Genomic DNA, 461,373 nt, shown 5'->3' with positions numbered 1-461,373 from the left:
TTGCAACACCGTGGGAGGTCAGAATGCCGGCAACGCGAGAGACCCGGTCCAGCAGCGTGTCGTATGTGATCTTGACTGTGCTGTTTGTGACAGGGCTATCGTGAATGATGGCGATTTGCGCGCCGCGACCTGCTTCGACATGTCTGTCCACGGCATTGTAACAGGTGTTGCAGACAGCATCAGGGAACCATGTTGTCAGAGGTGGATTTGCTGCATCAAGTATGACCTCTGGTGATTTGACCCAATCAATTTCCGTGGCTGCATTTGCCCAAAAGCCCGTTGGGTCATTCTGCCATTTCGTGTAGGTTTCCGTGTATCCAGCCATTAGTGCGCTCTCCCAAATTGAGAACGACGAGCCAAGGAGGGCGGAACAGTCGAGCAGGCCAGGGCGAATTCTGCTCGCCAGCTTGTCGCCATCAGAGAGAGCAAAAGTCAAAAAACAACGGTGTCCCCTCCCGGTCCGTGCGCCTTCTAGAATCGTCATTACGTTGGGTAACTTTACTAACGCAAATAGTTGTTTTCCAAAGGGCTGAACGTGATAACATGCAACTAATTACACAAATGTAAATGCAAATTGCGAAAAAGTATAAATGCCAAACAGTTCACGAAAAATCTTCGCCGGTGCCCGCATCCGACTTCTGAGGCAGAGCCTTAATCTGACGCAGGCGATGTTCGCGCAGCAGATTGCAATATCCACAAGTTATTTAAATCAAATAGAAAATAATCAGCGGGCGCTGTCCGGCTCGGTTATTCTAGCATTGGTTGATGCCTTCAACTTTGACCTTACAGAACTCGCGCTTGATGGGGCTGGCAAGGTGTCTGTAGACCTGCAAGAAATTTTGACCGACCCCATTTTTGCAGACAACGAAGTGCTGACACAGGAAATAAAAGTCGCAGCGACAAACGCTCCAAACGTGACAAAGGCCTTTCTTGATCTCTACGCGATGTTCCAAAAGTCACGTGAACAGCTGGGCCGCGTCGACAATGCGCTGAAAGACCGCGAAGCGTCTCTGGCACCCTTGCCCTACGAAGAGGTGCGCGATCACTTTCACTACAATGACAACTATATTGACGAGCTGGACCGCGCAGCCGAGGGCTTTTCGCGGTCACTTGATCGCGGCGGGGCGGACCGGCACGCAGATCTGGTGGACTACCTGAGCAAGACGCATGGCGTGCATGTTGTCCTGCGCAAAGACAAGCCCAGCTCCGGCACCATCCGGTCGTTCGAAACTGCGACGAAGACCCTGTATCTGAATGCGGCATCAACCAAGGCCACGAACCTGTTTCAGCTGGCTTACCAAGTGGGCCTGATCGAACAGAGTAAGCTTGTTGAAAACCTGCTTGATGCGGCGGATTTTCACACCGAGGCTGCGCGTGAGGTTTGTCGTTTGACCTTTGCGAACTATTTTGCAGGTGCAGTTCTTTTACCTTACTCGGATTTCGCAAATGCCGCGAAAGAACAACGGCACGATCTCGAAAAGCTTGCGTTCCAGTTCGATGCAAGCACAGAGCAGGTATGCCATAGACTAAGCACACTACAGCGGGGCGGGAACAGGGGCATACCGTTCTATTTCTTGCGTATTGATCAGGCCGGCAATATCACAAAGCGCCACAGTGCTACCTCCTTACAGTTTACGCGTTTCGGGGGCAGCTGTCCGTTGTGGAACGTACATCATGCGTTTCAATCTCCGGGTGAGATATTGCGTCAACTGGCCATAACACCGGACGGCGTAAAATACCTGTCTCTCGCGTTTGATCAAACCAAACGCGTTGCGGGGTTTAAGTCGCCTGTGCGAAAATACGTGATTGGGCTGGGTTGTGAGATCAAACATGCAGGACATGTCGTCTATGCGGACGATCTAGACTTAACCAATGAGCAGAACTTTGAGCCGATTGGCTCCAGTTGCCGTATTTGTGAGCGTGCAGACTGCTTTCACCGCTCCGTTCCCCCGATTGGAAAAGAGATCAAAATCGATCACAGTACCCGAGGGAGCGTACCATTCAAGATCGAGTGATTTCTGTGCTGGCTAGCGCTTTCATCGAAGGAGAGACATTGTGATAGTGGGCTCTGAACGCCCATTAAGGCACCTCAGCTTTCATATTTACCGTCGCGTATTTCCGCTCAGCCCCACGCGACAGCTTCTATGAGCACCGGCAGCATGGGCGGCTTCCGGTTCTGCGTCGAACCCGGCGTCGCGCTGCTTTATCTGGTCATAGAGCGGGGTCTGAAACTTATGCATGATCCGGTATGGCAGTGAGACAAAGACCATATCGGCCTTTTCCGTGGTCATCCCTGAGGCCACTGCCTCTTCGCTAGACAAGCCACCCCGCCGATAGCCATCGGCGTGTCGGACCGCACGATATGGGTTGAAGGTCGCTGGAGCATCGTCACATCGGCATTCGCCTCCCACAGGGCGGCACAGATGTCATGGGCCGGGTTGTTCGGGCCTACGACCATCATCGTTTTGTTGGTCCATGCCAGAAAAATCCGACATATTGGCTTTGCCTGACATCCTTGTGGCCAGCACAAGCTGTGTGGGCTGCGTCGAATATCCGACATCTGCCGCCTCCGCCTTGCGCTTTTCCGTCCACGATCTTCTGTTTTTGGCGGCGCCATGTTCCTGCCCAATCGGGTGACGCTTGCCCTTGTTTTCCACAAAACGCTTCAATTCCTGAAGCGCAGTCAGAAGCTTCCAGATCCGCTTGGGGTTTCGCCATCCTGAACGGTAAAGTCGCGCAGCGCGGGCCTTGTTCCAGTTGCAGATGTCCAATACCGTTTCGAGATACCGCTCTTGCTCGCGGTGTGTGCGACACTCGGTGTCCGTGACGATGTGGGCAGGATCAATGCGCGTCGAGACCGCGCTGTAAAGCTCGACGCATTGCCGCCGGAAGCGTCCACGTGATAGTTTCAACCAGACGCATGACCGTCCAGAATTTGCATGATCTTCTCGACGTGATGGCGCTCACCATCAGGTCCTTCTCGCGGGTACAATTGTACAATCAAGAGATGCACGCACAATATTCGACCATTGTATGGGGCTTTAGTGATCTCGCATCAGATCGGTTTGCCAGACGTGTACATCAGGCAAATAGACTGGCACCGGTCGTTCGTCACGCACGTTCCGACCGGCAAGAATGGGCCCAAAATTGACCGATCCTGCATTTTGGGTCAACGCAAGGTCTGCGATAATGTTAAGAGCAAACGACCATAACGCCACCGAACGAACCAGTCCGGTTTTTGCTTCGTTATCACTTTGGTTCGGGGGGGTAGGGCAATAGTGCCGGATTCACAGGAACCTTGTCTACGTCCCATTCGTTAACCTACGTACCCTGCAATTTTGCGCCTTGGTGACAGGCCAAATGAGTAGTTTTTTACTTCGAAAATCAGGCGCATTTCGGATCAATGCAGCCTGTTTGATCCGTCGCAATTATATGAAGGCCCAAATATGAGACATATGCCCCTCGCTCTTGCAACGCTGCTTGCCTGTGCAACCACACCCGCCCTCGCGACAAGCGTTTCTCTGCCAACGTCTGCGCTTTCAGTTGTGACCTTGCCAACATTGCAGGACGATCAGATTGTTGAAATAAAAAACGACAAGGATAAGGGCCAAAAGGCAGCTAAAAAGAACAAGCCGAAGAAGGCTAAAAATAACAAAAAGGCGGATAAGGGAAACAAGCAGAAGGCCAAGCAAGTCAATAAATCCCAGAAGCCCGACAAAAATAAGTCTGACAAAAATAACTCCGACAAGATCGAAGCCAAGGTTAAACGGTCGAAAGAAGACCGTGCGCGTATTTCAGATGAAGTTCTGCAGGTGATTGCCCCTCGGGGGCGTGACATGACCGCGTTGCTTGGTGCCGCGCCGCTTGCCTTGTTGGGGTCCCAGATCAACTTCTTCGATGTCTCTGACGAGCAACTCCTGACATATCGCAATTGTCCCCCTGGGCTCGCAAAGAAAGACCCTCCATGCGTTCCTCCCGGTCTTGCCAAACAAGGCGTGACCTATGACGAGTGGGTAGGGTATGACGATGATCGGCTTGATCGAATCTATCTCGAACAGCGCGACCAGTATCTGGGCGCTAACGTGCCTCTTTATGATAACCTGCTGCTCAGCTCGGACCAGATAGCATCGCTATACGGGCTTCGTCCCGCACCATCAGGCAACCGCTATGCTTTGATAGATGGTCAGCCCGTTTTGCTGACCGATAAAGATTACACATCACTTTTGCGGATTAATGATCTGGCGCGGGTCGAAAACCTGCCTGCAGGTCTGCGTGTTGCGCCGACGGCTGCCCTGACGCAGCGCGAATTGCGTCAAGCTTACAAGCTGCCGGAGCTTGAGCCGGGTTATAACTATGCGGTTGTGAATGGTGAACTGGTGACCTTGCACGACAGCGCTTTTGAAACTTTGCAGCTGATCCGCATCGCACGCGCCATATTCTGATGTGATGATACGCCGACTGTCAGAGTAAAGGGGGAGCATGCTTTCCCTTTATTAATATATATATTTGACCTCGCGGCGAACCGTCGTTCTATCCGCGTGTCAATCCGGGACGCATATTTGCAGCAAAACGCACGGAAGCCGACTTTGGGGCAAGTCCAATGCGCTGACGCATTTGTCATTAATGAGACATTGGTTAGCTTGTTGATGGAGGTCCGCTCTTGCGGCCTTATTTACATCACCCACCCTCGCGGGTCGAAGTGTTGCGCTATCACGTCCAGAACGGTCGGGCGCAGGGCGTCGCTACGGGGTCGAGCTGCCCGTCGCGATCGCTGGTTTTACCATATGATTGCAAACGAGGTGCCAACCACAGAAGCAATCGCCAATCCGATTTACGGGGATGTTGCCAGTCACCGACAACGTAGCGATCATTGTCACTCAGGATCGACACCGCCTTGCTCGCACAGACGAAAGCCGTTGTTCCGAGCAATGATGTCGAAGTGCAAGTGATCCGCGTGTGACGCATTCGATCCTGGCCCAAGCACAGTCGAAAATTCCAAACAGGCAGAACCGCGCGTCGCGTCCTGAAAGGCTTCTTCCATTGACCCGTCAGCTTCACGCGGCTGCACAGCAATGCGAGAGCCATCTGCAAATCGGAACGCCATCAAATCGAATGCATTCCCGAATGCATGCTCTGACAGCTTTCCATCGGGAAGGTTGTTACGGCGGCGGCAAACATAACCGGATCCGTTTTCCATAGCGGTCAACTCGCCGCGTGCAGAGAGGCGTGTACTTGCAGGTAAAACAAAATCTTGTGTCCACCTGCCGAGGGCGCGTGCCGTATCGCAACGAACTGTAGCCGGTGGCAGGATCTCGATATCAGACGCGACGTGGGTGATGGTGAGCGGCCTCAAGACACCGCAGTCCTTGTCGCCGTCCGGTATAATCGGGGCAACTTCGGTATACTGAACACCCAATTCATCTAAATCTGCGAGACACCTAGCGTACTCTTGATCACTGACGCGCAACTGATCGCGCATCCCCGGCGCAACATCACCGCTTTCCGAAGTACTGTTTTCGGTGCTGGGCGAAGACGGTGCATCAGCTTCGGTTAATGCACCGCTAACCTTGGGAAGCTTTGAGGTTTCCGGTGCCAACTCTTGCGCCTCAAGCGGAAGAGCCATCGCAAGAGTTAGCAGACAGGCTCTGATCATTCCACAAATTCCACTATGACCCCGGGACTGACAAGATACGCCAACTCTTCGATATCCCAGTTTGTGAAGCGTACGCATCCGTGGCTTGCCGCGCTGAACAACTCTGACGGGGTATCGGTGCCATGCAGCCCATAGGTCGGTTTCGACAGATCAAGCCACACGGAGCCAACCGGACCATTCGGGCCCGGGGGCAGGGTCAGGTCTTCTTTCACGCCATCTGCAGTGAAATTGACATCGGGCCGGTAACTGTAGGTGGGGTCCATTGCGATGGCTGTAATCTCGACAGAGCCGTCGGGCGACGGCGTCTGATCCGAACCGATCGCTACGGGATAATTCACAATCATATTCCCGTCTTGGTCAAACGCGACGGCACGGCGATCCGATTTTCGGATTTCGATGCGTGCGACTTCTTGTGACATCTTTTCGCCTGCGTCGACGACGGTGATCGTAGCGCCTTCGGCAAAGTCAGATTCAGGATTGAGTTGTTTCAAAAAGTCCTCATCCATGTGGAACCGTTCGGCGAGGCTTTCGGTCACGCTGGTATAGCCAAGCTTATCCATCGCCGCTTTCTCGGCGACGTTATCTGGAATTTTATCTGTAAGATCGGCCGCGTCTTCGGGCGTGATCGTATATTTCATCAGGATTGGGGCGGCAGCCTGTCCGCCCAGAATTGACCAAACTTCACTGTCCAAAATTCCATCGACCTTCAATCCCTCACGGGCCTCGAACCCGCGCAAGGCGCTCTCGCTCATCCCTCCTTTGTACCCGTCGATCACACCAGGTGAGATACCCGATCGATCAAGCAGGACCTGCAGTTTCACAACTATCCCTGATTGACCCGAGGGCAGTTCGCCTCCGGCATATTGGGCATCCTCAACGTCTGTCGGTGTCAAAGCAAATGCCGAAGTTGAAAGACAGGTTGCTACTGCTGCAAATAAAATACGCATGAATTCTCCATTGATTTCACTTGTTAACGCGCAAGGCAGCCATTTCGTTCAGAAAATCACAATGATAGGGCTGTTGACTTACGGGCATTTGCCGAGCCGTGGTCGTCGACCGCAAAATTCAGCTGATACATCGCGCTGCGAGGCAGTGTCTGAAGCCAGCGCTTGATCTTGTTTGACTGCTTGCAGTGAAGGAACCCAAGTCGAATGGCTGGTACAGGTTGTAGCTGGGTTGGCCTCGTTCGCATGAATTTCATGACGTAGAGGCTTCAGTGGTAAGAAACCGAGCCATAAACACCTGATCCAAGATGCGCAGTTTTTTCAGTATACGAAGGTATACTGTCGACGTTTTCGGATGGGTCGGCTATGAGAGGGAAAATCCCGTCTCAAGGAGTTTCCTATGTCCGATATCATTTACACCAAAGTCGACGAAGCGCCGGAACTGGCTTCAGCCTCATTCCTGCCAATTATCCAGAAGTTTGCAGCCGCCGCAGGCGTGTCTGTCGGCACAAAAGATATCAGCCTTGCAGGCCGAATCCTTGCCACTTTCCCTGAACATCTGGACGAGGCACAGCGCCAGTCGGATGATCTGGCCGAACTCGGGCGTTTGGTGAAAACGGCTGATGCAAACGTCATCAAGTTGCCGAACATTTCGGCATCGGTGCCGCAGCTTGTCGCCGCTATCAAAGAGCTTCAATCACAAGGATTTGCGCTGCCGGACTACCCCGAGGCGCCTGAAACGGACGCTGAAAAAGAAGTGCGTGCCAAATATGATGGCATCAAGGGGTCTGCTGTGAACCCTGTTTTGCGCGAAGGTAACTCTGATCGCCGCGCCGCCAAAGCCGTAAAGAGCTTTGCACAGAACAACCCGCACCGGATGGGTGATTGGGTTGCTGACAGCAAAACCCATGTGTCAGCTATGTCGGGGGGCGATTTCTTTTCGAACGAAGTTTCCGCAACCCTGGACAAAGACACCACCGCGAAAATCGTGCTGACAACGGATGCAGGTGAAACAGTTCTCAAGGATGGCATTGCCTATCCCGCTGGCACTGTCGTCGATGCCACATTCATGAGCGCGGCAGCGCTGCAGGATTTCCTTGCGAGCGAGATCGAGAAAACGAAAGCCGAAGGCACGCTTTTCTCGCTGCACATGAAGGCAACCATGATGAAGGTCTCTGACCCGATCATTTTTGGTCACGCCGTAAAAGCGTTTCTAGCACCTGTGTTTGAAAAGCACGGCGATGCGATGCGCGATCTTGGCGTGAACCCGAACTCCGGTCTGGGTGATTTGCTGGCCCGCGTGAAAGACGATGCCGCCATTATGGCTGATATTGAAGCCTGCATGGCCTCACGTCCGCCAATGTATATGGTCGATTCAGACAAGGGCATCACCAACCTGCATGTCTCTTCCGATGTGATTATCGATGCGTCTATGCCTGCTCTGATCCGCGCCGGCGGTAAGGGCTGGGGACCGGATGGCAAGGAATCCGACACCAACTGCGTGATCCCGGATAATTCCTATGCGCCCGTTTATGACGAGACCATCAAGTTTTTCAAAGAGAACGGTAAGCTGAACCCGGCCACAGCGGGCACTGTCCAGAACGTTGGCCTGATGGCGCAAAAAGCCGAAGAATATGGCTCGCACCCGACCACATTTGAGATCGGCCAAGCAGGCACCGTCAAGATGATCCTTGAGGACGGCACTGTCTTGCATGAGCACAAAGTCGAGGCAGGCGATATCTGGCGGTCGGCCTCTGCGCGCAAAGCGCCGATCGAAGACTGGGTGAACCTTGCAATTGACCGTCAGAAAGCCGAAGGCTGCCGCGCTATTTTCTGGCTGGACGAGAACCGCGCCCATGATGCCGAGCTGATCGCTTATGTGAAGCCGATCCTCGAGGCCAAAGGTGTTGCTGACAAGTTCGAAATTATGGCACCGCGCGAGGCCACCCGCGCGTCCTTTGAAACGATCACAAAAGGCGAGAACACAATTGCGATTACAGGCAATGTGCTGCGCGACTACCTGACAGACCTCTTCCCGATCCTCGAATTGGCGACATCCGCCAAGATGCTGTCTATCGTCAAGTTGATGAACGGCGGCGGGTTGTTTGAAACCGGTGCGGGTGGCTCTGCGCCCAAGCACGTGCAGCAGCTTCAGGAAGAAAACCACCTGCGGTGGGACAGTCTGGGTGAATTCTGCGCGCTTGGTGAAAGCCTGACGTTCCTTGCAGATAGCAAAGGCAACGAGAAAGCCCGTGTTTTGGGGCAGGCCGTAGATGCAGCGACCCAAGGTATTCTGGACAACGGCCATTCACCATCACGCAAAGTGGGTGAGCCGGACAACCGCAACAGCCACTACTGGTTCGCCCGCTACTGGGCCGAAGCCTTGGCCGGACAATCCAGCGATGCGGAGCTTGCAGCACATTTCGCCCCCATTGCAGAGGCTCTGGCCGCGAACGAAGACGCGATCCTTGCCGAACTTGCAGCAGTTCAGGGGCAGGCGGCCGATCTTGGCGGGTATTTCCACACGGATGCGGCTAAAACAGCTGCCGTTATGCGCCCGTCAGAAACGCTGAACAAAATCATCGGGTAATTTATCCGAATAAACAATTGGGCCGCGCTTCAGATCGAATGCGCGGCCCTTTCTATTTTCAGGCCCGCCACCAGCATTCAGCGGTTCCGCCTGATCAACATCTGCCTTCGATTTGAATCGCGGTGAATGGCATATTTCTATGCAACCGGCCTCCACCGACAGCGGACAATCCGGTACTGTGTCTGTCAATTGATATGCATCAATCAGATTACCGCGTACCGGCGTTAATCGTTGCTGGAAAGCAATGAGGTAACGCAATGACCACTGACGCCAAAGAGCATCACAAAACCTTTATAAATATCCCAGAAGCGGTCGGTGTCTTCGACAGTTTTGAGACACTCCAGGCCGCGATATATGACCTGCGCATGTCGGGTTTTAGCCGGGGGGACATCAGCCTGCTGGGCGACAAAAAAGCGATGGAGGAGAAGCTTGGCTCGGCCTACTGGCACGCGTCCGAGTTGGAGGACAATCCTGAAGCTCCCCGCGCGGCATTTGTGTCAGAAGAGGCCATGGGCGAATTCGAAGGTGCCATCGCGGGCGGGTTCTTTTTTCTTGGATCGGCTATCGCAATGACGGCGATGCTGACCCCGTTAAGTACGTTGGCGTCCTCAATTGCCGCGATTGCAATTGGTGGCGGTCCTGCCGGTGTTCTGGGCATCTTGCTGGCCCGCCGTGCAGATCAGCACCACAGAGCCTATTATACGGATCAGATCAAGAAGGGCGGTATCTTGCTTTGGGTCCGGACGGCAGACAAAGCTAAGGAAGAGCTTGCGGTAAAGATCCTCAAGGGACACTCGGGGCGGGATGTGCATGTCCATGGCTGGAGTGAATGATGCCTGCCAAGGCCAAAGTGTGAAATATCGGCCCTGAGCGGGCAAGGGATTCCCGTGACGCAGTCTCTCAATCCCTTCGGGAACCGGTAAACCACCGCAGCAATCTGACTGGCAGCCGTTTCACAATTTAGCGGCTGCCTTCTGCTTCAACCTCGCGGCTATAGCAGGGTACCACCAGCCTCATGGTGCACATAAAGCTGTGCCATTGCCGCCGATGCCAGCCGTGAAAGCACGCCATCTGCCCTGCTGGTCAAAACGATGGGGATACGTGCCCCCAGAACGACGCCAGCCGCATCCGCGCCAGCCAGATAGATCAACTGTTTTGCGATCATGTTGCCTGCTTCAAGGTCAGGAACGATCAGAATGTCCGCCTGTCCAGCGACTTCAGATTGGATCCCTTTTGTTTCTGCCGCCGCTTTGGAAATTGCATTGTCAAAGGCCAAAGGACCGTCCAGCATACCGCCTGTGATTTGCCCGCGATCTGCCATCTTGCACAGGCCCGCCGCATCCAGCGTCGAAGGGATAGTGGGGGTTACCGTCTCAACCGCAGAAAGCAAAGCAACGCGCGGCATGTCGATCCCAAGGGCCAGCGCCAAATCAATCGCGTTCTGCACAATGTCGCGTTTGACCTGCAAATCAGGAAAGATGTTGATCGCGGCATCACTGATCAACAGCGGCTTGGGATAGTTCGGGACATCAAGGATAAAGACATGGCTCATGCGCCGTTCAGTGCGCAGGCCGGTTGCTTTGTCGACCACAGGCTTCAGCAATTCATCTGTGTGGATTTTCCCTTTCATTAACATCTGAACCTTACCCGCACGCGCCACTGCCACAGCCGTTTCAGCTGCTGCATGGCTATGCGGTACGTCAATTATTTCGATGTTGTCGAGATTGCCGCCGAACTCGGCCGCTGCCGCTTTGATCTTGGCTGTCGGGCCAATCAGCACCGGAATGATCATACCCTGCAGACCCGCCTGCAACGCACCTTCAAGGGATAGTGCATCGCAAGGGTGCACAACGGCAGTTCGGACAGGAGGCAATTCGTATGTTGCCTTGATCAGTTCGTTGAAACGGGCGCCGCTTTCATGCAGATGCACATCAGGCAATTGGGTGCGCGGTCTGTGAACTTTGACCGTGGGGGCAATCACTTTTGCCTCACCCTCAATCACGGGATCGCCGTCTTGATTGATGCACACGCAATTCAGTATCACATGATGATGCTTTTCGTCTTTTTGTAAGACAGTCACCCGAATGGTGATTGTGTCGCCCAAGCCGACAGGGCGCAGGAAATTGAAGTTCTGGTTCAGATAGATCGTGCCCGGACCCGGAAGTTCGGTGCCCAGAACGGCGGATATTAACGCACCGCCCCACATGCCATGCGCGATGACTTTGTGGAACATGTCCGAACTGGCGTATTCATCATCGACATGGGCGGGGTTTACGTCACCCGACATTACCGCAAAAAGTTCGATATCCTCAGATTTCAATGTCCGGGTCAGCTCCGCGCTGTCACCAACGTTGATCTCATCAAAAGTCTTGTTTTCAATAAACTGCATAGAGGGGCCTTTAAGGGAAGTCGGCGATTGGTGTTGCCGATAATTGACTGGCAATGGTCTGGTGATCTTTGATCTTTTGATCACTGCACGCAACCTAGTGAATCGGTCTGGCACACCAATACTTGCAGCGTTTTCAGAGGCGATGCCACGACATTAGGGATCGGAAGCTTTGGATTTCTCGAATGTGGCTGTATGACAAGAAAATACTTGATGTTTAACGTGCGCCTGTGGCCTCTTGCTGTACGATCCCCATCAAATCCATACGTCTGCCAAGAATGCTTGAACCCTGTACCGACAGATGGCCGGAATCCCGATAGACGCTGATGGTTTCCAAAGCAGTCTTGCAGATGCCGCCCTCACACAGGAAATCATCAAACCAGACAACGGGAATTTCGTTTTCCACGTCCTTGAGGATCGCTGTGATCGCGCGATTGCGATCAGTCTGGTCGGTTTCGGCAAAGTCGCAAGCGTTTGAAGGCAATCCCATGACGCGCTGTGATATAAAGCAGCGGCCCAAGCTTACCCCGTTCTGCGGTGGCGGGGACACAAGCACGACCGACTTGCCGCGCTGCCGCAGGTATGTCGAAGTGCTTAGCAGGTTGCGAACAAGCGTCCGGTGTATGGCCTCGGGCGCGACCATTGTGCCGTTGCGCAGATACAGATCCTCTTGGACCGGCATATAGGCAGAGCCCAGAATGACCGTGTTGATGTGGTCGCTGTTTGCGATCCATTTTAAAGCATCATCGTTGAACGCCATGCAGTCCTTCCAATATGTGTCATCGACTTTGACAACCAAACCGGGGAAGGGGCCACAGGAACTGACCGTCAATTGGACAAAGTCCAGCTTTGTCGGACTGGCAACCAAAGCAGGCGCCAAATGCATGGCATAACTGTCGCCCCAGAGTGCGATGGGTGGGCGGGGGCTGGTGCGGCAAGTGTCTACAAGGACAAGCTCTTCGTCTACACAGTCAAATCCCAGCCCCGGATTGGGGGCAAGGTTTTCTTCCATCGCGGCCATATCTGCAAAGGATTCACCCGCAGGCGTTTGGCGCGTCGGCACACCGTTCTGAAGATAAACGCCGGTGCCAAATGCGATCAATGCACCAAGGGCGATGCCGGACATCGCAAATATGCGCCCCCGCGAGAACGAAAACGATGACGTGGCGCGAAAGGGCTGTTCGATGAACTTCCAGCTGATCCAGGACAGCACAAAGGTAGCGATGATAAGCGTTGCCAAAAACCACCCGTGAGGCTCTTCCACATAGCGGATGCGGGCAAAGGCAAAGATCGGATGATGCCAAAGATAGGCGCTGTAGCTTAATATCCCGATCCGGACAAAAGGATTCAAGCTGAGCAATTTTGCGATCATCGACCCTTCGCGCGCAAAAAGAATGGTCAGGGCAGCGCCACCTGTCGGCAACAGCGTCCAGAGGCTGGGGTTTGGTGTCGCGGACGTGAACAGGCCGATGGATAGTGCGATAAGAACCACGCCTGTCGCGGCTCCGATATTGCTGGTCGGGATGTCATGGTTCTCTAGAAGATAGGCGCATATCGATCCGGCCAGAATTTCCCAAAACCGCATGGGCGAAAGGTAAAAGCTGGCTGACGGCTCTGTCTGGGTAAGCCACTGAGCCAAGCCGAGGCTGCATAGAAAAACAAGGATGAAGAACGGCAATACCCATCTTTGGCGCCAGCGCCAGATGACGTAAAGGAGCGGCGGAAATATGATGTAATACTGCTCTTCAACGGCAAGGCTCCAGGTGTGAAGCATCGGCTTCAGCTCTGCTGCCGCGTTGAAATAACCGGTTTCCTGCCAGAACAGGATGTTAGACGCAAAGAATGCGACACTGACCAAGCTTGCTGCGAAGTCTTCGAGTTGCGAGGGTAGCATCCATGCCCAAGCGAAGGGCAGGCAGCACAAGATGACGAAGAACAGCGCGGGCAATATGCGGCGCGCACGCCGTTCGTAAAACCTGAGCATCGAAAAGCTGTTCTGCTCCAGATCATTCATGAGGATCGTGGTGATCAGGTACCCGCTGATCACGAAAAAGATGTCAACGCCGACAAAGCCGCCCGAAAAGCCGGGGACAGCTCCGTGAAAGAGAATGACTGGCATAACGGCCAAAGCCCGCAGGCCATCAATTTCCGGACGGTATTTCATTGTGCGATGACTTTATATGTTTTGGTTAAATCAGGCCGTTCTGGCGGGGCGGGTACCGAAACAGTCAATAGTTCCGGCTGGAAATCAGCCCCGAGCATCTCGGCCCTTCAAGGCGAAATAGCAAGACGAAGCGGGGAAATGCTACAGATACTCCCTTTTTGTTGATATGCTGGCGGTCAAATACCGTGCACGGTGCCGGACCGTTTGGCGCGCGATTATAATTATAGATATATAAGTTGGCAAAGTTTGACCTGCATCAATCGCCTTTGCCGGGGAACGTGTATCCTGTAGTGGGCAATATAGAGGACCCTGATAATGTTTAGTGTTTCGAAACCATCAGTTGACCGCATAGACATCGAGCTATCCGGCCAGTTAGACGCAGAGGAAATGGGCGTCGCTCTAGACAAGCTTATCGAGGTGTCTGCAGGCATGAAGGAGGGCAAGTTACTCTATAAAATTGCCGACTTCGAAATGCCGACATTGGGTGCGATGGCTGTAGAGCTTGGGAAAATGCCACAGTTGTACAGCGTAGCCTCTGCCTTCGACCGATGCGCGGTGCTGTGTGATACTGCATGGATACGCACAGCGGCAGAGTTCGAGGGGGCGATAATTCCTGCACTCACAATCAAAAGCTTTGCACTTTCCGACGAAAAAGCTGCGATAGAATGGCTTGAAACTGCTGATGATGACGAGGACTTGGAAAACTTTCCTGTTTAGATCAGCGGGCAGGGCATTTCTGTTGGATGTAGTTTCGTGCAACCGTGCTATTGGACACTATGGCCGGGGCGTATCGCCCCGTTTATCCGGCTTCGTGATCGCTGTTGAACGGCGATCGGTTTGCTGTCTAATACATCATACGATTTCAAGGAATGAACCATGACGTCCCTTATGTCTACGCTGCGCCACCTCGGTCTTGTTCTTGCCCTGTTGCTCCCCAACGCACTCGTTGCGGCGACCCTTGATCAGTTTGAAGGGTCCTATGTAGGGGAGGCCGAGTTCATCTTTGAAGGTGAGACGCAGCGGCGAGACATGAGTACCAAGATCGAGGTGACCAAGAAGGGATTTGTGCTGACTTGGACATCCGTAAGTTACAAAGTGTCCGGTAAAAAGAAGAGCAAGACTTACTCCGTCCGGTTCATTCCGAGCAGCCGTGACAATATCTACGAATCAGCGATGAAAAAGGATTTGTTTGGTAAGGATCGTCCCCTTGACCCTTTGAAAGGCGAACCCTTTGTCTGGGCACGGCTAGAGGGCGATACCCTGTCGGTGTTTTCTTTGTTTATCAACTCGGTTGGTGAATATGAGGTTCAGGAATTTCACCGCACTTTGGTGGAAGAGGGGTTGGACCTGGTTTTCTTGCGGATACACAGCAAGGCAACAGAGAAAGAGATCAGGACAACGTTGTATCGCGTGGAGTAAGGCCTGCCTTACCGGCCCGATGTCGGCTTTTTACGTTCCAGACTATACGCAGCTGCATCGCGCCATAAAATCCCCCTAGCCGGAAAAATCATCGGAACTATGCAGCCCTGCGGCCGAAGAGATTTTTGGCTACAAAGCTGTTGATGTGATCGGCCCATTAGGTCGGATTGTGTGGCAAGTCAGGGGCCGGTTCAATTGGAAGCCTAACACGCGGACGGATCGATATTTCCCGTCGAACTGGCTGTTCTGTCTGTGGTCACAGCAAACGAGACACGTATATCCGAAACATGTCGACAGCCCAAGCGGTACGTCTGCAAAACAAGATACCTCTCTGGGTTTTGGCTGGCGCAAGACTGGATCTATTCAGACTGTAACCGCCAACCCACCTGTTCGGAAGTGGCAGGTCAGGGGCGATTTGTGACCACTAGGCACGGCGGCCAGACTATCCGGAAGGATACCGCGCGCACCATTTGCGATGGTCGCCTGTCCTGTGGCGTCCGAGACAGCAGCGCATCTTTTCAGGTAGCTTTGGGTTAGATCAACGAAAGCTTCTGACATGCACTTCTCATATAAAGCCGGATACCTTGCTGACGCTGCTTTCGCATTTACATCTGCGCCTGTTTTGATGGGTGCAAACCAACCGCTCTGCGCTGATTTGTTAACTCCGCCCTCCAATGTGCTGATGTGACAGACTTCTCACCTGTCATGACGGACTTCTCAATCATCATTGCCCGCTGCAACTCTGTCGAGGCCCTCCAGGCGACGATTTGCAGCATACAGGCCAAGACCTGCGGTGATTGGGAAGTCATCTGTGTGGATGACGGATTAACGGATACGGCATTGGAATTGCTTCACCATGAAGCAGCCAAAGATCCGCGCATCCGGGTGGTGCAGAAAATCGGCAAGGATATCAGTTGCGCGCGTAATTTTGCGGCGCTGATCTATTCCGGTGGCGACGTGCTGTTGGTTTGCGACGCGTGTGACATACGGGACCCGCAAAATCCGAGCCATATGGCGGCGTATTTTCAGGATAGCAATATCGCTGCTGACTTACGCGCGGTGCTACGCAGCAGGAAGGCCGCGCTGCGTATCCCTGCGTGGTTCGGGCATATACCAAGCAGGCACTCCGAGGCCGTCTTTTTACGCCAACCCAGTCCAAAAGCCTTGCAGCTTGGCCCCAAACATATGTTGCCATTGACCCTGGTGGTTCAAGGACTGCTACGGAGCCCGACCGGTTTCTTCAGCCCAACAAATCAATGCTTTGGCACGCTGATCAAAGCGTTCCGGGTTCGGATACTTCCCGACCGTGTTTGCCATGCGCTGTTTGCTCTTTAGTCTTCCATCAAGGTAGTCCCCATGCCGATCGCTTCTATTATTGTTCCCGCATTTAATGCGGCGAAAACACTGCAAGAGACACTGACCTCGCTGCAATCCCAGACCTTTATCGACTTTGAAATTATCGTCGTCGACGATGGCTCGACTGATGCAACGCCGATCTTGTTGAAGGACTATGCGCAGGATCCCGAGATACGGGTAGTCACCCAACACCACCGTGGCCTGTCGAGCGCGCGGAACTATGGTATTTCTGTCGCGCGCGGAGAGTATATCGGTTTTTGCAACGCAGATGAAACGTGGCTGCCGGAAAAGCTCGCCACTCATGTGGCGCACCTGCAAGATTACCGTGATGTCGGCGTCAGCTATTCCGGATCGGCAATAGTAGACGAACGCGGCGCCCTGTTGGGTATCTCGAAACATCCGCTTCTTTGCAACCTCACGCTCGCGCAGGTGTTTAAGCTAAATCCGGTTGGCAATGGCTCTGGACCGGTGATCCGCAGAGCGGTGTTTGATGCGATCGCTTACCGTCCTGCAACTGAAGTGACACGTGATTGGTATTTCGATGAAACCTTCCAGCAGTGCGAAGATGTCGAATGCTGGTTACGCATTGCGCTGACCACCTCTTGGCGGTTTGAGGGGATCGCGGGCGAGTTGACCCACAATAGGGTTCATGCAAGCGGTCTGTCTGCGATGATCGGCCAGCAGTTGGCCTCTTGGGATCGGATGGTGCGTAAACTGACCCCATTTGCGCCAGCGTTCTTTCACGCCCACAGCAAATCTGCCCGCGCCTACCTGCTGCGACGGATGGCGCACCGTGCCATTTTGGCAAAGGACAGGGCCTGCGCACTAGATATGTTGTCACAATCGGTCACGCAGTCCTGGAAGCCGCTGTGGGAGGAACCGCGCAACACGATAAAGATGATAAGCGCGGCGATGTTGCTGCGGATGGCACGCTCAGGGGTAGTGAACCAAGTGACAAGACGCTCGAACGTAAATCGGTAGAAAAAAGCCCTGCGTGCTGTGCGTAGGTGTAAAATAAGGAAGCGGACCTTGATGGAGGCGCTGAACTGAACGCCCGAATGGCATATCGCCGCAAATCGGGAAACCGTTCTGCTTTATGCGGTTGAATGTATCATGTGTTCCAACCCCCTAAGTTGACAGGTGGCATCGTAAAACCCATGTCCCGACCTGAACGGTTAAGGGGACTGACATGCTGCTTGAACAATATGACTGGGGACTGGACGCCCGAACGCTACAGGTTTTGTTTGCGTTGGTGCTGGGCGCTGTACTGGGCGCTGCGGCGCAAATCACGCGGTTTTGCCTGCGCAGGGCCGTAGCGGGGGAGCCTTCCGAGCGCGGCCCTGCCGGTGCGATCTGGTTGACGGCGCTTGCAACCGCGATTGTCAGCTTTCTGATTGCTTCTGGCGCAGGGTTTGTTGACCTTCAGGATCACCGCTATGCCAGCCCGTCTATCCCGATCGTTGCGATTTTGATTGGTGGTCTGGCCTTCGGGGCAGGGATGATCCTGACGCGGGGCTGTGCCTCGCGGCTGACGGTTTTGGCGGCCACGGGAAACCTGCGCGCGGTCATGGTCCTTGCTGTGTTTGCGATCACGGCGCATGCGACGTTGAAAGGTGTTCTGGCACCTGTGCGTACGTCATTGGGTGCGCTGACGGCCGAACTGCCCTTTGGCAATCTTTACGCTGTGCCGTTCGCCGCTGTGGTTGTGGCTATTGTCGCGGTCGCTGCTGCGGGTCTTTTGATCCAGCGGCATCGCCCAAAAGCCGGTCTTGTTGTTCTGGGTGCGGTGATCGGTCTGGTGCCTGTGTTGGGCTGGGCCACAACCAGCGTTTTGCTGTTTGACGAATTCGATCCACTTGAAATCCAGTCTGCGGCCTTCACCCTGCCTTGGTCTGACACTCTGTTCTGGGTGCTGGCGTCAAGTGCTGTGCCGGCGGGCTTTGGCACGGGCCTTATCGGCGGCGTTTTGCTTGGAAGCTTTGTCAGCGCTCTGCTGCGTAATGAGCTGAAGATCGAAAGCTTTGAGAATGCGCAGCAGATGGGCCGGTATCTTTCGGGTGCCATGTTGATGGGCGTGGGCGGCGTATTGGCCGGTGGCTGCACCATCGGCGCAGGTCTAAGCGGTAGCGCATCGCTGAGCATCGCGGCCCTGTTGGCGCTTGCCAGCATTTTGACGGGTGCGGTCGTCGCGAACCGCCTCACCACGCGCGCGCCTGCAGCGCTTGCTGCCCATTAAGCGGTGAAACTGCTTGCGAAGGCAGTTGGTATGCCTAAGGGTGCGGTCGATCAGCAAAGGAGACCGCCCCATGATAATCTACGGATTAAGCACCTGCGCCCAGTGCCAGAAGGCGCAAAAAGCGCTTGAGGCACAGGGCGACAAAGTCGAATTCCGCGATATTCGCGCCGATCCTTTAAGCGAGGCGGAGCTGGCAGAGCTGATCGTGGAATTCGGCGACCGTTTGGTTGACCGCAGCTCTAACGACTACAGGGCACTGAACAACTGGCTCAAGAACTCGGAAGCGGAAGCACAAATTGCCGCAAAGCCCAAGGTGATGGCCCGCCCCGTGATCCGTGACGGTGCGGATTTCTATCTGGGCTGGGATGATGTGGTTCAAAAAGCCCTGCTAAAAGACTGAAGGTCCGACACCGCCCAGCCGTCTGTTGAAAGATCGTCGTTCTGACGCTGCGTGACGCACCCGTTTTCATGCCCGAATACGCATGGACACTGCCTGTGTTCTTTGGCTTATTTTCGCCAGCGCACAGGGGGAGGCTCTGATACGGCGCGGGGAGACTGTTCATGACCTTTGATTATGTGATTGTCGGTGGCGGATCTGGCGGGGCAACACTTGCCGCGCGGCTAAGCGAAGATCCAACCGTCAGCGTCTGTCTGCTGGAAGCGGGCGGAGCCGGTGATCACATGTTGATCCGTGCGCCTGCCGCAGTGGTCGCGATGTTGCCGGGGTGGGGCAAGATTTCCAATTGGGCCTTCACTACTGTTCCACAAAAAGGCCTGAACGGGCGCCAGGGATACCAACCGCGTGGCAAGGCGCTGGGCGGATCAAGCGCGATCAATGCGATGCTATATGTCCGGGGTCACCGTGCGGATTATGACGGATGGGCCCAGAACGGTTGCACGGGGTGGGATTGGGACGCGGTCTTGCCCTATTTCCGCACTTCGGAAAACCACGAAGACGGCGAGGCCGCGCTGCATGGCGGCTCGGGCCCATTGCAAGTCTCTCACCAGAAATCACCGCGCCCGATCACCCGCGCCTTTATTGAGGCCGCTGGCCGGTTGCAGCACCGTGAAGTAGACGATTTCAACACGGGCGATAATGAAGGTGTCGGCCTTTATCAGGTTACGCAGTTCCACGATGCCGAACGCAACGGCGAGCGATGCTCGGTCGCGGCGGGATACCTGCATCCGGTCATGTCGCGCGACAACCTGACTGTGATCACCCGTGCACACGCGACGCGGCTATCCCTGGAGGGAAAGCGCGCCACAGGTGTGCATTACCGCCAAGGCAAGAATGACAAGCATGTAGGCGCCAAGCGTGAAGTTATCCTTTGCGGGGGGGCGTTCAATTCCCCTCAGTTGCTACAGTTGTCGGGGATCGGACGCGCGCAAGACATCACACCCCATGGCATCGAGTTGGTGCATGAACTGTCGGGGGTAGGGCAGAACCTTCAGGATCACCTCGACTTCACGCTGGGATACAAATCCAAAGACACCGATAATTTCGGCATCGGCCTGCGCGGCACAGTGAATCTTGTCAAACATATCCTTGAGTGGCGCAAGACGGGACGCGGTATGCTGGCCACGCCCTTTGCCGAAGGCGCTGCATTTCTTAAAACCGATCCGGCGCAGGATCGCCCTGACATCCAGATACACTTTGTGATTTCGGTTGTGGACGATCACGCCCGCAGATTGCATCCGGGTTATGGCTATAGTTGCCATGTTTGCGTTCTGCGCCCGAAATCGCGCGGCACCGTTTCACTGGCCTCGGCTGATCCGATGGCAGCCCCGGCGATTGATCCCAACTATCTGGCCGAAGATGCGGACCTTGCGACCCTCATCAAAGGCGCGAAGATGTCGCGCGATATCATGAAGACCCCGCCAATGGCTGCCTATGAACACAAAGAACTGTTCGGCGTACGCGACGGTTTGACCGATGCCGGATGGGAACAGATCATTCGCGACCGGGCAGATACAATCTATCATCCCGTTGGCACATGCAAAATGGGGGTAGATGATATGTCTGTCGTTGACCCGCAATTGCGCGTGCACGGAATGCAGGGGCTGCGCGTGGTTGACGCGTCAGTCATGCCGACAATCATCAGCGGCAATACCAACGCTCCGACGATCATGATCGCGGAACGCGCTGCCGATTTCATCAAGGCAGATGCGGCACGGCCGCAAGCTGCAGAATAACTACTTACAGGAGAGACCCCAATGCTTGGACAAATGATGCACATGCCGCTGACAATAGGCAGCTTGATCGACCACGCCGCCCGTTTTCACACCAAGGGCGAGATCGTCTCGGTCGAGACCTCCGGCGGACTGGAACACACGAATTGGGGGCAGGTTGGCGCGAACGCACGGCGGCTGGCCTCTGCTTTGCGCAAGCTTGGTCTGGAAGAAGGCGCGCGGTGCGGCACGATCGCATGGAACAACCGGCGCCATCTTGAAATCTACTTTGGTGTCGCTGGAGGTGGCTTTGTCTGCCACACGATCAATCCGCGCATGGGGCCAGAGCAGATGGTCTATGTGATCAACCACGCCGAGGATCAGGTTCTGTTCATCGACGCAACATTTGTGCCCGCAGCGGGCCAGCTTGCGCCAGCGTTGAAGCATACAAAACACATCGTCATGATGGGCCCGCGTGACGAAGCCGCCGCAAAGGCCGTCCCCGGCCTCAAGTTCTTTGACGAACTGTTGGAAACCGGCGACGCGTCAGAGCCTTGGCCGGAGCTGGACGAAAACGCCGCTTCAAGCCTGTGTTACACATCTGGCACCACCGGCGACCCCAAGGGCGTGTTGTATTCACACCGCTCCACCGTGCTGCATTCCATCGCGGGTAACCAGCCGGACGGGCTGAACATTTCGGCGATGGATACTGTGCTGCCTGTTGTCCCGATGTTTCACGTAAACGCTTGGGGCGTGCCCTATGTTGCGGCAGTTACGGGATGTAAGCTGGTACTGCCGGGGCCGAAACTTGATGGCAAAAGCCTTGTGAACCTTATTGACGAGACCGAAGTCACACTGGCGCTGGGCGTCCCGACGATCTGGATGGGGCTGTTGGCTGCTCTTAAGGAAACGGGCAGCAAGATACCTTCCATGACACGCACAGTGGTTGGCGGTTCCGCTTTGCCGCCGTCCATGATTCCGAAGTTTGCCGAATACGGTGTCGATCTGGTGCACGCATGGGGCATGACAGAAACCTCACCGCTTGGTTCCATGAACCAGCTGTTGCAGCGTCACACAAAACTGTCGGCCGACGAGCAGGCAGAGATCAGGTTGGGGCAGGGCCGCCCGCCATTCGGTGTTGATTTGCGCGTGGTGGATGAAGACGGCAAGGTGCTGCCGCATGACGGGACATCACAAGGTGATCTGCAAATTCGTGGACCGTGGATCGTGGATACATATTTTGGCAAGGACGCGCCCGCGCTCACGGCTGATGGCTGGTTTGACACCGGCGATGTCGCCACGATTGATGACGAAGGCTTTATGGTCATTCGCGACCGATCAAAGGACATCATCAAATCCGGTGGCGAGTGGATTTCCACTGTGACACTTGAAAATATCGCCATCTCGCATCCTGCGATTGCCAACGCGGCGGCCATCGCCGCCTTGCACGAGAAATGGGACGAACGCCCTGTACTGGTGGCAATCAAGGCAGGCGACGTGACCGAGGACGCGCTGCGCGAGTTCTACAAAGGCAAAGTGGAAAGCTGGCAGATCCCCGACCGCGTGATCTTCGTTGACGAACTGCCGATTGGTTCAACCGGTAAGGTTCAGAAGAACAAACTGCGTGAGCAATTCGGCAAAGTGTTGCTTGACGCTTGATCCAGTCCAACGATTTCCGGCGCTGCGTAACACCACGCAGCGCCGGAAAATGACGTGCGTAGTCTTCGAGGAATGCTGTCGCATTGGTACTGCTTGGATCGATTGTTAATTCAGGTGAAGAAACAAAATCCACACCAATGAATCTCAGCGCTGCATTCCTGCCAGCTAAGGCCGAATCGCGATGCCTTTTTTGCCCATTTTATGTCCACATAAAGGAAATGCCTTCTTGTACTGTATCCATTACGGAAACGATGCGCTTTTGGGACTGATGACTGTTTACGGCAACGGAGAGAGCACAGAGGAAAGGTGATCTAGGTAGGAGGCTGAATCCATTGTGTGTTTTCTGGATTCACACAGCGTTCGGGGAAACAATTAAGCCGCTTCCCATTATTTAGAAACCCGAAATTCGCGAATTTTATTGTCAGCTGCCACTTTTATTTTGGGGACCGACATGAATGTAGAGACCGTGAATAGAACGACTTCGCCTTTTCCAACAATCAGAAACGAAATGTTGGATCGATTGACCAAAGAGGCCGATAGCCGCACGCTTGTTGCCCAATCTAAATTCCGGAATAAGACGGATAATAACGCGGCGCTTCGTGGACGTGAGATACGCTGGTTCCACACACTTTTTTTGATCTCGTAAGCCTGCAGTTTATCGGCCGCGCCAAAACTCAGTTCACCTATACTTAAGCATCAAATTTACGAAAAAACTGAGCGCCCGCCGTATTGAGGAAGCTGCTGGCCGACAAAGGCAGGTGAAAATCTGCGAGCCATATGCAGAGGTATGACACAAAGCAGGTCGCGGCCTGACCGCGTGATCTTTGTGCACGAATCGCCCATAGGGTTCATTGTCCGAGTTCGGAAATCTGTACAAGAAACTCAGTCATATTCTATTGGCCCGCGCGCCTCAGGGATTAATACATAGCTGCTTGTGCGGCGGCAGACATGGGTTGCGCTGCGCCGCGACCGTGAAACAATAGCCGGGCTTCTTTCATAGACAGGAACGGGCGTGCTGCGGGGGCACTTATGATCTGCGGATCCGTCGCTTTTATAAGTGCTGCAAGTTTTTGGTTCTGAAACAGTCGAAAACTGCTTTGCTCTCCTAGATAAAGGCTTTCGCAATGGGTGCCTTCTGCATCCAGAATGTGATGCTGTTCCAACATCAAATGGACATAGGTGATGCGGTTCTCGGGCTTGATGCGGATGGAATGACCGTTCACAAAAGCCCGCGCTGGCACCAATGCTTCGTCTAGACCAAAGAGCAGTTGTAGCTGCGGCGATTTGGTCAGCACCCGGTGCTGTTGAGAAAGCTGCAATGCGCGGCTGTTGCCAAGGCTGCCTTCGGAGAAACAGACCGGCGCCGCTTTTTCATGTCCGACACCGTGCCACCATGCCGTCCAAAGCAGGGGCACAGCGCCTGCATCAACAGTGCATACCAGATCACCAGTGACCAGATGACCTGCCTGCCTGTATCCTTGCGGGGTTCTGATCCGCGTCTGTGCTGCAAAGCAGACATAGCCATGGGTGTATTCGGATTGCAGGTCCGTGACGTAGAATTCCGGCTCTGCCGAGGGGTTGTAATTGTCCGCATACCACTGCTCCAGATCAAATCCGGGGGTCCAGATGATCTGGGCGGTCTCGCCATTTTCGTCGAGGCCCTCAAAGACGATGATACCGCCACCGCTGGAGGGTGCAGCATCTGATCTTACAACGACAGCATCAATGATGCTGGCACCACCCACCTGACCGCCCCAGCTTAGATCATATGTATCGCCGACGTCGAACAGGCGCGGTTCGGGGTCGCCGTCCTTTGTGGTTATCACAAGGTCTTTTGAACCTTGTGGCGGGTTGTCAAACCTGGATCGCCCGGGCGAGGTATTCACATTGCTACCGGTAGAGGCGGCAAATTCATTATCAATTGCGAAGATTTGAAAGGACATAGAGTTCTCCAGCACAGGCAGTCAGTTGCACGGGAGAGGGTGTAAATTCTGTGAACGATCCGGATTTGATGTTTAAAGTTATACCTAACTCGGGGCGCCAGCTTCTGTCCAAGCGATCGCATCTTGCTCGTCACATATTTCGTTCTATGGCCTGCGGGAAAAGGCGGGGTGGTCTGCTGCGGCGTCGCGGACCAATCCGGCGATCTCCTCTAACTTCGGTGCGAGGGCCGAGGTCTTGCGCCAGATCATCCCCACGGTGCGCATCGGGCGTGGCGCACCGAGTGGTGCAATACTGACAGCCGCAGAGCGGGTTTCGACAGGCACGGCCATTTCCGGTATCAGGGTGACCCCGATCCCTGCCGACACCATCTGGACCAGAGTGGTCAGCGATGATCCGTCAAGCCCCTCTCGGGGTAAGGTGCTTCGCAGGGCGCAAAATGACAGCGCCTGATCGCGAAAACAGTGACCTTCTTCCAGCAGTAACAGTTTCATCTGGCTGAGGGTGTCCATGTCGGGTACCGGTTTTGCCCCATCCTCTGCTGGACGGACCAGAACCATTGCTTCATCGAACAGGGCAATTTCGGTAAATGCAGGTTCGGAAACCGGCAGGGCGACAATGGCGCAGTCCAGCTTGCCATCGCCCAGCTCTTCTATGAGCTTGTGCGTCATGGTTTCGCGCACCATCAGGTCAATTTGCGGGTGCGCGGCAGTGATATGGCCGATAACTGAGGGCAGCAGATAGGGGGCGATGGTCGGGATCACGCCGATCCGCAACCGCGTAAGCGCCAAGCCACGTGCGCCGCGCGCCATTTCCGACAGTGCCTCCGCGCCGCGAAGAATGTCGCGGGCGCGTTCAGCGAACTGGTCCCCAAAAGGCGTCAGGCGCACCTGCCGCGCACCCCGTTCGAACAGTTGATGTCCAATGGCGGTTTCAAGGGCCGCGATCTGTGCCGAGAGCGCGGGCTGGGAGATAGCGCACATCTCAGCGGCGCGGCCAAAGTGACCCTGTCGTGCGACCGCTTCGAAATAGCGCAACTGTTTGAGCGTAAAATTGATCATAGGTTTTACTTATCACGCCTATCGGAAAATCAAACTTAAAGATATCACCGACATTTGTTAGAACCATTCTACGGGGGCGCGAATCCCCCACTTGAATTCAACGAAAGTGGAGAGAGCAATGGACGGATCAGACAACGCTGCACAGGGCGGTTGCCCGATGGGTTTTGGCGCCAACAAGCAGGCCAGCAACAGTGGCCGCTCCAACCGTGACTGGTGGCCAAACCAGCTAAACCTTAAAATGCTGCACCAGAACCAGCCTGCATCCGATCCGCTGGGGGGCACGTTCAACTATACCGAAGCTTTCAAGCAGCTGGATCTGGACGCAGTAAAATCCGATATCTATGCGTTGATGAAAGACAGCCAGGAATGGTGGCCCGCAGATTACGGCCACTATGGCCCGTTCTTTATCCGCATGGCATGGCACTCTGCCGGTACCTACCGCACCGCTGACGGTCGTGGCGGTTCCAGCTCTGGCACACAACGCTTTGCGCCGCTGAACTCTTGGCCGGACAACGGCAACCTCGATAAGGCCCGCCGCCTGCTTTGGCCCATCAAAATGAAATACGGCAACAAGCTGTCCTGGGCTGACCTGATGATCCTCGCGGGTAACTGCGCGCTTGAGGATATGGGCTTTGAAACATTCGGTTTCGCCGGTGGCCGTGAGGACATCTGGGAGCCCGAGGAAGACATCTATTGGGGCTCTGAAGACGAATGGCTGGCCGTGAGCGGTGGCACAGGCACGCGCTATACTGGCGAGCGTGATCTGGAAAACCCGCTGGCTGCTGTGCAGATGGGTCTGATCTATGTGAACCCCGAAGGTCCGGACGGCAACCCAGACCCGATCGCCTCTGGCCGCGATGTACGCGAGACATTCGCGCGTATGGCGATGAATGACGAAGAAACGGTGGCGCTGGTCGCCGGTGGCCACACCTTTGGCAAAGCACACGGTGCAGGCGATGCGGCGCTAGTTGGCTCAGAGCCCGAGGCCGCACCAATCGAAGCGCAAGGCTTTGGCTGGTTGTCCACGTTCGAGAGCGGCAAAGGTGTGCACACAATCACGTCCGGCATCGAAGGTGCGTGGACACCAACCCCAACCACATGGGACATGTCCTATTTCGATACGCTGCTGAACAACGAATGGGAGCTGACCAAATCTCCTGCCGGTGCGAACCAGTGGAAGCCTGCTGGTGGTGCCATGGGAGACGCTGTGCCGGACGCCCATGACGACAGCCGTCATGCGCCGATGATGACCACAGCCGATATGGCGATGCGCGAAGACCCGATTTATCTGGAAATCTCCAAGCGCTTCCATGCCAACCCTGACCAGTTTGCTGACGCTTTTGCCCGCGCATGGTTCAAGCTGACGCACCGCGATATGGGGCCGGTCACCCGCTATCTGGGTAAAGAAGTCCCGCAGGAAGAGCTGATCTGGCAAGATCCGATCCCGACACCGGACCACGCGCTGATTGGCGACGCGGATGTTGCGGCGTTGAAGGAGCAGATCCTCGCTTCTGGTCTGACCACGGCAGAGCTGGTTTCGACCGCTTGGGCGTCTGCCTCCACCTTCCGCGGCTCTGACAAGCGTGGCGGTGCCAATGGCGCGCGCATTCGTCTTGCGCCGATGAAGGATTGGGAGGTTAACCAGCCTGCGCAGCTTGCTAAAGTTCTCGCCAAGCTCGAAACGATCCGTACCGATTTTGGTAAGCCTGTGTCGATGGCAGATATGATCGTGCTGGCAGGGACAGCCGCAGTCGAAGCCGCTGCCAAGGCCGGTGGCCATGACGTCAGCGTTCCGTTCACGCCGGGCCGCGGCGATGCAAGCCAAGAGCAGACAGACGTGGAAAGCATCGATGTGCTCAAGCCTGCTGTAGACGGGTTCCGCAACTACCAGTCGCGCCAGTTCAGCATCTCGGCCGAAGAGCTGTTGGTAGACCGCGCACAGCTGCTGACGCTGACAGCGCCAGAGATGACTGTGCTGGTCGGTGGCCTGCGCGTGTTGGGTGCCAACTATGAAGGTGCCACCCATGGCGTCTGGACGGATAAGCCCGGCACGCTAAGCAACGACTTCTTCCGCGCCCTCATGGATATGAGCGTGACCTGGAAAGCCGTTAGCGATGCGGATGACGTGTTCGAAGCACGTGACACAAAGACCGGTGAGGTCAAGCGCACAGGCACCCGTGCCGATCTGGTGTTCGGCTCCAACAGCCAATTGCGCGCGCTGGCCGAGGTTTATGCCGCAGGGGATGGCGAAGCGCTGTTCATTAAACAGTTCGTGGATGCTTGGGTCAAAGTGATGGAGCTTGACCGCTTTGACATTGACCGCTCTGTTCTGCGCTAAGTCTTGAACGACGAAACAGGAAGCGCGGCTCCGAAAGGGGCCGCGTTTTTTTATGCTGAGATGGTTGTCCGGTTAGTATGGACGTTGCTATTTCCCCGATAGCTGCTGCCCGACTCAGATCAGTCAAATTGACCAATGAACACGTCCAGTTTCTTGTTGGACCCGCTCAGCTACCGATGGTGACCCAAACGTCACCCAAGAGGTGTCTTGAGGTCTTCTGTCTGTTCAATATGAGCCGATTAGGGGCATTTACTCCGCGCGGCAAAGCATCTTTGCTGCCCATAGTCACGTGTTGGGCTTCGAAAATCACATGTCAGTATCTTTTGGGGGGATTTGTTCCGATCATCTGGAGGAGGGCGCTGACTTGATCTTACTGTCAGAAGTTGCGAGGGCTTGCGCGCGGCAACTGGTTCGCATATGAAATAAATAGTCCACATGCGAATTAAATTATGCCCCAAAAACTTAGAGTATTTCAGAAACTTCAGGTCGCGCATTCGGCGCTGTTCCGCGCGGCAGACCACCGCACGCGAACCCAGATTGGCCTGACGACATCCCAGTTGGCAGTGCTGTTGATCCTGTCGCGTGATGACGGGCAGCCGATCAGTGAAATCTCCAAAACGCTTGCTATGGGAAAATCCAGCCTTACGGGTCTGGTTGATAGAATGTGTGATAAAGGACTGGTGCGCCGGTCTGCGTCGGCGACGGACGGTCGTGTCATCAAAATCTACCTTGAGGAGCTTGGACGTACGACGCTTGAGCACGGCGCGCGCGAAATCAAACAGTACAATCAGGCGCTGCTTGCTCCGTTTTCTGGGGATGAGCAGGCCACTATCGAGCGGTTTCTCACCCATTTGGCGGACAATGCGGATACGATCATCAACGGCACGCAAAAGGGTGCGATCAAATGACGGATGTTGTACAGCCGCGCAGCATCCGCTTTGCCGCCAGTGACGGTTGGGAACTTGAGGGTGACCTTTATGAGGGTGCGGCCACAAAACTGGCGATCCTGATTTCGGCTGGCACAGGCTTTCCGCGACAGTTCTATCATAATATCGCGACATACCTGGCAGGGCAGGGCGCGACCGTGATGACCTATGACTACCGCGGCATCGGCGGGTCGAAAGGTGATGCCTTGGCGCGATCCGGCATTGAGTATGCCGACTGGGGGCGCTTCGATACACCCGCTGCCGTAGACAGATTGCAAGCTGCGGCACCCGATGTGCCGCTGACGCATATGGGGCACAGTGTCGGCGGGCATTTCATAGGTCTGATGCCAAATCACGCCAAGATCGCGCGGCACGCATTTGTTTCAGTCGGCACCGGCTACTTCGGTGGGCATCACCTTCGCAACATTCCGTCGGAACTCTATTTTTGGTGGGGCCTTGGGTCTTATTCCCTGCTGCGGCACGGGTACATCAAACCGGTCGGTGGCTGGCAGGGAGAGCCGCTGCCGCCCAAGCTGTTCAAGACATGGCGTCGTTGGAGCCATCGCCGCAGTTATTTCCAGCCAGATCTGGGCAACACGCTTGCGCCGCATCACTATGACAAGGTGACATCGCCCATTCGATCCTGGATATTCCCCGACGATCCAATTGCCACGCCGAAAACGGCTGCGGATCTTCTGAAGTGCTACCCTGCCGCGCCGACCACCGTCGTGATGCGGCGTCCGGCTGACATCGGGGTCAAGCGGATCGGCCATGAGGGCGCCATGCGCAAGGGCCGCGAAGCCCTGTGGTCCGAGTTTTGGGAGTGGCTGGCAGAAGGCGGCAGCACCCTTGGCCAACACCCCGAATAGTGACAATATTTCCCCAAATACCAATAGGATAATCCATGACCGATCATATCAAGCTTGAGACAACCGACCGTGTGACAACCATGACAATCGCGCGGCCCGAAAAACGCAACGCGATCACGCAGGTCATGTATGGCGCGATGGCGGACGCCTTGGAGGATTACGCGCAATCAACGGATGTTCGCGCCTTTGTCATCACCGGTGCCGAAGATTACTTTACCTCCGGCAACGACTTGCAGGACTTTGTTATGGGCGAGCGAGGCGATGGTGTGCCGCCGGTTATCAGGTTTCTAAAAGCAGTATCGACCTGCCCAAAGCCCCTGATTGCAGCCGTAAACGGGCCTGCCATTGGCGTGGGCGTTACCATGCTGTTGCATTGCGATCTCATTATCGTCGCTGATACGGCTACCTTCAGCACCCCGTTTGTACAGTTGGGTCTGGTACCGGAAGCTGCATCGTCCTTATTGCTGCCCGCAACAGTGGGAATGGCGATTGCGAATGACATGTTTCTGGCCAACCGTGTCCTTGACGCGACCGAAGCGGTTGCTTTCGGCCTCGCGTCGCGCAAGTTCCCTTATGATGAACTGATGGCTGAGGTTGCAAAAATTGCCGACCAGATCCGCAATGCTGCACCGAATTCAATGATCAAGACAAAAGCGCTTGTGCGTAATGGTCAGGACCAGATGACAGCCCAAATGGAGAGGGAATCCATGCAGTTTGCGGACCAGTTGAAATCGCCCGAGTTCGCAGAAGTGGTTGCCGCCAAGATGCAGAAACGGATGCCGGTCTTTAAGTAACGGCAATTCATGCCTACCGGCCTCTCTCACGCTGGCACACAGCAGAGTTGAGGCCGGAGGCAGCAATTCGCCGATCAGTCAGATTGCGTCTTATTCAACCCTTGTAGGTGCAAGTGGATGGGGGAGGGTCGACAGACCCGCACCGATATCTTTTCAGAGAGCAGGGGCTGAAGCAGCTGCTTTAGCTAATTATTGTGATGCGCAGATGAACGCAGACCCGATTGGGAAATCAACTTGCTTTAGGGTGATCTTTGAACAGATTTAACTGAACCTCGATAAGGCCCGAAGTTTTTCGTTATATCGGAAGTTTTGGTCATATTTTACTGCGGCGGTCCTATGGCTTCGGCAGAATGTCGCGCCATGGGCTTTGTTGTGTACGTCAGCCTATGGGTGGAGTTACCCTTACCCCAGACGGATTTGGCCTACGGCGACGGTACGCGGTATGCCAAGAGCTGTGAAGCCGTTTAGGATCGCGGTGCGGATTTGGATTTCAGCAACCTGCCGGTCTGTGGATCGATAGCGAAACCCGTTGCTTCTGCGAAAGGTTATACTCTGCCCGGTTAGGGGTCTTGTAGGTTGTCGGTATCCAGATGCTCACAAACCGCGGCGATCACGCTGGATTCATGTGGTTAATCCCCCAAGCCCCGACTTGTGCAACAAAGAGGTGCCTCACAAAAAAAGGTGACGATGCGATTTAGTCGAATAACTGTGTCACTAAATGCAGGCTGGCATTGTGCCAATCTCGCCATGGCGAATGGTGAAAAATCCGTACCGCTGAAAAGGTTGGGAATTGGATACCTTCCTTCAACTCAATACGGGCAAGCTGGCGGGTTTCATCAAGCCGAAAGGCGTTGCGGAACTCGTCGGGAACAGATTGTGAAACGGGCAGAATACGTACGATTGTGCCCATCCGGCGAATATTTCCGCCTATCACAACAACACTGTCGCCGGGGACTATATTGAATAAATAGGCCTGTGGCAGATAGGCTAATACATACGGTTTCCCAGACAAGACAGTTAGCATCGGCTCGCCAGGATTAAAGACTTCGCCAACGGCGGGAACAGTATCACCGACGGTCCCGTCTGACCGCACGTGGTAAATGCCCTCGTTGTAGTGGTTTGACAAATCCTTAACGGCCTTGCGCGCGCGCCTACGGGCTTCGACAACCGCTTTTAGCTCCTCCGCCAGCCCATTGATCTCTGCTGTAAACGTCTCCAATTCAACATTGGCAACGTACAGCCGCTCGATAGCTGTTTGTCGCCGGGAAGAGGTCCGACCGGAGACCTGGGCTCGTTTGGAGGTAGTACTCGTCGCGGCAAGCTCTTCATTGCGAGCCTTGATCAAGGGAAGCAAGTTTTTGGCAAGCGTTGATTCCTTGCGAAGGGCCGCTTCGCGTTCTGCCAAATCTGCTTCAAGCAGCGACAGCTGTGACAGGCGATCAATCACTTCGTAAGACTGCGCCTGAAGCAATACTTCACCTTTTTGTACGCTCTGCCCGGGCGCGACACGGACGTCGCGGATTTGGATCAGTGAGGTTGCTTCGACCACATTCCGGGTCTGCAGCACGAGGCCGTCGGCCCGCAAGAATACCTTATCTCCAGCGATATAATTTAGGATGCCCAGTCCAAACGCGGCAAGCAGACCCAGATACACAAACCGGTCCCAATGTTGCCGCGGCTTGCGCTCCTCACGCTCAAAGCTGTCCATGCGGGGGCGGGTTTTTAATCGTTTGATCATATTGCTAACCTCTTACTTTATGGACTTTGTCTGGTACGTAGGAATCGGCATAGGACGCGCGGAAAATCCATTCCTGAATGTATGCGGTGAGCCTGATCAAGCGCATATAAATGGAAGAAAATACACTATAGCCCACGAGGTAAGGAAAAAGCCGGACCGCATCGGCTTTCGGGGTCACTGCAGCCGCAAGCAGAAATACCACCAGATCTAGCACAAGCAGGCCTAGCTGAGCGGCCAGAAGAACGATGAAGGCAAAGCTGCCATAGGTGGCGAACAGCCAAAAGACATAGAACGGTAGCATCACCGCGCCCATAACGTTGAAAAACAGGAACTCTACCTCATGGAACAATTCTCCGAAGCGAAACCGTCGTGAAAACGGGTTCATCATATCGGCGTGTTTGCGGTAGCGAAGCCGGACGGCATCGCGCTCCCATCTGAAGCGCTGGCCCACCAGCGCCGCGCGCGTCTCGGGCACATCGGTATAGCACTGCGCGTCTGCGGCGAAACGAATGCGCCACCCTGACCGGCGCAGGCGAATTGTCAGATCCAAATCTTCGCCCCCTCCCGCATCAAGCCCACCTGCCGCCTCAAAGGCGTCCTTGCGAAAGGCTCCAAAGGCACCTGAGACACAGGTCACTTGTCCCAAACGGTCAGAGGATTGTTTGCCCAGTGAAATAGAGATCATATATTCAATGCCTTGGAAGGCTGCGATTATGCTGCGATGGGTGTTTCGGGGCAGGATCGCGCCACACACCGCGGCCACATCGGCGTCTGCAAACGGCCGCAGGATATTGCGGATGGCATGCCGGTCAAAGGAACAATCGCAATCAACATTGATGATGATCGTTCCCGTACAAAGGCGTGCTGCCATATTGGTGCCCGCCGATTTTCCCGCACGCAATTGCGTGCTGTGTGCGGCATGGATCAACCCCTGACGCAGCAAAGAGGTGATCTTTTCGGCCATACTGTCTGATGACCCATCACTGACCACAACGATTTCATCCGGTGGCCTACTTTGTTCGCGCAGCGCATAAATGCATTTCTCGATTGAACGTTCCTCGCTGTGGCCAGCGATCACGACGCTCACCCGTTCCATACAGTGGGCCGCGTTTTCGCGGGGCTTGGGCAGGACAGCGGTCACGAGAAATATGAGCAAATACCGAGGTATCTCAAAAATGAAAACAAACCAGAACAGGGCTATGAAGCTCGCAGAACTCTGTGCGAGCAGATAATCCAGTGCTTCGGATATCTCGCTCACGCTGTGATATCCTTGGGGCCAAAGGTGGTGAAACGTGCGCCCAGATCCAAGCGGACAGAGGCATCACAGCGGCCCTTGTATTGCGGAAGGCTGCCGTCCATTTCTGGCTTGTCGATCTGTGTGACAAGGAAAAAGTCATTGGCTGTGCCCTTGGCAATAATGGGCTTGCCAGACAGCGTTTGCTGCAAGTTCTCCAGCCACAAGCTGCGCGCCTCGGCAGTCTGCCGCGCGCCGTGCTCACTGCGGACCGCGTCAAGATTGTCGTATGTAATGTAGCCGAGGACAAAGGGAGTTTTCGTCTCGTTAAACTGACTGGCCGCCTTGTTGAGCGCGATGATAAGTTCAAGCGGCAAGTCGGCAAATCGCAGAGTCTGACGTGTGGCACCGAAAAAGGCCTGACCGGATTTCAAATAGGCGCGACCCGCCTCTGTCACCTCGCCCTTGGAAACATCGCGGGTTGGTGTCGCGTCCGCAGATGTGCGGGCCGCGCAATCCACGCAGACAAATGCGACCATCGGTTCGGTGGTTAGCTCTGAGCAGCTGTTGCATTTTACTGTTGTGCCCGGGCGGTCGTAATCCTGCCCGAAATGGCCCAGCGTGCGGCGGCATTTGGGGCAAATCAGTTCGTCGCCTTGCCGGAAGTCACTCTCGGGTCCCTGATAGGCACAGCGGAAATGGTGGAGATAGGATTCTTCGGTAAGGTTCGCGGATTCGCAAGCGTGACATTCCTCACGAATAAGCAGACGCGCCGACTTGCATTTAGGGCAGTGATGCACACGCTCGAAAAAGCGTATCTTCAAAAACCCTTCCTTTTCCAGCTTTGAGATCGCTGTCTCAAGGTCGTCAGAATCAGCAATCGTGTTCCATTGGATCATACTCCGATGCTCACCACCGCGAGTGGGCCTGAGAGAGCCGCCTGCCAGATGAATACGCGCTAGAACGCGGTCTGCGGGATCGTTGCTTTTGATGATGTCGGGGTGAATTTCAGCATGCAGGTCTTTGAATTGGTCAACGAGGATCGTTAGGCGTTCCTCATCGTCGAGACCCGGTGCGCCCGCATCGAAATCAGCGCGTGTGCCCAAAGTACCAGTCAAGTCGATGATCGGGAGTAGATTGGCCCCCGATTGTTGCCATAACAGTGGCAGCGCTTCGGTGCTTTGGATCAATATTGCATCGAATCCTATGAGACCGGGGGTCAGATTGCTCCCTTGATCGGTGGGCCATTTGAGGAAAGCAAAAGGCAGCTCTGCAAACGGATGGCTGCGGGCCACAAGCTTTGGTGTAGCGGCCTTTTTGGGGGCTAGGTCAAGCGTTTCGACAAGGCTGCAAATCAAATCTATGTCGATGGGTTTTGGGACTATGCGGTCAAAGACTTCGCAGTTTAATTTATCAGCAAGCAGCCCACGAACGTCGCCTGTTACTGCGATGAAATGTGGCCGATGTATATTCAGGCCGCTTGTCAGATGGCTTTGAACAACTTGCAGGCCATTGATGTCAGGCAAATGGAAGTCCATCAGAACAACATCAAAATCTTCCGCTGCCAAAAGACTTAGGGCATCTTCACCGGTTTCTGCGATCAATACGCGATGCCCGGCCTGTTGCAAGACAAGCTGCACAATGTCTTGCGTGACAGAGCTGTCCTCTACGAGAAGTACAGACCGGCTTGCCGTATTATTCTCTACTTCAACATGAGTGAGAGCCATTCTGACCTCTTGCCAATTGCGCCTTCCACTTGAAATACAGGGAATTTGTTAAGCATTCGTCACTTGAAAAATTCGAACGGGAGCTGAAGTAGGCAGCAAAAATTCACGACCCATTAATCCATCTCTCCTTATGGTTGGATAATCGTCACATAGCGGGCGATGATTTCCGAAGTGCGAAGGAATACGAGTGCGCAACGAGCTGATCATTTTGCTGGAAAAGCATTGCGGCACGGTGCGCGCTGAGGCGGCGGAGATTGACATATGCTTTGACGCATTTACGCCAGAACCCGATGAAGAGACGCTGAAACGAACAATTTTTCTGGTGCATAAAATCAAAGGAAGCAGCGGTGCGCTTGGCTTTCCAGATCTCAGCGGTGCGGCGCACGCACTTGAATATGCGCTCCGTAATCTGCACCTTCAGGAAAATCTGGCGGGTCCGCTGTCAGACATATACGCGCTCAGCGATACGTTGCAAAATAGGGTGCTGGAGATGACACCAGAGACATCGAGCTTGCATAAAAGCTCTGTTATGGCCCAAATGTGATCCTTGTCACCGGCGGGGCCGGCTACATCGGCAGCCATTTTGTACTTGCCTGTCTGGCGCATAATCGATCGATCGTTGTCCTCGACGATCTGTCTACCGGATTTCGCGATGCGGTTCCCCCATCTGTTCCCTTTATTCAGGGCGATTTTGGTGCACCCAATCTTTTGAAAAAGGTTTTTGAGACTTACGATATAAAGGCCGTGGTCCACTTTGCGGGGAAGGTTGTCGTGCCAGATTCAGTCGCAAATCCACTTGGCTATTATGATTCAATTGTAACAAAGACCCGCTGCCTTCTGGCACATTGCGCCAAATTTGGCATCGATGAATTTGTATTCTCTTCTACCGCGGCGGTCTATGGAACACCAACTTCTGAAAGTGTGGTCGAGACGATGAATACACTACCGATGAGCCCGTATGGCCGCGCAAAGCTCATGGTTGAATGGATGCTGGCAGATGTAGCGCAGGCCCATGGTATGAGATATGTCACGTTGCGGTATTTTAATGTTGCTGGTGCCGACCCACGAGGTCGGGCCGGTTTGCGAAGCCCGAATGCAACCCACCTGCTCAAACGTATCTGTGAGGTGGCCGTTGGGCTGCGGAGCCATGTCGACATCTATGGTACCGATTATGATACTCCGGACGGCACCTGTATCCGGGATTTTATCCATGTGTCAGATCTAGCGAATATTCATTTATACGCCGTAGATTATCTTGCATTTAAACAGCGGAGCGTCACTCTCAATTGCGGTTACGGAAAAGGGACATCTGTTCGTGAAGCTATAGATGCTGCGTCGCGGCTCATTGGTCAGCAGCTTCCCTATCACGATGACGCGCGGCGTACTGGCGATATTCCTGCGATCATTGCAGATACAACTATGCTGCACGAGACATTTGACTGGTCACCGAAGTACAATAATTTGGATATGATGTTGCAAACAGCACTTCAGTCCGAAAAATTTCTTGGATTTAGCCAACAGATAAGCGCGTGAATAATCCTATCAGTCATATTTATCTGATTGTTGATACAGCACTTATCAATATCTATTTACCAGATCCAGGAAGTCCTCTGGTGACATTGTTTTGTCCGAATAGGAATGCACGTGAGGATTCGAAAGTGCCCTGTCCCGATCCGCAGGCGAGAGAGAAGAAGAAAGCATCACTATTCTTTTGTCCGTTTCACTTTCCTTATAGCGGATATGAAATTGATCCAAAAACTCAAATCCTCCCATGCCAGGCATATTGATATCCAGAAAAATTAAATCGGGCATCGGAATATTGTCGACCGAATGTTTCTCCAACAGATTCAGCGCAGAAGCACCATCCAACTCGACAAAAACCTCACAGGGGACAGCGGATTTTTTTATGATGCGCTGATGCATGATGTTTACGATTTCATCATCGTCTATAAGCAGTATCGTTTTTTTAAAGCTGGTCACATTACGCCCTCGCTAAGGTCTAGCTTGAATGACCTATCCTAGGTCCGTAAGCGTTAAAGAAATCTATGCTTTCTGCTGTTACTCGCGCTGGACTACATGCACACCCCAACGCCCTTATCTTCTATTGGGTGCTTTATGGCTCAGAGTATGCTGATTGTCTGACGTCAGCGCGTGTGGACCAAATAGGGCCATTTGCTAAGAGAGGGTTTGATGCTCATCGTAACCCCAAGGAGTGGACCATACGGCCCTTCGGGCGGTTGAAGCAGCGAAAATGCAGATCAATGAGTATGGCGGTCTTGGTTTGGTGACCGAGGTTGTTCGCCATGAAAAGGGCTACCTCTGCTTCTGTCACGATGCCAAGCGCTTCGCAGAACGCGAAGCGGCCTAATGTTGTATAATTGATGTAGAGCCCACCAAAACAACGATGGTCGCCTTAAAGGGCGGCTATCAGCAAGTTGATTTTATTTGATGAAATGGTGCCCACACGTCTTCACGTTGGGGGTTCATCTGTCTGAATAATATACAATAAATATATGCGGGGATGCAGCATACCCCCAGACGTACCCCCAGTTGGGGATTTGTAAACTCCAGAAGCCCTTATCGAATTGAGAAATGAAGCCCAAGAGCTTTCCAATAATTCTTTCAGCTACCAGTCTACACCGTAAATTGCGAGGAGGGATAACAACGATCGATCACAGCCCAAAGTAGAAAGGATCACTCATCATATGGGCCGGAAGCGAATGGTGTGGATAGTGTCTGCTGGCGGCGGTTTCCGGACCGGGGCTCAAGTATCGCTCGGCCTTGGGGGGCAGTTATGGCGCGGGGCTGAGGGTATCCAAGGTCTGCAATCTCGAGGTCTCTGACATCGACAGTGACCGGATGCTGATCTATGTGGATGAAGGCAAGAATGACAAAGATCGCAAGGCCATTCTGTCGCCCGGGTTGCTTGATCTGCTGCGGGACTATTGGCGTGATGCGCGGCCCGAGGGCAGGCTGTTTCCCGGCAAGTCAAAGATCATGGCTTAATCGCCACGTCAGTTGAACCGGGCGTTTATCTCAGCAAAGCACATGGCCGAGATCAACAAACCCGCCATGTTGCACACGTTGAAAGACAAGATTTCGACCATTTCCATGTCGCCGCCATCTTTACGAAGCATGTGATCCTGCAATCAACAGAAGATGTCGGGCATCTCCGTAAACGGAGTGCCATGGTGTAGAGCCCCTGGTTTGCGTTGGATTACTGCCAGATATTGGCGCCAATCATAGATGACCCTGCCAGGCTTGCGGTGGGATCGATCAAGGATCCGATTATGCGTGCAAACGGTTTGCCCCTCTGCGACGATCCCAAGTCGATTTGGGTACATACGAAGGCTGAAAGGGCGGTTCGCAAACCTGGCAGGCACGCTGTAACGGTTGCGCTCGAACGTGATCAAGCATGTTGGCGACACACGCTTGCTGTGTTCAACAAACCCGTCAAAAGCTGGGGGTAGAACCATCAGCAATGACTTCGCAACTTCCCAAGCATCAGCGACGGAACCGGGCAATTCCCGATGCGTCGTCACCTACCAGAGTGCGATGCAACGATCTTCAAGCCATTGGTTCAGCTCTCCCAGACCTTTGAAGACAGGCATGACCTGCCACTAACCGGTTCCGGGCATCCCGTACGTTCTTCTCGACCTGGCCCTTCTTCCAACCTGCTGCTGGATTGCAGAACTCGGTTTCAAAGACGTAATGGCTGGCCATCGCTTTGAAGCGTGCGTTGACATCGCGCTGCTTGCCACGACCAACACGGTCGACCGCCGTCTTCGCGTCCGTTGTCCTCGGACCAATGGCGGACAATTCCCGCTGTCGCAAATCCCACGCCCTAGAATACCACCGAGCACGCGGAAGGCGTGCCAGTGCGACAGTTCTCCGCGATGCCGATTAGCCCGCCACGCACGGGCAAAGGCTGGCACACGCTCATAGGACCCATCCTATCGTATGTTGGGTGCAGCCTTGTACAAAGGTGGCAGGCAATCAAAAAAACCTTCCTCCAACCGCCGACAGGCCATCGTTGCCATCCCTCGAAAGCGCTCCATTCCCATGACGGGCACTCCCGTAGAGAATACGCGACACCATGACTGTTATGTCCGTAAGATGCTCCTCTCTCCAAGTATTTTCGCCACAGTGGCGGCAGTCTGGTGGGAAGGCAGTTCATCTCATCAGAGCAGCAAATTGTCTGAATGGATAGGTCAGGCAAACCCAAAGGGCGCGTTCATTACTCGTTTCATCGGTCATCTGTTCGTCTGCTTCGTTGAGTGTGAGGCTCGCCCCAAGCTAGTTTTTGGTGAATGAAACGCAACAGGTGGGGACCTTTGCAATGAAGAGCATTTTTACGAAATCCGCTTTGGGCCTTCCCAGAACGCAACAGCCTAGTCTGGTAGATGGCGGTCTGAAGTCGAACCCGCCGGAAAGCGACCTGACGCCCTTCGGAACTCGAGAAGTCTGGCGAACTTTCCAAAGCTGCTGCGATGTTAAAAAAGCGTTCCGGATCGCCCTGATCTCCTCCGACCTGTCGCAAAGCCGCAGGATCGCAATCAATTTGACGGGACTCGGCTCCGAGGTGCACCACTGCACAGACCCTGAGGCAATGTTCGGCAGCGTAAAAGCCTCTCCGCAGGATTGGGGTTTGGTGGTCTTTGATCTCGATGCGGCGCCCGACCGGAAAACCGCGCTGGCAGATTTGCAGGACTTTCGCGAAGAAAGCCCCGAGCTGCCCGTCCTGATCCTCCCCGGTGCCGCGCGGCAAGATGCGTCAACCGACGACTGCTGCCTTTTCGAAGGCGTGACCCCGCAGAGCCCGGCGCTTCCACCACATCTGATCGAGAGCCTGATGGCCGCCAATCTGAACGTCGTTGCGGTTCATTGAGATGGTTGCGAGGTTTCAGCCCCCCAAATTAGGCGACGCTAAGCCCGCGATCGCCCTGCTCAATCCGCCCTAACAAAGCAGCGAGCGACACCAACGCCTGCCCGGCGTCCCCCAAATCTTCGGTCCAAATCACCACAATTCGATGCCTTTTAGGCGTCGTCGCCAGAAAGGCTGCCATCATGTTTATCCGTCCCGTTGTTGACCACACCATCGAACAAAACCATTCGACCGACCGCCTCACTGGTGGTGCCGGAAACGATCACCTCATCCACCACCGTCACATCACCGTGCAAGATAACGCAAGCCTTGGATTGTCCGGCTATGCCGGTGACGACATACTTGAAGGGTCTGTTGCGCACACCGGCCAGATTCATATGTTTGCGGCTACGGGCGATGACTGGCTCGTTCTCGACGCCACGAAAAGCGAGAACGCGATCGGGACGCAAAGCCATCATGCCTATGGTGGGCCCGGCCGTGATACGTTCCAGATCGCGAATATCGAACAAAATCATTCGCCGATCATCGGTCGTATCGATGATTTCGACCCGACATCAGACCGAATTCTCATTGAAGGCACCGAGATTGACCTCACTGATCTGCCCAAGTCCATCACCTTGCCTGGCGGGAAAGTCGTGCCGGTCCGCGTGATCGAGGTCGAACATCCGGAATTCGCCGCAGAGGAACTGGGTACGCAACATTTTCTCGCCATCGGTGATGATATTTTCTACGGGCTAGAAGGTGCGCGCGACCTGCAGAACGGTACCTCGAAGCTGACAGGTGAAGAACGTCACTTCCTGCAGAAAAGCGCATTGAAAACGCTTCGGGCGGCAGAAACCGAAGACTACGACAACCCAAAAAACTTTGTCCCGCTCGACCACTACGAGCACCGGGAAGATGAACTGAACCTAAACTGGAATCAGACGGGGGCAGAGACCTTTGCCGACACCGGACAAAGCGACGCGGCGCATATGTTCGGCAGCAAAAACAACCCTGACGCCCCAAGCTCCGACGGTGAACAGGTGATGCGCGGCAGTGACGGTAGCGATGTGATTGATGGCAATAACGGCAACGATACAATTTTCGGCGGTCTCGGCGATGATCTCATCGCTGGTGGTATCGATAATGACGTCCTTAATGGCGATCGTGGCGCTGACATGATCTGGGGCGGTGACGGTAATGATACCATCTTTGGCGGGCGCGGAAACGACTATTTCAACGGCGGGCGCGGCGATGACGTGCTTAGCGGTGGCAACGGATCCGATACGCTGAATGGCGGTGAGGGCAACGACGTTCTGACTGGTGGTGGCGGCCCGGATGCAATCAACCGCTTCCATTTTTACGAATTCGGCGGCGAGGATATCATCACTGACTTCAAGGTCGGTTCAGACCTTATCACACTTCAGGATGACATCGACCCGCTGACGGTAGAGCTTTATGAGAATGAGGATGGCAATACGGTCCTGAACTACGGTGAGGACGGGTCGGTCGAATTGATTGATGTCTCTCTAAAGGACTTTCAAGATACAGCAATAATTCGGGCCGAGGAAGACAACTCGATCGTTTTGATCTCGACTGATCCGGAAGAAGAAATGCTGCAGGAGTTGCGGGTCGAGACCGGATACTACGGTGACGCAGAGCCGCCGAATCTGATGGTCGACGGTATTCTCTATGGTGATGCCGCGTTCACAGCGGCCGAACCCGGCGGCTATACCTATGTCAAAACCGAAACCAAGGGGGAGGAAAGCAGCTCTGAACACCACTATTACGAACCGATGAGCAATGAAATCATGTCGCATTCGCCCACTGAGATCCCTGTATATGACCGAGAAGAGCAGGAAGAACCGCCCCAAGATGAAGAAGACGACGTTCCGATTGGGACCTGCTTTGTCGCGACCGCAGCCTACCGTGATCCTGACCATCCAGATGTTGTTTTCCTGCGCGCCTTCCGAGACGAATGGCTGGTGCATCGTGCCTGGGGACGCGTCTTTATCAAGGTATACTGGCAGATTGGCCCCACACTGGCCCATCCCGTCCGGCGAAACCTGCGTCTTGGACGCCAGTCCAAGACCATTATTTCCGGCATCGTCCGTGTTCTGCAAAAGGTCTGGGTGCGGCAAGAGGTATGGACTGGCGATTTGCCAACTCCAACGTGCTAAATAGCGCTGGAGTCCCGGCGCATTTAGGGAAAGTCTGTTCAACCACTCCCGCATCAAAAATATTACACCCTAACTGCTTTTTTAGAACAATACGCGCCATTTCTTACTGATTTCCGGGCTTTCGGGCCGTCACGGCGGCGATTTGACGGATATTGAAAAGACTCGCCCTCATGCCATCAGTTTTTTCGCATCAACAACAGCTTGCCGAGCGCAAGCAAGATGAACGGCATTGCCAAGTTGTTGAGCAGTGGATTTGAAAGGTCATAGCTGCATTTTTCAAGCCGCCATCTGAGCGGCATAGTCTGTCCAGAGAGACATACCATCTGCCCGGGCGTGGCGTTAGGAGATGGCGGTTAGTTTGTAGCGTCGAGGGCGGAAGATGGTGGTGGTCTTGTCATGTGCGGCTAAGAAACGTTGTGCCTGTCTCGGTGATTTGAACCGGCCCATGATCTTTTCTCGTCGTCGTGTCGGCCTATGACTGCCCTCGATACTGTTGTTGAGGCCCTTGTGGGCCCGGTGGTCAGCATCCGGCGCCTAATGGGCGATCGGCTTGATATAGCTGCGCAGTTTGTCTGTAACGACGACCCTTGGTTGGTCGAATTGCGCTATCAGCCTTGCCATGAAGCGCCTGGCAGCTTTGGCATTCCGACGCGTCTTCACGAGAAGATCAAACATATCCCCGTTGGCATCGACCGCCCGCCAGAGCCAATGCTTCACCCTATTAATCGGGGTCACCACCTCGTCCAAATGCCATTTGGTCGGGGACGATCCCGCCGGATGCCTGAAACCCGCATGGGTCCGCCCAAATACACAGAGTTAATGACACTCCCCGGGCATGTTCGACTTTGGCTACTTCTTTTCACGTCGCGCCCTATACGAAAGCATAGTCGCCAGACTCCTTTGCACTAGACTTTGTCCTTTTGCGAGGCTGCACAGCGGCGTTCGAATTGGCGATCTTGAGTAACATCAGCCCGACGACGACCGGGCATAATCGCTTCGAAAGATAACTGCCATGCAACGCTGCCACGGTCGCCTCACAAGCCTGCTTTTTGTTTCCTTCGCATTTACCTGCTCTGTGCAGGCTGCCCACGCATCCGAGGCAAACCTGTCCACCCGCGATGTCTATGCTTCCCTTGAGGCTGGTTCGAACGGGTCTTTCGATTTTTTAGATCCGCAGTTTGCAAAATCCCGCATTCACCTGCCCGCGTCCATCACTAAGGCAACCGGACAGGGGGCTCGGCGTGCAGGGTACGGGGCGGCCCGTAGAATCATGCTGGAGGGGCGTACCGAAGCAGAGCGTCTCAAGAGCCTGATAGCAGGTGCCGAAGTAGGGTCCCTTGGCTACGAGGCCATCCATACCGGGGCGAAACGCCGTCCTGCGCTAAGGCCTACACAGATGACCCTGAGCCAAGTCCTGCACTGGATCGCCGCCACTCCCGGTCAACCTCACGCGATCGGAAGGTACCAATTCATTCCGACAACCCTGCGTGAACTGATCAACCGGACCGGACTGCCGCTCAGCACGCAGTTCGATGCCCACACCCAAGACAAACTGGCCGACGTGCTTTTGCACGACGCCGGTTTCAACGAATTTCAGCGCGGAGACCTCGGCCGCACGCGCTTCATGAACAACCTCGCGCGGATTTGGGCCGGCCTGCCTACCAGCACCGGCCGCTCGGCCTATCACGGCTATGCCGGCAACTACGCCACGATTTCGTGGTCCGACTACGACCGGCACATGGTGACGATCTTCAACTGACCCCACATTGCGTCTGCCCCGACGCCGAGAACCTTGAAAGATCCAAGTGATGACTGCCACCATCCTCACTCTGTCCCGCTTACGTCAGGCGGCAACCCACCTCGTTTTAGGGGTGGCTTTGCTGTTTCCTGCGCTGCAGGCAAACGCAGGGGAGTTTACCCTGGACTGGGCAACCATCGACTGGCCCGCCGGACAAAAAGGGCCGTACCTGATACCGCTTTTCGATTCCAACGGCTTTCGCATTGATACGGTGATCGGAGCCACTGGCACGTTCGCTGCTGCGCCGACCTCACCGACGCCGGATGACCTTACGATCTTCGGGGGCGGTATCGAAGGCTTCACGATGATTGCCGATGCGGGGCCGCTAAATGGCTCGGTCGGCGAATCCACCGTTGTCAGCACAATGCGGTTTTTCAGTTCAGGCGTGCCCTTTGGCGTGAATGGACTGACCCATACGATTTCCGATATCGATTCCTCTGATAACAATCAGTTCGATGACCGCTGCGACTTTTTCACTATCACCGGCGACGCTGGCAATCCCGCACTGACAGCGGTTTCGGCAACACCAACCTTTATCATTGGTCCGGGGCCAGGTACCGGACTGACCGGGGCCATTGCCGCTAACCAGGCACAATGTAAATATATTGAGGGGCTGGGTGTGGCGCCGACCTCCGACAATGATATCACAGGAACACTGCGCGCCACCTACCCGAACAACACGACGCTGGCCACGATCTTCTATGACGAATCCATCGGCAACGTGCGCGGTTTCCGGTTTGACGAAAACCCCTTTTCGCGTGGTGCATCCACGTGGGAGGCAGTGTTTTTTACAGCCACACAGGCGATTTCACTGAGCGCCGCCCCCTCAATCACAACCGCTTTCCAGGGCGATACCGTCACCTATAGCTACGTCGTGTCAAACGACGGCGACTTGCCGTTCAACACCGGCCAGACCATCGTGATCGAAGACAGCCGCCTCGGGACGCTCAGCTGTCCTCCGATCACTTCGGATGTCGCCCCAGGCGAAACCTTCACCTGCACCGGTTCGACCACGGTTTCCGCCGACGACGCCGCCGCGGGCAGTATCAGCACCACCGCCACCGCGGGAATCGGATCATCGGGCCAGCTGTTTTCAGATCGTCTTCAATCCAACACCGATGCGACCCTTGTCACCATTTTGTCAACGGCCGCGCCGACGTTTCCGACCGGCCCCGGTCTGTCCTCCAGTGCGTGCGGAGTCACCAGCCCGACGGGTAACGCCTGGGCCGACATCGGCCTGCGCTGGGAAAACTCCGGCACCATGTCCGGATCCATTGACCGCTCTGACATCTTTGCATCTGTCGGGCCGCAGTCCGTGTCAGGTCTGACAGCTACGATCAACGACAACGACCTCAACATTGATCGCACTACCGTGCCCGGGGTCTTCAGCAACAGCGCCTACATCAGCTACAGCTTTACCACGCAGCCCTATGCGGGCATTGCCGAGATCTACGGTATCGGCATCGCGGGTTATTCGTCAACGGAGCCCTTTCACAACCAGACTTCGGGGACATATGATTACGCCATCCAGATCGACGACGATCCGGCCTTTGGCAGCCCTCAGCTTTTGATGGCCGATACTCGAATGCAAGACGGAACCATGCCCGGTGCCGCTAGTGTTTTCGTGTCGGATTTCGGCACCGCGATCTACAATTTCGCCCATTACGACGCGAGCGGATCCGTGGTGAAGCTTGATCCGGCGACTACCTACTATATGCGGATCTATCCCTATAACGACACTGCCTCCGGGATGGACAACGGGCAGCCCTATACCGATATTGTGCTTTGGGACGATTTCATGCTCAAGGCCGTCAGCTGTTCGCCGACGCAGATCGATGCGGCAGATGACGACTACAGCGCCACTCCGGTGACCGGCAATTCCGGCGGCGTGGCCGGCAACGCCTATGACAATGACACGCTAAACAGCGACGCCATCGACACGGCCCTGATCAACACGACGGTTCTGGCCTCGGCAACCCCGGCGTCGCCCGGCGATCCGGTGCCCTACCTAGAAACCACAGGCGCCGCCGAAGGCGACGTGGTCGTTCCGGCTTGGACACCGGCAGGCGTTTACACGATCACCTACGAGATTTGCGAAACGGCCAACCCGGCCAACTGCGACCCGGCGGAAATCACCGTCGCCGTGCAGGTGATCCCCGCCACGCCGCCGTTCGTCTGTACACCGCAGTCGGTCTTTGGCTCGCCCCGCACGCAGCTGGCGGGCGCCGGCTCTCCGAGCGCCATCAGCCCCTCGGATATCTATGTCTTTGACAACGTCACGGTGGATTCGTTCGGCAATGCCATCGACATCGTGATGCAGCTCGATACGGTATCCTCCGCGTCTGATATCCAGTTCGAGGATACGCTGAACACGATCACCGCGCGCATGACGCCCAACCAGAACCCGTACCTGACCTATCGCCTGTCGCTGGTGCAGGACGGAACGGCCACCGTCGCCAACCCCGAAGGCACACCTATCAATCAGGCCGGGATCAACGGTGTGATCGTGCAACAGACCGATATCGACAGCCGTGGCGGCAGCGACGATTCCTCGGATGTCGGAGGTTTTGTCAACGGCAGCCCGACGATCACGCATTTCAACACCATCGAACTGCCGGGCTTTCCGTCGCCGGGCACGGCAATTGCGCAGGACCCGGCGAAATTCGGATCCGCAGCGAACTGGATCGAAGAAATCAACGAAAGCGATTTCGACAACTACGTGACCTTCAATTTCGATACCTTTCAGCAAAACTTGTTCACCCTGGGCTATACCGGCAGCTCCGGCAACTCGGCAACACGTGGTGCCGGCATCCGGTTGTGCGCAATCGCCGAAGTCTCGCCCACTCTAACCGCCGAGGATGACGACTACTCTGCCACGCCGGTCGACACGGGGACGGGGGGGACACTGGGCAACGTGCTGGGCAACGATACCCTGTCTGGCGATCCGGTGAATTCCGCCGATGTCACCATCACCGAAATCACTCCGGCCGAGCCGCAGACGCCGGGCGACCCAGTGCCGTTTATCGAATTGGCTGGCGCGTCCGAAGGCGTGGTGACCGTCCCGCTCAACACCCCCATCGGCACTTACACGATCAGCTACGAACTCTGCGAAGATGCGCTTGTGGGCAACTGCGATCGCGCTCAGGTCACCGTCGTGGTCGAAGAGGTTCTTATGGGCTCCATAACCGGCACCGTTTATGAGGATGCCAACGGCTCCGTCATATTCGATCTCGGTGAACCGACACTGCCCGCCGGAATTACGATCTCCTTGTATTTGGACGCAGGTACGCCGCTCAATACGCTGGACGACATCTTAATCGGCACCACGTTTACCCTTGCGGATGGAACCTATGTCTTTGACTTGTTGCCAGTCGGTTCCTATCGGATCCAGATCGACACTGCCGCGCCGCAAATCCCGGCTGGCTACACTCTGACCACAGGCAGCCTGCTGGTGAACGTAGTGGTGACCGATGGCCAGACCACTACCAATCAGGATTTCGGTTTTGCGCCTCCCTTGGCGGACTTGTCGATCACGAAGGCGGCCCTGTCCACGGTGGATGGAACCCCGGTCACGACGCTTCAGGCCGGAACGGCGGTTGATTTCGTGATCACGCTGTCCAACAACGGCCCCGGGACACCGACAGGCGTTGTGGTGCAGGATCTGCTGCAGTCCGGCTTTGCCTATGTCTCGGACGACTCTGCGGCCAGTGGCACGACCTATAACTCCGACACTGGCCTGTGGACCGTGGGCACACTCAGCCCCGGGTCGTCTCAGGTCCTGACGGTCCGCGCGACCATGCTGGACACCGGAGTGCACACAAACACTGCTGAGGTCATCGCAAGTTCGCTGAATGACCCGGACAGTGATCCCACAGTCGGTGCGGCCACAGACGATCTTGGCGACGGTATCGCCGATGACGACGAAGCGACCGTGAACCTGACGCTGGCACCTTCAGGGCAGGTGCTGTCTGGCCGTGTCTTTCTGGACAATGGCGCCGGTGGTGCTAGTGCGCATGACGGCACTGTGTCGAGCACCGAAACAGGCACCAATCAGGCGCTGGTCGAAATCCTCGATGATACCGGCGCGGTGCTGGCCACACCAGAACCCAACGCATCCGGTTTCTGGAGCTATGCCTTGCCGCAGGGCTACACCGGGGCCGTGACCCTGCGTGTCACCGCAGACAACGGCCTGCTGAACGTGTCCGAAACCGCGCAGGCGCTGCCTGCGCTGGTCAATGCCGACGCCTCTGACGGGCAATTGACCTTTAACCCCGCTGCCGCGACCGACTATCCGGATCTTGACGTCGGCCTTATCCGTCAGGCGACCCTGAACGAGTCTCAGGAGGCCTCAATCGGTGCCGGTCAGGTCGTCACGCTGCGCCACGAATACCTTGCCGACAGCACCGGTACCGTCACCTTTGCGATCACCGATATCACGCAGACTCCGGCGGATGCCTTTGCCGGAACACTGTTTGCGGATCCCGACTGCGACGGTGTTCCGGATACATTGCTTGTCGGAGCGCAGTCGGTCAGTGCCGGAACACGGATTTGCCTAGTTGCGCGGGTGGTGGCCAACAGCGGTCTTGGTCAAAACGCGGTCTATGTTTTCGATCTGACCGCGCAAACCAGCTATAGCGACATCACCTTTGTGGAAACGGACACCAACACCGACCGGCTGATCAGCTCAGGCGGACTGGGCAATTTGGTGCTAACTAAGACCGTGCGCAACGAAACCCAGGCCACGCCCGAAGGGCAGTCAAATCAGGGTTCGGTTGGTGATGTTTTGGAATACCGTATCTACGTAATCAATCCCAGCCAGGCGTTGGCGACCGATGTGGTGATCCACGACCAGACCCCCGCCTATACAGAGCTGGCAGAACCGGTGCCAACACCTCTGCTTCTGGGACAGGGCCTGACCTGCACGCTGTCTGCGCCTGCCGTCAATGCGGCCGGCTATGCAGGGGCACTGCGTTGGGATTGCCTAGGCACTTTGGTGCCGGGCGAACAAGGGTCGGTCAGCTTTAAAGTGGCCATCGCGCCCTGACATTCCCGCATCCTGATCAACAGGCCCGGGGCGCACGATAGCATGCCTCGGGCCTGTTGCGGTATTCCGAAGGGAATGCACAATCTCTTCAAAGCGGCTTACGCTTGGGGGCTGGCGGAGACTACGTGACTGACAGCCGCCTGAACAACGCCCGTTTGCGATGGTCCTGCCCACGATAAAACACCGCGAGGAGCCTCAGAAACCGCGTCGTGTCATTTGCAGAAAAATAGAAAACTGTCCGCCTTTTATGACGCTGCGCCGTCTTTTGGCAATCTCGGGGCGAAGAGTTCCCTGATGCGGTACCTCAGGCAGCTAATAGCGGTCACAGCTACGCTGTGAAGCGCATCTATATGCCCTTCGGAAGAGCTTGATCACAGATTTCAGAACAAAAAAATAGCTATTTGCATATCAACAGAGACTAGCTATCCTTAGCGATAGTTGGAGAGAGGGATCCTATTTCCCCTCTCCTGCTCTCGATAGCTTCTGGAGGTGCTGCCGTTGCAAGTTGGCACCTCCGGTTCTATTCGGCCATACTCTCTTACTTGCCTGACGGCTTTCTGAGAATGATGACCAGGGCAATTATCGAAGACAAAGCGCCCAAAAGCGCAATGAGTTCTTTAAACTGACCAGACCAGATGAAATTCATCATTCCCTATTGTCGGCGATCTCTTTGAAAGAGCAAAGCGTGAAAACTTCAAAAACTACTTGTTCTACGTTCGTTCTTATCGTGATTCAACTTAAGAGCTACATGTGTTCTCTAAATGCATCACCATAAAGGCCGCTATGCGATGCCTTTCCCGTTTGAAATCTATGGTATCATATTTGCGTTTCGGTCGAAGCTCTGCCTTTCAAGATTAAGGCTGTCATGGTCCCAACTTTATCGAGCGTCAGGAAGGCCGCCTCGATCTCCAGCAGGCGGGGTTCGGCACGACCCGCGCCGATGTCGTCGAGTCCTCCGAAATTGCTGGCCGTTTCAAACAAGACATTAAAGATTGCTTTCAGATCCTGATCGGTCTGCGTAGCACGCTCAACCCGATACGCCATGCGCCGCGCTGCGCCTTGCGATCATCGCGCGGGTCCGCACCTTGCCCTCTTCGACTTTCACGAAATCACCGCAACAGCGTTCGGCAATCAAATCCTGCAACACAGTGACTTCGTCCGCACCTGAATTTGCGTGTGCGCGCATCAGTTCCAGCCCTTGTGGGCTCATCGCTCAGGTTCCATTATCGCCCTTGCGCAACCAGTTCGCAGGCGAAGTTCTCTTGCGGCTCGCTCAATGAGACCAAGGCTTTCATGCTCTTTCCTGTGCCTTCGGGTTGAGGTGCAGGGTATGTTGGCCAGTAGCACAAAACAAACCAGCCCCGCACAAGGGCGGGGCTGGCAGTGCTGATCTTCTCTGACACTTCAAGGGAAACCGGCGCCTGGGTCAAGGGGGGTACCCAGGCGCCACCCCGGGCTCAATTGTCGAACCAACGGTCCAGCTGATCCCAGAGATTGCTGTCCAATAACAGTCGCAGTCGGACATATAATCCATAGTCGAACAGGCTCGATCCCTGCGTAGGGCGATTGGTCAGGTGGTTGTAGCCAATGCTCAGCATCGCGCCTTCACCAATGACCGTGCCCAGTTCCACACCAATCGCATTGGTTGAATAACCGGCATCGTCCCAGATATGCGCGGCCTGCAGACCCAGTCGGAAACGGTCATCGGCGATGTCCCAGTCGACGCCGGCCTGTACCATCTGCACGAGGCTGGCTGATGTCATGTCCCCACCGAGGCGCACCGTCTCTTTCTGACCCGCGTATTTGCCCCGAATTTCCAGATCGGCAGTAGGTTCGTAATTCGCGGCGAACGACCACAGATGGGTGTCGCGCTTACTGCTCGCATCCTTTTCGAGCCGGCGTTCGTACCAGGCCAGAACCGCAAGGCGCGGATCATTGGCCGGACGGTAGGCCGCACCGATACGTGTGCGGTTGCGCACATGCGCCGAGCCGTCTCCGCGTCCGTCGACCGCATAGCGCGCCCGGCCAAGGAAGCTCAGATCAGGTGTGATCTGTCCGGCGATCCCGGCATTCGCATAAAACGTCTCTCCCTCTGGTTCGAAGGTCAGTTCGTTGTCCAACTCGCCAATCCAGCGCTCATCCTCGGAGGTCCAGTTCAGCCCAAAGGTGGCGCTGGTCAGCCGGTCGGTGTCCTGACCCAGCCCGTGGCTGTGCTCGAGGCCAAAGCTCAGTGCAAGACCTTCGCTCGCGTTCCAGGCAGCCCGGAAGCCCTGGATCAGCCGGGCATCGTCCAGACCTTCGCCATCGGCGATAATCTCGGTGCGGCCACTCAGGGTTTTGTTCATCGTATAGTTCAGGGCGAGGTGCAGATGCGTACCGCGCTGTCCGCGCCCGTGACCATCCAGCGCAATCTCTGCGCCCGCGTCCAGATGCAGTTCGGGTGAGAGCTGGTAGAGCAGTTTCATCCGCATATAGCCGTCTGCGCCGCCTGTTCCGGGTGTCACTATGTCCAGGCTGTATGTCAGCGGTTTGTCAGGATCCGGAATCCAGGTGGCCCCCAGCAAACCGAACAGCTGCGTGGCATTGCGGCCAGCTCGGAAGTCGTGCTCCAGACGCAGGCCCGACCGCAACAGGGTTTGAGCGTCGCGGCTCTTTTCAACTTCCACCTCGCCGCGCAGGATTTCGCTGTCGGAAATCCTGTCACGGATATATTCGGCGCGCGCGCTCAGGTTGCGATCTTTGTCAAGCTGGGTCTTGTATTCGACCGTCAGACGGTCGCGCCCGGGCTGTTCGGACGATCCGGTCGGCGCAAAATCCTCGTCGGTGTGCACCGCCTCGGCCGTCAGGGTTCCGCGACGGCCCTCGTGCACCAAGCGGACTCTGGCAGCCAGACCAACATCGCCGAATCCGTCTTCGGCACGTGCGATTTCGGCCTCGATGCGGGTGCGCTCGGCCACCTTGGTGCGCAGGAAGGCGGCAATAATGCGCTCGCGCTCCCGGGTCATCCGCTCGGCGTCAGCATGAACCAAGCGGACACCGATTTCGGTATCCCCGTTCAGGGCCCAAACCGCCTCGCCGCCATAAAGCCAGTAGCGCTCTGTGACGTCATTCTCCGTCTCAAAGGTGACCCGGATGCTGATCGGGTTTCCGTTGTCGTCAGCCTGTGGGACAGGTGAGGTGAAAATGATCGCCCCGCGGAAATAGTCCAGCAGGTAATCTGTCATGCGCTGCTGTGACAGAGTGGTCAGGATCTCTCCGGTGTCACGGTCACGCATCAGGATTTCCACCCGGTCGCTGCCTTCGCGGAAATTCTTCAGGGCAAGGTCATAGGGGCCGGATACTCCGCGTGCTGCGATCTCTGCGATCTTCTGCGATTGGCGCGTGCGGGCGGCAAAGACCGTGACGCGGGTGTTTTCATTCTCCCAGTGGCCCTTGAGACCGGTGGTCACGCGGGAATACCCACCCAGCTTGAAGGCATCCGATTCCGGTTCGATCGCAATATCGCCATAGAGGATATAGGATGCACCCTTTTCGATCTTCACATACAGGTTCGACGAAGACGCGGCGTCTGAGCCACGTTCGGAATCGTCGCCATAGACCGGATAGTATTCATCGGCGCGGATATCGCGGAACAGCCGGTCCTCCGTGTCTCGGTCAGAACTATAGCGCAGCGTCAGCAGACGGTCGCCCTTGATCCGACCCTTGAGGTACAGCTCTCCGCGCAGACCATGGGCGGTGTCCTCGAACGGGCTCAACTGGTCATGGTCTAGCAGGTCGTTGCTGTCATGCAGTGCGACAGCGCCTTCGATCACACCGACGAGAATGCGTTCGTCCAGATCGGGCATCCAGGTTATCAAGGCTTCGGCCTTGCCCATGGCGCTGATCGCGCTCAGGGTGTCAGGGCCGGAAATCTGCGGTGCCATCAGATCGAAGGTCGCTTCGCCATTGTCGATATAGACCTGCACGCCGGGCTGTTCGGGGCGAATGTCCGTCACTCCCCAGACCGCGTTGCGGGCTTTCAGTGTCATCATCGACGATGCCTCGACAGGCAGACCGGCGGCATCCAGAACACGTACCACCACGGGTACAGACGTGCCTGCACTGGCTGGAGCTTGCTTGGGCGCGATCATCTCGATCTTGACCGGGTCGCCAGGGGCGACGATCACAAGCTCGGCACGACCACGGGCAATGCCAAACGGATCGGTGCCCGATACTTCCAATACGTTGCGGCCGGGCTTGAGCGGCAATGCCACATATTCAAGCGCCTGCACATTGCCCTTTTCCCAGACGCTCCGTTCACCGATGCGGCTGCCGGCCACGGGCTCACCGTTTAGGGAAAGCACGATGTTCAGGTCAGCCGGCCCCTTGACCCGCAAGGTCAGGGAACGTCGGCGTACCTGCATTTCCTGTGCCAGTCCGACAAAACCAACCTCGGGAGTCAGTGTCTTGACCATCTCTTCCAGAAGTTCCGGGTCTGTTTCCTCGGTCTGGTCGATGTCGGCATCGACCAGGTCTGCCGGACGCAAGTGGCTGGTCGTGGCAATACCTGCTTCGCTACGCGCACTGCGCGGCTCTGGGCGAGCAGCCTCCATCGGCAGATCGCTCAACCGGTCGCTGCCGTTTTTGTCGCGAGCTCCAAAGATCGCACGACGTTTTGCAATCTCGGCCTTCGCTTCGGGTGTACAACCGTCAAGCGCGAAACGCTCGGCCTTCAACTCCCCGGCCTTTAGATCGACCAGACGCGAACCGCCGCGACGCAGATCGGTTGCGCGCGTCGCCATCGGGACGGTGCCCTTGGGCAGCGTCCGCGCGTCCAGCTCAAACGCATGGGGCACCGGGCGCAGACCGAACAAGGAGTATTTCCCATCGATATCCGTAACGACAGTCAGACCTTCCTGGGTCACGATGCGCACACCGGGTACCCCGAGTTCCTCGGGTACGTCTTCGTCATCCCAGCCCCGGATGCCATCCTTGTCGCAATCCAGGAAAACCTGTCCGATCACGGTTGCTTCGCGGCTGAACACTCCACCGCGGTTATCCAGCACCACCTCGGCGCGCGCGATGGGTGACGTAATTGTAGCCCCGGTTCCGGCTTGAGCGCCGGTCAGTACGGCGGTGTTTATGTGCATACCGGGGCGCGCTGATGCGGAAAACCGCATGGCATAGCGCAGCAGTACGGTTTCGCGCGGAGCAACCCGACCCAGGTCGAACTGCAGGCTGCCATCCGCCAACATCAGCGGGTCCGCAAGCCGCGTGCCGTCCAGACGGGCCGATCCTGCGACAAAGACGGCGCCGCGCGGCGGTGTGTCCAGAAACTGCGCATCTACCAGTGCCTGATCCATGTTGTTTAGGCCGTTCAGGGAATAGACCACAACCTGCCCGGTGCCGATGCGGGTGCGGTCCACCGATTTGCGCAGGCCGATCGCGGCGTCATAGACCGGATCCAGCGGTACATCTGTGATCATCAACGCGCCCCCCGGGTGAGAGAACGCCGTTCCATAGGCAGCATCGGGCTCGATCACACGACTGAACCCGGAAAAACCCATGCGTTCCGAGGGAAATGCCAGACCATAGGGCGTCAGAATATCATAGCGGTAGCTGCCGACGGGCACATCGCCAAAGCTGAAATAGCCGCGCGCATCGGTGCTCGTACGCGCAATCTCTGCACCTGTGGCGTCGTACAGAACGACCACAGCATCAGGCACCACCACGTTGGTCACGCTGTTAAAGACGAAATTGCCGGGATTTACAGGCAGATCATCCGCCAGATCCTGTCCTGAACAATCGGCAAAGGCACTCAGGCTATCGCCGGGCGCAGTGGCAATCACACCGTCTCCGTCTTGCGGGATCAGCATATCCGCCAGCGGCAGTGGTCCGGTGAAGAAGACGCCGGTGTTCGGGCCTGTTTCCGTCGCAACAATGGTCTCCACATCGCCACTCCAGGCGCTGTTGACCCGGATCATCACACTGTCGATCGCATCGGTCAGGTTACAGGCACCGCCGATCACGATCAGGCTGGTGTCGCCACCGATGCTGCCATAGGGGGTCTCGAACTCCAGTATCGCCGAGGCGTCAGATGTAATCTCGGTCACGGTCTCGTTGGTGAAGACTTCGTCATAATCCCAACCGCCGGGATGATAGACCAACCCGGTGTTGCGAACAGTGACAGCACCCAGATCCCGGGCCACCATAACCGTGAACATCAGGTCGTTGGAATGTCCGATCTGGTAGTCACCGGGCCAGAACCACGCCAACGCATCTACCGTGGACAGATCCTGCGGTGCGGTACTGGTGTAGTTCTGCGCATCCCGCCCCGCGACATGATAAAGCGGTGTAAACCCGCCCGACGCCCCGACGCGCTGCAGAACCGTGTTCAGCGGAATGGTGTCGCGCACCAGAATGCCGCGAACCGCTTCGCCATCAATGACAATCAGGTCCGCACCTATGCGGGTGTATCCCGGGATGTGCTCTTCGGAGTCGTTTTTCAGATCAAGGGTAAAGGTCAACTCGACGCCGTTTTCGACTGCGCGCTGAACTACGGATTTGTGGATCTCGAACGCGCCTTCGACGATGCGAACGCGGCCTTCGCCGATGCCGGTCACCGCGACGTCGGTGTTTTCAATGGTGTCGGTAGGCGTCGCAATCGAGGCTTCGTCGATCCTGACCCAAGTGGTGGCCAAAGAGCCCAGTAGTGCGGTCGGCGCCACGTGAAAGCCATAGATGATCTGCATTGACGCGCCTGCGGGAATGTTCATCACGTCGCCCGGCTGCAGCAATATGTCAGCATCATTGACAACCCCGTTGGCGTTGACATCCAAGACCAGAGATTGCTCCAACAACATCCCGTTTTCCGCATCCGGATCCAGCGCAAGGCCGCCATTGACCGCGACGTTGCCGATATTGCGCACTGTGAAATGGTGCTGGTCGAATGATCCGCGTGTCATGGCAAGGTCTGAGAACCCGACGATCTCCAGCGCCGCAACACCAGAGACGACCGCCTCGACAGTGTTGGACTGGACGGTCTCGAGCAAACCGAGTTCGTTGTGAAAATAGGTTGTGATCGCTTGGTTCACGATCCGGGTTCCGGCGGATGCAGGCTGTGCCTGAGCGGCTCCATTAGACATCAGCAATAGTGCAAGAATGGCAAGGCAGCGCAGGGCAGTGCGGGTCTTGCTCAGAATTTCGATAACAGAGGAGAACATTTGGCAACAAGCTCCAGAACTGGGGCAGGGGTGATTTCGCGCGGGGAACGCTAAGGGAGACAGCGGGGGCAGGGCTGGTTCAGATTGGGCTCCCGGTGGGTACCGGAAGCCCTTTTTTCGGGGTAACAGGGTCAGCTCGGTAAAGGCCTTACTGGTCGACCCGCACAGTGAACTCGAGCGATGCTGTCGAGCCCGGAGCCAGGCCGCCGTGGGCGCTGCTGATCAGCGGCACGGCCGATACATCGACGGTCGATGCCACCGGAGATACGGCCGCAGAGCAGGAACCGCCGCAGGTCTCGTAGGCAGTGTAGGCCGGCACGATGTCCTTGATCGCGACGTCGGAAACCGCTTGAGTACCAGTATTGGAGGCTTCGATGCGGTAGCGGATACACTGACCTGGCTCGACAGCCTGAGGGTTCTTGCTGAACGTGCCGACCGTGCCGTCACATGCAGGGTCGATCGCCTGGGTCTTGACAAGAACCACATCACCCGAGACCACGATGATCTGATCTTCAACCGCGTTGTCGGTCAGATCTTGGTCGGTCTTTGTGCCGCCGTTCAGGCTGGTCGCGACGGTGATGGTGCCCGCCTCGGTCATGCCCGGAACTTCGCTGGTCTGAACGCGGTAGATCAGGTTCACCGTCTCACCAACTGCAATCCCACCGGGAATGTCGTTGATGTTGTCGATGATCGGATCGGTGGCATCCAGTTCACCATTGCCGTTCGCATCGTAGTAGATCGCACCAGAGAACTCGGTCAGGCCTGCCTCGGTGATCGCGCCTTCGGTGATCGCGACGTTACCATCGTTGGTCAGCGTGTGGAGGATGTCCACAACACCGCCCGGTGCGGCTTGCGCGGTCTGGTCGGCAGTGATCGACAGGTCGATGATCTCGTTCACGGTGACCGCGTCGATAATCGAGTCGCCCTGGCCGCTGATCGGCGAGGTCAGAACCACTTCGAACGGGGTTGTCGCGGGGGCCGCGTCATCCGCCGGAGTGATCACTACGGTGATCGTTTCGGTCGCACCGGCCGGGATCGTACCGGTATTGGTCACGATCGTGCCGTCCGCAAGCTGGAATTCAACCGTCCAGCCTTCGGGCAGCGGGTTCGCCAGTTCCAGATTGTAGTTGTCCGAGGTCGGACCTAGGTTTTCAATGGTCATCGGGAACGAAACGGGCTCGCCCGGATCGGTCGCCGTTGTCACCCAGGGGCTGCCGACATTGTCTGGGTTCGCGCCATCACCTTCGGAACCAGCAACGGCGTTTTCGAGATCAACGGCTGCGCCAAGAACGGCACCGTTGAATTCGGCAGTCGACGTGTTTACCTGACCGCTTTCCGAGGACGTGGCGGACACAGTTGCGGTGTAGTTGGTGGCGCCAGCGGCAGTCGGAGTCGCATCTGACGGCAACGTTGCGATCACAAACACCTTGGTGCCCTTGCCTGCCGCCAGCGGGATTTCCCCGACGATCGGCGTGGCACCATCTGCGCCCACGATGCGGAACGTAGTGCCAACCGGGAAATCACCGTTGGCGACGTTCAGCGTGTAGGCGTCCGACTGGTTGGAATCGTTGCCAATCACGAATTCAAAGGCAATTTTGCCGCCCTGCGACACGTCTGTCGATTCCAGCACCACGTCATTGGCACCGTCATCATCTGTCGAAGACCGCAGAACTGTCGCATCCGACTGGGTAAAGCTGTCGTCGATCACATGAGCGAACTGCTCGTCAATGACAATCGATGCCACGTTGGACGGCGGCAGGGTGCCGGTCGAGTCTGACTGCTGTGCGACGTTCTCGATGATGCCGGCAACGGCGTCGGGACCGATCACTACATCAAAGGTCACGGCACCGGTACGGCCCGGATTGACGCTGGAAATCTGGAAGCCGATCTGGTTCGACACAATGTCCGCCTGCCAGGCAAGCGTTTCGCCCACGCCGTTGGTGGCATCGATGCCTGCGCCGTTGGTTTCATCGAGACCACCTGCAACCGTGACGTCCGTCCACTGTGCGGTCGCCGCCACATAGGGCAGGTCCAGGTCCAGTGTGTCCGAAACGGAATAGCCGGTGGACGGGGCCAGACCGGTGTTGGTGTAGGTCAGTGTCACGCTGACAGTGTCGCCTGCGTCGACGATATTGGGATCGCCCGCGCTCTTGTCAACAACCATCGACTTGACCAGTTCCATGATCGCGCCGGACGATACCGTCATCGTGTCGGTATTGATCTCAGCAATGGTACCGTCCAGCTGGCTGGTCGCGGTCACAGTGATCGCCTCCGAGTCACCACCCGCAGCCGTCGACGGAGCCGTTGCAACGATGACGATGCCAAAACGTTCGCCAGGAGCGAGGGTCGGTGTCGCGGTGATCGGCGTTGCGTTGTCGGCGACACCATCCATGTCGGCGTCGGCGTAAATCACAACGCTGTTGAAGTCGAAATCGCCTGCGCCCTCGATGGCAGTCAGGTCATAGGTGTCCGGACCGTTACCATCGTTGGTGATGATATGCGGCAGGAATGCCTTGCCGCCGGGTGCGATTTCTTCGGTATTATCAGATGTCAGGGTCAGACCGGCAACTTGCTGGACGACAGTTTCTACTTTGTTTGAAGTGACGGTGATCGTGTCGCCGGCCGCGTTGGTGTAGGTCGCGGTTGCTTGGTTGCCGATTACAGAACCGGCTTCCGGCGCTTCGGCCATCGCCGATGCACCAATGAGCGAGGCCATTGCGATCGCGCTGGTCGTCACCCAAAAAGAGTGTTGATGTTTCACGAGGGTATCCATTTCAGTTGGGTTTGGGGATCATCCGGCCCGGGATGAGGGGGTCTGCACCTGGGCCCGGTGCTTAGTTGACGACAACGCGGTAGGAGTTGAGAGCCGCCTCACCGCTCGAAAGAGCAGCGTCGAGATTCCAACGCACGGCCTCGATGGCCTCCGCTGGAAGGGGTTCGCGCCGTTTCGCGCCTGTGGCGTCGATCACGGTGCGGAACGCGGGAAGGGCAGACCATTCGAGACCGGGAATTTCCGGTTCCATCTCGGCCTGCACCTCGAAATTCGCGGGCAGCGAAGAAGTCTCGTTACCGGGGACGTAAGTGACACCGGTGGGCACTGGCACAGCAACGGCCAGCCCAAGCAGGTCAGCGTCCATGCCATTGTGGTGTGTGATTGCGTATTCGATCATGTCGCCCGGGCGTACGGTGTCGCGCTCGACAAGAGTTTCAGTTCCGTCTTCGGTCATCTCCACGACCTTAAAGGACATCTCGCTGGACAGTCCTTCAGCTTGCGCCTGGACGGTCAACGCAAAGAGCGAAACAGCCGAGACCATAGAGATAATCGGCATCATATTTATGCGTGTCATTACAGTTCCTTTCGCGGCTGCGCAGTGGTGGCAGCACAGTTCAAACCGCGACGTTGTCCGTGGTGATGGGGCACCGCCGCTCCATTTGAATGGCAGGTCGGGGCGGTTTCGGACACTTGTGTAGAAGAATAGTCGGGCGCCTAAATGGGCCGATTTTAGGCAGTCGCATATCCGGACATATCCTTCCGAGTATATGCCTTCCTCCGACTGGTTGGATAATCACAGTCAAACGAGAGGCACTCAAAAAGAATGCGCGCAAAAAAAATTGCCTCCGAAGAGGCAATTCTTTGAGAGAGCGGGAGGGAAGTTGTCGAGAGATATCTTATGGTAATTAGTACAAGAGAAATACGAGTAGAACCTGAAACAGTATGGCTGCTAAAATTCGCACCACCAAAGAACCTAGCTGCAATCCCCAGACCGGAGCAATTTGCCAAAGTGCGTTTTCACGACGGGCTTTTGTCTTTTGCGCTGCGCGCTCCATTTCCGCCTGACATTTCCATTTGGTAAAAGCCGATTGGGCCAGCACATCGATATCGTCAAACCGTCTGACTTTGCGCGGTCGCACTGTCTGGAAATTCGTGCGCACAGGGTAATCCGACATCCGCACGATGGAGTGGCGGAACGCATGGGCGTTATTTTGCATGGCCTGTCCTATCAAACTTTATTCTAAGTTGCCGAGGCTTGCACGAATGACTTGCAGACGATCCTGTGAAAGACGTGTGAGACGCTGCGGCGGATTCTGGTAAAGCTTCGCCTAGATAATGATCCGGTTTCTGCGGGCAGTAAGAGCAAGTGAGGACATTGTGGTTTCTTTCTGTTTTTCTGTTGTTCTCACAGTATCCCGCACCACCAAGCCAAACCACGTTCGGAAAGTCTAAGCGGATGTTCAATCGGATAGTGCGATTAGCTAGATGGCTTGCAGCCAGGTTTATCCATTACACCCGCGTCTAAAAGGATGCTCATGTCATCCGATCAGTAATTCGGATCGCCTGTCGAACCTGCAGACGACTGAGTCGCAGCGCATATCGATTCGCCAAGCTGGAAAGGTCTGTTGCACAAATCCAGCGGGGATTCATCCTGTGACTCCAGTGATGTAGCTGGCCCGCATCAGCAAGCCGACATCGCCTACCGACAGGACCTCGAACTGGACGGCCTGCAATGAGGCGCTGAAGCGCTGACGATCCACTGACCGGCAGTGCATTGCGCAGCATTTTCATGAGAGGTTGGTTTGATCCCGGGATGGGCTGGGAGGCCGCGCCGAGGTGCAAGCGTGGCTGCCATCAGACCTACAGCGGTGAGGAGGATCAGGAGACTCGCCAGTGGCGCGTTTCAGACCTGAATGGTCGGAGCCGTGGGCTGTTCGGTTTGGCCGTGCGGCAAACCACCGGCTTTGTCCAAAGCCTCTGGCGGCTGGACGGTCTTGACTGGTCCGTACCCGACTCCAGCACCCTGTCTCGCCGCCAGAAGACCCTCGCCGTGAACATCCCACATCGCCGTCCTGAACAGTTACATCACCCTTGGCATCCTTGTCACAAAAGCCTTGGGATTAATCCGCTTGGGGGAAGGGGAGCCACGTCCGTCTGCTGATTTGTGCAACAAAGCCATGCCGACTTAAAAGGCTGCTTGATCCAGATTTCAGCGCTGGATAAGCAAACCCTGCAGCGCGCCATCGAGGCGTTTGATGCGGTGATTAACAAGGGGTAACCCGTGACTTACCCTTTCTGGATTTGCAGGTCGTTGTCGACGTAATCCATGGGGTACTATATCGCTTCGAGTCGTTTTAATGGCCAAATGGCGCACTATGTCGTTGATTAATGTGTGTATTTTTTGGCCTAGGGCACCAGACCCATTTTGGCCATATATTCTGTGCAGGTATCCTGCCAGCATTGTTTGGCCTCAATCTCAAGCGCGCGAAGATTCTTCTGTGAATTGTTTTCGGCCTCGAACTGAATCGCCCTGAGTAAATCGGCTAGCCTGACCGCACCGAAGACTGCCGCGGAACCCGCCAGCCGGTGCGCCTCGCAGCCCAAAGACTTAAAGTCTGTGGATGATTCGATCATTCCAGGCAGGTCTTCAAAGAATGCGACCATTTCCGAGCGGATGGTCTCGATCGCTTCCGCAAGCTGCTTGGATGGAAGAGTTTTTTGAACGGTTTTGGCTTGCTCCCAATCGATCAACTCTTCAGTATCAACAGAAGGTTCGTTCTCAAGAACAGGTGCTTTGTCGATCCTCTCCACGACCGAAGCCAAAGCTTTCCGCATTCGCACAATTGAGATTGGTTTGGACAAGATTTCGTTCATGCCTGCATCGCGGAACCGCTGCACATCGTTTTTCAACACATGGGCCGTCGTTGCAATGATTGGCGCTCGCCAGGATCCCACGCGGCTTTCTCGAATTTTCCCCGTGGCTTCCACGCCGTCCATTTCGGGCATCGAAATGTCCATAAGAATTACGTCAAACTCTATTTGTTCCGCCAATAGAACGCCTTCGCATCCGTTATGTGCCTCTGTTACGGTATGGCCCTCACGCAGAAGCATTTCGCGCGCGACAAGCCGGTTCACTGCATTATCTTCGACCAGAAGTATTGATAGTTTGCGCGTCGGAGTAGTAGGCACGACTTCCTCTTTGATCAGAGATGCTCTGCTTTTTTGGGATTCGGCGGGGTGCCGCATCGGCATGCGCAGCCAGAATGCGCTTCCGCCGCCTAGTTCGCTTTCTGCTCCGATTTCGCCACCCAGCGCCGTTATCAAACGCCGAGAAATCCCAAGCCCCAGGCCCGTCCCGCCGTTGTTTCTTGAGTAAGAGCTGTCGATCGTGACGAAATCGCCAAAAATCCGTTCCATGTTTTCTTCGGAAATTCCAATGCCGCTGTCGATTACCCGCAGCTCCACATCGCCCAGATCACCATGGCATTCCGCCTCTATGGTTATATTGCCATTGCGGGTGAATTTGATCGCATTGTTCAGAAGGTTCGTCACGATCTGACAAATGCGGATCGGATCAGAATAGACATCGTGCAGGCACGCATCGAGCAAGGAAAGCTCGATTGTATTGCCGTGATCCTTCGCATGCGGCGTCTGGGCATCAATCGTTTCTTGCAGAGCGGCGCCAAGGTCAAAGCGCTCCATGCTCATGCTCATTTTATCGGCATCGAGCCGAGAGATGTCGAGAACGTCGTTGACATGCCCCAGAAGGAGGTTGCCGGAATTCCGAATAACGCGCAGATACCGCTGATGATTTCGATCCAGCTTGTCGGCATCGAACAGGTCCAAAGTACCCAGCATGCCGTTCAAGGGGGTTCGCATTTCGTGGCTCATGACTGCCAGCATGTTGGCCTTGGACTTTTCACCTGCAATCGCGTCATCGCGGGCAGACAGGAGCTCTTTTTCGGCGGTCACACGGTCAGAAATATCGCGGATGAAACCGACATAAATGACGCCTTCGGGACGGGTCGCAGCAGCGATGGAAAGGTCGATCGGAAACTGCTCTCCGTTCTTCCGTTTGGCCTCCAACTGCACGATGCCCCTGTTAACGACCCTGGCGGGGGCGCCACGTCGGAATCTTAGCATCCCATCGCTATGCGCTTTACGCAGATTATCCGGGATAATGAGGTCGGCCATGTCAGCACCGATCGCATCCGAATACGAATACCCGAAAATTCTTTCGGCTGCGCCGTTGTATTCCAGCACTGTGCCATCTTCATCAATCACGATGACCGCGTCGAGCGATGTGGAGATCACGGTTTCAAGCCGGTCCCGAGTCTCGCGGGATCGGCGCGCGTTTTCCTTGCTTCTATACACCGAACGATTGAGCGCGTAGACCAGCAAAATCAGGATCAAAATCAGTGCAGTCGTTAGCAGTGCGACGTAGATCAAGGTGCGTGCGACACTATCGCGTCTATTATCACTAACCTTGGAAAAATGAGTAATGCCCTGCAGCGCAGCGTCGCGTACAATGCCGCGTGCATCGGAGAGATCCGTTGATAGCTTGGGCAGAGCGGCCAGCAGATCAGCATCGTCACCGTCGATGATCGGCACGGTGTCATCGAGGAACTTGGTCAGGTAATTGATATCGGCTGAAATGGTCGGAACCGAACGCAGTTGCGCGAAAACCGGACTTGCACTGAGCGTATGAACTCGGCTGTAAAAGATATCGAATTTTTGACGGACTCCGTCAAGATCAGCATTGTCCGACCTTTCTGCATCCGCGATGGAGTTACCCAGCATCAGCAGTTCCACTTCGGTCTGCGACAGAGCCCATTGAACATTGTCAGATGACGCGGTGGCCAGTTCAGCTAGCTGCGACCTGATGTTGATCGAAAGAAGTGCGATTGCCGTTATGAAAAAGATCGTTACAAGGCCCATTAGGCTTCGGCTCATACACTTGTTCATTTTGAGTTTCACTGCGAGCCCTTCCGCTGAAAATCTGGCTTGGATGAATAGAGGATTAGGGCTGGATTTCAATTCGATCAAGTTGCCAAATGCTGCGCGAGTAATAGACTTCCGACTGGAAATCGTTATTTAGATCATAGGGATAAACGATCCATAGCGGACCTTTTTCACGTACGGACATTTTCTCGCCGTTGCGCTCGAAAGCGATAAGGGCGCCATTTTCCACGGCGTCTGTCATCGGGATCTCGACGGAGTAGTCGTTGATCGCTGTGGCGCGGATGGTTCCGTTTTCGACGCCCATAGCCTGCATCAGATTTGCCAGCGGGGTGCCTTTGAAGGTCTGAGGGCCGTCAGTCCAGATCGTCGTCGTTTCGAATTCAGTCGTGCCGATCGCTTCCAGCATCGCCATGTCAAATACTGCAGCATCACCATTATTGGTTAATGCTAGATCGCTCGATACAGTAAGGACTACCTCTCCTTCTGGTATAGGCAGATCGGTGGCATGAGCGGCGGCAGCGCACACGACAAAGGCGACGGTCGCAAGGGCTTTGACGCCAATGTTTAAAACAAACATGATGGTACTCCTTATTGACCGGGCGGTTTGCCGATCTGTCCAAGATGACACTACTTTCATGATAGGTCACACGGGCAAAGGGATGTTCATGCTATCCTTTAGGATATTTACTGTCGTCAGGTGGGCGTGGAGGAGATGCTTTTGCGTGGATGTTGTTAACCAGATATACTGGTATGTTGCTGAATGAGAGGCGCGATGCACTCTGGATGGCCAATACTCGCCCGAATGATCTGGCAGTGACCCTTTCGGAAGTAAGTTGGCGCTAAAATAATTGGAAAACTGGATTTCGGGGAAATAACTATGCGCATTTTGGTAGCGGACGACCACGTGTTGGTACGGGATACTATAGCAGCTTTTATGAAGGGTGAGGATGTCGACGAGGTCAAGACCGTCGCGACCCTGGACGAAGCGATCGACGAGGTTAAAGACACTGGCACCTTTGACCTAGTTCTACTGGACTATTCGATGCCCGGAATGAATGGCTTGGACGGACTGAGCAAGATGCTGGTCGCCAACGAAAAGCGTCCGGTCGCTATTTTGTCGGGTACCGCGCCCCGCGAAGTCGCCGAAGCCGCACTGCAGGCCGGCGCACAGGGTTTCCTCCCAAAGACACTTGCAGCCAAGTCCTTGCTGACCGCTGCGCGGTTCATGGCCGAAGGCGAAATTTACGCACCGTTCGGGTTTCTTCGGCAGACCGACGATGCTTCGGCCGGACCGTTGACCAAACGCGAACTGCAAGTGGTCCGAGGCATTTCCCAGGGGAATTCCAATAAGGAAATCGCCCGTGACATGGAACTGCAAGAAGTCACCATCAAGCTGCATGTCAAGACGCTTAGCCGTAAATTGAATGCCCGAAACCGGACCCACGCCGCTATGATCGCCCGGGACCGTTACCTGATCTGAGGCGCGGGCGCGTCGCGCCCTGGCGAACCAAACCTAACCCCAACCCGAGTCATTTTTCATTTAACCTGCCACATGATAACGATGCGGGGGATTGCCCGTCCGCGTCCGCATTCATGATCGCGTTGATCTATAAAGGCGGACTGCTGCCTCACATACACGGCAACACCTACGACGTCTTCATCCATATGTTCTTTGCAGACAGCTATCACCGCAGCTGGTTCGATGTGTGGCAGCCGCGATGGTACACTGGGACACTACTATATCGTGTCTGTCGTCAGGGTCTTTATTGGCTCCCCTGTAGATATGTACGGACTCTCGGGACACTTCCTGTAAATTACCCAATTTGGGGTGGAGGAAGTTTTCATGACGAACGAAGAACGAGACATCCAACGTAAACTGAGAGTGCTTCAGCATGCCGAGAGGATCGGCAATGCCCGCAAAGCGTGTCGGTATTTTGGGATTGGAAGATCCAGCTTTTATAGATGGCGGGATGCGTATCAAAAGCATGGTGAAGCTGGTCTGAAAAACGCCAAATCAATTCCGAAGAACCCAGCCAATCAAACGCCACCGGAGATCGTGGACAAGGTTCTGTATCTGCGCCGCAAATATCATCTGGGGCCAATCAGGATCGTCTGGTACTTAGCACGTTATCACAGCATCAAAATTTCAGACGCAGGGGTCTACCGCATCCTCAAGCGCAATGGGCTCAATCGGCTGCCCAGAGGCACACGAATGCGTAAACTACACACCAAGCGCTATCAGAAACAGGTGCCCGGCCATCATATCCAAGTGGATGTTAAGTTTCTGACCTTCAAAGGAAAAAGCGGCGAGAAAGTCCGCCGTTTTCAATTCACTGCCATTGATGACGCAACCCGAGTTCGTGCTCTCAAGATTTATGAGAAACACACGCAGGCAAGCGCGGTCGATTTCATTGATCACATTATCGAAAAGTTCCCGTTTCGCATCCGTGAAATTCGGACAGATAACGGCCACGAGTTCCAAGCCAAATTCCATTGGCATGTCGAAGACCTCGGCATCAGGCACGCCTACATCAAACGCGGCACGCCTCAGCTCAACGGCAAAGTCGAGCGCTCACACCGATCCGATCAGCAGGAATTTTACCAACTTCTCAGCTACAAAGGTGACGTCGATCTCGAGGCCAAACTCGACGAATGGGAACGGTTTTACAACTTCGCCAGACCGCACGGTGCCCACAACGGGCAAACCCCTTACGAAGCTCTCAGAGACAAGCTACAGTAATCCAGCAAGTGTCCCGAGAGTCCGTACATATCTACAGGCTAAGCCGTCCTCAGTGCCTTCGTCGATGTCTTTGAAATCAATCTCGTCCGCCACTAGAACGCTATTTGCATAGATATGCATCCGCTCGGACAGGTATTTGTGGAAGATGAAGCCAAGGATGTAATCGGGGAACTCATCCGCGTTCATCTTGCCGTGTGGGGTGTTGGCGATGTCCCAGAGCTTTTACTCAAGCTTCTTCTTCTGCTCTTCGGTCATTTTGTCGTCCTGAGTTGGTGCTTGCCCAACTTTGCCGAAACAAGCACCAAAACAAAAGCTTAATCCTTAGCGCCAGCCTTTATCAATTCCCCCTGTCGCTCGGTGGTGACGGGGCAATAGGCGCTAACTGTGGTGATCACACTAGAATGACCGATGTTCTGCGAGAAGGCCTTAAAGGCTTCGCGGGTGGGGTAGGCGGTGTCTGCCCATTTCACCAAAGTTTTGCGGAACGCGTGCGGTGTGAACGGAGGCAGGTCAGCACGTTTGAAGGCCTCCTTGATGACGGTACGAATGGCGTTTGCGTTCTGGTATGTCTCGCGGCGCAGGCCAACTACCTTAAACACGCCGTCCACGGGTTTGCTGTTCGGTGGCGGGAACAAGGGATCATCCGGCCCGAATAGCGCTGTGTCTTTAAGGTGGGTGATCCAAGCCTTGAAACAGGTCAGATATTCAGGATCGACGGGCATGAAGTAGGTTGTGATGGTCTTGGAGTTCTTGGTCTTCACGTCGCGTGCATCCTGATACACGCAGCCGTCGATCATATTGATGTGTTTGAGGCGTAGAGAGGCGACAGCGCCATCACGCGCGCCTGTGAGCATAAGGAAGGCGAAGAGTGCTTTGTTGCGGCGCTCGATTTCTGTTCCTTCGGGCATGTATGAGAAAGCATGTCGCGCCATTTGCATAGAAGGATAAGGCGTGTCGCGTACGGCGCTGGCAATACGCGAACCTTTGAAGTCTATGTTGAAGTAATCTGCATCAGAGTGGCGAATGCGGCTCTTATATCCGTTTTGCTGCGCCAGCCAAAAAATGAAACCCTTGTTCGCGGCTAAGATGCTGCGAATAGTGGACTTTGACAGCGGCTTTCCTGTGGCCTTGCTGAACTCCTCCACCAAAGCCTCTTGAAACTTGATTGCCCGCTCAATGCGAAAGCGCTTGAAATCGACATATTTGGTACTGGCTTCAAAACGTAGAATGCCCTCAGCTGCCTTCTGAATCGTAGTCGCATCCTTCCGCTGGGCCGTCTTGAGGTATTGGAGGTAACGGCGCTTGATCCGCTCGTTTTGTTCATTAATTTTGCGCATTGCTTGGCGCTCCTTCGTAAGTGTTAGTTTGAATGGGGAGTGGCGGTATCTAATAGGGTCAGATGTTGCCGTTCTTTTTGAAGTGGAAAGATCGGGCGAACTCACTCACCTTCGATAGGGAGATTATTCGGCTGGACGTTCCTCCACATCGGCCACAAGTGCCTGTAATGCGGAGGGTGCGTGGAGAGTTTGGTGTCGGAGTAACTGTTAGGTTATGAGGCTCACAGCCAGTCTTGCAGGACAGGCAATAAAGCTGATTATGTTTGAGGGGGCTTTTCTTGGCGCGATGTTTAGCCCGCAGGTAGGCGCGCAGCTCCGCACCCAAAATTAGAAACGGTTTCTGTGATGCCATCACGGGCAAACCGTCTTTAATCCAGTTGCGGATGGTCGCTACCGAAACGCCCAGCGCCTTGGCTGCGTCCTTTATTTCGTAGGTGAGGGCCGCTTTCACTGCCATAGGGTTCGCGCGCTTACTCATGAGAGTGAGCCTCGAACAATGACCGGATGTCCTCAGCTTTCCAAACCGTGGTGCGTGGGCCAAGTTTCTGAGGTTGCGGAAAACGCCCTTCCTTTACCCCCTGCCACCATGTGGATTTTGATACAGGAATAGGGCCAGCTGGGGCTAGTATTTGAGACAGACGGACGAAACCGTCTTTCGGAAATTGTGTGTTGTGCAACATGATGCATCCTCGCTTGTTAAGGTATGATCAAGTTTGCCTGCGTCGGTTGCCGCTATGGGAACTCAAAGGGTGAATTTTATCCCTTTGTTTTTAAATGATAAGTGCGGATTTAAGTCCTTTTAGTCAGTTTGAATGCTCATTATCAGTTTCGGCTAGTTCAACTCCCTTTGTTAAAAGTGTCCTTATGGGCCTTATCGCTGGGCTGTGCCCTTGGAGCTCGGTGTCATGCTGAATCTTCTTTGCAACCCGTCCGACATCGGCAAGACCATTTAGGCCATATTTCTCCACAGCCATTGAGTGGATGAGGATCGCATGGAGTTTATAGCTGCTCTTGTGGAGAGGCTTTGGTTTTTGTGACGTGCCATTGGTGCTTATGGCGCTGGCGGTATCCGGTTTATCCGGAAATTTTTCCCGTAGCATGGTACGAAGTCTGCCTGAGATTTTGAATTTCACCTTTTTTACCCATTCAAAGAAGGTAAGCAGATCGTGTTTATTCTCCTCATTGTCGGGATCAACGCCTAGGCCATTGGCAATAGCCTCATACTGATCCTCCAAAAACCCAAGCATTTTGTCTTGAGAGTCTAGATGACCATATCGTTGGAGCAGTGCATCAAAATTGACTTTTCGCGGATCAAGCCCAACGCTTAGAAGCGTCAGTTCGGGGAGGGTGCAACTAGAAAACGCCCTCCAATGGGCGACATCAATTTCCACTGCTTTGACATGCCAGCCAGATATGAACCATGCTGGCTCCCTTTCTTTAAGGAGCTTGATTTTATTGACGATCTCAAAGCTGGTGCCTTCTGGGTCACGAAGCAACCTTCGGCCATTGTAGTTGTTTTCTTTGAAACGCTTGGTCAGTTCTTCTGCTGGCCAAGGTTCCAGCATTTTCAAGAGTGATCGTTTGATAGTTTGGATGTCAGCGTAATATGCGTCAGCGAGCTTAGGAAAGTTAGGGCCAATAGACTTCTGTGAGGTTGGTTTGTTCCAGTTAGCCAAGTCGCCTAAAGCGTCATCCATGATTTCTTTCATCAAGAATTCTTTTTGGTCTACGGCGCTCATGTCTTCTTCCTCATTTCTTCAATGTACCCAGCCCACCAATCTGCCAGCCTCACCCGTTCTTCCCAATGTTCACCCCTCGCATATGCTCGCCGCACTTCGTTCTTCTCCACATGGGCTAGGGCGCGCTCAATGGCGTCAGCGTGCCAAAGGCCGCTTTCATTGGCCAAAGTTGAAAAACTCGCTCTAAACCCGTGCGCCGTCATCTCGTCACCGGAGTACCCCATGCGCCGAAGTGCTGCGTTGAGCGTGTTTTCAGACATAGGACGTTTCCATGTCCGCAAGGATGGGAAGAGGTATTCGCCGTTGCCGTTCATTCTGCGCAGCTTATCCAGCAAAGCAATCGCTTGGTCGGGAAGGGGAACAAGATGGTCACGGCGCATTTTCATCTTCTCGGCAGGAATGGCCCAAATTTTGTTAGCAAAGTCGAACTCGGCCCACTTTGCATTACGGATCTCTCCGGGGCGCTGGGCGAGGATTGCCAGCAGTTGAAGTCCGATCCGCGTTGTGGCTTGGCCGTCGAAATGTTCTATTTCGCGCATCAGTTGGCCCAGCGCCTTAGGGTCTGTGATAGCGGCGCGGTGGACTCGGGTTGGGCGGATTAGGGCGTCCCGTAGCGCATATGTAGGGTCAACTTCCGCAACGCCGCTCGCCACTGCATAGCGAAAGACAGAGCCAATGCGGGCGCGGAGCCGGTGGGCAGTCTCGTAGTTGCCTTTAGCTTCCACTTTGCGCAGGGTTTTAAGTATCGTTGGCGCTGTGATTTCGGAGATTGGTTTGTGTCCGAAATCTTGGTTGGCAAGCTTGAGGTGGTATTCCGTCTTATCCAAGGTGGCTTTAGACTTACCCTCTTGACGTTGCTTGGCTAAAAACGCTTGTCCTAGTTTCGCAAATGTCTCGCCTTTGGCGGCCTCCTTTATTCGTTTTTCTTCCTGCTTGGATTCGTTAGGATCAATTCCCTGCGCCAACAGTGCTTTTGCTGCGTCACGAGCTTTACGCGCTTGGGCCAAGCTGTGGGCGGGGTAGTCGCCAATGACGAGAAGTTTTTCTTTGCCGCTCACTCGGTACTTAAAGCGCCACGACTTAGATCCACTTGTTTTTATCAGAATGAACAGGCCTTCAAAATCGCTGACTTTGTACTGTTTTTCTGCGGCTTTGAGGTTTCGGACCTTGATGTCACTGAGGGGCATAGTGGGGGTACGCTCATTTTCCAGATTCTATCGTACCCTCAATTATACCCCCAATCAGGGGGTACGGTGCTGGATGTTAAAAAACAGCATCGGACGAACGATCTCGATAAAATCTATATAACAAAGGGCTTATCGGATGTCTTTGGATAAATCTGGATGGTGAAATGGTGCCCCCACACGGACTCGAACCGCGGACCTACTGATTACAAATCAGTTGCTCTACCAGCTGAGCTATAGGGGCACTGGGCGGTCGTTTAATGCCAATGTGCGGATCGTGCAAGAGGCTTTTATGATCCTTTTGCAGGTTTTACAGCTCTGGTAGATAACGCTATGAGGAAATGAAACAAACGGGCGGTAAAATATGAAACTGGTCTTACATACCGGCGTGCATTTCACGGAAGAAGACAGGCTGATGAAGTGCCTGTTGCGCAATGCGGATGATTTCGCATCGAAGGGTACGATGGTGCCCGGGCACACCAGATACCGTGGGATTCTGCGCGAAACGCTGAATGCGATGGTCAGTGCGCCCGCATCGGAAATGGCGCGTGATGTGCTGATGGATGCGATTCTGGACGATGGAGAAGCGGATCGGGTAATCCTGTCGGACGCCAATTTCTTCCGCACGCCAAAATCGGCATTTCAGCAGGGCATGTTCTATCCGGCAGCGCCCGTGCGCATGATGCGGATGACCGAAATCTTCGAAGGTGATGATGTCGAGATTTTCATGGGCATCCGTAACCCCGCAACTTTGCTGCCGATTCTCTACAATAAATCCGAAAACCAGGATGCTGATGCCTTCTGGGGCGGGCGCGATCCGCATGAAGTCGTTTGGTCCGAAACCATCGGCTTGCTCCGAGAAGCTGTTCCCAATGTGCCTATTACGGTCTGGTGCAATGAGGATTCGCCGATGATCTGGGCGCATATCATCCGCCAGATGGCTGGCCTGCCAGATGATCAGAAGATCATCGGCGGTTTTGATCTTCTGAGCTCGATCATGAGTACGGAAGGGATGAAGCGGTTCCGCGCGTATTTAAAAGACCACCCCATCATGACAGAGCATCAAAAGCGGCGCGCCATTGCTGCGTTTCTGGATAAATACGCGATCGAGGACGAAGTCGAAGAAGAGCTTGATATGCCGGGCTGGACCGAAGACTTGGTCGAGGACATGAGCGAGGCCTATGACGAAGACGTGTCTGTCATCGCGGGAATCCCGGGTGTGCGAGTGCTTTTGCCTTAGGGGCTGTTTCATCATTGGTCTGATAGCTTTAGGCATGATAGGTCACGACAAAACAGCTGAAAAAAGGCACGTAGGATGAGTGATTTTGAAAAGGCTGCCGAAGGTGCCAAAATGGATTTTTCCAAAGATATGTCCTACGGGGACTATCTTGGTCTTGATCCAATTCTGAACGCTCAGCATCCGCTGTCTGACGCCCATGACGAGATGCTGTTTATCGTGCAACACCAGACCTCCGAGCTTTGGATGAGGTTGGCGATACACGAGCTTGAGGCGGCGCGTGCGTCATTGGTGAACGGGGAATTGCCTGCGGCCTTCAAAATGCTGAGTCGTGTAGCGCGCATTTTCGAACAGCTTAACTCTGCGTGGGATGTGCTGCGCACAATGACGCCCAGCGAATACACGGCCTTCCGGCCCAGCCTTGGTAACTCGTCGGGGTTCCAGTCGCATCAGTACCGGTTGGTGGAGTTTATCCTTGGCAATCGCAACAGCGCCTTGATGAAGCTGCACAAGCACCGCGAAGAGGCGTATGCGCGGCTCAAGGCTGAACTTGCCCGGCCCAGCCTGTATCAGGTGGCAATATCGTTGCTGTGCGCGCGTTTTGACCACGCGTCGCTGGCTGGCGAACCGGGGCAGGCGGATTGGTCTGCGGACATTGCGGTGCAGGACCTGTGGCAGCGCGTCTATGAAGACCCGCGCGCCCATTGGGATCTGTACGAGCTAGCGGAAAAGCTGGTCGATCTTGAGGACTATTTCCGTCGGTGGCGCTTTAATCACGTGACGACCGTAGAGCGGATCATCGGGTTCAAGCGGGGCACAGGCGGGACGGCGGGCGTGGCTTATTTGCGCAAAATGCTCGAAGTAGAACTGTTTCCTGAATTATGGAATGTAAGAGGAGCGCTTTAAGTGTCCAATATCCTGAAAAAAGAAGCGTTTATCTTGCCGGAAGGCGTGATCTATCTTGATGGCAATTCCCTTGGCCCCATGCCCAAGGCGGTCGCTGCCCGCGTGCAAACCATGCTCACCGATGAGTGGGGAGAGATGCTTATTCGCGGCTGGAACGGGGCAGGGTGGATGGACCAGCCTGCGCGTGTCGGGGATCAGGTCGCACGGATCATAGGGGCGCCCGAAGGCTCGGTCGTGATGGGCGATACGCTGTCGCTAAAGGTATTTCAGGCGCTGGCCGCCGCGATCAAATTGATGCCAGAGCGGCGTGTGATCCTCAGCGATACAGGAAACTTCCCCTCTGACCTTTATATGGCCGAAGGCCTTGTCGGGCTGCTAGAGCAAGGGTACGAGCTGCGTACCGTGGCACCCGAAGATGTGGCGGCTAGGGTGGATGAAACTGTCGCCGTGGTGATGCTCACGCAGGTCGATTATCGCACCGGTCGCATGCACGACATGAAAACTATGACAGAAGTGGCGCACGCCAAGGGCGCGGTGATGTTGTGGGATCTTGCCCATTCGGCGGGCGCGCATGAGGTCGATCTGATCGGTTCCAACTGTGAATTCGCCATCGGCTGTACCTATAAATATCTTAACGGCGGTCCGGGTGCGCCTGCGTTTATCTATGTTCGTCCCGATTTGGCGGAAACGATTGAACCAGCGCTCAGCGGCTGGTTGGGGCACCGTCAGCCATTTGCCTTTGATTTGAATTACAAGGCCGGATCAGGGATTGACCGCATGCGCGTGGGAACGCCGCCAGTTATCCAGCTCACAGCGCTTGAAGTCGCTATGGAGCTTTGGGCCGATGTGGATATGGCAGAGCTACGCGCAGCCTCTGTAGCCCTACAAGAGCAGTTCATCGCCGAGGTTGAGCGCGATGTGCCTGCTTTGACTTTGGCCAGCCCTCGGGACAGTGCTGTGCGTGGCTCTCAGGTATCTTTCCGTTTCCACGAAGGCTATGCTGCTATGCAGGCAGTGATTGATCGCGGGGTTATTGGGGACTTTCGTGCACCTGATATTATGCGGTTTGGATTTACACCAATGTATCTGGATGCCGCGGATATAACTGCTGCGGTGAAGATCATCGCAGATGTGATGAATAATGATCTATGGGATCAGGATAAATATAAGGTCCGATCAAAAGTTACCTGATAAATCAGTTGTATGTGGTCTGAAGCTCAAGTTTTACATGAGCTTCGGAAGGCGCGCTGATCAGCGCTCGGCACGGCGCAGGAGCGGGGACAGTGCTGCACTGATGGCAAAAAGCGCCGCAGCCATCGTGACGATGCTTGGCCCTGCCGGCGTGTCAAATGTGAAGGCGCCGAAAAGTCCGCCCAATGCAGCAAGGCTTCCCGCCGCAAGGGCATATGCGGCCATCGCCTCCGGGGTACGTGCGAACGGGCGCGCTGTCGCGGCGGGGATCACCAGCATTGCAGCGATAAGCAGGGCGCCGACCACCTTGATCGCCACAGCCACTGTCAAAGCGAGCGCAAGCGTGAGGATCAGCTGTTCGCGCCGCGCCGAGATGCCGCTGGCCGTGGCCAGATCTGCTGACAGGGTAGATGTCAGCAGTGCCTGCCAGCGCCAGACAAGCAGCGCAAGCACCAGACCCGCTCCTGTCCAGATCACCACCACATCACGGGTGGTGACAGCCAGAATTTCGCCAAACAGATAGCTTTCGAGATCGACCTGAACACCGTCGATAAACGACACCGCTACCAGACCTAGGGCAAGCGCTGCATGGGCCAGAACACCCAGCAGCGCGTCAGAGCTGACCTGCCGGTCTGTGAGTGTGCTGATGATCAACGCCATCGCCAACGCTACGGCCAGAACCCCTGCGAATACTGGTAAATCCGTGGCTAACGCCAAGGCTACGCCAAGGATGGCAGCATGGCTGGTCGCATCCCCGAAGTAGGCCATGCGGCGCCAGACGACAAAGCAACCCAGAGGCGCCGCTGCCAATGCAACGCCAAGACCGGCAAGGGCCGCGCGAAGAATGAAGTCGTCTATCATGCTGCGGGCTCCTTATGGTCGTGAGCATCGTGGTCATGGTCGTGGGAATGGCTGTGGTCGTGATGGTGACGATAGAGCGCAAGCGCGCCTTCCGTACCGGTGCCGAACAACGCGCGGTATTCAGGCGCATCCGCAACCACCTGTGGCGTTCCTTCGCAGCAGACATGCCCGTTCAGGCACAGAACGCGGTCTGAGGCGGCCATGACTACGTGCAAATCATGGCTGACCATCAGCACGGCACATCCACGGGTCCGGCGCACCGCGTCAATCTGTTGGTAGAATTTCGCCGACCCCGGTTGGTCCAACCCCTGGGTGGCTTCGTCAAGAATCAGGATATCAGGTTGTTGCAGCAAGGCGCGGGCAAGTAGTACCCGTTGAAACTGCCCGCCCGACAAGGCACCAAGCTGCCTTTGGCCCAAATCCCCCACGCCAGCATCAACCAGCGCGGCATGAGCGACGTCGGCGCTGACCCTTACAGGCAGGTTCAGAAACCGCGATACCGTCAGCGGCAGGGTTGCATCAATCGCCAAAGACTGGGGCACGTATCCGATGCGTAGGCCGGGCGCGCGCCGCACCGACCCCTCCAGTGGCCGCACCGCGCCAATGAGCGCCCGTAGTAGGGAGGACTTGCCAGACCCGTTCGGCCCGACAATGGTGACGATCTCGCCGCGATCAATTTTGATGTTCACATCACGCAAGACGGTGCGTCCGCCATAGGCGAGGCGCAGGTTCCGTGTTTCGATCAGCGGGCTCATGCGGCAACTCCAGCGCAATCAGGGCAAATCCCTGTGGCTTCGACCACTGTGCGTTCAATCACAAATCCTGCCGCGCGCGCTGCATCGCCCAACCGGCCTTCGGCGGGGGAGGTGTCGGCCTCTGCCACCGTCTCGCAGTTGCGGCAGATCAGAAAGGCAGGTGTGTGGCTATGTCCCGGATGTACGCAGGCGGTATAGGCATTCAGGGCTTCGATCTTATGGGCGAACCCAGCCTTTACCAGAAAATCCAGCGCCCGATAGGCGACGGGTGGCTGGGTGCCCATACCATCTGCCGACAGCCGCGCCAGCACGTCATAGGCCCCCAGCGCGCGGTGCTCGGCCAACAGTATTTCCAGCGTGCGGCGGCGGACAGGGGTCAGGCGCAGACCCGCATCTGCGCAATGATCTTGCGCTTGGGCAAGCATGGTCTGTTTGCAGGCGCTGTGATCGCGGCATTGAAAGCCGATGGCATCCGACATGGGGCAGGTCTCCGCTGTTGGTCAATTTCGCAATTGATATGTTATAACATTATGAGTAGCAAGACCCCGCAACACATCAAAAGGATTCTCCGAATGCGCTCTCTGCTTGCTTCTCTTTGTTTGCTCTCTTCGCCGCTGGCCGCTCAGGAGGCCCCGCGCGTGGTGACCGATATTGCGCCGATCCGGTCCTTGGTCGCGCAGGTGATGGAAGGGGTGGGTAGCCCGTCCTTGATCATTCCTACCAGCGCTTCGCCGCACAGCTATGCCATGCGCCCGTCAGAGGCGCGCGCCCTGCGCAACGCGGATGTCGTGGTCTGGGTTGGCCCTACGCTGACCCACTGGCTGGAGGAGCCGCTGGACACGCTGTCTGGCGATGCCGCGCGTCTGACACTGATGGCACTGCCTGGAACCAAAGAGTTGGCCATACGCCCTGCTGGCATGCTGGGAGGGGAAGATGCACACGACCAAGAGCACGACCATGAGGCTGAACATGAGGATGGTCATGAACATGCGGATGAAGGGCATGATCACGAAGAAGCACACGGGCATGAGCACCACGGTGATATTGATCCCCACGGCTGGCTGTCACCGGATAACGCTGTGCAGTGGGCCGGTGTGGTTGCCAAGACCTTGGCGCAGATAGATCCCGACAACGCCCAGACCTATATGAACAACTGGACCATGCTGAGCGAGGAGATCGGTGAGGCTGTGCAAGACATCAACGTGCTGTTGGCGCCGTTGCATGACACGCCGTTTATCGTGCTGCATGATGGCACCCAGTATTTCGAGGCTGCCTTCGGCATGCAGGCCGAAGCCTTTGTGATCCCCGGTGATGGCCGCAGCCCGGGCCCGGCGAGCCTCAAGGCATTGCGGGATGAGCTGGCCGAGCATCCAGTTGCTTGCGCCTTTACCTCGCCTCAGGAAAACACATCTTTGTTGCGCACAGTCACAGACGGTCAGGACACACGCTTGGCCGAGCTTGATCCGATGGGTAACGGGGAAGAGCATTACGCCGACGTGCTGCGCCGCTTTGCCGATGATCTGGCCACGTGCCTGTCGGCCAAGTAGCGCGGATCAGATAAAACTGCGGTATGCGATGACTGCGTCGCCAAGGGTCTGGCCGCTGTTTGCTTTCATCCACGCCATGAAGGGGCGGTTGAATTTAAACTCTGGCCCGATCTGGGATTTGAAAAACCGTCTCACATTCTGGGTATTGCGGTAGCTGTCCGTGATAACCGTTTCCGGCGCCAAGGGGGCGCAATGCCAGTCGATGCGCGCAGGTGTCCGGTGACAAGGGGCGGGAGGCTCTTTGTTCATGGCGTTATTCTATCACAGATTGAGTTCAAAAAGAATATGACCCCGCCTAATACGGCGGGGCCAAAGCTGTGCTAAAATATCTCTTGAAAATAGGGGGTTATACTGCGATTTTGCCGCCGCCCTGCTTTGTGACAACAACCACGGCAGGTCGTGGTGGCATCGCAGGGTCGAAATCAGGCCAGCGTGTTGCCGGATCCTCAAAGGTTGAGTCGCGCTCGAAGCCAACCAGATCCTTGGTGCCATCGGTGCCGGGGTGCTGCACCGCAACAAACAGCGTTTCCTGATCATCGGTGAAGTAGGGGCCGCACATCTCACCGCCCACGGGGCAGCGGAAGAACAGCTTGGACGTGCCGCGCGCTTCGCCTTCTGTCTCCACCGCATAAAGCCCGTCGGATTTGCCGGTCTTGCCCCAGTTGCCGCCCTGATCGGTGGACACCCAAAGCCGCCCGTCCGCATCGATCGCTGCATTGTCAGGGGACCCGAACCATCCGTTCTGCGATGTCTCGGGGTTCCACAGTGCGCCGACTTCGGCAACCGAAGGGTCGCCGCATTTCACAAGGATCGACCAAGTACCTTTCGGCGCGCCGTGGTCGCCACCGTCTTCCTTGATCTCGATGATATGACCAAAGGAGCTTTCGGGGCGCGGGTTGGCCGCATCCACCGCGTCCGGCTTGCGCTTGGAGTTGTTGGTCAGCATCAGATAGACAGAGCCGTCACCGCGGGGCTGTGCGTCTTCGGGGCGATCCATAGGGGTGGCACCCAGCAGGTCGGCAGCAAGGCGCGTGTCGATCATGACATCGCCCTGGTCATTGAACCCGTTTTCGGCGGTCAGAGGGCCTGTGCCGTGGACCAGTGGCAGCCAGACAATCGTGCCGTCCTCGTCAAAGCGTGCGACAAACAGGGTGCCATCACTCAGCAGTTTTGAATTGGCTGCCATATCCTCAGAGACTGTGCCGTTGGAGACATATTTGTACTGATAATCAAAACGGTTGTCGTCGCCCGAATAGACCACAAGGCGGCCATCGGCGGCTTGGGTCGTCTCACACCCCTCATGGCGGAAGCGGCCAAGAGCGGTATGCTTAACGGGCATGGCATCAGGATTGCGCGGGTCAACTTCGACGATCCAGCCATAGCGGTTTGGTTCGTTCGGTTCTTTGTCGATGTCAAAGCGATCATGGGTGGTGCCCCAAGCATACCACATGCCCGGCACGCCATAGCGGTTGTGGCGCTTGGCCTCATCGGCGGGCAGGGTGCTCAGGTCAGGTTTGCCGTCACCATCCAGCTTGGACGTCCAGAAATAGCCGTGGAAGTTCTCTTCGGCCATGAGGTACGTGCCCCATGGGGTCATACCGCCTGCGCAGTTGTTCAGCGTGCCGATGACCGTCATGCCTTCGGGATCGGCATTCGTCTTCATGCGGGCGTGACCGGCAGCGGGACCAGAGATGGTCATTTGGGTATTCAGCGGTGTGATGCGGCGGTTGTATTTGCCGTTACGCTCAACGCGCCATTCGCCTGTTGTCTCTTTTTCGATCTCGACCACAGTACCGCCGTGGGCGGCCATTTCAATGTCGATCAGCTCTGGTGTCATGCCCCTAAAGCCGTCGCGGTCCTGACGGCCCAGACCGGGGAACATGACTTCTTCGTTGGTGTATTCGTGGTTCACACACAGCAGCCCGCGTGTGCCAGCCTCGTTCAGAGCGGTGAAGCCGACGTAATCGTTGTTATATCCGAACTGCTGAAGCTGGGCAGCCGCCGTCTGGTTCATGACGTCGAATTCTGGCGCTTCAGCGGTGATCGGATCGCCCCAGCGCAGCAGGATCTCGGCGTCATAGCCTTCGGCGACGTGGTGCATCGTGTCATTGCCCCACTCCAGCTCGGTGAAGTTATACCGCGAGGTGCCAGCGGCCGCAGCCTGTTTTGGCGCGATCATCGCAGAAGTGCCGAACAACGCGGTCGTTGTTGTCACCGCCAGCGCACCCTTGAACATATCACGGCGTGAATAGCGCGCTGCCACGACCTCGCCGATGGTGCTGCTCAGGTTCGGGTTTGTCGGAATGTCATCAAATGCCTCGTAGGCTTCCGCCTTGTTGCCGATGGACGGGTCGTTGATGATATCTCTGCGTGTCATGGCTTGCTCCGATCGCTAATAGGTTGGATGCCTTTTGCGCTGATTCCGTCACAGGCGTGTGACACCACGGTTACGCTATCATGACGGAAGCGTCATAAACGACAACGAGAACAGTTCTCAGGTCCGCGCGAATTGATCCAGCAGATCGGGAATATGCCGACGGAACTTGAAAAAGCCAGCCCTGGCCAGGGGCCATGCGGTGCTATCAATTCTGCGCCGGACCTCAAATATCGGGACGGGCAGGCGGGCATTGGCTAAAGCACCTCGCAGACTGCCAACAGGCGCATAGGGCGTCACAATATGGTCCAGCTGATGCTCAGTGGCCCAATCAGCCAAGGCGCCTGCGCTGCCCAGAATTTGGGCGTCTGGTGCGACATCGTGCATCAAGGCTGTCCTGAACTGTTGAACTATGGGGGACATATGCCAAGGGCTTTGTCCTGCAGTGCCGTCCAGATAGGCGGTGCTGACGGGGATGATGCCCTGTTCTGCCAATGGCGCAATCAAATCGTCAGAATGGAGCAATAGCCCGATGCGGTCATCTGGTTTGGCATCATAAGGGGCGAGGGCGCGAAGGGTTTGCCGCTCAGGGGTGGGATGCGCGGGCAACGGCACCACATTTTCAGCCAGCCCCCCAACACCGACAAAGCGCCCGTTTGTAAATTTCTCTATATTGTCCGGATCGGCACGATAGGCTTTGCCCTGTGTCTGGATGCCTGCGACCCAGCGCCAACTCAGCGTATTGACCGCCACATCGCCGTCCAGAAGATTCCGGAGAAAGAAATCAGCCCCAAGCTGCCAAGGCAAACCTAGCGTGAAAATCCAGATCGACGCAAACCACATACGTGCATGATTGTGCAGGTATCCGGTTGCCGCCAGTTCCTGTGCCCAATGATCAAACGGGTCAATCCCGGTTTGCCCCAGACATGCGGCCTCCCAGCGTTGGCGTAGCCCGCTTTGTGTCTGAACCTCATTGTGCAGGCGTGTCAGATCATCGCGGGTAGAGGTCCAGACGGCGGGGCGCTGTTCCATCCAGCCTTTCCAATAGGTCCGCCACCAGACCTCCATCAAAAATTTTTCCGCCTCTTGGGCGTCCGTATTTGCCAATATCGCGCGGGACACATCGGCTTCGTCCAGCACTTTCATGCGCAAGTAGGGCGAAAGGCAGGAAACATGGCTATGCGCACCCGCGCCCAAGTCATAGTTGCGCTTGCGGGCGTATTGTAGGCCAGCGTTTGGCGCAAAGTCTGCCAGCCGGGAATGGGCAGCGGCGGCGCTGGGCGGGAAGGGAAAAGGCGTCTTGTTCATGGTCGGATATCTAGCGCAGAGGCAGGGTTGATCAATACGAGGGTTGATCGGGCGTCAGCCCCCCTTGAAGCTCCCCCCCACGGCGACTAATCTTGTGTAAACGCTTGGGCGGGTATGGTCCCGTTCAACTCCAATCGAAGGCAGAGCATATGCAGCATCCCGCAGAGACCTACATGAACCTCGTACCTATGGTGGTAGAACAGACCAGCCGTGGCGAGCGCGCCTATGATATCTTCTCGCGCCTGTTGAAAGAGCGGATTGTGTTTATCAACGGTCCGATCCACAGCGGAATGAGCCACCTTATCGTCGCACAGCTGCTGCACCTTGAGGCAGAGAACCCCACAAAAGAAATCAGCATGTACATCAATTCGCCTGGGGGCGAGGTGTCAGCGGGTCTGTCGATCTATGATACCATGCAGTACATCCGGCCCAAAGTATCGACACTGATCTGCGGTATGGCGGCGTCCATGGGCTCCGTAATCGCGATTGGTGGCGAAAAAGGTCTGCGTTTCGCACTGCCAAACTCCGAAGTGATGATCCACCAGCCGTCCGGTGGCTCCCAAGGGGTTGCAGAAGATATCCTGATCTCTGCGCGTCACATCGAACAGACCCGTGAACGCATGTACCAGCTGTATATCAAGCACTCTGGCCAAGATTACGAAACCGTGCGCACCGCGCTGGACCGTGACAAATGGATGACCCCAGAAGAAGCAAAGGAGTGGGGCCACATCGACGAGATCGTCGAAAATCGCGGCAAATCCGAAGAGCCCGATGCCAAAAAGCCCAAGAAGGGTAAGTAAGACACATCGCCGCGCACTCCGGTTTTCGCGATTGCAGGACCGGAGTGTGTGACTTAGAGTTAGACGCAATTCGTTTCGTGCCGCCGAATTCCGGTGCGCATATCCAAGCTTTAGACCTGAAAGGGCTCACATGGCCAATTCAACCAGTGGCGACAGCAAAAATACACTCTATTGCAGCTTCTGCGGCAAGAGCCAGCATGAGGTGAGAAAACTCATTGCCGGGCCAACCGTGTTCATCTGCGACGAGTGTGTAGAGCTGTGCATGGATATTATCCGTGAAGAAACAAAGGCTTCCGGCCTCAAGGCTACAGATGGTGTCCCGACGCCCAAGGACATCTGTGGCGTGCTGGATGATTACGTCATCGGTCAGGCAACCGCGAAGCGGGTTCTGTCAGTTGCTGTGCACAACCACTATAAACGCCTCAATCACGCCCAGAAGGGCGGCGATATCGAACTGGCGAAATCCAACATTCTACTGATCGGCCCAACGGGGTGCGGTAAGACGTTGCTGGCGCAGACGCTGGCGCGGATTTTGGATGTTCCTTTCACAATGGCTGATGCGACCACGCTGACCGAAGCAGGTTATGTGGGTGAAGATGTTGAGAATATCATTCTGAAATTGCTGCAAAGCTCTGAATACAACGTCGAGCGTGCGCAGCGCGGGATCGTCTATATCGACGAAGTTGATAAAATTACGCGTAAATCGGAGAACCCCTCCATCACCCGCGACGTATCGGGTGAGGGCGTGCAGCAGGCGCTGCTGAAGCTCATGGAAGGCACCGTGGCAAGTGTTCCGCCGCAGGGCGGGCGCAAGCATCCGCAGCAGGAATTCCTGCAAGTGGATACCACCAACATCCTGTTTATCTGTGGCGGCGCTTTCGCCGGTCTGGATAAGATCATTGCAGCACGTGGCAAAGGCTCTGCAATGGGCTTTGGTGCCGATGTGCGGGACAATGATGCGCGCGGCGTTGGTGAGATATTTACCGAACTCGAGCCCGAAGACCTGTTGAAATTCGGTTTGATACCGGAATTTGTCGGTCGTCTGCCGGTTCTGGCAACGCTGGAAGATCTGGATGAGGACGCATTGGTCACGATCCTGACGCAGCCGAAAAACGCACTGGTTAAACAGTACCAGCGCCTTTTCGAGCTTGAGGATACACAGCTGACCTTCACAGATGATGCGCTCAACGCCATCGCCAAGCGGGCGATCCAGCGCAAGACAGGTGCACGTGGTCTGCGCTCCATCCTTGAGGACATCCTGCTTGACACCATGTTCGAGCTGCCCGGTCTGGATAGCGTCACCGAAGTTGTTGTAAACGAAGAGGCTGTTAATTCTGATGCGAAGCCGCTGATGATCCATGCCGAAGCGGAAAAAGAACCGGCAACAGCAGGCTGATCTGCGCGTGTAGCCATGTATGAAAAGGCAGGCCTCTGGTCTGCCTTTTTGCGTGAAAAGGACTGATATGAAACGTATTTCTTCTGGCGGTGAATTCGAAGCAAAGCTCGGGTATTGTCGTGCTGTTGTTGCGGGTGGTTTTGTGCACGTGGCCGGTACGGTCGGGCAGGGTGATGATGTTGTGGCCCAATGCCGTGATGCACTGCGCATCATCAGCGATGCGCTGGAACAGGCTGGTTCCAGCATGGCGCAAGTCGTGCGCGTTACCTACATGCTGCCTGACCGCTCGGAGTTCGAGCCATGCTGGCCGATCCTTGCGGAGACATTCGGTGCCAACCCGCCTGCGGCTACAATGATCGAATGTGGTTTGATTGACCCCAAATACCGGATCGAAATCGAAGTTACGGCGCTGGCAGCGGTATAACTCCCCCTAGACCTTTTCTGCCTGATACGCCATATCAGGAACAACTGCACAAGGGACGTATCCATGGGACTGATCAGCAACCTGCTCAAAGCATTTACATGGTGGAACGGGCAAACGCTTAACACACAGCTTTTCACCTGGCGCAAGGGTGAGAAGGTTGGCGAAGACGCTCAGGGTAACATCTATTACCGCAACAGCGATGACAGCAAACGCTGGGTTATCTTCAACGGTGAGGTCGAGGCGAGCCGGGTAAACCCCGACTGGCACGGCTGGCTGCACCGGACCTGGGATGAGTTGCCCACGGATAAGCCATTGGTCCACAAAGACTGGGAAAAGCCGCATCAGGAGAACCTGACTGGCACCATGCTGGCCTATGCGCCCAGCGGGTCCATTCGACGCGAACATCCTGCTGACCGAGGCGACTATGAGGCGTGGAGCCCCGAGTGATGCGCAAACTGGCATTTCTGCTGGCTCTCTGCGCTGGTGCGGCAACGGCGGAGCCGACCAGCGATGGCCAAGGTGCAGTCCTGCGCGCTTTGGACAAGACGTCCGGTACGACGATTGACCTTTCCGTTCCCAATGGTCAGATTGCCAGCATCGGTCTGCTCAAAATCGTTCTGAACGAATGTCGCTATCCGCAGGGTAACCCCTCTGGCGATGCTTACGCAGAAATGGAAGTGTCTGAAACCGGCCGTGCTGGCACTGTGTTTTCAGGCTGGATGATCGCGTCAGCCCCGGCGTTGAACGCGATGGAACATCAGCGTTATGATATCTGGGTCATGCGCTGCATCACGTCCTGAGGGCTGGCATCAGCCGCTAATGAAAATGATGCGCTGCGCTCTTTCGCATCTGCGAGATGGGCAAGATACTGTGCACGACTGATCTCGACCGCGCCCAATGAGGCAAGGTGATCCGTGATGAATTGGGTGTCAAACAGGGTAAATCCGCCCTGACGCAATCGATCCACCAGACAGGCGAGGGCGATTTTTGACGCGTTGGTTCGACGCGAAAACATGCTTTCCCCAAAGAATGCGGACCCCAGCACCACGCCATAGACACCGCCGACCAGCGTTCCATCCTCCCATACTTCTAACGAATGGGCCTGCCCACGCTCATGCAGCGCGATGTAAAGCGCGCGGATTTCTGCGTTGATCCAGGTATCAGGGCGGTCTGCACAGCCGTCCAGCACGCCGCGAAAGTCATGGTCAGTGGTGATTGTCCATGTGTTGCGGCGCATGGCGCGCGCAAGAGAGCGTGAAATATGGAATCCGTCCAGCGGCAGAATGCCGCGACGCTGCGGATCTACCCAGAATATCTCTGGATCGTCGCGGCTTTCGCTCATGGGGAAGATGCCGACGCTATAGCCGTGCAGCAAAAGCTCCGGTGTCAGCTTCCCCATGAGTCTCAGGCATCCCCGAGGTTTGTTTCCAGCCAGTGTTCCAGCCAGTGGATGTTATATCCGCCAGAGTGGATGTCAGCCTCTTGAAGCAGCGCGTGGAACAGCGGCACGGTTGTGTCCACACCGTCCACGATCAGTTCACCCAATGCGCGGTTGAGACGGGCAAGCGCCTCTGGTCGGTCGCGGCCATGCACGATGAGCTTGCCAATCAGGCTGTCGTAATAGGGCGGGATTTTGTAGCCGTCATAGAGCGCGCTATCCATCCGAACGCCCAAGCCGCCGGGGGCGTGGTATTGCGTAATCTTGCCAGGGCATGGCGCAAAGTTCGGCAGTTTTTCCGCGTTGATGCGCACTTCGATGGCGTGACCATTGATTTGCAGATCGTCCTGTTCCCATGACATCGGCAGACCGGAGGCGACGCGAATCTGCTCGCGCACCAGATCGACACCAAAGATGGCTTCGGTCACGGGGTGTTCCACCTGAAGACGGGTGTTCATTTCGATGAAGTAGAATTCGCCGTTTTCATAGAGGAACTCGATCGTGCCGGCACCGATGTAGTTGATGTTGGCCACCGCATCCGCGCAGACCTTACCGATGCGCGCGCGCTCTTCGGGGCTGATGGAAGGGCCGGGCGCCTCCTCGAACACCTTCTGGTGGCGCCGCTGGAGCGAACAATCGCGTTCGCCCAAATGGACTGCCTTGCCTTTGCCGTCTCCAAACACCTGAATTTCGATGTGGCGTGGCGTGGTCAGGTATTTCTCGATGTAGACTTCGTCGTTGCCGAAGTTCGATTTCCCCTCGGCCCGCGCTGTCTGGTAGGCTTTTTCCATGTCTTTCGCGGATTGGGCGACTTTCATGCCCTTACCGCCACCACCTGCCGTGGCTTTGATGATCACGGGATAGCCGATTTCTTCGCCGATGCGCTTGGCATCCTCTAGCGATGCCACACCACCGTCAGAGCCGGGCACGCAAGGCACGCCGAGCGCTTTCATCGTATCTTTGGCGGTGATCTTATCACCCATGATACGGATGTGTTCGGCTGTCGGGCCGATAAACGTCAGGCCGTGGTCTTCGATGATCTGCACAAAGCCCGCGTTTTCCGATAGGAAGCCGTAGCCGGGGTGGATGGCTTCGGCGCCTGTGATCTCACAGGCTGCGATGATTGCGGGAATCGACAGGTAGGATTGCTGCGATGACGGTGGGCCGATGCAGACGCTTTCATCGGCCATGCGCACGTGCATGGCGTCACTGTCGGCAGTGGAATGAACCGCCACCGAAGCAATGCCCATTTCGCGCGCGGCACGGATGACGCGCAAAGCAATCTCACCGCGGTTGGCGACAAGGATTTTGTTGAACATGTCGGGTCCCCTTATTCGAGGATCACAAGCGGTGAACCAAATTCGACGGCAGCACCGTCTTCGACCAGAATGCGTTTGATGGTGCCCGCGCGCGGCGCAGGGATGTGGTTCATGGTTTTCATGGCTTCCACAATCAACAGGGTGTCACCTTCGGCCACTTGTTTGCCTACCGCGATAAACGCAGGGGCACCGGGTTCTGGTGCGGTGTAGACGGTACCAACCATAGGAGAAGAGACCGCGCCCGGATCAGATGAAGGATCATCATTGCCTGCAGGAGCATCCGGCGCAGCAAGAGCGGCAGGCGCAGGAGAGGCCATTGGCGCAGGCGCTGCCTGCATCGGCTGTTGTGCCATAATCTGCTGGGGCGGCTTGCGGGAGACGCGCACATTCAGGCTGTCATCCTCGGCATAATCACGCTTTACCTGAAGCTCTGTCAGGTCGTTGTCGTTCAGCAGCTCTGCCAAAGCGCGGATAAAAGCGACATCGGCATCATGTGTATTTTTTGTCATATGGTTCCTCGACCGTTGCGAAGGGGTGGTGCGTCCGGCGCACCCTTTGCAGGCGCTTATATGGCATGGACAGACGCATTGAAAGGCGCGACTTTACCCTTCGTGAAGCGCGCAACGGGAGCTTGAAAATGAACATTGCAAACTGGCTGGCTCGTACGGCGGCGGCACATCCCGCGCGACAGGCGCTGTTTCACGGTGAAAGTGCTGTGTGCGATTACGGCATGTTTCACCAAAGTGCGGGCTGCATCGCCGCAGGGCTACTGGCAGGCGGTGTCCGTGAGGGTGACCGTATCGGTATATTTATGGACAACCATCCGGATTGGCTGCTGGGGATTTATGGCATTATGTATGCTGGCGCTGTGGCTGTCCCGATCAACGCAAAGCTGCACGGTCGGGAGGCTGCCTATATCTTGCACGACAGCGGGGCAACTCTTTGCCTGACCGACCATGCGCATCACGAGAAATTGAAATCTGCCGACACGCCATGCCCCTGTACCGCGCCACGATCGCTTTTAGGGAAAGGCAGTGTGCCGGTCGCATCGCGTGCAGCGGAGGATCTCGCGTGGCTGTTCTATACCTCGGGCACCACTGGCACGCCAAAGGGGGTGATGATCACCCACGGCATGCTCATGGCGATGTCGCTGAGCTATGGCATGGATGTGGACAAGGTCAGCGCGCAGGATGCAGCGAACTATGCAGCACCGCTAAGCCATGGGGCTGGTCTCTATAACTTTTTGCACGTTCAGGCTGGCGCGCGGCACGTGATCCCGATGTCGGGCGGTTTCGAGGCCGAAGAGATACTTGATCTGGCGTCAGAGTTTGGCGACTGCCACATGTTTGCGGCCCCGACGATGGTGAAACGGCTGACCGATGGGGCGATTGCGGCCAAGCGCGGGGGGGAGGGGCTGCGCACGATCGTTTATGCGGGCGGGCCGATGTATACCGCCGACATCATCGCAGCGGTGGATCATTTCGGTCCGGTCTTTGTGCAAATATATGGGCAAGGGGAATGCCCCATGGCCATTACTGCCCTATCGCGTGCGGATGTGGCGGATCGGAGCCATCCTGACTGGCGTGCGCGTCTTGGCTCTGTCGGGCGGGCGCAATCGGTGGTCGAGGTGCAGATAGGGGATGCCCAGGGTGCGCCTTTGCCAGCAGGCCAGTCGGGAGAAATCATGGTGCGCGGTGCGCCTGTAATGCCGGGCTATTGGAACAATCCCGAAGCGAGCGCCAAAACGTTACAAAAGGGGTGGTTGATGACGGGTGACATCGGCCATTTGGATGAAACGGGGTATCTGACGCTGCAAGACCGGTCAAAGGATGTGATCATCACGGGTGGGTCAAACGTCTACCCGCGCGAGGTTGAAGAGGTTTTGCTGCGCCATCCGCACATCAGCGAAGCGTCTATCGTGGGCGCACAGCACCCGGATTGGGGAGAAGAGGTAGTCGCCTTTGTGGTCGGCACTGCCACCGAGGCGGAGCTTGATGCGCTGTGTCTTGAAAATATTGCCCGGTTCAAACGGCCGAAACGCTATATAAGGCTGCTTGAGCTGCCGAAAAACAACTACGGTAAAGTTCTGAAGACGGCCCTGCGCGCGCAGCTGTAGCGCAGTTGCCCGGCCCGATGAACGGGCCGGGCAAACTTTGATCATCCGACTATTAGAATGTCGGGAAGCAGACCGAATGTGAAGGGGCTCAGGTCAGCAAAGCCGACGTTCAGAAGCGTCAGTTCGGACCCGTGATAGATGAATGGAGCTTCGCTAACTTCATTGAACAAGCCGCTCAGATCAATCACCGCATGTGGGCCTGTGAAGGTCGTGTGTGACATGATTTGCGTGAACCCGTCGAAAACATCCAGTGGAAGATCGATGGTGATCGTATCGCCTGCGCCCAGATCGCGGATCACGTCTTTGCCTGAGTTTGCAGCAAAGACAAATTCGTCCGCGCCAGCGCCGCCGGTCATCGTATCGCGCCCGAGACCGCCCAGGATAGTATCGTTGCCGCTGCCGCCGTTTAATTGGTCATTGCCTGCGTAACCATGGATGATGTCGTCATCGTTGCCGCCGTTGACCTTGTCATTTCCAGTTCCGGCAAAAATCGTATCGTTGCCCGCAGCGCCGGACAGGTTGTCGTTGTTATTGCCGCCATCAATGAAATCGTCTCCGCCGCCGCCGTTGACCTTGTCGTTTCCGTCGCCTGCAAAGAGCGTGTCATTGCCAGCTTGGCCGAAAAGTTGGTCGTTGCCACCGTAACCGTTCAATTGGTCGTCATCCGTGCCGCCGAAAAATTTGTCAGCATTCCTGCCGCCGATCAGCAGGTCGTTGCCGCCCTGACCAAAAACCGCATCAGCAATCCCGTCAGCGGTTGCAGGGAACTCCCTGAAATCACTCAGAGACGCCCGATATTCGTCTTCCCCGGCACCCAGCGAAACATTCGCCATAATGCCAGTGTTAACAACGGTGTCTTTGCCCGCTCCCATGAAGACACCACCCGTGATGGTGCCGATCGTGACACCGCCATCAATGCCTGGGATGATTTGGTTGACCAACTGGTCGTCGCCACTACCAAGGTTGATCTGGCCCTGAACGAACCCGCTGTTGAAAAACGAATCCCATCCCGTTCCAAAGCGAACACCACCGGTAATCAGACCATCGTTGTAGAAATTTTTGCCGCCAGCACCCAGCAGTTCAATCGCATAAGGGCTGCCGGACGCTTTGGAGATGGTACCGTCCAAAGTGTTGTAGATTTCGATCCAGTCAGCGGTTTTGGCTGTGACCGGACCAGCGATTGTTCCGCTGTTGGTGATCAATCCGCCAAATACGGAAAAGTCAAAACGCGCAAGCGTTTCGCCATAAAGGTTTTCGCCTTCAAATCTGTTGGAGTCTTCGCTGAAATAGATTGGCATGTATATGTCCCTGAATTTTCTGTGCCTTATTTACGCCTTATTCTTTCAGGGGCATAGATAATTCGGCCTTTGTTTCACCATCGCGAACAAAGGCTCTCTCTGGCCAAGACTAGCAAGCCGCATGCGTGAAATTCGCCTACAAAACAGTCTGTTCCAGTAGGCGGCAGTTCCGAATCGTTGTTCTGCACGCCAACCCATTGTGGCCGATACAGCAGGGGGGCCTTGAACGCCAACTGAACGGAGACAGTGCCATATTTGAGCCACACAAACGGGCAGGCAAGAAAAAACCCGCCAAAGCGGGTTCATTCCAATTCAGGTTCAAACTGAACTTGGCAATCTGTTTTAGATCGCGAGGTATTCTGCGCGCAGCGCTTCGTTCTCGAGGACCTCTTGTGCGGTGCCGTCAAACACCACTCCGCCGGTATCGAGGATCACAGCACGGTCGGCCAGCTTCAGGGCGCGCACCGCGTTCTGCTCTACCAGAATGGTTGTGATGCCCTGCGCTTTGATGATCGACAGCGTCTTTTCGATTTCATCCACGATAACAGGGGCCAGACCTTCGTAGGGTTCGTCCAGCAGCAGCACTTTGATGTCGCGGCAAAGGGCACGCGCGATGGCAAGCATTTGCTGCTCGCCGCCGGAAAGGGTAGTCCCTTCCTGCTTTTTACGCTCACCCAAGCGGGGAAAAAGCTCATAGACGCGCTCCAATGACCATCCAACGGGTGGTGCGATTTGCGCCAGCTTGAGGTTTTCCTCAACGGTCAGCCCCGCGATGATGCGGCGATCTTCGGGCACCAGCGCCAGACCGGCGGCCGATGCTTCATAGCTTTTCATCTTGTGCAGCGGTTGGTGATCCAACCAGACTTCGCCATGGGTCAACTGCGGATCACCAATCTGCGCAATCGTACGCAGTGTTGATGTTTTGCCCGCGCCATTGCGGCCCAGAAGCGCAAGAATTTCGCCTTCATGCACGTTAAAGCTGACGCCTTGGACGATATAGCTTTCGCCGTAGGAAGCGTGGATATCCCAGACCGACAAAAAGGCGGGTGCCGAAGCGGCGTGGTTGGCGTTCATATTTGTTGTTTGAGTGGTCATGTCATGTGTCCTTTGGATACGGGCAGGGCAGGTGGCTTAAACTTCCTGCGTCTCCCCGAGATAGGCTTCTTTCACTTTTGGATGGCCCTTGATGTTGTCGGGCGTGTCTTCAACCAGAGGCGTGCCTTGTGCCAGAACTGTGATCCGCTCGGCCAAGGAGAACACCACATGCATGTCATGCTCGATGATGGCGATGGTGATGTCGCGCTCTTCCTTGATCTGCTTGAGCAGGTCGATGGTGTTGTTGGTGTCGGCACGGGCCATACCGGCTGTGGGTTCATCCAGCAGCAGCAGGCGCGGTTCCTGGCTTAGACACATCGCGATCTCAAGACGGCGCTTGTCACCGCGTGACATGGACGATGCATGCATGTCGCGTTTGTCATAGAGGTTCATGTCTTCAAGCATCTTCTTGGCTTTTTCGACCACGTCCTGTTCGGAATCGATGCTGCCGAGGGCATGCATGCTGAACGCGCCATCCCGTTTGGCAAAGCAGGGGATCAACATGTTTTCCATCACGTTCAGGTCGCCAAAGATTTCAGGCGTCTGGAACACACGAGAGATGCCCATCTGGTTGATTTCGTAGGGCTTGCGCCCCAGCACCGATTGGCCGTCGAACATGACAGAACCGGTGTCCGGGATCAGTTTGCCCACCAGACAGTTCAGGAGGGTGGATTTACCAGCCCCGTTGGGGCCGATGATCGCGTGGACGGTGTTTTCTGCAATGCTAAGGTTCACGTTCCCCAGCGCTTGCAGTCCGCCGAAGCGCTTGTTGACGTTTTTGACTTCGAGAATACCCATGTCATGCGCTCCTTATTCAGCAGGTGTGGTTTTGCCGTCAGGCGAGTTCGGATCAGCTTTCTTGCGGCCAAATAGCTTGCCGATACGCTGACCACCTTCGACCAGACCACCGGGCAGGAAGATCACAACCAGCATGAACAGCAGACCCAGCGTCAGGTGCCAGCCCTTGCCCACGAAAGGGTAGACCAGCGTGATCAGCAGGTCTTCGATCCCGTCGGGAAGGAAGGCAAACCACTGTTCCAGAACAGTTTTGTTGATCTTGGAGACGATGTTTTCCATGTATTTGATGAAACCAGCACCCAGGACCGGACCGATCAGCGTACCCGCACCGCCAAGGATGGTCATCAGCACCACCTCACCGGAAGCAGTCCAGAACATGCGCTCTGCACCAACCTGCGTGTCCATAGCAACCAGAAGGCCACCCGCCAGACCGGCATACATGCCAGAGATCACAAAGGCCGCAAGCGTGTAGGGCTTGGAGTTCAGGCCGGTGTAGTTCATCCGCTGCTGGTTGGACTTTACAGCCCGCAGCATCATGCCAAAGGGAGAGCGGAAGATGCGGATCGACAGATAGAAGGCGATCAACATGATCAGCGCGGCCACATAATACCCTGCGTTGAAGGTGAATACCCAGTCGCCTACGTTCCACTCGGTGGTGGCTTTCATATCAAGCCCGAAGAGATTGGCTTGTGGTGTCCGGCCGTCGGCAGGAACCGCGTCAAGGATGCGAGGGTCAGAGAACTTCGGCTGAAGGCCGGTTTCACCACCGGTGATCGGTGTCAGAACCGAATAGGCCAGCGCATAAGACATCTGAGCAAAGGCAAGCGTCAGGATGGAGAAGTAGATGCCCGAGCGGCGCAGTGAAATCCACCCAACCAGCAGAGAGAACAGGCCCGCCACCAGAACCGAGATGAAGATCGCCGGAATGATGTTCATCGTCAGCAGCTTCATCATCCAGATCGCGGCGTAGGAACCGACACCCAGAAAGGCCGCGTGGCCAAAGCTGAGGTAGCCTGTCAGGCCGAACAGAATGTTAAATCCGATGGCAAAGATGCCAAAGATCACCAGACGTTGCATCAAATCGGGATAGCCCGCGTTGAACTGCGCCATGGCAGACCCTTCAGGGAAGGGGTTTAGAAGGAAGGGAGCAAAGAGGCAGAGGATGGCAACAATCACCAGCAGCCCCGCATCGCGTTTTGTCAGTCCGAGCATGGTTTAGTCCTCCATCACGCCTTTGCGGCCCATCAGGCCACGGGGACGCGTCAGCAAAATGATGATCGCAACAAGATAGATGATGATCTGGTTGATGCCCGGAATAAGATCCAGCACCACAGACATCGAAGCAAAGCTCTCAAGGATACCCAGCAGGAAACCCGCGAGCACCGCACCGGGCAAAGAGCCCATGCCCCCGACAACCACCACAACAAAGCTGAGCACCAGAAAGTCCATGCCCATGTTATAGTTAGGTGAGTTGATGGGCGCGTACATAACACCGGCAAGCCCTGCCACCGCGGCAGCGATGCCGAACATGATGGTAAAGCGTTTGTCGATGTTGATGCCCAGCAAACCTACGGTTTCGCGGTCGGCCATACCGGCGCGGACAACCATTCCGAAGGTCGTGAATTGCAAGAAGGCGAACACAGCACCGATCACAAGGGCGGCAAAGCCGAAGTAGATCAGGCGCCAGTAAGGATAGATGATCGTGTTCGGATCAAACCCCAGAAGCGCGCCAAAATCGAACGATCCGGCGAAGGCCGCAGGTGCGGGTGTCGGGATCGGGTTGGCACCGTAGTAGTACTTGATGATTTCTGCCATCACGATGGCCAGACCGAAGGTCACAAGGATCTGGTCCGCGTGGGGGCGTTTGTAGAAATGTTTGATCAGCCCGCGCTCCATGATGAAGCCGATGGCGATCATCACGGGAATGGCGAAGAGGATTGACAGCGGCACCGCCCAGTCAATCAGCGCGTCCCCTGTTTCTTGCCCGAACAGGTCATACAGATAAGGTACTTCGACCTTCATCGGATTGCCCAGAAAGTCCGTGCGAGTCTCATCAATAACGATGTGGCTCAGCGTCAGCAGATTGGTAAAGGTCACGGCGCAGAAAGCACCGATCATGAACAGCGCGCCGTGGGCAAAGTTGACCACCCCGAGCGTGCCGAAAATCAACGTCAGGCCCAAAGCAATCAGCGCGTAGGCGGATCCTTTGTCTAGGCCGTTGAGAATTTGAAGGAGAATTGCGTCCATGGTCCGTCCCATCTGTCACGAATGCTGCGCGCCCAAGGGCGTTTGGCGGATTTGCGGGCTGTTAATTAGAAACTGTGTGGTGGTGCAGGGCGGGCGTGTGGCCCGCCCTGCACGGCAATCAGGCGATTATGCGCCCGGGTTGCATGTTCCGAGCGAGCCACCAGCAAACTGTGGGTGGTCAGGCGCGTATGTAACCTGCTCAGTTGGTGTTACTTCAACGATTTCAACCAGATCGTACTGGTTATCCGGGTTCTCTTTACCCTTCACGACCAGAACGTCTTTGAAGCACTGGTGATCGTCGGCACGGTACAGTGTCGGGCCGTTGCCCAAACCGTCAAATTCAAACCCTGCAAGCGCTTCGGCGACTGAGCATGGGTTGAAGGATTTACCGCGTGTAACCGCATCCGCATACAACAGGGTCTGCACGTAGCATGTGTGCGCCGCCTGTGATGGTGGGAAGCCGTATTTTGTACCAAACGACTTAACAAAGGCGTTTGTACCTGCATAGCGCGCGCCCAGCTTGTCTTCGAGCGACCAGTCCCAGTTCTGCGAACCGACGATACCTTTGATGTTGGCACCAGCACCGCGGGCCATCAGCTCGGAGTAGAGCGGCACAACGATTTCGAACTTCTTGCCGTTGACCATCTTGTCGCGCAGGCCGAACTGAACAGCGTTGGTCAGGGAGTTGACCATGTTGCCGCCATAGTGGTTCAGAACCAGAACATCGGCGCCGGACTGCAGAACAGGTGCGATGTAGGCAGAGAAGTCTGTCTGTGTCAGCGGTGTTTTCACAGCGTTGACGGTTTCCCAGCCCAATGCCTCGGTGGAGGAACGCACGGCTTCTTCTGTGGTATAACCCCAGTTGTAGTCGGCGGTCAGGTGGTATGCTTTACGATCCGCGCCATATTCGTTGACAAGGATAGGCGCGAGCGCCGCACCGGACATGTAGGAGTTAAAGAAGTGGCGGAAGCCGTTGGCCCGCTTGTCTTTACCCGTTGTGTCGTTGGCGTGCGTCAGACCTGCCATAAAGATGATGCCGGCTTCCTGGCACAGAGCCTGAACAGCAACAGCCACACCGGAGGAAGAGCCACCGGAAATCATCACGGCACCGTCTTTTTCGATCATCGACTTGGCAGAAGCGCGTGCGGCGTCAGACTTGGTCTGTGTGTCGCCTGTTACGAACTGGACCTTTTTGCCCATGATGCCTGTACCGTCCAGCACTTTGGAGCTGAAGGTTTGCAGCATGCCGCCGTCGCCTTCACCGTTCAGGTGCTCAACGGCCAGTTCGAATGCGCGCAGCTCGTCTGCGCCCTCATCCGCGTAGGGACCGGACTGGGGAACGTTGAAGCCCAGTGTAACAGTGTCGCCTTGTGGGGCATTGGTGTAGCCGGCATGCGCTTCGGCACGCAGATATGTTGGCAGTGCAAGACCGGCACCGGCGAATGCGCCGGTTTTGATCAGACCGCGACGTGTCGGATTAAAAGTTGACATGAAGTCCTCCCGAAAATTTTGAAACTGGCACCACAACCTTCTCCCGAGTGTTGGTGCCGACACGTTAACCGTGCAAATCCAGTATCGGGGCGGGAGGGGGCGGTCGCAATAAGGGCCTTGATTGAATGACTTTATTTGTAAATAAATAAACATAGAGTTCATGGGAGGTGTAAATTTAGTGATGTTGCAGCGCAGAAAGCCACTGATTTCGGACGCAAATTGCGTGACTGACCATCATGGCACGTGAGAGCCTGACCGGCAGTCGCATCCGCGAACGTCGCACGATGCTGGGCATAAAGCAGGCTGATCTGGCCCGCACAATCGGCATCTCTGCGAGCTATCTGAACTTGATCGAGCACAATCGCCGTAGAATCGGCGGTAAGCTGTTGCTTAATATTGCCGACGCGCTGGAGGTCGAGCCGCAGGCGTTGACTGAAGGGGCTGAAGCCGCGCTATTGGGGATGCTCGGAGAAGCCGCGCAAGCCGCCAATCTGACATCCGAGGATGCCCACCGCGCAGAGGCGTTTGCCGGCCGGTTTCCGGGGTGGGCCGAAGCTCTTGCTGCCAGCCAGCGGCGGGTTGCCGCGCTGGAGCGCACGGTCGAAAGCCTGAGCGACCGCATGGCGCATGATCCGCATCTGGCGGATTCCATGCACGAACTGCTGACCACTGCTGCCGCTGTCCGTTCTACCGCTGAAATCCTTGCAGGGGATGGCGGGCTTGAGCCTGAATGGCAGGATCGCTTCCACGCCAATCTGGATGCAGACAGTCGCAGGCTTGCCCAGAGCGCCCAATCATTGGTGGGATATCTGGAGCAGGGCAAAAGCGCAGCCGGAGGGGGAAAATCCCCGCAAGAGGAAGTAGAGGTCTATCTGGCTGCGCAGGATTATCACTTTCCTGAACTGGAGGCCCAAAGCGCCAAGGTCAGGATTGAAGATGTCCTTCAGCGGCAGGATATGGTCCTTTCCGACGCTGCCCGATTTATCTTGCGCGGCGTGCTGGAGCAGGTGCGCGAGGATGCAAAAGTTTTGCCGCTGGACGCTTTGCAGTCCGCTGTCGCAGCGCAGGGCGTTGATCCCGTAACGCTGGCGCGTCATTTTTCTGTGCCGGTTGCCGTAATGCTGCGCCGCCTTGCGGCGCTCCCTTCACTGGGGGCGGGGTTGGTCGTCTGTGATCGCTCCGGCACGGTGATCTTTCGTAAGTCCGTTGCCGGCTTTTCGGTGCCGCGGTTTGACAGCTGCTGCCCGTTGTGGCCGCTGTTTGCTGCTTTGGCAGCCCCCGGTGCGGTCCTGCGGGAGCGGGTCGGACAACTTGGGCGGGGGCAGATGCAGTTTGACGCGTTTGCCACGACCGAACTTGCACCTGCCTATGACTATAACACACCTGTACCGGCGCGCTGCGTGATGCTGCTATTGCCGACGCCTGCGGGTGATACTGACCAGCCTGTGCGCGCCGTGGGTGCGACCTGCCGAATCTGTCCGCAGGAAAAATGCCATGCGCGGCGTGAGCCGTCGATCATGAAGACTTAGCCCGTGCTATGAGGATAAGAGGCATAGGTTTTGACACGCCGCGTGTAAGGGTGCATCTTGTGCGTCAGCCACAGCCGCGTAACTGACGTCAGATCAGACACACGGCCGTGCAGACGGGGGAGGAGGCTTGCATGAGCAAACATGTTGTGTTGGTGGAGGATGAAACCAACATCGCGGAAGCGATCAGGTTTCTATTGGGGCGGGACGGTTGGCGTGTAGAAACACTGGCAAACGGCGGGAACGCGGCGGATGTGATCCGCGCTGCGCGCCCGGACCTTGTGATTTTGGATGTGATGCTGCCCGGGAAGACGGGATTTGAAATTCTTGCGGAATTGCGCCGCGATGAAAGCCTGAAAGGGATGCCCGTCCTTATGCTGACGGCACGCGGACAGGCGCGTGACCGCGAAATGGCGCTGCAAGCCGGCGTCAGCCGCTTCATGACAAAACCGTTTGCGAACGATGAAATGCTTTCTGCTGTGCGCGAGTTGACTGCCGGCCGTGTGAACTGATGCCGGAGGGGCGGCTGTTTCTCGAGCGGCGAAGCTACCGTTTTCGCAGGATTATGGACGCAATAAGGATGCTGCCATTCCTTGGCGCACTTTTGTGGGTTGTGGTGCCTACCATGTGGCCGAATGGCGCTGAAGCGGAGCCGTCTGTCGCTCTTTCAACGGCGCTGTGGTATGTGTTTTCTGTCTGGTTGCTGGCCATCACCGCCTCCTTTGCATTGTGGCGCTGGACCCGTGACAAAATCGGTGTCGATGTCGCGGCCCCCGGGTCCAAAGACTGATGGTCACGCTCAATCTGCTGATTGCTGTCTGTCTGGTCTATGTAGCAGGCCTGTTTCTGGTCGCTTTTCTGGCTGAACGTGCGGCGCTGAGAGGGCGGGGGGGCTGGCTGTTGCGCTCGCCTCTGGTCTACACCCTGTCTTTATCAATCTATTGCACGGCATGGACGTTCTACGGCGCAGTCGGATACGCTGCACGCTCCGGTCTTGAGTATGTCACAATCTATCTGGGCCCATCATTGGTGATGATAGGCTGGTGGTGGGTGTTGCGCCGGTTGGTTCGGATCGGGCGCGCGCAGAGGGTTACCTCTGTGGCGGACCTCATCTCCGCCCGCTACGGCAAGTCGAACTTGCTGGCTGTTATGGTGACAATCATGGCGGTCGTGGGTGTGACGCCCTATATTGCGCTGCAATTGCAGTCGGTTACCCTTTCGGTCTCAATCTTTGCCAGCTCGGACACTGGGGGCGGGTCAGAAACCCAGATTACAGAAAATGCTGCCTTCTGGGTTGCGGCAGGTCTGGCGCTGTTTACCGTGCTTTTTGGCACGCGAAACCTTAATGCAAACGAGCGTCACCACGGTGTTGTCATTGCTGTCGCCGTTGAGGCGGTTGTTAAATTGGTCGCGCTGCTGGCCGTGGGGGTCTTCGTGGTTTGGGGGGTGTCGGGCGGCGTGGCAGAAACGCTGGATCGGATCGACGCATCACAAATTGCCACTTGGGAAACGGGCGGCGGTCGCTGGACAGCGCTGATTGTTCTATCGGCTGCCGCTTTGGTCTGTTTGCCGCGGATGTTCCAAGTCATGGTTGTTGAGAATGACGACGAGCGGCACCTGCAAATCGCCAGTTGGGCGTTCCCTTTGTATTTGATGGCGATGAGTCTCTTTGTTGTGCCTATTGCGGTCGTCGGGCTGGAACTGATGCCGGCAGGTACCAACCCCGATCTTTATGTTCTGACTGTCCCGCTAAGTCAGGGCCAGAACGGGCTGGCGATGCTGGCATTTCTAGGCGGCTTTTCTTCGGCAACGTCTATGGTGATTGTGGCGACGCTGGCGCTAAGTACGATGATGTCCAACCACATTTTCATGCCGATCTGGTTGAAGCTTGCGGAAACGGGCGCCCATCAATCGGGGGATGTGCGTGATGTGGTGATCCGTGCGCGGCGGCTGTCCATTCTTTTAATCATCTCGTTGGGCTATTTATACTATCGCGCCTCTGGTGGCTCGGGCGCGCTGGCAGCGATCGGATTGATCTCTTTCGGTGGTGTCGCACAGTTTCTGCCCGCCTTGCTGGGGGGCATCTTTTGGCGCGGGGCTACGCGTACCGGCGCGGTGGCCGGATTGAGCATCGGGTTCGTTATCTGGCTCTATACGATGTTGCTGCCCAGTTTTGGACCTAATGCAGCTCTTTCGGCGGCCGTATTTGAAAACGGGTTGTTGGGGATCGGCTTTCTGAGGCCTGAGGCGCTGTTTGGCATAACCGGCCTTGATCCGGTTGTGCATGCGGTCTGGTGGAGCCTTTCTCTTAATACGCTGTTTTTCTTTGTGGTCTCTATTTTCAGCTTTCCCACACCTTTGGAGCGGTTGCAGGGCGCGCAATTTGTGAACGTGTTCGACCATTCTTCCGGACCTGCCCATGGATGGTCAGCCTCTGAAGGAGGGGCCGAGGATTTGATGATTATGTCGCAGCGGATATTGGGGGCATCCGAAGCGCAGGCGTTTTTTGTCGCACATGCATTGCAGCAAGGTCGCGTGGGTGTACCGCCGGTGCCCACACCCGAATTTGTGCAAGCTCTGGAGCGAGAGTTGGCCGCGTCTGTCGGTGCGGCCACTGCCAACGCGATGATTGGCCAGATTATTGGAGGACAGGCAATTTCCGTCGAAGACCTGATGGCGGTAGCGGATGAATCCGCGCAAATTCTCGAGTATTCTAGCCAGCTTGAAACAAAATCCCGCCAATTGACGGAAACCGCGCGGGAATTGAGCCGTGCCAACGAAAAGCTGACCCAGTTGTCTTTGCAAAAGGATAGCTTTCTGAGTCAGATCAGCCACGAACTGCGGACACCGATGACGTCGATCCGGTCATTTTCAGAGATTTTGAGGGACGTAGAAGAACTGAACCCGACAGAGAAAACCCGCTATGCCTCTATCATTCATTCCGAAGCCATCCGTTTGACGCGTCTGCTGGATGATTTGCTGGACTTGTCTGTGTTGGAGAATGGACAGGTTTCGCTGAACGCGCGGCAGGTCAATTTGCGCGACGTCATTGAACAAGCGGTGACAACGGCGCAGGCATCCTCATCTCGCCGGATGGAGATAAGGCGTAAGCCGCGAGCGGAGGAGGTGATCTTGTTCACTGATGCCGACAGGTTGGCGCAAGTCTTCATCAATCTTGTGACAAATGCGATAAAATACTGTGACGCGGCGGGTCCGGTCCTGACCATCGCAGTGCGTCAGCAAGAGGAAGAAGTGATCGTCAGGTTTACAGACAATGGCAGTGGTATTCCGGCCGATTCTCAAAGCTTGATTTTCGAAAAATTCGCCCGTCTGGGCAGCGGCGAGGGGGATGGCGCAGGCTTGGGCCTTGCGATTTGTCGCGAGATCATAACCCGTTTAGGGGGCGAAATCCGCTATGTCCAAAATGAAACGGGTGGAAGCTTTGAGGTACGACTTGTTCGAACAACCCGTCAGATCGCAACGCAACGATTATTGCCGGTATAAAGGCGCTGGTAACCATTTATCGGTACCAATTGAGCCATGACGCCAGAAAGGCGCGGCTTTAACCGTGCCACGCTATCCGCAGTAGCGTCACAATAAGGGCAACGGGACCACGACTGATATGAGCGCCGAGCAGATGACATCACTGGTACAGCGCAAGGCGCGCTCGGGGCGCGAGGCTCATGCCGCACGGGCGATGTCCTTGGCGCGCGCGCTGCGTCTGACCGCTGCAAAGCAGGGCGAAAAAATGATGTCTCTGTCGTTGAGTGCGCTTGGCGTGACGCGTCAAACATGCAGTGGCGATGATCTAACATCACGTCTGGATGAAACGTCGCTGATCCTGTTGATGGACGGTCCCGGTACGCAGGTTGCGGCGGCGGTGTTGGATCATGTGCTGGTGGCGGGGCTGATCCAGCAGCAAACCATGGGCAAGGTATTTGTCACTCCAGAGGGCGAAACGCCGCGTGCCAATACTTCAACCGATGCGGCACTTTGCGCGCCCTTTATCGAGGGATTGATGCGACATGCCGCACCAATGCCAGAAGAAGAGGCCGATGGCATACTATTGAAGGGCTACAGGTTTGGTGTTTGGGCAAAAACACCCCGCCAAGCCAAGTTGGCGCTGGACGCGAATGATTACCAAGTGATCGAGATCACGCTGGACATGGCAGCAGGTGCGCGGGTGGGGAAACTATCACTGATCCTGCCGGAGCCAAGAGCGCCATCTGCCGCGACCGAAGAATCCGAAGAGGGGGGCAGTGAAGCAGCGCCAACTGCTACCCTTGGGGATACCGTTCTGGGGCTGCATGCAGAGCTGACAATCGCGTTGACGCGATTCAAGATGCCCTTGCAATCTGTCAGAGCGCTCAAAGTAGGTGAAGTGCTGGATCTCAACCTTTCAAGTATGGCGCATGCGCTGGTTATTGACGCGAACGGGCGTGCTATCAGCCGGGGTACGCTTGGCCAGATCGATGGAAAGCGTGCTCTTCAGGTTGAGCAAGAACAAACCAGACGCTATGCAGAACCGCGCAGGCGCGCATCTGATCGTGAAGGCTTGGATCTGCCGGATGTGACTGCGGGGATTGATGTGTCGCCCGACCAAAGGTCACAGCACGAACCGGAGGACCTTGGCGTGCCGGATGTGTCGGATATCGATATTTTTGGCGATATGGATGACCTGCCCGAACTGCCCGACATGGAGGAAGCGGCAGAGCAAGCGGACGCGCAAATGGAGCGCCTGAAAGAGTTGGAGAAGGAAGCCGCCGCCGGATCGCGATCGCAGGCCGGTTGATCGTGGCCTGCAATCCAGCGTTACAATGGTTTAGCTCTCGTGTTGCTGTAGATAGCCGCGCATATTCTCAAGATCATAACCAGCTGATTGCGCGGCCTTGATGATTTCATCAGCCGACTGCAAACCTGCTTGGCCAAGGGCCCACGCGATGCTGGATCTGGTGCCCGAAGCGCAATAGGCGAGCGTGACACCTTCTTTATCAAGGCCGATCTCACGGTTCCGCATCACGTTTTCTTCGGTCATTGTCGAGTGCGTCAGAGGCTGCATCGCAAACTCCAATCCGGCGGCTTCGGCAGCGGCCTTCATGGCTTCACTCCCAAGCGCAGGTGGCACTTCTTCGTCAGGCCGATTGCATAGAATCCGGGCTATTCCCGCTTCTTTGTAGGCGGCCATATCCTCCGGAGAGATCTGCGGGGCGACGAAATAGCGGGGGGTGAGTTGTCTGATATCCATGATTGAAACCTATAGCGCACAAGACAGGCTGTCCAGAAGGGGCAGCGCCCGTGTTAACCTAGAAAAATGCCGATGATGACTGTCATCAAGCCGATGACCGACAAGAACAAGGCACCAAGGTTCAAAGGGACGACTTTTTTTAACACCGCACGCATGCTTTCATCATCCAGTTGCGCGCGTTTGGCGCGGCTCACACGGATAATGCAATAGACCAAACCCAACAAACCAAGCAGCGAAATCGCACTGCCGATCCAGATGAGCGCTTCGAACGGGGAGGAGCCAGTATTTTCCATGGCCGAGCTTTAGGATAATCCGCTGCGCGCGGCAAGAGCACCTTGCAGCAGCGCAGGGGGCAGGGTAGCAAGGCGCCCTACAAGGTAGCCCCCCTGCACGACAAGGAGCAGCACATGAGCGAATTCAGCACAAACCCCGCGCCCGTTGAGGACGCAGGTGATGCAAACTACCGCGTTACAGCGAACGAGCTGCGCCAGTTCGTTGAACGGATCGAGCGTCTGGACTCTGAAAAGAAGGACCTCGCCGAGCAACAAAAAGAAGTGATGGCCGAAGCAAAATCGCGTGGCTATGACACAAAGATTCTGCGCAAGGTGATCGCCCTTCGCAAGCGCGAACCAGATGACATCGCCGAAGAAGAAGCGGTGTTGGACATGTATAAAGAAGCGCTGGGGATGTAATCCTGCGCGCTTGAGCTTTGGCAGGGGTGAAACGGTGCTTGCACACAACGGCCCCCGCCAATAGAAGAGCACAAATTTTCTGCCCCGCGCGCAAAAGCGCGGCCAAACGCTATGGAGCACACATGCAGGTCAAAGAGACGCTGAACGAAGGTCTGAAACGCGGCTATTCCATCACCCTGACAGCCGCCGAGCTGGAAGTGAAGGTGAACGATAAGCTGAAAGAGGCGCAGCCCGAAGTCGAAATGAAGGGCTTCCGTAAGGGCAAAGTACCGATGGCGCTGCTGAAAAAGCAGTTTGGCCCGCGTATTCTGGGCGAAGCCATGCAGGAAGCCATCGATGGTGCCATGAACGAGCACTTCGAAACTTCCGGTGACCGTCCTGCGATGCAGCCTGACGTGAAAATGACCAACGAAGACTGGAAAGAAGGCGATGATGTCGAGGTCGACATGTCCTACGAAAAATTGCCAGAGATTCCCGAAGTTGATCTGAGCTCCATCAAACTGGAGAAAATGGTCGTGAAAGCGGATGATGCGTCCATCGACGAAGCGCTCGCATCACTGGCCGAAACAGCTCAGGACTTTAAAGCCCGCAAGAAAGGCTCCAAAGCCAAAGACGGCGATCAGGTTGTAATGGACTTTGTCGGCAAGGTTGACGGCGAAGCATTCGAAGGTGGCTCCGCAGAAGACTATCCGCTGGTGCTGGGCTCCAACTCCTTCATCCCCGGATTTGAAGAGCAGCTGGTTGGCGTGAAAGCCGAAGAGGAAAAAGACGTTACCGTCAATTTCCCCGACGATTATCAGGCAGAGCACCTTGCGGGCAAAGAGGCTATCTTCTCTTGCACCATCAAGGAAGTGAAAGAGCCTGTAGCCGCTGAGATCAACGACGAGATGGCGACCAAATTCGGTGCCGAAGACCTTGCTGCGCTGAAAGTGCAGATTGGCGAGCGTCTGGAATCAGAATACACAGGTGCTTCGCGCGCAGTGATGAAGCGTGGCCTGCTGGACGCGTTGGACAAACTGGTTGATTTCGATCTGCCGCCATCCTTGCTGGATGCAGAAGCAGGCCAGATTGCACACCAGCTGTGGCACGAAGATAACCCTGAAGTTCAGGGCCACGATCATCCAGAGATCGAAACCACAGATGAGCACAAGAAACTTGCTGCGCGCCGCGTGCGTCTGGGCCTGCTGCTTGCCGAACTTGGCCAGAAAGCCGAAGTTGAGGTGACCGACGCCGAGATGACACAGGCGATCATGAACCAAGCGCGTCAGTACCCTGGTCAAGAGCGTCAGTTCTTTGAATTTGTTCAGCAAAACCAGCAGATGCAGCAGCAGATGCGCGCGCCGATTTTTGAAGACAAGGTCGTTGACCACGTCTTTGGTCTGGCAACAATTTCTGACAAAGAAGTCTCAAAAGACGAACTGCAGAAAGCCATTGAGGCACTCGAAGAAGAGTAAGCAGTCGATCTTAGTTAGGAAGGCCCCGCAGGAGACTGCGGGGCTTTTTTTGTTCTAAAGTGATCGCACAAGTGTCGCGATGTAGGCGGCATAGCTTACTAGAAATACGCCGCCCGAAATTCGGGAAAGGCGCCCCCAGTTAAGGCCTGCGCCCAGCAGCGCAGCTGCGGCTGCGACCATGATCCATTGATCATAGCTGGAAATAGACAGCGGCACTTCGAGTGGATGGATCAGGGCGGTCAGGCCCAGAATGCCCGAGATGTTAAAAATATTGCTGCCGAGAATGTTGCCGATAGCCATATCGCTTTGGCCTTTTCGCGCGGCGATAAGGGAGGTCACAAGCTCTGGTAGGGAGGTGCCGACCGCAACGATCGTCACGCCGATTACTGCCTCGGAAATATTGAGCAGGCGGGCAAAGCCGACAGCGCCAAGGACCAAAAAATGCGCACTGATCAAGGTCACGGCCAAACCGGCGGCAAAAGCAACGCTGGCGCGCAGGACCGGAGGTGGGGCCTCTAGTTCGTCTATGGCGTCAATCTCGCCGCCTTTGCTGACGCGTACGATCAGATAGGTCGCCAGTGCAGCACAGAGAATCGCGCCCTCGATGCGGCCGATCATGCCCGACAGCAGCATTGGCACGGCCAACAATGTGACCAGCATCATGGCGCTTCCGTCCAAGACCATGATCTTGTGATCCAGCAGCGCAGGTCGCACCAGTGCCGTCAGACCGAGGATCAACAGGATGTTGGCAATGTTGCTACCAACCACGTTTCCAGTCGCAATACCCGGAGAGCCTGCCAGAGCAGCATTCAAGCTGGTCAATAGCTCGGGCGTAGAGGTGCCAAAGCCAACCAGCACCACACCAATGAGAAGCGGCGAAACCCCAAGCCGGGCGGCGATGCCCACGGCACCCTGGACCAATAGCGTGCCGCCCAGAAGAAGACCGATAAGGCCGACAGAACAAAAGAGGAAGAATGTCATGATGCGCCCCGCGCAACCGTAGCTGCACCTGCTGGACGTCCAGCAGACAAACGGTACCTCAGGCAGATTGTGTGCCTTTCAGATGTTTACAAGAGGCCCATGAAAATATGGGTTAGCCAGCTCTCAGTCCGGTTTCGACTAACATGCCGCGCCTCTTGGCTTCGTAATAGTATCCGCGCGCGTACCAGCCGATTGCTGTCGCCTCATCCCCGTCAGCCAAGAGCCACGCACCACGCAGGTACTTGCCCGCAAATTCGAGGTTGGTGTCAGCGTTGAGGAGGTCGTCCGGCTTTCCGCGAAACCCCATGGTGCGGGCGGTTTGCGGCAGGATCTGAAGCAATCCGTAATAGGGGCCGTTGCGGGCCGCAGGGTTGTGGGTGCTCTCGCGGATGGCGAGCCGGTGCACAAGGCTGCGCGGGATTTCGTAGTGATCAGCCCAGTGGTTGATGGAGGCGCGCAGCTGCGGTGTCTCATTGGGGTGCAGCGGTGGGCCGAAACCACTTGAGGCAGGCGCCGTGGCGGATTCTCGGGTTGAACAGGCTGCGAGGGCAGCAAGACCAGCAATAAGAAAGGAGCGGCGATATAGTGGATGCATTGGAAGGTCCGGAAATCTCTGACCTTTGTTGGGTAAGCTGCGTGAGGCGAGGGAGCAAGGTGATCGAATTTGAGCGGCAGGCATTCGCTTATGTGCCTCGGCAGCGGTGGGCAGTGCCTGAACCGGTGATGAAAGATGTGGGCGCGCGCCACGGCAGACAAAATGCTGATTTTGCTTTAGCTACCCGAGAGAAAGGATAGTCCTGCTATGAAATTGGCCCATATCAGTATCACTGCGCGCTGCGCTGATAGATTGGCTTCATTCTACAGGGACGTTTTTGGCTGCGAGGAAATGCGTTCGCCGAGAACCCTGTCTGGCGAAGCGGTTTCGCGCGGCAACGGATTGCGCGACTGTGTGTTTTATTCGATCTGGTTGCGATTTCCACAGGGCGGGGCCACTTTTCAGGAGCTGGAGCAGCCTGCGTTGGGACTGGATTGAAAGCGCCGGGCGGGCCCGAGGTATGTCCAACGAAAAACGCCGCGCAAAATGCGCGGCGTTTTAATTGAGTCTGGCACGTGAGGCTTAGTTGCCTGCTGTGTCTTCCTGATCGCCGGAAGCAGCAGGTGCTTCGTCGTCGTCGGACGCGGCAGAGCCGAGATCGTCGAACAGTTCGGAAATCTCGAACTCGGCAGCAGCTTCTTCTTCTGCGGCCAGTTCCTGAATGGATTTGCCGGCAGCTTGAAGTTCGGCTTCTTCGGGTGAACGGGCTACGTTCAGCTCGATTGTTGCTTCGACCTCTGGGTGCAGGATGACCTGCACAGCGTGGATGCCCAGATATTTGATGGGCGCAGTCAGGACAACCTGCTTGCGATCAACTGTGAAGCCTTCGGCGGTCGCTGCGTCGGCGGCGTCACGTGTCGTAACGGAACCGTAAAGCGCGCCTGCATCGGAAGCAGAGCGAATCACAACGAACTGCTGGCCGTTAAGCTTGTCAGCCATTGCATCGGCTTCTTTCTTGGTCTCGAGGTTTTGAACTTCAAGCTGGGCTTTTTGGCCCTCGAAAGCTTCGATGTTTGCTTTGGACGCGGAAAGCGCCTTTTGCTGAGGCAGCAGGTAGTTGCGTGCATAGCCTGGTTTAACGTCAACGACGTCGCCCATCTGGCCCAGTTTCGCTACGCGCTGGAGAAGGATAACTTGCATGATGTGTACTCCTTACTTCACTGCGTAGGGCAGCAGGGCGAGGAAACGGGCGCGTTTGATGGCACGGGCCAGCTCGCGTTGTTTCTTGGCCGACACTGCGGTGATGCGGGATGGCACGATCTTGCCACGCTCAGAGATGTAGCGCTGAAGCAGACGTGTGTCTTTGTAGTCGATTGCCGGTGCGTTGTCGCCCGAGAAGGGGCAAACTTTACGACGGCGGAAAAATGGTTTTGCAGCCATGGGTTAGGTCCTTTTACTCAAGCCAAAATCAGCGACGTTCACGGCGCTCTGGGCGCTCGTCACGTTTTTGCATCTGAACGGAAGGCAGCTCTTTGTGCTCGTCCATTTTGATGGTCAGAACGCGCATGACATCGTCATGCAGGCGCATCAGGCGTTCCATCTCCTGCACGGCTGTTGCCGGTGCATCGGAGCGCAGGAAGGCATAGTGGCCCTTGCGGTTCTTGTTGATTTTGTAGGCCATCGTTTTGACGCCCCAATACTCGCTATCCACGAGTGTCCCGCCGTTGTCGGACAGAACGGTACCGAAATGTTCGATCAGGCCTTCGGCTTGTGTATTGGACAAGTCCTGACGCGCGATCATTACATGCTCATATAGCGGCATGTGTGCTCCACTTATTTCAAGGCGCATTTCATAGGCAGGGCAGTGATCCTTTGCGGCCCCACCACGAGAGTCTGCGCGGTTAAATCGTCTTGCAAAGGAAGTGCCCATATACACGCTTTCGCGCGCCGCGCAAGCAAGGATGGCGCAGAGCGGATGCCATATCCCCGATTTAGTGCCGCCGCCCTCAATGTGCCGGCAGGGCGCCGTTGTTTTGTCATTATTGGAGTCCATCAGAATGCCAGCGAACAAAAGGATGCTGTTATGACAATCGCCTCTGACTATCTCTCTGAGACCACGCCGTTCATTGGTGCTGCACGCATTTTGGGCGGAGGCCGGTTGATGCTGCGGTTGATGATGCGGATTGGTGCCTGTGCCTTTTTGTTTGTTGCGCTATTGATCTGGTTAACTCCGGCGGCCGCGACCGGCAGCAATATGATGCTATTCAAATTGGCGATTTCAACGATTTCGCTTTTGGGGTCTTTAGCCTTTTGGGATGCAGCGTTGCCATCGGCGCCGCCCAGTGTCGAGATTGATGTGGAGAGGGGCGAAGTGCGTCTCATCCGTGATAATGCGCCTATAGCTCAACGGATTATCGAGCGGTGCAGCTTTAACGATCTTGAAGACGTGGAATTGAAAGGCCGATCCTTTACCTTCTGGGCAAGGGGAGGCCGCCTTCTTGCCGAGATATCGCTTAGCAATGCAACGGCGCACGCTGTTCTACTGCATAAATTGCGTGTGGCGGGCAAGCTAGCCTGATCAGTAATGTGCGCTGATGCGGGGTAAATGCCGCGCGAGTGTTCAAATGCGCGCAGTCGGTGTTGAACCTTACGGGATTGAGAAAAAACCAGATCGCACCATTTAGTAAGACAGTCTAACAAAATGGAGTGCTCCCAATGAAATCCCTCGTCCTTGCTTCCCTGCTTTCTGCCACCGCCACAATGGCACTGGCTGCCGACAAATACACGCTTGATGCCAGCCACAGCCAGATTGTGTTCACGTACAACCACCTTGGTTATTCCACAACGACCGGCATGTTCTCCGGCTTTGAAGGCGAAATCATGTTTGATCAGGAAGATCCTTCCGCGTCATCCGTCAACGTCTCAATGCCGACGAAATCCATGTTCACCGGTTGGGAAGCGCGCGACGGCCACTTTATGTCCGACGATTTTTTCGGCGCAACTGACGAGGACATGATCACGTTCACATCCACATCTATCGAAGTGACCGGCGACGACACCGCATTGATTACCGGTGATCTGACCATGAACGATGTGACAAAATCCGTTGTTCTGGACGCCAAGCTGAACCAGATGGGTGATCACCCGATGGCGAACAAGCCTTGGGCCGGTTTTGACGCAACAACAACGCTGAAGCGTTCCGACTTTGGTGTGGACAAGTTCGCGCCGTTTGTCAGCGATGACGTAAACGTCATGATTTCATTGGAAGCCATGAAAGCTGAATAAGCTCTTTCCTTGAGAAAACGAAAAGGCCGCGGGGAGTATCCTCTCCGCGGCCTTTTCTATTTTAGTTGACCCATTTGGACGACGTTTGTCGTCACTCTCGCGTGGCTGTCAGATCGATCACTGCGTTCACGCCAAACCCGAGTGAGCTTTCATCGGGCATGTTGTCGCCGATCCCAAAGTCGCGGCGATCAAGATCCAGTTGCGCCTGTACGTTTGCTTCTTTGCCGGATGTGGATAGACGGAATGGCATGCTGACCGGAATGCTCTGTTGTTTGATTGTCAGTGTGCCTTCGGCCAGAAAACCGTCAACACCAGTGATCAGATCTGCGGTGAAGCGCGCTGTCGGGAAGTCTTTGGCGTTGAAGAAATCAGGACCCATGGCTTGATCTGTGACGGAGCCAAGAGTGAGCGAGCCGATGGCGATTGTCACGTCAACGGCGCCGGAAGGGCCGCTCATCACGTCCGGGTCAAAGGAAATGTTCGCAGTCCAGTCGGAAAATGTCCCTTCTACGGTTGAGCCAAACTGTGTGACCGAAATGCCAATCGTGCCGTCCTGGACAGTCCACTCTGATGCGACGTCTTCAAGTTCTGCGGTTTCCGTCGCGCCCTCGGGCTTTGAATAGACACCGATACCTGCGCCAACGGCCAATGCAGCGGCCCAAACGGCAAGGGCTGCCAGAAAGGGCGTCTTGCTGTGGTGTGTTTCTGGCAGGGCGGCAAGATCAGGTGCGCCGTTGATCATCCGTCGCAAGGTAGCGTCCTTGTCGATAACCTGATGTTTGAGGGCGCCTGCAATGTGCAGCAAGATCGACACGATCATGACTTTACCGAACACCCAATGCAGGCCACCGGCAAAGGCGGATACAGCTTCCGACTTTGGCACCAGCGGCAAGCCTTGGCCCAGTGGCCACCAGATGGGAGCAAAGCCCGACGTGGCGGCGTGATGTATCCAGCCCGACATCGGCGCAAGTACCAACGATCCGTAGAGCAGCCAGTGGGCCGTTTCTGCCATGAAGGTTTCGGTCTTGCTGTCCGGATGCAGCGGGGATGGCTTTGTCTGGTTCAACGTCCAGATGATCCGCAGCAGTGCGACGAAGAACACGGTCACGCCCAGTGTTTTATGCAACGAGAAGAGCCACGCCTTCGTGGCGAGCTGCTCGGACGTCTCATAGGGGAGTTCTTCGGCGATCATCGCAATAGGGATGAGCGTCAGGATAAGCAGCGCTGTGAGCCAGTGAAAACTGCGGGTAACGCTGCCGTAAGTTGTAGTTGTGTTGGAAAGTGCCATGGACTTCTCCGCTATGACAATGATCGGATCAACCTATTGAAACTGTCAGTCAGGGCAATGGGAGTTTGCGCAGAGCTGCTGTGCGCTCTTGTGAGAGCAGGCGTGCTTCGCTACACCCAACGCCACATATTCAAGGGGGCTTTTGATGAGCACAGCATTCGTATTTCCCGGTCAGGGCGCGCAAACTATTGGGATGGGGCATGATCTGGCGCAGGCCTATCCCGCAGCAAAGGCTGTTTTCGATGAGGTCGACGAGGCCTTGGGCGAGAAGCTGAGCGCGCTGATTTGGGAGGGCGATATAGAGACGCTGACGCTTACCGAGAATGCCCAGCCTGCGCTGATGGCGACCTCTATGGCGGCAATGCGCGCGCTTGAGGCCGAAGGGATCGAGATCACGCGGGCATCCTTTGTCGCGGGTCACAGTCTGGGTGAATATTCCGCCCTTTGTGCGGCTGGCGTATTCACGCTGGCCGATACAGCGCGTTTGCTGCGCATTCGGGGTAGGGCGATGCAGTCGGCTGTGCCTGTCGGTCAGGGCGCTATGGCGGCCATTCTGGGGCTTGCTGCCGAAGACGTAGAGAAAGTCGCTGCTGAAGCCGCTGGCGATGAAGTTTGTCAGTTGGCCAATGAGAACGACCCGACCCAGAATGTCATCTCGGGTAGCAAGGCTGCTGTTGAGCGGGCGATTGATTTGGCCAAGGCGGCTGGCGCCAAGCGGGCGTTGCCTTTGCCGGTATCGGCCCCGTTCCACTGTGCGCTGATGCAGCCCGCCGCAGATGAGATGGCGCGCGCGTTGTCAGAGGTTACGATCAATGCCCCTGCCGTGCCGCTGGTCGCAAATGTTCTTGCCAGTAGCGTGAATACTGCCGATCCCATTGCGCAGCTGTTGGTGGATCAGGTCACCGGCCGTGTGCGCTGGCGTTCGTCCGTTGAGTGGATGGTCGAGCAGGGCGTGACCGAGTTCTGGGAGATCGGTGCGGGCAAGGCTTTGTCCGGGATGATCCGCCGCATTCACAAGGACGCGGTGTTGCGCAATGTGGGCGTGGCTGCAGATGTAAAAGCTGCGCTTGAAGAATAAGGCGCACACAGCAAGAGCGTGTACCGTCGGTAATTACCTCTCGGTGCCGCGGAAGTTCATGAAGGGAAGAGTAGATGTTTGATCTGACGGGAAAAAATGCGCTGGTCACTGGCGCTTCGGGCGGCATTGGTGCGGATATTGCGCGCACGCTTTATGCGCAGGGCGCGACTGTTGGCCTGAGCGGCACGCGAACCGGGCCTCTGGAGGCCCTTGCCGCTGAGCTGGGGGAACGCGCGCATGTGCTGCCGTGCAACCTGAGCGATATGACCGCAGTCGAGGCGCTGCCAAAGCAAGCGGCAGAAGCGATGGGATCGGTTGATATACTGGTCAACAACGCCGGGATCACGCGGGACAACCTGTTCATGCGCATGTCGGATGAGGATTGGCAGTCGGTGCTGGACGTAAATCTGACCGCGACGTTCAAGCTGTGTAAGGGTGTGATGCGCGGCATGATGAAGGCGCGTTGGGGCCGGATCGTTAACATTTCTTCTGTGGTCGGCGCGACGGGTAACCCAGGACAGGCGAACTATGCTGCGTCAAAGGCAGGGCTGATCGGGATGTCCAAGAGTCTGGCCTATGAAGTAGCAAGCCGTGGAATCACTGTGAATGCAGTTGCTCCGGGATTCATTGCCACTGCGATGACAGACAAGCTGACCGAGGATCAGAAAATCGGGATTTTGGGGCAAATTCCAGCGGGCCGTATGGGTACTCCGGATGAGATCGCCAGCGCAGTTGTCTATCTGGCCAGCAGCGAAGCGTCTTATATTACTGGGGCTACCTTGCATGTGAATGGTGGCATGTCCATGTTGTGAGTGCTTTCTCGAAAGCGTTTGCGAACCTCGCATCATATGCTAAAGGAAGCGCAGATAACCTATACGGGCGCTTGATGTGACCCGCGCCTTGTGCGAGCAAGGAGAACGAGCCGCCCCTATCAGGGGCACCTTCTGGCCCCTCACGAACGGGAGCGGGCAGAAACCCAAAAAGGGGCCGATGGCCCGATGAGTGAGGACTATAGTATGAGCGACGTCGCAGACCGCGTTAAGAAGATCGTTGTTGAGCACCTTGGTGTTGAAGAAGACAAAGTAACAGAAAACGCTTCGTTTATTGACGATCTTGGCGCAGACAGCCTCGACACAGTCGAGCTGGTGATGGCATTCGAAGAAGAATTCGGCATCGAGATCCCTGATGATGCAGCCGAAAACATCCAAACTTTCGGTGACGCGGTTAAGTTCATCAAAGAAGCCTCCTAATTCGGCTTTACCGGGTTCGCTCGGCGAAAAAATACTTAAACGGCGCTTTGATCTGCGGATCGGCGCCGTTTTTGATTCTGCGTCATATTAGGGCTTGTCGCGCTATCGGGGCTGCGGCACTCCTAACACTCTAAATCCCCGCATCCGAGTGAAAGAAACGCCGCGCATGTCCCGCACTATTCCGACTATCAATACACCGTCATTGACTTTGCGTGGGATGCGAACAGAGGATTTTAAGCGTTTTGCCGAAATCTGGGCAATGCCGGATGTCGTGACGCATATTGGTGGCAAGCCGTGGCCGCGCACGCGCAGTTGGGATGCTTTCTTGCGTAATGCAGGTCATTGGCAAATCACCGGTTTCGGGCAGTGGGCAATTCAGATCCACGGCTCTGGTGATATGGCAGGGCAGGCTGGATTTTTCTTTGGCTCCCGTGGTTTGGGAGAGGACTTTGACCCTTATCCCGAAGCAGGTTGGGTGCTTGCGCCGGAATATCAGGGAAGTGGTTTTGGCCGTGATGCTGCCGAAGCCGCCCATGACTGGTTCGACCGCGTTGTTGCGCTGCGTACGGTTTGTATGATTACGCCTGATAACACGGCATCAATGCGGGTTGCGCAAAGACTTGGCTATACGCCGCTGCGCGATGTGGAGGTAGAGGGAGAGACTGTTACCTTGATGACCCGCAAGGGACCTCCGACCTGAGCAGTGACGAAGCTCTAGCGGCGCACGTCTTGCATCACTTCAGCCGAGACTTCCGGCCCGTCTTTCGGGCCATGTAGGACGCTGATATCCCCAGTTGTTTCCATGACCACAGCGCGGACCAGATCAAGATTGTAGGCGTTCGCCTCGCGAAGTTTCGCGTGAAGATCGTCAACGCTGACGCCGGCTTTGTGCATGTTCTCCGGTCTCATCTTGCCGTTTTCCATTAGCAGAAGCGGGGTGTTATCTGTGAGATTGCGGATGGGTTCGAACCACACGCGAAGCTTGGAGATGGCTATCTGTACGATAAACAGGGCGATGAGGGCGAAGACATAGATATGTGCGTCTGTTTTAAGTGTAGTGACGGCACCCGCCAGAACCGATCCGATCGAAACAGTGATCGCGAAGTCAAAGCCGGACATTTTTGAGAAGCTACGCAGACCATGAAGCCGTGCTAGGATAACGATCACAGCGACAACCAGCGCTGCGCGCCATAAGATATCCAGAAATTCTGCCATGCACGTTACCCCTTTGTATGAGGTCAACCTTTCGTCGCAGGGATCGTTCCGGCAGGGCCGCGTGGCAGTCACCCGCCCATTGCGGATGCCTGCGCCCCTTGAACACTGGTCGCCGCTCGGGCTATAGCCCGAAAGACAATTTAGCACCAAGGGGCAGAGCATATGCGCAGAGTGGTCGTTACGGGTTTGGGTTTGGTGACACCGTTGGCAGACGGGGTCGAGGAAAGCTGGAAACGCATTCTGGACTGTCAGTCCGGTGCGGGGCGAATTACGGGCTTTGACCCGAGCAAGTTGATTACCCAATATGCGTGTGAAGTGCCTTTGGGCGACGGCAGTGACGGGACGTTCAACGCCGACACCTACATGGCGCCAAAAGACCAGCGCAAGGTGGACACTTTTATCTTGTTTGGTCTGGCTGCTGCACAGCAGGCGATTGAAGACGCAGGTTGGGCCCCTGATGACCGTGAGAGCCTTGAGCGTACTGGCGTTCTGATCGGTTCCGGCATCGGTGGCCTGAACTCTATCGCGAATACAGCGGTTATGATGGCGGAAAAGGGCCCCAAGCGGGTCAGCCCCTTCTTTGTGCCGGGCGCGTTGATCAACCTGATTTCCGGTCAGGTTTCGATCAAGTATGGCTATAAGGGACCAAACCATTCTGTTGTGACGGCCTGTTCCACTGGTGCGCACGCTATTGGGGACGCAAGCCGTCTGATCCAGTATGGTGATGCGGATGTAATGATTGCAGGTGGCGCAGAAGCGGCGATTTGCGAAATCGGCATTGCAGGCTTTAACGCGTGTAAGGCACTGAGCACCAAACGTGGCGATGACCCCAAGAAGGCAAGCCGCCCCTATGACGCGGACCGTGACGGTTTTGTTATGGGTGAGGGCGCAGGTATTGTGGTGTTGGAGGAATACGAGCACGCCAAGGCGCGCGGTGCGAAGATTTATGCCGAAGTGATCGGCTACGGCCTGTCAGGCGATGCGTATCACATCACAGCGCCGTCCGAGGACGGTGAGGGCGGCGAACGGTCCATGCGCGCAGCACTGCGTCACGCGGGCAAAGAACCTAAGGATATCGACTATATCAACGCGCATGGCACATCGACCATGGCTGACACCATCGAGTTGGGCGCTGTAGAGCGGATGCTGGGCGAACATGCCGGCAAGGTTACAATGTCATCGACCAAATCGGCCACCGGACACTTGCTGGGCGCTGCCGGCGCAATCGAGGCGATCTTCTCGATCCTTGCGATCCGTGATCAGATTGCGCCTCCGACCATCAATTTGGACAACTTGGCAGTTGAGACAAAGATTGATCTTGCGGCCAACGCGCCTGTGAAGCGTGAAATAAAAGTCGCGCTGAGCAACTCGTTCGGTTTTGGTGGCACCAATGCGAGCGTATTGTTCGGAAAGGTTGAGTAGATGTGGCGCCATGTAGCGGCCAATGCCATCACGTTTTTGATGGTTGCGTTATTTCTGACCGGTGGTGTGATCATCTGGGGTAAAGCCCAATATGACGCGCCTGGTCCGCTGACGCAGGCCGTGTGCCTACAGGTTGAAAGTGGCTCGAACATGCGCCGCGTCAGCAAGAACCTCGTTGATCAGGGCGCGGTAAGCTCGGCTGCGATATTCCGTATAGGTGCGGATTATGAAGAAAAGACCGGCCAACTGAAGGCTGGTAGTTTCCTGATCGAGCCGGAAGCGACCATGCAGGAAATCGTGGACGTTATTACCCGTGGTGGTGCAAGCACCTGTGGTACCGAAATCGTGTACCGCGTTGGCGTGAACCGTGTCAGCGTTCAAGTACGAGAGTTGGACCCTGCGACCAACCGGTTTGCCGAGCTTGCGCAATTCACAGCTGGTACTGACGAAGTACCGGTGGAATACACAGAAACGCGCGATAAAGCTGACGTACGCTTCCGTATTGCTATCGCTGAAGGTGTAACAAGCTGGCAGATCGTAAACGCTTTGGATGGAATGGATATTCTGGAGGGGTCGGTTTCCGAGACGCCTGCCGAGGGATCGCTTGCGCCAGATAGTTATGAAGTGCGCAAAGGTGACGACCGCGCGGCCTTGGTCACGCGGATGCAATCTGCGCAGGAAACACTGCTTGCCGCAGCTTGGGAGGCACGGGCGGATGACCTGCCGATCGATAGCCCCGAAGAGTTACTGATCCTTGCGTCAATTGTCGAAAAGGAAACCGGTGTTGCTGAAGAGCGCCGTCAGGTAGCCAGCGTGTTCGTTAACCGTCTCAACCAAGGGATGCGTTTGCAAACGGACCCTACTGTTATCTACGGTATCACCCGCGGTGAAGGTGTGTTGGGACGAGGCCTGCGTCGCAGCGAATTGCGCGGTGAAACGCCCTATAACACCTACGTCATCCCCGGTTTGCCGCCCACACCGATTGCCAACCCTGGACGTGCGAGCCTAATGGCTGCCGCGCAGCCGGACGAGACACCGTTTATCTTCTTTGTGGCTGACGGCACTGGTGGGCACGCGTTTGCTGTTACATTGGACGAGCATAACCGCAACGTTGCGGAGTGGCGCAAGATCGAAGCAGAGCGCGGCGCTGCGGCGGCGGGCAATGCGTCTACTGGTGGCAACGACTAAGTGTTAACGCCCCGTTCGGTGGGGCAGGAAACGTTCAATCTTGATCCGATATACCAAATCCCATGCTAGGAGATTTGGGGAAGCGGCCCTGACATCCAGTCGGGGCCGCTCTTTCATGTCTTTCGATTGGAGGAATCCAAGCGAAAGGACCGACACACGATGACAACCCAACCGGTGCCACCGCTTGATGAGCTGGCGGAAGCGGAGGCGATGTTTGCCTCCGTCCAACGTTCGCTTGCCGAGCTAAGAGAAGCCTTAGAGAGCCTGAAAGAACGGGCCAGAACCGGAGAGGAAATTGATGGAACAGCAGCGTCCAAGACGGTTAGCCAGATTTCGGAGACCGTTGCGCGCTGTCAAAAAGCGGGAATGATCTTGAATGACTGCCGAAACAAACAAGCCGGAATTGCGCGCGGGAGTTATGCCCTCGACATGGAAAAAGCGCGCGCTGATATCGGGTGCAAACTGGATCGGCTCCGCTGCGCCATCGATTCAGGAAGGGTTCCTGAATGAGTTGGATGAGGGGGAGCTTCGTGCTCTCCCTTACCTATTTGATTTCTGGGCGATGCCGCACCAGCTGCCACCCGAGGGGGATTGGCGGGCATGGGTGATCATGGGGGGGCGCGGTGCCGGTAAGACACGCGCCGGTGCCGAATGGGTGCGCTCCGCGGTAGAGGGGGCACAGCCGCTGGATGAGGGACGGTGTAAACGGGTCGCTCTGGTTGGCGAAACGATTGATCAGGTGCGCGAAGTGATGATTTTCGGGGATAGCGGTATTCTGGCGTGCTCACCCGAGGACCGCAGGCCGGATTGGGAAGCCTCACGCAAGCGGTTGGTTTGGCCCAACGGTGCCATCGCAACGGTGCATTCCGCACATGATCCCGAAGGATTGCGCGGCCCGCAGTTTGATGCTGCCTGGGTGGACGAGATTGCCAAGTGGAAGAAAGCGCAAGACACCTGGGACATGCTGCAATTTGCTTTGCGTCTTGGAGAACGTCCGCAGGTATGTGTCACCACGACGCCGCGAAATGTTGGCGTTCTCAAGGATTTGTTGAAGTCTCCGTCGACTGTTGTCACTCACGCGCCGACAGAGGCGAACCGTGCCAATCTGGCGGAGTCGTTTCTGGAAGAAGTGCGTGCGCGCTATCGCGGGACACGTTTGGGTCGGCAAGAGCTTGACGGTGTCCTGTTGGCCGATGCGGAAGGGGCGCTGTGGACCACCGCAACGATTGAGGCGTGTCGCAGGCGCGATATTCCCGATCTGGACCGGATTGTGGTGGCGATAGATCCTGCGACAACATCCGGCGCATCGGCTGATGAATGCGGGATCGTGGTTGCCGGAGTTCAGAGCAAGGGCCCGCCCCAAGACTGGCGCGCCTATGTGCTGGCCGATTGCACAGTCACTGGTATGGGGCCAAGCGGTTGGGCGCGGGCGGCGATTTCAGCGATGGAGCGGTTCGGGGCGGATCGGCTGGTGGCCGAGGTTAATCAGGGTGGTCAGATGGTGCAGGAGGTGATCCGGCAAATTGATCCATTGGTGCCCTATAAGGGCGTGCATGCCAGCCGAGGTAAGGTTGCACGGGCCGAACCTGTTGCGGCTCTTTATGAGCAGGGGCGTGTCATGCATCTGCCGGACATGGAGGGGCTAGAGGACCAGATGTGCCGGATGACACGGCATGGGTACGAAGGCGGCGGTTCGCCTGACCGCGTAGACGCGTTGGTTTGGGCGCTGCATGAGTTGATGATCGAGCCTGCGGCGAAATGGCGTCAGCCGAATGTCCGCACCTTATAGGGCATCCAGAAATGTTGAGGGGAGAAGGAGGGCAGTTGCCCTCCTTTTTTTGTGGGTGCGCGTGGGATTTTGGTTGGCGTTGCGCAACGCACGGTGTGGTCCGGCGACGTTAAACCTTTGGTGAGAGATTGTGTTTCAGAGGCGCCCAAGCAGCGGGACGGCCACGGGATACGGGATAGGAGAAACTTTGGTGTTTGATTTTCTAAAGCGCGGCGCGGCGGAAGTCGTGGAAGTGAAGGCATCGGCAACGGGGCGGGTCGGGGCGATGCAAACTGCCGGACGCGTGGCCTGGAGCCCGCGCGACACGGTTTCGCTGACGCGTACCGGTTTTTCCGGAAATCCTGTCGGATTTCGCTCGGTCAAGCTGATTGCCGAGGCGGCTGCGGCGTTGCCTTTGGTGTGTCAGGACGCAGAGCAGCGATATGACACTCATCCGGTGCTGGCACTGATGGCGCGGCCCAACGGCGCACAGGGGCGGGCAGAGCTGCTGGAGGCGCTTTATGCGCAGCTGCTGCTGTCAGGCGATGGATACGTTGAGGCGGTGGGTGAGGACGTTGGTGTGCCGTTGGAGCTGCATGTGTTGCGTTCTGACCGGATGAGCGTTGTGCCGGGCGCAGATGGTTGGCCTGTGGCATATGAATATGCGGTTGCCGGCCGAAAGCATCGGTTTGATGCCACGCAAAGCGCGCCGATCTGCCATCTGCGCAATTTCAACCCTCAAGATGACCACTATGGCTTCAGCCCCATGCAGGCGGCGGCCACGGCGGTGGACGTGCACAACTCCGCTTCGCGCTGGTCAAAAGCGCTGTTGGATAATGCTGCGCGGCCTTCCGGGGCTATCATTTACAAGGGCGCCGATGGTCAGGGTGCAATGAGCAATGATCAATACGAACGCCTTGTGAGCGAGATGGAGAGCCACCATCAGGGCGCGCGCAATGCAGGACGACCGATGCTGCTGGAGGGTGGGCTTGATTGGAAGCCGATGGGTTTCTCGCCCTCCGACATGGAGTTCCAGAAAACCAAAGAAGCGGCTGCGCGCGAGATCGCGCTCGCCTTCGGGGTGCCGCCGATGCTGATCGGCATTCAGGGGGATGCGACCTATGCCAACTACCAAGAGGCGCACCGTGCGTTCTATCGCCTGACGGTGCTGCCGCTGGCGACGCGGGTGACGGCAACGCTGGCGCATTGGTTGTCAGGTTTCACCGGCGAATTGGTGGAGCTGAAGCCGGACCTTGATCAGGTGCCTGCACTGAGCGCGGAGCGTGATGCGCAGTGGGCGCGGGTTGCGGATGCAGGGTTCCTTACGGATGCGGAAAAGCGTGTGCTGTTGGGGCTGCCGATGGTGGCTGCGGATGAGTGAACAGCCGGTCGAACGTTTTCAATGTGCGCCCGGTATGCGGTTGCAGGCGCATGAGCGGGTGAGTGCGATCCATTTTGAAAACCTCGTCAAAAGGTTGGACCGGATTGAGGTGATGATGGAGCGGCTGGAGCGGCGATTGTGGCTGACGGTCTACGGCGTTGTCGCCGTGATCCTCGCGCAGGCGGTGCAGTCTTTCCTTGCGGTGGCGCCTGCTGGCTGAACAAAAAACAGGAGAATACGATGGATATGAGTGGCAATAACTTCGCGCCTGGCGCGGAGAACAGCGGCGGCTTGCCTGCACTAGAGCGCAAGTTTGTCCAGTTCGACAAGGTGGCCAAGGTGGACGGTGGCGTTGAAATCAAGGGCTATGCGAGCTTCTTCGGCGATGTGGATCAGGGCAATGACGTTGTTCAAAAGGGCGCCTATGCCACCAGCCTGAGCGCGCTGAAGACGGCAAGGCGTGGTGTGAAGATGCTTTGGCAACATGATCCGGCACAGCCGATTGGCGTGTGGGACGAGGTGCGCGAGGATGGACGCGGCCTGTTCGTAAAGGGCCGCATTCTGAAGTCCGTCGAGAAGGGCCGCGAGGCCATTGCGTTGATCGAAGCAGGTGCAATCGACGGGCTGTCGATCGGCTACCGCACGGTGAAAGCCAGCAAGAATACCAAGGGCCAGCGGCTCTTGCAGGAACTGGAGCTTTGGGAGGTGTCGTTGGTGACCTTCCCGATGCTGCCCAGTGCGCGGGTGGGGGCAAAGTCGGACGGGTTCGTGCGACTTGGTGACATCCTGCGTGAGATGGCGGGGGTTTTTGATGCGGCAACAGCCGAGATCACGCCTCCGCGCAAGCAACCATAAGGGGAACGCAAGATGAGCGATACCGAACAACATGCCGCGGAGCTTTCCCCGGCTGAGGACGTGCGGCGGGCCGTGACCGGCTTTGTCACACAGTTCAAAGGCTTCCAAGCCGAGATCGAGACCAAACTTCAACAAACAGAAAAGCGAATGACCATGCTGGATCGTAAAACACTGACTGCTGCACGCACACCTTTGGCCGGGGCCACGGATGCGGGTGCGCCGCACAAGAAAGCCTTTAATGCCTATGTGCGTTCAGGTGATGATGACGGCCTGCGCGGTCTGCATCTGGAGGGCAAAGCACTGTCCACGGCTGTGAATTCCGACGGGGGGTATCTTGTTGATCCGCAGACCTCGGATATTGTGAAATCCGTGCTGAACACGACAGCCTCTATCCGGGCAATTGCCACGGTCGTGAATGTCGAGGCGACGTCTTATGATGTGCTGGTGGATCACACCGATGTCGGTGCGGGTTGGGCTACCGAGGCGTCTATCATCGGTGAAAGCGATACACCGCAGATTGACCGTATCACTGTACAGTTGCACGAGCTGAGCGCGTTGCCCAAAGCCTCACAGCGTTTGCTGGATGATGCGGCCTTTGACATTGAAGGATGGCTGGCGGGCCGGATTGCAGACAAGTTTGCCCGCGCCGAGGCTGGTGCCTTTATTAATGGTGACGGCGTCGACAAGCCCAAGGGTTTTCTTGCCCATAGCACCGTGGACAACGATGTCTGGGCCTGGGGTAATTTGGGTTATGTCCCGACAGGTCTGTCTGGCGAAGTGACGGCAGACGCGATTGTGGACGTGGTCTATGCCCTTGGTGCGCAGTACCGTGCGAACGCTTCTTTCGTGATGAACTCCAAAACCGCGGGCCTTGTGCGCAAGCTTAAGGATATGGATGGCCGTTTCTTGTGGTCAGATGGTCTCGCAGCAGGTGAACCGGCGCGTTTGATGGGCTATCCGGTTTTGATCGCCGAGGATATGCCGGACGCCGGACCAGATGCCACTGCGATGGCTTTTGGCGACTTTGCGGCAGGTTACACCATCGCCGAGCGTCCCGACCTGCGCATCCTGCGCGATCCCTTCAGCGCCAAACCGCATGTGTTGTTCTACGCAACCAAGCGTGTCGGCGGTGACGTCAGCGATTTCGCGGCAATCAAGCTTCTGAAATTCGGTACCTCCTAAAACGGGTGCCGAAGCCGGAGCGGGGTGACCCGCTTCGGTCCGGGCGCGCGCCCTGAATTTCCTTTCGCATTGTCTAGCTGCTCCCCTCCGACCGAGCAATGCGAAGGAGGGTGCGCGTTCGGAAGGGGGGAGGTGGCCTGTCAGGCCGGGAATTTTGACGTGAAGTTTGAGAGAGGCTTTGGGATGTTGATCGAAGAAACAAATGTGCCGGATGCGGCCCTGCCGGTAGCGGCCCTCAAGGCGCATTTGCGCATGGGGACAGGGTTTGCCGAAGACACCCTGCAAGATGCGGTGTTGGGCAGCTTTCTGCGGGCCGCCATAGCTGCAATCGAGGCGCGGACAGGCAAGGTGCTGATTGAGCGGGAATTCACGCTTTCGGTGTCTTCGCTCAGCTCTGCTGATGCTCTATCGCTGACCTTGGCGCCGGTGACGGTGATTGCGGATGTCCAGCGCGTGACGCGCAGCGGGATTGAGCAGTTGGTGGATGCTGATGCCTATTGGCTGGAGCGGGACGGCCATACGCCACGGTTGCGTGCCGCCGGAGCCAGCCTGCCGACGCCGGAAACCGGTGGTGAGATCCGCGTTCGGTTTCTGGCTGGATACGGTCCCGAATGGGATGATGTGCCTGCTGACATGCAGCAGGCTGTGCTGATGCTGGCGGCCCATTACTACGAGTACCGTCATGATACGGCGCTTAGTGACGGCTGCATGCCGTTCGGCGTCACATCACTGATCGAGCGCTACCGTGCACTGCGTCTTGGCCGTAGCGGGGCGCGGATATGAAGACGACCCGTCTTAACCGTGCGCTGGTTCTTGAAACACCCGCAGAGCTGGGTGATGGCGCTGGCGGCTATGTGCTGGGCTGGGTCCCTGTTGGCACAGTTTGGGCCGAAGTAACCCCGCGTAGCGGACGCGAGACCGCGCAAAGTGGCGCGCCGGTCAGCCGCATGGCCTACCGCATTATCGTCCGCGGTGCTGCAATAGGTAGCCCGGAGCGCCCCGCTGCTCAGCAACGCTTTCGCGAGGGAGAGCGGATTTTCACCATCGAAGCAGTGGCCGAGCATGACGCCGAGGGGCGCTATCTGGCCTGCTTTGCACAAGAGGAGCAGGTCGTATGAGCTATGCGGTTTCAGGCGCGCTTCAGGCTGCGGTATTTACAGCTTTGACCCAAGATGCTGCGCTAAGCGCCATTGTCGGAGCTGGTATCTATGATGCTGTGCCAGCGGGGAACGTCCCGGATATCTACGTCAGACTGGGGTCCGAGACCGTGCGCGACGCATCCGACATCAGTGGTGCAGGCGCGGTCCACTACATGACTGTTTCGGTTATCACGACCAGTCCCGGTTTTGCGATGGCCAAAGCCGCAGCAACGGTGGTGAGCGACGCCTTGCAAGACGCCAAGTTGGAGCTATCGCGCGGCAGGCTGGTTTCGCTGCGGTTCGACAGGGCTACGGCCCGGCGCATTGATGCGGCGAGTGCCCGACAGATTGACCTGCGCTTTCGCGCGCGGGTGCAGGACGACTGAGCAAACATGCCCCCGACGGGGCGACAGATTTCCAAAGCCCAAGTGGCACACCACAGGAGTATAACGAATGACTGTTCAAGCAGGTAAAGACCTATTGGTCAAAGTAGACATGAGCACTGACGGGAATTTTGAGACCATTGCGGGGTTACGCGCCACGCGCATCAGTTTCAACGCCGAAGCGGTCGATGTGACTTCCCTTGATAGTGAAGGCGGTTGGCGCGAGTTGCTGGCGGGCGCCGGTGTTCGGTCGGCTGCGATCAGCGGGTCGGGGGTATTTCGTGACGCGGCCACCGACGAGCGCGCGCGCCAGCTTCTTTTCGATGGTCTGACGCCGAACTTTCAGGTGGTAATCCCTGAATTCGGCATTGTGGAGGGGCCGTTTCAGGTGACCTCGCTGGAGTATGCCGGTCAGCTTAATGGCGAAGCCACGTATGAGCTGTCGCTGGCCTCTGCCGGTCAGTTGCAGTTCGTCCCTTACGTCGATCCGGTTGAGTGACCATGGAAAATCGGTGGAGGGGAGAGGTGATGCTGGTGGTGAACGATCAGCATCACCGTATGCGACTTACACTGGGGGCTTTGGCAGAGTTGGAAGAAGACCTGTCCGAGCCGTCGCTGATGGCGCTGGTACAGCGGTTTGAAACAGGCGGGTTCAGCACGCGGGATGTGCTGGCGCTATTATGCGCGGGGCTGCGTGGCGGCGGGATCGATATGAGCCCCGATAGTCTTGCACAAGCCGAGATAGACGGCGGGCCCATGCGCGCGGCCCAAGCCGCAGCCGAGCTATTGGCGCGGGCGTTCATGGTGCAGTCATGAGCACAGGCTTCGACTGGCCTGCGCTGATGCGCGCCGGGTTGTACGGATTGCGCCTTTCGCCTGATGCCTTCTGGGCGCTGACGCCGGCGGAGTTGCAGATGATGCTGGGCAGCAAGGCGGGCGATGCGCCGATGCTGAGTGACGGGTTGGCCGCGCTGATGGCCGCCTATCCCGACAAGAAAAAGGATCACGATGATGAATGATGACAGCTTTGACGATCTGGCAACAGACGCGCAATCGCTCAACCAGACGCTGGGCCAGACCAGTATTCTGGTCTCGGGCTTCGATAGCGAACTGCGCCGGATGAGCACGTCGCTCTCGGCGACGGGGCGGGATGTAGCGACCTTGGAGAAGGGGTTGAGCCGCGGTTTGCGCAAGGCCTTTGACGGGGTGGTGTTTGACGGGATGAAGCTGTCGGATGCGTTGAGCACGGTAGCGCAGTCGCTATCAAACAGCGCCTATAACGCGGCCGTCAAGCCTGTCACAGACCACTTTGGCGGCCTGCTGACGCAAGGTGTCACCGGTTTGGTGCAAGGTATTTTGCCCTTTGCCAACGGTGCCCCCTTCAGTCAGGGCCGCGTGATGCCTTTTGCCGATGGCGGGGTCGTCAGTCAGGCCACGCATTTCGGAATGCGCGGCGGTATGGGCGTGATGGGCGAGGCGGGGCCGGAAGCGATTATGCCACTGGCGCGCGGACCTGACGGCAAGCTTGGCGTGCGTGCAGGCGGAGGCGGCTCATCCGCGCCCACAGTGGTGATGAATATCTCCACCCCTGATGTCGCTGGATTCCAGCGTTCACGCGGCCAGATCGCCGCCCAAATGAGCCGCGCGTTGAGCGCTGGCCAGAAAAACCGGTAAGAAGGGGGATTCCAGATGAACTTTCACGAGGTACAATTCCCGCCTGATCTAAGCTTTGGCGCCTTGGGTGGTCCGCAGCGACGGGTGGATGTGGTTGCGCTTGCCAACGGCTTTGAAGAGCGCAATACGCCCTGGGCCCATTCGCGGCGCGTCTATGACGCGGGGCTGGGTCTGCGTTCTCTTGATGATGTGGAGGCTGTGATCGCCTTCTACGAAGCGCGCTATGGCCAGATGTATGGTTTCCGTTGGAAGGACTGGTCGGATTACAAATCCTCCAAGCCTTCTGCCGAGATTGACCGCAGCGACCAGCAGATTGCGACAGGTGACGGTGTCACCACCATGTTCCAATTGATCAAGACCTACCGATCTGGCGGGCATGTCTATGCGCGGCCCATCGCTAAGCCTGTGAAAGGCAGTGTTCTGATCGCGGTAGAGCAGGACGACAAGCAAGAGGCCGTTGACTACACAGTGGACGAGACTTCGGGGGTGATTACTTTCAGCCATCCGCCCGATCCGGACACGCGGGTCTTTGCCGGGTTTCATTTCGACGTACCAGTCCGGTTCGACAGCGATAGCCTGCTCACCAACATTGCGAGTTTTCATGCAGGTCAGGTGCCCGATATTCCGGTACGCGAGGTGCGTGTGTAATGGGTGATTTCAACACAGAACTTGCCGAACACCTGCGTGGCGGGCTGACCACCGTCTGCCACGCCTGGGCAATTACGCGCAAAGACGGTGTCGTCTTTGCGTTCACCGACCACGATTTGCCGCTGCGTTTCGCGGGATACGAATTTCGTGCGGATACAGGATTGACCGCGCTGGCGCTGGCGCAATCAACAGGTCTGTCAGTGGATAACTCAGAAGCGCTTGGTGCGCTGTCGGATGCCTCTTTACGCGAAGACGAGATTGAACAGGGCCGCTTTGACGGCGCCGAAGTGCGGGCGTGGTTGGTCAACTGGGTAGATACTGATCAGCACTGGCTGAATTTCCGAGGCCATCTGGGCGAGCTAACCCGCGCCGGTGGCGGTTTTCGTGCAGAATTACGCGGCCTGACCGAAGGCCTGAACAGACCGCTGGGGAGGGTCTATCAAAAGCCATGCTCCGCAGTTCTGGGTGATAGCAATTGCCGCTTTAACCTCGCAAGGGATAGCTATGCGCAGTCTTTGCCCGTCCAGTCGGTGGACGGCGCCCGTCGTTTTGTCTGGCAGGATTTTTCGTCTTTTGACCCCGACTGGTTCACGCGTGGCCGGTTGGAGGTTCTAAGTGGCCCCGCGCAGGGTCTTTGGGGGACAATCAAATCAGACCGCGTAGAAGGGAATGCCAGAGTCATCGAGCTTTGGGAACCTGTGCGAGGACTGGTTGAGGCCGGCACGCAGGTGCGTCTTATCGCGGGCTGTGACAAGCGTGCAGAGACCTGCCGCCTCAAGTTCAACAACTTCGACAACTATCAGGGATTCCCTGATTTGCCGGGTGAAGATTGGGTGGTCTCGGTACCGAGCAGCAAGAATGTAAATAGCGGCGGATCGCTGAGATGAGCCGCGCGCACATCATTGAGGCGGCCAGGGAGTGGATTGGAACTCCCTACGTGCACCAGACAGCCACGCGAGGCGCTGGAAGCGATTGCTTGGGGCTGATCCGTGGCGTCTGGCGGGAGGTTTACGGTCAAGAGCCCGAGTCAGTGCCTGCGTATTCAATGGATTGGTCGGAGCCGCAGGGAGAAGAGCGGCTTTGGGAAGCGGCCTTGCGTCATCTGGAAACGAAGCCTGTGTCGCAGGCGGAGGCAGGTGATGTGCTGCTGTTCAGGATGCGGCAAAGCGCTGTCGCCAAACATCTGGGGATCCAATCGCAAGCGGGTAGCGCCCCGCGTTTTATCCATGCCTATTCACGTCATGGTGTTGTCGAAAGCCCGCTGAGCGCGCCGTGGCGTCGCCGTGTGGTGGCTTGTTTTGAATTTCCCGAGGAGGTCATCTAATGGCGACGATTTTATTTTCAGCGGCAGGAGCGGCTGTTGGCGGCTCTATCGGCGGAACGGTTGCGGGGTTGTCATCGGTGGCGATCGGGCGCGCCGTCGGGGCGACGCTAGGCCGTGTGGTGGACCAGAAAATACTTGGCACAGGTGCGCAGGCCGTGGAGACGGGGCAGGTGGACAGGTTCCGACTGACCAATGCTGGGGAAGGTGACCCGATCACCCAACTTTATGGTCGGCTGCGGCTTGGCGGTCAGATAATCTGGGCGTCTGATTTTGAAGAGATTACCTCCACCACTGGCGGAGGGAAGGGCGGCAGTGCCCAGCCAAAAACGACCGAGTACAGCTATTCAGTGAATTTGGCGATTGCCCTGTGTGAGGGGGAGATCACCCGCGTCGGACGAATTTGGGCTGACGGCGAAGAAATCGCGCCCGATGATCTGAACATGACCGTCTACAAAGGCAGTGCAGACCAACAAGCTGATCCGCTCATGGAAGCGATAGAAGGCACGGGGATGGTGCCAGCCTATCGAGGAACGGCGTATGTGGTGATGGAGGCGCTTGCGCTGCAACGCTTTGGCAACCGTGTGCCGCAGTTCAGCTTTGAGGTAGTTCGCCCCGAACAGCGAGGTGCACCAGATGCCAGCCATGCGCTGAGCTACGGAGTGGAGGGTGTCGCGTTAATACCTGGCACGGGCGAATACGCATTGGCCACGACCCCGGTGACATACGAGGGCGAAAATCACTCACGCTGGAGCGCCAACATCAATTCCCCTTCTGGCAAAACCGATTTCTCCACCTCGTTGGAAGCGATGGACGAGGAGTTGCCAGAGCTTAAGTCGGCATCATTGGTTGTGTCATGGTTTGGATCGGACCTGCGGGCTGGTGAATGCCGCGTGCAACCCAAAATCGAGGACCCCGAGATCGACGGCGATGAAATGCGGTGGCAAGTGGCAGGACTAACCCGTGATGCTGCACAGGTCATCGCCCGGGCCGCTGATGGCCGACCCATCTATGGCGGCACGCCTGCGGACGCCGCTGTGGTTGAGGCGATTCAAGCGATGAATGCTGCAAACAAGGCGGTGATGTTTTATCCGTTCATCCTGATGGACCAAACTAAGGGCAACACATTGCCCAACCCGTATACGGGCGAGGAGGGGCAGCCTGCATTGCCATGGCGCGGCCGGATCACTCTGTCAGTTGCACCGGGGAGGGAAGGATCGCCAGACACAACCTCCGCTGCCGAAGCCGAAGTAGCGGCGTTTTTTGGCACGGTACAAGCATCTGACTTCACTGTACACAACGGCGCCGTCAGCTACGATGGTCCGCAAGAATGGAGCCTGTCACGGTTCATATTGCACTATGCTGCACTTTGCGCTGCTTCGGGCGGAGTAGACGCTTTCTGCATCAGCTCTGAGATGCGCGGGCTGACGCAAATCCGCTCCGGCAGGAATACGTTTCCGGCAGTTGTCGCGTTGCGGGCATTGGCAGCAGAGGTTCGCACGCTTGTTGGGCCGGACACAAAAATCAGCTATGCGGCAGATTGGAGCGAATATTTCGGCTATCAGCCGCAGGACGGCACCGGCGACCGACTGTTCCACTTGGACCCCCTTTGGGCAGACCCCGAAATCGATTTTATCGGTATCGACAACTATATGCCTCTGTCCGATTGGCGAGAGGGCGTTGCCCATAAGGATGCGCAAGACTGGGATGCTATTTATAATCTTGAATACCTCAAATCCAACATCGAGGGCGGTGAGGGGTATGATTGGTACTACGGGTCGATAGAAGAACGCGATGCCCAGATACGCACGCCGATCACGGACGGTGCCTATGATGAGCCGTGGATATATCGTTACAAGGATATCCGGAACTGGTGGGCCAATCTGCATTATGACCGTGTTGACGGTGTGCGGAGCAATGAGCCGACAGCTTGGCTACGGGGACAAAAGCCCGTTTGGTTCACGGAATACGGCTGTGCTGCAATTGATAAGGGTACGAACCAACCGAACAAGTTTCTGGACCTCAAATCTTCGGAAAGCAGTTTGCCACGCTATTCTGACGGGCGCCGCGATGATCTGATGCAGATGCAGTATCTACGGGCAATGATCGATTATTGGGCCCAACCGGAAAACAACCCGCAAGGAATTGAATATGAAGGTCCGATGATCGACATGAGCCGCGCCTTCGTATGGGCGTGGGATGTGCGGCCTTTTCCGTTCTTCCCGAACAGCCGCGAACTTTGGAGTGATGGCTCCAACTACGCGCGCGGTCATTGGTTGAATGGCCGGAGTTCCTCGCGCAGCCTGGCATCGGTTGTGGGCGAAATCTGCCGCCGTGCAGGCGTGAGTGATTGTGACACTAGCGGTCTTTACGGGCTGGTCCGTGGCTATGGCGTATCGGACGTTGGCGATGCGCGTGCTTCGTTGCAGCCGCTGATGGTTCGCCACGGCTTTGACGCGATCGAACGGGACGGTGTGCTGACATTTCGGATGCGTGATGGCCAACGAGAGACGCAGCTTAACCCTGACGAATTTGCGGTCAGCACGGATTTGGACGGGACTTTCGTGCAGGTGCGCGAAGCGGATGCATCCCTTTCAGGCCGCGTAAGGGTTCGCTTTATTCAGGCAGATGCCAGCTTTGACGTTATCTCTGAAGAGGCGGTGCTGCCCGATGAGGAGACCCATGCGGTCGCCGCAACGGAATTCACAATGCTTCTGACCCGTGCTGAGGGCCGTCAGGTGGCCGAACGTTGGCTCAATGAGGCGCGCATCGCGCGTGAAAGCGTTCAATTTGCCTTGCCGCCATCAAAAATGCCCGTGCGATCCGGGGATGTGGTGAAGCTTTCGGGTGATCAGGGAGAGGGGCCATCATTGTACCGGATTGATCGGGTCGATCAGGCTGCTTATCAGCAGATTGAGGCGGTCCGGATTGACCCTGAGGTTTATGAGCCATCCCCCTTGTCTGACGAGCTGATCGGCTTGCAGCAATTCGTGGCGCCAGTGCCAGTCTATCCGCTGTTTATGGATCTTCCGTTGCTGACAGGCGATGAAGTCCCACACGCGCCGTATATTGCAGCGAGTGCGAACCCATGGCCGGGGAGCGTGGCGCTTTACTCCAGCCTGACGGACCAGAACTATAAGCTTAATACGGTCCTCCCGATCCGGTCCACGGTGGGTAGCACACGGTCACCTATGTTGCGCGCATGTCCGGGCCTTATTGATCGCGGCGACGCGTTGGAGGTTTGTTTGATAAGCGGGCAACTGGAGTCGGTAGACCAAGATGCTCTGCTGTCGGGGGCCAATCTGGCCGCGATCGGCGATGGTAGTAGTGGGAATTGGGAGCTGTTCCAGTTTGCCGATGCTGAGCTGATCGGGCCGCGTACCTATCTATTGCGGAACAGGCTGCGGGGGCAGGCGGGCTCAGATGGGCTGATGCCGGATGTCTGGCCTACTGGATCGCAAATCGTGGTGCTAGATTCTGTGCCGTTGCAGATTGAGATGGGACGAAATCTGCGCCGTGTCTTGCAGAATTACCGGATCGGACCAGCCCAAAGACCCGTGGATGATCCCTCGTTCCGCCAGCTCAGCCGCGCTTTTGACGGTAATGGTCTGCGCCCGTACGCGCCTGTACATTTGCGCACGCGACCGCAGCCGGACGGTGCACTGTCAATTAGTTGGGTAAGGCGGACACGAATTGACGGGGACGCTTGGGAACCTCTTGAGGTGCCCTTGGGTGAAGAAGGTGAATCCTATCTGCTGCGCATTGTGAAAGAGGAAAACATCTTAAGAGAGGTCGTAGTTCAAGCGCCGGTGTTTGAATACAGCGCCGCCGCGCAAGCCGCAGATGAGGTGCAGGCTCCGTTTGCGATCGAAGTGGCTCAGGTCTCATCCGCCTATGGCCCGGGATTGTTTTCGCGGACAGAGATCACCGGATTGTGAGGAAGGTTGGCTTGAGTGATCTGCACCACGCGGCGCGCGCGGTGCAGACAGTTCACATGGGCGCGGGTGCGGCCCTGAGCCAACAGCTGCTCTGGCATGCACATGTTGCCGATAAGTACGTCAAACGCCTGCATAGATTGCATCCCGCATGGGGGGACGGCAGCCTGCGCGCGGCGGCACTGGCCCATCTAAAGCACCATGGTCCCCTTAAACAGCCGCCGGATTACTGTCTTTCGATGGCTGTTGTTTTGACTGCTTTGGCCCGTCGGCGCGGGAAATTCACCCTGACTTGATCATGCTACGTCTTTGCAGCGGCCCGATTTGTGGTAAATAGGGAAACACGCCGAGATAAAGGAGCCACGTTATGGCAAGTCCTCGTAGTAAAATCGCCTCTGTTGATCCTGTCTGGGATCAGATCAAACTTGATGCGCAAAAGGCGGCCGCGGATGAACCGCTGATTGGTGGTTTTGTGCATGCGACGATTCTGCATCATACTTCGATCGAGAAGGCTTTATCTTATCGGATTGCCGCCAAGCTTTCTTCAAACGAGATGTCGATGATGGTGGTGCGCGAAATCGTGGACCAAGCTTATGCAGATGAACCTGGTTTGGTAGAAGCCGCCCGCGCCGATCTGGTGGCAATCTATGAACGTGATCCGGCGTGTCACCGGCTTTTGCAGCCGATCCTTTACTTCAAGGGCTATCAGGCTGTGCAAGCCTATCGCGTAAGCCATTTTCTATGGGCGCGCGGCCAACGTGATCTGGCCTATTTTTTCCAGATGCGTGTTTCCGAGATTTTTGGCGTGGATATCCACCCCGGCGCGCGCATGGGTAAGGGGATTATGATCGACCATGCTCATTCTGTCGTGATCGGTGAGACGGCTGTTGTCGGCGACAATGTGTCGATGCTGCATTCTGTGACGCTGGGTGGGACTGGTAAGGAAGAAGAAGATCGCCATCCGAAGATCGAAGATGGCGTGCTAATCGGGGCAGGGGCCAAAGTGTTGGGCAATATCAAGATCGGCCATTGCAGCCGCATCGCTGCAGGTTCTGTGGTGCTGGAAGATGTTCCCCCCTGCAAGACTGTCGCCGGAATTCCAGCACGCATTGTAGGTGAAGCTGGCTGTGAACAACCTTCTATTTCTATGAACCACATGCTTGGACCCTGGGAAGAATAGCGATTAGGATAGTTGCCGTATTGAAAAAGGCCGGAGCGATGCTCCGGCCTTTTTTGATGTTAAACGTTTTTTAGAAGGATGGGTTAAGGGGCTAGCCCCTCAAACTCCCCAGGATATTTATCGCCAAAAGAAATATCAGGCGAGCATCGTCATGGGCGCTTCAAGATTTTCTTTGATGGCTGCGAGCAACTGGGCGCCCAGAGCGCCATCAATAACCCGGTGATCGACGGACAGGGTGACGGACATCACTGTTGCGATTCCAAGCTCCCCGTCAGCGCCAACAACTGGCTTTTTCACGCCAGCGCCCACAGCAAGAATAGCACCGTGGGGCGGGTTGATAACCGCGTCGAAGTTATCGATGCCGAACATACCCAGATTAGAGATGGCAAAGCTGCCGCCCTGATATTCATGCGGCGCAAGCTTGCGATCACGTGCACGTCCTGCAAGGTCTTTCATCTCTGCGCTGAGCGCTGACAGGGATTTCATCTCGGCGTCTTTGAGAACAGGGGTGAACAGCCCGCCCTCAATCGCGACGGCAACGGCAACATCGGATGGCTTGAGTTTGAATACTTTGTCACCGGCCCAGACGGCGTTGGCGTCTGGTACCTGTTGCAGCGCAAGGGCGCAGGCTTTGATGATGAAGTCATTGACCGATAGCTTAACGCCACGCGGTTCAAGCTGTTTGTTGAGTTGGGCGCGGAAGGCCATTAGCGCATCAAGCTGGATATCGCGGCGCAGATAGAAATGCGGCACTGTTTGCTTTGCCTCGGTCAGGCGTGCTGCAATTGTCTTGCGCATACCGTTGAGGGTGATTTCCTCGTACTCGCGGCCTTCGTACATTTTGGCGATAGCATCGCTGGAGGGGCCCGTTGGCATAGATGCCGCAGGTGCAGCTGCTTTGTCCGGTGTGGAAGGTGCTGCCGCCTTTGGAGCGTCTGTTTTTGACAGGCCTTCGACGTCTGCTTTTACAATCCGTCCGTGGGGGCCGGAGCCTTTGATATCTGCCAAATCCAGACCCTTTTGCGCAGCAATACGGCGCGCAAGAGGAGAGGCGAAGATGCGACTGCCATCTGATTTTGCGCCAGCGGCGGGGGCTTTTGTGGCATCGGTTTCGCCGCGACCATGGCCTTTGGCCGGTGCTGTTGCGTCAGAGGCTTCGGCTGGCGCGGCATTGCTTGATGTGTCCGCCTTTGGTGCGGGCGTATCTGTGATGTCATCAGCGCTTTCACCTTCTTCGAGCAGCACGGCGATGGCGGTATTAACCTTCACACCTTCTGTGCCTTCTTCGATCAGGATCTTACCGATCACGCCTTCGTCGACGGCTTCGAATTCCATCGTCGCTTTGTCTGTTTCGATCTCGCACATCACGTCACCGGAGGAGACTGTGTCGCCTTCTTTGACGAGCCACTTGGCCAGCGTGCCTTCTTCCATGGTGGGTGAGAGGGCGGGCATGAGGATTTCTGTTGGCATCGTGTCCGCTCCTTATTTGTATGTTACTTTTTTCACAGCTTCAATCACCTCGGCGGTGGTGACAAGCGCGTGTTTTTCAAGGTTCGCCGCATAGGGCATCGGGACATCCTTGCCTGTGCAGTTGATCACCGGGGCGTCCAGATAATCAAACGCCTCCTGCATCACGACTGAGCTGATGTAGTTCCCGACAGAACCTTGCGGCCAGCCTTCTTCAACCGTGACCAGACGATTGGTCTTCATCACGGATTTGATGATCGCGGGCGTATCCATCGGGCGCAGCGTGCGCAGATCGATGACCTCGGCCATGATGCCCTCTTCGGCCAATTTGTCGGCGGCTTCCAGTGCGTAGGTCATGCCGATGCCAAAGCTCACGATGGTGACATCGTCGCCTTCGCGCCAGATGCGGGCTTTGCCGAAAGGCACGGTGTAATCATCCAGATCGGGTACATCGAAGGTGCGGCCGTAAAGGATCTCATTCTCAAGGAAGATCACCGGGTTGGGATCGCGAATGGCTGTCTTCATCAGGCCCTTATAGTCGGACGCTGCATAGGGCATCGCAACCTTGAGGCCGGGAACCTGCATAAACCATGCGGCATAGTCCTGAGAGTGCTGGGCACCCACGCGCGCTGCGGCACCGTTTGGTCCACGGAACACCATAGGCGCGCCCATCTGACCGCCGGACATGTACAGCGTTTTGGCCGCGGAGTTGATGATCTGGTCCATCGCCTGCATGGCGAAGTTGAAGGTCATAAATTCGACGATGGGCTTAAGGCCGCCAAAGGCAGCGCCGACACCGATACCGGCAAAACCATGTTCCGTGATAGGCGTATCAATCACCCGCTTGGAGCCGAATTCATCCAGCATCCCTTGGGTGATTTTATAAGCGCCCTGATATTCGGCCACTTCTTCGCCCATGACGAAAACGGTCTCGTCGCGGCGCATTTCTTCAGCCATGCCGTCCCGCAAGGCTTCGCGCACTGTCTGCTTCTTAAGCGTGGTGCCTTCGGGCCAGTCAGGTGAGGTGTCCACCTCGGGCTCGGGGTGGGACATGGCGGCTGCGGGGGCTGTCTCTGACGACTGTTCTTTGTCAGCAGGGACGGGCGCGCTGGCAGGCTCGGATTTGGCATTGTCCATGGCAGAGGCGTCTTCGCCTTCTTCCAGAAGGATCGCGATGGCGGTGTTGACCTTCACGCCTTCGGTACCTTCTTCGATCAGGATCTTGCCGATAACACCTTCGTCCACGGCCTCGAATTCCATCGTGGCCTTGTCGGTTTCGATTTCGGCCATGATGTCACCGGACGACACGGTATCGCCTTCCTTCACCATCCATTTGGCCAATGTGCCTTCTTCCATTGTAGGGCTGAGGGCGGGCATAAGAATTTCGGTTGCCATGGGTTAAGCCTCCAGCTCTGCGTAAATATCTGTCCAAAGCTCATCAAGATGCGGCTCCGGGCTGTCCTTGGCGAACTCGGCACTTTCGTTCACGATGGCTTTGATTTCTTTGTCGATCGCTTTGAGGTCATCCTCGCTGGCGTGTTTGCCTGTCAGCAGCATGCTGCGCACCGCTTCAATCGGATCACGTTCATCGCGCATCTTTTGAACTTCTTCACGGGTGCGGTATTTGGCCGGATCGGACATTGAGTGGCCGCGGTAGCGGTATGTCTTGATCTCAAGGATATAGGGGCCTTTGCCTGCGCGGCAGACTTCAACAGCCTTCTCACCGGCTTCTTTGACCGCCAGTACATCCATACCGTCCACTTCTTCACCCTTGATGCCATACGCAGCACCGCGTTCCCAATAAGAAGGGGAGTGGGTGGAGCGTTTGGTAGAGGTGCCCATGGCGTATTGGTTGTTCTCGATCACGAAAACGACCGGCAGGTTCCAGATTTCGGCCATGTTGTAGGCTTCATAGACCTGACCCTGGTTCGCGGCGCCATCACCAAAGTAGGTGAAGGTGACATTGTCATTGCCTTTGTATTTGTCGGAAAAAGCAAGACCTGCGCCAAGCGGCACTTGCGCTGCAACGATACCGTGACCGCCATAGAAATGTTTCTCTTTCGAGAACATGTGCATGGAGCCGCCTTTGCCCTTCGAATACCCGCCTTCGCGGCCGGTCAGTTCTGCCATGACGCCTTTGGGGTCCATTCCACAGGCCAGCATATGGCCGTGATCGCGGTAGGATGTGATGCGTTTGTCACCTTCTTTGGCTGCGGCCTCCAGACCCACAACAACCGCTTCTTGCCCGATATAGAGGTGACAGAAGCCACCGATCAGACCCATGCCGTATAGCTGGCCCGCTTTTTCCTCAAAGCGGCGGATCAAAAGCATGTCGCGATAATACGCTTTAAGCTCTTCCGGTGAAACGTTGGATGAAGTCGTTTTGGAACTCGGCTTTTTGGCAGCCATATGGCAGTCCTCCCGTCGGCGCTGATCGAAATTGCCGAATATAGTTTAACGTTAAACTATATCATAAAGGATTCGAACGCGCTTGGCGAGAGGGCTTTGCGCAACAGAGCCATGTTGTTGGGGCAGAGCTGATTAACGGATGACAATTTCGTCTGCGCGCACCATGCCAAGGACCGTGCGCGCACGTTCGTCCAGCAGGTCCAGATCAAGGTAATCATCCGACAGGCGCTGCGTCAGGTTATCCATTTGTGCCACTTCGGCACGAACCTGCGCAAGCTGTGCGCGCATGGTGTCTGCCTCGGCCAGAATTTCGGCGCGACGGAACAGGCCGAAGTCACCCTGCACAGCGGCAAACATGAAATACAGGCTTAGCGCAAAAGCGATCGCGAAATATAGGATTGGGCCAAAAGCGGGTTTGCTCATGTGTCTGGGTGCCTGTCGATTGCTGCCGATCATCGCCGCCTCTTGTCGGGCGGTTTTTTGACTATGCCATAGGTGATTCGAAAAGGGAATCCCCTGATTCGCTCCAGCGACGCCGGTTTGCTGAATTCCGCCCGACTGTGGCCGCTATGCCTATCCTCGCAACAGCGGTGAAACGGGGTATTCGTTTAGCCACCCAGCGCGGCAACTCCGGGCAGGGTTTTGCCTTCCATCCACTCCAGAAAGGCGCCGCCTGCTGTCGAGATATAGGTGAAATCATCTGCCACACCGGCCTGATTCAGGGCAGCAACCGTGTCACCGCCGCCCGCCACTGAAATCAATGTGCCTGCGCGTGTCTGTTCTGCCGCGACCTGTGCTGCGGCAACGGTTGCCGTGTCAAAGGGCGCAATCTCGAACGCGCCCATTGGGCCGTTCCAGATCAATGTTTTAAGGCCTTCGAACGCGAGACGGACCTGTTCAATCGTTTCGGGGCCCGCATCCAGTACCATCTGGTCAGCCTCCAATGCCGTGTCAGGGCCTAGAAGGGCCACTTCATGCGCGGCACCTGCTTTGAATTCGCGCGCAACCAAACCGTCCACAGGCAGCAAGACGCGACACCCGGCCTTGCCAGCCTGCGCCATGATATCACGCGCGGTATCGAAATAGTCCGGCTCGCTCAGCGACGCGCCCAAATTGGCCCCTTGGGCGGCCAGAAAGGTGTTTGCCATGCCCCCGCCAATCACCAACAGATCAAGGCGGTTCACCAGATTTTCCAGCAGCGCGATCTTGGTAGATACTTTCGCACCGCCAACAACGGCTCCTACGGGGCGCTCCGGCTTGGACAATGCAGCCTCAAGCGCGGAAAGTTCCGCCTGCATCAAGCGGCCGGCGCAAGAGGGCAGGTGGCGCGCAACGCCTTCGGTCGACGCGTGGGCGCGGTGCGCAGCCGAGAAAGCATCGTTGCAATAAACATCTCCCAATCGGGCCAGCCGCGCGGAAAACTCCGGATCGTTGGCTTCTTCGCCTTTGTGAAAGCGGATGTTTTCGATCAGCACAACATCGGCTGCGGTAGCTTCTGCTGTTAGATGCTCTGCTGCGTCCAGAGTTTCAACGAATGCGACCGACCGCATCAGCGCATGGCGCAGGGCAGGAAGCACCTGCCGCAGGCTCATCTCAAGATTGACCTTGCCCTTGGGGCGTCCGAAATGCGCCAGAAGGATCGGTGTGCCGCCTTTGGCCAGGATGTCATGCACTGTGGGCACAATCCGCTCGATACGTGTGGCGTCGGTTACTTTGCCCCGCTCAACAGGAACATTGATGTCGACGCGCACCAGAACCCGTTTGCCGTGAAGGTCCATGTCATCCAGTGTTTTCCAGCTCATGAGTATCGATCCCTTGTTGTCTGCGCGCAAAGTTACTGTTGTTTTGCCGTTATCTTGCCGAGGGTCAATGCACTGACTTGGCAATTGTGCCTCTGCGGCTTAGGTAACGGGAAAGATTTATGAAGGAGCGCCCCATGGCCGATATCAAAGACCCAGAAAATACAATCCTGATGGAACTCAAAGGTGGCACCGTCACCATCCAGTTGCTGCCCGATGTAGCACCCCAGCATGTCGAGCGTATGAAAACGTTGGCGCGCGCCGGTGCCTATGACAACGTGGCGTTCCACCGCGTCATTGACGGCTTTATGGCCCAGACCGGCGACGTACAGCACGCCAACATGGAAAAAGACTACAACCCGCGTGCCGCAGGCACCGGCGGGTCCGAGCACCCGGACGTGCCGGCAGAATTCTCAAAGATCCCGCACGCACGCGGCTCCTTGGGTGCTGCACGCTCTGCTAACCCGAACTCGGCCAACAGCCAGTTCTTCATCAACTTCAAAGACAATGACTTTCTGAACGGTCAGTACACCGTTTATGGTCAGGTTATTTCCGGCATGGAGCATGTAGATGCCATCGCCAAAGGCGAGCCACCAGCCAATCCCGACCGTATGATCAGCGTCAAGGTTGCCGCAGATGCGTAAGTTCGTCGCAAGCGCGCTTTTCGCGACACTTACCGCTAGTTCGGTCGCAGCCTCCGGTCTGGTGATCGAAGTGGAGGGTCAAGCCAACGGGACGGTCACGATTGATCTGCTCGAAGATGTTGCACCCCGTCACGTGGCGCAAATCACTTCGCTTGCGGCTGACGGTGCCTATGACGGCGTGGTATTCCACCGCGTGATCGACGGTTTCATGGCCCAAACCGGTGATGTAGAGCACGGCAAAATGGGCAGCGACATGCGCCGCGCAGGCACTGGTGGCTCCGATTTGCCTGATCTACCAGCCGAATTTTCGGACGTTCCATTCGAAAAGGGCGTGGTTGGTATGGCGCGGGCCCAAAGCCCCGACAGCGCCAATAGCCAGTTCTTTATCATGTTTGACGCGGCACCTTTTCTGGACGGTCAATACACGGTTGTTGGCCGTGTGACGGACGGCCAGGACGTGGTGGATGCCATCAAGCTTGGCACAGGCGGTAACGGCGCCGTTGTCGGTCAGCCGGATGTTATGAAAAAAGTGACTGTTACGGACTAACCCGTCCAGAATAATTTCCAGAATTAAGGCGTCTCGCGAGAGGCGCCTTTTTTCGTTCACCGGCGTGTGAGGGGTAGAAGGGTTGAACCTGACGCCCCAAAGGGCCTTCGCGCTCTAGCCTGAGAATATTTAAGGGAGCTTGACCGCGCCACGCATAGACGCGGCCAAACTCCCTTCACTCGTTACGACCACCCAGTAATACAATCCTGCCTAGACGAAATTTCTTCCTGCGCTCTATTTATGCCGATGCAGCGTGTTCAGACTGATTGGCACATTTATTTTGATGCTCCGCATCCCTCGGGGATAGTGCTCTTGTCGGTTTTGACCTGCAACAGAACCTGTGACAGGACGACGCTGGAAACCAGATTTACGAGGCGATCTGGAGTGGCATCATTTGGCGGCGCTCGGAGGCAATCTCGTTGAAGTTGAAGATGTTCTCGACACGGTGACGCAAAACAAGAGGGCGAACGCTTCTGAACTTCATGACCTGAAGGGCGTGTTTTTTGTTGGCTCTTGCTTCCGCCATGGCTTCAAGTGCGATGCGGCGTCCGTTGCGGGCTTTTTCTGCAAGTGTCATTTTATTTCTCCAAGATTTGATGTCCTGAGTCCACTGTGCAGAATTTTGTGACGCTACGTCAGACCCAAATACGGATAGATCGGTCTGCATTGGTTTAGCCCTATGTCCAAAAGAATAGTTCTGGCCTAGTCGATGGTTTATGGCCTTGATCAGTAGTGTGAATCTGCAGGGCGGAGGCTTTGGATTTTTTCTATATTATACCCCAAGCCGACGGATGCGGCCTAAGAATCACCCACCATTGCCACAAAGAAAAACGCCGCGAGCGATGCTCACGGCGTTCAGGTATTAGTCGAAAAGACCGATCCCTTAGGAAGCGGGGTTCGCCTTTTGCGCAGGTGCGGATTTTGCACCCGGGTTCAGCGGGTCATCCTGACGCTGCACGGAACCTTCAAAATGCGCACCGCTTTCGATTGCGATGGTCTTGTGGATGATGTCACCCTCAACACGTGCTGTGGACGTCAGGCGTACCTTCAGGCCGCGGACACGGCCAACGATACGGCCGTTGATGACAACGTCATCGGCAATCACTTCGCCTTTGATCGTTGCTGTCTCACCGATGGTCAGAAGATGCGCGCGAATGTCGCCTTCAACCGTACCTTCAACCTGAATGTCGCCGGTTGTTTTCATGTTGCCGGTCACATGCAGATCGGCAGACAGAACAGAGGCGGGCGGCTTTGCTTTAGGGGCGCTTGCCTTGAACTCGTTCTGCTTCTGAGGCGGCGCGGAAGGAGCAGCCGAAGAAGTCGGCACTGCGGGTTTTTGTGGTTCAGCACCGCTTGGGGCCGGATCGTTGATTTTGCTCTTAGAAAACATCGTTTGCTGCCTTGATATAGATCATTGGATTGACGGCCTTTCCGCCCACGCGCACTTCGTAATGCAAGTGGACGCCGGTTACCCGTCCTGTAGCACCCATATCACCGATCCGATCGCCGCGCGATACTCTTTGACCAACCTTCACGCGGATTTTGGATTGATGTGCATAGCGCGTTTCGATGCCGAATTCGTGCTGGATTTTCACCAGACGACCATATCCAGAGCTCCAGCCAGCATGGGTCACAACACCGTCTGCCGTAGCATATAGTGGTGTGCCTGTACGTGCTGCGAAATCAACACCGGAGTGCATGCGGCGGCCGCCTGTTTTCGGATCGCGGCGGAAGCCGAACTGGGATGTAAAGCGGAACGAATCTTGTACGGGATTCGCAAACGGTGCTTTTGACGCGGCGAGACGGTAAAGATTGAGGCGATCAAGCTGGTTGATCAGGCGGTTTGCGCGCAGCGTATCTGCGGTTGGCTTTTCGCCACGGGTGGTAAAGCTAAGGGGGGTAAGCGGGCCGCCCTGACCGGAATATCCGCGACGCACAGTCTCAAGGATACGGTCGGTTGGCATTCCGGCTGCGCGGAACATACGATCCAGCGGCGCGACCGAAACAGTCATGGCTTCTTCAAGCTGGCGGAAAATCGTGTCGTTCTGCTCCTGCATGGTCGCGATCTTCTGGTTCAGCTCATCAGCGATCAGCAGCGCTTCTTGTGAATCCTCAATGACCTTGTCACGCTCTTGTGCGGTACGGGCCAGCGCATCGGCCAGAAAATCCATCGGGGCAGTGCTGGCGGCAACCTGAATGGATTCGCCGTTATCGGATTGCAGTTGTGCAACTTGGCTGCGCGCTGCTTCGCGGTCCTGCATCGTGTCGCGCAGGGTGGACTGGATCACGTCGATGCCGGTTTCGAGCTCGCGGCGGCGTGTCTCCGACGTCAGCAACTCGGATTGCATGACGGAAATCTGGGCGAGGGCGGCGTTGAAACGCTCTTGCGCTGCAAGGGCCTCTTCGGCGCGGGTGTCACGCTGTGAGCTCAGATCGTTCAGGCGCGCTTGATACGTGCGTTGATCGCGTTTTGCTTGTTCGCGAAAGTTACCGGAGCCGATGCTGTCCATCAGGATGATGGCTGTTGCAACAATGGCCCAGGCTACCAAGGCCGATGAGCCGGCGAGCGCTATCAGTTGTGTTGCAGGTCGCAGACGGATGAACCGCGTGTCACTATCTGATTTCAAGAATACCCGGCGTTCAGGAAAGTATTTCTCCAGAAAAGCATCGGTCTTAATCGCGAGTTTTGTACGCACGTTCACTAAATCCCTTTGGTCCCGTTACAGATCTGTGTGTCCCTCACAAATCTGTTAACAAAAGTGCAATAACTTTCACGGGAGCATCGGGCAACCCTTGTGGCCGTTCGTGACGTAGAGTCGCCAGTTTCTACGTCATATGGGCAGAAATCCGCCTATTTCAGCGGCTTGTCCTGCGCAGCTTAACTACTTTCAGCCAAAGGCCAGTAAAAATCAGGTGGAATTCCTGCTTCGGCCCGCTTTTCTTCATTGAACGGCGGCTTCAGTTGGCCGTGAAAATATTGCCGAACGAGGGCGTGAAATTTTTGGGTCGGGTCGATGTCATGGCGGCCGCACAGGAAATGGAACCACTTGGACCCGTAGGCCACATGATGCACTTCTTCGGCGTAGATCGTTTCCAAAGCGGCAACTGCCTGATCCTCTTTGGCCTGCTTGAAGATTTTGATCATGCCGGGTGTCACATCCAGCCCACGCGCCTCAAGCACCATGGGTACGACCGCAAGGCGGCCCATGAAATCATCCACGGTATCTTCGGCCGCACGCCACATGCCAGCATGGGCTGGAAGGGCACCGTAAAAGCTGCCTGCCGCTTCAAGGCAATCACACATCAGGTTGAAATGTTTTGATTCTTCGTCAGCGGCCTTTACCCAGTCATCGTAATAGCCAATGGGCATTTTTACATCTGTGAACCGCGCAATGATGTCCCAGTGCAGGTCAACGGCATTAAGCTCGATATGGGCGACAGCGTGCATCAGGGCGATCCGTCCTTCGGGTGTGCCCGGACGGCGGCGCGGGACATCTCGCGGGCTGAGCAGTTCGGGCCGGGCGGGGCGCGCAGGATGAAGCGGCGGATTTGCGCTGCCGATTTCCGGTAAAGCGCCGTCCGCGCGTGCGGCACGCCATTGCGCGGCAAAGCTATGGGACAGGGCGGTCTTTTCGCGGCCGTCGGCAGTGCGCAGCACGGCCTCCGCCATTTGAGCAAGCGGCATCATAGCGCGCGAACTGCCTCCAGCACCTCTTCGACATGGCCGGGCACTTTTACCTTACGCCAAATCTTTGCAATGTTACCTTCTGCATCAATTAGATAGGTCGCGCGCTCAATTCCCATTGAGGTCTTGCCATACATGTTTTTCTCAACCCAAACGCCGTAGTCTTCGGTCACCTTGCCCTCAACGTCTGACAGCAACGGAACGCTGAGACCGTGCTTGGCGGCGAATTTGTCATGCTTGGCCATGGTGTCACGCGACAGGCCAAATACCTGCGCACCTGCGGCGGTAAACGCTTCCAGGTGCTCGGAAAAGCCGATGCTTTCCTTGGTGCAGCCGGGGGTGTCATCGCGCGGATAGAAGAACAGCACAACCGGCGCGCCCTTGAGTGCGCTCAGGGTCACATCCCCGCCGCCAGTGACGGGCAGGGTGAAATCGGGGGCAGGCTGGGATACATCTGGCATGTCAAAACTCCGGTCAATGGGGGGCGTGGCCTTGGAGGCGACGCGCGCGTCTGTCATAGTAGCGTTGCGGCGGAAAAGTCCAACCCGAACCGCGCAATCTGTAGCCTTCTTTGCCAGTGACCGGAACCTGATGGCCGAAACCGCCCCGCCACCACCTCCACGTGCAGAACCGGCCCGCCGTAAGCGCGGTTGGTTCTTGCTGTTATTGGGGTTTTTCAACGCTCTGTGGTCCATGTTGGTCTTGCTGATCGTTCTTGCTGTGGGGCTTGTCTACTTTTTCTACGACCGTCCGGTGGTGATGCCCGCATGGGTCGAGAGCCGGATCGAGCAGCGTCTCGAAGAGGAATTCCCGCAGGTAAAAATCTCGTTCGGAGAGTTGCGCCTGTTGATGGAGGAAGGCTGGCGGCCTCGCGTCCGTTTGCGCGATGTGGCCGTGCGCACGCCCGACGGTGACGAATTGGTGCAGTTTTCCGAAGCACGTGTGCGCCTGTCCATGTCGGCGTTGCGCAGCGGCAGGGTGCAGCCTGCCGAAGTCGCCTTGCGCGGGGTTTTCATGACCGTAGTGCGTGAAGAGGATGGCAGTCTCGCGCTCCAGACTGTGCTGGGCACCAGACGTGGCACCGAGCGGACGCAAAGCCTTGGCGCAGTCGTGGCGCAGATCGACGCGCTGCTCCAACAACCCGGGCTGGCCGCACTTGAGAACGCCGAAATTCGCGGGCTAACCCTGCAATACGTGGACCGCCGCGCTGAACGTGCCTTCACTCTTGATGGTGGGCGGCTCATTGCTCAGCGCAAAGAGGGGGCGTTGGTTGTAAATGCCGATCTGGCCCTGCTGGGCGGGGAATCCGGCATAACCACGCTGTCGGCTAATTATACCAGCCCGATTGGCGCGCCCGAAGCGCAGTTTGGCGTGCGTATTGATGGCGCCTCAGCGGCCGATTTCGCCACTCAAAGTCCGGCTTTCGCGTGGATGGGGGCCTTGCGTGCCCCGATATCAGGGGCTGTCCGGTCCGGTGTTCGGACAGACGGAACATTGGCGCCCCTGAATGCGACGCTGCAAATAGGTGCAGGCGTTGTGCAGCCCAACGACGGCACATTGCCCATCCCGTTCGAGGCCGCACGCAGCTATTTTTCGTATGACTCCGCTCTTGGATTGCTGCAATTCGACGAGCTGTCGGTCAGCAGTAAGTGGGTGACCGCGCGCGCCGAAGGCACTGCAACCATGACCGGCCTACGCGAAGGCGCGCTGGAGGCGATGGTCGGGCAGTTCAGCATGACGCACGTGCGCGCCAACCCGATGGGGCTTTACCCGGAACCGGTTGAGCTGGAGGGGGCCGAGCTTGATTTCCGGCTGCAGACAGCGCCCTTCCAACTGGATATCGGCAGGCTTGATCTGTTTGATCAGGGTGAGACGCGGCATGCCTTTGGCACGCTCACAGCAGAACCGGATGGCTGGCGCGTGGCAATGGATGCCCGCGCAGACCAGATCGATCCGGCCCGAATTCTCGCCCTTTGGCCTGAACCGCTGAAAACCAAGACACGTAACTGGCTTACGCAAAACCTGATTGAAGCGCAGCTCAAGAATGCCGACTTTGCGCTGCGGATTGAGCCTGGTCAGCGGCCGCGCACTTATATGGCATTTGACTACGAAAATGCTTCTGTGCGGTTTCTCAAGAATTTGCCGCCGATCACCGGGGCGCGCGGACATGCAAGTCTGGATGGCACGCGGTTTGTCGTCTCTCTTGATGATGGGGAAATGGAGGCCGAAACCGGCGGGACACTGAGGCTGGAGCGGTCGTCATTCATCATTCCTGACACCACTGTGAAAGGCGGCGCGCCGGCAGTGGTGCGTCTGAATGCGAGGGGCCCGGTGACTGCCGCGCTCTGGACACTGGACCAACCGCCGATGACGGTCATGCAGCGCACCGGCCTGCCGGTTGATCTTGCCAGCGGGGACGTTGTGGCCACGGGGACACTATCCTTTCCATTGAAAAAGGGCAGCGGTGCAAAGAACGTGAAATTCGACATAACTGGCGATTTGCTGAACCTCAGCAGCAGCCGATTGATCAAAGGTCGCACGCTCAAATCCGACCGGATGGCCCTGACGGCCAGCAGCGACAGCATCAGGATCGAGGGAAAAGGCACGCTGGACGGTGTCGCATTTGACGGGCGCTGGCAGCAGCCAATTGGCGCAGGATCGTCAAAAAGCACGTTGCGCGGCAGCGCGCAGATCACACCACAGGCGCTGTCTGCGTTCAATATTGCCCTGCCGCCCGGCACGCTTTCAGGGGCTGCGCGGGCCGACATTGGTATTGATTTTGAGCGCGGCCAGTCGCCACGCATGAGCCTGCGGTCTGATCTGCGCGGCGCCACTCTCCAGATCCCGCAACTGGGCTGGCGCAAGGGCAGCGGCACTGCGGGGGGGCTGGACATGCGCATCCGCCTTGGCGCCAATCCCGCCGTGATCGCGATGGAACTCAGCGGCGCAGGCCTGTCCGCCAAGGGCAATATCTCTTTGGCGAAAAGCGGCGGGTTAGAAGTTCTGGAACTTGATAATCTGCGTGTGGGGAACTGGCTGAATGTCCGTGCTGCCTTGGTTGGGCAAGGGGCAGGCAGGACACCGCAGGTTGTGGTACGCGGTGGTTCACTTGATATGCGCACGGCGAAATTCGGGTCAGGCAGCAGCGGCGGTGGTGGTGCCTCTGGTGGGGCTGCGCCACCCATGCGAGTGGTGCTCGATAGATTGCAGATCACGGATACCATGTGGCTGCAGGGGCTTGCCGGAACGTTCAAGACCACGGGCGGTCTTGATGGCCCGTTCGAGGCGCGCGTCAATGGCGGTACTGGCGTAAGTGGCCGAATTGTTCCGCAAAACGGTCGCACGGCTGTGCGCCTGAGCAGTGGGGATGCTGGTGGCGTTCTGCGATCTGCCGGTGTGTTGAAGCAGGCCGTGGGCGGCAATATGGAGCTTTCCTTGTTACCTGTCGGCAGCGGTGGCGCGTTTGATGGCAGCCTCAAGGTGAACGGCGTCTCCATCAAGGACGCACCGGCAATGGCCGCGTTGGTCAACGCAATATCGGTGGTGGGGCTGGTCAATGAAATGAACGGCGACGGCATCTATTTCGAGGAGGTCGAGGCAGAGTTTCGAATGACCCCCGGACGTATCACCCTGAGCCGCGGAAGTGCGGTTGGTGCGTCATTGGGCCTATCGGCGGACGGCGTCTTTGCCACGGATACGGGGCAGATTTCGATGCAGGGTGTGATTACGCCTGTGTATCTTCTCAACGGCATTGGATCGCTGTTGACGCGCAAGGGCGAAGGCTTGCTTGGCTTTAACTACACGCTCAGCGGATCGGCCAAATCGCCCAAGGTTTCTGTTAACCCGCTGTCGGTACTGGCACCGGGGGGCTTGCGCAACATCCTGCGCGCACCTCAGACAGAGTTGCCCTCTGTCGAAGGCGCGCCGGAACCGCAGAAAGACGCCGAACCCAAAACGCCCGTTGAACGCACCTACGAAGGCCGCTAGAGGCAGCAACATGAAACTGAGCGATTTTGATTTTGATCTCCCCGATGAGCTGATTGCCGTGCGTCCCGCCACGCCGCGATCATCCGCGCGGCTGCTGGTGGCGCAGGGCGACGATATCCACGACGCCCAAGTCCATGATCTGGTGCACTGGTTGCGCGCGGGCGACCGGCTGGTTCTGAATGACACGCGTGTGATTCCTGCGCGCCTTTCTGGTCTACGCCATCGCGACAGCACCCAAGGCCCGGTAGCCGCCAAAATCGAAGCGACGCTGCTGGAACCGCAGGCAGATGCGGGTGTCTGGTCGGCGCTTGTCAAACCGCTCAAGAAATTGCGCATGGGCGAAGAGATCGTCTTTTCGGATGATCTGCGCGCGACGCTGGAGGAAATCACCGAAGGGCTGGCGTATCTGCGGTTCAACCTCACGGGTGATGATTTTGACGCCGCGCTCAACGCGGCCGGTGCCATGCCGCTGCCCCCCTATATCGCAGCTAAACGCGCCGCTGACGCACAGGACAAGACGGATTACCAAACCGTCTGGGCAAAGAACTCCGGCGCAGTGGCCGCGCCCACGGCGTCATTGCATTTCGATACGCAGCTTCTGGCGACTTTGCGCAAGATGGGTGTCGAATTCACCTACGTCACCTTGCACGTTGGTGCAGGCACCTTCCTGCCGGTTAAAGTAGACGACATATCCGAACATAAGATGCATGCCGAATGGGGGCAGGTCAGCGCCGAGGCGGCAGCCGAGATCGCACAAACCAAAGCTGATGGCGGGCGGGTTATTCCGGTCGGTACAACTGCACTTCGTCTGATTGAAACTGCGGGGCAGGGTGGTGCAATCCAGCCGTGGGAAGGTGATACAGACATCTTCATCACTCCGGGTTTCCGGTTCAACGTGGCTGACGCGCTGATGACGAATTTCCACTTGCCGCGTTCAACACTGATGATGCTGGTCTCTGCCCTGATGGGACAAGAGGCAATTCGCACAATTTATTCACACGCAATTAATGAAAACTATCGTTTCTTCTCTTACGGAGATGCATCTCTCCTGATACCGGCTCGCAAAAGCGACGAATCCGGTCGTATTTAATCCCGACATGGTACGAGATGCGCCGTTAGGGGTGTCTGGTAGACAAAGGAAACGCGAATGATACAGGTCCTCTCCAGCGCATGGGCGCTCCTATTTGGCATGTTCCTTTTGATGCTGGGCAACGGCATGCAGGGCACGTTGCTGGGTATTCGTGGTGAGCTTGAGGGCTTTGACACGTTCAAGATGTCTATCGTTATGTCGGCGTATTTTGTCGGATTCCTTGGCGGTTCGCGCCTTGCGCCACGGATGATCCAGCGTGTGGGTCACGTGCGGGTGTTTGCTGCTCTTGCCTCGGCGATCTCTGCGGTGATGATTCTTTACCCGACATTCCCGAATGTTGCAGTATGGACCGCCGGACGTGTGCTGATCGGTTTTTGCTTTTCTGCTGTTTACGTGACGGCTGAAAGCTGGCTGAACAACGCGGCTGACAATTCCAACCGCGGGCAGGCGCTGTCACTCTATATGATCGTGCAGACATTGGGCATTGTCGCGGCGCAGGCCTTGCTGCTGACTGCCGATCCAAGCGGGTTTGTTCTGTTCGTGATCCCGTCGGTGCTGGTGAGCCTCGCCGTTACGCCGATTTTGCTTTCTATCAGCCCGACACCCGCGTTCGACCGGACCAAGCCGATGAGCCTGAGGGCGCTGATGGGATTCTCGCCGTTGGGCTGTGTGGGCATGTTTATTCTGGGCGGTATTTTCTCCGCGCAGTTCGGCATGTCGGCGGTTTACGGCGCCGAAGCGGGGCTCAGCGTGGCGCAGATCTCGACGTTCGTGGCGACGTTCTTTATTGGCGCGGTGGTTTTGCAGTATCCAATCGGCTGGGTGTCGGACCGGATGGATCGCCGCTATCTGATCATCGCGGTGTCAATTGTCGGCGGGGCAGGGTCGATCATGGGCATGATGTACGGGCATGTGTTTCCGCTGCTGCTGGTATCCGCATTTGTCATCGGCGGGATGGCGAACCCGCTTTATTCGCTGCTGATTGCGCACACCAACGACTTTCTTGAGCATGACGATATGGCCGCTGCTTCTGGCGGGTTGTTGTTCATCAACGGACTTGGCGCGATTTTGGGACCGATGATCACGGGTTGGATGATGGGGACATCATTGGGGCCTGCAGGCTTTTATCTGTTCACCGCAGTCCTGTTCGCAGCGATGATTGTTTATGCTTCCTACCGTGCCACCGTACGTGCGGCACCTGCTTGGGAAGATACCGGATCTTACGTTCCAATGGCGCCAACGGCCACGGCTGTTGCGCTTGAAATCGCGCAGGAATATGCGATCGAAACGGAGCTGGAAGACGATGAATCGACAAAAAACGCTGACTAATCAGGCAGTTTTTCGCCGCCCATCGGAAACTTTGTCGCTGATTAAAAGGATGATTGCGCTAAACGTAACCGTTTTGTTGCAAATCGTGTGTTTGAAAATTTGGTCAAATGCCTTTTACTGCATATGTCATTAACCGGCGTGCAAGGAGGTATGCAGCGATGGTTGGTCCTGAAGAAGTACTGGAATTCTGGCTTGATGAAGTTGGCCCGAAAGGCTGGTACGCTGTTGACGATGCGCTGGATGCAGAAATCCGCAACCGTTTCATGTCTACTTGGGAAGTGGCGCGCGATGGTGGGCTAAGCCTCTGGCTCACGTATCCGTCTGGCGCGCTGGCCTATCTCATCCTCACTGACCAGTTCTCGCGCAATATGTTCCGCGGTGAGGGGACTGCCTTTGCGCTTGATCCCATTGCTCTTGCGGTGGCCAAACGTGCCATTTGCAAGGAGTGGGACACAAAGATCGACGCCCCTGCACGCCAGTTTTTCTATCTGCCGCTTATGCATTCTGAGAACCTGTGCGATCAGGACCGCTGCGTCCGGTTGCTGGTAGAGCGTATGCCGAATGCCGGCGAAGACAACATTTTGCATGCTCAGGCCCACCGCGAAGTTATCCGCGAATTCGGCCGCTTTCCTTACCGCAACGATGCATTGTCCCGCGCCAATACCCGCAGCGAAACCGTTTATGCGGATAAGGGCGGCTATGGCTACACGCTGCGACAGCTACAGGCAAAAGTGGCGGCATAGCATCACACCGATCGGAGGGCCACATGGCCCTCTTTTTGTTTTCGCCGCTTGGTTGATTGCTAAGGGCCTGCGTCCTGCGCATCCCTGCCATTCCCCCCTCGCCATTGCTGGATAAGATGATATAGTTTAGCGGTAAACTATATTATTCCAGCCGTATATGAGGTGCACAATGGCCGATTCATCCTATGATCTTGTCGTGATCGGCGCAGGGCCGGGCGGTTATGTTGCCGCCATTCGCGGCGCACAGCTGGGGATGAAGGTCTGTATCGTCGAACGGGAAAATCTCGGCGGTATTTGCCTGAACTGGGGCTGTATCCCGACCAAGGCGCTGCTGCGATCTTCCGAAGTGTTCCATCTGATGCATCGCGCAAAGGAATTCGGGCTTAAGGCCGACGGGATCGGGTATGATCTGGATGCCGTGGTCAAACGCTCGCGCAAGGTCGCTGGCCAGCTTTCGGGCGGCATTGGTCACCTGATGAAAAAGAACAAGATCAACGTGGTCATGGGCGAAGCGACGTTGCCTGCCAAGGGCAAGGTTACCGTCAAGACCGACAAGGGGACCGAAAACCTGACCGCCAAGAACATCGTTCTGGCCACCGGGGCGCGGGCGCGCGAACTGCCGGGCCTTGAAGCAGATGGTAAGATGGTTTGGACATATCGCCACGCGCTACAACCACCCCACATGCCGAAAAAGCTGCTGGTCATCGGGTCCGGCGCCATCGGTATCGAATTCGCCAGCTTCTATAATACACTAGGTGCCGACACGACTGTCGTCGAAGTCATGGACCGTGTGTTGCCTGTCGAGGATGAAGAAATTTCTGCCTTTGCGAAGAAGGCGTTCGAAAAACAGGGCATGAAGATCATGCAAAAGGCGATGGTCAAAAAGCTTGATCGCGCCAAGGATAAAGTCACCGCCCACATCGAAGTCGGCGGAAAGGTTGAGAAACAAGAATTCGACACGGTGATCAGCGCTGTTGGTATCGTGGGCAACGTTGAGAACCTTGGTCTGGAAGAGCTTGGCGTTAAGATTGATCGCACCCATGTCGTCACGGATGAGTACTGCCGCACAGGTGTTGACGGTCTTTATGCCATCGGTGACATCGCCGGTGCACCATGGCTGGCCCATAAGGCATCTCACGAAGGAGTTATGGTTGCGGAACTGATGGCAGGGCTTCATGCCCATCCGGTCAAGCCCGAAAGCATCGCAGGCTGTACCTATTGCCATCCTCAGGTGGCTTCCGTCGGCTATACGGAGGCGAAGGCCAAAGAGCTTGGCTATGAGATCAAAGTCGGTCGCTTCCCTTTTATCGGCAATGGCAAGGCCATCGCATTGGGCGAAGAAAGCGGGATGATCAAAACGGTCTTTGACGCCAAAACAGGTGAGCTTTTGGGCGCGCATATGGTGGGTGCCGAAGTCACCGAACTGATCCAGGGCTATGTCGTGGGCCGCCAGTTGGAAACCACGGAAGAAGACCTGATGAACACAGTCTTCCCGCATCCGACCCTGTCGGAAATGATGCATGAATCCGTGCTGGACGCCTACGGTCGCGTCATCCACATGTAGCGCGCTTTTGCTGCGGGCGGTGCTGCTGCATTTGCCCGCAGGCGCCGCCCTTTGCGCTGGACCACATCCAGACGCGCTGACATAAACCTCTCATGGTTAGTCTCAATCGCGTTGTCATGGGGCCCGCGTCCCGCCGGATGATACAAGAACTCAAGCCGCACCGTCTGCAGGTGGCTGAAATCTCCGGCAATTATGGCCAACAGTTTGATTTTAAAAAGTATGAGCAGTTCCGCTATCCGGAATATGATATCTGCGCGGGTCCTTATCTGGACCCTGAAACCGGCAAGCCGCGCAAGTTTGACCTGATCCTGGCAAATCAGGTGTGGGAGCATCTGGACCGCCCCTACATAGCGACGCGCCACGTGCGACAGATGCTGAAAAAGGGTGGAAAATTCTGGGTGGCTGTACCCTTCTACGTGCCCTTCCATGCGGCCCCGATGGATAATTCGCGCTGGTCCGCGCGTGGCCTGAAAAACTTCCTGATCGAATGCGGGTTTGAAGACCATTTGGTCCAGTCGTTTCAGTGGGGCAACCGCCATGTCGCCAAACGGAATCTCGAAGAAAACTGGCCGCCAGAATACATCGAGGGCGAAGATGACATCGAAGACGATCCAATGATGCCGATCTGCGCCTGGGCAATGGCCGAGCGTAGCTGATGCGTGGGTCATGGCCATTGATGCTGGCGCTTTGGGGCGCGGGGCTGGGCGCGGCCATGCAATACGCCAAGATTTCCGTGATTTATGATTTGCTGGGCGACGTTTATCCGGATGGCGGTGTCGCGCTCGGGTGGCTTGTGTCCGTCGTTGGCGGGATTGGCATTGTGCTGGGGGTGGTGGCGGCAATGCTGGTGGCGCGGGTGCGCTACCGCCGCGCATTGCTGGGCGCTTTGTGGTTGGGCGCGCTGGTGTCGCTGGGGCAGGCGCTGTTGCCGCCGTTGCCTGCCATGCTGGCCCTGCGGTTGATCGAAGGGATCTCCCATCTGGCCATTGTGGTTGCCGCCCCCACGCTGATTGCGCAGATCGCCACAAATGCGCAGCGCGGCTTGGCCCTGTCGCTTTGGGGCACGTTCTTCGGGGTAGCTTTTGCCGTGATGGCGTGGGGCGGGCGGCCCCTTGCGATCACAGCGGGGATACCTGCGCTTTTTGCGATGCATGCTTTGTACATGGCAGGCTTTGCGATCTATCTTAGCCCGCGCTTACGGACCCTGCCGCAAGAGGGAGAGATACCGACATTCTCGCTTAGCAGCATTCTGGCGACACACCGCGCGATCTATGCATCCTCGCGCATTTCCGCACCGGGACTGGGCTGGCTTTTCTACACGTTTTGCTTTGTCTCGATCCTGACGGTATTGCCGCCCTATCTGGACCCCGCGGTGCGCACTGCAGTTATGGGCAGCATGCCCTTGGTGAGCATCGCTGTTTCAATGACCCTTGGGGTTATAATGCTGCGCTACATGTCCGCTGTACTGGTTGTGACACTCGGCTTCGGCCTGTCGATGCTGTGCATGATGTGGCTGTGGGCGGTACCCGCATTGCCCTTGGCCTGTCTGGCGCTGGCCGGTGCGATGGGGCTTATTCAAGGGGCCAGCTTTGCCGCTGTTCCGCAGCTGAATGACACAGCAGTCGCGCAGACGCAGGCCAACGGGGCGATGGCGCAAATGGGGAACCTCGGGAACACGCTTGGCACACCTGTGATGGCGCTGGCGCTGTCCGCATGGGGATACCTCAGCCTGCCAATCTTGGCCGGTGCAGCCTTCGCTGGTGGGTTGATCTTGCACATCTGCTTTGCTGCGGTACGCAGAAAGACTTGATGTTTACGATTTGTTCGCACTTATCCATTGGAGAATCTCACAACCCCGCCTATATCGCTTAGGAACGTTGGGGGTGTCTGAATGGCCGAGTTGAAGAACATCGAAGTGCGCGGCGCGCGCGAGCACAATCTCAAAAACATCGACGTGGATATCCCGCGCGATCAGTTGGTGGTGATCACGGGCCTGTCGGGGTCAGGTAAATCGAGCCTTGCGTTCGATACGATCTATGCCGAAGGCCAGCGCCGCTATGTCGAAAGCTTAAGCGCCTATGCGCGGCAATTCCTTGATATGATGCAGAAACCCGATGTGGATCACATCTCGGGTCTTAGTCCTGCCATCTCGATCGAGCAGAAGACGACCTCGAAGAACCCGCGCTCCACCGTTGGCACAGTGACTGAGATTTACGACTATATGCGGCTGCTCTTTGCGCGTGTTGGTACGCCCTATAGCCCTGCAACCGGAAAACCGATTGAGGCACAGCAGGTGCAGGATATGGTTGACCGGATCATGACGATGGAGGAGGGAACCCGCGCCTATCTGCTGGCCCCTATCATCCGTGATCGCAAGGGCGAGTACCGCAAAGAATTCCTTGAGCTGCGCAAAAGCGGCTTCCAGCGCGTTAAGGTCAACAACGAGTTCTATGAGTTGGACGAGCCGCCCACGCTGGATAAAAAGTTCCGCCATGACATTGATGTGGTCGTGGACCGTATCGTGGTGCGCGAAGGGCTAGAGACGCGGCTGGCAGACAGTCTGCGCACTGCGCTGGACCTTGCCGACGGTATCGCCATCCTTGAAACAGCCCCAAGCGAGGGGGAGCCGGAACGCTTCACTTTCTCCGAGAAATTCGCCTGTCCTGTCAGTGGTTTCACCATCCCGGAGATTGAGCCGCGCCTGTTTTCGTTTAACGCACCCTTCGGGGCGTGCCCGTCTTGCGATGGTTTGGGCAAGGAGCTGTTCTTTGACGAACGTCTGGTCGTGCCGGACCAGACATTGAAAATCTATGACGGCGCGTTGGCTCCGTGGCGCAAGGGCAAAAGCCCGTACTTCAAGCAAACGATCGAGGCGATAGCGAAGCACTATGGCTTCAGCCAGAATGCCAAATGGAAAGATCTGGACCCGAAAATACAGAAAGTATTCCTTTACGGCTCTGGAAAAGAAGAGATCAAATTCCGCTATGATGAAGGCGGGCGCGTGTACGAGGTCAGCCGTGTCTTTGAGGGCGTGATCCCCAACATGGAGCGCCGCTACCGCGAGACCGACAGCAACTGGATTCGCGAAGAGTTTGAGCGTTACCAGAACAACCGCCCGTGTGGCACCTGCGAAGGGTATCGTCTGCGCCCCGAAGCGTTGGCCGTTAAGATTGGGACGCCTGACCATCTGTTACACGCGGGGCAGGTTGTGCAGATGTCCATCCGCGAAGCGTTTGATTGGTGCAGCAGCGTACCAGACGCCCTCAGCCCGCAGAAAAATGAGATCGCCAAAGCTATCTTGAAGGAAATTCGGGAACGTCTCGGATTTCTAAATAACGTTGGATTAGAATATCTTACACTTGCACGTTCAAGCGGTACGTTAAGTGGCGGTGAAAGCCAGCGCATCCGTTTGGCCAGCCAGATCGGTTCTGGCCTGACGGGTGTTCTGTATGTGCTGGACGAGCCCTCTATCGGTTTGCACCAGCGCGACAATGACCGCCTTCTGCTGACTCTCAAGAACCTGCGCGATCAGGGTAATACCGTGATCGTGGTGGAGCATGACGAAGAAGCGATCCGCGAAGCCGACTATGTCTTCGACATCGGGCCGGGTGCGGGTGTGCACGGTGGACAGGTCGTCAGCCACGGCACGCCCGATCAGGTCGCTAACGATCCGAACTCGGTGACGGGGCAATACCTGACTGGTGCGCGGTCAATCGAAGTGCCCGACAAGCGGCGTAAGGGTAACAAGAAAAAGATCAAGGTCGTCAAAGCCAGCGGCAACAACCTGCATGACATTACGGTCGATTTTCCGCTGGCAAAGTTCGTCTGTGTCACCGGCGTATCCGGTGGGGGCAAATCGACGCTGACGATTGAGACGCTGTTTAAAACGGCGTCGATGAACCTGAACGGGGCACGGCAAACGCCCGCCCCCTGCGAGACCATCAAAGGGCTGGAGCATCTGGACAAGGTCATCGACATTGACCAACGCCCCATCGGGCGCACGCCGCGGTCGAACCCTGCCACCTATACAGGTGCTTTCACGCCCATCCGTGACTGGTTTGCGGGCCTGCCCGAAGCCAAAGCGCGCGGCTACAAGCCGGGCCGCTTCAGCTTTAACGTCAAGGGTGGGCGCTGTGAGGCCTGTCAGGGCGACGGCGTCATCAAGATCGAGATGCACTTTTTGCCGGATGTCTATGTCGAGTGTGAGACCTGCAAAGGCAAACGCTACAACCGTGAAACGCTGGAAGTGAAGTTCAAAGGCAAAAGTATCGCCGACGTGCTGGATATGACCGTCGAGGATGCACAAACTTTCTTTACTGCGGTGCCGTCGATCCGTGAAAAGATGGATGCGCTGATGCGTGTGGGGCTTGGCTATATCAAGGTGGGTCAGCAGGCGACGACCCTGTCGGGCGGCGAGGCGCAGCGCGTTAAGCTGTCCAAGGAACTAAGCAAGCGGTCCACCGGACGAACGCTATATATTCTGGATGAGCCGACCACAGGTCTGCATTTCGAAGATGTGCGTAAGTTGTTGGAAGTTCTTCATGAATTGGTCGATCAGGGGAACTCGGTCATCGTGATCGAGCATAATCTAGATGTGGTGAAAACCGCTGACCACATCATTGATATAGGACCCGAGGGTGGTGATGGCGGCGGCAAAGTTGTGGCCACTGGCACGCCAGAACAGGTTGCTGAAGTGCCGGAAAGCTACACAGGTCAATACCTCAAGCCGATGTTGCAGAAGAAAACAAAAGTGGCCGCTGAATAGCGGCCACCGGTTTCGACTGAAATTTTATAGAAGTTAGTTTAGGTTGGAGATAATCGCCGCAGCGCCTAATATGCTGAGCGCTTTGTCCAGATCGCTGTCGCCACGATCACGACCAAGGCGGCTGTGATCGTAACCGTGCTGCCGCTCGCGTCGGGCTTCACGGTTCTCGCGGGGCTCTCTGTCTTTGCGCTCCGCGCGATATTTCTTTTGGTGTTGTTTGTATTTGTGGTGACGCTCGGAAACCTGAACGGGTTTTGCAGCACCAGAGACGATTTGTGTAAACTCAGCGGATTGGCCGGTGTAATAGCTTGCAGACCCATGGGATGAGGCGGCAAATGCGGCTGTGGCAGACCCGAAGCCAATGCTTGCTGCGGTGATGACATGAACGATACGCATGGTGCGTTTCCTTTCTATTGTTACAAGGCAAACGACCGGTTGGCCCCATTGTTCCGCCTTTTCCGCTGCCTACACACAAGTGTGATAGCCATTGGGCGCCGGACACAGCCTGTCCGCGTTATCACGGCGCGCTTAGGCACAGGTCCAAAAGGCGGCGAAACTGGTCCGCGTCCAGCACGTCAAACCGGCCCGATAGCTCTTCGATCTCATCTGCTTTTGCACGCCCCAGAACAGGGTCGGAAAAGCGGTGAAACTTCTCCGAAATCTCGGCGTCGCTGAGCGGCTGGTCTGTGTCGCCGCGCGGGGTGCGGGGCTCTGATGTAAAGGCGCGTCCGTCTGTGGTGCGCAATGTAACTTCGGCCCAGCGTTTGCCGACAGAAATCTTGGTGTAGTGATCATCGTCAATCAGGGTCGTGGCCCTGCTGACCCGAAGAATGTCCGGGTCGTTCAACGCTTCAGCGGCAAGCTCGGGCACGCCGATCTGGCCACGCACAATCATGCAGGCGACCGGAAAGGCGATAGAATAGCTGAATTCGTCCAAAGTCTGGGGGCTGTGTCCCGCAAGGCGCGTTGCGTTGTGGAACGTGCGGATCTCAACACCTGCAATATCGGTGTGCGTCAGGCTGTGGGTGGCCATCAGGTCTGCGGCAGCATCAATGGACGGGTGAGCCCAACGGCAACACGGGTAAGGCTTATAGCTGGTGTCCTCGACTGTGCGCCACGCAGCGCCCAGATCTTTCCAGAACGCGGGCGCTTCTTCGCATGTAAGCGCGGGAGCGCCGGTGAATCCTTCGCGTGCCATATAGGCCGCCGTCAATCCAGAAGGCGCGCCCCAACCGACGCCGTCACGCAGCATGGTGGGGTGGTCGATGCAGCGCATCATCTGACTGCGGGGGCCGTGAAACTCTCCAATACCGGCCGCATGTCTGATCTGTGTCTCTGTCAGGTCCAAGGCCCGCGCGATCGCGGTTGCGATACCCGTCGACGTCCAGGACCCCGAGGTGTGGTAATCAGGGCAGGTAGCGTGTTGTGCCAGTCCAGCGCGGTAGCTCACCTCATAGGCGATGGAGAGCCAGATTGCGAATTCAGCACCCGTCACCGGACGGTCCAGCGTGTCGGCCAGCGCCAACAGGGCAGGGAACACGGCAGACCCCGCATGTCCCTTGCACGGTGACGTGGTGTCATGCGCGTCGATCGCATCTATGGTGAATGCGCCCGCCATCGCAGCGCCCACAGGGCTGACGGAACCGCCGTGCAGCAGAATACGCGCCGCACCTGCATTACCGGCCCCGAACAGCGCCGAAGCACTGCGTCGGGCCACATCCGCCATATGCGTTGTCGATGCGACCGCTGCTGTGCCCATGGTATCGGTGAAAGACCGCCTGAGGGTCCAGAGAAGCGCCTCGGGCAGCTGCTCATAGCGCAGCGTGGCAGCGAACGTCTCAAAAGGCAGGGGCATGATAAGATCCTTAGGCTGGTACAGGGACCAGCCTAAGGCTTACCGAACGTCGAAAATGCCCGAATGCGACATCAGCTGTTTCGTCCGCGCGCCTCGAAACGGGGCAGCATCGCCGAGAAATCCTTGCCGCGGCCGCCTTCTTCCTCGACAAATTGCGCGTAGAGCGCCTGTGCAAGCGCGCCCATCGGGGTATCTGCGTTCACCGCTTCGGCCGCTTGCTGGCTCAACCCAAGGTCCTTGAGCATCAACTCCGCCGCAAATCCGGGGGTGTAGTCATTATCCGCTGGGGTTTTCGGGCCAACGCCGGGCGCAGGGCAATAGGTGTTCATCGACCAGCTTGATCCGGAGGACGTGCTGACGACATCGAACATCTTTTGGCGATCAAGGCCAAGCTTATCCGCAAGCGCGAAGGCTTCGCAGGTGGCGACCATCGTGGCGCCAAGGATCATGTTGTTGCAAATCTTGGCCGCTTGGCCTGCGCCTGCTTCGCCGCAGTGAACGGCCTTTTGGCCCATGATATCAAACAGGTCGGACGCCGCCGCAAAGGCATCGTCGGTGCCACCTGCCATAAAGGTCAACGTGCCGCCAGCCGCGCCGCCGACGCCACCCGACACGGGCGCATCAACGAAACCGATACCCGCGTCAGCCGCCAACGCGCCGACATCCCGTGCGCTTTCTACATCGACAGTGGAACAATCGATCAGCGTGGCACCCGTTTTCATGGCGGGAAGGATGTTGGCAGCAACCGAACGCAGGATCGCACCGTTTGGCAGCATGGTTATGACAAAATCTGCGCCGTCACAGGCGGCTTCGGCTGTTTGGGCCACCGCGACACCAGTGGCCGTCGTGCCTGCTGTGTCAAAGCCCGTTACGGTGTGCCCCGCCGCAGCCAGATTGGCCGCCATCGGCGCCCCCATGTTCCCCAGGCCGATAAATCCGATGTTAAAGCTGCTCATGTCAGTCTCCCGTGTGAAGGTAAGTGCATTTTTTCCCAAAGGCGCCAACATCTTAGAGACCGCAATCGCAGGCACATCGCCTTGCGCATATTGCCATTTCGGTTGGCGGTCTTTGTCGATGATCGCCGCGCGGATTCCCTCAAGGAAATCGCCGTGCTCCATCGCCCGCGCGGTAAATCGGTATTCAAGGTCCAGCGCTTTTTCCATCGTAAGCGACGGACCACGCAGCCGGTGGATCATCTCCACAGTGCAGGCCATCGACAGAGGTGAATTGCGCCCCATCATTTTCAGCGCTGCCGACGCGAACTCACCGCCATCTGCCTCTAGCGTGCGTTTGATATCCCCCAGCGCCTCACCTGCGAACAGTGCGGTGATCTGCTCTGATTGAGCGTGCAACATGCCTTCGGGTGGTGTGTCGGCATGGGACGCGATGCAGCTGGGGTCTCCGGATTTCTCCAGTTCGGCGGTCAGCTCTGGCCACTTTAGTTCTGGAACGTAAGTATCTGCAAATCCAGCATATATTGCATCGCTGGCACCCATCCGGGACGCTGTGATGCCCAAGTATTCGCCAAGCCTTCCAGGGGCCAGCGCCAGCATCAAAGAGCCGCCGACATCCGGTACCAGGCCGATACCAACCTCGGGCATAGCGATCTGGCTTGTCTCACCCACGATGCGGTGCGACCCGTGACAGCCGATGCCAACGCCGCCGCCCATGGTGAAGCCTTGCAACAGCGAAACGACGGGTTTCGGGTAGTTGAAAATCTTGTTGTTCAGCCGGTATTCATCGGCCCAGAACTTCTGGCCATAGGCAAAATCACCGCGCGTACCAGTGGCATAAAGCTCGGCGATATCGCCGCCCGAACAAAAGGCGCGATCCCCTTCGGCATCAATCAGCACAAGCGCAACGGCATCATCCGCCTGCCAGCGATCCAGTGCGTCCTCAATTGCCAGACACATCTGATATGTCATGGCATTCAATGCCTGGGGGCGGGTCAGGGTAATGCGCCCCGCACGCCCCGTTACGCGGATATCAATATCGCTCATGCCAATGGCTCCTTAGCGGTTTTTCAGCATATCGCGGGAAACGATCACGCGCATGATCTCATTCGTGCCTTCAAGGATCTGGTGAACCCGCAGATCACGGACCAGTTTTTCAATGCCGTAATCAGCCAGATAGCCATAGCCGCCATGCAGTTGCAGGCATTGATCCACAACGCGGCTGCCAGCTTCGGTCACAAACTTTTTGGCCATGGCGCAGAATTTGGTCGCGTCGGGGGCGCCATTGTCCAGCTTCCATGCAGCTTGACGCAGGAAGATACGCGCCGCTTGCAGTTCGATCTCCATATCCGCGAGGCGGAATTGTAGGCCTTGAAACTGGTCAATCGGTTTGCCGAAGGCTTTCCGCTCGCCCATATACTCAAGCGTTTTCGTCAGCGCGGTCTGCGCAGCGCCAAGTGAACAGGCAGCGATGTTCAAACGGCCGCCGTCCAGCCCCATCATCGCATATTTGAAACCTTTGCCTTCTTCGCCCACCAGATTTGCGGCGGGAATGTTGCAATTGTCAAACTGAACCTGCGCGGTGGGTTGGCTGCGCCAGCCCATTTTATCCTCTAATCCACCAAAGCTGAGACCTGCAGTGCCATCTTCGACATAGACCGTCGAGACACCCGCGGCACCGTCATCTGCGGTACGAACCATGCACACATAGGCGTCTGAATATCCGCCGCCCGAAATGAACGCTTTGGTCCCGTTCAATGTGTAGCCCTCGTTGGTGCGTTCTGCGCGGGTCCGCAAAGCGGCGGCGTCCGATCCTGATCCGGGTTCTGTCAGACAATAGCTCAGCACGGTCTTCATCGACAGGATATCGTCCATGATCCGCGCCTTCATCTCATCAGAGGCGAAGCTATCAAGCATCTTTGCGCACATGTTGTGGATCGACAGAAACGCAGCAACCGAAGGGCAAGCCATCGACAAGGCTTCGAACACCAGCGTTGCATCCAGCCGCGAAAGACCAGCGCCGCCGCCTTCTTCAGAGACATAAAGCCCGCCAAACCCCAGTTCCGCGATCTGCGGCCACAATTCTTTGGGGATGGTTTCTGCCTTTTCCCAAGCCTGTGCATGAGGTGCGATATGCTCCTGCCCAAAGGCATAGGCCATATCAAAAATGGCGTTCTGTTCTTCGCTGAGTGCAAAATCCATGTCGTTCTCCCGATGTTTTGAGACGTGGGTAAGGCCCAAATCTTTCAGGAGTTTGTCAACGCAGCCTTTCTCCTCGTGCTGCGAGACGGGCGGCGCAGATGTCGCGCCGCCCACTCCCGTTGGTCTTGTCTATAACCTCTCATCCGCGTGTAGGGAAGGGTAGGTCATAAAGGCTGTCTTATTCCATAACCGGAATGGAGAACTCGCCGCCTTCTTTGATGCCCGAGGGCCAGCGCGCGGTCACGGTTTTGGTCCGCGTGTAGAACTTGAACGCGTCCGGCCCGTGCTGGTTCAGGTCACCAAAGACGGATTTCTTCCAGCCGCCAAAGGTGTGATAGGCCAGCGGTACAGGGATCGGCACGTTGATGCCAACCATGCCGACGTTGATCCGGTTCGCAAAATCGCGCGCCGCATCGCCGTCACGGGTAAAGATCGCGGTGCCGTTGCCGTATTCGTGATCCATGGCGAGGCCGACAGCCTCTTCATAGGTTTGCGCACGCACACATGTCAGCACAGGGCCAAAGATTTCCTGCTTGTAGATGTCCATGTCTTTTGTCGCGCGGTCAAAGAGGTGAGGACCGACGAAAAAGCCTTCTTCGTAACCCTGAAGTTTGAAATCACGGCCATCGACGACCAGCTCGGCACCTTGATCGATGCCGGTCTGAACCAGACGTTCGATGTTGGCCTTGGCAGCCGCTGTCACAACAGGGCCGTAGTCCACATCCTTGCCAGAGGTATATGGCCCGACTTTCAGCTTTTCGATGCGTGGCACCAGCTTTTCAATCAGGCGGTCAGCGGTTTCATCGCCAACAGGCACAGCAACAGAGATCGCCATGCAGCGTTCGCCCGCAGCGCCGTAGCCTGCGCCGATCAGCGCATCAGCAGCCTGATCCATGTCCGCGTCTGGCATGATGATCATGTGGTTCTTCGCGCCACCGAAACACTGGACGCGTTTGCCCTGCGCACAGCCCGTGCCATAGATGTATTCAGCAATCGGGGTAGAGCCGACAAAGCCCACCGACTGGATCACATCGTTATACAGGATCGCGTCCACAGCTTCTTTATCGCCGTTGACGACCTGCAGGATGCCCTTTGGCAGGCCTGCTTCTTCGGCCAGTTCGGCCAGCATGAGCGGCACAGACGGATCACGCTCGGACGGCTTCAAGATAAACGCGTTGCCGCAAGCAATCGCAGGGGCGAACATCCACATCGGGATCATCGCAGGAAAGTTGAACGGCGTGATACCCGCTGTCACACCCAGCGCCTGACGCATAGAGTACATATCAATGCCGGGGCCAGCGGAATCGGTGAACTCACCCTTCAGCATTTGCGGCGCGGCAATACAGTATTCCACAACCTCAAGGCCACGCTGCACGTCGCCGGCGGCATCTGGCAGGGTCTTGCCGTGCTCGCGGCTCAGTGCTTCGGCCAGTTTGTCCATATCGCGGTTCAGCAGATCGACCAGCTTCATCAGCACGCGTGCGCGGCGCTGCGGGTTGGTTGCGGCCCATTTGGGCTGTGCTGCGGCGGCAAAAGCCACGGCCTGTTCCAGCTCTTCCTTGCTGGCCAGCGGGCATTTCGCCTGCACTTCGCCCGTTGCCGGGTTCATAACATCTGCAAAGCGACCTGATGTGCCTTTGACATGGGCGCCGTTGATATAGTGAGTGAGCTCTTGCATGGGGATCTCCTGTTGGGTTTCCCGCAGTGTAGTCTTGCAAAAAGATCAGGGGTAGAGGTAAGTTTTCAAAATTGTCTTGCATTTTTGTCGGTATCCATGCGGTTCCCTGCAAGGCGTTGAATGAAAGGGACACGCGGTGCAGAACTGGGATGACATGCGGCTGTTTCTTGCCGTGGCACGGGAACAAAGCCTGTCGGCAGCGGGCAAAGTGCTTCGGTTGGACCCTGCCACACTGGGGCGCCGGATGGCGCGGCTTGAGAAGACGTTGCAGGTGGCCTTGTTCGTAAAGTCGCCACAAGGATATGCGCTGACTGAAGCAGGGTCGCAATTTCTGGAGCGGGCAGCCGTGGTAGAGCGGGCCATGCGCGGCGTGGCCGTGGGGGCGATCGCACAGAGTGATACGCTAACTGGCCAGATCCGGTTGGGAGCGCCAGACGGCTGCGCGAATTTTTTGTTGCCACAGATCTGTGCCGCCATCGGGCGGGATAATCCCGGCCTGGACATCCAGATCGTTGCATTGCCGCGGGTTTTCAACCTGACCCGGCGCGAGGCCGACATGGCGATCGGTGTCAGCGCGCCGACTGCGGGGCGGCTGGTTGTGCGGCAAGTCACCCAATATCGCCTGCATCTTGCGGCCTCGCAGGAGTATCTGGCAACGCATGGTCCAATAAACGATCTGGCCTCCCTGAAGGATCATCGCATGGTCGGCTACATTCCCGACATGATCTTTGACCGCGAATTGGACTATCTGGCTGATCTGGGGGCAGGGCGGGTTGCTCTGGCGTCCAATTCTGTCTCGGTTCAGGTGAATATGGTGCGGCAGGGCGCGGGCGTGGGCGTGGTTCATGATTTCAGCCTGCCTTTCGCGCCGGGGGTCCAGCGGATTTTGACCGATGCGGTCAGCCTCAAACGGGCCTTTTATCTTATCCGGCACGCAGATGATGCGCGAAATGAGCGGCTTGCACGTTTTGCCAGCCTGATGACGGCGGGGCTTCGCGCCGAGGTGGCGCGCCTCGAAACACTGAGCGAGACAGACCTGCACCCTTGACAGATCGTCCATCGCCGCGCGACGATACAGGGACTTCAACACGCGACCATGGGAGGACGATCTATGTTGGTGTCTCAAATCCTGAAATCCAAGGCGGATGACAGTGTGGTGACGGCTTTGCCCTCAATCACGATCGAACAGGCTGCACGTGTCCTGTCAGAGCGGCGGATCGGGACGCTGATCATCACGCGTGATGACCGCACGCCAGACGGAATCGTTTCGGAGCGGGATATTGTGCGTCGTTTGGGCAGCGCCGGTGGGGCGTGTATGGCAGAACCGGTGAGCTCGGTCATGACGACGAAATTGATCACCTGTACCCGCGATATGCAGGCCGATGTCGTGCTTGAGAAAATGACCGAGGGGCGATTCCGCCACATGCCGGTTCTGGAAGACGGTGCGCTGATCGGGCTGATTTCTTTGGGCGATGTGGTAAAGGCGCGCCTGATGGAGCTGGCAATGGAAAAAGACGCGCTTGAAGGGATGATCAGAGGACATTAGCCGCCCTTGCATCTGCTGGCCGCGCGTGTTTGCTTGGGGACTGTAACTCACTGATCCAAGGAGCGCCGCCCATGCGCGTTGGCCTATATCCCGGCACATTCGATCCCATCACATTGGGGCACATTGATATTATCCGCCGTGCGGCCACATTGGTCGATAAGTTGGTGATCGGTGTTGCCATCAACCGCGACAAGGGGCCGCTGTTCACGCTGGAAGAACGGGTGGCACTGATCGAGGAAGAATGTGCGGCGCTCGCCAAGGAAACCGGAGTCGAGATCGTCGTCCATCCCTTCGAAAATCTGCTGATCGACTGTGCGCAAGACGTGGGTGCAGGTATTATCATCCGTGGATTGCGGGCTGTGGCTGATTTCGAATATGAATATCAGATGGTTGGGATGAACCGGCAGTTGAACAAAGAGATTGAAACCGTCTTTTTGATGGCCGAGGCCCAGCACCAGGCGATTGCGAGCAAGCTGGTCAAAGAGATTGCCCGTCTTGACGGGGACGTGAGCAAGTTTGTCACGCCCCGCGTCAATGCCGAGCTAAAAGCGCGCTTCGCCAAATAGGCGTCAGGCGCGCGACATGATTGTCGCGGTATCAAGCATGCGGTTGGAAAAACCCCATTCATTGTCATACCACGCCAGAACGCGCGCCATATTGCCCTGCTGAACCGCTGTCTGGTCCAGCGCAATGATGCTGCTGCGTGCGTCATGGTTGAAGTCAATCGAGACCAGCTTTCTGCTGGTCACGCCCATCACACCGTTCATGCCTTCTGCGGCGGTGCTAAGGGCGCTGTTGATCTCGTCCGGTGTCGCGTCTTTGTCCAGCTCCACAACCAGATCGACACAGGATACATTGGGTGTTGGCACCCGGATGGCGGTGCCCGAGATGCGGCCGGCAAGCTCTGGGAGCACAAGACCTACGGCTTCTGCGGCGCCGGTTGTGGTGGGAATCATCGACATCGCAGCTGCGCGGCCACGGTAGAGATCACTGTGCGCGGTATCATGCACGGGCTGGTCACCCGTGTAGCTGTGAACAGTGGTCATATACCCCCGTTTCAGCCCGAATGCGCCGTGCAGCGCATGGGCCAGCGGAGCAAGGCAGTTCGTTGTACATGATGCGTTGGACACCACCGTGTCACCAGCGGTCAGGATGTCGTGGTTGACCCCGTAAACGATGGTTTTCAGATCGCCTTTACCGGGGGCAGAGATCAGTACCTTCTTTGAGCCGTTTTTCAGGTGTCGCCCGGCAGCTTCAACGCTGCGAAAAACACCGGTGCATTCCAGCGCGATATCCACGTCCTGCCATGGCAAATCCTCTGGCGCCCGTTCGGCCGTGACCCGGATCGGTCCACGGCCAATGTCCATCACACCGTCACCCCATGTGACATCGTGGCCAAAGCGGCCGTGCACGCTGTCGTATTCAAATAGATGCACGTTGGTCTCAAGCGGAGCCAGATCGTTGATCGCCACCACTTCGATATCGTCGCGACCACTTTCGACAAGCGCGCGCAACACGTTCCGGCCAATGCGGCCAAATCCGTTGATGCCAAGTTTGATTGTCATAATTCCACCCGTTTGAAAGCATGTTTGCGCTAACATATTCAGTTGGACGTGAACGTCAAGCCGAAGCTGAAAGCAGTGTCATAGAAGTGATCAGGGAGGGGGATCTAGCGCCAGAAGGCCAGCCATTCTATTAAATCGGCAAGCTTTTTGCCAAGAAATACAGAATGTTCGGTCCCGTAGTAGATATAGTCTACCAAAATGGCGCCCACGATCAGAAAACCCAGCACAAACGCGATCTTGTTGGTCATGGCACTGGCCCTTTCAATTGCCTGCCCCTTTTAGGGCAGGCAAGGTGGTGCGGCAAGTCCTAGCCAAGCTGGCCCATGGCAACGGCAACATCCGCCATACGCACGGAAAACGCCCATTCGTTATCATACCATGACAGGACCCGAACGGTGCGGCCGGCCACTACGATGGTCTGGTCTGGTGCAAAGATCGAGCTATGCTCGGTGTGGTTAAAGTCGATCGAGACTTTCTGCTCTGGGTCATAGGCAAAAACGCGCGACATATAGCCTTCGGCAGCTTTCTTGGCTGCAAGGTTGATCTCTTCGACCGTTACGTCACGGGATGCGGTAAAGGTCAGGTCAACGGCGCTGACGTTTGGTGTGGGGACGCGCATCGCGGTACCGTCAAGCTTGCCTTTAAGTTCGGGCATGACTTCGCCCAATGCTTTTGCGGCACCAGTTGACGTGGGGATGATCGCCATTGCGGCGGCGCGGGCGCGGTACAGGTCTTTGTGACGGCGATCCAATGTCGGCTGATCGCCTGTATAGCTGTGGATTGTTGTCATCAGGCCGCTTTCGATGCCGACTGAATCATGCATCACGCGTGCCAGCGGCGCGAGGCAGTTTGTGGTGCAAGACCCGTTAGAAATCATGGTGTCGGATGCCAGAAGCTGGTCATCGTTCACACCGAAGACAATCGTGCGGTCCACGTTTTTGCCAGGTGCTGACAGCAGTACTTTCTTCGCACCCTGTTCGATGTGGGTGCGGGCCTTGTTGCCGTCGTTGAACTGGCCTGTGCATTCCAGCACCACGTCACAGCCGGACCAGTCCAGCTCTTCCATGTTGTAGGTCGACATCACTTCGATGTCGTTCTGTCCCAGATTGAGGTAGCCGTCGTCGATCGTGATCTCGTTGCCAAAGCGGCCATGTACTGAATCGTATTTAAGCAGGTGGGCTGCTGTCTCGATCGGGCCAGTGGCGTTCAGCTTGATCACCTGAATGTCTTCGCGGGCAGATTGGGCGATGTGGGACAGGGTACAGCGGCCGATGCGGCCAAAACCGTTAATACCTACTTTGATGGTCATGGAAGGCTCCTTGGGTGATCAGGTTGCGACTGCTATAGACGCCGACTGCGGGCAGGGGCCAGAGCCAAAGCCCCCTAGAAATCACATGTTAGCGTTAAAAGTTAAGGTTAGCGGTAACATCTTTGCGCCATCCGGCATTGGCAATCAGGCCGCACTGCTCTACATCGGTAAACTAGAAAAATCGGAGCGTTTTTATGAGTGGATTGATTGCCCTGCTGGACGATGTCGCAGCGATTGCAAAGGTTGCGGCCTCATCTGTGGATGACGTGATCGGGCAGGCGACCAAAGCCTCGGCTAAGGCCGCGGGTGCTGTGATCGATGACGCTGCGGTGACGCCGAAATACGTGCACGGCTTCGAGGCCAAACGCGAGCTGCCGATCATCTGGCGCATCACCAAAGGATCCTTGCGCAACAAGCTGGTGTTCTTGCTGCCTGCCGGTTTGCTGCTGTCCAACTTCGCACCGTGGGCCATTTCACCTTTGCTGATGCTGGGCGGGGCCTACCTGTGCTTTGAGGGTGCCGAAAAGGTTGCCTATGTTCTGGGCTGGAGCGAGGGCCACGAGGACCATCCGCACAAGGAAACGACGGTCTCTGATCCCGCCGCGCTTGAGGAAGAAAAAGCCGTTGGCGCCATCAAGACAGATTTCATTCTGTCAGCCGAGATCATGACCATTTCGCTTGCGGCAATTCCGACAAGCAACTTTTGGATGGAGGCGGCCACATTGGCAGCTGTGGCTGTGATGATCACAGTCGCGGTCTACGGCTCTGTCGCGCTGATCGTTAAGATGGATGATATTGGCCTCGCCATGGCCAATCACGGCCGCCTGTCGCCGACCCGCTCATTTGGTCGTGGCTTGGTGAAGGCGATGCCGGGCTTTTTGCGGTTGCTGACGATCGTGGGAACTGCTGCCATGCTTTGGGTTGGTGGATCAATTATCGTGCACGGGCTGAAGGATGTTGGTTTTGCGGCACCTGCGAATTTGATCCACGATGCTGCCTACGCAGTGGGTCACATGATGCCGGAAGGCTGGGTGGGTGCGACGGAGTGGCTGGTGAAGGCGACTATCGACGGCGTTCTGGGCTTGGTACTTGGCATGATCCTGATCCCGTTGGGGGAAAAGGTCGTGACGCCGATCTGGCGCAAGGTATTTTCCAGGTAGCGATCTGCTGATTTCCAGGGGGTAATGCGCTGTCCGTCCGAAGGGCAGGTGTTCGGTTTTCTGACAGATGGATTATCTCGCAGATATCAATGCCGGAAAAGCGCAAATCCGGCTATTTGGACTGAACCTGTCAAAGGGGAGATTAGTCTTGTGTGTCCAACCGGCGATCAATGATACCTGCTAGCACTTGTGCAACTGCGAGTACGACGATCCCTACATGGCCATAGATGACATAGTTGAGAAAAATCTGACCCCATGCCTCACCGGCAAAAAGGCTCAGGATTGCCGCAACGCCACCGCTCATGATTGCTGTCAGGATGTATGCCATGCTCGACGTTCCCCTTATTGTTGTTTGTACCGTTACTTATTCAACCTATGCGTTAATAAAACACTAATAACGATTAAAACGCCATAGGTTCTAATGCATAGAATTTAGGTTTTATTGGGTAGATGTGGCTGAAGATCGCCTGAAATGTGGCGGAATTAGCGTAAAACAGCCGAAATCGACGATTGTCCGTATCCCAAATAGAAACAATAACGGCGGAACCTTGGGAAAGGTTCCGCCGCGTCTGATCTGCTTAATTTTGTTGAGAAAGTGATTCTCGCCTAGGTAGCGATCAAATCCATATTACTACCTATGCTAGAGTAGTGCTTTTGCCTTTTCGGCCACGTTCGCTGCTGTAATGCCGAACTTCACGAAAAGCTCGTCCGCAGGGGCAGAGGCGCCGAAGCGGTCCATGCCGACGAAATCCGCTTTGCCGAATTTGCCGCGCTCACCCAGCAGCCACTGATCCCAACCCTGACGCACGCCTGCTTCGATACCGACGCGTACTGCGCCACCCGGCAGAATACGCTTGCGGTAGGCATCATCCTGCTGCGCAAACAGCTCCATGCACGGCATGGATACAACCCGCGTGCCAATGCCTTCGGCTTGCAACAGATCGCGTGCTTCGAGCGCTACCTCAACTTCGGAGCCGCTGGCGATCAGGATCACCTGACGTTTGCCTTCGGCATCGATAAGCGTGTAGGCACCGCGCGCTGTCAGGTTGGTGTTCTTATGCTCGGTCCTCACGGTTGGCAGGCCCTGACGTGTCAGCGACAGGACAGAAGGCGTGCCGGTTTGCGTCAGTGCAATTTCCCATGCTTCCGCTGTCTCGATTGTGTCGGCAGGACGGAAAACCAACGTGTTGGGGGTCGCACGGCTGATGGCCAGATGTTCGACCGGCTGGTGGGTCGGGCCGTCTTCGCCCAGACCGATGCTGTCGTGCGTCATGACATAGACAACGGGCATTTGCATCAACGCGGACAGGCGCATCGCAGGGCGCGCATAGTCAGTGAAGCACATGAACGTACCGGAGTAGGGGCGCACACCGCCGTGCAGCGCCATGCCGTTCATCGCGGAGGCCATGCCGTGTTCGCGGATACCCCAGTAAACATAGCGTCCACCGCGGTTATCCAGATCGAATACACCCAGATCGGCTGTCTTTGTGTTGTTGGAGCCGGTCAGATCGGCAGAGCCGCCTACGGTTTCAGGCATGATCGGGTTGATGACTTCCAGCACTTTTTCCGAAGAAGAGCGTGTTGCAAGCTTTGGTGCCGTCTCGGACATCTGCTTTTTGAAGGCCTTGATCACGGCTGACAGCTTTTTCGGAGCTTCTCCGGCCAGTGCCCGGTTGAAGGTCTCACGCTTGCCGCGTGGCATGCTGTCAAACCGCTCTTCCCATGTTCTGCGGGTGTCCGCGCCGCGGCTGCCGATGGCTTCCCATGCGGATTTGATGTCGGCGGGGATGTCGAAGGGGGCAGAGGTCCAGCCCCATGCTTCTTTTGCGGCAACCATCTGGGCAGGGTCGGTCAGCGCGCCGTGGCCCTTGGAGGTGTCCTGTGCAGCATGACCCAACGCGATGTGCGTCTTGCATGCGATCATGCTGGGCGTGTCGGTCTTTTTCGCTGCGGTCAGGGCTGCGTCGATCTCATCCGGGTTGTGGCCGTCGATCTCTTGGACGTCCCAACCTGCCGCAAGGAAACGCGCGACCTGATCGGTGGTGTCGGACAGGGTCACCGGACCGTCGATGGTGATGTTGTTATTGTCCCACATCACGATCAGCTTGCTCAGCTTGTGGCGACCGGCAAGCGCGATGGCTTCCTGGCTCACGCCTTCCATCAGGCAACCGTCACCGGCAATGACATATGTGTGGTGGTCCACAATCTTGGCACCGTAAGTGGCGCGCTGGATTTCTTCGGCCATGGCAAACCCGACAGAGTTCGCGATGCCCTGACCCAACGGGCCTGTCGTGGTCTCAATCGCATCGGCAAGGAAGTTTTCGGGGTGGCCGGCAGTGCGGGCACCCATCTGGCGGAAATTCTTGATTTCTTCGATCGGGAACTGCGCGTCACCAACAAGGTGCAGAAGCGAATAGATCAGCATTGACCCGTGACCAGCCGACAGAATGAAACGGTCGCGGTCAGGCCATGTTGGCTGGGACGCATCAAATTTCAGGTGGTTCTGAAACAGGACCGTGGCAACATCGGCCATCCCGATAGGCATACCGGAGTGGCCGGAGTTTGCAGCAGCAACAGCATCAAGTGTCAGCGCACGAATGGCGGCGGCCTTGGACCAGTGATCGGGGTTCGCAGTTTGAAGGGCTTTGAGATCCACGCGCAGGGACTCCTTATACAAGCTAGAAGACGTTTCAGGTTCCATATCAGGGCAGAAGGAAAGATCAAGCTCGCGCGGTAGCGCGTTTGTTAAGGCGGGGGATGAAGATTTCGGCTCAACCCGCTGTTCTGAAAGGGGGGCAGCATTTTATTGTGGCATTGGATAGGATCGCACCAATATTGGGCACAAACCGATTCGTCATAAGGTAAGGTCGGTGTGCTACAGATTGAGTGAGAGAGGCATATGAGCGATATCGAAGAACTTCAGCGGCGGATCACCGCAGCGATGGATCAGGTCGCATTCGGTCTGGAAAAGCTGGCACCGGCCACAGCCGCCGGGCCTGACGCTGAGACAGTCAAGCTTTTGGAAGAAGAACGCACAGCGAATGCACAACTTCAGGAACGTGTGCGCGGCTTGCGCACTAAATCCGAGACAGAAACCGCGACTTTACGCGCCAAGGTCGAAGAGGGCGAGGCACGCATGGCCCAGCTTGATATCGAATTGCAACGCGTCCGCCGCGCAAACGCCCAGCTCAGCGATGCCTGCGCGGCATTGCGGGACGCCAATGCAGAAGGCGTGGGCGATGCGCATCTGATTAACAAAGCGATGTTGGCAGAGCTTGAAGCCCTGCGCGCTGCGCGCGCTGCCGATGTCGCCGAAGCGTCTGTGATCCTTGCCAGCCTCCAGCCGCTGGTGGATGCCGCCACGACAAGCCCCAGCACGCAAGGAGACGCATGATGCCAGAGGTCAAAATTGCCATCGGCGGTCGCTACTTTGACGTTGCCTGTCAGGAGGGCGAGGAAAGCTATCTGCACGCCGCTGCCAAAATGCTGGATGACGAAGCCCAAGTGCTCGCCGATGCCGTTGGCCGGATGCCAGAAGCGCGCATGCTGCTGATGGCGGGCCTGATGCTTGCTGACAAAACGGCAAGCGTCGAGGATAAGATCGCCGAAGTCCGCGCCGAGCTGGCAGAGCGAGAAGCAGAGCTGGCCGGTCTGCGCAATGTTGTCGTGGAACCGGAGCGCATCGAAGTTCCGGTCGTGCCGCAATCGGTCACTGATACTCTGGCGGAAATAGCCGCCCGCGCCGAGGCGCTTGCCGCTGAGGTTGACGAAAAGGTCGGCGGCTAAAGCATGTCTGAAAATCCGGCGCGCTTGCTGTATCAGCGAGCGCGCCTTTTTTGATCTAAACAGTCCCTTGATGCGGTTGGGTGGATCGATAGTCCTCTCTCATTTCGTAGAGTAATTATAGATAGCTTTGCTGGTCAGGTGCTGGGCATCGTCCTGTTGTCTATTGCGATGATACACGGGCAACCAATGCTTGTTTTGCGTCTTCCTAAACACAATTGAATCTTGTTGGAGCGCTTAAAGACTCTTAGGTCCGGAACTTTGAGGCGTCGGCTTTGATATTCGTATTTCAAAGCCTCTGCCCATCTATCCGTGCTGACCAGAATTCTCTTGGACGGTTAAACGGGAGGGAGCTGTGAAAAAGCCGACATTACATGATGTCATGTGCGATAGCTGATCGCCTTCTTCCAGCGCGTGCGTGACATTGCCCACCAGCAAGGTTGCACTGGCGTCCCTCTCATCCGTTTTGACGCAAAGCGACTTGCAGATCATCTGGGGGACCTTGCAAAAAGTGATCTAGATGGCTTGGCTGTTGTCGGCCTTGAGGGCGACGCGCTGCTTGTCCCGTTTCAGGCGCTCCGGAAAATCAACACGCCGGTCGTCATCAACGGACAAGACTAGCTGACATCGTCGAATACGAAACACAGGCCGCAGCGTTTAATCATTTTGGACAAAGCGACCAGCAGCCGTGATTATTGCGATAGCTTCGCGGAAAAGCAGCCGAGAATGGCGTCGAAGTGACCGAGCTTTCGACCAACCAGCAAGGTCAGCTTGTCACCGTACTTCCCGCCTATGTCGATGCGTTTGACAGGTTCGCAGTGCTTAATGCACGGCAATCCCAAGGCGCGTCAGGAATGGCGGTTGGATCAGGTCGTGAACGCGCTCAGCGCTTCGCGTAAAGTGGACATTGGCGCGTATGCGAGTTTTTCCGGCTCCTTGGCGTGGCCGTATATCCATCCGCGGCCGCAGTGCGCAGCGGGTCTGATTGAGATGGCTTTTGATGAGCTGGCAAAGCGTTGGTGACCCGTTCTGAACCAAGCAGAAGATTTCGGTGCCGATGTTTGCTATGAACTCCACTCCAGTGAGGATTTGCATGATCGCGTCACTTTCGAGATTTTCATTGAACGCACCGGCAGTCACGACCGCGGCTAATGCTTTGTTATCCCGGCCACTCTGTGCTGAAGTGCATGGATTACCTCGACAAAATTGACATCTACAAAGACCGCATTCGGATGTTCCATATGAAAGATGCGATCAGCCGCCCTCAATTATTGCCACGGCAATCGAACTGACCGTGGTTGGCATGACGTCTAATGCGCCGGTCTCTGGTACGTTCACGATAAGGTCTGTATTGGTAACACAGGATAACGCGATGGATTTCTATTATGCTGACAGCCCGTTCTGACACTGCATAGAAAGCCGCAGATCATTAAACGAACACGCGTTGCCCCACCAATCGGGGCGACGCATCAATAAAGGGCCGAGCAGATGTTTTTGGGAATCGATGTTGGAACGTCCAGCGTCAAAGCGATACTGATCGATGACGCCCAGACCATTCTGGCGCAGGGTCATGCAAGCCTGACGGTTGAGCGGCCGCATGTCGGCTGGTCCGAGCAGGACCCCGCAAGCTGGATCATTGCCTGCCAAACGGCCATTGAAGGAATCCGCGCCGCCGCACCGCAAGCCTGGGCACAGTTGAAAGCCATTGGTGTTTCGGGGCATATGCACGGCGCCGTTCTTTTGGATGCAACCGACACGCCATTGCGCCCCTGCATCTTGTGGAACGACATGCGCTCAAGCGTCGAATGCACCGAGCTTGAGGCGAAAGCAGATTTCCGCGGCATCGGCGGTAACATCGTCATGCCCGGATTTACAGCGCCAAAACTGGCGTGGGTTGCAAAGCACGAACCAGAGGTTTTCGCAAGAATTGCGAAGGTCTTGCTGCCAAAAGACTATGTGGGGCTGTGGCTGACGGGTGATCACGTTGGCGATATGTCCGATGCAGCTGGCACGTTATGGCTGGATGTAGCGAACCGCAAATGGTCAGAGCCATTGCTGAAGGCCACCGGCCTATCCCAAGACCAGATGCCCCGCCTTGTCGAAGGCGCCGAAATGGCTGGCGCATTGCGGGGCGCCCTTGCGAAAGAATGGGGTGTCGGATCTGTCGTCGTTGCAGGCGGCGCAGGCGATAATGCGGCAACTGCTTGTGGCTTGGGGGTGACCGAACCGGGGGCAGGGTTCCTGTCACTTGGAACCTCGGGGGTGTTGTTTGCAACAACACAGAAGTTTGCGCCAAATACCGAAGGTGCCGTTCATGCGTTTTGCCATGCCGTCCCTGACACATGGCATCAGATGGGGGTAATCCTATCTGCTACCGACAGCCTGAACTGGCTGTCCGAGATTGCGTCACGTCCGGTGGCCGAATTGGCCGCAATGGTCCCGCACAAGCCTGCCGCCCCTTCGGATGCGCTGTTCTTGCCTTACCTCAGCGGAGAGCGCACCCCCCATAACGCGCCTTTCGCCAAAGCGGGCTTTTTCGATCTGACGCGGCGCACAACAATGCCCGACATGGTGCAGGCGGTGATGGAGGGCGTGGCCTTTGCCTTTGCTGATTGCAAGCGTGTGCTGGAAGCGGCTGGCACGCAGATTGACCACGTCTATTTGGCGGGTGGCGGCAGTAGGTCGGATGCGTGGCTGAATATCATCGCCTCCGCGACAGGGCTTACCTTGCTCAAACCTGCGGACGGTGACGCAGGCGCTGCATTGGGGGCTGCACGCCTTGGTATGGCGGCCAGTCAATCGCTAACGCACCCCGAGATATTCAGAACGCCAAAGGTTGATAAAGCCTTTGAGCCTGAAACAGCCCTTCGGGATGCTTACCAAGAAAGGTATCTCGCTTACCAAAATGCGTATCAGGTGGACAATTGAAGCCGGAAAATATTACTGATCAGGACGTTGTCCGCAGCACCTTTGCCTGCACCAACAAGCAGGTTTAATCGGTAATACTTGGGCCAATGGAAGCAAAACGGCATGAAATCGGGCGGACAGGTTTCCCCGTCCGCCCTTAGTCTATTTTTCCCGCCGCTCTTAAGTGCGGCAAGTCGATCAGAAGCCCAGAACCAGTGACACACCAAGGGTGTTGTCAGTGGATTTCAGGCCCGCTGCCGGATCGGTGTTATAGTCGGTGCGGTAGCTGACCCGTGTGGACAGGTTGTTGGACATTTTGAAATTCACGCCGGCATCGTTGGAGATAACGGTGTTGATATCGGAGCCCAGAATGTCTGTGTCCATTGTGAAAGATACGGTTTCATTGAACCCGTAGAAGTAACGCGAAGTTGCGATGAAACCGACTTCGGTTTCGGAAGATCCTGTCACGTCCTTAAAGTAACGCACGCCAGGACCCGCTTGAACGCGCCATGTGTGGTTGTCTTTGTTCAACACGCGGTAGCCGGGACCAAAGCCAAGGAAAGCGTCTGTTTCGGAGCCGTCGATGCCAACGCCTGCGCCATCTGTCAGATAGCCGTCATACTGGTAACGTGCTACGCCGAAAGCATAGAGCGATGGTGTGAAATAGCGGCTGCCTTCATAGGTCGCAAAGAATTTTTCTTCGCTTTTGATGCCATTGGATTCGCCATATTCGGTTGCGAAACCGATCAGGTGGTTCCAGTCGCCTACACCGTAGGTCAGGCGGCCCGCGCCAGAGATTTCACCGGTGTCGGTGTTGCCGGATGTTCCGGACGCTGACAGGGCGAAAGAGCCGCGCCAGCCTTGTGCCACACCATTTGGGCCAAAACGGTCGGCATCTTCGCCGCGGGCAATTTCGGTGTTCACATCATCGGTGATGTCGTCGATCTGGTCATTCAGTGCTTCGACGCCGGTGATACGGTTCTGTGCGGAGGCAGGCGCAGCAACCATCAGTGCCAATGCGGAAACTGTGGCGAATTTCATCAGTGTGTTCATGGGTTTTCCCCTTAAAGTAGCTTGTCCGTCATTCAACGCAGTGCTGAAGATCGGAAGCATCTCTGCTGGGGCCAATGTAACTTTTGCAGTGTCGTGAGTGAAATTCGAATTAATTGTGCCTGACGTGATTATTACTCGTTTGTAATTCAGTCTTCCTCACCAGTCACGTATTCGTCCATCGTCTCGAACTGTTTGGACAGGATTGCATGTTGTTTTTCAGTCTCTTGCGTGACCTTCGACAATGCGGCACGGGCATCGGCAACCAGATCCTCATCCAGATCATCGCGCCACACGACCCATGCAGGGTAAGAAAACCGTGGTGCGTTTGCCACAATATGCAGTTTTCCAGCGTCCAATCGCTGCCTGACAGCGCGGGCGGGCAGATAACCTTTCGCGCGACGGTTCATGATATAGTCCGCCGATAGCGCACCAAGGCTCATTGTCAGGCCGGAATTCATAAGGTGGGGCAGGGCCAGCGCGTGGGCGTGGACGAACTCCGGGCCCCAGTCCACGAACAGATAGTCGTCGGGATCTTCGGCAGACGCGTCAGGGTAAGAGGCGACCATCACCAGATCATCGTCCAGCGCTTTTTCCACAATAAGACCCGGGCGCAGTTGTGGCGTATACATCAACGCGACCTGCACCATTCCTTCGACCAGAAACCGGGTCAGCCGGTCGGGCATCCCCAACTCACTGCGCAGGCTCATGTCGGGCATGGCAAGCTGAAGCTGGTCGATCCATCGAAACCCCAACCGTGGCCACAATGAATGTTGCGCACCGATCGTCAGTGCACGGCTGTAGCCCTCTGGAATGGCGATTTGCTGGCGCGCTTCCTCCCAGATTTTCAGAAGGCTCAGCGCGTAGCGTTCAAACTGCTCGCCCGCGGGTGTCAGAATCGCGCCGGCCTTGGAGCGGGTGAACAGGGGATGACCCAGACTGTCTTCTAGCCGCTGGATTCGCAGGCTCACAGCGGATTGAGTTACAAACAACCTGTCGCAGGCGGCCACGAATGACCCAGTGTTAGCGACTTCGATGAAAGTTCTGATCAGGGTGATGTCCATGGCGATCATCCATAAGAAATTTGCGGGTTAAGCATTATTGCTATTCGCTTTTCTGCTTTGATGATAGCCGCTATATCTGTTGTTGGCGAAACCGGACGGGTGCAAGTTTTCATGATTGCACCGGAACTTGCGCGGTGGCTTTGGCTTCCGCTTTGTTTTCCTCGGCGTCCGGCGCTGCCCTAGTTGAAGACGAATTTTACTGAAAAGACTGCAAGATGATGAAAGCACGCGTCACGATGATCGCAGCGCTTTTTGACCGCGCTGGTTGGCGTCTTTGCCTCTTCCACTTAGCAGCTCGTCGACAATACAACTGGCGCGACCGGGTTCGTCGTGAAGACCGCCATGATGGACTCGATTGGCGGCACATGCCGTTGTCAGACATGAAAAAAGCGCGCCCCGAAAGGAGGCGCGCTTTTGCGTTCGTCTGATGGTGGGATCAGGCGTTTGCTTCGCGGATTTTTTCCGCCGCGTCTTTGTCAAAGGTCACGCCGTTTTCAGCAAACAATGTGTCCAGCTCGCCTGACATGGTCATCTCTGTGATGATGTCGCACCCGCCGACGAATTCGCCTTTGACATATAGTTGCGGGATGGTCGGCCAGTCAGAAAAGTCTTTGATGCCCTGACGCAGTGTTTCGTCCGAAAGGACATTCACGTCAGAATAATCCACCCCCATGTAGTTCAGAACACCGGCGACGCGGGAAGAGAACCCGCACTGCGGCATTTCTTTTGTGCCCTTCATGAACAGGACAACATCGTTGTTGGTGACTGTGTCTTTGATCGTTTTGGTTGCGTCGCTCATTTGCTCGTGTCCTTGTGTTTTCTTGTCTGAAACGCCGCATGATAGCGTGCGCTGTAGGTTTCATCGTCGGGCAGGGAAGGCCCTTCTGGATCGATCAGGCTCGGGGCGTGGCCACCGCCGCCCAGACCGCGGTAAAATGTTGTGGTCCGCTCCAAGCCTTGATGTAGGCGTTGGGTGCGCAAAACCTCTGTCATATCAATCGCTTCGTGGCCAAGAGGCACGTCGCGGTCCTGTTTGTGCCTTTGGGGTTGGCGGTGTGACAGAGGCACGTGGTGACGCGATGCTGCGCGGTACTGTGCTACAGCGATCACCGCTATGCCCATCCCCACTGCTCCCGCCACCCACATCCACATGATGGCTATTCCGGTGCTTTGGTGGTGAGGGCAAGCGCGTGCAGATCACCGTTTGCGCCGTCCATTTTGCCCTTCAGTGCGGCATAGACCGCGCGCTGCTGCTGTACGCGGTTCTTGCCGCGAAAGCTTTCGTCGATGACCATGGCCGACATATGCACACCGTCATTGCCTTCGACAACGATCTGCGCGTCGGGAAAGCTGATCCGCAGAAGGTCTTCGATTTCGCTGGCTTGCATTGGCATGGTAGGGCTCCGTGTCATGATGTCTTTGGATTAGATGTAGTAGGGCATAGCGCCGCGTGCAAGGGAGCAAGATCACACCTTGCGCAACCTTGCTGTTTGGCAGACCCTATGGTTCCAGCTACCACAAGAGGGTCGAAGACATGCAAGCAATATCAGGTGCGCCGGAACAGGCGTTGGCATGGATCAAGGCAGGCCACGGGGCCGCAATTGCGACCGTGATCGAGACATGGGGCTCAGCGCCGCGCCGCGTCGGGGCGCAAATGGTTGTGTCCTCCGAAGGTGACATGGAAGGTTCCGTGTCTGGCGGCTGTGTCGAGGGGGCTGTGGTGCTTGAGGCGCTGGAAGCACTGGAAGACGGAGAAAGCAAGGTGCTCGAATACGGTGTCAGTGACGGTGATGCGTTTGCCGTTGGACTGGCCTGTGGCGGCACAATCCGTGTGCTGGTGGAGCCTGTCGGCGCGGGTGGCATGGCACTGGATATGCTGGAGAATCTGGTCGCGGCGCGGGCAGCGCGCACGCCTGTTGCCTATGAGGTGACCCTGAATGGCAGCCATCGCGCATTGGTTTCACAGGGGCATGACGCCCGCTTTCGCATGGACCGGTCGGGTCTGGAGGAAGACGGCGAAACCTTTGTCGCTATCCACAACCCGCCGCTTCGGTTGGTGGTGGTTGGTGCTGTACATATCGCGCAGGCGCTGGTCCCGATGGCGCGCATCGCAGGCTTTGACCCTTTCGTGATCGACCCGCGAGAGGCATTCGGTTCAGCAGCGCGGTTTCCAGACGCAGAGGTGATCAATGACTGGCCCGATGCGGCGCTTGAGGAAGTAGGCGTAGACACCCGCACCGCGCTGGTTCTGCTTACCCATGATCCCAAGCTGGACGATCCGGCGCTGCATGTCGGCCTGCGCTCTGGCGCGTTTTACATTGGCGCACTTGGATCAAAGCGCACCCATGCCTCGCGGGTAGAACGGCTTGTGGATGCTGGATTTGATCAACATACAATTGCCCGTATCAACGGCCCTGTTGGCCTTAACATCGGGGCCGCAGGACCGGCAGAGATTGCTGTGTCGATCCTTGCGCAAATGATCGAAGCGCTGCGCCTGCCATGAAGTTCGGCGCGGTCCCCACCAAAGACGCGCAAGGCTGTGTGCTGGCGCATTCCGTGGCTTTGCCACAAGGGCGTTTGCGCAAGGGACAGGTGCTGGATTCCTCTGACATTGCTGCGTTGGTGGACGCACAGATCGAACAGGTCATCGTTGCAAGACTTGAACGCAACGATGTGGGCGAAGACGCTGCCGCAGATGCGCTGGCAGACGCACTGATGGAAGGTGGCAGCGGGATGCGCCGCAGTGCGGCCTTTACCGGACGGGTGAACCTGATCGCCGATCACGCAGGTGTTGCCCTGTTGGACGTGTCGGCGCTGGATGATGTGAATGGCGGTGATCCGATGATCACGGTCGCCACAATCCCGCCGCACCACCAGTTGCGCGCAGGCGATATGATGGCCACGATCAAGATCATCTCATACGGCGTGCCTCGTGCCGCATTGGACACGGCAATAGCCGCCGCGCGCGGCGCGATACGCCTTGCCACGCCTGTGCTGGACCGGGCCACACTGATCATCACGGAAATCCCGGGTGGTGCGGGGGATAAAGGGCGCGTCGCGATTGAGGACAGGCTTACAGCGCTTGGCGTAACGCTTGAAACTGTCACGCTGGTGCCGCATCGCACCGCTGATTTGCAGGCGGCCATCGAAGCGGCCAAATCGCCCTTAGTGCTGGTGCTTACCGGCTCTGCAACGTCTGATATTGCCGATGTCGCGCCTTCCGCTCTGGTGCGGGCCGGTGGAGAGATCATACGCTTTGGCATGCCGGTCGATCCGGGTAACTTGTTGTTTCTGGGGCACCGTGGCACGCAGCAGGTTATTGGATTGCCGGGCTGTGCGCGGTCTCCTGCGCTTAACGGGGCGGATTGGGTTCTGGCGCGGGTGATTTGCGGCGTGGCGGTTGAAGCGCGCGACATTGCCCGCATGGGCGTGGGTGGTTTGCTCAAAGAAATACCAACCCGTCCGCAGCCGCGCCGCCCGCGCGCCTGATTACGGCCCAATCCTGCGTCATACCGCGTCAAGACATTTTTTTTGTTCTCAATGCATCAAGGCCGTGCTTAACTCTGCGCAATGACAGGAAAACGAGAGTCTGGGAGGACATCAATGACACAGGTTAAAATGACCGTGAACGGGAAAGCCGCCACTGGGGAAGTCGAAGGCCGCACGCTGCTGGTGCAGTTTCTGCGCGACAAACTTGGTATGACGGGGACCCACGTTGGCTGCGACACCAGTCAGTGCGGCGCATGTGTGGTCCATGTAAACGGCGAAGCGGTCAAATCCTGCACGATGCTGGCCGTTGAGGCGCAAGGCGCCGAGGTCGCGACCATCGAAGGGCAGGCGGCACCGGATGGCACGCTGAACACAATCCAGCAAGCGTTTCAGGACCATCACGGCCTGCAATGCGGTTTCTGCACGCCGGGCATGGTGATGTCTGCCGCAGCGCTACTGAAAGAAAACCCCAAGCCCACCGAAGCAGACGTGCGTCATTATCTGGACGGCAATATCTGCCGCTGCACAGGCTACCATAACATCGTCAAGGCGATCATGGCGGCATCGGGTCAGGACGTCAGCTCAATCGCTGCGGAATAACGGCTGTTGCCCGCGGGGAGGCGGGTAGCAAGCCGCGCGGTGTGGTCCGCGATCTATAGCTTTGGTGTGCAGCAAGCGCACCGCTTTTAGGGAGGAATGAAAATGCCAAAGGACAGTGGTATCGGCGCCAGCAGCAAGCGGCGCGAAGACGTTCGGTTTTTGACCGGAGAAGGCAACTATACAGATGACATCAACGTAAACGGGCAGGCCCATGTTTACTTTTTGCGCTCTGATATTGCGCATGGCACGCTTAAAAATGTGGATACTTCAGCAGCCGAAGGGATGGACGGCGTGGTGAAGATTTTCACAGGCGCTGATTTTGAGGCCGTAGGCTCGGTGCCGTGTGGCTGGCAGGTGACGGACAAACATGGGGAACCCATGCAAGAGCCGCGCCATCCGGTGCTGGCACACGGCAAAGTCCGCCACGTGGGCGAACCGATTGCCGCTGTTGTTGCGGAAACACTGGAACAGGCCCGTGACGCTGCCGAGGCGATTGTCCTTGATATCGACGAATTGCCAGCAGTGGTGAACATGAAAGACGCGGTCAAGGCAGATGCGCCAAAGGTGCATGACGATCTGACCTCCAACCTGTGTTACGACTGGGGCTTTGTTGAGGAAAACAAGGCCGCGGTGGATGAGGCGTTTGAAAAAGCGGCCCATGTCACCACGCTTGAACTGGTGAACAACCGGCTTGTGGCCAACCCGATGGAGCCGCGCGTGGCTGTGGGCGATTATGCCCGTGGCACCGGTGATCACACGCTCTACACGACTTCGCAGAACCCGCATGTGATCCGCTTGCTCATGGGCGCGTTTGTTCTGGGCATCCCGGAGCACAAGCTGCGCGTTGTTGCCCCTGATGTGGGCGGCGGATTTGGGACAAAAATCTTCCATTATCAGGAAGAGGCCTTTGTCACCTTCGCGGCTAAAGCGTGTAACCGCGCGGTCAAATGGACATCGTCGCGATCCGAGGCATTCATGTCGGACGCGCATGGCCGTGACCACGTCACCAAGATCGAGCTGGCGTTGGACGCAGACAACAACTTTACCGCGCTGCGCACCGATACATACGCCAATATGGGCGCCTATCTTAGCACCTTTGCGCCGTCTGTGCCGACCTGGCTGCACGGCACGCTGATGGCGGGTAACTACAAAACCCCGCTGATTTATGTGAACGTGAAGGCCGTATTCACCAACACTGTGCCCGTCGATGCCTATCGCGGCGCTGGTCGCCCGGAGGCGACATATCAGCTTGAGCGTTTGGTCGATAAGGCCGCCCATGAGCTGAAAGTCGACCCGATCAAACTGCGCCGCCAGAACTTTATCATGGAGTTCCCATACGCCACGCCTGTGGCGGTGGAATATGACACTGGCGACTACGTTGCGACGATGGACAAGCTCGAAGAGATGGCCGACATCTCTGGCTTTGAGGCGCGGCGCAAAGCATCCGAGGCCAAGGGCAAGCTGCGCGGCTTTGGCGTGAACTGCTATATTGAGGCGTGCGGCATCGCACCGTCAAACCTTGTGGGCCAGCTTGGCGCGCGGGCGGGTCTGTTTGAGTCGTGCACCGTGCGGGTCAATGCGACAGGCGGCCTGGTGGTCATGACAGGTAGCCACAGCCACGGGCAGGGGCATGAGACGTCGTTCGCTCAGGTTGTTGCCGATATGATCGGCATCCCGGAAGATATGGTTGAGATCGTGCATGGTGATACGGCCAACACGCCGATGGGTATGGGCACCTATGGATCACGCTCACTTGCTGTTGGCGGCTCCGCTATGGTGCGCGCGACCGAAAAGATCATTGCCAAGGCCACCAAGATCGCGAGCCACTTGCTGGAGGCCTCGGAAGGCGATGTGGAGCTGAAAGACGGCGCGTTCACTGTGGCAGGGACGGATAAATCCGTTGCTTGGGGCGATGTGACGCTGGCGGCTTATGTGCCTCACAACTACCCGTTGGAAGAGATCGAACCGGGTCTGGAAGAAACAGCCTTTTATGATCCGTCGAACTTTACCTATCCTTCGGGTGCCTACGCCTGTGAGGTCGAACTTGATCCCGAAACGGGCCAGGTCACGGTTGAGCGTTTCTCGGCGGCGGATGATTTCGGCAATATCGTGAACCCGATGATCGTGACCGGACAGGTCCACGGAGGTCTGGCGCAAGGCATCGGTCAGGCGCTGCTGGAAAATTGTTCCTATGACAGCGACGGCCAGTTGCTGAGCGCGAGCTACATGGACTACGCCATGCCGCGCGCCTCTGACCTGCCGTTTTATGACGTGGATCATTCCTGCCAGACACCCTGTACGCACAACCCGCTTGGCGTGAAGGGCTGTGGCGAGGCCGGCGCGATTGGCTCACCTGCGGCGGTGGTAAACGCGGTTCTGGACGCAATGCGTTCGGGGGGCAGCACGGTCGATCACATCGACATGCCTGTCTCACCGCACCGCGTTTGGGAAGCGATGAACGGTTAAGCAAAGGGCGGGGCGGGTTTTTGCCGGTCCCGCGCTCATCAGATAAAAGACAAATGAAGCCGGAGGTCAGACCTGACAACAGGTAAACCTCCAAGCTGAAAAGGAAGATAGAATGTATAACTTCGATGTTGAAATGCCTGACACGATCGCGGATGCGGTCAAGGCGCTTGGTCGCGAGGAAGCACAGCCGCTAAGCGGCGGTCAAACGCTGATCCCGACACTCAAGGCGCGTCTGGCTGCGCCTTCTGTTCTGGTATCGCTGCATGGCATCGCCGAGATGAAGGGCGTTTGCACAGATGATGAGGGTCGCCTGTGCATTGGCGGCGGCACAACCCATGCGACCGTTGCAGCAGAAGCAGCAGCGCATTACCCTGGCCTTGCGTCGCTTGCCGCGCGGATTGGTGATCCGGCTGTGCGCAACCGTGGCACGATTGGCGGGTCTGTCGCGAACAACGACCCGTCAGCCTGCTACCCGTCCAGCGTGCTTGCTTCTGGTGCGACCATCGTGACCAACAGCCGCGAGATTGCAGCCGATGATTTCTTCCTCGGAATGTTCGAGACAGCATTGGAAGAAGGCGAGATCATCACAGAAGTGAAGTTCCCGATTCCCGAAGCCGCGCATTATGAAAAGCACTTGCAGCCCGCGTCCCGTTTCCCGCTGGTCGCAGTTTTCGTCGCAAAGTTCAGTGACGGCGTGCGTGTGGCCGTGACAGGTGCATCAGAAAACGGTGTTTTCCGTTGGACCGAAGCCGAAGAGGCATTGAACGGCACCTTCAGCGCCGATGCAGTTGCGGGTCTTAAAGCGGATGGATCGCAGATGATCAGCGATCTGCATGGAACCGGCGCTTACCGGGCACATCTGGTTGGTGTCATGACCAAACGGGCGGTTGCAGCTATTACCGGCTAGCAAGCCGATCATTGGCAAAGACAGGGAAAGCCGTGCAAAATGCGCGGCTTTCCGCGTTTGCGGGCAGTGATATTGCATAACAACGGAACGGTTGCGCATGTTTGGCGTTGGTTTAAGTGCCGCAAAACCCGGCAAAGCCGCACCATTGGAAGGTAAAACATGACCCAGTTTCTGAAAACTACATCCGCCATCACACTTGTTCTCGCGATGGGAGTACCCACGACAAGCTTTGCCCAAGAGGTTTGTGGAGATGGTGAATTTCCGTGCACATGGGAAGATGGCCGTGTCATGCAGACGCGCATTGAACTGTTGACCGCACGGCTGGAAAAGAACGAAGCCGCTTTGGCTGCTCTTATCCCCAAATTGAAGCAGGCACAGTCGGACCGCGATGCTGACCCACAGCCGCTCAAGGAACGTTTTGAACTGTTGAATGACCGGATCGCCAAGTTGAACGACGGTCTTGAGAAAGAGCGGCAGAAAGTAGCTGCGGCAGAGACCTCCGAGAAATCAGCTGCTGAAGCCGAGGCTCAAGCCGCCGCTGATGCAAAGGCTGCCGCTGATGCACAAGCTGCTGCTGATGCAAAGGCTGCTGCTGATGCAAAGGCTGCCGCTGATGCACAGGCTGCGGCAGACGCACAAGCTGCGGCTGACGCTCAGGCTGCCGCAGACGCACAAGCTGCTGCTGATGCACAGGCTGCCGCAGACGCGCAAGCCGCTGCTGATGCGCAAGCCCAAGCAGATGCACAAGCCGCTGCCGCGGCAAAAGCCGAACAGGATGCCGGAGAAGCCGAGCGTCAGGCCGCACGGGACGAACGCCGCGCTGCGCGGCAGGCAGCACGCGCACAGGAGCGGGCACAGTCACAAGCTGTGGCCAACAGCGCCGAAGGTGCCGGAACAGTCGAGACTGAAAAACTGACAGAAAGCGACGTGCGCACGTCCAGCGAGGAATTCGAAACCGCTGTGACAGGTGAACAGAAAGTCGATAAAGACAGCGGCCTGAGCAACTTTGAAAAAGCATTGGTGGCGGGCATTGGCGCGGTCGTCGTGGGCCAGATTCTGAAGAACGGCGATAAAGTGAAAAGCAGCACCGGTGACCGCGTTGTGGTCGAGCGGGAAGGTGAGCTGCGCGTTCTCAAGAGCGATGATGCGCTATTGCGCCGTGCGGGTAATGAGGTCAGCACCGAGACCTTCGATGACGGCTCTTCGCGCACCACGGTTTTGAAACCTGACGGGACCCGCGTTGTGACTATTCTTGGCGCGGACGGAACAGTGTTGCGCCGTCTGCGCGTTATGCCCGACGGGCAGGAATACGTGCTTGTGGATGATACCAAACAAGAGCGAGAGATTGTCGCAAAGGATCTGCCGGAAGTTGTCAGATCACCGCTGCCGTCAAGCGTAGAAGGCGAAGATAATCTGCGTGCAGCTCTTCTGGCCGAGGCCGCCGCGCGCAGAGGTGATGCTTTCTCCCTGCGCCAGGTGCGCGACATTCGTAAGGTGCGCGAACTTGCCCCCGAAATCGAACTTGACGCAGTGCGCTTTGCCTCCGGTTCGGCGGCGATCGAACCCGAGCAGGCACGAAGCCTTGCCCGTATCGGTAACACCTTGCGCGAGATCATTGCAGAAGATCCGCGGACGGTCCTTCTGGTAGAGGGTCACACAGACGCGGTAGGCGATGCGACATATAACCTTGCCCTGTCTGACAGACGCGCAGAGACGGTTGCCCTTGCCCTGACCGAATACTTTGGCGTGGCCGAAGAAAACATGATCGTCCAGGGATACGGTGAAAGCCATCTCAAGGTTCCGACATTGACGGACGAAGTTGCCAACCGCCGCGCTGTGGTGCGCAATATTACGGAACTGCTCCGCTAAAATGCAAAACGCCCTGTCCGGTATCGGGCAGGGCGTTTTCGATTCCGTCTGGCAGGACAGGATTATTTGTTCGGGAGCGGCCCGATGAGCATGACCATCTGGCGGCCTTCCATTTTCGGGAAGTTCTCTACCTTACCATGCTCTTTGGTGTCTTCTGCGACACGCTCCAACAGCTCACGGCCAAGATTCTGGTGGGCCATCTCGCGGCCCCGGAAGCGCAGGGTGACTTTGACCTTGTCGCCATTCTCCAGAAACTTGTAAACATTCCGCATTTTTACATCGTAATCATTGGTGTCTGTGTTCGGGCGGAACTTGACCTCTTTGATCTCGATGATCTTTTGCTTTTTGCGGGCTTCGGCTTCGCGCTTTTGCGTCTCGTACTTGAACTTGCCGAAATCCATGATCTTGCAAACAGGCGGATTGGCATTCGGAGAGATTTCTACAAGGTCGAGCCCTGCCTCTTCTGCCATGGCCATAGCACGTACAGGCGTCACAACGCCGACGTTTTCGCCATCTGCGCCGATCAGGCGAATTTCATTTGAGCGGATATTTTCATTGACGCGCGGGCCGGTGTCACGTTGCGGCGGTGCGTTATGGGGTCTGCGAGCGATGATGATGGTCCTTTGATGGTTGAATTACCGATTTTGTAAAGTAGACCTCCATAAGGTCCGCTTCAAGATGAAAATCGTGCAAAGATGGGGCAGTGTGGTGCGTTTTCCCCTTGATCCTGCCGGTTCGCATGCGCATTTGGTCGCCAATGGCATGAGATGGGGTGTTTCACCCGTCTTGTGCACTCAAGAGGGGAACTACTATGAAGAATTTGGTTTGGATCGTTGTTGCAGCGATTATCGCAATTGGCGGATACGTTTTGTATTCCGGTCGCAGCGTTCAGGATATCGCAAGCGACGTTACGGACACAGCGACAACCGCTGCGCAGGACGCGGCAGAAGCAACCAGCGATGCGGCTAGCGCCGTAGCAGAAGCCGCGTCTGACGCAGCTGATGCAGCAGCAGACGCGACTGCAGATGCGGTTGATGCCGTTGCAGATACCGCAAGCGACGCAGCAGCCGCCGTTGCTGATGCCGCCGAGGGTGCTGTTGATGCAGCCGCTGATGTTGCAGACGAAACTGCCGAAATGGCATCTGACGCCGCAACAGCCGCTGGTGAAGCGGTATCAGACGCAGTTGATGCGACAACAGAAGCAGCGTCTGACGCGGCAACGGCAACATCAGAAGCGGCATCCGATGCTGCAACTGCGACTGAAGAAGCGGCATCCGATGCCGCAGCGGCGACTGAAGAAGCGGCATCCGATGCTGCAGCAGCGACTGAAGAAGCAACAACTGAAGCTGCTGCTGCAACTGAAGCAACTGCGACCGATGCCGCGACAGAAACTGCCGCAGCAACCGACGCAGCCGGTTCTTCTATGGAAGAACTGCTGACAGTTGATGGTTTCAACCTGGATAAAGTAACGGAAATGGTAGAGAATTCCGATCTGGGTACGCTGCAAAAAACCATGCTGAACAAAGGCCTCAAGGCGGCTCAGGACAATCCTGAATTGCTGAAGACTGCTTTGGACAGCGTCCGCGAAGCGCTTGGCATGTAAGCCAACCGTCGTGAGACGAGAATTGAGCCGCTCCTTCGGGGGCGGCTTTTTTTATGGGCGCGGGGGCAGGGAGATATTGCTGCCAGACCCCAGAATGCGGCGCAAACTGACGGCAATAACCAGAAAGCTGAGGAGCAGCCACAGGCCTCCCCAGAGCATGGTTGTTCCGCCGAATTCTGCTGCCAGCATATAGGCGTCCGATGGCATCCCCGCCCGTGCGATGGTGTCGTCGAAGATATCAAACGGAACGTAGATAACGCTGGTCAATCCAATCACGCGCAGCGCCAGATCGTTGGTGGAATGGCTTAGAAAACGCGCCATGCCCAACAGCACGATCCCTCCGGCCACGCAGAACCCGACTGCAAACAAGTCACGCACATAAAGCACTGTGATCAACAGCATCATCGCGCCCAGAAACGCGGTGACATAGCGGTCAGCGGTGCTGCGCAAAGCTGCGAGCAATAAGAGCACCCCCATCACCAAAGATCCAAGATATCCCGCCGATAGAATCGCAAACCTGCTGCCACCACGGGTCACGGCGAACCCGCCCTGAGCGGCGGAGAGTGATATCTGCTCGACCGAGCCACCTGTCAGCCATGCCGCGACAGCGTGCGACAGTTCATGCAGGAAAACGACGAGGATTTTCAACGGCACCACAACGGGCGTGTGCCACAGCGCAAAAACAAGCACAGTGATCGTCAGAAGTTGCCAATGTGATTTGATATATGTCATCGGGTCATCACGCTGAAAGGCGGCACAAATGTCAATTCGCGCCGCCCAAGCTTTTACCGATGTGTTGGCTAATGATTAGCCGACAAAGGCTTTTTCTACCACATAGTGTTTGGGATCGGAGTTTGCGCCTTCTTCAAGGCCAAAGCCTTCAAGCACGGCTTTGATATCCACGTTCAGCCCCATGGAGCCGCAAACCATCGCGCGGTCAGTGTCCACCGATATACCGTCAATGCCCAGATCGCGGAACACGGTGCCGTCTTCCAGAAGCGTGGTGATGCGGCCCATCTTCGGGCTTTGTTCGCGCGTTGTGGTCGGATAGTAACGAATTTTGGCAAGATTCTCGGTGCCGATCAGCTCTTGCATCATCTCGTCCGCTTTCAGCTCTTCGATCAACTGGCGCGAATATTCAAGTTCGGCCACATCGCGGCAGGTGTGGGTGATGATAACTTCGTCGAATTTCTCATAGGTTTCAGGCTCGCGCAGCAGGCTTGCGAAGGGCGCAAAACCGGTGCCTGTGGAGAAGAACCAGATGCGTTTGCCCGGCAGCAGTGCGTCATGCACCAGCGTGCCCACAGGCTTGGGCCGCAAGATTATCTCGTCGCCCGGCTGGATGTGCTGAAGCCGCGACGTCAGTGGGCCGTCCTGCACCTTGATCGAATAGAATTCCAATTCGTCGTCCCACGCAGGTGAGGCGATGGAGTAGGCACGCAGCAGGGGTTTGATTTTACCTGTCTCTGGGTGTGGCTCTCCCATCAAGCCGATCATCACAAATTCACCCGAGCGAAAGCGCAAGGATGCGGGCCGCGTGACGCGGAAGGAAAACAACCGGTCCGTCCAGTGTTTCACAGAGGTAACGGTCTGCGCATCGGGCAGGGTTGGAACGGCTTTTGCTGTATCAAGGGTCACTGGGGAATGCTCGGTCATGATTTCTCCGCAGAGCAATGCTCCACGGTCCTTTTCTTAGACAAGGGGGAGGATGGGCGCAATGCGCCGCTTAGCCGCGCAGGCGGGCCTGGTAATCGCCGGATTGCCAGTCCGCGCGGAACTGCCATTGATCCTGTGGCTGGCGTGCAGCAAGGGCTTCGTCAATTTCGACCTCGTCAAATCCGCTGCGCCGCGCCATGGCGTATTGATCCGCCAACACATGGCCTCGGGCGCGCAATCGGCCCGTGTAGCCACGCAGGCGCAAGGCACGCGCGATGGTGAACCCGCGCCCGTCTGCGGATGACGGGAAATCCACGCGGATCATCTCAAGCGTCGGTGTCAGCACGATGTTTTCTGGGACTATGTCCGAAGCCAGATCAAGGGCCACGCAGTCATTGGCCGCGCCGGTTGTGCAATAGCCACGGGTCCAATTGTCGGCGGAAAAGCCGCTGTCATTTACAATAATGCTCATTGTGTTGCTCCTGTACGGACCATTTTGCCGTCGACAAAATGGATGCCACATTCATCTTTTTCCTGCCCGCGCCAGCGACCTGCGCGCGGGTCTTCACCTTCGGCGACCGGCGATGTGCAAGGAGCACAACCGATCGAAGGATAGCCCCGTGCAACCAAAGGATGCCGCGGCAGGGCGTTTTCAGCCATATATTCCTGAACGTCTGCACTGGTCCAGTGTGCCAACGGGTTGACCTTGATCCGGCCTGTGCCTGCTTCCACCTCAAAGGCGGGCAATTCGGCGCGGTTGCCGGACTGGTAGCGCTTGCGCCCTGTGATCCAGCCGTCAAATCCCTTGAGCGCTTGATCCAGAACGCGGGTTTTGCGCAGGTCACAGCAGGCGTCTGTATCGCGCTGGTGCAGGGTGTTGTCAGGGTCTTCAGCCAGTGTATCCGCGCGCAAGACCTGTACACGGTGCAGGCCCAGTTTTTTGGCCACCTCGCGTTGGTAAGTCAGCGTTTCGGGGAACAGCAGCATCGTGTCGATGAACAGAACCTGCACATCGGGCTTCACTGTCGCTGCCAAATGCAGCAACGCCACGCTTTCCGCCCCGAAGCTGGAGACTAGCGCCAGATTGGGCGCGGCCTGAAATGCACGCCGCAGCACATCGGCTGCGGCGTGGTGTTTCAGCGCCGTGTTTAGCGCGTCAACACGCGCATTTATGGGTTGATCAAGCGGCATCGGCTTTAGCCTGCGGGTAAAGGGCAGCCTTGAAGGGGGCAAGCCCGAGGCGGCGATAGGTTTGCAAGAAAGTCTCTGCGCGTTCGCTGCGCAGGTCCAGATAGGCCATTACCAACCGCTCGATTGCGGGGATGATTTCCTCGGCGGAAAAACCGGGACCGGCGCGTTCGCCAATGCTTGCGTCTTCGGTGCCGTCACCGCCCAGTGTGATCTGGTAATTCTCCACGCCTGCGCGGTCCAACCCAAGGATGCCGATGTGGCCCACATGGTGGTGTCCGCAGGCGTTGATGCAGCCGGAAATCTTGATCTTCAGCGGGCCCACATCATGCTCAAGCTTCAAATCGTCAAAGCGGGTCGCGATTTCCTGAGCGATCGGGATAGAGCGTGCCGTTGCCAGCGCGCAGTAATCCATGCCGGGGCAGGCGATAATGTCCGAGATCAGACCGATATTTGCGGTGCCCAGACCCGCCTCTTTCAAGCGGGCGTGCAGGGCTGGCAGATCAGCGCGGTGGACGTGTGGCAGGATCACGTTCTGCTCATGGGAAATGCGCAACTCGTTGTGGCCGTATTCTGCCGCAAGATCCGCCATGACGCGCATCTGATGGGATGTCGCATCGCCCGGTGTCGCGCCATGCGCCTTGAGAGAGATGGACACAATCGCATATCCCGGCGCGCGGTGATCGCTGAGGTTCGTATCAGCCCATGCGCGGAAAACCGGATCGTTGGTGTAAGCGGTCTCATATGCGGCCAATGATTTGGTCACAAATTCGGGAAGGGCAAAGTCTGCCTCGATCCGCGACAGCATCTGCTGGTCAACGCCCGTGAACTGCGGACGGATCAGTTTATAGCGGGCATCAACGCGCGCGCGGATGTCCTCGATCCCGTTTTCGTGCACGGTGATTTTGATGCGAGCTTTGTATTTATTATCTCGGCGGCCCAACAGGTTATAGACACTGACGATAGCTTCAAGTGTGGGCAGCAGGTCTTCGGAGGCCACGAAATCATAGAGCACCTTGCCGATCATCGGCGTCCGGCCAAGACCGCCACCGACGATGACGCGGTAGCCGCGTGCGCCGTCTTGCTCAACGATTTGCAGGCCGATGTCATGAGCTTTCAACACCGCACGGTCATGCGATGCGCCGGAAACGGCAACCTTGAATTTGCGCGGCAGGAACTGGAATTCAGGGTGGTCCGTTGACCACTGGCGGATCAGCTCGGCAATCGGGCGCGGGTCGGCGATCTCATCTGCTGCGGCACCGGCAAAATGGTCGGCGGTCACGTTGCGGATGGTGTTACCGGATGTCTGGATCGCGTGCATGTCCACCTCGGCCAGCGCATCAAGCATGTCCGGCACATCGCGCAGCTCTGGCCAGTTGTACTGGATGTTCTGGCGCGTGGTGAAGTGGCCGTAGCCCTTGTCCCATTTGTCCGCGATATCGGCCAGCTTGTTCATCTGGCCGCTGTTCAGCGTGCCATAGGGTATGGCCACGCGCAGCATGTAGGCGTGCAATTGAAGGTACAGGCCGTTCATCAGGCGCAAGGGTTTGAATTCGTCCTCGGTGAGGCTGCCGTCAATCCGGCGCTCTACCTGGGAACGGAACTGTGCGTTGCGCTGCGCGATGAACTGCGTATCAAAATCGGAATAGGCGTACATTATACGTTCTCCTGTTTGCCATGGGCATAGTTGGAGGGGCCAGTCGCGCGGAACGCCTCACGGAAGTGGGTGGTGTTGATCTGGCCCTGTGCCGGATCAACAGCGGTAAGGTAGACGCCCACCACTTCGGCACTGCGCGCAGAGGCTTCGATCAGGCGCAGCTGCGCATCGGCTTCGTCGGTAAGGACATCCGCATCTTGCAGGTCGCGGACCCAATCGGTGCCGCGCAGGTAAACAACATCACCTTCCAGCAGCGCATTGGCTGTGATGACGGACGGTTCGAATGATTTAGCCATTATGCAAATTCCTCAAGCTTGAGAGAGGGGGCCGCGGCAAGCGCGGCACGCGGGGCGAGCCCCAGAAAGGTCAGTGCGGGACCGCCAAGCTGTGCAGCCTCAAGGGCGGCGGGCAGGGCGTCCAGCGTTGTCTCCAGCACGCGCTGGTCTGCGCGGCTGGCGTTTTCGATGATGGTGAGAGGCGTGTGGCGGTCTGCGCCGTGCATCAGCAGGCGGCCTTGCACAAAGCGGGCAGATTTCTTGCCCATATAGATCGCCGCAACCTCATTGGGCTGGGCCAAAGCGCGCCAGTCATGGTCGGCAAAACCGCGGGTGTCATGGCCTGTCAGGAACCGGACAGAGGCATTGCGCCCGCGCTTTGTCAGGCTTTGCCCGATTGCGGCCACCGCAGCAGAGGCAGACGTGATGCCCGGAACAATGTTCCAGCCAATGCCATGCGCATCGACCGCGTCAATCTCTTCGTCAAGACGGCCAAAAACGGTGGCATCACCGGATTTCAACCGCACAACCTGTGCGCCAGCCTGCGCGTGTTCAACGAGCAATGCGTTGATGTATTCCTGCGGGGTATGATGGCCAAAGCCTTCTTTACCTACATCAATCATGGTTGCCTCGCGGCGGGCCAGTTCCAGAATTTCGGGCGTGATCAGGCGGTCGTAGATCACCACGTCAGCCTCATCCAGCGCGCGGCGCGCTTTCAGCGTCAACAGTTCCGGATCGCCGGGGCCGCCGCCAACAAAGGCCACGTGGCCCACGCGGGCAGTTTTGTTCAAATGTGTATCCAGAAGGTCTTCAAGCGCGGGCAGGACCTGTTCCTCACCTTCGCTGATCGCTTTGGGGCCTGCATCAAAATAGAACGCGCGCCAGAAATCGCGGCGCGCACGGCCAAAGGACAGGGCATAGGATGCCTTGCGGAACGTCTTGCCGATACGCGCCAGTGTGCCAAGGCTTTGTGGCAGGCGTTCTTCCAGATCCGCTTTGATCGCGCGGGCCAGAACAGGGGCGGCGCCTTCGGTACCGATGGCGATGGTCACAGGATCACGGTCCACGATGGCGGGCGTGATGAACTGGCTGTCTTCAAGGTTGTCCACGATGTTGATCAATGCACCGCAGGCACGCGCCAAAAGGGCGGTGCGGGCATCTTCGGTGGCATCCTCGTTCGCGCCGTAGAACAGCTTGGCGCAGACGGCGTCTCCGTGCTCCATCGCGCGGGACACAAGTGTCAGCCGCCCTTCGTGATGCCATTGCTCGATCTCGCGGGCGGGTTCGGCGGCGAATACGGTGATCCGCGCACGTGTTTTCATCAGCAGGCGGAGCTTGGCCAGCGCGGCATCACCCCCGCCGGACACAATGATGCGGGAGTTCTGTGTGCTTAGGAAAATCGGGAAATGGTCCATCGGTCACCTGTCCTCTGCGTTGCTGCTGTATAATAGAATACTGTTCTGATAATTTGCCATATGTCTGGATATATAAGGATGATTGTTCTACTGTACCGCTCAGTTGGAACATGCGTTTTGCAAATTTGGGGGAAACGGAATGACTGTCCGGATTGACGAGACTGACAGGAAAATTCTGGCGGCGTTGCAACGCGATGCAAGCCAGTCGCTGGACGATATTGCGCGCGAAGTGGGGTCATCAAAGACGCCCGTGTGGAACAGAATCCGCAAAATGCGGGAGGCTGGCGTGATCGGCCAGCATACAGTCGTGCTTGACGCCGATGCACTGGGGCTGGAGGCGTGTTTTTTCGTTCTGATCCGCACGTCCGAGCATGAGGCCGAGTGGCAGGCCAAATTCCTGAAGGCACTGCGCGATCGCCCCGAGGTGCAAGAGGCGCACCGGCTGGCGGGTGATATCGACTATATCCTTAAGGTGCGGGTCGAGAACGCGCGCGCCTATGACCGTTTCTATCAGGCGCTGATTTCAGAGGTGCGGGTGCATAATGTCACGGCGCTACTGTCGATGGAGCAGATCAAATCAACGACGATGTTGCCGCTTTAGGCGCTGACCATAAGTGCGTCGAGCTTGTGAAAATGGTACGTGTTTGCAAATTGCGGGGCGGTATCGAGCTGTAGTGTCGGAAGATGCGCGAAAAGTGCAGGAAGCGCGATCTGCATTTCCATGCGCGCCAGAGGTGCGCCTAGGCAAAAATGCAGACCCCCGCCAAAAGCGGCGTGCGGTTTTGGCGGGCGGGTTGGCAAGAACCGGTGGGCATTCTCAAACACAGCCGGATCACGACCCGCTGCAGCAAGGACAAGACCGACGCGGCTGCCTTTTTCAAGCGTGACGCCGCCAAGTTCGACATCTTCGTAAACATAGCGGTCAAACATGTGCAGCGGCGGCGTGTAGCGCAGCAGTTCTTCGCATGTCGCAGCAACGGATTGTGGAGCTAAAGCCGCAACCGGCGTTTCTTCCTCAATCAGGCATTTGACCGCATTGCCCAAACTGTGCACCGTCGCCTCATGACCTGCATTCAGCAACAGCACGCAGGTGCTGATCATCTCCTCCGTGCTCAGCCGTGATCCGTCCTGCTGGGCGTTTATCAGCTCTGAAATCAGGTCATCTGCGGGGGTGCTTCTGCGCATTTCGATATAGGCTGACAGAAAATCCGAAAACTCCGCTGCGGCCTGTGCTGCTGCGTCTTCGATCGCGCGGGTCCGGCCGGCTTGATACATCGCCACCATGGCGTTGGACCAGCGCAGCAGATCGGGGGCCAAGGCCTCTGGCACGCCGAGCAGCCGCGCGATAATGCGCACTGGCAGTTGTGTGCAATAGCTTGGGATCAGGTCAAAGGTGCCTGCGCGGGGAAGGTTATCCAACAGCTCGGAAGTGACTGCTTTTATATCCGGCTCTAACGCGGCAATCCGGCGCGAGGTGAAGGCGCGCAAGACCAGACTGCGCAGTCGGGTGTGATCGGGGCGCTCAAGCTCAAGCAGGGAATGGCGCTCTACCGCATAAAAAGGGGCAAGGTGCGGCGGCACCGGTGTCGCCTGTTCAGGCGGGACAGCACGGCCCAGACGGCGATCGCGCAGCAGGGCCTGCACCGTGGCCGCATCAAAAGCCGCGGGGAATCCGTAGTCTTCCCAGAAAACTACCGGCCCACATGCGCGGGCACGATCATAGAAGGGATAGGGGTTCTGGACAAAGTCAGGATCAAGCGGAGATTGGGAGAGGCGCTGCATAGGCGGCAGAAAGCGCAGTTGTGCTGGTAAATGCAAGGGCCAGCAGATAAATTACCGCTCATGAGATACAGGTTTGGCAGGCGCGGCCTGAGCATTGTTGGTTTTCTGATCTGCGTCGCCGTGCTGAGCGTTTCGGTCTGGCGCTATGCGACCCATCAAGGGTTGGAACGGCTGTCTGCGCGGGGGGCGGCCGATCTGGCGCTGGCCAGTGACCGCTTGGTCGGGCAGCTACAACGCTACCGCGATCTGGCGGTTGTCATGGCTGACCATCCACAGGTTCTGCAAGTGCTTGAAGGGACCGTGCGCCCCGAAGATACTGCTTTGTTGCAGGGTGTGGCGGACCGCTCTGCTGCGCTGGATGTCATGGTGATTGACCGGACGGGGCGCGTTCTTGCCGCCGCGGGGGACGGCGCTGGCAGCGCGAATGCGATGGCATATGTCCGCCGCGCCCTTAACGGTGCGTTGGGGCGTGGTTATGGTTCGGGATTAGAGACGGGGCGAAATTACTTTTACGCAGCGCCGGTTTTTGGCGGGCAGGGTCGCGTGTTGGGCGCTTTGGTGGTGTCCACAGATCTCAGCTCGGTCGATTATGCGTGGCGCGGCGATACGCCACCTGTATTTTTCACCGATGCGCGTGGACAGGTCCAGGTCTCGAACCGGTCCGAGCTGATTTACTGGGAACGCCCAAAAGGCGCGCCGGGGTTGCGCCCGCCACTGGGGAACGAGCCTGCGTTTGACGCCAGCTATATCGGCCCGCATGAGATTTGGCATCTGGGATGGGGCCCTTATCTGCCTGACGTGGCTTTGCATCTGGTGCAGGATTTGCCTGTGATCGGGATGCGGGGAGAAGTGTTGATGGATGTGGCCGTTGTGCGGCGTCTGGCCAATGCGCAGGCAGCCGCGGTCGCCGCGCTTTTTCTGGCTTTTGGCGCGCTGTTGTTTCTGGCAACCGAACGGCGGCGGACATTGGCGCGGGCCAATGCCCAGTTGGAGGCGCGGGTGCGGGCACGTACCCAAGCGCTGCGCGACATTAATAACGAATTGCGCCGCGAAGCGGCAGAGCGGACACAGGCGCAGATGGCACTTGCACGCGCGCAAGACGATCTGGTGCAAGCAAGCAAGCTTAGCGCCTTGGGACAGCTGAGTGCCGGCATCAGCCATGAGCTGAACCAGCCGCTGATGGCCGTCCAGTCCTTTGCGGAAAACGGCGTGAAATTCATTGAACGCGGCGCGCCGGAACGGGCGACAGAAAATCTGACCCGTATCTCGGAGATGGCGCACCGGATGGGCCGCATTATCAAGAACCTTCGCGCATTCTCCAAACAAGAGACGGTGAAGCAGGTGCAAGTCGATCTGGGCGTGGTTATTGCATCTGCGCTAGACCTGACACAAGCGCGGCGGAACGACATGGATGTTGAACTGGTCTATGATGCGCCCGATGCGCCGGTCTGGGTTCGGGGCGGCGAAGTGCGGCTGGCGCAGGTTTTCGTGAACCTTATATCCAACGCGCTGGATGCAATGATGGATGTCCAGAAGCGCAGGCTTGAGATTGTGATCCGGTTGGAGCCGCACGGTGTGACGGCAATGATCACCGACAGTGGCCACGGCATAACCGCGCCGGAGAAGGTGTTTGATCCTTTTTATTCGACCAAAGACGTCGGCGCGGCCAAGGGGATGGGGCTGGGTCTGTCGATCAGCTATGCCATCGTCCAAAGTGTCGATGGCGAGATTCGCGCGCACAACACCGATGGCGGCGCGTGTTTCACCGTGACGTTGCAACCTATGACACAGGAAAGAGCCGCATGAGCAAGACTGTCCTTCTGGTCGATGATGATGCCGCCATCTGCGAGGCCCTGTCCCAGACGCTTGAGCTGGCAGACCTCACGTGTATCACAGCCAGCGCCTTTGTCGTCGCGGCTGACCATATCTCGGCGCAGTTTGACGGGGTGATCATATCGGACATCCGTATGCCGGGGCGGGACGGGTTTCACCTGCTGTCCTATGTGCGCGGGATAGACCCTGATTTGCCGGTGATTTTGCTCACCGGAGAGGGCGATATTCCAATGGCCGTTAAAGCGATGGGTGAGGGCACATTCGGGTTTCTGGAAAAACCCTGTGCGGCAAATGACTTGTTGGCTGTTGTTAGGCGCGCCCTCAAGACCCGTGCGCTGGTGCTTGAGAACCGCGAGCTGCGCGAGATGGTCGATCACGGCGATCCGGCAGAGCGGATGATCTTCGGGACATCCGAACAGGCGCAGGGCTTGCGCAATCACGTCCGTCGCGTGGCACAAGCGCAAGGCGACGTGATGATCACCGGTGCTCAGGGCACGGGCATTTCAAAAGTAGCCGAAGTCATCCACCTATGCTCGCTCCGCTCTAAGCGCCCGTTTATCAAACGTGCCGCCCATGATCTGGACGCCGATGCGTTGGCCGCTGCTTATGAAGAGGGCGAAGGCGGAAGCCTGTTCATAGATGAAGTCAGCAGGCTGCCCGCCCAGAGCCAGCTCGCGTTGGCCGAAACGCTGGACGGTGCCCCTGCCACGCGGCTTATTGCCGGTTCGACCCGTGATCTTTCAGCGGAATTGGAGGCGGGGCGTTTCAATGCGGACCTTTACTACCGCCTGAATGTGATGCCTGTGCGCATCCCGTCGCTGGCCGAGCGCCGAGATGACATTCCGGTTCTGTTTTACCGGTACGTTGCACAAGCCGCCGAGCAAAGCGGTCAACCAGCACCGCAGATCACGCCGCAACTTGAGGCGGCTTTGATGGCGCGTGACTGGCCGGGCAATGCCCGTTCCCTGATGACCGAAGCGATGCGCTTTGTCATGGGGATGAGTGATGGTGACAAGCAAGAGCAGGTCGACGAGAGCTTGGGCCTGGTCGCGCATATGGCCCAGATTGAGCAGTCCCTTATCGAAGGGGCGCTGCGGCGGACAGACGGACAAGCAAGCGAGGCTGCCCGTGTTCTCAAGCTGCCGCGCAAGACGTTTTACGACAAGTGCGCGCGTTACGCGATCAAACCCGAAGACTTTCGCCCCTGAGTCGGTCGGTATGGTTGTGCGGATTTCCGCACAGCTTGCCGGATCGCGGTGCGGATTTCCGCACGGATACGGATAGATGTTGGCGCTACCATCTCGGATGGTTTTTGGTAAGCTTTTAATATTTCAGCAAAATCGGTAATTTTAGTGTCAGTATGACAGGGCGCTTGCAGTGGGCGAGCTGTCGCTAAATAGTGCGTTCAGCGCGGCGAAAAGCCGCCCTGTGATCAAATTCTCTGGGAGGAGACATCATGAAATTTGTAACCGCGGCCGTTATGGCCATCACTCTGTCAGCTGGCGCTGTATCTGCTGCATGCGACGACGGCGAAATCGTCATCAAGCTGAGCCACGTCACCAACACAGACAAGCACCCTAAAGGCATCGCAGCCTCGTTGCTGGAAAGCCGCGTCAACGAAGAGATGAACGGCAAAGCCTGCATGGAAGTTTTCCCGCAGTCTACATTGTATAACGATGACCAGGTTCTCGAAGCGCTGCTTCAGGGTGACGTTCAGATGGCAGCACCCTCGCTGTCCAAGTTCGAGCAGTTCACCAAAGTATTCCGCATCTTCGATCTGCCCTTCATGTTCAAAAACATCAATGCCGTGGACGAGTTCCAGAACTCCGAAACCGGTCAGGCGATGAAAGAATCCATGACACGCCGCGGCCTGCTGGGCCTTGCGTTCTGGCACAATGGCATGAAGCAGATGTCGGCCAACAAGCCGCTGAACCTGCCGACAGATGCAGACGGCCTGAAGTTCCGCGTGCAGAACTCTGACGTTCTCAAAGCACAGATGGCGGCGATGGGTGCATCCCCACAGCCAATGGCATTCTCCGAAGTATATGGCGCGCTGCAAACCGGCGTTGTCGACGGGCAAGAGAACACATGGTCCAACATCTACGGCCAGAAGTTCTTTGAAGTGCAGGACGGTATCACCGAAACCAACCACGGTATCATCGACTACATGCTGGTGACATCGACAGACTGGTTCGAGGGTCTGCCAGAAGACGTGCGCACGCAGCTGTCCACCATCGTGGACGAAGTGACTGCAGCACGTAACGCTGAATCCACCAATGTGAACGCAGCCGCCAAGGCCGCGATCCTTGAAGCAGGCGGCGTCGTACGTGAACTGGACGCAGCAGGCCGTGAGGCATGGGTTTCTGCAATGAAACCTGTCTGGGAAGAGTTCAAGGCCGACGTTGGCCAAGAGAACATCGACGCAGCTCAGGCGATCAACGCCAAGCACTAAGACCTAAGGGTCTAACACACCCCGCCTGCACATGACGGGCGGGGTGAAGTTTTGCACGCATCGCGTGCTATCCCCCCATCAGCAGGAGTGTTTCATGGCACATGCTTACGTGGCAAAGACGGCAATAGGCCGCATCGTTAACGAAATCGAAGAGACCGCGATTGCTGTCCTTCTGGGCCTGATGACGATCATTACCTTTATCAATGTTGTGTTGCGCTATGGTTTTAACACTGGCCTGATCTGGGGGCTTGAATCAGTCACCTTCCTTTTTGCGTGGCTTGTTCTTTTTGGTGTTAGCTACACGGTCAAAGTGACAGCACAACTGGGCGTGGATGCGGTGATCAATCTGTTTTCACCGTCCGTACGACGGGTGCTTGCATTGATCGCAGGCGCGATCTGCATCCTCTATGCAGCCTTCCTACTGAAGGGTGCTTGGGACTACTGGGCACCTTTCGCCGGCTTGGATGCAACAACAGGCCGCTGGTTTCCAACAGGATTTGCCAATACGCGCGATCAGGCCTGGTACGAGGTGATCGATATCCCGTTCCCCGAATGGCTCCGCTGGATTGAGCCGATCATGAACGAGGGTGAAGCCTACGAAAAACTGCCGCGCTTCATTCCTTATGCGATGCTGCCGTTTGGGATGGCTTTGCTGTTATTCCGGTTCATTCAGGCCTTCTTCCGCGTCTGGCGCGGCGACGCAACCAGCCTGATCGTGAGCCATGAAGCAGAAGATGACATCAAAGATGTCCAACATATGAACGCGGGGAACTGAGCGGATGGAAGTTGTAGTCCTATTTATGATGGTCATCGGCCTGATGCTGATTGGTGTTCCAATCGCGATCTCGCTGGGGACGTCCTCCATTATCTTCTTGCTGGTGCTGTCCGATACTTCGCTGGCTTCTATTGCGCAGACGCTGTTTCAGGCGATGGCGGGGCACTATACGCTGCTTGCAATCCCGTTCTTCGTGCTTGCGTCGTCGTTTATGTCCACAGGCGGTGTGGCAAGGCGGATCATCCGCTTCTCCATCGCGCTGGTCGGGCATTTGCCTGGCGGTCTGGCGATTGCAGGCGTCTTTGCCTGTATGCTGTTTGCCGCGCTTTCCGGTTCGTCTCCGGCCACTGTGGTGGCGATCGGGTCTATCGTCATCGTGGGTATGCGCGAAGTCGGCTATACAAAGGATTTCGCCGCGGGTGTCATTGCGGTTGCAGGCACCTTGGGCATCCTGATCCCGCCCAGCATTGTGATGGTTGTCTATGCATCGGCAACGGATGTGTCCGTGGGGCGGATGTTCCTTGCGGGCGTCATTCCTGGCCTGTTGGCCGGTACGATGCTGATGGTGACAATCTACATCATTGCGCGGGTCCGTAACCTGCCGAAAGGCGAATGGCGCGGCTGGGGCGAAGTTCGCTCCTCCGGATTTGAAGCTGGTTGGGGCCTTTTCCTGATCGTGATCATTCTGGGCGGCATTTACGGCGGCATCTTTACGCCCACCGAAGCGGCGGCTGTTGCGGCGGTCTATGCCTTCTTTATCGCCAACTTTGTCTACCGTGATATGGGGCCATTGCACGTGGCCGGTGACGGCAACAATCTGGCCCTGTGGCAGAGACCCAAGGCGCTGCTCACAGTGTTCTTCCACCGCGATGTGCGCGACACCTTGTTCGAGGCGGGCAAGCTGACGGTCACGCTGATGTTTATCATCGCCAATGCGCTGATTCTGAAGCACGTGTTGACGGATGAACAGATCCCGCAGCAAATCTCGGCTGCGATGCTGAATGCCGGCTTTGGTCCGGTGATGTTCCTGGTCATCGTGAACGTGATCCTGCTGATTGGTGGCCAGTTTATGGAGCCATCGGGCCTGTTGGTTATCGTGGCACCGCTGGTCTTCCCGATCGCAATCGAGCTTGGAATTGATCCGATCCACCTTGGCATCATCATGGTGGTGAACATGGAAATCGGGATGATCACGCCGCCAGTGGGTCTCAACCTATTCGTGACATCGGGCGTGGCGAACATGCCGATGATGAATGTTGTGCGCGCAGCGCTGCCGTTCCTCGCCGTGCTGTTTGTCTTCCTGATTATGGTGACCTACATCCCGATCATCTCGACGTGGTTGCCAACGCTGATGATGGGTCCAGAGATCATCACCAGATAAAGCAGTTCACTGCACCAGTAAAAAGGGCGCCGGACCAAGCATGGTCCGGCGCCTTTTGCATTTCCAGATATTCGGATATGGCGTTAGCTGTCTGCTAGCGCCTGAATGATCGGCGCGAAATCAACGGCCTTCAACGATGCGCCGCCAACCAGCGCGCCATCGACATTGGCCGCCTGAAAGATGGTCGCGGCATTGTCCGGCTTGACCGATCCGCCATAAAGCAGCGGGACCATATCCGCGATATCCGCACCATAGCGTGTCTCAAGCTTGGCACGGATGAAATCATGCACTTCGACAATCTGTTCCAGTGTCGGCACCTTGCCGGTGCCAATTGCCCAGATCGGTTCATAGGCGATGACGGTGTTGGTGCCTGTCATCTGATCGGGCAGTGAGCCTGCAAGCTGGCCTGCAATGATGTCGAGCGTGTTGTTGGCTTCGTGATCCTCAAGGGTCTCACCGATACAAATGATGGCGGTCAGGCCTGCGGCCCAAGCAGCCTTGGCTTTCTTGCGCACATCTCGATCGCGTTCTTCATGTGCATCGCGGCGCTCTGAATGGCCAACAATGACATAGAGCGCGCCAGTATCCGCGATCAAGGACGCGGAAATATCGCCGGTAAAGGCGCCGCTGGCCTCCATATGGCAATCCTGTGCGCCAATCTCGATTCCGGTGCCGCGTGCGGCCTCATGGGCGCGGAACAGCAGTGGAGCGGGCGGGCAGATCACAACCTCGGGCGGTGCCGTTGGCAGCATTTTGTGCAAGGCACCCAATTCGGCAAGACATGCCGCGGTGCCGTTCATCTTCCAGTTACCTGCTGCCAGTTTGCGTCGCATTTAGTGCCCCTTATTCCGGTTGCCGATCTCTACCACCGGCTGTGGCGCACTTCAACGATAGGGTTGGAATTGCCGTGGTCATCGCGGTAGGAAGAAGCCACATGATAAAGGAGAAGGCGATGATCCCGTCTATCGATCTACAAGCGCTCAGCGCCGAAGACCCTGCCGCACTTGACGCCATGCGCGAAGCGGCCACCGGTGTCGGATTTGCGACCGTTCACAACACGGCGCTGTCTTCGGCCCGCGTGCACGAAGTGATCGAGATGTACCGCGCCTTCTTCAAACTGCCCGAAAGCGCGAAACAGCCATATAGCATGGCGGGAACAGGGACCAATCGTGGCTGGGGGGCTGCGGGGACCGAACAGGTCGATCCCGATGCAAACCCCGATTACAAGCAGTATTTCGACAGTGGTGTTCGGCTGGCTGCAGATGATCCGCGCGCGCAGATGCCGGTTTATGCGCCAAACATCTGGCCTGCACAGCCCGAAGGGTTCGAGCAGGTGATCAGCGCCTATTACGATGACGCGCGTGAGGTTGCGATGGCGGTGCTGCGCGGTGTGGCGCAATCCATTGGTGCGCCGCGCGATGCATTCGATGCAGGCTTCGAGACGCCGATGGCTCTGCTGCGCGGCAATTACTATCCGTCGCGCCCTGCATGGGCCGGTGCCAAGGATTTTGGCATTGCCACCCATACCGATTATGGGTGCCTGACCCTATTGGCCACGGATGGCTCTCCGGGGCTTGAGGTGCGCAAGCGGGGCGGTGGCTGGATACCTATCAGCGCCGAGCCGGGCACCTTCGTGATAAACTTTGGCGAGATGATGGAGGCATGGACCGACGGGCGTGTGCGGGCCACGCCGCACCGCGTCGTCGGCGGCAGCAACGAGCGGATATCTGTGCCGCTGTTCTTCAACCCTTCCCACGATACCAACGTGGCGCCGCTCGGATCGGGCAAGGTTGTGCTGGCAGGAGAGCATTTGGCGGCCCGTTTCGGGGAAACCTATTTGCATCTTAAGAAGTCATGAACGCGGCCTATGAGGCCGAGGTTTTGCGCGTTTGGGGGGCGGCCGTAGACGGGGCGCATGATGTCTGGCACCTGCGCCGTGTCTGGGCGTTGGCGCGCCGGATCGCGGCCATAGAGGGGGGCGACCTTGAGGTTATCGAGGCTGCGTGTTTCCTGCATGACATCGTGAACCCGCCCAAGGATGATCCGGCCCGCGCACAGGCCGCAGCGCTTTCTGCCGCCCATGCCGCCGCTTTTCTTGAGGGGAGAGGGATGGCTGAAGAAAAGATAAACACCGTTGTGCATGCCATTGAAGCGCATAGTTTTTCCGCAGGCTTACGTGCGCAGAGCGTGGAGGCGCAGGTGGTGCAGGATGCGGACCGGCTTGAGGCTTTGGGCGCGTTGGGGATCGCGCGCTGCTTCAATGTGTCTGGCCAGATGGGGGGCGCGTTGTTTCACGGGGCGGACCCGTTGGCGCAATCGCGCGCCTTGGATGACCGCGCTTATGCGCTGGATCATTTCGAGGTAAAGCTGTTGCGTGTGGCAGAGACATTGAACACCGCCACCGCGCGCGAGATGGCGCAGGAGCGCGTCGCGTTCATGAAAAGCTTCCGCGACCAACTGGTATCCGAGATCGCCGTCTAGCCAAGTGCCGCCATGGCCTCTCGCGCCAGCGCGCAGGCTTCTTCGGGATCATCTAGATATGCATCCGGCAGCGTCCAGTAGGGCATGGAGGCGGCGGCCCCGTTCTTGCGGGTATAGGTCCATTCCTCACCGCCCAGCGCTTTCATCCGGTCGGCAAACGGGCCCTTCGCAGCCTTGAGCATCACCCGACCGTCTGACAGTTGCAGCGCAAAGATTTGGGAGCCGCAATAGATTCCCATGCCGCCGAACATACGGCGGGTGGTTAGATCAGGGATGTTTTCAAATAGCTCGCGTGCAAAGGCCATATCGGCCTGTGTCAGGCTCACTTGGCGAAAAGTGCTTCGTCAAACTTAATGGATTCGCCGCAACCGCATGCTTCTGTCACATTGGGGTTCTTGAACTTGAACCCGCTCTCTAACAGCGTTGTTTCATAATCAATCTGCGTGCCGAAGAGGAACATCTGCGCCATGGGAGCGATCATCACACGCGCGCCGTCCTGTTCAACGACTTCGTCGTTGGGATCGGCATCATCCACATATTCCATGGTATATTCCATGCCCGCACAGCCGCCTTTTTTCACGCCGATGCGCAGGCCAGCGTGGCCCTTTGCGGTCATCAGTTTGATAATCTGTGCTGCTGCCTTGTCGGTCATTGTGACCGCCTGCTTGCCTGGAATGCCGAACATATGGGTGCTCCTTCATTTCAATAGATAGGCGCGGGCGGGCACAATCTCAAGAGGTTAGTATCCCAGTGCGCGCATTGTCGCGATGGTGGCGAAACTGGCGGCCAGTGCCCATCCAAATGACGCAAGCGTGCCGATAATCACGTATTCGCTCATCTTCTGGTCCCGTGCGACGGTGTCAAAGCGCAAAATAGACTTGGCCGCGATGAGAAATCCGATCCCCGATGGCTCTCCGATCATGACCATGAGAAAGATAAGACCCCGTTCCATCAATCCGATCATACGGCCCGCATACTCAAGCCCCTCAGGCTGTGCGTCGGACTTATAGCGTGACATCAGATGGCCCACAGCGACACCACCAGCCATGGTGGCGGTGATAAATCCAGCGACCACCAGTGCGATCTGGATCATGTCGGTCGATAGAGGGGGCCACCATGGATCAATCAGCCATGCAGGCAGCCAGACCACGGCCATAAACAGAACCACAAAATGCGCCGCCTGATCCAGCAGATAGGTCCGCAGCGTATCCGGGGCGAATTTGATCTTGATGGTGTCGATGGCGACATGACTAAGCGCGATCCCGAGGCTTAGGAGCATCGCACCGCCTGAAAAAAGAGCTGTCAGCGCAAAGACGTGCAGCCCGTGCATCAGCATGATCCAGGGACGCTGTTTGTTCAGGACCATATAGGTGGTCTGGAACACGAAATCGGCCAACAGGTGGGCGGTGACAAGAGCGATCAGCAGTTCGATCGTCAGAAGCGGGATAACGGGAAGGCTCATGTAAAAATGGTTGCTTTCTTGTATTGCAATATATTTTGGTGGCTATTTTGCGCCCTCATAAGCTTCACAGCTTTCAATTAGTCCGGCAACTCCGGCTGCATTGGCCTGTTTCTGGATCATCTGGCGGCTGCGACCCAGTGCGTGGCCCAATTCGTCCTGCGTTGGTGGTGCGGGGGCCAGCAGGAGTTGCACCACTTGCGCCTGCTTTGCGGTCCATTCTTGCGCAATGATATCGGCCAGTGGCAGGGCGACGCGCAGCACCGCTGGGGCGTCAGGAGCTGACATGTGCGGGCCCCGATTGATCGCGTCCAGCGCGCGTCCGGAGGCAACGAAGGCAGGCCCGTCGGCGGCAGCCAGATCGCCGTCTTTTAGGCTGCCAGCACCGATCCCGATGCCAATCCGCGTGTCACGGCCCTTGCCGGTGCAACGCACGGCGGCGCGCAGGGTCAATGCACCGCGCAAGGCATAATGGACGGGCAGGGCCATCTGCCACCCGTCGCCTCGGAACCGTGAAAAGGCGCTGTATCCTTCAGGCCAGTCGTTCATGCTCTGCGCCGCTGTTTCAAGTGCGTCGAACACCTGCGCCAATGCGTCTGGCTCCAGATCGCCGGAACGAACGATATCACCGGTGAAAACGGCCCAGTTCTGCATTGCTGCCCCTTGCTGTGTCATTGGTCTTTTGCCCAGTTTGACAGGCCGCGCGCACAGGGGCAACAACGCAAACGGACCGCCCTTTATCAAAGAGGGCGGCCCGTTCAATGCATCAGTAGTGAAGCCTACATAAAGCCCAGTTCAAGACGGGCTTCGTCAGACATCATATCCATGCCCCAAGGCGGCTCCCAAACCAGATCGACATCGACCTGTTTGACGCCCGCAATCGGCTCTACCGCATCGGCAACCCAGCCGGGCATCTCACCCGCAACGGGGCACCCCGGTGCGGTCAGCGACATTTTGATCGCGACCTCGTTCGCCTCATTGATATCGATTGTATAGATCAAGCCAAGTTCATAGATATTCACTGGAATTTCAGGGTCATAGACCGATCTACATGCCTCCACGACCTGCTCGTAAAGCGGGTGGTCCGTGCTGGAAGGCGCAATCAGTGGTGTGCCTTCGAGAGGGGGTGTTGAATTGGTCATCTGCGCCTCATTCATAAACTTGACTATTTATATATGGATTGCGGGAGGCGGCGTCCAGAGGGCCTGCCGAAATGATCGACAGGCCCAACGGGAATTTCATTTGATCAAAGCTCGGGCGAGGCGAGAGGTGTTGACGCTTCGATATCCGCAGGTGACGTGCCGGTGATGCGTGCCTGATGCAAAACGCCGCCCAATGCGCCGCCGATCAGCGGCGCAAGGATAAACAGCCACAGTTGCGACAGCGCCGTACCACCGACAAACAGCGCAGGCCCGATTGAGCGGGCAGGGTTTACAGAGGTGCCGGTCACTGTGATGCCAACCAGATGGATCATGGTCAGGGTCAGGCCAATCGCCAGACCTGCCATCGCAGCATTGCCTGTCTCTGACGTGACGGCAAGGATCACAACAAGAAACACCGCAGTGGCAATGACTTCGAACAGGAAGGCCGAAATCATAAAGAATTCGCCGCCATAATCGGGGCCCCAGCCGTTCTGGCCCAATCCGTTGGTGGCGATATCGTATCCGCCTGCAGAATTGGTTGCCATGATATAGATCGTCGCAGCGGCAGCAGTGGCACCCACTATCTGGAATGCAGCGTAACCGCCGAACTCTTTAACCGTCATGCGACCGGCAACAAGCATACCCATTGAAACAGCAGGATTAAGGTGGGCACCGGAAATCTGGCCAATGGAATAGGCCATAGCAACCACCGAGATACCGAAGGCAAAGCTGATGCCGGTGATAGAGATTGAATCCGCGATGCCGATGCCGCCTCCAGCCAGCACGGCAGAGCCTACTCCGAAAAAAACAAGAACGAATGTTCCGATTGCCTCTGCAATATATTTGCGCATGTTAATCTTCCCCAAACAGTAAATTGAGCGCGGCGATTTGCCGCTGCCAATTCTACATTGGCGAACCTGTTTGGTTGTGGATAAGGGAGAAACACGGCATTTCTCCCCCGAAATGGGGTAATCGCCCTGCTTTCACGCATAAATTTCGCTAAATTCAGTTTTCGTTGATATCGCGGGTAACGACCCGTGCACCGCTTGACTGGTTCTTGAACACCCGTTTCAGCACGATCCACGCGAGCAATGACAGCGCCGCGAACAGTGCCAGCAGCGCCGAGGTGTTGGAGAGCAACCCCAAGCCGACCACAACAGTCATCGCAAGAGCGCCCAGCGCAAATCCCAGAAAGATCGAAGAAGGGACCACAAGTTCAACCAAGGCCAGCGCAAGCGCCGCGCAAAGCCAGACCCACCAGATGTGCAGCAAACCGTCCATCACCCGCGACCCTTGAGCAATTTGAAGGCATCACCAAAGGCCGCCAGCGCGTCGGCAGGGACAACAATGGTCTGGTTGCCGCTGCCGCTGCTCATAGAGCCAAGCGCTTCGACCTGTTTCAGGGCAATCTGGTATTGTGCGGCCTCTAGCCCGTTTTCGTTGATCGCGGTTGCAACAACCTGCGTGGCGTAGGCTTCGGCATCTGCCAGCACACGGCGCGCTTTCGCCGTCTGCTCGGAGGCGTAAAGTTCGGCATCAGCGGCAAGTTCGACCGCCCGTTTTGACCCTTCGGCTTCGGTCACCTGTGCGCGGCGTGCGCGTTCGGCATTCAGCTGCTGCATCATCGCGGCGCGGGTGGCGGCATCCAGGTTCACGTCCAGAATTTCGGCGCGGGTGACCTCAATCCCCCAGTTTTCTACTGATTCCACGACGTTTGTCTTTATCGTCGCAATCAGCGCAGATCGGTTGGCCTGCACTTCGTCAAGGTCCATCATCCCGATCTCAGCGCGGACAATGCCGGCCACCGTGGTGGCAATGGCGCTGTCGACATCGCGGATACGGTAAACTGTCTTTTCAGGCTCAATGATGCGGTAGAAAACGGATGTATCCACCTGCACCAGAACGTTGTCACGGGTGATCGCGTCTTGGGACGCGGTAGGCAACTGGCGCTCAAGGATGGAAATCTGGTGGGCGACCTTATCAAAGAACGGGACAATCAGGTTGATCCCTGGCCCCAGAACCGCGCGCAAACGGCCAAAGCGTTCAACCACATGCTGTTCGGACTGAGGCACGATCCGCACGGCTTTGACGACCACGATGACCAGCACCAGCGCAAGCAATAGCCAGCCCAGATTGCTTTGCAAAACGTTCAGCAGAAGTTCTTCGATGGGCACAGTGCCGTTCCTTATGTAAGTTGAACTCAATGTGTGTTGGAAACGCACTGATTGCAAGACGCAAGCCGCTGCGGTAGGGCAGCGCAACAACTCTGCGAGGGCTCTGCAATGACCGGATTTTCTTATCAGATCGATGCCACGGACGGGCGCGCACGGACGGGGCAGATCAACACGCCGCGCGGTGAAATCCGCACGCCTGCGTTTATGCCCGTGGGAACCGCTGCCACGGTCAAGGCGATGATGCCTGAATCGGTCCGTGAAACCGGCGCCGATATCTTGCTGGGCAACACATATCACCTGATGCTGCGCCCCACGGCAGAGCGGATCGACCGTCTGGGTGGCCTGCACAAATTTATGAACTGGGATCGTCCGATCCTGACGGATTCCGGCGGTTTTCAGGTGATGTCACTGGCCAGCCTGCGCAAATTAACCGAACGTGGCGTGACCTTCAAAAGCCACATCGACGGCTCCAAGCACGAGATCACGCCGGAACGCTCGATGGAGATTCAAAAGCTTTTGGGTTCGGACATTGTGATGTGTTTTGACGAATGCCCCGCGCTGCCGGCTGACCGTGATCGCATCGCCTCCAGTATGGAGCTGTCGATGCGGTGGGCAAAACGGTCGCGCGAGGCATTTGGCGACCGGCCCGGTCATGCGCTGTTCGGCATTCAGCAGGGCGGGCTTGAGCAAGACCTGCGCCAGCAAAGCGCCGAGGCGCTGCGCGAGATCGGCTTTGACGGGTATGCCGTTGGTGGCCTTGCCGTAGGTGAGGGGCAGGAAGCAATGTTTGATTGCCTTGACTATGCGCCGGAACAATTGCCACAGGACAAGCCGCGCTATCTGATGGGGGTGGGCAAGCCTGATGACATCGTCGGCGCCGTGGCCCGAGGCATTGATATGATGGACTGCGTGCTGCCGTCACGGTCTGGTCGCACGGGGCAGGTATTTACCCGCAAGGGGGTGCTGAATATCAAAAACGCCCGTCACGCTGATGATCCGCGTCCGCTGGACGAAGACTGCGGTTGTCCGGCCTGCCAGAACTATTCCCGCGCCTATCTGCACCATGTCTTCCGCAGCCAAGAGATGATTTCGTCCATGCTGCTGACATGGCATAACCTGCGGTATTATCAGGACATCATGGCAGGCATGCGCGATGCTATCGGGGCAGGCACCTTTGCTGCGTGGCAGTCGGATTTCCACAGCACCCGCGCGCAAGGCGATATTGATCCGTTGTAATTCAGGTCGGGGGCAGATGCCGCGTAAAAAAAGGGCCTTAGCAAGGATACAGCTTTAGGAAGACCCAAAGCAGCGATGATAACGCGCGGCATGAAGCGGTCTGGATTGTCACCCGAAGGTGTCGCTGTTTTCGGTGTCAAATGCCTGCCTTAAGACAGGCCGCTAACAGTGACGGAATAGCGGAAGGTTGAGACCTCTTTCGGGGCCAATATGATGGCGTTCGGGCGTTGCGAGATTTCGGCACCATCTGCAATATAAGATGCTGTGCCGTGCCAAGGCTCGACACAGATGAACGGCGCGCCGACCGGTTGCCACAGTGCAAGATCAGGAAGGTTTTCGAACTGGAAATCAAGCGCGAGGCCGGATTTCGGCCCGTAACGCAGCGCGTCAGTACTGTTTGGAAACACCAGCGCTCCGTCGTCGAACAGTTCTTTCCGCAACACCAGATCACCGTCAACAAAGGGACCGGCAAGCGGCTCGGGGCGCAGTAAACCGTGCTCGATCGCGCGCTTGTCGGGGGAGCCGCCGCCAGCCAGCGTGATGCGGTGAGGGACGCCAGCGGCATTGGGGAGAGGCCAGCAAAACGCAGGGTGAAATCCGAAGCCGAACGGCATCGGGCGTGTGTCTTCGTTCTGGACCTCAGCGGTGATGTGCAGCGTGGTGCCGATCAGTTCATGGGTCAGACGCAGCGCAAAGGCAAAGGGATAGACCTTGCGGGTTTCTTCGGTGTCGGTAAGCAAATGGCGGCACATCGTGGGGCTGTGCTGTTCCAATGCAAATAGGCTGCGGCGGGCAAACCCGTGTTGCGGCATGTGGGCGCTTTTGCCCTCTACCTCGACCGTATCGTCAACGGCCCGCCCGACGATGGGGAAAAGTACAGGCGCGCGTCCGGTCCAAAAGGCAGCATCCCCGTGCCACAGCAGATTATCCCCGTCTGCCGTGCGCAAGAACTGCATTTCGGCCCCTAAGGCCGCAACCTCGAGGTTCAGCATGTCATTGTGCAAGAATGCCGTTGTCATAAGCCTGTTTCCCGAAATTTCACCCAGCAGCATATACGGCCAAAGAGGCTACGTCATTACTGTCTCGGGTTAATCAGGAATCCACGTAGGTGTTCATGGTGAACAGCTCGTATTCAGCGACTGTTTCATCCTCCTGATTGGTCACGGTTACGTGCCAGCGTACCTGTCCGTAATCAGCCGTCCGCGGGGTCTTTTGTTTGACCGTCAGACGCACTTTGATGCTGTCGTCAGGTGAGACGGGCTTCATGAAGTTGAGATTGGCAAGGCCGGTATTGGCCAGCACAGGGCCGGGGTCCGGTTGCACGAACAGACCCGCCGCAAAGCTGAGCAAGAGATAGCCGTGCGCCACACGACCGGGGAAGAACGGATTTGCTTTCGCCGCGTCTTCATCCATGTGGCCATAGAAGGTATCGCCCGTAAAATGCGCAAAGGTTTCAATATCTTGCAAGGTTACTTTGCGGCTCTTGGTGTAAAGGGTCTCACCCAGTTGCAGCTGGTGGTATGTACGGGTGAATGGGTGCGGGCCGCCTGTGTGCTCGGTTGCGCCCGGCACCCAACGCTGGCCAACAGCAGTCAGAATATCGGGGCTGCCCTGAACGGCCGTGCGCTGCATATAGTGCATGACGCCACGAACTCCGCCTAGCTCTTCTCCGCCGCCTGCACGGCCCGGACCGCCGTGGATCATGTGTGGCATTGGGGCGCCGTGGCCGGTGCTCTCGGACATGGAGTCGCTGTTGTTAAAGTATAGCCGCCCGTGCCACGGACCCGCCCCCAGCACCATCTCGCGTGCGAGATCCCCGTCGCGGGTGATGACCGATGCCACAAGCGAGCCCTTGCCGCGGTTGAGCAGGGCGATTGCGTGGTCTGCATCGCGGTAGGGCATAACGGTGCTGACAGGACCAAAGGCTTCGGTGTCATGCAGACGTTCGGCCGCATCGGGATCGGCGCAGTGAAACAGCATCGGTGGCAGGAACGCGCCCTTGTCACGGTCAGCGCCGACGACGTTAAAATCATCGGGATTCCCAAAGACGCGCTCGGCCTCGGTGCCCAACATCGCTGCCTTAGCCAGAACATCGTCACGTTGAGACGCGCTGACCACTGGCCCCATGCGCGTGGCCGGATCACGCGGATCGCCGATGACCGTTTTGGACAACCGCGCCGAAAGCGCTTCAATCACCGCTTCAACATGGGCAGCAGGGGCCATGATGCGGCGGATGGCGGTACATTTCTGGCCCGCTTTTGTCGTCATCTCGCGGTGGGCTTCTTTGATGAACAGATCGAACTCGGCGCTGCCGGGGGCAGCATCCGGCCCCAGAACCGACGCGTTGAGGCTGTCTTGCTCGGCCACGAAACGCACGGCGTTTTGCAGCAAATGTGGCGTCGCGCGAAGCATCAGCGCAGTGTCGGCAGAGCCGGTAAAGCTGATCACGTCCTGCGCATCCGTGTGTAAAAGCAGATCGCCCACACCACCCGAAATCAGCTGAAGCGCGCCTTCGGGAAGGATGCCACTGTCGAGCATCAGTTTCACACATAGCTGCGTCACGTAGCAGGTGGCGGTGGCCGGTTTGACGATGCTGGGCAAACCGGCAAGGAAGGTGGGCGCGAATTTCTCCAACATGCCCCAGACCGGGAAGTTGAACGCGTTGATGTGGATGCCAACCCCTTGGAGGGGAACACAAACGTGCTGACCCATAAAGCTTCCGTTGCGGCCTAACTGCTCCAGATCTCCGTCAAGATAGACCTGCGCATCAGGCATTTCGCGGCGGCCTTTGGCGGCGAAAACGAACATGGTGCCGATGCCGCCGTCGATGTCGAACGCATGGTCTGACTGGGTCGCGCCTGTATGGAAGGATAGATCGTACAGCGCCTGTTTGTGCTCTGTCAGATGCAGCGCCAGCGCTTTGAGCATGCGGGCGCGGTCATGAAAGGTGAGTGCGCGCAAATTTCGCCCGCCCACATCGCGGGCATAGGCATGCATGCCAGCCACATCGAGGCTGCTGTTGCCGGCTTGTGCGATGGTTTCACCGGTAATGGCGCAGGCGATGGGGCGTGCGCTGCTATCAGGAGCTATCCAGCTACCGGCGGCAAAAGAGGGGATGTCGGAAAGGATCATCAGGCAGTCCTGTCGCTGGGAGCGTTAAGTTTCAGAGCGCCAAGCGCACCGGCTGCGGCCTTGGTCCAAGCCGCGCGGAGATCGTCGTTGCTGCTGCTGCGTAGGCCGAAGTTCAGCAGCCGCGCATCACGGCCCTGATCACCTGTGCCAAAGCTGGCGGCGACACGCGGCCACCAGTAATCGACCGAAGATTGGAGGTCCGCGCCGCTTTCTACCAATGTGTCTAGTCCTTCGCGCGCAAGATCAGTGTGTGCTTGCTCTACGGGCTCAATCTCGCGGAAGGTTTCGGCGAGCGGCTGATAAGACAGGCTGCGGTAATCGTGCAGCAAAACACCTGCCGCCAGACCCATCAGCAGGTTCATGACCACGGCATCGGCCCAACCGTCAAACGGCGCGTTGAACACTGGCAAACGCATGTCTTCATAGCTACGGCGCGCACCGATGGGGGCTTCGCGGGGCAGGCGGTCTTCCCACGGGTGGCTGTTTGCGTAGCGATCCGAGTCAGTGCCGAAATCGGCCATGACGCGCAGGATGCGCTCTGCGTTTTGGGTTTTCTCAAGCACAATACGCGCCGAGGCGATGCGTTCGGTTACGCCGGGCGCACCGTTGATAAGCCCTGCAAAGCCTGCAGCGCCTGCCAGTTCACTATCCACAAAGATAGCCATCAGCCGCATCAGTTCGGCGCGGTAGCGCGGCGGCACATTTTCGGGCGCTGTCAGCTTGCCGCCTTCTGCAAGGTAGTCCTCGATTGGCATGGGGGTGTGATCACTGGTCATAGTCAAAGGCCACCTTTTCACTGAGCGGATAGCATTGGCAGGTCAGCACATATCCCGCCGCAACCTCGTAATCTTCAAGCGCGTGGTTTGTGTGCATCTCGACCTCACCTTCGGTGACGCGCGCGCGGCAGGTGGAACATACGCCAGCCTTACAGGCGTAGGGGGCGTCCAGCGCATTGGCCAAGGCCGCGTCAAGCAGGCTTTGATCGCGCGGCATCACAAAGCTGCGGCTGGCTCCGTCCATTGTAACAGAGGCCTGTGTGGTGTCACCGCTTTGGGCTGCTGTTGTAGACACCGCAGGCTTTTTCGCGCGCCCCGTCTGGGCAGAGGCGAAAAGCTCGAACTTGATCTGCTCATCGCTCAGGCCATGATCGCGTAGCGCTGCAGCAATGCCCAGCATCATCGGTTCCGGCCCGCAGATAAACGCGGTGTCGACTGATCCGATATCAATCCAGCGGCTGAACAGCTGCGCGCATTTCTCGGCGTCCACACGGCCGGTGAACAGGTCGATGTCCTGCGCATCCGCCTCCAATACATGGATCACGTTCACGCGGCCCATATAGGTGTTCTTGAGGTCTTCCAGTTCATCGCGGAACATGATCGTGCTGACTGCGCGGTTGGCGTAGACCAGCGTGAAGCGGGAGTGCGGCTCGCGTGCCAGGACGGTTCGCAATATCGACAGCACGGGCGTCACACCGGACCCACCGGCAAAGCCCAGATAGTGCTTGTGAGCGTCGGCATCCAACGGGGTATGGAACCGGCCCTGTGGCGGCATGGCCTCTAGCGTGTCACCCACTTGCAGGCTCTCGTTCGCCCACGTTGAAAAGGCACCGCCCTCAACCCGTTTGATCCCGACCTGCAAGATACCGTCGTCGACCCCCGCACAGATGGAGTAGCTGCGGCGCAATTCTTCACCGTCGAATTCACGCCGGAAGGTCAGGTATTGGCCTTGAACGAAATCAAACGCCGCCCCCTCCGGCGCGGCAAGGCTGACCACCACGGCATCGCGGATGGTCTTGTGGATATGTGTGACAGTCAGTGGTTGGAAACGGGCCATAAGTCCCTCAGATACATTTGAAATAATCGAAAGGCTCAAGGCAGCTGAGACAGCGCCAGTGGGCCTTGCAGGGGGTTGAGCCGAACTGGCTCACTTTTTCGAGGTCGGTTGATTGGCAGCGCGGGCAGCGGGACGGACCACCAGCGGGTGAGGGCGGGGCGATCCCGTATTCCTCAAGCTTGGCCGCTCCTTTGGCGCTAAGCCAGTCGGTGGTCCACGGTGGTGACAGTTTGGTCTTGAGCCGGATGTTGGTCAGGCCACGGTCACGCAGGGCGGTTTCAACATCCAGATTGATGATCGACGTGGCGGGACAACCGGAATACGTCGGCGTGATGGCCACCTCCAGCACGTCACCGTCCCACGTCACATCGCGGATAATGCCCAGATCGACCACCGAGATGACGGGGATTTCCGGATCAGGCACCTGATCCAGCCAGTTCCAGATGGTTTGGACGTCAGGTTTCACCAGTTCGCACCGGGATAGGCGCGCTGGAGCCACTGCATTTCGGTCAACATATGGCCCAGATGCTCTGTATGGCGGGCCCCTGTACGACCACCTTTATGCGCGAAGTTGTCTTCGGGTATGCGCAAGGTCGCCTCGGTCAGTGTTGCCCGAACCGATGCATCCCAATCAGCGCGCAGGCTGGCGGGATCGGGGGCAATGCCTTGGGCTGCCATCTCTGCGTCCACGCTGTCAGCTTCGAACATCTCACCGGCGTAGGGCCAGAGCAGTTCAAGCGCGGTCTGCATTTTTGCGTGGCTCTCGGGCGTGCCATCGCCCAAAGCGATGACTGTCTCGGCGGACCGTTCAAGATGGTAGGTCGCCTCTTTGACAGACTTCGCCGCTATTTCGGCGATGCGCGGATCGGTGGATTGGGCAAGGGCTGTCAACTGCAGGCGGTGATAGGCATCAAACAGGAACTGGCGCAGGATGGTGTAGCCGAAATCGCCGTTGGGCCGTTCCAGCATCAGGATGTTCCGGAAATCCCAGACATCACGCAGAAACGCCAGATCATCGGCGGAGCGGCCAGCGTCCTCAACCTCGGCAGCATAGCCGAGCCACATCTGTGTCTGCCCGATGAGATCCAGCGCGGTGTTGGCAAGGGCAATGTCCTCTTCCAGCACAGGCGCGCGACCGCACCATTCTGAAACGCGGTGGCCCAGAACCAAGGTGTTATCTCCCAACCGAAGCAGGGTTTGGAACAATGCGTCGTTTGCCATCACATGTGGCCCACTTCGTCAGGCACATCAAAGAAGGTCGGGTGGCGGTAGACCTTGTCATTGGCGGGATCGTACAGCGCCTCTTTGTCACCGGGGGCGGAGGCATGAATGGCCTCGGCCTCAACGACCCAGATGCTCACGCCTTCGTTGCGGCGGGTATAGACATCGCGGGCGTTCTTGATCGCCATTTCCGCATCAGGCGCGTGCAGCGAGCCCACGTGGCGGTGGCTCAGCCCGTGCTGGCCGCGAATAAAGACCTCAAACAGGGGCCATTCGCCCGTTCTTTTGGGTTGGGTCATGTTTTAAACTCCTGAGTGAAAGGGCACCGCGTAGGCGGAGCCGTTATTCAGCTGCCATCTTGGCTGCGCGTTTCTTGGCCGCGTGGGCCAGCATGCCTTCGCGGACCCAAGCACCGTCTTCCCACGCTTTCTTGCGTGTATCGAGGCGGTCGTGGTTGCACGGGCCGTTGCCTGACAGCACGTCAAAGAACTCGTTCCAGTCGGGTTCGGCAAAGTCATAGCCGCCCTTTTCGTCGTTCCATTCCAGCGTCTTGTCCGGCACGGTCAGGCCAAGGTACTCGGCCTGCGGCACGGTCTGATCAACGAACTTCTGGCGCAGCTCGTCATTGGTGTTCATCTTGATCTTCCACGCCATGGATTGGGCGGAATGAACGCTGTCTTTGTCCGACGGACCAAACATCATCAGTGACGGGTACCAGAAGCGGTTCAGCGCATCCTGCGCCATCTTTTTCTGGGCGTCCGTGCCGTTGCACATCTTCATCATGATGTCGAAACCCTGACGCTGGTGAAAGGATTCTTCCTTACAAATCCGTACCATAGCGCGGGCATAAGGGCCATATGATGTTCGCTGAAGGGGCACCTGATTCATGATCGCAGCACCGTCTACCAGCCAGCCCACAGCGCCCATATCGGCCCACGTCAGCGTCGGATAGTTGAAGATCGACGAATATTTCATCCGCCCTTCGTTCAGCGCCTCGAACATCTCGTCGCGAGTAATGCCCAGCGTTTCCGCAGCGCAATAAAGATACAGGCCATGGCCCGCTTCGTCCTGAACTTTCGCCAACAGGATCGCCTTGCGCTCAAGCGTTGGCGCGCGGGTGATCCAGTTGCCCTCAGGCAGCTGGCCCACGATTTCCGAATGTGCGTGCTGGCCGATCTGGCGGATCAGGTTTTTGCGGTAGCCATCTGGCATCCAGTCTTTCGGCTCGATCTTGCCGTTGGCATCAATGCGCTCCTGAAAGGCCCGCTCTTGCGGCTCCATCTCGTCGAGGGTTTTCACCCCCTGACCCGTGGACTTGATCATTTGTGCATACATAGCTCAGACCCTTTCAAGAATAAGTGCAACCCCTTGGCCCACGCCCACACACATGGTGCAAAGCGCATAGCGGCCCCCGGTACGTTGCAGTTGATAGGCGGCTGTCAGCACCAGCCGCGCGCCGGACATGCCCAGCGGGTGGCCGATAGCGATGGCGCCACCATTGGCGTTCACGTGAGGCGCATCATCCGCGACACCCAAGGCACGCAGCGTTGCAATCCCCTGAGAGGCAAATGCCTCGTTCAGTTCAATCACATCCATCTGGTCGATGGTCAGGCCCGCACGGGCAAGAACCTTTTCCGCCGCCGGAATGGGGCCAATGCCCATCACGCGCGGTGCCACCCCTGCGGCAGACATAGCGACCACACGGGCCATCGGTTTGAGCGCTTGCTGGCTGGCCATCGCCTCGGACGCGATCAGCATTGCCGCAGCACCGTCATTCACGCCGGACGCATTGCCCGCTGTCACCGTCTTGTCTGTGCCGTTGATCCCGCGCAGCTTGGCCAAGGCCGCAGCGTCTGTCTGGGGACGGGGATGTTCATCGCGGTCGACCACCAGCGCATCACCTTTGCGCTGTGGAATGGTGACTGGCGTAATCTCTTCTGCGAATACCCCTGCGGCATCCGCTGCTGCCCAGCGTTGCTGGGAGCGTAGGGCAAACGCATCCTGATCGGCGCGGCTAACGCCGTGGTCTTCGGCCACGTTATCCGCTGTCTCGGGCATCGAATCGACGCCAAACATCTCTTTCATTTTCCGGTTGATGAAACGCCAGCCGATGGTTGTGTCATAGACAGCGTTGGCCCGGCCAAAGGCAGTTTCGGACTTTGGCATCACAAAGGGTGCGCGGCTCATGCTTTCCACACCGCCAGCAATGGCCAAATCCATGTCGCCTGCGCGGATCGCGCGTGCCGCTGCCCCCACAGCATCCAGACCCGAGGCACACAGGCGGTTTACTGTAATTCCCGGCACATCTACGGGCAGGCCAGCCAGCAGCGCGGCCATGCGCGCCACATTGCGGTTGTCTTCCCCCGCCTGATTTGCGCAGCCCATTACAACATCATCTACCCGTGCCCAGTCCACGCTTGCGTTGCGCGCCATAAGTGCGGCCAGCGGGGTTGCTGCCAAATCGTCTGCGCGAACAGAGGAAAGTGCGCCACCATAGCGCCCGATTGGTGTGCGGACTGCGTCGCAGATAAAGGCGTCGGCCATTCGTGATCTCCCATCAAGTCTTGTTACATTGCCTACTCTATAACTCATAGGTTTTCAAGATATATGTTACATGTTCTTGCATGATGCGCATCAAAAAGTAACGCAATGGCGGAAAACCGCAGCCAACCACCCAAATTCTCAAAAACTTGTGCCAATCCGCAGTTGCCGAGCATGGGGGATCGCGCCATGTTAGGGAAAACGCCTGCAGAAACGCAGGCCCCCATTGAAACAGGCGGGTAGGGTGCACAAATACCTACCCATACAGGAAACGGCCCAAACGTTGCCTCGAAGAGGGACTAAAGCCGTTTTGCCAAGATAAGGAAATGAGCATGCAAGAGCCTCTGAACGCGAGCTATCCCGTACTTCCGTTGCGCGATATCGTCGTATTCCCTCATATGATTGTCCCATTGTTCGTGGGCCGCGAAAAATCCGTTCGCGCGTTGGAAGAAGTCATGGCCGATGACAAGCAGATTCTGCTGTCCAGCCAGATTGACCCCGGTATCGACGATCCTGACAGCGATGGCATTTTTAAAGCCGGTGTGCTGGCGAATGTCCTGCAACTGTTGAAGTTGCCAGATGGCACCGTGAAGGTGCTGGTTGAAGGTCAGGCGCGTGTGCGCATCACCGAATACCTTGAAAACGATAGCTTCTTTGAAGCACGTGCCGAGTATCTGACAGAGATGCCGGGCGACGAAGACACAACCACAGCCCTGCTGCGGTCGGTCGCGGACGAGTTCACGCGCTATGCAAAAGTCAAAAAGAATGTGCCAGAAGAGGCGCTGACAGCTGTCAGCGAAGCCTCTGATGCTGCACGTCTTGCGGATCTGGTCGCTGGCCATTTGGGCATCGAGGTCGAGCAAAAGCAGGATCTTCTGGAAACGCTCAGCGTATCGGACAGGCTTGAGAAAGTTTACGGCCTGATGCAGGGTGAACTGTCTGTGCTGCAGGTCGAGAAAAAGATCAAAACCCGCGTGAAAACGCAGATGGAGAAAACCCAGCGCGAATACTATTTGAATGAGCAGATGAAGGCCATTCAGAACGAGCTGGGCGATGGCGAAGACGGCAAGAACGAAGTGGCCGAGCTTGAAGCGCGTGTTGCCGAAACCAAGCTGAGCAAGGAAGCCAAGGAAAAGGCCGACGCCGAGATCAAAAAGCTCAAGAACATGAGCCCGATGTCTGCCGAGGCTACTGTTGTGCGCAATTACCTTGACTGGATGCTGTCTATCCCGTGGGGCGTTAAATCACGCGTCAAGAAGGACCTCGGCAAAGCCGAAGCGATTCTGGACGCCGATCACTACGGTCTGGAAAAGGTCAAAGAGCGCATTGTTGAATACCTCGCGGTGCAGCAACGCTCGACCAAGCTTAAAGGCCCGATCATGTGCCTTGTGGGCCCTCCAGGTGTGGGTAAAACGTCGCTTGGTAAGTCCGTAGCCAAGGCAACGGGGCGCGAATTCATTCGCATCTCCCTTGGGGGTGTACGTGACGAGAGTGAAATCCGTGGCCACCGCCGGACCTACATCGGCTCCATGCCCGGTAAGATCATTCAGGCGCTGAAAAAGGCGAAAACCACGAACCCGCTTATCTTGCTCGATGAAATCGACAAGATGGGTCAGGATTTCCGTGGCGACCCTGCATCAGCCATGCTTGAGGTGCTTGATCCGGAACAGAACGGCACGTTTGTCGATCACTACCTCGAGGTCGAATATGACCTGAGCAATGTGATGTTCCTGACCACGTCCAACAGCTACAACATGCCTGGTCCGCTGATGGACCGGATGGAGATCATTCCGCTCTCGGGGTATACCGAGGATGAAAAGCGCGAGATCGCCAAGCAGCATTTGGTTGAAAAGCAGATCAAGAACCACGGCCTGAAAGCCAAAGAGTTCAAGATCGAGGATAGCGCCTTGACGGGCATGATCCGCTATTACACTCGCGAAGCGGGCGTGCGGAACCTTGAGCGTGAGATCGCAAAGGTGGCGCGTAAAGCGCTGACCCAGATCGTGCGCAAAGAGGTCGAGAGCGTCGTTGTGACAGGGGATAACCTGCATGGGTTCCTTGGTGTGCAAAAGCACCGCTATGGCCTGGCCGAGAAAGAGGACCAGATCGGGGTTGTGACAGGCCTTGCCTATACGTCGGTCGGTGGCGAATTGCTGCACATTGAGGCTTTGCGTCTGCCTGGTAAGGGCCGGATGAAGACCACAGGTAAGCTCGGCGATGTGATGAAAGAAAGCATCGACGCGGCAAGCTCTTATGTGCGCTCCATCTCGCCTCAGATCGGGGTGAAGCCGCCGGTGTTCGATACCATCGACATCCACGTGCACGTGCCTGACGGTGCAACGCCAAAGGACGGACCGTCTGCCGGTTTGGCCATGGTCACGTCCATTGTGTCGGTGCTGACCAAGATACCAGTCCGCAAGGATATCGCCATGACAGGTGAGGTAAGCTTGCGCGGGAATGCAATGCCGATCGGTGGCTTGAAAGAAAAGCTGTTGGCGGCACTGCGCGGGGGGATCACTACTGTCCTGATCCCGCAGGAGAATGAAAAAGACCTGCCGGACATCCCCGACAACGTCAAAGAAGGGCTAACCATCATTCCGGTCAGCCATGTGTCCGAAGTGCTGGAGCACGCGCTGGTATCCAAACCACAACCCGTGGAATGGGACGAAGCCGCAGAAGAGGCCGCAGCTGCGGCAGCGCTGGCGGCAAAGCGCGCCGGTGGTGATACTGCCACAGCACACTAACCGGTGAAATCGGAAGCGCCCCGCAGGAATCTGCGGGGCGCTTTGTTTATGTGCGGTGGGTCCGGTTCTGCGATCGACTGTCGATTGGCCCGTCGGATCGTTGTGAGGGTTTGACCGCCGGCAACGCTCAGCGCACCAATCACTCGTACAATTTGCCCAACATAGATAAGGATTGCGTTCTCGCGTTGCAGGGAGTGGCAAACAACAGTGTCACGTGAAATATAGAGCGTCACCCGACCGACTGGATTTTTTACTGCTGTTCTGTTAACCTTCCTATTACATAATAATAAACGAGCAGCAGAGCAGGAAAATCCATGCCAACATCTACAAAGTCAAAGACAGCGGTGAATAAAGCCGCAAGCAAGACCAAGGTGGAGACACCCAAGGCCGCACCAGTGACAGAAATCGATATTTCCAAAACGCCCAAATCCACGATGGCAGAGCCAACCGTGGTCGAAACATTGACCCCCGTTGTTGTCAGCAATGAGCTGCGCAAGAAAGAGCTGTTTGATCTGGTGGTCGAACGCTCCGGGATGAAGAAGAAAGATGTTAAGCCCGTCGTAGAGGCCATGTTGGCTGTCTTGGGGGACGCTTTTGCTGAACAACGTGAGATGGACCTTCAGCCTCTGGGCAAATTGAAGGTACAGCGCGGTAAGGAGCTGTCCGACGGTCGCGCGCTGGTGCTTAAGCTGCGCCAGAAAACAGCCCGGCTTAACGCGGCGCCATCTGCGAGTGATGCGCAATCAGACCCTACGTCGACAACAGCCGCGCAATAACGCCCGTTTCGGCGACTATGCCCCCCTTGTCGCGGGGGGCATAAAAAGTTATCTCCCCGTCAGCGGGTGATTAGCTCAGTGGTAGAGCGCTTCGTTCACATCGAAGATGTCAGGAGTTCAAATCTCTTATCACCCACCACCCTTCTTGAAAAATTCTTGAACTACCGATCTGCGCGGCAAGCGCCGTTTCGAATAACGCATCAAATTCAGGACCTTGCCGGTGACATCTTATCCAGAACTTTATGTGCTCAGGCACGGTGAAACAGAATGGAACGCACAAGGGCGCTTTCAGGGTGCCTACAATTCTCCGCTGAATGCATTGGGCCGCAAGCAAGCCGCGCGGCAGGCCGAGATTCTGGCCGGAATTGATCTCAGGAACTTCCGGATATTCAGCAGCCCTCAGGGCCGCGCCGTAGAGACAGCGGCGATCGCCCTTTCGCGGCAGGTTGAGGAGGTGCACACTGACCCGCGCTTGCGTGAAATCGGCATGGGTGACTGGGCCGGTAGAATGAAATCAGATCTGGCGGCGCAGGGGCTGATCGACCTCGGCACTGCTGACTCGCTGGATTTTTACGAAGACGCCCCCCAAGGGGAGGGATTTGAGGCCCTTGAAACCCGCTGTATGGGCTTTTTATCGTCTCTCACAGGCCCGTCGGTGCTTGTGACCCATGGCATTACGTCACGTATGATACGCGCTGTTGCGACCGGAAAAGGCCGTGCGAACCTTGCAAATATGGGTGGTGGGCAGGGTGTTATCTACCATGTTTTAAATACTGTGCAAAAACGTCTCGATTGAGGCTTGCCATGGCTGATTTGTTTGTCTAAACCCGCGCTCACGGGTCGTTAGCTCAGTTGGTAGAGCGCTTCGTTTACACCGAAGATGTCGGGAGTTCGAGTCTCTCACGACCCACCATATCGCGCGGTTGTAGCTCAGCTGGTTAGAGTACCGGCCTGTCACGCCGGGGGTCGCGGGTTCGAGCCCCGTCAACCGCGCCACTTTCCCAATTCAACTTTGTTTCAACCTGTACGGCTGTTGGCTTAGTACTTGTTCGAGCGTGTGCGTCGGGCCGGGCTTTTCATATGCGTCCTTTCCCGTGGCTGCCTTGGAATCACTTGTAGTTTTGAAATCGCATCAAGGCTGGTGGTGCCGATGGGCGGCACGGAAACCTATGCTGCGAGTGAGACACGTCAGTTTCCCAAACCTTACCAGAGCAGAGGTCGCGAAGGCGTCTGGTTCGGCTATCACGACCACACGGACAAAGCGGGCCCGGACCCGTCTGCAAGCTGATTTGCGGGGGAACACGGATGCACATGTATGGACGCTTCAGTGGCCTGTGATGCCGTTGCCACGCAACTTTCACGACCGCCGATTGATCGGCATTTGACCTGAGAGGCGACCAAGTCTGATCGCGTTTGCAGACAAACTGAAAAGAAATCGCAGAACCTGTCAACTAAGCTCTTGACGCATATCACCCTGTGGCCTATCCCGCTCAAACGCTTCGACGGCAACCGCCGGAGGAGATGCAGCGGGCGGTTGTAGCTCAGATGGTTAGAGTACCGGCCTGTCACGCCGGGGGTCGCGGGTTCGAGCCCCGTCAACCGCGCCACCGCTGCTTTGAAAAAGGTCTCCTTCGGGAGGCCTTTTTTGTTTCCTGTGTGTCAGGCAGCCGGAGAATGGAAGCCCAGAGCCGCTTCAATCCGGGCATCAAGCTGGCTGTGCATCCATGCGGTATCTTTATCATTCCAAACATCTGGCGCTGGTGCGCGATCTTCTACTTCGGGTGTCCAGCGGTTGCCCATGCGCCGCTCTACAGGGCTATAGCCTTGCTTGGTCGGGCTCAGCCCGAAATGTGTGCTCAGATCCTTCAGAAAGCCCTGAGGGTCCGCGTTGAACGCATCAAGCGACACATAGGCAACAGAACCTCCGCGGGCGGGCAGGGACATCAGGGCGCGGTGTTTGAGGTTCCGCATCGCAAAGATGTTTTCGTAGGGTGCGCCGGTGATCGGGTGACGGTCCCATTGGAGCGTGTGGCCGAGGGGCTGCAGGCGCGGGGCGATCCCGTCAAAATGGCCCAGCTTGTCTACGTAGGAATCCCACGGTGCGCGCAGGAAGTCTGCAAAGCTGCGGGATTGAACCTCGGCTGTTGCGTGCCACGGGCGCTTGTACAACGAATGCGCCCATTTGTCCGGCGCACGCACAGCGCAGATGGTCAGAAAGCCAGGGGGCAGGGCGATCATCGCGGGGACGGCGTGCTTCCAACCCAATGCCTCGGTTCGTTTGATTGTCAGCGCGTCCTGAACTGTCTTGCGGATAATGTTTGTGCCGCAGCCACGTTCCCCAAGCACCTGAAAACGGTCAAAGGGGCCATCGCCTGCTTTGTGGAAATACCAACCCGTTGCGCGCATCTCCGGTGCCATTTGCGCACAGAATTCACTAAATCCGGAAGGGTCGGTGGCGTGGGCCATTGTCATTTTTTGTCTCTCGCGGCTTAGTGCTGGTGCAACCCTCAGTGTGTAGGCTCTGGCGGGGAAAGAAAAGAAGGAAGAGGCATGCAAACAGCAGCGGCAGTCACAATGGTGCGCGATGACGCGTTTTTTCTTAAAGCGTGGTTGAAGCACTACGGCGACACATTGGGCCGCCAGAATTGTTATGTCATCAATCACGGCTACGGCACGGAAGTGGCCGAGCTGGCAGCGGGCTGCAACATCATCGGCATCCCCGGTGATCCGCACAAGAATTTCGATGTCAAACGCTGGGGCCTTCTGAACAATCTGGTCGGCGGCCTGCGCAAGTATTACCGCCATGTGGTGGTCGGCGATGTGGATGAACTGGTGGTGGTGGACCCGGACAAGGGTATGACCCTTTTAGAGTATCTTGAGGCTGCACCAGAGAAGCGCGTGCTAACCCCTTTGGGGCTGGAGGTGATCCACCGCATTGATATTGAACCTGATGCCATTGGGGATCACATCATCGGGCCACGTCGCTATGTGCGTCCTGCGCCGCATTACTCGAAACCTTGCGTGGTATCGGCCGCGGCCAAGATTTCGCGGGGCGGGCATTTTTCCCAGTATCCGAAGTTGCACACGCCGGATGAGCTGTATCTGTTTCACCTGAAGTTCTGCGACTTTGACCAGTACAATGGCGCGATGGATCGACGTAATTCGGTGACGCAAGAGATGGGTGATGACATCAAAGGAACGTCAATAGGGCGGCACTGGTTTGCATCGGCACGCGGCGAAGACCGCGCAATCTTTGAAGGCTTCGCAGAGCGCAAACTGGTAGACGGGTTTAATCTGGGTTTTATCCGCAAGCGGATGCACCGTTCGTTCAAAGCGCGCGGTGAAACGGGATATTATGAATTCAACCGGCCCGAGTTTGACACACAGTATCAATTACCGGAACGGTTTATCGGCGCGATCTAGCAATCCGCACTTGGGCCGTTGCCACAGATTGCAGCAACGGCCCGTCTGTCATTTAGCCGCGTTTGTCAGCAACAATCGCCTGCATCTGCTCCAGTGGCAGGTAGCCACGCAGCATTTCATCCTTCATCACGAACGTCGGCGTGCCTGTGATTGCCAGAACACTGGCCAGCGCACGGGTTTGTGAAATCTCGGCAGTGACTTCGTCGCTGTTCATACGTGCTTCGATCGCTTCCATGTCCAGACCGAAGGTCTTGCCCAGACGTTGCAACGAAGGCATCGTGACGTCGCCCTTAAAGCTCATCAGCGCATCGCCGACGGCTTTGTAGCTCTCGTCGCCCGCCACCTGTTTGACCGCCACGGCAAAGCGAGAGGCCAGCACAGACGCATCGCCCAGAATTGGCAGCTCTTTCACGATCAGTTTGATATTGCCGTCTTTTTCAAGCAATTCAGCGACTTCGTCGTGGGCCTTGCGGCAATAGCCACAGCGATAATCCAGGAATTCGACCAACACGATGTCGCCTTCCGGATTGCCGCCAACATAAGAATACCCGTCGTTAAAGATTGCCTCGGCGTTCTCGGTGACCAGATCAAAGTCGGCGCGCAGCTGTTGCTGTTGTTCACGCTGCTGCAAAACTTCGACAGCTTGCATGATGACTTCGGGATTTTCCATCAAATAGGACCGAACTTCGGCGCGGAACAATGCCCGCTCGGCATCTGTCATTTCTTTGAGGTCGGCAGCAAATGCGCCTGTTGCGAGGCTGCCCAGAAGGGCGGTGGTTGCGATAAGGCGTTTCATAGCTTGGTTCACTTTCGTTTTGCGGCACGTTGGGAGGCAATCAACACATCTTGGGCCCGCTGCCAAGGGCCGGAGCCCTCACCCAGCAGGCCAGAGGCGCGTTTGGCATGTATTCCGGCATCTTTCAGCCGTCCGGAAAGCGCATAGCGCTCTGCGGTGACAAGGGCGGCCATGCCGGTTTGTCCGGTCTTGGCATAGGCGGTGGCAAGATCACGCAGCATTGATCCATCGCGGTAATCCTGACGGCGCGATTTCTCGAGCGCAGCAAGTGCCTGCTTTGTCTGACCCGCAGCCAGCAGCGCACGGCCATAGCCCGACAGCACCAGCGGATCATTCGGCGCACGCTGGACCGCGCTGGCGTATGTCTGCGCAGCGGCGGCAAAGTTCCGGGATTCCAACAAGATCTGGCCTTTCTGATCCCGCAGGAACGGGTCTTTCGGGCGCGCCGCGATGCCGCGATCAATGGCTGCCAGTGCTTTTTTGGTACGGGAATTGCGATGCTCTGCAATGGCTTCGCGCAGGGCGCGCACATCCGCATAGCGTTCTGACCCAAGCCTGCGCAGCGTCCAGTTCGGCGCGCGGGTGTAGGCGGTGATCTTGCCTTGCAGGCGTGCGAACCAGTATTCGGCGGTCGGGTTTTCAGGCAGTGTCCCATAGCTTGCGACATATCCCGCTACCGCACGCACGCGGTCACGGCTTAGGGGATGGGACCGCATATACGGGTCCTGCCGACCCACGCTTAATGTTTCCTGACCGGCAAACATGTTCAGCGTGTCCAGCAATCCCTGCGGTGATGCGCCTGCGGACTTCATGTAGCGAATACCGGATTGATCAGCCGAAGCTTCCTCGGCGCGGGTGTGCGACAGAAATGCCCGCTTGGCAGAGGTGGACGAGCCGATGGCGATCCCGGACGCCGCAGCCCCGTTGCCAGAAGCAGCAGCAGCCGCGGCCAGCGCCAGACCCAAGCCTGTAATGGTGCGCGAATTTGCCAGATTACCAAGACGGCGCGCGATGTGGCCGTTAGCGATATGGGCGGCCTCATGGGCGATGATCCCTTGCAGCATTGGCGCATTATCAAGTTTGTTTATCAGACCGTAGTGGATGAAGATCGCGTCGTTGCTGACAACGAAGGCGTTCAGGGTGCTGTCGTTGACCACCAGAATTTTCACCCGCTGCGGGCTTAAACCTGCCGACCTGAGAATGGGGGCGGCAATCTGTTTCAGCGCGTATTCCATATCCGCATCACGCAGCAGACCGATGGCCTGCGCGGGCACAGCGAACAGCGCTACGATGAGCATTGCTGCTATTGACGGGACAAGGTTGTTCAGGGCAAAGCGCATGGACCCACTGTAGGAGAGCTGACATGCGAAATTCAAGCCGATCCGAGGTTGATCCCTTTATTGTGATGGACGTCATGCAGGCCGCCGCCGCGGCCGAAGCTGCGGGCCGTCATATTATCCATATGGAGGTTGGGCAGCCCGGTACAGGTGCGCCGAAAGGGGCTTCGGCGGCACTGAGCCGCGCGATGAATGACGGCCCGTTGGGGTATACCGTTGCATTGGGGCTTCCGGCCCTGCGCGCACGTGTCGCACGCATGTACGGCGACTGGTACAACGTCGATCTTGACCCCAACCGTGTGGTGATCACCTCCGGTTCTTCTGGGGGCTTCATACTTGCGTTTACGGCGCTTTTTGACAGCGGTGACCGCGTTGGTATCGGCGCGCCGGGCTACCCCAGCTATCGCCAGATCCTTGGCGCACTCGGTATGCAGCCGGTTGATCTGCCTGCCGCCCCCGGAAATCGCTATCAGCCGGTACCATCCGATTTTGCCGGTTTGGATTTGCGTGGGCTTCTTGTCGCGTCTCCGGCCAATCCGACGGGCACAATGCTGGATCACGGTGCCATGTCTGCGCTGATCGGTGCGTGCCATGAAAGCGGCGCGTCTTTCATCTCGGACGAGATTTACCACGGCATTGAATACGACAAGAAAGCCGTGAGCGCCCTGCAGGTCACCGACGAAACCTATGTCATCAACAGTTTTTCCAAATATTTCTCGATGACGGGTTGGCGGGTTGGCTGGATGGTGGTGCCCGAAGATCAGGTGAGGGTGGTGGAACGGATCGCCCAGAACATGTTCATTTGTGCGCCGCACGCGTCTCAGGTTGCTGCATTGGCCGCGATGGATTGCGAAGACGAATTGCAAGCAAATATGGACGTTTACCGCGCCAACCGTGCGTTGATGCTGGAGGGACTGCCGCGCGCGGGTTTCGACCGGATTGCTCCGCCAGATGGCGCGTTTTACGTTTACGCCGATGTCAGCGGGATCACCGATGACAGCCGCGCGCTGGCAGCCGAAATTCTGGAAAAGGCGGGCGTTTCCGTCACACCGGGACTGGATTTTGATCCTGTGCGCGGCCACACGACGCTGCGCTTTTCCTACGCGCGCAGCACAGCGGATATCCGCGAGGGTCTGGCGCGGCTTGCGGCGTTCATGCAGTCCCGCTGAGACGCTGGACCAAGCCTTGCATTGAATGATAGGCTCCGGCCAAAGCGCCACATAAAGAAGCAGTGGCCGGAGCGGTGATGAAACGATTTTTGCTAAGTATTTTCTGTGCGTTGTGGGCGTCTTCTCAAGTCGCTGCGCAAGAGTTGAGCGCGCTTGCACGGGTGGATGCATCGGCCAGCAGTATTGCCGATGGCTGGTGGGGGCGCACTGACCTGACGCTTCGGCTGTCACAAGGCGTGCCGTTTCGCGTCTTTACGCTGGATGATCCCGCGCGGCTGGTGGTTGATTTTCGGGAAGTGGATTTTGACGGCCTGCGCAGCGCCAGCCTGTTGGGCACGACCGGTCGCATCAGCGCTGTGCGGTTCGGCGCGTTCCAGCCCGGGTGGTCGCGGTTGGTGGCTGATCTGGCAGAGCCGATGCTGCCACAGGAAATCGGAATGCCGGTTGACCCCAATAGTGGCCGCGCAACCCTTGAAATTTCATTGAAAAAGGTCGCACCAGAGGTATTTGCCGAAAACTCCGGCGCGCCGATTGATCCCAACTGGACACCGGCATTCCTGCGCGCACCGCCACCGCCGCGTCCCGGTGCCGATCGGTTTACCGTTGTGCTTGACCCCGGTCACGGAGGTGTCGATCCAGGGGCCGAACGGAACGGTGTGAGCGAAAAGCAACTCATGCTGAGCTTTGCCCGAACATTGGCTGATTCCCTTCGCCGTGCAGGCGTCGAAGTGGTGCTGACCCGCGAAGAGGATGTGTTCGTCGCCCTTGAGACTCGCGTGGCGATTGCCCACCAGACGCAGGGCGATCTTTTTATCTCTTTGCATGCCGACATTCTTAGCCAAGGCGGCGCGCGCGGGGCGACTGTTTATACCCTATCGGATGACGCCAGCGATACCGCGACAGAACATCTGGCCTCTCGGCACAACCGCTCTGACATCATTGCGGGGGCCGATTTGACCGGATCGGATGATCAGGTGGCGCAGGTCCTACTGGACCTTGCAAGACAGGAAACCGGCCCACGTTCAGCCGCACTTGCCATGACGCTGGCAGAGGGCATGGCGGGGGCGGGCGGCCCGATGAACCGCCATCCGCTGCGCGAAGCAGGATTCTCGGTGCTCAAGTCTGCCGATATCCCTTCGGTTTTGATCGAAATCGGCTTTCTCAGCTCTGACCGTGATCTGGCCAATATCAGCGATCCAGTCTGGCGTCAGACCATGGCGCAAGGCATAGCACAAGCGGTTCTGATCTGGCGTGATGCGGATGCGGCAAGGGCCGCTCTGGTGCGCCAATAACCAGTCGGTAGAGGCTTATACCGCCTATATTTTTTAGGCGATGTTTCGCCCTTATTCCCCGCGCTTGCCTTTTGACCATCCCGCCCTTTGCGCGTATAGGAAGAGGCTAATCAAACAGCCATACAGGAGCTGTCGCGCGTGTTTCGGATGATCCTTTCCTTCTTCGGTGGTATTTTCACCACCCTCACGATGTCCATAGGCATTGTGGCGCTGACGATTGGTGCGGTTTTCTGGATGTACGGGCGCGATTTGCCAAGCCACGAATCCCTTGCGTCCTACACGCCGCCGACCATCAGCCGCATTTATTCAGGGCAGGGCCGGTTGATTGACGAATTTGCGCAAGAGCGGCGTTTGTTTGCGCCCGCCAACACGATCCCCGCGCTGGTGAAGCAGGCGTTTATCTCTGCCGAGGACAAGAACTTTTACGAACATGACGGCTATGACTTGCGCGGTATTGGCGCGGCGGCTGTTGATGCGGTCAAATCGCGCGGGCGCGATGTGCGCGGGGCGTCCACGATTACCCAGCAGGTGATGAAGAACTTCCTGCTGTCAGGGGATCGTCGGGCAGAGCGTAAGATCAAAGAGATCATTCTTGCCGCCCGTCTCGAAGAGACATTGGACAAGGAGAAAATCCTTGAGCTTTACCTCAACGAGATTTTCCTTGGTCAGAATTCTTATGGTGTGGCGGCGGCCTCCCAGACCTATTTCAACAAAACCCTGAGCGAACTTGCCCCACATGAGGCGGCAATGCTGGCCAGTTTGCCGAAAGCCCCGTCTGATTATCATCCGGTGCGCCGCAAGGATCGCCTGCTGTCGCGGCGCAACTTTGTGCTGCGCGAGATGAAAGAGAATGGCTATATCACAGAAGCCGCTTACCTTCAGGAACGCGATATGCCGCTCCGATCGGTCCAGAATGGCGATTTCGAAAGCTTCAAGCAGGACCTGCCGCCGCGCGATTACTTTACCGATGAGATCCGCCGCCAGCTGTCCGAGAACTTTGGCGAGGGTGAGTTCTTTACCGGTGGTTTGACTGTCCGCGCAACCATCGACAACGAAATGCAACCAATTGCGGCCGATGCGTTGCGGCGCCAGCTTGAGCAATATGACCGTGGCATCGGTGTTTGGCGCGGGACGGGCGTGACCCTTCCTTCGGAAGCGTTGGTTGACGAAGAGACGTGGCGCGCGGCCTTGGCCGAGCTGCGCGTGCCGCGCGATATCATGCTTGAGACACAATGGTTCCCTGCTGTCGTGCTGGAGGTGGCAGACAAAGGGGCGCGTCTGGGCATCGAATCCGTGGAAAACGAAGAGGGCGGCAACTGGGTTCCCAAAGAAGACATGAGCTGGGCGCGCAAACGGAACAAGGACGGCAAACTGGGCGCACGTGGTGATCTGGTAGCCGTCGGCGATGTTGTGTTGGTGCGCCGCATGGTCACCGACAATGACGGATCGTTTATCCGCTGGACGCTGCGGCAGGTGCCGGAAGTGCAGGGCGGCTTTGTCGCGATGGACGTGAACACCGGTCGCGTGATCGCCATGCAGGGCGGGTTCAGCTATCAGGCATCTGTGTTCAACCGCGCCACTCAGGCCAAACGTCAGCCCGGCTCCAGTTTTAAGCCGTTTGTTTTCGCCGCAGCGCTCGATAGCGGGTATTCGCCTGCCACGATCGTGGTCGACGCGCCGATCGAGATCAACACGCCGCAGGGTGTGTGGCGTCCGCAGAACTCTTCCAACCGCTACTACGGCCCGACGCCGCTGCGGACCGGGATTGAACAATCGCGCAACCTGATGACCATTCGTCTTGCACAGGAAGTGGGAATGAACGTTGTCGGCGATTATGCCGAACGTTTCGGGGTGTATGAGAACCTGTCGCCAGTTCTGGCCAACGCGCTGGGTTCGCAAGAAACAACGCTGTACCAGATGGTCGCGGCCTATGCGATGTTCGCCAATGGCGGTGAGCGGGTGGAGCCTACGCTGGTCGACCGCGTGCAGGATCGCTATGGCCGGACCGTGTACAAACACGACAAACGTATTTGTGAGGATTGCAGCCTGCCGACACTGGCAGCAGGGGTGTCACCACGGGTGATCTCAAACCGTGAACGAGTGATGGATCCGATCACGGCCTATCAGCTGACGTCAATGATGACGGGCGTGGTTGACCGCGGGACCGCGCGCAAATCCGTGAACCTCGGCGTCCCGACAGCAGGTAAGACAGGGACAACCAACGATTCGAAAGACGTCTGGTTTGTCGGCTTCACTTCCAACATCGTTGCGGGCTGCTACATCGGCTATGATCAGCCGCGCAGCTTGGGGCGCTCTGCCTCGGGTGGCGGAATGTGTGGTCCGGTCTTCCAGCGCTTTATGTCCAAGGCTGTCCAGAAATACGGTGGTGGTAAATTCCGCGTGCCAGAGGGCTGTGAGTTTATCAACATCGACCGTTTCACCGGTGCGCGCCTCAGCTCTGATGCGCGTGGTGACAATGTCGTGTCAGAGTGTTTCCGCGAAGGCGAATTCATCAACTTCGGCATTACCTTCGACGGTGGCTTTGCAATGGGCGCCGATCTGCCTCTGGTCGAAGGTATCGGCGGCAAGAGTGCCAAAGAGGTCACAACCTCGACTGGCAAGAAGGCCATTGTCGGACCAAAGGCCGGTTTCGGCACGCTCAGCACAGGTGGTCTGTACTAGGACGCGCCTAACGCTTGTAGCGGCTGGACCGCTGGTCTATCACATGGGCGGCCCTCGTATCTGCGAGGGCCGCTCTATTATTTCAGGACTGATCATGCGCGCAGAAGTACAAAGCACCGTCGATAAAATCCGCAAGTCGCTCGACCTATTGGCCCAGCGGCTGAACGTGGAGACGGCCCCGTATCGGCTTGAGGAATTCAACGCGCGGGTTGAAGATCCAACCCTCTGGGATGATCCTGAAGCTGCGCAAAAGCTGATGCGCGACCGTCAGGCGCTTGTCGATGCAATGGCGACCTATGAAGGCATCAAAACAGAGCTTCAGGACAACATCGATCTGATCGAACTGGGCGAAATGGAAGATGACGCCGAAGTTGTGGGAGAGGCCGAAGCAGCTTTGACCAAGCTGGCCAAAACAGCCGCCCAGAAAGAGCTGGAAGCGTTGTTGGACGGTGAGGCGGATGCCAATGACACCTTCCTTGAAATCAACTCGGGTGCGGGTGGTACAGAATCGTGTGACTGGGCGTCCATGCTGGCGCGGATGTACGTCCGCTGGGCCGAGAAGAAGGGCTATACCGTAGAGCTGCAATCAGAAAGTGCCGGCGAAGAGGCGGGCATTAAATCCGCCGCGTACAAGATCAGCGGTCACAATGCTTATGGCTGGCTCAAATCGGAATCCGGCGTGCACCGTCTGGTGCGTATTTCGCCCTTCGACAGCGCGGCCAAGCGGCACACCTCCTTTACCTCGGTCAAAGTGTACCCTGTGGTAGATGACAACATCGAGATCGAAGTGAACCCGTCCGATATCCGCATCGACACATACCGCTCCTCTGGCGCGGGCGGTCAGCACGTCAACACCACCGACTCAGCGGTGCGCATCACCCACCACCCCACCGGCATCGTGGTGACCAGCTCCGAGAAATCACAGCACCAGAACCGCGACATCGCGATGAAAGCATTGAAGAGCCGTCTATACCAAATGGAGTTGGACAAGCGGTCCGCGCTGGTCAACGAAGTACACGAGAACGCAGGTGACGCGGGCTGGGGCAACCAGATCCGATCCTATGTTTTGCAGCCCTACCAGATGGTGAAAGACCTGCGCACAAATTACGAGACATCCGACACCAAAGGCGTGCTGGACGGTGACCTTGATGGGCTGATGGGCGCCACGCTGGCGTTGGCCGTATCGGGCAAAAGCCGCGCCCAAGCGCAAGGCGACTGACGCCGACGTGGTTTCGAAATGTCTGGTATGCGGACAAAGCGGACCTTCATACCCATCTTCCCAAGGTCTGTTTTAGGGTTGTCTGCCAACAATAAACTGTGTTGTCTTCTACCAAGTTGGGAGAGGCATCATGGATTTTTCAGCGTTTAGAGAAGGCGAACGCAAGGGATGGTCAGCACGGGCACGGCTGTATGGTGACGCCACTGCACGCGTAACACTTCAGACCATTCCGAAGTTGCTAGACCATGCAAGACTTTTTCCTGGCGCAAAGGTGTTGGACGCAGGCTGCGGCCCCGGCTTTGTCGCTGCTAGCGCCAAACTTCTTGGCGCTGACGCCGAAGGCATCGACTTTTCGGAAGGGATGGTTGAGCAGGCAAGAGCTCAGTTTCCCGACATCAATTTCTCTGTCGCTGACGTTGAAGATTTGCCTGTACCGGACGAAACGTTTGACGCTGTCCTGAGCAATATCGTTCTGTTCCATGTAACCGACCCGGAACAGGCGATGTCCGAGGCCCGCCGTGTTCTCAAGCCGAATGGAAGATTTGTGTTTAGCCAATGGCTCGGACCTGACCGTTCGGAACTCTACCGGCTCTTGTTCGACGTTTTGGGACGGCACGCAGATATGTCGTGTGCGGACCCTGCACCAAATGCATATCTTTTGTCCGATGAAGCCGGCGTTTCTGAAATGATGAGACGCATGGGGTTCGCTGACATCAAGGCGGAGATTGTCGAGAATATTCTGTATGCTCCAGGTCCCAGCTTTTTTGACTTCTTCATGAAATTCGGTGTTCGCGTGCCTCTTATTTTGGAACGTCAAGAACCCGACGTGCAGAACACAATTCGAAGTGAAGTCGATGAGGTGACTGCACCGTATCTCTCGGATGGAGTTTACAAGTTGCGTATGCCGAGTGTCGTGTTTTCAGGTCAGGCAGTTTAATGTGCCGAGTGTCGTACCAAACCTTCGTGCATCGCGCAGCATTCGTTACATCGGGCTCCTCGCTGCCATTCGCTGTGGTTGCACACGAAATCAACGCCAAATCGGAAGGCCAGAGGCGGCAATGCGGACGAAGCCGACTTTACCGACCCAACTATTGCATACTTAGAACGTTCATGCGCACGTAGCGGGGAACTTCCGGCGGTGCCGTGGATTTCTCCGCACCGGAAGGTCAACCGTTTTAAAATTGGGGAAGTTCAAGCAGACCTTTCACTGCAATCTCTTTCAACCATTTAGACGCGGACAAAGTGACATCGGCTCAGTCTTGCCGAAGGTTTGTTTGAACGCCTTTTGTTCATTTTTTTGGCTGGCTGACGAAACGGTGCGGACCGGATTACATTTGATTTCCAAGAAGTTATTGATACGAGATGAAACCCGTATCGTCGCAACTGTCCTGCCAAACCGCATTGCGTGACGCAAACGGGCGATACATCATAAATGATCACTGAATCCAAACGAACTCACGCAGCTAATAGGGCTGCTTTTATTTGAGACTCCCGGGCAATTTCATTGAGGATTATCTGTGTTTCGTAACCTTTGAGGACAGGTCTTGCCGCTGGTCCGTAATTGTCAAAGCCGTCGACCAGGTTCGGGAAAATCGTTAGGATTTTAGCGTGATCATCACGCGTCAATAGAAGTTCACCTTGTTTGCCTGGATGAAAGCTCTCCACGTTAACACCATTACAATTCACAACTTCGTGGTGGTCGAACAAAATGTGGAAGTATTCGACGTAGCCACCGCACCGCTGGACTATTTGCGCATCATCAACGAGGTGTTTGGCAGCAGCGAAACATTCTGAATCGCCAAAGTGCAGGCTGTTTAAATAGGAATGTAGCACTACTCGATGTTTGGGTGAGATTTCGAAAGCTTCGTTGCAGCCGAAAGCGCCCTCAGAGAAGCGGATTGGGGCATTTTTCCCGCGGGCGGCGATTTTTCGCGAACCTATCCATCGAACCGGCTGCGCGCCTCTATCGAGGGTTTCGACCAAATCGCCAACTTTGAGATCTTTCACCGAACACCAGCCAGTGGGAGTTTTAAGCTTACAGCTGGGTGTGAAGCAGACATAGTCTGCATACGTGAAGAATGGGTCACCTGCCACTTGGGCATTGGGTTGATTATCGAAGTTGATGCTTTCGTATTCGCGTCCGGGAACCAAAGGGTACTCTGATAAAGTGTACCTAAAGCTTTGAGAGCCCTGTTTACCATTGAGGATAATGACCTCGAAAGTGACGTCATCGATTGGATCATAAATTGTCCAGCCTGAATCCGCATTGACAGGGATGTCTGTGAACGTTTCGACACCGTTCACTGTTATGGTTGCAGTCGCGGTTTCCTGACTGCCACCAACATTGTCGTCCAGCGTCAACCCATCCACCCCGGTTTCATTGTCGGTGATGACCACTGTGCCAATATCCCCAGCTGGTGGGTTGTAAATGAACAACCCGGGCGGACCTTGGAACCCACTGTCGTAAGGGGAAAAGAGGTAAACATTAAAAGTATAATCAGCCATATTGTATGACCTTCGACAAGAAGGTCTGCAATATGCCGATTGTGCAAGTGATCATGGCAATCACATCGGCACCAACAGCAGATACGTTATATCCACCGCCAAGCGACCTGATCGGCCCTGAGAGCATATCGGTTGGACCGCCCGAAGAAGAGGGCTCGACATGTTTGTTCTTTGAAATAGGCATACATTTACCTGACAAAACTTGAGAACTTTCCTCAAATTAGCGGCTAATTCAGGCACAATTAGAGCGGAAATAGGGTCATTGTCGCCATTTCCAAGGCAGTTGAAGCCAGAGAAATCCAAGGTTGCTGCCTGAATGACCGCGATGGGTTCTGTCATTTGGAGACGATTTTGCGGACAAAAGGGACATTGGCCGTGGTTTTCTAAATGTCGGGTTTCATCTTCATCCGAGCGTGCGCAAGCTGAATATTTACCCACCAACTATACGAAAGTACTGCCAGTTTTTCTTTTGTAACGTTCATCCATGCTTTTGCGCTGTCGCCAAAACAATCGAGGATGTGACATTCTCAAACGATGAAAGATATTTATGAAAACTTCGGACCGGACTTCTTTGTTGTTGGTGCGGCTAAAGCCGGAACTACCGCGCTGTATCATTGGCTCAGTGATCATCCAGACGTCTTTTTGCCAACGGTAAAGGAACCAAGTTTTTTTGCTTACGCGGATGGATTGGTGGCGCCCAGATGTGGTTTGTATGATCCGAATTACTTGAATGAAATCGCTGTGGATAATGTGGCCTATTCGGCCTTGTACGAGGCCGCCGGTCAAAAACTTACCGGAGATGTCTCACCAGTTTACCTGATAGACGAAAATGCTTCGACGCGGATCGCAGCCGCTCGGCCTGACGGGCTGATCATCATCGTATTGCGTGATCCCGTCGAACGGGCATTTTCGCAGTACATGCACCATGTCCGTGACAGTCTTGAAAACTGTAAGACCTTCGATGAAGCGCTTGCAAAGGAAGAGGTTCGATTGGCCGCCGGATGGAGTTGGGGACATGGATATGCGCGCCATGGTCACTATGAAACACAAATCAAACGATACCTGTCGGAATTTCCGCGAGAGCAAGTTCTATTTCTCGACTTCCATGAGATGCAAACTGCTCCAGAAGAATGTTGGTGGCGATTATGTAACCATTTGTCGATAGAGCGACGAGAGCTTGTGAAGAACGAGAGGGTTAACCAGACTGCTAACCTTACTGAAGTATCGGCTCGACCCGGAATGACGCACTGCCTTCGCCACCCGAGCACGGTTCAAAAACTGGTAAAGCGTGTTTTGCCAAAGACCGCGAGGACCACATTACGTCGCATATTGGAAGGGCCAAAACGCCCGGTTCCTGTGTTAAGCAAGGATGCAAGACTCTCCCTTGCCAATCGATATCAAGTTGAACGATCCTCTATCGAGGAATTGACCGGTTTATCGTTGACCCACTGGTTTGAAAACCAACAATCAGACCTTGGTGGATAATGCAGCATCAGATACTTCGGGCTCAAAGCGGGCTTTCGCTGCAGGGGGCAGGTAATAGTTTTTTGAACCCGGTTCTAGCTATTTCAATCTTTGATCCAACCGCGCAACGGTGACTTGATCGATGAAAAAGCGCTACCTGAAAGCAGGGACTATTGCGCACTGACGGTATGCACGGCCATACTGGTTTCATGGAAATATTCAATATGGATGCGCTGGCCCAATCTGCAGCGCTTGAAAAGGGTGATCTGTCCGCGTCAGAGCTGATGGAGGCCACGCTGGACCGCATCGACGCGGTTAATGGTGACGTCAACGCGATCGTCAGCCTGCGTGATCGTGATCGCAACATGGCAGACGCACGCGCCGCCGACAACGCGCCGCGTGCAGGCTGGCTTCACGGCATACCCATCGCGATCAAGGATCTGGCCAATGCGGCAGGTTTGCCTACCTCGATGGGCTCACCATTGTTCGCAGGGCAGGTGGCTGGCAGCGACGATACGATGGTGGCGCGTTTGCGGGCTGCCGGTGCGATCATCATCGGCAAAACGAATACGCCTGAATTCGGGCTTGGGTCACACACTTACAATCCGGTCCATGGCGCTACGCGGAACCCCTATGACCTTGGCCGATCTGCCGGTGGGTCTTCTGGCGGGGCGGCGGCGGCGCTGGCCACGGGGATGCTTAGCGTTGCTGACGGCTCTGATATGATGGGTAGCCTGCGTAATCCGGCGGGGTGGAACAACGTCTACGGGATGCGGCCGACTTGGGGGACCGTTCCGTCGGAACCTGTGGGCGATATGTTTATGCATCAGCTCTCTACCTCTGGTCCGATGGCGCGCAGCCCCGCGGATATGGCGGCGCTGCTGGATGTTATGACAGGGGCTGACCCGCGCCTGCCGCTCAGTACGCAGGCCCCAAAGACATTCGGCGATATCGGGACGCCGCCCAAAGGTCTACGCATCGGTTGGCTTGGTGATTGGGACGGGGCTTTTGCCTATGAGGACGGCATTGCCGACATATCCCAAGCGGCGCTTGGCCAGATGGCAGAGTTCGGCCACCGGATCGATAACCTTCCTGCGCCCTTTGACGCGGACGCCATGTGGCAATCGTGGATTGATCTTAGATCATTTGCCGTCTCGGCGGGGCTGGGGCTTTTCTATGATGACGTGGAAAAGCGGGAATACCTCAAACCTGCCGCCCTGTGGGAGATAGAGCGCGGGCTGGCGTTGAGCGCGCGCGAGATACAGCGTGCAAGCGCGATCCGATCTGACTGGTTCCGCCGCACCACGCGCCTGTTTGAAAATCTTGATGTGCTGGTCCTGCCTTCGGCGCAGCTGTTTCCCTTCGATGTAGAGCTTGCCTATCCGGAAGAAATCGCTGGGCGCAGCATGGATACCTATCACCGCTGGATGCAGGTCGTTGTGCCTGCGGGGCTGATTGGCTTGCCGGTGGTGAATGTGCCAGTTGGCTTCGGCGATGATGGCTTGCCAGCGGGGCTGCAGCTGATCGGGCGGCGCGGCAGCGATGCAGCGCTGCTACAGCTTGCACAGCAATGGCACACGGCAACGGGTTGGCCACAGGCACGGCCACCCGTCCTGCAGGGAGGATGAACGATGGAGACCACAACTACGCGTAAGCACGGTGTCCCGACACTATCAGCACCGACAATTGCGCTATTTCGTGCGGCCCTGCGTTCTGGATGGCAGGACTTTCGGGCTGCTCCGGCCTTCGGTCTGATCGTTGCCTTCCTGTGCCTGTTGGCCGGTTGGGGGCTGGTTGGTCTTACGGCTTGGGCAGGTCACACCTTCTGGTTTGTCTTGGGTGTTTTCGGCTTTCCACTGGTTGCGCCTTTTGCAGCGCTTGGCACCTATGAGGTTTCGCGTCTGCGTGGCATGGGAGAACATCCGTCGGTCGGTCGGGTCCTGCGTGTCTTGTGGGCAGAGCGGGGGCGGCAGTTACCTCTTTTGTGTGCGCTGATGATGGTCATGTTGCTGTTTTGGTTTTTTCTGGGGCACATGATTTTTGCGTTGTTTCTGGGTCTGAAGCCGATGACGAACATCATGTCTTCGGCATCTGTGTTTCTAAGCGCGGATGGTCTGATGATGCTCGGATTGGGGTCCGTCGTGGGCGCGGGGTTCGCGCTGCTGCTCTATTCGATCTGCGTGATCGGGCTGCCTTTGCTGCTGGACCGAGAGGTAGACTACGTGACCGCAATGATCACCAGCATCGGCTTTGTCTTATCGAACTTTATGGTGATGCTGGTCTGGGCTGCATTCATCGCGATTGTCTTGATGATCGCGATGTTGCCGGCATTTTTTGGTTTACTGGTAGTTTTGCCGTGGCTGGGCCACAGTTCATGGCATGTCTACGCCGCGCTTAGGTCCGACTGATCGGGCGTCTCGCGGCCATGGGTGACCAGTTGCGCCCGTAAGGCTTCCGCGCGCGCGTCACCCAGTTCCAGCGCAAAGATGTATGCGTGGGTCAGATAGAAGCAGGTGGCATCCACGCCTTTCACCGATTGTGCCGCCAAACTGTAAAGCTCGACGAGCTTTGGCAGATCATTAGCCTCATGCGCGGCCAGCATCTGGGCGTTGAGGTCGGTCATTCGGCGGCAAGCGGTGTGCGGTGGCGGGTCAGTTGCGTGGCAACCCAAGTGTGAAACATATGCGTGGGGCCATCCATCGCAGGGGAAAAGCGGCCGCCGTCAAACCCCACGGCATGGCGCCCGCGCTGCATCCCTTCGACAACAAAAATATCTTCTTCAAAGACTTCTTTCCACTGTGCTGTGTTGCGGGCGCGCAATTCGGGATCGGTTTGTGGTTGGGAATAATAAAGGTGCACATGCTCTACTGTGCGCCCATGACCTTCTGGTACCAGAATAATCGCAAATGTGTGATCACGGTGAACACCAAGCAAGACGTTGGGGTAGACGGTGATATACTCGGCGGCGGTATCCCACATGTCGCTCAGCCCGTCGAAATCGGGAAAGCTTTTGCCATCTTCGCCTTTCAGCTGGCGATAGACATAGGTGCCTTGACCGGAGAAGTGTCCGGACTTTTCAATGTGGTAATGATCCTCAAGCCGCGAATAGCTGTTCAGGCCCGGATGGACCCACGGCAAATGATAGCTTTCGCAGTAGTTCTCAACGGCCAGCTTCCAGTTGCAATTCACCGCTAACTCAAACCGGCTGTCCGCGCCGCCGTGGTGGAGAGGTTTGTCAAATTCAGCCCACCGTGCCAGCAGCTCGGCATTGGCCTGCTCGAACGGGGCAGCGGTGCCGGATACGTTGATCCACACGACATCCATCCAGATGTGGCTGCGGACCTCGATAAGACCCAGAAGCGCGCGGTCGATCCCGTCGGCGGTGTTGCGGCCTGGACCGCCCACATGGGGCGTGCTGACCAGCTTGCCTTCAGTGCTGTAGCACCACGAATGATAGGGGCAGCGGATCGCCCCTTCGATTTTGCGCGGAGCATCCACAAGGATCATGCCACGGTGGCGGCAGATGTTCTGGAACACACGCACGTTGCCCGCGCGGTCGCGGACCATCAGCAGCGGCATGCCAAGGAACGTGAGCGGTACAGCGTCGCCAATGGTTGGCACATCCGCCGCAACTCCAAGACCGGCCCAGTTATCGAACAGCACGGCCTGCCGTTCTTCGGCAAATACGGCAGGGTCCGTGTAATGACCGTTGGGCAGCCCGTGTGCGGATTCTATGGGGCGGCGCACGGTGTTGAGATCGGATTGGGTCATGGCTGAGCTCTCCTGTGGATGCTCCAGCCATACCACGCGGGCGCAGGCGGTTTATTATCGCCAGCGACCCGCTTTGCTCATGGGCGACATGCCGAGCGGTGTGCGCTTATTCTCCGCGCGACAGGGCCGCGACGCCAGTACGCGCCACATCGGCAAGGCCGAGCGGGCGCATCAGATCGGCAAATGCGTCAATTTTTTCAGGCGCGCCAGTGATTTCGAAGACAAAGCTACCCAGCGTGCTGTCCACAACATTGGCGCGGAAGATATCCGCCAGACGCAGCGCTTCAACGCGTTTGTCACCTGTCCCGACGACCTTGAACATCGCCAGCTCACGCTCAACACTCGCGCCCTCAACCGTGAGGTCGTGGACATTGCGCACTGAAATGATGCGCCCGACCTGCGCCTTGATTTGTTCGATCACCTGCGGGGTGCCGCGCGTCACAATGGTGATGCGGCTCAGGTGGCCTGTGTGGTCTACTTCGGCCACTGTCAGGCTGTCGATGTTGTAGCCGCGGCCGGCAAACAATCCGATAACACGCGCCAGCACGCCCGGTTCGTTTTCGACCAGCATCGCCAGCGTGTGGCGTTCTTCCACGTCCGAGAAATTGGGGCGTAGGTTGTATGCGGAGTGGCTGGTGGCGCCTTTTTTGATTTTTAGCGGTGACATGTTTTTAGTCCTTATGAGTAGGGGGAGTGGTTGGAGCCCGAAAGCTCCGATCCGTTTTCTGAAAAAACGGCTAGACCAACACCTTTCCGTCAGCATCAATCGCGGTTGATGTGTCCACATCGCCCATGATCATCTCGTTGTGCGCCTTGCCTGACGGGATCATCGGGAAGCAGTTTTCGTGCTTTTCCACCAGACAGTCAAAGATCACCGGACCGTCGTGGTTGATCATCTCCATGATCGCATCGTCCAGATCGTCAGGGTCAGAGCACAAGATGCCTTTCGCGCCAAACGCCTCTGCGAGTTTTACGAAATCAGGCAGGCTTTCGGACCAGGATTGTGAATACCGCTCACCGTGCAGCAGTTCCTGCCACTGGCGGACCATACCCAGACGTTCGTTGTTCAGAATGAACTGTTTGACCGGCAGGCCGTATTGCATGGCTGTGCCCATCTCCTGCATGTTCATCAGCCATGACGCTTCACCAGCCACGTTGATCACCAACGCGTCGCGGTGCGCCATCTGAACACCGATAGAGGCGGGGAAACCATAGCCCATTGTGCCAAGGCCACCGGAAGTCATCCAACGGTTCGGGTCTTCAAAGTCCAGATACTGCGCCGCCCACATCTGGTGCTGGCCCACTTCTGTTGTGATGTAGCGGTCATGGCCTTTGGTCAGTGCTTCAAGCCGGGCCAGCGCGTGCTGCGGTTTGATCACTTTGCCCTTCTGCGTGAACTTCAGGCAATCCACCGCGCGCCATGCCTCGATCTGCTTCCACCACTTGGCAACCGCTTCTGAGTTGGTTTTGCGGCCGCGTGATTTCCAGACCTTCAGCAGGTCCTCAAGCACATGGCCCACATCGCCCATGATCGGGATGTCCACGCGGATCACCTTGTTGATCGAGCTTGGATCGATGTCGATATGCGCCTTCTTGGAGTTCGGGCTGAATTTTTCGACCACGCCCGTGATGCGGTCGTCAAAGCGCGCCCCGATGTTGATCATCAGGTCACAGCCGTGCATCGCCATGTTCGCTTCGTACAGTCCGTGCATGCCCAACATGCCCAGCCATTTGTCACCAGAGGCGGGATAGCAGCCCAGACCCATCAGCGTGGAGGTGATCGGGAAGCCTGTCGCCTCTACCAGTTCGCGCAAAAGCTGGCTGGCACCCGGGCCAGAGTTCACCACGCCGCCACCGGTGTAGAATACGGGGCGCTTGGCCTTTTCCATCGCTTCCACCAGCTCGGTGATCGCTTCCATGTCGCCTTTAAGCTGCGGCTGATAATGTGATTTTGACGCAGCTTTGGGCGTGTAGCTGCCAGAGGCGAACTGCACATCCTTGGGAATGTCCACCAGAACCGGACCGGGACGGCCCGAGGTTGCCACGTGGAATGCCTCGTGGATCACGCTTGACAGCTTGTCGGTTTCTTTGACCAGCCAGTTATGCTTGGTGCAGGGGCGGGTGATGCCAACGGTATCGGCCTCTTGAAACGCGTCGGAGCCGATCATGAAGGTCGGCACCTGTCCGGTCAGAACGATGATCGGGATACTGTCCATCAACGCATCTGTCAGGCCGGTCACCGCGTTGGTCGCGCCCGGGCCGGATGTTACCAGCGCCACACCGGGTTTGCCGGTAGAGCGCGCGTAGCCTTCGGCGGCATGAACCGCACCCTGTTCGTGGCGCACAAGGATGTGCTTGATGCTGTTTTGCTGAAAAATCTCGTCGTAGATCGGTAGGACAGCGCCGCCGGGATATCCGAATACGGTGTCCACACCCTGATCAATCAGGGCTTGGACGATCATTTTGGCTCCGGTCATTTGGCGTGTCATTGTCTTGCTCCGTGCGGCGGTTTGCTATGTGTGTTCGGCATAAAAAAGCCCCCGAGGGTGTCGGGGGCGCATGGGGTCGAATGTGGTGTACCGTTACCGGCCCATGCGCTTGTGTCCTACGATGACGACTAGTTCGATCATGCCCAAAGGCTCCTTTATACGTCTGGGGACATTATGAGGGCTTTTCAGGGGCGTCAACCGCGAAAATTATGAAAAAGTGTCGCGCGACGCATGTTTTTTGATATTTTATTTCGTCTGATGGCCTGTTTTGGCTAATTAGTGCGAAATGTGCCCGTGGGGATTGGCGTATCGCGGCCATCTAGCCTGATGCCGCGCTGATTTTGATGCTTATGTCAGGCCATGCGCCGTCGACTATCGGTCCATCTCACTCAAAGACGATCGCACCGTAGTGCTTTGTCTTATGCGGTGGCTCCACGTGGATTGTCACACTGGCATCCTCCAGCAGATCGGTCAGCGCATGTTCAATGCGGTCGCAGATTTCATGCGCTTCATAGACGGTTGTTTCGCTGGGGACGACAAGGTGAAAGTCGATGAAGGTCGCCACGCCCGCGTGGCGCGTGCGCAGATCATGTGCTTCGATGGCGCCCGCAGACTCTGCCGCGATTACTGCGCGAATGTCGCTCAGCATGCCTTCCGACACGGCTTCGTCCATGAGACCGCTGAGGGATTCCTTCACGATCTTGGAACCCGACCAGAGAATGTTAATGGCGACGAGGCTTGCCAGCAGCGGATCAAGTATCCACCAGCCAGTTACAACTGCCAGCACAACCCCGAAGGCCACGCCGACAGAGGTGAAAACGTCTGTAATAAGATGTCTGCCATCAGCCACGAGGGCAGGGGATTTGTGTATGCGACCCCGACTGATCAGCACCCATGCCCAAAAGCCGTTGATAAGTGTGGCGGCCATGTTCACCAAAAGCCCTTCGAAGGGTAGGGCAAGCGGCATCGGGTTCACCAAGCCGTCAAAGGCTTCGCGGAAGATCAACAGCGCTGCGACAATGATCATCACACCTTCGAGCACGGCGCTGAAGAACTCAGCCTTGTGGTGTCCGTAGGGATGATCGGCATCAGCAGGCTTGGCCGCGACCCGTATAGCGATCAGCGCAGCAAATGCGGTGGCGACGTTGACCGTGCTTTCAAGGGCGTCCGACAACAGGGCAACAGACCCTGTCATCCAATAGGCGAGCGTCTTGAGGCCCAGCACAACGAAACCGATAATGATACTGCCAATAGCAAGCTTGATTGTGGTCATTGCAGCGGTCCCTTTGGCTTTGGCCCGTCAGCTAGTCGAGGTGAACTGCGGGTGCAAGCACCCGTATTGGCCCCGCGTTACGTCGTAGTGACAGGTAAGCTAGACGCCGGTTCCTTGTAACACGCCATGCTCCAGCGCGTAGCGGGTGAGCCCCGCTGTGCTGGAGATTCCGAGTTTGCGTTTGATGTTCTTGCGGTGGGTCTCGACCGTTCGGACAGAGATATCCAGCGTTAGGGCCACCTGCTTGTTGGACTGTCCTTGGGCCAGTTGGAGCAGGATCGTCTGTTCGCGGCCTGTCAAAGTCTCGCGGGTCTCGCCGCCTTTGGGCGTAAGGGAGCCTTGCGCGCCTGTGCAAAGATATCTCTCTCCGCGCATCACGGTATCAATGGCAAGCTTGATCTCGTCCGTAGGTACGTCTTTGAGCAGATAGCCCATCGCACCGTGGTTCAACGCAGTAGAGATGTATTCGGGGCTGTCATGCATCGACAGGATCACGATGCGGGTGCCGGGGCGTTGTTCCAGCACAATCTCGGTGGCAGATAGCCCGCCCATGTCCGGCATGTTCAGGTCCATTAGGATGACATCGGGGTCAAGCGTTTCAAGCTGCTCGATCACCGCGCGCCCTCCGGTCAGGGTGCCGACAACCAGCACGTCGTCATAGCTTTCCAGAATGGACTGGATGCCTTCGGCAACCATCGGGTGATCGTCTACAATGGCGATGCGAATACGTTCAGTCATACAGGTGCCTTTCCGGTATCGGGGCGTTTGGTCTCGGCGCTGCCCGGATCGGGCGGCAGCATGTGACTAAGGGGGGCCGTTGCCGAGATCTCGACCCCTTTGTCGGGGGCTGCCCTCAGGTACAGGCGACCACCAAGCTGGTCCATCCGTTCTTGCATGTTGCGCAGGCCCAATCCTTGCGTGCTTGAACGGTGATCAAAGCCGGTGCCGTTGTCGGTGATCCGCAACGTGGCCCCGCGCCGGTGTCCGCGCAAATCAATGTTCACCTCAGTCGCGCCGGAATGCCGTTCAATATTCGTGAGCGCCTCTTGCGCGATGCGGTAGAGCGCGATCTTGGCATCATTGTCGAGCCGGTTGCGGAAGACAACCGTTGAGTAGGTCACCTTGATGCCTGTCCGTGTGCCAAAGTCTTCGGCCAATGTCCGCAGGGCAGGTCCAAGCCCAAGATCATCCAGCACACCGGGGCGCAGATCACGGCTGATCCTGCGGACCTCGGTGATGGCTTCGCCCAGCGATGCAATGCCTTTGGCCAAAGGTGCGCCCGCAGCCGGATCACCGCGGTCGAACCTGCGCCGTGCATTATCTAGGGCATAGCGTACGCCCACCAGCAACTGACTGATCCCGTCATGCAATTCACGCGCCACGCGGCCGCGCTCTTCTTCTTGCGCGTCAAACACGCGTTGCGTCAGCTTTTTCAGCTTGGCATCCGCCAGCCTGCGTTCGCGGAGGTTCAACAACATGCTGCTGGCAAAAACCACAAGCAGCGCTGTCAGAGTGATCGCCCCGATATAGAGGAATGTCCGTTGCACGCGTGCTTCGACGTCTGCCCGCGATGTGGCGACAGTAGCAAGGACATCGTCGATGAAAACGCCCGTTCCCACCGCCCATTGCCAGGAAGGAAAGGAGGTCACGTAGTCAATCTTTCGCGCGGGCACACCGGTTGAGGGTTTTGGCCACAGATAGCTGTGATACCCGTCTCCCTTTCGGGCAATGTCGATCAGGCGGTCTACGACGGGGGTGCCTTCACTGTCTGTCTCACCGCGCAGGTTCTGGCCGATGCGTGCTGTCTCGCGGGGGGAGACGATGGCCGTTCCGTCATAGTCATAGACAAAGAACTGACCTTCCTCACCGTAAATCATCGCGGACAAGATTTGTGCCACGCGGCGCTTTGCGGCTTCGTCGTCGGGGGCCGCAGAGCCATAGATAAAGTAGAACCCGTTGCGGGCTTGTGTGACGTAGTTGCGCAGTTCGGCTTTCTTGGCTTCGATTAACTGGGTCTCCAGCGCGGTGATCTCGCGGTCCGCGAGGGCGCGCGATTGGGCCGCTACCAGCACCGCAATGGCCGCAACCGCAAGGATCAAAGGCACTGATGCCAGCAGCGTCAGCTTCTGGGCGTAGGGAATATGAAAACGGGAGCGGTCAAATTTCATAGCGATTCGATACGACGAATCTGCCCGACGTTCAAAGCCAAAGCGAAAAACGACCCTTTTGGCAGCAATACGAAGATTCGCGGGGGCAAACGCCTTGTTATGATCGGAATGCGGGAAAATTAGTCAGGAATACGTGCCGAAAGATGGTTTCTACGCAGTAGTAGGTATTTCAAATTCCAGAACGGTCGCTAATCTCGGGCCACTTGAAACGACCTGCGCGAAGTTTAACCGTGCGGGCGATATAATCCCGGGAGGATACCTTATGGATCGTCGTTCATTTTTGAAGACATCTGCACTTGGCGGTACAGCCGCCGCTGCGACAACTCTTGCGGCACCTGCCTATGCCCAAGGCAAGCGCACTCTGACAATGGTTACATCATGGCCACGCGGTTTCGCCGTGCTGGACGATGCGGCCACATACCTCAACAACATGGTCAACGAGATGTCTGACGGCACTCTGACCATCGACAAGAAAGCCCCCGGTGAGCTGGTCGGCGCGTTCGAAGTATTCGACGCCGTATCCTCCGGTCAGGCCGACATGTATCACTCTGCCGACTATTACTTCATCGGTCAGCACCCAGCCTATGCGTATTATACTGCCGTTCCTTTCGGCGGCACAGCGCAAGAGCTGACAAACTGGTACCACCACGGTGGCGGCCATGAGCTGCACAACGAACTGGGCGAAATCTTCAACCTGAAATCCTTCCTGGCGGGTAACTCCGGTTCCCAGTCCGGTGGCTGGTTCCGCAACGAGATCAACTCGGCTGCAGATTTCAACGGTCTGAAATTCCGTATGCCAGGTCTGGGCGGCAAAGTTCTGGGTAAACTGGGCGCATCCGTTCAGAACATCCCCGGTGGCGAGCTGTACCAAGCCCTGTCTTCCGGTGCTTTGGACGGTCTTGAGTGGGTTGGTCCATTCGCGGATGAGCGCGCCGGCTTCCAGGAAGTCGCAAAAGTCTACTACACAGCCGGCTTCCACGAGCCAGGCTCGGGCCTTGCAGCTGCTGTTAACCTTGACGTCTTCAACGAGCTGTCCCCAGCACACCAGAAGATCATCGAGTACGCCACAATGGCGACAACGCACGTTCAGCTGGCTGAAACTCTGGCCAACAACGGCGCAGCCCTTTCGCGTCTGCAACAGCAGGGCGTAAAAACCATGCAGTTCTCTGACGATGTCTGGGATGCGTTTGGTCAGGCCTCTGCCGAAGTCATGGACGAAAACATGGGCGACGAGCTGTTTGCACGAACACGTGAAAGCTTTGAAGCATCCCTCACGTCTTCTGCCGAATGGCTGTCCAAGTCGGACGCATTCTACGTTGAGCAGCGTGAGCGTGTTCGCAAAAACATGTAAGCTGATATCAGGGTCAAGGGCCGCGCGGTTTCGCTGCGGCCCTTGGTCTTTCACTAAAATAATAAACGGCAGCGCGCAGGCCGGAAATGGGTGCCGATAACGGCACCGGACGCGCGACCCGGGGAGGGGACACATGGCTGACGATATTGTATGTTCGGGGTTTTTCCGTGCAGCTGAGGGCGCAAAGCTCAGCTGTCTCGATAAGTTCCAAGAGAGCGGCCTTTTCCAGTTTATAACTGGCAACGTTCTGGAAGCGTTTTACAACTTTTTCGCCGCAATCCTGAATCCGGGCATGTGGCTGAACTGGTCAGACAGCCAGTCGCTGATGCGTTTCATCTACTACGGCGGCTCGGTCGAGCTGTTTTTTGTTCTTGCGACTATGCTTGTGATCATCACCGTCATCGGGATGCGCAAGCGTGAGTTCATGTGGGCAATGGTGCGCGGGCTGGAAGGCTTCTCCAACGGGATGGGCCGCTTGTTTGCATGGGCCGGTATCATCATGGTAGTCCAGCAGATCATCATTGTCTTCATGCAGCGCATTTTCACGCGGCCCGATATCTCGATCGGGTTCGGTATTCCGCTTCAGTTCGATATCAGCTGGTTTGCGGAAGAATTGAAGTTTTACAATGCCTTGGTCGTCTGTCTTTGTGTGGGTTACACCTTTGTTCAGGGCGGGCACGTACGGGTTGACCTGTTCTATGCCGGCGCGAAATTCCGCACCAAAAAGATCGTGGATATGTTCGGCGCCGTCTTCTTCATGATCCCGTTCGCCATCGTGACATGGATGTACGGTTGGTATTTCCTGTGGCGCCATCTGGTTACACCGAACCCGTCGGCGTCTGACCGGCTTGAGCTTTTGCTTCGCAAGGCGCGGTTGTTGAAATGGAATGTAGAGACCATCGGTTTCTCACCTAACGGGTTCAACGGTTACTTTTTGTTCAAAATTCTGCTGTGCAGCTTCTGCGTGATGGTGATTTTGCAGGCAATCGCAGTCTTCTACCGCTCGTGGTGCGAACTGCGTGAGGGCGAAGAGAGCGAAGGTAAATATCTCGACAAGGATACTCTTGGCGAGGGCGAAGAAGCCTATGAGGGCACACACTAAATTTAGGGGAAAACAGCAATGTTTTTTGGTCTCGACGGGGTCGAAGTTGGCCTGATCATCGTATTCGTGTGTCTCTTCGGTGGCATTCTGTCCGGCTTTCCGGTGGCTTTTGCCATCGGTGGCGCGGGTATCATTTCTTTCTTCATCATTGCGGCACTGGATAGCGCGGGGTTGCTGATCCATCAGGCGATTGACACCTCATCAGAGGCGTATCGCGCGTTGATAAATTCCGGCATCAGAGAGGATACGGTATCGCTCTTCCGATACCCCGATTTGCCCCGTGTTGCTGAATCCGTTTTCCCCGCCGGTTGGGAAGTGGCGCTGGACCGTAACGTCTCTTTCGTTGTGAACCGTATGAACGAACGTGTTCTGGCGGGCCAGTCAATCGAGACACTTCTGGCGGTGCTGATGTTTGTCCTGATGGGCATCACGCTGGAACGCTCAAAGATCGCAAATGATTTGCTGACAACCATGGCGCGGGTCTTTGGACCGCTGCCCGGTGGCTTGGCCGTGTCCATTGTTGTTGTGGGCGCGTTCCTTGCTGCCTCGACCGGTATCGTTGGCGCAACCGTGGTGACCATGGGCCTGCTCGCCTTGCCCACCATGCTGCGTAACAACTACTCACCCGAGCTTGCGACAGGTGTGATTGCCGCCTCGGGCACATTGGGGCAAATCATTCCGCCGTCGATTGTGATCGTTCTGTTGGGTACTCTGGCAGGGGATCTTTATTCCGCCGCGCAAGAAGCACGCGCTTCGTCGCTGGGCTGTACAGATGCTTTGACCTATCTGGGTGAGCCTGCGGTTGTTTCGGTTGGTACGTTGTTTCAGGCAGCCTTGTTGCCCGGTATTCTGCTGGCATTGCTCTATGCGCTCTACGCCTTCGGCTATGCGCTGGTAAATCCGGACAAAGCACCTGCCGTTCCGATGGGGGCAACCAACGCAGAGCCCGTGACACGTTCCGAAGCGTTCACATGGTTTGTGGGTGCTCCGATCCTGATCATTGTTGGCACAATCGTGCTTGGCAATCTTGGTATCGTCGGCAGCCAGAGCACGCGGATTTCCAGCTTCTCCGACATCGGCGAAAGCGCAACACTGCGCACCAATGTGGGTGATGAATGTAAGGCGGCAATGATCGAACTTCATGGTCAGGAACGCTGGGACCTTGCCCTTGAACAGCAGGCGGCAATCGACGCGTCCGGCGGGCTATCGGCAAGTGAAAAGCTGACCGAGGACGAGTTCGCTGATGCGCAACAGGCCAAGATCGATGGCGCGGCACCCATCGGCACGGGTATCGCGATCATCATGATCTTGCTGGGTCTAATCCTGACCACAGCGCGCGGTGTATCGCCTTCGTCAGATACCAAGCCGTTGATCATCGGTGGGATCGGTGTCGTGCTTTTGCTGCTGGTTGATATCCTGCTGGTGGCTCCAACCACATCGCCCGGCACAATGGTTGTTCTGATGGCGCTGCCCTTTGCTGCGATTATGTACGGGGTGGTTTATGCCACGGGCCTTTGTGCGAAGAACGAACTCATCCGCGTGGTCTTCCCCCCGCTGGTGCTGATTGTTGCCGTGCTTGGCTCCATCCTTGGCGGTATCACTAACCCGACGCCGGCAGCGGCGCTTGGGGCAGGTGGGGCCATCATGCTGGCGGCATACCGCAAGCTAAAGGATATGGACCGTTCGCCCAAGGTGATCATCTGGTCCACACTGGCAATCATCGTCTCGATCCTTGTTGGTGTGAACTTTGACCTGCGGATCAATCAGGACGAGATCGGCTTTGAGAACTGGGTGGCCTTCTTTGTCGCTTACGGCGCCTATCTCTACGCTGTGTTTGGTCTGCTGTTCAGCTGCTACATCCTGTGGACCTCGGGCGTTCTGACGCCGGTCGTGCGTGAGACAGCGAAGGTGACGTCGATGGTCTTTACGATCCTCATCGGCTCACAGTTGCTGAACCTTGTGGTTATCAGCTTTGGTGGCGAACATTATATCCAGCAATTCCTGAAGTCCTTTGACAACGAACTGACGGTCTTCCTGCTGGTCATGCTGGTGTTGTTCGTGTTGGGCTTCGTGCTCGACTTCCTTGAGATCATCTACATCGTGGTCCCGATTGTCGGGCCAGTCATCTATGGCGGTACGTTTGATCCCAAATGGGTGACAATCATGATTGCGGTGAACCTGCAAACCTCGTTCCTGACACCGCCCTTCGGCTTTGCGCTGTTCTATCTGCGCGGTGTCGCTCCGGCGAGCGTGACGACACAGCACATCTATCGCGGGATCATCCCCTTTGTGCTGATCCAGGTCCTTGGGCTTGCCATTCTTTGGTTCTTCCCTGCGATTGTGACAATCGTGCCGGATCTGATCCCGTAACACTGAGCAGCCAGTAAACACACAAAAGGGGCGTCCAATCGGGCGCCCTTTTTTATGGCGCCCCAACGATCTACGCAAACGCAGATAACATCAGGGATGCAGAGAGAATGAGGGTAAAATACTAACGGTCACTACGACCGCGTGACCCGAATCTGCGGCGTTAGACGCGTTTCGGGGTCAAATCGGGAAGCGAGATATTCGCAACCTGTTCAGCAATCGGATCGTTATTGAGCGGATGAGGCGCTTGCTCAAAGTTTTCAGGATCTTTTACCGGCTGCCATTCGCCGCCAATGAAAACTTCAAGACCAGAGAACTTGGCCTTATAGCCCATCTTCTGGCTGCCGGGGACCCAATAGCCAAGATAGACATAGGGCAGACCCGCGCTGCGGGCGATTTCGATATGGTCGAGGATGATGTAATTTCCAAGCCCGTCTCGGGGGCGGTCTGGGGTGTAGAATGAATAGACCATGCTGACCCCATCGCCCAGCACATCTGTCAGGCAAACGCCTGTTAGATCGCCAGTATCGGCATCTACATATTCGATCACGCGGCTGCGGATCGGGGTTTCCTCAATCATCGCGGCGAATTCGAACACATCCATGTCGGCCATCCCACCATCCGCATGCCTGCTTTCAAGGTAGCGGCGGAAGAGATCGTATTGGTCTTCGGTTGCCCAAGGCGACGTGGCGCGCCTCGACAGGCCCGTGTTGCGGTTCAATGTGCGGCGCTGGCTCTTGCTTGGCCGGAAACGGCTGACGTCGATGCGCGCAGACAGGCAGGATGAACATTCGGCGCATGAGGGTCGGTAGAGCACATTCTGGCTGCGCCGGAACCCTTGCGTGGACAGGCTGTTGTTCAGCTTTTCCGCATTCTCGCCCTGCAACGCAGTAAACAGTTTCCGTTCCATCCGGCCGTCCAGATAGGGGCACGGCTGCGGAGCGGTCACATAAAACTGCGGAGCGATAGGAAGCGAGTGACGCATAGGGAAGATCCGGCTGGTTGTTCATGACAAGATAGCGCGCGTATTCCAGCGCGCAAACCCTAAATGCGGGCGATGGCAATACGTTGCGAGCGGTTTGGTCAGATCACCGTGCTGGCGCGGCGGTTCAACGCAACAGTGCCGAGAACCAGATCAGTCAATCCTTGCCGCCGTTCGGTGCTGAGCATCAGCACAACCGAGATCAGCTGCAAAACCGGCATCGCCAGTGAGAATGTATAGCCAAGTGTATGCAGAAACGCGGTTGGCAGGTCGAAAGGATCATCGTCGCGGTCGCGCAGCTCGATCGCCATCAGGCGCATGCCAAGTGTCGCAGAACCGCGTGCCAGCGTCACGACACGGTAGGAAAACCCCAACACCAGATAAAGCATGGGTAGAAAAAACAATCCCACGAATGCGGTAAACGGAATAACCACCAACGTCAGCGCCGTAATCACCAGCGTATCTACGACCCATGCCAGCAAGCGTTTGCTGGGCACACCATCATAGAATTGTGGCTGCATGTCTGGATCTGGGGTCATTGTCGGTCCTGTATTTTGAAAAGAGTGCGCCCGCCCTTATGTGGGCGGGCGCAGAGTAGGTTTCAAGGCGCTTATTCTTCGGCAGCGTCTTCGTTGCGCTTGGCGCGTTCGTCCATAAAGGCATCGAACTCCGATTTGTCCTTTGCGGCGCGCAGGCGCTCCAGGAAGCTTTCAAAGCTGTCTTGCTCTTCTTGCAGGCGGCGCAGTGTGTCGGCCTTATAGGCGTCAAAGGCTGTGTTGCCTGTCGGGCGACCCATGGCCATACTGCGATGCATTTTGCGGCTACAGCCGCGCGAAGATGATGAAAACATACGTTTGCTCCAGATCATATAGGCCAGAAGGGCAAGGCCAACGGGCCAGAAAATGATGAACCCCAGTACCATCGTGGCGATCCATGCGCCCTTTCCGCGCGCATCAAGCCAGTCTTCCGAGCGCTTCAGCCAGCTTTCGCGGGCGGCGCTTCGGGATGGGTAGGAGACAGTGTCGGTCATCGTGGTCATAATAGTCCCTCTAAATTGCGGTGTGCAGCCGCCGGACATGGGGCGCTTCACCGGAGAAAGGACTGGAATGTAAATGCCTTTCACATCACTCAATTTGGGGAGGCTGGAGATTTTTACAAGCCTTTATGTGAATGATGTTTACATTATTTTTGATTGTTTCTTTATATCAGGGCGTTACGGAGTGAAAATATATCGCAGAGGGGCATTGACGGTGACCTGCCCAAAGGCAACTGTGGATGTATGAAAGCCATATCTCTCACCAAACGGTTGACCCGATGCCCGCGCGCCACTGCTGAAGCTGACGCAGATCTTCCGCTTGAGCGGTTCGATACAGACGTGCGTCCTTTATTGGCCGGCACCGCTGCGCTTGCGCCTTATCTGGCAACGCTGATCACCAAAGAAGCCGACTGGTTGGAAGAAGCTCTTGAGGCCCCAGAGGCCGCGCTTGATGCCATTTTAACAGCGCCGACCCTGCTGGATGAAGGATCCGTTAACGCGGGCCTGCGTGAGGGGAAAAGGCGTGTGGCGTTGCTCTCTGCTCTGGCGGACCTTGGCGGCGTCTGGTCGCTGGAACAGGTTACAGGTGCGCTAACCGATTATGCCGATGCGGCGACGCAAGCGGCGCTGCGGGTTGCGGTTGGTGCGCAGATACGGCGCGGCAAGCTGCCGGGCCTGACTGGTGATGATGCAGAAACAGCTGGCGGGATGACAGTGCTGGCGATGGGGAAAATGGGAGCAGGGGAGCTGAACTATTCCTCTGATATTGACCTGATCTGCCTGTTTGACGAAAGCCGCTTTGATGCGGATGATTTTCAGGAAGCCCGCGCAGGGTTGATCAAGGCGACACGCGCCATGTCGGCCAGCCTGAGCGATATCACCGGAGACGGCTATGTTTTCCGCACCGACCTGCGCTTGCGGCCTGATCCGGCGGTTACGCCGGTTTGCGTGGGGCTTTTGGCAGCAGAGCGGTATTATGAAAGCCTTGGCCGCACGTGGGAACGCGCCGCCTACATAAAGGCGCGCCCCTGTGCGGGGGATATCAGCGTGGGGGACGGTTTCTTGCAGACCTTGCGCCCCTTTGTCTGGCGCAAGCATCTGGACTTTGCCGCGATACAAGACGCCCATGATATGCGCCTCGCTATCCGCGAACATAAAGGGCTGGGAGGCCCGATCACCTTGCCCGGACACAACATGAAGCTGGGTCGCGGCGGCATCCGCGAGATCGAGTTTTTTACCCAGACACGGCAGTTGATTGCCGGCGGGCGCGACGAAAGCCTGCGCGTACGCGGGACCAAAGAGGGCCTTGGGCTTTTGGCTGGCAAAGGCTGGGTGCCGCAAGGCGTCGCAGACAGCCTGTCCGATCACTATACGTTCCACCGCACGGTCGAGCACCGCTTGCAGATGGTGCGCGATGCACAGACCCACACGCTGCCGCAGACGCCGGAAGGCATGGCGCGGATCGCAGCAATGATGGACATGGACGTTGCTGCGTTGAAAACTGAACTGCACGATCGGCTGAGTGCAGTACACGATATCACCGAAGGGTTCTTTGCGGAAACGCGCGGCCCCGTGACCAAGGTGGAAACCACCCACAGCTTTGACACAAGCGTGATTGAGGCATGGCATGGCTATCCTGCGCTTCGATCAGAACGCGGCGCAGAGCTGTTCGAGCGCCTGAAGCCCGAGCTGTTGGCGCGGTTGGCGCAAGCTGACAAACCGGACGAAGCAATTCTGGCCTTTGATGGCTTCCTGCGCGGTCTCCCTGCGGGGGTGCAGCTGTTTTCGTTGCTCAAGGCAAATCCGCAACTGGCTGACCTGCTGATCACCATCGTCTCCGTATCTCCGATGTTGGCGGACCATCTGTCGCGCAACGCGGCGGTACTGGATGCGGTCATTGGCGGTGACTTTTTTGCAGACTGGCCGGGACAGGATGCGCTGGCCGACGCGCTTGCTGCACGGTTGGCGACGCTGGACGATTATGAGGCGCAGCTTGACGGAACGCGGGCCTGGGCGCGCGAATGGCATTTTAGGATCGGGGTGCATCATCTACGCGGTCTGACGGACGGTGTCACTGCGGCGGCGCAATATAGCGATCTGGCCCGCGCTGTGTTGCGCGCGCTTTGGCCTGTGGTCATTGACGAGATTTCGCGCCGTCATGGCCCGCCACCGGGCAAGGGGGCTGTGATTGTCGGCATGGGCTCTCTCGGGGCGGGGCAGCTCACGGCGCAATCGGACCTGGATATGATTGTGATTTATGACGCCGACGGGGTCGAGGCATCAGAAGGGCGGCGCCCGTTGCCTGCGCGGCAGTATTACGCGCGGCTTACGCAGGCGATGATCACAGCGATGAGCGCCCCGATGTCGCAAGGGCGGCTTTATGAACTGGACCTGCGTCTGCGGCCGTCAGGGAACAAGGGGCCGGTGGCGACGTCTATCGACTCCTTTGCCAGCTACCAGCGGAACGAGGCATGGGTCTGGGAGCATCTGGCGCTCACCCGTGCGCAGGTGGTGGCCGGACCTGAGGCGCTGGCGGCCGAGGTAGAGGCGTTGCGCAAAGAGATCCTTGGCGGCGCGCGGGACATTGCGGATGTCTGCACCCAGACCGCAGAGATGCGGGCGCGTATTGCAGCGGCGAAATCACCGGAAGGGGTGCTGGATGCCAAGATTGGTGCAGGCCGCTTGCAGGATATCGAACTGTTCGCTCAGGCAGGCGCATTGGTGGGCGGCGCGCTGGAACGTGATATTTCGTCAGGGCTTGCAGCGGCAAGAAAAGCGGGGCTGATCGATGCCGAAGGTGAACAGACGTTAAATGCAGCATACGCGCGGCTGTGGGCGCTGCAATCAGCCACGCGGTTGCTGTCTGCACGCCCTCTCAAGCTTGGCGCGTTGCGCGCAGCCACGTGGCGTTTTTTGATCCACGCAGTAGGCACATCGCCTGAAAGCGACACCAGCGAAGAGTTGGAGGCGCAACTGGAGCATACCTATCATGAGGCCAATACCATTATAACAACAGCATTGGACGCACATGGCAGCGGGACGGCATCATGAAAAAATCCACACCGGATGATCCCAAGGGTCTGATCTATGAAGCCTTCCGAATTGAGGGGATCACCAAGCCCGAGTGCCGGACCATCTTCCTTGACTGGGCGCTAAGTCTTGGACCGGAGTGTGAGACCCGCACAGCGTTGCTCCAACTGATCGAGACTTACGGCAGCGACCCCGCCCATCCGATGTCCGAAGTCATGAACGAGGGTTTGCACAGCATTGCAACACCGCGCCGTCGGGGCGGATGGCGTAGCCGCAAGCGGGACTAAAGTGGTGCGAAACTGACGTAAGGGAGTGCAAGAAATATCCCGATAACCCGCAAAATACACCGATTACCTTCAATTTGTGCCAAGTCTGGCTCAAGTTTGTCGCAAACCTGCCTCATTCAGACGTCAAGCCATAGGAGACAATAGTTTCAAGGCCCCCCCGGTCTGAGGAGTACCAGATGAAGATGATCAAGTTTGCATGTGCCCTGACACTTGGCGCCGCGCTAAGCGCTTGCGCAACCAGTGACATCGTAACAAGGGAGGCGTCCTTTACGACACCGCAAGCAACATCTGATGTGACTTTCAGCACAGGCGACAGCCGCGCGCAGCTGAAAACCGGCACCGAACGCAGTGTGCGCCGCATCACAAACAGCCAGCGCCAGCCGCAGACAATTCTTCCTGATGCGATCCTGCGCCAGATCAATGTCTCACAGATCAATGTCCGCGTTCCGACCAAACTGAAGGTATCCGAAGCCAACCGCTACTATCCAAGTGGTGATATTGTCTGGCGCGAAGATCCGATGGGCAACCGCCATGAGCAGGTTGCACGCATCGTGTATGATGCAATGTCTGCCGGCACATCCACTTTTCAGGGACCGGTTCCTGTGATCCTCGACATCGAAGTCGTCCGATTCCACGCCCTGAGCGAAAAAGCCCGCTATACTGTCGGTGGTGTACACCATGTGGTCTTTAAAATGGTGCTGCGCGATGCCCAGACGGGGGAGTTTCTCTCCGAGCCGCGCCGTGTTGAAACAGATCTAGAAGCTTTTGGCGGACAGCAGGCAATCACCGCCGAAGCGCGCGGCCTGACGCAAAAGGTCCGCATCTCCGGCCACTTGTCCGAAGTGATCCGCCAGCAAATGACAGAGCCGGACGGCTATAAGAACGCTTCCTTCGGATTCTACCAACTGGTTAACAGATTATAAGCTTTCCCTCTGCATGGGAACAGACTAGGGAAGGGCGCTATGACAGCGCCCTTTTCCACATCCGCTCCGCTTCCCGTTGTACGCCTTATGCCAAAGGCAAACGCGCGCGCCATTCGTCATGGTGCGCCTTGGGTTTATGCAAACGAACTGGTCACAGACCGACGGACCAAGGGCCTAGCACCGGGTGCGATGGCGGTCCTGGAGGACAGCCTGCGCCAGCCCTTGGGTGTGGTGACGGTCAACCCGAATTCCAAGATCATGGCGCGGATGATGGATGCCGATCCTGCGGCTGTCATTGACCAAGCGTGGATGGAAACCCATCTGCGCCGCGCGCTGTCCCTGCGGACACGGCTCTATGATGCGCCGTATTACCGCTTGGTCCACGCCGAAGCGGACGGTCTCCCCGGCGTGATTATCGACCGTTTCGGCGATACCTGCGTGATCCAGCCAAATGCCGCATGGTCCGACGCCTTGATTGAGCCGCTGACGGCAGCGCTGATCGAAGTGACTGGCGTGACAAACGTGCTCAAGAACGCATCTGGCCGCACACGTAGCCTTGAGGGGCTCGACGATGTGAGCGGTGTTCTTGCGGGCGCTGCACCTGACCAGGCTGTCCCTGTGCAAATGAACGGCGCTACTTATATGGCCGACCTTACCGGTGGCCAGAAGACTGGTATTTTCTACGACCAACGGCCGAACCACGCCTTTGCGGCCTCTTTGTCGCGCGGCGCGCGGGTATTGGATGTTTTCGCCCATGTTGGCGGGTTTGGTCTGGCGGCGGTGGCCGCTGGTGCAAATTCCGCGCTGTGCGTGGACGGGTCTGCTCCTGCGCTTGCTCTGGCAGAGCAGGGCGCCGCCGCGATGGGTGTTTCCGACCGCGTCAGCACACGTCAGGGTGATGCATTCGACGTTCTGACGGCACTGCGCGCTGAAGGGGCCGAATTTGACGTGGTTATCTGCGATCCACCCGCTTTTGCACCGGCCAAGCCTGCACTTGAAGCGGGTTTGCGGGCGTATGAGCGTATTGCCCGACTGGCAGCCCCATTGGTGGCCGAGGGCGGCATTCTTGGGCTTTGCTCCTGCTCGCACGCGGCGGACCTGACCGCATTTCGCGTGGCATCGGTTCGCGGCATCGGCAGGGCAGGTCGCCGCCCATCGTTGATCCACACTGGCTTTGCAGGCGCGGACCACCCGCAACTGCCACAACTGGCCGAAACCGGATACCTCAAATCGCTGTTCTTCCACCTGTAACACGATGAAAGTTCTTCTCGACGCTTGCGTATTATATCCGACTGTCATGCGGGAGATGCTGTTGGGGGTGGCGCGGTACGACCTATACACGCCGCTATGGTCAGCGCGTATTCTGGAAGAATGGGCAAGGGCCGCCCGCAAGCTGGGTCCAGAGGGGGAGGCAATCGCGCGCGGCGAAGTCGCCATGATCCAATCCGCCTTTCCAAACGCCAGTGTCGCGAGACATGCGGGGCTTGAAGCGCGGCTGTGGCTGCCCGATGAAAACGACATTCACGTATTGGCCGCTGCGGTCAACGGCAACGCCGAGCTTATCGTGACCATGAACGCCAAGGATTTTCCGCGCGGTATTCTGGCTGAAGAAGGCGTGGCGCGTGCTGATCCCGACGCATTCCTGATGGGTCATTTTCAGGCAGCACCAGAAGCCGTGACACAGGTTGCTGAAAAGACTGTGGCCGAAGCACGCAGGCTGTCAGGTGAGGATTGGAATATCCGGTCTTTGCTGAAAAAGGCGCGGTTACCACGACTGGGCAAGGCGCTAACCGCTTAAGTCATCGCTCGAATGTCGGCTGTTAAAGCATTGAATTAGCTATCCCACTTTTGCTGCATATGCGTGAGCGCGGCAATCCGCTCTTCTGTTTTGGGGTGGGTCAGCAGCCAAGCTGGTGCCCGACCACCACCCGATTTGGTCAGCGCGTCAAGCTTCCGGAACAGGGAAATTTGCGGGTCGATTCCGATACCTGCTTTGGTCAGTAACGCAGCGGCATAGGCGTCTGCTTCAAACTCGTCACTGCGCGATAGCTTGGCTGCCAGCAGGGACGTCAACATATTGGCGATCCACATCCCGATGCCGGGGATAAAACGGCTTAGCACCATGCCAAGGGCCGCGCGCATGGCGTTCTGCCCCGAGAAATCAATCATCCGGCGGCGCGAGTGGCCAAGCGCCACGTGGCCCAGCTCATGCGCGATGACGCTTGCCAGCTCCTGTGCCGTGACTTCGCCCGCGCGAAATTTGTTGTAGAACCCGCGGGTGATGAAAATACGCCCGTCAGGGGCAGCAAGCCCGTTCACCGGCTCAATCTCGTAGATGTGGACATTGATGCGTGGCAAATCCAGCGCTTTTGCCATCTGCTTGCTCATCTCTACCAGCTTTGGGTCAGCCAACACCGTAGACTGCTCATCCAGCTCTCGCCCTGTCCGCCAAACGGAAAAGCGGTACATCATAAGACCGTAAAGGACGGCAAGCAGGATGGGGATCACTTTGATCATAGGTTTAATATGGAGGTGTGGCCTGCAGGGGCAAGGGGCGTTGTTCGGATAGGCTCGATAACTTAGAAGATTCTGTTTGCATGAGAAACTAGAAAGGGCAAAGCCGTGCTTTCTGTCGGAAGTCCGCTATGCGGACAAAGTGACCGTTCTCCACCGCTGCAGCAGTCATTCGTTGGAACGTTTTCTTAGCGCCGTAACCTGTGCTTGACGAAGCGCACGCAGTCTTCGCTTTTTCCGCAAAACGTATACCGGCGGCGCAACTAAAGCGCTTAACATCAAAGCAAGAATACCGAATTTCAAAGTGGTATTGGTTATGCCAAACAGGATGACCGGCACCGACAAAATCAAAACAAAATAGTAATATACCAGCGATCGGCCCAACCCAGAAGCTGGCACATGATTTGCCGCGTGCAGATCTATTTCGTTGGTCATCAAACTACCTCCAAGAAAAACAGCTCCAGTAAGAATAGCCATTGCTGCATTTAGCTTTTCATCCCCCCTATCACCATAGTCTGAGCCCACAAGTTGGTCGAGAGCTTCTGGTCAAGAAGGGCTCGAAGAAGACATTCAGTAGATGCCGGCGCCCTTTCGCTATGGAATAATGGTAGGTCCCAAGATCGCTGAGGCAGCTTTGGGTCTTAGATTTACCGGGTAAGCGTCTTCATCCCGCGTGACAGACCTTCGAGTGTCATCGGTACCATTGCCTCTTTGCCGAAAATCTCTTGGATCATGGTGATCGACTGGGTGTAGGACCAGTATTTCTCGGGGATAGGATTGATCCAGAGGTTCGATTTCCACTGCTCGCGCGCGCGGTTCAGCCAGACGGAGCCAGCCTCGGGGTTCCAATGCTCGTTTGCGCCACCGGGGTAGGCGATCTCATACGGGGACATGCTTGCGTCGCCGACAAAGATGCAGCGGTAATCGGGGCCGTAAGTGCGCAGGATTTCATGAGTGGGCGTTTGTGCATCCCAGCGACGGCGGTTGTCGCGCCAGACACCTTCGTACAGACAGTTGTGGAAGTAGAAATATTCCATGTGCTTGAACTCGGACCGCGCGGCAGAGAAGAGCTCCTCAACCACTTTGATATGCGGGTCCATTGAGCCGCCAACATCAAGGAACAGCAGCACTTTGACCGCATTGCGCCGCTCGGGACGGGTTTTCACATCCAGATAGCCTTGCTCGGCGGTGGAGCGGATGGTGCCGTTCAGGTCCAGCTCTTCGTTGGCACCGTCACGGGCCCAGCGGCGCAGGCGTTTCAGCGCGACTTTGATGTTGCGGGTGCCCAGTTCAACACTGTCGTCCAGATTGCGGAATTCGCGTTTGTCCCAGACCTTCACGGCCTTCTGGTGGCGCGATTCCTTCTGCCCGATGCGCACGCCTTCGGGGTTGTAGCCGTAAGCCCCAAAAGGAGAGGTGCCGCCGGTGCCGACCCATTTATTTCCGCCCTCATGGCGCTTCTCTTGTTCCTTGAGGCGCTCTTTGAGCGTTTCCATCAGCTTTTCGAAGCCGCCGAGGGCTTCGATCTCGGCCTTTTCTTCGTCGCTCAGGTGCTTTTCGGACATCTTCGTCAGCCAGTCAGACGGAATATCGACCGCTTCCATCACCTGATCCAGCGTGATGTTCTCAAGACCGGAAAAGGCGGCGGCAAATGCTTGGTCGAATTTGTCGATGTTCCGCTCGTCCTTCACCATCGATACGCGGGCGAGGTAATAGAACGCCTCCACGTCGTAGGTGGCCAGACCGGCGGACATTGCATCCAGAAACGCCAGAAATTCCCGCATGGATACGGGAACTTTATGGGCGCGTAGCTGTTCGAAGAAAGGCAGGAACATCAGCTTGTTAGCCTGTCGATGATAACAGTCAGAAACATACCCACTATCAGGAATGCCATGCCGTAGCCGATTGCGTATTGCGCGATGTCCTTGCGGTTGCCGCGGCGTTTGCGTGCGGTCATTCCGCCAATCAATGCGCCAATTATCGCCAACCCGATTACAATCATTCTCTAGCCCTTTTTGGTTGCGGGCTATCCTTTGAGCGGGTTGAGCGATGCAATCTCGCGCAGCTTGGCCCGCACAGCCCAGTCTGAACCAAATCCGTACCGCGCCCATCCCAGACTGTCCAGACGGACGGCCTCTGCTTCTGAGGGGCGGTTTTCAAGATCCAGCGCTTCGGCACGTAGCAGGAGCAGTGTTGAAAGCAATGCGGCATTTTCGTTCAGGCGTGCGATTTCTATATGTGGCGCAATCATTTGCAGCGCTTCCGATCCCTGACCCTGGCTGATGGCAAAGGCGGCCATCTGCGTGGCAACGTAGGCCTGATGCAGGCGGGTGCCGGGGGTGGCAGCGTAAAAGCGTTTCGCGGCGGCATAGTGTTGCTGTGCTTCATGCGGGCTATCGTGCTGAATAACACGACCCATCGCATAATGGGCAAAGGCGCGGCGCTGGTCCTGCCAGCCCATGGCCCCGGCGATGCGCAGCGCTTCGGCAGCAGCAGAGCGGCGCGCGCTTCGCTGCGTGGCTGGTCCAAGCGCGGTTTCAATTGCGCGCTTCCACTGGATTGGCGTGCGGGTGGCAAAGCTGGCGGCTGCAGTTTCACCGCGCGGGTTAATCTGGCGCAGGATGTGGGGCAGGGTGGCGGCCACCTGACCGCGGCTCATGCCGTTGTGCAGCTGCGGTGCATAATAGGTGCGCAACATCAGCATATCAAAGCCCGTCAGAACGGTGTGCACGTTGTCATCATTGAAGACGGAATCCGGCAGACGGTAGAGATCGTTGAGCGGGCCAAGTGCCTGCGCAAGTTCTTCGTGCAAACAGTCGCGGACTTCTTGCGGGCTGACGTCGTTGGGCAGGAAAATCGCCAGACGTTCACGGGAACGCAGCTGTGACCAGTTGGCCAGTTTGCTTTTTCGTGCCTTGCGGTATTCGTCGAGGGTACTGACATTCGGGGCGACGAAACACGCGGCTTGCGGCAGCAGGCGGCGGATTTCACTGCGCGGAACCGCGTTGATCGTAATGTTGGCACGTGGCGCGCTGATCTGTGAAATGTTGATCCGCGCCTCTGTGCGCAAGCGACCGATCAAGCGGTTCAGGTCGTGCTGCAGTGACGCAGGCTGCTGCCCGGTCACGGTTACCGTGATGGGACCTTCAAACCGCGTGAACACGGGCAGTTCGCGACCGCTCTCAAGCTTGAAAGAGAGCTCGATGAAATCGAGAGCCAGATCGTTATTTGCGCGGACCGGACCTACGTGCCGACCGGTCGCAAAAACTTTCACTGGTGGAAGGTCGCTGTCGGAAATTGTCATGCGGCGGGAAACATCCCCGCCGGATGTGGGGGTGCACGCATTAAGCGCCATAGCGAGAACAAGGGCGATATGTGACTTCATGCCGTCAAGCCTGCGGGGGTTGGGTTTGCGTAAATCTTTGAAAAACGCGCAAAAGTTGCGCGCACAACACGTGCGTTCCGGATACTCATACTCTGCCTGCCTGCCCTTTTGAGCTTCAATTGGAGATCTTTTCGCCTCTCAACCTGTTCACGGTAGGGAGCATTCAAGGCAAAGTAGAGGCAATTTTTAACGATTTGGGCAGGCCTGTGTTCGCGGATGCGAAAAAGTCACAGGTGTTAATTGGCCGGATTAAAGCGATATTGTGACCCGCGCGGCAGCCAAAGGCGGCGTCGCGGACCGTGATCTGCTACTGGGAACAGGGCAGATGACGTCTGCAACGCTGGATTGAAAAGCAGCGGCGTTCGGTCTGGATCATCCGGACCGCCGCCGCTGCGCATGTCTTAACGTCCGCCGCGGGCCATAAAGGCCAGACGCTCGAACAGGTGCACGTCTTGTTCGTTTTTCAAAAGCGCGCCATGCAGTTTCGGCAGCGCCGACGTACCATCCGATTTCAGGTCCTTGGCATCCATATCTTCGGCCAACAGCAGCTTGAGCCAGTCGATGACTTCGGATGTAGAGGGCTTTTTCTTCAGGCCCTGCTGTTCACGGATTTCGTAAAACTGGGTGAGGGCGGTCGTCAGCAACTCTGCTTTGATACCGGGGTGGTGAACTTCGACGATCTTCTTGAGCGTCTCCATATCGGGGAACTGGATGTAGTGGAAAAAGCAGCGGCGCAGGAACGCATCGGGCAGCTCTTTTTCATTGTTGGAAGTGATGATCACAATCGGCCGGATCTTTGCTTTGATCGTCTCACCGGTTTCGTAGACAAAGAACTCCATCTTATCGAGCTCTTGCAAAAGGTCGTTGGGGAATTCGATGTCTGCCTTGTCGATTTCATCAATCAACAGGACGACTTTCTCGTTGGCTTCGAACGCTTCCCAAAGCTTGCCCTTGCGGATGTAGTTGCGCACATCATGAACTTTTTCTTCGCCCAACTGGCTGTCGCGCAAACGGCTGACGGCGTCGTATTCGTAAAGACCCTGTTGCGCACGTGTTGTTGATTTCACGTTCCACTCGATCATCCGGAGGCCCAACGCGGAAGAGACCTGCCGCGCCAGCTCCGTTTTCCCGGTACCGGGTTCGCCTTTAACGAGCAATGGCCGCTCCAGCTGGACGGCAGCATTCACCGCAATCTTCAGATCATCCGTTGCGACGTAGTCGGCGGTACCTTGAAATTTCATGTCGTGATCATCTTTCCGGTTCATTTCAGTCAACTTTTTCGTTGTTTATCATAGCGCATCATTGAGTAGTGACAATCACCTACGTGTCCTGTAGACCCCGCGCCATGGAGTGTCGTGAGGGAGAATTCCACGTGACAATGACGAACTACGTTGATGGGAAAAGCAAAGTGAAAAACGAAAGCTTTTTGCCGGACGACTACACGCCGGCCGAAGACGAGCCTTTCATGAATGATCGGCAAGTCGAATATTTCCGCAGGAAGTTGCACAACTGGAAGGCGGAACTGCTTGCAGGTAGCCGGGACACTATCGAAGCCCTTCAGGATGGCACGCGTAACATTCCGGACGTGAATGACCGCGCCTCTGAAGAGACCGACCGTGCGCTTGAACTGCGCACTCGTGACCGCGCCCGCAAACTTGTTGGCAAGATTGACGCCGCCCTGCGCCGCATTGATGAGGGTGAATTCGGCTACTGTTCCGTGACCGGTGAACCGATCTCGCTCAAGCGTCTGGATGCGCGTCCTATCGCCACCATGAGCCTTGAAGCGCAGGAGAAGCATGAACGCCGCGAGAAAGTTCATCGCGACGATTGATCGCGTCGCGGTTGCGTGTCAGCGAAGAAATATTGTCGGTCTGGTATCGGTGTTGATATAGAGATTTGAAAAGCGCTGCAGCGAAAGCTGTGGCGCTTTTCGCAAAAGGGACATGGCGATGAAAATTAGAAATGTGATCGTTGTCGGTGCGGGCATCGGTGGCCTAACCGCAGCCATCGCTTTTGCCCGTCGCGGTGTGGCCGTCACCGTTCTGGAGCAGGCCCCCGCGATCCGCGAAGTCGGTGCAGGCCTTCAGGTCAGCCCCAATGGCCTGTTTGTCTTGCGCGCTTTGGGGTTGGAAAAGCGCCTTTTAGAGCGTGGCGCGGTGCGCGGCAAAGCTGTTGTGATGCGTGCCCATGACGGGGCGGATGAACTCGTCCGGCTTGACCTGTCATTGCTCCCGTCTAACCAGCGCTATTTGTTCATGCACCGCGCCGATTTGATTGATGTTCTGGCCCGTGCCGCACGCGAGAATAATGTCAGTTTTGAGATGGGGACGCAGGTTCAGGACGTACATGCAGGGGCGACACCCACGCTTACCCTGACGGATGGCAGTACCCGCCGTGCAGAGCTGATCGTGGGTGCGGATGGCCTACAGTCACGCGCTCGGGTTGCGCTCAATGGCGAGGACGATCCCTTCTTCACGGGGCAAGTCGCATGGCGCGCAACTGTTCCGAACACGGTAGATCACGAAGATGTGGCCATGGTGACAATGGGGCCGGGCCGTCATCTGGTCAGCTACCCCTTGCGTAACGGCACATTGGTCAACCTTGTTGCAGTGGAAGAGCGAAAAAGCTGGGCAGCCGAGGGATGGAACCATCCCGATGATCCCGCACATCTAAGAGCCGCTTTTGCCGGATGGGGCGGCATGGCAGGCACGCTGATCAACGCCGTCAAAGCGCCAACCCTTTGGGGGCTGCATCGCCATCCGGTTGCTCCGGTTTGGCACGCGGGTGGTGTTGCTTTGCTGGGGGACGCTGCGCATCCGACGCTGCCGTTTCTGGCTCAGGGCGCCAATATGGCGCTCGAAGATGCGTGGGTATTGGCTGATCATGTACTGCGGGGCGGCACCGGTGCGCTACCTGCCTATCAAAGTGAACGCCGCCCCCGTGTCGCACGTGTCATCAAGGCCGCTGAGGGTAATGCATGGCGGTTCCATTTGCGCCCCGGACCGCTGCGCTTTGCTGCGCATAAAGTGATGGGGCTGGGCAGCCGGTACGCGCCCCGCCGGATGCTGGGCGCGTTTGACTGGTTGTACGGTGTGGATGTGACGGCACGGTCCGGCCGCCCCTAATAGGGCTATTTGGCCCGTGCAACCATGCCGAACAGGTCACGTGGGTCATCAGGGTCTGCCACCATGTCGAGAGGCGTGAAGAATTCGGTGCCCTTGATCGCATCGCGCACATAGCATAGCGCCGAGAAATCCTCGATTGCGAAACCCACACTGTCGAACAGGGTGATCTGCTTGGCATCTTTACGGCCCTGCGCCGCGCCGGTCAAAACTTCCCAGAATTCGGTCACTGGGTGATCTGCGTCAAGCTGCTGGATTTCGCCCTCGATGCGGGTCTGTTCGGGATATTCCACAAAGATTTCAGCACGGTTCAGAATGGCGGGGGCCAGCTCTGTCTTGCCGGGGCAATCGCCGCCAATGGCGTTGATGTGCACACCTGCGCCGACCATATTGTCGGTCAGGATTGTTGCATACTGCTTGTCCGCTGTGCAGGTCGTGATGATCTGTGCGCCCAGTATAGCCTCTTCGGCAGTGCTACAGCTGACAACATTCAGGCCCGAGCCCTCAAGGTTACGGGCGCATTTGGCCGTGGCGGCGGGGTCTATGTCAAACAGGCGGACCTCCTTGATGCCGACGATGGCTTGCATCGCGATGCTCTGGAATTCGGACTGAGCGCCGTTGCCGATCATCGCCATTACGGTTGATCCTTTGGGCGCCAGCACCCGCGCCGCCAGCGCCGACGTGGCTGCCGTGCGCAAGGCGGTCAGGATTGTCATTTCAGAAAACAGCACCGGATAACCCGTTGCCACGTCCGATAGCAAACCGAATGCAGTGACCGTCTGGAGGCCTCCGGCCATGTTGCCCGGATGGCCGTTGACGTATTTGAACCCGTAGACGTCACCGTCAGACGTTGGCATCAATTCAATCACGCCCACATCAGAATGTGATGCCACGCGCGGTGTCTTGTCAAAAAGCGGCCAGCGGCGGAAGTCGGCCTCGATCTGGTCGCAGATGCCTTGCATCATGGCTGCAAGGCCCGTGTGGTTGATGAGTTGCATCATGTGATCGACGCTGACGAATGGCACAAATGCCTTTTCGGATGGGGCTAGCATGAATGTTACCTTCTTATTGACGGTTAGCGGCGCGAAAGGTGCAGCCCTGCAATCATGCAGCGCACCGATCCACCGGCGGTTTCGAGTGTTGGAATGGACAGCGGCAGCAGGTCGGCGTGCTGCCCGATCCGTTTAATCTGGTTTTGTGTCAACGCGTTATGCGCCGTTTTTGACAGCGCCATTATCAAGCCGTCGCTGCCTTCAAGCTCTATCGCGTTGCCGGCAAAGGCGTTGATTTGCGCCTCGCTCAGGGCAATGACTTCGCGGCCCGTTTCTTCCAGACGGGCAATAACGGTGGCGCGGCGTTCTGGATCGGTGATCATATCCAGCCCCACAAGGGCCACGCGGGTGCCTACGGCCATCAGAACGTTGGTGTGGTAAACCGCGCGCCCGGCGCTATCTGCTGCGTCAAATGCAACCGGCTCAAAGTTGAAGTGAGTGCAGAAACGCTCCAACAGAACCGGATCTGCCCGACGGGACCGGACCACATAGGCGACCCGCCCGATATGATCTAGTACCATGGCACCGGTGCCTTCCAAGGCCAGACTGTCTTGCTCCAAGCCGGAGTAATCAATGACATCCTGCACGCGGAACGTGGTTTTCAGGTGCTCTATGATATCGGCACGACGTTCAGTCCGCCGGTTTGGCGCATACATCGGATAGATCGCCACATGGCCCCCCGCATGGGTCGAGAACCAGTTGTTTGGAAACACAGAATCGGGTGTCTGGTCAGAGGTGTCATCAAAGTCATGCACAGCCACACCATGGCTGCGCAATGCGGCGACTACACCATCAAACTCGGCCCGGGCAGTGGCGCTGACATCCGTGTCAGACGCCTTCTGATAGGCGTTGTCACCCTGCGTTTGCGGGTTGGAATGAAAGTGGTGAGGCCGGATCATCACCACATCACAAGGGGCTTGGGGGTACATATCAATAAGCTCGTGTTGGGCGGTCAAACACATTGCGGCCAAGGGCAGAGGCGGCCAGATCGACCATCAGCTGCGCCGTGCGACCGCGTTCGTCCAGAAACGGGTTCAGCTCTACCAGATCAAGCGAGGTCATCAGGTTAGAATCGTTGATCATCTCCATGACCAGATGCCCTTCACGTACGGTCGCGCCACCGGGAACGGTGGTGCCAACCGCCGGTGCTGCCGCCGGATCAAGGAAATCCACGTCAAGTGAGACATGCAACATGCCGCCTGCTGCTTCGACCCGATCCAAGAACGCACCAAGAGGCCGCGCAATGCCGGTTTCGTCAATCTCGCGCATGTCAACGCGGGTGATGTCGGTTTCTTGCAAGGCATCGCGTTCCGCCGGATCGACAGAGCGCAGGCCGATCATTGCGATCTGGTCAAAAGGCTGTGGCGCGGGCAGGGTGGGCCAGCCAGAGAAATCTCCGCGCCCCGTGACATAGGCCACAGGTGTGCCGTGCAGGTTGCCGCTGTCGGTGCTTTCCAGCGTGTGGAAATCACTGTGGGCATCCAGCCAAAGCACAAAGAGAGGCCGGTCTTGCGTGGCTGCATAACGCATCGCACCCAGCACAGTGCCAGCCGCCAGTGCGTGATCGCCACCCATCGTAATGGGCATGCCGCGCGCCAGTGATGCTTCGGTCGTGTCTGCAAGGCTCTGGGTCCATGCGATGGTCTCTGACAGACGGTGCAGCTTTGGGTGCGGTACATCTGTGTAAGGGGCAGGCGCAACGTTACCGATATCTTCGACCGTGTGCCCAAGGCTTTGCAAAGCGGGCCCAAGCCCCGCGGTGCGGTAGGCGTCCGGCCCCATGATGCAGCCACGGCGGATTTTGCCACAGTCAAGCGGGGCGCCCTGAAGAATACAGTGTTGTGGTGTCATGGTGGAGATTCCTTTTTGTTGATTTGATATAGTCGGCCTATCTGTACTATGAATAGCGGTCAAAGTGTCCGATATGGGGCGTGGCTGTGCATAACGGAGGTTAGAATGGACGAAACGGATCATAAGTTGATTGCGGCTTTGCGCCATGATGCGCGGGCGTCCCTTTCTGATCTGGCAGCAAGGCTGAATATGTCACGCACCACTGTGCGCGCACGGATTGCCCGTCTGCAAGAGCGGGGTGAGATTGTCGGATTTTCTGTCATCACCCGCGCGGATGTGGCGCAAGACCCCGTGCGCGGCTTGATGATGATTGAGATTGAGGGCCGCGGTGCAGAGCGCATTAAGCGGCAACTCTCTGCCATGTCGGAACTGCGCGCGGTGCATTCTACCAACGGCCGTTGGGACCTAATCGTCGAGATTGGAACACCGACCTTGGTGGATTTTGACGCAGTGCTTAGCCGCATCAGGCGGCTGGAAGGGGTCAATGCGTCGGAAACCAGCCTGCTTCTGAGCACGCAAAAGTCAGGCTAGGCGCGGCGCGCCACCTGTATCCAAATCGCTGCTAGCGCCAGAGACAAGATCGCGTTCCATCCCGCCATGCTGATCCCTGCCAGTTGCCACGCGATATCATCACAGCGGACAAGCGGCGCGTTGAGGATCTGATCCATAAGCTCTTGCGCGCTCAAATTGGTCACGCCGGAAGACGTGCAACTGGTCGGACCTTCCCACCATCCTTGCTCTACTCCAACGTGATAGGCCCCGATCGCGGCAGTTGTCAGTGCGGCAATAACCCCAAGCCAGGCAAGCTTGACCTTACCGGAGAGCAGGACCATGCAGCCAATCAAGATAGCGGCAGCATGCGGCCAGCGTTGCCACAAGCACATTTTGCATGGCGGCAGACCACCGATGTGCTGAAAGCCATATGCGCCCAGCAACAGGGCGGCAGATCCAAGGGTTGCGATCAGGGACAGACGTTTTAAATCCATTTCAGCACCAGAAAACCACCAATCAGAAGCGCGAGTGCAAGGGTGAACATCAAGGGCAGGCGGCGTTCGATAAAGTCACGAACAGGAGCGCCGAACTTCCACAACAGCAGAGCGACAAGGAAAAACCGCAGGCCGCGGGCCAGAATAGATGTTGTTATAAAGGTCGCAAGCGGCATCCCCGTCCAACCCGACATAATCGTGATAACCTTATAGGGGAAGGGCGTAATACCCGCAGCCAGCACAGCCCAGAAACCCAGATCGTTAAATCGTGTAGCGAACTCATCCATTGAGTGTGCTTTGCCAAGGGCACGCAAGATTGGCTCTCCGAGCGTGTCATAAGCCAGCGCGCCAATGGCATAACCCAGCATACCACCCAGAACAGATGCCACCAAAGCCACCCCTGCAATAACAAACGCGCGGTTCGGACGGGCAAGGATCATCGGAATCATGATGATATCCGGCGGTATCGGAAACATCGAACTCTCTAAAAAAGAGACCAGCGCAAGTACCCAAAGGGCATGGCGATGCTCGGCAAGGCTGAGCGTCCAGTCATATAGGCGTTGGATCATGCGGGTGGCTCCCTGTGTTGGAGCGTCAAAACCACCAAGCGCCGTCTAGGTCAATAGATGGTGCAGCGTACAGAAGTGGTGAGATAGATGCAGTTTTGGCTTGCTCCGCATCTGCGGTCAGGCTAGATGCTGACCCGTGCCCAAGTGGCGGAATGGTAGACGCAGGGGATTCAAAATCCCCCGCCGCGAGGCGTGCCGGTTCGAGTCCGGCCTTGGGTACCAACCTGACCTATGTCAGGTTTTCCGTTAAATCCTAAATCATCATAGTTTTGACACAATGCGCCCGCGAGATTTGCGAAATGTGGCGTGGATTGTGCTGTCTGATCCGATCTTACCAACCGACTTAAGCCAGGTAGGTGCGATATCCGAAGGGGTCCGGGATGTCACCGCATGGGGCGATAGCGGATGTGCCCAAGGCCATTTGTTTGATTCGAAAGATTATGACGATAGATCGCTTAATCGAGCGATAATTCGGCAAAAATCACGACATTGGTTCCAGATTGGCAACTTCTACTTTTGCGCGAACTATTTGGAGGGAAAGCGAAAATTTACTTTTTCGGGTATCCGACCTTTTCGATTTAGGAAACGGCAATCGACGTATTTTTCGCGTTTTCGACGCGTATCTCTCAGTGTTCGTCGTGAATCTGGTGATTCGGACCCCATTGATCGTTTCGCCCCCCTAAACAGTCGCGGTCCTAGCCGTAACGGGAAGTTTTCCCGTCATGATAGAAGCTTGATCACTTTGCCGTAACGTTGACACTTTTAAGACATTTTTCCCTTTGTCGCGCCTGCTCGCACCACTAGATAGGACGCAGCCCAACTGGGGGGTTGACGACTAATAGGTTCGGGGGCGGCCGCACGCATTCTGCATTTATATGTAGGAGAGGTGCAGTGCCGCAGTTTGCGACCGCTGCTATTTTTGATCGAAGGGCATTTTGTGTGTTCTTCGGCAGGGCCACGCTTTGGCCTGTCTCTCCCTACTTTACGGTGCTGTGTGTGCGCGTCGCAAACGAACCTTTTTCGTTGGCTCGCGGGTTAAGAGTATTGACGGAGAAGACCATGAAAAAGCCCTTTGGTGCTAGTGTTTTATCTGGAGACTGCCGATTGGCGGGGCTCCCTCACCACTGTGAAGCAAACGTCAACCTCTCATACATTGCATCTTCCAAATCGGCCGCCTCGCGCGCCGCGCGCATCGCTGCCTAGGAGCATATCACATGATCAGAACAATAGATTTCAACAGCCTCGCAACCGGTGAAACTGTAACAGACCAATACAGCGACATTGGTGTTCGGATCGTGACTGCAGGCACGCCTCCCGGTGAAGATCAGGCGATGATCTTTGACACGAACAACCCGACGGGTGGCGATGACGATCTGGCGACAGACAATCTCGATAATGTTCTGATCATCTCTGAAGACGGAGACGCAACTGATCCCGATGACAATGCGACGGGCGGTGCGATCAATTTCGAATTCGACAGTCCCGTTCTGGTCAAGTCGCTTACTTTCCTTGACCTTGAAACGGAGGCGCGCGTGTTGTTCTTCGGCGAGGACGGAAGCCTCATCAGTGAACAAGTTGTGCCGCCAAACGGGGACAACGGCCAAACGGTTGTTCAATTCAATGTACCGGGTACCGTGCGTTTTGAGGTGGAGCTGCAAGAATCCGGTGCGATCGATAATCTGGTGTTCGACGATAATACCGTTGTTCCAACAGGTGATGGCATCGTCAGCGGTGACGATTCAGACAACCTTATTGATCTGGCCTACACCGGTGACCCTGAAGGTGACCGTATTGATGCCGGTGATGCATTGATCGCAGGCGAAGCTGCGGACGATGACATCGTGGATGCATTGGGCGGGAACGATACAATCGCGTCGCTTGAGGGCAATGATGATGTTTACGCAGGCGCGGGCGACGATGTCGTCTCCGGCGGTGAGGGCGATGACCTGATCTATGGCGACCGTACGCTTGCGGACGACACGGGAACTGGCAGCGGCGAGCGCGAGAGCTTTAACTGGAGCGAAGCAGGGTTCGCACCGGGTGAGACCGTTACGACGTTCACCCAAGACACAGGCACGGTAAACGTAACCTTCACGACAGTATCGGCGACGCCAAAAACAACCACCGCTTTCTCGGACGAAGTACAGCTTACGCTTGGTATCGATGGCGACGGTGAAACAGTTGACACCAACAGCTCGCTGTCCAGCGAAACCCGTCTGGCCGGTCAGGGCGAAGTATATGAGCTGAGCTTTGATGCGCCCGTCACGAATGTTGACTTTAATATTAATGACATCGACGGCGATAGCCTTGTACGCGTCTTGGCGTTTGACGCCGCGGGCAATCCCCTTGAGGTGACGCTGGTAGGCGGTGCCGGCCTGACGCTTTCAGACACGGATGGCGTTCCCGGTGCAGATACAGCAAGCAGCGATGGCGGATATGCCAGTGCTGACAATCCGGTCTATTCCTTGCAGGTAGACATTGCAGGCCCCGTGTCGCGCATTGAAATCCAGCATGACCAAACCGGCGATGGCAACACCAGCGTCAACATTACAGATGTCTTCTTTACAGCCACCAGCGGCTTTGTGGTCGATGAGTTCGGCAACGATGACCTCTCGGGCGATGCGGGCGATGACACGATCTTTGGCGAAGGCGGCGACGATACGATCACGGGCGGTACAGGGGCAGATAGTCTTTCCGGCGGTGACGATGCCGACCTGTTCATCGGTGGTAACGCTGGTGATGTGGTTGAGGGCGGCACAGGCGGTGATGACCGTGATACGCTTGATCTCACCGGCAGCGGTCCTCTGCGTGTTGTGGATGAAATCGTAGACGCCGACGGGGATTCCACCTCCGGCACTGTCGAATTCCTCAATACAGATGGCTCGGTATCTGGCTCCATGACCTTCGCCGAGATTGAAACGCTGATCGTTGACCCAACTGATCCGATCGCCCCCGTTGCGTTTGACGATGTTGCGACGACCGAGGAGGATACCTCTGTCATCGTGGACCTGCGCGGCAATGATTTTGATCCGGACAACACGTTGGAAGAGCTGACGCTGTCGGACATCACTGTACCGGCGGATCAGGGCACCGTGGTTGATAACGGCGACGGCACCGTGACCTTCACGCCCGCGCCGGAGTTCAACGGCGACGCGACGATCACCTACACGATCACCGACCCCGACGGCCAAAGCGACGAGGGCCAGGCGGTTGTGACTGTGACGCCTGTGATTGATCCTCCGGTTGCGGTGGATGACACGGCCACGACGGAGGAAGACACGGCCGTGATCGTTGATCTGCGCGGCAATGACACCGATCCCGATCACGCGGTAGAAGAGCTTGAGATCACAGCCGTTTCTGTGCCTGCAGAGCAGGGCAGCGTTGTGAACAATGGCGACGGCACCGTGACCTTCACACCCGCGCCGGACTTCAACGGCGAGGCCACGATCACCTACACCGTCACCGATCCCGATGGCGCGTCCGACGACGGGCAGGCGGTTGTGACCGTGACGCCGGTGAACGACGCTCCGGTTGCCGTGGATGACGCGGACACGACCGACTTCAATACAGCCGTGACGGTTGATCTGCTGGCCAACGACACCGACGTGGACAACCCCGAAGATCTGGTTGTGACCGACGCAACAGTTCCGGCCGAGCAGGGCACACTGGTCAATAACGGCGACGGCACTGTGACCTTCACACCCGTGGACGGCTTCACCGGCGACGCCACGATCAGCTACACAATCTCCGACGGCGAACTGACAGACGCAGCGATCCACACGATCACCGTGGGCGAAGACCTCAGCCCCGTTGCGTTTGACGATGTTGCGACGACCGAGGAGGATACCTCTGTCATCGTAGACCTGCGCGGCAATGATTTTGATCCGGACAACACGTTGGATGAGCTGACGCTGTCGGACATCACTGTACCGGCGGATCAGGGCACCGTGGTTGATAACGGCGACGGCACCGTGACCTTCACGCCCGCGCCGGAGTTCAACGGCGACGCGACGATCACCTACACGATCACCGACCCCGACGGCCAAAGCGACGAGGGCCAGGCGGTTGTGACTGTGACGCCTGTGATTGATCCTCCGGTTGCGGTGGATGACACGGCCACGACGGAGGAAGACACGGCCGTGATCGTGGATCTGCGCGGCAATGACACCGATCCCGATCACGCGGTAGAAGAGCTTGAGATCACAGCCGTTTCTGTGCCTGCAGAGCAGGGCAGCGTTGTGAACAATGGCGACGGCACCGTGACCTTCACACCCGCGCCGGACTTTAACGGCGAGGCCACGATCACCTACACCGTCACCGATCCCGATGGCGCGTCCGACGACGGGCAGGCGGTTGTAACCGTGACGCCGGTGAACGACGCTCCGGTTGCCGTGGATGACGCGGACACGACCGACTTCAATACAGCCGTGACGGTTGATCTGCTGGCCAACGACACCGATGTCGACAACCCCGAAGATCTGGTGGTGACCGACGCAACAGTTCCGGCCGAGCAGGGCACACTGGTCAATAATGGCGACGGCACTGTGACCTTCACACCAGTTGACGGCTTCACCGGCGACGCCACGATCAGCTACACAATCTCCGACGGCGAACTGACAGACGCAGCAATCCACACGATCACCGTGGGCGAAGACCTCAGCCCCGTTGCGTTTGACGATGTTGCGACGACCGAGGAGGATACCTCTGTCATCGTGGACCTGCGCGGCAATGATTTTGATCCGGACAACACGTTGGAAGAGCTGACGCTGTCGGACATCACTGTACCGGCGGATCAGGGTACCGTGGTTGATAACGGCGACGGCACCGTGACCTTTACGCCCGCGCCGGAGTTCAACGGCGACGCGACGATCACCTACACGATCACCGACCCCGACGGCCAAAGCGACGAGGGCCAGGCGGTTGTGACTGTGACGCCTGTGATTGATCCTCCGGTTGCGGTGGATGACACGGCCACGACGGAGGAAGACACGGCCGTGATCGTTGATCTGCGCGGCAATGACACCGATCCCGATCACGCGGTAGAAGAGCTTGAGATCACAGCCGTTTCTGTGCCTGCAGAGCAGGGCAGCGTTGTGAACAATGGCGACGGCACCGTGACCTTCACACCCGCGCCGGACTTCACCGGCGAGGCCACGATCACCTACACCGTCACCGATCCCGATGGCGCGTCCGACGACGGGCAGGCGGTTGTGACCGTGACGCCGGTGAACGACGCTCCGGTTGCCGTGGATGACGCGGACACGACCGACTTCAATACAGCCGTGACGGTTGATCTGCTGGCCAACGACACCGACGTGGACAACCCCGAAGATCTGGTGGTGACCGACGCAACAGTTCCGGCCGAGCAGGGCACACTGGTCAATAATGGCGACGGCACTGTGACCTTCACACCAGTTGACGGCTTCACCGGCGACGCCACGATCAGCTACACAATCTCCGACGGCGAACTGACAGACGCAGCAATCCACACGATCACCGTGGGCGAAGACCTCAGCCCCGTTGCGTTTGACGATGTTGCGACGACCGAGGAGGATACCTCTGTCATCGTGGACCTGCGCGGCAATGATTTTGATCCGGACAACACGTTGGAAGAGCTGACGCTGTCGGACATCACTGTACCGGCGGATCAGGGCACCGTGGTTGATAACGGCGACGGCACCGTGACCTTTACGCCCGCGCCGGAGTTCAACGGCGACGCGACGATCACCTACACGATCACCGACCCCGACGGCCAAAGCGACGAGGGCCAGGCGGTTGTGACTGTGACGCCTGTGATTGATCCTCCGGTTGCGGTGGATGACACGGCCACGACGGAGGAAGACACGGCCGTGATCGTTGATCTGCGCGGCAATGACACCGATCCCGATCACGCGGTAGAAGAGCTTGAGATCACAGCCGTTTCTGTGCCTGCAGAGCAGGGCAGCGTTGTGAACAATGGCGACGGCACCGTGACCTTCACACCCGCGCCGGACTTCACCGGCGAGGCCACGATCACCTACACCGTCACCGATCCCGATGGCGCGTCCGACGACGGGCAGGCGGTTGTGACCGTGACGCCGGTGAACGACGCTCCGGTTGCCGTGGATGACGCGGACACGACCGACTTCAATACAGCCGTGACGGTTGATCTGCTGGCCAACGACACCGACGTGGACAACCCCGAAGATCTGGTGGTGACCGACGCAACAGTTCCGGCCGAGCAGGGCACACTGGTCAATAATGGCGACGGCACTGTGACCTTCACACCAGTTGACGGCTTCACCGGCGACGCCACGATCAGCTACACAATCTCCGACGGCGAACTGACAGACGCAGCAATCCACACGATCACCGTGGGCGAAGACCTCAGCCCCGTTGCGTTTGACGATGTTGCGACGACCGAGGAGGATACCTCTGTCATCGTGGACCTGCGCGGCAATGATTTTGATCCGGACAACACGTTGGAAGAGCTGACGCTGTCGGACATCACTGTACCGGCGGATCAGGGTACCGTGGTTGATAACGGCGACGGCACCGTGACCTTTACGCCCGCGCCGGAGTTCAACGGCGACGCGACGATCACCTACACGATCACCGACCCCGACGGCCAAAGCGACGAGGGCCAGGCGGTTGTGACTGTGACGCCTGTGATTGATCCTCCGGTTGCGGTGGATGACACGGCCACGACGGAGGAAGACACGGCCGTGATCGTTGATCTGCGCGGCAATGACACCGATCCCGATCACGCGGTAGAAGAGCTTGAGATCACAGCCGTTTCTGTGCCTGCAGAGCAGGGCAGCGTTGTGAACAATGGCGACGGCACCGTGACCTTCACACCCGCGCCGGACTTCACCGGCGAGGCCACGATCACCTACACCGTCACCGATCCCGATGGCGCGTCCGACGACGGGCAGGCGGTTGTGACCGTGACGCCGGTGAACGACGCTCCGGTTGCCGTGGATGACGCGGACACGACCGACTTCAATACAGCCGTGACGGTTGATCTGCTGGCCAACGACACCGACGTGGACAACCCCGAAGATCTGGTGGTGACCGACGCAACAGTTCCGGCCGAGCAGGGCACACTGGTCAATAATGGCGACGGCACTGTGACCTTCACACCAGTTGACGGCTTCACCGGCGACGCCACGATCAGCTACACAATCTCCGACGGCGAACTGACAGACGCAGCAATCCACACGATCACCGTGGGCGAAGTTCCGGCGAACTACGCGCCTGTTGCAACGGATGATTTCGACGAAACGCTGGAAGAAACGGCGGTAACCATCTCGATTCTGGACAATGACAGTGATCCTGAAGGAGATGCGCTGACCATTACCGAAGCTTTGTCGGATGATGGCGCAGTTGTAATCAACGACGATGGCACCATAACGTTCACGCCGAACGATGATTTCTTCGGCGAGGCGGTTATTGATTACACCATCACCGATGGCAACGGTGGCTTCGATGACAGCCGCGTTTTTGTGACGGTGACCAACGTAAACGATGATCCGGTTGCTGTGGATGATCAGGCTTCAACCGATGAAGACACGCCTGTGACAATTGCAGTGCTCGGCAATGATAGCGATCCGGATCAGGACATGCTGACCGTGACCGAAGCAACGTCGGATGATGGTGACGTCGTTATCAACGACGATGGCACAATCACCTTCACACCCGCGCCCGATTTTACCGGCGACGCGGTGATCACCTACACCATCGAGGATGGTAATGGCGGCACAGATGATGCGGTTGTGACTGTGTCGGTAGGTGAGGTTTCCGATCCGCCGGTCGCGGCTGATGACACCGCCGAAACGGATGAAGACACGCCTGTCACCATTCCGGTGCTGGACAACGACACCGATCCAGATGGCGATCCGCTGACAGTCACCGAGGCGACAAGCCCCGACGGCACCGTCACGATCAATGACGACGGCACGCTGGAGTTTACGCCGAACCCCGACTTCAACGGCGAAGCCACAATCACCTACACCATCACCGATGGGAATGGTGGCGAAGACACCGGCGCAGTGCTGGTCACAGTAAACCCGGTCAACGACGGCCCGCTTGCCGAAGATGACATGGCTGAAACTGATATCGGCACATCCGTGACGGTGCCCGTGCTTGAAAATGACAGCGACATCGATGGTGATCCGCTGACAGTTATTTCCGCCTCCAGCCCTAACGGGACGGTTGTGATCAACGACGACGGCACGCTGACGTTCACGCCGAACGATGGTTTCACAGGTGAGGCTGTGGTCAACTACACCATCACCGATGGCGAGCTGACCGATCCTGCGGTTCTGTTTGTGACGGTAACTGATCCGGCTGAAAACCCTGTAGCGGTTGATGATGTGGCTGAAACGCCCGAAGACACGCCAGTGATTATTCCGGTTCTGGCGAATGATACGGATCCAAATCTTGATCCTCTGACGGTAACCGAAGCTACCAGCCCGGACGGAGAGATTGTCATCAACGATGATGGCACCATTACCTTCACACCGGATGAGAACTTCAACGGGCCAACAACAATCACCTATACAGTCACGGATCCGGACGGGAACACAGATACAGCCACTGTCGATGTCACTGTGACGCCTGTGAATGACGTTCCAGTTGCCGTGGATGATACTGCAAGTACCAATCAGGACACGGCAGTGGTCATCGATGTGTTGGCCAATGACAGCGATCCCGATGGTGATCCGCTGACAGTTATCGCGGCGACAAGCCCGAATGGTACAGTTGACATCAATGACGATGGCACAATCACCTTCACTCCGGCGCCGGGCTTTAATGGTCCTGCGGAGATCACCTATACCGTTTCTGACGGTAACGGTGGCGAAGCACCGGGTACCGTGGATGTTATGGTCAGCGATGGTATCGTGACAGGCACAGACGGGGATGATGTGATCGACACTGGTTACACGGATGATCCGGAAGGTGATCTTGTGGATAACGGTGACGGCTTCCTGCCGGGCGAAGGCCCTGAGGATGACATCATCAACGCGGGTGACGGTAATGACACTGTTCTGGCTGGCGAAGGCGACGATGATGTGTCGGGCGGCAACGGCGACGATAGTATCGACGGTGGCGTCGGTAACGATGAACTCGACGGCGATGCCGGCAACGACACCTTGCTCGGTGGCGAAGGCGACGACACGCTGAGCGGTGGCATCGGCGATGACGTTCTGGATGGCGGCGCAGGTAATGACAGCCTGAACGGTGACGAAGGCGCGGACACGCTGAACGGCGGCGACGGCGACGATACGCTGAACGGCGGCATCGGCAATGACGTTCTGGATGGCGGCGCAGGCAATGACAGCCTGAACGGTGATGAAGGCGCGGACACGCTAAACGGCGGTGAAGGCGACGATACGCTGAGCGGCGGCATCGGCGACGATGTGCTAAATGGCGATGCTGGCAATGACAGCCTGAACGGTGATGAAGGCGCGGACACGCTGAACGGTGGCATCGGCAACGATGATCTTGATGGCGGCGAAGGCGACGACAGCCTGAACGGTGAAGCAGGCAGTGATACAATTGTCGGCGGTGACGGCAGTGACACTGTTGACGGAGGCATCGGCGACGATGTGATCGACACCAGCGGCGGCACACCCCTGCCTGATGTTGGCTACCCCGGTGTATTCCCTGCAGATCCCGATCCCGAAGATGACCGCGACAGTGTCATCGGTGGTGACGGCAATGACACCATCAGCACAGGCGACGACAGCGACACCATTGACGGTGGCCGCGGCGATGATGTGATCAATGCGGGCATCGATGATGATGAAATCGACGGTGGCGATGGAGACGACCGTATCGTTGGTTCCGAAGGCAACGACACGATCTTTGGCGGTCTCGGCGACGACACGATCTATGCCAATAACGATCCTGATCTTGGCCTCGACGCGCTGGAAATCGAAGATGACGGGTCCAACCCGCTTGGTCCGGACCTCGCCCCAGACAACGGTGACGACTTTGTTGACGGTGGTACCGGTAACGATGTGATCTTTGGCGGAGACGACAACGATACATTGCTGGGCTCTTCCGGAAATGACCTTCTTGATGGCGGTATTGACGACGACATTCTGCGCGGCGGTACCGGAGATGACACGCTGATTGGCGGTCAGGGCAACGACAGTCTCAATGGCGGTCAGGACAATGACTCCCTTGAAGGTGGGATCGGCAATGACACCCTCCGCGGCAACCGTGACGATGACACGCTGCTGGGCGGTGAAGGTGACGATCTGCTGGACGGCGGCGGTCAAAACGACAGCCTGTCTGGTGAAGCCGGTGATGATACCCTTCTGGGCGGAACCGGTGCCGATACGCTTGATGGCGGGGATGGCAACGACAGTCTTGATGGCGGTCAGGGCGCCGATGTTGTGAACGGCGACGCGGGCGACGACACACTTGCGGGCGCTTTGGGCGACGATACGCTGAACGGTGGCGAAGGTGATGACGTGCTGCTGGGTGGCTCCGGTGATGACATCCTGCTGGGCAATGCGGGCAATGACACCATGACAGGTGGCAATGACCGTGACATCTTCCGCGATGTGAACGCTGGTGATGTGGTTGACGGCTCCGAGGGGGGTGATGACTTTGACTGTCTGGAGCTTGCAGGATCTGCACCGGACGGTGGCCGTCTGGAAGTTGTCTATGCTGAAGATAACCCTGAAAACGGTGTTGTTAACTATTTCAACGCAGACGGAACCGATGCAGGCCAGCTTGTCTTCACCAACATCGAGAAGGTAGTGCCCTGTTTCACGCCCGGCACGCTGATCGCGACCCCGAAAGGCGAGCGCAAGGTAGAAGAGCTTGAAGTAGGCGATCGTATCATCACCCGTGATAACGGGATGCAGGTCATCCGCTGGATCGGCCGTCGTGAGATGTCCGGCGAAGAGCTTGCTGAGAAGGAACATCTGCGTCCGATCCTGATCCGTCAGGGGGCATTGGGCAACGATCTTCCGGAGCGGGACATGATGGTTTCGCCGCAGCACCGCGTGCTGGTAGCCAATGACAAGACGGCCCTTTATTTTGAAGAGCGTGAAGTCCTGGTGGCAGCGAAGCACCTGACGGATATCGATGGGATCGACGTGGTTGAAGTCTCACAGACGTCTTACATCCACATCATGTTCGACCAGCACGAAGTGATCCTGTCTGACGGCATCTGGACCGAAAGCTTCCAGCCAGGTGACCTGTCACTGGCCGGTGTCGGGGATGCGTCCCGCGACGAGATCCTTGAGCTCTTCCCAGAGCTTGCGACACGCGCAGGTATCGAAGCATATGCCGCAGCGCGCAAATCGCTCAAAAAGCACGAGGCAAAGTTGGTCACCAAAAGGAACTGATCATTTGGAAAGACATTCCCCAAGGCGGGCCCGCAAGGGCTGCGCCTTGGGGCCGAATCCTATCCAGCCGTCGTGGTGCCACGAAACGGGGTGGACACATAGCGGGGTCGCGATGCGGCTCGGCTTATGGTTTTTCAGGAAATTGTTGCGAAATGATCGTCAATAGCGGATAATTCTGACTATTGTGCATAAGTTATTGTTTATTAAAGTAAAATTAAGAAAATAGTTAGGCTTTTTCAAGGCGGCTGTTATAGTTGAAATCATTACCTAGACTCCAATAATTTCTCTGAGCCTTGTTAAGGACTTGACCAATGGCTGAAATAATCGGCACCGAATTTGATGATAGTATAGCGGGTACTGACGAAGACGATCTGATCGTCACGGGTGTCGGCAACGATACTCTTGCCGGTCGTGACGGGGATGATGTCCTTCAGGCCGGTGAGGGCAATGATTTTCTATTTGGTGAAGCTGGCAATGATACGCTGCTGGGCGGCGACGGAATTGATGACCTGTTTGGGGGCGATGGCGACGACCTGATCGACGGGGGCACCGGCAACGACCTGATGACGGGTGGTACAGGGAATGACACGCTTATCGGCGACGTGGGAAAAGATATCTTTTACGGCCTCAACCCGGGTGACATCGTAGACGGTGGCGAAGGAGGCAATGTTGACTACGACAGTCTCAACCTTACAGGCTCTGCCACTGACGGCCTGAAGCTTAAGGTTGTGCTGGACGACGACAATCCCGAAAACGGTAAAGTCATCTATACGGATTCCGATGGGAAGGATGCGGGAAAGATCGTCTTTAAGAACATAGAACAGATCATACCCTGTTTCACGCCCGGCACGCGGATTGCCACGCCACGCGGTGAAGTGATGGTTGAAAACCTGTCGGTAGGTGACCGTGTGATTACCCGCGACAACGGCTTGCAAGTGATCCGCTGGATCGGGGCGCGTGAAATAACGGCCAGTCATTTCGCAGCTGCGTCACATCTTTTGCCAATCCGGATCAGCCGTGGTGCGCTTGGCAATGACACGCCAGAGAGCGATCTGATTGTTTCTCCGAACCACAAGATACTGGTGTCTAACGATAAAACTGCGCTCTATTTCGAAGAAAGCGAAGTGTTGGTTGCCGCGAAGCATTTGACCGGATTACCGGGTGTGCAGGTGATGGACGGGGTGGATACGATCTATATCCATCTGCTGTTCGACCATCATGAAGTTATCTTGTCAAACGGCACATGGAGCGAGAGTTTCCAGCCAGGTCTGCAATCTCTGGCCGGTATCGGAAGTGCCCAGCGCCGTGAGCTTCTTGAGATTTTTCCCGAGTTGGCGACATACGAGGGTGTCGAAAATTATGTGTCGGCGCGGCGCAGTATCAAGGCGCATGAGGCGACGTTGCTGGTCAAGTAACGTCGCGCGCGGCACGCCAGGCTGACCACGCCTCCGGTGTGTCCAAGTCTGTACGCGCATGGGCATCAGGCAGGGCAACAAGCTTTGTCCGGTCTTTGTTCTGTTTTACGACCGCTGCTCCGCCGCCGTCACCCGATAGGGCCAAAAGGTCCGGCAAAAGACTGTTGTGAAAGACAATAGGATGACCCGCGTCACCCTTAGCCGTTGTGGCGCGCCAAATTAGATTTTCAGGCGTTGTATCAACTGCTTGCATCACGGTTTTGATGTCATCGGTTGTGATGTCGGGCATATCGGCAAGCAATACCATCACGGCCTCGGCGTTCGGTTTGGCCGCAGCGATACCCGCGTTCAAGCTGGTGTTCATGCCATCTGCCGCATCTGGCACAGGCACCTTCATCACATCCAAATCAGCCAATGCATCATATCGCGGGTGCGGTTCTTCGGGCAATGTGACAAAGACTTTTGCGCCAGTGTTCAACGCGTGTTCCACCTGTCGGCGTAGCAGTGCGACACCGTCAACCAGTTCGAGCAGCTTGTCGCGGCCCCGCATCCGGCTGGATGCCCCCGCTGCAAGGATAACGATCGGGATCATGTTAACTACGCATCCTTGCGCCATCTGCATCAAAAAGCGGCGTGGTGATCAATCGGGCGGGGCGCATCTGGCCCAGTATTTCGATCTCTACTTCCAATCCAGATTGCGCCTTTTCGGTCGGTACAAACCCCTGCGCCACCGATTTTTGCGCAAAATGCGAATACCCGCCCGATGTGCAAAACCCTATCACAGCACCATCCAGCCAGATCGGCTCATATCCCTGCACATCAGCATCCAGCGCATCGACCTCAAACGCGACGAGTTTACGGGTGGGGCCGTTGGCATGTTCGGATTCCGCTGCTGCCCGCCCGATGAAATCAACGTTTTTCTTGAAGCTGATGAACCGGTCAAGACCCGTCTGGGCGGCGGTATAGTCGGGACCGAATTCCAGCAGCCAGGCCCCAAAGAATTTATCCAGCCGCAGAGACATCATCGCGCGCATCCCGAAGGGTGTCATCCCATGGGGTTGTCCGGCCTCCCACAGCGTTGCCCAAAGCTGACGCTGTGCCATGGCATCGCAATAGATCTCATAACCCAGATCGCCCGTGTAGCTGACGCGCTGCACCAGACAATTGGTCATTCCGACGGTCATAGGGGTTACATCCAGAAAGCGCATCGCACCAACATCATCAAGCGTGCAAGCCTGAAGAACCTCACGGGCCAGCGGTCCGGCAATCTGGAAACCGGTACGGCGGTCTGAGATATTCTCGATCCGCACATCGGGGTCGGAATTTTGCTCGAACCAGCGGCTGTGGAAGTCCTGCGCACCGTAAGACGCCGTGAGCTGGAACAGCTCTTCTTCTAGGCACGAAATGGTGAAGTCTCCGATAAGCCTGCCTTTTGGTGACAACATCGGAGTGAGAGACAGGCGCCCCTTTGCAGGGACACGTCCCGCCATGACACGGTCAAGCCACGCGCGCGCACCTGCGCCCGAGATCAGATATTTGCCGAAGTTCTGGACTTCGTTGATTCCCACTGCCGTACGCACCGCGCGGACCTCACGGCCGGTCGCGTCGAACGCATCCGAGCGGCGGAAGGAAGGGGTCTCGTATTGCGGCTCATCGCCTTGCGCAAAGTAGTTGGGGACCTCAAGCCCGAATTGCTGGCCCCAGACGGCACCCATATCGCTAAAGATGTCATACATCGGGGTGGTATGATGGGGGCGCGCGGCAGGTAGCTCCTCGTTCGGATAGCTGACGGAAAAGCGTTTCTGATAGTTTTCTATCACTTTCGGCAGGGTGTAGCCGGGGCTGATCCATTTACCGAACCGCGCCACATCCATGGCAAAGACATCGCGTTCAGGCTCTCCTTCAATCATCCATTGCGCCAGTGTCAGGCCGACGCCGCCACCTTGGCTAAAGCCCGCCATGACACCGCAGGCAGACCAGTAGTTGCGCAGGCCCGGCACCGGGCCAACCAGAGGGTTGCCATCGGGGGCAAAAGTGAAGGGGCCGTGGATCACGTTTTTCACGCCCGCGCGCTCAAGATCAGGGAAGCGGCGATAGGCGAAATTGATGCTGTCTTCGATCTTGTCGAAATCGTCGGGCAACAGATCCTGCCCAAAGCTCCACGGGGTGCCGCCTACGGCCCACGGGCGGCAGGACTGTTCATAGAACCCGATGCACAGCCCCATGCCTTCTTGCCGCAGGTACGACTCGCCTGCTGGGTCCATCACGTGTGGATGTTCGCGCCCTTCGGCCATCATGTCGCGGATCAGCGGGACTTCTTCGGTGACCAGATATTGGTGCTCCATCGGGTGCAGGGGCAGGTAGACACCGGCCATAGCCCCCACTTCGCGCGCCCAGAGGCCGCCAGCGTTTACGATATGCTCTGCGTGGATGGTGCCTTTGTCTGTTACGACATCCCACGTGCCGTCGGCGCGCTGGTTGGTTTCCTGCACCATGCAGTGCGTCTCAATCGTCGCGCCGCCCATACGTGCCGCTTTTGCGTAGGCGTGGGTGGTGCCGGAAGGGTCCAGATGCCCGTCGAGAGGATCATAGAGCCCGCCAATAATCCCGTCGAGATTGGTCACGGGCGCGATCTTGGCGATTTCCTCAGGTCCGACAATCTCGGTCTCCAGACCCATAAACCTGTGCTTCGCCCGTTCGGCCAGCAGCATGTCAAATCGGTCCTGATTGTCTGCCAACGTCACGCCGCCCACATGGTGCAACCCGCAAGACATGCCGGTGATTTCTTCCAACTCTTTGTAAAGCTTGATTGTATAGCCTTGCAGCGCGGCCATGTTGGTGTCGCCGTTCAGCGTGTGAAATCCGCCGGCCGCGTGCCATGTGGAGCCCGAGGTCAGCTCTGACCGCTCCAGCAGCATCACATCGGACCAGCCCAGCTTTGTCAGGTGATACAAAACCGAAGCGCCAACAACGCCGCCCCCGATGATCGCTACGCGGGTTGTGGTTTGCATATGTATTCTCCTGTCTTTTAGGCAGTTTGGGTCGGGTGCCCCCGTGCGGCATGCGCCTTTGCGACAGATTATGTCGATTTTGAACGGGGCGCCACTTCGCTGTCGAAACTGGGGCGTTCCATGCTAATTCAGCGATATGGAAAGAATTCTTGATCTGTTCGATTCGTTGCCGAAGACCGTCCTGCAAAAAGGGCGCTACTATACCCGCAAGCTGTGGGTGCGTGTGACGCTGATGGGATTACTGGCCGTCGCAGCCATTGGCGTGAGCCAATTGGTTGAGCAGCTGATTCCAGATGATCTTGCCAAAAGTCTGGGCGGTGTATCCGCGGATCGATTGCTCAATCTTATCGCAAACGCGATGCTTTCGGTGACGATCTTTTCGATCACTGTCATGGTCTCAGTGTACCAATCTTCCTCCACGCAATGGACACCGCGCATTCATCGCCTGATCATGCAGGATCGGACCACGCAGAACACGCTGGCTGTGTTCATCGGAGCCTACGTTTATTCTCTGCTTGGAATTCTGCTGAGAGAGCTTGGCGTTTATACAGATGAACATGCGTTCGTTCTGTTCTGGATGACCGTTCTCGTGTTGTTGGTGATTGTTGTGTATTTGGTCCGCTGGGTGCTTCATTTGCAGGGATTTGGACAGCTTATCGACATCAGTCGCCAAGTCGAAGAAACCACCCGCGACCGTTTCAAAGAACGCCTGTCCCAGCCATGCTTGGGCGCGCGGCCCTTTGTGAGCGACCAGCCTGACAAAACACGCGCCATAGCTTCCTGGGAAAGTGGATACATCCAACATATCTATCCCGAAGCGATGAATGCGGTGGCCAAAGAACACGAGGTAGATATCTATCTGGATGCCAACATCGGCAGCTTTGTATTTCTCGAAGAGCCGGTGCTGCACGTCCACCAACGCGGCGATGATCTGGACTGGGATGCATTGTGTGAAGATGTGCGCGGCAGCCTGATAATCGGCGATTTGCGCACATATGATCAGGACCCGCGTTTTGGTCTGATTGTCATGGGCGAGGTCGGGTCAAAGGCCATGTCACCTGGTGTGAACGATCCGGGCACGGCTATTGATGTTATCACACGGATTGGCCGAATCCTGTCGGACTACAAAGACGAGACAGAGGCGACGCCGGAAGAAGTTCTCGACTATTTCTATGTGCGCCCCCTTGATCCAACCGATCTGTTGCGCGACGGATTTGGTGCGATATCACGGGACTCTGCGTCGACTTTGGAAGTGCAGCAGCGGTTGCAGCAAACGCTTAGTGGGTTAATGCAGCATCCCGATAAAGGCCTTTCAGCCGCTGCAAAAGAGTTTGCAATCAAGGAGTTGGAGAGAGCAACACAAGCCTTGGTTTTCGAGCCTGATCGCGAAGCCCTGCGGGCATCTGCACACCCTTCGGTAAGCGGAGACTGAAGCCCAAGAAAATTCGGCCTTGTATGCCCGCGACGGGATGTGTCGCGAACGGAATACCGAACGGGGGACTGACGCGTCAGGATCAACGCAGCCCACGTAATTATCAGGACCCACCTCATGCGCACCCATGCCCAAGCCGTCATTATCGGAGGCGGCGTTATTGGCTGCTCCATCCTTTATCACCTGACCAAACTGGGTTGGACGGATGTTGTTCTGCTTGAACGCGACGAGCTGACGTCAGGCTCTACCTGGCATGCAGCCGCCAACATCCATGGGCTGCACGACAATAACAACATTACCCGCATCCAGAACTACACGATGGATTTGTACAATTCGCTTGAGGCCGAGACAGGCCAGAGTTGCGGTGTGTTCCAGCCGGGCAGTCTGTATCTGGCGCAAACCGAAGCGCGCGAACACCAGTTGCGGCTGCAAGCGGCGAAAGCAAAATATTACGGGCTGCCATTCCGTGAAGTGGACCGCGCCGAGGCAGAGGCACTGCATCCCTTAGTCAATTATGACGGCATCCGCTGCATTATGTTTGAAGAAAACGGCGGCAATGTGGACCCCTCGGGTGTCACAAACGCCTACGCTGCCGGTGCGCGGCAGAACGGGGCAGAGATCATCCGCTTTTGTCCGGTCACCGGAACAGAACAGCAGCCTGATGGTTCGTGGATCGTGCGCACCGAAAAGGGGGATATTGCGACCCAGTGGATTGTAAACGCTGCTGGCCTCTGGGGGCGCGAAGTGGCAGCCTTGGCGGGTATTACGCTGCCGTTGCAACCGACAGAACACCAGTATTTTGTGACAGAAACCATCTCCGAAATAGCGGGTCTTGATCGCCGGTTGCCCTCTGTCGCGGACCGCGATGGCGAGTATTATCTACGGCAAGAAGGCAAGGGCCTGTTGGTGGGTGCCTACGAAAAAGACCTGCGGTTCTGGGCAGAAGAAGGCACGCCTCAGGGGTTCGGGCACGAGCTGTTCGCCGATGATCTGGAGCGGATCGAGGACAACATGATGCGTGCCATTGATCGCGTCCCCGCAGTGGGAACTGCCGGTATCAAGCGGGTAATCAACGGCCCGATGATCTGGTCTCCGGACAGCAATGTCTTGTTTGGGCCTGTACCGGAACTGCGCAACTATTTCTGCTGTAATGGCATCATTCCCGGCTTTAGCCAATCGGGCGGCATGGGTCTGCTCGCGGCGGATTGGATCGTCACGGGGGAAAGCCGCTATGAAATGTTCGCGTGGGATGTGGCGCGGTTCGGGGATTGGGCGGACAAGGCCTTTACGAAGGCCCGTGTCGGGGACCAATACGCCAACCGGTTCAAAATCCATTTCCCCAACGAAGAGCGCAGCGCAGGACGCCCCGCACGGGTTAGACCGATTTACGAGACCCAAAAGGAAATGGGCGCAGTCTTTGGTCTCAATTACGGGTGGGAGCATCCGCTCTACTACGGTGATGAGGTTGGCGCAGAGGATCAGACACATGGCTTCACCCGCCAGCCGTGGTGGGATGTTGTGGGCAAAGAGGCCCGGATGCTGCGGGAACATGCAGGTATCATCGACATATCGAATTTCGCCAAATACCTGTGCAAGGGCACGGGGGCCGAGGATTGGCTGAATGCCGTGTTCGCCAACACGATGCCAACGGAGATCGGGCGGTCGTGCCTGACGCCGCTGATCGGCAAACGGGGTGGCATTGCGGGTGACTTTACGGTCACCAAGCTGGGTGAAGACGAGTTCTGGATCATCGGATCGGGTATGGCAGAGCGCTATCACCAGCGGTTCTTCCGCGCGGTTCCTTTGCCCAAGGGAACGACGTTTGAAAGCCGGACAGAAGCCATGTGCGGGTTCAACGTGGCAGGTCCTGAATCCCGCGCGATCTTGCAGCGGTTGACCAATACCTCGCTTTCAACGCCCGATTTTCCCTTCTTGCGCTCAAAGTGGATCGAGCTGGGCGGTGTGCGCTGTCTGGCCCTGCGGGTGTCTTTCACCGGCGATCTGGGGTGGGAGCTGCATTGCGCCGCTGCGGACCAGCCCGCGCTGTTCGCAGCACTTATCGCCGCAGGCGCGCAGGAAGGGGCAGGGCCTGTCGGCAGCCGTGCGCTGATGTCGCTGCGGGTAGAAAAAGGCTATGGATCGTGGGGCAGAGAGTACAGCCCCGAATATTGGCCGCAAGAAGTGGGGCTTGAGCGGCTGTGCAAAACGGCCAAACCATTCCTGAACCGCGATGCCGTCACCGAAACCATGGCCAAACCTGCGCGCGAAAAGCTTGTGCTGCTTGCGCTGGATGCGGCGCAGACCGATGCGTCAAACGCAGATGCCACCGGTGGCGAGCCTGTGTTCAAGGATGGCGTCGGAATTGGCCGTGTGACTTCGGGCGCGTATGGCTATTCGGTGGGCATGTCTCTGGCACTGGCTTTCGTCAAAGGTGTGCAGGCTGGTGAAATCGTGGACGTGATGGTGCTGGGTGTGGCGCATCAGGCGACTGTTCTGGCTGAACCACCTTTCGATCCCAAAGGTGTCCGGCTAAGGGCGTAGGGGCGCTGCCCCGTCCTTGCCTTCAGGCAAGGACTCCCCGGGATATTTCAGGCCAACAGAAATGGGCGGGTTTAGAGAGGACGCATCTTGAGTTTGGTGATCCGGTTGCCTTCGCGGGCCAAGACTTCGAAACGGAATCCGTGGAAGAGGAACACCTGACCGCGCGTCGGAATCATCTGTGCTTCGTGAATCACGAGGCCTGCGACAGTATTGGCTTCATCGTCGGGCAGGTTCCATTCGTTCGCGCGGTTGAGATCGCGAATGGTCATAGCGCCTTCGACGAGAAACTGTCCGTCGGAGTCGGTTTTGATGATATGGTCTGCCAAAGGATCAAATTCGTCTGTGATTTCGCCCACAATTTCTTCTAGGATGTCTTCAAGGGTGATAAGACCTTGAAGTGAGCCATATTCATCCACCACAAGTGCAAAATGGGTGCGGCGGTGCAGGAACTGACGCATTTGTTCGTCCAGCGTAGATGTTTCGGGCACGAAGTAGGGCTCCATCGCGACTTCGGCGATATCGAAGGCCTTAAGCGCTGCGGCATCGCCATCCGGGCCGCCGATCAGTTTGTACATTGCGCGCAGCAGGTCTTTTGCGTGGATCACGCCGATGATGTTTTCAGGATCATCCCGGTAAACGGGCAGGCGGGTATGGTTTGACCGCAGCGCCTGTTCAAGAATATCAGCGGGTGTGTCGGCCGCGTCGATCATTTCGATCCCCGACCGGTGGAGCATGATTTCTTCTACCACACGCTCACGCAGATCCAGCGCGCCGAGGATACGGTCACGGTCTTCCTTCTCGACCACGCCTTCGGAGTGACCCAGTTGCAGCGCGCCTGCGATCTCTTCGCGCACGGCGAGGATGTTGCTATCCGGGTCCACCGCTACGCCCATGATCCGCAACATGCTGCGCACCAAAAGACGGACAATGCTGACCATTGGCGCAAATACCAGCACGACGATGCTGATCGGGCCGGATACAAGCGCTGCGGCGCGCTCCGCATTTGTGATCGCGTAGGTTTTCGGCAGGACTTCGGCGAAGATGAGGACCAGCAGTGTCATGACCAGCGTTGCCAGCGCCACACCGCTTTCGCCAAACAAGCGGGTGAACAGCGCTGTCGCAAGCGACGCAGCAAGGATGTTCACAAGGTTATTGCCCAGCAGAACAGAGCCGATCAACCGCTCGTTATCTTCGGTGATTTTCAGCGCGCGTTGTGCACCGGCAGAGCCTTTATCGGCCTGCGTGCGCAGTTTGCCGCGTGAAGCAGCTGTCAGCGCAGTTTCTGACCCGGAAAAGAAGCCGGAGAGGATTAGCAAAAACAAAATGATCGCAATTGAAATCCAGAACGCTGTATCGGCCGTTGCCTGTGGCAAATCCATGTGGGAAACCTTTCTCGGGTAGTTGAATATGTTATGGGGCGGGGGCGCGTGTCATTCAAGGAGGGCCGCACATGAAACATCTTGATTTAGGGGTGCTGGACGACGATGTGCTGCTATTCGGCGGCCCGTACAGCAATATACAGGCGCTTGAAGCGTTGCTTGCATGGGCAGACGCCGCAGATATTGACCCTGAACGGATGATATGCACTGGAGACATCGTGGCCTATTGCGGGGCGCCATTGGCTTGCGTCGAAGCCGTGCAGGCGTCAGGTGCCGCTGTGTTGGCAGGCAATTGCGAGATACAGTTGGCAGCTGGTGCAGATGATTGCGGGTGCGGGTTTGAAGACGGGACGACATGTGACCGTCTTAGTGCGGCATGGTATGCTTTTGCGCAATCGCAGATGACGGAGGATGCCCGCAATTGGATGGCGGGCCTGCCCGATGTATTGACGTTCAACCACCAGGGTAAGCGTTACGGCGTTCTGCATGGCGGGGTAACGGATGTGTCACGGTTCGTCTTCGATTCAGATGAGGATGCCCTGTTTGCACGCGAATGGGCGGCACTTGAGGCACTGACCGGTCCGGTCGATGCAGTGGTCGCGGGCCATTCCGGTATCCCGTTCTTGCGCCTGACACAGCGGGGGCCATGGGTCAACGCGGGCGTGATTGGTATGCCGCCGCATGATGGCGCACCGCAGACCCGCTTTGCGTTGCTTAGCGGTGGGAAGATGCGGATCGAATTGCTGAGCTATGATGTGGAGGGGGCGATGGCGGATATGCGCACTGCAGGTTTGCCAGCGGATTACCGCGACGCATTGCAATCAGGTTACTGGCCTTCAGAGGATGTTTTGCCGGAAAGTTTGCGCGTCGCTGTTTCCGACAGGGGGTGATGGTCAAGCACAAGCTCGGACAGACGCGCTTCTAGGACATGGGTATAGATTTCGGTGGTGGCGACATCCGCATGACCCAGCATCGTCTGAATGGCGCGTAGGTCAGCCCCGCCAGCCAACAAGTGGGTGGCAAAGGCATGGCGCAGCGTGTGGGGAGTAACCTTTGACGGGTCCACGCCCGCGACAACGGCGATTTCCTTGATCAGCAAATAGAACCGGTGGCGGGTGAGATGGCCTGCCTTTCCGTGCGAGGGAAACAGAAACTTTGAAGGAGGCTGCTTTTTCAAGGCACGTGCCGCTTCAATCTCATCTCTCAGAGTGATCCAAAGCGCCAGTGCCGCGCGGGCATCAGGCGAAAGCGGCACCATCCGTTCCTTTCCGCCTTTCCCGAGGATCAGCAGCAGGCGCGGATCGCCTCTGGTGGCGCTGACCGGCAGGCCCACAAGTTCGCTCACCCGCATGCCTGTGGCATACAGCAGCTCCATCAGGCAGGTGTTCCGGACCCGTTCTGCATCATTTCGGCCCATCGTACGTGCTGCGGCAAGCAGGCTGTCTACTTCTTCTATCGACAGGATCTTTGGCAGGCTTTTGTCCTGTCCCGGTCCACTGATCTGAAGCGCGGGATTGTCGCTGCGCAGTCCTTCTTCAAAGGCAAAACGGTATAGCTGTTTAACGGCTGACAGCCGCCGCGCGCGGGTGGATTTTGCCAAGCCCTGTGCGTCACAATAAACAAGGTAGCTTTCCACATCCGCGCGTAGAACCTGTTCAAATGTCTTGCCCTGACGCGCCAGCCACGCGTCAAAATCCTTTAGGTCGCGACCATAAGCAAGCAGAGTATTGGTGGCTGCGCCCAGTTCTGCCGCCTGCGCCTCCAGAAACATGGAAATCCATGAAGAAGGGGCGCGGCTGGTCATGTGTTGCGATCCAACAGCAGGATTTGCAGCGCGGCGCGTCGCGCCATATCTTCCAGACCAAGCGATCGCAGCGTGCCCAAAGCTTGTCGGAGTGCCAGTGAATCGCCTCTTGCGCCATCATGAAGAGCATCAAGAGTAGCGATCAGCGCCTCGCCAAGTCGTTGATCTTTGGCCATTTGTATCCAGTCCGCATTGGGTTGCGGGGCTGAGAACGCATCATAGATCGCGCGTTGGAGCGGCGCCGTAGGAGCGGTGCCAAAGTTGCCTATGTCAAGGTCACCTTGAGCCACGGCGCGCAGCAGGGGGGCGTCGGCGCCGAGCTGGCGCATAGCATCTTCCCTGAAGGAAACGGATTCATATTCGGGCGACAGAAGGCCAATGCGGGTTTGTATCTGGGCGGCCGTTCCGGTCAGCGGGATTTGGGCCAGCCGTTCCTGAAACGCCGAGGCGAAGCTCACTTCGAGTGCGTTCTGGCGCATTTCACGCCATGCGTCTGGCAGCGTCTTGGTCACGGCATCCGCGCTTCCGGTGCTCAGGGCTGTGTCAAAGCGTTGTACTGCACGCACACGGTCCCAGATCCCGCCAGACGCGGCTGGTTTGCGGTCGGTATAAAGACCCAAAAGGCGGTTGTCGGGCAAAGCGCCCGCGCGGGTCAGCCGCTCTGCCGCTTCAAGCTGGGATTTCCACCCCGCAATGTCGCGCAGATCGGCCACAGCATAAGTGCGCGGCAAAGGGCCTGTTGGCAGCGGCTCTCCGATGGTTTCGAAAAGCCGGAAGGTAAGCGGGTCTATTTTACGTGGTGCGGGCAGAGGGGCGGCGTCCTCGAACAGATCAGGGTTCAGAAACCGGTCCAGCACATCCAACGTTTGGCGGGGGAGTAATGACAGGGCCTTGGCAGAGCCATAGGTGAGCGATGCTGTGTCCCAGTCACCATTGCGTGCAGCACAGAAAATCCGCAGGCCTATGTCCTGGGAAAGATACAGCGCGCGTGACAATGCCCCGCAGGCGGTGTCTTCGGTACCAACCAGCAAGGTCAGCGCGGCCCAAAGATCGAACAGCTCTGCCGAAGTGCTGGCACCCGCCTGTTCGATCAGCGCAAGCGCAGGATCAACTGCGCCCAGCTCCATCAGCTTTTCAACCCGCGCCAGGGTTAGCATGGCTTGTGCGTGGTCTCCGGCGGGTGGCGCTGCGGCCTCTGCCACCATTAGGGTGAACAACAGCGCATTGCCGGCAGGCAGCTCAAGCTCGGGCAGATCGGAAATCCGCCGCGAGAGCACATCGATGTCGCTGCCAGACCAAAGGTCAGGCTGCATGCCGGTCATGGCAACCGGGGCCAGCCCCACATTTTGCCGAGGCGCTGCATTCAGACTTTGAGTTGTGATTTGTGGCGCGGTGCCGGTACTGGCGACGGCGGGTTCGGCATTTGCCTTTGGTTTGGTTTGTTTTCGAGCCGGTGCGCGGGGCAGTTGTGCCAGCGGCGCGGGCTTGTCCAACCACTCAATAACCGACAGCGGCGAGGGAGATTCGGCCTGGGCTATAAGCTGCATCGGCATGAAACTGCCAAGGGCGGCACATATCACCGCCGACCGGACCGTCAGGCGCATGGCTTATTGCCCCTCCAGCGTAACAGGTTGGCGTATCTCTTGCGGTGAGGGCGCAAAATCAACGCCAAGCTCGGGGCCGATATAGGCAAAGCCCACAAGCCCAATAAATCCGATAATCGCAAGGATAAACAGAAGCTTGAAGAGTTTGCCTAACATAGAATTTTGCCCGATCTGCTGATATTTTTCCTAACTTATATATGGCCTTTTCGGCAAGATCACGTCATTCAGGAACAAATGAGTGAAATTGATCCATCCACGGCTGACATCCGCCGACAGACCCGCCGCTTCCGCCTGAAAAAGACGGTGGCGCTGGTGGGGATGATGGGCTCTGGCAAGACGGCGGTAGGGCGTGCCGTCGCGACTAAGCTTGGTGTGCCATTTCTGGACAGCGATCAAGAGATCGAGGCTGCCGCAAACCTTAGCGTACCAGAGATATTCCAGCGCGATGGCGAGGTATTCTTTCGCAAGCGCGAGACCGAAGTCATCAGCCGTCTGCTAGAGACGCAAAAAGGGATACTTTCGACAGGAGGAGGCGCGTTTCTGGCCGAGGTCAACCGTGAGAATATCGCGAAAAAGGGCGTGGCAGTCTGGCTTGATGCTCAGTTGGATCTGTTGTGGAACAGGGTGCGGCACAAAGACACCAGACCTCTGCTGCGGACAGCCAATCCGCGCGCCACGCTGGCCGAGATTTTTGCCGCCCGTACGCCGATTTATAAACAAGCCGATCTGCGGGTAGCCTGCGCCGAGGATCTATCAATCGACGCGATGGCCGAGCGGGTGATCACAACGCTGCTGACGCGGCCAGACGTATTGGAAAAACTTGATGGTTGAGCGTGTCCATGTGGCCCTGCCGGGCCGTGAATATGATGTTCAGATAGGTCCGGGATTGCTGGGGCAGGCGGGTAACTATATTGCGCCTTTGCTGCGCCGCCCGCGGGTCGCCGTCATCAGCGATGAAACCGTTGCAGGTTTGCATCTGGATACCCTGCGCGCGGGTCTTGCCTCTGAAGGCATCAGCATGGAATCGCTAAGCCTGCCGCCGGGAGAAAGCACCAAATGCTGGGCAGAGCTGACGCGTTGTATCGAATGGCTGCTTGATCAACAGGTCGAGCGGGGCGATATTGTGGTCGCTTTTGGCGGCGGTGTTATTGGCGATTTGGTTGGCTTTGCTGCTGCGATCTTGCGGCGCGGGGTGCGCTTTGTGCAAATCCCCACATCTCTGTTGGCGCAGGTCGACAGTTCGGTTGGGGGCAAGACGGGTATCAACACGCACCACGGCAAGAACCTTGTCGGTGCGTTTCACCAGCCCTCGCTTGTACTGGCCGACACGGCGGTTCTTGGCACGCTTGAGCCGCGTGATTTTCTTGCCGGTTATGGCGAAGTCGTCAAATACGGGCTGCTTGGCGATGCTGCGTTTTTTGACTGGCTCGAACAACAGGGGCCTGCGCTGGCGGATGGCGACGGGGCTGCGCGGGTCGAGGCCGTCCGCCATTCGGTCCAGATGAAAGCCGACATTGTCATGCGCGACGAGACAGAGCAGGGCGAGCGTGCGTTGCTAAATCTAGGGCATACCTTTGGTCACGCGTTGGAGGCAGCGACGGGGTATTCCAGCCGACTGCTGCACGGTGAGGGCGTGGCGATTGGCTGTGCGCTCGCATTTGAGCTGTCCGCGCGGATGGGGCTGTGTGCGCAAGAAGCGCCAAGCCGCGTGCGCGCGCATTTGCGCGACATGGGAATGAAAGTTGATCTGTCCGATATCGAGGGCGATCTGCCGGATGCTGACACGTTACTTGCCTTGATGGGGCAGGATAAGAAAGTGGTTGAGGGGCAGTTGCGGTTTATTCTCGCGCGCAGCATCGGAGAATCTTTCGTGACAGGCGATGTCGAAAAAGCGGATGTGTTAGCTGTCTTGTCGGATGCTTTGGCGCGCCGCTAATCCGTCGGGGGCCCAAGGTCGATATCCCAACGCTTACAGAACCAGATGAACAAGGGTGCTTCTACCACCGCTGCACTGAGCAGGGTGAATACCCACCATGGGACCGTTAGTATAAAAAGAGAAAACTCTGTTCCTGTGCCGTAGTAGACGGAACCGACAAGGATGAGCAGCGCAGCTGACAGAAGCAGATCAAGCCACATCAACCGTAACAGTGTCTTTGATCGCAGTCGCGGATATAGGTTCGTGTAGGCAAGGGCCATGAGAGCCCCTGCCAAGAGAAATACTTTGAGCTCGGGGCTCATCAGCATGATTTAAAAAGGGATTTCGTCGTCCAGGTCACGCCCGCCGCCGCCGGATGACTGGCCGCCACCGGAAGACTGTCCGCCGCCATAACCGCCGCCCTGATCATAGCCGCCTCCGCCGCCTTGGTCATAACCGCCACCACCTTGGTCGTAGCCACCGCCGCCGCCACCGCCGCCATCACGACCGTCAAGCATGGTCAGCGTGCCGCCGAACCCTTGCAGAACGACTTCAGTGGAGTAGCGATCAGCACCTGACTGGTCTTGCCATTTGCGGGTCTGCAACTGGCCTTCAATATATACCTTGGACCCCTTTTTCAGATACTGCTCGGCGATGCGGACCAAACCGTCATTAAAGATAGCAACGCTGTGCCATTCGGTCTTTTCGCGGCGTTCGCCTGTGTTCTTGTCTTTCCAGTTCTCGGAGGTCGCGATGCGCAGGTTGCACACTTTGCCGCCATTCTGGAAGCTGCGCACTTCGGGATCGCGCCCCAGATTGCCGATAAGGATGACTTTGTTTACTGAGCCGGCCATGTTGCTCTCCCTCTTGGTAATGCGTTCTTATTTGCGGTCGGTTCTGCCGAATCTGGCATCACCATATCAGGCACCTTTATAACGCGATCACAGGGCAGGGACACGGCCATTATCCTCCTGAAATCCCTTTTAGGGCATCAGCTCTGGTCATGGCGGTGGGGTTTGCTATAGTTGCGCGGCAGACGATACTGAGGGACTCGGGGCAATATGCGCATAGCCGTAGCAGCGATCATGGCAGGGATGCTTACCATAGGTGCGCCTGCATCGGCCGATATTTTCGCGTCCAAGAGCCGGAGCAAGCTTTTCTCAAGCCAGAAGAAGCTGCTCGATACGCGTGCGTCAAAGCAATACAACAACTCTGTTCGTCTTCAGCCGCCAAAGGTTGTCACCCCAACGAAATGGAATGATGGCAGTGGCGAAGCGGTCAAGAAATATCGCGGACGGTACAAGGGGCCATATCTGGCGCTGGCACGGGCCGCAGCGGTCCGGCACGGCATTCCACAAGATTTGTTCTTGCGCCTCGTGCATCAGGAAAGCCGGTGGAACCACAAGGCCGTCTCCCATGCCGGCGCGATTGGTCTGGCGCAGTTGATGCCGGGCACTGCGGCGCTTTTGCGTGTCGATCCGACCGTACCGTCTGAAAACCTTGATGGCGGCGCGCGCTATTTGCGCCAGCAGTATGAGGAATTCGGTTCCTGGCGGTTGGCGTTGGCGGCTTACAACGCGGGGCCGGGGGCTGTGAAAAAATACGGTGGTATTCCACCGTTTCGTGAAACAAAGAACTACGTGCGTATTATCTCCGGCAGCTGAGTCCTGCTGCTCTCAAAGATAACGTAGCGTGACCTAACGTAAGCCATTTTTCAAATGTGGCAGTGGTTAACCACAATCCCATAAAACCAAAGAGATTGTCTGGAATTGATGTCAATTCTCCGCCTTATTTCAGGGCAAGAACTCTCCGTTTCGCCTAATTCTAGCCCCAATACTCCGCGATACATGTCCTCGTAGCCAGTGAACACGAGAGTGAACGACATGAGCCAGGACATCTTTAATCAGCGGATCGCACGCATCAATAACCATCACGGTTATGGTCGCACGCAAATGGCCACTGGTGAAGGTGCCGCGACTTCGATGTTCAGTTCTCCGTCTGTTGGTAGAACCGAGCGCAAGGCAAGCCGCGGCATCAAACCATTGTTAATGGGGGCCGTGCTTGGCATGATCGCCGGTACAATTGCTGCGGGTCTTGAAAATCCCCAGATGCCTTGGGGTCCGGGCTTTGAATATAATGACGCGATCGTGCTTCCGACGCTCCTTGCGCTTTGTGCCGGTCCGGTAATGGCGATCGCAGCAAGCGTGATGCGGTCACGCTTTCCTTCCTTCTTCATGTTCGCGATTGCGTATTTTCCCTGCGTGATCACAGCAGCCATGCTGGACCTGCCACTGTTCTAATCAAGCGGTGCCGTCAGCGAACTTCCCCATCGGGTCGGCAAGGTTGAACAAGATAAGACACTGTCATCGATAGATAACTTGGAAGGCGGGACTGCTCCGTTCGTTCAAGTCGTCACGTAATTGGCTCAAAGTAGTCAATCAATTCCTGTTCCGGGTCACCCTTGTTGCAAAGGGATTTAGGGATTCAATTCAACCGACTGTTACGGTTGCGCTGTGTCAGGGCGCAATTGAACATCTGCCTTTTCTTACCATAATAGCAATCAGGCACAGGCCCACAGTAGACTTTAAGCGCCTATTTGCTCTCCATTTAATGAGGTTGACCGGCAAGTTACCTGCATCTGAGACAATTAATTACGCTCCGCCCATGGCGCACTGCTGCAGCTTTCACCGCCTCCTGATTCCCAGCAATTCACTGTATCGTCCGCTAAACCAGCGACCGCTCATTGCTTTAGACCTGATGGTAGAGCAGGGGCGCGAACGCGCCTATTCCGCCGCGACAGTTCCCATCTCGATTACTGGCTCCATGCCGTCAAACTCTTCCTGACTAAGATGGCATTTGATCTGGTGCGCATCCGCCAGTATCCGCATCGGGGGAATTTCCGTTTCGCACAGGTTGCCAGGCACTTTCGACTTCCACCCGCAGCGGGTCTGGAATGGGCACCCTGAAGGCGGATTCATGGCTGACGGAATATCACCTTCCAGCACGATATGCTTCTTCTTAACCTTGGTGTCGGCAATTGGTACCGCTGAAAGAAGTGCCTCGGTGTAGGGATGATAAGGGGGGGAAAAGACTTGGTCTGTCGTGCCCAATTCAACCACATGGCCAAGATACATCACCATCACACGGTCGCTCAGATAGCGGACAATGCTGAGATCATGAGAGATAAATAGCAGTGTCGTCTTTTGTTCACGCTGGATTTCCATCAGCAAATCGGTGACAGCGGCCTGCACAGACACATCCAGCGCCGAGACAGGCTCATCCGCGACAACAATCCGCGCATCACCGGCAAAGGCGCGCGCGATGCCAACCCGTTGCTTTTGCCCGCCAGAAAGCTGGCGAGGCATCCGCTTGGCGAACTCACGCGGAAGCTTAACCAGATCCAGTAGTTCCAGCATCCGCTGCCAACGCTCTTTCTCATTCTTGCCAATCTTGAAGATTTCAAGCGCCCGCACAATCTGGCGGCCCACCGACATTGAAGGGTTGAGCGTGTCAAACGGGTTCTGGAAGACCATCTGGATGTCCGCCACGTTTTGGGTCGTGCGTTTTTCAATGGGGACATCGCCGATGCTTTGATTATCCAGCATGATTGTCCCGTCAGTCGCCGTTTCCAGCCCCATCAAGACTTTGGCGAAGGTGGATTTACCACACCCTGATTCACCCACAATGGCCAGCGTTTCACTTTCGCGGGCCTCAAAGCTAAGCGTTTCATTGGCCTTCACGACCTTGGTGTTGCCGCCACCAAACATCGCATTTGCAGCGACCTGATAATACTTCTTGAGGTTGTCCATTTTGAGGACCACATCACCGATCTCGCCCTTTTTCTTGACCTCTGCAAGCTCGAGCGGCGCTTGCCAGTCGATTTCGTCATATCGCAAACAGCGCGTCGCGTGGCGCTCGTTTCCGGGCACGTCCTGCATCGGAATGTAGCCCTGATCACAGCGCCCCGCCTCAAAGTAGTCGCAGCGCGGGCCAAAGTTGCAGCCTTCGGGCCGCTCGTGGGGCAGTGGAAAGTTGCCGGGAATTGCAACAAGCGGGCGCGCGTTTTTGTCAGCGCCGGGCAGGGGGATCGAACGGAACAGGGCCTGCGTATAAGGGTGCTGCATTTCGTCGAAGACATCTTCGATTGAGCCCCGCTCGACCGCCTCGCCGGAGTACATCACACAGATACGGTCACAAGTCTCCAGGACCAGCCCGAGATTATGCGAGATGAAAAGCATCGAGGTGCCGTATTTCTTTCCCAGATCCTTGACCAGCTCCACAACTGCCGCTTCGACGGTCACGTCCAGCGCAGTTGTCGGCTCATCCAGGATCAGCAAAGAAGGTTCGCTCATCAGCGCCATGGCAATCACGATCCGCTGCTGTTGGCCACCGGACAGCTGGTGCGGATAGGCCTGTAAAATCCGCTTGGGGTCTGGCAACTTCACATCTGTCACCACCTGCAAGGCGCGGTCATAGGCATCCTTCTCTGACATGCCTGCGTGGATTATCGGGACTTCCATCAACTGCCGACCGATCTTCATCGCAGGGTTCAGCGATGCCATGGGTTCTTGATAGATCATCGCAATCTCAGAGCCGCGAATGTCACGCAACTCGGCATCGGACATTTCGCCCAGATCGCGTCCCTTGAACTTGATAGAGCCGCCGACGATCCGGCCATTCTTGCCCAGATCCTGCATTACCCCAAGTGCCACCGTGGATTTCCCGCAGCCACTTTCTCCCACAAGGCCGACGGCCTCTCCGGGCTTCACCGACACGGAAAAATCCATCACCGCCGGTATTTCGCGCAAACGGGTGAAGAACGAAATCGACAGCTTGTCGATCTCCAGAATGGGTCCATCATAATCAGTCTTTGGCATCTCGTATCTCCTCAATTGGAGGGCCATAAGCAAGGCAATTGCCTCTTTCTTTTGGCCGAAAATATCCCGGGGGTCCGGGGGCAGCGCCCCCGAAACGCTCTGCTCAACTCAGTCGCGCAAGCTTTCTTCGCGCAGCCCATCCGCCAACAGGTTCAGGCCCAGCACCAGTGTCAGCAACGACACAGCCGGGGCAATCGCCGCATGAGGATAGATAGACAACAAGCGTCGGCCCGCATTGATCGTGGTGCCCCAGTCAGGGCTTTCCGAAGCCAGCCCCAATCCGAAGAAACCCAAGGTCCCCAACAGGATGGTGGTATAGCCGATACGCAGGCAGAAATCGACAATCAGTGGCCCGCGTGCGTTCGGCAAGATTTCCCACAGCATGATGTACCACGGTCCTTCGCCACGTGTCTGTGCTGCCGCCACATAGTCGCGTGTTTTGATATCCAGCGCGAGGCCGCGCACGATCCGGAAAACCGTAGGGGCGTTCACAAACACAACGGAAACGAAAACCACCAGCAAGTTCGGATCAATGTCAAATCCGTCCAGAAAACCGGGCAGGCCCGGAATGGAGTAGGTAGGCGTTGCCACAACGGAGCCATCGGTGCTCACCAGTGACAGATACAGCCAAGCACCGAAGCCAAGCACAATAATCAACAGCGGCGTTCGCAGGCTGGGTTGAGTGTAGAAGCGTGAGTTCAGCAAGATTGCGAGGAACACCAACGGAAAGATGAAAAGCACCAGCGCCATGTAATTCGGGATACCCGTCAGAACGATCTCAGGCGTTACCAGTAGATAGAACAGCAAGATTACCGGAAAGGCGAGGATGAGGTTGGCCAGAAAGCTCAGGAAAGTATCAAGGCGGCCGCCGTAATAACCTGCCGGCAGTCCCAAGGTTATGCCGACCATGAAAGCAAAGAGTGTTGCAAACGGGGCGATCTTGACCACCACCCATGCGCCGTCGAACAATCGGCTAAACACATCGCGGGCCAGATTGTCACCGCCCAGCAGGAACCACTGATAATCACCTTCTTCGGCTCCTCTTAGAGGGGTGCCCGGTGCCTTGTTCTTCATACCCGACATCTGGCTAAGCGTGTCATGGGTTGTGACCATGTCCATCACGCCACCGAAGAAGCCGGCATAAACCCAGAACATCACCAGACCGAAGCCGATCATGCCGACCGTACTGTCGAACAATTTGCCGTAAAGGCCAAGCCTGCGTTTGAAGATGATCGAAATCGCGTATGTCGCGACCAGCGCGATCCAGACCGGCAAAAGCTGTTGGGACATACCGCCCACAATCCCTGCCGATGGCCCCATGAAAATGCCCAAGACGATGTATAGCAGCGCGACTGCGATGGTGGCCAGAAGCGCATATTGCACGACCATTCCCACCAGACCGGACAGTCCCTTGTCCGCTGACATTGTCCCGTCCGCATAAACCGCGCGGTTGCCGCCGGACGGCACAAGGCTCATCGCGATTTGAACGACCACTGCGATCACCAGCACCGCCACAGCAAGGGCGAGGAAAAGATTGAGCGGCGAAAGCGCTCCGGTCCAAGTTAGTTGTTCCATATCTTTGCCCTGCCTTATGAAATGCGAATGCGTGGATTGAGGAAGACATAGCCGATATCGGAGATCAGCTGCGTCAGCAGCACCACCACGACCGACACGACCGAGACTGCCAGCAACAGTTCGATGTCATTATTGCCCGCTGCCTGCACCAACACCCAACCGAAGCCCTTGTAGTTAAACAGGGTCTCTACAATCACGACCCCGTTCAAAAGCCAGGGGATTTGAAGCATGATGACGGTGAAGGGCGCGATCAGCGCGTTGCGCAGCGCGTGTTTCATCACAATATTGCGAAAGCTGACGCCCTTGAGACGCGCAGTGCGGATGTATTGTGCGGTCATCACCTCGGTCATCGAAGCCCGCGTCATGCGCGCAATATAGCCCATGCCGTACAGTGAAATCGTCAGGACCGGCAGAAAGAAATTTTCAAAGTTGGCGTTTTCCATCGCTGACGTGGCAGAGCCTTTGAACCACTTCAGCCCGAATGCCGACGAGGCAAAGACCGCGATAAAGATAACCCCTGACACATATTCCGGCGTCGCCGTGCTGATGATCGAGACGGTTGATAGGGAGCGGTCCATTTTGGACCCCTCACGCATTCCTGCCAGCACGCCGACGATCAGGGCCGAAGGCACCATCAGGACCAGCACCCAGAACATCAGCTTGCCGGTCAGGCCCAACCGTGTCGCAACAATGCTGCTCACGTCGTCTTTAAAGACAGTGGATGTTCCCCAATCCCCTTGTATGACCCCGCAAAAACTGCGGCGTTCTTCTTCCGGTGTTCCTTCGGTAAAGCAACGGCCAAAGGTTTTGCCTTCGGGTTTTTCGGTGACCCAACCCGGCGCAACGCCCAACCACTGCGCAAATTTAATCGGCAGAGGTTCCAGATAACCGCGATCGCCGAGATAAGAGCTTACGGCCTCGTCGCTCATGCGGAAGTTGCCTTGGGTTTTGGCAAGTTTTTCGAGGTTTGGATAGAGATTGGTCAGCCAGAACACGATGAACGTCAGGCAAAGCCCTGTCAGTATCATCACGCCCAGACGTCTGAGGATGAATAGTCCCATAAATTGTAGCCCCTGTCGTTGGCTGTAGGCAGGTTGATCCCGCCTGTTCTGTGTGGGCTGCCGCCCTTGGTTTTGGGATCAGGTCCTGAGATCGCACAGACTGCGTGACACAGCTGCGACAGACGTCTTGAACATTCCCCCGATCCGTTTGCCGGACCTTAGTTTTTCTAGAAGCGATACCCATGCGGACGCTCTTGTGGGGGTATGAGGCATTAAATGACTGCGCGCGTCAATGTCATCTAGAGACTAGAAATTAGAAAAATACGACATCGCGTGTCGGTATCGGGCTAGTGGTGGCCATTGAAGGGTCAGGCTTCGGCTTTGGCATTCTGTCTGGAAGGCACGGCCGGGCGTCCGGTTCTCTTTCCCGAATTGCCTGCGCGCAGCTGACTGGGCGAGCTTCCGGTGTGGTGTTGCATGAAGCGCGTAAAGTAGGCGGCACTGCCAAATCCGAGATGATGCGCGATATTGCGTGCGGGGTGCCGCGTGGTCTCCAGCAGGGTGCGGGCGGCGTGGATCACACGTTCTGTCAGCAAATCGGCCGCGGTTTTGCCGGTGGCCGCCTTCACGGTGCGCGTCAGGTGGGTAGGGGTCACGCCAAGCTCGCCCGCGTAGAACGCCATCGGGGCACCCGATGTGTAGTGTTGCGGGATCATCTGTGTGAACCTGCGCGTCAGCCGCTCACCGGCGGTGCTTTGGATCGGGACGTGTTCTTCCTGTGCTATCTGGCGTCGCAACCAGACAGACATCAGCGCCACATGGGCCTCAAGGGCATCTTGGGCCAGAGGCCGACCTTGGGATTGTTCGCGTTGTGCGGCTTCAATGATCGCGGCAAGTTCGGACTGGACGTGAACATCGCGGACCCGCAGGTGGCGCGGCAAATCGGGCAGGCGCAGGGGCGTCCCGTCAGGCACAATGATCGCCTGTCCCAACATCTGGGCACCAAGATCGATGGAGTACACCGACCCCGCCGGTACAAACACCGCGTTGTGCGGTCCGATCCCGCGCCGACGCCCGTCTAGCAGAATGCGCCCTTGGCCGCGTGTCACCCAAATAAGCGTGTGATGTGCCTGATCGTGCGCCAGCCCAAGTCGCCAACTATCTCCCCCAGCAAGCTGGGCAAGAGTGCGAATTTGAAGGCTGGTCTCACTCATTTACGGATCCAATGTTTGAAAACAGGCACTAACGACAACCTTAGCGGGAAATGTCCGCAGGAAAAGCCACAAAACTTCAATGCGCCGATTCTTGCTAAGACGGCAAGTGCAGCTTTTGCCATCCGCTCATTTTGCTACGGATCCACGTTCTTTGACGCTTGGCATATTGTCGCGTGGCGATAATGGCAGCGCTACGGGCCTCTTCCATCGTGCAGCTTCCGCGCAGATATGCGATCAGCTCCGGTACGCCAATAGCTTTGTGCGCGGGGAGGGTGGGATCGTAATGCGGCTCGATGGCGCGTACTTCGTCCAGCGCGCCCCCCGCGAGCATCGTATCGAACCGTTGTTCGATTCGCGCGGCCAGCCAGTCACGGTCCACATCCAGCGCAATGGCACTGCACTGGTCCAGCGGCAAAAGCGGCGCCGGCGTGTCAGCTTGCCACTGCGCCAAGCCGCGGCCTGTCGCCTCAAGCACTTCCCAAGCGCGCTGCACCCGAGCGCGGTTCGCCAGATCCAGCCCTGCCGCCGTGGCCGCATCCAGACCGGCAAGCAAGTCCTCCAGCGGCATTTCATCCGCCCGTGCCCGAACGTCCGTTGGCGTTAATGGGATTTCCGCCAGCCCTTCTGTCAGCGCCTGAAAATAGAGGCCGGTGCCGCCGACAATAATCGGGCGATGTCCTTCGGCAATGACTTCAGCCACTTCGCGTAGCCAATGACCTGTCGAATAGCGCACGGTTTCGGCCAGATGCCCATACAACCGGTGCGGCGCTTGCGCCTCTTCTTCGGGAGAGGGCCGTGCCGAGATCACACGCCAGCAAGCATAAACCTGGCTGGCATCGGCATTTACAACCACGCCACCACGTTTCGCTATGTCGAGGGCAAGCGCGGATTTCCCCGACGCAGTAGGTCCCGCAATAAGGACTGGCCGGTCCTCTGGGATTGACGCCAGCAGCTGCGCACGTGCATTCGATAACATTTCTTTGCTTCTCCTCACCGCGCCGCATTGAACCTTGTGCGTATTTGCGACATTTTACGCATGGGCGAAAGCCCGCTATTCCAACACGCCCTGAAAGGTTCCCCCCATGTCCGATACCTCGCAAGCTTCCTTTCAACGGGTTATGCTCAAAATCTCCGGCGAGGCGCTAATGGGGGATCAGGGCTTTGGCCTGCACCCGCCGACCGTCGAGCGTATCGCGCGTGAAGTGAAATCCGTTCATGATATGGGCGTCGAGATTTGCATGGTCATCGGCGGCGGCAACATTTTCCGTGGCTTGCAGGGCAGCGCACAAGGAATGGAGCGCACCACAGCAGATTATATGGGGATGCTGGCAACAGTGATGAACGCACTGGCGATGCAATCCTCGCTTGAGGGGCTGGGCATCCATACGCGCGTAATCTCTGCGATCACTATGAATGAAGTGGCCGAGCCGTATATCCGCCGCCGCGCCGTGCGCCACCTTGAGAAAAAGCGCGTCTGTATCTTTGCGGCTGGTACCGGCAACCCTTATTTCACAACCGATACCGCCGCGACCCTGCGCGCCAACGAGATGTCGTGCGAAGCGATTTTCAAAGGCACGAAGGTGGATGGTGTCTATGACAAAGACCCGGCCAAGCATGATGACGCCGTACGCTATGACACAGTCAGCTATGATGATGTGCTGCAAAAGCGTCTGGGCGTGATGGACGCCTCTGCCATCGCTCTGGCGCGTGACAACAACCTGCCGATTATCGTCTTCTCACTGGATGAGCCGGGCGGTTTCAAAGGCATCCTTGCGGGCGAGGGAACCTATACACGGGTACAGGGCTGAACCGCCGACGGGTGAAAGCTGTCTTTCCTTGTTACCTCCAATGCTCTAAACCCTGCTCCTAACCAGTGACACAGACGAAGGCCTTAATTCATGTCCGAAGACTTTATGCTAGACACCGACGATCTTGAGCGGCGGATGAAGGGGGCGATCGCGTCCCTGCGTACCGAATTTGCGTCCCTGCGCACAGGCCGTGCTTCGGCCTCCATGTTGGAGCCGGTGATGGTGGATGCATACGGCTCCATGACGCCAATCAACCAGGTTGGTACCGTCAACGTGCCAGAGCCGCGCATGGTCACGATCAATGTCTGGGACAAGGCGCTGGTCGGCAAGGTTGAAAAAGCCATCCGCGAAAGCGGTTTGGGCATCAATCCGCAGTTGAACGGCACCATCATCATGCTGCCGATCCCTGAGCTGAACGAAGAACGCCGTACGCAATTGACCAAAGTGGCTGGTGGTTATGCCGAAAATGCGCGCGTCAGCATCCGGAACATCCGCCGCGACGGGATGGACCAGATCAAGAAGGCCAAAGCGGACGGTATGTCCGAAGATGACCAGAAGATTTGGGAAGACGAAGTTCAGGAGCTGACGAACAAGCAGATCAAAGCGATTGATGACCAGCTTGAAACGAAGCAAGCCGAAATCATGCAGGTTTGATCGGATTTTGCCCCGATATGGGTGCGAAGCCGCTCGGCAGGCTTGCAAGACACATGAGCAGGCCCGACCTATGCGTGAGACACTATGATTAAGCGCAGCAAACCCGAACGCGAAGAACTGCCCGAGCAATCTCCGGGTGGTCCGCGACATGTTGCGATCATTATGGATGGCAACGGGCGGTGGGCCACCCAGCGCGGACGCCCGCGGTTGTTCGGGCATCACGCCGGTGCAAAGCGTGTGCGCGAAGTGGTCGAAGCCTGCACCGAAGTCGGCGTGGAATACCTGACCATTTTTGCCTTCTCGACAGAAAACTGGAAACGGACTCAGGTTGAAGTGGCCGGGCTGATGAGCCTTTTCCGCCGCTACATCAGCAAAGAAACCCGTTCGTTAAGCGAATTTGGCGTGCGCGTGCGCTTTATCGGGGATCGGGTGCGGCTGGACGATAAGCTGATCCGCCTTATGAACGACCTTGAGGAAGCGACCGCGCATAACACCCGCGTGCATCTGACGATTGCGCTGAACTATGGCGGCCGCGATGAGGTGGCGCGCGCCACCAAACGGCTGGCTCAAGACGTCGCCAGCGGTAAGCTTGATCCCGAAGCGATAGATGAAGAAACGCTGCCAAAGTATTTGGATACCTATGTTTTGCCAGATCCTGATCTGGTAATCCGGACCAGTGGCGAAGCACGGATTTCGAACTTTTTGCTGTGGCAATCAGCCTATGCGGAATATGAATTCATCGACACGCTGTGGCCTGATTTCACCCGTATGGAGTTTGCCCGCCTTTGTGCCGCTTACGGCGGACGAGACAGGCGCTTTGGCGGCGTCAAAACCTGAGGTTAACTATGAGCAGCACTGAAAAATGGTCTGATCTGGCAGCGCGCGTGATGTCGGCGGTTGCGATGGCGGTTGTCGCCGTGGCCGGGATATGGACGGGCGGATATGTTTTTCATGTCCTGGTGGCCCTGATCTGCGGCGTTATGGTTTGGGAAATGGTCGGGATGTTGCGTCCCGGTCAATCCCGCGCGCAACTGCTTCTTGGGGGGACCACGGGCGCTGCTGTCCTGCTGTCTGTCTATCTGCCTGTTGGCTTTGCACTGCCTTTGTTGCTTGCGCCCGCGCTTGTCGGTTTCGGTTATCTTGAACGGAACCGCACGATTTACATGACTTTCACGGTCATGATCCTGATGTCCGGCTTTGGTATGATCAAGGTGCGCGATGAAATGGGCGTGAACTGGATGCTCTGGCTGGTGCTGGTCGTGGTTGTCACCGATGTGGTTGGCTATTTCGCGGGCCGCGCATTTGGCGGGCCCAAGTTCTGGCCGGCGGTCAGCCCCAAGAAAACGTGGTCCGGTACGGCGGCCGGATGGATCGGCGCGGCGATTGTCGGACTGGTATTTTCTGCCAACACGGGCGTTGGATATCAGCTTATCGGTATTTCGATCGCGGTCTCCATGGCCTCGCAGATGGGGGACATCGCCGAAAGCGGGATGAAGCGGAAGATGGGCGTGAAAGACAGCTCGAATCTTATACCCGGCCACGGTGGTCTGATGGACCGCTTTGACGGGATGCTTGGCGCATCGGTGTTTTTGCTCATCATCGGGCAGGTTATCGGTTTCCCCCCCGGAGTGGGGTGATCCATGCGAAAAGTCAGTATATTTGGCGCGACCGGTTCCATCGGGCAGAACACAATTGACCTGATCAAACGTGCACCTGAGGAGTATGAGGTCGTTGCCCTGACAGGTGCGCGCAACATCGAACAACTTGCCGCGGACGCGCGGGCGCTAAATGCACAGATCGCGGTAACAGCGGATGACAGTCTGCTGGAAGATTTGCGTGCGGCTCTTAAAGGATCGGGGGTCATCGCCGCTGCTGGTGCAGACGCGATCCTAGAAGCGGCGCACCGGCCTGCGGACTGGATCATGTCTGCAATCGTTGGTGCTGCCGGCCTTGCGCCCGGCATGGCCGCTTTGGGCCAGGGCAGCACTCTCGCGCTGGCAAACAAGGAATCTCTGGTCTGTGCAGGCAAATTGCTGCTTGAAACGGGCAGGGCGCAAGGTGCGCAAATCCTGCCGGTGGATAGCGAACATTCTGCCGTTTTTCAGGCGCTGGTAGGTGAGGATATGAACGCGGTAGAGCGGATCATCATCACGGCCTCCGGCGGGGCATTCCGTGACTGGCCTATCGAAGACTTGTGTGACGCGACACTGGATCAGGCGTCTAGCCATCCGAATTGGGATATGGGCCAGCGGATCACCATAGATTCCGCGTCGATGTTCAATAAGGCGATGGAAGTTATTGAAACAAGAGAGTTCTTTGACGTAGCGCCAGAGCAGATCGAGGTACTTATTCACCCGCAAAGTATGATCCATGCGCTGGTCGGGTTTAATGACGGCGCGCTAATGGCGCATGTAGGGCCGCCCGATATGCGCCACGCCATCGGCTATGCGCTGCACCACCCCCAGCGCCGCCATATACCGGTTGAGCGTCTGGACCTTGCCGCCATTGGCAGTTTCGAATTCCGCGCGCCCGATGACGCGCGTTGGCCCGCGTTGCGCATCGCGCGCGAGGTCATGGCGCGCGGCGGTCTGGCCGGTGCGGTATTTAATGCCGCGAAAGAAACCGCGCTGGACGGATTTATCGCCGGACAGCTGAAATTCACCCAGATGTCGGACGTTGTGTCGCAGGTTTTGGACCGCATGGATGCACAAGGGGGCCACATTGATGCCACCATGACCCTTGATAACGTGCTCGAAACAGACCATCTGGCACGCAAGGCCGCACGGTTGGCTATAGAACAAAGAGCAGGGTAGAGCATTGGATATTACAACACTTGTTCCGCAATTCGGCGGTTTTGTCTGGACGATGGCAGCGTTTATCATCGCACTGTCGGTGATCGTCGCGATCCATGAATACGGCCATTACATCGTCGGGCGCTGGTGCGGGATCAAGGCGGACGTTTTCTCGCTCGGTTTTGGACCGGTGATATACTCTCGCCATGACAAGCATGGCACGCGCTGGCAGATCGCTGCGCTGCCTTTTGGCGGCTATGTTAAATTTGCGGGCGATTCCAACGCGGCATCTGGCAAGGACGAGGACGCAATGAACGAGGCAGCGGCAGATCCTGCTCGCCTGCGTTCCACGATGCACGGCGCGCCTCTCTGGGCGCGCGCGCTGACCGTCGCGGCAGGGCCGGTATTTAACTTTGCCCTGTCTATCATTGTGTTCGCCGGCATTTCTATGGCGCTCGGCAATGTGCGTGAACCACTGACAGTAGATGCCGTAAAACCTCTGCCAAATGCGGTTGAAGGTTTGGAGAAGGGGGATGTTTTGCAGGCCATCGCCGGTCTTGAGATACCTTCCAGCACCCAAACACCTGAATACCGCGCGTACATGGATGCGCTGCCGCTGGAGCCGGTTCTGGACTATACCGTCCTGCGCGACGGCGTCTCATTGACGGTGCCGGGCCCCTATCCACAGCCCGCCCTTGTGGGCAGCGTCGGACCAGAGACAGCAGCCCTTGAAGCAGGGTTGGCCAGCGGGGATGTGATCACCGGTGTAGACGGGGCGCCTGTTTTTGCCTTCCAACAGCTCAAGAATGCTGTTGAAAGCTCGGAAGGGCGTCCGTTGTTGCTGGACGTCTGGCGCGCAGGTGAAATTCTGCAATTCACGCTTGTTCCCAAATCTACTGATGAACCGCAGGACGATGGCGGTTTTGTGAATGTGCTGCGGATCGGGATTTCCAGTGACAGCGCGATTACTGCCGCGACAGAAACGCCGGGTCTGATCGAATCTGTACAAAGCGGTGTGGCGGGGACGTGGCGGATCATCAAAGGTTCGATCTCGGGCCTTTGGCACATGGTGACGGGCGCAATTAGCTCTTGCAACATGTCCGGCCCTGTCGGGATTGCAAAAGTATCTGGCGCGATGGCCAGTCAGGGCGCGATGAGCTTTATCAACTTTATTGCGGTGCTCAGCACAGCTGTTGGTCTGCTCAACCTATTCCCGATCCCCGCATTGGATGGGGGCCACCTGACGTTTTATGCTTATGAGGCTGTTCGCGGCAAACCGCCGAGTGATGGTGCGCTTCGGATCCTGATGAGCATCGGCCTGACAATGGTTCTGGGCCTGATGCTGTTTGCTTTGTTCAACGACATCTTCTGTCCGTAAGGCTCATTAAATATCCAAACAGATGGCGAAGCAGGGCGAATGCCTTGCTTTTGCCACATTTGCCCCCCGTGATCGCCACATTCCAACGCTAATCTCCGTGCATTAGCTGTTAAGCACTTAAGGAGTGATCCATGCAGACGTTGACGAGAGGCTACCGCGGCTTGAGTGTTCTCATGGACCTTAACTGGGATCGTGCCCTGTATTTACTGACGATTGCCGTTGCCTTGGGTGCGGGCGCCTTTGTGGGCAGCTTTCAGTAAAACGACCTAAACACTCCTACAACGGCATGAGGTCTGCGTATTACGCGGGCCTTTTTCGTTTGAAAAACGGTCCCTTGGTTTTGACAAGCTTGGTCCCTACAGGTACTCAAGGTTTAACGGTGTTTATAAAATTGGGTAATAACCATGAGCCTGGGGTCAAAGATACGCGCAAACAGCGCGTTCGAGCAGCAGAATTTTAAGCGGTCCGGCCTGAAAGGTCTGACTTTTTCATTACTTCTTTCAACAGCTTGGATAGCCCAAGCGCCGCAGGCGTTTGCGCAACAGTACCAATTCAATTCGGTCCAGATTAATGGCAACCAGCGAATTGGCGATAGTGCGATCCTGTCTCAGGCCGGAATCGCCCGCGGTCAGGCGGTAAGCGCGGGTGAGCTGAATGATGCCTTCCAGCGGCTGAATAACTCTGGCCTGTTCGAAAGTGTCGCTATTGCGCCGCAGGGCAACACGCTGGTTATCACCGTGGTCGAACTGCCGACGATCAACCGGATTTCCTTTGAAGGGAACCGCCGGATCAAGGATGACGCGCTTGAATCTGTGATCTCGTCCACCTCGCGGCGGGTGTTTAATCCGACCCAAGCCGAAAAAGACGCGAATGCCATTGCCGAGGCTTATTCGAACGATGGGCGCATCGCTGCGCGCGTTCAGGCAAAAGTCATCAAGCGGAACCAAAACCGTGTTGACCTGGTGTTTGAAATTTTTGAAGGCCAGAACGTTGAGATTGAGCGCCTGAGCTTTGTTGGTAACCGCAAATACTCAGACCGCCGCCTGCGCCGCGTGTTGGGAACCAAGCAGGCGGGCCTGTTCCGCCGTCTGGTGCGCCGCGACACATATGTTCAGGACCGCGTTGAATTCGACAAACAGGTTTTGCGCGATTTCTATTTCTCGCGTGGCTATGTTGATATGCGGGTCAACTCCGTAAACGCACAGCTCACCGAAGAGCGGGACGGCTATTTCCTTGGGTTTAACATTCAGGAAGGCCAGCAGTTTCAGTTTGGTCAGGTTTCGGTGACATCCGAACTCGCGAATGTAGATAGCGACGTTTATTCCGATCTGATTAAGATCAAGCCGGGCGTTATCTATTCTCCGACACTTGTTGAGGCTGACATCGCGCGACTGGAACGTCAGGCGATCCGCGACGGCGTAGACTTTATGCGCGTTGAGCCGCGCGTCAGCCGCAATGACCGCGATCTGACGCTGGATGTGGACTTTGTCCTGTCACGCGGGCCGCGTATCTTTGTCGAACGCATTGATATTGAGGGCAACACCACGACGCTTGACCGTGTTGTGCGCCGCCAGTTTGACAGCGTTGAAGGCGACCCGTTCAATCCTCGCGAAATCCGTCAGGCAGCCGAACGCATTCGTGCGCTAGGCTATTTCGAGACAGCCGAAGTGAATGCCCGTGAGGGGACTTCGCCAGAGCAGGTTGTGATCGACGTGAACGTCGAAGAAAAACCTACAGGGTCTTTGAACTTTGGTGCGTCTTTCTCGAACACCGATGGTCCTGGTATTGCGATCAGCTTTGCCGAACAGAACTTTTTGGGCCGTGGTCAAAAGCTCAACCTCATTGTCTCAACTGCCTCTGACGCGCGTCGCTATGGCCTGACCTTTGTGGAACCGGCCTTGCTGGGCCGTGACGTGAGCTTTGGTTTGAATCTGGACTATTCCGAAGAGAATTCCTCTTTCTCGACCTACGACAGCACGCGGTTGCTGTTCCGTCCCAGCCTGACGTTCCCCGTGTCTGAAAACGGGCGTTTGCAACTGCGCTATACTGCAGAGCAGTCCGAAGTGACCGAAAATGACGATGCCGAACAGGGCGCAATCATTCAGAATGACATCGATGCAGGATCGCTTCTGACCTCGTCTGTCGGGTACGAATATAGCTACGACACCCGTCGCACCGGATTGGACCCGAACGCAGGTGTTCTTTTCCGCTTTAGCCAGGACTTTGCAGGTCTGGGCGGTGATCAGAAATATGTGCGTACGGTCGCCAAGGTCATTGCAGAGAAGAAGTTCCTGAACGAAGAATTGACCATTCGCGGCACATTGGAAGGTGGCGCAATCGCTTGGAGCAGTGGTACGAACCGTGCGATTGACCGTTTCATCCTGACGCCAACGCAGCTGCGCGGGTTTGAACCGGGTGGTATTGGTCCGCGCGACGCGGCCTCTGACCAGAACGACACGCTGGGCGGCAACATGTATCTGGTTGGTCGGGTCGAGGCGGAATTCCCGCTGGGCCTGCCGGAAGAATACGGTATCCGTGGGGGTGTCTTCTATGATGTCGGCAACCTGTGGGATTTGTCTGATGTAAACCTTGGCGGTAACGCCGTGGACGGCGAAAGCGGATCGTTCCGTCATGTCATCGGGGTTTCCATCTACTGGGACACACCTGTGGGTCCGCTCCAGTTCAATATCTCCGATGCGATCCGCAAAGAAGATTACGACCGCGAGCAGAAGTTCGAAGTGACCCTCCAGACGCAATTCTGATCGGTGCGCCGCGCGCTACATTGTCTGGTGTTCGGGCTGGGGCTGCTGTTTGCAGTGCCGGCCTCCGCGCAGGTTTTGTCGATTGCCGAGACACCTGTTCTCACGATCGACAGTGAGCGGTTGTTCTTGAACAGTGATTTCGGAAAGCGCGTTGCGCGAGAAATCGAAGAGCAGGGCAATCAGCTTGCAACAGAGAACCGCCAGATCGAAGCAGAACTGGCGGAAGCCGAACAGGACCTCACGAACAAACGCAAGACGATGACGCCCGAAGCCTTCCGGCCCTTGGCCGATGCATTCGACACCCGCGTCCAGACCACCCGTCAGGCACAAGCGGCAAAGTCCCGCGCGCTGAACTCTCTTCTTGAGCAAGAGCGCGAAGTATTCCTGAACGCCGCCGGTCCGGTTTTGGAGGCCTTGATGCAAGAAGTGGGTGCCAGCGTTGTGCTGGAACGGCGCACCGTTTTTATCAGCGCCAACAGCACCGATATCACCGCCGCCGCGATTGCCCGTCTGAACGAGACATTGGGCGAAGGCGATACCAATACACCTGAACCCAAAGACTGAAACACCGCGCAGTCTTGCTCCGCGCTGGTGCAATTGCTAGCTGTGGGGCAAGAGACCCCGGAAGGAATACCCATGACCCAAGAACTTAAGCGTGCAGATATCCAGATCATCCAGCGCATCCTGCCGCACCGCTATCCCTTCCTGTTGGTGGATAAAGTCGAAGAAATCGACGACACGCAGTCGTCGGTTGGCTATAAGAATGTGACCATGAACGAGCCACATTTTCAGGGCCACTTCCCCGGAACACCGATTATGCCGGGCGTTACGATTGTAGAAGCCATGGCTCAGACGGCCGGCGTGATGATCGGTGTCGCACTGGACCAGTTGGACCGCGACATGCTGATTTACTTCATGTCCATTGATAACTGTAAATTCCGCCGCAAGGTCGTCCCCGGTGATGTTCTGCGCATGGACGTCAAGACGGTACGCGGCAAGCCCGGCGGCAAAATCTGGAAGTTCTCCGGTGTGGCCACCGTCGAGGGTGAAATGGCGGCTGAGGCCGAGTTTATGGCGATGCTGGATCTGCCCAAGGACGGTGCATAATGGCCATCCATCCCAGCGCCGTCATTGAAGAGGGCGCAAAGATTGATCCAAGCGCCACGGTCGGCCCGTTTTGTGTGGTCGGCCCTGAGGTAACGCTTGGCGCGGATGTGGTGCTGAAATCCCATGTCGTGATTAGCGGTCAAACCACTGTCGGCGAGGGAACTGTGATCTTCTCTTTCGCCGTGATTGGTGAAATCCCGCAGGACCTTAAATTCAAGGGTGAAACAACGCGGCTTGAGATTGGTGCGCGCAATCGTATCCGTGAGCATGTGACAATGAACTGTGGCACAGAAGGCGGGGGCGGTGTGACTGTGGTGGGCGATGACAACCTGTTCATGGCCGGCTGCCATATCGCGCATGACGCTATTGTGGGTAATAACGTTGTTGTCGTGAACAATGCGGCTGTCGCTGGCCACTGCGTGATTGAAGACAACGTGATCATCGGGGGGCTGTCAGGCATCCATCAATGGGTCCGGATCGGGCGCGGCGCGATCATTGGCGCTGTAACGATGGTGACGAATGATGTGATCCCGTATGGCTTGGTTCAGGCGCCGCGCGGCCATTTGGACGGGCTCAACCTTGTCGGGTTGAAACGCCGCGGCGTTGACCGGAGTGATATCACCGCCCTGCGTGCAGCCTTTCAGATGTTGGCACAGGGGGAGGGCACCTTCCATGATCGTGCAGAACGCTTGGGCGCCGAGACCAGCAGCGACTATGTCCGCGAGATTGTCGATTTCGTTCTGGCCGACAGCGGCCGCCATTTCCTGACACCAAAATGACGCTGGCGCTGGTTGCAGGACGCGGCGATTTGCCGGCATTGGTTGCGGCGGGGGCGCAGACCCCACCGCTGGTGTGCGGATATGAAGGCGTTCCCCTGAGCGGTTTGGAGGCAGAGCTGACGTTCCGCCTTGAGACGCTCGGCACGCTGCTGTTGGAGCTTGGCAACCGTGGCATCACCCAGGTTTGCTTTGCCGGCGCACTTGAGCGGCCCGCGCTTGATCCATCCAAGCTTGACGCTGAAACAGCGCCGCTGGTGCCCTTGTTCATGGAAGCGTTGAAATCCGGTGATGACGGCGCGCTGCGTGTGCTATTGGAGCTGTTCGAGAAGACCGGTTTCGAAGTGATCGGCGCACATGAGATTGCCCCTGATCTGTTGGCTCAAGGCGGCGTCTTTGGCAGTTACTGGCCCGATGCGCAGATGCGCAAGGACGCTGCGGTTGCCGCGGCGCACATCCTTGAGATGTCGCCACAGGACAAGGGGCAGGCCTGTGTTGCTGCCAACGGGCACATTGTCGCGATGGAAGATGCACGCGGGACTGATGCGATGCTTGGTGATGTAAATGACGCCAACGGGGGCATCCTGTTCAAAGGCCCCAAAGCAGGCCAGACTCGCAAGATTGATCTGCCAACCGTCGGGCCAGAGACGCTGCAAGCAGCCTCTGATGCCGGTCTGCGGGGCGTCATCGTGGACGCGGGCGATGTGATTGTTCTGCATCCAAGCGAATGTAAGACGCTGGCAGATTCCCTTGGCCTCGTGTTTTGGGCACGCACGGGCGAATGAGCGCTTTGCGCGTTTTCATCCTTGCTGGGGAGCCTTCGGGTGACAAACTGGGCGGCGCTTTGATGGCTGGCCTAAAGGAGCTGCGCCCCGATGTCGTGTTTGAAGGTATCGGCGGTGTTCAGATGCAGGCCGAAGGTCTGACCAGCCGTTTTGACATGAATGAATTGAGCGTGATGGGGCTGGCAGAGATCCTGCCCAAATACCTCCACCTCAAGAGACGCATTGCCCAAACCGCAGAAGCTGTGGTGGCGATGCAGCCGGACGTCCTGATTACGATCGACAGCCCTGATTTTTCATTGCGCGTTGCAAAGCTGGTTAAGGCGCGCAGTAATATTCGCACGGTCCATTATGTCGCTCCGACGGTTTGGGCATGGCGACCGGGCCGCGCCGCCAAAATGGCACGCCACATCGATCAGGTGCTTGCCCTGCTGCCGTTCGAGCCACCCTATATGGAAGCCGCAGGTATGCGGTGTGATTTTGTGGGGCATCCTGTGGTGGCCGAACCTGTCGCTGACACGGCAGATGCCGAATCCTTCCGCGCTGATAATGGATTGGGACAAGCGCCTGTTCTTCTGGTCTTGCCGGGATCACGACGATCCGAAGTTGCACGTCTTGGGGAACGTTTTTCAGATGCGGTGCAGCGGCTCAAGGCGCGGCATCCCGATCTGAAGATCGTTGTGCCAGCCGCAGCACCTGTGGCAGAGGCCGTGCTGGCGCTGACGGCTGATTGGCCCGATACGCTGGTGCTTGACCCGCGTGAGGGGGAGTATTCCGCCGCAATGGCCCAGAAACGCGCCGCTTTTCGCGCGGCCGATGTAGCGTTAGCTGCTTCTGGCACTGTCTCGCTTGAGCTTGCAGCGGCGGATACGCCCATGGTCATCGCCTATGACATGAGCCCGCTCAGCCGACTGATCATTGGTCGGATGTTATTGGTCGACACAGTTACATTGGTCAATCTGGTGTCTGACACGCGCGTGGTACCCGAATTTATCGGAAAATCATGCACACCAAAGGCGATTGCTGACGGGGTCAGCGCGGTGCTGGATGCGCCCGACGCGCAACGCAGTGCGATGGCGATCACGATGCAACGGTTGGGCAAAGGGGGCGAGGCCCCCGGTTTGAGGGCCGCGCGCGCTGTCCTGGACGGGATCTCGCGGGATTAGCCGCGGTGAATCCAGCCGCCGCCAAAGATGCGGCTACTGTCGGGATCGTAGAAAACACACGCCTGACCGGGGCTGATGCCTTCTTCCGCTGTGACCAGTTCAACTTCGGCAGTCGTATCTGACAAGGGCCGCAAAATCGCTTCGGTCGGCGGACGGGTGGAGCGGACCCGAACAGCCACATGCCATTCCTCGCGGGATGAGAATGGCTCATCCCCTAGCCAGTTGATCTCTTTCACAGGTACGGTGCGGGTCGCCAGCATGTGTTTCGGGCCCACCACAACCTCTTTGCGGTCCGGATCAAGGCGAACAACATAAAGCGGATCAGCAAGCCCACCGATGCCAAGGCCGCGACGCTGGCCGATCGTGTAATTGATCACGCCATCATGGTGTGCCAGCACAGTCCCTTCGGTGTCTACGATGTCGCCCGGTGCAGCAGCTTCGGGCCGCAACTTTCTGATAACAGATGCATAATCCCCATCGGGGACAAAGCAGATGTCCATGCTGTCAGGCTTGTTCGCCACCCGTAGGCCGTATTTTTCCGCAAGCTGGCGGGTCGCGTCCTTGGACGGCAAATGGCCCAACGGAAAGCGCAAGTAATCCAGCTGCTCGGGCGTGGTCGAGAACAAGAAATAGCTTTGATCGCGGTTTGCATCAGCCGCCGCATGAAGCTCTGGCCCATTCTCACCAACCATCCGCTGAATATAGTGACCTGTGGCCATGCAATCGGCCTCCAGATCCTTGGCGGTCTCAAGCAGGTCTTTGAACTTCACCCGTTCATTGCACCGGATGCAGGGTACCGGCGTTGCACCACCCAGATAGCTGTCCGCAAATTCATCTATCACGGCGTCTTTGAACACGTTTTCATAATCCAGCACATAATGCGGAAAGCCCATGTCTTCGGCCACGCGCCGCGCATCGTGGATATCAATCCCCGCACAGCAGGCGCCCTTTTTCGCCAGTGCAGCGCCGTGGTCATAAAGCTGGAGCGTTACGCCGACAACGTCATAGCCTTCTTCGGCCAGCATCGCCGCAACAACAGAGCTGTCCACACCACCAGACATGGCGACCACGACACGTGTGTCGGCAGGGGCTTTGGCAAAACCAAGCGAATTCAGCGGCGGGGTGCGGTCAAGTGGCATAGGGCCTCGGCAATTTGGGGTGGCTTTGATGTGGAATATAGGAAAATGCGAACTACTCACAAGGGGCGGCTTCATATGTCCTTAAGAACGCCACGCCAAAAATAGGCAGGTAATCAGGACGGTGTTGAGTGATGTATCTTAAAAAAGTCGACGGCCCGCGCGCCGTAACCCTCGCGAACGGGGCAACAATGACCCATGCAGACCTGCCTCCGGCCAATACCCGGCGGTGGGTTGCTTCACGCAAAGCCGCCGTTGTGCGCGGTGTTGTGTACGGTTTGATCAGCAAAGACGACGCGCTGTCTCGCTATCGGTTGAGTGATGATGAGTTTATCGAGTGGGTGCGTGCTGTGTCGGCCCACGGTGAAGTCGGTCTCAAAACTACTATGCTTCAAAAATATAGACAACCCTAAGTTGTTCATGCATTAATGATTCCAACGTTTACGAGTAGTTAACCTTTTTTGTTCACGATTAAGTGTAGAAGTTGACCTTAAATTGTCGGAGAAAATTAAATGCGCGTGCTGCTTGTCGAAGATGATCCTACGACCTCAAAAAGTATCGAGTTGATGCTGACCCATGCAAATCTGAACGTCTATGCGACGGACTTGGGAGAAGAAGGGATCGATCTGGCTAAGCTGTATGATTATGACATCATTCTTCTGGATCTTGATCTGCCGGATATGAACGGGCACGAGGTTCTGCGCCAGCTTCGACTGAGCCGAATTGAGACACCTATTCTAATTCTGTCTGGTGCCGATGATACCGAAAGCAAAATTCGCGGTTTCGGTTTTGGTGCTGACGATTATCTGACCAAACCGTTCCACCGCGAAGAGCTGGTGGCGCGTATTCATGCCATCATCCGCCGCTCCAAAGGGCATTCGCAATCCGTGATTGATACGGGCCTTGTTTCAGTCAATCTGGATGCCAAAACGGTCAGCGTTGAAAGCAAACCGGTCCATCTGACGGGCAAAGAATACCAGATGCTTGAACTTTTGAGCCTACGTAAAGGGACGACCCTCACCAAGGAGATGTTTCTGAACCACCTGTACGGCGGTATGGACGAGCCTGAGCTCAAGATTATCGATGTGTTCATTTGCAAGTTACGCAAGAAACTGAGCACGGCAACTGGTGGGTCCAACTATATCGAAACAGTCTGGGGACGCGGGTATGTCCTGCGTGATCCGGATCCTGTTGAGTTGGATCTTGCTGCGAGTGCCTGAAACAGCAGCACGCGGATGTGAAAGATGCTAGACCTGCCTTTGGTCGCGGCCTATCTAAATGCGGGTAGGCGGCAATCCGAAGGCAGGTTTTTTAGTGACTTCCGAAAATAAGACAACAGATCTGGACATCAGTACGCTGACCGAAGAGCAGGCAAAGGCGGAACTGGCAGCGCTCGCTGTGAAACTGGCGGATGCGGACAGCGCATACCATACAGAAGATGCACCGGTTATTTCCGATGCCGAATATGATTCACTAAAGCGCCGTAACGCGGCGATAGAAGAACGGTTCCCCACGTTAAAGCGCGCTGACAGCCCGAGCGATCAAGTGGGCGCAGCAGTTGCCGCAGGATTCGGTAAAATCACCCACAGCGTCGCCATGCTGTCTTTGGCCAATGCCTTTAGCGACGAAGATGTGCAAGAATTTGACACCTCTGTTCGAAAATATCTCGGTTTACCCTCTCAGGCGCCGCTTACCTTTACGGCAGAGCCTAAAATTGACGGTTTATCGCTTTCCCTGCGCTATGAAGGCGGGACGCTGATACAGGCAGCCACGCGTGGCGACGGCGCGGTTGGGGAAAATGTCACGGCAAATGCGTTGACCATCGCGGATATCCCGCAGCAGCTGGATGGCGCGCCAGAGGTGCTTGAAGTGCGCGGTGAGGTCTACATGAGCCACGCTGACTTTGCAGCCCTGAACCTGCGTCAGGAAGAACGCGGTGGGAAGAGTTTTGCCAATCCCCGCAACGCTGCTGCCGGTTCCATGCGGCAGCTCGATGCAGAGATCACCCGTTCGCGACCGTTGCGCTTTTTCGCCTACGCATGGGGCAGTGTGTCAGCGCCTCTTGGTCAGACCCAGTGGGAAGCCATAGAAAAGCTGGGTAGTTTGGGTTTTTCGATCAATCCGCTGACCCGCCGCTGTCAAAGCCCGGCTGAAATGATTGAGCATTACGCTGATATCGAAGCACAGCGCGCGGCGTTGGGCTATGACATCGACGGTGTTGTTTACAAAGTAGATGATCTTTCCCTGCAAGAGCGGCTCGGCTTCCGTTCTACCACACCCCGCTGGGCTATCGCGCATAAGTTTCCAGCCGAACTGGCGTGGACCACACTGGAAGGCATCGACATTCAAGTGGGCCGAACCGGCGCTCTTAGTCCGGTTGCGCGGTTGGCGCCTGTTACCGTGGGGGGCGTGGTTGTGTCGAACGCAACGCTGCACAACGAGGATTACATCAAGGGTCTTGATAGCAAGGGGCAGGAGATCAGAGGCGGCAAGGATATTCGTGTCGGCGATCTTGTGCAGGTTTACCGCGCCGGAGACGTGATTCCGAAAGTAGCCGACGTTGATATATCCAACCGGCCCGCTGGTGCTGAGCCGTTCGATTTTCCGCAGGTCTGTCCCGAGTGTGGAAGCGACGCCGTGCGTGAACCGGGCGATGCAGTGCGGCGCTGTACGGGGGGGCTGATTTGTCCAGCGCAGGCAGTGGAAAAGCTCAAGCATTTCGTGTCGCGCGCGGCCTTTGACATTGACGGTTTAGGGGCGAAGCAGGTTGAGCAGTTCTACGGGGATGGCTGGATCGCAGAGCCTGCCGATATCTTCACGCTTCAAGACCGCTTTGGCAGCGGCGTGCAGCAATTGAAAAACCGTGAAGGCTGGGGCGATAAATCTGCCACTGCGCTTTTTGCGGCGATTGATGACAAGCGAAAGATACCGCTGTCGCGGCTGTTGTTCGGACTGGGTATTCGGCATGTGGGTGAAGCAGCATCGAATATGATCGCACTGCACTATGGTACATGGGATGCTTTGGCCAAGGGCGTGGATGAGGCACGGGACCGGACCGGCCCTGCCTGGGACGATCTGATCGGAATTGATGGCATGGGGACTGTCATGGCCGGATCACTTGTTGGCGCCTTCGCACAAGAGGCCGAGCGTGCATCGATAGACCGCCTCATCGAACAACTGGACGTTCAAGAGGCCAAGCGAGCCGATACGACAGGATCGCCCGTGGCCGGAAAGACCGTTGTGTTCACCGGCACACTTGAAAAGATGACCCGTGCAGAAGCCAAAGCGCGCGCAGAGCGATTGGGCGCCAAGGTTTCCGGTTCGGTCAGTGCCAAGACCGATCTTCTGGTGGCGGGGCCGGGTGCGGGGTCAAAGGCCAAGAAAGCAGCAGAGCTGGGCATCGAAACGCTGGACGAAGACGGTTGGCTCGAATTGATTGCAGGCTTGTGAGCACGCGTCCCGAACCTCTCTTTCCGCTTTTTGCGGGGCTCGACAGTTTGCCGGGCATCGGCCCCAAGACAGCGCAGCATTTCGCAGGGCTCGGGGTGCAGGCCCCGCGTGATTTGTTGTTTACACTGCCGCAGTCGGGCATTGACCGGCGATTGGTGCCAACGGTGCAAGGCGCGCCTTTTCCGACAACACTGACTGTTGCTGTCACCATCGGCAAACATGCGCCCCCGCGAAACAAAGGCGGCGCTTACCGTATTCATGTGGAAGATTCGCAAACGTCGTTTCAACTGGTTTTCTTCCATGCGCGCGGTGATTACTGGCAGCGCGCGCTACCAGAAGGGAGCCGCCGTATTGTTTCTGGGCGGGTTGAACTGTTTGATAGCATTCCGCAGATGGTCCATCCCGATTTCACGGTGGCAGAGGACGAGGCCGATAGCATTCCGCAGTTCGAGCCGGTGTACCCGCTGACCCACGGGGTTACACAAAAGCTGATGTATAAGGCTACGCGCGGCGCGGTCGCTTTGATCCCGCCGATGGGGGAATGGATTGATCCGGGCCAACTGGCGAAAGCAGGCTGGCCGGATTTCACCACTGCGGTCACTGACGCACATGATCCTGAGGCGCTTTCTGATATCAGCGCCACTGCGCCGGCGCGTGAGAGGCTCGCTTATGATGAGCTTTTTGCCCATCAGATCACACTGGCCTTGGCCCGTCAGGTCGAGCGGCGCAAAAAGGGTCGAGCGGCAAAAGCGACTGGTGTGTTGCAGGCCAAGGTTCTGAAAAGTTTGCCATACTCGCCCACAGGCGCACAAACCCGCGCGATAGCCGAGATTATTGCCGATATGGGCAGTGACCAGCGGATGAACAGGTTGTTGCAAGGGGATGTCGGCGCCGGCAAGACGCTGGTCGCGTTCATGGCGCTGCTGGCGGCTGTGGAGGCTGGCGGGCAGGGGGTGTTGATGGCGCCCACTGAAATTCTTGCGCGGCAGCATTTGCAGGGGCTGCAACCGTTGGCGGAAAGCGCGGGCGTGGTATTGGAAATTTTGACGGGGCGCGACAAGACGGCCGAACGTGCTGCGAAGCTTGCGGCTCTTGAGCGGGGTGATATTCAAGTTCTGGTTGGCACCCATGCTGTTTTTCAGGAAACGGTGGTGTTCAATGACCTGCGCCTTGCTGTCGTGGATGAACAGCATCGGTTCGGTGTACGCCAACGCTTGGAACTGGGGCGTAAGGGACGTCAGGCTGATGTACTGGTGATGACTGCCACACCGATCCCGCGCAGTCTTGCATTGGCGCAGTACGGCGATATGGACGTCAGCGTGCTGGATGAAAAGCCCCCCGGGCGCAAACCCATCCAAACCGTGCTGATCAGCACTGACCGCTATGATCAGGTGATTGACCGATTGCGCGCGGCAATCGCGGATGGACGGCAGTGTTACTGGGTATGCCCGCTGGTCGAAGAAAGTGAGGTGAGCGACCTCACCTCCGCCGAAGAACGGTTCAAGCGGTTGCGCGCGGCTTTGGGAGAAGGCGTCGTCGGGCTTGTCCACGGTCAGATGCCGCCCGCCGACAAGGACGCCGCGATGGCGGCCTTCCAGCGTGGTGATACAAAGCTATTGGTGGCGACGACAGTGATTGAAGTTGGCGTCGATGTGCCGAATGCGTCGATTATGGTGATTGAACGGGCAGAGAGCTTTGGTCTGGCACAATTACACCAATTGCGCGGACGGGTCGGGCGCGGATCGGCTGCGTCAAGCTGCCTGTTGATGTTTCAAAACCCGCTAAGCGAGACAGGCCGCCAGCGCCTTGAGGTGCTGCGTGAAACCGAGGACGGGTTCGTCATTGCAGAAACCGATTTGAAGATGCGTGGCACTGGTGATTTGATTGGTACTGCCCAGTCCGGCGTCCCTAGGTTCAAAGTCGCCGATCTTGAAAAACAGGCGGCACTCATGGCGGTCGCCCAGTCAGATGCGCGCAAGTTGCTGAATGATGATCCGACGCTTGAGGGGGAACGGGGGCGGGCGGCACGCCTGCTTTTGTGGCTAATGCGACAGGATGAGGCGATCCGTTTGATTTCAGTGGGTTAGACGAAATGTTCCGATAAGTTCACAAATGTTCTCAAAAAGTTCTTTACGAGGCGTTAATAATATGAGAACAAAGAGGCAACAAGAACGGAGAGACACATGACCTTCTACCAGACACTCAAAGCTATCGCCTCACGGTCGCAAGACACATTGGTACAAGACGCAGCTGGTGCTGCAGCGTTGATTGTTATGCTGGTTGTTGGTCTGCATCTTCCCGGACTTGTCTGATTTTCTGCCTGCGCTCTCATGCCAGGGCCGGTTTACTGGCGCATTTGTCCCAAACTGATGTGCCTTAGATGTTACGTTCTGCCTGTCTGTAACATGTCTCGGGAATGCCTTCCCTGAACCGTGCTTCTGGGTCCCACATGGGAAACGCTTTTCTTACGCCGCCATCCCTTTGGATGTGCGGCGTTTTTTTTGGTCTGGTGGGGATCAGGCGTCTTGTTGGGCTGCTGCCATCGCTTCGGCCAAAGCTTCGATGCTCAGCATGATCGATGCATGGCGGTTTTTGTATTCTACGGCAGGGGTCAGGACCTCAAATCCGTCAAAAGGTGCATCCGGCACGCCACCTTTGCCTTTCAGCATGGCTTTTAGCTGGTCACGGCCCCGCTGTATCGTCTCTAACGAAGCCCCCTCTGAGGCGCCCCCTGTGACAGCGGCGGCTGCCTGACCTAACGCGCAGGCCTTAACATCCTGACCCAATGCCGCAAGCCGTCCATCGGCCACCTTCACATCCACCGTTACACTAGACCCGCACAGTGGTGAGCGCCGCGTGACGCTTGCATCCGGCGCATCAAGACGGCCCAGATGCGGGATATCAGCCGCAAGCGCGAGAATGCGGGATGAATAAAGCTTGATCAGATCGGTGTCGTTGGACATGGCATTTCCTTTATCTGACCTCTACATAAGATGTTAGAGACCGGATGCAAAAAAAATCTATAGAAGGTGCGCAAGCATGTCCTTTGACCCCACGACCCTGACCTACAATGCAGCTGGCTTGATTCCGGCAATCGCCCAAGACCATGCCAGCGGCGAAGTGTTGATGATGGCGTGGATGAACGCCGAAAGCATCATGCGAACGCTAGAAACCGGTCAGGTCACGTATTGGAGCCGCTCGCGGCAGGAATTCTGGGCCAAGGGTGCCACATCAGGGCATGTGCAGACACTTAAAGAGATGCGTATAGACTGTGATCGTGACTGTCTGCTGATGCAGGTGGAGCAGGTTGGCGCTGCGTGTCACACTGGTCGGCGTAGCTGTTTCTACACTGCTGTGACAACCGAGGGTGAAACCGAAGTGATCAGCGTCGATAGCTAAAGACCAATAAGGCCGCGGATATCTGCAGGCGTAGCGCCTTGCGCGCGGTACAGCGATATCGCCCGCGCATCATCACGCTTGGCCAGTCGTTTACCTTTGTCGTCACGGATCAGAGCGTGGTGATGATAGGCGGGTGTGGGGAGGCCCAAAAGTTCCTGAAGGAGCACATGGATCACCGTTGCCTCGAACAAATCTGCGCCGCGCACAACATCTGTGATGCCCTGTGCAGCATCATCCAGCACGACCGACAAGTGGTATGATGTGCCCATATCACGGCGCGCCAGCACAATATCTCCGACGGAGTGAAGAATTTCGGCACTGGAGACTTCAACGATGCCGCGCTTTGAGGGCAGGCAAGCTTCTTCAAACGTGACGGGCAGGGTACTGCTGTCGGAATGTTCGGTCAGGCGCAAAGCTTTCGTCATGTTCAGACGAAGCGGGGCGTTATCGGGACGTGGATCGCCTTTAATGTGGGGGCGTTTGTCGCGGCAGGTGCCGGGATAGACAACACCATCAGGGCCTAGCAGCGGCGCTCCTTCTTGCGGCGCGCTTGCGGCAGCGGCAATATCGGCCCGCGAACAGCTGCAGGAATACAGCAGCCCACGCTCCAACAGATCGTCTAATGCTGTCTGATACGTCGGAAGCCTGTCTGACTGGCGCATCACAGGGGTTTCCCACCGCAGACCCAACCAAGCGAGATCATCATAAATCTGCGCTTCCCATTCCGGGCGCGCACGCGATCTGTCAATGTCTTCGATCCGGAGCAGGAACCGCCCATCTCTGGCCCGAGCCATGTCATGCGCAAGGATTGCCGAATACGCATGGCCCAGATGAAGAGGGCCTGTCGGCGATGGTGCGAAACGGGTGGTGAAGCTCAAGCTTTTTCAATCACATAGACAGTCGCGCCCATGTCTTTTCCGGGCAGATGCGGTCCATGCTCCATGAATAATAGCCGCGCGGCACCGCAATCAAGCCATTCGTTCAAGCGACCTGTGTTCGAGTGGTCCGCTAAAGCATGATCGTTAAAGGAGAAAACCAGCTTACCCTGAGATGGCAGCGCATGAAGCAACGTATCTAGGATAGAGATAGGAGCAGCGCCCGCACCGATCACACCCACCGCACTGATAAGGGAGTAGCCGCCCTTTGGCGATGTGTCAGGTTCGATCTGAGTGAGATTCCGGTACACGTCCTTCGCACGGGCCTGCGCCAGCATTTCAGGCGAGATATCTACGCCATCAATGACTTCGAAGCCCGCCAAGCGCAGCGCCAGACCCGCCAGACCGGTCCCGCATCCGAAATCCAGCAAGGGCGTGGTTTTATCTGCGACGTGGGCGGCCAGTGCCTCTGCGCAGCGCGCTGGTGTTGCATAGCCTTGCGCGCCGACTTCGGCCTCGTAGGTGGCTGACCAGTCATTGTAGAGATCGCGGGTGCTGTCTGTGTCCCGCGAGGTGTAAGCTTTGTCCAGAAAATTTGTACTCATCGCCACAGTTTAAGCGTGCCTGCTTTATTGTCCAGAGCCAAGCCAGACTTGCCAGTCTTGCTTGGCGCGATCTGTGTAGGCTTTGTAGCGGTCTTTGCGCCCCCGACGGCCGCTTTTCAGACCCTCCACCGCGGGGAAGAGGCCGAAATTCACGTTCATCGGTTGAAATGTCTTAGCTTCGGCTCCGCCTGAGATATGGGTAATCAGCGCGCCGGTAGCAGTGGTTGGCGGCGGTGTATCAAGGGTCGTGCCGTTGATCTGCGCTGCCGCCAAGCGACCCGCAAGCAAGCCCATCGCAGCGCTTTCAACATAGCCTTCGACTCCGGTGATCTGGCCCGCAAAGCGGACATTGGGCCGGGATTTCAGGCGCATCTGACCATCCAGTAAGGTGGGCGAATTCAGGAATGTGTTCCGGTGGATGCCACCCAATCGCGCAAAGCTGGCATTTTCAAGTCCCGGAATGCTTTTGAAAACATCCGTTTGCGCGCCGTACTTCATCTTTGTTTGAAAGCCGACGATATTGTAGAGAGTGCCAAGTTTGTTGTCGCGGCGCAGCTGTACCACTGCGTATGGCTTCACGTCGGGCTGATGCGGATTGGTCAGGCCGACAGGCTTCATCGGACCGAAACGCAAAGTTTCGCGACCACGCTCTGCCATGACCTCGATCGGCAGGCAGCCATCAAAGTAGCCTGCGGTCTCACCCTCATGAAACTCGGTCTTGTCTGCGGCCATGAGTGCGTCGATGAAGGCCTCGTACTGGTCTTTGTCCATCGGGCAGTTGAGGTAGGCTGTCCGTTCCTCTTCGGTTTCGCCCTTGTCATAGCGTGATTGCATCCACGCTTTGCTCATGTCGATGCTCTCGTGATAAACGATGGGTGCGATCGCGTCGAAGAACGCTAGCGCCTCGGCACCGGTTTCGGCCGCAATGGCTGTGCCCAAAGCTGAGGATGTCAGCGGACCAGTTGCAATGATCCAGTGGCCGCTGTCGGGAAGAGAGGTGATCTCTCCGTATTCTACGGAAACATTAGGGTGCGCCATCAGCGCGTCGGTCACGGATTGTGCAAACGGATCACGGTCCACTGCCAATGCTCCACCGGCCGGCAGGCGGTGTTTCTCTGCGGTTTGCATGATCAACCCGTTGGCCTGGCGCATTTCCCAGTGCAGCAGCCCGACGGCGTTCTGTTCACTGTCGTCAGAGCGGAATGAATTGGAACAAACCATCTCACCAAGCAGTCCTGTTTGGTGGGCGAAAGTTTCCACCTTGGGACGCATTTCGTGAATGACTACCTTGATGCCAAGGTTTGCAGCCTGCCAAGCGGCCTCTGATCCGGCCATACCGCCGCCGATGATGTGTAATGTGTTATCCATGCTCCGCAGATAATCCAGCAGACGCAGCGGTGCAACAGGGCGTAGGCAACGGACCTGCGACAAGACGACTGGTGCCGTTGAGATCGTGCAGAAAGGATGGGATTTTGGGGTCGCCGCTGCGGGAAAGAGGGGATCAGATGAGAGTCCGATCTGGAGGGATCTTCCGCCTACGGCGACCCAAAATGGGGCAGCACATCGTGCTATGACGTATTCGTGCCTTAATCGTGCCAGATTTGCCAGACGTAGTTTGGCAACACTGAGGTGCCAAATCCGCAACAGTGTGAATAAGACGCAGAAATTCCCCGTAAGAGTATGTGTTCGGGGCCTTGGTCTGTTGGTGCTAAGTGGTCAGGAGGGAGGGGCGAGCTGATCCAGTTGCAGCCCCGAAGGTACTGACGCGGGCACGCCAAGTCCGCGTTTTCCCGCTGTTGGGTCCGTAAGAGCGCCGAGAAACGCCATGATCTTATCAATCTCGACCTGATCCAGCGCCACATCCGAAATCTCGATGGCTTCGGCTATGCGCATGACTTCGTCGAAATTGTCCATCGCTGACCAGTCATATGCTTCAAGATCGCCTGACAGCCGTGCTTTGCTGCGGTCATATTTGGCTAGACCTTTAACCGCATCCAGATGATGTATGACGACATCTTCAAGATTGGAGTAGGCGCCATTATGCCCGTAGGGCGCTGTTTCGGTCACATTGCGTAAAGATGGCGTGCGAAACCGGTACATATCGTCAGCCACACCTGTGACCATGCCGTGGCCAGTATCGGCATAGCCGTCTTTCCCTGGTCCCAGCTGCGGCAGACCAATGGCATGAAAATTGTGATCGGTCTGGAAAGACCCGGAGTGGCAGGTCGAACAGCGCGCTTTGCCATAGAACAGGTCCATGCCTTCTAACTGCACTTCGGTCATCGCGTCTTCGCCGCGAAGGAATTTGTCAAAGGGGCTTTCGTCGGCGCGAAATTCCGACCCGATGAAGGCTGCAAGCGCAGTACCGATGTCATTGATGTGGATGCCGGTGATGCCTAGCTGACCAAATCGCTGCCGGTATTCAGGGATCGCATCGATGCGGTGCGCAAGGATGTCCCATGCGCCATTTGGGCCAAGGATACGCTCTGCTGCCACGGCATCAGCCACGTCGTTTTCGCCGGGGTCGCCGGCCATTTCGGCAGGCGAAAGGACGGGCAGGATGTTCTGGGCCGCCAAGGCAGACGGCATTGGCCGTTCAAGCGTGCGTCCTTGGGGCATACGGATGCCAAACATCGCATGGCGGTCTTTCGCCGTGCGTCCGTCATGGAACATCACCGTGAATTCCTTGGCGCCCAGATTGAACAGGGCAGGTGCGTTACGCGGGATTCGGGTCTTTGGTTTGTTGGCGGCGTCAATGCTGCGCGATTCCCCAAGGCCGATGCCCCCTTCACCAAGAGACAGGGACATGGCGTCCGAGGTTCCCAGCGTTGGGTGATGACAGGTGGCGCAGGCGATGTTGCGATTGCCGGACAGGATGGGATCAAAGAACAGATCGCGCCCCAGAGCAATCAGTTCGGCGGGGGAGCTGTGGAAGTTATCATCGCTTACCGGTGCCGGTAGAGGTCCCGCAAAAGCGGCGACGCTACCAAACAAAACTACACACACCGCGCCAAGCGATCGTTTCAACATCACACTGCTCCTCAAGAGAATGTGACGAGGGTTACCCAAATTTTGACACAAAAACGACAAAGACTTTGGAAAAACACCGTGCAGTTTTGGGAAACAGTTATTGTTTCCAGTCTGGTGGTCGCTTTTCAATAAAGGCCTGCATGCCTTCGTTTGTATCTTGATAGCTTAGGTTTTCGACCATGACCACGCCTGTGTGCGCATAGGCCGCTGCTGTATCCATGGCCAATTGTTCATAAAAGGCGCGTTTTCCGATCTTTACGGCAGACCCCAATTTGGCAGCAATCTGCTCTGCGAGTGCCGCTGTCTCTTCCGCCAGCGCGTCTGGTGCAACAACGCGGTTGATCAGGCCTAATTCTTCTGCCCGCTCGGCGGAAATGAAATCTCCGGTGGTCAGCATCTCGAACGCCTTTTTGGGCGCGATATTGCGGCTGAGCGCGACCATCGGGGTAGAGCAGAACAACCCGATGTTCACGCCGTTGACGCCAAAGCGTGTTCCTTCTCCGGCAATGGCCATATCGCAGGTTGCGACCAACTGGCAGCCCGCGGCGGTGGCAATGCCGTGGACCTGTGCAATGACCGGTTGCGGCATGCTCTGGATGCGCATCATCACATCCGTACAGCGAGAGAAAAGATCGGCAAACGCAGCGGCGCCGTTGTCTTCGGTCTTTCGCATGGCTTGCATCTGCCGCAGATCGTGGCCTGCACAAAACGCTTTGCCCGCGCCGGCAATGATTATGACGCGGCAAGTTGGATCATCGGCCAGCTGGTCAAGCGTTTCTTGCAAGGCGGCCAGCATCTCGTCGCTGAGCGCATTAAGCTTCTCGGGGCTGTTCAAAGTGAGCAGGGTCACCGCGTCCCGTTGCGTTACTTCCAAAATTGCCATCTTGCGCGCTCCTTATGTTGCGGCAAGTCTAGCGGCAATAATAGGAGGAGGACAAGTATGGCCGGTAGCGGTGAAGTGATGATGGATGCGCCACAATTGATGGCATTCATGCGCGAAGTATTCCAGCAGGTGGCAGATGATTTCACCGTTGAAGAGGTCAAGCCTAACGAGGTGACCATGCGGTTGAATATTTCGGAAAAGCATCTGCGCCCCGGGGGGACGGTTTCGGGGCCATCAATGTTCGCGCTTGCCGATGTGGCGGCCTACATCGCTACGCTTGCCATGATCGGTCCTAAGGCGCTGGCTGTTACGACAAACTGTTCAATGGATTTTATGCGCAAGCCCGTCGCGGGGGTTGATCTGATTGCGACCGCAAAACTGTTAAAGCTGGGGCGGCAATTGTCAGTATCACACGTGCTGATCTTTTCCGAAGGGATGGATCAGCCGGTCGCTCAGGCGACGATGACCTATGCCATTCCGCCGATTAAATCGCTTTAGGGTACAATCTGGTCTAACTTAGAAATTGTATCAAAAAAGGGCAGGGGTGAACCCTGCCCAAGTGAAGAGGTCTGGCTTAGCGCCACGGGGTGTCACGCTTTCCAGAACACCTTGCGCGCCTCAATCAGAGCCGCGTCAGATGTAATCCCCACATCCGCAAGCTGCCATGCCTCAAGCGTACGCAGGGCTTGGCGGGTGCGATTGCGGGCAACCCATTTCGTGACGAGCGCCGCAAATTTTACGCTGATGACCGCCAGCAGCGGCAAGCTGCGTGTGGTGTTGAGAACCGCAAGGGCATCAGTGTTCATGGTCGCTGTCTGTGTCATGGGTAAATCTCCTTGAATAATTGTATTGACACAATTAGGCAGTATCGCCATGAGTATTGGTACAATGCAATTTCGCGCAGTTCTATGGAAACATTGTAATGGATACAATTTGGACCCCCGAGGTCGATCCCGCTGTCAAACCGAAATACCGCGCCGTGGTGCGTGCAATCAGATCTGCGATCACGTCAGGCGCGCTATCGGTTGGGGATAAGCTTCCTCCGGTGCGCGATCTGGGATGGAAATTGGAAATGACGCCGGGCACGGTGGCGCGGGCCTATACTGTTCTGACGGATGAGGGAGTGCTGACCGCAGAGGTCGGGCGCGGGACCTTCGTTGCAGCGCCCAAGACAGAACCGCCTTTGAACCTGTTGGAAATGGATGTGATCGAGCATCGGACCGGTGGGAACAATTATGACGTTAATCTATTCTCGCCCCATCTGCCTAACGGCGGGCAATCGGCGCTGATCCGCAAGCTTATGGCGCAAATTGCCCAAGACCCGCCATCGGGCCTGATGCACTATCCGTCCCGACGTGGCGCCCAACCCGCGCGCGAGGCGATGTTGCACTGGTTGCGTGACGTCACATTGGGGCCTTTGAATGAATCGGACATCGTGCTTTCCCATGGCGGGCAGAACGCGATAATGCTGATTTTCCAGACGATCCTATCGGGTCGCAGGCCTGTCGTGTTTCTTGAAGAGCTTTGCTATCCCGGCTTTCGTCGTGTGGCTGCGGCATTGCGCGCCGAGGTTGTGCCGGTTGCGATGGATGAGCATGGCGTCTGCCCTATTGCCCTCACGGCAGCGGCTGAAAGATACCCCGAAGCGCAGATTCTATGTACATCTCCCGAAGTTCACAGCCCCACGTGTGGATTTACCCCCTTGGCGCGCCGGGAAGAGATTGTTGCGGTGGCCCGCCGCTATCACCTGCAAATCGTTGAAGATGACTGTTATCGGATCGGACCTGCACAGGCTCCCGGATATCGCCAGCTTGCGCCTGAGCGGGGCTGGTACATTACGTCGGTCAGTAAAACCATTTCGCCGGCCTTGCGATTGGGGTGTGCGATCGGTCCACGCAAGCAGGCCGCGGCTCTTCACCGCAGCGCCGAGCACGGCTTCTTTGGTCTGGCCACCCCGATGACCGATCTGGCATCGCTGCTTCTTTCACATCCCCAGCTAGAAGAGATCACTGCCCGAACACGGGATGGTATTGGTTCTTATGTAAAAACGGCGGTGAACATTCTTGGCGGGTACGAGCTGTGCTGGCGGCCCGATGTGCCGTTTTTCTGGTTGACACTACCGTCCGGCTGGCGTGCGAACGCATTTTGTCGCGCCGCCGAGACGGTTGGCGTGCGGGTACGGGCAGCAGAAGAGTTTGCCGCGCGCAATGCGCAAACTCCCCATGCGGTGCGTATGGCCGTTAATGCAGGCGTGAGCCTTGCAAGCTTCGAGGCCGCGATGGTGCGCTTGCGAGAATTGCTGGATAATCCCACCGAAGAGATCGGCGTTTAGGCGGGAATGATCCGTCGAATGCGGACTCTGCCGGCGGGGGTGGGCCGAAAACAGACGGATGCGGCGTTCTTCGGGTCTCCAAGGTGCCAATTTATGGGGTAAAATAATACCTTAATTGTAACTCTCTGTATTTGCTTGATTTATTAGGTTTTGTCCCGCTTGACGTGGCCCGCGGCATGGTTATAACCCGCCCATCACATCGGGCTATCGCCCCTGTCACCACACAAACGGGATTACCGTATATGAAAACCTTTTCTGCAACACCGGCAGACATCGACAAGAAATGGATCATCATTGATGCCGAAGGCATCGTGCTGGGCCGTCTTGCTTCGGTTATTGCCATGCGTCTGCGCGGCAAGCACAAGCCGTCCTTCACACCTCACATGGATTGCGGCGACAACGTCATCGTAATCAACGCCGAGAAAATCCAGATGACCGGCAAGAAGCGTGAAGAGATGTTCTATTGGCACACGGGTCACCCCGGTGGCATCAAAGAGCGCTCAAAAGCTGACATTCTCGAGGGCAAGCACCCCGAGCGTATCGTGACCCAAGCGGTCAAGCGCATGCTGCCTGGCAACCGCCTGAGCCGCCAGATCATGACAAACCTGCGTGTATACGCCGGTGGTGAGCATCCTCATGAGGCTCAAGAGCCTACAGTTCTGGATGTTGCATCCATGAACAAGAAAAACACACGGAGCGCATGAGCATGGCTGACGAAATCAACACACTCGAAGATCTCGCATCTGTAGCCGGCATTGAAGCCACTCCAGAAGTAGAGCTGACCCCACGCGAGCCCGTTCGTGACGAATTCGGCCGCGCCTATGCAACCGGCAAGCGTAAAGATGCGGTTGCCCGCGTCTGGATCAAGCCAGGTTCCGGTAAGGTTGTCGTAAACGGCAAGCCGCAGAACGAATATTTTGCGCGCCCCGTTCTTCAGATGATCCTTCAGCAGCCTTTCAGCATCACAGGCACAGACGGTCAGTTTGACGTTTATGCCACAGTGAAGGGCGGCGGTTTGTCCGGTCAGGCCGGTGCGGTTAAGCACGGCGTGTCCAAAGCACTGCAGCTGTACGATCCCTCCCTGCGCGGCGCGCTGAAAGCGGCAGGTTTCCTGACCCGTGACAGCCGTGTGGTTGAGCGTAAGAAATACGGTAAGGCCAAAGCGCGTAAGAGCTTCCAGTTCTCCAAGCGTTAAGCTTTCTACCAGACAAAAAGAAAGGCCGCCTCTCAGAGGCGGCCTTTTTTGTTGTTAAGTGTAAGTGTGTAAGAGCGGGTTGTTTTACCGTCCTTGGGAACGCATGGCGTGACTGCCATCGCCCCTGACAACGAGCTTGACGAGTACGATAGCAAGGATAGCCAACAGGTTCTGGCCAAGCGGCATCAAGATACTATCGACAGTACAAAAGCTGCCACAAGGCGCGTGCGTTTGCCCAAGGTGATGACAAGGCCAGCGGATACAAAATGAACACGCACCAGCACCTAATGATGCGCAATGGCGGTTGTTTGGAGAAAATGCGGGAAGAACGTTGTGCCAAGAGAGCCCTCCCATACTGTTGAAGGGTTGCGTGCCAGCCAGGATCAACGATCTCCCCGAAACGATATGCATAGTCCAAGGGATATACTCTGTTCCCTTGTTTAACTTTGCCTCTATCTGGTGCGCAATACCTCTTGGGTCATGGTAGCTTGCAACGTTTTACGGCATCAGCGATAGACAGAAATGCAAAGCAACACTTGCGATTTTGTGCGGTTTCCTCGTTTATGTCAGTCCGATTGGGGCAACGTTCTTCCCGCAGTTTCGGAATAGACGGCATGTCAAATCCGTAAACTTTTGGTTGAATGGAAATGCCGTCATAATCAATCTCTACCAAATCGTTCGGCAAGCTATCGCTGTGGGCAGAGGCATAGAGGTAGATAGACAGGTTGGAGGCTTGGGCGCAGATATGGTTCCCGTGGTCTGGCATTTTGCAGCAAATCGTGGCCGTCCAACGCAAGACAGTGCTTTAAATCATCCCAATTCAGCACAAGGGGCCTCTGCTCGGTGGCTCGAGACGAGGTTTATTATCAAAACCGCTGACTGCAAAATCCAAAAAACTGACCCAAAATTTGCAAAAAGCGCGATGTATTCGCTGTGATGCTAAAGGGGTTTCGTAATGACCAAAATAGTGGCGCGCGTATTACCTTACTGAAGAATAAGAACCACAATTTACAGGTCTACGCTGAGGCTTTGACGGCTAGGACATTGATCGGACTTTTGATTTTCCGAGCATTTGATATTATAGATCATCTCTCTGGTTTGGGTGAAACAGGTTCGACCTGTTTGAGACTGCCCGCATCATCGGGCGTTCGATCTTGCCTAAAATGTCGGTGGATCAGTTTGGGCATGTGGTTTTTGCCACCTGCGTCATTCCCAAACGCGGCTGTTGGGCGCATACTTGATTCAGGTAGGATCGGTTCTGCCAAATCAGACAGTGCGATGAATCCAGATGCCTTGGCGTGGATTTGTTTAATGATGGGGGATGGTGAATTGAATCTATGCACACGAAGTATCACTATGTTGAGAAGAGTTTGCCTCATAGCTATCGCAGGGCTTCTGGTGGGCTGTGGTACGCCTGAGTACAGGGCTGAGCGTAATGTTTGCGTCGCCGAGTGGTTCACGAAGATTCCACCGCGTTATGAACAAGAATTCTATTATGTGACAGAATCCAGACGGGTTCCGACCGGCCGAACAACCTGTAAGGAAAAAGGTCAGAAGATCATCTGTACACCGGTGATGCGGACTGAATACCTTAGATATCCGGCGATCCGGACTGTGGACCGGAATAAGCCGCAGCGTGATGCGCAGATCACCGTATGCACGCAAAAGGCCTGTCTAGCCAAGTTCGGAAATCCGGAATGCAAAATCTAACGACAGCGGCGGAATCTTCACTATCTTTCGACTAGACGCCCCTTTCGAGGACCCTTTCGCATGCCTATGTAGAGGGGTAAGTAATTAGGAATGCCCATGAAATACTCTATCCTCGATCTGTGCCCCGTGCCCGAGGGGCATAGTGCGGCTGATGCCATGCAAAACACTGCCGATCTGGCCCAGCATGCCGAGGCTTTGGGCTATCACCGCTATTGGATGGCAGAACATCACAACATGCCGGGTATTGCCTCTGCGGCGACGGCCGTGCTGTTGGGTCATGTGGCAGGCAAGACAAAGACCATTCGCGTGGGGGCAGGCGGTGTGATGCTGCCGAACCACGCGCCACTAACGATTGCAGAGCAATTCGGCACGCTTGCCACGCTGTACGGTGACCGGATCGATCTGGGGCTGGGCCGCGCGCCGGGGGGTGATCAAGCTGTCTGGCACGCATTGCGGCGGGGCCGTACCGGCGAGGACAACTTTCCCGCCGAAGTGGCCGAGCTGATGGGATATCTCGATGATGCCGACCCGCGCGCAGCTGTTCAGGCGCATCCGGGGCAGGGCACTCATGTGCCGTTATGGATTCTGGGCTCTTCGCTGTATGGTGCGCAACTGGCGGCGCATTTTGGCCTGCCTTACGCGTTTGCGTCTCATTTCGCGCCGGACGCGCTGGAAGATGCGGCCTATATCTATCGCCGTGATTTCAAACCCTCAGAAAGTCTTGATGCGCCCAAATTCATGCTGGCGGTGAACGTCATCGGTGCAGATAGCGACGCCGAGGCGGCCTATCTGCGGACTTCTGTACAGCAGGCCTTCGCGCGCCTGCGTAGTGGAATGCCCGGGAAGTTGCCGCGTCCCGTGGACGATATCGATGCTGAAATCGGCCCCGCCCTGCGACGGGGTGTGGATCAAGCGCTGAGGATCACCGCAACCGGCGCGCCCGAGACTGTGCGGCGGCAGCTGGCAGAGCTGGTGACGAAATACCAGCCGGACGAGCTGATCCTGACGGGCCAAATTCACGATCACGCGGCGCGCAAACGCTCCTTTACCATTGCTGCTGAGGCGATGGGTGATCTTGTTCAGGGTAAACAGTTGTCAGGGGCTACGAGTTTATAGAACACGCGCCCGCTTTCGCGTATTCGCTCCTCGACACAGGTATCTTTGAGGAACCACTGCGCCGCAGCAAAGCTGCTGGTGGAGACCTTCGTTTGAGTGCCGTCGGGCAACCTGACAACCGCGTGAAATGTAAATCCGCTGTCGCTGGAAGTGTCAAACATCGACACAGTCTGCACCGAGACAAAGCGCAGATGCGTGTGCCTGTCGGGCTTGGCAAGGATAAAGAAGGTCAGGGTAGCAACCGCGAAAATACCCCCCGCAAGTACAAGTACGCCATATTCCTGCGCCATGAACCGCCATGTCAGCGGCAGCCGCTCCCAAAGCCTAATCATCGGGTGCGATCAGCCCCAGGCCGCGCAAATAGATCCCGATGCCCGTCTCCAACAAGTCTTCGGGCGGGAAAGGGGAGGCACGACCGGGCGAGTTTCGGGCAAATAATTCCACTACACCATGGCTCAGCGCCCAGATATGAGCCGAGAACATAGAGGCAGGGGGGCGTTTATCTTCTGGAATATGCTGGCTTAGATCGGTGGCCGCCTGTTCCAGCACGGCATTCGCGCGGTTGGCCACTGCCGCCAAGGCCGCAGACCGGTTGATCTGCACACCACTTTCAAACATCGCAATGTAATGGCCCGGGTATTTGCGCGCAAAAGCGAGGTAGGCACGGCCTGTCGCCTCGAACGCTTGCAGCGCAGACGGCTGGCCGCTTTCATAGGTGTATTGCATCAGGTCGCCGAAAATCTCGTACCCCTGCAGGGCCGCTTCGGCAATCAGGTCCTCGCGCCCTTCGAAATGTCGGTAGACGGCAGCGGGTGTGACACCCGCCTGTTTTGCGGCCTCTGACAGGGTAAAGCCGGTCGGGCCGCGCAGCTCAATCAGCTTTAGCGCAGCATCAACCAAGGCCTGCCTTAGATTGCCGTGATGATAGCCACGCTTAGACATCCCAAATCTCTGGCCCACCGCAAACGGTGCTGTCGATCGGCCCGATCGCGTCTACGTCCTTACGCGTGTAATCGAACTGGTGCAAAACGGTCCGAATGGCGTTCAGGCGTGCACGGCGTTTGTCGTCAGACCGCACAACCGTCCATGGAGCAAGAAGTGTGTGACTGCGCGCCAGCGTGTCCTGAATGGCAGCGGTGTATTCATTCCAAAGGCTCAAGCCTTTGACATCAATGCCCGACAGCTTCCATTGCTTAAGCGGATCACTCTCGCGCGCGAGCATCCGGCGCAATTGTTCGGCACGACCTACGTTCAGCCAGAACTTGAACAGGTGAACACCGTCTTCGACCAACATCTGCTCGAACGGTTGAACCTGTTGGAAAAACTGCGTGTTTTCATCCGGCGTGCAAAAGCCAAAGACAGGCTCGACAACGCCCCGATTGTACCATGAGCGGTCAAAGAACGCGATTTCACCGGCCGAGGGGAGGTGTTTGATATACCGCTGGAAATACCATTGGCTGCGTTCTTCATCGGTAGGCTTTGCAAGGGCGATCACATGCGCATCACGCGGGTTGAGATTCATACGGAAGCGCCCGATGGTGCCGCCTTTTCCTGCAGCGTCACGCCCTTCGAACAAGATCGCGATCCGCGTTCCGCTGTCGCGGACCCAAGATTGCAATTTCACCAGTTCAATTTGAAGGGCGTCCATTTGGCGGTCATAGGATTTTCTGCCCATCCTGCTGTCGTGCGGATAGCTTTCGGTCAGAATGTCATCCTTTTCGGCCTTTTTCACGGCCTCACGAATATCTTTTGGGGCATCGTTTTCGTAGTAGGCGCTGATCGCACCATCAAAGGGCAGCTCCATCACGGGCCTCCTGTGTGAAATTTCTTTCAATATGCGATGTTAACGGGATTAACGCAAACCCGCACGGGATGCGGCGCGGTCAATTGCGGCCTCCACTTCGTCCGGGGCGGCATGATGTGGCATATGGCCCACACCGGACAGTACTGTAAGCCGCGCACCTGCCACCTGTTTGGACAAAGGTTCGGAGTGGACTGACAGGGGGACGATCGTATCGGCGTCGCCGTGCACGATCTCCATCGGCATGTCCAAGCTATTATACCGTTGAGACATTTTCACGATATGAGGGCGTAGATAATTGACCTGCTGCGCATTGGCGCGCAGGCTTTCGCGGCGCAGAACCAAACCGGCACCAACGTGGTGGGCATAGTCTGGCGGCGCTTGCTGGGGTGTGAAGATGCTCTCGACGCTGCTGTCCACATAGCTTTGTGGAAGGAAGGCGGAAATGAAGGGGACCAACAGCCCGCCACCTAACGCAGTCCCGACAACGGTATATGTCCAACCGAGCTCTCCCGGCCAAGGGTTGGAAACAGCCCCAAGCATGACAACAGCGGCAGTTTCATTGGGCCTGTTCAATGCCCAAGCCATCGCGACCGCACCCCCAAAGGAATGGCCGACCACGATGGGGCGGTCCACGCCCACAATGTCAGCGGCCTTTTGCAACAGGGCTGCTTGCTCCATCGGGGTTTCATTCGCTGTATTCCATGCACCGCCCTTGCCAGGCAGCCGACCTGTCCAGCCAAGACCCGGACGATCTAGCATAATCACGCGGTAGCGGTCAGACACACGGTCAGCGAAATCAAAAGTCCAGTCGCGGACATTGCCGCTGGCACCGTGGATCAATATCAGGTCCGGACCGCTGCCCTCGATCAAGACGTGAACGGGAGTGCCATCGACATCAACCACCCGACCTTGGGGGGGATAGTTTTTGGTCGCTGACGCCTCGCGTGCGCTGGCACGCCATTGTACGGCGACCACCAAGGTCACAGCGACTGACACGAACAGCAACATTTTAAAGGCCGATTTTTTCAATATCATAGGGCGTTGACTGATAGATTTCCTGTATCCAGTTGCCGAAAAGCAAATGCGCATGGCTGCGCCAGCGGTTGACCGGGGGCAAACTGGGGTCATCGTTGGTGTAGTAATTGACGGGCACATTGATGGGCGTGCCTGCTTCGATATCGCGGTCGTACTCTTGCTTTAGTGTGTCACGGTCGTATTCAAAGTGATTGAAGATGTAGATAGCGCGGTGTTCGGGGTCTTCCACCAATGCGGGGCCAACTTCGTCACTGCCCAAAAGCGTCTTCAACGATGGGTGGCTGTCCACCTCGTTCTGGCGGATCTCGGTCCAGCGTGAGACAGGGATCACACAATCGTCGGAAAACCCGTTGAGATAGGGCGAGGCCGGCGCAAGGTTCTGGTGCCGAAAGCAGCCAAACGCTTTTGCATCAAGGATGTGTTTTTTCACGCCGTGAAAGTGATTGATCATCGCCATCGCACCCCAGCAGACGCCGAAGGTGGACTGAACATTGGTCTGGGTCCAATCCATTACGCGCTCAAGCTCTGAGTAGTAATCCACGTCCTGAAATTCTAGATGCTCGATCGGGGCGCCTGTGATGATCAGGCCGTCGAACTTTTCATCCCAGACTTCGGAGACAGGGCGATAAAAGCTCTCCATATGTTCGGCGGCTGTGTTGCGCGTCTGGTGATCGGTCATGCGCAGCAGCGACAGCTCAATCTGGAGCGGCGTCGCACCGATCAGTCGCGCAAACTGGTTCTCTGTCTGGATTTTCTTGGGCATCAGGTTCAACAACGCGATGCGCAGAGGCCGAATGTCCTGCAGTGCAGCTTGATCTTCGTCCATGACACTTACGCCCTCACGGGTCAAAACTTCGTAGGCGGGCAGGGCAGCAGGAATTTTGATGGGCATGTGTCAGTACTTTTTATCAGTCGGGCATTACAAGTAGAGCCGGAGGCCCACAGTCTCAAGGGGCCGCACGGGATCGTGTCTAAAGCTTGGAGGCGATCAGCGCATCAAAGTCATCAGAATTTGTGACCGCGTGCATTTCCTCGGCCGTGACGGTGATGCCGTGACGCGCCATCGCTTCATAGCGCGGCTGGCGGTGCGCCAGAGCCTGCGCGTAGGTCCATCGAATGAAGGCGTCCGGATCAACATCTTCTTCTTTAATATTGTTTTTGCTTAGATATTCGTCCCAAACCCGCGCAAGGAAGTCAGGATGATACGCCATAGGTTTCGGCGCACGGTCAAACCGCCGGATCAGTTCTTGGGAATGGGCGTCATCGCCCTTGATCCAGATGAGCAGACATATTTCCGAAAGCTTGTCCAAAAGTGGGTCTGCGTCATTTTCCGGATCAATCCATTCGCAGATAGAGCCTCCGGTGTCGCAGATAAAGTTTGGGTAGCCATATAGGTTCTGCGCGCGGGCCATGAAGGCCTCGGTGTCCATCAGTGCCGCGATTTCCGCCTCGCGAAACTGGCTTTGGCGTGTGGTATATTCGGCCATTGGCAATCCGCCTTTTGCCGGATTACCCGGCTTGCCCAAATAAGCCGACACAGCGCTCAGGTCATGGTCATGTATATTGGGTTCCAGATACATAGCATCCGCACGCAGCATTTCCGCCAGAAACGGCTCTCGCATGGCGTGCGCAATCAGATTATCCTTGATGTGCCGGTGCATACCGGAGGTGCCGATACGGTAATCAATTGAATAATGGAACCAGCCACCTTGTTGTACCAGTGTCTTGGAAACGTGGGTTTTGCCCAAGCCGGACATGCCGAAAAACAGGACGGATTTATGCGCAGCTGTGCGCCAGCTTTTTGCATCGGGATAGAGCATGGGTGCCTCCGGGCTGGTATTGCCCTTTCCCTAGCGTGCGCGGTGCAGCCGGTCAATCAGGCGACCGTCGATGATCACCAGACCAAGCGCCAGCAAAGCAAAGCCCTTATAGGCATTGGGGGATAAGGTTTCGCCCAGAACCAGCGCACCAAGAAGGATCGCGACGGGCGCAACCAACAATGTGACCAGCATCAGGTTGCCGCTTCCAGCGAGAGACAGGACCTTATAATATAACAGATAGGCCAATGCCGTAGCGCAGATCGCATAATAGGCGATGGCAGCTATGGTGCGCGGTTGAAGGTCCAACCGGATTGGACCGTCCACAATCCATGCGAGTGGAATCATCATGAGGGCTGACGCCGTGAGCATGCCGGCGGCGGCCACCTGTGGCTCCAGCCCGGACAAGCGCTTGCGCGCCCAAACGCCTGCAAGGGCATAGGATAGTGTACCCGCAAGTACCGCCAGCTGTGCCAGAGACGTGATATCAAAATCTCGCAGGTTTTGCAGGCCGATGGCTGTGGTCACACCGGCAAAGCCAACAGCAATCCCCACGGCTTTACGGGGTGAGAGCCGTTCATCACTCAGGAATATCGCAGCGACCAGCACGCCGAACACGGCAGTCGTGGCATTGAAGATCGAGGTGAGGCCAGAGGGGATATATAGCTGCCCCCATGCCATAAGGCTGAAGGGTATGACGTTGTTCAACAACCCCATGCCCAAAAATCCGATCCAGATGTGGGGCCCGCGTGGCAAGGGCAGTTTTCGGACCAGCACGTAGACCCATAGGACAAGCGTCGCCCAGCCCACGCGGTGTGCCACGGCCGTTAACGGCGGGACTTCGTCCAAGGCGATGCGGATCGACAGGAAAGAAGCGCCCCAAATCAGGGCAAGGAGGGTCAGAAGCCCCCAGCTTTGTGTAGATATTGTGCGTTCATTCATCGCTATGACCTAGCCCATCGGGCGCAACGTGACGATCCGGATGATGCGCAATAGCTCAAGAGGTCTTGCGGGTCTCGTTCCAGATGTTGAGGTAATTGGCGGCGAAGATCAAACCGGCCCCTACAAATACCCACAGCTCCAGTGGCTCTGAATAAAGGATCATTGCAACGATCGCGATCACTGGCAGGCGCGCAAAATCGATGGGCACGACAACCGTGGCCGGCGCAATCGAAAGGGCCGTGGTCAGGCAAAAGTGCGCCAACAGGCCCGCACATCCGACGAGAAACAGATAGGGTAGGGTTTGTGCGGTCGGTAGCGCGATATCCCCGTCAAACCCTGCTGTGATCAGGCCAAAGAGCAACTGGATCGTTGTGAGGAAAAACAGGATCGAGGTGATCGAATTGCTTCGCGTTAGACGTTTTGTCAGCAGAATGGTTAAAGCGAAGAACACCGCCGCTGCGGCTGCATAAAACAGGGCAAACTGGAACGTATCGGGATTGGGCCGCGTCACAATGAGAATGCCGATAAAGCCCAACACTGCCGAAATGCTGCGGATGCGCGTCAGCTTTTCACCAAGAATCAACGGCGCAAGGATGACCACCCAAAGCGGGGAAGTGAACTCCAACGCAAAAACCTGCGCCAACGGGACAACCGCGACCGCGTAGAACCACAGGTTCTGGCCGGTAAAGTGAAACAGGTTGCGCAGAAAATGCTGTTTGTAATGGTCAAAGCGGATTTCGTGCCAGCGGTTGCCCCAAGCAGTCAGCGCCAGAACAATAATCGTGCCAACAAGGCTCCGGTAGAGCATGATTTCGAAGGTATCGTAGTCGCTGGAAAGTTCACGGCCCGCCACCGCCATAAAGGAGAAAGAGCCGATGGCACCCGTCATCCAAAGCGCAGCTTTGAGCACCACGTTCACCTACATACCCTCGATCTTATAGGCGCGGGCAATGCCCTTTGTTCGGGCGGCCCAGTCTGAACCTGCCGTGCGGGCCTGATGCTCCTCGAAAGCGGCTGCATCGACAAACCGCTCTGACACGGACCAAACCATCGGATCATCAGTCGACAAGACATCGAAAGAAATGCAGCCCGCTTCGGCACGGGTCAGGGCAATATGTTCAGGCAAAGACGCCCGTACCTGCACTGCTTCTTCTTCGCAGGTGCAGGTAAGCGTTCCAGTCAAAGTGACTTCGCCACTCATTCCCATTCAATGGTGCCTGGAGGCTTTGATGTGATGTCATATGTGACACGGTTGATACCGGGTACTTCGTTGATGATACGGGTTGCCGTTTCACCAAGGAATTCATGGCTGAAGGGATAGTAGTCCGCTGTCATGCCATCTACGGAAGTAACGGCACGAAGCGCGCAGGCAAAATCATAGGTACGACCGTCACCCATAACACCGACCGTACGGACGGGCAGAATGGCGCAAAAAGCCTGCCAGATGTCATCATAAAGCCCGTGCTTGCGAATCTGGTCGATATAAACGGCGTCGGCTTCGCGCAGGATATCCAGCTTTTCGCGGGTGATTTCACCGGGGCAGCGGATCGCAAGGCCAGGACCAGGGAAGGGATGGCGCCCGATAAAGCTGACGGGGAGGCCCAGCTCTCGGCCCAGGACACGGACTTCATCCTTGAAAAGTTCGCGCAGCGGCTCGACCAGCTTCAACCCCATCTTTTCGGGCAAGCCGCCAACATTGTGGTGGCTTTTGATCGTGACAGAAGGCCCGCCAGAAAACGAAACCGATTCGATTACGTCTGGATAGAGTGTGCCCTGTGCCAGAAACTTTGCGCCATCAATTTCATTGGCGTATTTCTGGAAGACATCAATAAACAGACGACCGATAATCTTGCGCTTGGTTTCAGGGTCGGACTGGCCCTCAAGCTCTCCCAAGAACAGTTCGCGTTCATCGGCGTAGATGACTTTGAGGTTCATGTTGTCGCGGAACATGGTCACGACTTCTTCGGCCTCGTTCTTGCGCAGCAGGCCATGGTCGACAAAAACACACGTCAGCTGGTCGCCGACAGCTTCGTGGATCAAGGCCGCGGCCACAGACGAATCAACGCCGCCGGAAAGGCCGCAAATCACATGGCTGTCGCCAATTTGTTCGCGCAGCTTGGCGATAGCTTCTTCGCGGTAGGCACCCATTGTCCAGTCACCGGTGAACCCTGCGATGCGCACAAAATTCTCATAGAATTTCAGGCCGTTGGGCGTGTGGTGGACTTCTGGGTGGAACTGAACAGCATAGAATTTGCGGCTGGTGTCAGCGGTGATCGCAAACGGTGCGTTGGGCGAGGTTCCGAATACCTCAAAGCCCGGCGCGATGCGGCTGACGTGATCGCCATGGCTCATCCAGACTTGTTCGCGATCGGTCAGGAACCACCCTTCAAGAAGCTCCGTGCTGGCATCCGTAGGCTTGACATATGCGCGGCCGAATTCTTTGGTGCCGTGGCCTGTTTCGACCTTGCCACCAAGCATCTCCATCATGACCTGCTGGCCGTAACAAATACCCAGAATTGGCACGTCCATTTCGAACACGGTCGAAGGTGGGCGGGGTGAGTTTTCATCTATCACCGAGGCCGGACCGCCAGACAGGATAATGGCCTTTGGCGCAAAGGCCTCCAGGAAGGCATCATCAACCGTATTGAACGGGTGGATTTCGCAATAGACGTTCAGTTCGCGCAAGCGGCGGGCAATCAGCTGGGTCACCTGGCTGCCGAAGTCTATGATAAGGAGGCGGTCGTGGGAATGTTGTGTCATGCGCCCTGATTAGGCGCGCAGGCGGATGCTGGCAAGGTGATTTGAACCGCATTGCGCCCCACATATCCCGCGGCACGTCTGTCGGCACGGATATTTGGCATTTCTGAGGGGCTATATGTCGCTTTTCTACCAACACCGCCGCAATCTGCTTTGGAATTGGCGAAGATTGGGAGTATTCCGAGGCCAACATTCAGATATGGGGACTAAACATGGCAGAAGCAGCACGGCGCACGCGTGGCGGTGGAGGGGCAGCGCGACGCGCAGAACGCTCGGCCGTTTCATTCGAGACCGCAAAATATATTGAGCGCAACATCCCCAACTTCGAAATCCTGAACGAGGAAGCGCTGGAAATCATCGAGCGCAACGCGGAAACGATTCTCGAAGAGATCGGCGTGAACTTTCCAGACAACCCGCGCGCATTGGATCGCTGGCGCAATGCCGGTGCCGACGTGCAAGGAGACCGCGTCCGGATTCCGCGCGGTCTGGCACGCGAGCTGATCAAGACGGCGCCATCCTCCTACACACAGCACGCCCGGAACCCCGAGCGCAATGTCGTCGTGGGCGGCAAGAACCTTGTTCTCGCCCCGGTCTACGGCCCTCCATTCGTCCGCGATGCCGTAGGCGGGCGCCGCTATGCGACGATGGATGACTTTCGCAAATTCGTGAAGCTTGGATATATGTCCAAATGGCTGCACCATTCTGGCGGCACTGTATGCGAGCCTACCGATGTGCCCGTTAACAAGCGCCACCTTGATATGCTGCACGCCCACATGACGTTGAGCGATAAGCCGTTTATGGGATCGGTCACAGAGCCAAGCCGCGCGCAGGATTCTGTCGACATGTGCGGCGTTTTGTTTGGTAAGGATTTTGTTCAACAGAACACAGTCATGACGTCGCTGATCAACATCAACTCTCCTATGACGTTTGATGACGTTATGATGGGCGCGCTTGAAGTTTATGCGCAGAACAATCAGGCTTGCATTATCTCTCCGTTTATTGTTGGCGGCGCTATGGCACCTGTGTCTGTTGCAGGCACGCTGACGCAGGTTCTGGCCGAGAGTCTGGCTGGGCTGGCCTATAGCCAGTTGATCAAACCGGGTGCGCCGGTGATCATGGGGGCGTTTGTTACCTCGATCGACATGAACTCAGGCGCGCCAACATTCGGTACCCCCGAAGCGGCACATATCACCTATGGCGCGGGTCAGCTGGCACGCCGTCTGAATCTGCCGTACCGATCCGCAGGATCTTTCTGCGGCTCGAAGCTGCCGGATGCGCAGGCAGCCTATGAGACGTCAAACAGCCTGAACATGGGCTTGTTGGCAGGTGTGAACTTTATGTTGCATGCCTGCGGCTGGCTTGAAGGCGGACTGGTGTCCTCCTTTGAGAAATTCGTGATGGACGCCGATCAACTGGGAACGCTGCATCATCTGGCGCAGGGAATCTCAATGGACGAGAACGCCCAAGCTATGGACGCGATCCGCGAAGTAGGTCCGGGTGGTCACTATCTTGGGTGTGAGCACACACAATCGAACTTCAAGAAAGCGTTCTGGAAGTCCGATCTGCTTGATTACAAACCCTTCGAGACATGGGAAGACGAGGGCGGCCGCGACACGCAGGCGCTCGCGAGCCTTCGTGTCGAAAAGATGCTGAACGACTATCAGCAGCCAGCCCTTGATCCGGCTATTGCAGAGGCATTGGACGCCTTTGTGGCCGACCGCAAAGCGGCCGAGCCTGACAGCTTTATGTGATCAAACCATCTGCGGGCCTGCTTGGACGGCCCGCAGATCTTGCGCCTCTCCGACGATGGCGATCAGAACATCCACATGACGTGTGAGGCTGTAACCGGTGTCCTGAACAATGCGCTGTGTCTCAAGCTCTGCCTCGATGCCGACCAGCCGCATCAATGCGTCCCCGTGACGGGGCAGTATACCGTATCCCAACAGACGCGGCAGGTGCCCTTCGCGGCGATATTGCTGGGCACCGATACGCGCTGCACGCATCAGCAGACGTGGCCGGTGAAGGGACGCGAGCAGGTTGTGGATATCTTTCATTGTTTCTGTCTCCTCAGGTGAATGAGCATGGAATATTCCGGCTCAGCTGGGGACAGTATCCACTACCTATGCGGGTGTTGCGGTCAGGATCGTAACAGCGTTCGCTCACTTTATGATTGTTTATGATTTGTAAACAATGCTGTTTCACACAGGCTTTTTTAACCAATAGGTAACCAAATCATCCATAGGTTGTATTTACCTGTTGTTAATAACGCTGAGAGGGGACACTCAGACATGGGGCACATGGTATTGGAAATTGAACAAATCGAACATCAGGCAAAGCTCGTTGGGGGCAAGGTACCCGGTTGGGTTCCGCGTTCTGTACAAAACTATATCGATCATACAGAGATGGGCGTACCTATCCGTGCGTTGGCGCGCCAACAGGGGTGTCATGCTTCAACAATCCTGCGTCAGATCAGACGGGTAGAGACGTTACGTGACGATCCGTTGGTGGACGGCGTGCTGAAAACGCTCGGCGGAACCGCAGAGGCAAAGCCGCCTACGCCTGCGCGACCACACCGGGATTTGCGCATGGTCGAAACGACCGAGAACCCCGGTTCTGGCTTGCCGGATGTCGCCGAGCTTTGTGCGCATGGATTACGGGTGCTGCGTCGGCTGTGTGAAACCGGGGCCGTTCTGGCGGTTGCGGCTGATATGGAAAAAGCTGTCATCGTCAGAGACGGCGAAAGCGGCGAAAATACACGTACTGGCGTTGTGGACCGCACGATCGCGGAAGCGATGGCGCTGAAAGGCTGGATTTCCACAAATAATAATGGCCGGATCACCCGCTATCACATAACGGCATCGGGGCGCAGTGCGTTGGCAGATCTGATGGCCCGCGACGAAAGTGCGCAAGCGGCGGGCACAGCAGCAAACATCGACGCGGATACTTCTGGCAAGTCTCCGCAGCGTATGCGTTATGGTTTGGCGGAAAGTCCACTGTCGGCGCTGGCGCGTCGTCGGGACCGTGAAGGAACGCGGTTTCTGAGCTCTGACCTGGTCCACGCAGGTGAACGCCTGCGCGAAGATTTCGAACTGGCGCAAATGGGGGCAGAGCTGACCCGCAATTGGGAGGGGTTTCTGACGTCCTTGCGTAGTGATCCTCCGCCAGCGCCGAAGCGGGGCGGGCGGGGCAGCCAACAGGCCCATGCCCGGGTGATTGCAGCGCTTAGGGATCTGGGGCCGGGCCTGTCAGATATAACGCTGCGCTGCTGTTGTTTCCTTGAAGGGCTTGAAACCGCAGAGAAAGTTTTAGGATGGTCTGCGCGTTCAGGCAAGATTGTGCTGCGCATTGCCCTGATGCGTCTGAAACAACACTACGCCGAAACCGCGGGCGGCGGCGCACCGCTGATCGGGTAGACGGAGTCAAAAAGGCAGCCGCCGACAATACGTTGGCATCTGCCTTTTCTTGGCTCGCATATCGGCAATGCGTCTGGACAGGGTTTTGTTTTACTTGCGATGTGCTAGATAACACCTAGCCATCACACGAGGTTTCTATGCGTGATCTGAAGATTCCCGAAGTGCGTCACCCTGAAAAGGCACGCCGCCCAGACAATCCCCAGCCCAAAAAGCCCGACTGGATTCGCGTGCGCGCGCCCGGCGGCAAAGGCTATCAGGATACCGCCCGTATCATGCGGGAGAATAAGCTTGTGACAGTCTGCGAAGAAGCGGGCTGTCCCAATGTCGGTGAATGTTGGTCTCAGGGCCATGCGACAATGATGATCATGGGCGAAGTCTGTACGCGCGCCTGTACCTTCTGCAACATTGCCACCGGTAAACCGCCAGAGGCACTGGATGCGTTCGAGCCGGGTCGTGTGGCTGATGCGGTTGCAAAACTGGGGTTGAACCACGTGGTCATCACGTCTGTTGACCGTGATGATGTCGAAGATGGCGGGGCTGAGCATTTTGCCCAGACCATTCGTGCCGTCCGCCACCGTGCGCCGAATACGACAATCGAAATCCTGACACCCGACTTTATCAAATGCGGCCCAGAAGCCCTTGAAAAAGTTGTGGAAGCGCGCCCTGACGTGTTCAATCATAATCTTGAAACCGTACCCGGACTTTATCCCGAAGTACGCCCCGGCGCGCGCTATTTCCATTCGCTGCGCCTGCTACAACGGGTTAAGGAATTGGACCCGTCCATGTTCACCAAATCGGGGATCATGGTTGGTTTGGGGGAAGACCGTCAGGCTGTCATGCAGGTGATGGAGGACATGCGTGCTGCCGACATCGATTTCCTGACAATCGGCCAGTACTTGCAACCAACACCCAAGCACCACCGCGTTGATCGCTTTGTGCACCCTGATGAATTCGCAGCCTATGAAAAAGCAGCCTACGGCAAGGGTTTCCTGATGGTCTCCGCGACACCGCTGACACGGTCCAGCTATCACGCCGGTGACGATTTTGCGCGCCTGCGCGCGGCACGCAACAAAAAGCTGGGCATCGCCTGAATATTAGGGTCACGGTGAACAGGATCGGTTCTGTTCACCGTTGGCTTTGGCATCGTCAACCAACAGGTCAGAACCGTCGGGGTATGCGTTCCGCCTTGGCCCAGTCCGGCCAAAGGCCGAAATGCTCCAAACCCACAATGATCAGCGCCAGCGCCACAGCAGCAAAAACGAGTTTCACGCGCTTTAGCGAAGGGGGGTTTTGCGCCCAACGTTTGGCGCGCATTAATTGGCGGGGATCAAGCATCAGGTCTCATCAGTAAACCGGACCTTGCCGATAAAGGGCAGGTTTCGGTTACGTTGGGCAAAGTCGATGCCATATCCAACGACAAATTCGTCCGGAATCTCGAAGCCGGTGTAATCGGCCCGCAGATCCACCTCGCGGCGGGAGGGCTTATCCAGTAGCGCGACTGTTTTCAGCTTTGCGGGTTTGCGGGCCCGCAACATGCCCGTGACATGAAATAGGGTATGGCCCGTGTCGACGATATCTTCGACCAACAGCACATCGCGTCCTTCAATCCCGCCACGCAAGTCCTTGAGAATGCGAACTTCTCGTGTGCTTTCCATGCCGTTCCCATAGCTTGATGCTTCGAGGAAATCGACCTCGATCGGCAAATCCAGTTCGCGGACCAGATCGGCGATGAAGACAAAGGAGCCGCGCAGGAGACCAACCACAACCAGTTTGTCAGTGTCGGCGAATTCTTCCTGGATTTCTCGGCACAGCTCCTCGATCCGCGCAGCAATGGATTTGGCCGAGATCATCTCGTCTATGACATAAGGACGCGTTGGCATGACCACCTCTTGATTGTGTCGCCGCATGGGCTTTGATAGAGCGCTACGCAAACAGACGCAGGAAATCAATGCCCACCCACGCCGAGACCCGAATACTGCCCTACAGTGCCCAGCAGATGTATGATCTTGTGGCCGACGTGGCGAATTACCCCAAGTTCCTGCCTTGGACCGCCGCTGCGCGGATCAAATCGGTAGAGGATAAGGGCGATCACAGCGTCATGGACGCCGATCTGGTAATTTCGTTCAAGGTTTTCCGCGAGCGGTTTACCAGCCGCGTCGTCTTGTGGCCCGAGCGTAAACATATCGACACTGAATACCTTGATGGCCCCTTCAAATATATGAAATCCAACTGGTCCTTCTCTGACGTAGAGGGGGGATGCGAGGTGTCATTCTTTGTAGATTTCGAATTTCGCAATGCAATCTTGCAAAAGATTATCGGCGTTGTTTTCAACGAAGCGATGCAACGGGTGGTCAAAGCGTTTGAGAAGCGCGCTGAAGCGCTTTATGGCTGATCCCGTCAGGGGAGGACGCCATGGGTATTACTGAACTACTTGTCAAATTTGCGGGGGCAGACGTGGCCGAAGAGGCTGCCGCAATGATGCGTCTGTCGCTGTTTGACTGGGCCGCTTGTGGAATCGCCGGAGCGCGCGAGCAGGAGTTCGCGGGGTTCCGTCGTGCGCAAATGACGGAAGAAGGCCCCGCGCATATCTTTGGCGGAGACGGAGCGGGCGCGGCGACAGCGGCTCTTGTGAACGGCACGCTCAGCCATGCGCTGGATTACGACGACACCCATTTCGCCCACATCGGCCACCCGTCTGTGGCGGTGCTGCCTGCGGTCATGGCGCTGGCAGAAACGCTGGATATTTCGCTAACCGATGCGGTGGATGCTGCGACAATCGGGGTGGAGGCATCTGTGCTGACCGGTATCTGGCTTGGCCGCAGTCATTATCAGATAGGGTATCACCAGACGGCCACAGCAGGTGCGTTTGGGGCCACACTGGCGGCGGCGCGGCTGCTGGGTCTCGATAAACAACAGACACGTCATGCACTGGGGCTATGTTCCAGCATGGCGTCGGGGATCAAGGCGCAATTCGGAACGATGGCCAAACCGCTTAATGCAGGGCTGGCAGCACGTACTGGTGTTGAGGCCGCGCTGTGGGCGCAGGCGGGGATGACGGCGGCGCAGGACGGTCTTGCCGGCCCTCTGGGTTTCACAGAGACGCACCACGGTGAGGGTGTCGACGTCAAGCTGCCCCGCAAGGAGTGGCAAATCAGCACAATCAGTCACAAGTTCCATGCATGCTGTCACGGGCTGCACGCCATGCTTGAGGCCCTGAGTGGCGCGAATGTCGAGGCGGAGCGCATTGCCGGAATTAAGATACGCACCCACCCGCGCTGGATGAGCGTGTGCAACATCGCCCAGCCCAAGACGGGTCTCGAAGTGAAATTCAGCTACGCCCACACTGCCGCGATGACATTGCTGGGTCATGCCACAGGCTCTATTGCGAATTTCAATGATGAAACAGCACGCGACGCGGGTATCTGCGCGCTGCGCGACAGGATTGAAGTGTCTGAAGATGACGCACTGACCGAGACTCAGTCCCAAGTGACACTGACACTTGTATCAGGCGAAGTGCGTCGCTTGCGTCACGATCTAATGGCTCCCATGACGTTGGAAGAGCGTAGCGTGAAACTGCGCACAAAGGTCGATGCATTGCTCGGAGAGCCCGCCAGCGAAACGTTGTGGCAAGCTGTTATCGGATCGGATCTGGATGCCGTCACGGCCTGCTTTGAGGGCGTTCCGGTTTAAAAAGAGCGCAGCGTTCTGGGCCGCATGTCTCGGAAACAGGTGGAAACCAGAAAGGGCGGCCCAGTGGGACCGCCCTTTCGTTTTTAGGCAAACTTGAGATCAGCTGGTGATGTCGTAGGCACGCTCACCGTGGACAGCCAGATCAAGGCCGTTCACCTCTGTCTCGGCATCGACCCGCAGCGGTGTAATCGCGCGGCAGACAAGGATCAGCCCAACGGTCACAACAGTTGTGTAGATGCCGACAATGGCAAGCGATCCAAGCTGTGCCAGCCAAGTGCCCTGACCAAGTGCCGCGATCATGATTGTGCCAAAGATGCCGCCAATGCCGTGTACCGCCATGACATCAAGCGTGTCGTCGATCTTGGCCTTGTTACGGATCAGAACGACTGCTTCCTGACACAGGATACCTGCGATTGACCCGATCAGCAGGGCCGCCCAGGGACCCACAAAGCCGGAGGCCGGCGTGATGGAGGCAAGGCCCGCAATCGTGCCAGTGACGATTCCAACCAGTGATGCTTTTCCGAATTTGATCCGTTCCCACAAGGCCCAGCTCAGTGAGGCAGCTGCAGCAGAGATATGGGTGACAGTGATCGCCATTGCAGCCCCGCCATCGGCCGCCAGCTGTGATCCGCCGTTGAAGCCGAACCAGCCAACCCACAACATTGCGGCGCCGATCATGACCAAGCCGGGGCTGTGGGGCGGTGTGTGCTGGTTTTTGCGCGCACCGAGGAAAACAGCAAGGATCAGCGCCGCCAGACCGGCTGTTTCATGCACCACAATACCGCCCGCGAAATCACGCACACCGGTTTCGCCAAAGATGCCACCATCGGCCAGCATGCCGCCGCCCCAAACCCAATGCACAACAGGCGCATAGCACAGCAGCATCCAAAGCCCCGAGAACAGCATCACAAAACCAAAGCCGATCCGCTCAACATAGGCACCCACGATCAAAGCAGGTGTGATGATTGCGAAAGTCATCTGGAAAGCAAAGAAAAGAACCTCGGGCAGGGTGCCTGACAGGCTCTCTGCGGTGACGCCGTTCAGACCGATCTTGCCCAAGCCGCCCCAGAGCCCTGTGCCACCTTCGCCAAACGCGATCGAATATCCGAAGAGAAACCACAACACGCTCATCAAACAGGCAATGGCATAGCAGTGCATGAATACACTGAGTACATTTCGGGCGCGGACCAGGCCGCCGTAAAACAGGGCAAGCCCCGGTAGTGTCATCAACAGCACCAGGGCTGTTGCAGTCATAATCCATGCGGTATCTGCGGCGTTCATTTGGTCAGTGTCCCCCTGAAAGAATTGCTTTGCAGGGGACAAAGCCGAAGCGCCCTGTAAGGAGAAGCTAAAATGCAGGCGCAAGCGGTGATAAAACGGGCAATTGTGAATATGCCCGATCTTTAATCACTTCTGGCGGGCGGATGCTTAATTACAGATCACTTTGAAACCTGCTCCAAAAGCAGGTTCAGGGCATGGTCCCGCGCAGCAAGCCGAACATTCTCGCGGCCCAATGCACCGAATTCAACGGTCATCGGTTTGACCTTTCCTGCGTTGGCAATGGCAAAGCATACGCGCCCTTCAGGCTTATGCTCTGACCCGCCGGGGCCTGCGATACCGGTGATGGAAACTGCGACCTGTGCCTGCGAATGATCAAGTGCGCCAAGAGCCATTTCGCACGCGACCTCTTCAGACACCGCCCCAAATTGGTCCAAACTGTCCTGACGGACGCCAAGCATCTCTGCCTTTGCGGCGTTGGAATAGGTGACAAAACCACGTTCGAAGACTGTGGATGATCCCGCGACATCGGTCAGGGCTGCGGCGACCATACCGCCCGTGCAGCTTTCGGCGGTTGCGATTTTAACGCCTTGGATATCCGCAGCGGCAAGGATTTGTGCCGCAAGTTCAGAAGGCATGATAAACACCCGCTAACAGCACTACACAGATCGCCGCAAAAATACCGGCAAAGACATCGTCCAGCATCACACCCAATGCGTCACCGCGCCGGTCTGCCCATCCAATGATCCACGGTTTCCAGATGTCGAACAGTCTGAAAAACGCAAAGGCAGCTATCCAGCCCGGCCACATCACTGTGATATCAATCCCCATGCGCCAGCTGGCAATCGACAGTGGCAAAAGGGCAATCCACTGGCCGACGAGTTCGTCTATGACAATCTCTGACGGATCGTGATCCTCTGATCCGTCGGTCATTTTTGCCGTCGCCCACCACCCTTTGAGAAATGCCACGACGATCCCGATGGCCAATAGCGGAAAGCCACCGATTACGTGCACCAGCCACGCCCAAGGCAACGCGACAAGTGATCCCCATGTCCCCGGCGCAGGGCGCAGATATCCCACACCCAAGACGGTCCCGATCATCCGCGCAATCATGATTTCACCAACGTGGCTGTGGCGAGACAGGCAATACCTTCGCCGCGACCTGTAAAGCCCAACCGCTCTGACGTTGTCGCCTTTATTGACACCCGCGTGACATCAATCCCCAACATCTCAGCGACGGCAGGGCGCATCGCGGCTGCGTGGGGGCCAACTTTCGGGAATTCGCAAACCAAGGTGCAATCGACATGGGTCAACGAAAAGCCCTGACTGCGGGCCAGTTCGGCCGCATGGCGCAAAAAGATATGGCTCTGCGCGCCTTTCCACTGCGGATCAGAGGGCGGGAAATGGGTGCCGATATCGCCCGCTGCCAGCGCGCCATAGATCGCGTCCGTGATGGTGTGCAGTCCCACATCCGCGTCAGAGTGGCCCACAAGCCCCTGATCATGCGGAATTTTCACACCGCAAAGCATCACATGGTCTCCGGGGCCGAAGGCGTGCACGTCAAAGCCGTTACCGGTGCGTATGTCCATTGTATTCTCCAGTATCCGCGCAGCACGGGCGAAATCGTCCGGAGCGGTGATCTTGATGTTATCAGGGTCACCCGTCGTAATGGCAACCGTCAAGCCTGCGGCACGTGCGACAGCGACATCATCGGCCGCCGCCCCGACATAGTGTTCATAAGCTGACAGGATGGCGTCGCGCCGGAAACCTTGGGGTGTTTGGGCTGCAAACAGCCCGCTGCGGTCCTGCGTGCCCGTCACTTCATTATCCACAGCTGTCCAAAGAGCATCTGTTACGGGTAGGCCCGGTGCTGCGCCTTCATGATCCACCAGTGCCGCGATTACCCCGTTAATGACCGCTCCGCTGACGCAAGGACGTGCCGCATCATGGATAAGGACCGCATCGCAATCCGGCAGGGCAGCAAGACCCGCGCGCACGGAATCGCTACGTTCGGCCCCACCAATTGCTACGGGGATGCCGCGCGCCTCAAACGCTGATGCCTCATGCATATCATCTGGGTGCAGAACCAGTGCGACGGAGGCAACATCAACGTGTCGATCAAACGCAGCTATCGTGTGGTCGATCACCCGTTGAGCGCCAAGCACTTGCCATTGCTTGGGGCGCGGCCCGCCAGCCCGCATGCCACGGCCGGCAGCAACAATCAGGGCACAAACGCGCATAGGATCACTTTCTTCAAGTTATGGAGAGGTATTAGGAAATCCGGCGACCGTGCGCAATGCGACAGCATCATTCGCCATCAGGACTGCTGCCTAATTTTTAATCACTGGGGTGCAGAGAATAGCCCATTTTCAGTGCCCATTCATTGTCTATTCAATTGCTTTAGGCTAATTCCTGTTCAGCCGCCCAAGGATTAAGCACTCTTTTCATGACATTCCCTCTGGATATCACACCACCTGTTTTTCTGGCCCCTATGGCTGGTATAACTGACTTGCCCACCCGCACGCTGGTGGCGCAGTTTGGTGCTGGTCTGGTTGTATCGGAAATGATCGCGTCGGGCGAATGGCTGACCTCACGCCCCGGAACGCGCGAAAAGGCAGAGCTGGGACTTGGCGTTGAGGGGACCTCCGTTCAGATTGCCGGCCGCGAAGCAGGCCCGATGGCTGAGGCTGCGCGGATGATTGCAGGGCAGGGTGCGCGGATCATCGATATAAACATGGGCTGTCCGGCCAAAAAGGTGACGCAAGGTGCCTCCGGCTCTGCTTTGATGAAGACACCGGACCACGCCTTACGCCTCATCGAGGCTGTCGTTGAGGCCGTTGATGTGCCTGTCACGCTCAAGACCCGTCTGGGCTGGGATGATGATATGCGCAATGCGCCGCATATCGCCAGCCGCGCAGAGGCGGCGGGCATTACCATGATTACCATTCATGGCCGGACCCGTTGCCAGTTCTACAAGGGCTGCGCTGACTGGGCCGCTATTCGCGATGTGGTGGATGCGGTTGATATCCCTGTTGTTGCAAATGGCGACATCACAGATACCAGCACATCCCGTCAGGCGCTGGCGCAATCGGGCGCACAAGGGGTGATGATCGGGCGCGGTATACAGGGTCGGCCTTGGCTGTTGGCCCAGATTGCCCATGATATCTATGGCACGCCGGCACCCGTTGTGCCGCAAGGACGTGATTTTTTAGAGATGGCGCTGGGCCACTATGATGCGATGTTGCAGTTCTACGGAACCAAGCTTGGCCTGCGCGTGGCCCGAAAGCATCTAGGCTGGTACATGGATCACGCTGGCGCCACTGATGCCGCACGCCGCGCGGTGCTGACTGCGCGCTCTCCTGAAGAAACAATGATCCTCCTGCCGAATGCACTTGATCCCGACCAACAGGATGCAGCGGCATGAGCGGCAGTGTGAAAATAGGTATTACCCCGGACGAGCGCCCCTTGTGGGCTTCTCTTCCTGTGCCCGCCGTTCTTGTTGGCCCTGACGATCTGATCCTTGACATCAACGCCGCAGCCGAGGGGTTTTTCAATGCCTCCGCCAAGGCGGTGATCGGGGCGCCGGTCTGGGACATGATTGCGGTGGATTCGCCGCTGGAAGAAGCCTTCGGTCGCGCACGTGATACGGAAACGACGCTGTTCGTGAATGATGTCGATGTGGGGAGCGGTCAGCGGGCACCGCTTCAGTCCCAGCTGCAAATCGCGCCGTTGTCCGGCGCCGATGGCGTGATGATTCTGATGATCTCTCCGCGCGAACTGGCTGGACGGATGACGCAAAACCATTCGGTAAAGTCCTCGGCAAAATCCGCAATTGGTATGGCTGAAATGCTGGCGCATGAGATCAAGAATCCGCTGGCGGGGATAACCGGTGCTGCCCAGTTGCTGAGCATGAATTTATCGAGCGATGATCTGGAGCTCACAGATCTGATCGTTGCCGAAAGCCGCCGGATTGTGAAGCTGCTCGAACAGGTGGAGCAATTCGGCAACCTGACCCAACCAGAGCGGGGACCGGTCAACCTGCATGACGTGCTGGACCGCGCGCGCCGGTCGGCCTTGTTGGGTTTCGGCGCGCAAATGAAGATCGTCGAAGACTATGACCCTTCTCTGCCACTGGCGTGGGGGGACAAGGATCAATTGCTGCAAGTGGTGCTTAATCTGGTCAAAAACGCGTCAGAGGCTGCGGGCAGGGACGGCGGCACGATTCGTCTGCACAGTTATTATGAACACTCTTTCCGGCTGCGTCGTGCAGACGGGCGTGGGATGGCATTGCCGTTGCAGATCGAAATCATTGATGATGGCCCCGGTCTGCCGGAAAACATTGCAGGCGATATTTTTGATCCCTTTGTATCGGGCCGTGAAAACGGCACGGGTCTGGGATTGGCGTTGGTGAGCAAGATCATATCCGAGCATGACGGGTGGATTTCGGTGACCTCTGCACCCGGACGAACCGTGTTTCGGATTTCCCTGCCGCGGGCAGACTCCCACGAAGACCCTAAATCGAATGCCGCGGACAAAGCGTCCGAAAAGGAGACTTAAGAGATGGATGGCACAGTTCTGGTAGCAGATGACGACCGCACCATTCGCACGGTGCTGACACAGGCGCTGACCCGTGCGGGCTGTAAGGTTCACGCAACGTCCAGCCTGACAACGCTGATGCGTTGGGTATCCGAAGGCAAGGGCGATGTTGTGATCTCCGATGTGGTCATGCCGGATGGCAACGGGCTTGAGATGCTGCCGAAGATTGCGCAGGATCGCCCTGATCTGCCGGTGATCGTCATCTCGGCGCAGAATACGATCATGACCGCAATCAAGGCCGCCGAAGCACAGGCCTATGACTACCTGCCGAAGCCATTCGACCTGCCTGATTTGATGAAGCGGACCGCCCGCGCGCTTGAGCGGTCTGGGACCCCGCGCCGTGCGCCAGTCATCGATCATGAAAAGGACGAGGACGATCTGCCTATGGTGGGTAAAACCGCCGTGATGCAATCGCTGTACCGTGTCATCGCACGGGTCATGAATACCGATTTGCCTGTCCTTATCTGGGGGGAAAGCGGCACGGGCAAGTCGCTGATTGCACGGGCGATCCACGATCTCTCGGACCGCCGGTCCATGCCATTTGTTACAGTGACAGAAGCCGACCTGCGTGACCTTGAAGGACCTGCGCGCGTGCTGGCTCGGGTCCGCGGCGGGACACTGCTCATTGATGAGATCGGCGACATCTCGGAAGAAGTGCAGGCCCGGATCGCAAGGATGATGGACGCGGAAAGCGACAACCAGCCGCGCTTTATCGCGACCATGCAGAACAATCCGTCCAACGATTCATCGCAGGACACGTTGCGCCGTGATCTATATTACCGTTTGTCCGGTGCCACTTTGCACGTTCCGGCGCTGCGCGATCGTGTCGAAGACATCCCATTGCTTGCCGCGCATTTCCTCGAGAAAGCGGATGCAGGGAATGGCGCACCCCATGCTTTGTCCGAAGGTGCGGCAAAAGTATTTGCAAATTACACATGGCCCGGCAATGTCCGCCAGTTGGAGCACGCGATGCGTCAACTGGCTCTTACCAGCCGCGCGGTAGAGATTTCGACTGCCGAAGCAGAGCAAATCGCCGGTGCCGAGCCCGGACCAGAGCCGTCTCACGTCGCGCCCAGCGGGGAAAAACTCGGCGCGAGCGTCGAAAGGCACATCCGGCGATATTTCGAGCTGCACGGTAATATGTTGCCGCCACCCGGCCTGTATCAGCGTATTTTAAGGGAAGTTGAGGCACCACTGCTTGAGGTGGCGCTTGCAGCGACATCCGGCAATCAGGCAAAATGCGCCGAATTGTTGGGTATCAACCGGAATACATTGCGAAAGAAAATCACGGACCTTGAAATAGAGGTTACACGTGGCCGAAAGATGATGTAAAAGTATCACATAACCGTGGCCATCAAGGGACATCCTTGGTCAGGACCACATAATATGGCGGTACGGTGCAATTGCACCACATCAGGTGAGGATCCCTTCGTGGCATCCCGAACACGTAGTTCATGGCTCGTTCAGCTGTCGCGTTTGCGACGGCTAAAGCGTGTGCGCACGCTGATGACCTTTGGATTGGTCGTCTTGGGGCCGGTATTGGCATTGGCCACGTATCTGGCGCTTGGCCCGCTGGATAAGGGCAGCACGGATGTGCTGCGTTTGATTCTGCTATTGGATCTTATTTATATTCTGCTGGTTGCAGCGCTTGTGCTGTCACAGGTAGCGCGGCTGATTGCAGCCAGGCGGGCAAAGTCCGCAGGATCGCGTCTGCATCTACGCCTGACAGGTGTGTTCGCCCTGATGGCTCTGATTCCCACGGTTTCCGTGGCGGTTTTCGCCGTGCTGACGATCAACGTCGGCATCGAGGGCTGGTTCTCTGAACGGGTGCGGGTTGTGGTCGGTAATTCGCTGCTGGCAGCCGAAGCCTATGCCAACGAAGAACGCGAAGCCCTCCGTGATGATGCCCTTAGCCTTGCGCGTAGCATTGACCGCGCCCGCCGTGGGGGGATCGAGCTGAGCGATAGCGAGCTACTGGGCGAAGGCCAACGCCAAATCCAGCGCGGGTTGCGCGAAGCTTATATGATTGATGCCACAGCCGAAATTCGTGCGCGTGGTGATCGGTCATATCTGTTCAACTTCGAGGCCCCCACAGCCGAGCAGATTGCCATTGCAGACCGCTCGGACGTTCATTTGATCGAGGATTGGGCCAACAACGAATTCCGCGCGCTGGTCCGATTGAATTCCTTTGTAGACAGGTTTCTTTATGTCAGCCGTGAAGTTGATGGCGAAATCCTGAGCCTGCTGGACGAGACGCAAGAGACGATCCGCCTGTATCAGCAACTTGAAAGCGAACGTGGCCGAATGCTGTTCGAGTTCGGGCTGCTTTATCTAGCTTTTGCCGTGATCATTATTCTGGCGGCTGTATGGCTGGGGCTGTGGTTTGCCGAACGTTTGTCGGGGCCTGTCGGCCGTTTGACGGGGGCAGCCCAACAGGTCGGGGCAGGGGATCTGGACGTTCAGGTGCGCGAAGACGATGGCGATGATGAAATTGCGATGTTGGGTCGTTACTTCAACCAGATGACCAAGCAGTTGAAGGGGCAGCGGAACACGCTGCTGGACAACACCCGCCAGATTGAACGCCGCCGCCGCCTGTTTGATTCTGTCCTTAGCTCGGTCACCTCTGGCGTTGTGGGGCTGGACCCCGAGGGGCGCGTGACCTTTGTGAATCGATCTGCCATGCGTTTGCTGGATTGGGAAGAAGACCAGCAATCCCTGGCGCTTACCGTGGCTGTGCCGGAATTCGGTCCGCTTTATGAGACGCTGACAACCACCCAAACCGAAGCCACCCAGCAAGAGATAAAGGTTTCGCGCCAAGGCCGGATGGAGAACCTGCTGGTCCGCATGTCAACGCGGCGAACAGATGACGGGCGACTAGAGGGTTATGTGGTCGCGTTCGATGACGTAACCGATCTGGTCAGTGCGCAACGCATGGCCGCATGGGGCGACGTGGCGCGGCGCATCGCCCACGAGATCAAAAACCCGCTGACCCCGATTCAGCTTTCGGCTGAGCGGATCAAACGGAAATTCGGTCCGAAATTGGGGGCGGACAGCGATAGTCTGGACCAGATGACAGGTGTCATCATCCGTCAGACCGGCGATCTACGGCGCATCGTCGATGAATTTTCGAAGTTCGCCCGCATGCCTGAGCCCGAGCGGCGGGCACAGGATCTGAGCCAGCTGGTGCGCGATGCCGTATTGCTACAAAAAACCGGTAGGCCGGACATAACGCTGGTTTCAGATATCCCCAAGACGCCGCTACCTGCCATGATAGACGGCACCATGATCACACAGGCTTTGACCAACCTGATCAAGAACGCAGGCGAAGCGATTGATACGCTTAAGGAAAAAGGCGCGCCCGATGATCTGAAGCCGCAAGTTCACGTGCGTATGCATAGTGATGGCACATCGGCACATATCACAATTTCAGACAACGGCGTTGGCCTACCTGAAGACCGCGCACGCCTGTTTGAACCATACGTGACAACGCGCAGTGAAGGCACCGGCCTTGGCCTGCCGATCGTCAAGAAAATTATCGAGGAGCATGGCGGAAGCCTGATCCTTTCGGATGCCCCCGTCTTTGAGGGGCAACACCACTTTGGCGCCATGGCTGAGATCACTCTGCCTTTGGGGCTCGACCTGAATGACGGCTTTGAGGAGCATAAAATATGAGCGATATTCTTATTGTAGATGACGAGCGCGATATCCGTGAGCTGATCTCGGATATTCTCGAAGACGAAGGCTATGCCACGCGGCTTGCCGGCAATTCCGATGATGCCATGGCAGCCGTGAACACAGAGCCGCCCGCGTTGATGATCCTCGATATCTGGCTCAAAGACAGCAAGATGGACGGGATCGACATCCTCAAATCCGTCAAGCGCGACAATCCTGATGTGCCTGTGGTAATTATCTCGGGCCATGGCAATGTCGAAATCGCTGTCGCCGCGATCAAACAGGGTGCCTATGATTTCATAGAAAAACCCTTCAATATTGATCAGTTGATGGTGGTGATCCGCCGCGCAATGGAGACGTCTCGCCTGCGCCGCGAAAACATCAGCCTAAAGCGCAAAGACAGCAACGGTTCCGAAATGATCGGCAACTCCGGCTCTTTCCGCACGTTGGTGGGGCAGCTTGATAAGGTGACCAAATCTAACGGGCGTGTCATGCTGTCAGGGCCTGCGGGCGCGGGTAAAGAGGTGGCCGCGCGCTACATCCACGCCAACTCCAACCGTGCCTCTGCGCCGTTTATCACCGTCAACTGCGCCGGCGTGGCGCCTGAGCGGATGGAAGAAGTCCTTTTCGGCCGCGAAACCGCGGACCGCGGTGTTGAGCCGGGCCTGTTAGAGCAGGCGCATGGCGGTGTGGTCTACTTTGATGAAGTCGCCGACATGCCCCTTGGGACCCAATCCAAAATCCTGCGCGTGCTGGTAGACCAGCAATTTACCCGTGTTGGTGGCAACGATAAAGTGCGTGTAGACTTGCGTGTAATTTCCAGCACGAACAAAGACTTGTCAGCCGAAATTGAAGCGGGTCAGTTTCGCGAAGAACTCTATCACCGCCTGAATGTTGTGCCGATCATAGTCCCGTCACTTGCTGAACGGCGCGAGGATATCCCATTGCTTGCCGCCCACTTCATCGGGGAATTTAACGCCTCCCAAGGGCTGCCGCTGCGCGATATAACCGATGATGCGCAGGCTTTGATGCAGACAATGCTGTGGCCCGGCAACGTTCGCCAGCTCAAAAATATGGTCGAACGCGTTCTCATTCTCGGCGAAGGCACTGCGCCGATTGATGCCCGTGAACTGCCGGGCGAAGAAGACCATAGCGAAGAAGATGGCCGCGTTGTCCTTTCTGGCGCGATGGCAACCCTGCCACTGCGAGAGGCCCGTGAAGCATTCGAACGGGAATATCTGCTCACCCAGATCAACCGCTTTGGCGGTAACATCAGCCGCACAGCCAATTTCGTTGGCATGGAACGGTCAGCACTGCACCGGAAACTCAAAAGCCTCGGCGTCGTCACATCCGCCAAATCCGGCACCCGCGTGGCTCATGTGGACGAAGAATAATCCCCACACTTCGTCGCCCATTTCTTTTGGCCGAAAATATCCCGGGGAGTTCATCCCGATAGGGATGAACGGGGCAGAGCCCCTCAACCATCCTGGCACGCTCCGTCCTCATTGACGGGGCGCAGACCCTTATTCTTGAGACCGGACAATTGAATTGACCACGCGCGCACGTTCTGACATTTGTTGGCGCATTCAGGCACAGGCGTGTCGGCGGCGTCTTATGTGCCGCCTGACCCAGCAGGGGATCTCCAAACCATGAAAGTCATCATTTGCGGCGCAGGCCAGGTCGGCTGGCAGATTGCCCGTCATTTGTCAGGTGAGCGGAACGATGTCACTGTGGTGGACAGCAACGCCGATCTGGTTCGTCGGGCAACTGATACACTTGACGTACAAGGCGTTGCTGGCTTTGCAAGCTATCCGGATGTGCTTGATCGTGCGGGCGCACGTGATGCGGATATGATCATTGCTGCGACCCATTCTGATGAGGTCAATATGGTGACCTGTCAGGTCGCCCATTCGGTTTTTGGCATCAACCGCAAGATCGCACGCCTGCGATCACAGTCATATCTTGATGCGATCTACTCTGATCTGTATCGCCGCGACCACCTGCCGATTGATGTGGTCATCAGCCCTGAACGCGAAGTAGCGGCTGCTGCCCTCCAGCGACTTGCCGCACCTGCGGCGTTTGACACCGAAGTTTTCATGGACGGAGAAGCCCAACTTTTGGGGATCACCCTGGACGAAGACTGTCCGGTTCTTAACACGCCGTTGCGCCAGTTGACTGATCTTTTTTCGACTCTGCGTGCTGTAGTGGTCGGTATCCGGCGCGAGGGGACGCTTTTCGCACCAGAACCCAAAGACCAGCTTTTTGCCGGTGACGATGCCTATTTGTTTGTGCATCGCGATGATATTTCCCGTGCGATGGAAATTTTTGGCAAGAAATCCACCTCGCAAGAACGGGTGGTGCTTGTCGGCGGGGGGAACGTGGGGCTCTCCGTTGCCCTGACACTTGAACGGCGTGCAAAACGTGTGCGCGCAAAAGTGATCGAAAAAAACCGGAGTTGCGCCGAACGCGCCGCTGAGGCGCTGGAGCGCACGATTGTCTTGAACGGCGACGGATTGGACGCCGCCTTGCTGGCAGAAGCGGGCATAGACCGCGCCGATGCGATGCTTGCCGTCACGGATGATGACAAAACGAATATGCTTGCCTGTGTGCGCGCCAAGGCCGAGGGATGCCCCTATGTCATTGCCCTTATCAACGATCCGACGCTTGTACCACTGATGCAGCCACTCGGCATTGACGCCTATATCAACCCGCGCGCAACGACGGTCAGTTCCATCCTGCGCCACATTCGCCACGGCCGTGTGCGATCGGTCTATTCCATTGGCGATGCAGAGGCCGAAGTGATCGAAGCCGAAGTGCTTTCGACCTCTCCGATCGCTGGCAAGAAAATTCACGAAATCGATTTCCCGGAAGGAGCGCTTTTGGGGGCCGTCCGTAAGGGTGATAAAATCATCCGTCCAATGGGCGATACCCGCATTGAAGAGGGCGATGTGATCGCTGTTTTCGTTTTGGCGAAGGACGTTGCACAGCTCGAACAGCTGATGCAGGTCTCTATCGACTTTTTCTAGGCAGATCGCGTGAAACGCAAAAGCAGCATACGCAAGGATCTGAGACAGCTACCGCTGTTTTTGCTGATGTTCGGGGCCGGCGTTTTTTCCATGTTTTTGCCAGCGGCCTATGCGCTTGTTGCGGATCGGCATGAAACCAGTCAGGCGTTTTTTTATGCCGCTCTGCTTGGCACGGCCACATTCCTGCTCATCGGGGTGGCCCATGCGGGCCGCGCACCGCGTCACGGCGCGCTGGGGCCGCTGCTTTCACTGTTCTCGGCCTTTGTATTTTTGCCTGTCATTTTCGCCATTCCTTTTGTGGAGGCATTGCCGACCACGCGTTTCTATAATGCCTACTTCGAGATGCTCAGCGCTTTTACCACGACAGGGGCCACGCTGTTTGACGATCCGACACGGCTTGGGCCCGCTTTGCATCTGTGGCGTGCGCAGGTCGCCTGGATGGGCGGGCTGTTGATGTGGGTTGCGGCAGTGGCCATTCTTGCACCGCGTAATCTGGGCGGTTTTGAAGTGACTGCGCAAGCTGAACCAGGCCGCCGTGAGACCGGCTTGCATAACACCACGCCGATCAGTGCGCGCGCCAAGATCGGTCGCGCTGTACAGACGCTCGGACCGCTTTATGTCGGATTGACGGTGGTCCTTTGGGTGTTGCTGGCAATCACCGGTCAAAGTGGATTGAATGCACTTTGCTATGCGATGTCTGTGATGGCAACATCCGGCATCTCCGCCACCGGTTCCGCGCCTGCGGGCGGGCTGGTAGCAGAGATCATCATGTCAATGTTCATGCTTTTTGCGCTGTCGCGCCTGACATTCACTTCGGACACGATGACGGCGACTCAGGGCGGGCTGCGCACCGATCCGGAATTCCGCATTGGCCTTGGCATTGTAATTTTGGTACCGTTGGTCTTGTTCGCGCGTCATTTTGTTGGCGCCTTTGATCTCGACAGTGCCAATACATTTGGATCGGCATTTAGCGCGCTTTGGGGTTCGCTGTTTACGGTGGTTTCTTTCCTTTCCACAACGGGCTTTGTTTCGGCTTACTGGAGCGAGACGCAAAGCTGGTCGGGGCTCGGGACTCCGGGACTGATATTGATGGGGCTGGCCTTGGTCGGGGGCGGGGTTGCCACAACCGCTGGTGGCGTGAAGCTTTTGCGCGTTTATGCGCTTTATCGCAACGCCCTGCGGGAGATGGAGCGCCTGGTGCATCCGCATTCCGTTTCGGGGGCTGGCGTGGCGGGGCGGCGTTTGCAGTCCGGAGGGGCCTTTATTGCATGGATATTCTTCATGCTTTTCGCCCTTTCATTTGCAGGCGTCACCATGGCGCTGACCCTTGAGGGAGTGTCGTTTGATGATGCTCTGGTGCTGTCCATTGCGATGTTGTCAACGACCGGTCCGCTGACCGAAGTAGGGGGAGAAGCGCCCATTGCGCTGCTTTCTCTGAGTGATTCAGCAAAAGCGATACTGGCCGGCGCGATGGTTTTGGGACGGCTTGAAACATTGGCAATTATCGCTTTGCTTACCCCTGATCTGTGGCGTAGCTGACACGGCGTCAAAGGACGCGATGCCGTTGCCAACTTTTGGGGGTGGAAACTTCTAAACAGGCACTTCATAGTCCGTCGGGACTAGCCGATTGCGGCAAAAGACAAGAAAAAATGAAAGATCAAACTATGGCGTCTGATAGACAGAACCTTCAGGATGCGTTCCTGAACCACGTACGCAAGACCAAAGTACCGGTAACAATCTTCCTGATCAACGGTGTGAAACTGCAGGGCGTCATTACATGGTTTGACAACTTCTGCGTTCTGCTGCGCCGCGATGGCCAATCGCAACTGGTCTACAAACATGCCATTTCTACGATCATGCCAAGCCAGCCGATCAGCTTGTATGAGGGCGAAGACGCTTCTTGAGCAAAGAACAATTCCAGATTGACGAGACAGACGGCCCCGCAAAAACACGCGCATGGGTCCTGCATCCTGACATCAAAAATGACAATGACCGGCGCAACGCCGTTCCTGCGTTAGAAGAAGCCGTCGCTTTGGCGGAGGCTTTGCCGAACCTTGAGGTAATCGGCTCTGACGTCGTGCCGCTGCGGACGGTGAATGCAGGCCATTTGTTTGGCTCCGGCAAAATCAACGAACTGCGCGAAATTCTGCACGACAATGAGATCGAGCTTGTATTGGTTGACGGTCCTGTCAGTCCGGTACAGCAACGAAATCTTGAAAAAGCGTGGAAGGTCAAACTGCTCGACCGGACAGGTCTGATTCTGGAAATCTTCAGTGACCGTGCCGCCACCCGTGAAGGCGTGCTTCAGGTTGAGATGGCAGCCCTTAACTATCAACGTACCCGATTGGTGCGCGCATGGACCCACCTTGAGCGGCAGCGCGGCGGCCTTGGTTTTGTGGGTGGCCCTGGTGAGACACAGATCGAGGCTGACCGCCGTGCAATTGACGAACAGCTTGTCCGGTTACGTCGGCAGCTTGAAAAGGTTGTTAAAACCCGTGCGCTGCACCGCGCGGCCCGCGCAAAGGTGCCGTATCCGATTGTTGCCTTGGTGGGCTACACCAACGCCGGTAAATCGACGCTTTTCAACAGATTGACCGGTGCGGACGTTCTGGTCAAAGATATGCTCTTTGCCACTTTGGACCCTACGATGCGCAGTCTTGAGCTGCTTGACGGGCCGGAAATCATTCTAAGCGATACAGTTGGGTTTATTTCCGATCTGCCCACAGAACTTGTGGCCGCGTTCCGTGCGACCCTAGAAGAAGTGTTGGCCGCCGACATCATTCTGCATGTCCGCGATGTCTCGCATGCCGAGACAGAGGAACAGGCGCATGACGTGCGCGAAATTCTCAAATCTCTTGGGGTGCCGCAAGAAACGCGCACCTTCGAGGTTTGGAATAAGCTCGATCTGCTGCCCGATGACAGAGCCGATGCCATGCGGGAGCGTGCCGCACGCGACGAAAACGTGCTGGCTATCTCTGCGATCACGGGTGAGGGGCTTGATGCCTTGCAAACCGCAGTCGCGGAGGCGTTGCAAGGCGCCCTGCGCACAGCAGAGCTGTCACTGACCTTTGCCGAAGGCCGTAAGCGGGCGTGGCTTTTTGCGCAAGACGTGGTGATGTCAGAAACCCAGACTGAAGACGGCTTTGATCTGACAGTGCGATGGTCCGCTGATGTAGAAGCCGCATACCAGCGTCTGTAAAAATTTCTTCGCATTCCGGTTCAGTCGCTACATATCACTTTAGTAAGTGTTCCAGCGGAGACCCCCGATGTCCTATACCCTTGCCTATGTTGTGACCTTCCTTGTCTTTCTAGCCGTAGACTTTGTCGGTCTAAGCTATCTCATCAAACCTTTGTTTGAGCGTGCAATTGGCCCCCTGATGCTAGAGAACTTCCGCGTGGTGCCCGCGTTCCTGTTCTATGCGTTTCTGGTTTTTGTGGTGATGTGGTTCGTATCCTGGCCCGCGTTGTCCGCCGACAAATCCCTGCTGTGGGTGTTCGGGTCAGCAGCGTTGATCGGGGCGGCCGCCTATGGCACCTACGAATTCACCAACTACGCCATACTGAAGGATTGGACCACGACGTTGGTCATGGCCGATTTGGCGTGGGGCACGTTCCTTACCGGATTTTCCGCAACCGCCGGTGTGGCGCTTGCGCGGCTATTTACCAGCTAGTTCTCAAGCACCTGTAGCCGAGGCAAAGCGCCACGCACCGGGGCGCAGCTGGTTCAGCTCCCAGTTGCCGACCTGTAGACGGATCAGGCGCAGGGTCGGCATCCCGACATGCGCGGTCATCCGGCGCACCTGACGATTGCGACCCTCTGATATTGTGATCTGTAGCCACGCATCAGGAACAGATTTTCGAAATCGCACTGGTGGGTCACGCTGCCAAAGATTATCTGGTGGGGTAGTGACTTCAACGCGGGCAGGGCGGGTCATCCCATCCTTCAGCGCCACACCGCGGCGTAATGCCTCCAACGCTTTTTCGTCTGGTGTGCCTTCGACTTGCACCAGATAGGTTTTTTCCAGCTTGTATTTCGGATTTGAAATCCGCGCCTGCAAAGGGCCGTGATCTGTCAGAACCATCAGGCCTTCGCTATCACGGTCCAGACGGCCAGCAGGGTAAAACCCCGGCTCATCAATGAAGCCGGAGAGGGTCGGCCGGGGCGAACCTTCGGTGCCTTTGTCCGTGAATTGCGACAGCACACCATAGGGCTTGTTGAACAGGATGACACGGTTGCTCATGGGGCAAGCGGGATCAGCAGGGTCACGCCGACAGATGCTGCGCGAGCAAGCTCCTGGTCCAGTGACATCGGGATATATTCGCCACGCCGCCACATCTGCGCCAGATCATCGTAATGGCGGGACAGGAAATGTCCTGACTGGCCGGTCGAGGACACAAACACCGAACTATCCGGATCAGCAAAATCGTAAACCCCGCGATACCCCGCGCCATGAACGTTGAGAAACGGATCGGGGTCTGTTCCTTTGGTGCGACCGCGCATCAGCGTGTGGTCGCCGCCAGATGTGCTTTGCCGGATGTTGACGAAATACCGCAGCAAGGGAACTTCACCCAGAACCGGATGGTCATGGGTCGCCTGATGGGCGTCACCCCATCGCAGGGATTCCAATGCCGTGCCGTATTCCTGAGATATTTGCAAAAGAGCGTCATCCAACGCAAGCCTCGCCATGTCTGCGCAGGTTTCTACCGGCGCGGACTGGAACACATCGCACCACGCATTTGCGCCTTCCACGTTGCGGAAGACACGCTCGATGAACAGGGGCTCTACGTGGGTAAATTCGGCTGTGAGCGGGCCAAGTTCGTCGCGGATCAGGCGATCTTGTAGCGCCCGCAGCCACGTCGCGTAGATCAACGGCTCTGGCATGTGTTCATTCATCTCACCCGACCAGCCGGCAAGCAGGCTTAGCGCACGCTGGCGCAACGCTTCGGATGTGCCTTCTGGCGCAGCCTCTCCGGTGAACCAAAGCTCGGCACCGATCAATGGCAACAAGGAGCGCGCGGTAAAGCTGACAGTATCAAGCTGGGCTTCGATGAAGCTGTCGCGCGTGTGGACCTGACGGCCCTGCATCAACCGCTGCCAGCGCTGCACACGCTGCGTGTCGCCCCACTCATAAGACACATGGTTAGGGAAAGGGCGATCGACCATCTTGTTATTCGTATTGCCCAAAATCCCGCCCGCAGGCGCAACAAAACCGGGATTGGCGCTGAAAGGCAGGGTCCCTTGCCAGCGGTTTGTCGCGATCCAACCGGGGCTTGGTAGCCGACCTTTGCTCTGGTGTTTCGGATCACGCTTGGGGGCAGCGCCAATAGTCTTCATCGCAATGTTTTCGTGATCTACCAGCGTCAGGTTCTGGGAGGGCGCGATAAAGCCTTTGGCAGCGGCGATCCCGTCTGCAACTGTCTTGGCCCCCATCAGCTCCATCGCGGCTTGCATGGTGGTGTCGTTGGGGCTCAATACCGTCCAGTTGACAGAGGCGACGTGCCCCGGCGGCGTGACCGACGCAAGGTTGTAGTGCGTTCCGGGCAGGACAGGGCCGTTATCCGTCCAGCGCAGCGTCAGGGTCACCGGATCAAGGTCTTTGACCGTGATGATCGAAGCCCGTTTGACAAATTTCTTGAACCCGTCCGGCGTTCGGTATTCTTCGCGGTTCGCCGGGTTCAGCTCTTCTATGTAGACATCCTGATCATCCAGATAAGAGGATGTTATCCCCCACCCCAGATCCGCAGAGCGACCACTAAGAACGACGGGAATGCCGGGGATCGTCGCGCCGATTACGCCACCTGTCTCAAGCTCGAGACGAGCGAGATACCAGATGGCAGGGGCGGTGAAACCAAGGTGGGGATCATTGGCAAGCAAAGTGCCCCCCGAAGCGGAACGCGATGGCGCAGCGGCCCACGCGTTTGAGGCCCCCGCAAAGGCGGTCCGCTTGAACGGCGACAGCGGATGGGCGCTATAAGGCTGCGTCTGGGCAAAGCGGGGCACATCGGGAAAAAGGGTCGCATATTGGGGCAGGGAAGCCACGCCAGTACCGGGGGCGTCTGGCAGTATATCGCGCAAACGTGCGGCGTCTGGCAGCGCCAAAGACACGCGTGCCCGCATCACTTCCGCGTCCAGATGACCGGACAGCTGCAAACCCATAAGTTTGACGATCGCGATGCTGTCGGCCGGCCGCCATGGTGCCATCGGTGCGTTGAAAAGGAACATCTCCGGTGCGCCGCGTCCCAACGCATCAGAGTTGATTTGGTCCAGCCGCGCATTCACGCCGTCCGCATAGGCGCGCAAGGCGTTCTGGGTCCGTTCGTCCAACGCCTCCATCGAGGCAACGGAGAGTGCGTAGATGTCGAGACGCCGCAACAGTTTGTCTGTATCAAGCGTCGCTGCGCCAAAAACCTCTGACAGGCGACCCTGCGCAGTGCGGCGCATTGTAGTCATCTGCCACAGACGGTCCTGTGCATGGGCAAACCCAAGACCAAAGAAGACATCTTCGTCCTGGGGGGCAAAGATATGGGGTACGTTGGCATTGTCGCGCACGATCTCGACCGTACGTTCAAGATTTGGCACCTCTATTTCCGCGTTGTAGTCAGGCAATGACCGCGAGGCGAGCCAGTACACAGCGGTCACTACCAGCACGCTTAACACCAGCAACCCCGCTGCAAGCCGAATAAGCCAGCGAAAAACCAAAGCCATAGAACCCTCCGAAACCGCCCCGTGCCGTGTTTGACCCTGCGGTCCACGGTGATAGGTATATGCGCAGCAATAGCGCAACATCATAGTAAGGAAAAGCACATGGCGAAGCTGGCGTTTTTAGGTTTGGGCGTGATGGGGGCTCCTATGGCGGGGCACCTGCAGAAAGCAGGTCATGAGGTGACGGTGTATAACCGTACGACGGCCAAGGCCGAAGACTGGACAAAAACCTATGGCGGTGCCTTCGCCGCGACACCGCGCGAAGCTGCCGAGGGGGCTGATTTCGTGATGTCTTGCGTTGGCAACGACGACGACCTGCGGTCTGTCTGTCTAGGCGATGATGGGGCCTTTGCGGGCATGCAGGCAGGGGCGGTGTTTGTGGATCACACCACCGTTTCCGCTGCTGTTACACGCGAACTCTATGCCGCAGCCACAGACGCGAAGATCAGCTTTGTTGACGCGCCGATTTCCGGCGGTCAGGCCGGCGCGGAGAATGCGCAGCTTTCGATCATGTGCGGTGGGGACGAAGCCGCGTTCAATGCAGCGTTGCCGGTGATGGAGGTCTATTCCAAAATTTGTCGCCGCATCGGAGACAGCGGTGCGGGCCAGATGACCAAGATGTGCAACCAGATCGCCATCGCAGGCGTGGTTCAGGGGCTGTCTGAGGCTTTGCATTTCGCCGAGAAAGCAGGATTGGACGGGCGCGCTGTGGTAGAGGTGATCAGTCAGGGCGCTGCGGGTAGTTGGCAGATGGCCAACCGCTATGAGACAATGCTTGATGATGAGTTTGATCACGGCTTTGCCGTCGACTGGATGCGCAAAGATCTGGGAATTTGTCTGGACACGGCAGATGAGACGGGCGCGAGTTTGCCGATCACGGCACTGGTAGATCAATTCTACAAGGATGTGCAGAAACTGGGCGGTGGCCGCTGGGACACCTCAAGCCTGATCAAGCGCCTCAGAAAAATGGGCTGAAGAAAACCCGTTTAAAAACAGGAATATGTGGCACCACATTAAGGTGGTGCCACAAATCGTTTAGGGGATGATCCGCGTATACTTGCTGCCTTCAAGCGTCGCACCGATCCGAAGACCCGCGCGGCCAAAAACAACAGCCAATACAGGGGACAGCACAGTATTTGTGTCTGCACTTACGCTGTCGCCGCGATCAGAAATGACATATTCGATGTTGGCGCCTGCGGCCCAACCTGGCGCACGACGGAAGCTCGTCAACGCATCATCTGTCATAAAGAACAACACGTGCGCATATTGCTGTGCACCGATCTGCAAACCGCCCGTGGCCTTTGTCACCGAATAGTAGTCCACGGAAATGTTGTTCACCCGCAAAGCGCCGCGCCCGTAAGCGCCGCCCAGACCAAGGCCAGCCTCGGTCACCAGCGGCATCACAAGCATGCCGTTTGATTTATCCGCGAGGGTGCGGGTGTTGGGGAAGGTGCGGTACATTTCTTCGAGCGTCCTGTCGACGCGCGCATCAATTGTGCCGGCCCCGCCGGAGCCGATGCCGTTCCCGCAAGCGGCCAAAGTGCTGGTGCCAGCAACCGCGCCCAACGCAAATGCGCGGCGCGTAAGAATAGAATGGGTCATGTGATTTGCCTGTCTCGTTACACTGCTCGAATTGCCGGTATTGTCCGACTTGAACATACTATAGGCGGATTTTTGCGGGATGTCATCGCCTTTGACCGATTGGGCGGAAAGATGCTGTATCCTCCGCCGCCACGTCGGGAAAATAGGGCTGTAATTCAACAGCCAGCAGGCCGGAAGAGGCCCGCATTCCGCCCCAAGCACGCCATAAATAGGCATTAGGAATGCACGCGGGCCCGTATTTGTCTGAGGAGATCGGGATTATAAAAGACTTTGCGATTATTGCATTTTATCTGATGGCGCTGCCCGCGCAGGATGTTGCGCCAGTGAAGGGAAGTGCGTTTCATCAATCGCTGCGGGAGGCGGGGGTTTCAACTGGAATTGCTCAGCTTGGAACAGCAAGCGGCCCCCGGATTCAAATTTGATAAGAACAAAGTAACCGAGAACTACAAAAAACAGCAGACTGTCTTGCTTGACGCATGGACCAATTTCAAAGAAAAGCGCCCGCTCAATGATGCGTACCGCACGCAGCTGCAGCACACGTACGAGGCTGCAGAAGCGGCCTATCCGGAGTTCAAAAGCGCGTCTGTCCGAGGATGTGCTGATCCGGAACGGCAAATCACGGTCAACTATATGGAGCAGGATGGAAACGTGCAGTTTGCAACAGCCTATGTGCCGTTGTGGGATTTCAAGGCAACGGACCGCGACAAATCAATGGAAACTCTGCTGACGGACGCGGCCAAAGCATTTGAGAACATGACCGGAGAGACGCTGGATATATCCATTCAGGACGCGATGGCGATCATATACCGTATGGCAAGTGAGCAAAGTCCGGAACAGGGTAACCCCTTGCTTTTGGCCGATACAAACGGGCGCGTCATGCTGACAACAGTTCCGCTGGATGGTCTCACCCTGATCTATCTTCCGCGCCAAGACGTGGAAGGAATTGCGGCCCTGAGAGACTGGTTTGGGGGCTACAGTTTTATGCCATTTTGAGCTACAGCTTTACCCGCGAAGCAGTTTTGCCGCGGCTGGCGCAAAATATGTCAGGATACCGTCGCAGCCGGCACGCTTGAACGCCATAAGGCTTTCCATCATCACGCGTTCTTCGTCGATCATGCCCGCCGCTGCGGCGGCTTTGATCATGCTGTATTCGCCTGACACCTGATAGGCGAAGGTCGGCGCGCCGAACGCGTCTTTTACGCGGCGGCAGATGTCGAGATAGGGCAGGCCCGGTTTCACCATCACCATATCAGCGCCCTCAGACAGGTCACGGGCCACAAGGCGCAATGCCTCATCACTGTTGGCGGGGTCCATCTGATAGGTCTTCTTGTCGCCCGTCAGCGCACCGGAGGCACCGACCGCATCGCGGAACGGGCCGTAAAAGGCGCTGGCGTATTTCGCAGCGTAGCTCAGGATCATCACATTCTGATGGCCTTCCGCCTCAAGTCCTGCGCGGATCGCACCAATGCGCCCGTCCATCATATCCGACGGTCCAATGATATCCGCGCCGGCGCGTGCCTGTTCGACGGACATTTTCACCAACGCCTGCACAGTGGTGTCATTGATGATCTCGCCATCCACCACAAAACCGTCGTGACCGTTGATGTTGTAGGTATCCAGCGCCACATCGGTCATGATGACAAGATCGGGCAGCACGGCCTTGATTGCACGAATTGCACGGTTCACGTGGTTGTCAGGATCCCACGCACCGGCGCAATCTTCTGTACGTTCTTCAAGACCGGTGTAGGGAAACAGACACAGGGCGCCGATGCCCAGATCCCAAGCTTCCTGAGCCACTTCTACGATCTTGTCGACGGACCGGCGGGAAACCCCGGGCATGGAGGGAATATCCTCAACAATACCTTCACCGGAGCGCACAAAAACAGGCCAAATAAAATCTGCCGCCGACAGGTAATTCTCGCGAACCAGACCGCGAATACCTTCGTTCTGGCGTACCCGACGCAGGCGTGTGGCAGGAAAGGGGGCTTGGATCGGCTGCATGGTGGGGTCCTTTTGGTTGGTCGCGCAAAGCTGTCATGTATTTTTGCCATGCTCAAGAGGTCTCGAGGGGTAGGAATCTGCTGCAAGGCTCGCTATGACACATAATAAGTGAATAACGAGCATTGCTTTGGACTGGTACGAAACCCTATTTGAATTGATCGACATGCGCTCTTTCTCGAACCTTTGGTTCTGGATTGCGATGGCTGTCGTTTGGTCAACAACCAGCCATTACGGGCTTGGCGTGCCTTTTGATATGGTGCTGCGCGCCAAGCGTCACGGCGGCCAGACCGAGATTGATCTCGAAGACCTCGTGCGCATCAACACCAACCGGATATTATTCATCGCGCAAATGTCGGGTTTGTGGATCGCCGGATTTGCCTGCTTTTTCCTGACGATGCTGGCGATGCTTGGCTTCGTATACGGCAATGAATTTTCCCAAGCGGTGATCCTGCTCGCGTTTCCGTTGTCTTTGGTGGGTTTGCTAAGCATTTCAACAGCGCGTCTAATTCAGGAAGAAGACGCGCGCGGAGAAAAGCTGCGTCGCCGGTTGATGCGTCACCGCCTGTACACCCAGATTATCGGGATGATTGCGATTTTCGTGACCGCCCTTTGGGGGATGTACCAGAACCTAAATGTCGGCCCTTTTGGCGGTTGACACCAGCGCGCCAAGCGCCACATCACACTCCACATGAAATCACCAACACATATCACGCTGTCCGGCGCTCCCGAAGGGTTTGACGCCAAACTTCTCTTGGCCGAAGTTGCTAAATCTTCTGGTCCGGTTTTGCACATTGCCCGTGACGACAAGCGTATGGTCGCTATGCAAGAAGCGCTGCGCTTTTTCGCACCGGATATGCCAGTCGTGGTGTTTCCCGGCTGGGATTGTCTGCCGTATGACCGTGTGTCGCCAAACGCTGACATTTCTGCCCAACGGATGGCCACGTTGGCAGGGCTGGTGCACGGAATGCCAAGCCAGTTCATCCTGCTCACAACCTTGGGTGCCGCGACACAGCGCGTGCCTGCGCGTGACGTTCTGCGCGATGCAGCATGGAGCGCTCGGGTAGGGGCACGTGTCGATGAAAAAGGGCTGCGGGAGTTTCTGGTGCGCATGGGCTTTGTTCAAAGCCCCACGGTGATGGAACCGGGCGATTACGCGGTGCGCGGCGGGATTATTGATATCTATCCCCCCGGTGATATGGGCCCCGTCCGTCTTGATCTGTTCGGCGATGTTCTGGACGGTGCTCGACGCTTTGATCCGGCCACCCAGCGAACTACCGAAAAACTGGATATTGTTGAGCTGGCTCCGGTGTCCGAAGTTATTCTGGATGACGCGGCGATCACCCGCTTTCGACAGAATTACCGGATCGAATTCGGTGCCGCTGGTACAGATGACCCATTGTATGAAGCCATCAGCGCAGGCCGCAAGCATCAGGGCGCAGAGCATTGGCTGGCCTTCTACTACGAGTCTCTTGAGACGCTTTTTGATTACCTACCAGAAGCGACGATCACGCTGGATGATCAGTTAACAGCGATGCGTCTGGCGCGTTGGGACAGCGTTGCGGATCAATACGAGACCCGCAAGATTGCCATGGCCACCCGTTCCAAAATGGACAGCGTGTACAAGCCTGCTCCGGCCGACGGGCTGTATCTGGATGATGCAGCATGGGAGACCGCTGTTGCAGATCGCCGTGTGCTGCAACTGGCACCCTTGCCGCAGCCCACAGGTCTTGGGGTGGTCGATGCCGGCGGGCGCATCGGGCGAAATTTCTCGCCGGAGCGGCAACAGGAATCGATCAGCCTTTTCGGCGCCTTGGCATCCCACATTAAATCAAAGCTCGAAATTGGGCCTGTGCTGATTGCCAGCTATTCCGAAGGTGCGCGAGAGCGGCTGACAGGTTTGATTGAGGAAGAAGGGCTTGCCGAAGCAATCCCCGTTGCCAATGCCACACGCATCGGCAAACGCGGTCTTCATCTGGCCGTCTGGGCGCTGGAGCATGGCTTCGAGACGCCGGATCTTACCGTCATCTCAGAGCAGGATGTGCTGGGCGACCGCCTGATCCGGCGCCCTAAACGCAAACGCCGTGCCGAGAACTTCCTGTCGGAAGTCCAAAGCCTGACGCCCAATGATCTGGTGGTCCACGTGGACCACGGTATTGGCCGCTATCTGGGGATGGAAGTCATCACCGCCATTGGTGCGGCCCATGAATGTCTGGTGCTTGAATACGCAGAGCAATCAAAGCTTTACCTACCTGTCGAGAATATCGAGCTGCTCAGCAAATATGGCCATGAAGAGGGCCTGCTGGATAAATTGGGCGGCGGTGCCTGGCAATCCAAGAAGGCCAAGCTCAAAGAGCGTATCCGCGAGATGGCGGACAAGCTTATCCGCATCGCGGCTGAGCGTGCCTTGCGCCGTGCGCCCGTGCTTGAGCCGCCTCCGGGCATGTGGGACGCCTTTGCCGCGCGTTTTCCCTATCAGGAAACCGACGACCAGCTGTCGGCCATTGGCGATGTGATTGATGATCTGACATCGGGCAGTCCGATGGACCGTCTGGTGGTAGGGGATGTGGGCTTTGGCAAAACCGAGGTCGCGATGCGGGCGGCTTTTGTCGCGGCGATGTCCGGTGTTCAGGTGGCCGTAATCGCGCCCACGACATTGCTCGCGCGGCAGCATTATAAGTCTTTTGCAGAGCGGTTTCGAGGTTTCCCGATCGAGGTGCGCCAGCTGAGCCGTTTTGTAAGCACAAAGGATGCCAATCTTACCCGTGACGGGATCACCAAAGGCACCGTTGATATTGTAATCGGCACGCATGCGCTGCTCGCCAAAACCATCAAGTTCAAGGATCTTGGCCTATTGGTCATCGACGAAGAACAGCATTTTGGCGTGAACCACAAAGAGCGGCTGAAGGCGATGCGCACGGATGTGCATGTGCTAACCCTTACGGCAACTCCAATCCCGCGGACCTTGCAGCTGAGCCTGACAGGCGTGCGTGATCTGAGCATCATCGGAACGCCTCCAGTGGATCGCCTGAGCATCCGGACCTATGTGTCCGAATTCGACACCATCACCCTGCGCGAGGCGCTGCTGCGAGAACATTATCGCGGCGGGCAGTCTTTCTATGTGGTGCCGCGTATCAGTGACCTGCCAGAGATCGAAGCCTTTTTGAAAGAACAGCTGCCCGAACTGACCTATGTCGTCGCCCATGGCCAGATGGCTGCGGGTGAACTGGATGACCGCATGAATGCCTTCTATGATGGCAGCTATGACATCCTGCTGGCGACCACGATTGTGGAAAGTGGTCTGGACATCCCGACCGCCAATACGATGATCATCCACCGTGCGGATATGTTCGGGCTTGCGCAGCTTTATCAGATCAGGGGCCGTGTCGGCCGCTCCAAAACGCGGGCGTATGCCTATCTCACGACAAAGCCGCGTGCGAAACTGACCCCGCTAGCTGAGAAACGTCTGCGTGTGTTGGGCAGCCTTGATACGTTGGGGGCTGGTTTCACGTTGGCTTCTCAAGACCTTGATATTCGTGGGGCAGGGAACCTGTTGGGCGAAGAGCAATCGGGACAAATGCGCGATGTTGGGTTCGAACTGTATCAATCCATGCTGGAAGACGCGATTGCCAAAATCCGGTCGGGTGAGCTGGAAGGTGTCGTCGATGATGACGGCCAGTGGGCACCACAGATCAACCTTGGTGTCCCCGTTCTGATCCCGGAGGCTTTCGTTCCCGATCTTGATGTCCGCCTTGGCCTGTACCGCCGCCTGTCTGAACTGACCACCAAGGTTGAGCTGGAAGGCTTCGCAGCCGAGCTGATCGACCGTTTCGGCACGCTACCGCGTGAGGTAAACACGCTGATGTTGGTCGTGCGTATCAAGGCCATGTGTAAACGCGCAGGGATCGCGAAGTTGGATGGCGGGCCAAAGGGCGCGACGATCCAGTTCCACAATGACAAATTCGCGTCACCCGAAGGGCTGGTTAAGTTCATTCAGGACCAGCGTGGCCTGGCCAAGGTCAAAGATAACAAGATCGTCGTGCGCCGTGATTGGAAAACCGACGCGGATAAAATCAAGGGTGCGTTTGCGATTGCCCGCGATCTGGCAGAACACGTGATCGCCAAGCAGAAGGCGGCGAAAAAGGCAAAAGATTCCTAAGCGGGGGCGCGTCTGCGCGCCACGCGGCGCATCGCCAGCATGCACGCCACGCTGATAACAGCGAGCACGAGCACCGAAGATGTCAGCAGGCGCACGTCGCCTTGAAAGACTGTCCCGATAGGACCGGAAATCAGGACCGCTCCGATGGTTGAGATGGCCCCAATGACTGACGCTGCCATGCCGGCAATATGGCCCATCGGTTCCATCGCCAGGGCATTCAGGTTGCCAATTGTTAGCCCCGCTTGAAAAAAGATGGTGGTTTGCCAGAATAGGAAAAAGTAGAAACCGTACGCGCCGCTTGTCAGGTTTAGCACTAGAAAACAGCCCGAAATCACGATCTGCGCTGTCAGTGCCAGCGTCACCAGTCGCTGCATCCCGAAGCGGAAAACAACCAGCGCATTCAGCAAACTTGCCGAGCCCGCGATGATCGCGATGCCAAAGAACCAGAACGGAAATTCGTCGCCGCGCGCGTAAACGACATCATATATTGGCTGCACCAGCATAAGCGTCAAAAACAGCATCGCGGAGACCAACATTTGAACAAAGATGGACAAACGCACAACCGGATGCGCCACCATTTCCGCCACCGCGCTGAACATCAGACCCAAACGCATGAGGCGACGGTTTTCCCTTGGGAGCGTCTCAGGCAGGCGGACCATCATCCATGTCGAATAGATCAGCGCAAAGCAAATATAAGCGATGAAAATGCCTCGCCAATTGCTCCAGCCGATGATGAACGAACCCAAAAGCGGCGCAACCGCTGGAACAAGAACGAAGATCATCATCACAACCGACATGACCTGCGCCATCTGGCGGCCGGAATAGCGGTCGCGCGCGATAGCGTTTGCAACGACGCGTGGTCCCGCAGCACCCAATCCCTGTAGTATCCGGCCCACCAATACCACCTCAAGCGTCTGGCTGGCCCATGCGATGCCTGCGCCAACGATGAACAATATGCTTGCCCCGATTATGACCGGTTTTCGCCCGAAGGCATCTGAAAGCGGACCGGTAAAAAACGTGCCAATCCCCATGCCCAATAGAAACATGCTTAGAATAAGTGGCGCGCGATGCGGCGCGTCAGGCGTAAGTTCTTCTGCGATCTGCGGGAGCGCCGGCAGCATGGCATCAATGGAAAAGGCGACACAAGCGATCATCATGGCAAGCAGCGCCACAAATTCTGTCCGGCTCATCGGAAAGGGGGTCGTCGATAACGGCAAGGGGGCTCCGATGCACGCAAGGTCGGTCACAAACTATTGCTGCTTGGTTAACCCACGGTTGCAGATCTGGCAATGCCGGAAGATTTTTTTGTTCAGTATCAACCGGCTGCGACGGCTCTCATCTGGTTGTGCTGAACGGCATGGAATGGTTTGCGCGTACCAATGATCTCTGCGCGGGGAAGGTAGACGACCTGTGTGATGTCCTCGAACTGGTCAAACTGGCCAGTCCAGTCTTCACCCATCGCGAAGACAGAGACATTGTAGTTGATGATGTCGGTATATTTCTGATCCCAGTCCTGCTCTGCGATGACACGGCTGACAAACCGGCAGCTTTCCAGCATCAGACGGCGTTGCGCATAGGATGTGACAGCAGGCACCCCCATCTTTTCGTTGTAGGCATCGGTAGAGCAGCCAACGATCAATTCAGTGCCCATCATGGACAATCGCTGCAACAGGCGCGCATGGCCCTGATGGAACAGATCGAATGATCCATAGGTGAGGACAATACGAGACGTGAGGGGAGTAATCATTAGGCTGCCTTTCTCAATACACCGAAACCCGCGCAACCGCGCGATATGAGCCGTGTAACGACAAAGCTGTCGCCTTCTGTATATGGAAAAGGGGATCGCCCGTTGGGGACGTCTGCCTGTTCTCTGCCTGCACACCTGCTCAAAGGTATTCTTATTTTAGTTGAGGCTTTTTGCCCCTTAAGGTCGAATCCTAGGCCACAGCCATACCGCCGCCTAGTGTTTTATTACCCTTGCCAGAGATTGCTGCCCATTTGCAACAGGCTTATTGGGCCATAACTTCGGCGATCACCTTTGCCCAAAGCTCTGGTGGCTGGGCACCGGGAACCGCGTGCTTACCGCCAATGATAAACGTCGGGACAGAACTGATTCCCATTTGACGGCTATGGGCATCACGCGCGCGGATATCGTCAATATCGGCATCGCTTTCCAACAGGCGCGCCACAACAGAGGCGTCCATCTCGATACCGTCTGCGATATCTGACAGCACCTCGACATCGCCGATATCGCGGGCATCCACGAAATACGCTTTGAACAGTGCGGAAACAGCGGCGGTCTGGCGCCCCTCGATACCGGCCCAATGGATCAGGCGGTGGGCGTTCATGGTGTTCGGGGTACGCTGCATGCCTTCGAAATTGATATTCAGCCCTGCATTTTTCGCATGTTCCACAACCGGTGCATATGCTTTGACAGCCCCTTCCTTGCCCCCGAATTTACCTTCGAGATAGGCGCGGCGGTCCATGCCTTCAGGTGGCATGTCGGGGTTAAGCTGGAAAGGGTGCCATTCAATCACAAACGGATGATCGGGGTGTGCTGAAAGGGCGCGGTCCAAATGGGCCTTACCGATGTAGCACCACGGGCAGATTGGGTCGGACATAATGTCGAGCTTGACTGTATCGGTCATCGGGAAGCCTCGAATTGCTGGCGCAGAGCACGGCGCAGGAGCTTGCCATTGGCGCCCATAGGCAGTGCCGGCAAATGAATATAAAGGCGTGGTTGCTTGTACCGCGCCAGATTTGCCTCGGCATAACGGCGCAACGCCTCTTCGTCCAGAGGGGCCGCAGCGGTATAGAAGGCGGCAATCACGGACACATCCTGCTTTACGGATACTTCTGCTGCGCCGACGGAGGTGATGCCATCAAAGCGGGCAAGACAGGATTCGACCTCTAACGGAGAGACCCGAAAACCACCCGCATTCATCATATCGTCGTTTCTGCCCAGATAGGTGATCTGTTGATCGGCATCCATGCTGCCCTGATCGCCGGTCAGGAACCAGTCACCCTGCATCTTCGCGGCGGTTTCCTCTGGCGCATCAAGATAGCCAAGCATCAAGCCCGGATCACTGCGATGCACCGCAATATTGCCTTCTTCCCCCAGCGGGACAGGTCCGTTTTCGCCCAACAGCGCGATCCGGCGGCCTTGTTGCGGGCGGCCTAGAACATCCGGAGTCGCCGGATGGTCGGGGCTGGCAGAGATGAAAGTAGAGCATTCCGACATGCCGTAAGCTTCGTAGACGGTTGTGCCGGTCGCGGCCTCCCAACGGGCGCGCACCGCAGGGGGCAGTTTTTCGCCAGCGCTCAGGCCGTGCCTGAGGGTTGGCATCGCAGCTATTTCAGGCTGGGACAGCAACTGTCGGTACACACCGGGGGCTGCTGCAAAAATTGTCGCTTCATGCCGCGCAATAAGCGCGGGCAGATCGGTCGCAGCGGTTCCAGCGGCGGGGATAAGTGCCGTAGCGCCCCTCGTCCACGGATCCATCAGGCCGGTGCCAAGGGTATAGGTCCAGTTGAACGCACCGGCATGCAACACCCGATCGTCAGGGCGAAGACCGTACCAGCCGTCAAACATCATCTGGCGCGCCCAGATGGCGCGATGGGCATGCACCACCGCGCGGGGGCTACCAGCGGTGCCGGAGGTATAGATGATATAGCCAGCACGCTCAGGATCGCCCATATGGAAGTCCGCCGCCGGTAGAGACCGCATCGCGCGCAGGGCTTCAAGCGGCACAATACGTGGATCATCCGGGCAAGCCACATCCGGATCATGCAGGATAAGAACGGGATCAAGGGTTGCGATCATCGGTGCAACTTCGCGCGATGTGAGCGCAGAGGCGGTTGGAACCGGCACCAATCCGGCTGCCAATGCGCCTAGATAGGCCAGGGGGAAGTCTACTGTGTTTCCCAACCGCATCAAAACGCGGTCGCCTGGTGCCGCGCCTGTTTCCAGCAGTCCCGTTGCAGTTCCAAGCACGGCAGCTTTGAGAGCGGCATATGTCCAATCCTCTTCTCCCAAGACAGAAAGCGCGATTTTGCAGGACATATTGTCTGCCTGTGCAAGCACATGCGCGGCCATGTTGAAGGGGGTTGGGCAGGGCGGCGGTGGCCCTTGATCATAAACGGATATCATAGGTTCTTCGCTACCGCTTGCGTGGGTCCGTTGCAAGGTTCTCGGGGACTCTCTATAGAGTTTGACATGACAGAGGACGCCGCAAAATCCATGATCCAGATTGCCCGTGAAGACGGGGCTGCCCATACGGTTCCGCCCGTTGATCTGGGCGCGCGCGTGCGCGAATTGCGCAAGGCGCGCGGTTGGACATTGGAGCAAGCTGCATCGCAAGCCGGACTGGCCCGATCTACTCTGTCAAAAATCGAAAACGCTCAGATGTCACCCACCTATGATGCGCTTAAAAAGCTGGCCGTCGGGTTGGAAATTTCCGTACCGCAGCTGTTCACGCCTCCAGCGGCAGAACAGATCAACGGGCGCATGGCGGTCACCAAATCAGGTGAGGGAACCGCGCAAGCCACCGCGACCTATGAACACGAGCTGCTCGCAGACACCCTGCGCAAAAAGAATATGCTGCCTTACCGTGCCCGCATCCGTGCCCGCCAGATGGAAGAATTCGAAGGATGGGTTCGCCATGACGGAGAAGAGTTCCTGTTCGTCCTGACTGGCGTGATCAAGTTGTTCACCGAATTCTATGAACCGATCGAGATGCGCCGCGGCGACAGCGCCTATTATGACGCCGCCATGGGACATAATGTGATCTCGGTTTCGGATGAAGATGCGACCATTCTTTGGGTCACATCGCTCGTTTAATCGCGACGGCGACGGTTTAGTTGTTTTCGTCCCACCACCATACTTCTGGCATCCACTGCGCACCGTCGCCGTAAATCGGCAGGTATGCAGGGTATTTCATCTCGTGGACGTGGGCGATGCGCCCTTCGGTATAGGACCAAAACGGGATGACATAGCGGCCCGCTGTCAGGACACGGTCCAGCGCACGGGTTGCGGCAACAAAATCCGCACTGTCGCGCGCGCCCAGCATTTCGTTGATCATGGCATCAATCGCGTGGTTGCGTGCGCCCATCAGATTGCGCGACCCTTTCTGTTCGGCCGCTTCTGTCCCCCAATAGAACTTTTGTTCGTTTCCGGGGCTCAGTGACAGGGCGCGGCGGAATGTCGTGATATCAAAATCAAAATCACCGGTCCGCGCAAAATATTGGGCGTCATCCACAGTTTCGATGCTGGCAGAAATCCCCAACCGCTCCAACGCGCGCAGGTACAGCTCGGCTATGGCGATCTCTTCGGTGCTGCCTTTGGCAATGAGGATGGTGAATGAAACAGCCGTACCGTCACCACGGCGCAGGATACCGTCTTTGACCATATAACCGGCTGCCTCGAATTGCTCCATCGCGGCGCGAATACCGGCGCGGTTTCGGGCAGAGCCATCCGAAACGGGCAGGGAGTATCCCTCAAGGGTGCCATTTGGTAGCGTATCCTGATAGGGCAGCAAAAGCTCGGCCACGCGGCCCTGAGCCGGACCTTCCTGATACCCCAGAACGGAGTTTGAGAAATAGGATGTGATGCGCGGCTGCGCGTTTCCGGTCAGTGTGTCGTTGATGTATTCGAAATTGAACGCTTTGATCAGGGCATCGCGGACGCGCCAGTCATCAAAAGGCGCGCGCCGGGTGTTCATGACAAACCCCGTCATGCCGGATGGTTTGCTGTGCGGGATTTCCGATTTGACGATATCACCACGTGTGATCGCGGGGAAATCATACTGGGTTTGCCAGCTTTCGGCGTTGAATTCGCGAACAGCCGAGATTTCACCCGCCTTGAACCCTTCAAATAGAACCTTTGAGTCGCCGTAAAAGTCCAGTTTGACGCGATCGAAATTGTTGGTGCCTTTCCGATATGGAATGTCGGCGCCCCAGTAATCGGGGTTTCGGGTCAGTTCGACATAGCGGCCGGTCTCATAACCGGTGATGGTGTAGGGACCAGATCCAATCGGGATGTCCTGAACGGGGGCATCGGCGAATTCGCGGCCTTCCCACTGTGCTTTGGACAGGATAGGGCGCATGCCGGCCAGCAGGGCCAGTTCACGGTTTGCCTCGTTGAAGGTTATCCGCAGGCTGCGTGGTCCGGTCTGCGTCAGACTTTCGATCTGCTGATACAGACTGATATAGCGTGGATGCCCTTCCGTACCCAGCAGCTCAAAGCTGAAGATCACATCATCTACTGTCAGCGGGCTACCGTCCGAAAATGTCGTGCCTTCGCGAAGGGTGAATTCGACCCAAGTCCGGTCCTCATCCGTCTCTACCGATTCGGCCAAAAGGCCGTACAGCGTGAAAGGTTCGTCCCAGGACCGGCCCATCAGGGTTTCATGGGTGAAAAACGGCAGCTGCCACGGCGATGTGCCTTTGCGGACAAACGGATTAAGACTGTCAAAACCGCCGGTATTGCCCAAAGTAATGGTACCGCCCTTAGGCGCCTCAGCATTGACATAGGGTAAGCTGGTAAAGTCGGCAGGCAAGGCTGGAACGCCGTACATTGCAATGGCATGGGCTGGATCAGCCTGTGCATCGATTCCCCAGAGAATCAGTGAAGAGGTGGCCACAAAGCACCGTAGCCTCGGGAAAAAATCTAAAGCCATTTTCGAAACAATCCTGCGCTGCCCTTTTTTTATTACCTAAACCTCTAACGGGGTCTACCAGCAGGCGCAAACTTTTAGCTTGGCGTTTAGGACGTAATTCCTTATAAAGGCCTTACTGCTCGATAGGTTTCTTGCCTGTATGAAACCTGCCTCAATAACTTGACGCCCGCCTTGCGCGGGCGTTTTTTTTGGCCAATCGCCGGTTGGCTGAGCTTTTGGTGCAAGTTTTCCCCGCCCTTTGTGGAACCACTGCACGTCATCTTGCATTTTCATTCCAGTAGTCCCGCGCCATACATGGGGCATCACTTTTTCACAGGAGACATCACATGGCCCTTTCCTACGATCTGTCCGGCAAAACCGCCGTCATCACTGGCTCAAACTCCGGTATCGGGCTGGGGATTGCGCAGCAGCTGGCGCAGGCGGGTGCCAATGTCGTGCTCAACTCCTTCACAGACCGCGATGAAGATCACGCGCTGGCCGAAGAAATCGCACGCGTGACCGGCGTAACAGCGCGCTACATCAAGGCCGATATGTCCAAAGGGGATGAATGTCGCAAGTTGATCGAGGAATCGGGCGTTTGCGATATCCTGATCAACAACGCTGGCATCCAGCACGTTGCAGCGATCCCTGACTTCCCCTCGGAAAAATGGGATGCCATTATTGCGATTAACCTAAGCTCGGCGTTTCATACCACTGCAGCCGCGTTGCCAATGATGCGCAAGGCGGGATGGGGCAGGGTCATCAACATCTCCTCCGCCCACGGTCTGACGGCATCTCCGTACAAGTCGGCCTACATCGCGGCAAAGCACGGTATCATCGGGCTGACCAAAACCACCGCGCTGGAAACTGCGCAGGAACCTATCACGGCCAATGCGATCTGCCCGGGCTATGTTCTGACACCGTTGGTTGAAAGCCAGATTCCCGATACGATGAAAGAATATGACATGAGCCGCGAAGACGTGATCAAGAACGTCATGCTTAAACGTCAGCCAAGCAAAGAGTTCGCAACAGTCGAACAAATGGGCGGCACGGCAGCTTTCCTTTGTTCGTCTGCCGCAGATCAGATCACAGGAACCAGCATCAGCGTCGACGGTGGCTGGACCGCGCTGTAACTGAACAGCTCACGAACCACGACTGACAATAACAGACTGACCGGAAAGCATATTCACATGGCACAAACCAAAAAGATCAACCTTGCGCTGCAAGGGGGTGGTGCCCATGGGGCGTTCACTTGGGGCGTGCTGGACAGGCTGTTGGAAGAAGACGAACTGGAGGTCGAAGGGATCTCCGGCACGTCCGCAGGTGCCTTAAATGGTGCGGCGTTCAAGGCAGGTTTGATTGACGGGGGGCGTGAAGGCGCGCGCGAAAATCTGGAATGGCTTTGGATGCAGGTAGCAGGCGTCACCGATCTGAGATTGGGGGCGTGGATGGCGCCTTTTGGGTTGGATATCCTAAGCCGTCAGATCGAAAGCAGCTTTCCTTACACTGTAGGTGATGCCGTCTCCCGGATGTTTTCGCCCTATACGTATGGGCCGTTCTACAAGAACCCCCTTGCTGACATTGTCGAGAAATTCGATTACGGCCGCGTTTGCCGAAAACAGGGCCCGGAGTTCTTTGTGGGGGCTACCCGCGTCCGTAACGGCAAAATCAGGATTTTCGAAGGCGATGAGATCGGTCCGGACGCCTTGATGGCGTCTGCCTGCTTGCCCACCGTTTTTCAGGCGGTAGAGATGTTTGACAAAACCACGGGCCGCGATGAGGCGTTTTGGGACGGTGGATTTACCGGCAACCCTGCTTTGTTCCCACTATTTCACCATGCGCTACCGGCTGACATTGTTGTCATTAACATCAATCCGTTGGAACGTGATACGATCCCGACCTCACCCCAAGAGATTCAGAACCGGGTCAACGAAATCAGCTTTAACTCAAGCCTGCTGCGGGAACTGCGCGCGATCGAGTTTGTGCAACGCCTGATTGAGGAAGGGACGGTGTCTTCGGACAGAATGAGCCGTGTGCGAATTCACATGATTGCCGATGACGCGATGATGTCCCAGCTTTCAGCCGCGACCAAAGTGGTGCCAAACCCGAAGGTGATTGCGGACCTGAAAGCAGCCGGACGTACTGCCGCAGAGACCTTTCTGCGCGACGGAATTGATCACATCGGGAAACGAAGCGGCGTCGATCTAGCTGAAATGTTTAGCTAGGGGCTGGATTACCGCCTGTCGGGAAGCTCGGCAATCGGGGGGGCACCGTTTTCCAGCGCCTTTGCGTTCGGGTAAACAAGGCCGGCAGAAATCACCAGTTTTGCGGCATCTTCAACCGTCATATCCAGAACAATCACATCGCGTTTCGGCACAAACAGCAAAAAACCCGACGTGGGGTTCGGCGTGGTTGGCAGGAAGATAGACATCATACCGCCGGTGGAATCGGACCTGACGGCGATCTCTCCCTTGGCTTCGGTCGAAATAAACCCGATCGCCCATATGCCTTTACGCGGATACTCAATTAGGCAAGCGGTTTCAAAACTACTTTCTGATTGGGCGAAAATAGTCTCCGAAATCTGTTTGATACCGGAATAGATCGAGCGAACCACAGGTGTACGTTCAACAAGGCTTTCCGCAAAGCGGATGAACGAGCGGCCTATAATGCCCTTTGCAATCCAGCCCACGATAACAGTGAACAGCAGAAAAATGATCACACCGATACCGCGGACGTTAATCTGGACTGTTGGATCAAGGCCAAGCAGATCCTGAATCAACCGGTCGGGATGATATTTTACCGGCACCAGCGGCAGCACAAAGCCGTCAATCCAGCCAACCACGCTCCAGATCAGCCAGATCGTCAGGCCCACAGGGGCAATGACAACCAGACCCGTCAGGAAATTCCCGCGAAAACGGCCCAGCAGGCCGCGTTTAGGTGGTGCTATGGGCTCTGGATCAAAAGGCGTGTTCATCGGTCGGTCTGGGTCCAAATGCTGTGTGGCATGACTGTACAGTTAAGTCGTTGGCAGGACAGTACAATGGGCCATGGAAGCTGAATTTTATGCCAACTTGCGCAATTCGAGGGCTATTTGTGCTGCGAGTTGTGCATTGTTTCGGACCAAGGCGATGTTGGCCTCCAGTGATCGTCCCTTAGTCAGCTCGAATATGCGCTGCAAAAGATAAGGGGTAACCGCCTTGCCGGTGATGCCCGCGCGCAAGGCGTCTGCCTGTGCGGTGGCAATGATCGGTGCCATTTCCTCTGCCGGAATTTCGGCTGCGACGGGAATCGGGTTTGCCACCAATTGTCCGCCGGGCAGACCCAATGCCACCCGCATGGCGTGGCCGGAAGCGATGGCGGCAGGATCGTTCATACGCAAGGGCGCTTTAAGCTTCGATCCGCGGGACCAGAACGCTGGAAAGGCCTCCTGCCCATAGGCTATGACGGGCACCCCTTGGGTTTCCAACACTTCGAGCGTCTTATCCACGTCAAGGATGGCCTTTGCGCCGGCTGCGACCACGGTCACGGCTGTTTGTGCCAGTTCCATTAGATCGGCAGAGATATCAAAGCTATCCTCGGCCCCTTTGTGCACACCGCCGATGCCACCCGTGGCGAAGACAGATATCCCCGCAAGCCGCGCAGCAATCATTGTCGCAGCAACTGTTGTGGCACCGGTGCCGCCGGTCGCCATACAGGCCGCCATGTCGGCGCGGCTTAGCTTGGCCACACCTTTGGTTTGTGCAAGCGAGGTCAGTTGGTCATCCTCAAGACCGACATGCAGCGTGCCGTTGATCACGGCCATTGTCGCAGGCACCGCGCCGGCGGCACGAATGTCCTGTTCGACCTGACGCGCAACTTCGACGTTTTGAGGGTAGGGCATCCCGTGAGTGATAATGGTACTTTCAAGCGCCACAATGGCGGCACCATCTGCACGGGCTTGCGCGACTTCGGCGCTATACATGAGGGGAATCATATTTTGGTCTCTCCGGAAACATAGAGGGCTGCAGCGGACAAAGCGGCATCCAGCGCGTCATCCGCCCCAAGCCCGCGCAATTCTGCGGCCACATGGGCGGCCATGAAGGTATCTCCTGCTCCGGTGATCCGCGTCACCGCAACCGGAGGAGGTGTCTGGGTTGTCATGATCTGGCCCTGTGCCACCGTGGTCGGCTTGCCGCCATCTGTGACCACAGCCCGTGCGGCACCGCGCGCCAGAAGCGCCGCCGCCGCCTCTTCAGAGCCGCTGAATTCGGTCTGGCAAAGCAGTCCGGCCTCTTCCAGATTGACATAAAGCGTGCCACGGCCAGCCTGCAAAAAAGGCGCAAGCCGCAGCGCTTTGCCGGGGGATGCCGGTGCCACGCGCAGATCGGCCTGCGCCAAAAGCGGACTGCGGGCAATCTGCGATAGCAAATCAACCGTCAGGTTGCCGTCCAGGGCCACCGCGCCGGTAAAGGGTTGGGGCAGTGCGCTGTCACGAAGCGGCAACAGAATTTTGTCACCGGCTGCCTCAAGAGAATGGGCATCCGCAATTGCAGCAATCAGCCCGTTCGTGGCCTCAACGGCCATGTATTGATCAGTGGGCAAATCATCGGACCGGTAGATCAGATGCGTCATCAATCCGCGCGCTTCGCAAGCGGCAATTAACGTATCACCCTGCGTGTCGCGCCCCACCGCGCTGAGTAAGGCGGGGTTCAAACCAAACCGGCGCAACGCCATCGCGATGTTCAGCGCCACGCCGCCCGGTAGCCGCGTTATCCGCCCCGGCATGTCCGAGCCTTGCCGCATGGGGGTGTCACAACGCCCGATAACGTCCCAAAGGACCGAGCCAATGCACAAAATATCAGGTGTATCAGTCATATCCGTGCTTTTGACCGGATGTGGATGTTCGCGCAAGCAGGTATCAGATCATTTTGCAGGTACAGCAAAGGTCATCGACGCCCATAGTGTCTCCCACACGGGTCCCGCTTCAACAGTTGTAGCACCTTCGACAGGGCGCAGAACCACTGCATCAATCATGTATTCCATCCCTTTCTTGACCGGAATTTCAGCATTGCCCTGCACATCTGTTCGAATAATCGAGACTGTCACCTGATCCATTGCGTCCCGCTCATAGACCTCGATCTGCGCATCCGCGCGCGGGACATCATTATAGAAAAGAGAAACATCCAGCGTGCCGTCAAAATCTTCTGCATAAGGATTATCGAGCGCGACAAATTCTGTCACCAGACCCAGCTTGCGATCAGAACCTGCACCGTCACCAACAGCGATCAAAGATTTGGAATGTCGGGTATAGATTTCCTTGAACCCTTCTTTGACCCAGCCCCGCGCCTCATGAATGGTCTCGGCGTCCCTGAAATCCTTGTGCTCTACGAACCTCATAAACTTGGGCCAGTCTTTATAGGTGAGGGTGGAGGGAGCAGCCTCATGCGCCAGTATCATCAGCCCGTCGCGTCCCGGTGCCGGAAGCTGAATTGCAGGACGGTCGCCCATGCGGCCCGTGATGGCGGTCGTGTCTTCGCCCATGACCGCCTCGAAACGGCTGTTGCGATCCTCAAAAAATGACTGGCTCGTCCCCTTGAATAATTCACCATTACGCAAATCCGCTACAAAGGGCTGGTCGATTTGCACTTGAAACTCAGGAGGTTCGATCCAAAACTCATGTGCAATGGCCATGGGTGCACAGACGAGCACCGCCGCGCCGAACGTAAACAGATGGGTGAGTTTCATGAGACGTTTTTCCTTATTGCTGCTGGGTAAGCTGACGCTGATACTGGCGTTGTCAAGCACAGCGGCCCGGGCACACGAAGTTGTGCCCACAATCGCCGATCTTACAGTTTCGGAAGGCAACGCGGAACTAAGTCTCCAGATCAATCTTGAGGCATTTCTGGCAGGTGTCGACCTTGATACCGTAGAAGACACGAACGAGGCACCTCAGGCGGCAGATTATGACGCTCTGCGTGCGTTGCCTGAAGATGCTTTGGCTGCGCGTGCCGTTGAACTGCTGGATGGCTGGAACGCCTTGCCGGTGCTCAGTATCGACGGAACGCCGCTGGTGCTAGAGAGCCTTAGCGTCACCGTGCCAGAGGGCGTTGACCCCGAACTGCCGCGTATTGCAGATTGGACTTTGGTGGCCGAAGCAGCCGACGGCAACACGCTGACAGTGGCATGGCCTGATGGCGGTGGCGATCTGGTAGTACGCCAACAAGGTGTGGAAGAACCATTCACAGGCCTGATCAGTGGCGGCACGAGCAGCCCCGAATTTGCCGTAAGCGGCGGGAATGCGCAAACCGGTTGGCAGGCCTTTGCGAGCTATATTCCCGTGGGTTTTGACCACATCCTGCCACAAGGTCTGGATCACATCCTGTTTGTATTGGGCCTGTTCTTTCTATCGACCCGCCTGCGTCCGCTGATCTGGCAGGTGTCGGCATTCACGCTGGCGCATACCCTGACGCTGGCGCTTGGGGCGCTTGGTTTGGTGAACTTGCCCGGTTCCATCGTCGAGCCGCTGATCGCAGCCTCTATCGTGTATGTCGCCATCGAGAATATCTTTTTCCACAAGCTCAATACATGGAGACCGATCGTCGTGTTCGGTTTCGGGCTGCTGCACGGGTTGGGCTTTGCTTCTGTCTTGGGCGAATTCGGGCTGCCGGAAGATCAGTTTATCCCCGCGCTGCTAGGCTTTAATGTCGGGGTTGAGGTCGGTCAGATCACCGTGATTGCAATGGCTTTTGTGCTGATCTGGATTGCCGTATTCGGCGCACGTCGTGCACGCCTGGAAGGGGCCGAGGATATGGTGTCAGAGTATCCGGTGATGTTCCGTGCGGTTTCCATCACCGGGTCGGTACTGATTGCAATCATTGCCACATATTGGGTGATCGAGCGCACGCTTCTGTAAGTGCGCCGCAGGTCCGCTATCAGGAGATGGCGGACCAAAGGGAGGCGAGCGCAGCAGCGGGATCTTCCGCGCCCCAAATCTCGTCTCCGATGCCGAAGAAGTCGGTAAATGGCGCCAGCTGCGCAATCATTTCCTGATCCAGCTGGCCTTCTGCGACGCAAGGCACTTCGATGACTTCCGACCACCACTGGAACATCTCTGCTTCCGCGATCTCGCCGTCATACAGGGCAGTCGCCTGAACAGGGCCAAACGCGACATAGTCGGCACCGGCTTCGCCTGCGCTCATGCCGTCATGGCGCGATCCGCCGCAAAAGCTGCCGACGATCGCATCAGGTCCCAGCACCTTGCGGGCATGGCGGACAGAGCGCGCAGCATCTGACAAATGCACGCCGTCCAGACCCAACCGTTCAGCCAGCAGGGTATGATCAGCAATCACCAGCGCGACTTCGCGTGCATCGGTCACTGTCCGGAGTGTATCGGCGGCGCGCGAAAGCTTGTCCTCGTCCTTGGTCGACAGGGCAAGACGGACACATGCGGTTTCATGCGCGTCCAGCACCCGTGCTAGGGTGTCCGCGAAACTGGCAAGCTCCAGCTCGGGCGGCGTGATGAGATAAAGTTGCGGCTGTTCTGGTGCATCTGACATGGGATCGTTCCTTTGGTGCGTGAGGTGCTGATTAGCTCAATCCGGCGCCGGATGGAAACTGTAATCCATTCTGACAGCTTATATTGGCAAGGGCAGGCGTGCGGGGTAATAGGGCGCATGACAGTAGAACACCCCTCCGCCCCCAGCTTTGTCCTTGTCCGCCCGCAAATGGGCGAAAACATAGGCGCTGCCGCCCGTGCCATGCTGAATTTCGGTCTGGACCACATGCGCATCGTCGCGCCGCGTGATGGCTGGCCCAATCCTGCGGCTGTGGCCATGGCCTCAGGAGCAGGGCGCGTGCTTGATGCCGCTTTGCTGTCGCCTGATCTGCCAACAGCGCTGGCCGATTGCAGCTTTGTTTTCGCCACCACCGCGCGCGACCGCGACCTTACGAAACCCGTCTACACCCCGGAGGCCGCCATGCAGTTGGCGGCGCAGAAAATCGCGGCAGGTGAACGGGTTGCGGTGCTTTTCGGACCTGAACGGGCAGGGCTTGAGAACGATGACATCAGCCGCGCCAACGCGATAATCTCCGTGCCGGTGAACCCAGAATTTGCCTCGCTCAATCTGGCGCAATGCGTCTTGCTGACTGGCTATGAATGGATGCGCCAGCAAAGTGTTGCCGCGCCTGTCACCTATGAAATGGCCGGCACAGACTGGGCACAGCATTCAGAGATCGAACATCTTGCCAAGCATTATGAAGACCGGATGGAAGAAGCGGGTTTCTTCTTTCCCGAACACAAGGCCGTGTCGATGAAGACCAATTTGCGCAACATGTGGAGCCGTCTGCCGCTGACCCGTGCAGATGTGCAAATGCTGCATGGCACATTGCGGCAGATGGTCCGATGGAAGGAACGCGGCTAGACGCTGCTGCGCCAAGGCATTACGTCTCGGGATAACGAAAAGACGGAGGATACAATGGCGACAAACCGTAAGCTTTTTGAAGAGGTCGGGGCAGACACCGCAAAGCCGGTCGCCACGACTGGCGTTATTGATGCTGGACGCGGAGGCGCCCGCGGCGCGATCCGCAAATGGCTGTTTGTGCTCTTTGGTCTGGTGTTCTTGATGATCCTTGTCGGCGGGGCCACACGCTTGACGGACAGTGGGCTCAGCATTACCGAATGGCGCCCGCTGACCGGTGCGATGCCACCGTTAAATGCGGCTGACTGGGAATCCGAATTCGCCAAATATCAGGAAATTGACGAATTTCGCCTGCAAAACAGCTGGATGACGTTAGCGGACTTCAAAGTGATCTACTGGTGGGAATGGGGTCACAGGCAGCTTGGCCGTGTGATCGGTCTTGTCTGGGCTATTGGTTTTTTCTGGTTCTTGCTGCGTCGCCAAATCCCCACAGGATGGACACCACGCCTGCTGCTGCTTGGCGGGTTGGGCGGCCTTCAGGGGGCGATCGGCTGGTGGATGGTATCATCCGGCGTGACATCGGGCACCGCCACCACAGACGTGCACAGCGCGCGCCTTGCCACACACCTTGGGCTGGCCTTTGTGATCATGGGCTTTATCACGTGGTACGCTCTGGGCCTTGGCCGGACAGAACGGGATTTGATGCAGGCCCGCCGCGCCAAAGAAGGCAAGCTGTATGGCCTTAGCACCGGCTTGCTGCATTTCGCGTTTCTCCAGATCATCATCGGTGCGTTGGTGGCAGGCATTGATGCCGGCCGGACCTACACGGATTGGCCTTTGATGGCAGGACAGTTTTTCCCGCCCCAGTCCTTTGTGCTTGAGCCGGTTTGGAAGAACTTCATCGAAAACCCCGGCCTTGTTCAGTTTATCCACCGCATGACAGGCTATGCGCTGTTTGCTTTTGCCGTAGTCGTCTGGCTGCGCGGGCGCAAATCTGCGCATCCAAAAACGCGGTTTGCATTAAACGCAGCGTTTGCCGCAATCACCTTGCAGGTGGTGCTTGGCATTACCACTGTACTTTATGAAGCGATCCTGCCGGTTGCACTGATGCATCAGGGGCTTGCCGTTTTGTGTTGGGTTCTGATCCTGCGCGCACGGCATCTGTCGCTTTACCCAATCGCTACATCGCTCAGAGGAGCCAAAGCATGACCGCCTACGATGACCTCATGGAATTCACCCGTCACACCCAAGCACTGGGAGAAGTGGCCGGGCGCCTTGGGTGGGATCAAGAGACGATGATGCCGCGCGGCGCTGCCACCCAACGTGCAGAAGAAATGGCGGCGATGGAAACCGTACTGCACGCGCGCCGGATTGATCCGCAGGTCAAAGACTGGCTGGGCGAGATTGACGACAGCGCCCTTGATCCTGTGGCAAAGGCGCAGATGCGCCACATTCGCCGCAGTTTTGACCGGACCAGCAAAGTACCTGCTGCGCTGGCCACACGTTTGGCCAAGCTTACGTCGGCAGCACAAGGTATCTGGGCCGAGGCCCGCGCAGACAATGATTTCAAAGCTTTTGCACCAACGCTTTCCGAAGTTATCATGCTCAAGCGCGAAGAAGGGCAGGCTCTGGCTTCGGGCGGGGATGTCTATGACGCCATGCTAGAGGATTATGAGCCGGGCACCTCCGGTGAGGAGCTGAAAGCGATGTTCGGTGCCATGCGCCCCGTCTTGTCCGATCTGCGGGCTGCTGTGCGCGAGGCCCAAGGGCCGGAACCACTGAGCGGTACCTTTGATGAGGGCGCGCAGATGAAGCTGACGCGTGTATTGGCGAAGGCATTCGGCTACGACATGGCCCGCGGCCGTGTCGATAAGGCGGTACACCCTTTCTCCTCCGGTTCGGGGTTGGATGTACGCATCACCACCCGCACCAATCCGGCTGATCCGTTCAACTGCTTTTATTCAACCATTCACGAAGTCGGCCATGCTGCGTATGAACAAAATATCGACCAGGCCTATCTGCTGACCCCTTTGGGCCGCGGCGTGAGCATGGGCGTTCACGAAAGCCAAAGCCGGATTTATGAAAACCAGATCGGTCGCAGCCGTGCCTTTACCGGCTGGCTCTTTGGTCAGATGAAAGACGCCTTTGGTGACTTCGGGATCAAGGACGAAGACACCTTCTATGCTACAGTGAACCGTGTGGGCGATGGGTATATCCGGACCGAAGCTGACGAGCTGCAATATAACCTGCACGTCCTTCTTCGTTTTGATCTTGAGCGTGCGTTGATGAGCGGCGATCTGATGGTCAGTGATCTTGAAAGCGCATGGAACGACCGCTTTGAAGCTGATTTCGGGTATGCCGTAGATAAACCGTCTCATGGTGTGTTGCAGGATGTACATTGGTCCGTGGGGCTTTTCGGTTACTTCCCGACATACAGTTTGGGCAATGTCTACGCCGGTTGCCTGAACGAGGCGATGCGCGCCGCCCTGCCGGATTTGGACAGTGATCTTGCAAAGGGTGATACATCTGCCGCCACCAGCTGGCTGGGCGCGCATGTGCAATCCAATGGCGGGCTGTATGAACCCCGCGAGGTTATCGAACGCGCGGCGGGGCAGGCACCAAGCGAGGGGCCGCTGTTGAGCTATCTCACGGAAAAGTTCAGCGGTATCTACAACCTTTGATATTCGCCACTGCGATGCGCCGCCTCGATCAAAGGCGGCGCACTGCGGGTCGCGCCGTGGTGCAAGCGGCGTGTGTTTCATTGCAGCAATCACAGGTGCGGCAAAATACATGCTGGTAGGGCCATTCTACGAAAAAGGCACTCAGGCCTTCGGGTAACGTTTTCCTGAGTGACCCGCGTGCGGTGCGACGGGACGGGGTCGCGCATTTTACTAATGTTTCGGATCTATGGTGAAACCTTCGGCTTCAACGCATGGGGAGCCGCTTGTTTGAGGTGAATATCACCAGTCTCTGAATGGCGAAGAGCCGCCCCTGACAGAAGCGGCTCTTTGTAGTCTTAGGAATACGCACCGTTCGAATATGTCAGTTCATAGCTGTGGCTATAAAGCTCAAACACAATGCCGAACGGGTCTTCGACGTAGACCATGCGGTAAGGTTTTTCATCCGGAAAATATTCGCGAACCGGCATCCGCTGTTTGCCACCGGCGGCAATGATTTTTTCTAGGAGGTCTTCGAGGTTGGGGTCCTGAATTGCGAAATGGAACGTGCCGTGCTGCCTGAAATTCAGATTATCCCGAGGCGCTTCGTGGCCGTCAAATTCGAATAATTCAAACCCGATGCGGTCTGCCGTGGCCAGGTGTGCAATCCGCAAGCGGCCCCAGCCCTGACCAAAAACGTCAGAGCACATCTGCCCAATGTCGCTGTCGTCTTCAATGATTTCAGTAGGTTCCATGATGACGTAGAACCCAAGAATGTCGCTGTAAAATTTGATCGCCTTTTCCAGATCTGGAACAGACAGACCAATGTGAGAAAATGTGCGTGGTGTCGGTGTCATTGTGATCTCCTTCAAAGTTGTTGCATGAGATATAGCTAGACCAACCGGTGAATAAAAATTATCATCAATCATGATTTCAATAAATATATGTGATGTATAATGCTGAACGCTACTTGGCTGGAGACCTTCACAACTCTCTGCGAAACGGGTCATTTTACGCGGTCGGCGGACGTGCTGGGGATGACCCAGCCGGGCGTATCCCAGCATGTGCAAAAGCTGGAGGCTCAGGTCGGAAAGTCGCTGATCGCGAGAGAAGGAAAATCCTTCACGCTGACCCCGGCAGGAGAAGCGGTTTTCGCCATTGGCAAGGCGCGGCGGACGCAGGAACGCGACCTGAAAGAGACAATTCAGGTTGATGACCCAATTGTGGGTGAGATCAGCATTGGCTGTTCTGGCAGCTTTGCCATGTGGCTCTATCCCCATCTTCTTGATCGCATGCAGAGCGCGCCAGAGCTTGTCATACGGTTGGCGGCTACCCCGCACAGCGGTATTGTGACCGCTGTTCTGGAAGGAGAGTTTGATCTTGGTGTGGTGACGGAACAGATTGAACATCCAAGATTGGACAACCTGAAATTCGGACGTGAGGAGCTGTGTTTGGTGGCCCCGCGATCGTTCGCCGGAGAAGCAGTCGAATTTCAACGTTTGGACGCCCTGGGGTTTGTTGCCCATCCAGATGGCTACGCCTATGCAGACGATCTGTTTTCACTGAATTTTCCAACTGAGTATAAAGGCGCGGATCGCTTGAACATTCGCACCTTCGTCAACCAGATCGGCCAGATACCCATCCCCGTTGCGCAGGGGCTTGGTTATACTATTTTGCCAAGATCCGGCATCGATGCGTTTACCGATAAGGAAAATTTGATGATCATTCCGCTTCCCGAACAGCGGCATCACGATCTCTGGCTTATCTCCCGTCGGGGTCGGACCGGCTTTGCGCGTGTTGCGGCAATGAGTGACTTGATCAAGCAGGTAACCAAAACCCTCGGATCGACTGTACCATCTGGAAACCCAGCTACATGAGCGAACCTTTTTGATGAACGAAAAGAGCCGCCTCAAAATGAAGCGGCTCTTATTAATTCTGCGCAAAAGTACGTTTTACTCTTCGGTATCGCCCTCGATGTCTTCTTCCTCGCCCTGATCGGCGATCCATGCCACTGAAACGACTTCCTCGTTTTTGCCAGTGTTGAACACTTTCACACCGCCGGCGCTGCGCGACCGGAAAGAGATTCCCTCAACCGGTACGCGGATCGACTGGCCCTTGGACGTGGCAAGCATGATCTGGTCGTCCATCTCTACAGGGAAGGATGCGACGATCTCGCCGTAGGGGAGCCCCTTGGTCCAAGCTGTGACACCCATGCCGCCGCGACCCCGCAGCGGATAATCATGGCTTGAGCTCAGCTTGCCCGCGCCGCCCGCTGTGATGGTCAGGATCAGGTTTTCTGAAGCCGACATTTCAGCGTAACGCTCTTGCGGCAACGGCATGTTTGCGTTGCCTTCTTCTTCGTCTACTGTCTCAGCGTCATCAGCAATGCCAGCCATGGCGCGGCGCATCTTGAGGTAGGCGGCGCGTTCATCGCTGCCCGCATCAAAGTGACGGATGATCGACATCGAAACGACCTTGTCATCGCCCAATAGCTTGATCCCACGGACACCGACGGAATTGCGGCTGTTGAACACCCGCACGTCAGTGGCACGGAAGCGGATCGCACGGCCAGAATTTGTGACCAGCATCACATCGTCATCATGGCTCGCGATGCGGGCGTTGATCAGTGTGGTGCCTTCGTGCTCATCCTCGAACTTCATCGCGATCTTGCCGTTCCGCATGACGTTGGTGAAATCAGACAGCTTGTTGCGGCGCACGGTACCGGCAGATGTGGCGAAGACAACTTGCAGGTCGTCCCATTCTTTTTCGTCACGGTCCACCGGCATAATGGCCGCAATAGATACACCTGTCGGAATCGGCAGGATGTTCACAATCGCCTTGCCTTTGGACGTGCGGCCACCTTGTGGCAGACGCCATGTCTTTAGTTTGTAGACCATGCCATCGGTTGTGAAGAATAATAGTTGCGTATGGGTATTGGCGACGAAGAGCGTGGTAACCACATCTTCTTCCTTGGTCGCCATGCCGGACACCCCTTTGCCGCCCCGACGCTGGCTGCGGAAATCGGCCAGTGGTGTCCGTTTGATGTAGCCACCGGACGTGACGGTCACGACCATGTCCTCACGCTCGATCAGGTCTTCGTCGTCCATGTCTCCGGACCAGTCGACAATCTCGGTGCGGCGCGGCACGGCAAAAAGTTCTTTAACCTCGGCCAGCTCATCACGGATGATGGCCATGATCCGGTCGCGGCTGCCCAAAATCTCAAGGTATTCCTTGATTTTGGAGGCCAGTTCTTCCAGCTCGTCGGTGACTTCTTTCACACCGATCTGGGTCAGGCGCTGCAAACGCAACTCAAGAATGGCGCGGGCTTGGGTTTCCGACAGGTTATACGTGCCGTCGTCATTGGCAGTATGGGTCGGGTCATCAATCAGCGCGATATATTCAAGGATGCCTGCTGCTGGCCAGCGGCGTGTCATCAGCTTTTCACGGGCTTCCGCCGCATCGGCAGAGGCACGGATGGTCGCGACGATTTCATCAATGTTGGTAACCGCTACGGCCAAGCCACACAGGATGTGGCTCCGCTCACGCGCTTTGCGCAGCATATAAGCGGTACGGCGCGCCACAACTTCTTCGCGGAAATCGATAAAGCAGGTCAGGAAGCGGCGCAGTGTCAGCGTTTCTGGACGGCCACCGTTCAGGGCCAACATGTTACAGCCGAAATACGTCTGCATTGGCGTGAACCGGAACAGCTGGTTCATAACAACTTCGGCAGTTGCATCGCGCTTTAGCTCGACCACGACGCGCACGCCGTTACGGTCGGATTCGTCCTGGACGTGGGCGATGCCCTCGATCTTCTTGTCGCGAGCAGCTTCCGCGATCCGCTCGATCATGGTGGCCTTGTTCACCTGATAGGGGATCTCGTCGATAACAATGGCCCAGCGATCCTTGCGGATCTCTTCGATGCGGGTTTTGGAGCGCACAATGACGGAACCGCGCCCTTCAAGATAGGCTTTGCGCGCACCGGAACGGCCCAGCATGATACCACCCGTCGGAAAGTCTGGACCCGGCACATAATCGATCAACTGCTCGGACGTCAGGTCCGGCTCTTCGATCAACGCAAGGCAGGCATCAATCACTTCGCCAAGGTTGTGTGGCGGGATGTTGGTCGCCATACCCACGGCAATACCGCCGGCACCATTGACCAGCATGTTTGGGAAACGCGCGGGCAATACTGTCGGCTCGCGATCCTTGCCGTCATAGTTGTCTTGAAAATCAACGGTTTCCTTGTCGATATCAGTCAGCAAGTAGGCCGCAGGTTTATCCATACGCACTTCTGTATAGCGCATGGCAGCCGCGTTATCGCCGTCCATCGAGCCAAAGTTGCCCTGACCGTCCAGCAGCGGCAGCGACATGGAAAAATCCTGCGCCATACGCACCAGCGCGTCATAGATCGCACTATCGCCGTGCGGGTGGTATTTACCCATCACATCGCCCACGGCGCGGGCCGATTTGCGGTAGGGCTTGTCGTGTGTGTTACCCGCCTCATGCATGGCATAGAGGATACGCCGGTGCACGGGTTTCAGGCCGTCCCGCAGATCAGGGATGGCGCGACTGACGATAACCGACATCGCATAGTCGAGATAGCTTGTGCGCATCTCATGCTCGATCGTCACCGAAGGCCCATCATACACGGGCCGCTCGGGGCGGTTTTCGTCTTCGTTTTCAGGGGTTTCCGGCGTATCGGTCAAAGTCTGTCCCAGCTTGGCTGATGTGTTCTATATATTGCGTTTTAGTATAACGCGAAGCCCATATAAGGTGCAATCCCATTGCGCCCAAAGCTTTAGCACATCATCGCGGCCCCTCTCAACCTACTGATTTATATTGAAACTTAACTCGGCCATATCACCGGCTTCTGGCGCGGCAAACCGCGATAGATCAGGAACGCGAAATGTCCCTGACGCCACGTTAAATGCCCAGCGGCAAAAACCATGACTAAGGTGGCTGAAAACCGAGGAGGAAAACCCATGCAACGCCTGTTGACCGATCACAAAACCATCACCAAGACCCGTCTTGATACCGTGCCGCAAGCGCCGCTCACATCCGGTCAGGCGCGCCTCAAGCTCGACAGTTTTGCACTGACGTCGAACAATGTGACCTATGCTGCGTCGGGCTTTGCAATCGGGTATTGGCATTTCTTCCCGACAGGGATCGAAGGGCAGGGACTGGTGCCGGTTTGGGGGACGGCAGAGGTGGTCGAAAGTGACAGCGCCGATCTGCCCGTTGGTACGCGACTTTACGGTTTTTATCCGCTTGCAGAAGAGCTTGTGATGCTGCCGCAACCGGATGGGCACGGCGGTTTTATTGATGCGGCGGCACACCGCGCAGAGCTACCCGCAGTTTATAACCGCTATACGCCTGTGCGCAGCGGCGATCCGGCTGATGATCACATGCGCGCGCTTTTGCAGCCATTGCTGGCAACGTCTTATCTTCTGTTCGATTGGCTGATGGACAACAATTGCTTTGGTGCAGAGCAAATCATCATTGGCAGCGCTTCCTCCAAAACCGGTCTGGGCTTATGCAAATACCTCGCCGAACCGACCGAGCGCAGCTACAAGATCATTGGACTGACGTCCGAGGGCAACCGGAGCTTCGTCGAAGGTATTGGGGCATGTGATCAGGTCCTTACCTATGACCAAATTGCCCAGCTTTCCGCATTGCCGAGTGTCTATGTTGATATGTCGGGGAATGCGCAGGTGAAGAGGCAGGTTCACAGCACCCTTGGTCCGCATCTCAAGCACTCATCTGCTGTCGGGATCAGCCACTGGGACCAGTTCCAACCTGAAAACAAGGTGGAAGGGGTTAAGCCGCAATTCTTCTTTGCCCCCGCGCAGATCGCAAAGCGGCGCGAAGAATGGGGTCCGGGAGTGATGGAAAAGCAAATCACAGCCGCCTGGAAACGCCTGGCCGCTGACGCGTCAAGCTGGCTGGATGTGCAAGTCCACCAAGGGATCAGCGCTGCGGCAGACGTTTACGGCGCGCTTGCCGAAGGCACGGCTGATCCACGGCACGGCCATATCATCACGCTATAGCAGGTCAACTCAGGCGGAGCAGCTTGCTCCGCCCAAAACGCAGAACTTGGCACAGTGCGGGTGGTTCAATGAGACATCGCGTTCTGCCTCCTCCAACGTCTCGCCCAATTCGAATTCAGGGGCGTAGGGCAACAGCGTGCATGCTAGAACCGCAGGCTTCTCAGCGCCGCGTCGCTTTACCACCATGCGTGAAGAGGCGCACATGACCGCATCGGGGGACTTATCCAATATGCCCCAGCAGGCTGTGGTGATCTCAGGGACTTCGACACTTTCGTCCATTTCCGGAAAAAGAACCGTTACTGCAGGGTCTTGCGCATCTATATTAAAGCCGTGTTCGGCAAAAAAATCTGCGTAGCCGGCCCGCGAATCCACATCACTGTCGCCAAAGACGGATCGTCCGGCAACGGCCATTCTAAAGCCGTTCTCGGAAAGCCATTTCATGCCGGTAAGGGTCTTGTCAAACGCCCCTTCACCACGTTCCGCATCATGCAGATCTGCGCGGTAATGATCGACCGATATCCGCAAGGTCAGCTTTGTCGGATAGGCGGCCTGTAGGCGCAGCAGACCTGCACGCATCGACTTGCGCATCATCGGCAGCATCGCATTTGTCAGGATCAGCACTTCATACCCACGCTCCAGCGCCGCCTCGGTCATCTCGATCATTTGGGAGTTCATGAAAGGCTCGCCTCCCGTGAAGGCGATCTCGCGCACATTCCACTTGCGGGTCTCTAACTGGTCAAGATAACTCCGGACTTCTTCAGCCGTGATATAAACCAGCGCATCGTTGGTCGGGCTGGACAGGATATAGCAATTGGCGCATTCGATATTACACAAGGTTCCGGTGTTGAACCAAAGGGTCTGCGGATCACTCAGGGCAACGGTCGCGCGTGCCTCACCCTTGGCAGTCAGCTGTGGGTCCGCAAATTTTCCATGATTGGCCAATACGTTGTCTTTCATGGGGGTATCCTTTTGCGCGTCTGTGTTGTTGTGAAGATGAGGTAAGGGAAACCCAAAGGCAAGAAAAGAGGCCGCACAGATATGCACGCTCTTGTGAAGAGAGGTGATTTGTGTATGTTTGCGCTAACATTTCAGCTCTCCAAGTGGATGGCAAATCCAAAACAACGACGTTGCCTTAGAATATTGGCAATATAGACTGACACGGGTTGCGCCCCGGTTGCGACAGACAAAAAGGACGGTCTCTCATGGTTTCACGCGTCATACCGGTTGATCTATTTGATCTGGTGATTTTCGGCGGCACAGGCGATCTGGCCCGTCGTAAAATTCTACCGGGCCTGTTCCGCCGCCTTTGTGCCGGTCAGATACCGCCAGAGGCCCGTATCATCGGCGCTGCCCGCAGCGAGATGGACACAGCGGGCTACCGCGACATGATCCGCGAGGCCATCGAGGAATTTGGCGGTGACCACGCCCTTGAACCAGAACTACTTGAGGCGTTCCTGACCCAGCTGGAATACGTCACGATCGATGCGCGTGGCGAAGATGGTTGGAAAGAGCTTCAGGCGCTTATGGCAGGCACCGAACGGGTAGAGGCCTATTACTTTTCAGTTGCCCCCAGCCTGTTTGGCGACATTGCAGAACGGTTGCAAAAATGGGGCATGGCGGACGCTGATGCACGGATCGTGGTCGAAAAGCCCTTTGGCCGTGATCTTGAAACAGCGCGCGCTCTGAACCGCACGCTCGCCGCTTTCTTCAACGAAGATCAGATCTATCGCATCGATCACTACCTTGGCAAAGAAACCGTGCAAAACCTGATGGCGGTCCGGTTCGGCAATATGTTGTTCGAACCCTTGTGGAACAGTCAATACGTCGATCACATCCAGATCACCGTGGCCGAAACGGTTGGTGTTGGCGGGCGTGGCGAATATTATGACAAATCAGGTGCCATGCGCGACATGGTGCAGAACCATCTAATGCAGCTTTTGTGTCTGATCGCGATGGAACCGCCTGCGCGCTTTGATCCCGATGCGGTGCGCGATGAAAAGCTGAAAGTGATCCGCGCGTTGGACCCTGTACCGGCCTATCATATTGTGCGCGGTCAGTATCAGGCAGAACCCTGCAATGAGGCCGAAAACCCCGGCTACCGCACAGCGGTGGACAACCCACGCTCCCGGACTGAAAGCTTTATCGCGTTGCGGACCCAGATCAGCAACTGGCGGTGGGCAGGGACGCCCTTTTATTTGCGCACAGGCAAACGCATGGCCGCACGGTCGTCCGAGATCACAGTGGTCTTCAAAGACACGCCACACAGTATATTTGCCGAAGATGCAGGCCGCCACCGGAACGTGCTGTCGATCCGGCTGCAACCAAACGAGGGGATCACGCTGGGCGTCACCATCAAGGAGCCGGGACCGGGTGGTATGCGACTGATCGATGTTCCTTTGGACATGTCCTTTGCCGAAACCCTTGACCCTGATGATGTCGAACATGTCGATGCCTACGAACGGCTTATCATGGATGTGATCCGCGGCAACCAGACCCTGTTCATGCGCGGTGACGAAGTAGAAGCCGCTTGGGCATGGACCGATCCGATTATTCAGGGCTGGGAGGCGCGTAATGATGTGCCAAAGCCCTATGATCACGGCAGCGCAGGCCCCACGGATGCACTTGAATTGATGCGCCGCGAAGGCCGCGAATGGCGAAAGTTTTCCGAATGAAACTGATAGAATACCCAACCCGCGACGGCATGATGGCGAAAGTTGCCGAAACACTGGCAGACGCCTTGCGCGCGGCTCTCGCTCAGCGCGACAAGGTCAGCCTTGCCGTGCCTGGCGGAACCACACCCGGACCTGTGTTTGACGCGCTTTGCGAAGCACCGCTTGATTGGTCCCGTGTTCACGTGCTGCTCTCGGACGAACGCTGGGTGCCGGAGACAGACGCGCAATCCAACGCGGCGCTTATTCGCGCCCGCTTGATGACAGGCCCTGCCGCCGCCGCCAGTTTCACACCGTATTTCACCGCTGATAGTGATATCGAAACAGCTGCGCGCGACTTGTCCGGCCAGCTTTCGCCCTTGCTGCCACTGGATGTCCTTTTGCTGGGGATGGGCGCCGATATGCACACAGCTTCCCTTTTTCCAAGTGCCGATGGCCTTGAAGCCGCGATGTCCGATGATGCGCAGATGTTCCTTCCCATAACAGTTCCGAACCAAGAAACGCGGCGGTTTACCCTGACCGCACCGGCCTTGCGCAATGCAAAGGCGACGCATCTGTTGATCACCGGCGATGACAAACGTGCCGCACTTGATCGGGCCCGAATGCTGCCTGCCCATCAAGCCCCCGTTCAAACCGTGCTGGACAATGCCACTATCCATTGGAGCGCGATATGACGCACTGGCAAACTCTGAGCGATCAACACGCCGCCGTCACCGAACGCAAGATCACCGATCTTTTCAAAGCGTCCGACCGGGAGAGCGATTTCACGGCTCAGGCCGGTGACATGTACTTTGACTACTCCAAAACCAACATCGATGCGGCAACCCGCGAAACACTGCTCGCGCTGGCTCGCGATGCACAAGTGGAAGCGCGCCGTGAAGAAATGTTCAGTGGCGTCCACATAAACGAGACAGAAGACCGCGCTGTGCTGCACACGGCGCTGCGCAATCTTGATGGTGACGCGGTGATGGTCGACGGTGAAAACGTCATGCCCGCCATTCATGATACGCTTGCTGCCATGCGCAGCTTTGCAACGGAAGTGCGCAGTGGCAGCTACACTGATGTGATCAACATTGGCATTGGCGGCTCTGATCTGGGGCCAGCCATGGCCGTGCGTGCCCTTGCGCCATACCACGACGGGCCGCGCTGCCACTTTGTGTCAAACGTAGACGGCGCAGACATTGCTGACACCCTGCGCGGGCTGAACGCAAAGACAACGCTGGTGATCGTCGCGTCAAAGACATTTACCACCATCGAAACCATGACAAATGCGCGCACAGCCCGCGCATGGATGACCGATCACGGCGGTGATCCGCAAAAGCAGTTCGCAGCCCTGAGTACGGCGCAGGACAAGACGGCAGACTTCGGCATTGATCCGTCCCGCGTTTTCGGATTCGAGGATTGGGTTGGCGGTCGTTACTCTGTCTGGGGACCAATCGGGCTGTCACTGATGATAGCTATCGGGCCGAAAGCCTTTGACGCCTTTCTGCGCGGTGCGCAGGCGATGGATGTCCACTTCCGCGCTGCAGACCTGCAAGAGAACTTGCCAGTTCTGCTGGCGCTCGTCGGGATATGGCACAATCAAATCGGTGGACATGCCACCCGTGCGGTGTTGCCCTACGACGAACGTCTTGGCCTGCTCCCCAACTACCTGCAACAGCTTGAAATGGAGTCAAACGGAAAAGGCGTTTTGCGGAGCGGCGCAGATAGCCCGCGCCACACCGGTCCCGTTGTCTGGGGCGCTGCGGGCACCAACGGCCAACACGCTTTTTACCAGCTCATCCATCAAGGCACTCGTGTGATCCCTTGCGAATTCTTACTCGCAGCCGAAGGACACGAACCGGAGCTGGCCCACCACCACCAATTGCTCGTCGCAAACTGCTTGGCGCAGTCCAAAGCTCTCATGCAGGGTCGATCACTGGAAGAAGCCACAAAAATCGCCGCGACTAAAGGTTTCACAGGTCCCGATCTTGACCGTCAGGCGCGCCACCGTGTTTTTCCCGGCAATCGCCCTTCTACCACCTTGCTTTATCCAAAGCTGGACCCTTTCACTCTGGGCCAGATCATCGCGCTCTATGAGCACCGCGTCTTTGTCGAAGGGATTATTCTCGATATTATCTCGTTCGACCAATGGGGTGTGGAATTGGGAAAAGAGCTGGCAACATCGCTACAGCCCGTCGTCGAAGGGACAAAAGACGCCTCAGAAGAAGATGGGTCAACAGCCGCGCTGATTGACTATATTCGGCGCCACGGTACCTGAGTCCATATTTCTTTTGGTTAAAAAATATCCCGGGGGAATTGGCGCCCGCGCCAATGGGGGCTGGCCCCCAATACTCCGGCTGTAACAGGCTTCAGACCATGTCGGGCGCGCGCCCGACGCGGTTGGCCAGCTTTGCCACCGTCAGCCCCTGAACAATGATGGAGAAGACGACGATCACATAGGTGCAAGTCAGAATCAGCGGCTTCCATTCGCTTTCCGGCAGGGACAGCGCCAAAGCAACGGAAATGCCGCCCTTCAATCCGCCCCACGTCATGATCGGTACCACGCCTGCGTTGAAGCTTCGGAAGGGGCGCAGCAGCATTACGGGCACTGCCACCGCCACCAAACGGGCCACAAGTGCCAGCGCAATGGCGGCAGCGGCTGTGAAAAGAATATTATCAGCAAAAACGATCGCAAAAACCTCAAAGCCGATCAGCAGGAACAAGACCGCATTAAGAATTTCGTCAATCAATTCCCAAAATCCCGCGACGTAGGTGCGCGTCTGTTCGGACATTCCCTTCGCCGTTCCCACATCTCCGATCAATAGTCCCGCACAGACAGCCATAATCGGGGCCGAGACGTGTAGCCAAACGGCAAGTTCATATCCCCCGAACGCCAAGCCAAGCGTCAAGAGCACTTCAAGAGCATAATCATCAATCCGGCGCATCACGCGGAACGTCAGCCACCCAAGCACGAGCCCGAGCACAGCGCCGCCCACGGCTTCCTGAAAGAACAGCAGCGCGGCATTGGCCAGCGGGCTGCCAGCTGCGCCATGGGACTCACCATGCGGGAAGGCCAGTCCGACAAGCACCAGAAACACCACGTAGCCGACACCATCGTTAAACAGACTTTCGCCGGCAATCTTCGTCTCCAGCGCTTTGGGCAGCTCGGCTTCGCGCAATACTCCAAGTACCGCCACCGGATCGGTAGGAGAGATCAGCGCCCCGAACACCAGCGCCATCATCAAGGGCATGCCCGTCAACCAGGAAAAGCCGAAGCCAACAATCAAGGTAGACAGCGCAATGCCCAGAGTAGCCATCAGAAAGACGACCCGCCACTGCTGTCTCAGATCTCCTATTTTGACATGAAGCGCGCCCGCAAAAAGCAGCAGTCCCAGCATGCCTTCCAGCAAGGCTTCGGAAAAATCGATCCCGGTGACAATGCCGCGGACTGTGTCAGCGATGTTCAGCTCGGGCATCACACGATCAATTCCAAGCAGAACAAAGGATGCCAGCAACGACACCACCAGAATACCGATCGCAGAGGGCAGGCGGAGATAGAGGTAGTTGATGGTTCCGAACGCGCCGGCAAGCACGATAAGAAGTGAGGTGATTTGCAAGAAGGTCATAGTCGTTACTCCGGCAGCATTTCCATCCTGCGTCGCATGTCAGGGGCTTGCACGCAACGATTGATCCCTGTTGTGCCCAACAAGGGCAACGCAAACGAGACTTGAAGGTCGTAGCGGCCAACGCATAAAAAAACGCCCCGATGGGGCGCTTCTTTTGTATTTACATGTGTTCAGGTCTTAGCCGCCCCATGTGCGTACTGTGCCGCAATCCATATGAACAAAGTTCGAGCCGGAATAACGACCAACGCCGCCACCACGACATACAGCGGCCGCTTTGGCCATTTGTCCAACACTTCGAGAGCTGAGACGCAGGTCGGCTGCCTGACCACGCATGTGCAGCGAATTCTTGGCAACACCTCTTGAACGCGAACGCAGCATGGCGTTGGTTTTCGGGCTGCGGTATCCGGACAACAGCATATAGGGCTCGTTCACATCCAAAAGGTTGTGGGCCGCTGCCATGATGTCAACGGTACGCAGATCCATTTTGATCGCGTCGTTGGTGCGCCAGTCGCGCATGAAATAATTCACTTCCTTGACAGCATCGGCGATGTAATCGCCTTCGATCCAGTAGATCATATCGATGCGTTCGCCCGTGCGGCCGGAATACATCTTGATCCGGCGGATATCGCCTGCGCCACGCAGAAAACCTGCTGCGTTCGCGAATGTCGGAGCTGCCGTAACTGCCGTTGCCGCGAATGCACCAAGAAGGCCGCGGCGGGTCATACCCGTTGAACTGTTAAGTGCCATAAGTGTCTGTCCCGTTTCTTGCCAAAGTGAGGCGTGCCTGAAGATTCTGCCAATTTGCCCGTGATGTTACACGCGCCTTATTATCATCTCCCCAGATGCCCTATCTCTATTACATAGTGGAAATTAGGAACCAAGAGGTGAATCGATTCCCCGGATGTAATGGGGAATTTTCGGCAATATTTTGCGCATTTTTGGAACTCCGGCGCAAGTTGTGCGTTAGCTGTTGCTCTTTACGCACCATCCTTTCCGGTATTTATCAATCTATCCAAAATGTGAATGGACTTACCTTAGACCCCTCGGGCATGGTTTTTCCAATTTAAAATGAATGAGTAAGGGGACCTTACATGCTGCCGACGATGCGATTCCCGATTGCACCAAGACCCGTCCTTTTCGCATTGGCGCTCGGCGCAATTTTCCTGGCTCCCCAGCAGCAGGCACAAGCACAGGTCACAGCCTTCAAACAGGCGGTGGCAGAGACAGGCGCACGCGATGATGCCATTGCCGAATTCTATCGCGCACAGGATTTTGAGGGCGTCTGGACTGGTACCGATCAGGTGCATGCAGCGCGGCGTTCTGCCTTGCTGAACGCGCTGCGCCGCGCCGGTGATCATGGTTTGCCGGTGGCACGCTATGACGCAGACGCGCTTGAGCGCCAGATGCGCAATGCGCGGTCAGTTCGTGATCTGGGCATTATCGAAGTCGAGATGACACGGATGTTCCTGCAGTATGCCCGCGATATCCAAAGTGGCGCGCTGGTTCCCCAGAACGTCGTAAGCGCGATCAAACGCGAAGTTGAGTACACGGATCGGGCTGAGCTGATCTCGGGGTTGCTGGCGGCGCAGCCTGCGGCTTATCTCCGCGGCCTCGCGCCGCGCACCGTGGAATACGGTTCCTTAATGAAGCAAAAGATGCTGCTGCAGGAAAAATCCCGTACCGGCGGATGGGGACCGACTGTGAACGTGTCATCGCTCAAGCCCGGCGATTCCGGTCCGGCAGTTCTGGCACTGCGCAACCGGCTTATGACCATGGGCTATCTGGGGCGCACCAACGCGCGCGCCTATGACACGGCAATGACCGCCGCAGTCCAAAGCTTTCAGAAAGCCCATGGACTTGAGCAAGACGGCGTCGCCGGCGCAGGCACCATCAAAGAGCTGAACGAGAGTATCGACACGCGGCTCAAATCCGTGCTGGTTGCCATGGAGCGCGAGCGTTGGTTGCACCGCGAACGGGGCAAGCGGCATATCCTCGTCAACATTCCCGACTTCACCGCCAAAATCATCGACGACGGGCGCATCACCTTTGAAACCCGTTCCGTGGTGGGCGCCAACAAGGAAGACCGTCCCACACCCGAATTTTCGGACGAGATGGACCACATGGTCATTAACCCAAGCTGGTATGTCCCGCGTTCAATTGTGGTAAACGAATATCTTCCGGCGTTACGAAACAACCCCAATGCCGTGCGCCACATCGAGATCACCGACCGACGTGGCCGTGTGATCAACCGGTCGTCGGCAAATTTCGCCAAATATAGCGCGCGGAACTTCCCGTATTCCATGCGCCAGCCTCCTAGCCGGTCAAACGCATTGGGTCTGGTGAAGTTCATGTTCCCGAACAAATACAACATCTATCTGCATGACACGCCTGCAAAATCCTTGTTCAGCCGCGAAGTGCGGGCCTACAGCCATGGCTGTATTCGTTTAAACGACCCGTTTGATTTCGGTTATGCGTTGCTGGCAAAACAGGAAGCCGACCCAAAAGGCTATTTCCAGTCCCAACTGCGCACAGGTCGCGAAGCCCGTGTTAACCTGAAAGAACCGGTACCGGTCCACATCATCTACCGCACAGCCTTCACTGATGCGCGCGGCAACCTGAATTTCCGCCGGGATATTTACGGGCGGGATGCGCGGATCTGGGATGCGCTGCAAAAGGCGGGGGTGGAACTCAACCTCGTTCAGGGTTAAATCTGCGCGCAACTCGAGCGGAGCGCATTATGACCCACACCATCAAAGATATTGCACTGGCGTTGGGGGCTGAAGCCCTCGGCGCCACTGACATTGTGATCACGCGTGCCGCCGAACCTGGCATGGCGGGGCCGGATGATCTGGCGCTTGCGATGAATCCCAAATTTGCGGAAACCCTGACCCAAGGCCGCGCCCGTGCCGCCATGGTTTGGCAAGGCGCGGATTGGGAAGCCTTGGGGCTTGAGGCCGTTATCATCGCGCCGCGCCCGCGCTTTGCGATGTCCGGCCTGACAAAGCTGCTTGATAACGGACAGGGCTTTGACGTTGGCATCCATCAAACCGCATTTGTCGATCCTGAGGCCGAGCTTGGCGACGGCGTAAGCGTTGGCCCTTTGGCCGTCATTTCCAAAGGTGCGAAGATCGGGGCCGGATCGGTAATCGGTCCACAGTGTTTTGTCGGCTGGAACGCCACGCTGGGCGAAGAAGCATATTTGCGCGAAGCCGTTAGCATCGGCGCACGCGTCACCATCGGTGACCGCTTCATCGCGCAACCGGGTGCGCGCATTGGCGGCGACGGTTTTTCTTTTGTGACCGCAGAACCCAGCAACGTTGAATCTGTCCGCAAAACTCTGGGCGATCAGGGTGAGGCAAAAGCGCAGGACTGGACGCGCATCAATTCGCTCGGATCGGTCACCATTGGAAGCGATGTGGAGATCGGCATGGGGGCCACCATCGATTGCGGAACCATCCGCGATACGATCATTGGCGACGGAACCAAGCTCGATAACCAAGTGCATTTGGGCCATAATGTTGTGGTCGGGCGCAACTGCCTGATCTGCGGGCAGGTGGGTGTTGCAGGATCGGCTACAATCGGGGACAACGTGGTGCTGGCCGGACAATGTGGGGTAAGCGACAACATTTTTGTGGGCGACGGGGTGATTGCCGGCGGCGGGACCAAGTTAATGTCAAATGTTCCTGCGGGCCGAACCATGCTGGGCTATCCGGCCACCCAAATGGACAAACAGGTCGAAGGCTACAAGGCGCTACGCCGCTTGCCACGCCTGATGCGCGATGTGGCCGAATTGAAGAAATCTATTTTCAAAGACCCATCTGATACCTAAATCCGGCTCAGGGGCCGCGAAAAGGAACGAAAGCAATGAACGTCAAAGATCAGGTCATCACCATCATCGCCGAACAGGCCGTGCTGGAGCCCGAAGACGTCACGCTCGACAGCACTTTGGAGAGCCTTGGCATCGACAGTCTGGGGTTGGTTGAAAGCATTTTTGCGATTGAGGAAGCTTTCGACATCACGGTGCCGTTCAATGCCAACAATCCGTCCGAGTCTGATTTCGACATCAGCACTGTGGCCAGCATCATCGCAGGCATAGAACGCCTGCGCGCCGAGCAGTCTGCCGTATGAAGCGGGTCGTCATCACCGGCGCAGGTACCATTAACGCGCTGGGTCAATCCGTTGCCGAAACCTATGCAGCGATGCGTGAGGGTGTCTGCGGGATTGGCGCGCTGGAATTCCGGGACGTGGAACGCCTGCAAATCCGCATCGGCGGTCAGGTCAAAGGCTTTGAGGCAGAGGGCCGCTATAACCGCCAGCAGATGTCGCTTTATGACCGCTTCACCCAATTTACCCTTGCCGCTGCCCGTGAGGCGATTGAGCAGTCGGGCCTGACCTTTACCGGAGAAACCGCCGCGCGTTCTGGCGTGGTTCTGGGCACGGCAGGTGGCGGTGTCAGCACGTGGGATGACAATTACCGCGCTGTCTATGAAGAAGGCAAAAACCGCGTACACCCCTTTGTGGTGCCAAAGCTGATGAACAATGCAGCGGCGTCGCATGTCAGCATGGAATGGAACCTCAAGGGGCCGTCGTTCACGGTTTCCACGGCCTGTGCCTCGTCCAATCACGCGATGGCGCAAGCGTTCATGATGATCCGCTCGGGCATGGCGCCTGCGATGGTTACTGGCGGCTCTGAATCAATGCTCTGCTTTGGTGGTGTAAAGGCATGGGAAGGCTTGCGCGTCATGTCCCGCGATGCCTGCCGTCCGTTTTCGGCCAATCGCAACGGGATGGTACAGGGCGAAGGGGCCGGTATCTTTGTTTTTGAAGAATACGAGCACGCGCGCGCCCGCGGTGCAGACATCCTGTGCGAAGTCGCGGGCTTTGCCATGTCTTCGGACGCGGCTGATATTGTCATGCCCTCGAAAAATGGCGCGGCACGGGCCATGGCGGGGGCGCTTGCGGATGCGGGCCTGAATCCCTCGGACGTAGGCTATATCAATGCCCACGGCACCGGCACAGCCGCCAATGACAAGACTGAATGCGCCGCCGTGGCTGATGTCTTTGGCCCCCATGCAGACCAGTTGATGATCAGCTCGACCAAATCCATGCACGGCCACCTGATCGGGGGTACCGGCGCTGTCGAGCTTTTGGCCTGTATTATGGCGCTGCGGGACGGGGTCATTGCCCCGACCATCGGTTATGAAGAACCAGACCCGGAATGTGCGCTGGACGTTGTCCCGAATGAGGCCCGTGATGCAGACGTCAGCGTCGCGCTAAGCAATGCCTTCGCCTTCGGCGGCATGAATGCTGTTATCGCCCTTCGAAAGATCTAGAATGGTTCAGTCTATCGCCCATATCGCACTGGTTGTCCGGGATTACGACGAAGCCATTGCGTATTACTGTGATGTTCTGGATTTTGATCTATTGGCAGATGAATACCAGCCTGAACAAGACAAGCGGTGGGTGTTGGTGCGTCCGAAAGGCGGGGCAGGGACATCTTTGCTGCTGGCCCGTGCCGACGGTCCCGATCAAGAGCCATTTGTCGGAGCCCAGTCAGGTGGCCGGGTTTTTCTTTTTCTGGAAACAGATGATTTTGAACGCGACTACGCCGCATATTGCGCGAAGGGTGTCACGTTCACGCGGCCGCCGGTCATCCAACCCTATGGCCGCGTGGCTGTCTTTTCCGATCTTTACGGCAATCTCTGGGATTTGATCCAGTTCACCGCAAAATAAAAAAGCCGCACCCGAAGGCGCGGCTTTTCTTAAATCTGTCTTGTTCTTTTACTGGTCCAGAACGGAAACTTTATCATAAGACGCTGTGAAGCCTTCAAGTGACAAGGTCAGTTCCACTTTCTGATCAGGTGCCAACGCGGGAACGATGGTCATCTTCGCCTCATTGCCACGCTTGAACGCCGCGATGTCAGCAGCCGTCAGGCCCAGACGTACGTAGCAACCAACAGGATTACAAAACGCATAGGGGTAGCGGCGCGCTTTGTCGCCATCTACAGCCATTGTGAACTGCTGTGGCAGGGCGGTTTCGAGTGGGACGATAACCGTGGCGCCGGCGATTGCTTTGCCACCATCGGGCAGGCGGAACAGCGACACTTCAGCAACGGGAACACCTTCGCCATCGTCAAGCAGCTGGTACATCTGGCAAGGCTCTTCGCCTTCTTCAACCTTGATGCAGCGCATTTCCCACGCTCCGATTGTTTCGCGTGTGTAAGGTTTCCCGATCTCGGTTGCCCCGCTTGCATCCTCACCGAGGCTCAGCAGATCCTGAACGTCAGATGTGGCAGGCGCTGTTTCTGCTTCTGCGGCAGGTTCGGTTGTCTGTGCAAGAACAGCAGCCGGTGCGAATACAGCAAGAGCGGCGCAAAGCGTCATGGCTGTCGAAAACTTGGTCATTTGAAATCCGTCGGTTGTTTGCATTTCTTCCGCTTTATCACCCCAGATACCGGATGTCAGGGGGCATGCGCATAACATGATACGTCATAGAGCGATTTTCTGCTTGTGGGATGATCAACCGTCACAAAAACCCTGAGTTGCAGGCAAAAAAAAGAGGGCAAAGAATGCCCTCTCTTTCGATTTTTTGTAACTCCCTGTCGGACTGAGCCGACTTATTGGCTGTACGTTAGTCAAGCAGGCGCAATCGGTCAACCGGAAAAACCGCATAAGTTTGAGCAGCCATTTCAACCATTTGGTAAAAAAAAGCCGTACCCGAAGGCACGGCCAGTCTGACAGGGAGGAAGTGTCCGCGGTCAAAGGACATTAGAACCGCCGACAACTTCACTATGGCGCCCAAAAGTTAAGGTAGTATGTTCGTCCGGTGCGTTACCGGTGTCCTGTCTGGAACGCGGAAAGCAACAGGAGAATGATATAGTGAGCTCGGATCTTTTTATCGGCGGCGGCGGGCCGGACTATGGCACGCAACAGTTTTTATCGCTCAAATACGCAAACCGGCATGGTCTGGTGGCGGGTGCGACCGGGACAGGTAAAACGGTCACCTTGCAAATCATGGCAGAAGGCTTTGCCAACGCAGGCGTGCCCGTGTTTCTGTCAGACGTCAAAGGCGACCTGAGCGGGTTGGCGATGGCCGGTGATCCGACGCATAAGCTGCATGGCCCCTTCACCGAACGCGCAGAAAAAATCGGATTCGGCGACTTCAAATACGAAGCCTTCCCCGTCACCTTCTGGGACCTCTTCGGAGAGCAGGGGCATCCCGTCCGCACGACGGTATCCGAAATGGGGCCGCTGCTGTTGGGCCAACTCTTGGGCTTGAGCGAAGCGCAGGAAGGTATCCTCAACATTGCATTCCGTGTCGCAGACGAAGACGGCATGGCGCTGCTCGATCTGAAGGATTTGCAGGCTTTGCTGGTCTGGATTGGTGAGAACGCCAAAGATCTTTCGCTGCGCTATGGCAACGTGTCGACCTCATCTGTGGGGGCCATCCAGCGCCGTTTGCTGGTACTGGAAAACCAGGGCGGCACCAAGCTGTTTGGTGAACCTGCGCTGGCGTTATCTGATCTGATGCGCACAGATGCGGACGGCCGAGGCATGATCAACATTCTCGCGTCTGATCAACTGATGGGCGCCCCAAAGCTTTATGCGACCTTCCTGCTTTGGCTGCTTTCCGAGCTGTTCGAGGAATTGCCCGAGGTGGGCGACGCAGACAAACCCAAACTGGTCTTCTTTTTTGACGAAGCGCATCTTTTGTTTGATGACGCGCCCAAGGCTTTGGTCGACAAGGTGGAGCAGGTTGCCCGCCTGATCCGCTCAAAGGGCGTCGGGGTTTATTTCATCACGCAAAATCCGGCGGATGTGCCGGAAGATATCCTTGGTCAGCTTGGAAACCGTGTCCAGCACGCCCTGCGCGCCTTTACGGCCAAGGACCAGAAAGAACTGCGCATGGCGGCGCAAACCTACCGCGACAACCCGGCCTTCAGTACCGAAGAAGCCATTCGAGAGGTCGGCGTTGGCGAAGCTGTCACTTCCATGCTGCAACCAAAGGGCGTGCCGGGCATTGTGGAGCGGACCTTGATCCGCCCGCCTTCATCTCAGCTTGGCCCGATCACGGACGCGCAACGCAAAGCATTCATGGCATCCTCTGTCATGGCCGGAAAATACGACACGCCGATCGACCGCGACAGCGCCTTTGAGATGCTGCGCGAACGGGCTGCAACGGCTGCCGCTGAGGCAGAAGCCGCCGAAGCAGCCATTGCAAAAGCCGAAGAAGACGCGAAGGCGGCAAAAGAAGCCAAGGAAAACACGCCGTCACTGCGTGAGTTCAAGGCTGCGCGCCGCTACGCAAGTAAGGATGCCGAGCCACGCCGGACATCCAGCCGCAAATCCTCCTCTAACGAAGGCATTGGTGGCGCAATTGCCAATGTGGTGATCAAGGAGCTGAAAGGCACGACCGGCCGCCGCATTGTGCGTGGCATACTAGGCGGACTGTTCAGGGGGCGCTAGGCCCAAAAAGAACCGCGCGCTGTGCATGATGCAAAGCGCGCGGTCTATTTCAGAACAATCATAGCCGGCCGGTTTCATCCGGCGGGCTTTTCATTTCACTTCTCGGGGATCAAGCCTCGCGGGCTGAACCGCAACACGACGATCATTATAACACCCATCGTCATCAGACGCATCTGCGCGGCACTGTCGATTAGATGCGCGCGCAGCCAGCTGTCCTCGGCCATGCCCGACGTGATGATATCCATCAGGAAAAGGCCAATCGGCTCAACCTGCACCCAAAGGAACCAGATCAGGAAACCACCAAGGATCGCACCCAGATTGCTGCCAGAGCCACCGACAATTACCATGACCCAGATCAGGAAGGTAAAGCGCAGGGGCTGGTAGGTGCCCGGCGTCAACTGGCCATCCAGCGTGGTCATCATCGCGCCCGCAATGCCGCACACGGCCGACCCCAGAATGAACACCTGCAAATGGCGCGCGGTCACGTCCTTGCCCATCGCCTCGGCGGCGACTTCGTTGTCGCGGATTGCGCGCAGCATACGTCCCCAAGGAGAGTTCAGGGCGCGCTGGCTCAGCCAGAAGATGATACCCAGAACCGCCGCAAACAGGGCCGCATACAACAGCTTCACAAAGATCGTAGAACCTTCGACCGGATCGAACCCAAGAGATGCGGCACGTTCCACAAAGGCTGCGGAGTTTTGCAGGTCGAGCTCATAAGGAACAGGTCGGGGCACGCCAACAACGTTCTTCACACCGCGCGTCAGCCAGTCTTCGTTCTTGAGCATCGCAATGATGATCTCGGCAATGCCCAGTGTTGCAATGGCAAGATAGTCGGAACGCAGTCCAAGGGCAGCTTTACCGATCAGCCAAGCTGCACCGGCAGCAAAAAGCCCGCCAACAGGCCAGGCGATCAACATGATCCATCCGTTGTCACGGTAGGTTTCTTCGGTGCCTGGGTTCAGGCCACCAAGATACCCTGTTGCCGCTGGATTTACAGCTTCGATCAGGGCGACATTCGGGTCCAAAAACCCGCGGAACACAAAGAAACCAAAAATCAGGATGGCCGTGATGGCCAGGTTCCGGTTACGGCCCGCTGACATGCGCCGGTATGCAAAGACGGCTGCCACAATCGCGGCAGCGCCAAGCAACAGCGCGAGGATAACCCCCGGACCGCCGGCACTGAACGCGCCCGGTGTGGCGGGCATCCCGATCAGCACAGCCGCAAGCCCCCCCAAGGCCACGAAGCCCATGACGCCCACATTAAACAGCCCCGCAAAGCCCCATTGAAGGTTCACCCCCAGCGCCATGATCGCCGAAATGATGCCCATGTTCAGGATGAACATCGCGTTGTTCCATCCCTGAAAGAAGCCAGAGATAAGGATGAGCGTGAAAACCAGTGCAAACAGCAACGTATTTTTGACGGTATCGGTCATGTTGTGGACTGCCCTTTGAAGAGGCCCGTAGGCTTGAACAGCAACACGATCAGCAAGATCACGAAGCTTACGGCGAATTTGTAGTCAGTGGACATCAGCTGCACGAGACCCGAAGGCTCCAAGCTTTCCGGCATCAGATAGACCAGCACCTTCTTCCATGCGTAGGTGATGGTAACTTCGGAGAATGCAATCACGAACCCTCCTGCAATCGCGCCCAGAGGGCTGCCGATGCCGCCCACAACCGCTGATGCAAAGATCGGCAATAGCAGCTGGAAGTAGGTGAATGGTTTGAACGATTTATCCAACCCGTACAGCGTGCCGGCAATCGTTGCGAGGGCTGCAACGATGATCCACGTCAGCATCACAACCCGCTCCGGGTTAATGCCGGACAGTAGCGCAAGGTCTTCGTTGTCCGAATAGGCCCGCATGGATTTGCCAGCGCGCGTTTTGTTCAGGAACCAGAACAGCAGCGCCACAACGATGATCGCTGTAACAACAGTGATAAGCTGCGTTGTGCGGATACCCAGACCTTCGTCCAGACCTGTCATCGTCTTGAAATCACGGGCGGAAATGATGAATCGCGGCCCGTCGGCAAAGCTTTGGTCATCAGGGCCAATGATAAAGCGCACAATACCGTTCATGATGAACATCACCCCCATGGAGACGATCACGAGGATCACCGGCTTAGCCTTTTGTTCCCGGTAGAAGCGATACACCAGACGGTCCGTCAGCAGCACCAGCAGAACGCAGCCCAAAATGCCAACAGGCAGCGCCAACAGGGCAGTAGGGACAGGCCCAAGGCTTACGCCTTTGGCTTGCAGCCCCCATGTCACCAGAATGGTGATCATCGTGCCAAAGGCCATCGTGTCGCCATGGGCGAAATTAGAAAATCGCAGAATGCCGTAAACCAGCGTCACCCCGAGCGCGCCAATGGCAAGCTGACTGCCATAAGCGATACCGGGAATGAGAACGTAGTTCGCGAGCGCGACGAGTGCGTTGAGAAAATCCATTATGCCGCGTCCTTACAAGTGCCGTAGTAGGTGATCATCATCGGGATGGTGGCGTCCATCACCACATAACGCGCGTCTCCGGCTGCATCGACAACCAGACGGCCAAACACGCGCCCGTCATTTTCAGCCCACATCGCAAAGGTGATATCTTGCCTGCCGCGCAAAACGACATTGCGCGTTACAGCGTCATCGCGCCAAGTTGCACTTGCGTCCATGCCGTCTTGAGGGGCGGTGAAGTCTTTGTAGTCAATCGTCGTATCGTAACTTGTGGCTTCGCAGCTTTCTGTTTCGATACATTCCGTCACAAAGCTACACACCAGTTGTTGTGCCGCTCCGGCAGAACCGGCAGATGCACACAAAAGAGCGGAAAACAGACAATTTCTGAGTGTTGTCATCTTCACCCCCCCAAAAACGATTTGCGGACTTCGGGATCGGCCAGCAGTTCCTTACCCGTGCCAGTGTACGCATTCGCACCTTGCACCAGAACATAGCCTTTGTCAGCGATTTCAAGCGCTTGGCGGGCGTTCTGTTCCACCATGAGGATCGGAATCCCAGTCCGCGCCACTTCGATAATGCGGTCGAATAGCTCATCCATCACAATCGGCGATACACCCGCAGTTGGTTCATCAAGCATCAGCACCTTGGGCTGGGTCATAAGCGCGCGGCCCACAGCGACCTGCTGGCGCTGACCGCCAGAAAGCTCTCCTGCTGCCTGATGACGCTTGTCCTTCAAGATGGGGAACAGGTCATAGACCTGAGCCATCGTATCACGGAAATCATCGCGACGGATGAACGCGCCCATTTCGAGGTTCTCTTCCACCGTCATTGACGTGAAGATATTCGAGGTTTGAGGCACAAAGCCCATCCCCTTGGCCACGCGGGCCTGAGGGCTAAGGCCGGTGATGTCTTCTCCGTCCAGCTTGACCGAGCCCGAGCGCACATCAAGCATTCCGAAAACAGCCTTCATCGCAGTGGATTTACCGGCCCCGTTCGGCCCAACGATCACGGCGATCTCACCCTTGTCCACGGCGATAGTACAGCCATGCAAGATGTCCGGCCCCTTGCCGTAGCCACCCGTCATTGTGTCACCAATCAAGAAGGGGCCACCGGGGGAGGCATGGCTTTTGCCACTAGTCTTTGGCATTATCGATCCTTGGCCCTTGGCGTTGCCAACAGACAAATCCTTGTTCCCGCGATCTGAATAAGCGTCGCTCATATATTAATTTTCCTTGCTGGTCTTGCGGAGCATGGCGAGTATCTGCCGCCGTTGGGCGACGATGTCTTCAGCCTTGGCATCTGCATTTGCTTTAGACGATAGATAAAAGATCTGCCCATCGACATAGGTATGGCTCACGACGACGGGCCGGAGATAGTCAAAGGGAGGGAGCAGGCCAAACCACCGGCGCTTTGGCAGAAGAACAGAGACTGCGGAAGAATACTGTCCGGTGACGGATTGGCCATATGATACGAAGCGGTAGCTTGCAGTGTTCTTGGCTAACTTCTTCTGTACATTGAGATATTCTTCAAGAATAGTCTCGGGCGGCAGGTCTTCCCATTTGCTGTTCGGCCATTTTGTCCCACCGATCAACTTGTCATGCATATCGCCGACCGTCACATGAAAGCCTGCGGCGGTCTTGACGACCTTATGCGGCAGTGGCCCGTCATAGCACAGCTCAAGCCCGGTACGGGTGGCCGCACAGGATTCTCCGGCGGCCTGCACCGGGCCGGCCATCGCAAGCAAGGTTGCCCCGACGAACGCATAATTCCGTATCACGCGCCGACCTGTTCTTTGTTTTTGAGACCTGTACCAAGATAGGCTTCGATCACCTGCTCATTGGCTTTGATCTCGGCCAGTGTACCTTGCGCCAGCACGCGACCTTCGGCCATGCAGATCACCGGATCGCAGAGGCGGCCAATGAAATCCATGTCGTGTTCAATCACCACGAAAGTATAGCCGCGCTCTTTGTTGAGGCGCAGAATAGCGTCGCCGATGGTGTTGAGAAGGGTGCGGTTCACACCGGCGCCTACTTCGTCAAGAAACACGATCTTGGCATCCACCATCATGGTGCGTCCAAGCTCCAACAGCTTTTTCTGCCCGCCCGAAATTTGGCCTGCTTTCTGATCCGCCAAATGCTCAACGGTCAGAAACTCCAGAACTTCATCCGCCTTCGCGCGCAACGCGCGCTCTTCGTCGGCGATCCGTTTGCGGCCAAACCACGTGTTCCACAGTGTCTCACCCGATTGTCCACCCGGCACCATCATCAGGTTCTCACGACAGGTCATCGAATGGAATTCATGTGCGATCTGGAAGGTGCGCAAAAGGCCTTTGTGGAAGAGGGTATGCGGCGGCAGGCCGGTGATGTCTTCGCCCGCCATGGTCACGCGACCGGAAGTCGGTTGAAGAACGCCCGCGATCACGTTGAAAAGAGTGGTTTTTCCAGCGCCATTCGGACCGATCAAGCCAGTGATAGAACCTTCTTCGATGGTCAGGCTTGCGCCGTCCACAGCATGGAAGCCGCCGAAATGTTTGTGTAAATCGTCAACGACGATCATATGTTTTATCCCCGTGTGCGTGGCTCCCCGCATCTATGCGCGGGGTTGATCCGGTGTGAAAACAGCCCGAGGCATGCCCCGGGCTGTCTTGTTGTTATGCCCGTTCAGGCGACTGGCTTATTTGAAACCGACGGTTTCATTCTTGCCGTCTTTAACTTCGATCATGCGGTAAGAACCAGCGGATTCGCCAGGTCCGATCAGCTCGACCGCAGACGCACCAACATAGTCGACGTCTGTACCTGCTTTGATCAACTCAAGCGCTTTGCCCAGCTCGCCGGGATAGATCTTTTCGCCGGGGGCGTTCGCCACGTCGAGGATCTTTTCCTTGTAGACTGCCGGATCCATGGAACCGGACGCCTGCATGGCCAACAACAGCAGGGCTGCTGCATCATAGCTTTCTGGTGTGTAAGGCGAGGTGCCGTCAAAGCCACCAGCTTCGGCCATCTTCGAGAATGCCTCGATGCCTTCACCTTCGCTGCCTGCAATCTGGCCGTAAGAACCATCAAGGTCAGGCCCGATTGTTTCGGGCAGGTTGTCACCGATCATGCCGCCGGGCAGACCGAACTGTTCCCATGCGCCTGCGTCCAGTGCCGCTTTGATGATGCCGGCGCCGCCTTGGTCAAGGTAGCCTGCAACAACAAGGATATCACCGCCAGCAGAGGCAAGCGCGCCAACTTCGGCCGAATAATCCGCTTTGCCGTCTTCATGCGCGGCAACAATTGTCACTTCGCCGCCCAGCGCCTTGAACGAGGATTCGATCGCGTCTGCCAGACCTTTGCCGTAGTCGTTGTTTGTATAGGTCAGAGCGATGGATTTCACGCCACGCTCTTGCAGGATTTCCGCCATGACTTCGCCTTCACGCGCGTCAGAAGGAGACGTGCGGAAAAACAGGCCGTTGTCTTCCATTGTGGTCAGACCGGGGGATGTGGCGGACGGAGAGATCATGACCATGCCGTTCGGAATGGCGACGTTCTGCAGCACAGCACCGGTCACACCGGAGCAATCCGCACCAACAATGCCGGACACGCCATCAGCGATCAGACGTTCGGCGTTGGACACAGCCAGACCGTTGTCGATACAGCCTGAGTCAACGCGCATTGCAGTGACCTTGGCGCCATCCATCAGCATACCGCTTTCGGATACTTCGTTGACGGCCATTTCGGCACCAGATGCCATTGGACCTGTCAGGGATTCAATCGGGCCTGTGAAGCCGAAGATGATTCCGAGTTTAACTTCTTTTGCGTGGCCGTCGGCGAAAGCGCCGGTAGCGACAAGTGCTGCAGCCGTTGTGGCCATAAGCATCTTTTTCATTTGGTTCTCCCATGTTGGAACGTAACGTTCGGTGCGTAGCCTATGCGGCGTCTGCTAAAAAGAGAAGCAGATTTTTTCGGTAAAAACGGCCTGTTTTGACGATACCAACAGTGAATTATCGCGCTATTTTCGCGTGTTCTGCGCTTTTTTCCCGAGATCACAAAGCTGCCGTCGCGTCATAGGCAATCCGACTGAATCGTCTTGCATCTGATGACGGGACCGGAAGTATGTCCTGTGCCAATCTCTGCACACGCAACACATCGGGCAAACCGGTTATTGATTGGGGAAGGGGACGCGCATTAGTCAGGGTACGCTCTAACGTGATGGCCGACCGCGCAGCCGCTCTGTCCCGCGCGGCCCATGTACCATGCATCATAGATCAACGGCCCCGTTGCCAAACCAATTTCGGGGCAGGCTAAGCAGCTGCGCGCCCCGATGATGATCAAGGTTGCTTTCACCGCATGGTGCAGCAGGCCATAAAGGGTAGAGGGCGCGAAACCACCAGTCCGGCCAAAAGTCGCCTTGTCACTAACGCTGAAATGATCAAAGCAATCCCGCCAGACAACCTCAAATCGACAGGCGTGCCGCGTGACTGCCACGTTCTCGGTATGGGGTCGTATCATAATGCGCCCGATAACATTTCGAGAAATGCGACGGCGATGCAAACCCACAGGCCAGCGCCACGTTGATCACACTCATATCCGTCTGCATCAACAGGTTGCGCGCTTTTTGCAGTCGAAGCTCCATGTAATAGCGTTTTGGGCTCCGGTTCAGATACCTGCGGAAAAGACGCTCCAACTGTCGCGTGGACATGCCGACATCTTGCGCAAGGATTGAAGGGCTTATGGGCTCTTCAATATTGGCCTCCATAATCTGGATGACCTGACTAAGCTTGGGATGACGCACACCAATGCGGGTCGGCACAGACAGACGCTGTGTGTCCTGATCTGTCCGGATCGAGCTATAGATCAGCTGGTCTGCTACCGCGTTGGCCAGATCCTCACCTTGTTCATCTGCGATAATTTTCAGCATCAGATCAATCGAAGACGTCCCACCCGCGGTTGTCATCCGGTTATTATCCACCACAAAGACCGATTTGGTCAGGATCACATCCTCGAATTCTTCTCCGAAACTGTCCTGATTCTCCCAATGGATTGTGGCGCGGCGCCCGTCGAGCAAACCTGCTTTGGCCAGTGAATAAGCAGCAGTGCACAGACCGCCGATCATCAGGCCCTTACGCGCTTCGCGGCGCAGCCATGACAAAACCTTCTTGCTGGTGGCCTTTTGCACATCAATACCGCCACACACCATAATTGTGTCATCGCGGGTCATATCAATCAAGTCATGGTCAAGCTGGAACACTGTTCCTGCGGAACAAACCGCTTGTACGCCGCCTTCACCAATAAGCACCCATTCGTACAAGGGACGGCCAGCCATCCTGTTGGCAATACGCAAACTTTCGATCGCAGTCGAAAAACAGAGCAGACTGAAATTGTCCAACAGCACGAATACAAACCTGTGCGGTTTGTCCGGATTTTCAGGGATGCGTTGTGCGTGCGGCGCTTTGGCCATATAGGCGGCTCCCGGGTTAGGAGGGTTACGGTATTTTTGGTGCGCCACTAGGGCATGAGGATAAAACCAACGTCAAGCATACAAATGGGTTATGGTCACTGTGGGTCATGTTTTGTATAGGTACCGTCTGACCCAGCGTTTGCGCCAACATAATGCGCGCAACCGCCAACGACCGGAGACAAGATATGACCGACTGGAGCAAATCAAGCTGGCGCAGTTTGCCACGGATTCAAATGCCAGACTACCCCGACCAGCAAGCGCTGGAAGCGGTAGAGGCGCAGCTGTCCCGATATCCGGTTCTTGTTTTTGCCGGTGAGGCACGGCGTCTGCGCAAGCATCTGGCTGCTGCAGGACGTGGCGAGGCCTTCTTGTTGCAGGGCGGTGATTGCGCCGAAAGCTTCGAACAGTTCTCATCCGACATGATCCGCGACACCTTCAAGGTGATGCTGCAGATGGCTGTTGTCCTGACCTATGGCGCAAAAGTGCCCGTGATCAAGGTTGGTCGCATGGCAGGGCAGTTCGCAAAGCCACGCTCGGCCAACACCGAGACGATCGGCGGAGTGGAGTTGCCAAGCTACCGCGGTGACATCATCAACGATCTTGCCTTCACGCCAGAATCGCGGATTCCAAACCCCGAGAACATGATGCGTGCCTACACACAGGCAGCCGCAACGCTAAACCTGCTGCGTGCGTTCTCGACCGGTGGGTATGCGGATGTTCACAAAGTGCACGGCTGGACCCTTGGCTTTACCGATGGTGAAAAGGCTGCAAAATACCGCGATGTCGCCACACGCATTTCCGACACGCTGGATTTCATGGCCGCTGCCGGTGTGACATCCGACACCGCGCACACGCTGCAATCGGTTGAGTTCTACACCAGCCATGAATCACTGCTTCTTGAATACGAAGAAGCGCTTTGTCGTCAGGAAGCCGAGACAGGTAAGTGGCTCGCAGGTTCAGGCCACATGCTATGGATAGGCGACCGGACACGCCAGCCGGACGGCGCGCATGTGGAGTTCGCCTCCGGTGTGCAAAACCCGATCGGTCTGAAATGCGGCCCGACGATGGAAGCGGACGATCTCAAAAAGCTGATGAAAAAGCTCAACCCGCACAACGAAGAGGGCCGTCTGACGCTGATCGCGCGCTTTGGTGCGGGTGCTGTGAGCGATCATCTGCCGCGCCTGATCCAAGCTGTGCGCGAAGAAGGCGCAAATGTGGTTTGGACCTGTGATCCAATGCATGGCAACACCATCAAGTCGTCCACCGGTTACAAAACACGCCCCTTCGAGAGCGTTTTGCGCGAAGTGCGTGAATTCTTTGCTGTGCATGCTGCAGAAGGCACCGTGCCTGGCGGCGTACATTTCGAGATGACCGGTCAGGATGTGACCGAATGCACAGGCGGCGTTCGGGCAGTTTCTGACGAAGATCTGTCAGATCGCTATCACACAGCCTGTGATCCGCGCCTCAACGCAAGCCAGTCTTTGGAGCTGGCGTTCTTGGTGGCCGAAGAACTGTCAGCACGCCGCGACAAAGCTGCGGCACAAGAAGCAGGTTAAGGTAAAAAGGCAGGGCGTTCGCGCCCTGTCTCTCTCTGTGCATCCGAAGATTATTCGTCGGATACAACAAGACGCAGGTAGGGCGGGCGGTTTTTGGGATGCGCGCCGCTTTCGCCGGTAAAACCTCTTTGTTCCTCCGCAAACCCGTCAGCGGCCATCTCGGATTGAACGGCCTGCGGTTTTTGGTGGGCACGACCCAGACTGCTAAAGTTGATGTCCCGAAGGTCAAACCGGCGTGGCACTGCGCCCAAATCCCCCGGACAGACAATGCAGCCCAGAATGCGGCTCACATCGCCCAGATCGCTTTTAAGAGGCAGCAGAACCATCCGCGCATCCAACGCCGGTTTTCCCAAACCGGCTGTTGAATACATCATCACTTCGGCAGTTCCGGGGGTCTGGAACACTTCCTCTAACAGTCCCGCCACGCGGGTTCGGGCATCTTGTTCGAAGAATGAGGTAAGCGGCATCCCGCGGGCTTCCATCCCCATGATGTCATGCAAATGACTGCCGGCAATCCGCATACGTGCAACGCCCGGCGCCACACGTTCAAGGATAAAGGAATAAGGTAACGCACTTTCTATCCCGCGCGGATCGATCTCCGCGCGTTTGGGCATTTCACGACCTGCGCGCAGAGCATCCCAATAGGCCTCGACAATCGCGAGTGGGGCATATCCGCTGTGTTGCTGATAGTCAGACATAGTGACAACATTTTGCGTGGTTTTAATTAAGTTGTCCATTAAAGCTCTCATTCGGATCAGGTGGCTTGGGTGTAACGGCGGATTTCCGCGCTTGAGCGCTGGAAAAGCGATGGAATGACCAAAGGACACGTTCTGTGACTAGAGCAAATTAGCACGATTTGCCTCTTATTGGTCATAATTCAGTCATATAGGTTAACGGCCCATTTCTACGCCTCAGGGCCTTATCAGTCGGATGGGGCTTGCAGATAAGGGGGAAAAAAACCTATTCCGGACCCAGACAGATTTTGAAAGGGTGCGTGCAGATGATCAGGTCCATGACGGGTTTTGCCGCAAAAAGCGGTTCGCTGGCACCACATAGCTGGGGCTGGGAATTGCGCGCGGTTAATGGCAAAGGGCTTGATCTGCGCATCCGTGTCCCGGACTGGATACCGGGCCTTGAGGCCGGCCTGCGCGCCGCGTTGAGTGCGGGCGTTGCGCGGGGAAATGTCACCTTGGGCCTGCGCGTGAACCGCGAGGAAAGCAGTGGCGGCCTGACAGTGAACGAAAGCCAACTAACCACAGTGCTTGACGCTCTTGGCCGGATCGAGGCAGCGGCGATGGATGCAGGCGTTTCGCTTGCGCCCTCCAAGGCCACCGATATTGTCACTATGCGCGGTGTGCTTGAGCAAACCGTAACAGAAGATGACAATGAAGCATTGGCCAAGGCGCTGTTGGCCGAATTTGACGCGGTTCTGTCCGATTTCAATGCGATGCGCATTTCTGAAGGGGCCGCGCTGGAAGGGGTCCTACGCGATCAGCTTTCCCAGATCAGCGCGCTTACTGCCGAAGCGGCCGCGTTGGCGCAGGCCCGCAATGCCCAAACTGAAGAGTTGATGCGCCGCAATCTGGCGCGCGTCATGGACAACCTCGACGGGATCGAACCTGACCGCATTGCAGCTGAACTGGCCCTTATAGCGGTAAAGGCAGACATCACCGAAGAAATTGACCGTTTGGTCGCGCACGTTGCCGCTGCAGAGGCTTTGTTGGCAGGCGACGGCCCTGTCGGGCGCAAACTGGATTTCTTGATGCAGGAATTCAACAGAGAGGCGAACACGCTTTGCGCCAAGGCGCAAAACAGCGACCTCACACGCGTCGGACTGGCCCTTAAGGCCGTGATCGACCAGTTGCGTGAACAAGTACAGAATGTGGAGTAAACTATGAGCAACCGGCGCGGTCTTTTGATTATCCTGTCTTCGCCTTCGGGCGCGGGCAAATCCACACTCGCGAAGCGGTTGATGGTGTGGGACGATACCCTAAGCTTTTCGGTCTCGGCCACCACGCGCCCGCCGCGCGAAGGTGAGGTCGACGGAAAAGACTATCTGTTTGTGAACGAAGAGACGTTTCGCAAATGGGTGTCTGAAGGTGAAATGCTGGAGCACGCCCACGTCTTTGGCAATTTCTACGGCTCGCCGAAAGGACCTGTCGAAAAAGGGATCGAGGCCGGCAATGACGTCCTTTTTGACATCGACTGGCAGGGCGCGCAGCAAATCCGGAACTCTCCTCTGGGGCTTTATACCCTGTCGATCTTCATCCTGCCGCCCTCCATCAGCGAACTTCATCGCAGGCTGGTGAACCGTGGTCAGGACGATACAGACACCATCACCAAACGCATGCAAAAAAGCTGGGATGAGATCAGCCACTGGGACGGATACGATTACGTTCTGGTAAACGATGATCTGGACGCGACAGAAGAAAAGTTGAAGACCATCATCAAGGCGGAGCGGCTCAAACGGACGCAACAGCCCGAACTAAGCGCCATCGCGCGCCGCCTGCAATCTGAATTCGAGGATCTGACATGACCATTTACGCCCTTGCCGACAAAACGCCAAAAATTGCCGCCGATGCATGGGTCGCACCCGATGCAAATGTGATCGGAAATGTAGTACTGGAGGAAAAGGCCTCGGTTTGGTTCGGCTGCACGCTTCGGGGCGACAATGAGCTGATCACTGTTGGGGCCGGATCGAACGTGCAGGAAAACTGTGTGTTCCATACTGATCTTGGCTTTCCGCTGACGATCGGCACGAACTGCACCATTGGCCACAAGGTCATGCTGCACGGCTGTACGATCGACGACAACTCCTTGATCGGGATGGGCGCGACCATTTTGAACGGGGCCAAAATTGGCAAGAACTGCTTGATCGGGGCAGGGGCCTTGATCACGGAAAACAAGGTCATTCCTGATGGTAGTCTGGTCATGGGCGCACCGGGAAAAGTGGTGCGAACACTGGATGAAAAGGCGATACAGGCCCTGACCGCAAGCGCCCTGCATTACCAGCAAAACGCGGCCCGTTTTGCCGCTGATCTCAAGGAAGTTTGAACCAGTGACAACGCCCCTGCCTGTGAGCGAGGTGATTGCGGCGCTGCCGGTGCCTGCGCTGGCCATTGGCGCAACAGAGCAGATCATCACCCTGAACCATGCGGCCCAGCAATTGCTGGGCATGCCTGCACAGGGTCGGCATTTCATCACGGTTCTGCGCCAGCCATCCGTTGTTGAGGCTGTCGAGAAATGCCTTGCTAACGGATCACAAACCACGGCCGAGTATCTGACACGGGAAAACGGGATTGATACGACCTATACGGTGTCGGTCAGTCCGGTGGGCAAGACCGGCATCGCGCTGTTGTCTTTTCAGGATATCACGGCGGTCACAGCCGCAGGCCAGATGCGGCGTGACTTTATCGCTAACGTAAGCCACGAGCTGCGCACACCTCTGACGGCGCTGATGGGTTTTATCGAAACCCTGCGCGGCGCTGCGCGTGACGATGCAAAAGCGCGCGGTCGCTTTCTTGAGATCATGAGCAAAGAAACCGAGCGGATGAACCGGCTTGTGGGTGATCTGCTTTCTTTGAGCCGCGTAGAAGCGGAAGAGCGTGTGCGACCTGACGCAGAAGTGGATGTGTCCAGTATCGTCGCCATGACGTTGCGAACACTCACGCCGTTGGCCATGGATGCCGATGTCACGTTGATCTCGGACCTTCCGTCAGATCCGGTCATGATGCGGGCTGACCGCGACCAGCTTGTTCAAGTCTGTACCAACCTCATAGAGAACGCGATCAAATACGGCGGCAAAGGCAAGCGGGTCTATGTTTCGTTAAGCGTGGAAGAGCATGTACAAGCGCTGCGCGCACGGGGACTGGTGTTATCCGTGCGCGACGAGGGTCCCGGCATCGCGCCCCAGCATTTGCCGCGCCTGACAGAGCGGTTCTATCGGGCTGACGAACACCGCAGCCGCGAACTGGGCGGTACAGGATTGGGTCTGGCGATCGTTAAACACATTCTCAACCGCCACCGCGCCCGTATCAAGATTACGTCCGAGCCCGGCCAAGGATCTGAATTCAAGGTGCTTTTGCCGCTCGAATAAGGTTTGTCACAAAAATTATGACAGCAAATTGCCGGTTGTCATAAAACTGTAACGAACCTGTCACAAAAGGTTTGCATCGCAGACTTAGGTCGGGATCAATATCACCATGGGGGTGATTGCAACCGACTACTGACAGGAGACACCATGTCTTTCGCAAAACTCACAACATCCGCGCTGGCCATTGCGGCCGTATCCGCAACAGCTGCTGCCGCACGCGATCAGGTTCAGGTGGCGGGCTCCTCCACTGTTCTGCCATACGCGTCCATCGTAGCCGAAGCATTTGGCGAAAACTTTGACTTCCCGACACCAGTCGTTGAATCAGGCGGCTCCTCTGCCGGTCTCAAGCGTTTCTGTGAAGGTGTTGGCGAAAACACCATCGACATCGCAAACGCATCGCGCCAGATCCGCGACAAGGAAATCGAAGCATGTGCCGCCAACGGTGTGACAGACATCATCGAAGTTCGCATCGGCTATGACGGGATCGTTTTCGCATCCGACATCAACGGCAACTCATTCGAATTCACGCCCGTTGACTGGTACAAAGCCCTGTCCGCAAAGGTGGTCGTAGACGGCAAGGTCGTCGACAACCCATACACAATGTGGAACGAAGTGAACCCCGCGTTCCCTGCGCAGCCGATCCAGGCCTACGTACCGGGCACAAAGCACGGCACACGCGAAGTGTTCGAAGACAAGGTGATCCTTGAGGGTTGTGAAGAAACAGGCGATTTCGAAGTCTTCAAAGCATCCATGGAAGACGACAAAAAAGCCGCGGAAAAAGCCTGCATCGCGCTGCGCACCGATGGTAAATCCGTCGATATCGATGGCGATTACACAGAAACGCTGGCCCGTATTGAAAGCAACAAAGACGGCATCGGCGTGTTTGGTCTGGCGTTCTACGAAAACAACACAGACAAGCTGCAGGTTGCGACAATGTCCGGCGTGGAGCCTTCGACAGAGAGCATCTCGACAGGTGAATACCCTGTATCACGCCCGCTGTTCTTCTACGTCAAGAAAGCCCACATCGGCGTTATCCCAGGCGTGAAAGAATTCGCTGAGTTCTTCGTAGCGGACGAGATTGCCGGCCCGGATGGCCCCTTGGCCGAATACGGTCTGGTATCCGATCCAGAACTGACAGACACTCAGGACGCTGTTATGAACGAAGCTGTCATGGGCAGCGGCTCCTGAGCCGAAGTCCGGATGTAAAATTGACCGAGGGGCTGCTTTTCCAAGGCGGCCCCTCACCATTGGCGCCCACACGGCGGAGACTTTATGCCCTTTTCGTTTCTCGAAAACCCTATGACCCTGACCCTGATCGTGCTTGCGATTGCCATTACGGGATATGTCGTGGCGCGCGGTCGGGCCATGGCACGGGCAGGGGGCGATGCAAGACGTCTGCACTCGCTGCCCAACTACTATGGTATGACAGCGGCGATGTTTGCGGCCATTCCCGCGCTTGGCGTGCTGGTGATCTGGTTGTTGGCACAGCCGATGCTAATCCAAAATTCCATCCTGCCATTGCTACCTGCGGACGTCACTCAAAGCAGCGGCACAGTTTCGCTTGCGCTGAGTGATGTGAACCGCGTTGCCGAAGGTTTGGACGCTGCCGTGTCTAAGGGGGTGCTGGATGCACAAGCGATCGACGCGCTGCGCGATGATCCGTCCACCCTGCGTGGCACGCTCGCCGAGGTTGGCGTGGCTTTGGGATCAGAGGTTGAACCCTATGTCCTTGCAGCGGCAGAGCGGGCGCGCGCGCTGGAAACCCGTTGGGGCCTGATCCGCGCCGCCGTTGTGATTGTACTTGCGCTTGCCGGTTTGGCCTTTGCGGTGCGTGCGGCAGATCCGAAATTCCGTGCCCGCAATGTGGTCGAGCGTGGTGTGCTGGCACTTTTGATAATTGCTGCATCGCTGGCCATCCTGACGACAGTAGGGATCGTCCTGTCCATGCTCTTTGAAACGATGAACTTCTTTTCACAGCACCCTTGGAAGGATTTCTTTTTCGGAGACAGCTGGGCCCCCAATTTCCGTGGCAACAGCGAACTATCGATCCTGCCTCTACTGTGGGGCACGCTGTATATTTCGATCATTGCGCTGCTGGTTGCTGTGCCAATCGGCCTTTTTGCCGCGATTTACCTCAGTGAATATGCGGGGCCAAAGCTGCGGGCCATTGCAAAACCACTTCTGGAAATCCTCGCCGGTATCCCAACAATCGTCTATGGTCTGTTTGCCCTGCTGACAGTTGGGCCATTTCTGGTTGATGTATTTGGTGCCGGCGGTGTTCTGAGCATGGAAGGTCTGCGCGGCGGCGATCCGTTGATGGCAGGTGCCACGGCGGTGATCACCGCAGGTCTGGTGATGGGCATCATGCTGATCCCCTTTGTGTCCTCGCTGAGTGATGACATCATCAACGCGGTGCCGCAAAGCCTGCGCGACGGCTCTTACGGGCTGGGCGCAACGCCGTCCGAGACGATCCGCAATGTTGTGCTGCCTGCAGCACTTCCCGGTATTGTGGGCGCGATCTTGCTGGCGGCGTCCCGCGCTATCGGTGAGACCATGATCGTGGTGCTTGGGGCAGGGGCAATTGCACGTTTCTCTGGCAACCCGTTTGAGGCAATGACCACGATCACCACCCGCATCGTCAGCCAGCTGACCGGCGATACGGATTTTGCCAGCCCCGAGACACTGGTGGCTTTTGCACTGGGGCTCACGCTCTTTGTGCTGACACTGGGGTTGAACGTCATCGCCCTCTACATCGTGCGTAAATATCGGGAGCAATACGAATGACCGACGCCACCCACTCTTCGCTTTTGAAACAAGGCGCACGCACGGTAAAGCGCAACCGCGCCGAGGCACGCTTTAAGGCCTACGGTCTGCTGGCCATCGGTATCGGTGTGCTGATGCTGTTGGTCCTGCTGACCACGATCATCGGCCGTGGAACGGGTGCGTTCCAGCAGACCTACCTGACGCTGGATGTGACACTGGACGCCGCCAAGATCGATAAAAAGGGCAACCGGAACATTAATGACATCAAAAAGGTATCGACCTTCGGGTACAAACCGTTGCTGGTAAATGCCTTTGAGACAATGGTCGAAACAACGGAAATCACATCAGACCTCAAGCCGAAGGCGATGTCTGATATCCTGTCCAAAGGCGCCGAAGCACAGATGCGCGACGCTGTATTGGCTGATCCTACGCTGATCGGGCAGACTGTCACTTTCGACTTTCTCGCCTCGGGGCGGGTAGACGGTTACCTCAAGGGTCGTGTGACCCGTGACAGCATCGCAAATGACAAAAATATCAATGCCGAACAGCTTGATCTGGTGGACCAGCTGCGTGCTGCGGATGTGTTGGAAAAGAAATTCAATCTGGCTTTCATCACCGGTGCAGACAGCTCTGATGCGCGACCAGAGGCAGCCGGATTTGGGGTCTCTATGGTTGGATCTTTGGCGATGATGCTGGTGGTGCTGGCGCTTGCGCTGCCGGTCGGTGTTGCAGCCTCTATCTATCTGGAAGAATTTGCGCCGAAGAATTTGATCACCGATATCATCGAGGTGAATATCTCGAACCTCGCTGCGGTGCCGTCTATCGTGTTTGGTATTCTTGGCCTTGCGGTCTTTATCAACTACATGCACCTGCCAAACTCGGCCCCGCTGGTGGGTGGTTTGGTGCTGACCTTGATGACCCTGCCAACGATCATCATCTCGACCCGCGCGTCACTCAAATCCGTGCCGCCGTCGATCCGCGATGCGGCGCTTGGTGTGGGTGCATCCAAGATGCAATCGGTGTTCCATCACGTGCTGCCGCTTGCGGCACCTGGTATTCTGACAGGCACGATCATCGGTCTCGCGCAGGCTTTGGGTGAGACTGCGCCACTGCTGTTGATCGGGATGGTCGGCTTTATCGCATCAAACGGTCCCGAAAGCATCAGCGAAGGTTTGCTAAGCCCCAACTCTGCCATGCCGGCACAAATCTACGAATGGGCCAAACGTGCGGACCCTGCCTTTTATGAACGCGCCTGGGGTGGCATCATCATCCTGCTGGTGTTCCTGATTACAATGAACTTCGTCGCGGTCATGCTGCGCCGTCGCTTCGAGCGGCGCTGGTAAGAGGCAAGATCATGCGAGACAACACACAAACTCTGGAGGCACATGTGGCCAATAAATCCAAAATTTCCGCCACAGGCGTACAGGTCTACTACGGTGACAACCACGCGATCAAAGACGTCAACGTCGAGATCGAGGACAAGACCGTCACCGCGTTTATCGGACCATCAGGCTGTGGCAAATCGACGTTTCTGCGCTGTATCAACCGGATGAACGATACCATCGATATCTGCCGCGTCGAAGGCAAAATTCTAATCGATGGCGAAGACATCTATGACCCCGCTGTCGATCCGGTACAACTGCGCGCCAAAGTCGGTATGGTATTCCAGAAACCGAACCCGTTCCCGAAGTCCATCTATGACAACGTGGCTTACGGCCCCCGTATTCACGGGCTGGCGCGCAACAAATCAGAGCTGGACGAAATCGTCGAACGCGCCCTGCGACGGGGGGCCATCTGGAACGAGGTCAAGGACCGGCTACACGCACCCGGCACCGGACTGTCCGGTGGCCAGCAGCAGCGTCTGTGCATCGCCCGCGCTGTCGCAACAGAGCCAGAGGTTCTGTTGATGGATGAACCATGTTCGGCGTTGGACCCGATTGCCACCGCACAGGTGGAAGAGCTGATTGACGAGCTGCGCCAGAACTATTCAGTCGTTATCGTCACCCACTCCATGCAGCAGGCCGCACGGGTCAGCCAGCGCACCGCCTTTTTCCACCTCGGCAATCTGGTCGAGTTCGGCGATACGGACAAGATTTTCACCACACCCGAAGACCCGCGTACCGAAAGCTACATCACCGGAAGGATCGGTTAAGCCAATGGAAGAACATAACCATATCGCCTCTGCCTTCGACCGTGACCTTGAAAAGGTACAGGCGCAGATCATGAAGATGGGCGGCCTTGTCGAAGACGCGATCCGGCAAGCGGCCACCAGCCTTGAAACCCGCGACGAAGATCTGGCAGAAAAAGTTCGCGCTGCGGACAAACAGATTGACGTGCTCGAAGCGCAGATCAACGAAAACGCTGCCCGCGTGATTGCGCTGCGCGCGCCTGCTGCGGTCGATTTGCGCATGATCCTGAGCGTCATGAAAATTTCTGCCAATCTGGAGCGGATCGGCGACTATGCAAAGAATATGGCGAAGCGGACCAGCGTCCTTTCCCAGATGCCACCCGTAAGCGACAGCACCGGCGCGATCCGCCGGATGGCACGGCTTGCCGAAGAAATGTTGAAAGATGCGCTGGATGCCTATATCCGTCGCGACGCCATCCTTGCCGCCGAGGTCATTGCGCGCGATGAAGATCTCGATCAGATGTATAATGCGCTGTTCCGCGAATTCCTGACCTTCATGATGGAAGATCCGCGCAACATCACCGCCTGTATGCACCTGCATTTCATTGCCAAAAACGTCGAGCGGATGGGCGACCACTGCACCTCGATGGCCGAGCAGGTAGTCTATCTGGTTACTGGCGCCCATCCTGACGAGGCACGGCCAAAAGCGGATGACACATCGGTCATGAATAAGGGGTAAGGCGGATGTCCACGAACCAAATGCAGGTGCTGCTGGTAGAGGACGAGCCGGCACAGCGCGAGGTACTGGCCTATAATCTTGAATCCGAAGGATATGCGGTGCGCCGCGCGGAAAATGGCGAAGAAGCCATGATGCTAATCAATGAGGCAGCGCCGGATATCATCATTCTAGACTGGATGATGCCATTGCTGTCAGGGATCGAGGTCTGCCGCCGCGTGAAAACGCGCCCCGAAACGCGTGAAATACCGGTGATCATGCTCAGCGCCCGCTCTGAAGAAGTGGACGCTGTGCGTGGCCTTGATACCGGTGCGGACGATTATGTGGTCAAACCGTATAACCTGCGCGAATTGATGGCCCGTGTCCGCAACCAGCTGCGCCGTGTGCGTCCTGCGGCATCAGGCGAGGTGCTTAGCTTTGATGACATCCAACTGAACGCCGAAACGCACCGCGTCACCCGAGCGGACGAAGAAATCAAACTGGGACCAACCGAATTCCGCCTGTTGGTGGTGCTGATGGAAAAGCCGGGCAGGGTGTTCAGCCGCGACCAGCTTCTGGATCTGGTCTGGGGCCGCGACATCTATGTGGATACGCGCACGGTTGACGTCCACATTGCACGGCTGCGCAAAGCGCTTTCAGCAAAAGGTGGCGCCGATCCGATCCGCACGGTGCGTGGCACAGGCTACGCGTTGGGCTAGGATCAAAGAGCCAGCGCTCTTTGATCCGCGCGGCCCATACTGATCACCAGCGGCGTGTCAGCTTGGCGCGCTTGGAATGCCGCCTTGCTATCGATGCCTTGCCAATTGATGCTGATAAGCGCTTGCGCGACCGCACTGCCCAACGTTGTACCGGGACCAGTGATGATGAACCGGTCTGGCGCGAAATTGCGCGCGGCGGCACGGACAGCCGCGGTGAAATCATATGTCTCGGTGATCTGGTGGCCCAGCGTGTAGTTGCGCAGCGATGTCAGATCGCATGCAACGGGTTGCCAGATGTGACCGCGACCATCGATCAACGCCGTGTGCGGATCGGCAAAAAGCTCTTTGGGCAGGGCCGTGCGCCCCATCTCCGCAACATCGGCCATCAGAGATGTATGGAAGGCGGCGTGGTTAGGAAGACGTAAAGCCGTACGGTTTCCGTCACCTGCAACGGCCTTCTCAAAGGCCACAAGACCTGTCTCGTTTCCTGCGACCACCAGCATACCACCCAGATGGATGGACAACGCCAGGCTGTGGTCGGGCTTGGCATCAATGTCGGAGATCAGCGCCATCAAGCGCGATTCCTCTCCCGCGATTGGCTGCCAGTTTTCGTCAACAAACGGATAAAGAACCTGCCCGCCTTTGCCATGCTTGTGCATCAACGTGCCCATGGTGTTGACGATGCGCATACCGTTCGCAGCATCTGCGCCACCACCTGCAGCAAGCGCGATATACCAGCCCAGTGAGTTTCCCGTGACAGCACAGATGTCATGGCTCTCATAAGCGGAAAGCGCATCCAGATAGCTTGCCGCATAAATCAACGGAGAGGCATTTTCACCCGTGGTGTGGCGCGCAGCCGAGAATTTCTCGGCGCTGTCGAGAGCGGTAAGCGTTTCCTGACCATCAGCGGCCCGCATCGCGTCCCATTCAGCAATCAGCGGATGGTCCGCATAGGTGCGGCCCAGCGTCCCGAGTTCAGCCTTGTTATAGGTTCCGCGACCAGGGCAAATGATAACAGCTGTCGGGCGGCTCATGATGTCACCAATGCGTTAGCAGCAGCGATGATGCTATCGGTTGAGGGCAGGGTGGCCGCGTAGGCCGGCCCCGTTGCGATAAAGCTGTCCTCGGCAGTGACGCGGGCAATGCGGCTGTGTCCCGCTTCGGTAAAAAGCGCCATTAGCTCTTCCGACTGGCTACCGGTGCGGCGGCATTCATCCACGATCAAAACATTCTTGCAGTCTTTCGTGGCTTCCAGGATTGCCTCGGCTGGTAGCGGCGCAAGCCATCGCATATCGATCAGCCGAAGGTTTATTCCTTTATCCTTCAATTCCTTACTGGCCTTCGTTGAAAGGTAGTAACCATTGGCATAGCTCACGATCGCCAGATCGGTACCCTCACCGCATACGGCAATTTCACCAAGACCAATACGCTGGTCCGGTGCGGGGTAGGACGTAAGCCAAGCGCCATCTCCGGATTCATCCAGATCGCGCATGGGATACAAGGCAATCGGCTCGACAAAGACGACCACGCGCTGCTCCTCACGGGCCAGACGCACGGATTCACGCAGCATCATCGCGGCATCAGCTCCGTTCGACGGGCAAGCGATGATGATACCCGGAATATCGCGCAACACAGCAAGGGAATTATCATTGTGGAAATGACCACCAAAACCTTTCTGATAACCAAGTCCTGCAATGCGCAGCACCATCGGGTTAGTGTATTGACCATCCGAGAAGAAGCTCAGCGTCGCTGCTTCGCCCCGCAATTGGTCTTCGGCGTTGTGCAGATAGGCAAGGAACTGGATTTCCGGCACGGGAACAAAACCGTTGTGAGCCATGCCAATGGCCAATCCAAGAATAGACTGCTCATCCAGAAGCGTATCAATCACGCGGTCCGGCCCAAAACGGTTCTGCAGCTTTTGGGTTACGCCATAGACACCGCCTTTGCGGCCTACATCTTCTCCGGCAACAATAATTTCCGGATGTGACAGCATCAGATCACTCAATGCCCAACCAATAAGCCTGTTCATCGGCTGCGGTTCAGACATCTGCTTGATGTCATTACCGAAAACCTCTGCCCGGCGCGCCGCAGACGGGCCATTGGACGGTAGACAACTGCGGGTAGGGGGAATGATACTCTCCATCACCTCCGCGGCAGTACTTAGGGCCGGTTGTTCCATCACTTCCACGGACACACGCGTGCAGATGCCTTCGATTTCATTATATACTTCAAGAGATTGCGAAGCACTTTTAATGTTCGCATCACGCAGAATGCGCACAGAATGAAGCAGCGGATCGTTCGCTTCGGACATCTCTATCGACGCTTTGTCGCGGTACGTCATCTCAACGTCCGATCCCGCATGGCCGTAAAGGCGCACCGTCGTTATATGTAGAAAAGCAGGTTTACGCGTCCGGCGCACATAATCTGCGGCAGCCTGCGATACTGTCAGCGTTTCGGCCATATCCAAACCGTTGCAGGTGAAATACCGCAGCCCCGGACGGTTCGAGAAATTCGCAGCGACCCAACCACGCGGCGTCGGAACAGAGATGCCTATGCCATTGTCTTCACACACAAAAATAATGGGCAGCGGCACGGATTGGAAACTGGTCCAGCAAGCGGTGTTAATCGCACCTTGGGCCGTAGAATGGTTGGAAGACGCATCGCCAAAACTACACATAACAATGCTGTCGTCTGGCAGACATTGATGCTCTGGCGTGCTACGCCGCGCGAGGCCCAAAGAATAGGCGGCTCCGACTGCTTTTGGCAAATGGCTAGCGATTGTAGAGGTTTGCGGCGGGATGTTGAGCGCACGAGAGCCCAGAACCTTGTGACGGCCGCCTGAAATCGGATCGGCTTTGGCTGTCCGGAAACTCATCAGCATGTCCCAGACCGGGCTTTGTCCCGGAACCTGCATGCTGCGCTGAATCTGGAATGCCGCATCACGGTAGTGCAAAAAGGCCATATCCGTGGGCCGCAATGCTTCGGCCACAGCAGCCATACCTTCGTGACCTGAAGACCCGATGGTGTAAAAGCCTTTGCCCACAGAATGCATCGCGCGGCTGGTACGGTCCAATTGACGGCTAAGCACCTGACTACGAAAGATTTCGACCAACTGGGCTGGCGGAATGGCTGGATCAGGCATCGGGCCGTTTGGCAGATCATTCTGCTCCAACCGCCGCAAGAAGTTCTGGTGAACGATAACAGCGCGATCCATGGACAAGCTCCGATGCAAATTTGAGTGTGGACGCAGGTTTCATAACCGACATAGGAAGGTCAATGGGGCGCAAGTGCTGAGCGGTATAAAAACGGCCATCCACAATATGTATAATCAGTATTATGTAATCTAGTTATTGATAGCGCTTCAAGTGACGCACCGGTAAGATATTGGTAACGCTCGCAGATACAAACGGCTGATACGTAGCGCGCAAACTGATTTAATCCGACTTCAAACGCACCTTTCAGTGATCTGTCGGTTCATCAGCAGGTCGAACCAGGCACAGCGACACCCCGGCTCGCACCACGCAGCCTGACCATGGCTGTACCTAAGCCGAACCTTAACGGCTCACATCTTGCAAAAAGACTGTGTTTTTATGGCAAATACGGCTCAACACTGGACAGACGGAGTAGACGCTGGCAGGGTTTTCCAAACACCTTGCGTCGGGAAAAAATATGCCTTCGGTACTTGTCTTGAACGGACCCAATCTAAATCTGCTCGGACAGCGGCAGCCGGAAGTTTACGGCAGCACGACGCTGGCCGACATTGAGGCATCTTGTCAGGCCCATGCCGCGCAGTTGGGTCTGGACGTAGAGTTGATGCAATCCAACCACGAAGGCGCGCTGATTGATGCAATTCACGCGGCCAAAGGCACACATGCGGGTCTGGTGATCAATGCGGGTGCCTATACGCATACCTCGATCGCGCTGATGGATGCAGTTGCTTCCGTCGAACTGCCGATGGTTGAAGTCCATCTAAGCAATATCCACGCTCGCGAAGAATTCCGGCACGTGTCCTATCTTTCAAAAGTCGCTGTCGGCCAAATATGCGGCTTTGGCCCGCGTGGTTACCTTATGGCACTCGACGCTCTTGCAGAAAGGCTGGTGCCGTCATGAGGCTGCGGGAATATCTGCTTACGGTTGCGGACAGCAAGAGTATCGAGGCGCTTTGGGAACGGCATGTCGCAAAGATGGCCGAATTCGGATTTGATCGCCTGCTTTATGGTTTCACCCGCTACCGCACAGCGACATCTTTGGGCGACCCAAGCGATTTTATCATCCTGACCAACCATTCCAGTGAGTACACTAAGGTCTTTCTGGATGAAGGGCACTATTTTCATGCGCCAATGGTGCATTGGGCGCTTGAGAACGAAGGCGCAAAAAGCTGGCGTCTGCTGGCTGACATGGAGCGGACAAAAACACTTAGCGCCCCTGAACGCCGAGTTCTTGAGTTCAACCGTGATATGGGCGTGACGGCTGGCTACTCCATCAGCTTCAAATCGATCTCTGCGCGCTCAAAAGGAGCGATTGCATTAACTGCGCGCCCTGGCATGGACCAAAGCGCGATAGACGAGGTCTGGGCGGAACATGGCGCAGACATCACTCTGATGAACAATATTGTTCACCTCAAAATCCTCACCCTGCCCTACACTCCGCCCAATCGCGCGCTGACATCACGCCAGCGCGAAGTTCTTGAATGGGTTGGTGATGGCAAGACGACCCAAGACATTGCACAGATCATGGGCCTCACGGCGGCCACTGTAGAGAAACACCTGCGGCTCGCGCGTGATGCACTGGACGTGGAAACCACTGCGCAAGCTGTTCTAAAGGCAGCTTTTTCCAACCAGATGTTTGTTCTGGATATTTAGGTTTTCTGAAAGTTAACCATTGGGTAAGGAATACCTTACTTTACGTTGGGGAAGATTCACCGCAAATTCCCCCTAGTCAGGCGCAAAGCTAAGCTGGTCTGGCAAACGACCCGAAAACCTTTGTAATTACAAAGCTCTACCGGGTCGCCGGCTCCGGTGAGGCCCATTTTAGGCCTTGCCGGCCGGAGCCACTGAAAATTAACTCTCCCCAGAGTTTTCAGTCCTACGGTGGCAGGCAGCGCGGTATCTTTTCAGCAGAAGCCCGCGTTGCCTGTTGCTTCTTGCACAAGTGACCTCACCACCATACGAAAAAAGGCGGAGCTCACAGCCCCGCCTTTCCAGAATACTAAAGCTTAGGAAGCTTAGCCGTTCATTTTAGCCACTTCAGCTGCGAAGTCTTCTTTGACAACTTCGATGCCTTCGCCGACTTCAAGACGAACGAAACCAGTGATGGTTGCACCCGCTTCTTTCGCTGCGGCACCAACTGTCAGGTCAGGGTTCACAACGAAGGATTGGTTCAGAAGCGTCACTTCGGACATGTACTTCTGCATGCGGCCAACGATCATCTTTTCGATAACTGCGTCTGGCTTGCCGGATTCTTTTGCGATGTCGATCTGGACTTGCTTTTCTTTCTCGACAACAGCTGGATCAAGATCCTCCTCGGACAAGGACGCCGGGTTTACCGCTGCGATGTGCATCGCAACCTGCTTACCGAACGCTTCGTCGCCGCCGGTCATTGCAACTAGAACGCCGATTTTGCCCATGCCGGGGGCCGCTGCATTGTGCACGTAGGACACCACAAGGTCACCCTCGATGGCGGACATCCGGCGCACGGACATGTTCTCACCGATAACGGCAACAGCGTCGATTACAGTCTGCTCGACTGTTTTGCCGCCCATGTCAGCCGCTTTCAGCGCGTCGATGTCATCTGATTTCACTGCAACAGCAGCTATGCCGGAAACCATTTTCTGGAAGTCGGCGTTTTTGCCAACGAAATCTGTTTCGGAGTTCACTTCAACAGCCACACCGCGGCCGCCTTCAACGTTCACAGCCACAAGGCCTTCGGCTGCGGTACGGTCGGATTTCTTCGCCGCTTTCGCCAAGCCTTTTGTGCGCAGCCAGTCAACAGCGGCTTCAATGTCGCCGTTGGTTTCTGTCAGTGCCTTTTTGGCGTCCATCATGCCCGCGCCGGTCGAGTCGCGGAGTTCTTTGACCATGGATGCTGTAATTGCCATCTCTATGGGTCTCCTATCTGGGTTTTATATGCTTTCGGGGCAGGTATACCCTGCCCCGTATGACACTATTGTGATGGCTGCCCGCAGGCAGCCGCCACATCAGGACTTCGCGTCTGCGACTGTCTCTTGCTTGGATTCGATGTCCAGAGGACCATCTTTCGAAATCGCGTCGTTCGCTGTCGCTTCGGCGGAAGCGCCGCCCAAAGGCATTTCGGAAACAGCTTCTTCAGCAGGAGCCTCTTCCATCGCGCCCAGATCAACGCCAGCGGCGCCCAGCTGTGCGGACATACCGTCAAGTGCCGCGCGGGCAGCCAGATCGGTGTACAGAGCAATGGCGCGTGCCGCGTCATCGTTGCCTGGAATGATGTAGTCGATGCCGTCAGGTGAGCAGTTCGTGTCAACCACGGCCACAACCGGAATACCCAGCTTGTTGGCTTCGGCGATTGCCAGCTGCTCTTTGCGAACGTCGATGACGAAGATCAGGTCAGGACGACCGCCCATTTCACGGATACCGCCCAAAGACGCTTGCAGCTTGGCTTGGTCACGCTCCATGCCCAAACGCTCTTTTTTCGTCAGGCCGGAGAAACCGATCTCGGACTGCTCGTCGATGTGCTTCAGGCGCTGGATGGATTTGGACACGGTCTGCCAGTTGGTCAGCGTGCCGCCGAGCCAGCGGTGGTTCATGTAATACTGTGCGCATTTCTCTGCGGCTTCGGCGATAGGCTGTGCGGCCTGACGCTTTGTACCAACGAAGAGAACGCTGCCGCCTTTGGCGACTGTATCACGGATGATTTTCAGCGCGTCTTCCAGCATTGGGACGGTCTGTGTCAGATCCATGATGTGGATGCCGTTACGTGCGCCGTAGATGTACGGACCCATGCGTGGGTTCCAGCGCTGCGTCTGGTGGCCAAAGTGTACGCCTGCTTCAAGCAATTGGCGCATGGAGAACTCAGGAAGAGCCATGTCTTTATACCTTTCCGGTTTAGCCTCGTCGGGGGTCTGACCAACGGGATGCTGGCCAACCGGCGGAACTTTTGGGATGTCTCCCCATCAGTCCCAATCCCCGACTGCGGGATTAAGTAGGCTGCGCTTACCGTAGCCTTGGTATGTGCGCAAGGGAAAATTCACCTAAAAAGGCTGTGCATTATGACGATGACAGTGCTTTTGTGTGGGCGCGGCGAACCGCCTCTTCGCAGGCCGCAGCAAGAGCTTTGCGGTTCTGAAAATCTGCGACAGCCATCGGCGTGCCGTAAACTACCTCGACGCCACCGGGCTTACCCAAGGCCAGCGTCGCAAGCAGATGCGGCCCAAGTTCCATACCACCCCACCAACCGTAGAACCGCGCGTCCTCTCCTTCGGGGGCGCGGTAGACGACCGTCACGGGCTGGACATAAATCTTATCACGCAGTTCCGGCGCAAAAAATGCCTGAAACAACGTTGTTTTGAACGGCAGGACTTGCATTCCATCCGTGCTGGTTCCCTCCGGGAAAAACAGCAACTTATGGCCAGCTAAAAGTCTGTCTTGAAATAAAGCCGTCTGCTCGCGCGCACGTGCTGGATTACGCTCGATAAACACGGTGCCAGTTGCACGCGCCAGCCACCCGATCGCAGGCCATGACGCAACCTCGGACTTCGAGACAAAGTAGATGCGTTTGGCTGCGTTCAGCGCAAAGATATCAAGCCAGCTTGAATGGTTTGCTACCACGGCACCGCGCGCCTCCATCGGGACACCGACCACGGCGAACTCCATCCCCAAAAGGCGGAAAGCATTGCGGCAAACGAACCGCGTGATTGCGGGCGTGAATGGCCTGTGTAGCCCATAAAACGGCCGTTCGAACAGCCGCACGGCCAGCAAAAAAACGAGGCCTCCGAACACGAGCACAATCATCGCAGCGCCGCGCAACAGGACACGGACCAATCCGGCAACGCCAAGACGGGGCAGCTTGGGATAGCTGCTTGTGTCCCATCTGGCGCTCATGATGTGGCACCGCCGTAAATTTTCGCCTGACGCGCATTCATCTGCGCCGTGTCCAATACAAGACAGACATCCGTCGTGTTAAATGAATGATCCACAAAGGCCCCCTCGCCCACACACCCGCCAAGCCGCAAGTAAGCTTTGATCAGGCTTGGCACTTGCACCATGGCGGCGCGACGATCAAGCGCCTCTTGTGGGATCAGGTCCATCGACTGAAAAGATGCTTCTCGGGCACGCACGCGTAATTCGGGCGCCGCAAGATGACGGTGATGCAGCAAAGACAGCGGAGCAGCAAGTTGGGCGATGTCGGTGCCATGAAAGCTTGCCACGCCAAACAGCACCTCGATGCGATGCTGCGTCACATAATCAGCCAAGCCACGCCACAACCAATGCATCGCCATGCCACCGCGAAAATCACGGTGCAGGCACGAACGCCCCAGCTCCAACACCTCCTTTCCGGAGTTCTTCAGAGGGGTCAGATCATACTCGCCTTCAGAGTAGAAACCGCCTGCTGCCTGCGCTTGTGATCCGCGCAGTAGGCGGTACACACCGACAACTTCGGCGCGGCCCTTTTCCGTCAGGATCAAATGGTCGAAATATGGGTCAAATCGATCCCGTTCTAGGCCGGCTGGGTGATCGACCAAATCCCCGCTTCCGCCCAGTTCTTTTACAAAAACATCATACCGTAAACGCTGGGCCGCTTGCAGCTCTGCGTCCGTTTCGGCCAGCTTGACCGTAAATTCTGTCATGCCCTGCCCCAACGTTCGAGTGGCCTACGGATAAGCTGCTGGGGACATATTTGCAACGACTGCACATATTGCCAGATGCAACTTATGGTTGCTGTTCCGTACAGACCGAGAGGAGAGATATACATCATTTACGCTATTTTGAGATGTTAACTATCAAACACTGGAACCAAGGCGATCCGGGTACTGTCGATGACCACTTTACCAGCCTCTCTGAAATTCACTGTGAGCTTACCACCGATGTTGCTTTGCACCTGCCCTACTCCCCAATCGGGCATTCCCGGGTGTCGCACCAGCATGCCAGGCGTCAAGACTGCGTTGAAATCTTCCATCCAATTTTCCTTACTGACAAGGACGCGACTTATATGAACCACAACACCGACTTTGCTGCCTTGATCGGGAGCCGCATCTGCCACGACCTGATATCTCCAATTGGCGCTATCAACAACGGTTTGGAACTCATGGAGATGAGCCTGCAGTCACCAACGCAGGAAATGGACCTTATTGCCGAAAGTGTGGCCAACGCCAGTGCACGCATCCGCTTTTTCCGCATCGCTTTTGGGTCTGCGGACACACAGATGGTCGGCCGATCCGAAGTGGTATCCATCCTAAAGGACAGCTACGCCTCTTCGCGGCTTTCGGTTGTCTGGGCACCAGAAGATGGCCAACCCCGACGCCTCGTGAGGCTCGCCCTACTGGCAACACTCTGCATGGAAACCGCCATGCCATACGGCGGCCGGATCGAAATTTCGATCACAGATGGCCAAATCTCTCTGACGGGTCACGCAGACAAGCTCAACCTTGATGAAACCCTATGGTCCATGCTTGAAGGTAGCATGGAGAAATACGATTTGCGGCCCGCGCAGGTTCAGTTCGGCCTGCTCCCCACACACGCCGCATCCGAGGGACACACTCTCAAGGTTGAGCGCACAGAAAATGCCCTCTGCATCACTCTTTAGCGACGGACAGTCCCATCCCCTGTCACCAGATATTTGAAGCTGGTCAGCTGCTCGGCCCCTACAGGGCCGCGCGCGTGCATTTTACCCGTCGCAATCCCGATCTCGGCGCCCATGCCAAATTCACCACCATCGGCAAACTGGGTTGAAGCGTTGTGGATCAGGATGGCGCTATCGAGACCATTCATAAATGTCTGGGCAGCCTGTGGATCTTCGGTGATGATACAATCCGTATGGTTTGACCCATAGTGCCGGATATGCGCCATCGCGGCGTCGATGCTGTCAACTGCTTTCGCGGCAATGATCATGTCCAGATATTCATGGCCCCAATCGTCATCCGTGGCTGGCACGACACCGTCCAGATTAGCAAGCGCCTCATCGCCGCGCACCTCTACGCCTGCGTCGACCAACGCGCGCACCAGACCTTTGCCAATGTTCGGCAAAACGTCCCGGTGGATCAACAAACACTCCGCAGCGCCGCAAATGCCTGTCCGCCGAGTCTTGGAGTTCATCACGATCTTGAGCACTTTCTCAGGATCGGCGTCCTTGTCGATGTAAATATGAACGATGCCTTCAAGATGGGCAAAGACCGGCACGCGCGCTTCGCGCTGGACCAAGCCGACTAACCCCTTGCCGCCACGCGGTACGATGACATCGATCGTGTCGGTCATCGTGAGCATTTCCTTCACTGCCTGACGGTCACGCGTCGGGACAAGCTGGATCGCGTCTTCTGGCAGGCCAGCGTCACGCAAGCCTTGCTGCAAACATACGTGCAACGCGCGGCTGCTGTGGAAGCTCTCAGAGCCGCCGCGCAAAATCACGGCATTGCCAGATTTAAGACATAACGCACCAGCATCGGCGGTCACATTCGGGCGGCTTTCATAGATCACGCCAATGACACCAAGGGGCGTCCGAACCCGCTGTATGTGCAACCCGCTGGGCTGGTCCCATTCAGCGATAACATCCCCGACAGGATCGCGCTGTTCAGCAATGGCACGCAACCCGTCAATGATCCCCCGAAGCCCTGCCTCGTCCAGTGCTAGACGGTCAAGCATTGCAGGGCTCAGCCCCTTGTCCTTGCCATAGGCCATATCTTGCGCGTTGGCCGCGTATATTTCTTCGCGATCGCTCCAGACAGCATCAGCCGCAGCAATCAGCGCGGCGTGCTTCTGCTCTGCACTGGCTGTTGCAAGGGTTGCTGCCGCCACTTTGGCACGGCGGCCGATATCTGACATCAGGGCATGAATATCTGCAATCTCTGTCATCGTCTTGTCCTTATAGAGCCATATCGTCACGGTGGATCAGGGCAGCGCGCCCCGGATACCCGAGCAATGCTTCGATCTCGACGCTTTGGTGGCCTTGTATCAACCGCGCTTCGGCAGCGGAATAGCGCGCAAGACCGGAACCGACACCCGCCCCGTCCGGCCCCAAAAGCGAAACTGCATCCCCCCGCTCGAAGTTGCCAACAACATTTGTGATGCCGGCCGGCAGCAAGCTTTTGCCGCGCTGAAGCGCGTCCACTGCGCCACGATCAAGCGTCAGTGCGCCCAACGGCTTCATCGCCGCGATCCAGCTTTTGCGCGCAGCCTGCGGATCTGTCTGGGCGGTAAACCACGTCGCATTCGCACCCTGATCAAGGGCTGTCAGCGGCCGCAATACCGACCCTTCGGTGATCGCCATCGCGCAGCCCGCCGATACGGCTGTTTTTGCCGCCATCAACTTTGTCTTCATGCCGCCTTTGCTTAGTCCTGAGCCTGCATCGCCGGCCATCGCCTCGATCCGGGGGGTGATCCTGTCAATCACCTCAAACCGGGTGGCAGTTGCATCATCCGCAGGATTGGCAGTGTAGAACCCATCCACGTCCGACAACAGGATTAGCTGGTCAGCGCCGACAGTGACCGCGATCTGCGCGGCAAGTCGGTCATTATCACCAAAGCGGATTTCATCAGTAGCAACAGTATCATTTTCATTCACAATCGGAACGGCACCAAGCCCCAGAAGTGTCTCGAGCGTCGCCCGGCTGTTCAGATACCGGCGGCGGTTGGCGCTGTCTTCCAGCGTCACAAGAACCTGCGCGGTGGTGATCCCATGCGGGGCCAGAACCTCTTCGTAGGCACGCGCAAGACGAATTTGCCCGACAGCAGCCGCCGCCTGCGATTGTTCAAGCGCCAGCGTGCCCAGCCCCAGCCCCAGAACACCACGCCCCAGCGCAATTGAGCCGGACGACACCAGCACAACATCCACGCCCAATTTCTTGAGCCAGACCACGTCTTGCGCCAATGAAGCCAGCCAATCAGCCCGCAAACTACCGGTGGTACGATCCACCAGCAGAGCAGAACCAATCTTTATGACAACGCGTTTGGCCTCTGTCAGGGCTGCCAAGGCGCTTCCTCCCCCGCAGGTTTCTGACGCAACCGGTCATCGTCAATCTGCGCACGCAGGGCCCGCAGGACTTCGACGGTATTTGTTTGCGCAACACCAGACATCGTCATGACCTCACCACCACATGCTTTTTCCAATTCAGCACGGGCACTTGCAAGCTCTTCCTCATCCAGCGCGTCAATCTTGTTAAGCACCGTGACACGCGGACGATCGGCCAGCTCTCCACCATAGGCCTCAAGCTCACCGATGATTGTCTGGTAGTCTTCGGTGATTGTCTCGGAGGTGCCGTCGACCAGATGCATCAGAACGGCGCAGCGCTCTACATGACCCAAAAAGCGGTGGCCAAGGCCACGGCCTTCATGGGCACCCTCGATCAAACCGGGAATGTCAGCGACCACGAATTCGGTGTTATCAACACCGACCACACCAAGGTTCGGGTGCAGCGTTGTGAAGGGATAGTCCGCAACTTTCGGGCGGGCGTTAGATGTCGCCGCCAGAAACGTGGATTTACCTGCATTGGGCAGACCCAGAAGCCCGACATCCGCAATCAGCTTTAGCCGCAGCCACAGAGTACGCTCCACCCCGTCCTGACCAGGGTTAGACCGGCGCGGTGCTTGGTTGGTCGCAGATTTAAAGTGCAGGTTACCCCAGCCGCCATTACCACCGCGCGCAAGTTCGATGCGTTGGCCAAGTTCGGTCATATCGGCAAGCACGGTCTCTTCGTCTTCGTCGAGGATTTCAGTGCCAACAGGCACGCGCAGGATGATATCCTCACCGTCCTTGCCGGTACGCTGTTTCCCCATACCCGGTTGACCGTTCTTGGCGAAAAAGTGTTGCTGATAGCGAAAATCGATAAGGGTGTTGAGACCATCCACAGCCACAGCCCAGACCGAACCGCCCCCGCCGCCATCGCCACCGTCGGGGCCGCCGAATTCGATATATTTCTCCCGCCGGAACGAGATACAGCCGCCGCCACCGGCACCGGAGCGGATGTAAACTTTGGCGAGATCGAGGAACTTCATATTATATCCTAAAGGTTTACTGCAGCTTGAGGCTGTAGGTCCATGTCGGCACTGTCGCATTGCGCGCAAGGCAAAAGATTTCAGCATCGCCCAGATAGGCGAAACCGGTGTTGGTAAGCACTTTGGCAGAGGCGGGATTGTCATGGAAGACGCTCGCGAACATTGCGGCATTACCAAGCGGATTTCCGGTCACAAGCGCCTGCACGGCATCAGAGGCTAAATGGGTTCCCCAGAAGGGCGGCGCAACCCAATAGCCGATCTCGGACTGATTCCGGTCAAGCCGCATCAGGCTGATCACGCCCATAACCTCTTCACCGGATGTCCCACCATCCATCACCCAGACATCCTCTTCGCGATCTGGCGCCATCGCGCGCTCGATAAAGCCGGCAATCAGGCCAGGCGGCAAAGGATGAGGCAAGCGGGGCGTATGCATAGCCAACCGGATGTCAGCGGCATAATGCTCGATCCGCGTCAGATCGGACATCTGCACGGGACGCACTGCAAACCGTTCTGTAAACAGAGTTTTCTGTTGTGTCGAAATATCCATACTCAGAACTTTCCGCCAAATAAAACAAACAAAACCGAAGCAACCGTCAGCCCCGCGAGGGTCCACATCAAATAGGGCTCAGCACGCGTACCTGCAACGGTGCGCGCAATTGCGCTACCGCCCAAGGTCCAGAGCGGATGCATGACCATCTGACAGGCCAACAACACGGCCGCAACTGTTGCAGTCGCTGCCAGTGTCGGCACATCAGGCCCAACGAAGGCCGTAAAACTGCCAACGATCATCGCCCATGCTTTGGGGTTCAGAGGATGGACAATCAACCCCGCCGCAAAGCCAGGCACAGACGTTGCAGCATCCCCATGCCCCAGACGCAGGTTCGCCACCTTCCACGCAAGCCAGATAATATAGGCAGCCGATAGATACTTGAGCGCGGTAAACACGCCCGGAGCAGCCTCTGCCAGCTCCATCAGACCAAAACCGATCGGCCAGATGATCAACTGCTTGCCCAGAGCCACACCCGCCACGAAAGGCAGCGCCGCACGAAATCCAAAGCGCGCGCCCGTGGCAAGCAACGCCATATTCGCAGGACCGGGTGTACCTACCTGACTGGCCGCAAAAACGGTCAGTGGAACGAGAGCGATGCTCATACCCCGATACCTACGTATTCCGCATTCAAGAGGCCCATGATGACGTCATCTTGCCATTTCTGCCCCACCTTTGACGACTGCCTCTCTCGACCTTCCTCGACAAAGCCTACCTTGCGGAACGCCACAATTGCACGGGTGTTGGATGCCAGAACCCGTACAGCCACACGATGCAGTCGCATTGTTTCAAAGGCATGACGCAACAGCAGGTGAATTGCGCGTGGGCCGATCCCCTGCCCCAGCTTTTTAGGATCAAGAATGGAAATTTCCATCTCGGCGCGGCGGTCTTCAATCACATGGCTTTGCAACCGGATTTCACCGATTAACGCGCCCTGCTCCTCTATCACCCACGCCAGCGGCTGGGCCGACAGAGACCCGAACCAGCCTTCTGCTTCAGCCGTCGAAATCGGCTTTGGATCGCCCAGCGGTATACCAAACATCTGGGTGATTTCGGGGACGCGCCCCAACGTTTTGCGCGCTGCGATGTCGGCCTGAACCGGCGCACGCAGGCGAAGACCCTTACGAGCCAACTCTGGAATGGTATCTGATCTAGACATAGGTCGCTCTCCTGAGGGAGTGACAAGAACGAAAAAGGGACCGGCGTCTCCGCCGATCCCTGATATTGTATCATTCTACGGGTACGGCTTATTCAGCAGCTTCCGCTACCGGTACGATAGAAATGAATGTGCGGTTTTTCAGGCCCTTGTGGAACTGAACGTTGCCGTCAACAGTTGCGAAGATCGTGTGATCTTTGCCCATGCCCACGTTCTGGCCAGGCCAGAATTTGGTGCCGCGCTGACGCACGATGATGTTGCCAGGAACGACAACTTCGCCGCCATATTTTTTAACGCCAAGGCGACGACCAGCTGAGTCGCGCCCGTTACGGGATGAGCCGCCTGCTTTTTTGTGTGCCATTAGGTCTCTCCTTAGCCTTTTGCCAGATCTTTGGCCTGTGCGATCCAGTCTTCACGACCGACACGACCTTTGAACGACAGTTTCTCTTCAATCGCTTCTACGTCAGCATCTGTCCACGCCGCAATCTGTGCGAATGTGGTGATGCCTGCGTCATTCAGCTTGCCAACAATGACAGGGCCAACGCCGGAGATCTGGGACAGATCGTCGCCTTCACCCTTTGCAGCTTTCTTCGCCTTGGCAGGCTTTTCAGCTTTCTCGGCTTTAGGGGCCGCTGCTTTTGCAGGCTTTGCTGCTTTAGCTTTTTTCGCAGGTGCCGCCTCAACGGATTTACCTGTGATGGCTGCAACTGCCGCTGCGGATACGGAACCCGTGCCGATGGCTGCCGCTACGCCGGATTTACCTGCGCCGGATGCCATGATCTCGGTGATCTTTACCAGCGTCAGTTTCTGACGGTGGCCTTTGGTGCGCTTGGAAGAGTGCTTCCGGCGACGCTTGACGAAGTGGATAACTTTCTCGCCTTTGATCTGGTCGACAACTTCGGCTTGAACGCCGGCGTCTTCGATCATGGGCGCGCCAACCTGTGGGTTGTCGCCACCAAGCATCAGCACTTCGTTGAATTGAACTGTCTCACCGGCAGATGCCGCAATACGCTCTACGCGGAGCATGTCGCCCGCTTGAACTTTATATTGCTTACCGCCTGTTTTCAGGACCGCAAACATAGGTCTTCCTTCACATTTTCCGCGTCTTGTGGCCCCCGGTAACCGGGTGTTCGCGAGGGGGGTATGCCCCTCACCGTCAGACAGCGCGCCCTTGGGCGTCATTAACAAAACCCCGGAATCGGGAATTCCCGCCGAGTTGCGCGCTTATCAGCGGATCAGGGGCGCAAGTCAAGCGGTGGCAAACAGATAAACAGGCTAAAGCTCTTCTGCGGCCATATTCATCGCCATTGCACGGCCAAGCGCGTAGGAGATATCTTCGTAAAGCGGATCAAATCCGGCAAAGAACCCGTTATTAAGCGCACGCCCGGCCTCGGATTCCGCAAAATCGGCATAAGATGTCAGTTCTTCTAGGCTGAGTGGGCTGTAGGCCAGCGTCAAAAAAGCACCAAGCCATATGTTCGTGTCTTCGGTGATTGCCTCGCGCTCGGACAAGACATCATCAAGAATTTCTTCATCGCTCATTGTATAGACATCACCATCCACCAATGCGCGCAGGAACTGGTAGTTAGAGTTGAGCGCAGAGGTAACGTTGCGGTTGATCAGATCACCCGCCTTGATCATCCGGTTGATCTGCACGAGGCGCACATCGTTGCTGTCTTGTTGTTTAACGAATTTCGCGCGGGCCTGAGCTTCTATTTCAGGATCAGCCAAGGCACGCCGTGCCGCATTTTCAAACGTGATGATCTGGCTACCCAATTCGGATGCAAAAAACGCAATCGCGGCTTCAAGAACCTCGCCTTCCAGCGCGGGTTCAAGACCGGCGCGAATGCCTTCTGCGATGCGATCCACATCATAAATGCGGGTCACCTGCCCCGCCCACGCCGGACCACCCTGCCCCTCAAGCCAGTCATCGTTCAACGTCGCCCCGAACTGGAGCCCCTCTTCATGCAGAATGCCGCTCAGCTCGCGGATCTGCAGCACATCCATTAGCACCGTGTGCCGCGCGCCCGCCCAAAGCGGCAAGGCGGTCAGCATGATAAGAAAAATGGCCAGCAGTTTGCGCATCTTACTATAGATCCTGACTAGGCTGCATCTGGCGCAAACGTTCTGCGACGGCTTCAAATCTGTTGGCCATAATTTCGTACTGCACCGCGTTCATCAATGAATAAACCTGCTGCATATCGGGGTGTTCCAGCGCCTCGGCGTAAGCGACCATCTCTTCGTCTGAGAACGCTTGATACGTATAAGCCGCCCCTTCAAGCGCGCTCTGGCGCAAGTTGGCCCGCAGCTCCTCTTCTTGGGATTGCATTGCTTCGCGCAGATCAGGCTCGTCCATTTGAAGTTCGATCACGCCTGCACCCGCCGCAGCCATCAGGAACCTGATCTGGACCTCCTGAATAGACTTGAGCGAGCTTTCCTCGCTGCCGCTGGCACGGTTCAGTCGCTCCAGAATGGCAACGCGCTCTGAACCAATGCGGTTAAGCCCCTCGATGATCTGCGCACCGCTTTCGGATTTGAGGCCATCTTCCTCAATCATATGAGAACTGTTTTCTGCAACGACCAGCCGTTTTCCCAGATCAGACGCATAAAAATCTGCCGCATGGGTCAGCAATTGCTCCGTGAGGGTTTTTTGCAGGATATCAAGCGCCATGTCATGCATCAGTTGGGTCTTGAACACCTCGGACACAAGGCGCTTCCATTCCGATCCAAAATCCTCGGCTTGCAAACCCAGCATTTGCGGCGCGGCATCCGCAGACAACCGGATGCTCTCCAGCGCCACATCAAAACCGGTCACTTCCAGAAATGCTTCAACCTGCGCGCGCTCAGCGGGCTCTGCCGTGGCTGATAACGCAAAAAGACCCAACATGAGGGCTGTGAGGGGGATCATTAGTACCTGACGTATCGATTGCATGGGGGGTCCTTTGCAAATTGCCGCCTTTAACGTAGCTCTTCTACAAGGCGCTGCAATGAAAATCCCCCAGAACAGCAAAGATGCGCAGGCAGCCTCTTGCTCCGGTCTGAAAAGCCAACTAAACGAGCGCTCCAAGACCCCCGCGGAGAGGTGCCGGAGTGGTCGAACGGGGCGGTCTCGAAAACCGTTGAGGGTGCAAGCCTTCCCAGGGTTCGAATCCCTGTCTCTCCGCCATAATCTTTGAAATCATTCAATATGGTCTAATCAGGAATTCCGACTGCCGATCTGGTGAGAGTTTTCATGCGATGGTCTCAGGGTGCCCACACGCGCTATGTCACGCATTCGTGAAGATCTTGATGGCCGATCATGGACAAAAGAACGCATAACAGCGAATTGGAAGCAGGAAACTACAAGCTTCCGTTGACGCCCTTACACCGCGAAACGATGCTTGACCTAGTTCTTGCGTGGGGAACGCTTAACGGCGCTGAGGCAACGCTTTTGGCGCAACTCGTGCAAGTTCCATATCACGAAGCCGCCGACTTGATCGGCAAGCAAATCGGTTCAGGGAAGCCTGCCGAAATGATCCGCCTAATCAAACAGGTTGATTCTGCGGAGAAAGCTACGAAGTTCCTAAAGAAGCACAAAGGGCTTTATGACCGCCATTCGAAAGTAAAATGTTCAGCACGTATTACCTCTGCTAGCCGAACCAGAAGCTGCATGAACGCGCGTCGGATTTGCCCTCTAAACGCTCGCCATCTCCAAACCAATTGGCCAAAATTTGCTCAACGCGTAACATTTAAGTGGCCGCATCAGCGGGATTGAACATCCACCTCGCGCAACATGTGATCCCAAGCCTCACGAAACCGGCTTTCCAGCTGCAAGGTCTTCTGCTTGCTCCAGTTTGGCGCGTCTATCCTTCCACATCGGGCTTCATGTGCAATCAGCTCGCGCAATATCGATGCGTTTTTTCCATCAAACAGAACCGCGCCGCGCTGTTCATGATCCCTCAGACCATCAATATTACTGCAAAGTAATCTACGCCCGCTTGCCAGCGTTTC

423 protein-coding genes, 7 tRNA genes and 8 pseudogenes (2 of these 438 running past the window's edge) are annotated in these 461,373 nt (G+C 56.8%); 219 read left to right on the top strand and 219 right to left on the bottom strand.

The window, feature by feature from the left end; translation table 11 throughout:
• On the bottom strand, positions 1-325 hold the 5' portion of the coding sequence (locus K3757_RS11230; protein WP_259995597.1) for a propionyl-CoA synthetase. The gene continues 1,598 nt to the left of window position 1, outside the view; 325 of the gene's 1,923 nt are visible here — the first part of the coding sequence; the start codon lies at positions 323-325; its stop codon lies off the left edge, out of view.
• 265 nt (positions 326-590) lie between these two features.
• Between K3757_RS11230 and K3757_RS11225 the strand changes: the two genes are divergently transcribed.
• Positions 591-2,015, top strand: coding sequence for a short-chain fatty acyl-CoA regulator family protein (locus tag K3757_RS11225; RefSeq protein WP_259995596.1), 1,425 nt, complete (start codon positions 591-593; stop codon positions 2,013-2,015).
• A 147-nt stretch (positions 2,016-2,162) separates the two neighbouring features.
• Here K3757_RS11225 and K3757_RS19115 read toward each other — a convergent pair.
• Positions 2,163-2,702, bottom strand: a pseudogene (locus tag K3757_RS19115) (hypothetical protein); the annotation flags it as partial.
• A gap of 744 nt (positions 2,703-3,446) precedes the next feature.
• Here K3757_RS19115 and K3757_RS11210 point away from each other — a divergent pair.
• Positions 3,447-4,442 (top strand): transketolase, encoded by a 996-nt coding sequence (locus tag K3757_RS11210; RefSeq protein ID WP_259995592.1) that lies wholly within the window; start codon positions 3,447-3,449, stop codon positions 4,440-4,442.
• Between the two features lie 431 nt (positions 4,443-4,873).
• Here K3757_RS11210 and K3757_RS11205 read toward each other — a convergent pair whose 3' ends face one another.
• A complete protein-coding gene (locus tag K3757_RS11205; protein WP_259995590.1) occupies positions 4,874-5,653 on the bottom strand; it encodes an extensin family protein in 780 nt (259 codons plus the stop codon).
• Positions 5,650-6,600: a L,D-transpeptidase gene (locus K3757_RS11200; RefSeq protein ID WP_259995588.1), complete on the bottom strand. Its 951-nt coding sequence runs from the start codon at positions 6,598-6,600 to the stop codon at positions 5,650-5,652. The genes K3757_RS11205 and K3757_RS11200 overlap by 4 nt, the downstream gene beginning before the upstream one ends.
• A 397-nt stretch (positions 6,601-6,997) precedes the next feature.
• Here K3757_RS11200 and K3757_RS11195 point away from each other — a divergent pair, with 397 nt between their 5' ends.
• Positions 6,998-9,187 (top strand): NADP-dependent isocitrate dehydrogenase, encoded by a 2,190-nt coding sequence (locus K3757_RS11195; protein ID WP_259995587.1) that lies wholly within the window; start codon positions 6,998-7,000, stop codon positions 9,185-9,187.
• Here K3757_RS11195 and K3757_RS11190 read toward each other — a convergent pair.
• Positions 9,158-9,445 (bottom strand): hypothetical protein, encoded by a 288-nt coding sequence (locus tag K3757_RS11190; protein ID WP_259995586.1) that lies wholly within the window; start codon positions 9,443-9,445, stop codon positions 9,158-9,160. The genes K3757_RS11195 and K3757_RS11190 overlap by 30 nt on opposite strands.
• Here K3757_RS11190 and K3757_RS11185 point away from each other — a divergent pair.
• Entirely contained in the window at positions 9,445-10,020 is a 576-nt protein-coding gene (locus K3757_RS11185; RefSeq protein ID WP_259995584.1) for a hypothetical protein, read from the top strand. The two genes, K3757_RS11190 and K3757_RS11185, sit on opposite strands and share 1 nt — an antisense overlap.
• A gap of 158 nt (positions 10,021-10,178) precedes the next feature.
• On the opposite strand, the gene K3757_RS11180 is transcribed toward K3757_RS11185, so the two are convergent.
• Positions 10,179-11,576: a bifunctional enoyl-CoA hydratase/phosphate acetyltransferase gene (locus tag K3757_RS11180; protein WP_259995583.1), complete on the bottom strand. Its 1,398-nt coding sequence runs from the start codon at positions 11,574-11,576 to the stop codon at positions 10,179-10,181.
• A gap of 214 nt (positions 11,577-11,790) precedes the next feature.
• Complete coding sequence (locus tag K3757_RS11175) at positions 11,791-13,737, bottom strand: acyltransferase family protein (protein WP_259995582.1); 1,947 nt, start codon at positions 13,735-13,737, stop codon at positions 11,791-11,793.
• A 315-nt stretch (positions 13,738-14,052) separates the two neighbouring features.
• On the opposite strand from K3757_RS11175, the gene K3757_RS11170 reads away from it, so the two are divergent.
• Entirely contained in the window at positions 14,053-14,454 is a 402-nt protein-coding gene (locus K3757_RS11170) for an STAS/SEC14 domain-containing protein (protein ID WP_259995581.1), read from the top strand.
• A gap of 159 nt (positions 14,455-14,613) precedes the next feature.
• Positions 14,614-15,156, top strand: a complete 543-nt coding sequence (locus K3757_RS11165) for a hypothetical protein (RefSeq protein ID WP_259995580.1) — start codon at positions 14,614-14,616, stop codon at positions 15,154-15,156.
• 363 nt (positions 15,157-15,519) lie between these two features.
• On the opposite strand, the gene K3757_RS11160 is transcribed toward K3757_RS11165, so the two are convergent.
• On the bottom strand, positions 15,520-15,714 hold the full coding sequence (locus tag K3757_RS11160; RefSeq protein WP_259995579.1) for a hypothetical protein: 195 nt from the start codon (positions 15,712-15,714) through the stop codon (positions 15,520-15,522).
• A 147-nt stretch (positions 15,715-15,861) separates the two neighbouring features.
• On the opposite strand from K3757_RS11160, the gene K3757_RS11155 reads away from it, so the two are divergent.
• The 6 genes from K3757_RS11155 to K3757_RS11130 all read left to right on the top strand — a co-directional run bounded on the left by K3757_RS11155 (position 15,862) and on the right by K3757_RS11130 (position 22,576).
• Positions 15,862-16,491: a glycosyltransferase gene (locus K3757_RS11155; protein WP_260001238.1), complete on the top strand. Its 630-nt coding sequence runs from the start codon at positions 15,862-15,864 to the stop codon at positions 16,489-16,491.
• Between the two features lie 21 nt (positions 16,492-16,512).
• The gene (locus tag K3757_RS11150) at positions 16,513-17,493 is read left to right on the top strand and encodes a glycosyltransferase family 2 protein (protein WP_259995578.1); all 981 of its coding nucleotides are present in this window, start codon (positions 16,513-16,515) and stop codon (positions 17,491-17,493) included.
• A gap of 208 nt (positions 17,494-17,701) precedes the next feature.
• On the top strand, positions 17,702-18,748 hold the full coding sequence (locus K3757_RS11145; protein WP_259995577.1) for a YeeE/YedE family protein: 1,047 nt from the start codon (positions 17,702-17,704) through the stop codon (positions 18,746-18,748).
• 70 nt (positions 18,749-18,818) lie between these two features.
• The gene (locus K3757_RS11140; protein ID WP_259995576.1) at positions 18,819-19,148 is read left to right on the top strand and encodes an arsenate reductase family protein; all 330 of its coding nucleotides are present in this window, start codon (positions 18,819-18,821) and stop codon (positions 19,146-19,148) included.
• 161 nt (positions 19,149-19,309) lie between these two features.
• Positions 19,310-20,941, top strand: a complete 1,632-nt coding sequence (locus K3757_RS11135) for a GMC family oxidoreductase (protein ID WP_259995574.1) — start codon at positions 19,310-19,312, stop codon at positions 20,939-20,941.
• Between the two features lie 21 nt (positions 20,942-20,962).
• The gene (locus tag K3757_RS11130) at positions 20,963-22,576 is read left to right on the top strand and encodes a long-chain fatty acid--CoA ligase (protein WP_259995573.1); all 1,614 of its coding nucleotides are present in this window, start codon (positions 20,963-20,965) and stop codon (positions 22,574-22,576) included.
• A 917-nt stretch (positions 22,577-23,493) separates the two neighbouring features.
• Here the strand turns inward: K3757_RS11130 and K3757_RS11125 are convergent.
• Positions 23,494-24,519 carry a Hint domain-containing protein gene (locus K3757_RS11125; RefSeq protein WP_259995572.1) on the bottom strand — a complete coding sequence of 342 codons (1,026 nt, stop codon included), beginning with the start codon at positions 24,517-24,519 and terminating at the stop codon, positions 23,494-23,496.
• A 144-nt stretch (positions 24,520-24,663) separates the two neighbouring features.
• Entirely contained in the window at positions 24,664-25,578 is a 915-nt protein-coding gene (locus tag K3757_RS11120; RefSeq protein ID WP_259995571.1) for a hydrogen peroxide-inducible genes activator, read from the bottom strand.
• A 118-nt stretch (positions 25,579-25,696) separates the two neighbouring features.
• Between K3757_RS11120 and katG the strand changes: the two genes are divergently transcribed.
• The 4 genes from katG (at position 25,697) to K3757_RS11100 (ending at position 30,505) form a co-directional block, all read left to right on the top strand.
• A complete protein-coding gene (katG, locus tag K3757_RS11115; RefSeq protein WP_259995570.1) occupies positions 25,697-27,916 on the top strand; it encodes a catalase/peroxidase HPI in 2,220 nt (739 codons plus the stop codon).
• 449 nt (positions 27,917-28,365) lie between these two features.
• Positions 28,366-28,824, top strand: coding sequence for a MarR family winged helix-turn-helix transcriptional regulator (locus K3757_RS11110; protein ID WP_259995569.1), 459 nt, complete (start codon positions 28,366-28,368; stop codon positions 28,822-28,824).
• Positions 28,821-29,711: a serine aminopeptidase domain-containing protein gene (locus tag K3757_RS11105; RefSeq protein WP_259995568.1), complete on the top strand. Its 891-nt coding sequence runs from the start codon at positions 28,821-28,823 to the stop codon at positions 29,709-29,711. The genes K3757_RS11110 and K3757_RS11105 overlap by 4 nt, the downstream gene beginning before the upstream one ends.
• Before the next feature lie 35 nt (positions 29,712-29,746).
• Positions 29,747-30,505 (top strand): enoyl-CoA hydratase, encoded by a 759-nt coding sequence (locus tag K3757_RS11100; RefSeq protein WP_259995567.1) that lies wholly within the window; start codon positions 29,747-29,749, stop codon positions 30,503-30,505.
• Between the two features lie 402 nt (positions 30,506-30,907).
• Here K3757_RS11100 and K3757_RS11095 read toward each other — a convergent pair.
• The 4 genes and pseudogenes from K3757_RS11095 to K3757_RS11080 form a co-directional block, all read right to left on the bottom strand.
• A pseudogene (locus tag K3757_RS11095) lies at positions 30,908-31,021 on the bottom strand (IS5/IS1182 family transposase); the annotation flags it as partial.
• 178 nt (positions 31,022-31,199) lie between these two features.
• Positions 31,200-32,243, bottom strand: coding sequence for a hypothetical protein (locus K3757_RS11090; RefSeq protein WP_259995564.1), 1,044 nt, complete (start codon positions 32,241-32,243; stop codon positions 31,200-31,202).
• Between the two features lie 4 nt (positions 32,244-32,247).
• Entirely contained in the window at positions 32,248-33,501 is a 1,254-nt protein-coding gene (locus tag K3757_RS11085) for a glycosyltransferase (protein WP_259995563.1), read from the bottom strand.
• Positions 33,498-35,204, bottom strand: coding sequence for a response regulator (locus tag K3757_RS11080; RefSeq protein ID WP_259995562.1), 1,707 nt, complete (start codon positions 35,202-35,204; stop codon positions 33,498-33,500). Before K3757_RS11080 ends, K3757_RS11085 begins: the two co-directional genes overlap by 4 nt.
• A 187-nt stretch (positions 35,205-35,391) precedes the next feature.
• Here K3757_RS11080 and K3757_RS11075 point away from each other — a divergent pair, with 187 nt between their 5' ends.
• The gene (locus K3757_RS11075) at positions 35,392-35,748 is read left to right on the top strand and encodes an Hpt domain-containing protein (protein ID WP_259995560.1); all 357 of its coding nucleotides are present in this window, start codon (positions 35,392-35,394) and stop codon (positions 35,746-35,748) included.
• Positions 35,745-36,737 carry a UDP-glucose 4-epimerase GalE gene (gene galE / locus K3757_RS11070; RefSeq protein WP_259995559.1) on the top strand — a complete coding sequence of 331 codons (993 nt, stop codon included), beginning with the start codon at positions 35,745-35,747 and terminating at the stop codon, positions 36,735-36,737. Before K3757_RS11075 ends, galE begins: the two co-directional genes overlap by 4 nt.
• A gap of 45 nt (positions 36,738-36,782) precedes the next feature.
• Here galE and K3757_RS11065 read toward each other — a convergent pair whose 3' ends face one another.
• Entirely contained in the window at positions 36,783-37,184 is a 402-nt protein-coding gene (locus K3757_RS11065; RefSeq protein WP_259995558.1) for a response regulator, read from the bottom strand.
• Positions 37,185-37,940: 756 nt separating this feature from the next.
• On the opposite strand from K3757_RS11065, the pseudogene K3757_RS11060 reads away from it, so the two are divergent.
• A pseudogene (locus K3757_RS11060) lies at positions 37,941-38,309 on the top strand (tyrosine-type recombinase/integrase); the annotation flags it as partial.
• On the opposite strand, the pseudogene K3757_RS11055 reads toward K3757_RS11060, so the two are convergent.
• Positions 38,294-39,076: pseudogene (locus K3757_RS11055) on the bottom strand (Mu transposase domain-containing protein); the annotation flags it as partial. The pseudogenes K3757_RS11060 and K3757_RS11055 sit on opposite strands and share 16 nt — an antisense overlap.
• A gap of 467 nt (positions 39,077-39,543) precedes the next feature.
• Here K3757_RS11055 and K3757_RS11050 point away from each other — a divergent pair.
• Positions 39,544-40,092, top strand: coding sequence for a hypothetical protein (locus K3757_RS11050; protein ID WP_259995557.1), 549 nt, complete (start codon positions 39,544-39,546; stop codon positions 40,090-40,092).
• A 179-nt stretch (positions 40,093-40,271) separates the two neighbouring features.
• Entirely contained in the window at positions 40,272-42,248 is a 1,977-nt protein-coding gene (locus K3757_RS11045) for a calcium-binding protein (RefSeq protein ID WP_259995556.1), read from the top strand.
• Positions 42,249-42,524: 276 nt separating this feature from the next.
• Here K3757_RS11045 and K3757_RS11040 read toward each other — a convergent pair.
• Positions 42,525-43,004 (bottom strand): annotated as a pseudogene (locus K3757_RS11040) (transposase); the annotation flags it as partial.
• A gap of 256 nt (positions 43,005-43,260) precedes the next feature.
• On the opposite strand from K3757_RS11040, the gene K3757_RS11035 reads away from it, so the two are divergent.
• Together K3757_RS11035 and K3757_RS11030 are read left to right on the top strand one after the other, a co-directional pair.
• Positions 43,261-44,007, top strand: a complete 747-nt coding sequence (locus tag K3757_RS11035) for a hypothetical protein (RefSeq protein WP_259995555.1) — start codon at positions 43,261-43,263, stop codon at positions 44,005-44,007.
• A gap of 49 nt (positions 44,008-44,056) precedes the next feature.
• Positions 44,057-49,090, top strand: a complete 5,034-nt coding sequence (locus K3757_RS11030) for a hypothetical protein (RefSeq protein ID WP_259995554.1) — start codon at positions 44,057-44,059, stop codon at positions 49,088-49,090.
• Between the two features lie 816 nt (positions 49,091-49,906).
• Here the strand turns inward: K3757_RS11030 and K3757_RS11025 are convergent.
• The 6 genes from K3757_RS11025 to K3757_RS11000 form a co-directional block, all read right to left on the bottom strand.
• Entirely contained in the window at positions 49,907-50,134 is a 228-nt protein-coding gene (locus K3757_RS11025; RefSeq protein WP_259995553.1) for a hypothetical protein, read from the bottom strand.
• Positions 50,118-50,300, bottom strand: coding sequence for a hypothetical protein (locus tag K3757_RS11020; protein ID WP_259995552.1), 183 nt, complete (start codon positions 50,298-50,300; stop codon positions 50,118-50,120). Before K3757_RS11020 ends, K3757_RS11025 begins: the two co-directional genes overlap by 17 nt.
• Positions 50,301-50,547: 247 nt before the next feature.
• Entirely contained in the window at positions 50,548-56,292 is a 5,745-nt protein-coding gene (locus K3757_RS11015; RefSeq protein WP_259995551.1) for a hypothetical protein, read from the bottom strand.
• Between the two features lie 148 nt (positions 56,293-56,440).
• On the bottom strand, positions 56,441-59,053 hold the full coding sequence (locus K3757_RS11010; protein WP_259995550.1) for an NEW3 domain-containing protein: 2,613 nt from the start codon (positions 59,051-59,053) through the stop codon (positions 56,441-56,443).
• 73 nt (positions 59,054-59,126) lie between these two features.
• Entirely contained in the window at positions 59,127-59,639 is a 513-nt protein-coding gene (locus tag K3757_RS11005) for a hypothetical protein (RefSeq protein ID WP_259995549.1), read from the bottom strand.
• Between the two features lie 331 nt (positions 59,640-59,970).
• On the bottom strand, positions 59,971-60,282 hold the full coding sequence (locus tag K3757_RS11000; protein ID WP_259995547.1) for a hypothetical protein: 312 nt from the start codon (positions 60,280-60,282) through the stop codon (positions 59,971-59,973).
• A 463-nt stretch (positions 60,283-60,745) separates the two neighbouring features.
• Here K3757_RS11000 and K3757_RS10995 point away from each other — a divergent pair.
• Positions 60,746-61,199: pseudogene (locus K3757_RS10995) on the top strand (transposase); the annotation flags it as partial.
• A 272-nt stretch (positions 61,200-61,471) separates the two neighbouring features.
• On the opposite strand, the gene K3757_RS10990 reads toward K3757_RS10995, so the two are convergent.
• Positions 61,472-64,018, bottom strand: coding sequence for an ATP-binding protein (locus K3757_RS10990; RefSeq protein ID WP_259995546.1), 2,547 nt, complete (start codon positions 64,016-64,018; stop codon positions 61,472-61,474).
• Positions 64,019-64,085: 67 nt separating this feature from the next.
• A complete protein-coding gene (locus tag K3757_RS10985; protein ID WP_259995545.1) occupies positions 64,086-64,604 on the bottom strand; it encodes a molybdopterin-dependent oxidoreductase in 519 nt (172 codons plus the stop codon).
• A gap of 300 nt (positions 64,605-64,904) precedes the next feature.
• Here K3757_RS10985 and K3757_RS10980 point away from each other — a divergent pair, with 300 nt between their 5' ends.
• Both K3757_RS10980 and K3757_RS10975 read left to right on the top strand, forming a co-directional pair.
• Positions 64,905-65,507 (top strand): response regulator transcription factor, encoded by a 603-nt coding sequence (locus K3757_RS10980; RefSeq protein ID WP_259995544.1) that lies wholly within the window; start codon positions 64,905-64,907, stop codon positions 65,505-65,507.
• Positions 65,508-65,870: 363 nt separating this feature from the next.
• Positions 65,871-66,767, top strand: a complete 897-nt coding sequence (locus tag K3757_RS10975) for an IS481 family transposase (RefSeq protein WP_259995543.1) — start codon at positions 65,871-65,873, stop codon at positions 66,765-66,767.
• Here the strand turns inward: K3757_RS10975 and K3757_RS10970 are convergent.
• From K3757_RS10970 to K3757_RS10940, 7 genes are all read right to left on the bottom strand, one after another.
• Entirely contained in the window at positions 66,759-66,977 is a 219-nt protein-coding gene (locus K3757_RS10970; RefSeq protein ID WP_260001237.1) for a type I restriction-modification system subunit M N-terminal domain-containing protein, read from the bottom strand. The two genes, K3757_RS10975 and K3757_RS10970, sit on opposite strands and share 9 nt — an antisense overlap.
• Before the next feature lie 104 nt (positions 66,978-67,081).
• Positions 67,082-68,209 carry a tyrosine recombinase XerC gene (gene xerC / locus K3757_RS10965; protein WP_259995542.1) on the bottom strand — a complete coding sequence of 376 codons (1,128 nt, stop codon included), beginning with the start codon at positions 68,207-68,209 and terminating at the stop codon, positions 67,082-67,084.
• On the bottom strand, positions 68,163-68,582 hold the full coding sequence (locus K3757_RS10960) for a helix-turn-helix domain-containing protein (protein ID WP_259995541.1): 420 nt from the start codon (positions 68,580-68,582) through the stop codon (positions 68,163-68,165). Before K3757_RS10960 ends, xerC begins: the two co-directional genes overlap by 47 nt.
• Complete coding sequence (locus K3757_RS10955; protein WP_259995540.1) at positions 68,575-68,784, bottom strand: AlpA family transcriptional regulator; 210 nt, start codon at positions 68,782-68,784, stop codon at positions 68,575-68,577. Before K3757_RS10955 ends, K3757_RS10960 begins: the two co-directional genes overlap by 8 nt.
• A gap of 123 nt (positions 68,785-68,907) precedes the next feature.
• Positions 68,908-69,843 (bottom strand): hypothetical protein, encoded by a 936-nt coding sequence (locus K3757_RS10950; RefSeq protein ID WP_259995539.1) that lies wholly within the window; start codon positions 69,841-69,843, stop codon positions 68,908-68,910.
• On the bottom strand, positions 69,840-71,030 hold the full coding sequence (locus K3757_RS10945) for a phage integrase central domain-containing protein (protein ID WP_259995537.1): 1,191 nt from the start codon (positions 71,028-71,030) through the stop codon (positions 69,840-69,842). Before K3757_RS10945 ends, K3757_RS10950 begins: the two co-directional genes overlap by 4 nt.
• Positions 71,031-71,195: 165 nt before the next feature.
• Positions 71,196-71,271, bottom strand: a tRNA-Thr gene (locus tag K3757_RS10940).
• A gap of 120 nt (positions 71,272-71,391) precedes the next feature.
• Here K3757_RS10940 and K3757_RS10935 point away from each other — a divergent pair.
• The 3 genes from K3757_RS10935 to kynU all read left to right on the top strand — a co-directional run bounded on the left by K3757_RS10935 (position 71,392) and on the right by kynU (position 74,361).
• On the top strand, positions 71,392-72,267 hold the full coding sequence (locus tag K3757_RS10935; protein WP_259995535.1) for a hypothetical protein: 876 nt from the start codon (positions 71,392-71,394) through the stop codon (positions 72,265-72,267).
• Between the two features lie 75 nt (positions 72,268-72,342).
• Positions 72,343-73,170: a tryptophan 2,3-dioxygenase gene (locus K3757_RS10930; protein ID WP_259995533.1), complete on the top strand. Its 828-nt coding sequence runs from the start codon at positions 72,343-72,345 to the stop codon at positions 73,168-73,170.
• Positions 73,171-74,361: a kynureninase gene (gene kynU / locus K3757_RS10925; RefSeq protein ID WP_259995532.1), complete on the top strand. Its 1,191-nt coding sequence runs from the start codon at positions 73,171-73,173 to the stop codon at positions 74,359-74,361.
• Between the two features lie 60 nt (positions 74,362-74,421).
• On the opposite strand, the gene K3757_RS10920 is transcribed toward kynU, so the two are convergent.
• Genes K3757_RS10920 through K3757_RS10910 form a run of 3 tightly spaced genes read right to left on the bottom strand, consistent with a single transcriptional unit; the run spans position 74,422 to position 76,456 of the window.
• On the bottom strand, positions 74,422-75,222 hold the full coding sequence (locus K3757_RS10920) for a metal ABC transporter permease (RefSeq protein ID WP_259995529.1): 801 nt from the start codon (positions 75,220-75,222) through the stop codon (positions 74,422-74,424).
• Entirely contained in the window at positions 75,219-75,977 is a 759-nt protein-coding gene (locus tag K3757_RS10915) for a metal ABC transporter ATP-binding protein (protein ID WP_259995527.1), read from the bottom strand. The genes K3757_RS10920 and K3757_RS10915 overlap by 4 nt, the downstream gene beginning before the upstream one ends.
• The gene (locus K3757_RS10910; RefSeq protein WP_259995525.1) at positions 75,974-76,456 is read right to left on the bottom strand and encodes a Fur family transcriptional regulator; all 483 of its coding nucleotides are present in this window, start codon (positions 76,454-76,456) and stop codon (positions 75,974-75,976) included. Before K3757_RS10910 ends, K3757_RS10915 begins: the two co-directional genes overlap by 4 nt.
• A 93-nt stretch (positions 76,457-76,549) precedes the next feature.
• Here K3757_RS10910 and K3757_RS10905 point away from each other — a divergent pair, with 93 nt between their 5' ends.
• Positions 76,550-77,524: a zinc ABC transporter substrate-binding protein gene (locus K3757_RS10905; RefSeq protein ID WP_259995522.1), complete on the top strand. Its 975-nt coding sequence runs from the start codon at positions 76,550-76,552 to the stop codon at positions 77,522-77,524.
• A gap of 6 nt (positions 77,525-77,530) precedes the next feature.
• Here K3757_RS10905 and K3757_RS10900 read toward each other — a convergent pair whose 3' ends face one another.
• The 3 genes from K3757_RS10900 to K3757_RS10890 form a co-directional block, all read right to left on the bottom strand.
• On the bottom strand, positions 77,531-77,773 hold the full coding sequence (locus tag K3757_RS10900) for a DUF6434 domain-containing protein (protein ID WP_259995520.1): 243 nt from the start codon (positions 77,771-77,773) through the stop codon (positions 77,531-77,533).
• A gap of 97 nt (positions 77,774-77,870) precedes the next feature.
• On the bottom strand, positions 77,871-79,901 hold the full coding sequence (locus tag K3757_RS10895) for a PhoX family phosphatase (protein ID WP_259995516.1): 2,031 nt from the start codon (positions 79,899-79,901) through the stop codon (positions 77,871-77,873).
• Positions 79,902-80,018: 117 nt separating this feature from the next.
• On the bottom strand, positions 80,019-81,206 hold the full coding sequence (locus tag K3757_RS10890; protein ID WP_259995515.1) for an FAD-binding domain-containing protein: 1,188 nt from the start codon (positions 81,204-81,206) through the stop codon (positions 80,019-80,021).
• Between the two features lie 149 nt (positions 81,207-81,355).
• On the opposite strand from K3757_RS10890, the gene K3757_RS10885 reads away from it, so the two are divergent.
• From K3757_RS10885 to K3757_RS10865, 5 genes are all read left to right on the top strand, one after another.
• Entirely contained in the window at positions 81,356-82,006 is a 651-nt protein-coding gene (locus K3757_RS10885; RefSeq protein ID WP_259995514.1) for an ATP-dependent Clp protease proteolytic subunit, read from the top strand.
• A 130-nt stretch (positions 82,007-82,136) separates the two neighbouring features.
• Positions 82,137-83,402: an ATP-dependent Clp protease ATP-binding subunit ClpX gene (clpX, locus tag K3757_RS10880; protein WP_259995513.1), complete on the top strand. Its 1,266-nt coding sequence runs from the start codon at positions 82,137-82,139 to the stop codon at positions 83,400-83,402.
• A gap of 67 nt (positions 83,403-83,469) precedes the next feature.
• Entirely contained in the window at positions 83,470-83,826 is a 357-nt protein-coding gene (locus tag K3757_RS10875) for a RidA family protein (RefSeq protein ID WP_259995512.1), read from the top strand.
• A 63-nt stretch (positions 83,827-83,889) separates the two neighbouring features.
• Positions 83,890-84,273: an NADH:ubiquinone oxidoreductase subunit NDUFA12 gene (locus K3757_RS10870; RefSeq protein WP_259995511.1), complete on the top strand. Its 384-nt coding sequence runs from the start codon at positions 83,890-83,892 to the stop codon at positions 84,271-84,273.
• A complete protein-coding gene (locus K3757_RS10865) occupies positions 84,273-84,626 on the top strand; it encodes a DUF2155 domain-containing protein (RefSeq protein WP_259995509.1) in 354 nt (117 codons plus the stop codon). Before K3757_RS10870 ends, K3757_RS10865 begins: the two co-directional genes overlap by 1 nt.
• On the opposite strand, the gene aat is transcribed toward K3757_RS10865, so the two are convergent.
• The 3 genes from aat to accB are packed head-to-tail and all read right to left on the bottom strand — an operon-like array spanning position 84,590 to position 87,092.
• Positions 84,590-85,225 (bottom strand): leucyl/phenylalanyl-tRNA--protein transferase, encoded by a 636-nt coding sequence (aat, locus tag K3757_RS10860; protein ID WP_259995508.1) that lies wholly within the window; start codon positions 85,223-85,225, stop codon positions 84,590-84,592. The two genes, K3757_RS10865 and aat, sit on opposite strands and share 37 nt — an antisense overlap.
• Positions 85,226-85,230: 5 nt before the next feature.
• Positions 85,231-86,583, bottom strand: coding sequence for an acetyl-CoA carboxylase biotin carboxylase subunit (accC, locus tag K3757_RS10855; protein WP_259995507.1), 1,353 nt, complete (start codon positions 86,581-86,583; stop codon positions 85,231-85,233).
• 11 nt (positions 86,584-86,594) lie between these two features.
• Entirely contained in the window at positions 86,595-87,092 is a 498-nt protein-coding gene (gene accB / locus K3757_RS10850) for an acetyl-CoA carboxylase biotin carboxyl carrier protein (protein ID WP_259995506.1), read from the bottom strand.
• A gap of 128 nt (positions 87,093-87,220) precedes the next feature.
• Between accB and K3757_RS10845 the strand changes: the two genes are divergently transcribed.
• Positions 87,221-88,699, top strand: a complete 1,479-nt coding sequence (locus K3757_RS10845; protein WP_259995505.1) for a class I adenylate-forming enzyme family protein — start codon at positions 87,221-87,223, stop codon at positions 88,697-88,699.
• A gap of 41 nt (positions 88,700-88,740) precedes the next feature.
• On the opposite strand, the gene K3757_RS10840 is transcribed toward K3757_RS10845, so the two are convergent.
• The 6 genes from K3757_RS10840 to K3757_RS10815 form a co-directional block, all read right to left on the bottom strand.
• On the bottom strand, positions 88,741-89,997 hold the full coding sequence (locus K3757_RS10840; protein WP_259995504.1) for a calcium-binding protein: 1,257 nt from the start codon (positions 89,995-89,997) through the stop codon (positions 88,741-88,743).
• Positions 89,998-90,339: 342 nt separating this feature from the next.
• Positions 90,340-91,092, bottom strand: coding sequence for an ABC transporter ATP-binding protein (locus K3757_RS10835; protein ID WP_259995503.1), 753 nt, complete (start codon positions 91,090-91,092; stop codon positions 90,340-90,342).
• A 36-nt stretch (positions 91,093-91,128) separates the two neighbouring features.
• A complete protein-coding gene (locus tag K3757_RS10830) occupies positions 91,129-91,890 on the bottom strand; it encodes an ABC transporter ATP-binding protein (RefSeq protein WP_259995502.1) in 762 nt (253 codons plus the stop codon).
• A gap of 12 nt (positions 91,891-91,902) precedes the next feature.
• The gene (locus tag K3757_RS10825; protein WP_259995501.1) at positions 91,903-93,102 is read right to left on the bottom strand and encodes a branched-chain amino acid ABC transporter permease; all 1,200 of its coding nucleotides are present in this window, start codon (positions 93,100-93,102) and stop codon (positions 91,903-91,905) included.
• 3 nt (positions 93,103-93,105) lie between these two features.
• On the bottom strand, positions 93,106-94,137 hold the full coding sequence (locus tag K3757_RS10820) for a branched-chain amino acid ABC transporter permease (RefSeq protein ID WP_259995500.1): 1,032 nt from the start codon (positions 94,135-94,137) through the stop codon (positions 93,106-93,108).
• Positions 94,138-94,263: 126 nt separating this feature from the next.
• Entirely contained in the window at positions 94,264-95,628 is a 1,365-nt protein-coding gene (locus K3757_RS10815; protein ID WP_259995499.1) for a substrate-binding protein, read from the bottom strand.
• 236 nt (positions 95,629-95,864) lie between these two features.
• Between K3757_RS10815 and K3757_RS10810 the strand changes: the two genes are divergently transcribed.
• From K3757_RS10810 to K3757_RS10790, 5 genes are all read left to right on the top strand, one after another.
• Positions 95,865-97,157: a helix-turn-helix transcriptional regulator gene (locus tag K3757_RS10810; RefSeq protein WP_259995497.1), complete on the top strand. Its 1,293-nt coding sequence runs from the start codon at positions 95,865-95,867 to the stop codon at positions 97,155-97,157.
• Positions 97,158-97,288: 131 nt separating this feature from the next.
• Positions 97,289-97,666, top strand: coding sequence for a response regulator transcription factor (locus tag K3757_RS10805; protein WP_259995495.1), 378 nt, complete (start codon positions 97,289-97,291; stop codon positions 97,664-97,666).
• A 68-nt stretch (positions 97,667-97,734) separates the two neighbouring features.
• Positions 97,735-97,944, top strand: a complete 210-nt coding sequence (locus tag K3757_RS10800; protein ID WP_259995494.1) for a hypothetical protein — start codon at positions 97,735-97,737, stop codon at positions 97,942-97,944.
• The gene (locus K3757_RS10795; RefSeq protein ID WP_259995493.1) at positions 97,944-100,658 is read left to right on the top strand and encodes an ATP-binding protein; all 2,715 of its coding nucleotides are present in this window, start codon (positions 97,944-97,946) and stop codon (positions 100,656-100,658) included. Before K3757_RS10800 ends, K3757_RS10795 begins: the two co-directional genes overlap by 1 nt.
• A 118-nt stretch (positions 100,659-100,776) precedes the next feature.
• Positions 100,777-101,946 (top strand): FliM/FliN family flagellar motor C-terminal domain-containing protein, encoded by a 1,170-nt coding sequence (locus K3757_RS10790; RefSeq protein ID WP_259995492.1) that lies wholly within the window; start codon positions 100,777-100,779, stop codon positions 101,944-101,946.
• A gap of 30 nt (positions 101,947-101,976) precedes the next feature.
• On the opposite strand, the gene K3757_RS10785 is transcribed toward K3757_RS10790, so the two are convergent.
• Positions 101,977-102,399: a TIGR01244 family sulfur transferase gene (locus K3757_RS10785; protein ID WP_259995491.1), complete on the bottom strand. Its 423-nt coding sequence runs from the start codon at positions 102,397-102,399 to the stop codon at positions 101,977-101,979.
• A gap of 53 nt (positions 102,400-102,452) precedes the next feature.
• Positions 102,453-102,692 (bottom strand): hypothetical protein, encoded by a 240-nt coding sequence (locus K3757_RS10780; RefSeq protein ID WP_259995490.1) that lies wholly within the window; start codon positions 102,690-102,692, stop codon positions 102,453-102,455.
• A gap of 114 nt (positions 102,693-102,806) precedes the next feature.
• Here K3757_RS10780 and K3757_RS10775 point away from each other — a divergent pair, with 114 nt between their 5' ends.
• Complete coding sequence (locus K3757_RS10775) at positions 102,807-103,091, top strand: DUF2312 domain-containing protein (RefSeq protein WP_259995489.1); 285 nt, start codon at positions 102,807-102,809, stop codon at positions 103,089-103,091.
• A gap of 122 nt (positions 103,092-103,213) precedes the next feature.
• A complete protein-coding gene (gene tig / locus K3757_RS10770) occupies positions 103,214-104,545 on the top strand; it encodes a trigger factor (RefSeq protein ID WP_259995487.1) in 1,332 nt (443 codons plus the stop codon).
• Between the two features lie 54 nt (positions 104,546-104,599).
• On the opposite strand, the gene K3757_RS10765 is transcribed toward tig, so the two are convergent.
• Positions 104,600-105,526: a calcium/sodium antiporter gene (locus K3757_RS10765; RefSeq protein ID WP_259995485.1), complete on the bottom strand. Its 927-nt coding sequence runs from the start codon at positions 105,524-105,526 to the stop codon at positions 104,600-104,602.
• A 112-nt stretch (positions 105,527-105,638) separates the two neighbouring features.
• Complete coding sequence (locus K3757_RS10760; protein WP_259995483.1) at positions 105,639-106,121, bottom strand: lytic transglycosylase domain-containing protein; 483 nt, start codon at positions 106,119-106,121, stop codon at positions 105,639-105,641.
• Between the two features lie 291 nt (positions 106,122-106,412).
• Between K3757_RS10760 and K3757_RS10755 the strand changes: the two genes are divergently transcribed.
• The gene (locus K3757_RS10755) at positions 106,413-106,559 is read left to right on the top strand and encodes a hypothetical protein (protein WP_259995481.1); all 147 of its coding nucleotides are present in this window, start codon (positions 106,413-106,415) and stop codon (positions 106,557-106,559) included.
• A gap of 84 nt (positions 106,560-106,643) precedes the next feature.
• Here the strand turns inward: K3757_RS10755 and rplI are convergent, their stop codons facing one another.
• The 3 genes from rplI to rpsF are packed head-to-tail and all read right to left on the bottom strand — an operon-like array spanning position 106,644 to position 107,883.
• Positions 106,644-107,261: a 50S ribosomal protein L9 gene (rplI, locus tag K3757_RS10750; RefSeq protein WP_259995480.1), complete on the bottom strand. Its 618-nt coding sequence runs from the start codon at positions 107,259-107,261 to the stop codon at positions 106,644-106,646.
• 12 nt (positions 107,262-107,273) lie between these two features.
• Positions 107,274-107,501, bottom strand: coding sequence for a 30S ribosomal protein S18 (gene rpsR / locus K3757_RS10745; protein ID WP_005852865.1), 228 nt, complete (start codon positions 107,499-107,501; stop codon positions 107,274-107,276).
• A 28-nt stretch (positions 107,502-107,529) separates the two neighbouring features.
• A complete protein-coding gene (gene rpsF / locus K3757_RS10740; protein ID WP_259995478.1) occupies positions 107,530-107,883 on the bottom strand; it encodes a 30S ribosomal protein S6 in 354 nt (117 codons plus the stop codon).
• 261 nt (positions 107,884-108,144) lie between these two features.
• Between rpsF and K3757_RS10735 the strand changes: the two genes are divergently transcribed.
• Positions 108,145-108,639 carry a hypothetical protein gene (locus tag K3757_RS10735; RefSeq protein ID WP_259995470.1) on the top strand — a complete coding sequence of 165 codons (495 nt, stop codon included), beginning with the start codon at positions 108,145-108,147 and terminating at the stop codon, positions 108,637-108,639.
• Positions 108,640-108,776: 137 nt separating this feature from the next.
• Entirely contained in the window at positions 108,777-109,346 is a 570-nt protein-coding gene (locus K3757_RS10730) for a YceI family protein (protein ID WP_259995469.1), read from the top strand.
• A gap of 91 nt (positions 109,347-109,437) precedes the next feature.
• Here the strand turns inward: K3757_RS10730 and K3757_RS10725 are convergent, their stop codons facing one another.
• Positions 109,438-110,634: a cytochrome b/b6 domain-containing protein gene (locus tag K3757_RS10725; RefSeq protein ID WP_259995468.1), complete on the bottom strand. Its 1,197-nt coding sequence runs from the start codon at positions 110,632-110,634 to the stop codon at positions 109,438-109,440.
• A gap of 145 nt (positions 110,635-110,779) precedes the next feature.
• Between K3757_RS10725 and fabD the strand changes: the two genes are divergently transcribed.
• From fabD to K3757_RS10705, 4 genes are all read left to right on the top strand, one after another.
• Complete coding sequence (fabD, locus tag K3757_RS10720) at positions 110,780-111,712, top strand: ACP S-malonyltransferase (protein ID WP_259995467.1); 933 nt, start codon at positions 110,780-110,782, stop codon at positions 111,710-111,712.
• A gap of 74 nt (positions 111,713-111,786) precedes the next feature.
• Entirely contained in the window at positions 111,787-112,524 is a 738-nt protein-coding gene (gene fabG, locus K3757_RS10715) for a 3-oxoacyl-ACP reductase FabG (protein ID WP_259995466.1), read from the top strand.
• Positions 112,525-112,728: 204 nt separating this feature from the next.
• Positions 112,729-112,962, top strand: coding sequence for an acyl carrier protein (locus K3757_RS10710; protein WP_025048350.1), 234 nt, complete (start codon positions 112,729-112,731; stop codon positions 112,960-112,962).
• A gap of 166 nt (positions 112,963-113,128) precedes the next feature.
• On the top strand, positions 113,129-113,662 hold the full coding sequence (locus K3757_RS10705; protein ID WP_259995465.1) for a GNAT family N-acetyltransferase: 534 nt from the start codon (positions 113,129-113,131) through the stop codon (positions 113,660-113,662).
• Between the two features lie 14 nt (positions 113,663-113,676).
• On the opposite strand, the gene K3757_RS10700 is transcribed toward K3757_RS10705, so the two are convergent.
• Positions 113,677-114,177: a DUF421 domain-containing protein gene (locus K3757_RS10700; protein ID WP_259995463.1), complete on the bottom strand. Its 501-nt coding sequence runs from the start codon at positions 114,175-114,177 to the stop codon at positions 113,677-113,679.
• Positions 114,178-114,339: 162 nt separating this feature from the next.
• Here K3757_RS10700 and fabF point away from each other — a divergent pair, with 162 nt between their 5' ends.
• From fabF to cysE, 20 genes are all read left to right on the top strand, one after another.
• Positions 114,340-115,599, top strand: a complete 1,260-nt coding sequence (gene fabF, locus K3757_RS10695) for a beta-ketoacyl-ACP synthase II (protein ID WP_259995460.1) — start codon at positions 114,340-114,342, stop codon at positions 115,597-115,599.
• Positions 115,600-116,787: an endolytic transglycosylase MltG gene (gene mltG / locus K3757_RS10690; RefSeq protein ID WP_259995457.1), complete on the top strand. Its 1,188-nt coding sequence runs from the start codon at positions 115,600-115,602 to the stop codon at positions 116,785-116,787. It abuts the gene before it with no gap.
• Positions 116,788-117,349: 562 nt separating this feature from the next.
• Positions 117,350-118,576: a terminase large subunit domain-containing protein gene (locus K3757_RS10685; protein ID WP_311201759.1), complete on the top strand. Its 1,227-nt coding sequence runs from the start codon at positions 117,350-117,352 to the stop codon at positions 118,574-118,576.
• Positions 118,577-118,763: 187 nt separating this feature from the next.
• Positions 118,764-119,936, top strand: coding sequence for a phage portal protein (locus K3757_RS10680; protein ID WP_259995455.1), 1,173 nt, complete (start codon positions 118,764-118,766; stop codon positions 119,934-119,936).
• Positions 119,929-120,156, top strand: coding sequence for a hypothetical protein (locus K3757_RS10675; RefSeq protein WP_259995454.1), 228 nt, complete (start codon positions 119,929-119,931; stop codon positions 120,154-120,156). Before K3757_RS10680 ends, K3757_RS10675 begins: the two co-directional genes overlap by 8 nt.
• Positions 120,157-120,176: 20 nt before the next feature.
• Positions 120,177-120,791, top strand: coding sequence for an HK97 family phage prohead protease (locus tag K3757_RS10670; RefSeq protein ID WP_259995447.1), 615 nt, complete (start codon positions 120,177-120,179; stop codon positions 120,789-120,791).
• A gap of 12 nt (positions 120,792-120,803) precedes the next feature.
• Entirely contained in the window at positions 120,804-121,973 is a 1,170-nt protein-coding gene (locus K3757_RS10665; RefSeq protein ID WP_259995446.1) for a phage major capsid protein, read from the top strand.
• A 183-nt stretch (positions 121,974-122,156) separates the two neighbouring features.
• Positions 122,157-122,756 (top strand): head-tail connector protein, encoded by a 600-nt coding sequence (locus tag K3757_RS10660; RefSeq protein WP_260001235.1) that lies wholly within the window; start codon positions 122,157-122,159, stop codon positions 122,754-122,756.
• Entirely contained in the window at positions 122,753-123,091 is a 339-nt protein-coding gene (locus tag K3757_RS10655; RefSeq protein WP_259995445.1) for a phage head closure protein, read from the top strand. The genes K3757_RS10660 and K3757_RS10655 overlap by 4 nt, the downstream gene beginning before the upstream one ends.
• Positions 123,088-123,498: a DUF3168 domain-containing protein gene (locus tag K3757_RS10650; RefSeq protein ID WP_259995444.1), complete on the top strand. Its 411-nt coding sequence runs from the start codon at positions 123,088-123,090 to the stop codon at positions 123,496-123,498. Before K3757_RS10655 ends, K3757_RS10650 begins: the two co-directional genes overlap by 4 nt.
• A 67-nt stretch (positions 123,499-123,565) precedes the next feature.
• Complete coding sequence (locus K3757_RS10645; RefSeq protein WP_259995443.1) at positions 123,566-123,994, top strand: phage major tail protein, TP901-1 family; 429 nt, start codon at positions 123,566-123,568, stop codon at positions 123,992-123,994.
• 2 nt (positions 123,995-123,996) lie between these two features.
• Positions 123,997-124,311: a gene transfer agent family protein gene (locus tag K3757_RS10640; RefSeq protein ID WP_259995442.1), complete on the top strand. Its 315-nt coding sequence runs from the start codon at positions 123,997-123,999 to the stop codon at positions 124,309-124,311.
• A complete protein-coding gene (locus K3757_RS10635; protein ID WP_259995441.1) occupies positions 124,308-124,514 on the top strand; it encodes a rcc01693 family protein in 207 nt (68 codons plus the stop codon). Before K3757_RS10640 ends, K3757_RS10635 begins: the two co-directional genes overlap by 4 nt.
• Positions 124,504-125,169 carry a phage tail tape measure protein gene (locus tag K3757_RS10630; RefSeq protein WP_259995440.1) on the top strand — a complete coding sequence of 222 codons (666 nt, stop codon included), beginning with the start codon at positions 124,504-124,506 and terminating at the stop codon, positions 125,167-125,169. Before K3757_RS10635 ends, K3757_RS10630 begins: the two co-directional genes overlap by 11 nt.
• 15 nt (positions 125,170-125,184) lie before the next feature.
• Positions 125,185-125,817 (top strand): DUF2460 domain-containing protein, encoded by a 633-nt coding sequence (locus K3757_RS10625; RefSeq protein WP_259995438.1) that lies wholly within the window; start codon positions 125,185-125,187, stop codon positions 125,815-125,817.
• Complete coding sequence (locus K3757_RS10620; protein ID WP_259995437.1) at positions 125,817-126,704, top strand: DUF2163 domain-containing protein; 888 nt, start codon at positions 125,817-125,819, stop codon at positions 126,702-126,704. Before K3757_RS10625 ends, K3757_RS10620 begins: the two co-directional genes overlap by 1 nt.
• On the top strand, positions 126,701-127,141 hold the full coding sequence (locus K3757_RS10615) for an NlpC/P60 family protein (protein WP_259995436.1): 441 nt from the start codon (positions 126,701-126,703) through the stop codon (positions 127,139-127,141). The genes K3757_RS10620 and K3757_RS10615 overlap by 4 nt, the downstream gene beginning before the upstream one ends.
• Positions 127,141-131,076 carry a glycoside hydrolase TIM-barrel-like domain-containing protein gene (locus K3757_RS10610; protein WP_259995435.1) on the top strand — a complete coding sequence of 1,312 codons (3,936 nt, stop codon included), beginning with the start codon at positions 127,141-127,143 and terminating at the stop codon, positions 131,074-131,076. Before K3757_RS10615 ends, K3757_RS10610 begins: the two co-directional genes overlap by 1 nt.
• Before the next feature lie 11 nt (positions 131,077-131,087).
• Positions 131,088-131,369 carry a hypothetical protein gene (locus K3757_RS10605; protein WP_259995434.1) on the top strand — a complete coding sequence of 94 codons (282 nt, stop codon included), beginning with the start codon at positions 131,088-131,090 and terminating at the stop codon, positions 131,367-131,369.
• A 71-nt stretch (positions 131,370-131,440) separates the two neighbouring features.
• Positions 131,441-132,253, top strand: coding sequence for a serine O-acetyltransferase (cysE, locus tag K3757_RS10600; RefSeq protein WP_259995433.1), 813 nt, complete (start codon positions 131,441-131,443; stop codon positions 132,251-132,253).
• Between the two features lie 135 nt (positions 132,254-132,388).
• Here cysE and K3757_RS10595 read toward each other — a convergent pair whose 3' ends face one another.
• The 5 genes from K3757_RS10595 to K3757_RS10575 form a co-directional block, all read right to left on the bottom strand.
• A complete protein-coding gene (locus K3757_RS10595; RefSeq protein WP_259995432.1) occupies positions 132,389-133,723 on the bottom strand; it encodes a pyruvate dehydrogenase complex dihydrolipoamide acetyltransferase in 1,335 nt (444 codons plus the stop codon).
• A gap of 12 nt (positions 133,724-133,735) precedes the next feature.
• The gene (locus K3757_RS10590) at positions 133,736-135,115 is read right to left on the bottom strand and encodes a pyruvate dehydrogenase complex E1 component subunit beta (RefSeq protein WP_259995431.1); all 1,380 of its coding nucleotides are present in this window, start codon (positions 135,113-135,115) and stop codon (positions 133,736-133,738) included.
• Between the two features lie 3 nt (positions 135,116-135,118).
• On the bottom strand, positions 135,119-136,129 hold the full coding sequence (gene pdhA / locus K3757_RS10585; protein ID WP_259995430.1) for a pyruvate dehydrogenase (acetyl-transferring) E1 component subunit alpha: 1,011 nt from the start codon (positions 136,127-136,129) through the stop codon (positions 135,119-135,121).
• A 132-nt stretch (positions 136,130-136,261) separates the two neighbouring features.
• Positions 136,262-136,552 (bottom strand): septum formation initiator family protein, encoded by a 291-nt coding sequence (locus tag K3757_RS10580; RefSeq protein ID WP_259995428.1) that lies wholly within the window; start codon positions 136,550-136,552, stop codon positions 136,262-136,264.
• A 185-nt stretch (positions 136,553-136,737) separates the two neighbouring features.
• A complete protein-coding gene (locus K3757_RS10575) occupies positions 136,738-137,931 on the bottom strand; it encodes a phosphoglycerate kinase (protein WP_259995427.1) in 1,194 nt (397 codons plus the stop codon).
• A gap of 134 nt (positions 137,932-138,065) precedes the next feature.
• Between K3757_RS10575 and K3757_RS10570 the strand changes: the two genes are divergently transcribed.
• Positions 138,066-138,572 carry a peptidylprolyl isomerase gene (locus K3757_RS10570; protein WP_259995426.1) on the top strand — a complete coding sequence of 169 codons (507 nt, stop codon included), beginning with the start codon at positions 138,066-138,068 and terminating at the stop codon, positions 138,570-138,572.
• Entirely contained in the window at positions 138,565-139,119 is a 555-nt protein-coding gene (locus K3757_RS10565) for a peptidylprolyl isomerase (protein ID WP_259995425.1), read from the top strand. The genes K3757_RS10570 and K3757_RS10565 overlap by 8 nt, the downstream gene beginning before the upstream one ends.
• Before the next feature lie 367 nt (positions 139,120-139,486).
• Here K3757_RS10565 and K3757_RS10560 read toward each other — a convergent pair whose 3' ends face one another.
• The 5 genes from K3757_RS10560 to K3757_RS10540 all read right to left on the bottom strand — a co-directional run bounded on the left by K3757_RS10560 (position 139,487) and on the right by K3757_RS10540 (position 143,265).
• Entirely contained in the window at positions 139,487-139,696 is a 210-nt protein-coding gene (locus tag K3757_RS10560; RefSeq protein WP_259995424.1) for a hypothetical protein, read from the bottom strand.
• A 306-nt stretch (positions 139,697-140,002) separates the two neighbouring features.
• A complete protein-coding gene (locus tag K3757_RS10555) occupies positions 140,003-140,509 on the bottom strand; it encodes a polymer-forming cytoskeletal protein (RefSeq protein WP_259995423.1) in 507 nt (168 codons plus the stop codon).
• Complete coding sequence (locus K3757_RS10550; protein WP_259995422.1) at positions 140,499-141,815, bottom strand: M23 family metallopeptidase; 1,317 nt, start codon at positions 141,813-141,815, stop codon at positions 140,499-140,501. Before K3757_RS10550 ends, K3757_RS10555 begins: the two co-directional genes overlap by 11 nt.
• Positions 141,816-141,997: 182 nt before the next feature.
• Positions 141,998-142,807: a ferritin-like domain-containing protein gene (locus K3757_RS10545; protein WP_259995420.1), complete on the bottom strand. Its 810-nt coding sequence runs from the start codon at positions 142,805-142,807 to the stop codon at positions 141,998-142,000.
• Positions 142,804-143,265, bottom strand: a complete 462-nt coding sequence (locus K3757_RS10540) for a peroxiredoxin (RefSeq protein WP_259995419.1) — start codon at positions 143,263-143,265, stop codon at positions 142,804-142,806. Before K3757_RS10540 ends, K3757_RS10545 begins: the two co-directional genes overlap by 4 nt.
• On the opposite strand from K3757_RS10540, the gene K3757_RS10535 reads away from it, so the two are divergent.
• The 8 genes from K3757_RS10535 to uvrA all read left to right on the top strand — a co-directional run bounded on the left by K3757_RS10535 (position 143,264) and on the right by uvrA (position 156,282).
• Positions 143,264-146,791 (top strand): DUF3971 domain-containing protein, encoded by a 3,528-nt coding sequence (locus tag K3757_RS10535; RefSeq protein WP_259995418.1) that lies wholly within the window; start codon positions 143,264-143,266, stop codon positions 146,789-146,791. The two genes, K3757_RS10540 and K3757_RS10535, sit on opposite strands and share 2 nt — an antisense overlap.
• Positions 146,792-146,801: 10 nt before the next feature.
• Complete coding sequence (gene queA / locus K3757_RS10530) at positions 146,802-147,881, top strand: tRNA preQ1(34) S-adenosylmethionine ribosyltransferase-isomerase QueA (RefSeq protein WP_259995414.1); 1,080 nt, start codon at positions 146,802-146,804, stop codon at positions 147,879-147,881.
• Positions 147,882-147,938: 57 nt separating this feature from the next.
• A complete protein-coding gene (locus K3757_RS10525) occupies positions 147,939-149,210 on the top strand; it encodes an MFS transporter (protein ID WP_259995413.1) in 1,272 nt (423 codons plus the stop codon).
• Between the two features lie 158 nt (positions 149,211-149,368).
• Positions 149,369-149,953: a DUF924 family protein gene (locus K3757_RS10520; RefSeq protein WP_259995412.1), complete on the top strand. Its 585-nt coding sequence runs from the start codon at positions 149,369-149,371 to the stop codon at positions 149,951-149,953.
• Between the two features lie 169 nt (positions 149,954-150,122).
• Positions 150,123-151,517 carry a dihydrolipoyl dehydrogenase gene (gene lpdA / locus K3757_RS10515; RefSeq protein WP_259995411.1) on the top strand — a complete coding sequence of 465 codons (1,395 nt, stop codon included), beginning with the start codon at positions 150,123-150,125 and terminating at the stop codon, positions 151,515-151,517.
• Positions 151,518-151,609: 92 nt separating this feature from the next.
• Positions 151,610-152,173 (top strand): class I SAM-dependent methyltransferase, encoded by a 564-nt coding sequence (locus K3757_RS10510; RefSeq protein ID WP_259995410.1) that lies wholly within the window; start codon positions 151,610-151,612, stop codon positions 152,171-152,173.
• Entirely contained in the window at positions 152,173-153,327 is a 1,155-nt protein-coding gene (locus tag K3757_RS10505) for an MFS transporter (protein WP_259995409.1), read from the top strand. The genes K3757_RS10510 and K3757_RS10505 overlap by 1 nt, the downstream gene beginning before the upstream one ends.
• Positions 153,328-153,408: 81 nt before the next feature.
• Complete coding sequence (gene uvrA / locus K3757_RS10500; RefSeq protein ID WP_259995407.1) at positions 153,409-156,282, top strand: excinuclease ABC subunit UvrA; 2,874 nt, start codon at positions 153,409-153,411, stop codon at positions 156,280-156,282.
• 33 nt (positions 156,283-156,315) lie between these two features.
• Here uvrA and K3757_RS10495 read toward each other — a convergent pair whose 3' ends face one another.
• The 6 genes and pseudogenes from K3757_RS10495 to K3757_RS10475 form a co-directional block, all read right to left on the bottom strand.
• Complete coding sequence (locus K3757_RS10495) at positions 156,316-156,678, bottom strand: hypothetical protein (protein ID WP_259995405.1); 363 nt, start codon at positions 156,676-156,678, stop codon at positions 156,316-156,318.
• Between the two features lie 121 nt (positions 156,679-156,799).
• Positions 156,800-158,137 (bottom strand): MmgE/PrpD family protein, encoded by a 1,338-nt coding sequence (locus K3757_RS10490; RefSeq protein ID WP_259995404.1) that lies wholly within the window; start codon positions 158,135-158,137, stop codon positions 156,800-156,802.
• 71 nt (positions 158,138-158,208) lie between these two features.
• Entirely contained in the window at positions 158,209-159,093 is an 885-nt protein-coding gene (mmsB, locus tag K3757_RS19025) for a 3-hydroxyisobutyrate dehydrogenase (RefSeq protein ID WP_311201758.1), read from the bottom strand.
• Between the two features lie 78 nt (positions 159,094-159,171).
• Positions 159,172-160,137: pseudogene (locus tag K3757_RS19020) on the bottom strand (enoyl-CoA hydratase/isomerase family protein); the annotation flags it as partial.
• 12 nt (positions 160,138-160,149) lie between these two features.
• Complete coding sequence (locus K3757_RS10480; protein ID WP_259995398.1) at positions 160,150-161,292, bottom strand: acyl-CoA dehydrogenase family protein; 1,143 nt, start codon at positions 161,290-161,292, stop codon at positions 160,150-160,152.
• A 178-nt stretch (positions 161,293-161,470) separates the two neighbouring features.
• A complete protein-coding gene (locus tag K3757_RS10475) occupies positions 161,471-162,970 on the bottom strand; it encodes a CoA-acylating methylmalonate-semialdehyde dehydrogenase (protein ID WP_259995396.1) in 1,500 nt (499 codons plus the stop codon).
• 154 nt (positions 162,971-163,124) lie between these two features.
• Between K3757_RS10475 and K3757_RS10470 the strand changes: the two genes are divergently transcribed.
• From K3757_RS10470 to coaD, 3 genes are all read left to right on the top strand, one after another.
• Positions 163,125-164,018, top strand: a complete 894-nt coding sequence (locus K3757_RS10470; protein ID WP_260001234.1) for a LysR family transcriptional regulator — start codon at positions 163,125-163,127, stop codon at positions 164,016-164,018.
• Positions 164,019-164,081: 63 nt separating this feature from the next.
• Positions 164,082-164,516, top strand: coding sequence for a CBS domain-containing protein (locus tag K3757_RS10465; RefSeq protein WP_259995394.1), 435 nt, complete (start codon positions 164,082-164,084; stop codon positions 164,514-164,516).
• A gap of 71 nt (positions 164,517-164,587) precedes the next feature.
• Entirely contained in the window at positions 164,588-165,082 is a 495-nt protein-coding gene (gene coaD, locus K3757_RS10460; RefSeq protein ID WP_259995392.1) for a pantetheine-phosphate adenylyltransferase, read from the top strand.
• A gap of 3 nt (positions 165,083-165,085) precedes the next feature.
• On the opposite strand, the gene gap (K3757_RS10455) is transcribed toward coaD, so the two are convergent.
• The 3 genes from gap (K3757_RS10455) to gap (K3757_RS10445) all read right to left on the bottom strand — a co-directional run bounded on the left by gap (K3757_RS10455) (position 165,086) and on the right by gap (K3757_RS10445) (position 167,390).
• Complete coding sequence (gene gap, locus K3757_RS10455) at positions 165,086-166,081, bottom strand: type I glyceraldehyde-3-phosphate dehydrogenase (RefSeq protein WP_259995390.1); 996 nt, start codon at positions 166,079-166,081, stop codon at positions 165,086-165,088.
• Between the two features lie 104 nt (positions 166,082-166,185).
• Positions 166,186-166,329 (bottom strand): hypothetical protein, encoded by a 144-nt coding sequence (locus tag K3757_RS10450; RefSeq protein ID WP_259995388.1) that lies wholly within the window; start codon positions 166,327-166,329, stop codon positions 166,186-166,188.
• 59 nt (positions 166,330-166,388) lie between these two features.
• Positions 166,389-167,390, bottom strand: a complete 1,002-nt coding sequence (gene gap / locus K3757_RS10445) for a type I glyceraldehyde-3-phosphate dehydrogenase (RefSeq protein WP_259995386.1) — start codon at positions 167,388-167,390, stop codon at positions 166,389-166,391.
• A 194-nt stretch (positions 167,391-167,584) separates the two neighbouring features.
• On the opposite strand from gap (K3757_RS10445), the gene K3757_RS10440 reads away from it, so the two are divergent.
• A complete protein-coding gene (locus K3757_RS10440) occupies positions 167,585-168,550 on the top strand; it encodes a DUF808 domain-containing protein (RefSeq protein ID WP_259995384.1) in 966 nt (321 codons plus the stop codon).
• Between the two features lie 142 nt (positions 168,551-168,692).
• On the opposite strand, the gene K3757_RS10435 is transcribed toward K3757_RS10440, so the two are convergent.
• A complete protein-coding gene (locus K3757_RS10435) occupies positions 168,693-168,878 on the bottom strand; it encodes a hypothetical protein (protein ID WP_259995383.1) in 186 nt (61 codons plus the stop codon).
• A gap of 312 nt (positions 168,879-169,190) precedes the next feature.
• Positions 169,191-171,206 carry a transketolase gene (gene tkt / locus K3757_RS10430; RefSeq protein WP_259995379.1) on the bottom strand — a complete coding sequence of 672 codons (2,016 nt, stop codon included), beginning with the start codon at positions 171,204-171,206 and terminating at the stop codon, positions 169,191-169,193.
• Positions 171,207-171,449: 243 nt separating this feature from the next.
• Here tkt and K3757_RS10425 point away from each other — a divergent pair, with 243 nt between their 5' ends.
• The 4 genes from K3757_RS10425 to xylB all read left to right on the top strand — a co-directional run bounded on the left by K3757_RS10425 (position 171,450) and on the right by xylB (position 175,261).
• Complete coding sequence (locus tag K3757_RS10425; RefSeq protein ID WP_259995377.1) at positions 171,450-171,944, top strand: hypothetical protein; 495 nt, start codon at positions 171,450-171,452, stop codon at positions 171,942-171,944.
• Positions 171,944-172,336 carry a cell division protein ZapA gene (locus tag K3757_RS10420; protein ID WP_259995375.1) on the top strand — a complete coding sequence of 131 codons (393 nt, stop codon included), beginning with the start codon at positions 171,944-171,946 and terminating at the stop codon, positions 172,334-172,336. The genes K3757_RS10425 and K3757_RS10420 overlap by 1 nt, the downstream gene beginning before the upstream one ends.
• Positions 172,337-173,158: 822 nt before the next feature.
• Positions 173,159-173,356, top strand: a complete 198-nt coding sequence (locus K3757_RS10415; RefSeq protein ID WP_259995373.1) for a hypothetical protein — start codon at positions 173,159-173,161, stop codon at positions 173,354-173,356.
• A gap of 465 nt (positions 173,357-173,821) precedes the next feature.
• Positions 173,822-175,261, top strand: a complete 1,440-nt coding sequence (gene xylB, locus K3757_RS10410) for a xylulokinase (RefSeq protein WP_259995371.1) — start codon at positions 173,822-173,824, stop codon at positions 175,259-175,261.
• Between the two features lie 177 nt (positions 175,262-175,438).
• Here the strand turns inward: xylB and K3757_RS10405 are convergent, their stop codons facing one another.
• Together K3757_RS10405 and K3757_RS10400 are read right to left on the bottom strand one after the other, a co-directional pair.
• On the bottom strand, positions 175,439-176,293 hold the full coding sequence (locus K3757_RS10405) for a YdiY family protein (protein ID WP_259995368.1): 855 nt from the start codon (positions 176,291-176,293) through the stop codon (positions 175,439-175,441).
• A gap of 146 nt (positions 176,294-176,439) precedes the next feature.
• Complete coding sequence (locus K3757_RS10400) at positions 176,440-177,354, bottom strand: LysR family transcriptional regulator (RefSeq protein ID WP_259995366.1); 915 nt, start codon at positions 177,352-177,354, stop codon at positions 176,440-176,442.
• A 215-nt stretch (positions 177,355-177,569) separates the two neighbouring features.
• Between K3757_RS10400 and K3757_RS10395 the strand changes: the two genes are divergently transcribed.
• The gene (locus K3757_RS10395) at positions 177,570-177,782 is read left to right on the top strand and encodes a hypothetical protein (RefSeq protein ID WP_259995364.1); all 213 of its coding nucleotides are present in this window, start codon (positions 177,570-177,572) and stop codon (positions 177,780-177,782) included.
• A gap of 8 nt (positions 177,783-177,790) precedes the next feature.
• Here K3757_RS10395 and grxD read toward each other — a convergent pair whose 3' ends face one another.
• The 3 genes from grxD to K3757_RS10380 are packed head-to-tail and all read right to left on the bottom strand — an operon-like array spanning position 177,791 to position 178,748.
• Positions 177,791-178,153: a Grx4 family monothiol glutaredoxin gene (grxD, locus tag K3757_RS10390; RefSeq protein WP_259995362.1), complete on the bottom strand. Its 363-nt coding sequence runs from the start codon at positions 178,151-178,153 to the stop codon at positions 177,791-177,793.
• On the bottom strand, positions 178,150-178,506 hold the full coding sequence (locus K3757_RS10385) for a hypothetical protein (RefSeq protein WP_259995359.1): 357 nt from the start codon (positions 178,504-178,506) through the stop codon (positions 178,150-178,152). The genes grxD and K3757_RS10385 overlap by 4 nt, the downstream gene beginning before the upstream one ends.
• 5 nt (positions 178,507-178,511) lie before the next feature.
• Complete coding sequence (locus K3757_RS10380) at positions 178,512-178,748, bottom strand: BolA/IbaG family iron-sulfur metabolism protein (protein WP_259995357.1); 237 nt, start codon at positions 178,746-178,748, stop codon at positions 178,512-178,514.
• Between the two features lie 140 nt (positions 178,749-178,888).
• Here K3757_RS10380 and K3757_RS10375 point away from each other — a divergent pair, with 140 nt between their 5' ends.
• The 6 genes from K3757_RS10375 (at position 178,889) to K3757_RS10350 (ending at position 186,685) form a co-directional block, all read left to right on the top strand.
• A complete protein-coding gene (locus tag K3757_RS10375; protein WP_259995355.1) occupies positions 178,889-179,857 on the top strand; it encodes an XdhC family protein in 969 nt (322 codons plus the stop codon).
• On the top strand, positions 179,854-180,843 hold the full coding sequence (locus tag K3757_RS10370) for a molybdopterin-binding protein (protein WP_259995353.1): 990 nt from the start codon (positions 179,854-179,856) through the stop codon (positions 180,841-180,843). The genes K3757_RS10375 and K3757_RS10370 overlap by 4 nt, the downstream gene beginning before the upstream one ends.
• 114 nt (positions 180,844-180,957) lie before the next feature.
• A complete protein-coding gene (locus K3757_RS10365) occupies positions 180,958-181,443 on the top strand; it encodes a (2Fe-2S)-binding protein (RefSeq protein ID WP_259995351.1) in 486 nt (161 codons plus the stop codon).
• 102 nt (positions 181,444-181,545) lie between these two features.
• A complete protein-coding gene (locus tag K3757_RS10360; protein WP_259995349.1) occupies positions 181,546-183,909 on the top strand; it encodes a xanthine dehydrogenase family protein molybdopterin-binding subunit in 2,364 nt (787 codons plus the stop codon).
• A 112-nt stretch (positions 183,910-184,021) separates the two neighbouring features.
• Complete coding sequence (locus tag K3757_RS10355) at positions 184,022-184,816, top strand: xanthine dehydrogenase family protein subunit M (RefSeq protein ID WP_259995347.1); 795 nt, start codon at positions 184,022-184,024, stop codon at positions 184,814-184,816.
• Between the two features lie 159 nt (positions 184,817-184,975).
• The gene (locus K3757_RS10350; RefSeq protein WP_259995346.1) at positions 184,976-186,685 is read left to right on the top strand and encodes an OmpA family protein; all 1,710 of its coding nucleotides are present in this window, start codon (positions 184,976-184,978) and stop codon (positions 186,683-186,685) included.
• Between the two features lie 62 nt (positions 186,686-186,747).
• On the opposite strand, the gene infC is transcribed toward K3757_RS10350, so the two are convergent.
• Positions 186,748-187,296, bottom strand: coding sequence for a translation initiation factor IF-3 (gene infC, locus K3757_RS10345; protein ID WP_409202585.1), 549 nt, complete (start codon positions 187,294-187,296; stop codon positions 186,748-186,750).
• Positions 187,297-187,496: 200 nt separating this feature from the next.
• Here infC and K3757_RS10340 point away from each other — a divergent pair, with 200 nt between their 5' ends.
• The gene (locus tag K3757_RS10340; RefSeq protein ID WP_259995344.1) at positions 187,497-188,288 is read left to right on the top strand and encodes a translation initiation factor 3; all 792 of its coding nucleotides are present in this window, start codon (positions 187,497-187,499) and stop codon (positions 188,286-188,288) included.
• A 51-nt stretch (positions 188,289-188,339) separates the two neighbouring features.
• Here the strand turns inward: K3757_RS10340 and K3757_RS10335 are convergent, their stop codons facing one another.
• The 7 genes from K3757_RS10335 to cysG all read right to left on the bottom strand — a co-directional run bounded on the left by K3757_RS10335 (position 188,340) and on the right by cysG (position 194,479).
• On the bottom strand, positions 188,340-189,020 hold the full coding sequence (locus K3757_RS10335) for a M50 family metallopeptidase (protein WP_259995341.1): 681 nt from the start codon (positions 189,018-189,020) through the stop codon (positions 188,340-188,342).
• Between the two features lie 75 nt (positions 189,021-189,095).
• Complete coding sequence (locus K3757_RS10330) at positions 189,096-189,944, bottom strand: ferredoxin--NADP reductase (RefSeq protein WP_259995339.1); 849 nt, start codon at positions 189,942-189,944, stop codon at positions 189,096-189,098.
• A gap of 70 nt (positions 189,945-190,014) precedes the next feature.
• Complete coding sequence (locus K3757_RS10325; protein WP_259995337.1) at positions 190,015-190,416, bottom strand: DUF934 domain-containing protein; 402 nt, start codon at positions 190,414-190,416, stop codon at positions 190,015-190,017.
• On the bottom strand, positions 190,413-191,135 hold the full coding sequence (locus tag K3757_RS10320; RefSeq protein ID WP_259995335.1) for a phosphoadenylyl-sulfate reductase: 723 nt from the start codon (positions 191,133-191,135) through the stop codon (positions 190,413-190,415). Before K3757_RS10320 ends, K3757_RS10325 begins: the two co-directional genes overlap by 4 nt.
• Entirely contained in the window at positions 191,125-192,789 is a 1,665-nt protein-coding gene (locus tag K3757_RS10315) for a nitrite/sulfite reductase (RefSeq protein WP_259995333.1), read from the bottom strand. Before K3757_RS10315 ends, K3757_RS10320 begins: the two co-directional genes overlap by 11 nt.
• Positions 192,789-193,085: a DUF2849 domain-containing protein gene (locus tag K3757_RS10310; protein WP_259995331.1), complete on the bottom strand. Its 297-nt coding sequence runs from the start codon at positions 193,083-193,085 to the stop codon at positions 192,789-192,791. Before K3757_RS10310 ends, K3757_RS10315 begins: the two co-directional genes overlap by 1 nt.
• Positions 193,085-194,479: a siroheme synthase CysG gene (gene cysG / locus K3757_RS10305; RefSeq protein ID WP_259995329.1), complete on the bottom strand. Its 1,395-nt coding sequence runs from the start codon at positions 194,477-194,479 to the stop codon at positions 193,085-193,087. Before cysG ends, K3757_RS10310 begins: the two co-directional genes overlap by 1 nt.
• A 139-nt stretch (positions 194,480-194,618) precedes the next feature.
• Here cysG and K3757_RS10300 point away from each other — a divergent pair, with 139 nt between their 5' ends.
• Complete coding sequence (locus K3757_RS10300) at positions 194,619-195,080, top strand: Lrp/AsnC family transcriptional regulator (RefSeq protein WP_259995327.1); 462 nt, start codon at positions 194,619-194,621, stop codon at positions 195,078-195,080.
• Here K3757_RS10300 and K3757_RS10295 read toward each other — a convergent pair.
• Positions 195,077-196,261 carry a cytochrome P450 gene (locus K3757_RS10295; protein WP_259995325.1) on the bottom strand — a complete coding sequence of 395 codons (1,185 nt, stop codon included), beginning with the start codon at positions 196,259-196,261 and terminating at the stop codon, positions 195,077-195,079. The genes K3757_RS10300 and K3757_RS10295 overlap by 4 nt on opposite strands.
• A gap of 60 nt (positions 196,262-196,321) precedes the next feature.
• On the opposite strand from K3757_RS10295, the gene K3757_RS10290 reads away from it, so the two are divergent.
• The 5 genes from K3757_RS10290 to K3757_RS10270 all read left to right on the top strand — a co-directional run bounded on the left by K3757_RS10290 (position 196,322) and on the right by K3757_RS10270 (position 202,702).
• Complete coding sequence (locus tag K3757_RS10290; RefSeq protein ID WP_259995323.1) at positions 196,322-198,067, top strand: ATP-binding protein; 1,746 nt, start codon at positions 196,322-196,324, stop codon at positions 198,065-198,067.
• On the top strand, positions 198,064-199,302 hold the full coding sequence (locus K3757_RS10285; protein ID WP_259995322.1) for a sigma-54 dependent transcriptional regulator: 1,239 nt from the start codon (positions 198,064-198,066) through the stop codon (positions 199,300-199,302). Before K3757_RS10290 ends, K3757_RS10285 begins: the two co-directional genes overlap by 4 nt.
• Before the next feature lie 248 nt (positions 199,303-199,550).
• Positions 199,551-200,546 carry a DctP family TRAP transporter solute-binding subunit gene (locus tag K3757_RS10280; RefSeq protein ID WP_259995321.1) on the top strand — a complete coding sequence of 332 codons (996 nt, stop codon included), beginning with the start codon at positions 199,551-199,553 and terminating at the stop codon, positions 200,544-200,546.
• 94 nt (positions 200,547-200,640) lie between these two features.
• Positions 200,641-201,321: a TRAP transporter small permease gene (locus tag K3757_RS10275; protein WP_259995320.1), complete on the top strand. Its 681-nt coding sequence runs from the start codon at positions 200,641-200,643 to the stop codon at positions 201,319-201,321.
• Positions 201,322-201,325: 4 nt separating this feature from the next.
• Entirely contained in the window at positions 201,326-202,702 is a 1,377-nt protein-coding gene (locus K3757_RS10270; protein ID WP_259995319.1) for a TRAP transporter large permease, read from the top strand.
• Positions 202,703-202,785: 83 nt separating this feature from the next.
• Here K3757_RS10270 and tpiA read toward each other — a convergent pair whose 3' ends face one another.
• Complete coding sequence (tpiA, locus tag K3757_RS10265) at positions 202,786-203,535, bottom strand: triose-phosphate isomerase (RefSeq protein ID WP_259995318.1); 750 nt, start codon at positions 203,533-203,535, stop codon at positions 202,786-202,788.
• A gap of 101 nt (positions 203,536-203,636) precedes the next feature.
• Between tpiA and K3757_RS10260 the strand changes: the two genes are divergently transcribed.
• Complete coding sequence (locus K3757_RS10260) at positions 203,637-204,560, top strand: 2-oxoglutarate and iron-dependent oxygenase domain-containing protein (RefSeq protein ID WP_311201726.1); 924 nt, start codon at positions 203,637-203,639, stop codon at positions 204,558-204,560.
• Positions 204,557-205,183, top strand: coding sequence for an HD domain-containing protein (locus tag K3757_RS10255; RefSeq protein WP_259995317.1), 627 nt, complete (start codon positions 204,557-204,559; stop codon positions 205,181-205,183). The genes K3757_RS10260 and K3757_RS10255 overlap by 4 nt, the downstream gene beginning before the upstream one ends.
• On the opposite strand, the gene K3757_RS10250 is transcribed toward K3757_RS10255, so the two are convergent.
• The 8 genes from K3757_RS10250 to K3757_RS10215 form a co-directional block, all read right to left on the bottom strand.
• Positions 205,180-205,509, bottom strand: a complete 330-nt coding sequence (locus K3757_RS10250) for a TfoX/Sxy family protein (RefSeq protein ID WP_259995316.1) — start codon at positions 205,507-205,509, stop codon at positions 205,180-205,182. The two genes, K3757_RS10255 and K3757_RS10250, sit on opposite strands and share 4 nt — an antisense overlap.
• Positions 205,506-205,868 carry an iron-sulfur cluster assembly accessory protein gene (locus K3757_RS10245; RefSeq protein ID WP_259995314.1) on the bottom strand — a complete coding sequence of 121 codons (363 nt, stop codon included), beginning with the start codon at positions 205,866-205,868 and terminating at the stop codon, positions 205,506-205,508. Before K3757_RS10245 ends, K3757_RS10250 begins: the two co-directional genes overlap by 4 nt.
• A 54-nt stretch (positions 205,869-205,922) precedes the next feature.
• A complete protein-coding gene (locus K3757_RS10240; protein WP_259995312.1) occupies positions 205,923-206,645 on the bottom strand; it encodes a DUF3307 domain-containing protein in 723 nt (240 codons plus the stop codon).
• A 42-nt stretch (positions 206,646-206,687) separates the two neighbouring features.
• Positions 206,688-207,296 carry a hypothetical protein gene (locus K3757_RS10235; protein ID WP_259995310.1) on the bottom strand — a complete coding sequence of 203 codons (609 nt, stop codon included), beginning with the start codon at positions 207,294-207,296 and terminating at the stop codon, positions 206,688-206,690.
• Between the two features lie 125 nt (positions 207,297-207,421).
• On the bottom strand, positions 207,422-207,784 hold the full coding sequence (locus tag K3757_RS10230; RefSeq protein WP_259995308.1) for an SUF system Fe-S cluster assembly protein: 363 nt from the start codon (positions 207,782-207,784) through the stop codon (positions 207,422-207,424).
• A 104-nt stretch (positions 207,785-207,888) separates the two neighbouring features.
• On the bottom strand, positions 207,889-208,635 hold the full coding sequence (locus K3757_RS10225; protein WP_259995307.1) for an aquaporin: 747 nt from the start codon (positions 208,633-208,635) through the stop codon (positions 207,889-207,891).
• Between the two features lie 154 nt (positions 208,636-208,789).
• Positions 208,790-209,065, bottom strand: a complete 276-nt coding sequence (locus K3757_RS10220; protein WP_259995306.1) for a hypothetical protein — start codon at positions 209,063-209,065, stop codon at positions 208,790-208,792.
• Entirely contained in the window at positions 209,065-209,958 is an 894-nt protein-coding gene (locus K3757_RS10215; RefSeq protein WP_259995305.1) for an SPFH domain-containing protein, read from the bottom strand. Before K3757_RS10215 ends, K3757_RS10220 begins: the two co-directional genes overlap by 1 nt.
• Before the next feature lie 108 nt (positions 209,959-210,066).
• Between K3757_RS10215 and tgt the strand changes: the two genes are divergently transcribed.
• Complete coding sequence (gene tgt / locus K3757_RS10210; RefSeq protein ID WP_259995304.1) at positions 210,067-211,194, top strand: tRNA guanosine(34) transglycosylase Tgt; 1,128 nt, start codon at positions 210,067-210,069, stop codon at positions 211,192-211,194.
• A gap of 149 nt (positions 211,195-211,343) precedes the next feature.
• Here tgt and K3757_RS10205 read toward each other — a convergent pair whose 3' ends face one another.
• From K3757_RS10205 to pcaF, 9 genes are all read right to left on the bottom strand, one after another.
• Positions 211,344-212,213, bottom strand: a complete 870-nt coding sequence (locus tag K3757_RS10205; RefSeq protein WP_259995303.1) for an aldose 1-epimerase family protein — start codon at positions 212,211-212,213, stop codon at positions 211,344-211,346.
• A 73-nt stretch (positions 212,214-212,286) separates the two neighbouring features.
• Positions 212,287-214,326 carry a phenylacetic acid degradation bifunctional protein PaaZ gene (gene paaZ, locus K3757_RS10200; protein WP_259995302.1) on the bottom strand — a complete coding sequence of 680 codons (2,040 nt, stop codon included), beginning with the start codon at positions 214,324-214,326 and terminating at the stop codon, positions 212,287-212,289.
• A complete protein-coding gene (locus K3757_RS10195; protein ID WP_259995294.1) occupies positions 214,326-215,102 on the bottom strand; it encodes a Phenylacetic acid catabolic protein in 777 nt (258 codons plus the stop codon). Before K3757_RS10195 ends, paaZ begins: the two co-directional genes overlap by 1 nt.
• A complete protein-coding gene (gene paaE / locus K3757_RS10190) occupies positions 215,092-216,159 on the bottom strand; it encodes a 1,2-phenylacetyl-CoA epoxidase subunit PaaE (RefSeq protein ID WP_259995293.1) in 1,068 nt (355 codons plus the stop codon). The genes K3757_RS10195 and paaE overlap by 11 nt, the downstream gene beginning before the upstream one ends.
• Before the next feature lie 7 nt (positions 216,160-216,166).
• On the bottom strand, positions 216,167-216,625 hold the full coding sequence (paaD, locus tag K3757_RS10185) for a 1,2-phenylacetyl-CoA epoxidase subunit PaaD (protein WP_409202544.1): 459 nt from the start codon (positions 216,623-216,625) through the stop codon (positions 216,167-216,169).
• Positions 216,622-217,380 carry a 1,2-phenylacetyl-CoA epoxidase subunit PaaC gene (paaC, locus tag K3757_RS10180; RefSeq protein ID WP_259995290.1) on the bottom strand — a complete coding sequence of 253 codons (759 nt, stop codon included), beginning with the start codon at positions 217,378-217,380 and terminating at the stop codon, positions 216,622-216,624. Before paaC ends, paaD begins: the two co-directional genes overlap by 4 nt.
• Complete coding sequence (paaB, locus tag K3757_RS10175) at positions 217,380-217,679, bottom strand: 1,2-phenylacetyl-CoA epoxidase subunit PaaB (protein WP_259995288.1); 300 nt, start codon at positions 217,677-217,679, stop codon at positions 217,380-217,382. Before paaB ends, paaC begins: the two co-directional genes overlap by 1 nt.
• Positions 217,680-217,722: 43 nt before the next feature.
• Positions 217,723-218,715: a 1,2-phenylacetyl-CoA epoxidase subunit PaaA gene (paaA, locus tag K3757_RS10170; RefSeq protein ID WP_259995287.1), complete on the bottom strand. Its 993-nt coding sequence runs from the start codon at positions 218,713-218,715 to the stop codon at positions 217,723-217,725.
• A gap of 3 nt (positions 218,716-218,718) precedes the next feature.
• Complete coding sequence (gene pcaF, locus K3757_RS10165) at positions 218,719-219,924, bottom strand: 3-oxoadipyl-CoA thiolase (RefSeq protein ID WP_259995286.1); 1,206 nt, start codon at positions 219,922-219,924, stop codon at positions 218,719-218,721.
• Positions 219,925-220,253: 329 nt separating this feature from the next.
• Between pcaF and lon the strand changes: the two genes are divergently transcribed.
• The 7 genes from lon to K3757_RS10130 all read left to right on the top strand — a co-directional run bounded on the left by lon (position 220,254) and on the right by K3757_RS10130 (position 225,048).
• The gene (gene lon / locus K3757_RS10160) at positions 220,254-222,665 is read left to right on the top strand and encodes an endopeptidase La (RefSeq protein WP_259995285.1); all 2,412 of its coding nucleotides are present in this window, start codon (positions 220,254-220,256) and stop codon (positions 222,663-222,665) included.
• A gap of 314 nt (positions 222,666-222,979) precedes the next feature.
• Positions 222,980-223,441, top strand: a complete 462-nt coding sequence (locus K3757_RS10155) for an HU family DNA-binding protein (protein WP_259995284.1) — start codon at positions 222,980-222,982, stop codon at positions 223,439-223,441.
• A 64-nt stretch (positions 223,442-223,505) separates the two neighbouring features.
• Positions 223,506-223,580: transfer RNA gene (locus K3757_RS10150), tRNA-Val, on the top strand.
• Between the two features lie 81 nt (positions 223,581-223,661).
• Positions 223,662-224,237, top strand: coding sequence for a histidine phosphatase family protein (locus tag K3757_RS10145; protein WP_259995283.1), 576 nt, complete (start codon positions 223,662-223,664; stop codon positions 224,235-224,237).
• 41 nt (positions 224,238-224,278) lie between these two features.
• Positions 224,279-224,354 (top strand) — tRNA-Val (locus tag K3757_RS10140).
• A gap of 6 nt (positions 224,355-224,360) precedes the next feature.
• Positions 224,361-224,437 (top strand) — tRNA-Asp (locus K3757_RS10135).
• A 534-nt stretch (positions 224,438-224,971) separates the two neighbouring features.
• Positions 224,972-225,048, top strand: a tRNA-Asp gene (locus K3757_RS10130).
• Positions 225,049-225,100: 52 nt separating this feature from the next.
• On the opposite strand, the gene K3757_RS10125 is transcribed toward K3757_RS10130, so the two are convergent.
• Complete coding sequence (locus K3757_RS10125) at positions 225,101-225,913, bottom strand: hypothetical protein (protein ID WP_259995282.1); 813 nt, start codon at positions 225,911-225,913, stop codon at positions 225,101-225,103.
• Between the two features lie 78 nt (positions 225,914-225,991).
• Here K3757_RS10125 and K3757_RS10120 point away from each other — a divergent pair, with 78 nt between their 5' ends.
• Positions 225,992-226,864, top strand: coding sequence for a glycosyltransferase family 2 protein (locus K3757_RS10120; RefSeq protein WP_259995281.1), 873 nt, complete (start codon positions 225,992-225,994; stop codon positions 226,862-226,864).
• A 52-nt stretch (positions 226,865-226,916) separates the two neighbouring features.
• On the opposite strand, the gene K3757_RS10115 is transcribed toward K3757_RS10120, so the two are convergent.
• Together K3757_RS10115 and K3757_RS10110 are read right to left on the bottom strand one after the other, a co-directional pair.
• On the bottom strand, positions 226,917-227,660 hold the full coding sequence (locus tag K3757_RS10115; protein ID WP_259995279.1) for a DsbA family protein: 744 nt from the start codon (positions 227,658-227,660) through the stop codon (positions 226,917-226,919).
• Between the two features lie 8 nt (positions 227,661-227,668).
• Positions 227,669-229,000 (bottom strand): M48 family metalloprotease, encoded by a 1,332-nt coding sequence (locus K3757_RS10110; protein WP_259995277.1) that lies wholly within the window; start codon positions 228,998-229,000, stop codon positions 227,669-227,671.
• A gap of 23 nt (positions 229,001-229,023) precedes the next feature.
• On the opposite strand from K3757_RS10110, the gene K3757_RS10105 reads away from it, so the two are divergent.
• The 5 genes from K3757_RS10105 (at position 229,024) to K3757_RS10085 (ending at position 236,296) form a co-directional block, all read left to right on the top strand.
• Positions 229,024-230,166: a pyridoxal phosphate-dependent aminotransferase gene (locus K3757_RS10105; RefSeq protein WP_259995275.1), complete on the top strand. Its 1,143-nt coding sequence runs from the start codon at positions 229,024-229,026 to the stop codon at positions 230,164-230,166.
• 77 nt (positions 230,167-230,243) lie between these two features.
• The gene (locus K3757_RS10100) at positions 230,244-231,458 is read left to right on the top strand and encodes an N-acetylmuramoyl-L-alanine amidase (protein ID WP_259995273.1); all 1,215 of its coding nucleotides are present in this window, start codon (positions 230,244-230,246) and stop codon (positions 231,456-231,458) included.
• 138 nt (positions 231,459-231,596) lie between these two features.
• Positions 231,597-234,140 carry a penicillin-binding protein 1A gene (locus K3757_RS10095; RefSeq protein ID WP_259995271.1) on the top strand — a complete coding sequence of 848 codons (2,544 nt, stop codon included), beginning with the start codon at positions 231,597-231,599 and terminating at the stop codon, positions 234,138-234,140.
• A 94-nt stretch (positions 234,141-234,234) separates the two neighbouring features.
• Positions 234,235-235,359: a peptide chain release factor 2 gene (prfB, locus tag K3757_RS10090; protein WP_259995269.1), complete on the top strand. Its 1,125-nt coding sequence runs from the start codon at positions 234,235-234,237 to the stop codon at positions 235,357-235,359.
• 130 nt (positions 235,360-235,489) lie between these two features.
• A complete protein-coding gene (locus tag K3757_RS10085) occupies positions 235,490-236,296 on the top strand; it encodes a class I SAM-dependent methyltransferase (RefSeq protein ID WP_259995268.1) in 807 nt (268 codons plus the stop codon).
• A gap of 518 nt (positions 236,297-236,814) precedes the next feature.
• Here K3757_RS10085 and K3757_RS10080 read toward each other — a convergent pair.
• On the bottom strand, positions 236,815-237,864 hold the full coding sequence (locus tag K3757_RS10080) for a Hint domain-containing protein (protein WP_259995266.1): 1,050 nt from the start codon (positions 237,862-237,864) through the stop codon (positions 236,815-236,817).
• Between the two features lie 534 nt (positions 237,865-238,398).
• Here K3757_RS10080 and K3757_RS10075 point away from each other — a divergent pair.
• The 3 genes from K3757_RS10075 to K3757_RS10065 all read left to right on the top strand — a co-directional run bounded on the left by K3757_RS10075 (position 238,399) and on the right by K3757_RS10065 (position 241,736).
• The gene (locus K3757_RS10075; RefSeq protein WP_259995264.1) at positions 238,399-239,349 is read left to right on the top strand and encodes a sulfotransferase domain-containing protein; all 951 of its coding nucleotides are present in this window, start codon (positions 238,399-238,401) and stop codon (positions 239,347-239,349) included.
• 188 nt (positions 239,350-239,537) lie between these two features.
• Positions 239,538-240,956 (top strand): amidase, encoded by a 1,419-nt coding sequence (locus K3757_RS10070; RefSeq protein WP_260001230.1) that lies wholly within the window; start codon positions 239,538-239,540, stop codon positions 240,954-240,956.
• Positions 240,957-240,959: 3 nt separating this feature from the next.
• A complete protein-coding gene (locus K3757_RS10065; RefSeq protein WP_259995262.1) occupies positions 240,960-241,736 on the top strand; it encodes a DUF2189 domain-containing protein in 777 nt (258 codons plus the stop codon).
• On the opposite strand, the gene K3757_RS10060 is transcribed toward K3757_RS10065, so the two are convergent.
• The 7 genes from K3757_RS10060 to K3757_RS10030 all read right to left on the bottom strand — a co-directional run bounded on the left by K3757_RS10060 (position 241,712) and on the right by K3757_RS10030 (position 249,029).
• Positions 241,712-241,951, bottom strand: a complete 240-nt coding sequence (locus K3757_RS10060) for a hypothetical protein (RefSeq protein ID WP_259995253.1) — start codon at positions 241,949-241,951, stop codon at positions 241,712-241,714. The two genes, K3757_RS10065 and K3757_RS10060, sit on opposite strands and share 25 nt — an antisense overlap.
• Entirely contained in the window at positions 241,948-243,099 is a 1,152-nt protein-coding gene (locus K3757_RS10055; RefSeq protein ID WP_259995251.1) for an SRPBCC family protein, read from the bottom strand. Before K3757_RS10055 ends, K3757_RS10060 begins: the two co-directional genes overlap by 4 nt.
• Before the next feature lie 106 nt (positions 243,100-243,205).
• Positions 243,206-243,766 (bottom strand): acetolactate synthase small subunit, encoded by a 561-nt coding sequence (gene ilvN, locus K3757_RS10050; RefSeq protein ID WP_259995248.1) that lies wholly within the window; start codon positions 243,764-243,766, stop codon positions 243,206-243,208.
• A gap of 70 nt (positions 243,767-243,836) precedes the next feature.
• Complete coding sequence (locus K3757_RS10045) at positions 243,837-245,588, bottom strand: acetolactate synthase 3 large subunit (RefSeq protein ID WP_259995239.1); 1,752 nt, start codon at positions 245,586-245,588, stop codon at positions 243,837-243,839.
• Positions 245,589-245,973: 385 nt separating this feature from the next.
• Complete coding sequence (locus K3757_RS10040; protein ID WP_259995237.1) at positions 245,974-246,861, bottom strand: cation diffusion facilitator family transporter; 888 nt, start codon at positions 246,859-246,861, stop codon at positions 245,974-245,976.
• Between the two features lie 99 nt (positions 246,862-246,960).
• Positions 246,961-247,599, bottom strand: coding sequence for a response regulator transcription factor (locus K3757_RS10035; RefSeq protein WP_259995235.1), 639 nt, complete (start codon positions 247,597-247,599; stop codon positions 246,961-246,963).
• Positions 247,596-249,029 carry a cache domain-containing protein gene (locus K3757_RS10030; protein ID WP_259995233.1) on the bottom strand — a complete coding sequence of 478 codons (1,434 nt, stop codon included), beginning with the start codon at positions 249,027-249,029 and terminating at the stop codon, positions 247,596-247,598. The genes K3757_RS10035 and K3757_RS10030 overlap by 4 nt, the downstream gene beginning before the upstream one ends.
• Before the next feature lie 262 nt (positions 249,030-249,291).
• Here K3757_RS10030 and K3757_RS10025 point away from each other — a divergent pair, with 262 nt between their 5' ends.
• From K3757_RS10025 to K3757_RS10015, 3 genes are all read left to right on the top strand, one after another.
• A complete protein-coding gene (locus tag K3757_RS10025) occupies positions 249,292-250,380 on the top strand; it encodes a TRAP transporter substrate-binding protein (protein WP_259995231.1) in 1,089 nt (362 codons plus the stop codon).
• Between the two features lie 133 nt (positions 250,381-250,513).
• Positions 250,514-251,482 (top strand): TRAP transporter small permease subunit, encoded by a 969-nt coding sequence (locus K3757_RS10020; protein WP_259995229.1) that lies wholly within the window; start codon positions 250,514-250,516, stop codon positions 251,480-251,482.
• Positions 251,483-251,500: 18 nt separating this feature from the next.
• Positions 251,501-253,852 (top strand): TRAP transporter large permease subunit, encoded by a 2,352-nt coding sequence (locus K3757_RS10015; protein WP_259995226.1) that lies wholly within the window; start codon positions 251,501-251,503, stop codon positions 253,850-253,852.
• 160 nt (positions 253,853-254,012) lie between these two features.
• Here K3757_RS10015 and K3757_RS10010 read toward each other — a convergent pair whose 3' ends face one another.
• From K3757_RS10010 to K3757_RS10000, 3 genes are all read right to left on the bottom strand, one after another.
• Entirely contained in the window at positions 254,013-254,834 is an 822-nt protein-coding gene (locus K3757_RS10010; RefSeq protein WP_259995224.1) for an arginyltransferase, read from the bottom strand.
• A gap of 98 nt (positions 254,835-254,932) precedes the next feature.
• Complete coding sequence (locus K3757_RS10005) at positions 254,933-255,370, bottom strand: RDD family protein (RefSeq protein WP_259995222.1); 438 nt, start codon at positions 255,368-255,370, stop codon at positions 254,933-254,935.
• Between the two features lie 71 nt (positions 255,371-255,441).
• Positions 255,442-255,870 (bottom strand): DUF2852 domain-containing protein, encoded by a 429-nt coding sequence (locus K3757_RS10000; protein ID WP_259995220.1) that lies wholly within the window; start codon positions 255,868-255,870, stop codon positions 255,442-255,444.
• Positions 255,871-256,110: 240 nt separating this feature from the next.
• Between K3757_RS10000 and K3757_RS09995 the strand changes: the two genes are divergently transcribed.
• The 5 genes from K3757_RS09995 to K3757_RS09975 all read left to right on the top strand — a co-directional run bounded on the left by K3757_RS09995 (position 256,111) and on the right by K3757_RS09975 (position 261,905).
• Positions 256,111-258,918: a glutamine-synthetase adenylyltransferase gene (locus K3757_RS09995; RefSeq protein WP_259995218.1), complete on the top strand. Its 2,808-nt coding sequence runs from the start codon at positions 256,111-256,113 to the stop codon at positions 258,916-258,918.
• Positions 258,915-259,184: a hypothetical protein gene (locus K3757_RS09990; protein WP_259995216.1), complete on the top strand. Its 270-nt coding sequence runs from the start codon at positions 258,915-258,917 to the stop codon at positions 259,182-259,184. Before K3757_RS09995 ends, K3757_RS09990 begins: the two co-directional genes overlap by 4 nt.
• 176 nt (positions 259,185-259,360) lie before the next feature.
• The gene (locus K3757_RS09985; RefSeq protein WP_259995214.1) at positions 259,361-260,107 is read left to right on the top strand and encodes a DUF6778 family protein; all 747 of its coding nucleotides are present in this window, start codon (positions 259,361-259,363) and stop codon (positions 260,105-260,107) included.
• A gap of 39 nt (positions 260,108-260,146) precedes the next feature.
• Positions 260,147-261,358: an RSP_2647 family RNA methyltransferase gene (locus tag K3757_RS09980; protein WP_259995212.1), complete on the top strand. Its 1,212-nt coding sequence runs from the start codon at positions 260,147-260,149 to the stop codon at positions 261,356-261,358.
• A 4-nt stretch (positions 261,359-261,362) separates the two neighbouring features.
• Positions 261,363-261,905, top strand: a complete 543-nt coding sequence (locus tag K3757_RS09975) for an RSP_2648 family PIN domain-containing protein (protein ID WP_259995202.1) — start codon at positions 261,363-261,365, stop codon at positions 261,903-261,905.
• 35 nt (positions 261,906-261,940) lie between these two features.
• Here K3757_RS09975 and K3757_RS09970 read toward each other — a convergent pair whose 3' ends face one another.
• The 6 genes from K3757_RS09970 to K3757_RS09945 all read right to left on the bottom strand — a co-directional run bounded on the left by K3757_RS09970 (position 261,941) and on the right by K3757_RS09945 (position 267,247).
• On the bottom strand, positions 261,941-262,624 hold the full coding sequence (locus K3757_RS09970; RefSeq protein ID WP_259995200.1) for a M48 family metallopeptidase: 684 nt from the start codon (positions 262,622-262,624) through the stop codon (positions 261,941-261,943).
• Between the two features lie 165 nt (positions 262,625-262,789).
• Positions 262,790-263,056, bottom strand: a complete 267-nt coding sequence (locus K3757_RS09965) for a hypothetical protein (protein WP_259995198.1) — start codon at positions 263,054-263,056, stop codon at positions 262,790-262,792.
• Between the two features lie 212 nt (positions 263,057-263,268).
• Positions 263,269-264,456: a VWA domain-containing protein gene (locus tag K3757_RS09960; RefSeq protein WP_259995196.1), complete on the bottom strand. Its 1,188-nt coding sequence runs from the start codon at positions 264,454-264,456 to the stop codon at positions 263,269-263,271.
• Positions 264,456-264,623: an apolipoprotein acyltransferase gene (locus K3757_RS09955; protein WP_259995194.1), complete on the bottom strand. Its 168-nt coding sequence runs from the start codon at positions 264,621-264,623 to the stop codon at positions 264,456-264,458. Before K3757_RS09955 ends, K3757_RS09960 begins: the two co-directional genes overlap by 1 nt.
• Before the next feature lie 24 nt (positions 264,624-264,647).
• The gene (locus tag K3757_RS09950) at positions 264,648-266,006 is read right to left on the bottom strand and encodes a DUF2927 domain-containing protein (RefSeq protein ID WP_259995192.1); all 1,359 of its coding nucleotides are present in this window, start codon (positions 266,004-266,006) and stop codon (positions 264,648-264,650) included.
• Positions 266,007-266,407: 401 nt separating this feature from the next.
• Positions 266,408-267,247, bottom strand: a complete 840-nt coding sequence (locus K3757_RS09945) for a MoxR family ATPase (protein ID WP_259995190.1) — start codon at positions 267,245-267,247, stop codon at positions 266,408-266,410.
• A 137-nt stretch (positions 267,248-267,384) separates the two neighbouring features.
• On the opposite strand from K3757_RS09945, the gene dksA reads away from it, so the two are divergent.
• Positions 267,385-267,837 (top strand): RNA polymerase-binding protein DksA, encoded by a 453-nt coding sequence (gene dksA / locus K3757_RS09940; RefSeq protein WP_260001229.1) that lies wholly within the window; start codon positions 267,385-267,387, stop codon positions 267,835-267,837.
• An 85-nt stretch (positions 267,838-267,922) separates the two neighbouring features.
• A pseudogene (locus tag K3757_RS09935) lies at positions 267,923-269,131 on the top strand (FAD-dependent monooxygenase); the annotation flags it as partial.
• Positions 269,132-269,136: 5 nt separating this feature from the next.
• Here the strand turns inward: K3757_RS09935 and K3757_RS09930 are convergent.
• Genes K3757_RS09930 through rocF form a run of 3 tightly spaced genes read right to left on the bottom strand, consistent with a single transcriptional unit; the run spans position 269,137 to position 272,031 of the window.
• A complete protein-coding gene (locus K3757_RS09930) occupies positions 269,137-270,180 on the bottom strand; it encodes an ornithine cyclodeaminase (RefSeq protein ID WP_259995186.1) in 1,044 nt (347 codons plus the stop codon).
• Between the two features lie 23 nt (positions 270,181-270,203).
• Positions 270,204-271,109 carry a citrulline utilization hydrolase CtlX gene (gene ctlX / locus K3757_RS09925; protein ID WP_259995184.1) on the bottom strand — a complete coding sequence of 302 codons (906 nt, stop codon included), beginning with the start codon at positions 271,107-271,109 and terminating at the stop codon, positions 270,204-270,206.
• A 1-nt stretch (position 271,110) separates the two neighbouring features.
• Complete coding sequence (gene rocF, locus K3757_RS09920) at positions 271,111-272,031, bottom strand: arginase (RefSeq protein WP_259995182.1); 921 nt, start codon at positions 272,029-272,031, stop codon at positions 271,111-271,113.
• A 105-nt stretch (positions 272,032-272,136) separates the two neighbouring features.
• Here rocF and K3757_RS09915 point away from each other — a divergent pair, with 105 nt between their 5' ends.
• The gene (locus tag K3757_RS09915; protein ID WP_259995177.1) at positions 272,137-272,562 is read left to right on the top strand and encodes an Lrp/AsnC family transcriptional regulator; all 426 of its coding nucleotides are present in this window, start codon (positions 272,137-272,139) and stop codon (positions 272,560-272,562) included.
• On the opposite strand, the gene K3757_RS09910 is transcribed toward K3757_RS09915, so the two are convergent.
• Both K3757_RS09910 and K3757_RS09905 read right to left on the bottom strand, forming a co-directional pair.
• Entirely contained in the window at positions 272,559-273,017 is a 459-nt protein-coding gene (locus K3757_RS09910) for a disulfide bond formation protein B (RefSeq protein ID WP_259995176.1), read from the bottom strand. The genes K3757_RS09915 and K3757_RS09910 overlap by 4 nt on opposite strands.
• The gene (locus K3757_RS09905) at positions 273,008-273,586 is read right to left on the bottom strand and encodes a YqaA family protein (protein ID WP_259995174.1); all 579 of its coding nucleotides are present in this window, start codon (positions 273,584-273,586) and stop codon (positions 273,008-273,010) included. The genes K3757_RS09910 and K3757_RS09905 overlap by 10 nt, the downstream gene beginning before the upstream one ends.
• A 138-nt stretch (positions 273,587-273,724) precedes the next feature.
• Between K3757_RS09905 and K3757_RS09900 the strand changes: the two genes are divergently transcribed.
• The 3 genes from K3757_RS09900 (at position 273,725) to K3757_RS09870 (ending at position 286,349) form a co-directional block, all read left to right on the top strand.
• Positions 273,725-273,808 (top strand) — tRNA-Leu (locus K3757_RS09900).
• A gap of 992 nt (positions 273,809-274,800) precedes the next feature.
• Positions 274,801-284,934: a cadherin-like domain-containing protein gene (locus K3757_RS19015; protein ID WP_311201725.1), complete on the top strand. Its 10,134-nt coding sequence runs from the start codon at positions 274,801-274,803 to the stop codon at positions 284,932-284,934.
• 311 nt (positions 284,935-285,245) lie between these two features.
• Positions 285,246-286,349, top strand: coding sequence for a Hint domain-containing protein (locus tag K3757_RS09870; RefSeq protein ID WP_259995172.1), 1,104 nt, complete (start codon positions 285,246-285,248; stop codon positions 286,347-286,349).
• On the opposite strand, the gene K3757_RS09865 is transcribed toward K3757_RS09870, so the two are convergent.
• Positions 286,342-286,941: an NTP transferase domain-containing protein gene (locus K3757_RS09865; protein WP_259995171.1), complete on the bottom strand. Its 600-nt coding sequence runs from the start codon at positions 286,939-286,941 to the stop codon at positions 286,342-286,344. The two genes, K3757_RS09870 and K3757_RS09865, sit on opposite strands and share 8 nt — an antisense overlap.
• A gap of 1 nt (position 286,942) precedes the next feature.
• Positions 286,943-289,360: an FAD-dependent oxidoreductase gene (locus K3757_RS09860; protein ID WP_259995170.1), complete on the bottom strand. Its 2,418-nt coding sequence runs from the start codon at positions 289,358-289,360 to the stop codon at positions 286,943-286,945.
• Between the two features lie 136 nt (positions 289,361-289,496).
• Between K3757_RS09860 and K3757_RS09855 the strand changes: the two genes are divergently transcribed.
• The gene (locus K3757_RS09855) at positions 289,497-290,792 is read left to right on the top strand and encodes a DUF2254 domain-containing protein (protein WP_259995169.1); all 1,296 of its coding nucleotides are present in this window, start codon (positions 289,497-289,499) and stop codon (positions 290,790-290,792) included.
• A gap of 117 nt (positions 290,793-290,909) precedes the next feature.
• Positions 290,910-293,333, top strand: a complete 2,424-nt coding sequence (locus tag K3757_RS09850) for an FAD-dependent oxidoreductase (RefSeq protein ID WP_259995168.1) — start codon at positions 290,910-290,912, stop codon at positions 293,331-293,333.
• Positions 293,334-293,404: 71 nt separating this feature from the next.
• On the opposite strand, the gene K3757_RS09845 is transcribed toward K3757_RS09850, so the two are convergent.
• Positions 293,405-294,712: an HlyC/CorC family transporter gene (locus K3757_RS09845; protein WP_259995167.1), complete on the bottom strand. Its 1,308-nt coding sequence runs from the start codon at positions 294,710-294,712 to the stop codon at positions 293,405-293,407.
• A 71-nt stretch (positions 294,713-294,783) separates the two neighbouring features.
• Between K3757_RS09845 and K3757_RS09840 the strand changes: the two genes are divergently transcribed.
• Positions 294,784-295,602 (top strand): metallophosphoesterase, encoded by an 819-nt coding sequence (locus K3757_RS09840; RefSeq protein ID WP_259995166.1) that lies wholly within the window; start codon positions 294,784-294,786, stop codon positions 295,600-295,602.
• Here K3757_RS09840 and K3757_RS09835 read toward each other — a convergent pair.
• From K3757_RS09835 to K3757_RS09825, 3 genes are read right to left on the bottom strand one after another with little or no spacing between them, the layout of a single operon-like run.
• Positions 295,539-296,516 carry a site-specific tyrosine recombinase XerD gene (locus K3757_RS09835; protein ID WP_259995165.1) on the bottom strand — a complete coding sequence of 326 codons (978 nt, stop codon included), beginning with the start codon at positions 296,514-296,516 and terminating at the stop codon, positions 295,539-295,541. The genes K3757_RS09840 and K3757_RS09835 overlap by 64 nt on opposite strands.
• Positions 296,513-298,120: a hypothetical protein gene (locus K3757_RS09830; protein ID WP_259995163.1), complete on the bottom strand. Its 1,608-nt coding sequence runs from the start codon at positions 298,118-298,120 to the stop codon at positions 296,513-296,515. Before K3757_RS09830 ends, K3757_RS09835 begins: the two co-directional genes overlap by 4 nt.
• Positions 298,121-298,123: 3 nt before the next feature.
• Positions 298,124-298,276: a hypothetical protein gene (locus K3757_RS09825; protein ID WP_259995161.1), complete on the bottom strand. Its 153-nt coding sequence runs from the start codon at positions 298,274-298,276 to the stop codon at positions 298,124-298,126.
• Positions 298,277-298,354: 78 nt separating this feature from the next.
• On the opposite strand from K3757_RS09825, the gene K3757_RS09820 reads away from it, so the two are divergent.
• Positions 298,355-298,951 (top strand): shikimate kinase, encoded by a 597-nt coding sequence (locus K3757_RS09820; protein ID WP_259995159.1) that lies wholly within the window; start codon positions 298,355-298,357, stop codon positions 298,949-298,951.
• Positions 298,944-300,056 (top strand): 3-dehydroquinate synthase, encoded by a 1,113-nt coding sequence (gene aroB / locus K3757_RS09815; RefSeq protein WP_259995157.1) that lies wholly within the window; start codon positions 298,944-298,946, stop codon positions 300,054-300,056. The genes K3757_RS09820 and aroB overlap by 8 nt, the downstream gene beginning before the upstream one ends.
• Here aroB and K3757_RS09810 read toward each other — a convergent pair.
• A complete protein-coding gene (locus K3757_RS09810; RefSeq protein ID WP_259995155.1) occupies positions 300,053-300,316 on the bottom strand; it encodes a hypothetical protein in 264 nt (87 codons plus the stop codon). The genes aroB and K3757_RS09810 overlap by 4 nt on opposite strands.
• Positions 300,317-300,367: 51 nt before the next feature.
• Positions 300,368-300,889: a single-stranded DNA-binding protein gene (locus K3757_RS09805; protein ID WP_259995152.1), complete on the bottom strand. Its 522-nt coding sequence runs from the start codon at positions 300,887-300,889 to the stop codon at positions 300,368-300,370.
• Positions 300,890-301,096: 207 nt separating this feature from the next.
• On the opposite strand from K3757_RS09805, the gene K3757_RS09800 reads away from it, so the two are divergent.
• Together K3757_RS09800 and K3757_RS09795 are read left to right on the top strand one after the other, a co-directional pair.
• Positions 301,097-301,699, top strand: a complete 603-nt coding sequence (locus K3757_RS09800; RefSeq protein WP_259995150.1) for a lytic transglycosylase domain-containing protein — start codon at positions 301,097-301,099, stop codon at positions 301,697-301,699.
• A gap of 219 nt (positions 301,700-301,918) precedes the next feature.
• Positions 301,919-302,335 (top strand): hypothetical protein, encoded by a 417-nt coding sequence (locus K3757_RS09795; protein WP_259995148.1) that lies wholly within the window; start codon positions 301,919-301,921, stop codon positions 302,333-302,335.
• Between the two features lie 483 nt (positions 302,336-302,818).
• On the opposite strand, the gene K3757_RS09790 is transcribed toward K3757_RS09795, so the two are convergent.
• From K3757_RS09790 to miaA, 5 genes are all read right to left on the bottom strand, one after another.
• Complete coding sequence (locus K3757_RS09790) at positions 302,819-304,912, bottom strand: ABC transporter ATP-binding protein (RefSeq protein ID WP_259995146.1); 2,094 nt, start codon at positions 304,910-304,912, stop codon at positions 302,819-302,821.
• Between the two features lie 108 nt (positions 304,913-305,020).
• The gene (locus K3757_RS09785) at positions 305,021-306,487 is read right to left on the bottom strand and encodes an ABC transporter permease (protein ID WP_259995144.1); all 1,467 of its coding nucleotides are present in this window, start codon (positions 306,485-306,487) and stop codon (positions 305,021-305,023) included.
• A 14-nt stretch (positions 306,488-306,501) separates the two neighbouring features.
• On the bottom strand, positions 306,502-307,548 hold the full coding sequence (locus K3757_RS09780; RefSeq protein WP_259995143.1) for an ABC transporter permease: 1,047 nt from the start codon (positions 307,546-307,548) through the stop codon (positions 306,502-306,504).
• 308 nt (positions 307,549-307,856) lie between these two features.
• A complete protein-coding gene (locus tag K3757_RS09775; RefSeq protein ID WP_259995142.1) occupies positions 307,857-308,702 on the bottom strand; it encodes an AraC family transcriptional regulator in 846 nt (281 codons plus the stop codon).
• A gap of 94 nt (positions 308,703-308,796) precedes the next feature.
• The gene (miaA, locus tag K3757_RS09770; RefSeq protein WP_259995133.1) at positions 308,797-309,678 is read right to left on the bottom strand and encodes a tRNA (adenosine(37)-N6)-dimethylallyltransferase MiaA; all 882 of its coding nucleotides are present in this window, start codon (positions 309,676-309,678) and stop codon (positions 308,797-308,799) included.
• A 106-nt stretch (positions 309,679-309,784) separates the two neighbouring features.
• On the opposite strand from miaA, the gene pyrH reads away from it, so the two are divergent.
• From pyrH to lpxB, 13 genes are all read left to right on the top strand, one after another.
• Positions 309,785-310,510, top strand: a complete 726-nt coding sequence (pyrH, locus tag K3757_RS09765; protein ID WP_259995131.1) for a UMP kinase — start codon at positions 309,785-309,787, stop codon at positions 310,508-310,510.
• 90 nt (positions 310,511-310,600) lie between these two features.
• Complete coding sequence (gene frr, locus K3757_RS09760) at positions 310,601-311,164, top strand: ribosome recycling factor (RefSeq protein ID WP_259995129.1); 564 nt, start codon at positions 310,601-310,603, stop codon at positions 311,162-311,164.
• Positions 311,165-311,248: 84 nt separating this feature from the next.
• A complete protein-coding gene (locus tag K3757_RS09755) occupies positions 311,249-312,001 on the top strand; it encodes an isoprenyl transferase (protein ID WP_259995127.1) in 753 nt (250 codons plus the stop codon).
• A gap of 8 nt (positions 312,002-312,009) precedes the next feature.
• A complete protein-coding gene (locus tag K3757_RS09750; RefSeq protein WP_259995125.1) occupies positions 312,010-312,801 on the top strand; it encodes a phosphatidate cytidylyltransferase in 792 nt (263 codons plus the stop codon).
• Between the two features lie 3 nt (positions 312,802-312,804).
• Entirely contained in the window at positions 312,805-313,977 is a 1,173-nt protein-coding gene (gene dxr / locus K3757_RS09745; protein WP_259995123.1) for a 1-deoxy-D-xylulose-5-phosphate reductoisomerase, read from the top strand.
• Between the two features lie 4 nt (positions 313,978-313,981).
• Positions 313,982-315,334, top strand: a complete 1,353-nt coding sequence (rseP, locus tag K3757_RS09740; RefSeq protein ID WP_259995121.1) for an RIP metalloprotease RseP — start codon at positions 313,982-313,984, stop codon at positions 315,332-315,334.
• 131 nt (positions 315,335-315,465) lie between these two features.
• Complete coding sequence (locus K3757_RS09735) at positions 315,466-315,594, top strand: hypothetical protein (RefSeq protein WP_259995119.1); 129 nt, start codon at positions 315,466-315,468, stop codon at positions 315,592-315,594.
• Positions 315,595-315,738: 144 nt separating this feature from the next.
• The gene (bamA, locus tag K3757_RS09730; protein WP_259995116.1) at positions 315,739-318,096 is read left to right on the top strand and encodes an outer membrane protein assembly factor BamA; all 2,358 of its coding nucleotides are present in this window, start codon (positions 315,739-315,741) and stop codon (positions 318,094-318,096) included.
• 3 nt (positions 318,097-318,099) lie between these two features.
• Complete coding sequence (locus K3757_RS09725) at positions 318,100-318,660, top strand: OmpH family outer membrane protein (RefSeq protein WP_259995114.1); 561 nt, start codon at positions 318,100-318,102, stop codon at positions 318,658-318,660.
• Positions 318,661-318,732: 72 nt separating this feature from the next.
• Positions 318,733-319,203, top strand: coding sequence for a 3-hydroxyacyl-ACP dehydratase FabZ (fabZ, locus tag K3757_RS09720; RefSeq protein ID WP_259995112.1), 471 nt, complete (start codon positions 318,733-318,735; stop codon positions 319,201-319,203).
• Complete coding sequence (lpxA, locus tag K3757_RS09715; RefSeq protein WP_409202543.1) at positions 319,203-319,982, top strand: acyl-ACP--UDP-N-acetylglucosamine O-acyltransferase; 780 nt, start codon at positions 319,203-319,205, stop codon at positions 319,980-319,982. Before fabZ ends, lpxA begins: the two co-directional genes overlap by 1 nt.
• The gene (locus K3757_RS09710) at positions 319,979-320,764 is read left to right on the top strand and encodes an LpxI family protein (protein ID WP_259995110.1); all 786 of its coding nucleotides are present in this window, start codon (positions 319,979-319,981) and stop codon (positions 320,762-320,764) included. Before lpxA ends, K3757_RS09710 begins: the two co-directional genes overlap by 4 nt.
• 5 nt (positions 320,765-320,769) lie before the next feature.
• A complete protein-coding gene (lpxB, locus tag K3757_RS09705) occupies positions 320,770-321,927 on the top strand; it encodes a lipid-A-disaccharide synthase (RefSeq protein ID WP_409202584.1) in 1,158 nt (385 codons plus the stop codon).
• On the opposite strand, the gene mnmA is transcribed toward lpxB, so the two are convergent.
• The gene (gene mnmA, locus K3757_RS09700; RefSeq protein WP_259995106.1) at positions 321,924-323,066 is read right to left on the bottom strand and encodes a tRNA 2-thiouridine(34) synthase MnmA; all 1,143 of its coding nucleotides are present in this window, start codon (positions 323,064-323,066) and stop codon (positions 321,924-321,926) included. The two genes, lpxB and mnmA, sit on opposite strands and share 4 nt — an antisense overlap.
• 131 nt (positions 323,067-323,197) lie before the next feature.
• Between mnmA and K3757_RS09695 the strand changes: the two genes are divergently transcribed.
• From K3757_RS09695 to K3757_RS09675, 5 genes are all read left to right on the top strand, one after another.
• On the top strand, positions 323,198-323,476 hold the full coding sequence (locus K3757_RS09695) for a DUF1153 domain-containing protein (RefSeq protein ID WP_259995104.1): 279 nt from the start codon (positions 323,198-323,200) through the stop codon (positions 323,474-323,476).
• 99 nt (positions 323,477-323,575) lie between these two features.
• A complete protein-coding gene (gene ctrA / locus K3757_RS09690; RefSeq protein WP_259995102.1) occupies positions 323,576-324,283 on the top strand; it encodes a response regulator transcription factor CtrA in 708 nt (235 codons plus the stop codon).
• Positions 324,284-324,377: 94 nt separating this feature from the next.
• Positions 324,378-326,513, top strand: coding sequence for an NAD-dependent DNA ligase LigA (gene ligA, locus K3757_RS09685; RefSeq protein WP_259995100.1), 2,136 nt, complete (start codon positions 324,378-324,380; stop codon positions 326,511-326,513).
• Positions 326,510-328,600: an ATP-dependent DNA helicase RecG gene (gene recG / locus K3757_RS09680; protein ID WP_259995098.1), complete on the top strand. Its 2,091-nt coding sequence runs from the start codon at positions 326,510-326,512 to the stop codon at positions 328,598-328,600. Before ligA ends, recG begins: the two co-directional genes overlap by 4 nt.
• A 96-nt stretch (positions 328,601-328,696) precedes the next feature.
• Complete coding sequence (locus K3757_RS09675) at positions 328,697-328,825, top strand: hypothetical protein (RefSeq protein ID WP_259995096.1); 129 nt, start codon at positions 328,697-328,699, stop codon at positions 328,823-328,825.
• 204 nt (positions 328,826-329,029) lie between these two features.
• On the opposite strand, the gene K3757_RS09670 is transcribed toward K3757_RS09675, so the two are convergent.
• Positions 329,030-329,476 (bottom strand): iron-sulfur cluster assembly scaffold protein, encoded by a 447-nt coding sequence (locus K3757_RS09670; protein ID WP_259995094.1) that lies wholly within the window; start codon positions 329,474-329,476, stop codon positions 329,030-329,032.
• Positions 329,477-329,552: 76 nt separating this feature from the next.
• Here K3757_RS09670 and hisI point away from each other — a divergent pair, with 76 nt between their 5' ends.
• Entirely contained in the window at positions 329,553-329,912 is a 360-nt protein-coding gene (gene hisI / locus K3757_RS09665) for a phosphoribosyl-AMP cyclohydrolase (RefSeq protein WP_259995083.1), read from the top strand.
• Here hisI and gluQRS read toward each other — a convergent pair.
• From gluQRS to K3757_RS09640, 5 genes are all read right to left on the bottom strand, one after another.
• Positions 329,909-330,790, bottom strand: coding sequence for a tRNA glutamyl-Q(34) synthetase GluQRS (gene gluQRS, locus K3757_RS09660; protein WP_259995081.1), 882 nt, complete (start codon positions 330,788-330,790; stop codon positions 329,909-329,911). The genes hisI and gluQRS overlap by 4 nt on opposite strands.
• Positions 330,787-331,392 carry a class I SAM-dependent methyltransferase gene (locus K3757_RS09655; protein WP_259995079.1) on the bottom strand — a complete coding sequence of 202 codons (606 nt, stop codon included), beginning with the start codon at positions 331,390-331,392 and terminating at the stop codon, positions 330,787-330,789. The genes gluQRS and K3757_RS09655 overlap by 4 nt, the downstream gene beginning before the upstream one ends.
• A gap of 24 nt (positions 331,393-331,416) precedes the next feature.
• Positions 331,417-332,760, bottom strand: a complete 1,344-nt coding sequence (gene trmFO / locus K3757_RS09650; RefSeq protein ID WP_259995077.1) for a methylenetetrahydrofolate--tRNA-(uracil(54)-C(5))-methyltransferase (FADH(2)-oxidizing) TrmFO — start codon at positions 332,758-332,760, stop codon at positions 331,417-331,419.
• A 348-nt stretch (positions 332,761-333,108) separates the two neighbouring features.
• On the bottom strand, positions 333,109-334,422 hold the full coding sequence (locus K3757_RS09645; RefSeq protein ID WP_259995075.1) for a cytochrome-c peroxidase: 1,314 nt from the start codon (positions 334,420-334,422) through the stop codon (positions 333,109-333,111).
• A gap of 97 nt (positions 334,423-334,519) precedes the next feature.
• Positions 334,520-335,305 carry an enoyl-CoA hydratase gene (locus K3757_RS09640; protein ID WP_259995074.1) on the bottom strand — a complete coding sequence of 262 codons (786 nt, stop codon included), beginning with the start codon at positions 335,303-335,305 and terminating at the stop codon, positions 334,520-334,522.
• 57 nt (positions 335,306-335,362) lie between these two features.
• On the opposite strand from K3757_RS09640, the gene K3757_RS09635 reads away from it, so the two are divergent.
• Positions 335,363-335,803 (top strand): PaaI family thioesterase, encoded by a 441-nt coding sequence (locus K3757_RS09635; protein WP_259995072.1) that lies wholly within the window; start codon positions 335,363-335,365, stop codon positions 335,801-335,803.
• A 92-nt stretch (positions 335,804-335,895) separates the two neighbouring features.
• Here K3757_RS09635 and K3757_RS09630 read toward each other — a convergent pair whose 3' ends face one another.
• A complete protein-coding gene (locus tag K3757_RS09630; RefSeq protein WP_259995070.1) occupies positions 335,896-336,129 on the bottom strand; it encodes a DUF1127 domain-containing protein in 234 nt (77 codons plus the stop codon).
• Between the two features lie 98 nt (positions 336,130-336,227).
• Between K3757_RS09630 and K3757_RS09625 the strand changes: the two genes are divergently transcribed.
• From K3757_RS09625 to K3757_RS09610, 4 genes are all read left to right on the top strand, one after another.
• Positions 336,228-337,637 (top strand): PLP-dependent aminotransferase family protein, encoded by a 1,410-nt coding sequence (locus K3757_RS09625; protein WP_259995068.1) that lies wholly within the window; start codon positions 336,228-336,230, stop codon positions 337,635-337,637.
• Positions 337,638-337,879: 242 nt separating this feature from the next.
• Positions 337,880-338,341, top strand: coding sequence for a 50S ribosomal protein L13 (rplM, locus tag K3757_RS09620; protein WP_259995066.1), 462 nt, complete (start codon positions 337,880-337,882; stop codon positions 338,339-338,341).
• A 2-nt stretch (positions 338,342-338,343) separates the two neighbouring features.
• Positions 338,344-338,832 carry a 30S ribosomal protein S9 gene (gene rpsI, locus K3757_RS09615; protein ID WP_259995064.1) on the top strand — a complete coding sequence of 163 codons (489 nt, stop codon included), beginning with the start codon at positions 338,344-338,346 and terminating at the stop codon, positions 338,830-338,832.
• Positions 338,833-340,638: 1,806 nt separating this feature from the next.
• The gene (locus K3757_RS09610; RefSeq protein ID WP_259995061.1) at positions 340,639-341,658 is read left to right on the top strand and encodes an LLM class flavin-dependent oxidoreductase; all 1,020 of its coding nucleotides are present in this window, start codon (positions 340,639-340,641) and stop codon (positions 341,656-341,658) included.
• Here K3757_RS09610 and K3757_RS09605 read toward each other — a convergent pair.
• The 10 genes from K3757_RS09605 to guaA form a co-directional block, all read right to left on the bottom strand.
• Positions 341,622-341,990, bottom strand: a complete 369-nt coding sequence (locus K3757_RS09605; protein ID WP_259995058.1) for a hypothetical protein — start codon at positions 341,988-341,990, stop codon at positions 341,622-341,624. The genes K3757_RS09610 and K3757_RS09605 overlap by 37 nt on opposite strands.
• Complete coding sequence (locus K3757_RS09600) at positions 341,983-342,600, bottom strand: TetR/AcrR family transcriptional regulator (RefSeq protein WP_259995056.1); 618 nt, start codon at positions 342,598-342,600, stop codon at positions 341,983-341,985. The genes K3757_RS09605 and K3757_RS09600 overlap by 8 nt, the downstream gene beginning before the upstream one ends.
• Complete coding sequence (ppk2, locus tag K3757_RS09595; protein ID WP_259995054.1) at positions 342,593-343,462, bottom strand: polyphosphate kinase 2; 870 nt, start codon at positions 343,460-343,462, stop codon at positions 342,593-342,595. Before ppk2 ends, K3757_RS09600 begins: the two co-directional genes overlap by 8 nt.
• Before the next feature lie 48 nt (positions 343,463-343,510).
• The gene (locus tag K3757_RS09590; protein ID WP_259995052.1) at positions 343,511-344,470 is read right to left on the bottom strand and encodes an alpha/beta fold hydrolase; all 960 of its coding nucleotides are present in this window, start codon (positions 344,468-344,470) and stop codon (positions 343,511-343,513) included.
• Between the two features lies 1 nt (position 344,471).
• Positions 344,472-345,389 (bottom strand): homoserine O-succinyltransferase, encoded by a 918-nt coding sequence (gene metA / locus K3757_RS09585; RefSeq protein WP_259995050.1) that lies wholly within the window; start codon positions 345,387-345,389, stop codon positions 344,472-344,474.
• A 79-nt stretch (positions 345,390-345,468) separates the two neighbouring features.
• On the bottom strand, positions 345,469-346,317 hold the full coding sequence (locus K3757_RS09580; RefSeq protein WP_259995048.1) for an ATPase: 849 nt from the start codon (positions 346,315-346,317) through the stop codon (positions 345,469-345,471).
• A gap of 30 nt (positions 346,318-346,347) precedes the next feature.
• Positions 346,348-347,256, bottom strand: coding sequence for a DMT family transporter (locus K3757_RS09575; protein WP_259995047.1), 909 nt, complete (start codon positions 347,254-347,256; stop codon positions 346,348-346,350).
• A 55-nt stretch (positions 347,257-347,311) separates the two neighbouring features.
• Positions 347,312-348,175 (bottom strand): DMT family transporter, encoded by an 864-nt coding sequence (locus K3757_RS09570; protein WP_259995045.1) that lies wholly within the window; start codon positions 348,173-348,175, stop codon positions 347,312-347,314.
• Complete coding sequence (locus K3757_RS09565) at positions 348,176-348,457, bottom strand: putative quinol monooxygenase (protein ID WP_259995043.1); 282 nt, start codon at positions 348,455-348,457, stop codon at positions 348,176-348,178. It lies immediately after the preceding gene.
• Complete coding sequence (guaA, locus tag K3757_RS09560) at positions 348,454-350,016, bottom strand: glutamine-hydrolyzing GMP synthase (protein ID WP_259995040.1); 1,563 nt, start codon at positions 350,014-350,016, stop codon at positions 348,454-348,456. The genes K3757_RS09565 and guaA overlap by 4 nt, the downstream gene beginning before the upstream one ends.
• Positions 350,017-350,225: 209 nt before the next feature.
• On the opposite strand from guaA, the gene K3757_RS09555 reads away from it, so the two are divergent.
• Positions 350,226-351,764 carry a trimethylamine methyltransferase family protein gene (locus tag K3757_RS09555; protein ID WP_259995037.1) on the top strand — a complete coding sequence of 513 codons (1,539 nt, stop codon included), beginning with the start codon at positions 350,226-350,228 and terminating at the stop codon, positions 351,762-351,764.
• On the opposite strand, the gene K3757_RS09550 is transcribed toward K3757_RS09555, so the two are convergent.
• Positions 351,765-352,067, bottom strand: a complete 303-nt coding sequence (locus tag K3757_RS09550; RefSeq protein WP_259995034.1) for a DUF6477 family protein — start codon at positions 352,065-352,067, stop codon at positions 351,765-351,767.
• A gap of 234 nt (positions 352,068-352,301) precedes the next feature.
• Between K3757_RS09550 and K3757_RS09545 the strand changes: the two genes are divergently transcribed.
• The gene (locus tag K3757_RS09545) at positions 352,302-353,426 is read left to right on the top strand and encodes a DUF6456 domain-containing protein (RefSeq protein WP_311201724.1); all 1,125 of its coding nucleotides are present in this window, start codon (positions 352,302-352,304) and stop codon (positions 353,424-353,426) included.
• Positions 353,427-353,563: 137 nt separating this feature from the next.
• On the top strand, positions 353,564-354,517 hold the full coding sequence (gene lipA / locus K3757_RS09540) for a lipoyl synthase (RefSeq protein ID WP_259995032.1): 954 nt from the start codon (positions 353,564-353,566) through the stop codon (positions 354,515-354,517).
• Between the two features lie 67 nt (positions 354,518-354,584).
• On the opposite strand, the gene K3757_RS09535 is transcribed toward lipA, so the two are convergent.
• Complete coding sequence (locus tag K3757_RS09535; protein ID WP_259995029.1) at positions 354,585-354,761, bottom strand: hypothetical protein; 177 nt, start codon at positions 354,759-354,761, stop codon at positions 354,585-354,587.
• Positions 354,761-355,306: a hypoxanthine phosphoribosyltransferase gene (gene hpt, locus K3757_RS09530; RefSeq protein WP_259995027.1), complete on the bottom strand. Its 546-nt coding sequence runs from the start codon at positions 355,304-355,306 to the stop codon at positions 354,761-354,763. The genes K3757_RS09535 and hpt overlap by 1 nt, the downstream gene beginning before the upstream one ends.
• 68 nt (positions 355,307-355,374) lie before the next feature.
• On the opposite strand from hpt, the gene K3757_RS09525 reads away from it, so the two are divergent.
• Positions 355,375-355,818, top strand: coding sequence for a type II toxin-antitoxin system RatA family toxin (locus K3757_RS09525; RefSeq protein WP_259995024.1), 444 nt, complete (start codon positions 355,375-355,377; stop codon positions 355,816-355,818).
• A 20-nt stretch (positions 355,819-355,838) separates the two neighbouring features.
• On the top strand, positions 355,839-357,116 hold the full coding sequence (locus tag K3757_RS09520; RefSeq protein WP_259995021.1) for an MmgE/PrpD family protein: 1,278 nt from the start codon (positions 355,839-355,841) through the stop codon (positions 357,114-357,116).
• Between the two features lie 99 nt (positions 357,117-357,215).
• Here the strand turns inward: K3757_RS09520 and K3757_RS09515 are convergent, their stop codons facing one another.
• The 4 genes from K3757_RS09515 to K3757_RS09500 form a co-directional block, all read right to left on the bottom strand.
• On the bottom strand, positions 357,216-358,397 hold the full coding sequence (locus K3757_RS09515) for an ammonium transporter (protein WP_259995019.1): 1,182 nt from the start codon (positions 358,395-358,397) through the stop codon (positions 357,216-357,218).
• 158 nt (positions 358,398-358,555) lie between these two features.
• Positions 358,556-359,032, bottom strand: coding sequence for a CinA family protein (locus K3757_RS09510; RefSeq protein ID WP_259995016.1), 477 nt, complete (start codon positions 359,030-359,032; stop codon positions 358,556-358,558).
• Entirely contained in the window at positions 359,022-359,507 is a 486-nt protein-coding gene (locus K3757_RS09505) for a phosphatidylglycerophosphatase A (protein ID WP_409202542.1), read from the bottom strand. The genes K3757_RS09510 and K3757_RS09505 overlap by 11 nt, the downstream gene beginning before the upstream one ends.
• A complete protein-coding gene (locus K3757_RS09500) occupies positions 359,504-360,634 on the bottom strand; it encodes a bifunctional 2-C-methyl-D-erythritol 4-phosphate cytidylyltransferase/2-C-methyl-D-erythritol 2,4-cyclodiphosphate synthase (protein ID WP_259995014.1) in 1,131 nt (376 codons plus the stop codon). Before K3757_RS09500 ends, K3757_RS09505 begins: the two co-directional genes overlap by 4 nt.
• A 206-nt stretch (positions 360,635-360,840) precedes the next feature.
• Between K3757_RS09500 and dusB the strand changes: the two genes are divergently transcribed.
• From dusB to K3757_RS09450, 10 genes are all read left to right on the top strand, one after another.
• Positions 360,841-361,818: a tRNA dihydrouridine synthase DusB gene (gene dusB, locus K3757_RS09495; protein ID WP_259995012.1), complete on the top strand. Its 978-nt coding sequence runs from the start codon at positions 360,841-360,843 to the stop codon at positions 361,816-361,818.
• On the top strand, positions 361,815-362,951 hold the full coding sequence (locus tag K3757_RS09490) for a nitrogen regulation protein NR(II) (protein ID WP_259995010.1): 1,137 nt from the start codon (positions 361,815-361,817) through the stop codon (positions 362,949-362,951). The genes dusB and K3757_RS09490 overlap by 4 nt, the downstream gene beginning before the upstream one ends.
• A 3-nt stretch (positions 362,952-362,954) precedes the next feature.
• A complete protein-coding gene (locus K3757_RS09485; RefSeq protein ID WP_259995008.1) occupies positions 362,955-364,322 on the top strand; it encodes a sigma-54 dependent transcriptional regulator in 1,368 nt (455 codons plus the stop codon).
• A 174-nt stretch (positions 364,323-364,496) separates the two neighbouring features.
• A complete protein-coding gene (locus K3757_RS09480; RefSeq protein WP_260001224.1) occupies positions 364,497-366,662 on the top strand; it encodes a PAS domain-containing sensor histidine kinase in 2,166 nt (721 codons plus the stop codon).
• Positions 366,659-368,056 carry a sigma-54 dependent transcriptional regulator gene (locus K3757_RS09475; protein ID WP_259995006.1) on the top strand — a complete coding sequence of 466 codons (1,398 nt, stop codon included), beginning with the start codon at positions 366,659-366,661 and terminating at the stop codon, positions 368,054-368,056. Before K3757_RS09480 ends, K3757_RS09475 begins: the two co-directional genes overlap by 4 nt.
• A gap of 255 nt (positions 368,057-368,311) precedes the next feature.
• Positions 368,312-369,688 carry a Trk system potassium transporter TrkA gene (gene trkA, locus K3757_RS09470; RefSeq protein ID WP_259995004.1) on the top strand — a complete coding sequence of 459 codons (1,377 nt, stop codon included), beginning with the start codon at positions 368,312-368,314 and terminating at the stop codon, positions 369,686-369,688.
• 9 nt (positions 369,689-369,697) lie between these two features.
• Positions 369,698-371,227 (top strand): TrkH family potassium uptake protein, encoded by a 1,530-nt coding sequence (locus K3757_RS09465; RefSeq protein ID WP_409202541.1) that lies wholly within the window; start codon positions 369,698-369,700, stop codon positions 371,225-371,227.
• A gap of 125 nt (positions 371,228-371,352) precedes the next feature.
• Positions 371,353-371,592 carry an RNA chaperone Hfq gene (gene hfq / locus K3757_RS09460; RefSeq protein ID WP_007119530.1) on the top strand — a complete coding sequence of 80 codons (240 nt, stop codon included), beginning with the start codon at positions 371,353-371,355 and terminating at the stop codon, positions 371,590-371,592.
• Positions 371,589-372,887, top strand: coding sequence for a GTPase HflX (gene hflX, locus K3757_RS09455; protein ID WP_259995002.1), 1,299 nt, complete (start codon positions 371,589-371,591; stop codon positions 372,885-372,887). The genes hfq and hflX overlap by 4 nt, the downstream gene beginning before the upstream one ends.
• Before the next feature lie 67 nt (positions 372,888-372,954).
• Positions 372,955-373,359, top strand: coding sequence for a DUF2177 family protein (locus K3757_RS09450; protein ID WP_259995000.1), 405 nt, complete (start codon positions 372,955-372,957; stop codon positions 373,357-373,359).
• Positions 373,360-373,362: 3 nt separating this feature from the next.
• On the opposite strand, the gene K3757_RS09445 is transcribed toward K3757_RS09450, so the two are convergent.
• Both K3757_RS09445 and K3757_RS09440 read right to left on the bottom strand, forming a co-directional pair.
• Positions 373,363-373,929 (bottom strand): pseudouridine synthase, encoded by a 567-nt coding sequence (locus K3757_RS09445; protein ID WP_259994998.1) that lies wholly within the window; start codon positions 373,927-373,929, stop codon positions 373,363-373,365.
• On the bottom strand, positions 373,926-376,394 hold the full coding sequence (locus K3757_RS09440; protein WP_259994988.1) for a penicillin acylase family protein: 2,469 nt from the start codon (positions 376,392-376,394) through the stop codon (positions 373,926-373,928). The genes K3757_RS09445 and K3757_RS09440 overlap by 4 nt, the downstream gene beginning before the upstream one ends.
• A gap of 69 nt (positions 376,395-376,463) precedes the next feature.
• On the opposite strand from K3757_RS09440, the gene K3757_RS09435 reads away from it, so the two are divergent.
• Positions 376,464-377,366, top strand: coding sequence for an NAD(P)-dependent oxidoreductase (locus K3757_RS09435; RefSeq protein ID WP_260001222.1), 903 nt, complete (start codon positions 376,464-376,466; stop codon positions 377,364-377,366).
• A gap of 60 nt (positions 377,367-377,426) precedes the next feature.
• On the opposite strand, the gene K3757_RS09430 is transcribed toward K3757_RS09435, so the two are convergent.
• Positions 377,427-377,993 carry a YSC84-related protein gene (locus K3757_RS09430; RefSeq protein WP_259994986.1) on the bottom strand — a complete coding sequence of 189 codons (567 nt, stop codon included), beginning with the start codon at positions 377,991-377,993 and terminating at the stop codon, positions 377,427-377,429.
• A 239-nt stretch (positions 377,994-378,232) separates the two neighbouring features.
• Here K3757_RS09430 and K3757_RS09425 point away from each other — a divergent pair, with 239 nt between their 5' ends.
• Both K3757_RS09425 and K3757_RS09420 read left to right on the top strand, forming a co-directional pair.
• Positions 378,233-378,415, top strand: a complete 183-nt coding sequence (locus K3757_RS09425; protein WP_259994984.1) for a hypothetical protein — start codon at positions 378,233-378,235, stop codon at positions 378,413-378,415.
• A gap of 43 nt (positions 378,416-378,458) precedes the next feature.
• Positions 378,459-378,986: a hypothetical protein gene (locus K3757_RS09420; protein WP_259994981.1), complete on the top strand. Its 528-nt coding sequence runs from the start codon at positions 378,459-378,461 to the stop codon at positions 378,984-378,986.
• Positions 378,987-378,995: 9 nt separating this feature from the next.
• Here K3757_RS09420 and hemB read toward each other — a convergent pair whose 3' ends face one another.
• Positions 378,996-379,994, bottom strand: a complete 999-nt coding sequence (gene hemB, locus K3757_RS09415) for a porphobilinogen synthase (protein WP_259994979.1) — start codon at positions 379,992-379,994, stop codon at positions 378,996-378,998.
• Between the two features lie 127 nt (positions 379,995-380,121).
• Between hemB and K3757_RS09410 the strand changes: the two genes are divergently transcribed.
• On the top strand, positions 380,122-380,649 hold the full coding sequence (locus K3757_RS09410; RefSeq protein ID WP_259994977.1) for a component of SufBCD complex: 528 nt from the start codon (positions 380,122-380,124) through the stop codon (positions 380,647-380,649).
• 33 nt (positions 380,650-380,682) lie between these two features.
• Entirely contained in the window at positions 380,683-384,150 is a 3,468-nt protein-coding gene (mfd, locus tag K3757_RS09405) for a transcription-repair coupling factor (protein WP_259994974.1), read from the top strand.
• Here mfd and K3757_RS09400 read toward each other — a convergent pair.
• From K3757_RS09400 to K3757_RS09385, 4 genes are all read right to left on the bottom strand, one after another.
• Complete coding sequence (locus K3757_RS09400) at positions 384,147-385,340, bottom strand: MFS transporter (protein ID WP_260001221.1); 1,194 nt, start codon at positions 385,338-385,340, stop codon at positions 384,147-384,149. The genes mfd and K3757_RS09400 overlap by 4 nt on opposite strands.
• Before the next feature lie 125 nt (positions 385,341-385,465).
• Positions 385,466-385,897 (bottom strand): adenylyltransferase/cytidyltransferase family protein, encoded by a 432-nt coding sequence (locus tag K3757_RS09395; RefSeq protein ID WP_259994971.1) that lies wholly within the window; start codon positions 385,895-385,897, stop codon positions 385,466-385,468.
• 262 nt (positions 385,898-386,159) lie between these two features.
• Entirely contained in the window at positions 386,160-386,798 is a 639-nt protein-coding gene (locus tag K3757_RS09390; protein WP_259994969.1) for a DsbA family protein, read from the bottom strand.
• A complete protein-coding gene (locus K3757_RS09385; protein WP_259994967.1) occupies positions 386,795-388,300 on the bottom strand; it encodes a class I adenylate-forming enzyme family protein in 1,506 nt (501 codons plus the stop codon). The genes K3757_RS09390 and K3757_RS09385 overlap by 4 nt, the downstream gene beginning before the upstream one ends.
• A gap of 66 nt (positions 388,301-388,366) precedes the next feature.
• Here K3757_RS09385 and K3757_RS09380 point away from each other — a divergent pair, with 66 nt between their 5' ends.
• Positions 388,367-388,990, top strand: a complete 624-nt coding sequence (locus tag K3757_RS09380) for a helix-turn-helix domain-containing protein (protein WP_259994965.1) — start codon at positions 388,367-388,369, stop codon at positions 388,988-388,990.
• 16 nt (positions 388,991-389,006) lie between these two features.
• Here K3757_RS09380 and K3757_RS09375 read toward each other — a convergent pair whose 3' ends face one another.
• Positions 389,007-390,827: an extracellular solute-binding protein gene (locus K3757_RS09375; protein WP_409202540.1), complete on the bottom strand. Its 1,821-nt coding sequence runs from the start codon at positions 390,825-390,827 to the stop codon at positions 389,007-389,009.
• 326 nt (positions 390,828-391,153) lie between these two features.
• Between K3757_RS09375 and K3757_RS09370 the strand changes: the two genes are divergently transcribed.
• A complete protein-coding gene (locus K3757_RS09370) occupies positions 391,154-391,939 on the top strand; it encodes a 3-hydroxybutyrate dehydrogenase (protein ID WP_259994963.1) in 786 nt (261 codons plus the stop codon).
• A gap of 57 nt (positions 391,940-391,996) precedes the next feature.
• Positions 391,997-393,031, top strand: coding sequence for a patatin-like phospholipase family protein (locus K3757_RS09365; protein WP_259994961.1), 1,035 nt, complete (start codon positions 391,997-391,999; stop codon positions 393,029-393,031).
• Between the two features lie 8 nt (positions 393,032-393,039).
• Here the strand turns inward: K3757_RS09365 and K3757_RS09360 are convergent, their stop codons facing one another.
• The 4 genes from K3757_RS09360 to K3757_RS09345 all read right to left on the bottom strand — a co-directional run bounded on the left by K3757_RS09360 (position 393,040) and on the right by K3757_RS09345 (position 396,530).
• A complete protein-coding gene (locus tag K3757_RS09360; RefSeq protein WP_259994959.1) occupies positions 393,040-393,780 on the bottom strand; it encodes a DUF502 domain-containing protein in 741 nt (246 codons plus the stop codon).
• 87 nt (positions 393,781-393,867) lie between these two features.
• Entirely contained in the window at positions 393,868-394,779 is a 912-nt protein-coding gene (locus K3757_RS09355; protein ID WP_259994957.1) for a pseudouridine-5'-phosphate glycosidase, read from the bottom strand.
• Positions 394,776-395,660 carry a PfkB family carbohydrate kinase gene (locus K3757_RS09350; RefSeq protein ID WP_259994955.1) on the bottom strand — a complete coding sequence of 295 codons (885 nt, stop codon included), beginning with the start codon at positions 395,658-395,660 and terminating at the stop codon, positions 394,776-394,778. The genes K3757_RS09355 and K3757_RS09350 overlap by 4 nt, the downstream gene beginning before the upstream one ends.
• A 48-nt stretch (positions 395,661-395,708) precedes the next feature.
• Positions 395,709-396,530: a DUF4198 domain-containing protein gene (locus tag K3757_RS09345; protein WP_259994953.1), complete on the bottom strand. Its 822-nt coding sequence runs from the start codon at positions 396,528-396,530 to the stop codon at positions 395,709-395,711.
• On the opposite strand from K3757_RS09345, the gene K3757_RS09340 reads away from it, so the two are divergent.
• A complete protein-coding gene (locus tag K3757_RS09340) occupies positions 396,529-397,698 on the top strand; it encodes a HupE/UreJ family protein (RefSeq protein WP_259994951.1) in 1,170 nt (389 codons plus the stop codon). The two genes, K3757_RS09345 and K3757_RS09340, sit on opposite strands and share 2 nt — an antisense overlap.
• A 19-nt stretch (positions 397,699-397,717) precedes the next feature.
• On the opposite strand, the gene K3757_RS09335 is transcribed toward K3757_RS09340, so the two are convergent.
• On the bottom strand, positions 397,718-398,341 hold the full coding sequence (locus K3757_RS09335) for a thiamine phosphate synthase (protein WP_259994949.1): 624 nt from the start codon (positions 398,339-398,341) through the stop codon (positions 397,718-397,720).
• A gap of 117 nt (positions 398,342-398,458) precedes the next feature.
• On the opposite strand from K3757_RS09335, the gene K3757_RS09330 reads away from it, so the two are divergent.
• The 3 genes from K3757_RS09330 to K3757_RS09320 are packed head-to-tail and all read left to right on the top strand — an operon-like array spanning position 398,459 to position 401,883.
• Complete coding sequence (locus K3757_RS09330; protein ID WP_259994947.1) at positions 398,459-399,205, top strand: RNA methyltransferase; 747 nt, start codon at positions 398,459-398,461, stop codon at positions 399,203-399,205.
• Positions 399,206-399,259: 54 nt separating this feature from the next.
• Positions 399,260-400,411: a heme A synthase gene (gene ctaA / locus K3757_RS09325; protein WP_259994944.1), complete on the top strand. Its 1,152-nt coding sequence runs from the start codon at positions 399,260-399,262 to the stop codon at positions 400,409-400,411.
• Positions 400,408-401,883: a carboxypeptidase M32 gene (locus K3757_RS09320; protein WP_259994942.1), complete on the top strand. Its 1,476-nt coding sequence runs from the start codon at positions 400,408-400,410 to the stop codon at positions 401,881-401,883. The genes ctaA and K3757_RS09320 overlap by 4 nt, the downstream gene beginning before the upstream one ends.
• 335 nt (positions 401,884-402,218) lie before the next feature.
• Here the strand turns inward: K3757_RS09320 and K3757_RS09315 are convergent, their stop codons facing one another.
• Positions 402,219-402,716 carry a lactoylglutathione lyase family protein gene (locus K3757_RS09315; RefSeq protein ID WP_259994940.1) on the bottom strand — a complete coding sequence of 166 codons (498 nt, stop codon included), beginning with the start codon at positions 402,714-402,716 and terminating at the stop codon, positions 402,219-402,221.
• A 99-nt stretch (positions 402,717-402,815) separates the two neighbouring features.
• Here K3757_RS09315 and K3757_RS09310 point away from each other — a divergent pair, with 99 nt between their 5' ends.
• Entirely contained in the window at positions 402,816-403,736 is a 921-nt protein-coding gene (locus tag K3757_RS09310) for a LysR family transcriptional regulator (RefSeq protein WP_259994937.1), read from the top strand.
• Between the two features lie 75 nt (positions 403,737-403,811).
• Here the strand turns inward: K3757_RS09310 and gyrA are convergent, their stop codons facing one another.
• Positions 403,812-406,565, bottom strand: a complete 2,754-nt coding sequence (gyrA, locus tag K3757_RS09305; protein WP_259994935.1) for a DNA gyrase subunit A — start codon at positions 406,563-406,565, stop codon at positions 403,812-403,814.
• Positions 406,566-406,841: 276 nt separating this feature from the next.
• Between gyrA and K3757_RS09300 the strand changes: the two genes are divergently transcribed.
• Positions 406,842-407,906: a DUF2855 family protein gene (locus K3757_RS09300; RefSeq protein WP_259994933.1), complete on the top strand. Its 1,065-nt coding sequence runs from the start codon at positions 406,842-406,844 to the stop codon at positions 407,904-407,906.
• Positions 407,907-407,915: 9 nt separating this feature from the next.
• Here K3757_RS09300 and K3757_RS09295 read toward each other — a convergent pair whose 3' ends face one another.
• Positions 407,916-408,863, bottom strand: coding sequence for a radical SAM protein (locus tag K3757_RS09295; protein ID WP_259994930.1), 948 nt, complete (start codon positions 408,861-408,863; stop codon positions 407,916-407,918).
• 245 nt (positions 408,864-409,108) lie between these two features.
• Between K3757_RS09295 and zwf the strand changes: the two genes are divergently transcribed.
• Genes zwf through pgi form a run of 3 tightly spaced genes read left to right on the top strand, consistent with a single transcriptional unit; the run spans position 409,109 to position 412,835 of the window.
• Positions 409,109-410,578, top strand: a complete 1,470-nt coding sequence (gene zwf / locus K3757_RS09290) for a glucose-6-phosphate dehydrogenase (protein WP_259994928.1) — start codon at positions 409,109-409,111, stop codon at positions 410,576-410,578.
• A complete protein-coding gene (gene pgl, locus K3757_RS09285; protein ID WP_259994926.1) occupies positions 410,575-411,249 on the top strand; it encodes a 6-phosphogluconolactonase in 675 nt (224 codons plus the stop codon). The genes zwf and pgl overlap by 4 nt, the downstream gene beginning before the upstream one ends.
• Positions 411,246-412,835, top strand: a complete 1,590-nt coding sequence (gene pgi, locus K3757_RS09280) for a glucose-6-phosphate isomerase (protein WP_259994914.1) — start codon at positions 411,246-411,248, stop codon at positions 412,833-412,835. The genes pgl and pgi overlap by 4 nt, the downstream gene beginning before the upstream one ends.
• A 91-nt stretch (positions 412,836-412,926) precedes the next feature.
• On the opposite strand, the gene K3757_RS09275 is transcribed toward pgi, so the two are convergent.
• A complete protein-coding gene (locus K3757_RS09275; protein ID WP_259994911.1) occupies positions 412,927-414,183 on the bottom strand; it encodes a sodium:proton antiporter in 1,257 nt (418 codons plus the stop codon).
• A 177-nt stretch (positions 414,184-414,360) separates the two neighbouring features.
• Positions 414,361-414,930, bottom strand: a complete 570-nt coding sequence (locus K3757_RS09270; RefSeq protein ID WP_259994908.1) for a DUF882 domain-containing protein — start codon at positions 414,928-414,930, stop codon at positions 414,361-414,363.
• Between the two features lie 344 nt (positions 414,931-415,274).
• Here K3757_RS09270 and K3757_RS09265 point away from each other — a divergent pair, with 344 nt between their 5' ends.
• Genes K3757_RS09265 through K3757_RS09245 form a run of 5 tightly spaced genes read left to right on the top strand, consistent with a single transcriptional unit; the run spans position 415,275 to position 419,916 of the window.
• Positions 415,275-416,891 (top strand): murein L,D-transpeptidase, encoded by a 1,617-nt coding sequence (locus K3757_RS09265; protein ID WP_259994906.1) that lies wholly within the window; start codon positions 415,275-415,277, stop codon positions 416,889-416,891.
• Between the two features lie 29 nt (positions 416,892-416,920).
• The gene (gene lpxD, locus K3757_RS09260) at positions 416,921-418,012 is read left to right on the top strand and encodes a UDP-3-O-(3-hydroxymyristoyl)glucosamine N-acyltransferase (protein WP_259994904.1); all 1,092 of its coding nucleotides are present in this window, start codon (positions 416,921-416,923) and stop codon (positions 418,010-418,012) included.
• A 35-nt stretch (positions 418,013-418,047) separates the two neighbouring features.
• A complete protein-coding gene (locus K3757_RS09255) occupies positions 418,048-418,311 on the top strand; it encodes an acyl carrier protein (RefSeq protein ID WP_259994902.1) in 264 nt (87 codons plus the stop codon).
• Complete coding sequence (locus K3757_RS09250; RefSeq protein WP_259994900.1) at positions 418,308-419,516, top strand: beta-ketoacyl synthase; 1,209 nt, start codon at positions 418,308-418,310, stop codon at positions 419,514-419,516. The genes K3757_RS09255 and K3757_RS09250 overlap by 4 nt, the downstream gene beginning before the upstream one ends.
• Position 419,517: 1 nt before the next feature.
• Positions 419,518-419,916, top strand: a complete 399-nt coding sequence (locus K3757_RS09245) for a VOC family protein (protein WP_259994898.1) — start codon at positions 419,518-419,520, stop codon at positions 419,914-419,916.
• A gap of 48 nt (positions 419,917-419,964) precedes the next feature.
• Here K3757_RS09245 and K3757_RS09240 read toward each other — a convergent pair whose 3' ends face one another.
• Positions 419,965-420,588 carry an invasion associated locus B family protein gene (locus K3757_RS09240; RefSeq protein ID WP_259994896.1) on the bottom strand — a complete coding sequence of 208 codons (624 nt, stop codon included), beginning with the start codon at positions 420,586-420,588 and terminating at the stop codon, positions 419,965-419,967.
• Positions 420,589-421,062: 474 nt separating this feature from the next.
• On the opposite strand from K3757_RS09240, the gene K3757_RS09235 reads away from it, so the two are divergent.
• Positions 421,063-422,649 carry a DUF853 domain-containing protein gene (locus tag K3757_RS09235; protein WP_259994894.1) on the top strand — a complete coding sequence of 529 codons (1,587 nt, stop codon included), beginning with the start codon at positions 421,063-421,065 and terminating at the stop codon, positions 422,647-422,649.
• 95 nt (positions 422,650-422,744) lie between these two features.
• Here K3757_RS09235 and K3757_RS09230 read toward each other — a convergent pair whose 3' ends face one another.
• The 8 genes from K3757_RS09230 to K3757_RS09195 form a co-directional block, all read right to left on the bottom strand.
• Positions 422,745-424,082 (bottom strand): branched-chain amino acid ABC transporter permease, encoded by a 1,338-nt coding sequence (locus K3757_RS09230; RefSeq protein ID WP_259994892.1) that lies wholly within the window; start codon positions 424,080-424,082, stop codon positions 422,745-422,747.
• Entirely contained in the window at positions 424,079-425,092 is a 1,014-nt protein-coding gene (locus tag K3757_RS09225) for a branched-chain amino acid ABC transporter permease (protein WP_259994890.1), read from the bottom strand. The genes K3757_RS09230 and K3757_RS09225 overlap by 4 nt, the downstream gene beginning before the upstream one ends.
• Complete coding sequence (locus K3757_RS09220) at positions 425,092-425,487, bottom strand: hypothetical protein (RefSeq protein WP_259994888.1); 396 nt, start codon at positions 425,485-425,487, stop codon at positions 425,092-425,094. The genes K3757_RS09225 and K3757_RS09220 overlap by 1 nt, the downstream gene beginning before the upstream one ends.
• A 2-nt stretch (positions 425,488-425,489) precedes the next feature.
• Complete coding sequence (locus K3757_RS09215; RefSeq protein WP_259994887.1) at positions 425,490-426,308, bottom strand: ABC transporter ATP-binding protein; 819 nt, start codon at positions 426,306-426,308, stop codon at positions 425,490-425,492.
• A 3-nt stretch (positions 426,309-426,311) separates the two neighbouring features.
• Entirely contained in the window at positions 426,312-426,833 is a 522-nt protein-coding gene (locus K3757_RS09210; protein WP_259994885.1) for a hypothetical protein, read from the bottom strand.
• 29 nt (positions 426,834-426,862) lie between these two features.
• Positions 426,863-427,645 carry an ABC transporter ATP-binding protein gene (locus K3757_RS09205; RefSeq protein ID WP_259994883.1) on the bottom strand — a complete coding sequence of 261 codons (783 nt, stop codon included), beginning with the start codon at positions 427,643-427,645 and terminating at the stop codon, positions 426,863-426,865.
• A gap of 117 nt (positions 427,646-427,762) precedes the next feature.
• Positions 427,763-428,956 carry an ABC transporter substrate-binding protein gene (locus K3757_RS09200; protein ID WP_259994880.1) on the bottom strand — a complete coding sequence of 398 codons (1,194 nt, stop codon included), beginning with the start codon at positions 428,954-428,956 and terminating at the stop codon, positions 427,763-427,765.
• 567 nt (positions 428,957-429,523) lie between these two features.
• Entirely contained in the window at positions 429,524-430,528 is a 1,005-nt protein-coding gene (locus K3757_RS09195; RefSeq protein ID WP_259994878.1) for a GlxA family transcriptional regulator, read from the bottom strand.
• A gap of 185 nt (positions 430,529-430,713) precedes the next feature.
• Here K3757_RS09195 and K3757_RS09190 point away from each other — a divergent pair, with 185 nt between their 5' ends.
• Positions 430,714-432,084 carry a class II 3-deoxy-7-phosphoheptulonate synthase gene (locus K3757_RS09190; RefSeq protein ID WP_259994875.1) on the top strand — a complete coding sequence of 457 codons (1,371 nt, stop codon included), beginning with the start codon at positions 430,714-430,716 and terminating at the stop codon, positions 432,082-432,084.
• Between the two features lie 50 nt (positions 432,085-432,134).
• Here K3757_RS09190 and K3757_RS09185 read toward each other — a convergent pair whose 3' ends face one another.
• A complete protein-coding gene (locus K3757_RS09185; protein ID WP_259994873.1) occupies positions 432,135-432,821 on the bottom strand; it encodes a PAS domain-containing protein in 687 nt (228 codons plus the stop codon).
• A 263-nt stretch (positions 432,822-433,084) separates the two neighbouring features.
• Here K3757_RS09185 and K3757_RS09180 point away from each other — a divergent pair, with 263 nt between their 5' ends.
• The 10 genes from K3757_RS09180 (at position 433,085) to phoB (ending at position 442,502) form a co-directional block, all read left to right on the top strand.
• Positions 433,085-433,975, top strand: a complete 891-nt coding sequence (locus tag K3757_RS09180) for a YicC/YloC family endoribonuclease (protein ID WP_259994872.1) — start codon at positions 433,085-433,087, stop codon at positions 433,973-433,975.
• Between the two features lie 3 nt (positions 433,976-433,978).
• Positions 433,979-434,620, top strand: a complete 642-nt coding sequence (gene gmk, locus K3757_RS09175) for a guanylate kinase (RefSeq protein ID WP_259994871.1) — start codon at positions 433,979-433,981, stop codon at positions 434,618-434,620.
• A complete protein-coding gene (locus tag K3757_RS09170) occupies positions 434,617-435,138 on the top strand; it encodes a gamma carbonic anhydrase family protein (RefSeq protein ID WP_259994869.1) in 522 nt (173 codons plus the stop codon). The genes gmk and K3757_RS09170 overlap by 4 nt, the downstream gene beginning before the upstream one ends.
• Before the next feature lie 4 nt (positions 435,139-435,142).
• Positions 435,143-436,180 (top strand): ATP-binding protein, encoded by a 1,038-nt coding sequence (locus tag K3757_RS09165; protein ID WP_259994867.1) that lies wholly within the window; start codon positions 435,143-435,145, stop codon positions 436,178-436,180.
• Between the two features lie 144 nt (positions 436,181-436,324).
• Complete coding sequence (locus K3757_RS09160; protein ID WP_259994865.1) at positions 436,325-437,365, top strand: substrate-binding domain-containing protein; 1,041 nt, start codon at positions 436,325-436,327, stop codon at positions 437,363-437,365.
• Positions 437,366-437,449: 84 nt separating this feature from the next.
• Positions 437,450-438,961: a phosphate ABC transporter permease subunit PstC gene (pstC, locus tag K3757_RS09155; protein ID WP_260001157.1), complete on the top strand. Its 1,512-nt coding sequence runs from the start codon at positions 437,450-437,452 to the stop codon at positions 438,959-438,961.
• Positions 438,958-440,283, top strand: coding sequence for a phosphate ABC transporter permease PstA (gene pstA, locus K3757_RS09150; protein ID WP_260001156.1), 1,326 nt, complete (start codon positions 438,958-438,960; stop codon positions 440,281-440,283). The genes pstC and pstA overlap by 4 nt, the downstream gene beginning before the upstream one ends.
• Positions 440,284-440,294: 11 nt before the next feature.
• Entirely contained in the window at positions 440,295-441,092 is a 798-nt protein-coding gene (gene pstB / locus K3757_RS09145; RefSeq protein ID WP_260001155.1) for a phosphate ABC transporter ATP-binding protein PstB, read from the top strand.
• A gap of 4 nt (positions 441,093-441,096) precedes the next feature.
• Positions 441,097-441,807 carry a phosphate signaling complex protein PhoU gene (phoU, locus tag K3757_RS09140; RefSeq protein ID WP_260001154.1) on the top strand — a complete coding sequence of 237 codons (711 nt, stop codon included), beginning with the start codon at positions 441,097-441,099 and terminating at the stop codon, positions 441,805-441,807.
• 5 nt (positions 441,808-441,812) lie between these two features.
• Positions 441,813-442,502, top strand: a complete 690-nt coding sequence (phoB, locus tag K3757_RS09135) for a phosphate regulon transcriptional regulator PhoB (RefSeq protein WP_260001153.1) — start codon at positions 441,813-441,815, stop codon at positions 442,500-442,502.
• 2 nt (positions 442,503-442,504) lie between these two features.
• Here phoB and K3757_RS09130 read toward each other — a convergent pair whose 3' ends face one another.
• Positions 442,505-443,536 (bottom strand): ACP S-malonyltransferase, encoded by a 1,032-nt coding sequence (locus K3757_RS09130; protein WP_260001152.1) that lies wholly within the window; start codon positions 443,534-443,536, stop codon positions 442,505-442,507.
• On the bottom strand, positions 443,533-445,716 hold the full coding sequence (locus K3757_RS09125; RefSeq protein ID WP_260001151.1) for an alpha-ketoacid dehydrogenase subunit alpha/beta: 2,184 nt from the start codon (positions 445,714-445,716) through the stop codon (positions 443,533-443,535). Before K3757_RS09125 ends, K3757_RS09130 begins: the two co-directional genes overlap by 4 nt.
• Before the next feature lie 455 nt (positions 445,717-446,171).
• Between K3757_RS09125 and aroQ the strand changes: the two genes are divergently transcribed.
• A complete protein-coding gene (gene aroQ / locus K3757_RS09120; protein ID WP_260001150.1) occupies positions 446,172-446,612 on the top strand; it encodes a type II 3-dehydroquinate dehydratase in 441 nt (146 codons plus the stop codon).
• Positions 446,609-447,364: a LuxR family transcriptional regulator gene (locus K3757_RS09115; RefSeq protein WP_260001149.1), complete on the top strand. Its 756-nt coding sequence runs from the start codon at positions 446,609-446,611 to the stop codon at positions 447,362-447,364. The genes aroQ and K3757_RS09115 overlap by 4 nt, the downstream gene beginning before the upstream one ends.
• A 362-nt stretch (positions 447,365-447,726) precedes the next feature.
• Here the strand turns inward: K3757_RS09115 and tsf are convergent, their stop codons facing one another.
• The 5 genes from tsf to K3757_RS09090 form a co-directional block, all read right to left on the bottom strand.
• Complete coding sequence (gene tsf, locus K3757_RS09110; RefSeq protein WP_260001148.1) at positions 447,727-448,599, bottom strand: translation elongation factor Ts; 873 nt, start codon at positions 448,597-448,599, stop codon at positions 447,727-447,729.
• Positions 448,600-448,698: 99 nt separating this feature from the next.
• Entirely contained in the window at positions 448,699-449,562 is an 864-nt protein-coding gene (gene rpsB, locus K3757_RS09105) for a 30S ribosomal protein S2 (protein ID WP_260001147.1), read from the bottom strand.
• 181 nt (positions 449,563-449,743) lie between these two features.
• The gene (locus K3757_RS09100; RefSeq protein WP_260001146.1) at positions 449,744-450,577 is read right to left on the bottom strand and encodes a 1-acyl-sn-glycerol-3-phosphate acyltransferase; all 834 of its coding nucleotides are present in this window, start codon (positions 450,575-450,577) and stop codon (positions 449,744-449,746) included.
• Positions 450,574-451,323 carry a GNAT family N-acetyltransferase gene (locus tag K3757_RS09095; RefSeq protein ID WP_260001145.1) on the bottom strand — a complete coding sequence of 250 codons (750 nt, stop codon included), beginning with the start codon at positions 451,321-451,323 and terminating at the stop codon, positions 450,574-450,576. Before K3757_RS09095 ends, K3757_RS09100 begins: the two co-directional genes overlap by 4 nt.
• Positions 451,324-451,469: 146 nt before the next feature.
• Positions 451,470-451,652 (bottom strand): DUF3553 domain-containing protein, encoded by a 183-nt coding sequence (locus K3757_RS09090; RefSeq protein ID WP_260001144.1) that lies wholly within the window; start codon positions 451,650-451,652, stop codon positions 451,470-451,472.
• 33 nt (positions 451,653-451,685) lie between these two features.
• On the opposite strand from K3757_RS09090, the gene K3757_RS09085 reads away from it, so the two are divergent.
• Positions 451,686-452,279, top strand: coding sequence for a histidine phosphotransferase family protein (locus tag K3757_RS09085; RefSeq protein ID WP_260001143.1), 594 nt, complete (start codon positions 451,686-451,688; stop codon positions 452,277-452,279).
• Here the strand turns inward: K3757_RS09085 and K3757_RS09080 are convergent.
• The 10 genes from K3757_RS09080 to K3757_RS09035 form a co-directional block, all read right to left on the bottom strand.
• Positions 452,276-453,541, bottom strand: coding sequence for a glutamate-5-semialdehyde dehydrogenase (locus K3757_RS09080; protein WP_260001142.1), 1,266 nt, complete (start codon positions 453,539-453,541; stop codon positions 452,276-452,278). The genes K3757_RS09085 and K3757_RS09080 overlap by 4 nt on opposite strands.
• A gap of 10 nt (positions 453,542-453,551) precedes the next feature.
• Positions 453,552-454,658, bottom strand: coding sequence for a glutamate 5-kinase (gene proB, locus K3757_RS09075; RefSeq protein ID WP_260001141.1), 1,107 nt, complete (start codon positions 454,656-454,658; stop codon positions 453,552-453,554).
• Positions 454,646-455,680, bottom strand: coding sequence for a GTPase ObgE (obgE, locus tag K3757_RS09070; RefSeq protein WP_260001140.1), 1,035 nt, complete (start codon positions 455,678-455,680; stop codon positions 454,646-454,648). The genes proB and obgE overlap by 13 nt, the downstream gene beginning before the upstream one ends.
• A gap of 16 nt (positions 455,681-455,696) precedes the next feature.
• Positions 455,697-456,227 (bottom strand): GNAT family N-acetyltransferase, encoded by a 531-nt coding sequence (locus K3757_RS09065; RefSeq protein WP_260001139.1) that lies wholly within the window; start codon positions 456,225-456,227, stop codon positions 455,697-455,699.
• A gap of 2 nt (positions 456,228-456,229) precedes the next feature.
• Positions 456,230-456,832, bottom strand: a complete 603-nt coding sequence (locus K3757_RS09060) for a LysE family translocator (RefSeq protein WP_260001138.1) — start codon at positions 456,830-456,832, stop codon at positions 456,230-456,232.
• Positions 456,829-457,386, bottom strand: a complete 558-nt coding sequence (locus tag K3757_RS09055; protein WP_260001137.1) for a GNAT family N-acetyltransferase — start codon at positions 457,384-457,386, stop codon at positions 456,829-456,831. Before K3757_RS09055 ends, K3757_RS09060 begins: the two co-directional genes overlap by 4 nt.
• Before the next feature lie 88 nt (positions 457,387-457,474).
• Positions 457,475-457,744: a 50S ribosomal protein L27 gene (rpmA, locus tag K3757_RS09050; RefSeq protein WP_260001136.1), complete on the bottom strand. Its 270-nt coding sequence runs from the start codon at positions 457,742-457,744 to the stop codon at positions 457,475-457,477.
• An 11-nt stretch (positions 457,745-457,755) separates the two neighbouring features.
• Entirely contained in the window at positions 457,756-458,463 is a 708-nt protein-coding gene (locus tag K3757_RS09045; protein ID WP_260001135.1) for a 50S ribosomal protein L21, read from the bottom strand.
• Between the two features lie 195 nt (positions 458,464-458,658).
• Positions 458,659-459,468: a hypothetical protein gene (locus K3757_RS09040; RefSeq protein WP_260001134.1), complete on the bottom strand. Its 810-nt coding sequence runs from the start codon at positions 459,466-459,468 to the stop codon at positions 458,659-458,661.
• A 4-nt stretch (positions 459,469-459,472) separates the two neighbouring features.
• Positions 459,473-460,315 carry a DUF2059 domain-containing protein gene (locus K3757_RS09035; protein ID WP_260001133.1) on the bottom strand — a complete coding sequence of 281 codons (843 nt, stop codon included), beginning with the start codon at positions 460,313-460,315 and terminating at the stop codon, positions 459,473-459,475.
• Positions 460,316-460,459: 144 nt separating this feature from the next.
• On the opposite strand from K3757_RS09035, the gene K3757_RS09030 reads away from it, so the two are divergent.
• Positions 460,460-460,549, top strand: a tRNA-Ser gene (locus K3757_RS09030).
• A 575-nt stretch (positions 460,550-461,124) separates the two neighbouring features.
• On the opposite strand, the gene K3757_RS09025 is transcribed toward K3757_RS09030, so the two are convergent.
• A protein-coding gene (locus tag K3757_RS09025; RefSeq protein ID WP_260001132.1) for a glycosyltransferase crosses the window boundary here: on the bottom strand, positions 461,125-461,373 show its 3' end. It continues 753 nt past the right edge of the window; the window shows 249 of its 1,002 coding nt (coding positions 754-1,002); the start codon falls outside the window, past its right edge — the gene reads right to left on this strand; its stop codon occupies positions 461,125-461,127.

Source organism: Sulfitobacter sp. S223, assembly GCF_025143825.1.
Taxonomy (GTDB): Bacteria; Pseudomonadota; Alphaproteobacteria; order Rhodobacterales; family Rhodobacteraceae; genus Sulfitobacter.
The sequence above is the reverse complement of the archived record's forward strand: the minus strand, read 5'-3'. Positions and strand labels throughout refer to the sequence as shown.

Excerpts from the sequence above, each read along its gene's own strand:
- K3757_RS11225 (WP_259995596.1), top strand. The coding sequence starts at position 591 with ATGCCAAACAGTTCACGAAAAATCTTCGCCGGTGCCCGCATCCGACTT.
- K3757_RS11210 (WP_259995592.1), top strand. The coding sequence starts at position 3,447 with ATGAGACATATGCCCCTCGCTCTTGCAACGCTGCTTGCCTGTGCAACC.
- K3757_RS11205 (WP_259995590.1), bottom strand. The coding sequence starts at position 5,653 with ATGATCAGAGCCTGTCTGCTAACTCTTGCGATGGCTCTTCCGCTTGAG.
- K3757_RS11200 (WP_259995588.1), bottom strand. The coding sequence starts at position 6,600 with ATGCGTATTTTATTTGCAGCAGTAGCAACCTGTCTTTCAACTTCGGCA.
- K3757_RS11195 (WP_259995587.1), top strand. The coding sequence starts at position 6,998 with ATGTCCGATATCATTTACACCAAAGTCGACGAAGCGCCGGAACTGGCT.
- K3757_RS11185 (WP_259995584.1), top strand. The coding sequence starts at position 9,445 with ATGACCACTGACGCCAAAGAGCATCACAAAACCTTTATAAATATCCCA.
- K3757_RS11180 (WP_259995583.1), bottom strand. The coding sequence starts at position 11,576 with ATGCAGTTTATTGAAAACAAGACTTTTGATGAGATCAACGTTGGTGAC.
- K3757_RS11175 (WP_259995582.1), bottom strand. The coding sequence starts at position 13,737 with ATGAAATACCGTCCGGAAATTGATGGCCTGCGGGCTTTGGCCGTTATG.
- K3757_RS11170 (WP_259995581.1), top strand. The coding sequence starts at position 14,053 with ATGTTTAGTGTTTCGAAACCATCAGTTGACCGCATAGACATCGAGCTA.
- K3757_RS11165 (WP_259995580.1), top strand. The coding sequence starts at position 14,614 with ATGACGTCCCTTATGTCTACGCTGCGCCACCTCGGTCTTGTTCTTGCC.
- K3757_RS11160 (WP_259995579.1), bottom strand. The coding sequence starts at position 15,714 with ATGTCAGAAGCTTTCGTTGATCTAACCCAAAGCTACCTGAAAAGATGC.
- K3757_RS11155 (WP_260001238.1), top strand. The coding sequence starts at position 15,862 with ATGACGGACTTCTCAATCATCATTGCCCGCTGCAACTCTGTCGAGGCC.
- K3757_RS11150 (WP_259995578.1), top strand. The coding sequence starts at position 16,513 with ATGCCGATCGCTTCTATTATTGTTCCCGCATTTAATGCGGCGAAAACA.
- K3757_RS11145 (WP_259995577.1), top strand. The coding sequence starts at position 17,702 with ATGCTGCTTGAACAATATGACTGGGGACTGGACGCCCGAACGCTACAG.
- K3757_RS11140 (WP_259995576.1), top strand. The coding sequence starts at position 18,819 with ATGATAATCTACGGATTAAGCACCTGCGCCCAGTGCCAGAAGGCGCAA.
- K3757_RS11135 (WP_259995574.1), top strand. The coding sequence starts at position 19,310 with ATGACCTTTGATTATGTGATTGTCGGTGGCGGATCTGGCGGGGCAACA.
- K3757_RS11130 (WP_259995573.1), top strand. The coding sequence starts at position 20,963 with ATGCTTGGACAAATGATGCACATGCCGCTGACAATAGGCAGCTTGATC.
- K3757_RS11125 (WP_259995572.1), bottom strand. The coding sequence starts at position 24,519 with ATGTCCTTTCAAATCTTCGCAATTGATAATGAATTTGCCGCCTCTACC.
- K3757_RS11120 (WP_259995571.1), bottom strand. The coding sequence starts at position 25,578 with ATGATCAATTTTACGCTCAAACAGTTGCGCTATTTCGAAGCGGTCGCA.
- katG (WP_259995570.1), top strand. The coding sequence starts at position 25,697 with ATGGACGGATCAGACAACGCTGCACAGGGCGGTTGCCCGATGGGTTTT.
- K3757_RS11110 (WP_259995569.1), top strand. The coding sequence starts at position 28,366 with ATGCCCCAAAAACTTAGAGTATTTCAGAAACTTCAGGTCGCGCATTCG.
- K3757_RS11105 (WP_259995568.1), top strand. The coding sequence starts at position 28,821 with ATGACGGATGTTGTACAGCCGCGCAGCATCCGCTTTGCCGCCAGTGAC.
- K3757_RS11100 (WP_259995567.1), top strand. The coding sequence starts at position 29,747 with ATGACCGATCATATCAAGCTTGAGACAACCGACCGTGTGACAACCATG.
- K3757_RS11090 (WP_259995564.1), bottom strand. The coding sequence starts at position 32,243 with ATGATCAAACGATTAAAAACCCGCCCCCGCATGGACAGCTTTGAGCGT.
- K3757_RS11080 (WP_259995562.1), bottom strand. The coding sequence starts at position 35,204 with ATGGCTCTCACTCATGTTGAAGTAGAGAATAATACGGCAAGCCGGTCT.
- K3757_RS11050 (WP_259995557.1), top strand. The coding sequence starts at position 39,544 with ATGAAGAGCATTTTTACGAAATCCGCTTTGGGCCTTCCCAGAACGCAA.
- K3757_RS11045 (WP_259995556.1), top strand. The coding sequence starts at position 40,272 with ATGTTTATCCGTCCCGTTGTTGACCACACCATCGAACAAAACCATTCG.
- K3757_RS11035 (WP_259995555.1), top strand. The coding sequence starts at position 43,261 with ATGCAACGCTGCCACGGTCGCCTCACAAGCCTGCTTTTTGTTTCCTTC.
- K3757_RS11030 (WP_259995554.1), top strand. The coding sequence starts at position 44,057 with ATGACTGCCACCATCCTCACTCTGTCCCGCTTACGTCAGGCGGCAACC.
- K3757_RS11025 (WP_259995553.1), bottom strand. The coding sequence starts at position 50,134 with ATGGCGTATCGGGTTGAGCGTGCTACGCAGACCGATCAGGATCTGAAA.
- K3757_RS11020 (WP_259995552.1), bottom strand. The coding sequence starts at position 50,300 with ATGAGCCCACAAGGGCTGGAACTGATGCGCGCACACGCAAATTCAGGT.
- K3757_RS11015 (WP_259995551.1), bottom strand. The coding sequence starts at position 56,292 with ATGTTCTCCTCTGTTATCGAAATTCTGAGCAAGACCCGCACTGCCCTG.
- K3757_RS11005 (WP_259995549.1), bottom strand. The coding sequence starts at position 59,639 with ATGACACGCATAAATATGATGCCGATTATCTCTATGGTCTCGGCTGTT.
- K3757_RS11000 (WP_259995547.1), bottom strand. The coding sequence starts at position 60,282 with ATGCAAAATAACGCCCATGCGTTCCGCCACTCCATCGTGCGGATGTCG.
- K3757_RS10990 (WP_259995546.1), bottom strand. The coding sequence starts at position 64,018 with ATGAGCCGAAGCCTAATGGGCCTTGTAACGATCTTTTTCATAACGGCA.
- K3757_RS10985 (WP_259995545.1), bottom strand. The coding sequence starts at position 64,604 with ATGTTTGTTTTAAACATTGGCGTCAAAGCCCTTGCGACCGTCGCCTTT.
- K3757_RS10980 (WP_259995544.1), top strand. The coding sequence starts at position 64,905 with ATGCGCATTTTGGTAGCGGACGACCACGTGTTGGTACGGGATACTATA.
- K3757_RS10975 (WP_259995543.1), top strand. The coding sequence starts at position 65,871 with ATGACGAACGAAGAACGAGACATCCAACGTAAACTGAGAGTGCTTCAG.
- K3757_RS10960 (WP_259995541.1), bottom strand. The coding sequence starts at position 68,582 with ATGAGTAAGCGCGCGAACCCTATGGCAGTGAAAGCGGCCCTCACCTAC.
- K3757_RS10955 (WP_259995540.1), bottom strand. The coding sequence starts at position 68,784 with ATGTTGCACAACACACAATTTCCGAAAGACGGTTTCGTCCGTCTGTCT.
- K3757_RS10950 (WP_259995539.1), bottom strand. The coding sequence starts at position 69,843 with ATGAGCGCCGTAGACCAAAAAGAATTCTTGATGAAAGAAATCATGGAT.
- K3757_RS10945 (WP_259995537.1), bottom strand. The coding sequence starts at position 71,030 with ATGCCCCTCAGTGACATCAAGGTCCGAAACCTCAAAGCCGCAGAAAAA.
- K3757_RS10935 (WP_259995535.1), top strand. The coding sequence starts at position 71,392 with ATGAAACTGGTCTTACATACCGGCGTGCATTTCACGGAAGAAGACAGG.
- K3757_RS10930 (WP_259995533.1), top strand. The coding sequence starts at position 72,343 with ATGAGTGATTTTGAAAAGGCTGCCGAAGGTGCCAAAATGGATTTTTCC.
- K3757_RS10920 (WP_259995529.1), bottom strand. The coding sequence starts at position 75,222 with ATGATAGACGACTTCATTCTTCGCGCGGCCCTTGCCGGTCTTGGCGTT.
- K3757_RS10915 (WP_259995527.1), bottom strand. The coding sequence starts at position 75,977 with ATGAGCCCGCTGATCGAAACACGGAACCTGCGCCTCGCCTATGGCGGA.
- K3757_RS10910 (WP_259995525.1), bottom strand. The coding sequence starts at position 76,456 with ATGTCGGATGCCATCGGCTTTCAATGCCGCGATCACAGCGCCTGCAAA.
- K3757_RS10905 (WP_259995522.1), top strand. The coding sequence starts at position 76,550 with ATGCGCTCTCTGCTTGCTTCTCTTTGTTTGCTCTCTTCGCCGCTGGCC.
- K3757_RS10900 (WP_259995520.1), bottom strand. The coding sequence starts at position 77,773 with ATGAACAAAGAGCCTCCCGCCCCTTGTCACCGGACACCTGCGCGCATC.
- K3757_RS10895 (WP_259995516.1), bottom strand. The coding sequence starts at position 79,901 with ATGACACGCAGAGATATCATCAACGACCCGTCCATCGGCAACAAGGCG.
- K3757_RS10890 (WP_259995515.1), bottom strand. The coding sequence starts at position 81,206 with ATGAACAAGACGCCTTTTCCCTTCCCGCCCAGCGCCGCCGCTGCCCAT.
- K3757_RS10885 (WP_259995514.1), top strand. The coding sequence starts at position 81,356 with ATGCAGCATCCCGCAGAGACCTACATGAACCTCGTACCTATGGTGGTA.
- clpX (WP_259995513.1), top strand. The coding sequence starts at position 82,137 with ATGGCCAATTCAACCAGTGGCGACAGCAAAAATACACTCTATTGCAGC.
- K3757_RS10875 (WP_259995512.1), top strand. The coding sequence starts at position 83,470 with ATGAAACGTATTTCTTCTGGCGGTGAATTCGAAGCAAAGCTCGGGTAT.
- K3757_RS10870 (WP_259995511.1), top strand. The coding sequence starts at position 83,890 with ATGGGACTGATCAGCAACCTGCTCAAAGCATTTACATGGTGGAACGGG.
- K3757_RS10865 (WP_259995509.1), top strand. The coding sequence starts at position 84,273 with ATGCGCAAACTGGCATTTCTGCTGGCTCTCTGCGCTGGTGCGGCAACG.
- aat (WP_259995508.1), bottom strand. The coding sequence starts at position 85,225 with ATGGGGAAGCTGACACCGGAGCTTTTGCTGCACGGCTATAGCGTCGGC.
- accC (WP_259995507.1), bottom strand. The coding sequence starts at position 86,583 with ATGTTCAACAAAATCCTTGTCGCCAACCGCGGTGAGATTGCTTTGCGC.
- accB (WP_259995506.1), bottom strand. The coding sequence starts at position 87,092 with ATGACAAAAAATACACATGATGCCGATGTCGCTTTTATCCGCGCTTTG.
- K3757_RS10845 (WP_259995505.1), top strand. The coding sequence starts at position 87,221 with ATGAACATTGCAAACTGGCTGGCTCGTACGGCGGCGGCACATCCCGCG.
- K3757_RS10840 (WP_259995504.1), bottom strand. The coding sequence starts at position 89,997 with ATGCCAATCTATTTCAGCGAAGACTCCAACAGATTTGAAGGCGAAAAC.
- K3757_RS10835 (WP_259995503.1), bottom strand. The coding sequence starts at position 91,092 with ATGACCACTCAAACAACAAATATGAACGCCAACCACGCCGCTTCGGCA.
- K3757_RS10830 (WP_259995502.1), bottom strand. The coding sequence starts at position 91,890 with ATGGGTATTCTCGAAGTCAAAAACGTCAACAAGCGCTTCGGCGGACTG.
- K3757_RS10825 (WP_259995501.1), bottom strand. The coding sequence starts at position 93,102 with ATGCTCGGACTGACAAAACGCGATGCGGGGCTGCTGGTGATTGTTGCC.
- K3757_RS10820 (WP_259995500.1), bottom strand. The coding sequence starts at position 94,137 with ATGGACGCAATTCTCCTTCAAATTCTCAACGGCCTAGACAAAGGATCC.
- K3757_RS10815 (WP_259995499.1), bottom strand. The coding sequence starts at position 95,628 with ATGTCAACTTTTAATCCGACACGTCGCGGTCTGATCAAAACCGGCGCA.
- K3757_RS10810 (WP_259995497.1), top strand. The coding sequence starts at position 95,865 with ATGGCACGTGAGAGCCTGACCGGCAGTCGCATCCGCGAACGTCGCACG.
- K3757_RS10805 (WP_259995495.1), top strand. The coding sequence starts at position 97,289 with ATGAGCAAACATGTTGTGTTGGTGGAGGATGAAACCAACATCGCGGAA.
- K3757_RS10800 (WP_259995494.1), top strand. The coding sequence starts at position 97,735 with ATGCTGCCATTCCTTGGCGCACTTTTGTGGGTTGTGGTGCCTACCATG.
- K3757_RS10795 (WP_259995493.1), top strand. The coding sequence starts at position 97,944 with ATGGTCACGCTCAATCTGCTGATTGCTGTCTGTCTGGTCTATGTAGCA.
- K3757_RS10790 (WP_259995492.1), top strand. The coding sequence starts at position 100,777 with ATGAGCGCCGAGCAGATGACATCACTGGTACAGCGCAAGGCGCGCTCG.
- K3757_RS10785 (WP_259995491.1), bottom strand. The coding sequence starts at position 102,399 with ATGGATATCAGACAACTCACCCCCCGCTATTTCGTCGCCCCGCAGATC.
- K3757_RS10780 (WP_259995490.1), bottom strand. The coding sequence starts at position 102,692 with ATGGAAAATACTGGCTCCTCCCCGTTCGAAGCGCTCATCTGGATCGGC.
- K3757_RS10775 (WP_259995489.1), top strand. The coding sequence starts at position 102,807 with ATGAGCGAATTCAGCACAAACCCCGCGCCCGTTGAGGACGCAGGTGAT.
- tig (WP_259995487.1), top strand. The coding sequence starts at position 103,214 with ATGCAGGTCAAAGAGACGCTGAACGAAGGTCTGAAACGCGGCTATTCC.
- K3757_RS10765 (WP_259995485.1), bottom strand. The coding sequence starts at position 105,526 with ATGACATTCTTCCTCTTTTGTTCTGTCGGCCTTATCGGTCTTCTTCTG.
- K3757_RS10760 (WP_259995483.1), bottom strand. The coding sequence starts at position 106,121 with ATGCATCCACTATATCGCCGCTCCTTTCTTATTGCTGGTCTTGCTGCC.
- K3757_RS10755 (WP_259995481.1), top strand. The coding sequence starts at position 106,413 with ATGCGTTCGCCGAGAACCCTGTCTGGCGAAGCGGTTTCGCGCGGCAAC.
- rplI (WP_259995480.1), bottom strand. The coding sequence starts at position 107,261 with ATGCAAGTTATCCTTCTCCAGCGCGTAGCGAAACTGGGCCAGATGGGC.
- rpsR (WP_005852865.1), bottom strand. The coding sequence starts at position 107,501 with ATGGCTGCAAAACCATTTTTCCGCCGTCGTAAAGTTTGCCCCTTCTCG.
- rpsF (WP_259995478.1), bottom strand. The coding sequence starts at position 107,883 with ATGCCGCTATATGAGCATGTAATGATCGCGCGTCAGGACTTGTCCAAT.
- K3757_RS10735 (WP_259995470.1), top strand. The coding sequence starts at position 108,145 with ATGACAATCGCCTCTGACTATCTCTCTGAGACCACGCCGTTCATTGGT.
- K3757_RS10730 (WP_259995469.1), top strand. The coding sequence starts at position 108,777 with ATGAAATCCCTCGTCCTTGCTTCCCTGCTTTCTGCCACCGCCACAATG.
- K3757_RS10725 (WP_259995468.1), bottom strand. The coding sequence starts at position 110,634 with ATGGCACTTTCCAACACAACTACAACTTACGGCAGCGTTACCCGCAGT.
- fabD (WP_259995467.1), top strand. The coding sequence starts at position 110,780 with ATGAGCACAGCATTCGTATTTCCCGGTCAGGGCGCGCAAACTATTGGG.
- fabG (WP_259995466.1), top strand. The coding sequence starts at position 111,787 with ATGTTTGATCTGACGGGAAAAAATGCGCTGGTCACTGGCGCTTCGGGC.
- K3757_RS10710 (WP_025048350.1), top strand. The coding sequence starts at position 112,729 with ATGAGCGACGTCGCAGACCGCGTTAAGAAGATCGTTGTTGAGCACCTT.
- K3757_RS10705 (WP_259995465.1), top strand. The coding sequence starts at position 113,129 with ATGTCCCGCACTATTCCGACTATCAATACACCGTCATTGACTTTGCGT.
- K3757_RS10700 (WP_259995463.1), bottom strand. The coding sequence starts at position 114,177 with ATGGCAGAATTTCTGGATATCTTATGGCGCGCAGCGCTGGTTGTCGCT.
- fabF (WP_259995460.1), top strand. The coding sequence starts at position 114,340 with ATGCGCAGAGTGGTCGTTACGGGTTTGGGTTTGGTGACACCGTTGGCA.
- mltG (WP_259995457.1), top strand. The coding sequence starts at position 115,600 with ATGTGGCGCCATGTAGCGGCCAATGCCATCACGTTTTTGATGGTTGCG.
- K3757_RS10685 (WP_311201759.1), top strand. The coding sequence starts at position 117,350 with ATGCCGCACCAGCTGCCACCCGAGGGGGATTGGCGGGCATGGGTGATC.
- K3757_RS10675 (WP_259995454.1), top strand. The coding sequence starts at position 119,929 with ATGAGTGAACAGCCGGTCGAACGTTTTCAATGTGCGCCCGGTATGCGG.
- K3757_RS10670 (WP_259995447.1), top strand. The coding sequence starts at position 120,177 with ATGGATATGAGTGGCAATAACTTCGCGCCTGGCGCGGAGAACAGCGGC.
- K3757_RS10665 (WP_259995446.1), top strand. The coding sequence starts at position 120,804 with ATGAGCGATACCGAACAACATGCCGCGGAGCTTTCCCCGGCTGAGGAC.
- K3757_RS10660 (WP_260001235.1), top strand. The coding sequence starts at position 122,157 with ATGTTGATCGAAGAAACAAATGTGCCGGATGCGGCCCTGCCGGTAGCG.
- K3757_RS10655 (WP_259995445.1), top strand. The coding sequence starts at position 122,753 with ATGAAGACGACCCGTCTTAACCGTGCGCTGGTTCTTGAAACACCCGCA.
- K3757_RS10650 (WP_259995444.1), top strand. The coding sequence starts at position 123,088 with ATGAGCTATGCGGTTTCAGGCGCGCTTCAGGCTGCGGTATTTACAGCT.
- K3757_RS10645 (WP_259995443.1), top strand. The coding sequence starts at position 123,566 with ATGACTGTTCAAGCAGGTAAAGACCTATTGGTCAAAGTAGACATGAGC.
- K3757_RS10640 (WP_259995442.1), top strand. The coding sequence starts at position 123,997 with ATGGAAAATCGGTGGAGGGGAGAGGTGATGCTGGTGGTGAACGATCAG.
- K3757_RS10635 (WP_259995441.1), top strand. The coding sequence starts at position 124,308 with ATGAGCACAGGCTTCGACTGGCCTGCGCTGATGCGCGCCGGGTTGTAC.
- K3757_RS10630 (WP_259995440.1), top strand. The coding sequence starts at position 124,504 with ATGATGAATGATGACAGCTTTGACGATCTGGCAACAGACGCGCAATCG.
- K3757_RS10625 (WP_259995438.1), top strand. The coding sequence starts at position 125,185 with ATGAACTTTCACGAGGTACAATTCCCGCCTGATCTAAGCTTTGGCGCC.
- K3757_RS10620 (WP_259995437.1), top strand. The coding sequence starts at position 125,817 with ATGGGTGATTTCAACACAGAACTTGCCGAACACCTGCGTGGCGGGCTG.
- K3757_RS10615 (WP_259995436.1), top strand. The coding sequence starts at position 126,701 with ATGAGCCGCGCGCACATCATTGAGGCGGCCAGGGAGTGGATTGGAACT.
- K3757_RS10610 (WP_259995435.1), top strand. The coding sequence starts at position 127,141 with ATGGCGACGATTTTATTTTCAGCGGCAGGAGCGGCTGTTGGCGGCTCT.
- cysE (WP_259995433.1), top strand. The coding sequence starts at position 131,441 with ATGGCAAGTCCTCGTAGTAAAATCGCCTCTGTTGATCCTGTCTGGGAT.
- K3757_RS10595 (WP_259995432.1), bottom strand. The coding sequence starts at position 133,723 with ATGCCAACAGAAATCCTCATGCCCGCCCTCTCACCCACCATGGAAGAA.
- K3757_RS10590 (WP_259995431.1), bottom strand. The coding sequence starts at position 135,115 with ATGGCAACCGAAATTCTTATGCCCGCCCTCAGCCCTACAATGGAAGAA.
- pdhA (WP_259995430.1), bottom strand. The coding sequence starts at position 136,129 with ATGGCTGCCAAAAAGCCGAGTTCCAAAACGACTTCATCCAACGTTTCA.
- K3757_RS10580 (WP_259995428.1), bottom strand. The coding sequence starts at position 136,552 with ATGAGCAAACCCGCTTTTGGCCCAATCCTATATTTCGCGATCGCTTTT.
- K3757_RS10575 (WP_259995427.1), bottom strand. The coding sequence starts at position 137,931 with ATGAGCTGGAAAACACTGGATGACATGGACCTTCACGGCAAACGGGTT.
- K3757_RS10570 (WP_259995426.1), top strand. The coding sequence starts at position 138,066 with ATGGCCGATATCAAAGACCCAGAAAATACAATCCTGATGGAACTCAAA.
- K3757_RS10565 (WP_259995425.1), top strand. The coding sequence starts at position 138,565 with ATGCGTAAGTTCGTCGCAAGCGCGCTTTTCGCGACACTTACCGCTAGT.
- K3757_RS10560 (WP_259995424.1), bottom strand. The coding sequence starts at position 139,696 with ATGACACTTGCAGAAAAAGCCCGCAACGGACGCCGCATCGCACTTGAA.
- K3757_RS10555 (WP_259995423.1), bottom strand. The coding sequence starts at position 140,509 with ATGTTTTCTAAGAGCAAAATCAACGATCCGGCCCCAAGCGGTGCTGAA.
- K3757_RS10545 (WP_259995420.1), bottom strand. The coding sequence starts at position 142,807 with ATGATGCCGCTTGCTCAAATGGCGGAGGCCGTGCTGCGCACTGCCGAC.
- K3757_RS10535 (WP_259995418.1), top strand. The coding sequence starts at position 143,264 with ATGTCAAAACTCCGGTCAATGGGGGGCGTGGCCTTGGAGGCGACGCGC.
- K3757_RS10540 (WP_259995419.1), bottom strand. The coding sequence starts at position 143,265 with ATGCCAGATGTATCCCAGCCTGCCCCCGATTTCACCCTGCCCGTCACT.
- queA (WP_259995414.1), top strand. The coding sequence starts at position 146,802 with ATGAAACTGAGCGATTTTGATTTTGATCTCCCCGATGAGCTGATTGCC.
- K3757_RS10525 (WP_259995413.1), top strand. The coding sequence starts at position 147,939 with ATGATACAGGTCCTCTCCAGCGCATGGGCGCTCCTATTTGGCATGTTC.
- K3757_RS10520 (WP_259995412.1), top strand. The coding sequence starts at position 149,369 with ATGGTTGGTCCTGAAGAAGTACTGGAATTCTGGCTTGATGAAGTTGGC.
- lpdA (WP_259995411.1), top strand. The coding sequence starts at position 150,123 with ATGGCCGATTCATCCTATGATCTTGTCGTGATCGGCGCAGGGCCGGGC.
- K3757_RS10510 (WP_259995410.1), top strand. The coding sequence starts at position 151,610 with ATGGTTAGTCTCAATCGCGTTGTCATGGGGCCCGCGTCCCGCCGGATG.
- K3757_RS10505 (WP_259995409.1), top strand. The coding sequence starts at position 152,173 with ATGCGTGGGTCATGGCCATTGATGCTGGCGCTTTGGGGCGCGGGGCTG.
- uvrA (WP_259995407.1), top strand. The coding sequence starts at position 153,409 with ATGGCCGAGTTGAAGAACATCGAAGTGCGCGGCGCGCGCGAGCACAAT.
- K3757_RS10495 (WP_259995405.1), bottom strand. The coding sequence starts at position 156,678 with ATGCGTATCGTTCATGTCATCACCGCAGCAAGCATTGGCTTCGGGTCT.
- K3757_RS10490 (WP_259995404.1), bottom strand. The coding sequence starts at position 158,137 with ATGCCCCTGCCTTTTGAGACGTTCGCTGCCACGCTGCGCTATGAGCAG.
- mmsB (WP_311201758.1), bottom strand. The coding sequence starts at position 159,093 with ATGAGCAGCTTTAACATCGGATTTATCGGCCTGGGGAACATGGGGGCG.
- K3757_RS10480 (WP_259995398.1), bottom strand. The coding sequence starts at position 161,292 with ATGGATTTTGCACTCAGCGAAGAACAGAACGCCATTTTTGATATGGCC.
- K3757_RS10475 (WP_259995396.1), bottom strand. The coding sequence starts at position 162,970 with ATGCAAGAGCTCACTCACTATATCAACGGCGCCCATGTCAAAGGCACA.
- K3757_RS10470 (WP_260001234.1), top strand. The coding sequence starts at position 163,125 with ATGCGGCTGTTTCTTGCCGTGGCACGGGAACAAAGCCTGTCGGCAGCG.
- K3757_RS10465 (WP_259995394.1), top strand. The coding sequence starts at position 164,082 with ATGTTGGTGTCTCAAATCCTGAAATCCAAGGCGGATGACAGTGTGGTG.
- coaD (WP_259995392.1), top strand. The coding sequence starts at position 164,588 with ATGCGCGTTGGCCTATATCCCGGCACATTCGATCCCATCACATTGGGG.
- gap (WP_259995390.1), bottom strand. The coding sequence starts at position 166,081 with ATGACAATCAAACTTGGCATCAACGGATTTGGCCGCATTGGCCGGAAC.
- K3757_RS10450 (WP_259995388.1), bottom strand. The coding sequence starts at position 166,329 with ATGACCAACAAGATCGCGTTTGTGCTGGGTTTTCTGATCGTGGGCGCC.
- gap (WP_259995386.1), bottom strand. The coding sequence starts at position 167,390 with ATGACCATCAAAGTAGGTATTAACGGTTTTGGCCGCATCGGCCGCTGT.
- K3757_RS10440 (WP_259995384.1), top strand. The coding sequence starts at position 167,585 with ATGAGTGGATTGATTGCCCTGCTGGACGATGTCGCAGCGATTGCAAAG.
- K3757_RS10435 (WP_259995383.1), bottom strand. The coding sequence starts at position 168,878 with ATGGCATACATCCTGACAGCAATCATGAGCGGTGGCGTTGCGGCAATC.
- K3757_RS10425 (WP_259995377.1), top strand. The coding sequence starts at position 171,450 with ATGAGCGATATCGAAGAACTTCAGCGGCGGATCACCGCAGCGATGGAT.
- K3757_RS10420 (WP_259995375.1), top strand. The coding sequence starts at position 171,944 with ATGCCAGAGGTCAAAATTGCCATCGGCGGTCGCTACTTTGACGTTGCC.
- K3757_RS10415 (WP_259995373.1), top strand. The coding sequence starts at position 173,159 with ATGCACGGCAATCCCAAGGCGCGTCAGGAATGGCGGTTGGATCAGGTC.
- xylB (WP_259995371.1), top strand. The coding sequence starts at position 173,822 with ATGTTTTTGGGAATCGATGTTGGAACGTCCAGCGTCAAAGCGATACTG.
- K3757_RS10405 (WP_259995368.1), bottom strand. The coding sequence starts at position 176,293 with ATGAACACACTGATGAAATTCGCCACAGTTTCCGCATTGGCACTGATG.
- K3757_RS10400 (WP_259995366.1), bottom strand. The coding sequence starts at position 177,354 with ATGGACATCACCCTGATCAGAACTTTCATCGAAGTCGCTAACACTGGG.
- K3757_RS10395 (WP_259995364.1), top strand. The coding sequence starts at position 177,570 with ATGATGAAAGCACGCGTCACGATGATCGCAGCGCTTTTTGACCGCGCT.
- grxD (WP_259995362.1), bottom strand. The coding sequence starts at position 178,153 with ATGAGCGACGCAACCAAAACGATCAAAGACACAGTCACCAACAACGAT.
- K3757_RS10385 (WP_259995359.1), bottom strand. The coding sequence starts at position 178,506 with ATGTGGATGTGGGTGGCGGGAGCAGTGGGGATGGGCATAGCGGTGATC.
- K3757_RS10380 (WP_259995357.1), bottom strand. The coding sequence starts at position 178,748 with ATGCCAATGCAAGCCAGCGAAATCGAAGACCTTCTGCGGATCAGCTTT.
- K3757_RS10375 (WP_259995355.1), top strand. The coding sequence starts at position 178,889 with ATGCAAGCAATATCAGGTGCGCCGGAACAGGCGTTGGCATGGATCAAG.
- K3757_RS10370 (WP_259995353.1), top strand. The coding sequence starts at position 179,854 with ATGAAGTTCGGCGCGGTCCCCACCAAAGACGCGCAAGGCTGTGTGCTG.
- K3757_RS10365 (WP_259995351.1), top strand. The coding sequence starts at position 180,958 with ATGACACAGGTTAAAATGACCGTGAACGGGAAAGCCGCCACTGGGGAA.
- K3757_RS10360 (WP_259995349.1), top strand. The coding sequence starts at position 181,546 with ATGCCAAAGGACAGTGGTATCGGCGCCAGCAGCAAGCGGCGCGAAGAC.
- K3757_RS10355 (WP_259995347.1), top strand. The coding sequence starts at position 184,022 with ATGTATAACTTCGATGTTGAAATGCCTGACACGATCGCGGATGCGGTC.
- K3757_RS10350 (WP_259995346.1), top strand. The coding sequence starts at position 184,976 with ATGACCCAGTTTCTGAAAACTACATCCGCCATCACACTTGTTCTCGCG.
- K3757_RS10340 (WP_259995344.1), top strand. The coding sequence starts at position 187,497 with ATGAAGAATTTGGTTTGGATCGTTGTTGCAGCGATTATCGCAATTGGC.
- K3757_RS10335 (WP_259995341.1), bottom strand. The coding sequence starts at position 189,020 with ATGACATATATCAAATCACATTGGCAACTTCTGACGATCACTGTGCTT.
- K3757_RS10330 (WP_259995339.1), bottom strand. The coding sequence starts at position 189,944 with ATGACCGAGCATTCCCCAGTGACCCTTGATACAGCAAAAGCCGTTCCA.
- K3757_RS10325 (WP_259995337.1), bottom strand. The coding sequence starts at position 190,416 with ATGAGCATTATTGTAAATGACAGCGGCTTTTCCGCCGACAATTGGACC.
- K3757_RS10320 (WP_259995335.1), bottom strand. The coding sequence starts at position 191,135 with ATGCCGCTTGATCAACCCATAAATGCGCGTGTTGACGCGCTAAACACG.
- K3757_RS10315 (WP_259995333.1), bottom strand. The coding sequence starts at position 192,789 with ATGTACGCCTATTCCGATTTTGATACGCAGTTCATCGCGCAGCGCAAC.
- K3757_RS10310 (WP_259995331.1), bottom strand. The coding sequence starts at position 193,085 with ATGGCTAAATCATTCGAACCGTCCGTCATCACAGCCAATGCGCTGCTG.
- cysG (WP_259995329.1), bottom strand. The coding sequence starts at position 194,479 with ATGGACCATTTCCCGATTTTCCTAAGCACACAGAACTCCCGCATCATT.
- K3757_RS10300 (WP_259995327.1), top strand. The coding sequence starts at position 194,619 with ATGACTGTCCGGATTGACGAGACTGACAGGAAAATTCTGGCGGCGTTG.
- K3757_RS10295 (WP_259995325.1), bottom strand. The coding sequence starts at position 196,261 with ATGCAGCGCCTCTCCCAATCTCCGCTTGATCCTGACTTTGTCCAGAAC.
- K3757_RS10290 (WP_259995323.1), top strand. The coding sequence starts at position 196,322 with ATGAGATACAGGTTTGGCAGGCGCGGCCTGAGCATTGTTGGTTTTCTG.
- K3757_RS10285 (WP_259995322.1), top strand. The coding sequence starts at position 198,064 with ATGAGCAAGACTGTCCTTCTGGTCGATGATGATGCCGCCATCTGCGAG.
- K3757_RS10280 (WP_259995321.1), top strand. The coding sequence starts at position 199,551 with ATGAAATTTGTAACCGCGGCCGTTATGGCCATCACTCTGTCAGCTGGC.
- K3757_RS10275 (WP_259995320.1), top strand. The coding sequence starts at position 200,641 with ATGGCACATGCTTACGTGGCAAAGACGGCAATAGGCCGCATCGTTAAC.
- K3757_RS10270 (WP_259995319.1), top strand. The coding sequence starts at position 201,326 with ATGGAAGTTGTAGTCCTATTTATGATGGTCATCGGCCTGATGCTGATT.
- tpiA (WP_259995318.1), bottom strand. The coding sequence starts at position 203,535 with ATGCGACGCAAACTGGCAGCAGGTAACTGGAAGATGAACGGCACCGCG.
- K3757_RS10260 (WP_311201726.1), top strand. The coding sequence starts at position 203,637 with ATGATAAAGGAGAAGGCGATGATCCCGTCTATCGATCTACAAGCGCTC.
- K3757_RS10255 (WP_259995317.1), top strand. The coding sequence starts at position 204,557 with ATGAACGCGGCCTATGAGGCCGAGGTTTTGCGCGTTTGGGGGGCGGCC.
- K3757_RS10245 (WP_259995314.1), bottom strand. The coding sequence starts at position 205,868 with ATGTTCGGCATTCCAGGCAAGCAGGCGGTCACAATGACCGACAAGGCA.
- K3757_RS10240 (WP_259995312.1), bottom strand. The coding sequence starts at position 206,645 with ATGAGCCTTCCCGTTATCCCGCTTCTGACGATCGAACTGCTGATCGCT.
- K3757_RS10235 (WP_259995310.1), bottom strand. The coding sequence starts at position 207,296 with ATGCAGAACTGGGCCGTTTTCACCGGTGATATCGTTCGTTCCGGCGAT.
- K3757_RS10230 (WP_259995308.1), bottom strand. The coding sequence starts at position 207,784 with ATGACCAATTCAACACCCCCTCTCGAAGGCACACCACTGATTGCGCCT.
- K3757_RS10225 (WP_259995307.1), bottom strand. The coding sequence starts at position 208,635 with ATGCGCAAATATATTGCAGAGGCAATCGGAACATTCGTTCTTGTTTTT.
- K3757_RS10220 (WP_259995306.1), bottom strand. The coding sequence starts at position 209,065 with ATGGACGGTTTGCTGCACATCTGGTGGGTCTGGCTTTGCGCGGCGCTT.
- tgt (WP_259995304.1), top strand. The coding sequence starts at position 210,067 with ATGACCGGATTTTCTTATCAGATCGATGCCACGGACGGGCGCGCACGG.
- K3757_RS10205 (WP_259995303.1), bottom strand. The coding sequence starts at position 212,213 with ATGACAACGGCATTCTTGCACAATGACATGCTGAACCTCGAGGTTGCG.
- paaZ (WP_259995302.1), bottom strand. The coding sequence starts at position 214,326 with ATGATCCTTTCCGACATCCCCTCTTTTGCCGCCGGTAGCTGGATAGCT.
- K3757_RS10195 (WP_259995294.1), bottom strand. The coding sequence starts at position 215,102 with ATGACCAGTGATCACACCCCCATGCCAATCGAGGACTACCTTGCAGAA.
- paaE (WP_259995293.1), bottom strand. The coding sequence starts at position 216,159 with ATGGCCCGTTTCCAACCACTGACTGTCACACATATCCACAAGACCATC.
- paaC (WP_259995290.1), bottom strand. The coding sequence starts at position 217,380 with ATGGCAAACGACGCATTGTTCCAAACCCTGCTTCGGTTGGGAGATAAC.
- paaB (WP_259995288.1), bottom strand. The coding sequence starts at position 217,679 with ATGACCCAACCCAAAAGAACGGGCGAATGGCCCCTGTTTGAGGTCTTT.
- paaA (WP_259995287.1), bottom strand. The coding sequence starts at position 218,715 with ATGTATGCACAAATGATCAAGTCCACGGGTCAGGGGGTGAAAACCCTC.
- pcaF (WP_259995286.1), bottom strand. The coding sequence starts at position 219,924 with ATGGCCGACGCCTTTATCTGCGACGCAGTCCGCACACCAATCGGGCGC.
- lon (WP_259995285.1), top strand. The coding sequence starts at position 220,254 with ATGCAAGAGCCTCTGAACGCGAGCTATCCCGTACTTCCGTTGCGCGAT.
- K3757_RS10155 (WP_259995284.1), top strand. The coding sequence starts at position 222,980 with ATGCCAACATCTACAAAGTCAAAGACAGCGGTGAATAAAGCCGCAAGC.
- K3757_RS10125 (WP_259995282.1), bottom strand. The coding sequence starts at position 225,913 with ATGACAATGGCCCACGCCACCGACCCTTCCGGATTTAGTGAATTCTGT.
- K3757_RS10120 (WP_259995281.1), top strand. The coding sequence starts at position 225,992 with ATGCAAACAGCAGCGGCAGTCACAATGGTGCGCGATGACGCGTTTTTT.
- K3757_RS10115 (WP_259995279.1), bottom strand. The coding sequence starts at position 227,660 with ATGAAACGCCTTATCGCAACCACCGCCCTTCTGGGCAGCCTCGCAACA.
- K3757_RS10110 (WP_259995277.1), bottom strand. The coding sequence starts at position 229,000 with ATGCGCTTTGCCCTGAACAACCTTGTCCCGTCAATAGCAGCAATGCTC.
- K3757_RS10105 (WP_259995275.1), top strand. The coding sequence starts at position 229,024 with ATGCGAAATTCAAGCCGATCCGAGGTTGATCCCTTTATTGTGATGGAC.
- K3757_RS10100 (WP_259995273.1), top strand. The coding sequence starts at position 230,244 with ATGAAACGATTTTTGCTAAGTATTTTCTGTGCGTTGTGGGCGTCTTCT.
- prfB (WP_259995269.1), top strand. The coding sequence starts at position 234,235 with ATGCGCGCAGAAGTACAAAGCACCGTCGATAAAATCCGCAAGTCGCTC.
- K3757_RS10085 (WP_259995268.1), top strand. The coding sequence starts at position 235,490 with ATGGATTTTTCAGCGTTTAGAGAAGGCGAACGCAAGGGATGGTCAGCA.
- K3757_RS10080 (WP_259995266.1), bottom strand. The coding sequence starts at position 237,864 with ATGGCTGATTATACTTTTAATGTTTACCTCTTTTCCCCTTACGACAGT.
- K3757_RS10075 (WP_259995264.1), top strand. The coding sequence starts at position 238,399 with ATGAAAGATATTTATGAAAACTTCGGACCGGACTTCTTTGTTGTTGGT.
- K3757_RS10070 (WP_260001230.1), top strand. The coding sequence starts at position 239,538 with ATGGAAATATTCAATATGGATGCGCTGGCCCAATCTGCAGCGCTTGAA.
- K3757_RS10065 (WP_259995262.1), top strand. The coding sequence starts at position 240,960 with ATGGAGACCACAACTACGCGTAAGCACGGTGTCCCGACACTATCAGCA.
- K3757_RS10060 (WP_259995253.1), bottom strand. The coding sequence starts at position 241,951 with ATGACCGACCTCAACGCCCAGATGCTGGCCGCGCATGAGGCTAATGAT.
- K3757_RS10055 (WP_259995251.1), bottom strand. The coding sequence starts at position 243,099 with ATGACCCAATCCGATCTCAACACCGTGCGCCGCCCCATAGAATCCGCA.
- ilvN (WP_259995248.1), bottom strand. The coding sequence starts at position 243,766 with ATGTCACCGCTAAAAATCAAAAAAGGCGCCACCAGCCACTCCGCATAC.
- K3757_RS10045 (WP_259995239.1), bottom strand. The coding sequence starts at position 245,588 with ATGACACGCCAAATGACCGGAGCCAAAATGATCGTCCAAGCCCTGATT.
- K3757_RS10040 (WP_259995237.1), bottom strand. The coding sequence starts at position 246,861 with ATGACCACAATCAAGCTTGCTATTGGCAGTATCATTATCGGTTTCGTT.
- K3757_RS10035 (WP_259995235.1), bottom strand. The coding sequence starts at position 247,599 with ATGACTGAACGTATTCGCATCGCCATTGTAGACGATCACCCGATGGTT.
- K3757_RS10030 (WP_259995233.1), bottom strand. The coding sequence starts at position 249,029 with ATGAAATTTGACCGCTCCCGTTTTCATATTCCCTACGCCCAGAAGCTG.
- K3757_RS10025 (WP_259995231.1), top strand. The coding sequence starts at position 249,292 with ATGGATCGTCGTTCATTTTTGAAGACATCTGCACTTGGCGGTACAGCC.
- K3757_RS10020 (WP_259995229.1), top strand. The coding sequence starts at position 250,514 with ATGGCTGACGATATTGTATGTTCGGGGTTTTTCCGTGCAGCTGAGGGC.
- K3757_RS10015 (WP_259995226.1), top strand. The coding sequence starts at position 251,501 with ATGTTTTTTGGTCTCGACGGGGTCGAAGTTGGCCTGATCATCGTATTC.
- K3757_RS10010 (WP_259995224.1), bottom strand. The coding sequence starts at position 254,834 with ATGCGTCACTCGCTTCCTATCGCTCCGCAGTTTTATGTGACCGCTCCG.
- K3757_RS10005 (WP_259995222.1), bottom strand. The coding sequence starts at position 255,370 with ATGACCCCAGATCCAGACATGCAGCCACAATTCTATGATGGTGTGCCC.
- K3757_RS10000 (WP_259995220.1), bottom strand. The coding sequence starts at position 255,870 with ATGACCACGATGACCGACACTGTCTCCTACCCATCCCGAAGCGCCGCC.
- K3757_RS09995 (WP_259995218.1), top strand. The coding sequence starts at position 256,111 with ATGAAAGCCATATCTCTCACCAAACGGTTGACCCGATGCCCGCGCGCC.
- K3757_RS09990 (WP_259995216.1), top strand. The coding sequence starts at position 258,915 with ATGAAAAAATCCACACCGGATGATCCCAAGGGTCTGATCTATGAAGCC.
- K3757_RS09985 (WP_259995214.1), top strand. The coding sequence starts at position 259,361 with ATGAAGATGATCAAGTTTGCATGTGCCCTGACACTTGGCGCCGCGCTA.
- K3757_RS09980 (WP_259995212.1), top strand. The coding sequence starts at position 260,147 with ATGACAGCGCCCTTTTCCACATCCGCTCCGCTTCCCGTTGTACGCCTT.
- K3757_RS09975 (WP_259995202.1), top strand. The coding sequence starts at position 261,363 with ATGAAAGTTCTTCTCGACGCTTGCGTATTATATCCGACTGTCATGCGG.
- K3757_RS09970 (WP_259995200.1), bottom strand. The coding sequence starts at position 262,624 with ATGATCAAAGTGATCCCCATCCTGCTTGCCGTCCTTTACGGTCTTATG.
- K3757_RS09965 (WP_259995198.1), bottom strand. The coding sequence starts at position 263,056 with ATGACCAACGAAATAGATCTGCACGCGGCAAATCATGTGCCAGCTTCT.
- K3757_RS09960 (WP_259995196.1), bottom strand. The coding sequence starts at position 264,456 with ATGTTCCTGCCTTTCTTCGAACAGCTACGCGCCCATAAAGTTCCCGTA.
- K3757_RS09955 (WP_259995194.1), bottom strand. The coding sequence starts at position 264,623 with ATGATTGTAATCGGGTTGGCGATAATTGGCGCATTGATTGGCGGAATG.
- K3757_RS09950 (WP_259995192.1), bottom strand. The coding sequence starts at position 266,006 with ATGAAGTCACATATCGCCCTTGTTCTCGCTATGGCGCTTAATGCGTGC.
- K3757_RS09945 (WP_259995190.1), bottom strand. The coding sequence starts at position 267,247 with ATGAAATTTCAAGGTACCGCCGACTACGTCGCAACGGATGATCTGAAG.
- dksA (WP_260001229.1), top strand. The coding sequence starts at position 267,385 with ATGACGAACTACGTTGATGGGAAAAGCAAAGTGAAAAACGAAAGCTTT.
- K3757_RS09930 (WP_259995186.1), bottom strand. The coding sequence starts at position 270,180 with ATGCTAGCCCCATCCGAAAAGGCATTTGTGCCATTCGTCAGCGTCGAT.
- ctlX (WP_259995184.1), bottom strand. The coding sequence starts at position 271,109 with ATGTACCCCCAAGCCCCTTGTGATGTGGTGATGATCCGGCCTCACCAC.
- rocF (WP_259995182.1), bottom strand. The coding sequence starts at position 272,031 with ATGACACCACAACACTGTATTCTTCAGGGCGCCCCGCTTGACTGTGGC.
- K3757_RS09915 (WP_259995177.1), top strand. The coding sequence starts at position 272,137 with ATGGACGAAACGGATCATAAGTTGATTGCGGCTTTGCGCCATGATGCG.
- K3757_RS09910 (WP_259995176.1), bottom strand. The coding sequence starts at position 273,017 with ATGGATTTAAAACGTCTGTCCCTGATCGCAACCCTTGGATCTGCCGCC.
- K3757_RS09905 (WP_259995174.1), bottom strand. The coding sequence starts at position 273,586 with ATGATCCAACGCCTATATGACTGGACGCTCAGCCTTGCCGAGCATCGC.
- K3757_RS19015 (WP_311201725.1), top strand. The coding sequence starts at position 274,801 with ATGATCAGAACAATAGATTTCAACAGCCTCGCAACCGGTGAAACTGTA.
- K3757_RS09870 (WP_259995172.1), top strand. The coding sequence starts at position 285,246 with ATGGCTGAAATAATCGGCACCGAATTTGATGATAGTATAGCGGGTACT.
- K3757_RS09865 (WP_259995171.1), bottom strand. The coding sequence starts at position 286,941 with ATGATCCCGATCGTTATCCTTGCAGCGGGGGCATCCAGCCGGATGCGG.
- K3757_RS09860 (WP_259995170.1), bottom strand. The coding sequence starts at position 289,360 with ATGCAAACCACAACCCGCGTAGCGATCATCGGGGGCGGCGTTGTTGGC.
- K3757_RS09855 (WP_259995169.1), top strand. The coding sequence starts at position 289,497 with ATGGAAAGAATTCTTGATCTGTTCGATTCGTTGCCGAAGACCGTCCTG.
- K3757_RS09850 (WP_259995168.1), top strand. The coding sequence starts at position 290,910 with ATGCGCACCCATGCCCAAGCCGTCATTATCGGAGGCGGCGTTATTGGC.
- K3757_RS09845 (WP_259995167.1), bottom strand. The coding sequence starts at position 294,712 with ATGGATTTGCCACAGGCAACGGCCGATACAGCGTTCTGGATTTCAATT.
- K3757_RS09840 (WP_259995166.1), top strand. The coding sequence starts at position 294,784 with ATGAAACATCTTGATTTAGGGGTGCTGGACGACGATGTGCTGCTATTC.
- K3757_RS09835 (WP_259995165.1), bottom strand. The coding sequence starts at position 296,516 with ATGACCAGCCGCGCCCCTTCTTCATGGATTTCCATGTTTCTGGAGGCG.
- K3757_RS09830 (WP_259995163.1), bottom strand. The coding sequence starts at position 298,120 with ATGCGCCTGACGGTCCGGTCGGCGGTGATATGTGCCGCCCTTGGCAGT.
- K3757_RS09825 (WP_259995161.1), bottom strand. The coding sequence starts at position 298,276 with ATGTTAGGCAAACTCTTCAAGCTTCTGTTTATCCTTGCGATTATCGGA.
- K3757_RS09820 (WP_259995159.1), top strand. The coding sequence starts at position 298,355 with ATGAGTGAAATTGATCCATCCACGGCTGACATCCGCCGACAGACCCGC.
- aroB (WP_259995157.1), top strand. The coding sequence starts at position 298,944 with ATGGTTGAGCGTGTCCATGTGGCCCTGCCGGGCCGTGAATATGATGTT.
- K3757_RS09810 (WP_259995155.1), bottom strand. The coding sequence starts at position 300,316 with ATGGCCCTTGCCTACACGAACCTATATCCGCGACTGCGATCAAAGACA.
- K3757_RS09805 (WP_259995152.1), bottom strand. The coding sequence starts at position 300,889 with ATGGCCGGCTCAGTAAACAAAGTCATCCTTATCGGCAATCTGGGGCGC.
- K3757_RS09800 (WP_259995150.1), top strand. The coding sequence starts at position 301,097 with ATGCGCATAGCCGTAGCAGCGATCATGGCAGGGATGCTTACCATAGGT.
- K3757_RS09795 (WP_259995148.1), top strand. The coding sequence starts at position 301,919 with ATGAGCCAGGACATCTTTAATCAGCGGATCGCACGCATCAATAACCAT.
- K3757_RS09790 (WP_259995146.1), bottom strand. The coding sequence starts at position 304,912 with ATGCCAAAGACTGATTATGATGGACCCATTCTGGAGATCGACAAGCTG.
- K3757_RS09785 (WP_259995144.1), bottom strand. The coding sequence starts at position 306,487 with ATGGAACAACTAACTTGGACCGGAGCGCTTTCGCCGCTCAATCTTTTC.
- K3757_RS09780 (WP_259995143.1), bottom strand. The coding sequence starts at position 307,548 with ATGGGACTATTCATCCTCAGACGTCTGGGCGTGATGATACTGACAGGG.
- K3757_RS09775 (WP_259995142.1), bottom strand. The coding sequence starts at position 308,702 with ATGAGTGAGACCAGCCTTCAAATTCGCACTCTTGCCCAGCTTGCTGGG.
- miaA (WP_259995133.1), bottom strand. The coding sequence starts at position 309,678 with ATGTTATCGAATGCACGTGCGCAGCTGCTGGCGTCAATCCCAGAGGAC.
- pyrH (WP_259995131.1), top strand. The coding sequence starts at position 309,785 with ATGTCCGATACCTCGCAAGCTTCCTTTCAACGGGTTATGCTCAAAATC.
- frr (WP_259995129.1), top strand. The coding sequence starts at position 310,601 with ATGTCCGAAGACTTTATGCTAGACACCGACGATCTTGAGCGGCGGATG.
- K3757_RS09755 (WP_259995127.1), top strand. The coding sequence starts at position 311,249 with ATGATTAAGCGCAGCAAACCCGAACGCGAAGAACTGCCCGAGCAATCT.
- K3757_RS09750 (WP_259995125.1), top strand. The coding sequence starts at position 312,010 with ATGAGCAGCACTGAAAAATGGTCTGATCTGGCAGCGCGCGTGATGTCG.
- dxr (WP_259995123.1), top strand. The coding sequence starts at position 312,805 with ATGCGAAAAGTCAGTATATTTGGCGCGACCGGTTCCATCGGGCAGAAC.
- K3757_RS09735 (WP_259995119.1), top strand. The coding sequence starts at position 315,466 with ATGCAGACGTTGACGAGAGGCTACCGCGGCTTGAGTGTTCTCATGGAC.
- bamA (WP_259995116.1), top strand. The coding sequence starts at position 315,739 with ATGAGCCTGGGGTCAAAGATACGCGCAAACAGCGCGTTCGAGCAGCAG.
- fabZ (WP_259995112.1), top strand. The coding sequence starts at position 318,733 with ATGACCCAAGAACTTAAGCGTGCAGATATCCAGATCATCCAGCGCATC.
- lpxA (WP_409202543.1), top strand. The coding sequence starts at position 319,203 with ATGGCCATCCATCCCAGCGCCGTCATTGAAGAGGGCGCAAAGATTGAT.
- K3757_RS09710 (WP_259995110.1), top strand. The coding sequence starts at position 319,979 with ATGACGCTGGCGCTGGTTGCAGGACGCGGCGATTTGCCGGCATTGGTT.
- mnmA (WP_259995106.1), bottom strand. The coding sequence starts at position 323,066 with ATGCCACTTGACCGCACCCCGCCGCTGAATTCGCTTGGTTTTGCCAAA.
- K3757_RS09695 (WP_259995104.1), top strand. The coding sequence starts at position 323,198 with ATGTATCTTAAAAAAGTCGACGGCCCGCGCGCCGTAACCCTCGCGAAC.
- ctrA (WP_259995102.1), top strand. The coding sequence starts at position 323,576 with ATGCGCGTGCTGCTTGTCGAAGATGATCCTACGACCTCAAAAAGTATC.
- K3757_RS09675 (WP_259995096.1), top strand. The coding sequence starts at position 328,697 with ATGACCTTCTACCAGACACTCAAAGCTATCGCCTCACGGTCGCAAGAC.
- K3757_RS09670 (WP_259995094.1), bottom strand. The coding sequence starts at position 329,476 with ATGTCCAACGACACCGATCTGATCAAGCTTTATTCATCCCGCATTCTC.
- hisI (WP_259995083.1), top strand. The coding sequence starts at position 329,553 with ATGTCCTTTGACCCCACGACCCTGACCTACAATGCAGCTGGCTTGATT.
- K3757_RS09655 (WP_259995079.1), bottom strand. The coding sequence starts at position 331,392 with ATGAGTACAAATTTTCTGGACAAAGCTTACACCTCGCGGGACACAGAC.
- trmFO (WP_259995077.1), bottom strand. The coding sequence starts at position 332,760 with ATGGATAACACATTACACATCATCGGCGGCGGTATGGCCGGATCAGAG.
- K3757_RS09645 (WP_259995075.1), bottom strand. The coding sequence starts at position 334,422 with ATGTTGAAACGATCGCTTGGCGCGGTGTGTGTAGTTTTGTTTGGTAGC.
- K3757_RS09640 (WP_259995074.1), bottom strand. The coding sequence starts at position 335,305 with ATGGCAATTTTGGAAGTAACGCAACGGGACGCGGTGACCCTGCTCACT.
- K3757_RS09635 (WP_259995072.1), top strand. The coding sequence starts at position 335,363 with ATGGCCGGTAGCGGTGAAGTGATGATGGATGCGCCACAATTGATGGCA.
- K3757_RS09630 (WP_259995070.1), bottom strand. The coding sequence starts at position 336,129 with ATGACACAGACAGCGACCATGAACACTGATGCCCTTGCGGTTCTCAAC.
- K3757_RS09625 (WP_259995068.1), top strand. The coding sequence starts at position 336,228 with ATGGATACAATTTGGACCCCCGAGGTCGATCCCGCTGTCAAACCGAAA.
- rplM (WP_259995066.1), top strand. The coding sequence starts at position 337,880 with ATGAAAACCTTTTCTGCAACACCGGCAGACATCGACAAGAAATGGATC.
- rpsI (WP_259995064.1), top strand. The coding sequence starts at position 338,344 with ATGGCTGACGAAATCAACACACTCGAAGATCTCGCATCTGTAGCCGGC.
- K3757_RS09610 (WP_259995061.1), top strand. The coding sequence starts at position 340,639 with ATGAAATACTCTATCCTCGATCTGTGCCCCGTGCCCGAGGGGCATAGT.
- K3757_RS09605 (WP_259995058.1), bottom strand. The coding sequence starts at position 341,990 with ATGATTAGGCTTTGGGAGCGGCTGCCGCTGACATGGCGGTTCATGGCG.
- K3757_RS09600 (WP_259995056.1), bottom strand. The coding sequence starts at position 342,600 with ATGTCTAAGCGTGGCTATCATCACGGCAATCTAAGGCAGGCCTTGGTT.
- ppk2 (WP_259995054.1), bottom strand. The coding sequence starts at position 343,462 with ATGGAGCTGCCCTTTGATGGTGCGATCAGCGCCTACTACGAAAACGAT.
- K3757_RS09590 (WP_259995052.1), bottom strand. The coding sequence starts at position 344,470 with ATGTTGCTGTTCGTGTCAGTCGCTGTGACCTTGGTGGTCGCCGTACAA.
- metA (WP_259995050.1), bottom strand. The coding sequence starts at position 345,389 with ATGCCCATCAAAATTCCTGCTGCCCTGCCCGCCTACGAAGTTTTGACC.
- K3757_RS09580 (WP_259995048.1), bottom strand. The coding sequence starts at position 346,317 with ATGCTCTATCCCGATGCAAAAAGCTGGCGCACAGCTGCGCATAAATCC.
- K3757_RS09575 (WP_259995047.1), bottom strand. The coding sequence starts at position 347,256 with ATGAATGAACGCACAATATCTACACAAAGCTGGGGGCTTCTGACCCTC.
- K3757_RS09565 (WP_259995043.1), bottom strand. The coding sequence starts at position 348,457 with ATGAGTGGCGAAGTCACTTTGACTGGAACGCTTACCTGCACCTGCGAA.
- guaA (WP_259995040.1), bottom strand. The coding sequence starts at position 350,016 with ATGACACAACATTCCCACGACCGCCTCCTTATCATAGACTTCGGCAGC.
- K3757_RS09555 (WP_259995037.1), top strand. The coding sequence starts at position 350,226 with ATGGCAGAAGCAGCACGGCGCACGCGTGGCGGTGGAGGGGCAGCGCGA.
- K3757_RS09550 (WP_259995034.1), bottom strand. The coding sequence starts at position 352,067 with ATGAAAGATATCCACAACCTGCTCGCGTCCCTTCACCGGCCACGTCTG.
- K3757_RS09545 (WP_311201724.1), top strand. The coding sequence starts at position 352,302 with ATGGGGCACATGGTATTGGAAATTGAACAAATCGAACATCAGGCAAAG.
- lipA (WP_259995032.1), top strand. The coding sequence starts at position 353,564 with ATGCGTGATCTGAAGATTCCCGAAGTGCGTCACCCTGAAAAGGCACGC.
- K3757_RS09535 (WP_259995029.1), bottom strand. The coding sequence starts at position 354,761 with ATGCTTGATCCCCGCCAATTAATGCGCGCCAAACGTTGGGCGCAAAAC.
- hpt (WP_259995027.1), bottom strand. The coding sequence starts at position 355,306 with ATGCCAACGCGTCCTTATGTCATAGACGAGATGATCTCGGCCAAATCC.
- K3757_RS09525 (WP_259995024.1), top strand. The coding sequence starts at position 355,375 with ATGCCCACCCACGCCGAGACCCGAATACTGCCCTACAGTGCCCAGCAG.
- K3757_RS09520 (WP_259995021.1), top strand. The coding sequence starts at position 355,839 with ATGGGTATTACTGAACTACTTGTCAAATTTGCGGGGGCAGACGTGGCC.
- K3757_RS09515 (WP_259995019.1), bottom strand. The coding sequence starts at position 358,397 with ATGAACGCCGCAGATACCGCATGGATTATGACTGCAACAGCCCTGGTG.
- K3757_RS09510 (WP_259995016.1), bottom strand. The coding sequence starts at position 359,032 with ATGCCTTCTGAACTTGCGGCACAAATCCTTGCCGCTGCGGATATCCAA.
- K3757_RS09505 (WP_409202542.1), bottom strand. The coding sequence starts at position 359,507 with ATGATTGCGCGGATGATCGGGACCGTCTTGGGTGTGGGATATCTGCGC.
- K3757_RS09500 (WP_259995014.1), bottom strand. The coding sequence starts at position 360,634 with ATGCGCGTTTGTGCCCTGATTGTTGCTGCCGGCCGTGGCATGCGGGCT.
- dusB (WP_259995012.1), top strand. The coding sequence starts at position 360,841 with ATGACATTCCCTCTGGATATCACACCACCTGTTTTTCTGGCCCCTATG.
- K3757_RS09490 (WP_259995010.1), top strand. The coding sequence starts at position 361,815 with ATGAGCGGCAGTGTGAAAATAGGTATTACCCCGGACGAGCGCCCCTTG.
- K3757_RS09485 (WP_259995008.1), top strand. The coding sequence starts at position 362,955 with ATGGATGGCACAGTTCTGGTAGCAGATGACGACCGCACCATTCGCACG.
- K3757_RS09480 (WP_260001224.1), top strand. The coding sequence starts at position 364,497 with ATGACCTTTGGATTGGTCGTCTTGGGGCCGGTATTGGCATTGGCCACG.
- K3757_RS09475 (WP_259995006.1), top strand. The coding sequence starts at position 366,659 with ATGAGCGATATTCTTATTGTAGATGACGAGCGCGATATCCGTGAGCTG.
- trkA (WP_259995004.1), top strand. The coding sequence starts at position 368,312 with ATGAAAGTCATCATTTGCGGCGCAGGCCAGGTCGGCTGGCAGATTGCC.
- hfq (WP_007119530.1), top strand. The coding sequence starts at position 371,353 with ATGGCGTCTGATAGACAGAACCTTCAGGATGCGTTCCTGAACCACGTA.
- K3757_RS09450 (WP_259995000.1), top strand. The coding sequence starts at position 372,955 with ATGTCCTATACCCTTGCCTATGTTGTGACCTTCCTTGTCTTTCTAGCC.
- K3757_RS09445 (WP_259994998.1), bottom strand. The coding sequence starts at position 373,929 with ATGAGCAACCGTGTCATCCTGTTCAACAAGCCCTATGGTGTGCTGTCG.
- K3757_RS09440 (WP_259994988.1), bottom strand. The coding sequence starts at position 376,394 with ATGGCTTTGGTTTTTCGCTGGCTTATTCGGCTTGCAGCGGGGTTGCTG.
- K3757_RS09430 (WP_259994986.1), bottom strand. The coding sequence starts at position 377,993 with ATGACCCATTCTATTCTTACGCGCCGCGCATTTGCGTTGGGCGCGGTT.
- hemB (WP_259994979.1), bottom strand. The coding sequence starts at position 379,994 with ATGCAGCCGATCCAAGCCCCCTTTCCTGCCACACGCCTGCGTCGGGTA.
- mfd (WP_259994974.1), top strand. The coding sequence starts at position 380,683 with ATGAAATCACCAACACATATCACGCTGTCCGGCGCTCCCGAAGGGTTT.
- K3757_RS09400 (WP_260001221.1), bottom strand. The coding sequence starts at position 385,340 with ATGAGCCGGACAGAATTTGTGGCGCTGCTTGCCATGATGATCGCTTGT.
- K3757_RS09395 (WP_259994971.1), bottom strand. The coding sequence starts at position 385,897 with ATGATTACTCCCCTCACGTCTCGTATTGTCCTCACCTATGGATCATTC.
- K3757_RS09390 (WP_259994969.1), bottom strand. The coding sequence starts at position 386,798 with ATGACCGATACAGTCAAGCTCGACATTATGTCCGACCCAATCTGCCCG.
- K3757_RS09385 (WP_259994967.1), bottom strand. The coding sequence starts at position 388,300 with ATGATATCCGTTTATGATCAAGGGCCACCGCCGCCCTGCCCAACCCCC.
- K3757_RS09380 (WP_259994965.1), top strand. The coding sequence starts at position 388,367 with ATGACAGAGGACGCCGCAAAATCCATGATCCAGATTGCCCGTGAAGAC.
- K3757_RS09375 (WP_409202540.1), bottom strand. The coding sequence starts at position 390,827 with ATGGCTTTAGATTTTTTCCCGAGGCTACGGTGCTTTGTGGCCACCTCT.
- K3757_RS09370 (WP_259994963.1), top strand. The coding sequence starts at position 391,154 with ATGGCCCTTTCCTACGATCTGTCCGGCAAAACCGCCGTCATCACTGGC.
- K3757_RS09365 (WP_259994961.1), top strand. The coding sequence starts at position 391,997 with ATGGCACAAACCAAAAAGATCAACCTTGCGCTGCAAGGGGGTGGTGCC.
- K3757_RS09360 (WP_259994959.1), bottom strand. The coding sequence starts at position 393,780 with ATGAACACGCCTTTTGATCCAGAGCCCATAGCACCACCTAAACGCGGC.
- K3757_RS09355 (WP_259994957.1), bottom strand. The coding sequence starts at position 394,779 with ATGATTCCCCTCATGTATAGCGCCGAAGTCGCGCAAGCCCGTGCAGAT.
- K3757_RS09350 (WP_259994955.1), bottom strand. The coding sequence starts at position 395,660 with ATGACTGATACACCTGATATTTTGTGCATTGGCTCGGTCCTTTGGGAC.
- K3757_RS09340 (WP_259994951.1), top strand. The coding sequence starts at position 396,529 with ATGAGACGTTTTTCCTTATTGCTGCTGGGTAAGCTGACGCTGATACTG.
- K3757_RS09345 (WP_259994953.1), bottom strand. The coding sequence starts at position 396,530 with ATGAAACTCACCCATCTGTTTACGTTCGGCGCGGCGGTGCTCGTCTGT.
- K3757_RS09335 (WP_259994949.1), bottom strand. The coding sequence starts at position 398,341 with ATGTCAGATGCACCAGAACAGCCGCAACTTTATCTCATCACGCCGCCC.
- K3757_RS09330 (WP_259994947.1), top strand. The coding sequence starts at position 398,459 with ATGACAGTAGAACACCCCTCCGCCCCCAGCTTTGTCCTTGTCCGCCCG.
- ctaA (WP_259994944.1), top strand. The coding sequence starts at position 399,260 with ATGGCGACAAACCGTAAGCTTTTTGAAGAGGTCGGGGCAGACACCGCA.
- K3757_RS09320 (WP_259994942.1), top strand. The coding sequence starts at position 400,408 with ATGACCGCCTACGATGACCTCATGGAATTCACCCGTCACACCCAAGCA.
- K3757_RS09315 (WP_259994940.1), bottom strand. The coding sequence starts at position 402,716 with ATGACACCGACACCACGCACATTTTCTCACATTGGTCTGTCTGTTCCA.
- K3757_RS09310 (WP_259994937.1), top strand. The coding sequence starts at position 402,816 with ATGCTGAACGCTACTTGGCTGGAGACCTTCACAACTCTCTGCGAAACG.
- K3757_RS09300 (WP_259994933.1), top strand. The coding sequence starts at position 406,842 with ATGCAACGCCTGTTGACCGATCACAAAACCATCACCAAGACCCGTCTT.
- K3757_RS09295 (WP_259994930.1), bottom strand. The coding sequence starts at position 408,863 with ATGAAAGACAACGTATTGGCCAATCATGGAAAATTTGCGGACCCACAG.
- zwf (WP_259994928.1), top strand. The coding sequence starts at position 409,109 with ATGGTTTCACGCGTCATACCGGTTGATCTATTTGATCTGGTGATTTTC.
- pgl (WP_259994926.1), top strand. The coding sequence starts at position 410,575 with ATGAAACTGATAGAATACCCAACCCGCGACGGCATGATGGCGAAAGTT.
- pgi (WP_259994914.1), top strand. The coding sequence starts at position 411,246 with ATGACGCACTGGCAAACTCTGAGCGATCAACACGCCGCCGTCACCGAA.
- K3757_RS09275 (WP_259994911.1), bottom strand. The coding sequence starts at position 414,183 with ATGACCTTCTTGCAAATCACCTCACTTCTTATCGTGCTTGCCGGCGCG.
- K3757_RS09270 (WP_259994908.1), bottom strand. The coding sequence starts at position 414,930 with ATGGCACTTAACAGTTCAACGGGTATGACCCGCCGCGGCCTTCTTGGT.
- K3757_RS09265 (WP_259994906.1), top strand. The coding sequence starts at position 415,275 with ATGCTGCCGACGATGCGATTCCCGATTGCACCAAGACCCGTCCTTTTC.
- lpxD (WP_259994904.1), top strand. The coding sequence starts at position 416,921 with ATGACCCACACCATCAAAGATATTGCACTGGCGTTGGGGGCTGAAGCC.
- K3757_RS09255 (WP_259994902.1), top strand. The coding sequence starts at position 418,048 with ATGAACGTCAAAGATCAGGTCATCACCATCATCGCCGAACAGGCCGTG.
- K3757_RS09250 (WP_259994900.1), top strand. The coding sequence starts at position 418,308 with ATGAAGCGGGTCGTCATCACCGGCGCAGGTACCATTAACGCGCTGGGT.
- K3757_RS09245 (WP_259994898.1), top strand. The coding sequence starts at position 419,518 with ATGGTTCAGTCTATCGCCCATATCGCACTGGTTGTCCGGGATTACGAC.
- K3757_RS09240 (WP_259994896.1), bottom strand. The coding sequence starts at position 420,588 with ATGACCAAGTTTTCGACAGCCATGACGCTTTGCGCCGCTCTTGCTGTA.
- K3757_RS09230 (WP_259994892.1), bottom strand. The coding sequence starts at position 424,082 with ATGACCGATACCGTCAAAAATACGTTGCTGTTTGCACTGGTTTTCACG.
- K3757_RS09225 (WP_259994890.1), bottom strand. The coding sequence starts at position 425,092 with ATGGATTTTCTCAACGCACTCGTCGCGCTCGCGAACTACGTTCTCATT.
- K3757_RS09220 (WP_259994888.1), bottom strand. The coding sequence starts at position 425,487 with ATGACAACACTCAGAAATTGTCTGTTTTCCGCTCTTTTGTGTGCATCT.
- K3757_RS09215 (WP_259994887.1), bottom strand. The coding sequence starts at position 426,308 with ATGAGCGACGCTTATTCAGATCGCGGGAACAAGGATTTGTCTGTTGGC.
- K3757_RS09205 (WP_259994883.1), bottom strand. The coding sequence starts at position 427,645 with ATGATCGTCGTTGACGATTTACACAAACATTTCGGCGGCTTCCATGCT.
- K3757_RS09200 (WP_259994880.1), bottom strand. The coding sequence starts at position 428,956 with ATGAAAAAGATGCTTATGGCCACAACGGCTGCAGCACTTGTCGCTACC.
- K3757_RS09195 (WP_259994878.1), bottom strand. The coding sequence starts at position 430,528 with ATGGCCAAAGCGCCGCACGCACAACGCATCCCTGAAAATCCGGACAAA.
- K3757_RS09190 (WP_259994875.1), top strand. The coding sequence starts at position 430,714 with ATGACCGACTGGAGCAAATCAAGCTGGCGCAGTTTGCCACGGATTCAA.
- K3757_RS09185 (WP_259994873.1), bottom strand. The coding sequence starts at position 432,821 with ATGGACAACTTAATTAAAACCACGCAAAATGTTGTCACTATGTCTGAC.
- K3757_RS09180 (WP_259994872.1), top strand. The coding sequence starts at position 433,085 with ATGATCAGGTCCATGACGGGTTTTGCCGCAAAAAGCGGTTCGCTGGCA.
- gmk (WP_259994871.1), top strand. The coding sequence starts at position 433,979 with ATGAGCAACCGGCGCGGTCTTTTGATTATCCTGTCTTCGCCTTCGGGC.
- K3757_RS09170 (WP_259994869.1), top strand. The coding sequence starts at position 434,617 with ATGACCATTTACGCCCTTGCCGACAAAACGCCAAAAATTGCCGCCGAT.
- K3757_RS09160 (WP_259994865.1), top strand. The coding sequence starts at position 436,325 with ATGTCTTTCGCAAAACTCACAACATCCGCGCTGGCCATTGCGGCCGTA.
- pstC (WP_260001157.1), top strand. The coding sequence starts at position 437,450 with ATGCCCTTTTCGTTTCTCGAAAACCCTATGACCCTGACCCTGATCGTG.
- pstA (WP_260001156.1), top strand. The coding sequence starts at position 438,958 with ATGACCGACGCCACCCACTCTTCGCTTTTGAAACAAGGCGCACGCACG.
- pstB (WP_260001155.1), top strand. The coding sequence starts at position 440,295 with ATGCGAGACAACACACAAACTCTGGAGGCACATGTGGCCAATAAATCC.
- phoU (WP_260001154.1), top strand. The coding sequence starts at position 441,097 with ATGGAAGAACATAACCATATCGCCTCTGCCTTCGACCGTGACCTTGAA.
- phoB (WP_260001153.1), top strand. The coding sequence starts at position 441,813 with ATGTCCACGAACCAAATGCAGGTGCTGCTGGTAGAGGACGAGCCGGCA.
- K3757_RS09130 (WP_260001152.1), bottom strand. The coding sequence starts at position 443,536 with ATGAGCCGCCCGACAGCTGTTATCATTTGCCCTGGTCGCGGAACCTAT.
- K3757_RS09125 (WP_260001151.1), bottom strand. The coding sequence starts at position 445,716 with ATGGATCGCGCTGTTATCGTTCACCAGAACTTCTTGCGGCGGTTGGAG.
- aroQ (WP_260001150.1), top strand. The coding sequence starts at position 446,172 with ATGCCTTCGGTACTTGTCTTGAACGGACCCAATCTAAATCTGCTCGGA.
- K3757_RS09115 (WP_260001149.1), top strand. The coding sequence starts at position 446,609 with ATGAGGCTGCGGGAATATCTGCTTACGGTTGCGGACAGCAAGAGTATC.
- tsf (WP_260001148.1), bottom strand. The coding sequence starts at position 448,599 with ATGGCAATTACAGCATCCATGGTCAAAGAACTCCGCGACTCGACCGGC.
- rpsB (WP_260001147.1), bottom strand. The coding sequence starts at position 449,562 with ATGGCTCTTCCTGAGTTCTCCATGCGCCAATTGCTTGAAGCAGGCGTA.
- K3757_RS09100 (WP_260001146.1), bottom strand. The coding sequence starts at position 450,577 with ATGAGCGCCAGATGGGACACAAGCAGCTATCCCAAGCTGCCCCGTCTT.
- K3757_RS09095 (WP_260001145.1), bottom strand. The coding sequence starts at position 451,323 with ATGACAGAATTTACGGTCAAGCTGGCCGAAACGGACGCAGAGCTGCAA.
- K3757_RS09090 (WP_260001144.1), bottom strand. The coding sequence starts at position 451,652 with ATGGAAGATTTCAACGCAGTCTTGACGCCTGGCATGCTGGTGCGACAC.
- K3757_RS09085 (WP_260001143.1), top strand. The coding sequence starts at position 451,686 with ATGAACCACAACACCGACTTTGCTGCCTTGATCGGGAGCCGCATCTGC.
- K3757_RS09080 (WP_260001142.1), bottom strand. The coding sequence starts at position 453,541 with ATGACAGAGATTGCAGATATTCATGCCCTGATGTCAGATATCGGCCGC.
- obgE (WP_260001140.1), bottom strand. The coding sequence starts at position 455,680 with ATGAAGTTCCTCGATCTCGCCAAAGTTTACATCCGCTCCGGTGCCGGT.
- K3757_RS09065 (WP_260001139.1), bottom strand. The coding sequence starts at position 456,227 with ATGGATATTTCGACACAACAGAAAACTCTGTTTACAGAACGGTTTGCA.
- K3757_RS09060 (WP_260001138.1), bottom strand. The coding sequence starts at position 456,832 with ATGAGCATCGCTCTCGTTCCACTGACCGTTTTTGCGGCCAGTCAGGTA.
- K3757_RS09055 (WP_260001137.1), bottom strand. The coding sequence starts at position 457,386 with ATGTCTAGATCAGATACCATTCCAGAGTTGGCTCGTAAGGGTCTTCGC.
- rpmA (WP_260001136.1), bottom strand. The coding sequence starts at position 457,744 with ATGGCACACAAAAAAGCAGGCGGCTCATCCCGTAACGGGCGCGACTCA.
- K3757_RS09045 (WP_260001135.1), bottom strand. The coding sequence starts at position 458,463 with ATGTTTGCGGTCCTGAAAACAGGCGGTAAGCAATATAAAGTTCAAGCG.
- K3757_RS09040 (WP_260001134.1), bottom strand. The coding sequence starts at position 459,468 with ATGCGCAAACTGCTGGCCATTTTTCTTATCATGCTGACCGCCTTGCCG.
- K3757_RS09035 (WP_260001133.1), bottom strand. The coding sequence starts at position 460,315 with ATGCAATCGATACGTCAGGTACTAATGATCCCCCTCACAGCCCTCATG.